Source organism: Paraburkholderia youngii (assembly GCF_013366925.1).
Taxonomy (GTDB): domain Bacteria; phylum Pseudomonadota; class Gammaproteobacteria; order Burkholderiales; family Burkholderiaceae; genus Paraburkholderia; species Paraburkholderia youngii.
In genome coordinates this window covers 4,809,431-5,270,803 of record NZ_JAALDK010000001.1, presented here as the reverse complement: position 1 = coordinate 5,270,803, position 461,373 = coordinate 4,809,431, and the positions used below count along the sequence as shown (strand labels likewise).

The following is a 461,373-nucleotide window of genomic DNA, read 5'->3' as shown; positions in this document are numbered from 1 at the left end:
TCGATCTCGACAGCGATCCGACCAAGCTGATCGAAGTGATCGAGATCGGCAAACAGTTGCTGATGACGCGCGGCGCGCTGACCACGTTTTCGATTGCCAACGACGTGGCGAAATACTTCGCGATCGTGCCAGCGCTCTTTGCCGGTACGCTGCCGTGGCTTGCTGCGATGGATGTGATGCATCTGCATTCGCCGACCTCGGCGATCCTGTCGGCTGTGATTTTCAATGCACTGATCATCCCGTTGCTGATTCCTGTCGCGCTGAAGGGCGTGAAGTACAGGGCGCTCGGTGCAGACGCGCTGTTGCGCCGCAATTTGCTGATCTGGGGGCTGGGTGGCGTGATCGTGCCGTTTGTCGGGATCAAGCTGATCGATGTCGTGATGGTCGGATTGCGACTCGTTGCGTAATTGTCGCGTTGCGATTGGGCAGTAGGGAGAAAGCCATGCTGCGCTATGTTTCGAAGAGTATCTGGCTGCTGGGATTCGCGGTCGTGCTGGTGTGCGGTATCTATCCCGGTATCCTCTGGGTCATCGGCCAAACGGCGTTCCGGTTTCAGGCGAACGGCAGCATCGTGGACGGTCCGGACGGCAAGCCGGTTGGCTCGCTATTGATTGCCCAGCCATTCACGAAGGATGAATATTTCCAGTCGAGGCCATCGGCGGTCTCATACGATGCCTCCGCCTCGGGTTCATCGACGTTGGGTGCTGCGAACTACGCGCTGCGCGACCGCGTTGCGCGCATGCTGGGGCCGATTGCGCACTATGCGCAAGGGCCCAAGGCCGGGCAACTTGTCGCGCCCGACGTCGAAGCCTGGTTCCAGGGCGATCACGCGGGTGGCAAACCGCATATCGTCGCGCAATGGGCCGACGCGCACAACAGCCTCGCGCAGGCGTGGGTCAAGGGGGATCCGTCGCACGCGAAGTACGTAGACGACTGGGCGAAGCAACATGCGCAGGTGGTGCAACAGTGGATCGCGGCGAATCCCGGCACGCCGCAACCGAAGGCGCCGGATCTCGCCGTGCCGTTCTTCGAGTCGTTCTCGGGCGAGCATCCCGGGTTGTTCCCTTCGGCCGTGACCCGCACGGGCAGCGATGGAAAGAGTGTGACCGCAATCGAACCGGTGAAGGAGGGCACGGACATTCAGGCGATGTTCTTTGATATGTGGCGGCAGGATAATCCGGACATTGCTCTGCAGGACGTTCCGGGTGATTTCGTCACCACCTCCGGCTCAGGGCTCGATCCGGACATCACGCTCGCCAATGCGATGTATCAGCTCGACCGCGTGGCGGCAGCGTGGGCGAAGGATACGAAGCACGATCCTGCCGGGATACGCGCGGAAATCGGCGCAATGTTGCGCGACACTGCTCACGCGCCGTTTGCAGGGCTGGTCGGCGAGCCTCTTGTCAACGTGCTTGAGATCAATCTCGAGCTGCGCCACCGGTATGGGCCGCCTGCGTAATCGCTGCCCAAAGATGCCGAATCGAAATGAGACGGGAACGGCAAATCGAGGAACAACATGAAGCATTCTCTGGCAGATCTGAAAGCCCTCTTTGATCTGAGGCACATTGGATCTCATCGCACTTCCCAGCCGCCTGCGAGCCGCGATGTCGTCATGCGCATCACGCTCGACGCACAGCATGCGATGCCGTTGCGTCTGGCGTTGATCCGCGACTGTGCCGGCCAGTCGTGGACGATCCGCATGACGCCGCTGCACGGAACGGATCGGGTGCGCCTCATACTCTACCTGCCGAGGTCGGCGTTGAAGGAGGCGATGCAGCGGGTGACGCATCTGGCGCCGACCGCGGAGATTGCGCAATTGCTTGAAGTACCGGAGACACCCACCGACAGGTGGAGCAAGCTGATGCAACGCCCCGAGTCGCCGCATGCCGATATTCATGGAAGACGCAAGGGCGAGGTCTCGGACGAGGATACGATCGCTTACCTGCTGACCGAGAGTCATGTTTTGCTCAATCTCGCGGTTGCTGATCGCGAATCTCTGTTCGCACGTCTTGCACAACTACTCGAGCAACGCTATGGCCTGGAGGCAGCCGCCGTGATGGCCGGTCTTGCCGCCCGCGAAGCTTTGGGCTCGACGGCGCTCGGCCAGGGCGTGGCCGTGCCTCATGGCCAGATCAAAGGACTGCGGGGGGCTCTGGTGCTGTATGTACGTCCCGTTATGCCGATTCCGTTCGATGCGCCGGACGGCGAGCCTGTAACCGACCTGGTTGTGCTGTTCGTGCCGGAATGGGCGAACATGACGCATCTGCACTTACTCGCTGAAGTGGCGGAACGCTTTTGCGATCAACGGTTCCGGGAGCGACTCCGCGCCTGCGCGGACCCGCACGCTGTATGTCAACTCTTTGCGGATTTCGAGGCGCAAGATGCTGCGGAACGTGACGGACCGGAAGCAGGGCAGTTCGATGCACCGTCAACTGTGATCAAGATTCGTCCACACACCTAACGGTCCCGTTTCCAGAAGTAGTCTTCCGCCTCGAGGAAACGAAGAGGGGCTTTGTACTGCTCCGCCGACCGTGGGTGGTCGAGTTGGAGCAGTTTTGATCAGATCGGTCGTTACCCATTTTGCGTGCCAAGCAATAGCGTAAAACGGTGCATATGCACGAGAACGCGGTGCGTATAGCCCTTTTCGCCGCCGCTGTACCGCCACAGCGCGGCGGTAACGTCGCCTCCGGAAGCGTCGAGGTAATCGCGCAATATCGACGAGCCGATGCGGACATTGACGGCGGGATCGTCGAGTTCCTTGACGCTAGCGAACGCCTGTGGATGGGCGGCGGGCAGTATTTGCATCAGCCCACGTGCACCGACCGCGCTCACCGCATGCGGGTCGAAGCCGGATTCGACAGCCATCACCGACAACAGCAGAATAGGGGACATCGAATAGCGGTTCGCTTCGGTCAGGACAGCTTGTGCAATCTTCAAAGAATCAGCAGCCGACACGCGAAACTGCGCGCGCAGCGCTGCGACGATGTCGTCGGGCCTCGAAAAGGGACGGCCCTCGCTCGCAGCAGAGACGCCTGAAGTTTGCGCATGTGCGTAGTGCAAGAGGCTGCATAGTGCGAGGGCCGTCGTCATCAAGGCAAGGCGCAATAGTGCGTTTTTCCGGCGTGCTTTGGCAAGACCAGGTTTTTGTTCGTGCATATGATCAGGGAGGAGCCCGGATGCAAGCACTGTAAAGACGATATCGTTGAAGTTTTCAAAAAAAATCAGTAGTGCACGTAAAAATCGGATAAATATCTTAAGAACTGGAGGGTGTTAGAAGGTCATCTTCGTCCGGCATCGGACGGCCGTCGGCACCGCCCTGGCGGAATTCGTGCGCCACCTTGACTCGCTTCCATTCGAGCCCCTTGGCACAGGGCACGGTTGAGATCACATAGTTTCTTGCGCCGCCGAGCGCTGCACCAGCGCCCGCGGATAGCCCGTACCGAGCTCGTCGATGATGCGCACAACCGGCAGCAGATCCTGCCCAAATGCGAGCTCAAGCCCGTTTCGGCACACCATTGCCTCAGCGCGCTTTCGACAGCATCGGCTTCAATTGAATACCAGCGCTTGAGAACGCCTTCACGCTCGGGCAAATCCTTGAACTACAGCTTCGGCTGCTCTACGTGGCCGTGACTCGTGCGTAGCCCGGTATCTCCGCATTGCACGACGGGCTGCTGCGGCCTTTCAGTCTCCGGCGCTGCCTCCTGCCGGTGAAAGCGGAGTGGGCGTTGCCCGACGATGTTTGCGCAGTACGGTCCGGCAGATGAGGACGCAGTTCGGCCTCGATCCGATCGATGGTCGGTGACGCTTCGAGGAGTGCGCTTGGGCTCACGTAAAGAGCTGCGTTTAGCGACCTGGACTAGAGGCGCGCGCTTGCCCAGGCATGGCAGAATCCGGAATTTGTGCAGCAGCCCGCTGCACAATTGCCGTGGTTCCACCTTTGCACCTTGCTCGACAAGGTCAAAGATATCGCGCGTCGGGACAGGTAGGCCGCCAAAGCGCTCGGGCACGGCTGGCCGCGCAGCGTGTTGGTCATACAGGTCGAGACTTCCGGTTCGCGGCTCCGACGGCCCGCGGACCAGTACCAACGGTGAACTTCCTTTCAAATCGTCGGCTTCCACACACAGGGCCACCGCCGGCTGGCATACGCATCGGAACTGCACTACATTGACCGTGAGGGGATTCGACGGCCCTCGAACACGTGCTTCGCCGATACGGCAGCGCGTCGGCGCCGCCACTCGCGACGACATCGCTGCGGATTGATCTGCCGGGAGACGCCATGGCCACTTTCAACAGGATGTGGCAGTTGATCTTCGGTAAGCCACTCGACCCGCTGGATCCGCGCACCCGCCATGCGATCGCTGTTACACCCCTGTTGGCCTGGGTAGGCCTCGGTGCGGATGGCCTTTCGTCATCCTGCTACGGTCCTGAAGAAGCCTTTCTCGCGCTTGGCCCGCACACGCAGCTCGCTTTTTTTCTCGCTGTCGCCACCGCTGCCACGGTATTCATCATCGCAATCGGCTACAACCAGGTCATCGAACTGTTTCCGACTGGCGGTGGCGGATACCGGGTCGCTACCGCGCTGCTGGGTCCACGCCCTGGGCTCGTGTCGGGCGCGGCACTACTAGTCGACTATGTACTGACGATCGCCACCTCGCTGGCGAGCGGCGTCGATGCGTTTTTCAGCTTGCTGCCCGTTGGCGCGCAGAGCGTCAAACTTGCCACCGAGCTGATACTGATCGTGCTGATGACAGGTCTGAATTTTCGCGGCATGAGGGAATCGATCCTCGTGCTACTGCCGATCTTTCTCGGCTTCGTGGTGCTGCACCTTGTCCTGATCGTTTATGGCGTGGCCGTACACGGCGATCATCTGGCCTCGGTCGTTCCCGGCGCAGTGGGGGAGGCGCGCGGCATTTCGCATGCGCTGGGACCGCTCGTGATGATAGCGCTGCTGATGCGCGCGTTCTCGCTGGGCGGTGGGACCTATACCGGGCTCGAAGCGGTGTCGAACAACGTCAACATGCTGGCCGAGCCGCGCGTGCCCAACGGCAAGATCACGATGTTCTACATGTCGACGTCGCTCGCCTTCACGGCCGGGGGCATCATCCTGCTCTACATGCTGTGGCACGCGCAGCCGGTGGAAGGCCAGACACTCAACGCGGTAGTGTTCGGCAGCGTGATCGACCGCCTCGGCCTTGGTTCGGCACTCGCGCGGCATGCGTTGCTTGCAGCCGTGCTTGCCTTCGAGGCCGGACTGCTGCTGGTCGGCGCGCAAACCGGCTTTCTCGATGGCCCTGCCGTGCTGTCGAACATGGCCTCCGATTCATGGGTGCCACGTCATTTCCGTGATCTGTCGACGCGGCTGGTCAGGCAGAACGGCATCATGGTGATGGGTATCGCGAGCCTTGCGATCCTGATGTGGACGCGTGGAGACGTGTCGGTTCTCGTGGTTCTGTACAGCATCAACGTGTTCCTGACGTTCAGCCTGTCGCTGCTTGGCATGTGCACGTACTGGTGGCGTCACCGCCGTGACGGCGAGCCCTGGGTACGGCAATTCGCATTGTCAGCGCTCGGCTTATCGGTTACCAGTACCGTGCTGGTCATCACGCTGGTCGAGAAGTTCACCGAGGGCGGCTGGCTGACGGTGCTGGTGACGAGCGCCGTGATCGCGCTGTGCTTTCTCATCAAACATCACTACGACGATACGCGTACCCAGCTTGCGAAGGAGGATGCGCTCTTTGCCGGCGCGCCTCCCGACGTCAGCGAGGCCACAGCCCCCGGCAAGCCTGACCCGTCGCAGCCGACGGCGATTCTGCTGGTCGGCAGGCATCGCGGGGCGAGCATGCATGCGCTGCTGTGGGTGAACCGGCTCTTCCCCGGGCATTTCAAAAACGTGATCTTTCTCGCCGTCGGCGAAGTCGACGCACAAAGCTATGAAGGCGCCGAACACCTGGAGCGTCTGCAGCAAACCATGTCGGCCGCACTCGAATACTACGTCGCGTATTGCCGCAAGCATGGGATGGCAGCCGAGTATCGGATCGCGTTCGGAACGCATCCAGTCGTCGAGTTCATGAAACTCGCCGAATCCACGGTAGACGAGTTTCCTAACAGCGTATGTTTCGCCAGCAAACTGATCTTCAAGCGCGTCAATTTCCTGACTGCATGGTTGCACAACCAGACGCCCGTTGAGATACAGACGCGCCTGCATTTGCAAGGTAGGCAGATGGTGCTGTTGCCCATGAATGTCGGGTGAGGGACGGACCGGGGTTGCAGTCGGTATCACTGTGCCCGGAGGGCTTTGTGCTGGTCACATGGCGATGGGTGGACGCCTGCGGCAAGCTGCCAGGGCGCGCCAGCGGCGAAATGGCGGATGGCAAATCGTGCTTAACATGAAGCGATTCTCGCGGTGGCTGACGGGTGGGCCGCGTGATGCCGCCGATCCCGCCGCGCGCCGCGGGCTCCTGCTGACCACTGTGCTAGCCTCGGCAGGGCTCGGAGCGAACGGCCTGTCGTCGGCATGCTACGGACCCGAGAAGGCCTTCCTGGCGCTCGGCGACCACCCCGAACTCGGGCCGATTCTCGCACTGGCGGCCGTCGCGACCCTCGCTGTTCTCGCGCTGGCCTACACGCAGATCATCGAGCTATTTCCCTCTGGTGGAGGAAACTACAAAATCGTCTCACAGCTGCTTGGACCGAGAATGGGAATGATCGCAGGCGCCGCGCTGCTGGTCGACTACATGCTGACCATTGCCGTATCGCTGGCAAGCGGCACCGACGCCTTGTTCAGCCTTTTTCCATCTGGCGCGCAGGCGCACAAGCTCGCGGTAGAGGCCGGTCTGATTCTGCTGCTGATCACACTGAATATTCGCGGCGTGAGCGCGGCTATCCGGTTTCTCCTGCCGATCATCATTGGGTTTCTGCTGAGTCACGCAATCCTGATCGTTTACGGCATCGCCTCCTCGACGCACAGCGTGTCGGCCGCGGCGGCACACACGGCGACCGGCGCCTATCGACTGTCGCAGGCGATCGGCTGGCCCCTGGTCGCAGCATTCCTGCTGCGCGCCTATTCGCTTGGCGGGAGCTCCTTTACCGGCATCGAGGCGATCGCGAACAACGTCAACCTGCTGGCCTGGCCGCGCTACAGAAGAGGGAAGACAACCCTGATGACTGTCGCGCTGACCCTGGGATTCATCGCCGGCGGCATCCTTCTTCTTTACACGCTGACCGGCGTGCGGCCGGTCCACGGGCAGACACTCAATGCCGTCGCCTTCGGAGCGATCATCGGCAGGCTTCCAGTCGGCCCGTTCGCGAGAGGGTCGATCCTTCTGATCGTACTAGCGTTGGAAGGCGCGATCCTCTTTGTGGCCGCGAATTCGATCCTGATCTTTGCGCCCTCCCTTTTGAGCACCATGGCGACGGACTCGTGGCTGCCCCACGGATTCAGCCATCTGTCGAGCGGACTTGTGAGGAAGAACGCCGTGCTGTTTGTCGGCGGCTGCGCACTCACGATACTCGTCGCGACCCGCGGCGAGCTTGGACTATTGGTGGTTCTCTATAGCATCAACGTGTTCCTCAGTCTCGCGCTAGCGAAGGCCAGCCTATGCCGCTATTGGTGGACCCGCCGCGCGCAGGTTCGCGCGTGGCCCCTGCGGGTGGCTGTGGCCGGCGCCGGGTTTGCGATCGCGGCAACGATACTTCTCGTGACCCTTACACAAAAGTTTTCCGCGGGCGGCTGGGCGACCCTGTGCGTGACGTTGCTGGTGATCGCGGGCTGCATGGTAGTACGGCGGCAATACGATTGGGTCGAGGACAGGCGGCGCGAAATGGATGCGAGCTTTGCCTTACCCGCGCACGAGTTCGTTTCCGCCTGCACGCGAGAGTCGATATCGGGTCACCAGGTCGCGGTGCTGCTTGTTACCGAACACTGGGGACCAGCGGTTCACACGTTCTTGTGGATTCAGCGGCTGTTTCCGGAGCAGTTTCGGGCCGTCGTGCTCGTCGGTGTGGTGAAGGTGCAGGCGGACGCACTCGGCACGCCGGAGGCCATCTGGCGCAGGCAGGAGTGCCTTGACGCGTCACTGCATCAGCTGGAGGCCTATTGCTCGAAGGCCGGCCTTGGTGTCACTCGCACGGTTGGCAATGGTACAGATACTATCGTGGAGCTGGAGCGGCTGATTCTGGCCACGGTGGCGAGTTTTCCGGGATGTGTCTGCTTTGCCAATCGACTGATCCTGCCGGCAAGCCGGCGTTTCGGCGAATGGTTGCACAACCAGACCGCACTCGGCCTTCAGCGCCGCCTGCATCTGGAGGGTATCCCGCTGATCATATTGCCAATCTCGTTGAGGTAACCGGCCACTCAGGAGAGATGGGTCCGCCTACACGATTATCTTTCGTTGTCGGCACCGAGATGCCTGCTTACGGCAACTCACCAGTAGTTCTCGCCGGGAAGCGGCGACGAACCGCCGCTATCGCGTTCAGCGCATGCGCACTGACCGCCGCTTTGGGCAATCCACCGCGGAACGGTGAATGTCCACTCCAGCCATGTGCAGTCGCGGCTAGCCAGGGCTTACTCGCCTGGGGACGATACGCCGGGTTGATGGACTGCAACCCCAAGACAAGGATGGTGTTCGTACCGAAGGAAGAAGACGCGGTTGCGGACACGCCGTAGTAGGGGGCACGGCCTATGATGCGACGTAGCTCGCGTACAACTGGCACACGGCCTGTGCATCGGTGCACGCATGAAGCCGCTCGCGAAAGTGATGGTCGCAGAAGCGTTGCGCGACGTCGGCCAGCAGATGCAGATGCGTCGCGTAGGCACATTGCGGGACCAGAAGCATGACCGCATCGGAGACAGGGTATCCATCGGGTGCATCGAAGGGAATCGGTACTGCTGGACGCACATACAAAGCCACGGCGCGACGCAGCACCTTGATCTGACCGTGCGGAACGGCGAGTCCTTGACCGAGCGCGGTCGAGCCCAACGCTTCGCGCGCTTCGAGGGCCGCGCTCACGGTCTCTGCAGGCACGCCGAAGCGTTGTTCGCAAACGCGGCCCAGCTCTACGAAGAGCGAGCGACGCTCAGCAACATCGAGGTCCAGCAGCACGTGATCCGGAGACAGGAGTTGCGCAATGCCGTCCTCTGCCATCGCCGTTTCATCCGGTTGAACGGTCGCGCCAGGATACGGGACGGATGCCGGGTTCATCAAGTCCCGCCAGGCGTCGGTTGGGGTGTCAGGAACCTCGAAAAGTTGCACCAGTTCGGCGGTCGGAGCGAGATGGGCTACTCGGTCAATCGCTCCGCTTAGAGCGTGCCTGGGAAGATAGAGCGACAGCCGCACGCGTTGCGCTCCGGGCAACGCCGCAAGGCGGATCGTCCATGGCTGGCCGGCGCAATCGCGGATCAGCGCCTGACGCAGCGGGGTGGCGTGTTGCGCGTCGAGCGCGACGTGCATCATCACATTGCGGCTCGCCGCCGGACGCGGAGGTAGGGGAAGGGGAGTCCTGCCAGATGCGAACAGATCGCGCAGGCTCGCCAGTGGGTGTGTCATATCGGCCGCCGATTTCAGTAGCGAGCCCTGATGTTAACGGGAGCGACATCAAGTTTGCGTAAAAATCGTTGGGTCCATGGCCCGCTTGGTAGCCGTTGAAGGTGTGACCGTGCGACTAGCGCCTAAGGGCAGGCCGCCTGCCAATCGGCGACGCGCCAAACAATCGCAATCAGGTGTACAGCCGTGTCGCGAGGAGGCTGTGCTCAGATATCGAAGCGCGCTATAACCGGTGCGCATGCAGAGAGCAACACGCTTCTCATGTATGTCTTGGGGCAGTGTTGGATCTATTTTTGGCTCCAACACTTATTAGAGAGTCAAAAGTCCGGGTTCGGTTGACGCAGCGAAAGGTCGTTCCATCGCCGGACTCAATGCGATCCACGCACGCATGGCTGAACTCGAGGACACCCTGCCGGCAATCATGATCTCCGGCCTGCAGGACAAGTTGAGGGACATCGACGGGATTCAGCAGGACATTGATCAGCTTCAGAAGCAGATATCCGCACCGTGCTACGCAAGACCTCGGTGTGGGCCGCGCATTATGGGTCGACGCGGTGAACCAGGTGGAACGGCGTTCGGCAGAAACAGAATGTTTATGAAGCGCCGAATCCCTTTTACGCGATTTTTAGATTGAGTGTCGTAAGCTCTAATGCAGGGAAGTCGCAATGCTCCAACAGGACTACCGTATGTCTACTTTGGTGCGCTTTACACGTCGAACCAGTCGTCGAAATCTGGACGATTCTGGAACGGGACTTGATCGCCGGTGCGCGCGTCTGCAATTCATGCGCGCGATCGGTATCGCCGGTGCGCTGGTTGCCTGTGTCGCGGTCGCGTCGGGCTGGGCCGTTGTTGGCCTTGTCGCCTACATCGCATCGCTCGCGCCGCTAATTATCCTTTCCTGGTGAGGCAGAAGCGCCATGCGGTGTACGCCTGTTACGATACCAATTGACGCCATCTTCACGCAGGATTCACTGGATACTGGCCGGGTAATCATCAGGCCGTTTGATCCCGAAGTCGACCTGAATTCGCAGATCACGAAACTGCTGCGCCGGGCAGCCGCGTCGATTGATGTGGCGAGCAACCTCCCGGTCCATTGCCAGCGAAGGGAGCGTACGGTGCATCGGGACACCGTGGACGAAGCGTGCTTTGTCGCCGTATGCAAGGGTCGCCTCGCGGGAACGCTAACCCTGCGCGGTGCGGACCCGGTTTCGACCTGTCGGCACTTTCGGCGGCCAGATGTCGCCACGGTACATCGGTATGGTGTCGAACCGTCGAGGCAGCGGCGGGGCATCGGTCGCGCGCTGCTTTCGTTTGCGAACCGCTGGGCCGCCGCGCACGGATATATGCAATTGGCCCTGGAAGCGCCGATGAACGCACAGGGCCTGCTGGATTTCTACCGCAGCCAGGGCTTCAGTCTGGTTGATTCCGTCCGATTTCCTGGCTGTGAATACGAAAGTGCCGTCCTTACCCGGCCGAGCCTGCCCGGCTGGCCGTGTTTCCGAATGTCGCGCGTCCGCTATCGCTCGCGATGAGCAGGAATCTCCACGTACCATTGCCCCCAGTAGTTGCTTTCAAAGAGATATGCTGGAATGAGAGCAAGACATGAGAAGCTCGACCCACCGAGCACGCGTGCCGGAATGGTGCCCCGAGGTCGAGACTTGCCGCACAGGCGTGCACTTGTCAAGATCGCGGTCCTGGTTGTGCTCGCCAACCAGATCCTCACTACGGCGTTTGCATTTCTTGCGCATCGCAATTACCCCGACGTCGCGTTCGGCCTCACGACGCTGTTCAGCGTCGCGTTATGCTCCATCCTCATTGTCTGGATTCGGACGGAAGCGAAGTATGCGTGGGAGGACGCGGTCGAATCTGGCGTCGTCAGCCCCGTCGCGATAGCTCGCGGCAGCGCGGTCGTGATCCGGCCGGAATGCCCGCGCCGCTGGCTCGTCGTGCTGCATGTGGAATGGAAGGGCGGATTTGCCGCAACAGAATAGTTTCGAGCCTTTACGATCTTTTTACTTGCCAGTCCGCCACGGCGTAATAGAATATTCGAGTATCAAAAAGATAAAGCCGTTCATATGAGCGCCATCCGAAGTTCCCGTCCCCCGAGTCGTTTCGCTGCCTGACAGGCAGGACGTCTGCGTCTCTTTCTTTGAGCCACCGTCTTGCAATCAGGCAAGCGGTGTGCATTCTCATTACTTTCCATGCACCACATCGCGCCACGTGGGTAGTGGTATTGCGACTGTCCGTGGGCGAAGTGCGGCCACTTCGAACTCTGCGCGAGTTTCGGGCACAAGGCCGCGCAAGCTGGCCGCGTGTCCGACTTACATCCTGCTTCAGGCGTAGTCATCGCAGCGCATGGGATTGCCGCAAACGGGCTGGCGTAGCTTCATTTAAAAAGGAATACTTATGAAAAATTCAGATGCAGAGAATCTGGAGTCAGGTTCGCCGCGTCTGAGCGCGCACGAGATGGCGGCATTGATGCTGCTCGGCCATGCGCCGGTCAAGGTCGACGTCGAAGTGGAGGATCTTGACATGACTGCGCTTCACGATGCGGGACTCGCGCAACGAATTGAGCGCGAACCGGGCTGGCAGGAGTATTCGATTACGAGCGAGGGCAGGGATGTATTGCGCGTGCTTGGTGCATTGACCGCTCCTGAAGACGTCAGCGAATGGCTCGCCGCGTCCGGCACGTTATGAACGTAGTGCCCTCGTCCGGAATGGGGCACTCCGGGCAGCAAGCAGATATCAGCTACTGCGTTTAATTCCTGGTTAGTAAGTAATGTGTTTTGTACTGGAAAATGAAAAAAGGAGTCTGCCATGTTTGAACTCAACAAGGAATATACCCGCGAAGCGATTCACTCGGTTTGTGGGGGCAGCAAGCAGGCTTTCCTTCCTGCGAAGAATGGAGGGATCGTGGCCGCCTGCCTGCGGACGGATCTGAATCCACAGGCGCCGCACGTCATCATCTGCGACGGCAGCGCTTCGGCGCGTGCTGCTGGCCGGACACTCGCGGCCCAGCGGAATGCGATTCCGGTATTCATCAAGATCGAAGTGGACTCGTTCCGCTTCGTCGGTCTGTTCACAGTAAGTGAATCCCTGACCGCACCCCTCGTCTGCGCGCCATATGTGCGCAGCAGCGGATTCACACCGGGCCAGGTGTCTCGCGTACTGAAGATGGCACGTTGCCAGTAGGTGTCGTCAGTGCCCGACCGACCCGGGAGGCGGCATGCAGGCACTGATGAAAGCACGCGCGGCTGCCCATTGCCGCCGCGCGTTGTTCAATCGAGGTCGAGCCTCGCCGCTATCTCGACCACACGGTTGAGCGGCAGCCTCAGGTGGCTGGTAGTACCCCGGTAATCCGCATCCGATCTAGTGCGGGCGAATCGTTCAAGCGGATGCCCATCGTCCTTCCGGCTCTTCGACCATTTACTCTCAGCACCAACATACGCCTGAATCAAAAACGTGACTGTCACGCTGGGTGACGCCAAAATCGCCATCACTCCACCACCAGCCAAAGTAAAAGTACAAACGTAGCCAGGTATCGGGAACCGAACGCGCTTGCCGCGCCACGTAGCCGATCGCGTCAGCGTGATGAGGGCGGCAATCAGCGTCCAATTGGACAGTCCCGCGTCGGAAGCGTCGGCGACGTTCAGATATCGACGCCCGTCGATCTCGAATCCATCGCACTTTTTTCCACGCGATGGCCTGATTTTTTCACGATCTTTACTCGTTATCCCTTACGCTGAAACCGTGTCGAATCCACCCGGATCTTTCCAAACGCATATCATGGCCCCCGCCCTGTCGCTCAATATCCCCGATGAAGGCACCCGTCGCGCTGTAGCGGCTGTTAAACCCAATAACGTGATCCCGTTTCCTTCGCGCGTGCTGCTGCCCGTGTCCTTCGTGTACGCGTCGGATGAAAGGTCGCCCACGCAACTGCAGGCACTTCTGCACTCGCCGCTCGGCGTCTACGTGACCTCGATCGAGCGGGCTCGCAACGAAGTGAGCGTGCAGCTCGACATCGCGCCCAACGACCTCGACTTCACGTTGCACACATTGATTGCGACGCTGCCGGAAGCGAGGATCGGGCGCGCTTCGCGCCACGTCGGCAACGAGGGGGCACGCTGATCATGTACTCGGGAGTCTGGTTGCCGATCGTCACGCCGTTCCGCCGCGGCAGAGTTGACATCGATGCATTGCAATACCTCGCCGATATGTATCTGCGCACGGAAATCAGCGGCTTCGTCGCGCTTGGCACGACGGGCGAGGCCGCCTTGCTGTCGCAGACCGAGCGTGCCTCGGTGCTGGATGCGCTCTTCGGGGTTGTCGGCAAAAAGCTGCCGGTGCTTGTGGGCGCCGGCGCCCCGGACACGCGCGAAGTGCTGCGCGAAATCGATACCTACGACCGCTGGGACTGCGCGGGCTACCTCGTGTCGGCACCGTCTTACGTCTGCCCCGATCAGACTGGCGTGCGATGGCATTTCGATCAGATTGCGCGGGCAACCAGTCGCCCGATCGTGCTGTACAACGTGCCCCATCGGACGGGCGTGACGATTGCGCCCGACACAGTCGCGGCCCTGCTCGAGCACGACAACGTCGTCGCCATCAAGGAGTGCGTGGCAAGCCACTTTAGCGAACTCAGCAGCTTGTCTGTGAGCCTGTTGTGCGGCAACGATGAAGCATTCGTCGATTGCCTGAGCATGGGGGGCGCCGGTGGCGTCCTCGCGAGCGCTCACGTCTTCGCGGACGTGCTCACCGAAGTTCTCGCACTGATGAACGCCGACCGCGAGACAGATGCCCGCGCGCTGTTCGCACATGTGAGCCCGATTACACGGCTCCTGTTTTCCGCTCCAAACCCGGCCGCGATCAAGGCGATGATCGCTCTCGACCATCCGATTTGCGCCGAGACGCGCATGCCGATCGCTCCCGCATCGGCGGAACTGGTCGCGCGGCTCCGCGATGCGCGCGAGAAGGTGCAAGCGCTGCGTGCCGACTGCCAGGGAGCGAATATCTAGCTGGTGGCTGCCGTTCCTCGAGGACGGTCCGTGCAGCCCTCGGCGAGGCCGCTCCGTGGCTCGTAAGCCGCACGATCGGGATTTGCGGATCCAGCGCGCTTGAACTACTTGCGCAGGGTGAGCGGCAGCGCGTCATGCACGTCCTGAATCCCCTGCGTTACGGACTGTGTACATGACGATGCGGGAGGCATGCAGAGATACCCTAGGAAGGACCGGTATAGCGCATCCTGCGAAGTTCGTAATCCTTGTCGTGCACACGCTGTCCCGTAAGCCCTGTGTTACGCCATGCTGGAAACCTAAGCCGCCGCTGGACTGGCTGCATTACTCCAAGATCTGACTGACAAGCTGCGCACACAACTCTTAAGGTTTGTTCGACGCCTGCGCAGGTCCGCGGGCTCGCAAGCACGCGTCAGCGCATGCGGGCAGGCGTTGGACAAACCTGAAGAACTACTGTCCTTGAGACGCCGGCTCGGAGGGCCGCAGAGCGCAGTTTACAGCCTTTGAGGGTCACGACCGTGCGACTGGCGGACAGGGGAGCGCTCGCCAGTCGGTCGGCAATGGGCAAACTATCGCAATCGGGCGTGCCTCTGTGTCGCCAGGAGGTCATGCTCACATATCGGCGCGCGCTGGGTCTCTGTGAGACGTCGTAAACATTGCTCATCGGATCGTCTGTACGTCAGCAGAATTACGATTACGCTGACTCAGCACGGTTGCCCAGCATGGTTTGACGACATGCCGAAGCAACCGCAATGACAGGTGTACCTGGCACGGATGTCGTCGGTGACCGCGCCGTCGACTGACAGACCATAGTCGATGAAGAGCTCGTGGCCGGGTGCGATAGCGGCGAGCGCATGAATGAACACCTGCTCGCCCGTTTCGATGGCTTCGCAGTTGGGGGAGCAGGCATTCAGAAAGCGGGCGCTGTTGCCACCACGGCTGCCGTCGATCACACGCCCGTCAGACAGGCCGAACACGAACGTGTGGCCCGCCTCGGAGTGCTGACGGGCGGCGGCGCGCCGCCAGCTGGTCACTTCTCCCTTGTAGTCGATGACCCGTTCACCCGCGGCGATCGGCTGTAGCGCGAACAGTCCCATGCCATGTGCCGGAGAGCGTCGTGCAGTGATGCGTCGCAATCGCATGGTGTCGTTTGCTTCTGGTGCGTCGGTTGGCAAGGGTGGCTGATGGGCGATCCGAAGCATATCGCCACGGTCAGCGCCGTTCAATGTCTTTATCTTAAACTGCAACTAACGATCATGACCCGATCGCACTCGCACTCCGGCTTCGCGGCAAACCGGCTAGCAAAGGGCGCCCTGGCTGATAGTCGAGAAAGATCAGGTCATAAGCGTCGCGCTGCAAGCGTTCGACGGCCTCGTCATAGCTGCCGGCTTCATCGATATCGAGCGTCGGCTCCGAACTGAGGATCAGTCTTTTCATCGCCGAGCGCGTTAGCCCCTCGTCTTCGACCAGCAAAACGCGGCGAAAAAACAGATTGTCCATGACACCTCCCAGGTCGCAACCATCGTAGCCGGATTGAGGGGATCTGGAATCCCTCCCTTTTCGGGGGACTCTTCGGGTAAGCCTTCAGGGCGAAGCCCAGCACCGATTCGCTGGTCATGCCTTTTCCGCTCGCGTTCCGTTCCATCGATTTGATAGGCAAGTTACGCAGGATTCCGATAGACCTAGGACATTCCCTATACGGCGTCCCAAGCTTTGTAAGCTTCGAATGTTCGGATTGTTCCTGCTGCCGCCAATGGTCAGCCGCAAACCCAAGCCCGCTTTAACTTCAAACGAATTCCACGTGCAGTCACGCTTTTCTGCGAAAACTACACAAAAGCGCCCCATTACCAAAGGTATGGAAAAGTACCCAGAAAATGTAGCTGGGTAGTGCAATTTGACGCGCTACTCTGCAATACATGCATTAGGCACCATTGAACGCGATGCCGGCGCATGATTATTCTGCGTCCTACCCGAAAAATAGCGTTTCGTTCAATTGCATGGCGCTGCGATGTTTGCTTTCGGCTCTTGCATTCGCACTTCTGCGATGAAACTGGCTCGGAGGCGGCTAAAAGAAGCGAGACACGCAAGTGGCGGCCCTGCAAAGGTCAATACGTCACGCGCTTCAATTTTTTGAACCTGCCAGTTGAGATGACAGAATGGCCCAAAACCTGACGTTCGCACCAGGAGACGTAGTCCATCCCGGTGCAATCAACGCGGAAGACGCTTCCGCCGCAGCGAAACCAATCGCAGTCTCCGGGACCGATATTCTTTCGGTCAAGAATCTGTCGAAAATCTTCGGGCCGAAGCCAGAGCGTGCCGCTGACCTCGTGAAGCAAGGTCTCGGTCGGAACGAAATTTTCGAAAAGACCGGCAACATGGTTGCAGTCAATAACGTCAGTCTCACCGTCAAGGCGGGCGAGATCTTCGTGGTGATGGGCCTGTCGGGTTCCGGTAAATCGACGCTGGTTCGACTGCTCAACCGCCTCATTGAACCCACGTCCGGCCAGGTGGTTCTCGAAGGCCGTGACATCGCACCGATGTCCACCTCGGAACTGCGCGAAGTTCGCCGCAAGAAGATGGCGATGGTGTTCCAGTCGTTTGCGCTTCTGCCGAACCGCACGGTGCTCGACAACATCGCGTACGGACTCGAGGTCGCTGGTCTGAAGAGGGCCGAACGGTACGAAATCGCGCGTGCCGCGCTGACGAGAGTCGGTCTGGGCTCGTACGAAAAGCTGCTTCCCAGCGAATTGTCCGGCGGCATGCAGCAGCGCGTCGGCCTTGCACGCGCACTGGCAGTGAACCCTTCGGTGCTTCTGATGGATGAGGCGTTCTCGGCACTCGATCCGCTGATTCGGTTCGAAATGCAGAACGAGCTTCTGCGGCTACAGAAGGAAGAGCAGCGGACCATCGTCTTCATTTCGCACGACATCGAGGAAGCCATCAAGATTGGCGGCCGGATTGGCATCATGAAGGACGGCTGTCTGATTCAGGTCGGCACACCTGCCGAGCTTATCCAGTCGCCTGTAGACGCGTACGTGCGGGACTTCTTCCGCAATGTCGACGTCTCCCGCTTTCTCAGGGCTTCCACGCTGATGACCGGGGTAGACCGAAGGCTGCTGTCTTGCCACATCGGCACGTCCGCTGAGCGTTACCTCAATCATCTCATCGATAGCGGCATGGAATGCGGCTATGTATGCGACGGGGCAGGTCGATACCAGGGCTGTGTCACGCCAGCATCACTTCACAAGGCGGGTACGCGTCCGGTACGGGACGCGCTGCTCCGCGATGTGAATGCGGTTTCACTCGATGCGGACTTGCACGAGCTCGCGTCCATCGCATTGAGTCAGGAACACGACGTACCCGTCACTGATACGGCCGGAAAGCTCGCAGGCGTGGTGTCCTGCCGGACGATACTGAAGCAGGTTATGGAACGGAGGGCAGCATGAATTCGTCAATCATCGGCAAGTTTGCGGAAGACGCCGTCAATTTTCTCTTTCAGCATTTCCGGGGCGGCTTCGACGCATTCTCTACGGCGCTAGGAGCAGTGGTCAAGCTGTTGGAGGACGGACTAGGCGCCATCCCATTCGTCGCCATGCTCGTCATCTTCGTGGCTTTCGCGCTATGGCGGCGCGGCATCGTGTTTGCGGTGTTCGTGGGCATTGCGCTGTCGGCGATCCATTACATGGGACTGTGGACTCAAACCGTCTCCACGCTCGCGCTCGTGATTGCCGCAACATTCTTCAGTCTGGTCGTTGGTGTGCCACTGGGCATTTGGGGGGCAAGGAACAAGAGGGTAGAAGTGGTCTTGCGCTCACTGCTCGATTTCATGCAGACGATGCCAGCCTTTGTCTATCTGATTCCGGCCGTCATCCTGTTCGGATTGGGACGTGTTCCAGCCGTGATTGCCACTGTCGTTTTTGCCATGCCGCCCGTCGTGCGTCTCACCACGCTGGGTATCCGGCAGGTGCGGGAAGAGTTGCTGGAGGCAGGGCGCTCTTTTGGCAGCACGGACATGCAACTTCTCTGGAAAATCCAGTTGCCGAACGCGCTGCCGTCCATCATGGCCGGCGTGAACCAGACCATCATGATGGCGCTTTCGATGGTCGTCATCGCATCGATGATTGGCGCCGGTGGCTTGGGCGAGTATGTGTTGAGCGGCATTCAACGGCTCGACATCGGGATCGGCTTCGAAGGTGGCCTCGGAGTCGTATTGCTTGCCATCGTGCTCGACCGCCTGACCGAAAGCTTCGGCATGAAGGCGAAGAAAGCAAAACGCAGCGGGCGAGCAGCAAAAGCCGGCACAGGCGCCGCGGCTCGCACCTGACGGAAACCACCCCGTTGCCGCTGATTGCACGGCGGGTGCGGTGCGATCAGCAAAGGCAGTATCGAGATTAAGTACCGGGCCCGTCGTTTAGCCGAGTCCATTGAATCTTCAATGATTTTCTATTCAAGTAGGAGTGCGATATGAAAAGCCATCTGCTCAAGTCGCTTATTGCGAAAGTAGCGATATCGGCAGTCGTTGCCATGAGCGTCGGCGCTGGGTCAGCCGTCGGGGCCGAACCAATCAAGGTGGCAGTAACAAACTGGGCAGACGTGTTGGCCGTTGCGAACGTGGCCAAATACGTGCTCGAGACCAGGCTTCAGCAGCCGGTCAAGTTTGTGCAGGCGGATATCGGCATTCAGTATCAGGGCGTCGCGCGTGGCGACCTCGACATCATGGTGGGAGGATGGCTGCCGGTCACCCACGCGGCCTATTACGCGAGGTACAAGAACGATATGGATGATGTCGGCGTCATCTACACGGGAGGCAAGAACGGCTGGGCCGTGCCGGCGTACGTTCCCGAGTCGGAACTGTCGTCCATTTCCGACCTCAACAAGCCGGACGTCAAGGCCAGGCTGAATGGGACGATCGACGGCATTGAGCCGGGCGGTGGTCTGATGCAGGCGTCCGAAAAGACCATCAAGGGCTACGACCTCAACGGCTACAACCTGCAGTCGTCGAGTGAGGCCGGCATGCTCGCTGGCGTTTCGCGAGCCTATCAGTCGAAGCAATGGGTGGTTGCCACGGTGTGGAGTCCCCACTGGCTTTTCCAGAAGTGGCAGATGCGTTATCTGAAGGACCCGAAAGGCACCTTGGGTGGCGAGGAGCAGGTTCACGCCTTCGCGTCCAAACAGTTCGCAACCAGGTATCCCCGTGCAGATGTCTTCTTCAAGCATTTCAAGCTGACGCTCGCTGACGTCGAATCGATCGAGTACGAAGGCAATGCCACGAACGACTATGCAAGCGCAGCGAAGAAATTCGTCGACGCACATCCTGACAAGCTGAAGGACTGGTTGCAGCAGTAGGTAAAGGGCGATTTCGCCGGGAACGAGTGGAGTCCGTCTCGTTCGCGGCGATTCGGCCATTGCCCGCATCAACTGTCGTACTTGCAAGTCTTGCTTCAAACGATTTGATCCGGAGTGAACACGTGAACGAGAACTCACGCTTTTTTGCTGAAACCCTCCAGAGCCGCGACCCGGTTATCGCATCAGAAATTGCGTTGGAGCTGCGCCGACAGCAAACGCAGATCGAGCTGATTGCGTCCGAAAACATCGTCTCGGCTGCGGTGATGGAAGCGCAGGGTACCGTGCTGACCAACAAGTATGCCGAGGGATACCCGTCGAAGCGCTATTACGGCGGCTGCGAGCACGTGGATAGGGTGGAAGCGCTCGCCATTGACCGCGTCAAAGCCCTGTTCGAAGCCGAATACGCGAACGTGCAGCCTCATTCGGGAGCGCAGGCGAACGGCGCTGTGATGTTGGCGCTCGTGAAGCCGGGCGACACCGTGATGGGCATGTCGCTCGATGCGGGCGGCCACCTGACGCACGGAGCCCGCCCGGCGCTTTCCGGAAAATGGTTCAACGCTGTCCAGTACGGCGTAAGCCCGGATACGTACCGCATCGACTACGAGCAGGTCCGGCGGCTCGCGCAAGAGCACCGTCCTAAGCTCATTATCGCGGGCTATTCGGCCTATCCACGCGCTTTGGATTTCGCTGCATTTCGCGAGATTGCCGATAGCGTTGGCGCGCTACTGATGGTCGATATGGCGCACATCGCGGGCATCGTTGCAGCCGGCCGGCACGAGAATCCTATTCGCTTCGCAGATGTGGTGACGTCGACTACCCACAAGACGCTTCGCGGTCCGCGAGGCGGGTTCATCCTGACGAACAACGGCGACATTGCGAAGAAAATCAATTCGGCCGTATTCCCGGGCCTGCAAGGTGGTCCGCTAATGCACGTCATCGCGGGTAAAGCGGTGGCATTCGGCGAAGCGCTTCGTCCGGAATTCTCGGCGTATATCGACCGGGTGTTGCGTAACGCACATGCGCTTGGCAACGTTCTCAAGTCGGGTGGCCTGAACCTCGTGACGGGTGGAACGGACAACCACCTGCTGCTCGTGGATTTGCGCTCGAAGCGCCTGACCGGTACGCAGGCTGAAAAGGCACTCGAGCGTGCGGGCGTCACCTGCAACAAGAACGGTATTCCATTCGACACGGAGAACCCGACCGTCACTTCGGGAATCCGGCTTGGCACACCTGCAGGTACCACTCGCGGTTTTGGAACCGAGCAGTTCGAGCAGGTTGGACACATGATTCTGGAGGTTTTGGCCGCACTCGAACAAGCGCCCGACGGCGACGAACGGGTCGAGCGCGCTGTGCGCGGCCGCGTGCGAGACCTCTGCAACCAGTTCCCGATTTACTCACACGCAGACGCGCTCGTTTAACCCACAAGAGAGCGAAATGACTTCGACAAGTCGTCGGAAAACGTTGCCATTCCTTATTTGAAGAGAGAACCAAGATGAGCTTCGAGGGAGTACATACACCGCTGGTTACGCCGTTCAAGGCGGACGGCGAAATCAATTACGAATTGCTCGGCAAGCATGCGGCCAAGCTGGCGGGGCGTGTCGCGGGTCTGGGAGTCGGCGGGACCACGGGCGAATACTACGCGCTCAGTTTCGACGAGCGTGTCCGGACGTTCAACACCGTAGCCGAAGCAGCAGGCGGCAAAACGTATCTGACGGCCGGCATCAACGCGACTACGACGAATGAAGTCATTCGCCTCGGGCAGGAAGCGAAGCGCGCAGGTCTGCCTGCATTGCTGCTTGCCGCGCCGTACTACGCCCAGCCGACGCAGGAAGAACTGCTGACCCACATGCTGAAGGTGGACGATAGTCTCGACATGCCGATCATGCTTTATAACTTCCCGGCCCGCACGGGAACGGATATTGGCGATGCCGTGCTGGAAAAGCTGCTCGAACGCCCGAACTTCGTCGCGATGAAGGAGAGCACCGGCGATATTTCGCATTTGCATCACCTTGCCACGCACTTCCGCGACCGGCTGGTGCTGAGCTGCGGCATGGACGACCAGGCGCTCGAGTTCTTCGTTTGGGGCGTAAAGAGCTGGGTCGGAGGCGCGTCCAACTTCCTGCCGGAAGCTCACACCGCGCTGTTCGACGCGTGCGTAAAGCGCAATGACTTCGAATCCGGCCGCAAGCTGATGGCCCAACTGCTGCCTGTGCTCGAACTGCTGGAACGCAGCGGGAAGTTTATTCAATACGTTCGATACGGATGTGAGCTGGCAGGTACGCCTGTTGGTGTCGCCCGGGCGCCGCTCGGCACGTTATCGGAAGACGAGCGCAGCGCGTTCTCCAGGCTGGTTCAACCCCTGTTGCGCGACGCGCAGTAACGTTCATGGCCTCGAACCTGGAATTCGCGCGCTTCCCGGCTCCGGATGGGGTGAACGGGTGGTGGGAAAGTCTGCCGCCGCCTCGCCCCGCCGATACCGTCTCGTCTGAACGGCGATTCGACTGGGTGATTATCGGCGGTGGAATCACGGGGCTATGCGCTGCCCGGCGGCTGGCTGAATTGGCGCCCGCCGCCTCGATAGCACTCGTCGAGGCCGACCGTATTGGGCGCACCACAGCCGGACGCAATTCCGGGTTCTTCGTCGATTTGCCGCATGACATCAGCAGCGAAAGCTATTCGCGAAGCGTTGAGGCGGACAAGGCGGATATTCGACTGCAACGCCACGGTATCGACTACGTACGGTCGGTGGTGAAGCAACACGGCATCGACTGCGACTGGCGAGATGACGGCAAATTCCATGCTTCGGTGAACAGGAAGGGTCACGCGGCACTGACTCACTTCGCCGACGGACTCGCTCGCATCGAGGAAGACTTTGAATGGCTGGATGAAGCCGCCATCGCGAAGGTGACTGGCACCGGGTTTTACCACGGAGCGCTCTTCACGCCAGGATGCAGCACGGTCCAGCCGGCAGCCCTGATGCGTGGCCTTGCCGCGACTCTGCCGGCAAATGTGAAGGTTTTCGAGCTCAGCGCGGTGAAGGGAATCGAGGACCAGGGGGCGAACAAAGTCTTGAGCTTTGCCGCAGGGAAAATCGTGGCGAAGCGCGTGATTCGTTGCACCAATGCCTACGCGGCGACATTCGGCGGGCATCCGAACGGTCTGTTGCCCGTATACACGTTTGCGTCGATGACCCGTGTGATGACGCCGGACGAAGTGCGGCAACTGGGCGGCACGCGCTCATGGGCACTGATTCCGGCCGACCCGATGGGTTCGACTGTACGGCGTCTGATTACCGACCGCATCTGCGTTCGCAATCATTTCGCGTTCCGGCCCGGCCTCGAGTTGTCGGAAGCTGATCTCGCGAAGGCGAAGAACCTGCATCAACGCTCGTTCGAGCGGCGCTTTCCGATGCTGAAGGACGTTGAGCTCGAGTACACCTGGGGCGGCCCGCTGTGTCTGTCGGTCAACAACGGGGCACTTTTTGGGTGCCGTGGCGATGGTGTTTTCGAAGCCGTCGGGTGCAATGGTCTGGGTCTGAGCAGGGGCTCCGCGTCAGGGAAGCTGATCGCCGAATACGCACTCGGTCACGACAACGACCTCGTTCACCAGCTATTGAATCAACCGCATCCGCGCTCGCTGCCGGTTCGTCCCATTGCCGACGTCGCTGTCACCGCGGCTATCTGGATGAAGGAATTTTCGGCGGGAGCCGAGCTTTAAATCTGTGAGGACAGGACATGACGACCTATCAGGAATGGAAGCAAAGGGCAGAGAACTTGTCGCTGGACGGACGAGCGTTTATCGGCGGGCAACGATGTCCGGCGGCATCGAACGAGACATTCCAGACCCTGAATCCATCGACGGGAAAAGTACTGGCCGGGATTGCGAAGTGCGAATCGAAAGATATCGACCGGGCAGTCGTCGCGGCGAGGGATGCGTTCGAGTCCGGAGTGTGGTCAAAGGCAGCACCCGCAGAGCGAAAAGCAGTGCTTCTGCGTCTCGCGCAACTGATTGAGGAAAACGCCGAAGAGCTGGCGCTTCTGGAGGCGCTCGAGGCCGGCAAGCCAATCGGCGAGTGCATGGGACTGGACATTCCGGAGTCGGCGGCATGCATCCGCTGGCACGCGGAAGTCACCGACAAGCGATACGACGCGCTGTCGCCGTCGGGCGCGAGCGTCGTGAGCATGATTACCCGTGAACCGATTGGTGTCGTGGGCGCAGTGTTGCCGTGGAATTTCCCGGCGCTGATGCTCGCGTGGAAAATTGGTCCGGCGCTTTCGGTCGGCAACAGCGTCATCGTGAAACCCGCGGAGCAGACGTCTCTATCCACGTTGCGCATCGCGGACCTGGCGTTGCAAGCCGGCGTGCCCGCGGGTGTGTTTAGCGTCGTTACCGGCTTCGGCGAAAGCGCAGGCGAGGCATTGGGCCGACATGCCGACGTCGACCTCGTTGCGTTTACCGGCTCGACGGAAACGGGAAAGCGATTCCTTCACTATTCCGCCGACACCAACCTTAAGCGGGTCGTGCTGGAATGCGGTGGCAAGAACCCGCAAGTGGTGCTTCCCGACGTCGCGAATCTCGATGCTGTTGCTGAGCAGGCGGTGGCCGCCGCGTTCTGGAACATGGGCGAGAACTGCAGCGCGGGCTCGCGGATTCTCGTTCCGTCTGCCACCAAGGCGCAGTTGCTCGAAAAGGTACAGGCCGTTCTCGAAGGATGGAAGACGGGCGACCCGCTCGACCCCGAGGTGAAGCTCGGCTCTCTGATTGAAGAAAAGCACTATGAAAAAGTGCTCGCGCACATCGAGAAGGCGAAGTCGGAAGGGGCGCGCCTGGTTTGTGGCGGCAAGGCCACTCGCACTGGCACGGGCGGATGGTTTGTCGAGCCGACCATCTTCGATAACGTCACGCCGGAGATGAGCATCGCACGTGAAGAGGTCTTTGGTCCTGTCGTCTGCTTTATCGAGTACGCTGATGTCGACGAAGCGGTGCGGATTGCCAACGATACGTGCTACGGACTGGCCGCATCGCTGTGGACCGACAACGTCAATCACGCGCACAAGATTGCCGCTCGTATCCGCGCGGGCACGGTGACGGTGAACTGCTTCGGCGAAGGCGACCTGTCGACGCCATTCGGCGGCTTCAAGCAATCCGGCTTCGGCGGTCGTGACAAGTCCGTTTATGCGCACGACCAGTATTGCGAGCTGAAGACCACCTGGCTGAAGCTGGATTGAATCCGTCCAGACGAAACAACCGTTCTCAGCGATGGTCGCGCAAAGCATGACACCGGGCGGCATCAATGAGCAGATGCACAGCGAACTCAGCCGTCGAGGGGCATGCGACCTGTACAAGGACGCACTTGATGGGGCGCTGAGGCGAATCCAGGGGCACGCATAGCAGGCAGCCGCGAAGCGTAATATAGACAGATGGGGCGGCTGACATTGGCTGCCTGTCCTGGTCAGCTAACCCGAAGACTCACAAACCATTTCTGCGCGAGAGCGCTTTGGCTCGGACGTGGGTTCGACGCACTGTCAGGGGCAGTGCGCGGCGTTTGCGGCGCTATCTTCCGGCCGCACGGGCGCTTCCGTTTCACAGGGTGATAGCCATGCAAAAGAAACAGGTGTTTGCCGACCGATTGCTCACTCAGATGCCGTCTTTACGGGCGCTCAAATGCTTCGTCACGGCCGCTCGATACGAAAGCTTCACACAGGCAGCCGAGGTGCTGTGTGTTACGCAGGCGGCAATCAGCAGACAAATCAAGGAACTCGAAGACTCGCTCGAAGTTGCGCTGTTCGAGCGCACGGGAAGGCACATCGCGCTCACCGACGCGGGGCGCATTCTGTACAACGCGTCCTATCTGTCCATCATGAACATCGCCGAGGCGGCACAGGCGGTACGCCGGACCGACAAACATGCGCTGACGCTGTGCGTTTCGCACACTTTCTCGGCGCTATGGCTGTCGTTCAGGCTGCCCTCGTTCCGCAAGCGCTTTCCGGACATCCGGTTGCACGTGATGGTGACGGAGCACTTCATGGAACTCGATGATCTGATGGAACCGGACATCATCATCACCAAGAATCCGCCACGCGAACCGGAATACGAAACCGAGCCGCTCTTTCATGATGTCGTGTATCCGGTCTGCAGCCAGTCGTTTTACGAGCGTCATTTTCAAGGCAGGTACGTTAAACCGCTGGACCTTCTGTCGCACGCCACGCTCAATCTTTCGTTGTTGGGGCGAGCCCAGATTTGCGAACACGTCGACTGGTCCGTGTGGCGAAACTGGTTTCAGGAAGGTGATGGTCCGGACAAACTGGTCGAGAACGAACGCCTGGAAAGCAACGATTATCGACTTTTGGTATCGCAAGCTGAAGCTGGCGAGGGCACCCTGCTTGGCTGGCATCACCTCGTTCACCGCCAGGTCGAGCAAGGGATACTGGTTCGTCCGGTACAAAACGCGCTCGAATTTCACGACCGGCATCATTACTTGATCACGCACAAGAACGCAAAACTTCGTCCGGAATACCTTCAGTTCCGCGCATGGCTCGGGGAGGAAGTGGGCGCAATGATGCGCGAATGGCGAGGTGTCGAGGCCGAAACGACGAAATAAGGCGTGCGGATCTCGGTCGCGGAACGTGCGAACGTCATTGCATGATGATCGCGGCCAACTCAGCAAGCATTAATGCAGGCAGTTCATGTTTAACGATCCAATCAGCCCCAAAGCCAGTGCCACGCGGCCACTTCGCTTTGGAATCGTGCTGCTGCCCAACTTCACGTTAACCGCATTTTCCGGGTTCGTGGATGTGCTCAGGTTGGCAAGCGATGAAAGCGACATGAGCAGACACGTTCGCTGTTCGTGGACCATCGTCGGGGAGTCGCTGGTTCCAGTCAGAGCAAGCTGCGGAATTCAGGTAACGCCGTGGACGACTTTCGATGAGGCGGGGTCCTTCGATTACGTCGTGGTCGTCGGTGGATTGTTGCACTCGGGACCGCCCGCAAGCAAAGCCACGATTCAGTTCATTCATGATGCAGCGGCAACATCAGCGACGCTGGTCGGAATCTGCACCGGGGTGTTTGCGTTGATGCGCGCCGAGGTCATGGACGGATATCGGATGTGTGTGAGCTGGTTTCACTATTGGGACTTCGTCGAGCGTTTTCCTGGCGTGGACGAGCGCAATCTCGTTGCCGACCGGCTCTTCGTCATCGACCGACGTCGCATTACGTGCTCGGGCGGGCGCGCTTCCATCGACGTTGCCGCAGCTATTTTGCTGCGACATTTTGAGGCGACGATCGTACAAAAGGCGCTGCGTATCATGCTCGTCGACGATGCACAAAAGGGAAACGCCCCCCAGCCATACCCACCGGGGCTCGAACCGGCGACGCATCCCAAAGTAAGGCGCGCAATCCTGCTGATGGAGCAGCACATCGGGCAGCCGCTTTGCATGGCTGAACTGGCGCGACGTCTCGAGATGTCGGTCCGTCAGATCGAACGTCTGTTTACAGTGCAGACTGGCAAGTCGCCCCAGGCGTATGCACGACAGATTCGGATACGAATGGCATCGTGGCTGCTTACCAGTTCGGACCGCACGGTCGCTGACATTGCTTCCTCGTGCGGCTTTTCGGACGCTTCTCACCTTGGCCGCGAGTTCAGAAAGGAGTTTGGCGAATCGCCTAACGCTTATCGCGTGGCGCGACCGCCGAGTCAAACACATGCGTTTGCCGATGCTTAGCGATTGACGAGCGTGATGGCCCGGTCGCGAGCGGCGCTGCGCATAGTGACGACAAGGGAAGGGTGGTGCGGCAAAACCAACGTGCTAGACTGCGTCGGTGGTCATTCGCAACATAAACATTGCCGATACCCAACATGAATACTTCGTTCGTGAATCCGTTGCCAGGCGTCCCCGATGTCGAATCACCGTTCTTCGACGAGCTATTCGCCCAGAAGGAGGCATCTGAAAACGTTTTACGTGTGGCCAGACAGCTGCGGGACAATGGCTTCGCGATTATCGATTTTCCAGATGCCGAGTTCGACGCTCGCGCGGAGCGAATCAAATCGAAATTTCATGGAAGGTTTGATTTCGACCACTGGCGCGACGAGCTCTGGTATAAAAATGACGGTATGAGAGTGCAGGACGCGTGGGAGAGCGACGCGGACGTGAGATCGCTGGCCTCCAATCCCCAGATTCTTCATCTTCTTTTCCAGCTCTACGGGCGCCGCGCCATCCCATTTCAGACCTTGAACTTTCCTGTCGGAACCCAGCAGGCTATCCACAACGACGCCATACACTTTTCGTGCGTTCCCGAGCGCTTCATGTGCGGCGTATGGGTCGCCCTCGAGGACGTGGACGGCACCAATGGCGCGCTCGAATACTATCCGGGCAGTCACAAGTTTCCGACCTATGTGAACGAGCATATGGGCGTCTGCTCGGCGACGCAGCACAAGCCGACGGCCCACTACGCTCAATACCTGAACCTCTGGAAGCAGTTGATCAGCAAAGCGGGAATCGCGCCGGTAACGTTCCACGCCAGGAAGGGGCAAGCACTGATTTGGGCTTCGAACCTGCTGCATGGCGGCTCGAAGCAATCCGATCCAACCCGCACCCGTTGGAGTCAGGTCACGCACTATTACTTCGAAAACTGCGTGTACTACACCCCTGTGGTATCTGACCCGGCGTTCGGTCAGACCCACTACCGACAGATCAAGGATGCCAGCACGGGTTTCGTACAGCCCAATATTTATTCTGGAGTCGAGGTCGAGCATGCCGTGATCGAACGCAGCATGCCTGATGCGTTCGAGCCTTACGCGAGGCCGAAACTTCCAGCGGACTTCGATCCCGCGGTGTACCTGCAACTCAATCCCGACGTCGCGGCAGCCAATGCAGATCCCGCGGCGCACTTCCTCGAATACGGATGTCGGGAAGGGCGTCGGTGGCGGTAGCCTGCCCGTGGCATGCTGGCAACTGATGTCGCGCGGATCGTCACGAGAAGCGCGACGCCCGGCAAGCCTCACCTCTCGTCGTTCTCACGCAGGTCCCCCGTATCCCCCCGGTTCGCACTCGCCCCCGTGGCAGGTGGACGCCCCCGCGTCGCCCGCCACAGCGGCACCCCTGCTGGGTCCCAGCCTTGGCCAGCATATGTGCACTGATCGGCGCGGTAAGAAACAGGAACGCCGGAATCAGCAACTCGTGCAGGCTCGCGAAGTTGTTATGCGCGCTGAAATACACCACCGACGCGAGCACGATGCCGCCCACACCGAGCGTGGTCGACTTGGTCGGACCGTGCAGCCGCATGAAGAAGTCAGGCAGTCGCGCGAGCCCGACCGCCCCGATCAGCGTAAACAGACTGCCGACGAGCAACAGCAAACAAACGATCGCTTCGACAAAGGTTTCCATCGGCATACCTCACGCTAGTTGAGTTCGATGATGTCGCCGCGCTGCAGGTACTTGGTGAGCGCGACGGTGCCCACGAAACCCATCACCGCGATCAGCAACGCCACCTCGAAGAGAACCGTCGAGCGCAGGCTGATGCCGTACACGACGATCAACGCGATCGCATTGATGTTCAGCGTGTCGAGCGCGACGATGCGATCGGGCAGCGACGGACCGCGCACGAGGCGCCACAGCGTGAGCAGGAACGCGATGCCGAGGATCGCGAGCGAGATCGGAATCACGATGGCTAGCATGCGAAGATCTCCATCAAAGGGGCTTCATAACGGGACTTGATCAGCGCGATGAGCGCCGCTTCGTCGTCGAGGTCGAGCACGTGCACGGTGAGGCGCGTGCGGTCGTCGCTGAGTTCGGCGCACAGCGTGCCGGGGCTCAGCGAGACCACGCTGATGAGCACCGTGAGCGCGATTTCGTGGGTGCTGTCGAGCGGCACTTCGATGAACGCCGGGCGCAGCCGGCTGGTCGGGCCGAGCACGAGCAGTGCGACCTCGACGTTGGCCACGATGATGTCGACCAACACATGCCAGGCGAGACGCACGAGCAGCCGCGGCCGGCCGAAGTGCATCGGCCGCAGCCACAAGCCTTCGGCGACGCGAAAGGAGATCACGCAGCCGAGCACGGCGCCGAGCAGCAGATTGCCCGGCGAGACGTCGTTCATCAGCAGCACCCAGCAGATGATCAGCAACACGGTGAGCCACGGGTGGGGGAAGAGCCTTTTCAGCATCGTCAGTTCCCCTGAGCGTCGGCCGCGGTCGCGGCGGCCGCCGGTGGCGAAGGTCGCGGCGCGGGCAGGATCGCGTGCACATAGGCTGCGCGATCGAATAGCTGCGCGGCGGTATCGGTGAGATAGTGCCGCACCGCGCCCGCGCCGAGCGTGATGGCCGCGACGCAGCCGAGCAGGACCGCGCAAGCGGCGAGCTTCGCATTGCTGCCGCGCGGCGCGCGCTCCTCTTCGCCCGCGGCGGCGCGCGCGGCCGGCGCGGCCCACAACAGGCGTGTGCCCGTGCGGCTCAGCGCGACGATCGACAGCAGGCTCGACAACAGTACGGCCGGCCACAGCACGCCTGCCGCGCCGGTCGGCGTCGCGGCCAGCACCATCGCCTTGCCGAGGAAACCCGACAGCGGCGGCAAGCCAGCGGCACCCACCGCGGCGATCAGATAGAGCAGCGCGGCAAGGTTCGACGGCCACGGTGCACGCGTGCGCGAGGCCGCGTCGGGCGGAGCTTCGGCTTCGGCGCGAGCCGGTTCTGCGGCTAGCGCGGCGAGCGCGCCGGCCGTTTCGACCAGCAGCGGCTGCACGCGCGCCCGCGTCGCCACCGCCTCGCCGTCGGGGTCGGGCGAGAAGACCGCCGCGGCCGCGTCGTCGAGCGCTTCGAGGGAGCCGGGCTCGATCGCATTGGTATCGGCATCGGCATCTGCGGAAACGGCTGGCTGGATGGCGTGCGCTGTCGAAGCCTGCTCGGGTTCGAGCGTGTCGGCGAGCAGGAACAGCGCGCCTGTGCAGAGCGTCGTGCTGATCAGGTAGTAGAGCAGCGCGCTCCATGCAAGCGGCGTCTGTTGCGCGATCGCCGCGATCAGCAGCCCCACCGAAACCAGCACGAGATAGCCCGTCGTGGTCTTGAGACTCGACACCGCCAGCGCACCCAGCGCGCCGAACCCGATCGTCGCGATCGCGAGCCACCATACCCACTGATGCATGAACGCATCGAGCACGCCGCCCGCTGCGCCGAATACGAGCGCGTCGCAGCGCAGCATCGCGTAGATGCCGACCTTGGTCATGATCGCGAACAGCGCGGCCACCGGGCCGATGGCGCTGCGGTAGGCCTGCGGCAACCAGAACGACATCGGAAACACGGCGGCCTTCAGGCCGAACACCAGCATCAGCGTCGCGCCCGCGAACTGCGCGAGTGGCAGCGTGTCGGGGTCGAGCCGCGCCAGACGTTCACCCATGTCGACCATGTTCAGCGTGCCCGTGACGCCGTAGAGCACGCCGATCGCGACAAGAAAGAACGACGAGCCGACCAGGTTCAGCAACAGATAGTGCAGTCCGTTGCGCAGCCGTCGCGCGCCGCCACCATGCAGCAGCAGCGCGTACGACGCGATCAGCAGCAGCTCGAAGAACACGAACAGGTTGAAGAGATCGCCCGCGAGGAAGGCACCGTTCAGACCCATCAGCTCGAACTGGAACAGCGCGCGGAAATAGCGGCCGCGCCTCGCGTCCTCGCTCGATGTGCCGAGCAGGCAGCAGACCGCGAGCACGGCGGTTAGCACCAGCATCAGCGCGCCGAGCCGGTCGAGTTCCAGCACGATGCCGAACGGTGCGGGCCATGCGCCGAGCGCGTAGCTGGCGATCTCGCCTTGCGCGGCGCGCGCCATCAGCAGGCACGCGACGGGCAGCAGCGAGATGATGGCGAGCGCGTTCAGCGCACGCTGCAGGCGCTGAACGCGCAGCGGCAGCGCGACGATCACGCCAGCGGAAAACAGCGGAATCAGGATCGGGAGCAGGAGGACGTGGTTCATTCGCCGCGCGTCTCCTCGCCATCGACGTGATCGTTGCCCGTGCTCGCGAACGAGCGCAACGCGAGCACCACGGTGAAGGCCGTCATCGCGAAGCCGATCACGATGGCCGTCAGCACGAGCGCCTGCGGCACCGGATCGACGTATTGCGCCCCCGCCGTGATGACCGCTGGTTTGCCGATCGCGAGCCGGCCCATGCCGAGCAGGAACAGGTTGATCGCATAGGAGAACAGCGTGATGCCGAGAATCACCGGCAACACGCGCGCACACAGCAGCAGGTAGATGCCGCACGCGGAAAGCACGCCGATCGCGACGGCAAAAGCGGCTTCCATCAGCTTTTCTCCACGGACTGCATGTCCTTGTCGCGCACGCCGAGGTGCGAAACGATCGTGAGCGTCGTGCCGACCACCGCGCCCATCACGCCGAGATCGAACAGCATCGCCGTGGACAGTTCGATTTCGCCGATCAGCGGCACGTGCAGATGCCCGAACGCGCTGGTCAAAAACGGCTGCCCGAACGCGAGGCTGCCGAGCCCGGTGGCCGCGGCGATCAGAATGCCGAGGCCCGCGAGCGCGCGGTAGTTCAGGTGGATGCGCGACTCCGTCCACAGCACCCCGCTCGCGACGTACTGCAGCAATAGCGCGATCGAGACGATCAGCGACGCGATGAAGCCGCCGCCTGGCAGGTTGTGGCCGCGCAGGAACACGAACACGGCGACGAGCACGGTAAGCGGCAGCATCAGTCGAGCGAGGATCGCCAGCATCAGCGGATGCGATTGCGACGACCACGGCCGGCCGTCCGGCCCCGCCTCGGGCGACTTCAGGCGCAGCCCGCGCAGCAGCGCCTTGACGGCGAGCCCTGCGACCACGAGCACACTGATTTCGACCATCGTATCGAAGCCGCGGAAATCCACGAGGATCACGTTGACGACGTTGTGGCCGCCGCTGCCGGGCAGCGCGTTGGCGAGGAAGTACGGTGCGATGCCAGCCAGCGGCGCGCTCGTCATGATCCTGTACGACACGGCGCCGAGCAATGCGCCGCCCGCGAGCGCCAGCACGCCGTTGCGCAGCCGGACCGGGATCGGCTCGACGGCGCGTTGCAGCGCGGGCAGGAAATAGACGGCCAGCACGAGCAGCAGGATCGTGACCACTTCGACGGAGATCTGCGTGAGCGCGAGATCGGGCGCGGAGAAGCGCACGAAGGCAAGCGACACGAGCAGACCGCAGGTGCTCAGCATCACGAGTGCGTAAAGCGTGCGCGCACGCACCAGCACTACGCCGACGGCGAGCAACGCCATCAGCACGAGGCCGGCAAGCGTGAACGGATCGGCTGGCAGGCGCGTGTAGTTGCCGCTCCACGTGTCGAGGGCGACGAGCGGCACGCCCGGCACGATCAGCATCGCCGCGATCAGCCATGCGAGGTAGGCCGGCAGCGAACGCGTCTCGAACACGCGCACGATCACGCCGGCGCTCTGTTCGAGACGCTGCACGAAGCGGTCGAAGATCTCGCTCGCGTTCAACTCGGTGAGCGCCGTGCGACGGTGGCGGAACGTATAGCGGCGCAGGAAAAAGAGCGTCGCGCCCGCCGCGAACGACACCACGCTCATCACGAGTGGTGTGTTGACGCCGTGCCACAGGCTCAGGCTGTAGTCGGGCAGCTTTCCGCCGAGCGTGATCCACGCGGCCGACTCGAGCAGCCTGCCGATGCTTTGCTGCGGGAACAGGCCGATCAGCAGGCACAGCGCCACCAGAATCTCGACCGGCAGCCTCATGAAGCGCGGCGCCTCGTGCGGCGGATAGTGCGGCAGGTCGCGCGGCGTCTCGCCGTCGAAGAACACGCCCCAGACGAAACGCAGCGAGTACGCCACGGACAGCGCCGCCGCCGCGATCGCGATGACCGGCACGGCGAGGTTCAGCGGCCCGAACATGCTTTGCGCGAGCGTTTCGCCGAAGAACATTTCCTTCGACAGAAAGCCGTTGAGCAGCGGCACGCCGGCCATCGACAGCGACGCCACGCTCGCGAGCAAGGCCGTATGCGGCATGTACCTGCGCAGGCCGCGCAGACGGCCCAGATCGCGCGTGCCCGTTTCGTGATCGACGATGCCCGCCGCCATGAAGAGCGACGCCTTGAACACCGCGTGGTTGACCGTGTGAAAAAGCGCGGCGACCGTCGACAGTTGAGTGTCGAGACCGAACAGCAGCACGATCAGGCCGAGATGGCTGATGGTCGAATAGGCGAGCAGGCCCTTCAGATCGCGCTGGATCAACGCCATCCCCGCGCCGCCGACGAGCGTGACGAGTCCGGCCACCGTCGCCGTGTACGCCCACAGGTGGGTGCCTTCGAAGACCGGATAGAGACGCGCGAGCAGGAACACGCCGGCCTTCACCATCGTCGCCGAATGCAGATAGGCCGACACGGGCGTGGGCGCCGACATCGCGTGCGGCAGCCAGAAGTGGAAAGGAAACTGCGCGGACTTCGTGAACGCCGCGAATAGCGTGAGCAGCAGAATCGCCGGATAGCGCGGATCGTGCTGGACCTTGGCAAGCTGGGGGAGCACGTCGTTCAGCTCATAGCTGCCGCATACGTGGCCGAGCAGCAGCACCGCCGCAAGCAGCGCGAGTCCGCCCGCGCCGGTGATGGTGAGCGCCATGCGCGCGCCGCGCCTCGCGTCGGGCCGCGATGGCCAGAAGCCGATCAGCAGGAACGACACGAGGCTCGTCAGTTCCCAGAAGATGACGAGCAGCAGCAGGTTGTTCGACAGCACGATGCCGAGCATCGCGCCCATGAAGAGTAGAAGCTGCAGGTACAGACGCGGCAACGTATCGCTGCCGGCGAGGTAGTAGCTGGCGTAAATGAAGATCAGCAGGCCGATCGCAAGTACGAGCAACGCGAACATGAACGACAGGCCGTCGAGACGCAGCGACAGCGCGAGGCCGATGTCGGGCACCCACTGATGGCGCCATTGCAGCACGTCGCGGTCGGCCATGCCCACGCGTTCGGTGAGCAGCAGAGCGCAGCCGAACAGCGCCGTCGCGAACGCGATCCAGGTGCTGAGCGCGGCGGCGCGCCGCCTCGTGAGCGCGATGAGCGCCGCGGCCATGAATGGAAGTAGGACGAGCCACGCCAATACCATTCGATGCCCTCCGGGAGTTCGAGTGTCAGGCGGTGTCGCTGGCCGGTGGGAGTGGGCCGGAGTGCCGCCTGCCGGACGGCTGCCCACGGGGCACAATCATAGCCGCAAACAGACCGGCAGTTCACATCGATCCATGAAGCATAAATATACGCAGTGCGAAGCGCGCGCGGCGATCCCGACCGATGTCAAATCATGTCCATTAATGCGGACGCGCGTTCGATTTGACACCCGCTTGCGTGACGTGCGGCGCGCGAATGCAAGGTTTGCGTGATTTATCGCCTGAGCGTGCCATAATCGGCAAACTTGACGACCGATCGAGGCGCCAAATTGAAAGGAACTGAACTGGATCTATATGCAACGGAAGAGCCGGGCCACACTTTGGCTTTCAATCTTTTCGATGGCACGTGGGTGTCCGATGTGCCGGGCTATGGTTTAGGTATGGCGCCCCATTTCGACGATGGGCGTCTTCACTGGTTCGAGACGATGTGCGGCGGCTTTTCCGGAAAAAGCGTGCTCGAACTCGGCCCGATGGAAGGCGGCCATACGTTCATGATGGCCAAAGCCGGCGCTTCACGTGTCCTTGCAATCGAGGCGAATTCGAAGTCCTTTCTGAAATGCCTGCTCGTGCAGAATGCATTGAAGTTCAATGCCGAATTCATGTATGGCGATTTCAGAGAATTGCTGAAAAAGCGCGATCAGCGATTCGATCTGATTCTTGCGAGCGGCGTGCTCTATCACATGACCGATCCGGTATCACTACTGGAAGATATGGCGTATGCGTCGGACTCGATCTGCATCTGGACGCACTATTACGACGCCGAAGTCGTGCGCACGAATACGAACTTGCGGACGCACTTCGATCCGACGCCGACCATCTCGGAGTTTCGCGGACGCGAAGTCCATCTGCACCGACACAGTTATCTCGACAGCATCAACAACGCAAAATTCATCGGCGGGAGTGCTCCGCAAGTCAACTGGATGACCCGCGAAAGCCTGATGGCGGTCCTCGACGCGCTGGGTATGACCGTGGTCGTCGGCATGGACGATCGCGATCGACATCCGGCCGGCCCGTCGATTCTGCTTTATGCCGCTCACATTCCGCATTTCGACGAGGCGCAATATCTTCAGCGCAACCCCGACGTAGCAGAAGCCGTTGCGCAAAAGCACATCAGCTCTGGCGCGGAACACTACATCCGTTATGGCCGTACGGAAGGGCGCTCGTTCGGGTGACCGACACCGCACCGCCAGCGTCCTGTTCAAGCCAGGTACCCTGAAACGCTAACCCGGAAAGTTTCCCGATACAACATGAATACTCTCGAGACTCAGCGTTTTTTCGATAAGCCCGTCGTCGCGGACGTTCCGATCGACACTCAGACCCAGGTCTTCAAATTCGAAAAATTTCCCGCAGCAGGCCCGGTTCCCTGGCTCGATCGACCGGATGCGCTGGAGCGGGTCGCCGAGTTGTTGTCCCAAGGTGTAATCAGCGAGCAGGAAGCCGAATGGTGCCGGAAATGGGTCAGCGACGGCTATCTGATCATTGAAGGCTTCTTCGGGCACGAACAGCTCGATGCGACGTGGCAAGCCTACGAAGACGCGATCGCCGACGGCACGCTGCGGCCGCCGCACGAGCCGCTTTTCGAAGGCGATACGCTGCCGGGGCGCACGCTGAATCCGCATTTCAGCGTGCCCGCGATTCGCGACATGCTGTTCGATGCGCGCATGAACGAGATCGTGGGCTTGCTGCTGGGCGCGAAATCGGCGCCGTTCCAGACGATCGGCGGTCACAAGAGCAGCGAGCAACTCGAGCATTCCGATTCGATTCACATGTCGACCTATCCGAACGGGTATCTGGTCGCGAACTGGATCGCCTTCGAGGATATTCATCCGGATTCGGGACCGCTCGTTTATCACCCCGGCACGCACAAGCTGCCGTATCTGATGTCGACCGAATTGGGCATGCCGTTCGGTTGCGGTTATTCCGCTTATCACGACATCTACGAACCCGCGATTCAGAAGCTCATCGCTGACCATTCGGCGGGCCCGAAGTACTTCTATCCGAAGAAGGGCGATGTGCTGTTGTGGCATGCGAACCTGCTGCACGGAGGCAGCAAGATGCGCGATCCGGAGCACGTGAGCCGCAAGGCGCTGGTTTGCCATTTCTTCGCGGACGGCTGTCTGTGCTATCACGACCTGACCGGCATGCCGTCGAGCCTGACGCCAATCGTCGACTTCGACGGCGAGGCGTATCTCGACGCCAATCCGGACGTCGCGGCGAGCGGCGGCAATGCGTTGCAGCATTACATCTACTACGGTCGATTCGAAGGGCGTCCGTTGAGCAGCGCCGAATCGTTTCAGCGCAAGGCGCGGCTTGCCCAACTGCCCGAGGGTTTCGATCCGAAGCTTTACCTCGAAGCGAATCCCGACGTCGCCGCGGCAGGCGTCGACCCCGTCGATCACTTCGTCGAGTTCGGCCGCGCGGAAGGCCGGCCCCTGCACCCCTGAGTCATGCGTGGCGCCGAAGCAGGCGAGGGCGGCCTGCTTCGTTCGAGCGTGCCGGCCCCGGCGCGGGCCGCCCCATCGCCTCCCACCACGCCGCCGCCAGTGCCCGCCGCCTTTCTGCACGCCCCCCGATCTTGCTCTAAACTAGCGGCCGCCCAATCCACGCTCCGATGCTCCCCGTCACGAGCAACAATCGATGCCCCCAGCCTCCACCGATCCCGCCGATTCCCCGCATTTCAGCCTGCCGAAACACCCGCCGTTCCAGCGTTTCTGGTGCACCCGCATCCTGTCGTCGCTGTCGTTCCAGATGCTCGCCGTCGCGATGGGCTGGCATGTCTACGCGCTCACGCATAGCGCGTTCGCACTTGGCCTCGTCGGTCTCGCGCAGTTCCTGCCGATGTTCCTGCTGACGCTCGTCGTCGGTCATGTCGCCGATCGTTACGATCGCCGCCGCATCGCCGCCGTCTGTCAGAGCCTCGAAAGCGTCGCTGCATTGCTGTTCGCGATCGGCACCTTCAGCGGCTGGATCAGCGCGCCGGTGATCTACGTGCTGGCTGCCTGCGTGGGCGCGTCGCGCGCGTTCGAATCGCCGGCCGTGTCGTCGCTGCTGCCGGCCGTCGTGCCGCGCGGCTATCTGCCGAAAGCGACCGCATGGTCCACGTCTGCCAATCAGACCGCGCAGATCGCCGGGCCGGCGCTCGGTGGTCTGCTGTACGGCATCGGCCCCGGTGCCGCTTATCTCGCGTGCACGCTGTCGTTCGCGGCCGCGGCGGCGTCGGTGTGGAGCATTCCGCTGCAAGTGAAGCCGGCGAGTCGCGCGCCCGTCACGCTCGAATCGATCTTTTCGGGCATCGCGTTCATTCGCCGCGAGCCGGTGATCCTCGGCGCGCTGTCGCTCGATCTGTTCGCGGTGCTGTTCGGCGGCGCGACCGCGTTGCTGCCGATCTTCGCGCGCGACGTGCTGCACGCGGGCCCGATCGGTCTTGGCCTGCTGCGCTCGGGCACGGCGATCGGCGCGCTCGCGGGCACGATCTGGCTCGCGCATTTTCCATTGCGGAACCGGCCCGGCGCAGCGATGTTCGGCGGCGTGATCGCGTTCGGCATCGCGACGATCGTGTTCGGGCTGTCGCATCAGTTCCTCGTGTCGCTGCTCGCGCTGATGGTGCTCGGTGCGTCCGACACGATCAGCGTGGTGGTGCGGCTGTCGCTCGTGCAACTGCGCACGCCCGATGAAATGCTCGGCCGCGTCAGCGCGGTCAATTCGCTGTTCATCGGGACGTCGAATCAATTGGGCGAGTTCGAATCGGGCCTGACTGCCGGATGGTGGGGCGCGCAGCCGGCCGTGCTGGTCGGCGGTGTCGCGACGATCGCGATCGCGCTGTTGTGGATGCGGTTCTTTCCCGAACTACGGCACACCCGCACGCTCGAGCGAGAAGAAGAAGCGCTCGCGGCGAGCGCCTGATCGATTGCCGGGCCTTGGGCGCCATCGCCCGATCAATAAACGACGCGGAGACGATACCGATGAGCCGATCCGAACTGCACCCTGCCGCGCCGGTCGCGGCGACGATCTATCGCGGCGAGTCCGTCGAGAACACGCATCTGGCGCATGTCGCGGTCGTCGATGCGGACGGCCGTCTGCTGTATTCGTTCGGCGACGCTGCGCGCATCACGCTCGCGCGTTCCGCGGCGAAGCCGGCCCAGGCGCTCGCGGTGCTCGAAACCGGCGCGCTCGAGCGTTGCGGTTTCGACGAAGCCGATCTCGCGCTGATGTGCGCATCGCACAGCAGCGAGCCGCGTCATATCGAACGCACGCACGCGATGCTCGCGAAAGCGCAGGCGAGCGAGGCCGATCTGCGTTGCGGCGGTCATCCGCCGTTGTCGGATGCGGTGTATGTCGACTGGATCCGGCGCGGCTTTACGCCCACCGGCGTGTGCAGCAACTGTTCGGGCAAGCATGCGGGCATGCTGGCCGGCGCGCGGTCGATCGGGGCGGCGCTCGCCGGCTATGAACTGCCCGCGCATCCGTTGCAGGTGCGCGTGAAGCAGACGGTCGCGAGCGTGTGCGACCTGCCGGACGACGGCGTGCAATGGGCGATCGACGGCTGCAATCTGCCGACCCCGGCGTTTCCGCTCGACCGGCTCGCACGTCTGTTCGCGAAGCTCGCGGCGGCGCAGGATCAACACGAAGACGGAGCAGCCGCGACGCCGCCGCGCACGGCCGCGCTCGCGCGCATCTATCGCGCGATGACGTCGTACCCGGAACTGGTCGGCGGGGAAGGGCGCTTCTGCACGCTGCTGATGCGGGCGTTCGGTGGCGCGCTGGTCGGCAAGGTCGGCGCGGACGGCAGCTATGCGATCGGCGTGCGCGCGTCGCGGCAAACCGCGCGGCTGGGTGCGAAGGGCGCGCTAGGCATCGCGCTGAAGATCGAGGACGGCAATGCCGCCGCGCTCTACGCGGTCACTGCCGAGTTGCTCGCGGTGCTCGATATCGGCACGCCTGAACAGCGCGCGACGCTCGACGGCTTTCATGCGCCGAAGCGGCTCAACACGATGGGCGTCGAGATCGGCCGGATGGATTTCTCGATCGAGCTGGCCGCGCATCGTTGAGCGCGGCGATCCGCTTCACTGCTGGGCACGCGAGACCTCAAGCCGCCGTCGCTTTCGCCGGCGCGCAGCCCAGCGCTTGACGGATCGCATCGGCGAGCTCGCTCGCGGCGAACTTCGGGACATAGCCGTTCGCGCCCGCGTTCTTCACATGCGCCTCGTTCGCCGCGCCCGTCAGGGACGAGTGGATGAGCACCGGAATATCGCGCGTGCGTGCGTCCGCCTTGATCTGGCGCGTCAGCATGAAGCCGTCCATCTCCGGCATCTCCAGATCGGTCAATACGAGAGCGATGGTGTCTTTCGCGCGCACGCCTTTTTGCTGCGCTTCGCGTGCGACCTGCTGCAGCGTTTGCCACGCTTCCTCGCCGGTCTTCGTCATGATGTAGTCGGCGCCGATCGCGGTGAGCGCCTGCTCGATCAGCTTGCGCGCGAAGCCGGAGTCGTCGGCGGCAAGGATCTTCGCGCCGCGGCGGATGCCGAGCGCTTCACCTACCGAGGCCGGATCGACGCTCGGATGCTGCGACGGGAACACGTCGCGCAACACCTGCTCGACGTCGATCACCTGAGCGAGCCGCGAATCGCCGGTATTGCCGTCGATGCGCGCGATGCTCGTGACGAGCTTGCCGCCCGCCGAGCCATCGGCCGACAGCACCTGGTTCCATTCGAGCCGCACGATCTCGTCGACTTCCTCGACCGCGAAGGCCTGCGTCGAACGCGCGAATTCGGTGACCAGCAGGATGTTCAGGCCGCGCGTCGGCTCGCAGCCCATCAGCCGCGGCAGGTCGATCACGGGGATGATCTGCCCGCGAATGTCGACCGCGCCCATCACGTACGGCGACGATCCGGCGATCGGCGTGATGGTCGGCATCGTCGAGATTTCGCGCACCTTGAACACGTTGATCCCATACAGCTCGTGCGCGTCGCTGTCCGGCACGTGGCCGAGGCGGTATAGCAGCAGCTCGAATTTGTTGGAGCTAGTCAGGTTGCTGCGCTCGGTGTGGCGCTCGTGATTGGCACGGTGGTCGTCTGCCATCGGAATCGTTCTCCAGAGTTGCGGTGCTGAGCGGCGCTAAGCGGTGCCTGTCTCTGGTTATCGGCGTCGATGGCGAAAAATTCAGCACTGCGTCGCAGTGGCGAGCGGCGCGCGTGATTCACGCCAATAAGGCAAACGTGTGCGCATTCATATGAGGGTTACCTAAGGTTACAGAAGCGACAGCAGCGTTTCACCTGCCAGACGGCATGGCTTCTAGAATCGGCAGCGATGAAAGCGTGGCGCCCCGCTGGGCTCGCAAGCAGTCCACAGCGTTTTGCATCGCACGCTTTGTTCGCGGCGCACACGTGTCCTTCGTTTTGCTTTCAGATGCTTTCACCTCAAGGAGAACGTATGATCCGCCTGCCTTCCGTCCCTTCGGTCGCTTTGGCCCGCATCGCCGCCGCTGCCTGCTTCGGCGGTCTTCTGACGGCCGCCTCGGTGGCCAGCGCGCAGAGCGCCGCGCCCGCGGACGCAGTCCGCCTGCATGCGGCCGATCAGACATTCGTCGCGGACGGCACCAAAGCCGTCGCGACGCAGCGCGACGCCGCGCGTATCGCCACCGCGCGTTCGGCCGATCGCGACGTGAAGGCGTTCGCCGAGCGCGTGTCGGATGACGACGCGAAGATCACCGACGCATTGCGGGCGGCGAGTCCGCGCGGTGTCGACGTGCCGAAGAACGATCCCGACGAGGCCGTGCTCGCGAGCATCAACAATCTGCGCGGCGCCGACTTCGACAAGAGGTATATCGAGCAGGTCGCGCTCGCCGGTGAGCAGAAAGCGCTGTCCGCGTTCCAGGCGGAAATCGCCTCGGGTCGCGACGAGAAGTTGAAGACCGCGGCGAAAGAGGCGCTGCCGACGATCCAGCAGCACTACGCGATGGCGCAGGAACTCGCGAAGCGCAAGCATCTGTCCGTGGCCGCGCAATAAGCGGCGTCACGACGCGACGCGGCGGCGGTACTTCGAATACAGGCTTTTCAGCGATAATCGTGCGCTTTATCCGACGATTCTTCGCGCCTTCGATTCCAGGTACCGCATGAGCAAGCAAGCCAGTCTGCCGCAACAGTTGGACCATCTGCTTCGACAAGCCGTCGCGCTTCAACAGAACGGCGCGCTCGTCGAAGCAGAAGAGATGTATCGGGAGATTCTCGAACTGAAGCCGAAACACGGCGACGCGTTGCGCTGGCTCGGCGAACTCGCGCTGCAAACGGGCCGCTTGCAGGAAGGCGTCGATCTGCTGAAGAAGGCGCTCGCTGTGAACGCGAGACAGCCGGCCGTGCATTCGAATCTCGCCTATGCGCTGAACGCGTTGCAGCGTCATGACGAAGCGCTTGCGTGCGCCGAGCGGGCGCTCGTGATGCAGCCGAAATTCGCCGATGCATTGAACAATCGCGGCAACGCATTGGCGGCGCTGTACCGTCCGCTCGAGGCGCTCGCGAGCTACGAGCGCGCGCTTTCTATCGCGCCGGAGTTCGCGCCGGCCTGGAACAATCGTGCATGCGTGCTGCGCGATCTCGGCCGATATACCGATGCACTCGATAGCTGCGACCAGGCGCTCGCATTGCAGCCTAACTATCCGGATGCGTGGAGCAATCGCGGCAACGTGCTCGGCGATCTGAACCAGCCGCACGAAGCAGAGCCCTGCTACCAGCGCGCGCTGGAACTCTCGCCTGGTTTCGTCGATGCGTGGAATAACCTCGGTCTCGCGCAGATCGATCTGAATCAGCGCGAACAGGCGTTGTCGAGCTATCAGCGCGCGCTTGCGTTGAATCCGGCGTCGGTCGAAACGCATTGGAACCAGGCGCTGTGCCTGCTGCAAATGGGCCGCTTCGAGAGCGGCTGGCGCGAATACGAATGGCGTTGGGAGCGTAGCCGCATCAAGGCCGACCGGCGCGCGTTCGCGCAGCCGCTGTGGCTCGGCGATTTCGCGCTCGACGGCAAAACGATCCTGCTGCATGCGGAACAGGGCCTCGGCGACACGCTGCAATTCTGTCGCTATGCGACGCTGGTTGCGAAGCTTGGCGCGAAGGTCGTGCTCGAAGTGCCGGGTCCGTTGTTGCGGCTGCTGTCGACGCTCGATGGTGTCGATCAGTTGATCGAAGCTGGGCAGCCGTTGCCGCCGTTCGATTGTCATTGCCCGTTGCTGAGCTTGCCGCTTGCGTTCAGCACCAACGAAGCGAGCATTCCGGCAGCCACACCGTATCTTTTTGCGCAGCCAGCGGCCGTCGGCAAATGGCGCGAGCGTATCGAACCGCACGGCAACACCAATGCGGATGGCAACGCAATCAAACCGCTGAATGTCGGCCTCGTGTGGGCCGGCGAGAACCGCGCGCATGTCGCGGAACTGCGCAAGATCGATGCGCGTCGCTCGCTCGGGTTCGAGCAATTCGCGCCGCTCCTCGACGTGCCGAACGTGCGCTTCTTCAGCGTGCAGAAGGGCGCAGCCGCAGCGCAACTCGCCGAAAGCGCCTACCGTGAACGCGTCGCCGATTACACAGAGCTGCTGCACGATTTCGCCGATACCGCCGCGCTCGTCGCCAGTCTGGATCTGGTGATTTCGGTCGACACGTCCACCGCGCATCTGGCCGGCGCGCTCGACAAACCGGTCTGGATTCTGAACCGCTTCGACACATGCTGGCGCTGGCTGCTCGAACGCAGCGACACGCCGTGGTATCCGTCCGCGCGTCTATTCCGTCAACCGCAACTCGGCGCCTGGGACAGCGTGATTGACGCCGTGCGTGATGCATTGGCCGATCTGAGCGCGTCGCTTTCATGACGCCTTCTCGCCGACGCGCGTAGACTGAATCTCCGTTCATCGACGGCAATGTCACGGAGATTCTGCCAATGGAATACAGACATCTGGGTGCATCGGGGTTCAAGGTGCCGGTGTTGAGTTTCGGCACCGGTACCTTCGGCGGCAAGGGTGAATTCTTCCAGGCGTGGGGAGCGACCGACGTCGCCGAAGCGCGGCGTCTGATCGACATCTGCTTCGACGCGGGCGTCACGATGTTCGACACCGCCGACATCTATTCGAAGGGCGCGTCCGAGTCGGTGCTTGGCGAGGCGCTGAAAGGCAAGCGCGACAAGGCGATCCTGTCGACCAAGGCGACCTTCCGTTTCGACGGCGATCCGAACGGCGTCGGCTCGTCACGCTTCCATCTGATCAACGCGGTCGATGCGGCGCTCAAGCGTCTGCAAACCGATTACATCGACCTGTTCCAGTTGCACGGCTTCGACGCGAAAACGCCGATTCCCGAAGTGCTGTCCACGCTCGACGACCTCGTGCGCGCGGGCAAGATCCGCTACGTCGGCGTGTCGAATTTCTCCGGCTGGCATCTGATGAAGTCGCTCGATATCGCCGACCGCTACGGCTATCCGCGCTACGTCGCGAATCAGACCTACTACTCGCTGGTCGGCCGCGACTACGAGTGGGAGCTGATGCCACTCGGCGTCGACCAGGGCGTGGGTGCGGTGATATGGAGTCCGCTCGGCTGGGGGCGTTTGACCGGCAAGCTCAAGCGCGGCCAGCCGCTGCCCGAGACGAGCCGTCTGCACAAGACCGCCGAATCGGGCCCGCCGGTGCCGGAAGAGTATCTGTTCCGCGTGCTCGATGCGCTCGACGAAGTCGTCGCCGAAACCGACAAGACCGTGCCGCAGATCGCGCTGAACTGGCTGCTGCAGCGGCCGACCGTCGCGACGCTGCTGATCGGCGCGCGCAACGAGGAGCAACTGCGGCAGAACCTCAGCGCGGTCGGCTGGAATCTGACGGCCGACCAGGTCGCGAAGCTCGACGCGGCAAGCGCGGTGCGCCCCGCGTATCCGTACTGGCATCAGGAAGGTTTCGCGGAACGCAATCCGAAGGCGGTTTGAGCGGCGAATCGATCACGTTCCCGGCGCCGCAGCCGGCGCAATGCAGCGGTCCAGCGCGGCAGCACGCTGGACCAGCGCATCCCATCAAGCCAAACCGCCATTGGCCCGCAACGTCTGCCCATTGACCCAGCCCGCATCCGGGCCGACCAGAAACGCGACCACGCCCGCCACGTCTCCCGGCTCGCCGAGGCGTTGCAGCGGCGGCATCTTCGCGAAGGTTTCGATCTGCTCGTCGGTCTTGCCTTCGAGGAACAGCGCGGTCGCAATCGGTCCCGGCGCGACCGCATTCACGGTGATGTTGCGCCCGCGCAGCTCCTTCGCGAACACGCGCGTGAATGCTTCGACGGCCGCCTTGGTCGCCGTGTAGATGCCGTAGCCGGGCAGGTTCAGCGCGAGCACGCTGGTCGAGAAATTGACGATGCGTCCGCCGTCGTTCAGGCGCGCGGCCGCTTCGCGCAGCGTGTTGAAGGTGCCGCGCACGTTGATGTCGAAGGTCTGGTCGTACAGCGCGTCGGACGTGTCGGCGAGCGGCGTGGGCTTCATCACGCCCGCGTTGTTGACGAGCACGTCGACCTTGCCGAGTTCGCGTTCGGTGATCTCGAACATGCGACGCACGTCGCCGGGCTTCGATACGTCGGCTTGCACCGCGACCGCCTTGCCGCCGGCCTCGCGGATCGCGCCGACGAGCGCGTCGGCTTCGCCCGCGCTCGATGCGTAGTTGACGGCGACCGCGTAGCCGTCCTTCGCGAGCCGCTGTGCGATCGCCATGCCGATGCCGCGCGACGCGCCGGTGACGATGGCGACTTTGGGTTGTTGGTTCGTGCTCATGATTCGTTTCCTCACAGAAGGGGTGGTGGATCGGTGAGGTGAATGATGAAGACTTTCCGCGTCGAGATAATCCGGTTAGACTCGCGATCATCATTCCATTCGCTTTAATAATCCGCCGATATGGACCGTTTCGAGGAAATGCGGGTATTCGTGCGGATCGCCGAGCGCCAGAGCTTTACGCGCGCCGCCGACGATCTGCAAATCCCGCGCGCGACCGTCACCAACCTGATGAAGCGTCTCGAGCAGCGGCTCGGCGCGCGGCTGCTCGAACGCACCACGCGCACGGTGCGGCTCACGCCCGACGGCGACGCGCACTACCAGCGCTGCGTGCGCCTGATCGCCGACATGGAGGAGGCGGAGGGGGCGTTCTCCAATGTCGCGCCGAAGGGACTGTTACGGGTGAACGTGCAGGGCACGCTCGCACGGCACTTCGTGGTGCCGGCGCTGCCCGCGTTTCTCGCGCGGTTTCCAGACATCGAGCTGATGATCGGCGAGGACGACCGGCTCGTCGACCTCGTGCGCGAGGGCATCGATTGCGTGCTGCGCGCAGGCGTCCTGCAGGATTCGTCGATGGTCGGGCGGCGCGTCGCGCAACTGCAGCAGGTGACGGTCGCGAGTCCTGCGTATCTGGCCGCGTATGGCGAGCCGGCCAATCCCGGCGCGCTGTCGACGCATCGCGCGGTTAACTACGTGTCGAGCGCGACCGGCAAGCCGCTGCCGCTCGAATTCCGCGTCGACGGGCGAGATACCGCGCTCGTGCTGCCGTCGGCGGTGTCGGTCAGCGGCGCCGAACTGTATGCGGGCGCGGCGATCGCCGGACTCGGCATCGTGCAGGTGCCGCGCTACCGTGTCGCTGACGAACTGGCGGCCGGACGGTTGCGCGTCATTCTGGCGGACTATCCGCCGCCGCCGATACCGGTGTCGGTGCTGTATCCGCAGAACCGGCAGTTGTCGTCGCGGGTGCGGGTGTTCGCGCAGTGGCTGCGGGAGATTTTCGAGCCGGTGAGTTGAAGGAGCGCAAACGCAAGGTAATGCTTTGACGTGGTTAACACCTGTACATCTGCGTCTCGCATAGTGTCATTCTCAAGCGCGCAGAAAGCCACCCGTGAGCGAGGGTGGACGCACAGAACGACCGGGGGATCTGATGATGGAGCGTTTTCGTTCGCTGGGTGTGGCGACTGGCGCGGCGCAGTTCGCCAGCGCCGACATCCTCGGCCGGATCAGCACGGCGTCGCGCCGGCCAGGTGCCGCGCAGACCTTCGATCTGATTCTCGAACCGCGCCCGTGGCCCGGGCCCGCCGCGCCCGATACGACGGACGCGCGGTTCAAGATCCATATGCTCGACACGATGCGCGCGTTCGAAAAGCGCGGTGTGGACGCGATCGTGCTGCCGTGCTTCCTCAGCCACACTTTCATCGACGAACTCACGGCCAACGTCACCGTGCCGGTCGCCAACATCATGACCGCGCTGTCTGAGCACGTGCGGCGCATCTATCCGTCGGCGCGGCGCGACGGCGCCCGGCGCATTGGTGTGCTGACATCGGCGGCGATCCGCGCGAACGGCCTGTTCGAGCGCTACTTCGGAGCCGGCCAGTTCGACGTGTGCTATCCGCGCAACGACTCTGGTTTCGACTGCGTGACGAGCGCCGTCTTCGGCGACGAGGGCATCCGCGCTGGCCGCCTGCAAGGGCGGCCGGTCGAGTTGCTGCGCGCGGCGTGCGCCGACCTGGTCGCACAGGGCGTCGACGTGATCGTGCCGGGGCTCGCGGAAATCGGCCTCGTGCTGCGCGCGCTCGGGCCCATCGAGGTGCCGCTCGTCGATTCGAACCAGGTGTACGCGCGCTATGTCGCGGCGGCGCGGTACACACAGCCGCAGCGGGCGTTCCGCCTCGGCGTGGTCGGCGGCATCGGGCCGGCCGCGACCGTCGATTTCATGGCCAAGGTCGTGCGCAACACGCCGGCCGCGCGCGATCAGGACCATATCCGGATCATGGTCGAGCAGAATCCGCAGATCCCGGATCGCACCGCGGCGCTGTTCGGTCGCGGCGACGACCCGACGCTCGCGCTATACGCGGCCTGCAAGACACTCGAGGAGGGCGGCGCGGATCTGATCGCGATTCCGTGCAATACCGCGCATGCTTTCGTCGAGCGGCTTCAGCCGGCGCTGCGCGTGCCGATCGTCAATATGCTGACCTGTACCGCCGATTATCTGCGCGAGACCTTCCAGGGGCTGCGCGAAGTGGGCGTGCTGGCCACTTCGGGCACGCTCGCGAGCCGCGTCTACGAACAGGCGCTCGAAGCGCGCGGCCTCGTGCAGATCGCGCCGTCCGCGTCCGCGCAAGCGCGTCTGATGAACGCGATTTATGGGCCGCGCGGCGCGAAGGCTGGGCATACATCGGGCGAATGCTGCGACGACCTCGCGGCGGCCGTCGACGATCTGGTCGCGCGGGGCGTGCAGGTCATCGTGCTCGCGTGCACCGAGCTGCCGTTGCTGTTGCGTGAGCAAGCGCTCGCGTGTGCGGGCGGGCGGGTGGTGCGGCTCGTCGATCCGACCGACGTGCTGGCGAGGCGTTGCGTCGAGTATGCGCTTGGCGATAGTGCCGCGCGCGAGACCCTGGCGGGTCGCGCGGTGCTGGCGGTGACAGGGTGCGCGTCGCCGAAGGAAAGCGCGGTCGGCTAACGAGGTATTGTCGTCGCCGCGCAGTGATTCGCCGCATTCCCGCAGATCGAGGCGCAAGGATACGGAATTCGTGAGGGTGGGGAATCGTAAAATTCGTCAGTTCGTCTGGCCATTGGCGCTTCATCCTCGAAAAGCTGTCGCATGAAGAGGCGCGCCGTGGTGCTCCGTCTCTCAGGGCTGCGAGGGTTCGCCGTCACTGCTGGTGTGTGCCGATGCCGTGTTGAAAGCATCGCGTACCACCTCTTCGATCCGGGCAATGACTGCATCAGGCAGATGCGAGTACGTCTTGCGTTTGTTCGACCGCCACGTTTTCTCACGCTCGCGCGGGTAATTCCTGAAGCGCATCCAGGAATGCTCTGACCTTGACGCTCAACAGCCGACGAGAATGGTAAAGCGCCCATATCTCCACCGGAGAACCCTCTTCTTTACCCCAGCAGACGAGTCGTCCGGCCATCACATCTTCTTCGACTAGCAGCCTCGGCAACATCGCCGGTCCCACGCCGGCGAGAACGGCCTCGCGCACCATCAGTAGCGACGATAGCCGGAGGACCGGCATCGGCTCAAATGTCTTTGTACCTTTGGATTTCGTCCGCACGCTCCAGATCGCTCCCGATGGCGCAGCCGCCGACAAGACCGCCGGGACCGGAAACGGGCTCACATCCTGTTTGCGCGTCGCAGGAACCGATACGGCCGGCGTTGCCACAAGCCATCGCTCATCATCAAGAATGCGCCTTCCCACGAGCAGATCGTCTCGCGGCGGATCGACACGAATCACCAGGTCATAGCCGTCTTCCACCGGGTCCACGACACGATCTTCCGCGACAATCTCGAGCTCGACCTGCGGGTAGGCCAACGCGAAGCGCGCAGCGATCGTGCACAGCACGACGTGCGCGAAAACGATGGGAGCACTGATGCGTAGCCGTCCACGCGCGACGGGCGCACGCGAGGCCACCGCGTCGCCCGCCTCTTCAAGCTCTGCCAGAAGGCCTCGAGTGCGCTCATGGAGTGCGATGCCATCTTCCGTCAGGCGCATTCGTCTCGAGCCGCGCTCGATCAACCTCACTCCGAGTTCGTCTTCCAACTCTGCTACATGCCGCGATAGCGTGGCTTTGGGCCGGTCCAGCGCGCGGCCAGCTGGGCCGAAGCCGCCGTGAGTGGCGACCGCATTGAAATCAGAAAGCGCCATTAAATTCATGAAAGTTCTATTTTTGAGACGAGGTGTTTCGATTCTATATCTATCGACTCAAATTCGGAACGAATAACCTGTCTTCACCGGGCCGCTTTGGGCCTTTTCATCAGAGAGACAGTCATGACAATTCTTGTTACTGGAAGTACGGGCACGGTGAGTACGCAAGTTCTTGAACACCTGCAAGGCCGTGGAGTTCAGGTGCACGCACTGACGCGTTCGCCCCAGAAAGCCCAATTTGCTGACGGCATCCGGGCAATCGAAGGCGACTTGTCCGATGCGGATTCGGTACGGCAAGCCATGAAGGGCATCAGCACGTTGTTCCTGCTGGCGCCAAACGCCGCAGACGAATTGACTCAGGCGCTGCAGGCCTTGAGCATCGCGCGAGAGTCGCATGTGAATGGCGTGGTGTATCTGTCCGTATTCAGGGGCGCAGAGTATGTCGACGTGCCACACTTCGCGGGCAAGCACGCAGTCGAGCGCATGATCGAGCAGTGCGACATGCCGGCGACTGTGCTTCGTCCCGCGTACTTCATTCAGAACGATGTGCGGCAGAAAGATGCGTTGCTGAAGCACGGCATCTATGGGATGCCGATTGGCGAGAAGGGCATTTCCATGGTGGACGTTCGCGATATCGGAGAGGCAGCAGCCAAAGAGTTGCTGCGGCGCGAGTTCGCTGCCAGCCCGCTACCGCGAGAAACCTACGAACTGGTCGGCCCGGACGTGCTGACGGCGGAATCCATTGTCCGTATCTGGGCGGATGCACTCGGACGCCCTGTTCGCCATGGCGGTGACGATCTCGATATTCTCGAGCAGCGTTTGAAGTCAGTCGCGCCGGCGTGGCTGGCGTATGACATGCGCTTGATGATGCAGCGATACCAGCAAGACGGTGCCGTGGCTTCGACCGAACAGATCGGGCGCTTGTCGACCCTACTGGGACGCCCGCCCAGGTCTTACCGCGATTTTGCGGTTGCCATGGCCGCTGCGTGGGCGAAGGATTGACCCACGCGCTGCAGGGCGGTTCATCAATCTGTGTTCATATTCTGAACGTCCGGTTGGGCGCTAAAGCCGGACGTCAGCGGTGCGAGCTCGAACGACTCTTCAGGGTCGGGTAGCGCCCATTGCAGACGTACAGACTGAATCTCCCTTCATTTGAAAGGAGATTGTCATGAGCACATTAATCGACACCGGCCCGTCGCGTGTACCGTGGAACAAGGGGAGACTGACTGGGCAGAAGCCACCGCTGAAGCCCAAGGAGATCTGGGCAATCCGCGTGCGCCTGCAGCTTTCGTCCCAGGTGCGGGATCTGGCCATGTTCAATCTCGCCATCGACAGCAAGCCGCAAGGTCTGGATCTGCAGCCGCAAGCAGACACACGACATCGCAGGCCTGCACCAGTTTCCTCGGGCTCGTGTACGAGGCGCTTGAGGAGCGCAAGCGCGCTGGACTGGATATACGGCTCATTCTCCTCCGGGACGAGCTTGACGCGAGGTTCTGCTCGATGCTGGCGGAGAGCCAGTAAAGCGCGCGAGGCCTTCCGCTTCTGATCAGCTGCGTTACCGGCGGTGTTAGCGCCGAGCGCTTATTTTGGCGGCCAGTCTGGGACGACATATTCTTTACCCCACGCCTTGCCCCACTGCAGCATGCACAGCTCGCTCTGTGGGGCCAGCGGCATGATCACGCCGGTGGGGACATAATCCTTGCGCTCGATTCCACCTTCCCTGTGCGTGAACTTCGGCGGGTTGTACTTCGTATAGCAGGCCGCGCCAATGGCGAATTCGTCCAGCTTTACGTCCTCGAATTCAAGCCCGGAAATGTCAGCCCGCGTAAAGTCGGCGTCGGACAGATCGCCCCCGCGGATTCGCGCGTTGCTGAGCTGGGCCGCCTCAAAGTGGACGTGGCCGCAATCCTTGCAATGATCGATAAATGCGTCGCGAAGCACGGCGCCGGTGAAATGGGCGCCGCTCAAACTGGGGGTATCGAATTGCGCTCCCCGCAACTGGGCGCCGGTGAAGTCGGCGCCGTCCAGGTCGGCCGAGATGATGCGCACGCCATCGGCCTCGATGTAGGCCAACGTGACTCCGTTGCTCGCCAGCGTCTGCATCGCAAAACCTTGCCCCTGGTTAAATTGCGAGCGCTTGCCGCTTTGAAAGTAGCCTTGAAGCTGCGTCCACGCCGCGATGTTCTGCAAATTGGCGCGGTCTCGCACTAGAAGGGCCAAGGTGCCCACGGTTGCGAGCGAAGCGAGCAATGTCGTGACATCGACCCAGAAATGAAAATCGCGCGGGAACGCGAGCCACTTCTGCTTGCGCCGCGTGGGCTTGCGTGCTGACGGTTTCCTTAGCGTTTTACGGATCACAGTTAGCCCGCTCTTTGGCTGCCCACAGCCAGGGTACTCGTCAAAGCGTAGGTGATCCCGAGCCAATTGTGCAACCCATCCGGTGCGGTGCGCCCGCCCCCTTACGCTAGGCGGAGTAAATAGGCCCGCGCGCAATGCTGATGGCTCTACCAGCATCTGGCTGGCACCGAAGCAGTCCCTCAGGCCGGCCGCTTCCTCCTCGAGAACTGACGTTCCGCCGTTCCCCTTTGAGTGTCGCATTCGGGTCGGTTTGCGTCGATCCCGCATCCGAGCCGTGCGTTAGGCCAACGCCTCACCGCGTTGGCTGTCGCAGACCAGTATCTTCCCAGTGTGCCTTGATGAGACACTTGCCGCCCGCCGCAGATCCGCCGGGACGCCAATCCCCTGCAGTCTCACCAATGCGGTTCTTCCAGCCTCGAAAACCCGCTCGCGTCCCAGAATTCCCTCCCCAGGCACCACGCGCGAAGCGCACCTCTGCCTGTCATGGAAAACTGTATAAACATACAGTATAGTATCCCCCTACAGCTAGGCTTTCGGGCGCTTCTCGCGCCGTCCCGGCTGCACCGAACTTGCGCGGTCGCGAGAGCCGGCCGTGAGAGGTGAACCACTCCTTCAGACGGTCGGAAAAATTGTCCTCCAACGACGCAACCCCTGACACCCTCGCCGACACCCCCCAAAGCGGCAAGCCGAGCAGCAACAAGACCCACGGCACGATCCGCATTCGCGGCGCCCGCCAGCACAACCTGAAAAACGTCGACCTCGACGTGCGCACCGGCGAAATGACGGTCGTCACCGGGCCATCGGGCTCGGGCAAGTCGAGCCTCGTGTTCGACACGCTGTATGCGGAAGGCCAGCGCCGCTACGTCGAAACTTTCAGTGCCTACGCGCGCCAGTTCCTCGACCGGATGGATCGGCCGCAGGTCGACCGCGTAGACGGCGTACCGCCCGCCATCGCGATCGACCAGACCAACCCGGTGCGCAGCTCGCGCTCCACGGTCGGCACGATGACCGAGCTCAACGACCATCTGAAGCTGCTGTACGCGCGCGCGGCCGAGCTGTTCGACCGCCAGACCGCGCACCCGGTGCGGCACGACACGCCGGAGACGATCTACGCGGAACTGCTCGAGCGCACCGCGCAGCAGGAGCCGCGGCTCGTCGTCACGTTCCCGGTCGAATTGCCGGAGTCGGCGTCCGAGCAGGAGGTCGAGCAGTGGCTGTCGGCGAGCGGCTATACGCGCGTGCAGGCGCAGCGCGAAGTCGATTCGCCCACCGGCAAGCGCACGCTGCTCGACGTCGTCGCCGACCGCTTCCGGCTGCGCTCGGTCGACAAAGCGCGCGCGATCGAGGCGATCGAGGCATCGCTGAAGCGCGGTGGCGGGCGCGTCAATATCTACGTGCTGCCGGCCACCTCGGACGAACCGAAAGCCGAAGCCGCCGAGCCGCGCATCTGGCGTTTCTCCACTGGCCTGCACAGTCCCGAAAGCGATCTGCGCTATGCCGATCCGCAGCCCGCGCTGTTCTCGTTCAACTCGGCCTATGGCGCGTGCGATGCCTGCCGCGGCTTCGGCCGCGTGATCGGCGTCGACCTCGGTCTGGTGATTCCAGACGCACGCAAGACGCTGCGCGAAGGTGCGGTCAAGCCGATGCAGACACCCGCGTGGAAGGAATGCCAGGACGATCTGATGCGCTACGCGGCGAAAGCCGACATCCGCCGCGACACGCCGTGGGGCGAGCTCAGCGAGCGCGAGCGCAACTGGGTCATCAGCGGCTCGCCGGACTGGAACGGCAAGTGGCAGACGCATTGGTACGGCGTCAAACGCTTCTTCGATTATCTGGAATCGAAGGCTTACAAGATGCATATCCGCGTGCTGCTGTCGAAGTACCGCAGCTATACGCCATGCGAAACTTGCGGCGGCGCGCGTCTGAAAACCGAATCGCTGCTGTGGCGCCTCGGCAGCAAAGCGAACGCGAACGACGTGCTCGCGCCCGAGCACCGCTTCATGCCGCGTGGCGTGCAGTGGTCGCGCGCACAGCTCGAAGCGTTGCCGGGTTTGACCGTGCACGATCTGATGCTGATGCCGATCGAGCGCATCCGCCGCTTCTTCGACGACATCACGCTGCCGAGCGCGTTGCTCGACGACGCGCTGAAGCTGCTGCTCGCCGAAGTGCGCACGCGCCTCAAGTATCTCTGCGACGTCGGCCTCGGCTATCTGACGCTCGATCGGCAAAGCCGCACGCTGTCGGGCGGCGAGGTGCAGCGTATCAACCTGACCACCGCGCTCGGCACGTCGCTGACCAAGACGCTGTTCGTGCTCGACGAACCGAGCATCGGCCTGCATCGGCGCGACCTGAACCGCATCGTCGAGGCAATGCACCGGCTGCGCGACGCGGGCAATACGCTGGTCGTGGTCGAGCACGATCCTTCGGTGATGCTCGCGGCGGACCGGCTCATCGACATGGGGCCGGGGCCTGGCGAGCGCGGCGGTTCGATCATTTTCGACGGCGCGCCCGACGCGATCCGCTCGACCAGCACGCTGACCGGTGAATACCTCGGCGGCCGGCGCCATGTCGCGGATGCCGCGCACTGGTCGCGTCGCACGGTCGATTCAAGCACGCCGCGCATCGTGCTCGAAGGCGCGAGCGAGCACAATCTGCGTGACGTCACGGTCGAAATTCCATTGCAGCGGCTCGTCTGCGTGACCGGCGTGTCCGGTTCCGGCAAATCTACGCTGCTGCAGGACGTGCTGTATCCGGCGATGGCGCGCCACTTCGGCCTTGCCACCGAAGCGCCGGGCGCGTTCAAGTCGCTTGAGGGCGCCGACCAGGTCACCGACGTCGTGTTCGTCGATCAGTCGCCGATCGGCAAGACCGCGCGCTCGAATCCGGCCAGCTACGTCGGCGCGTTCGACGAAATCCGCAAGCTGTTCGCGAAGGCGCCGCTCGCGCAGCAGCGCAGCTACGGCCCCGGCATGTTCAGCTTCAATTCGGGCGACGGCCGCTGTCCGACCTGCGGCGGCTCGGGCTTCGAGCACATCGAAATGCAGTTCCTGTCCGACGTGTACCTGCGCTGCCCCGATTGCGACGGGCGTCGTTATCGCGCGGAAATCCTCGAGGTGAAGATCGAGCGAGGCGAGCCCGCGCGCTCGATGAGTATTGCCGACGTGCTCGAGCTGACCGTCAGCGAGGCTGCCGCGTACTTCGCAAAGGATGCCGAAGTATTGCGCGTGCTGCAGCCGATCGTCGACGTCGGGCTCGAATACGTGAAGCTCGGCCAGCCGGTGCCGACGCTGTCTGGCGGCGAGGCGCAGCGGCTCAAGCTCGCGGGCTTTCTCGCGGAATCGGCGCAGACGCGCAGCACGCGTGGCGCGAAGCAGGCGGTCGCGAAGCGTCTGTTCATGTTCGACGAGCCGACCACGGGCCTGCATTTCGACGACATCGCGAAGCTGATGCAGGCGTTCGGCAAGCTGCTCGCGAGCGGTCATTCGCTGATCGTGATCGAGCACAACCTCGACGTGATCCGCGCGGCCGACTGGATCATCGACCTCGGTCCCGAAGGCGGCGACGGCGGCGGCCGCGTGCTGTGCGCGGGCACGCCGGACGAAGTGAAAGCGTGTGCCGAGTCGCATACCGGCGAGGCGTTGCTGCAATACGACCGCGCGATGGGCGTCGCAGCCGAAGCGGAGCCGCAAGGCATCCCGCTGCAGAAGGCACTGAGCGCGGCCCGCGCGCGTCGCGCGATCGAAGGCGAGGACGTGGTGCGCATCGTCAACGCGCGCGAGCACAACCTGAAGGCGCTCGACGTCGATATTCCGCACGGCAAGTTCAATGTGATTACCGGCGTGTCGGGCTCGGGCAAATCGACGCTCGCGTTCGACATCCTGTTCCACGAAGGTCAGCGGCGCTACCTCGAATCGTTGAATGCGTACGCGCGCTCGATCGTGCAGCCGGCCGGGCGCCCCGAAGTCGACGCGGTATACGGCATTCCGCCGACCGTCGCGATCGAGCAGCGGCTCTCGCGCGGCGGCCGCAAGAGTACCGTCGCGACCACCTCGGAGGTGTGGCACTTCCTGCGTCTGTTGTACGTTAAGCTCGGCTTGCAGCACTGCATTCACGACGGCACGCCGGTCACGTCGCAAAGCGCCGAATCGATTGCCGCGCAGTTGCTGCGCGATCACAAGGGCCAGCATGTCGGCTTCCTCGCGCCGCTCGTCGTGAACCGCAAGGGCGTCTATACCGACCTCGCGAAATGGGCGAAAGCGCGCGGCAATACGCATCTGCGGGTGGACGGCGAGTTCGTGCCGGTCGATCCGTGGCCGAAGCTCGACCGGTTCCGTGAGCACACGATCGAGCTGCCGGTCGCTGATCTCGTCATCTCGGCCGATCATGAAGCCGAGCTGCGCGAAGCGCTCGATCAGACGCTCGACATCGGCAAAGGCATCATGCATCTGCTCGCGCCGCTCGACGGCCTGCACGACGCGATCAACGGCGGCGAGTCCACCGCGAAGCTCGGCGACGTGAAGGTGTTATCGACGAAGCGCGCGTGTCCGGTGTGCGGCACGAGCTATCCCGAGCTCGACCCGCGCATGTTCTCGTACAACAGCAAGCATGGCTGGTGTACGAGCTGCGTCGGCACGGGGCTGTCGCTCACGCGCGAGCAGCGCGCCGCGTATGACGACACGATCGTCGTGGACGACAATCGCGGTCGTGAACAGAGCTTGCCGTCGGAGGAGCAGGAACCGGAAGGGCTCGTCGACGAGCCTTGTCCGGATTGCGCTGGCACCCGGCTGAATCCGGTCGCGCGCGCGGTCACGTTCGACTCGCAGGCGATCGTCGATGTCGCGCAATGGACCGTGTCCGACACGCGCGCGTGGATCGATACGCTGCAGATGACGGGCCGCGATGCCGAAATCGCGCGCGACGTGGTCAGCGAAATCGGCAGCCGGTTGCAGTTCCTCGAAGAGGTCGGGCTCGGCTATCTGAGCCTCGATCGCGCGGCGCCGAGTTTGTCGGGCGGCGAAGCGCAGCGCATCCGGCTTGCCGCGCAGCTCGGCAGCAACCTGCAAGGCGTGTGCTACGTGCTCGACGAGCCGACCATCGGCTTGCATCCGCGCGACAACCAGATCCTGCTGAACGCGCTGCGCAAGCTCGGTGACAAGGGCAATACGCTCGTCGTCGTCGAGCATGATGAGGACACGATCCGGCGTGCCGATCACATCATCGATATCGGGCCGGGCGCGGGCAAACGCGGCGGCACGCTGATCGCGCAGGGCAGCGTAGCGGACCTGTCCGCGCAGGTAGATTCGCTGACCGGGCGCTTTCTCGCGCAGCCGATCGTGCATCCGCTGCAGCCGCGTCGCGAGGTCGTCGCGCCGGGCAAGCGTGCAGCCGCGGTGCCGGAGAACTGGCTCACCGTGCATGGCGGCAAGTTGCACAACCTGCGTGACGTGACGGTCGGCATTCCGCTCGCGCGGCTCGTCGCGGTGACGGGCGTCAGCGGCTCGGGTAAATCGACGCTCGCGCGCGACGTGCTGATGACCAATCTGCTCGACGCGGTCGGGCGCTCGGTGCTGTCGTCGCCGGCCACCCGCCGCGCGCGTGCGGCGGCCGAACAGAAACCGGCCGCGAACCGGCGTTCGAGCGTGCTCGCGCGCTCGGCGCCGCGCGCGCCGCTGAACGTCACGCACACGTGGCAGGGCTGCGATTCGGTCACCGGCTGGGAAAGCATCGACCGTGTGCTCGAAGTCGATCAGACGCCGATCGGCAAGACGCCGCGTTCGTGCCCCGCCACCTACATCGGCGTGTGGGATGCGATCCGCAAGCTGTTCGCGGGCACGCTTGAGGCACGCGCGCGCGGCTATACCGCGTCGCGTTTCTCGTTCAATACCGGTGAGGGCCGCTGCCCCGCGTGCGAGGGCCAAGGCGTGCGCACGATCGGCATGAGCTTCCTGCCCGACGTGAAGGTGCCGTGCGATGTCTGTCACGGTCAGCGCTTCAATCCGGAGACGCTCGCGGTCACGTGGCGCGGCAAGAACATTGGCGACGTGCTGACGATGGAAATCGACGAAGCGGTCGAGTTCTTCGCGTCGATCACGAACATCGGGCATCCGCTGCAACTGATGAAGGACGTCGGGCTCGGCTATCTGACGCTCGGCCAGCCATCGCCTACGTTGTCGGGCGGCGAGGCGCAGCGCATCAAGCTCGTCACCGAGCTGAGCAAGGTGCGCGACGACCTCACCCGGCGCGGCCAGAAGCCGCCGCACACGCTATACGTGCTCGACGAGCCGACGGTCGGCCTGCATATGGCGGACGTCGCGAAGCTGATTCGCGTGCTGCATCGGCTCGTGGATGGCGGGCATAGCGTCGTCGTCATCGAGCACGATCTCGACGTGATCGCCGAGGCGGACTGGATCATCGACCTCGGTCCGGAGGGCGGCGTGGGCGGCGGTACGATCGTCGCGGCAACCGATCCGGAAAGCCTGTCGCGTGTAGCCGCGAGTCACACCGGCGCGGCTTTGCGGCCGGTGCTCGCGCGCACGGCCGCTAATGCGGCGCTGGCCGGCGAAGGGACGAATGGCTGAGGCAACCTGACGAGGAGCGGCGCGGCCGTTGCGGGCCGCGATTTGGTCCCCAACCCACTGTTTGCTCGCATTCCACGCGCTTGTCAGATGTGCCGTGGCAACCTTGCAGGTTGCCACGGCCGGCGCTTCGTCGCGTCTGCGCCACACATCATTGCTGCACTGCAATCAATCGGCAGAGATTCGCCAAACGCGGTGCATCCGCGCGATTAATTCATACGAAAGCGATCGACGATGTTTCAAAATAGAAACGTTTTTGGAACCCCCGATAAATCAGCATTTGGATATTAATTTTCGGCCCAGAACCAATGCCGCCGATATGCCTAATGGCGCGGGGAATAACTTTACGCTTTGCGAATAAACTACCGAATTGCGCGGACATAATCGGGATGATAAGCAGTTCACAATTGAAACATTTTGGATGCGGCAAGAAACGTACTCGGTAAGATGGGTCCCCTACGCTTCGCATTATCGGCAACTTTGCCCGAACGGGCGAGAGTGCCGTCCACCAAGGCTTTGCGGTAAGATATCCCCACCCACTGCGCGCAACCTCGCATAGTTGCCGGTCCTGCCGGGCGCTCATATCAATCGCTCAATAACCGCTTTTCCTCAGACATGGATATTCGTGATGAAATATTCTTTTCAAATTTACTATAGCGATCCATTCCGCTAACATCACGCTTAATCCTTTATGCGGCGTTAGTCCGTTTTCCCGCCGTAATAACGCATTCTCTCGTTCCGTCTGCTGACGGGGCAAATCGGGGTCCACAACGTATGCCCGTTTGGGGAAGATCATGCCGCACATGCACCTTGATACAACGAGAATTACGTGGCTTCACACGCCTGCGTTGAACGTCCGTACTGCAGCGCGGCGAATCGGCATCCTGCTGTTCGACGGCTTCTGGCTGCTCGGCCCCGGTACCGTCGTCGAAATGTTCCAGACCGCCAATGAGTTCGCGGGCACGCGCTCGGGCGAAGATCCGCCCTACGAAGTGCAGTTCCTGTCGATGGAAGGCGGCAATGTTGCCAGCTCGTCGTCGGCGCGCATCTGGACTGATCGCATCGACACGCGCTTTGGCGGCGGTTTCGACGTGCTGTTCATCGCAGGTGGCTACGGCGCCCACGTGGCCGCACGCGACGAACGCCTGCTGAACTGGCTGCGCGCCGTGCAATCGCGCACCCGCGCGATCGAAACGATCGGCGAGGGACGCCTCGTGCTCGAAGCGGCCGGCCCGACCGAGCATGATGGCCTGATGAGCCGCTATCCGGGCGCGAGCGCGAGCGAAGGCGCGTTCAGCGCGGCCAATGACCGTCACGACTGCGCGCGCAGCGCGCTGATGTTCATCAAGCGCGACCTGGGCGCGGAACTCGCGCGCAGCGTCGCCGATCGCGTGATGCCCGGCATGGCCTCCACGTGGGTGCCGCTGCCGGCCGAGGGCGGCACGCTGAGCGTCGCCGAAAAGATTCGCGCGGCCGCACGCTGGATGGAGGCGAACTGCGACCGTCCGGTCTCGGTCGCCGATGCCGCGCAGGTCGCCGCAATGAGCGAGCGCAATTTCCTGCGCCGGTTCAAGCACGAGATGCAGGTCACGCCGTCGGACTACCTGCTGCAGGTGCGGCTGCGCATCGCGTGCAACTTCCTGACCGAGACCGAATTGCCGGTCGACAAGATCGCGCGTCGCAGCGGCACTGGCAACGGGGACCGCCTCGCGAAAATCTTCCGCAAGCGCATGGCTTTGTCGCCAACCGAGTATCGCGCCCGAAGCCGGGCGGCCAGTGAGGCGTAGCATGTATCAATAGCATGCGATAGCGCGCCCGCGCCGCGGGCGCGCCTCGTCTGTTGGACGCGGTCGCGAGAGCGGCCGTAGGTTCGCTGGCCAGCCTTCTTACGAGCACAGTGGCGATGGGCAACAGGGTCATGGCGACGGCATTGCCGGAGGTGAAACTCATCGAGCCGGAAGTGTTCATCGACGAATACGGCTTCTGCTTCGAGAGTTTCAGCGCGGACGAGTTTTCGGACGACGTCGCGCAAGGTTTCAACTTCGTGCAGGACCGCCATCTGCGCGCCGTGCATGGCGTGCTGCGCGGCTTGCACTACCAGGTGCAGCGTCCGCAGGGACGGCTGCTGCGCGTCGTGCGCGGCGAAGTCTTCGACGTCGCGGTCGACGTACGCCTGAACTCACCGAACTTCGGCAAATGGAGCGGCGAGTATCTGAGCGAAGGGAACCAGCGGCAAATGTGGGTGCCGCCCGGTTTCGCGCACGGCTTCGTCGTGCTGTCCGATGTCGCCGAGTGCGTGTGGAAGACCACCGAGTACTGGTTCCCCGAACTCGAACGCTGCCTGCTGTGGTCCGATCCCGACATCGGCATCGAGTGGCCGATCGACTTTCAACCTATTCTCGGCAGCAAGGATGCGGCGGGTCGTCGTCTATACGAAGCCGAAAACATGTCGTGAACGACAGGTGATCGGCCAGAGTTTTTACGACATTTTTTCTTGAGACGCTCACCGGCCGACCATACACTTCGGGCATCCAGTCAGTACGAGGTGCTCAACGTGAAGCGTCGCGCAAGCCGTCCGCAATCCGTTCCGGTCCACTATGCATGTCGTGCCGGCCACGTTGAACTCAGGCGCTTCGACGCGTCGCGCGATTCGTTCGTTGCGTTGACGGCGCTGCTGCATCGCGCGTTCGCGCCGCTCGGCGCGCAGGGGCTCAATTGCACGTGCGTGGATCAGACCATCGAAGCGACCCGCGAGCGCGTGCTGCGCGGCGATTGCCATGTCGCGGTATGCGACGGACGGATCGTCGGCACGATGACGCTTTATGCTTCGGATGGCGAAGCATCATGCGAGCTATACAGGCACGACGATGTTGCGAGCTTGCGCCAGTTCGCAGTCGATCCCGCGTGGCAGGGGCGAGGCATCGGCACGTTGCTGATCGCGTTCGCCGAACACTGGGCCGCAACACGCGGCTATGCGCAACTCGCACTCGATACCCCGCAACCGGCCACGCAGCGGATCGCGTTCTATCGCGGGCAGGGGTTTCGCATCGTCGAATTCATGCGCTTCGCGCACAGGTGCTACGACAGCGCGATTCTGAGCAAGCCGCCGGTAGCGATGCGCACGCTCGCGAACTGGTCGCGGCGTCTGCATGCGACGCCGCAGATCGCGCGTGCGGCCTGAAGCAATGCCGCATACGTCCGCGGCATGCGGAGAAAAGCAGTGGAAAAGCAGCGCAAGAGAAGCGGAAGAAAAGCGGAGTTGAAGCGCCCGATGCTTCGGCAACTATTGCAATATGCTGCGGCAAGTATTGCAACGGCGGCAACGGCGGCCACGGCGACCGCAGCGGTGCAATCCTGAACGCGGCACCAACGCAGCGTCGCCGGTTCGCATCGGGCGAGGGGTGAATTCACCGAACGCTGTGTGCAGCCGTCAGCGTCGGATCACGCCCATCAGCAGGGTGACGAGGAAGATCACCAGGAAGATGAAGAACAATACCTTGGCGATTTCGGTTGCGCCCGCGGCAATGCCTCCAAAGCCGAACACTGCGGCGATGATGGCGATGATGAAGAAAATCACAGCGTATCGAAGCATGGTGCCTCCACCGGTGGATTGTTGAAATGACGTTTGAACGGCGCCCCGTTGCGTGCGTCACGCGGCTTCACGGGTGAGATGCCGGCGAGCGGAATTCAGCAATACATGTGCCATCGTTTCATTGACGCCAACCTTTGCGTGACGAATATTTCGCGGCACGCGAAATTACCGTCGAGCCGACGCTAACGTTTGCATTCCCTCTCCGCCAGGCGCGCAACGTGCCAGCCATGCTGCGGACTACGTAGAACCCGTCACGCGTCATCCACGCAGCCAGTGATACGCCAGCGGCCCGCACAGCACGCCCCACGTCAGCACACACATCAGCAGCGCAATGGTCACGGCCGCACTGCCGCAGTCCTTCGCGCGCTTCGACAATTCATGCCGCTCGAACGAAATCCTGTCGATGGCGGCCTCGATCGCCGAATTCAATAACTCCACCAGCAGCACGAGCAGCACCGATCCGATCAGCAGCACGCGCGCGATGGCGTCGACCGGCATCAGGAACGCGGCCGGCACGAGGATCGCCGCGAGTGCGGCTTCCTGACGGAACGCGCTTTCCGCGCGCAATGTCGCGACGATGCCGGCGTACGAATGCCGCAACGCGAACAACCCGCGCAGCGGACCGCTGCGCTTCGCGGGCGGCGCGATGCTCGAGTGAGTGGGGGAGTCGGCCGGATCAGGCATGTTTTGGGATGATGTTTGATGTGCAGCAAATGACCGTGGATGTTACAAGATGTCAACAAGGTTGCAAATTGTGATATCTTTGCGCCGCCCAACAGCGGCAGGCTCCTGGCACCTTCTCGCCTGACCGACCGGCTTCGGAAAAATGAAAGGAATGTATAACCGGTTAGGGCTGCTGCCGATTGCGTTCAAATCTCAAATGTTGGTCATCCCCGTTGCTCGTTCCGCTCAAGGTTTCGCCGGATTTTCCGTATACGAGGAATGGTGCGCCGCGTGTTTCTCCTGTGCGTGCCGGCAGTCCGTTTTCCCACTTCGCGCGTTCGCGCGGCAGACCGGATTCGCACCGTAAGTGGCGCCCTCGCGTGCGCACGGTCCAGGTCCAACAAGCTGAGCTGTTCATGAAACCAGTTGTGTCGTTGTGCGTTTCGCTGAGCGCCGTTGTCGGCGCGTTGTATGCCGTCGCGTCGGGCGCCGCGCCATCGGTGCCTGTCGTCGCCGCCGCGGCGATTGCGCCGGCCGCGCCCACTGTCGCGAGCGCGAGTGCCGCCAAGGCCAATCCCAGCGCCAACTACCTCGACAACGATGCCAGCGTCCCGACGCCCGCATCCGGCTCCAGCACATCGCGCGTTTCATTCCCGACCCTGGGCGCGTATCAGCCGCTGACGCTGCGCGGTGTCGAAGACGCGCGCACCGTCAATCTCGGCGTGCGGCTCGATCGCGTGGTCACGGCCGCGCGCCTGCGCTTGCGCTACACGTATTCGCCGTCGCTGGTGTTCGCGATGTCGCATCTGAAGGTGTCGATCAACAACGAAGTGATCGCGACCGTGCCGTTCGATCGCGAGCACGCCGGCAAGCTCGTCACCCAGGACATCCCGCTCGATCCGCGTTTTCTGACCGACTACAACCAGATCGGTCTGCGCCTGATCGCGCATTACACGCTCGAGCATTGCGAGGACCCCGAGAACTCGGCGCTGTGGGCCGACGTGAGTCCGTCGAGCGAGTTCATCGTCGATACCGCGCCGATCCGGTTGCCCGACGATCTCGCGCTGCTGCCTGCGCCGTTCTTCGATCACCGCGACGCGAACCGGCTGCGTCTGCCGTTCGTGCTGCCGGCCGCCGCCGACAACGCGACGCTGCACAGCGCGGGGGTACTCGCTTCGTGGTTCGGTGCGCAGGCCGATTATCGGCAGGCGCGCTTTCCGGCGCTGTCGACGTTGCCTACCGACTCACACGCGGTCGTCGTCGCGCGCAGCGAGCAGCTGCCCGCCGGCCTCACGCTGCCGCCGGTCAACGGTCCGATGCTGATCGTCGCCGACAATCCCGTCGCGCCCAACCGCAAGCTGCTGATCGTGACCGGCCGCAGCGCCGCCGAAGTCGATGAAGCGAGCACCGCGCTGGTGCTCGGCACGACCGCGCTAGCGGGTCCCGCGGTGCGCATCACGCAGCTCGCCGCCGGCGCGCCGAGGAAGCCCTACGACGCGCCACGCTGGCTGCCGGTCGACCGGCCGGTCTCGTTCAAGGAACTGATCGACGATCCGTCGCAACTACAGGTGCGCGGCAGCACGCCCGACGCGATCCGTCTGAACCTGCGCGTGCCCGCCGATTTGTACTCGTGGAACGGCGCGGGCGTGCCGCTGAATCTGAAGTATCGCTACACGGCGCCGACCGTGCAGAACAACTCGGCGCTCGCGGTGCAGATCAACGATCAGCTGGTCAAGTCGTACCGGCTCGCGCTCGCGACCGCCGACGACGCGCAAGGCCGCCTGCAATTGCCGGTGCTGTCGAACAACGCCAACCGTGCGACGAGCGCGCTCGATATTCCGGCGTTCCGGGTCGGCAGCTCGAACCAGTTGCAACTGCGCTTCAATCTCGATTCGCAGAAGACCGGGCTCTGCCAGGGCGTCGCGACGAACCCGGTGCAGGCCGCGGTCGATCCCGACTCGACGATCGACTTCTCGGACTTCGTCCACTACGCACGGATGCCGAACCTCGCGTTCTTCGCGAACAGCGGCTTTCCGTTCACGCGTTACGCGGACCTGTCGCAAACGGCCGTCGTGATTCCCGAGCATCCCGCGCCGCAGGAGCTCGAAAGCCTGCTGACGATGCTTGGCCACATGGGGCAATGGACCGGCTATCCGGCGCTGCGCGTGCAGGTCGCGCGGCCGCGCGAGCTCGCGCAGCTGAGCGGCAAGGATCTGCTCGTGATCGGCGGCAACGGCTCGGCGCCGTGGCTCGCGCGCTGGCCGCATGCGTTGCCACTGACGATCGGCGCCCAGGCGGGCGACGCCGCCGCGTCGGGCGCCGCTGCGTCGAGCCCGCTCGCGCGCGCCTCGTTCGCGGTCGACGAGCAGTGGCACAGCGCCGCCCGGCGCGACGGCGCCCCGCACAGCGACGCGCGTCGGCCGGACGGCGGCGCGCGGATCGAACGCGACGGACCGCTGGCCGCGCTGATGGGCTTCGAATTGCCGGACAGCCACGGACGCAGCGTCGTCGCGCTGAGCGCCACCGATCAGCAACAGTTGTCGCAACTGCTCGACATGCTCGAAAAGCCGGACCGTGTCGCGCAATTGCAGGGCGACGTCGCTTTGCTGCGCGATGGCAAGGTGGACAGCATGCGCGTCGGCGACACCTATCTGGTCGGCTACGTGCCCTGGTATGCGCGGCTGTGGAGCAAGGCGATCCAGCATCCGGTGCTGCTCGGCGTGCTCGGCGCGCTCGCCGGCTTGCTGCTCGCGATCGGCGCGTTCACCGCGTTGCAGGAACTGGCCGCGCGGCGCCGGGGAGTCTGATCGATGAGTCAGTCGAAGGGCGGGGCGCTGTGGCGGGCAGTGCGCGACGGGGTGGGCGTTGAAAGTGTCGCCGACCTGCACGCGAGGTTCGCGAGCAGGCTCGTGCGAACAACGGCGAGCGTTTCAGCAACGGTGCTGACCACGATGCTGACGCTCGCGAGCAGCCACCACGCGTTCGCCACGCAAGCGCCGCTGCCGAGCCACGCCGACATCACAGCTTGCAGCGCCGCGCCCTGGCCGCGCTGGCAGCAGTTCAAGCGCGACTTCCTTTCCGCCGATGGCCGCGTGATCGACGTCGGTTCGTCCGACGAGCGGACGGTGTCGGAGGGCCAATCGTACGCGCTGTTTTTTGCGCTGGTCGCGAACGACCGCGCGGCCTTCGACACGATCTTGCGCTGGACCGAGCAGCATCTCGCGCAAGGCGACCTGACCGCGCGTTTGCCGGCGTGGCTGTGGGGCCGCTCGGAGGACGGCAACTGGGCCGTGCTCGACGCGAATGCATCGTCGGATGCCGACCTGTGGATCGCCTATGCGCTGCTCGAAGCGGGCGACGCTTGGCGCGAGCGCAGCTACACGGCGCGCGGCGCGGTGCTCGCCCGCCGTGTGCTCGACGAGGAAACGGCCAACGCGCCGGGGCTCGGCTTGACCTTGCTGCCGGGCCCGGTCGGCTTTCATCCGGACGCGGACGTGTGGCGCGTCAATCCGAGCTACATGCCGCCGCAGGTGCTGCGCGGCCTCGCCACGCGGCTGCCCGACGATCCGCGCTGGCCGCGTTTGCTCGCGAGCACGAGCCGCATCCTGGTCGATACCGCGCCGCATGGCTTCTCGCCGGATTGGGCTTTGTACCGCGCGAACCGCGGCTTCGCACCTGACGCCGAGACCCACGCCGAGAGCGCCTATAACGCGATTCGCGTGTACCTGTGGACCGGCATGCTCGACCGGCGCGATCCGCTCGCGCCGACGCTGCTCGCGCGCTTCGCGCCGTTCGCGAACTTCATCGCCGCGCACGGCGCGCCGCCCGAGAAAGTCGACGCGAGCGATGGCCGTGCCGGCATCAACATGGGCAACGCCGGTTTTTCGGCGGCGGCCGTGCCGTTTCTCGATGCGCGCGGCCAGCGCACGCTCGCCGATGCGCAGATCGCACGCGTCGCCGCGCTCGATAGCGAGACGGCCGCCGGTTACTACACGAGCGTGCTGAGCCTGTTCGCGCTCGGCTGGCGCGAAGGCCGCTATCGTTTCGCCGCCGACGGCACCCTCGATCCGCACTGGAGCACGTCGTGCCGCGCCGCGCCGCAGTAACGCGCGCGGCGCGTTTCAGCGTGGTCGCGTGCGCATGCGCCGCGGCGATCACGGGTCACGCGTACGGCAACACCGGGCAAGCCGAAGCGATGCGCACGACGGCCGCGCGCACCGCTGCCATCGGTACGCTGGCGGCACCCGCTGCTGAGCCGACCATAGCGCCGCCACAAAACCCCGCCGCGCAACGCCTGCTCGCGACCGCGCGCATGTGGTCGACCAAACATCGCGACGACCTTGCGTTGCAGGCAATCAACAAGGCGCTGCTAGCCGCGCCGGGCGATCCGGTGTTGCTTGTCGAACAGGTGCGCATCGAATTGCGTCTCGGGAAAGCGCAAGCCGCGCAGGCGACGCTCGCACGCTTGCGCGCGAAAGCGCCAGACAGCGCGGCGATCCAGCAGCTCGACGACGAATTCCGCGTCGCCACCAACGGCCGCGAGGAATTCGCGACCGTGCGTCTGCTCGCGCGTAGCGGCCAGTCCGCCGAGGCGGCGCGTCGCTTGCAGCTGCTGTTTCCGCACGGCGCGCCGTCGGGCTCGCTCGGCGCCGAGTACTACCAGATTCTCGCGGGCACGCCCGAGGGCCGCGAGCAGGCGCTGGTCGCACTGCATCGGCGGATCGCCGCCGATCCGTCCGACGTCGATGCCGCGCTGGTGCTCGCCAATCTGTTGAACACGCGCGGCGATACGCGCGCGGAGGCCAACCGCATCGCGTGGAATCTGGCGACGCGGCCCGACTCCGATCGCACGGCCTCGCTCGACACGTGGCGTCACGTGCTGCAATCGGCAGGCGTGGACCTCGCGTATCTGCCGGCGTTGCGCGCGTACCTGCAACTCGTGCCGGACGACACCGAATTCCGCGAGCGTGTCGCGACGCTCGAAGCGCGCCTCGACGCGCAACGGCAACTCGAACACAACCCTGACTACATCGCCCAGCAGCGCGGTCTGCGGGCGCTCGAGCGCAACGATGTCGCGGCCGCCGAGCCGCTGCTCGCGCGCGCCGCGAGCGCGCGTCCCGACGATGCCGACGCAGTCGGCGGTCTCGGCATCGCGCGTATGCGGGCCGGGCGGCATGACGAAGCGCGCACGCTGTTTCTGCGCGCGGCCGCGCTCGCGCCCGACAATCGCGCGAAATGGCAGAGCCTCGCGCGCACCGCGCAATTCTGGGGCATGCTCGCGCAAGGCCGCGCGGCTGCCGCGGCGGGCCACGCGCAGGAGGCGGAGCGGGCGGCACGCGCGGCGCTCGCGATGGAGCCGGACAACGCGGACGCGAAGCTGATGCTCGCCGACGCGCTGCTCGCGCAGCACGACTGGAGCGCGGCCGAGCCGCTCTTGCGCGACATGCTGAGCGGGCATGCGCCGAGCGTGGCAGCGCTGCGCAGCACCCAGACGCTCTTCGAAAACACCGGCCGCGCGGCGCAGGTCGAGCCGTTGATCGACGCGTTGCAAAGCCGCTTCACCGCTGCCGACGATCGCCAGAGCCTCGCTCGTCTGCGTGCCGATCTGCTTGCCAAACAGGCGGACCAGTTGCTCGCCGACGGCGAGCGCGGTCCCGCCGCGCAACGCTATGAAGCCGCCTTGCGCAGCGAGCCCGACGCAGCGTGGACCCGTTTCGCGCTCGCGCGTCTGTACCGCGATCTCGGCCTGCCGCAACTCGGCCGCAATGTGATGGACGAGGGGCTCGCGCTCGCGCCATCGGCCGAGATGCGCTATGCGAGCGCGCTTTACCGCGATTCGCTCGATGACCTGATCGGCGCGCAAGCGGCGCTCGCGCTGATCCCGGAGCAGGAGCGCACCGAGGGTATGCGGGCGCTCGATCGCAATCTGCAAACGCAACGAAAGCTTGCCGACGCGCGCACCGCATTCGCCCGCGACGATCGCGCAAGCGCGCTCCGCCTGCTCGACGACGCACGCGCTTTGGCCGGCGACGATCCGAATCTGCTCGCGTCGGTCGGCGCGCAGTGGATCGACGCGGGCGACGCCGCACGCGGCCTCGCATTGCTGCGCGACTGGATCGGCGCGCATGCGGGCGAGGCCGACGCGGACGTGCGGCTGCGTTACGGCGATCTGCTCGGCAGCGCGCGACGCGACGCGGAGCTGTCCGCATGGCTTCAGCAGTTGCGTGACGATCCGCGGCTGAAGCTGGACGCTGCGCAACACGCGCGCCTCGAGGATCAGGCGCTGCGTGCGGCCCTACGTCAAACCGACGAAGCGATCGATCATGGGGATTACGAAGCGGCCGGGCAGCGACTCGCGGCGGTCAGCCCCGCCGGTCGGCGCGACAAACGCTATACGCTCGAACTCGCCGACCTCCAGCGCGTGCAGGCCCACTACGCGGCCGCGCGGGCGACGTTGGCGCCATTGCTCGCCGCGCAGCCAAACGATCCGGAAGTGCAGCTCGCGCTGGCCCGTGTGCTGGAGCAGAGCGGCCAGCGCGGCGCCGCGCTGCGCGTCGTGCACGATGTGCTCGACGGCGCCGCGCCCGACGACGTCGACACGCGGCTCTCGGCCGCGCGCCGGCTCGCCGCGTTGAACCAAGCGCGCGACGCGCAGCAGATCACCACGGCACTGCGCGCCGCGTATCCGACGCGGCCGGACGTGACGGTGCAAAGCGGCCGCATCGCCGAAGACCTCGGGCAGTACGAGGATGCCGCTTCGCTGTACCGTTTGTCGCTCGCGCAGGAACGCTCGGCGGGCGTGCGCGCGGGACCCGATGGCACGCCCGCGCGAGCCGCGCTCGACGATCTCGAACAGCGCCGCAATCCGTCGATCGAGACCGGCTGGCTGCCCGCATATAAGTCCGGCGACGCGGGCATCTCGCAGCTGCGCGCGTGGCAGGTGCCGCTGTACGTGCAGATCCCGTATCGCTATGACGGCCATTTCTTCGCGCACATCGATACCGTGCATCTCGACGCGGGCACGCTGGATGTCAGCGACGCCAACGCGTTCACGCGCGATACCTTCGGCAGCTTCGGCGCGGCCGACAAGCTCGGCACGTCGCTCGGCCTGTCTCCGCAGCAACTCGCCACGCTGGCCGCGGGCTTGCCGTATCTGCATCAGTCGGCCACCGGGGTCGCGCTCGGCGCGGGCTACACGTCCGACGCGTGGCGCTTCGACTTCGGCACGACGCCGCTCGGATTCCCCGTGTCTTACCTCGTCGGCGGGGTGCGCTATCGCTTCGATGCGGGACCGGCGAGCTTTTCCGTCAGCGGCTCGCGCCGTCCGGAAACCGGTAGCCAGCTGTCGTATGCCGGCATGCACGATCCGGTGACCGGCACCGTGTGGGGCGGCGTGCGCCGCGATGGCGTCGACCTGCATTCATCGTTCGATCTCGGTGCGGCGAACCTGTTCGCCGATCTCGGCGCGGGTGAGCTGACCGGGCGCAACGTCGCGAGCAATCAGGAAGTCACGCTGCGCACCGGCTTCACGATGCCGGTCTACCGGCGCGCGAATTCACTGGTGAGCACCGGCCTCGTCGGCAACGCGTGGCACTACACGAACAACCTGCGCTTCTATTCGTTCGGGCAGGGCGGCTACTACAGTCCGCAGCGCTATCTGTCGCTCGGCGTGCCGCTCGAATGGCTGGGGCGGCATGGCGCGCTGAAGTGGGATCTGAGCGCGACCGTCGGCGTGTCGAATTCGTACGAGCGGGATTCGCCGTACTACCCGAACGGTCTGCCCGCCGGTCTCGGCGCGGCGCCGGGGCTCGAGAGTCTCGTCAATGCGGGCAGCTCGACACGGGGCGTCGCGTTTTCGTATGGGCTCGCGGGCGTGGTCGAGTATCGCGCCGATCCGCATCTGGTGTTGGGCGCGCAGTTGAGCATCGATCGCTCGCACGACTACGCACCGAGCGCCGCGCTCGTCTATCTGCGCTACACGTTCGATGCGCGCAGGCAGGACAACCGTCTGTCGCCGCAGCCGGTACGGCTTTATTCGAGCTATTGAACGGCGATGCAACGAGACCTGGGACAGCAGACGTGAACACCGTTTCGAATCCAACCCAAACTTCTGGGCGCACTTTCATGCGACGCTGGCTGCGCATGTTCGGCGGCACCGGCGCGCAGCGTCGCGCACGGCAGGTCGGCCGTCTCGCGATCGAGGCCTTGCCGGGCGAATGGGCCGCGCTCGAAGCGGGCAAGCTGTATGCGATCTACGCGGCGCCGCGCACGCCGGGGGGCGACACGCCGGGCGTCGACACACTGATCTGGGAAAGCGCGCGCACCGCGCTCACCCGCGACGTGACGGTTGTGCTCGCGCGTGAACGCGCGGCCGTTGCCCAGCGTTTGCGCGAGCTGGGCTTTAGCGCCAACGCGCCGGCCGCGGGCTGGCCGCGCAATCTGAACGTGCTGGCGATGCCGGCCGTCGATGGTGCGCAAGAGTCGGAGCAGCAAGCCGACAGCGCCGCGACGCACGGCAAACTGTTCGGCGGTCTGCGCGCGCTGAAGCGCTTCGGTTTTCGTGCAGGCTCGCTGTATTTCATCGAAGGCGCCGAACGCTGGTTCAACTGGCACGACGCCGCCGCGTTCGCGCACGAAGGCCGCATGCTCGCGAACTGGTGCGAAGCACGGCGTATCACACTGGTGCTGCTGCTCGGCGTCGATGGAAATGGCGAAGACGATTCACTCGATACACGCGGCGCGCCGGACGGCGTCATCGATGCATCACGCCGCAACGCGTTCCATGCGGCATGCGCGGGCGTCGCACGGATGGAGCGCACGCATGGCGAGCTGCTGTGGCATGCCGACTTCTGGCGCGCGGATCGCACGCTGGTGACGGGCGAAGTCCGCTCGCTGCGCTTTACCGACAGCGGCCACCTCAGCGTCGCGCCCGATGCGCTGGCCAGCAGCGTCGCGCGCGGCGAACGCCTGCTCGCGCGCGACGAGCAGCGGGTCGTCGTGAGCCGCGCGGTGGTGCGCGGTCACGAGGCGTGGCTGCCGCCGCATTGGGAAGTGTGCGCCGATCAGGCCGCGGTGCTGAGCGCGTGCGCCCATGCTCAGGCCGCGACCGTGGTGCTCGATTACGCGGGCGGCGCGCAGCTCGACGCGTTGTGCGCGACGGTTCATGCGCTGCGCCGCCAGGCCGGGCGCGCGCTGAAGATCGTCGTCGTCGAGCGGGGCGAAGTGTTGCGCCATCAATATGAGCTGCTCGTGCTGACGCTCGGCGCGAACCTCGTGCTCGGCCGCGACCTGCCGTTCTCGCGCATGCAGTCGCTGCTGCAGTCGCTGCAGGGGCAACTCCATACGCGGCCGGTCGCCGCCGACTACCGCAGCGCATTGAGCGCCGCGTTGAGCGACGACGTGCGCGGCTATCTGCCGGCCGGCGCGTTCTGCGAGCGCGTGCGCCTCGTGCTCGCACGCAGCGGCGTGTTGCAACTGCCGCATGTGCTCGTGAAGCTGACGCTGCTGCCGCAATGCGCGCACGTCGATGCGCTGAAGCACTGTGTGCCGCGCCGCGCGGGCGACGTGCTGACCGTCGACGCGTCGCATCTGTATGTGTTCCTGTTCGCCTGCCGGCTCGCCGATGCGGACGCCGCGCTGGCGCGGATCATCGATGTGCCGGTCGAACAGCTTGCCGATTCGCTCGTGCACCTGGCAGAGCAGAGCATCGGCGCCGAACTCGACGCGCTGGACGCGGCCAACCGGCGCAACCGGATCGCCGATTACAGCGATATGTTCGCGGCGTCGATGCGTGATGGCGCGCCTTTGAGCTCACCGCTCGCCGCAGCGCCGCACGAAGCCGCGGGCGAAGCGGCGCACGTGGCCGCCGTGCAACTCGCGCAAGTGGAAGTGGCGTTGGTTCATGCGCGTGCCGAGCTCGAAGTCGATGCCGCGCCAACGTCTGCGCCAACCCGGCCAGCCGGATCAGCCGAAGCGAAACCGCTCGCTACTGAGCGCCGCCGACCCCACCCCATGCCACCGCGTCGTCGCGCCGAACCCAGCGCGATGCCGGTGCGCGCGAGGAGCATCGAATGATCGAACTGGTTCTGATGTGTTTCGTGGCCGGCATGGTCGTCGCGCTGCCGATGTGGATCGTCTGGCAGCGCGTCGGCGCGCGGCGCGCTCTTGCGGCCATGCGCGGCTTCGATCCGCGCGACGCGGTGCCGTGCGAGATCGAGCCGGTCGCGCTGCGCGCGCGGCTGTTGCCCGCGCTCGATACGACCCAGGACGAGGTGGCGCGATGAAAACGATCGCCGTCGTCTCGACCGCGGGCGGCACCGGCCGCACCACCTTGACCGCCGTGCTCGCGGTATTGCTCGCGCGCCGCGGCCGCCAGGTCGTCGCGCTCGACTTCGATCCGCAGAACATGCTCGGCGCGCAGCTCGGCATCGACGGTCTCGCGGCGGCCGGTCTTTCGCAGGCGCTGCTCGATGCGGACACCGCATGGCATGCATCCACGTGGCGCAACGCGGACGGCGTGCTGTTCGTGCCGTACGGCGCGGTGTCCACCGCGCAAAGCACGCAGTGCGACGCACGCCTCGCCGCCGATCCGCGCTGGCTGGCCGACGCGCTCGCCGAGCTCGATCTGCCGCGCGATGGCGTCGTGCTAATCGACACCGCGCGCTATCCGTCGCAGCAGGCCGAGCACGCGCTGCGTTGCGCCGACCTCGCGCTGTGCGTGACCCCGCCCGAACCGGCCGCCTGCGCGACGCTGGTCGCGCGGCTCGCGGCGCTGCGCGATACATGCGCGCAGCTGCGCATCATCGTGAACCGGCTGAACCCCGCGCGCGACATGCAGCGCGACGTGCTGGCGATGCTCGGCGCGGCGCTCGGCGACAAGCTGCCGCTCGCGCAGCGCGTGCATCTCGATGTCGCGTTGCCCGAGTCGTTCGCGCGCGGCACGTGGCTGTTCGACGACGCCCCGCATTCGCAGGCGTCGCACGATCTGCAGGGGCTCGCGAATTGGCTCGATGCGTGGCTCACCGAGGCCACGGCGCCGCTCGATCGGCGGGACGGCGGGTCATGAGCGAACGGGAAACGCGTTCGTTGCGTACGCGAGCGCTCGACTGGGTCGCGCGCGGCCTTGGCGTGCCCGCGACTCGCACGCCGCTCGACTGGTTCGTGCGGCTGTTCTTCCGGCCGCCCGCGGCGGGCAAGCCCGATTACGCGCGCCGCTGGATGCGCGCGGCCGTGCTGCATTTCGCGCTGCAATGGGGCGTGCTCGAACCGCATCGACTGCGCGCATGGCTGTGGCGCGCGTTCGCGCGCGCGCCGCGTTCGTCGTCACGAAGCGCGGCGGCGACAGTGCGGGCGCTGGCCGCCTGGATCGACCGTTGGCTCGTGCCGCTCTGGCTGCTCGGGCGGCGCGGGCGCGAGCGCGTCGACGCGCTGCTGGCGGGCTTGCCGTGGCAGCGCTGGGGCACGCGGCTCGAAGACGCGACGCAGCGCATCGGCCATGTTCGCTGGCTGCTGCCGTTGATGGTTGTCGCGGGTATCGGTTTGTGGGCGGTGATCGGCACGTCGCCACTGCAGTCCGACGGTCAGTTCGAGTTCTTCGCCGTGCTCGTATTCATTGCGCTGATCGTGCGACGCTTTCCGGGCCGCATGCCGGTGCTGATCCTGACCACGCTCGCGATGCTCGCGATGGTGCGCTACGTGTGGTGGCGCGTCACCCAGACGCTGTCGTTCCAGACGCCGGGGGAGGCGATTCTCGGTTATCTGCTGTTCGGCGCGGAAGCGTATACATGGGTGATTCTGCTGCTCGGTTTCGTGCAGACCGCGTGGCCGCTGAAGCGCGCGGTCGCGAAGCTGCCCACCGACACATCGAGCTGGCCGAGCGTCGACATCTACATCCCGACTTATAACGAGCCCCTCTCCGTCGTGCGGCCCACCGTGTTCGCCGCGCAAGGCATCGACTGGCCCGCCGACAAGCTGCGCGTCTATCTGCTCGACGATGGCCGCCGCGAGGAATTCAGAGCCTTCGCGCAGGCCTGCGGCGTCGGCTATCTGACCCGCGACGACAACCGTCACGCGAAAGCCGGCAACATCAATAGCGCGCTCGCCCGCACGCAGGGCGAGTACGTCGCGATCTTCGATTGCGATCACGTGCCGACGCGCTCGTTCCTGCAGACGGCGATGGGCACGTTCCTGCGCGACGCGCGCTGCGCGATGGTGCAGACGCCGCATCACTTCTTTTCGCCGGACCCGTTCGAGCGCAACCTCGGCACGTTCCGCCGCGTGCCGAACGAGGGCAATCTGTTTTACGGGCTCGTGCAGTCGGGCAACGATCTGTGGAACGCGTCGTTTTTTTGCGGCTCGTGCGCGATCCTCAAACGCGATGCGCTCGAAGAAGTGGGCGGCATCGCGGTGGAGACCGTCACCGAAGACGCGCATACCGCGCTGAAGCTGCATCGGCGCGGCTACACGACCGCCTATCTGCCGACCGTGCAGGCCGCAGGTCTCGCGACCGAGAGCCTCGCGGGCCATATCCAGCAGCGCACGCGCTGGGCGCGCGGCATGGCGCAGATCTTTCGCATCGACAATCCGTTCATCGGCCGCGGGCTGGGCTTTTTCCAGCGGCTTTGCTACGGCAACGCGATGCTGCATTTCTTCTACGGCGTGCCGCGGCTCGTGTTCCTGACGATGCCGATGGCGTACCTGTTCTTCCAGATGTACTTCATCAACGCATCGGCGACGACGATCGCCGGATTCGTGCTGCCGTACATCGTGCTCGCGAACCTCGCGAACTCGCGCATGCAGGGCAAGTACCGTCACTCGTTCTGGGCCGAAGTCTACGAGTCGGTGCTCGCGTGGTACATCGTGCTGCCGACCACCATCGCGTTCTTCAGCCCGAAGCACGGCAAGTTCAACGTGACCGACAAGGGCGGGCGCATCGCCGAGGGCTACTTCGACTGGTCGACGTCCAAGCCGTATCTGGTGCTGCTCGCACTGAACAGCGGCGCACTCGCGGCCGGCGTGTACCGGCTGATGTTCGGGCAGAGCGGCGAAACGGCGACGATTCTGATGAACGTGTTCTGGACCCTGTACAACCTCGTGATGCTCGGCGCGGCCTCGAGCGTTGCGCGCGAGGCGAAGCAGGTGCGCGTCACGCATCGCATCGCGATGCGCGCGGCGGCGACGCTGCTGCTCGCGGACGGCTCGACGCTCGCCTGCACGACCAGCGACTATTCGACCGGCGGCCTCGGTCTCGATGTCGAGCCGGGTTTGAATCTGGCGCCGGGCGACAGTCTCGGCGTGTGCCTGAGCCGCGGCGATCGCCAGTTCCATTTTCCGGTGTACGTGAGCCGCTGCGTTGGCCGGCACCTCGGCGTGCGCTTCGACGGCCTCACGCTGCAACAGCAACGGCAGCTCGTGCAATGCACGTTCGGCCGCGCCGACGCGTGGCTCGACTGGCATGAGCAAACGAGCGAGGACGCGCCGCTGCTTGGTTTGAAGGAAGTGCTCGCGATGGGCGTCGAAGGCTATTCGCGACTGTGGGGCGGGCTCGCGCGTGCCTGCGAGACACTGCTCGCGCTCGACCGCACCCGCTATTGATACAGCCTGCGCGCATCGTGTCGCGCGCAGGCCAAAGAGAGAACCTGTCGATGACTTTGTGGAACCTGTACTTCATCCTCAAGCTGTACCTGTTCGCGGGCGGCCATCTGCAGCCGCTGTGGCTCGCGAATCTCGGCTTCGCGCTCGCGCTCGTCGTGACTTCGACGCTGCGCCGGCGCGCGCTGCGCATCGTGCGCAACCTGTTCGGTCTCGCGCTCGGCGTGCCCCTGATGTACCACGAGGCGAACGTGCCGCCGTTCTCGCGTCTGACCGAGGAGTTCGGCAATCTGACCACGTTCAGCTACGGCTACTGGCTGGAACTGGCGCAGCGCTTCCTGCCGCCGATGCTGCTGCTCGGCGTGCTCGGCGCGCTCGTCGGCTATCTGATCGTGAATCGCTGGGTGCGCGTCGCGACCTTCGTGCTGATCGCGCTGGTCGCGATTCCGCTGTGGCACGAGGGCGGGGTGGTGCTCGCGCAACTGCGTGGAGCGTCGGCGAACGCAGCCGCGAATTCCGGCCCGAATGGAGCGAACAACCCGCTCGCCGCGCAGCCGCTCGACCATAACGCTGCGCTCGCCGCGTTCCGCACGCAGGAGTCGCAACGGCAGGTCAGCTTCGGCCATCTGGCCGCCGATCCGAACGCGCAGTTCGACGTAATCGTGCTGCACATCTGCTCGCTGTCGTGGGACGACCTCGATGTCGCGAAGGCGCGCAATCATCCGCTGCTGTCCCGCTTCGACTATCTGTTCACGAACTTCAGCACCGCGGCGAGCTATAGCGGGCCGGCCGCGATTCGCGTGCTGCGCGCAAGCTGCGGCCAGCAGGCGCACGCGGACCTGTACAAGAACGCGCCACAGCAGTGTTATCTGCTCGCCGATCTCGCGCAGGCGGGCTACACGCCGCAGACGATGCTGAACCACGACGGCCACTTCGACAATTTCCTGGAACTGATCCACGACAACGCCGGCATTCCGAACGTGCCGCTGATTCCGAACACGAGCGTGCCGGTCGCGATGCATGCGTTCGACGGCTCGCCGATTCGCGACGACTACGAGACGCTCGCCGCGTGGTACGCGCAGCGCGCGAGCATCGCCGGGCCGGTCGCGCTGTACTACAACACGATCAGCCTGCACGATGGCAACCGGCTGCCGAATAGCAACCTGACGAGTATCGATTCATATCCACTGCGCGTGAACAAGCTGATGAGCGACTTCGACCGCTTCGCCGATCTGATCGCATCGTCCGGGCGGCGCGCGGTGATCGTGTTCGTGCCCGAGCACGGCGCGGCGCTGCGCGGCGACACGAACCAGGTCGCGGGCCTGCGCGAGATTCCGACGCCGCGCATCGTGCACGGGCCGGTCGGCGTGCGCGTGGTCGGCTTCCAGGGCAATCATGGGCCGACCACGGTGATCGACGATCCGTCGAGCTTCCTCGCGCTCGCCCAGCTGCTGTCGAATCTCGTGTCGAACAGCCCGTTCAAGCCGGGTGTGAGCCTGTCGCAGTACGCGACGAATCTGCCGCAAACGCAGATGGTCGGCGAAAACGAGGGGACGGTGACGATGAAGACCGCGTCCGGCTATGTGGTGAAGACGCCGGACGGCGTGTGGGTGGACGGCAAATGATGAACGCGCGCAATACGTCGAATAACGCCGCGCGCGGCGGCTGGCCCGTCGACGATATCAGCGGCCTCGCACTGCGTCTGCCGGAGGTCGAGGCGGGCCGCTATTTCGATGCCCAGGCGAAGGAGGCTTACGAGCAGTCGCTGCTGAAGTGGCCGGTGCTCGCGCGGCTGATGAACCTCGTGCCGCGCGACGAAGCCGAAGCGCAGGCCGCGCAAGATGCGCGGCAAGAATCGGGCGTGGAATAAGGCCCGCGTCGAACGCTCAACGCAACTGCGTAACCGCCAGCAGCAACACCATGCTGCCGATCCCGCCATCCAGCACACGCCACGCAGTCGCGCGGCGAAACAGCGGCGCCAGCATGCGCGCGCCATAGCCGAGCGCGACGAACCACACCGCGCTGACCGTCATCGCGCCGAGCGCGAAGGCGACCCGCGCGCCTTGCGGTTCGCGCGCGCCGGCCGTGCCGATCAACAGAAACGTGTCCAGATAGACGTGCGGATTGAGCCACGTGAACGCGAGCGTCATCAGGATGATCGGCAGCGCGCGTTGCGTGGGCGGGACTTGATCGGCGGATGCGCCGCTCGAACCGTCGAGCACCGCGTGTCCCGGCCGTACCGCGCGGCGCAGCGCGCTGATGCCGAACCAGGCCAGATACGCGAGCCCGACGTAGAGCATCGCGTGTACGAAGCGCGGGTAGCGCTCCATCAGCACCGCGGCGCCGCCGACGCCTGCGCCGATCAGAATGAAATCCGACAACGTGCACAACAGCACGATCTTGCCGACGTGCGAGCGCATGATGCCCTGCCGCAGGACGAACGCATTCTGCGCGCCGATCGTCACGATCAGTGATGCGCACAGCGCCGCGCCGTGGGAGAAAGACAGCCAGTTCATAAATGGTCCGAAAAATGGAAGCAGTAGGGATAGACGGGATATTCCAGCCGCGCTAGTCTGCGTGATTGCGTCACATAAGAGAACCTAATTTACTTAATGCCGATTAAGGAACGCTAATGCTCGACTACGCCTTGCTCGATGCGCTGGCCGCCGTGGTCCGCCACGGCTCGTTCGACCGTGCTGCAAGCGAGCTGAATATCACTGCGTCCGCGGTGTCGCAGCGGGTCAAGCTGCTCGAGGAGCGCGTCGGCAGCGTGCTGGTGAAGCGCGGTCAGCCGTGCGTCGCCACCACCTCGGGCGCGCTGCTGTGCCGCCACACCGAGCGCGTGCAATTGCTCGAAGCGGAGCTGAACGGCCGCCTGCCGACACTGCCCGGCGCGCTCGTCGAGCAGTGGCCGGCGCTGCGCGTCGCCGTCAATGACGACAGCGTCGGCACCTGGTTCATCGACGCGGTCGCGCCGTTCTGCGTCGAACGCGAGATGCTGCTCGACCTCGTGATCGACGACCAGGACTACACCGCGCAGCGCATCCGCGACGGCAGCGTGCAGGGCGCGATCACGACGCAGGCCGAACCGGTGCAGGGCTGCCGCTCGACGCGCCTCGGCCGCATGCGATACCTCGCGGTGTGCTCACCGGCGTTTTTCGCGCGCTATTTCGCCGACGGCGTCACGCGCGACAGCCTGCGGCGCACGCCGTGCGTCGACTTCAACCCCAAGGATCAGCTGCAAAAGCGCTTCATGCGGCGCATCACACGCGCGGAGATCGATCCGCCGCTGCACTGGATTCCGCACGTCGCCGGCTTTATGCGCGCGTGCGTGATGAGCCTCGGCTGGGGCATGTGCCCGGAGCGGATGGTCGCTGGGCATCTGCAGCGCGGCGAACTGGTCGAGGTCGCGCCGGGCAAGCATATCGACGTCGATCTGTACTGGCAGAGCTGGCGGCTGTCGATCGGCTGGCTCGACGATTTCAGCGCGATGCTCAGGAAGCGGGCCGGCGAGTTTCTCGATTGACGACACAGCGAAGGCGCATGCAGGAACGCTCCGAGCGCTACAGCATCAGTTCGATCGAATGAAACAGCCGGCGCTGTTCGGGGTTCTGCGAGCGCGCGCCTTCGTCGATCGTCTCGCGCAGGCAGTCGAGAAAGCAGGCGGCCGCCGGGCTCGTCGGCGCACCGCGCCGCGACGTGATGCTGATGATGGTTTCGTCGAGCGTTTCGCGCAGCGGCAGCGCCCACAGGTTTTCCTTCGCGCGTATCGCCTCGACGAGCGGCCACGGAAAGATGCTGACCATGTCCGTGTGCGCGAGCAGGCCTAGCACGATCGCGAGCGAATGCGCGAGCACGATCGTGTGCGGCACCCGCATGCCGCGCTTGACGAACAGATTGTTCGACATCGACTCGCGGCTCGCCGGGTCCCAGTTGAGGATCCATTCCTCGTTCTGAAGGTCGAGCAGCATGCGGCATCCGGCCTTCGGATGGTCGCGCCGCGTGACCACCGCCGCGTGCGTCGAAAAGAGCGGCGCGTTCTGAAACTCCGACTGCGGCGACGCGGGCGGCGGCCGACCGATCGAAAAATCGAGGCTGCCGTCGCGCAGACGCGGCTGCACGACCGCGAGCAGGCCTTCGAAAAATTCCAGTTGCACGTCCGGCATCCGTTCGCGAAAACGCCGCACGGCGGGCGGCAGAAAGGTCAGCGCGACCCACGGCGTGACGCCGATCGACAGCTTGCCGGCCGCGGCTCCGCGCAATGCCTCGATCTCGGCTTGCGCGCGCTGCAACTGGCCGAGCACGAGCCGCGCATGCACGACGAGCGCGCGGCCGAACTCGGTGAACGCGACGCCGCTCGCGCTGCGCACGATCAGCGGCGCGTGCAGGTCGGCTTCGAGTTCGCGCATCGCCTTGGTCACGGCGGCCGGCGACCGCCCCAGCGAGCGGGCGGCAGCCCGAATACTTCCGGTATCCGCGATCGCGGCCAAGGTATTGAGCTGATGCAGTTTCATGCGAATCAGGAGGATGAAAGGGGGCAACCAGTGGTTGGCACCCGCAACGATTCTACGCCTGCCTCTCGAAATTCGGCACGGCTATGCTCGGTTCACGCTGACATGGAGACAGACGGCATGAACACGATGGTCATTCCGGCGGGCATCGCCGAAATCGAACAGGAAATGGTCGCGCTGCGACACAGCATCCACGCGCATCCGGAGCTCGCCTACGAGGAGTTCGCGACCGGCGATCTGGTCGCCGAACGCCTGCGGGAGTGGGGCTACACCGTGCATCGCGGCTTCGGGCAAACGGGCGTGGTCGGTCAACTGAAGCTCGGCAACGGCACGCGCCGGCTCGGCCTGCGCGCCGACATGGACGCGCTGCCGATCCAGGAAACCACCGGCCTGCCATACGCGAGCAAGCGGCCCGGCAAGATGCACGCATGCGGTCACGACGGCCACACGGCGATGCTGCTCGCCGCCGCCAGGTATCTGGCGCATGAAAAGAGTTTCGACGGCACGCTGAATCTGATCTTCCAGCCGGCCGAGGAAGGGCTTGCCGGCGCGAAGAAAATGCTCGACGACGGCCTGTTCGAGCAGTTCCCCTGCGACGCCGTGTTCGCGATGCACAACATGCCGGGCTTTCCCACTGGCAAGCTGGGCTTCATGCCGGGGTCGTTCATGGCGTCGTCGGATACGGTGATCATCAAGGTGATCGGCCGCGGCGGTCATGGCGCGGTGCCGCACAAGGCGGTCGATCCGGTCGTCGTGTGCGCGCAGATCGTGCTCGCGCTGCAGTCCATCGTGTCGCGCAATATCGCGCCGCTCGATATGTCGATCATCACGGTCGGCGCGATTCACGCCGGCGAAGCGCCGAACGTGATTCCCGAAACCGCCGAGATGCGCCTGTCGGTGCGCGCGCTGCGGCCCGAGGTCCGCGACCAACTGCAGCAGCGCATCACCGAGGTCGCGACCGGCCAGGCAGCCGTATTCGGCGCGCGCGCCGAGGTCGACTATCAGCGCCGCTATCCGGTGCTCGTCAACGATGCGGCCATGACCGCGCTCGCGCGCCAGGTTGCGCTCGATTGGCTCGGCGAAGACGGGCTGATTCGCGACATGCAGCCGCTGACCGGCAGCGAGGACTTCGCGTTCCTGCTCGAACGCTGCCCGGGCAGCTATCTGATCATCGGCAACGGTGACGGCGAGGGCGGCTGCATGGTCCACAACCCCGGCTACGACTTCAACGACGCCTGCCTCGCGACCGGCGCGGCCTACTGGGTCAAGCTCGCGCAGACGTTCCTCGTTTGACGCGGCGGCGCGCGAGCGCGTTGCCCTCGCAGCACAAGGATAACGATGGAGACACAAATGGACTATTCCGCCACACCGCGGCCCGCGGCCGCCAACGGACTCGATGCGCTCGATGCGTCGCGCCTCGCCGATCAAGCTCAAAAGCGCGTCGGCCACGCAAAGGCGATCGCCGCGATCACGCTCGGCAACGGCCTCGAGTTTTTCGACTTCACGATCTACAGCTTCTTCGCGACGATCATCGGCAAGCTGTATTTCCCGGTCGAGGGACAACTCGTGCAACTGATGCTCGCGGTCGGCACGTTCGGCGTCGGATTCATCATGCGGCCGGTGGGCGGCATCGTGCTGGGCGGCTACGCGGACCGCGCCGGACGCAAGGCCGCAATGAGCCTGACGCTGTGGCTGATGACGCTCGGTTCGGCGATCATCGCGTTCGCGCCGACCTATGCGGCGATCGGCGTCGCGGCGCCGCTGCTCGTGATTCTCGCGCGGCTGATCCAGGGCTTTGCGCTGGGCGGCGAGGTGGGCGCATCGACGGCGCTGCTGCTCGAATACGGCAGCGATCGCACGCGCGGCTTTTACGGCAGCTGGCAGTTCGTGAGCCAGGGGATGAACACGGTGGTGGGGTCGCTGCTCGGCGTCGCGGTGGCCGCGACGCTGTCGCCGGCCGCGCTCGAAAGCTGGGGCTGGCGCGTGCCGTTCGTGATCGGCATGGCGATGGGGCCGATCGGCATCTACATCCGGCGGCATCTCGACGAGACGCTGCCGGGTGTCGAAGATGGCGCGGCAGCGGCTGGTGAAATGGGTGCGCAGCCCGTGGCGCAAACTCCGTCGCTGCCGGTCCGCGACCTGTTCCGCGACCACGCACGCTCGATCACGACCGGCGTGCTGACGACGATCGGCGGCACCGCGGCGAACTACATCGTGCTGTTCTATCTGTCGACATACGCGATCCGCATCCTGCATCTGCCGATGGCGATCGCGCTGTGGGCCGCGTGGACCGGCGCGGTGGTCACGGTGATCTGCTCGCCGTTCGCGGGCGCGCTGTCCGATCGGGTCGGCCGCAAGCGCGTGCTGTGGGTATCGCGCGTGTTGCTGATTTTCGCCGTCTATCCGGCGTTCATGACGATCAATGCTTCGCCGACGGTGCCGGTGCTGCTCGCGGTGGTCGCGGGCCTCGCGCTGCTCGTCACGTTCACTGCGGTGCCGAACATCGTGATGCTGCCTGAGCTGTTCCCGCGCGCGATTCGCGCGACCGGCATGTCGATCGTGTACTGCCTCGGCGTGTCGATTTTCGGCGGCTTCGCGCAGTTCTTCGCGACCTGGCTGATTCAGGTTTCGGGCAGCAATCTCGCGCCGGCGTGGTATCTGATCGGCTGCGGCGTCGTGTCGTTGCTGCCGCTGCCGTTCATGCGCGAGACCGCGGGCAGGGCGATCGATTGACGTGACGGGGACTGCGGTCGGCTGTAAAAAAGAGGCGTGATTATTTCGATCGCGCCTCTTTTGTCATTTGCACCGCGGTGTCAATACGAACACCGCGCATCACCGGTGAATTCGTGACCTGCTCGTTTGATTACGACCGGGCTACGACGGGCCGCCCGCGTCCGCCCTGACTCTGTTGCGCTCCAGTCTCATGTACAGGTTCGCGACGCAGATACCGAAGACGATGTGAACGAACAGGCTGGCGCCGTTGCGCGCTTCTGCAAACCACGGAAAAAACTGGGTCATGCCGTAGAAATTGATCAGGTAAACGAGTACAGCGAAAGCGCCACCCGCCAGTGAAGCCATTCCCATGCTCGAGTCAAGCTTGAATGACGTCATGATCAGACCGAGGATAAGCGCCAATACGATGGCAAGGCCAAAATGCACCACAAAGGCCGCGAGCACGATGCCAATTGAGAATGATTGCGGCGATTGCAATGCGCCTCGTCCCAGCATGATCGCTGCGACCATGCGTGGGGGCTCCAGCAGACTTCCGCCCGTCATCACTGCCATCAGGACAACTCCTAACGCCAGGAACACAGCCCCCGCGATGACGCCTGCCAGCACGGCTGCCCGCCAGTCGGGCTGGCCGTGTGTGAATTGATGGGAACCCATGTGAAGTTGCACGATTTTTCTCCCGATTGATTCGGATAATTCATTCTAGTTCTCTATGTCGCGAGATTGATAGCGCCGCGTGACTATCGTCAGCCCGAGGATGATCTTCGTTCTGGCGACCACGTGGCGTGCAGTCGTGTCAGCGGATCGATAATTAATCTTTTAACTCGCAGTGGGGGATCAAATGCCTTGATGTCTGCTTTCGGCAACGGCCGCAAGCGTATCCGTTCGGTGTGCGCGAAAGTGATCAACCAGAACGGCGGCAAAGGCGTAGTGTTACATAGCGGACTGTTCAGAGTGGACGGAATGGAACCCGATCGCGGCACCATGGCGTAGTCCCGGAGCGTGCCACCGCGTGCACCTTTGCCTCGGCACGGGTGAGGTGGGGCGGCATAGTCTGCTACCGCTAGTCAATGATGGAAGGAGGCCACATGTCACTCATCGTCGCAGCACGCTTTACGACATTCCCCGCCGCTGAAGAGGCGGTGCAACGGCTCTTCAATGCCGGTTTCGTCGAGGAGGACGTCACCCTGTTTTTCGTCAATCCGCCCGGCCAGCACGCACGTTTTCAGCCCGGCGGTGGTACCAGCACCGACGCAAACGCGAGAGAGGCGCCGAAGGGTGCCGAGATTGGCGTCACGATTGGCGCAGCGGTTGGCGCCGTGCTAGGCGTCGGGATCTTCGCGGTGTTTTCGGCGCCGCTCATCGTGTCGCTGATCGCAGCCGGGGTGAGTGCGTATGTCGGTGCTTTGGTCGGCGCGATGATGCGCACGCAGGAAGCCAGCGACGAAGAAATCCGTGGTTCCGGCGTGCTGGTGGCCGTACACGTGTCGCCGGACAACCAGTTGGACGCCGCACGGGTGCTGCGCGATGCGGGAGGCGCGGCGATCGAACGCGCGACCGGCAACTGGCAACAAGGGCGGTGGGCCGACTTCGATCCGCTCAAGCAGCCTGTGCCGCTCAGCGAATTCAGTGAGAAGCACGCCTGATTCGAAGGTGTTTTTCGCCGAAGTTTTCAGCGAGCGGGGAAACATGAACGGCCCGGCATTTGTCGGGCCGTTTTGTATTTGGAGCGGTGCGTTCCAGGCACGCCCCCGCGCTGAATGAACCCCGCTGATGCGTGCAAGTATCCGGCGGCGGATTCCATGCTTGACGGAACCGAGGGAAGTATTGAATGGTTTCGAACATTGTTTCCGTGCTGAACGACTTGATCGAAACATCTGATGTCGGACTGACTCAGCAGAGATCAATGGAAGAAGAGTTCGCGCATGCCGAAGGTGTGATGCGCTTCGGCAGCCATCAGCACCAGCAGCACCAGCAGGCACAGGGGCGGTATCAGGATCGCGTACACCAGCGCCAGCCGCTCCCACATCATGTGCATGAAAATCGACACGATCAGCCCAGCCTTGGCGATCATCAGCACGATGATCAGCGTCCAGCGCAGCAGGCCCTGCACGTGGAAGTAATCCACCATGTACGACAATGTGCTCAGTACGAACAGCAGGCCCCAGATCTTCAGGTAAATGCCGATCGGATGCTGCTGGCCGTGCGCGGCGTCGGGTCGCTGGGCGAGATCGGTGTGGTCCATGGTCTGCCTCACCACAAATAGAACAGCGCAAAGATGAACACCCACACCAGGTCGACGAAGTGCCAGTACAAGCCGGCAATCTCCACGATCTGGAAGTTGCCGTGCTCGGTGAACCCCGGCTGCAGGATCTTGCGTCTTATCAGCAGCAGGTAGATCACGCCGCAACTCACGTGAAAGCCGTGGAACCCGGTGATCATGAAAAAGCACGCGCCAAACTGCGCCGCGCCCAGCGGGTTACCCCAGGGGCGGATACCTTCATGGACGATCAGCTTGGTCCATTCGAAGGCCTGCATCGACACGAAGGTCGCGCCCAGCAGCGCGGTCGCCAGCAACAGTTGGGCGGCGCGCCTGGCGTTGCGCCGGTAGCCAAAGTTGACAGCCATCGCCATGGTGCCGCTGCTGCTGATCAGGACGAACGTCATGATGGCGATGAGCAGCAAGGGCACATCCACGCCGAAGACAGTGAGCCCGAACACCTTGGAAGGGTCGGGCCACGGCACGGTGGTCGACATGCGCACCGTCATGTAGCCGATCAGGAAACTGCTGAAGATGAAGGTGTCCGACAGCAGGAAGATCCACATCATCGCCTTGCCCCACGGCACCTTGAAGGCCTCGCGGTCGGCCGACCAGTCGGTGACGATGCCGCGCCAGCCGTCAGGCCCGGCGTCGGTGGACGGGGCGACAGCGGATTCGGTCGGGAGCGTGGGCGTGGTCATGGCGCAGCTCCATACAGCGGCCCGCAGATGGCGGCGACGAACCCAGGGGTGATCCACCACATCGCCGCCAGCAGCACGAGCCAGACAGCCAGCAGGAAATGCCAGTAGATGGCGCACAGCGCGATGGCACGCTGGGTCCGGAACGGGTTCCCGCGCTCGAGCCGCGCGATCGTCACGGCCCAGGCCACCAGCCCGCCCAGCACATGCAACCCGTGCAGGCCGGTGAGCAGGTAGAGGAAGCTATTGGAAGGATTGACGGTGACAGTCTGCCCCGCCTCCGACAGCATGCGCCAGGCGGTCAGTTGTCCGATCACGAACACGGCCGCGAGCACACCGCCGGACAGCAGCCATGCCGCGCGGTGCACGGTAATCCGCCGGGCGCGCTGCATGGCGATGCTTGCCAGCACCAGCGCGCCGGTGTTCCACCACAGCAGAGCCGGATGCGGGATCGGCTGCCAGTCGGGCTCGCGCATGCGCATCGTATAGGCGAGCAGCAGCAGTGAAAACAATGTCGTTGCCACCGCCATGAAGATGATCAGGCCGATGCGGCTCGCATTCGGCAAGACAGGCGGCGCGTCAGGAACGAAGGAGCGGCGCAGTGTAGTCATTCGCTTGCCTCGCCGGGTTGCAGCGTCGGGTGGGCCGGTGCCGGTTCGGGCGCCGTCTCGGGCGGCTGGTTTTGCGGGACGAAGTCTTCCGCGCGCCCCGGCGGGCTGTATTCGTACGCCCAGCGGTAGACGACGGGCTGCACGGCGCCCCAGTTGCCGTGCACGGGCGGTGTTTGCGGCGTCTGCCATTCCAGCGTGGTGGCGCGCCACGGGTTGCCGTCGGCACGCTTGCCGCGCACGAGGCTCCACACCAGGTTGTACAGGAACAGCAACTGCGCCGCCGCAACGATCAGCGCAACGATGGTGATGAACGTGTTGAGCGTCTGCGCCGAATGCGGAATGAAGCTGTAGCCCTCATACTGGTAATAACGCCGCGGCATGCCCAGGATGCCGAGATAGTGCATCGGGAAGTAGATCGCATAGGTGCCGACGAAGGTAACCCAGAAGTGCACGCGCCCGAGCGTGTCGTTGAGCATGCGGCCCGTCACCTTCGGATACCAGTGGTAGATGCCGCCAAACACCACCAGGATCGGCGACACGCCCATCACCATATGGAAGTGCGCCACCACGAAGTACGTGTTCGACAGCGGAATGTCCACGCTCACGTTGCCGAGGTAGAGCCCGGTCAGCCCACCCAGGACGAAGGTGCTGATGAAGCCGATGGCAAACAGCATCGGCACGGTCAGGTGGATATCGCCGCGCCACAGCGTCAGCACCCAGTTGTAGACTTTGAGAGCGGTCGGAACGGCGATGATGAGCGTGGTCGTGGCAAAGAAGAAGCCGAAGTACGGATTCATGCCGGCGATGAACATGTGGTGCGCCCAGACCACGAAGCTCAGCGCACCGATGATGATGATGGCCCACACCATCATCCTGTAGCCGAAGATGTTCTTGCGCGCGTGGGTGCTGATCAGGTCCGACACGATTCCAAAGGCCGGCAGCGCGACGATGTAGACCTCCGGATGCCCGAAAAACCAGAACAGGTGCTGGAACAGCAGCGGGCTGCCGCCGGCATGCTTGAGCGTCTGCCCCATCGACACCACGGCCGGCACGAAGAAGCTGGTGCCGAGTGTCCTGTCGAGCAGCATCATCACCGCCGACACGAACAGCGCCGGAAACGCCAGCAGCGCCAGAATGGTCGCCGCGAAGATGCCCCACACCGTGAGCGGCATGCGCATGAGCGTCATGCCGCGCGTGCGCGCCTGCAGTGTGGTGGTGACGTAATTCAAGCCGCCCATCGTTGCCGCGACGATGAAGATCGCCAGCGACACCAGCATCAACACGATGCCCCATTCCACGCCCGGCGTGCCCGGCAGGATCGCCTGGGGTGGATACAGCGTCCAGCCCGCGCCGGTCGGCCCGCCTGGCACGAAGAAGCTCGACACCAGCACCAGCACGGCCAGCAGGTAGACCCAGTAGCTCAGCATGTTGAGAAACGGGAACACCATGTCGCGCGCGCCCAGCATCAGCGGGATCAGGTAGTTGCCGAAGCCGCCCAGAAACAGCGCCGTCAGCAGGTAGATCACCATGATCATCCCGTGCATCGTGACGAACTGGTAGTAGTGGTTGGCGTCGATGAAGCTGAACTTGCCCGGAAAGCCGAGCTGCAAGCGCATCAGGTTCGACAGGACAAGGCCGACGAGGCCGATGGCGATGGCCGTCAGCGAGTACTGCACGGCGATGACCTTGTGGTCCTGGCTCCAGACATACCGGGTCCAGAAGCTTTGCGGGCCGTGTTCGGGGTGCGCGTAGGTCATTGCGTCTGCTCCGCTAGGGTTGGGCTGCGCTGGTGGCGGCCGGGCCGCCTAGCGATTGGATGTAGGTCACCAGCGTGGTCAGCTCCTGCTCGCTCAGGTCGAACTTCGGCATGATGGGTGCGAAGCCCTTCACGACGCGGGCCGTCGGGTTGCGGATGAAGGCGCGCAGATAGGCTTCGTCCACCTTCGCGGTGCTGCCGTCGGCCATCGTTTCGGTCTTGCCGTACAGGCCCTTCCAGGTGGGGCCCACGCGCGGACTGCCGTCCACGGTATGGCAGGCGAAGCAGCCCTTGGCCTCTGCGAGCGTCTTGCCCTGGTTAGCGAGCGCCTGGGCGCCGCCGCCTGCAGCGGCGGTTGCGGCCTGCACCCTGGCCTGCTGCTGCGCGAACGTGCTCTGCTGCGCCAGCCAGCGCGCGAACGATGCTTCGTCTTCCACTACCACCACGCCGCGCATGTTGGCGTGCCCGAGACCGCAAAGCTGCGCGCACAGAATGTCGTAACGCCCGGCCTTGGTCGGCGTGAACCAGAAGGTGGTCACCATGCCGGGCACTATGTTCATGCGCGCGCGGAACGGCGGTACGTAGAAGTCATGCAGCACGTCGCGCGACCGTGTCAGGACCTGGATCGGCCGGTTCAACGGCAGGTGCACCTCGGGTGTCTCGATCAGGTAGTTGTCACGGCCGTTGGGGTCGCCGGGGTTCATGCCGAAGGGGTTGTCGTTGCTGATGTAGCGAACGTCCGTCGTACCCAGCTTGCCACCGGGGCCGGCAAAGCGGAAGCGCCATTGCCATTGCTGGGCGAACACTTCCATCTGCAGCACGTTGCGCGGCGGCCGTATGTAGTCCGCGTAGACGAAGAGTCCCGGTGCCAGCAACGCTGCCACGCCTACCGAGGTCAGGCCGATCAGCCACCATTCCAGCCGCCTGTTGTGCGGCTCGTAAACAGCGCGATGACCCCTGCGGTGGCGGTAGCGCAGCAATGCGATCACGATGAACAGGTTGATCGCGATGAAGAACACGCCGGTAATGACGAGCGTGATCGTCAGCATGTCGTCCATGCGCACCCAGTTCGAGGCGATCGGCGTGGTCCACCACGGGCTGGCAAAGTGAAACCCCACCGCCAATACGATGATCAGGAACAGGGCAATCGCAAGCGACATAGGTCACCTCGCTGCGCGTCACTCGCTGGCAGCCGCTAACAAAAGGCTCCAGGCGTCGGCGCCGCCTTGCCGTACTTCGGTACTGTCCGCGCCGGCACGTCTTTAGACCAAAGGTAGTCCTCTCCTCTGCATCGTGCAAGGCTGCGCAAGGGGGGAAGTGCGCCCCATGTATAGGGCGGATGAATGGCGGAGTCGCTTGCTGCGATGCAATGCAAAACGGCCGCCTCCTGCATCGATTTCCCGGGCCACCTACGCCTCCCGAGCACGCGGCAGGGGTACGATAAACAGCATCGACCCGTTGGGGGACTCCTTGATTGATGGAGAGCCGACATGAGACGTCTTTATTTCCTCGTACCTGACACGACGACGGCGAAGGCGATCGTAGACGACTTGCTGCGGGCGCGGATCACATGGCGACATATCCATGTTCTCGCGAATCACAGCGTCGCACTCGAACAGTTACCCGAGGCATCCTTACTGCAAAGCAGCGACGTCGTGCACTCGCTCGAACGCGGCGTGGCGCTCGGCGGTGCGACCGGCGCGCTTCTCGGCCTCGTGGCACTGGTGTTTCCTCCCGCGGGGCTCACGATTGCGGGCGGAGCCGTCGTCGCATTGACGTTGACAGGTGCCGGCTTCGGGGCCTGGACGGCCACGATGATCGGCGTCGACGAACCGAACGCACGACTCGAGCGCTTTCGTGGCGCCATACATGACGGCCAGATCCTGATCATGGCCGACGTGCCTGGATCGCGCGAACAGGAGATCGAGCAGATGGTCGCGCATCATTTTCCGAAGGCCGATCTCGAAGGTGCGGAGCCCACGACCCCGATCTTCCCCTGAGAAGCAGTCGAGACGAGGCCATCGGTGCCCCTTTGCAGTGAAGCCTTCAGAGGGGAACCGTGAGGTTTGCAAGAAGGGGAGCCGCAGCCTTGTTTCGTCACGTTATGGACAGCCATGAACCTTGCCGCCCAAGTCAGCTCACGCCCCGACTGATACACCTGACGCGCCTCACCGCGCCGCCGACTTCCCACGCCCGGGCACCGCCGCGCCATTGCCATCGCCGTTGCTAGCCGCCGCCACGCGCGTCTCGGGCATCGCCGCCCACACCAGCAGCACCGCGAGCGCACCGGCCGCCGCGAGGCAGAAGAAGCTCACCATGTTGCCGAAACGATCGGCGACGAAGCCCGCCGCCGTCGTGCTCAGCGTCGCGCCGATGCCGGCCGCGAGTCCGAACAGGCCGATGCACAGGTTGTAGCGGCCCTTGTCGCCGGCGACGTCGGCGGCGATCAGCGGCAGCATCACGCCGAATACCGCGGCGCTCAAGCCGTCGAGCATTTGCACCGGTACCAGCAGATAAGGGCTGCTGATGCCCGCGAACAGCAGCGCGCGGATCGGCAGTGCGGAGAAGCCGAGCAGCAGGATCGGCCGGCGGCCCCAGCGTTCGGCCGAGCGTCCGACCCACGGCGACAAAATCGCGACGATCGCCTGCGGCACGATGATGCACGCCGCGATTACGAGCTGCACGTTGTCGCCCATGCCGGCCGTCACTTCGCCGGCTGCGAGGTTCAGCATCGCCGCGTTCGACAGATGGAACAGCACGATGCACGCGGCGAACAGCAGCATGCGCCGGTCGCGCAGCAGCTCGCGCAGGCTTTCGCGGCGCTCGAGCTGCTCAGGGGTGGGCACCGCTTGCGGCAGCTCGATGGTGTCGGTGCGCTGGATCATAGAGAGCGCGATCAGCGCTGGAACGGCGAGACCGGCGGTCAGAAAGAACACCGCGCGCGGCGAGTAGTACTCGCCGAACAGACCCATCAGGCCCGCCGCGACCGCGCTGCCGATCGACGCCCAGCGCGCATTGCGGCCGAGCCGGTCGCCGAGATTCGCGCGACCCACCAGCGCGAACGAGATCGCCGCGAGCGCCGGCGTCAGCATGCAGCTCGCGAAGCCGTGGAACACCTCGGCGGCGATCACCGGCAGCAGGGTCGGGCTCATCGCGAGCAGCATCGCGCTCAGGATGATCGCGGTGATCGCCCATGCGGCCGCCGCTTTCTTGTTGCGCAGCGCGTCGACCGCGGCGCCGCCGGGCACCTGGCTGACCATCGCGCTGATCGTGCCGACCGACAGCACCATGCCGATCTCGCCCTGGGTCCACTTGTGCGACGCGAGGTACGACGCGATGAACGGCCCGAAGCCCGTCTGCACGTTGGCGACGAAGAAGTTGAGCCAATCGAGCGCGCGCAGACTTCGCGCCGTGACCTGAGTGCGGACCGTCATCGGACCGCCCGTGCGTTGGAAACCGCGACGGCCGATGCGGCCGGCGGCGCGGAGGCCGCCGGCGCGGCGTTCGCGGCAGGCTGCGCAGGCGGTGCGGGTGGCGGCGCGGGCGACACCGCGCGGATCGGCTTGTCGGCCACATAGGGCGGCGTCGCGTTGATCTGCGCATCGCTCAGCTCGATCTGCGGATGCAGCTCCTTGTCGCGCGTGACGAAGCGCAGCGCCGACCAGTTCGCGGCGATCGTGCGCCGGTCGGTGCTGACGATGCCGCCGACGTCGAGCACGACCGCCTGCGGCTGTGCGTAGCCGTCGATCAGCACGTCGACCACGCGGCCCACCTTGGCGCCGTTCGCGCGCTCGACGGTCGCATCGAGCAGCGCCAGCTCCAGCGCGTTCGTCTTGTTCGCGGCGGCCGGCACTGCCGTCGCGGTGAGTGTGATCGGCGCGCCCTTCGCGGTCGGGGTGAAGTGGAACGTGCCCCACGGAAAGTTCACCTTGCGATCTCCGACGCCGAGGAAGCCCTGCAGATTGACGACCATCTCGCGCGGCTTGCCGGCCGCGTCGGTGGTCATGTCGATCGCGCGGCCGACCACCTTGCCGTCGGGCTTCTGCACCGGGCTGTCGAGCAGCGCGCGCGCGTCGCTGCGCTCGATCGTGCGCAGTACGATCAGCGGCGGCGGTGGCGGGGGGCGGCGGCGGCGGAGCCGGCGCGACGACGGGCGGCGGCGGTTCGACCTTGTGCGGCTTGACGACCGGTTTCTTCGGCTTCTTCGGCTCCTCGGGCCCCTCGTTCGCCTCGGTCTCGACCGGCTCGGGCGCGGACGCGGCGACCGGCGCGCTCGCCGGCTCGACCGGCATCACCCGCGCGTCGACGATCGGCGCCTGCTGCGTACCCCACAGCAGGCTGCTGCAACCGGACAGCGCGGCGAGCGCGAACAGCGCGGCCACGGTGCATAGCCAGCGAAACAGTCGAAGCATCTCCAGCGAATCAGGCGAATCGAGCGGGCCAAGCGATCCAAGCGGTCCAAACGGGACAATCGGCAGGCGCCCGGCGGGGCGCGGAAAACCGCCAGTCATCAGGAAAAACTCCACGGGCAGGTGCGGACGGGCGCGATGAGCCGCCGCGGTTGGAATGGGGTACGGCCCAGAGTTTAACCTGCGCTGCCGCGCGGGCAGGCTTTCACGGACTGGCTTGCAGGCGTTTCGCCGATGCTCTGGCGGTATTGCGTTGCACGTCGCGTGCCTGCAACGCGATCGCCGAAGTGGGTTCGGCGCGTTTCGCGGCCGCTCGAATGCCGTAGGTGTAAACGCGCGCAGTGCTGGGGCGAGCGACCGTCGCGCAAAAGTTATAAGTCGCGCGACATGTCCGGCATGCCATACATGCGATTGGACGCATAGTTCGCTTCACCTACATTTCGACTCAGAAAAGCGTTACCCACACCAACAAATCCACGAGACGAACCTGATGACGGCCGCGCTGGCGGCCGTTTCAGCGCGCTGATAAAGGAGGCACTCATCATGATGGAACCCCAGGCCCTCGCGAATTCCGACGTCGCGAGCGAATCCTTCGACACCGAATCATTCCGCGGTAAGGGCTTGATCGACCGCTACTTCGACATTTCCGCGCGCGGCAGCACGCAGCGCCAGGAGATCGTCGCGGGCATCACGACCTTCCTCGCGATGGTTTATTCGGTATTCGTCGTGCCGGGCATGTTCGGCAAGGCGGGCTTCGATACCAGCGCGGTGTTCGTCGCCGTGTGTCTGACCACGGCGTTCGGCTCGCTGCTGATGGGCGTGTGGGCGCGTCTGCCGATCGCGATCGGCTGCGCGATCTCGCTGACCGCGTTCACCGCGTTCGGCCTCGTGCTCGGCAAGGGCCTGCATCCGAACGTCGCGCTCGGCGCGGTGTTCCTGATGGGCGTCGTGTTCACGACGATTTCGGTGACCGGCGTGCGCTCGTGGATCCTGCGCAATCTGCCGACCGGCATCGCGCACGGCACCGGCATCGGCATCGGCCTGTTCCTGCTGCTGATCGCCGCGAACGACGTCGGCCTCGTCGTCAAGAATCCGGGCGCGGGGCTGCCTGTGTCGCTCGGCAATATCACGGCGTTGCCGGCGCTGATGTCGGTGGCCGGACTCGCCGCGATCTTCGGGCTGGTGCGGCGGCGCGTGCCGGGCTCGATCCTGATCGTGATCGTCGCGATCTCGGCGATCGGGCTCGCGATCGATCCGGCCGTGGCGTTTCACGGCGTGTTCGCGGTGCCGTCGTTGAGCGCGCCGGGGCATGCGTCGCTGATCGGCGCGATGGACGTGAAGGGCGCGCTGTCGATGGCGGTGCTGCCGAGCGTGCTCGCGCTCGTGATGACCGCCGTGTTCGACGCGACCGGCACGATCCGCGCGGTCGCCGGCCAGGCGGGGCAACTCGACGTGAACGGCCGCATCATCAACGGCGGCCGCGCGCTGACCGCCGATTCGCTGAGTTCGATCTTCTCGGGCCTGCTCGGCGGCGCGCCGGCGGCCGCGTATATCGAATCGACGGTCGGGGTCGCGGCGGGCGCGAAGACCGGGATGGCGGCGGCGGTCGTCGGTCTGCTGTTTCTGGTCGTGATGTTCTTCTCGCCGCTCGCCGCGCTGGTGCCTTCGTACGCGACCGCGCCCGCGCTGATGTACGTGGGGCTGCTGATGCTGTCGAACGTCAGCAAGCTGCATATGGACGACATGGTCGATGCGATGGCGGGGCTCGTGTGCGCGGTGTTCATCGTGCTGACCGCGAACATCGTGACCGGCATCATGCTCGGCTTCGCGACGCTCGTGATCGGACGCGTCGTCAGCGGCGAGTATCGCAAGCTCAATGTCGGCACCGTGGCGATCGCGGTGGTGCTGGTCGGGTTTTATCTCGGCGGCTGGGCGATCTGAGTTTCGTTGCAGGCAGTCGTGGTTCTCCACCTTGACGCGGTGCGTCGCGGTTCGATCCGCGGCGTGCCGCGTATCTTTTTGGCCGGTCCCTGGTGCCCACCTGTCCTTGACTTCCGCGCCGGTGCTTCTAAACCATAACCTTATGGTCAGGACCTGCGTGCGCAGGAAAGGAGACGCAGATGGAACCGCAACATCGCATCGGCAACCGGGAAGAGTGGCTGGCCGCGAGCCGCGCGCTGCTCGCCGAGGAAAAAGCGCATATGCGCGCCGGCGACGAACTCGCGCGCAAGCGTCGCGAATTGCCGTGGGTCAAGGTCGAGAAGCTTTATACGTTCGATACGCCTGATGGCCGCAAGACGCTCGCGGAACTGTTCGACGGCCGCAGCCAGCTGATCGTTTATCACTTCATGCTGGGCCCGGACTGGGAGGAGGGGTGCGTCGGCTGCTCGTTCCTGTCGGACCATATGACCGGCATTCTCACGCATCTGGTCCATCACGACGTCAGCTATGTGACGGTATCGCACGCGCCGCTCGAGAAGGTCGACGCGTTCAAGCGGCGCATGGGATGGACCTTTCCGTGGGTGTCGTCGAGCGGCAGCGATTTCAATTTCGACTACCACGTGTCGTTCACGCCCGAGCAGCTGGCGAGCAAAAAGGCGTTCTACAACTTCACCGAGCAGGACGTCGGCATCGACGAGCAGCACGGCCACAGCGTGTTCTACAAGGACGAAAACGGCGACGTGTACCACACGTACTCATGCTACGCGCGCGGCGACGAGCGCTTCGTGAACACCTACGCGCTGCTGGACATCGCGCCGAAAGGCCGCAACGAGCAGAACAATCTGACCGACTGGGTCAGGCATCACGACCGCTACGACGATCACGCGCGCGCGGCGTGCCCGGCCTGCGGATCGTACACGGTGTGAAGTGGTGAAGCGGGTGGACGCAGAGGGCGAGGGGCGCGCGCCGCGCTGGCAGGCGCGTCGCCTTCGCGCCGTATGAGCGCTGCAAAGCGCGTTACAGCGCCATCTCGAAGGCGGGTTTGAGGAACAATTCCATCGCCATCACGATGAGGCTCATCGCGGCGGCGGCCAGCGTCAGAACGCCGTATTCGTCGTAGCGCGTGTCGTACAGACACGCGACGACGAACAGAATCGCCATCAGGTTGGTCAGCCAGTCGAAGTTCAGCGCGAAGCTCATCGGTCGAATCGGAGCGGGGATGCGACGGTGAAATCGCACCGTCAGGTGCTCGCGATTCTAGCGAAATGAGCTTACGGATTCGCAACGGCCGCGCTTACACAGTTTACGGCCAGTGACGAGCGCAAAGCCCCGTCAGACGGCGCTTTACGGCACCATCATGTCGCGTTCGATCCATTCGATCACCGACGTGCGCCGCGGCTGCCAGCCAAGCAGCCTGCGCGCGCGCTCGCCGCGCACGCGGCTATTCGAGCCGAGACCGTACGAGGCCATTTCGTAGCCCCATTCCTGTTTCGCGTCTTCGAGCGGCCAGTTTTGCGGCGCGCCGAGCTTCATCGCGCGCGCGATCACGGCGCTCATGTCGCTAAACGACGCTTCGCCGCTTTCGACGAAATAGAACGTGCCGGCAGGGGTTTTATCGAGCGCGAGACGATACAGCTCGGCGACGTCGTCGATATGCACGTTCGACCAGATGTTGCCGCCGCTGCCCACATGACGCACGACGCCGCTCTTTTGCGCCTGGCGCACGAGCCGCGGCAACTGCACGCTCGCGCTGCCGGCCACCGCGCCGTGACCGTAGATCAGCGTGTTGCACAGCACGGCCGAGCGCACGTTGCGTTGCGCGGCGTCGAGTACCAGCTGATCGATCGCGACGCGCGCGGCCTTGTCGGCGCTCGGGGTGGGCAGCGCGTCTTCGTGATAGATGCGTGCTTCACGGGCTTCGCCGCCCGACGCATCGCCGACGATGCTCGACCCGCTCGTGTGCAGGAACACCTTGCCCGAACCCGCGAGCCCGTCGATCAGCGCGCGCACCGCGCCTTCGTGGTCGCTGCTCGCGGCGTTGATCACCGCGTCGGCCGCTTGCGCTTCGGCGATCAGCAACGCGCGGTCGTCGAGCGTGCCGATGACCGGCTCGATCCCGAGCCGTTGCAGCTCGGCGCTGTGTTCGGGCTTGCGGATCAGCCCGCGCACCACATGACCGGCGCGCGCCAGATGCGCCGCGATCGAGCCGCCGATAAAACCGCTTGCGCCAGTAACGAAAATCTTCAAGACGTTCTCCTGAGGGAAATGCTGGTACAGGTACGCAGTATCGCTCACGCGGATTCTCGCAAAAAGCGTGTTAGTCTCAAATCAATCTTGATTTCAAATCAACAATGAAAACCTCCACCGACGAATTGCTGGTGTTCGTCACCGTGATCGACAGCGGTTCGATCACGGCGGCGGCCGAGAAGCTGGGGCAGACCGTCTCCGGCGTGAGCCGCGCGCTCACGCGCCTCGAACAGAAGCTCGACACCGCGCTGGTGCGGCGTACGACGCGGCGTCTGCATCTGACCGAGGAGGGCGACGCGTTCCTGCGGCGCGCCCGCGCGATTCTCGACGCGCTCGAAGAGGCCGAGGAGTCGGTCGCGCGCGGTCGCCAACGGCCGTCGGGGCGCTTGCGCGTCGATGCGGCGTCGCCGTTCATGCTGCATTGCGTGGCGCCGCATATGACCGCGTTTTCGGCGCTGTATCCGGAGATCCGGCTCGAACTGACCAGCAACGAGCGGATCGTCGATCTGCTCGCACAGAAGGTCGACGTCGCGATTCGGATCGGCGCGCTGCAGGATTTGACGCTGCATGCGCGCGCGCTCGGCGAGAGCAGGCTGCGCGTGCTTGCGAGCCCGGCGTATCTGGCCGAGCACGGCGAGCCGAGCACGCTCGATGCGTTGCGCACGCATCGGCTGATCGGCTTTACGGCGCCTGAGCATCTGAATCGCTGGCCGTTGAGGGAAAGGGGCCGGGGAACGAAGCGCGTCAAAGGACAACGGGACGAAGCCGCGCTGCTGAAGATCGAACCGTCGATCACCGCATCGAGCGGCGAAACCTTGCGGCAACTGGCGCTGTCCGGCTGGGGCATCGCCTGTCTGGCCGACTTCATGACCGCCGCCGACGTGCGCGACAACCGCCTCGTGCCGATTCTCGACAACCTGCTCGTCGACGAACGGCAACCCGTGCATGCGGTGTACTACCAGAGCGCATCGCTCGCGGGGCGCGTGCAGTGCTTCCTCGATTTCATCGCGGCGCGGGTCAAGCTCTGATCCGCGTCGCGGCGCCTTCTCTCCTATAACTCAGATATCGGCCGAGCCGCGCCGCAAAGGTGTATATACAACTGTAGGTTAAGCCGCAGAGCCCACGCCGGCCCATGTGTCCTGCATCCGCCGCATGCCGAGGCGCGGCCAAACCTGTCGATCTTGCGCGGAATCCTGAGGCAAATAATGGAAATCCCCAGGCACGGAATCTCGAAAAAGAAGTTGTATATACAAGGCCCGCCGGCTAGACTTATTTGAACTTGTATAGACAGGACAACAACCATGATTCTGAAGCCCGGCTACCTGACCCTCCCGCAACTGCGCCAGATCGCACGCGAGCAGGTCACCCTGCAACTCGATCCCGCGAGCCACGCCGCCATCGACGCGTGTGCGCAGGCCGTCGCCGACATCACCGCCAAGGGCGAGCCGGCTTATGGCATCAACACGGGCTTTGGCCGCCTCGCCAGCACCCACATCCCGCGCGATCAGCTCGAATTGCTGCAACGCAATCTGGTGCTGTCGCACGCCGTCGGCGTCGGCGAGCCGATGTCGCGCCCGGTCGTGCGTCTGCTGATGGCGCTGAAGCTCTCGAGCCTCGGCCGCGGCCACTCGGGCATCCGCCGTGAAGTGATGGAAGCGCTGATCGCGCTGTTCAACGCCGACGTGCTGCCGGTGATCCCGGTCAAGGGTTCGGTCGGCGCATCGGGCGACCTCGCGCCGCTCGCGCATATGTCGGCGATCCTGCTCGGCGTCGGCGAAGTGTTCGCGAAGGGCGAGCGCATGCCGGCCACCGAAGGCCTCGCGCTCGTCGGCCTGAAGCCGCTCACGCTGCAGGCGAAGGAAGGTCTCGCGCTGCTGAACGGCACCCAGGCGTCGGCCGCGCTCGCGCTCTACAACATGTTCGCGATCGAAGACCTGTTCCGCACGGCGCTCGTCGCCGGCGCGCTGTCGGTCGATGCGGCGATGGGCTCGGTCAAGCCGTTCGATGCGCGCATCCACGAACTGCGCGGCCATCAAGGCCAGATCGACGCGGCGGCCGCATATCGCTCGCTGCTGCAAGGCTCGGCGATCAACGTGTCGCACGCCGATTGCGACAAGGTGCAGGACCCGTACAGCCTGCGCTGCCAGCCGCAGGTGATGGGCGCGTGTCTCGACCAGATGCGTCAGGCCGCCGAAACGCTGCTGAGGGAAGCGAACGCGGTTTCCGACAATCCGCTGATTTTCCCGGACACCGGCGAAGTGCTGTCGGGCGGCAACTTCCACGCCGAGCCGGTCGCGTTCGCGGCGGACAACCTCGCGCTCGCCGCGGCGGAAATCGGCGCGCTCGCCGAGCGCCGCATCGCGCTCCTTATCGACGCGACGCTGTCGGGCCTGCCGCCGTTCCTCGTCAAGGATGGCGGCGTGAACTCCGGCTTCATGATCGCGCACGTGACGGCCGCTGCGCTCGCGTCGGAGAACAAGACGCTCGCGCATCCGGCCTCCGTCGATTCGCTGCCGACGTCGGCGAACCAGGAAGACCATGTGTCGATGGCGACGTTCGCCGCACGCAAGCTCGGCGATATCGCCGATAACACCGCGAACATCCTGTCGATCGAATTGCTCGCCGCCGCCCAGGGCGTCGATCTGCGCGCGCCGCACAAGACGAGCCCGAGCTTGCAGAAGGTGATGGACCTCGTGCGCAAGGACGTCGCGCACTACGAGCTCGATCACTACTTCGCACCGGATATCGCGGCGGTCACGAAGCTCGTGCAGGCCGGCGCGGTCGCGAAGCTGAGCCCGTTCTCGTTCGTGTCGGAACAATGAGTCGTCGAGAGCGCGGATCACGACAATGAACGCACCCGCTTATCAGGGCATCAAGGACTTCATCCTCGCGCGCATTCATGCGGGCGAGTGGGCCGAAGGCGACCAGGTGCCCTCCGAAAACGAGCTTGCGCGCGAGTTCAGCGTCGCGCGCATGACGGTCAACCGTGCCTTGCGCGAGCTGACCTCGGAGCAGGTGCTCACACGCGTGCAAGGCTCGGGTACTTTCGTCGCGCGCCCCAAGTACGAGTCGACGCTGGTGGCGATCCGCAGCATCTCCGATGAAATCGTTGCGCGCGGTCATCGCTATCAGGCGAAGGTGCTGAACATCGGCGCCAGCATCGCCGATGCGGCGCTCGCCGAAGAGATGCAGGTGAGCGCGGGCAGCCCCGTGTTTCATTCGCGTCTGCTGCATTTCGAAAACGACGAGCCGGTGCAGTTGGAGGAACGCTGGGTCAATCCGGCCGTCGCGCCCGAATACGGGCTGCAGGACTTCACGAACACCACGCCAAACCAGTACCTCGTGCGAGTCGCGCCGCTGCAGCGCGTCGAGTACCGCATCGAGGCGCTTGCCGCCGACGACATCACGCGCGAGCTGTTGAACATGAGTGAACGCGAGCCGTGTCTGGTGCTGCACCGGCGTACGTGGTCGCAAGGCGAGGTCGCCTCGATCGCGAATCTGTGGCATCCGGGCACCCGTTACCGCTTCACTGGGCATTTCTGAATTCGCTTTTTCGCGCTTTTTCGCGCCTTCTCGTTTCCGCCGAATCTTTATCGAACATCGTCACGCATTCCGAGGGACACCATGAACAATCCGAAACACATCGATCCGCGTCTTGATCCGACTCGCACGATCCGCGCACCGCGCGGCGCGGAAAAGACCTGCAAGACCTGGATCGCGGAAGCCGCGTACCGGATGATCCAGAACAATCTGGACCCAGAGGTCGCCGAGCACCCGCACGCGCTCGTCGTGTACGGCGGCATCGGCCGCGCCGCGCGCAACTGGGATTGCTTCGACCAGATCCTCGCGTCGCTGAAGAACCTGAACGAAGACGAAACGCTGCTGATTCAATCGGGCAAGCCGGTCGGCGTGTTTCGCACGCATGCGGACGCGCCGCGCGTGCTGCTCGCGAATTCGAATCTGGTGCCGCATTGGGCGACCTGGGAACACTTCCACGAACTCGACCGCAAGGGCCTGATGATGTACGGCCAGATGACCGCGGGCAGCTGGATCTATATCGGCAGCCAGGGCATCGTGCAGGGCACCTACGAAACTTTCTTCGCGGTCGCGAACCAGCACTTCGACGGGAAGCCTGCGGGCCGCTGGATTCTGACCGGCGGTCTCGGCGGCATGGGCGGCGCGCAGCCGCTCGCGGCGACGATGGCGGGCTTCTCGATGATCGCGGTCGAATGCGACGAGACGCGCATCGACTTCCGTCTGAAGACGCGCTACGTCGACAGGAAAGCGAAGACGCTCGATGAAGCGCTCGCGATGCTCGACGAAGCGAAGAAGGCCAGCAAGCCGATTTCGGTCGGCCTGCTCGGCAACGCGGCCGACGTGTTCGCCGAGTGCGTCGCGCGCGGCATCACGCCGGATTGCGTGACCGACCAGACCAGCGCGCACGATCCGATCCACGGCTACCTGCCGCAGGGCTGGACGGTGGAAGACTGGCGCGAGCGTCAGAAGACCGCGCCGGACAGCATCGTCACGCCGGCCAAACAGTCGATGGCGAGGCAAGTGCAGGCGATGCTGACGCTGCAGGAACGCGGCGCGGCCACGCTCGACTACGGCAACAACATCCGTCAGATGGCGCTCGAAATGGGCGTGGAAAACGCGTTCGATTTCCCCGGCTTCGTGCCGGCGTATATCCGCCCGCTGTTCTGCGAAGGCAAGGGCCCGTTCCGCTGGGTCGCGCTGTCGGGAGACCCGGAGGACATCTACAAGACCGATGCGAAGGTCAAGGAGCTGATCCCCGACGATCCGCATCTGCACAACTGGCTCGACATGGCGCGCGAGCGCATCGCGTTCCAGGGTCTGCCGGCGCGGATCTGCTGGGTCGGCGTGAAGGATCGTTATCGTCTCGGCCAGGCGTTCAACGAAATGGTCAAGAACGGCGAGCTGAAGGCGCCGATCGTGATCGGCCGCGATCATCTCGACACGGGCTCGGTCGCGAGCCCGAACCGCGAAACCGAATCGATGAAGGACGGCTCGGACGCGGTCAGCGACTGGCCGTTGCTGAACGCGCTGCTCAATACCGCGGGCGGTGCGTCGTGGGTGTCGCTGCATCACGGCGGCGGCGTCGGCATGGGCTTCTCGCAGCACTCGGGCGTCGTGATCGTCGCGGACGGCACCGAAGCCGCGCACCAGCGCCTCGGCCGTGTGCTGCTGAACGATCCGGCCACCGGCGTGATGCGTCACGCGGATGCCGGCTATGAACTCGCGCAGCAGACCGCACGCGAGGCGGGTCTCAATCTGCCGATGCTGGGACGCTGATCGTGACCCAGGCCCACCACGCGGGCGACAGGGCAAGCGTCACGCTGATTCGCGGCGCCGAGCTCGTGGCGGCGCCGTGGAAAAACGGCGGCGGCGTTACGCGCGAGGTCGCGGCGTTTCCGTCGCCGGTCGGCGGGCAGGCTGCGGGCGCCGACTTCGTGTGGCGTGTGAGCGTCGCCGATGTCGCGCAGGCCGGGCCGTTCTCGCGCTTCGACGGCGTCGACCGGACGCTCGTGCTGCTGTCTGGCGCGGGCATGCTGCTCGATGAGCTGGGCGACGCGGGCGTCATGTCGACGCATGTGCTGCGGCAGCCGCTCGACGTCGCGCGCTTTAGCGGCGAAACGCGCATCGACGCGCGTCTCGTCGCTGGCGCGACGCGCGACTTCAACCTGATGGTGCGGCGCGACGTGGCGCAGGGCGAACTGGACGTGTGGCGTGTCGGCGCGAAGCAGGACGCGCCGCGCGTGCTCGACGGCGACGTGGCGCTGCTGTTTTGCGCGGGCGGCGCGGTCACGGTCGCGCTGGCGGCGGACCACGCGCAAGCGGTGCGGCTCGACACCGGCGATACGCTGCGCGTCGACGGGCCGAACGCGCTCGCTTGCGCGCTAACGGGGGACGGCGCGGTGCTCGCGATCACGATTCGCTACACGCGATGACGATTCAATCATGATCGGGCATTGCATGCGCTCCATCACGGCCAACCCATCCACAGACACGCAACGAGCGGCAAAGAGCACGCGATGAAGCAAACCGTCTGGCATCACCTTAATTTGTGCCCGCAGGGCGATCCTCGCCACACGCTCGCCGATGCCGCGATCGCCGTCGAAGACGGCCGCATCGCGTGGCTCGGCGGGTTCGCCGAGTTACCCGCGCAATACGCCGGATGGTCGCGCGAAGACCTGCGCGGCGCGTGGGTGACGCCGGGCCTGATCGATTGTCATACGCACCTCGTGTATGGCGGCCAGCGCGCCGACGAATTCGCGCAACGCCTCGCGGGCGTCAGCTACGAAGAAATCGCGCGACAGGGCGGCGGGATCGTGTCGACGGTGCGCGCGACGCGCGCGGCGGATGAAGCGTCGCTGTTCACGCAGGCGGCGGCGCGGCTCGAACCGCTGCTCGCCCAAGGCGTGACGGCGATCGAAATCAAATCGGGCTACGGTCTCGATCTCGCGGGCGAGCGCAAGATGCTGCGCGTCGCGAGACAACTCGGCGAGCGCTATCCGGTCACGGTCTATACGACGTTTCTCGGCGCGCACGCGCTGCCGCCCGAATTCGCGGGCCGCGCCGACGCGTATATCGACGAAGTCTGCGGCACGATGCTGCCCGCGCTAGCGGACGAAGGCCTCGTCGATGCGGTCGACGTGTTCTGCGAGCGCATCGGCTTTTCGCTGGAGCAAAGCGAGCGCGTGTTCAACGCGGCCGCGCGCTACAAGCTGCCGGTCAAGATGCACGCCGAGCAGTTGTCGAACGGCGGCGGCGCCGCGCTCGCGGCGCGGCACGGCGCGCTGTCGGCGGACCACCTGGAGTTTCTCGACGAAGCCGGCGTGGCCGCGATGAAGGAAGCGGGCACCGTCGCGGTGCTGCTGCCGGGCGCGTACTACTTCATCCGCGAGACGCAGTTGCCGCCGCTCGAACTGCTGCGGCGCTACGAGGTGCCGATCGCGATCTCGACCGACAGCAACCCGGGCACGTCGCCGGCAACTTCGTTGCTGCTGATGATGAACATGGCGAGCACGCTGTTTCGCATGACCGTGCCCGAGGTGCTGCAAGGCGTGACCACGCATGCGGCGCGCGCGCTCGGCAACAGCGATCGGCACGGCGCGCTGCAGGTGGGTCGCGCGGCCGACTTCGCGGTGTGGTCGGTCGATTCGCTGGCCGAACTCGCTTACTGGATTGGCCGGCCGTTGTGCGCGCGCGTCGTGCGCGCGGGCGAAACCGTTTATACGCGGCGCGGGTCGAGTGTGACCTGAACCGAACCAGAACCTGAGAGATGACGCAATCCAATCAATCGCTGTTCGCCGCCGACGCGTATCTGCCCGAGGGCTGGCGCCGCAACGTGCTGCTCGAATGGGACGCGCGCGGCACGCTGAGCGCCGTCACGCCGGATCGACCCGAACCGCCGGCCGGTGTGCCGAAAGCGGCTGGCCCGCTGATGCCTGGCATGCCCAACCTTCACTCGCACGCGTTTCAGCGCGCGATGGCGGGGCTCACCGAATATCGCGCCAACGCGACCGATAACTTCTGGTCGTGGCGCGACCTGATGTATCGCTTCGCCGCGCGCATCACGCCGGAAGGCCTCGCGAGCGTCGCGCAGTGGCTCTACATCGAAATGCTGAAGGCGGGCTATACGTCGGTGTGCGAGTTCCACTACGTGCATCACGCGCAGGACGGCCAGCGCTACGCGAATCAGGCCGAGCTTGCTCAGCGCGTGGTCGATGCGGCGGCGGCGAGCGGCATCGGCATCACGATGCTGCCGGTGCTGTATCAGTACAGCGGCTTCGGCGCGCGCGCGCCGCGCGAGGATCAACGGCGCTTCATCAATACGCCGGAGAGCCTGCTCGATCTGCTCGGCACGCTGCGCGCCGCGCGCCCCGAACATGCGGCACTGCGTTACGGTGTGGCGCCGCATTCGCTGCGCGCGGTATCGGAAGCATCGTTGCGCGCGCTGCTTGGCGGCATCGATGCGAGCGCGCCCGTGCATATCCATGTCGCCGAGCAAACCGCCGAGGTGGACGCGTGCATCGAAACCGAAGGCGCGCGGCCGGTGCAATGGCTGCTCGATCGTTTCGAGGTGGATAGCCGCTGGTGTCTGGTGCACGCGACCCATGTCGATCCGCATGAAACGCTCGCGCTCGCGAGAAGCGGCGCGGTCGCGGGTCTGTGTCTGACCACCGAGGCCAATCTCGGCGACGGCATTTTCCCCGCGCACGACTATCTGGACGCGCACGGCCGCATCGGCGTCGGCTCGGATAGCCATATCGGCGTCGACTGGCGCGCCGAATTGCGTCTGCTCGAATACGGCCAGCGTCTGACGCGCCGGCAGCGCAACGTGCTGGCGTCGGCGCAGGCTCCGCATGTCGCGGACCGCCTGTATGCGGCCGCGCTCGACGGCGGCGCGCGCGCGACCGGCCGCGCGGTCGGCGCGTTGCAGCCCGGCCATCGCGCGGACTGGCTCGTGCTCGACGCCGCTCATTCGAGCATCGCCGAGCACGAGCGAGAAGCGTGGCTGTCGGGCGTTGTATTCTGCGAGCACGGCGATACGCCGATCCGCGACGTCTATGCGGGTGGCATCAAGGTCGTCGACGATCGCCGGCATCGCGACGAAGAGCGCGCATATGCGCGCTATCGCGCGGCGCTCGCGGAACTGCTCAAATAACGGCGATGAGCGCCGAACCGATTCTCCGATCCCACTGATTCCGGACTGACATGACTGCTTCGAACCTCACGCCGGTTTTCTCGCTGCATCAGGGAACCCTGCCGCTGCTGATCTCGATCCCGCATCTGGGCACGCAAATCCCCGCCGACATCGCCGCGACGATGACCCCGGTCGCGCAACGCACCGACGATTGCGACTGGCATCTCGATCGCCTGTACGCATTCGCGAAGGTTCTCGGCGCGTCGTTCCTGACGCCGACCTACGCGCGCTACGTGATCGACCTGAACCGTCCGCCCGACGGCGCGAACCTGTACCCGGGGCAGGACACCACGGGTCTCTTGCCGGTCGATACGTTCGACAAGGAGCCGCTCTATCGCGACGGCCATCTGCCCGACGACGCCGAAGTCGCGCGCCGGCGCGATGCGTACTGGAAGCCGTATCACGACGCGCTCACCGGCGAGATCGCGGCGCTGAAGGCGAAGCACGGCAAGGTGCTGCTGTGGGAAGCGCATTCGATCCGCTCGCGCGTGCCGCGATTTTTCGACGGACGTCTGCCGGACTTCAACTTCGGCACGTCGAACGGTGCGAGCGCGGCGCCGGGACTAGGCGACGAACTGGCCGCGCTGGTCGAGCGCCATGGCGGCTATACGGCGGTCGCGAATGGCCGCTTCAAGGGCGGCTATATCACGCGCCAATATGGTCAGCCCGAGCAGGGCGTGCATGCGGTGCAACTCGAACTGTCGCAGATCACGTACATGGAAGAGCGCTTGCCTTATGCATACGATGAAGACCTCGCCACGAAGGTCGCGCCGTTGCTCGAAGCGCTGGTGACGACGGCTCTCGCTCGCGTGAAAGCAGCCTGACGCAAAGGTGACCTGACGGGTGCCGTGAGGACGGCGTCGGCGTGCATCGGTTAGCGGATCGCGAAGGTGTAACAGCATGTGTCCGTGATTGCATATCGGCGCGATCATATGGAATGGTTTGGGCGTCGAGCGCGCAAAGCGTATCGTGCGCCGGCTGTTTCACGACGCGGCGCGCCATGAAAAAAAGCCCCGCGAAAGCGGGGCTTTTTAATGTGCACCGCGTCCTTTGGACACGGTTTCACCGCCATTAGTGGCAGCGCTTTTCCCAATGATGATGAACCTTCACCTTATGGCACTCGTGGTGATGTTCATAAGCTTGAGCGGGAGCGATCGCGCTCAGGGTGGCGACGGCTGCGGCGATGGCGAGAACGATTTTCTTCATTACAAAACCCTTAAGTCAATGTTGTGGAGCGACCCATGCAGCACGACCCGTGCCGCATCGGCGTGTAAGCATGCCACATCGAGCGCCCGCGAATAGGAACGGTGCGCAAACACGTGTGTCAATGCAACAGGCGATGTGTTGTAAGCCCTGTTTTAGCGCGCTTTGCGCTGAATTGGCCGGTGCGTACCATGTGATGCGTGTACCTTCGGCATCTGGGCCCCCCGCACGCAAGGCGGCATAGCGGCATTGCACCCGACACCGCGAGACGACTACCCTTTCAAAACGATGACATGCGCGATGCGGTCATCGATTCATCAGGCGAAAAGATGGAAGACCCAGCGATGGAAGATTCCGACGAATTGCTGCTGCCAGTCTGGCGCGCGAACCTGGTGTTGCTGACCAGCGAGGTTGGCGCCGCGACCCGGCTCGCGCGCATGATGACGTTTTCCGCGAGCTATCTGAAGCTGATGCTGTCCGGCCAACGCGAATTCAGCGAGGAATTCGTGCGCGGCGTCGAGGCGGTCACTGGTTTGCCGGGCGGCTGGATGAACGTGCCGCACAGCGGTCACGAGATTCCGCCGAATGCGCGCGAGGCGATCGACAACGAGCAGCCGCTCGCGCGCTTTCGCGGCACCGCGCATCCGGTGCGCAAGAAGACGGTGCTGCGGCCCGAGCCGATTTTCGGGCAACCGGGGCCCGCGCGTCGCGTCGAGGAAGAAACGCTCGATGTCGAAGCGCACCGCCGCCATGTGCATTTTCGCAAGGTACGCGATGTCGCGACGCAGGAAGTGCGGCGCTTCGAGCGGCATCTGCTGCATGCGCCGGTCGAACTCGCGTCGATGCGTGCGAAGGTCGAGGACGTGATGGCCGCGGCCGAGCTCGACGATCGCATTCAGGCCGATCTCGAGGGCCGGCTCGAACAGATCGACAAGCACCGGCACATGCTGCTGCGGCACGTGGAAAAACTGCAGGCGCTGCTGAGCCAGCTCGACGACGGCGAGTGATCGCGACTGACGGCGGCCCCGGTCCGAAACGCGCGGGCCGGCGATGTGCTACAACGACGACACGAATCTTGCCGAGGTGGATCTTGGGGAACATCGTCGTCAGGTTGGCGCACGCGTCGCTCGCGCGAAGCGTGCGCGCCGCGGCGCTGCTTGCGGCGCTAACTGCCGCGAGCGGCATCGCCTTCCCCCTTCGCGCGACCGCCGCCGAAATCGCTACCTCCTCCAACGAACGCACCCCTGCGACGATCGAGCGTGACGTCCATTTGTTCGTGATCCAGAAAGACGGCTCCATCGAGGAACACGACGACACGGTGATGCGCGCGGACACGGCCAGCGGTGTCGACGCGATCGCGCAACGCTACGTGTGGTTCAACAAGGACATCGAGCAGGTGCAACTGCTGGCCGCCGAAACGATCGATCCCGACGGCACCGCGCATGCCGTCGGTCCCGAGGCGATCCGCGACGTGCAGGAGCCGCGTTCGTCCGGTGCGCCGAGCTTCGAAGACGGAGTGTTGCGCACCGTGATCTTCCCCGGCGTCACGAGCGGCTCGCGCGTGCATCTGGCGTTTCGCAAGACCCGCGCGAAGCCGCTGCAGGCGGGCACTTTCGGTTATCTGGTCGAGCCGTCGCTCGAACCCGTCGACGAGCAGCGTCTGATCTTCGATCTGCCCGCCGACGTGCCGCTCTACGCGGACGCGCGCGGCTACGTCGCGGTGCCGCCCGTCACCGCGAACGGCCGCACCCGCTACGAGTTCGACTATCGGCACGGCCCCTATCCGCGCATGGAAGCGGGCGCGGTCGGCTACGCGAACTGGGGCGACCGGCTGATGGTGTCGACGGTAGCCGACTTCGCGAGCTTCGCCGCGCGCTATCGCGGTCCCGCCGATAACGACGCGACCCGCGACGATCCGGCGATCGTCAGTCTTGCGCAGCAACTGACGGCCGGCCTCAGCGATCCGCGCGACAAAGCCCGCGTGTTATACGACTGGATGCGTCTGAATATCCGCTACGTCGCGCTTTTCCTCGGCGAGACGGCGGCGATTCCGCACAAGGCGGCCGATATCCTGCGCAACCGCTATGGCGACTGCAAGGACCACGTTGCGCTATACGGTGCGTTGCTCGCGGCGGTCGGCATCCGCAGCGAGCCGGTGCTGCTGAATCTCGGCCCGTACTACACGTTGCCCGAGGTGCCGGGCTACGGCGCGAGCGCGATCAATCACGCGATCATCTGGATTCCCGAGTTGGCGCAATTCGCGGACACGACGGCGGGCGGCACCGCGTTCGGCTATCTGCCTGGCGGCGTGATGGACCGGCCGGTGCTGCTCGTCGACGCCGGCGTGCTCGCGCGCACGCCCGCCACTCAACGGCATGAACGCAACGCGCGCGTGCAGATCGACATCGATGAAAACGGCACCGCGCATTACGCGTACCGCGTCGAAGACCGGGGCTATCCCGCGGAGATCGAACGCAACACGTTCCGACGCGCGACGCGCGAGGGCGCGCAGCAGATTGCCGCGAGCCGTCTGCTGAAAACGGGCTTGCATGGCACCGCGCAGTTGCAGACCGACGACGTCGCCGTGACCGGCGGACCGTTCGCGACGTCGATGCAGGGCAGCGTGCCGCATCTGATCTGGCCAGACGGCACAACCGCCGTGCCGGCGCTGACGAGTCTCGCCGGCGGCATGAACTCACAGGTCGAGGCGTGGCTCGCGGAACCCGTCAGAACGCAGCCGTGGGCATGCATCGGCGGGGAGTTCGATGAAACGCTGGAAATGAGTTTGCCGCGCTTCGTGCGCGTGACGGACCTGCCGACCGACAGCACGGTCGAGGACCCGCTGCTCTCATTTGCGTCGCGCTACGTGTTCGATCCGGCGACGCGCACGTTGCAGGTCAACCGGCATCTGCGCGCCGCGTTCGGCCACCAGATGTGTACGGCTAACGAGTTCGCGGCGATTCGCGACGACCTCGTGCGCATCGAGCGCGATCTGGATGCCGAGGTGGTCGTCAGGGCGGCGGCCGCGAGGCAGTAGCGAGCGCCGCGCCGGCCGTAAGCCGGGCAGCGCCGCTACGATTCACTGGACGGCGAGCTCAGGTGCCGCTCTTCGTCACCACCGGCACCCATGCGCCGTTCTTCACCTGATACAGCGTCGAGGCGCCGCTCTTCAACGCGCCGGTGTTGTCGAACGAGATCTTGCCGGTCACGCCGTCGTAGTCGATCGACTTGAGCACCGGGCGGTACACGTTCGGCGAGTCGGATTTGGCCTGCTGCATCGCCTTGATCGCGACCCATGCGCCGTCATAGCCGAACGGCGCATACGACAGCACATCCGCGCCGAAGCGCTTCTTGAACTTCGCGTTGAAGTCCTTGCCACCCGGCAGTTGCGCGAGCGGGCGGCCGTATTCCCAGGCCATCGCGCCGTCGGACGCATCGCCCGCGAGCTTGATGAAGTCTTCGTCCATCACGCCGCCGCCGCCGACCAGTTGCGCGTTCAGGCCGAGCTGCTTCATGCGCCGCGCGAAGCCCGCGGCCTGGCTGTCGAGGCCGGCGAAGAACACGAGGTCCGCATTGGCGCCCTTGAACTTGGTGATCTGCGTGCTGAAGTCGACCGCGTGGTTGTCGGTGTAGTCGCGCGCGACGATCGTGCCGCCGTGCGCCTTCACGGCCTTCTCGAACTCGTCGGCTTCGCCCTGGCCGAACGCGGTGCGATCGTCGATGATCGCGACGCGCTTGGCCTTCGTTACCTCGACCGCATAAATTCCTGCGTTGCCGGCGTTCTGCGCATCGGTCGAAATCACCATGAAGGTGTTCGCGAAGCCGCGGCCCGTGATGATCGGATTCGTCGCGGCGGGATCGAGCACCGGAATGCCGGCCTGCTCGTAGACCTGCGAGGCCGGGATCGTCGTGCCCGAGTTGAAGTGGCCGACCACCACCGCGACGCCCGAGTCGACCAGCTTCTGCGCGGCCTGCACGCCGACGCGGGGGTCGGCCTGGTCGTCCTGCGAGACGATCTCGAAGTGCGCGACCTTGTCGCCGATCTTGATCTTCTGCGCGTTGGCCTCGTCGATCGCGAGCCGCACACCGTTTTCCAGATCCTTGCCGTAGCCGGCATTGGCGCCCGTCAGCGGCGCGGCAAAACCGATCTTGACCGGCAGGTCGTCGGCGAAACTGGCAGCAGGCGCGACAGCAAACATCGCACCCACGAGCATGGCCAGCGGTTTCAGCGTGTTGCGAAGACTCATGGTCTCTCCTTGCATCGACGGTTGTTATGAAAGCGGTGCGACAAAAGCGGTACGACACGTGAGGCCGAGGGAAGCCCTCGCGCATCGCAAGGCTACGAAGGATCGGTCGCCGCTCACAATGCTGGAATACACGCAGTGGCGTTGCGCTTCGCAGCGTGTTCGCGGGTCAATCTGGGGCGAATATAGAAAGCCAAATTGCCGTCGTCTTGGCAATTCGTGGCGTTTTGGATGAGCATTTCGGCATAGCGGGGCGTGTGCGCATCACGTCCACAAGGAGCGTGCGTGAGGCATCCCGGCTGGCTTGCCGCGAGAAGTTCCGCTGCGGCTGCGGATTACGGCATACGCTTAAGAAACCGGCGCGAGCGCGCCGGCCGGTGTTGCGGTGTTGCGGAGTTAGCGTGGGGGCGGAGAGATTCGAGCCTTTCGCCTAGCGCTCGCCTTGCTGACGCAGCAATTCTTCACGCAGACGCAGAAGCGGCGCCTTCGTGTCTTCGTCGGCCCACGTGTCGAGATCGTCGATTGCGCGCTGGCAGCCGTCGAGCACCACGTCCAGATCGACCGGCACGCCGTTGTTCAGTGCGAATTCGATCGTTTCGGCGAATTGCTGGCACTCGTCCTCGCCGTACGAGATGTCGAGATTGTCGGCGATGATTTCGGCGATGTTGCTGCGTGCCTTGTCGTCGGCCGTCACCATCTCGACGATGCCGCGCGCGACGGCAGGCGAGTAGTAGAGCGCGATATCGAGCCATTGCGCGGGATCGAAGTCGGGCTGGTCGAACTGGTTCTCGAAGTACTCGATCGCTTCCTGTTCGTGCGCTTCGTCCGCGTCGACGCTGATGCACAACTGCTCAAAAAATTCTTCCCGCTCGCTGCGGATATGACCGTCCATCGAATGCCTCGTCTGCTGAATGCCGAATGCTGAAAAATCCCATGGAATGCGGGCGCAAGCGCCGTTCCACGCGGCACGCATTATAGGACGGCTGCTGGCGCGACGCTGGTGGCGGCGCCCAGCAACGGGTGACTCGCGTCAGTGACCTGAGCTCGACCTAAGCCGTCTCCGCAACCCATGCATCGAACCACTCGCGCGGCTGGGCGATTTCATTTTGCATCGCCACGAGTTCGAGTTCATAGCGCCCGGCCTGCCAGGTCGCCTTGACCACCGCGTTGACCGCGGCGAGCGTGTGCTCGAAGGCCGAGCGGATCGAATCGCCGAGCAGCGTGCGCGCGACGAAGACCGCGCTCGTCAGATCGCCGACGCCGACCGGCTGGCGCGCGAACGGATAGAGCGGGCGCTGTCCCATCCACGCTTCGCGTTCGGTGACGACGAGCATGTTGAAGCGGTCGGCGGGACTGTTGCGATCGAGCAGATGCTTGACGAGCACGAGCTTCGGCCCGCGCGCGAGCACCTCGCGGCACGCGGTGACGGCTTCCTCGAGCGTCTCGATCTCGCGGCCGACGAGGCGCTGCAATTCGATGTGATTCGGCGCGATCCCGTCGGCGACCTGCGGCATTTCGTTGACGAGGAATTCCTGGATGCCGGGATCGACCTTGTAGCCGCCCATGGCGCCCATCACCGGATCGCAAAAGTACCAGGCGCGGGGATTGGCCGCCTTCACGGCCTTGACGATGTCGATCACCGCCTGCGCCTGTTCCGTCGTGCCGAGATAGCCGGAGAGCACCGCGTCGCAGCGCGGCAGCATGCCGATCGCGCCGATGCTGTCGACGAGATCTTCCATCTTCGATGCGTCGATCGCGCTGCCGCTCCAGTGCCCGTATTGCGTGTGATTCGATAGCTGCACCGTATTGAGCGGCCACACGTTGACGCCGAGCCGGCACATCGGAAACACGGCCGCGCTGTTGCCGGCGTGACCGAACACGACATGGGACTGGATGCTCAGAACGTTTTTCGTCATGGTAAGGCTCGCGCAACCGGTCATGCGCGATCAACAAAGCGGGAAGGGAGTCTCGCACGGGTGGGCCGATGGCCCCGGCGCCGCGCGGCAGACATGCTTGATACAGATGGTGCAGGAAAAACGCACAAACTGCATAGCCGGCAAGTCAGCAAACGATACAGGAGTTTGACAGCCGCGAGTTGATCCGTCCCCGTGCTGTTGCGCCGAACCATCAAACGCGCCTGAACATTAACGAAATCTGACAGTTTCCCGCGTGGCCGATGCTTCAGACGAGTTCGCGATACAAAGCCAGATAGCGGTCGGCCGAGGCGCCCCAGCCGAAGTCCTGGCGCATTGCGCGCCGCTGCGCGGCTTTCCATTCGGTGCGGCGTCCGTACAGCGCAAATGCACGGCGGATCGCTGCGGCGAGTCCGGCCGGATCGAAGCGGTCGAACACGAAGCCGGTGGCGAGATCGTCGGCGAGGTTTTCGAGCGATGCGTCGGCGACCGTATCGGCGAGACCGCCGACGCTGTGCACGAGCGGCAGCGACCCGTAGGCGAGCGCATAGAGTTGCGTGAGCCCGCACGGCTCGAAGCGTGACGGCACCGCGACCACGTCGCTGCCGGCGATGATCGTATGCGCGAGCGCTTCATCGAAACCGAGTTCGACCGCGACCGATTCCGGATGCGCCTGCGCGACCATCCTCAGGCCATTCTCGAGCGCCGGATCGCCGGTGCCGAATACGACCAGTTGGCCTCCGCGCTTGACGATCTCGGGCACCGCGCCGAGCAGCAGATCGAGGCCTTTCTGTTCGGTCAGCCGGCTCACCACGCCGAACAGCAGCGCGTCGCTTCGTTGCGCGAGGCCGAAGCGCTTTTGCAGCGCTTCCTTGCAGGCGAGCTTGCCGGCCAGCCGCGACGAGCTGAAGCGCGTCGCGAGCAGCGTATCGCTGGCGGGATTCCACACCGTGTAGTCGACGCCGTTCAGAATCCCGCTCAGATCGTGCGCGCGATGGCGCAGCAGCGCATCGAGTCCGCCGCCGTGCGCGAGCGTCTGGATTTCGCGCGCATAGTTAGGGCTGACGGTCGTGATGCGGTCGGCGTAATAGAGCCCCGCCTTCAGGAACGACAGCTGTCCGTAGAATTCGACGCCGTGCATGTTGAAGAAATCGTGCGGCAGGCCGAGCAGGCCGAACTGATGCGCGGGAAAGATCCCCTGGTACGCGAGGTTGTGGATCGTGAACACGCTGTGCGCCGGCGCGCGGCCGCGCTCGCGTTCGGCGGCTTTCAGGTAGGCAGGCGCGAGCCCAGCGTGCCAATCGTGCGCGTGGACGATCTGCGGCGACCACGTCGGGTCCATCTGCTGCGCGAGTTGCGCGGCGACCCAGCCGAGCAGCGCGAAACGCTGCGCGTTGTCGCCGTACGGCACGTGTTCGTCGTTCAGATACGGGTTGCCCGGGCGGTCGTAGAGCGACGCGGCCCGGATCACGTAGACCGCGAGCCCGTTGGTGGGCAGCGTGCCGCGTTCGAGCGTCACGTTCGGCGCGCCGAAGCGGTTGCCCAGTTGCGCGACCGGTTGAAGATCGTGCAAGCCGGCGAGTACCGCCGGAAAGCCGGGCAGCAGCACGCGCACGTCGGCGCCGCGCTCGATCAGCGCGGACGGCAGCGCGCCCGCGACGTCGGCGAGACCGCCCGTTTTGAGAAGGGGATACAGCTCGCTTGCGACGTGCAGGGCGCGAATCGTCATAGGCCGGGTCTCTGTCGGGTTGGCAGGGTTGCTCGGGTTGGTAAAAGGTCAGCGGTGTTGCGGGTGAAGCCGGATGAAGCGAGGAAAGGCATGGCCGGCGGCGCCGTGGCCGCCGGTGCATGCATGCGGCGGGCGCGCTACTTCGGATGCTTGCGCAGCGCTTCCTGCGTGACCAGCACGACGCCATCGTCGGTGCGATAGAAGCGCTCGGCGTCGCGCGCCGGGTCTTCGCCGATCACGGTGCCTTCCGGAATCGTGCAGCCGCGGTCGATCACCACCTTTTGCAGGCGGCAACTCGCGCCGACCGTGACCTGCGGCAGCAAGACTGCCTCATTGATATTACAGAACGAACTCACTTTCACGTTCGACGACAGCACCGAGCGCGAAATCTGCGAGCCCGAGATCACGCAGCCGCCGCAGACGAGCAGGTTGTTGCCCGAACCCTGCAGCCCCTTCATGTCGCGTACGAACTTCGCGGGCGGCAACTGCTCCTGGTAGGTCCAGATCGGCCACGACTCGTCGTACAGGTCGAGGGTCGGGATCGTCGAGGCGAGGTCGAGGTTCGCGGCCCAGTACGCGTCGATCGTGCCGACGTCGCGCCAGTACGGCTCGACGCTCGGGTCCGACGACACGCACGACATGCTGAACGGATGCGCGATCGCCACGCCCTGGGTGACCACGCGCGGCAGGATGTCCTTGCCGAAGTCGTGGTCGGTATCGATCGCGGCGATGTTTTCCTCGAGCTGCGTGTACAGGTAGTCGGCGTTGAACACGTAGATGCCCATGCTAGCGAGCGCCGTGTCGGGACGGCCGGGTATCGCGGGCGGGTCGGCCGGTTTTTCGACGAAGCCGGTCACGCGGCGGTTTTCGTCGACCGCCATCACGCCGAACGCGACCGCATCCATGCGCGGCACCTCGATGCAGCCGACCGTGCAGTCGGCACCGCTGTCCGCGTGATCGGCGATCATGCGCGTGTAGTCCATCTTGTAGATGTGGTCGCCCGCGAGCACAACCACATACTTCGGACGGATCGAGCGGATGATGTCGAGGTTCTGGAACACCGCGTCGGCGGTGCCGCGATACCAGTGCGCGCCTTCGACGCGCTGCTGCGCGGGCCACAGATCGATGAACTCGCCCATCTCGCCGCGCAGGAAGCTCCAGCCGCGCTGCAGATGCCGCAGCAGCGAATGCGCCTTGTACTGCGTGACCACCGCGATGCGGCGGATGCCGGAATTCAGGCAATTGGAAAGCGCAAAGTCGATGATCCGGTATTTGCCGCCGAAGTGCACCGCCGGCTTCACACGCTTGTTCGTCAGCGGCCCGAGCCGGGTGCCGCGTCCGCCGGCTAGGACGATCGCCAGGGTAGTGCGCTGTAAGTCGTTCAGCCGTGCCGGAGTATTCATATTTGTCTCCTGTCGATCGGCGCGAGCCCTTCAGCACTCACGCCGACCTCATGCAAGATGGTTGCCTGATTGGTATACCCCCGGGAATGATCTGGCCGCGTCCTCTCCGCTGATGATTTGGGCTGCCTGGCAGTCGTACCGCATTGCCGTTCTTTGCTGCCTGTTTTTCGCGAGTCCGTCTGTCAGTTCTAGCACCGATTGGACTCGAGGGAATAAATGTTCGTTGCGGGGGCCGCGTGGCCGACCATCCTGTAACGATCGCCTGTTATGGCGCATTTTTCGGTGCGGCGCAGCACATTGGCCACGAGGTCGTGTCCGGACGATGCTCGAGCACGAAGGCGCAATATGCATGCCACAATCGGTTCTGCCGCGTGCCGTGTCCGCGCTGCGCGACTGGCGCCAGAGTTCGGCGGTACATCGTAGAATCGTGCGCTCCACGCCTCGTGCATCCCTGCTGCGTTTTTTCCAGACCATCCCGATGAATCTTCGCCCCCCGTTCCTGCTTGCCCTGTCGAGTATCTGCGCCTGTGTCGTGCTCTGCGCGGCGACTGTCGCCGTGGCCGCCACGCCGGCGAGCGAGGCGAGCCCGGGCGCCGCAAGCGGCGCGTCCTCAGTCGACGATTCCGGCCCGGCCTACGGTCCGGAACTGCAGGGCTTCAGCTATCCGGCGCCGGTCGAGCGCTTCGAATTCACGTCGCAGGGGGTGCCTCTGCAGATGGCCTACATGGACGTGAAGCCCGCGCATGCGAACGGCCGCACCGTGGTGTTGCTGCACGGCAAGAATTTTTGCTCGGCGACATGGGGCGCGACGATTCGCCGGCTGAGCGACGCCGGTTATCGCGTGATCGCACCGGATCAGATCGGTTTTTGCAAATCGAGCAAGCCCGAGCATTACCAGTACAGCTTCCAGCAGCTCGCGCGCAATACGCATGCGCTGCTCGAGTCGTTCGGCATCAGCGACGTGACGGTGGTCGGCCATTCGACGGGCGGCATGCTCGCGGTTCGCTATGCGCTGATGTATCCGCGTGAAACGCAGCAGCTGGTGCTGGTGAACCCGATTGGACTCGAGGACTGGAAGGCGAAGGGCGTGCCGTCGCTATCGGTCGACCAGTGGTATCAGCGTGAGCTGGAGACCAGCGCCGACGGTATTCGCCGCTACGAACAGGCGACTTATTACGCGGGGCAATGGCGCGCGGACTATGAGCCGTGGGCGCAGATGCTCGCGGGCATGTATCGCGGGCCGGGTAAGCAGATCGTCGCGTGGAATTCCGCGCTGCTGGATGACATGATTTACACGCAGCCGGTTTTCTATGAACTGGGGCAACTCAGCATGCCGACGCTGCTGCTGATCGGTCAGAGGGACACCACCGCGATCGGCAAGGATGCCGCGCCGCCCGAAGTGCGCGCGAAGCTCGGCCATTATCCGGAACTAGGCCGCGCGGCCGCGAAGGCGATTCCGCACGCGACGCTCGTGGAGTTCGCAGCGCTTGGTCACGCGCCGCAGATGCAGGACCCGGATGCGTTTCATAAGGCGCTGCTCGAGGGGCTGGCGGCGGTGCAGACGAATCGCTGAAGGTTCGAACTGCTTTCTGGCCTCCTACCGTATTTGCGAGTAGTTCAGCAGCAGGCGAAACTTGCTGACAGCTGACTCTTCGTGGTTCGTCTCGGATTTCCAGGGAGGACGCTTGCGGACAGGCTGTAGTCGGCCCAATTGCGGCCGTTCGACAAAAGGCAAGTGAATCGTCAACAATATGGAACTGACAGAATTCGCCACGAACACGCGACGTACAGCTTCTTGAGCGAGGTCGCGGCCGTTCCGCTCAGAGCGCACGACGAAAAGTGCTTCCAAGGTGCGCCGCTCAGGATGACGCAGGCGTCCTGATAATGGTCGCGTCCCTTTGAGTCACCCCCGTTCTGCGAGTGAGCACCCGAGCAGATCTGCTACTTGAGGGTGTACGTCAACGTGCCATACCCAAGTTGGTCGAAGCCACCGCTGGTCGAACCATAGTCGCCGCCGCCGCCTTCCGGGCGCACCTGCTGCGCATATGCGGCAACGCCCGGCGCCTTGAGTTTCTTCAACACCACGTAGTGGTTGTAGAGCAATTCCCAGATCGGCCGGGTATCACCTCTTGATCCTGGCGAAATCTCTGGCTGCGTCGCCAGGCTGTCGGAATACAACGTGTAGGGCACATCCTGGCCGAGATTGTATTGCGCGACGTATTCGGCACCCTTTAGCAGACGGTTGTTGTCGTATCCGAACAGATCGTCTCCCTGATTCCAGGCCATCTGGCAAAACGCACCCGCCAGTGCGAAGTCGAGCATGGTGTGCCCTTGGTCGCGGCCGCTTTCCTGGACTTGACCGAGCCCGTTCGGATACAGCTTCCAGACGAGGTGTTCGATCGAGCCATTGCCCGCGCCGTGCTTGAAATACTCGACCGCTTCCGCATAAATGTCCCGGCGGTCGGTCAGCACGCCAATCGCCAGCATTGACGCCATATTGGCGAGATCCCAGTTGGCCCAGTAATGATCGACCTTCGTGCCGTTGTGTTGGGTCAGGAAGTTGTGGTTCATCGGGTAGAACACGGTGAGCATCATCGACTGGAAGCGCCGGAAATCCGCCGCTTTCCATTGCGGCGACGTGCGCAGGATTTCCGCCGCATTCGCCAGCTCGTAGCCGTAGATGCCGGAGGCGAGGAACTTGTCCGAGTTCCCGTCGATCATCTTCAGACTGCCCGACCACGCGTTCAGGATATCGATGGCCTTGCCGGCATAGGCGTCGTCACCGGAGACTTTCCAGCGCAGCGCGAGCGTATAGGCCGCCGCCGCGTCGTTGAACAGCAGCGAATAGTTCTCGGCATGCTCGGGGTTCTTGCCGCGATAGATGGCATCCTGCGGGCGCGGGGTCCAGCCCAGCGACGCGTGGCGGTTGGCGATCAAGCGTTGCCACCCTTGTAGCCAAGGCTGTTTGCCCTGCGCCACGTTGACTCGCATACGCTCGAAGTCCCGCTCGCTGTGCAGCAGTCCAGGATGTGCGAACGGCTTCGCTTCGATATCGGATGGGGCTTGCACGGCCACCGGAGCGTGTTGCCGGTCTCCGCCAGCGTAATTGTTCGCCGATTGAGCGACGCAGGCCGAAAGGCTGGCCGCAGCGACGATCGACGCAGTAAGTATCGATTTTCTGGACATGGGTGGAGGTGCATCAGGAATTGAACGAACGAGTGCCTCGCGCTTTGCACCGGAGGCAAGCCTCGTACTGGATCAACGAACGACTGAGAAGAAGGGTTGACGTTGCCGGAGCACGAAGCGTCACGGTGTACCCCCTGCGACACCACCGCGATCGGCAAGGATGCCGCGCCGCCCGAAGTGCGCGCGAAGCTCGGCCATTGTCCGGAACCAGGCCGCGCGGCCGCGAAGGCGATTCCGCATGCGACGCTCATGGAGTTTGCGGCGCTTGGTCACGCGCCTCAGATGCAGTACCCGGATGCGTTTCATAAGGCGTTGTTGGACGGGTTGGCGGCGGTGCCGACGAACCGCTGAGGGTTCGAACGAATTTCTGTCCCGTGTCCATGACGATCTGCCAAAAAGGAAACAGCCCGATCAGCGTAAGCCGATCGGGCTGTTCCGGTCAGGCTGACCGCCCTGACCGAGGGCACGTCAGCGCACACGCATAGCGGCGCGGCTACGAGAGCCGCGATATCACTTCCGTATCGAAGTTCACGCGACGCTGACGGCCGCGTGAGCGCGCATCAATAGCCGCCGCTGCTGCCGCTGCTGCTGTTGCTACCCGACGAGCTCATGTCGCCCGTGGACTGGCACGCGGCCAACGACAACGATGCGACTCCTAGCGCGATGATCACGGATACGGCCGATAACAGTCTTGATACTTTCATGTAGAACTCTCCTGCACGGCCAACGGGACTGACTTGCCGCGCGGCCACGCGTTGAGCCGGGGAGTCGCGGATCGCTAACGACAAGTCCCGCGACGCGGCGGCGGTTACAAAAAGAACAGGCAAACGTTCTGCAAAACGGGCCAGCAACCGCTGTGCGCGGCCGACGATTCCGTTTCGCGGTTCCACGGCTACGCGCTCTTTCACGCGACGCCTAATCTACGAACGCCAACGGCTCGCCTTTTATTCCACCGCAATGGTTATTTGTGACACGTATCGCGTCCGGATGCTGGACTTCGGTGCGGTACGGCCTTTGCGCAAGCCCCGTGACCGTTTGCCGGCGCTAACATTGACAGGTGCAAGGAATACGGACGTAGACGCGATCAATGCAAACCTCACCGATCCTGGAGTCGGCGTTGACCTGTCCGCACTGCGGGTGCGTGACCGTCGTGACGATGCAGACCGACGCCTGCGTCTACTTCTATGAATGCCCGCGGTGCAAAGCCTTGCTTTCTCCGAAGTCCGGCGATTGCTGCGTCTTCTGTTCGTATGGCTCGGTCAAGTGCCCGTCCGTGCAAGAGGCCGGTGCGTGCTGTGCGAAATCTGTCACTCGAGCCGGGCCATGAGCCGAGGCGAGCGCAGGCATCGAAACAAGGCTTGGCCTGAATAATCGGCTAACTCTCGACCGAAGTGGCTGGATGCATGTCGAGCCTCGCGTTGGCGTCCCTTTTGAGCGGCACCGCCGCCAGCACCGATGCAAGTACCATCAGACCTCCGCCAAACCATGCCGAGGCCGAAAGATGCTCGCCGAGCCATACGTAGGCGAATAGCGCACCGAACGCGGGCTCGCTGCCCATCAGCAAAGCGACGCGCGTTGGGTTGCTGCGCTTGACGGCAAAATTCTGTGCGAAAAATGCGAACAACGTACAGGCGAGCACGAGGTAAGCAATGCTCGCCCAGAAGTCACCGTGCCCACTGAGCGACGGCAGCGCCTGCCAATGCTGTGACGGCAACACGAACGCCAGCAGCACACTGCCCAGTGCAACGACGCCTGCCTGGACCGCCGTTACCGACAGCGGGGCAAGTTTCGAGTCGCGCATCACGCGCTTGGTCACGCACACCATCAGCGCGCGCAGCAACGCCGCAAGAAGGATCAGCGCATCGCCTGCGGTCGGAATGATCGCACCTCCGCTGACGAACGCGGCGCCCATCAGTGACAAGCCCACAGCGATCCATTCCCCACTCGACGGCTTTCGTCGCAGCAACACCCATTCGACCAGCGGCGTCAGCGCGACACACAGACTGATAAGGAACGCCGCATTCGACGCGCGTGTGTGCGCGATCCCGAATGTCTCCGCCAAAAAGATGCTGAGCAGGATTGCGCTGGAGCCGAGCGCACCCAGCAAGGCGGACGCTCTAACGTGTCGAAGCGAGCGCAACGCCGGAGACAACACGACGAACGTCAGACCGAAGCGCAACGCCAGCAGACCGAGCACCGGATAGATCGCGAGCGCGCCTTTCACGACCCCATAACTCGTGCCCCACACCATCGCGACCGCAAGCAGCATCAGGTCGGATATCCATAACGCACTCTGTTGTTTCGACATGACGAACCTTCTGTTTTCATTCGTACGGTCCGAATTGTCGGGTATTGCGCCGAAAACTATAATCCACGGCGGCAGAACATCTTTTATGTTTGAAATGCACGAATGCCCTGGCAGGTGCGAGGATCGCGATGAATCCGAATGAGCTTTTTGCGTTGCTACCCGACATGGCGATGTTTGCGAGGGTCGTCGACGCCGGCAACTTCTCCATCGCCGCGCGGCAACTGGGCAGTACACCGTCGACTGTCAGTCGGCAGATCAAACGCCTCGAGGATGCGTTGGGCACGCGCCTACTCGAGCGCTCGACCCGTAGCATCCGGTTGACGGATTCGGGCGCGCAGATTTACCGGTACTGCCGGGATATGGTCGGCGCGGCCTCGGGCGCCGTCGACGTCGCTGGACAAGGGGCGGGTGATCCGCGAGGCAAGGTCAGCATCAGTGCGCCGATTTCATATGCGAGATCTGTCATCCATCCGCTTGTTCCGGAGTTTCTGCGCATGTGGCCCGACGTGGATGTCCATCTGGTCTTCGCCGACCACGACGTCGATCCGCTACGTGACGATGTCGATCTGGTGATCCGGCTCACGCGTTCGCCTCCGCCGGGTCTTGCTGCCCGGCGACTCGGAGCGGTCAAATGGGTTCTGTGCGCGTCGCCTGCTTATCTGGCGGAGCGGGGGACGCCGGCCGAGCCGCGCGACCTTGCGCGGCATGCATGCATGTACCTAGGAGAGACGGTCGACGACAATCGATGGCATTTCCGCCGCGACTCTGAGACACGGTCGGTCGAAGTGAAGGGGCGCTACATCGCCAATGATACGAGCGCGCGGTTGGATGCCGCGCTGCATGGCCTGGGCATTGCGAGCTTGCCCGATTTTGTCGCTGCGCAGGCGATTTCCGCGGGCGACATCGTCCAGGTGCTGAGCGACTGGGAGTTCGAGGCGCGTCCCTATATGGGCCCGGTTTGGCTGCTTTATCCGCCGAATCGATTTTTGCCGTCTCGAGCTCGTGCGTTGATCGATTACCTGGTGAGTCATCTCCACGACAGGTGACGAGCGCTTTTTCACGCACGCACTGGCCACATCCGCGGCATCGGGGCGCGCAGGGCTGCGCGCCGCCTTGCTGTCAGCCGTGGTAGAAGCCGTCGGTAACGGAGTTCTGCAGCACGCCGTCTACATAGACGCCGACAGGGTCGCCATCAGCGCTCGTGAGAATGGAGCCGACGTGCTGGCCGGGTAGTTTCATCCGGCCACCTTGAATGGTGGTCATCTCCTGGCGATCCAGTTCCGCACAGTTCTGGATGTCGTCGATGGTCAGTGTGTTCATTGGGTGTCTCCTCGAACAAGAACAAGAGGGTTGTAGAACATTCAAGCGGCCGGCTGCTCGCTGACGGTACGCACATGTCATGCCATCCGCGCGTAGTCTGTGCAGAGCGCGTCCCAAGGTGAATCACGATGATGCGAGTTTGGGCGCGACCATCACCTGGTCAAACGAAGTCGGAAAATCGCTGACATGGCCTCGTTTTCCTGCTCGTACACGGTACTTCAGGCCTGCCTGCGTCACTGTCCGCCTGTCACTCATGTGCGTTGCCATTTCCGTCAGATCATCTAGTCTTTTTGCTGTTCGAAAGCGAGCTGGTACCCGGCGTCCCGATTTTTAATTCATCCATTGAAAGGAAATCACCCATGGACTTGAACCTGACAGGCAAACTCGCACTGGTGAGCGGCAGCACAGCCGGCATCGGTCTCGCTATCGCCAGCACGTTGGCGCAGGAGGGAGCTCGTGTAATCGTGAACGGCCGCTTGCAGTCGTCCGTGGATGACGTGGTCGCGCAGTTGAAAGCGCAGACGGGCGGCGACGTGCAAGGATTTGCCGGCGATCTCAGTACCGCTGCTTCAGCAGAAGAACTCGCGCGACGCTACCCCGGCGTGGAAATTCTGGTCAACAACCTCGGCATCTTCGAGCCCAAGCCGTTTGAGGAGATCTCCGACGCGGACTGGCAGCGGTTCTTCGATGTCAACGTGTTGAGCGGGGTACGCCTCGCTCGCCTGTATCTGCCTGCGATGAGGCAGGCCAACTGGGGGCGCATCATTTTCATTTCGAGCGAAAGCGCGGTGCAGATCCCAGCTGAAATGATTCACTACGGGATGACGAAAACCGCGCAGCTGGCGGTCGCGCGCGGACTCGCCGAAGCCGTTGCCGGCACCGGCATTACAGTCAATAGCGTGTTGCCGGGGCCGACGAAATCGCGGGGAGTCGGTGAATTCGTGGAGACCCTTGCCAAGGCCGACGGCAAATCGTTCGAAGAGTTCGAAAAAGAGTTCTTCGAGAAGGTCCGTCCCACCTCGCTGATCAAGAGATTTGGTTCGCCGCAGGAAGTCGCGTCGCTGGTGGCCTATATCGCGAGTCCGCTTTCGTCGGCCATCACGGGAGCTGCGTTGCGGGCCGACGGGGGCGTTGTAAAGAGCGCCTTCTAGAGCCACGCCGGGGCCGGCTTCTCATGCGACTGGTCCAATTCAGTGCAAAAGACAAGGGCGGCTCGCCATGAGCCGCCCTTTTTTCGTGCGTGGCCGTGTCGGCCGATCGGTTCGCGAAGCGTTTATTCGACCGCCATCAATTCATCGCGCACCTCGGCGCCGATCTCGAACGAGCGCAGCCGCGCTTCGTGATCGTAAATCTGCGCGGTCAGCATCAACTCGTTCGCGCCGGTCTGCTCGATGATCGATTGCAGACCTTCGCGGATCGCGTCGCGATCGCCGAGCACCGTGCACGCGAGCGCTCGCGCGACGTTGTTGAGCTCCATCTCCGATGCGTCGAGCCGCTCGACCGGTGGCTGCAATTGCCCCGGCGTGCCGCGCCGCAGATTGATGAACTGCTGCTGCAGCGACGTAAAGAGGCGCGCGGCTTCGTCGTTCGTGTCGGCGGCGAACAGATTGACGCCGACCATCGCATACGGTTTCGCCAGCGTCGCGGACGGCCGGAACTGCGAGCGATACACCTGTAGCGCGCTCATCATGTAATCGGGCGCGAAGTGCGACGCGAACGCGAACGGCAGCCCGAGCGCCGCGGCCAGTTGCGCGCTGTACAGCGACGAGCCGAGCAGCCACAGCGGCACATTCAGGCCCGCGCCCGGCACCGCGCGAATGCGCTGGCCCGCGACCGGTTCGGCGAAGTAGCGTTGCAATTCGACGACATCGTCGGGGAAGGTTTCGGCGCTCGCCTGCAGGTCGCGGCGCAGCGCGCGGGCGGTGGTCTGATCGGTGCCGGGCGCGCGGCCGAGGCCGAGATCGATCCGGCCCGGATACAGCGACGCGAGCGTGCCGAACTGTTCAGCGATCACGAGCGGCGCATGGTTCGGCAGCATGATGCCGCCCGAGCCGACACGAATCGTCTTCGTGCCGCCGGCCACGTAGCCGATCACGACCGAGGTCGCCGCGCTCGCGATGCCGGTCATGTTGTGATGCTCGGCGAGCCAGTAACGCTTGTAATTCAGTTTTTCCGCGTGCTGCGCGAGTGACAGTGTGTTCCTGAACGCATCAGCGGGCGTGGCACCCGCGGTGACCGGCGAAAGATCGAGAACCGAGAAGGGGATCATTGTCTATTGATAGCGATGGGCGGCGCTTTCGCGCGATGGAGCATTGTGGCAAAGCGGCGGCTTTTCTGCTGGCGGCCCGGCGATGCCCCTGACGGCGGAAGGGTCGCCAGCGCTGGTGAGGCGCGACGAGCCGCGACGAGAGGCGATGCGTGGCGCGGAAATTGCGCTTGCGTAGCGTGTTCGCGCGGCGGTGCTTCGCATTCGCAGTGCGGTCGAATAAGCAATCCAACGAGTGACCGTGCGCCGATCGAAATTCGAGTGTACGGTTTAAGTATTCGGTACGGTGACGCGACGCGTCGCCCGAAATCTGGAATGTAGCGAAGGAGTTCCCGATCCCATGAATGTCGTCAAAGAGTTTCGTACCCGGTCGTTCCAGGACGTGTGCCACGCATTGCTCGACCGCGAGGAGATCGCGCTCGTCGACGTGCGTGAGGAAGATCCGCACGCGCGCAGTCATCCGTTGTTCGCCGCCAATCTGCCACTGTCGCGGCTCGAACTCGATGCGCCGCTGCGGCTGCCGCGCCTCGCCGTGCCGATCGTCGTGTTCGATGCCGGCGAAGGGCTCGCGAGGCGCGCGGCCGAGCGCCTCGACGAGCTCGGCTATAGCAACGTCGCATTGCTCGAAGGCGGTCTGCAGGGCTGGCGCGAAGCGGGCGGCGAGTTGTTCAAGGATGTCAACGTGCCGAGCAAGGCCTTCGGCGAACTGGTCGAAAGCGTGCGTCATACGCCGTCGCTGTCCGCGCAGCAGGTGCAGGCGCTGCTCGATCGCGAGGCGGATGTCGTGGTGCTCGACGCGCGTCGCTTCGACGAGTTTCAGACCATGAACATCCCCGGCAGCATCAGCGTGCCGGGCGCGGAGCTGGTGTTGCGCGCGCGGCAGCTCGCGCCGGATCCGGCCACGCGCATCATCGTCAATTGCGCGGGACGCACGCGAAGCATCATCGGCGCGCAGTCGCTGATCAACGCGGGCGTACCCAATCCGGTGGCCGCGCTGCGCAACGGCACGATGGGCTGGACGCTCGCCGGCCAGCCGCTCGCGCATGGCAGCACGCGGCGCGTCGAAGGCGCGGTCGACGACGTATCCCGTCTCGCGGCGGCCGACGGCGCGCGCGCGCTTGCCGACCGGGCGCGCGTGCGCCGCACCTCGCGCGACGAAGCGCGCCGCTGGGCCGACGAGGCGGTGCGCACCGTGTATCGCTTCGATGTGCGCACGCCCGAGGAATACGAGGCGGGCCACGTGCCAGGCTTTCGCAGCGCGCCTGGCGGCCAGCTCGTGCAGGAAACCGACCTGTTCGTGACGGTGCGCGGCGCGCGTGTGATCCTCGCGGACAGCGACGGCGTGCGCGCGAACATGACCGCATCGTGGCTCGCGCAAATGAACGTCGAGGTGTTCGTGGTCGATGGCCTGACGGCGGGCGATTTCGCCGAGAAGGGCGTGGCGCCGCTCGCGCGCAACGCGGTCACGCCACCCGACGTCGACGACATCGAGCCGGCCGAGCTTGTGGCGCTGCTGCAGTCGCCGGGAACCGTCGTGCTCGACTTCACGAGCAGCACGAATTATCTGAAGCGGCACATTCCGGGCGCATGGTTCGTGATCCGCAGCCAGCTCGCCGACGCGCTGCGCACGCTGCCCGATGCGAAGCGCTATGTGGTGACGTGCGGCAGCGACGTGCTCGCGCGCTTCGTCGCACCGGAACTCGCCGCGGCGACCGAGCGGCCGGTGCAGGTGCTGCGCGGCGGCACGCGCGCGTGGATCGACGCGGGCTTGCCGGTAGAGTCGGGCGGCACGCGGATGGCGTCGCCGCGGATCGATCGTTATCAGCGGCCATATGAGGGCACGGAGAACGCGCGCGAAGCGATGAGCGCGTATCTGGAGTGGGAGCATGGGCTCGTCGCGCAACTGGCGCGCGACGGCACGCACGGCTTCCGGGTGATTTGAAGAGGCCGGCTATCCGGGGGCCGGCCTTCCGGGGGCCGGCCAGCCTGCGCCCCTTTCGCACCGCGCGAATCTTCTGCCAATTCGGTGTAAACGCGCTCTCGTCGAAAGCCTCCGATGCGTTTAGATTATCGGCATCTGGAAGGCTTATCGAGGGACCAGGGCGGCCGTAAAAGGCAGCGGTTTGTCATTCGGCGATGGCGCAAGGTGAGTAGCCAAGGTTGCTCATCGCTTCGTCTGGAGCAGGCCGCTGCGCGTCGTCCGCGGTGCTTCGCGCAAGGCGGCTGATGAGCCGCCGTCACTTCCGGTTGATCGTATCGACCGACATGGCGACGCTGCACACAGCGTCGCCTTTTTGCTTCTGGCTTGCCCATTTCGACCGATCCCAGCCGATCTTTTAGCGCTGCGCGCAACACGTTGCGTGCGTAGCCGCACTCGTCGCGCCTGCGTTGCTCGCGGTTTTCTCCGCGCGCGGTTATCCTTGTAGTACACACTACAGACCGGCCATGCGCAGCAACTTTAGATGCCGCGCATCCGGACAGGAAACGAAGTGAGCCTCAAACCGCTGGGCGTCACGCTGCTAATAGCGTGCGTTGCGCTGACCGGCTGCGACCAACAGCAGAGCGATCAAGCCGTGCAAAAACTCAAGGACTTTTTCAACGCGGTCAAACCGGACGCGTTGTTGCTCAAGAATATGACGCCGGGCGTCACGACCGAAGCGCAAGTCCTCGCGCAGATGGGCAAGCCCGAAACCACCCGCACCTTTACCGACGGCTCGAAGCGCTTCGAGTATCCGCGCGGTCCGCAAGGCCTGAACACCTACATGGTCGACATCGATCGCGACGGCAAGCTGCAGGCGATCACGCAGGTGCTGACCGCGGACAACTTCGCGAAAATCCGCTCCGGCATGACCGAGGACGAGGTGCGTCGATTGCTTGGTAAGCCTGGACAGGTCGCGGTGTTTCCGCTGAAGCCGGAAACCGTGTGGAGCTGGAAATGGCGCGAAGGCGGCGTGACCGAGGAAGGCATCTTCAACGTTCACTTCGACCGGAACCAGAGGGTGTACACCACGTCACGCTCGGACGTGATTCGTGGGCGATAGGTGGGAAGAATGTCGATTAGAAGACGCCCGGATAAGCGGGCCGAAAGAGCGGGGTACGCATGATACGTCGACGTCGATACAGCCGGATCGGGCTGGTGTTGGGAGGCGGCGCCGCGCGCGGCTGGGCGCATATCGGCGCGATTCGCGCGCTGCAAGACGCGGGCATCAAGCCCGACGTCGTGTGCGGCACGTCGATCGGCGCGCTGGTCGGCGCGGTCTATGCGAACGGCGATCTCGACTGGCTCGAGGAGTGGGTGTCGCGTCTCACGTGGCAGACCGTGGTGCGGCTGCTCGATTTGCGCATCTCGGGCGGCCTGCTCGGCGGGCGCAAGGTGATCCAGCTATTCGCCGACAAATTCGCAGGCCGCTCGATCGCGCAACTGAACATGCCGTTCGCGGCAGTCGCGACCGAACTCGACACGGGCCGCGAAATCTGGCTGCAGGACGGCAGCACGGTCGACTCGGTGCGCGCGTCGATTGCGATTCCGGGCATCTTCACGCCGGTGTGGCACAACGGCGTGTGGCTCGTCGACGGTGGGCTGTGCAACCCGGTGCCGGTGTCGGTCGCGCGCGGCATGCGTGCGGACTGCGTGATCGCGATCGATCTGAACAACGACATCCTGAACGGCCGCGACTTCGGCGGCCCGGTCATCGAAACGCCCGCGCTCGATCCCACCGCGCCGCCGCCCGTCGCGCTGCGCCGCAACGGCAAGCCGTGGCCGCGCTGGTTGGCGCCAGCCGAAGCGAGCGCCAGCGACGACGTGCGCGTGCCGCCGAAGCCGAGCGCGCACGTGCCGTCGATGTTGAGCTCGATCGCGCAAAGCATCGACATCATGCAGGTGCGCATCACGCGCAGCCGGCTCGCGGGCGAACCGGCCGATATCCTGATCCAGCCGCGTCTGGGCGGCATGGGCATCTTCGATTTTCATCGCGCGGCGCCGGCCATCGAGGAGGGGCGCGCGGCGGTCGAACACATGCTGCCGGCGATTCGCGCTCGGCTCGCGCTCGAATGAGCGCGGCTTGTTCGTCGCCGCGGCCTATCGAAAAAGCGACCCGAACTTTGCGAAATCGCGGCGCGGCCAGGCGCGCGCCGCACACCTGACAAAACGATAACCCTCGTGATACCAAGCGCTACGAGCGTTCCGCGCGCGCCGGCAGCGCCATGCTGCGTCGCAGCAAGCCACCCGCCCGGGATTTGAGAAATTGATTTCCGCTTGCGAGACTCCGCGCCATGCCGGAGCAGCGAGCCGCCCACGAAGCTGCCGCCATCCGCGCCAATTCAACGAACCTGGATGGAGACACGCGTGTTCCTATACGGCTTTGGTCCCGTGCTGCTCGCCGGCACGCTGCAGACGATCGAGCTGTCCGTCCTGTCGCTCGCGGCCGCTGTGTTGCTCGGCCTCGCGGGCGCGGCGGCGAAACTCTCGTTCAACCGGCCCCTGCGGGCCATCGCGACCGGCTACACGACGCTGATCCGCTCGGTGCCCGACCTCGTGCTGATGCTGCTGCTGTTCTACAGCATCCAGATGGCGGTCAACGATCTGACCGACGCGCTCGATCTGCCGCAGTTCGACATCGATCCATTCGTGGCCGGCGTGCTGACGCTCGGCTTCATCTACGGCGCGTACTTCACCGAAACCTTCCGCGGCGCCTTTCTCGCGGTGCCGCGCGGCCAACTCGAAGCGGGCAGCGCGTACGGGATGAGCGGCGTGCGCGTGTTCACCCGCATCCTGTTTCCGCAGATGATGCGCTTCGCGCTGCCCGGCATCGGCAACAACTGGCAGGTGCTCGTGAAGGCCACCGCGCTCGTGTCGATCATCGGTCTCGCCGACGTCGTCAAAGCCGCGCAGGACGCCGGCAAGAGCACCTTCAACATGTTCTTCTTCATCCTCGTCGCCGCGCTGATCTATCTGGCGATCACCACCGTCTCGAACGTCGCGCTGATCTGGCTGAACCGCCGCTATTCGATCGGCGTGCGACACGCGGAGCTCTGAACGTCATGATCGATATCCTCAATCAATTCTGGAAGGCGTATCTGTTCTGGGACGGGCAACGCCTGTCGGGTCTCGCGGTCACGCTGTGGCTGCTGGTCGCGTCGATCGCGATCGGCTTCGTGTGCGCGGTGCCGCTCGCGGTCGCGCGCGTGTCGAAGAAGCGCTGGCTGTCGACGCCGGTACGTCTGTACACCTACGTATTTCGCGGCACGCCGCTCTACGTGCAGCTGCTGTTGATCTACACCGGCGTGTACAGCCTCGCGTTCGTGCGCGCGCACAGTCTGCTCGACGCGTTCTTTCGCAGCGGCTTTCACTGCGCGATCCTCGCGTTCGCGTTGAACACCTGCGCGTACACGACCGAGATTTTCGCGGGCGCGATCCGCTCGACCTCGCATGGCGAAGTCGAGGCGGCGCGCGCCTATGGCATGAGCTGGTTCACGATGTACCGGCGCATTGTGATACCGTCCGCGCTGCGTCGCGCGCTGCCGTTGTACAGTAACGAAGTGATCCTGATGCTGCACGCGACGACGGTCGCGTTCACGGCCACGGTGCCCGACATCCTGAAGGTCGCGCGCGATGTGAACTCGGCGACCTACCAGTCGTTCAACGCGTTCGGGCTCGCGGCGTTAATTTACCTCGTGGTGTCGTTTGCGCTGGTTGCGTTGTTCCGGCGCGCCGAGCGCCGCTGGCTCGCGCATCTCGCGGTGCGCACGCATTGAGCGCGCTTCGACATTGCAGCGGGGCGCCGCGCGCTTGCGCACGGCGGCGTGCGCACCAGACCGATCCGTATCTTCACTGGGAGAGCATCTTGCTCCATACCACTCAAACTGAAGCTTGCAAGCTCGCCGTACAGGACATCCACAAGCGCTATGGCGACAACGAGGTGCTCAAGGGCGTGTCGCTGAACGCAAACAAGGGCGACGTGATCAGCATCATCGGCGCGAGCGGCTCGGGCAAGAGCACCTTTCTGCGTTGCATCAATTTTCTCGAGCGGCCGAACGCCGGGCAGATCGTCGTCGATGGCGAGGCGGTGAAGACGAAGACCGATCGCGCCGGCAATCTCGAAGTCGCCGACCACAAACAGTTGCAGCGCATCCGCACGAAGCTCGCGATGGTGTTCCAGCACTTCAATCTGTGGTCGCACATGAACGTGCTCGAGAACATCATCGAGGCACCGATTCATGTGCTCGGTCTGAAGCGCAAGGAAGCGGAAGATCGCGCGCGCGAATATCTGGAGAAGGTCGGTCTCGCGCCGCGTCTAGAGAAGCAGTATCCGTCGCATCTGTCGGGCGGCCAGCAGCAGCGGGTGGCGATTGCGCGGGCTCTCGCGATGCATCCCGACGTGATGCTGTTCGACGAACCGACCTCGGCGCTCGACCCGGAGCTCGTCGGCGAAGTGCTGAAGGTGATGCAGAAGCTCGCCGAGGAAGGCCGCACGATGATCGTCGTCACGCACGAAATGGGCTTCGCGCGCAACGTGTCGAATCACGTGATGTTCCTGCACCAGGGCCGTACCGAGGAAGAGGGCAATCCGGCCGAGGTGCTGAGCGCGCCGCGCAGCGAGCGCCTGAAGCAGTTCCTGTCCGGCAGCCTGAAGTAACGCGCGGCCCGCTTTCACGGACACCCGATGGCCCGCACGTCCAGCCCGGCTCGCACGACCCAGGTCGCGATCGTCGCATTGCCGCCCGTGTCGATGTCGGGCGTCGGGCCGATCGTCGACGCGCTCAATCTCGCCAATGAAATCGACGGCCGCGCGTTGTATCGCGTGCAGGTCTGTTCGTGGGACGGCCGCGCGGTGCCGCTGTCGGGCGGCGCGCAATGGCCGGCCGATGCCGCGTTCGGCGACGCGATCGCGTGCGACTGGCTGATCATCGTCAGCGAACGGTTTCAGCAGTTCGCCGACTACCGTCTGTTTCTCGCGAGCCTCGCGCGCGTCGGCCAGCGCACGCCGCTCGTCACCGGCATTCATCACGGCGTGTGGTGGCTCGCGATGGCGGGGCAGCTGTCCGGCTATCGCGTCAGCGTGAACTGGGAAACCTATCAGCAGTTCTCCGAACAGTTCGAACGCTCGATCGTCACGCAGCAGATCTTCGAAATCGACCGCGATCGCGCGACCTGCGCGGGCGGTCAGGCGACCGTCGACTTCATGCTCGCGATGATCGGCCGCGAGCACGGGCCCGAATTGGCGGAGCGGATCGCCGATACGCTCGGCGTCGGGACGTTGCGCGCCGGCGAGGAGCGTCAGCGCATTCCGTTCGTGACCGCGCCGGGCGAGCGTCATCCGCGCCTGAACGACGCGCTGCTGCTGATGGAAGCCAATATCGAGGACCCGCTGACCACCGATGAAATCGCCGGCCTCGTCGGCGTCTCGCGGCGGCAGCTCGAACGCCTGTTTCGCCAGTATCTCGGCTCGATGCCGTCCAAATACTATCTGGGGCTGCGGCTGTCGAAGGCGCGCATGCAATTGCAGCGCACCAGCAAATCGGTCGTGCAGATCAGCCTCGCCTGCGGGTTTTCGTCGGCGGCGCATTTTTCGAATGCTTATCGGGAGCGCTTCGGCGTCACGCCGCGCGAGGATCGCCGCAACTGGATCGAGCGGCAGACCGGCGCGCACGGCGGCGCGAGCGAGCCCCGGCCGGCCGCGCTGATCGAGCGGCCCGAGCTCGATTGATGCAAAGCGATGCGAGCAATCAGGCATGGCTCGTGCGTAAGCTGGAAGCCGTCTGAAAGCGAAGCCGGGGCACGTCCGGCGCGGGCTGCGCGGCCGCACCGCCCAAGCCCGACACGAGCGCGACACAAACCCGACACGAACCGCTCACAGAGTACGAACGAGACGCCTGCTCGAAAAGTACCCGCGGTACCCGCCGTGGCGCGACGACGCGCGGAACCTCATAGAAAGCGTCGCGTATGCGCAAGACGCGCCGCGCACGGTTTCCTACACTAGCTGTATTACCTGTCACCCGCAAAAGGATTAGCCATGAACGACCTGACTGTGACACGCCAGACCTTCGACGAAGTCATGGTGCCGGTGTTTGCCCCCGCCGCCTTCGTACCGGATCGCGGTCTCGGCTCGCGCGTGTGGGACACGCAAGGCCGCGACTATATCGACTTCGCCGGCGGCATCGCCGTCACCGCGCTCGGTCATGCGCATCCTGAGCTAATGAAGGTACTGCATGAGCAGGGCAGCAAGCTGTGGCACATTGGCAATGGCTACACGAACGAACCGGTGCTGCGTCTCGCGAAGCGCCTCGAAAGCCTCACTTTCGCCGACCGCGCGTTCTTCGCGAACTCGGGCGCCGAAGCGAACGAGGCCGCGCTGAAGCTCGCGCGCCGCGTCGCGTTCGACCGCTACGGCGCGCAGAAAGCCGAAATCATTTCGTTCACGCAGTCGTTCCACGGCCGCACGCTGTTCACCGTCAGCGTCGGCGGCCAGCCGAAGTATTCGGAAGGCTTCGGCCCGGTGCCGGCCGGCATCACGCATCTGCCGTACAACGACATCGAAGCGGCGAAAAAGGCGATCGGCGCGCAGACCTGCGCGGTGATCGTCGAGCCGATCCAGGGCGAGGGCGGCGTGATCCCGGCGGATCCGGCGTTCCTCAAGGCACTGCGCGAAGCGTGCGATCAGCACAACGCGGTGCTGATTTTCGACGAAGTGCAAACCGGCGTGGGCCGCAGCGGCTTCTTCTACGCGTACCAGGACACCGGCGTGACGCCCGACATCCTGACCACCGCTAAGGCGCTCGGCAACGGCTTCCCGATCGGCGCGATGCTGACCACCAAAGAGCTCGCCGCGCACTTCAAGGTCGGCGTGCACGGCACGACCTACGGCGGCAATCCGCTCGGCTCGGCGATCGCGGAAAAAGTGGTCGAACTCGTCAGCGACCCGAAGCTGCTAGAAGGCGTGCGCTCGCGCAGCGAAGTGCTGAAAGGCCATCTCGCGAAGTTGAACCAGCGGTTAGGGCTTTTCAGCGAAGTGCGCGGCAAGGGTCTGCTGATCGGCGCCGAACTGAACGACGCGTATCGGGGACGCGCGAAGGACTTCGTCACCGCGGCCGGCCAGCACGGCGTGATCATGCTGATGGCAGGCCCGGACGTGCTGCGCTTCGTGCCGTCGCTGATCATGCCGCTCGACGATATGGCCGAAGGCTTCGCGCGTCTCGAGAAGGCGTTCGGCGAACTCGTCGGCGCGAATGCGCAGGCGGCGTCGCACTGATGTTCAGGCAGTCCAGTCCTGCTCGGCTGCCCACGCCGATGCGGCGATTCACGCGTCACATTCAACAGGAACGATGATGTACTTCGTACGTCCCGCCCGCCTTGCCGATCTCGATGCGCTCGAGCATATGGCGCGCACCGCGCAACCGGTGCTGCATTCCCTGCCGCACGACCGGCGCGCGCTCGAAGCGCGCGTCGCGTTGTCGGAAGACTCGTTTCGCGCGGAGGTCGACTTTCCGGGCGAGGAGTTCTATCTGTTCGTGCTCGAAGACTCGCAGACCGGCAAGCTGATGGGCACCGCGAGCATCGTCGCGGCGGCCGGTTACGCGGACCCGTTCTACGTGTTTCGCAACGACGCGCTGATTCATGCGTCGCGTGAGCTGCATGTGAATCGCAAGATTCACGCGCTGACGATGTCGCACGAGCTGACCGGCAAAAGCCGGCTCGCGGGCTACTACATCGACCCGTCGCTGCGCGGCGACGCGGCCGCGCAGCTGATGTCGCGCGCGCGGATGATGTACATCGCCGCGAATCGCAAGCGCTTCACGCCCGAGGTGTTCTCGCTGCTGCTCGGCGTCACCGACGAAAACGGCATGTCGCCGTTCTGGGAAGCGGTGGGCCGCAAGTTCTTCGGCCGCGATTTCGCCGACATCGAAGTCGAATCGGGCGGCCGCAGCCGCACGTTCATCGCCGAAGTGATGCCGACCTATCCCGTGTATGTGCCGCTGTTGCCCGAAGCGGCGCAGCGCGTGCTGGGCGAGCCGGATGCGAACGCGCTGCTCGCGTACGAGATTCATCTCGAGGAAGGCTTCGAGACCGATCGCTACGTCGACATCTTCGACGCGGGTCCGGTGCTGACCGCGCAGATGGATCGCAGCGTCAGCGTGAAGCACAATGAGACGCGCGTCGTGCGCGAGGCACCCGCGCCGCACGGTGCAACGTACCTGATCGCGCACAACGGCGCCTCCGGCGAGTTCCGTTGCGTGCTCGGCGAGCTCGCGCCGGGCAAGGAGTCGGGCGCCGTGTTGTCGCAGGCGGTGCTCGCCGCGCTCGGGGTACGGGAAGGCGATACGGTGCGCTGCGTGCCGCTGCATCAGCCGCAGGACGAACAATCGGGAGACGCGCAATGATCGTCGTTCGCGTAGTGCAACGAGGCGATGTGGATGCGCTGATGAGGCTCGCGCAGGAAACCGGGCCGGGCCTCACCACGTTCAAGCCGGATCGCGATGCGCTCGCGGCGCGGGTGGAACGCGCGCGCCGCACGATGGAAGATCGGGCCGAACCGCACGAGGCCGGCTATTTCTTCGTGATGGAAGACACGGCCACCGGCGACGTGGCGGGTGTCTGCGGGATCGAAGCGGAGGTGGGGCTGCAGCAGCCGTTCTACAACTATCGCGTGAGCACGGTCGTGCACGCGAGCCAGGATCTCGGCATCTGGACCCGCATGCACGCGCTGAATATCTCGCACGACCTCACCGGTTATGCGGAAGTGTGCTCGCTGTTCCTGAGCCCGCGTTATCGCACGAGCGGCGTCGGCGGCTTGCTGTCGCGCTCGCGCTTCATGTTTCTCGCGCAGTTTCGCGAGCGCTTTCCGCAGCGTCTGTGCGCGGAGCTGCGCGGCCATTTCGACGAGCAGGGCACGTCGCCGTTCTGGCGTGCGGTCGGCTCGCACTTTTACCAGATCGATTTCAACGCCGCCGACTATCTGAGCTCGCACGGCCGCAAGGCGTTTCTCGCCGAGCTGATGCCGCGCTATCCGGTGTACGTCGAGCTGTTGCCGGAAGAAGCGCAGCGCTGCGTAGGCCTCACGCATAGCGACACGATCCCCGCGCGCCGGATGCTCGAAGCCGAAGGGCTGCGCTACGAGAACCACGTCGATATTTTCGATGCGGGTCCGGTGCTCGAATGCCATATCGCCGACTTGCGCACCGTGCGCGAGAGCGTGCTGGTAGCGGCTGAGATCGGCGACGCGGCAGAGCCGGCCGCGCAGGACGGACTGAAGTCGATGGTATCGAATACGTCGCTCGGGGATTTTCGTGTCGGCGTCGTGGCGGGCGTGGCGCGCAACGGTGTGTTCCGCCTCAGCGCGGCCGAAGCCGACGCGCTTCGGGTAAAGGCAGGCGATCCGCTGCGGGTGCTGCCGGTGAAACACAAACAAGGATGATCATGAGCGAGCTTTTCATCGCCGGCGAATGGGTCGCCGGCACAGGACCCGTATTCGCATCGCACAATCCCGGCACGGGCGCGGTGGTGTGGCAAGGCAATAGCGCATCGGCGGACGACGTCGATCGCGCGGTACGCAGCGCGCGCCGCGCATTCGCCGCATGGTCGGCGCTGACGCTCGACGCGCGTTGCGCGGTGGTGCGCCGCTTCGCCGCGCTCGTGACCGAGCGCAAGGAAGCGCTCGCCGAAGCGATCGGCCGCGAGACCGGCAAGCCGCTGTGGGAAGCGCGCACCGAAGCGGCGTCGATGGCCGCGAAGGTCGAGATCTCGATCCAGTCGTACAACGAGCGCACCGGCGAAAAGCGCACGGCGATGGCGGACGGCACCGCCGTGCTGCGGCATCGTCCGCATGGCGTGGTGGCGGTGTTCGGGCCGTACAACTTCCCGGGCCATCTGCCGAACGGGCATATCGTGCCCGCGCTGATCGCCGGTAACGCGGTCGTGTTCAAGCCGTCCGAACTGGCGCCCGGCGTCGCGGCGCTCACGGTGCAAATCTGGCGCGATGCGGGGCTGCCCGCCGGCGTGCTGAATCTGGTGCAGGGTGAGAAGGACACCGGCGTCGCGCTCGCGAATCATCGGCAGATCGATGGACTGTTCTTTACCGGTAGTTCGGATACGGGAACATTGCTGCACAAACAGTTCGGCGGCCGTCCAGAGATCGTGCTCGCGCTCGAGATGGGCGGCAACAACCCGCTCGTGATCGGCCCGGTCGCTGACCTCGACGCCGCCGTGCACCACACGATTCAATCGGCGTTTCTGTCGGCGGGGCAGCGCTGCACCTGCGCGCGCCGCATCTTCGTGCCCGACGATGCGTTCGGCGAGCGTTTCCTCGCGCGCCTGACGGAAGTCACCGCGCGCATCGGCGTCGGCGAATACAACGCCGAGCCGCAGCCGTTCATGGGCGCGGTGGTGTCGGCGCGCGCGGCCTCGCGTTTGATCAGCGCGCAGCAACGTCTGCTCGCGAGCGGCGCGAAGGCACTGTTGAAGATGGAGCAGCGCGATCCGCAACTCGGCTTCGTGACGCCCGCGATTCTCGACGTGACCGAAGTGAAGGACTTGCCCGACGAGGAGCACTTCGGCCCGCTCGCGCAGATCATCCGCTACCGCAACTTCGACGACGCGCTCGAACAGGCGAACGATACGCAGTTCGGTCTGTCCGCGGGCCTGCTCGCCGACGACGAAGCGCTGTGGACGCATTTCCAGCGCACGATTCGCGCGGGCATCGTCAACTGGAACCGGCCGACCAATGGCGCTTCGTCGGGCGCTCCGTTCGGCGGCCCGGGCCGCTCGGGCAACCATCGGCCGAGCGCGTACTATGCGGCCGATTACTGCGCGTACCCGATGGCCTCTGTCGAAAGCGCGCAACTGAACATGCCCGCGAGCGTCTCGCCGGGCCTTCAATTCTAAGGATCGACGATGCTGCAAGCCACTGAAGCCAATTTCGACGGCCTGGTCGGCCCGACTCACAACTACGCGGGCTTGTCGTTCGGCAACGTCGCGTCGCAGAGCAACGAGAAGTCGGTCGCGAATCCGAAGGCCGCCGCGCGCCAGGGTCTGCGCAAGATGAAGCAGTTGGCGGACCTCGGCTTTCATCAGGGCGTGCTGCCGCCGCAAGAGCGTCCGTCGATGCGTCTGTTGCGCGAGCTCGGTTTTTCCGGCGACGACGCTTCGGTGATCGAGCGCGTCGCGAAGAACGCGCCCGAACTGCTCGCGGCGGCGAGTTCAGCATCCGCGATGTGGACCGCGAACGCGGCGACGGTGAGCCCGTCCGCGGATACGCACGACGGCCGCGTGCATTTCACGCCGGCCAATCTGTGCAGCAAGCTGCATCGCGCGATCGAGCATGAATCGACGCGCCGCACGCTGCGGGCGATGTTCAGCGACACCGACCGCTTCGTGGTGCACGAGGCGCTGCCCGGCACGCCCGCGCTCGGCGACGAGGGCGCGGCGAATCACACGCGCTTTTGCGAGCAATACCGGGCGCGCGGCGTCGAATTCTTCGTGTATGGCCGCAGCGAGTATCGTCGCGGGCCGGAGCCGAAGCGCTATCCGGCGCGTCAGACGTTCGAGGCGAGCCGCGCGGTCGCGCATCGTCATGGCTTGCAGGACGCGGCGACCGTCTATGCACAGCAGAACCCGGAAGTGATCGACGCCGGCGTGTTCCATAACGACGTGATCGCGGTCGGCAATCGCAACACGCTGTTCTGCCATCAGCTCGCGTTCGTCGATCAGCAAGCGGTGTACGACGAGTTGCGCTCGAAGCTAGCGAGCCTTCACGCGAGCTTCAACGTAATCGAAGTGCCCGACGCGCAGGTCAGCGTCGCCGATGCGGTGACCTCGTATCTGTTCAACAGCCAGCTGCTGACTCGGCCCGATGGCAAGCAGGTGCTGGTCGTGCCGCAGGAGTGCCGCGAAAATCCGCGCGTCGCCGCGTACCTGGATGAGCTGACTTCGCACAGCGGTCCGATCGACGAAGTGCTCGTGTTCGATCTGCGCGAGAGCATGAAGAACGGTGGCGGCCCCGCCTGTCTGCGCCTGCGCGTCGTACTCGACGACAACGAGCGCGCGGCGGTCGCGCCGGGCGTGTGGATAGACGACACGCTGTTCGGCCGACTCGATGCGTGGATCGAAAAGCACTATCGCGATCGGCTCGCGCCGGCCGATCTCAGCGATCCGCAACTGCTGGTCGAATCGCGCACCGCGCTCGATGAGCTGACGCAAATCCTCGCTCTGGGCTCGCTGTATGACTTCCAGCGCTGACTACGCGATGTCCGCCCCGAGCGCGATGCTCGACGATTTTCTCGCGTGGACGCTCGCGGGTTCGCGGCCTGCCGCGCATCAAGCGCAAGGCACGTGTGCGAACGGTGTGCGCTGGACGTGGCAGGGCGACGGCGTGCTCGTCATCGAGCCCGCGCAGCAGCATGCGGGCGTGCGCAGCGTGCTCGTCTCGGCCGGCGTGCATGGCGACGAGACCGCGCCGATCGAACTGCTGTCGCGCATCGTCGCCGATATCGCACACGGCCGCGCGGCGCTCGCGTGCCGGCTGCTCGTGATTCTCGGCAACATCGATGCGATGCGCGACGGCGGCCGCTATCGCGACGACGATCTGAACCGGCTGTTCAGCGGCCGTCATCTGCAACTGCCGCACAGTCACGAAGCGCCGCGCGCGGCCGCGCTCGAACAGGCCGCGACGCGCTTTTTCGCGGACGCGTCCGACGCGCCCGGCGCGCGCTGGCATATCGACATGCATACGGCGATCCGCGCGTCGGTATTCGAGCGCTTCGCGCTGTTGCCGCATACCGGCAAGCCCTTTTCGCGCGCGATGTTCGAATGGCTCGGCGACGCGCGCATCAGTGCGGTGCTGCTGCACACGACGAAGGGCAACACCTATTCGCACTTCACAGCGCAAGCGTGCGGCGCTGATGCGTGCACGCTCGAACTCGGCAAGGTGCGGCCGTTCGGCCAGAACGACCTGACGCGCTTCGAGGGCGCGGATCTCGCGGTGCGCGCGCTGCTCGCCGGCACGCGAATGAACGCACGAGGCGACGCGCAAGCTGCGCTGCCGCGCGTGTTCACCGTCGTCGATCAGCTGACCAAGCAAAGCGACGCATTCGAGCTGCTGCTCGCGCCCGACGTGCCGAACTTCACACCGCTCGCCAAGGGCACCCTGCTCGCGCGCGACGGCGACTATCAATACACGGTGCAGCGCGACGAAGAGCGCATCGTGTTTCCGAACCCGGCGGTCAAGCCCGGCCTGCGTGCCGGTCTGCTCGTCGTCGATACCACCGCCGAGACGCTGCCCAAGCTTGTCTAGACAGGTCCCGTGTACAATCGCGGGCTTCGCGGCTGACGCATCTACCGGTTACGCCGGCCGCGCGAGTCCGAAGCGCGGCCGGCGTAATCCGCCTGTGCGCGCCGAATCGGCTCCGTTTCAGTCAACACCGTAAAGGAACACCCGTAATGAAGAAGAATTGGCCCAACTTGGCCGCGCTCGCGCTGTTCGCGACGGCGGCCTTGACGGCAGGCACCGCGTCGGCGGCTGAGATCAAGGAAGTGCGCTTCGGCGTCGAGGCTTCGTATGCGCCGTTCGAATCCAAGTCGCCCGCGGGCGAGCTGCAGGGCTTCGATATCGACGTCGGCAATGCCGTGTGTGCGAAGCTAAAGGCCAGATGCGTGTGGGTCGAGAATTCGTTCGACGGCCTGATCCCGGCGCTCGAAGCGCGCAAGTTCAGCGCGATCAACTCGGACATGACGATCACCGACCAGCGTCGCCAGGCGATCGACTTCACCGATCCGATCTACACGATCCCGAATCAGATGATCGCGAAGAAGGGCAGCGCTCTGCAGCCGACGCCCGCATCGCTGAAGGGCAAGCACGTCGGCGTGCTGCAGGGCACGATCCAGGAAACCTATGCGAAGGCGCGCTGGGCGCCGGCCGGTGTCGATGTCGTGCCGTATCAGACCCAGGACCAGATTTACGCCGACCTCGCGTCGGGTCGTCTCGACGCGTCGTTCCAGGACGCCGAAGCGGCATCGAAGGGTTTTCTGAAGAAACCGCAGGGCGCGGGCTTCGAGTTCGCCGGTCCGGCCGTGAGCGACAACAAGCTGCTCGGCGCGGGTGTCGGCTACGGTGTGCGCAAGAACGACAAGGCGCTCAAGGATGCGCTGAACGGCGCGTTGAAGGAGCTGAAGGCCGATGGCACGATCGACCGCCTCGCCGCCAAATACTTCGACGTGAAAGTCGTGCTGAAGTAACGCTGCATCGAATTGTGCAAAACGGCCGCTGATGCGGCCGTTTTGCTTTTTGCACGCGGGTCGCAAACGTTCAACAAATATTTCGAGATATTGCCCTGTAAGCCTGTTCGTGCCCAATGACGCTGCGATAAAATTGCGACGCACGTCGCCGCGCGTCGACGAGCTTCCAGCGTCACGGAAACGCGCTTACGTGCAGCGAAAAACAGAACATAGCGGCCAGGCGCCAGCGGCGCCGAGCGGGGGACTGGAATGACCACCATCGCAATCGAGACTCTGAGCCACAGCGGCACGACCGACGACGCGTCGCTCGTCGCCAGCTACGCGCGGCAGCCCATTCTGAATCGGGACGGCATGCTGTGCGGTTACGAGATCAAGGTGCGTGCGCCCGAGCTGCCGCTCGCCGACGCGGACCTCAGCGCCCCACGAACCCATACCGATCTTCATCCCAACGCCGACGCGTTGCCGGGTCGCGCGCCTATGCCGGTGCAACGCGTCGCGCGCGCGATCGTGCGCGGGCTCGTGCAAAGCGACGTACGCGGCGCGCTGACTGGCCATCCGGCCTACGTCGACGTGAGCCGCGAGCTGCTGCTCGACGACGCGATCCTGCGACTGCCCGCGGAACGCTTCATGCTCGAGCTGCCTTCATCGCTCGAAGTCGATGACGAGTTGATCGCGCGTCTCGTGTATCTGCATGGCCGCCGCTATCGCTTCGCGCTCGACGACGTCACGCAGCCCAACGAGACTTTCGCGAAGCTGCTGCCGTACGCCGAAGTCGTCAAGATCGACGTCCCGCGCACGCCGCGCGCGCTGTTGCCGAAGCTCGCGAGCGTGCTGAAGTCGGCGGGCAAACTGCTGCTCGCATCGGGTGTCGATGCGCAGGCCGACTTCGAAACGGTGCATGAGCTCGGCTTCGACCGCTTCCAGGGCTATTACTTCGCGCGGGCGCAAAGCGCATCGAGTCGCAGCGTCAGCGCGCCGCGCCACGCGCTGCTCAATCTGCTGCAACTGCTCGCGGGCGACCCGACGGTCGCGCAGCTCGAAGCCGAGCTGAAGCTGAATCCGGTGCTCGTCATGCATCTGATGAAGCTCGCGAATTCGAGCGGCCTCGCGGTCGGTCACAAGGTGACGACGCTGCGCGACGCGATCAACGCGACGGGCACCGATCGCATCGCGCGCTGGACGCAGCTGCTGCTCTACGCCGACGGCCGCAAGGTCGCGCTCGAAGACGACCCTCTGCTGCAACTCGCGGCCACGCGCGCGCGCTTCATGGAGCTCGCGATCGAACGCATGCCCGAGGCGGGCCGCGACGAAGCCGACGCGGCCTTCCTGACCGGCGTGTTTTCGTTCGTCGATGCGGTGTTCGGTGGCTCGCTCGAAAAAACGCTGAACATCCTCACGCTGTCGCGGCCGATCCAGGCCGCGATCCTGCATCGCGAGGGCAGGCTGGGTCTGCTGCTGAGCGCGGTCGAGGCGCTCGAAGGCGGCGCATGGGAGCGCGTCGCCACGCTGTCCGAACGTCTTGCGCCGTTGACGCTGGAAGAGGTCGCGCAGATGGGGCTCGCGGCCGGCGCATGGGCCGGTGTCGCGGATCGCAGCGCGCAAGGGCTGGAGCGGATCGAGGATTGAGTGGGGTGAATGCCCCACAGATGCCCGGAGAAAATCGTTTTCGGGGCAAACACGGAAAGAATCAAGTGAAGCAGAGTGATCAGCGATCACGCCAGGTCTTCACATCGTCTCCATTTCCCGCATCTGCCTCTGGCCGAAAAAACGTCCTAACTCCTTTGCCAGTTCGTTGAGCACGCCCATCTCCTTCTGTGAGATGCGGCGCGCCTCCTGCGTATGCGACCAGTCGCCGTAGAGCAGCGCGACGGTCTGATCGGTTTCGTCGATGATCGGCAGCAGCACGAACGCGCGCGCGTCGTCGAACGACCGCCGGAACCACTCGGGCAGCCGCGCGACCATCTTCGGATCGCGCGCATTCTCGATGAAGATGCCAACCGAGTTCGCGATCGCGAGATGAAACACATCGGGCTCGAACGCGGTGCTGAACGCGAGCTTCGGCAGCGCCGCGTCGATCTTCGGCCCGAAGCCGATGCGCGCCCTGAACGTGCCGTTGCTATGCTTGACGTAGACCACGGTGCGCGCGAAGCCGAGCGCCGCGAGCACGGTTTCGGCGGCCATCGCGAGCGCTGGCGCGAGCGGGCTGCCTTCGGGCAGGTCGCGCAGATCCTTCACCCCGACCTCGATGCGCGCCTCGGGCGTGAGCGCCTCGCGCGCGATCGCATCGGCATTGGCGCGCAGCTCGACGATTTCGCGCATCACGCTGTCGCCGCCATCCTCGCGCGCGAGCGCGACGCTCATCTGCAGCAGCACTTCGGGGTCGGTGTTCAGCGCGCTGCCGTACTCGTGCGCAAGCTCGCCGATGCGCGCCTCGCGTTCCCCCTCGGGCATGTTCTGCTGCGTGAGCACGTCGGCGACCGCGGTCGAGTAGTTGGTGATCGCGCGCAGCCACTGCACCTGGCGCGGTTGCGTCACGTCTTCCGGATCGAACTCGCCCATGCCGGAGCGGATCGTGTCGGGCAGGCGCCAGCGCACCGCGGCTTCGGCGCCGATTTCATCGAAGGTGACGCCGAGCACGAGCACGCACGCATCGGCTTCGAGTGCGCCGCCGTCGATATGGCGGCGAATCTGATCCCATTCGGCGTCGAGATAGAACACGACCAGCAGCTTGCCGATCTGCCGCATCAGCGTGCAGACCACCGCTTCCTCGCCGGCGCGCAGGTCGCCGCGCTCGGTCAGCTTGCGCGCGACGCAGCCCGACAGCAGCGTGCGATTCAATTCGAGTTTCGCGTCGATGCGGCGCGGCGCGCTTTGATGAAAGTGATCGACGATCTTCAGACCGACTACGAGGTGACCGACCGCATCCATGCCGAGCACCATCAGCGCGCGCGACACGGTCGTGATATTGCCGCCGAACGCCATGTACATCGCCGAGTTCGCGAGCCGCAGCACCTTCTGCGTGAGCGCGAAGTCCGACAGCACCACTTGCACGAGGCCGGTGAAGTCGAGGTCGTCGTTGGTCACTGCCGCCATGGTGGTGCGCAGCGATTGCGACAGCATAGGGAAATCGCCGCGCTCGCTCATTCGCGTCCAGAGCCGGTCGAGCACTGCCGCCTTTACCATGTGTGTCCCGCAAATGCCATACGTGTTCCAGTAAATGCCGTGCCGGTCGCAAGCCGGCTTGTTGCGCTGCCTGGGCGTCGTGTCCGCATCGCCCGTTATGCGCCGTGCAGCTGAAGCTCGCGCGTTTCGAAGCGCTGCGCAAGCTCTTCGGACGGCAGCGCCTTGCAGACGAGCCAGCCCTGAATGTGATCGCAGCCCATCTCGGTGAGCAGGGTGCGCTGCGCTTCCGTTTCGACGCCCTCGGCAACCAGTTCGAGATCGAGCGTCTGCGCAAGGCCGACGACAGCGCTAACGATTGCCTGATCGTTTCGCGAGGTTAGCAGATTCTCGACGAAACTCCGGTCGATCTTCAGCTTCGCGAGCGGAAAGCGTTGCAGGTACGCGAGGCTCGAATAGCCGGTGCCGAAGTCGTCGACTGCGAAGCGGATGCCCATCGCGGTCAGGTCTTCGAGCAAGCCCTTCGCGTGCGCCGGGTCGTGCATCAGCAGACTTTCGGTGATCTCGAACACGAGCCGGCGCGGATCGATGCCGGTCAGCTCGATCGCCTCGCGCACGGAGTCCTTGAAGCGCGGATCGCGAAACTGCTGCGGCGACACGTTGACGGCCACGTACTGCAGCGCAATGCCCTTCGCGTCCCACTGGATCAGCTGCATGCACGCGACCTTCAGCACCCAGTTGCCGAGGAAGTTGATGAGCCCGATCGACTCCGCGAGCGGAATGAACATCGACGGCGGCACGAGGCCATGCACCGGATGCGTCCAGCGGATCAAGGCCTCGACACCGACCACGCCCCGCGTGCGGCTGCTCGTGATCGGCTGGAAGTGTAGCGAAAACTCGCCGTTGCGTACGCCGTCGTAGAGGTCGGCCTCGAGTTTCAGACGCTCGGCGTCGGCCGGGTTGTCGTCCGGCACGTAGAACGCGAGCGTGTTGCCGCCCGCGGCCTTCGCCTGCAACAACGCGTGGTCGGCCCAGCGCAGCAGGTGCGTGTCGTGGCCGCCGGTGTCGTTGGCGTGGCGCACGTCCGGGTACAGCGCGATGCCGATGCTGGCCGACAGGTGGACCTGCTGACCCTTGAACACATACGGCTGCTGGATCGCGGTCAACAGACGCCGCGCCAGCGCTTCGGCGGCGGCCGCCGCGTCGGTGCGGCTCGCGGCCGGCTTCACGAGGATCGCGAACTCGTCGCTGGCGATCCGCGCGATCGTTTCGTTCGGGCTCGTCATGTTCAACAGGCGCCGCGACGTGTCGCGCAGCATCTCGTCGCCGGCGTCGTAGCCGAGCGCGCGGTTCACCCGCTGATAGTCGTCGAGATCGAGCAGCAGCAGCGCGACCGGCGTGCCGTGCGCATCGGCCTTCTGTTGTGCATCGAGCAGCGCGTGCACCAAACCCGACTGGTTCGGCAGACTGGTCAGCCGGTCCAGATGCAGCGCCTGGGTCAGCCGCTCTTCGGTGGCGCGCCACGACGACACGTCGAAGCCGGCGATCGCGTAGCCATCGACGCCGTCGTGATTGCTGCGCACGACCCGCAGCTCGACCGTGATCGGATAGGTCAGCGACTTGAGGAGCCCGAGCGTCGCTTTCTCGACGTTGCCCGAAGCCGCCGCCTGCTTGAGCAGCGCATCGAGGCGCGGCACGTCGGCGGGCGCGACCAGATCGTGCAGCGTCGCGGTTTTCAGGTATTCGCGGTGATAGCCGATGAAGCGCAGGCTTGCATCGGACACGTAGATGAAGCGCAATGCATCGTCGACGTGCGCGAGCAGGTCGACCGCGCCGACCACCTGTTCCAGTGGAGGCGGGCGGTTGGCGCTGCTCGGCCGGTCGTCGTCCTCGCGCCGGCCGAACGCCCGCAGCCGGTCGATGACCGTGCGCAAGGAGCCCCGGCGGGGCGCGGTGATCGTGTTCGCTTCCATGTTCGTCGCTGGCAACCTGGGTTCGTCCGCGGGCGGGACTGCTTGTTCGCTGGTCCGGGCGGCCGGGAGATAGCAGGCCGCCCCATCAGAACGAGATAACGACGCAAGCGGGGAAATCTTTAGCTACGCGCCGAGAAAAACATCCGGTAAGGAGACGCGCGGTTCAGTCGCCGGGACGATTCGGTTAAAGTGACGCCGATTCGCGGCCGTTAATACGGCGAATCTCCCTTAATTTGGCGACGCTGATGGCGTCGCGCTGCGTAGACTTCCAAACCTTGCACCGATGATCCATCTTCGAACGCTCCGTCATCAAGTCCGCCAGCGCCGCACGGCCCGTCCCGCGGGACGTCGAGGTGCGTGATGTCGTCGCCGGCGCGTCGACCGGCTATCCTGAGCGCGGGGACCCGGACGCGGTCCCGCAGTATGTCTACGTCGGCCGCCAGCCGATTCTGGATCGCGATGGGGCGCTTCACGCGTACGAGCTGTTGTTCCGCGCCGGCACCTATAACTACGCCGAAATCAGCGACGATGCGCAGGCCACCGCGCAGGTGGTCGCGCGCGCGATCGGCGGAATCGGCGTGCCGGCCGTGCTCGGCCAGCATCGCGGCTTCGTCAATATCGACCGCGCGCTGCTCTTTAGCGACATCGTCCATCTGATGCCGCCCGAGCGCTTCGTGCTCGAAATCCTCGAAACCGTGCGTTACGACGCTTCGCTCGCGCGTCGGCTCGACGAGCTGCACTGCGCCGGCTTCCAGGTCGCGCTCGACGACGTGCACGACCTGACCGACGAGCTGAGGGCGATGCTGCCGTACGCCGACATCGTCAAGATCGACTTCCTGCAAACGCCGCGCCGCAAGGTCGCCGAGCTTGCGTCGGCCTTGCGCGGCTACGGCAAGACGCTGCTCGCCGAGAAGGTCGAAACTCGCGAGGACTTCGCGCTCGCGCACGAGCTCGGCTTCGACCTGTTCCAGGGCTACTTCTTCGCGCGGCCACAGGTGCTGGCCGCGCCGCGCAACCGCTCGCTGCGCCCGGGCCTGCTGCGGCTGCTCGCGCTGCTGTCGCGCGACGCCGGCATCGTCGAGCTCGAGGCGGAGCTGAAGGTCAATCCGGGCGTGGTCGTGCAACTGCTGCGGCTCGTCAATTCGAGCGCGTTCGGCCTCGGGCGCAATATCGCGTCGCTGCGCGAGGCGATCATCGCGACCGGCACGCGGCAAATCGCACGCTGGGCGCAACTGCTGCTGTACGCGGATACCGGCGACCTGCCGTGGCGCGCCGATCCGCTCGTGCAACTGGCCGCGACGCGCTCGCGCTTCATGGAGCTTGCCGCGAACTGGCTGCGTCCGGCCGACGGCGAATTCGCCGATGCCGCGTTCATGACCGGGATTTTCTCGCTGGTGCATATCGTGCTCGACAGCACCCCGGACGCGGTGCTCGAAAAGCTCGGCCTCGCGCCGCAGATCCGCGAGGCGATCGTCGCGCGCAAGGGTGAGCTGGGCGCGCTGCTGCTGATCGCCGAGGTCGCGGGCGAGGGCGGCGACGCGGCGCCGGTCGCGACGGCGGCGGGCTTCCACGCGCTGACGCCCGAGGTGCTATCGCAGCTGAACCTGTCGGCGGCGGCATGGTTCGGCGCGCACGTGGCGGAGCCGGACGCTTGATGCGCCGGGCCTGCGCGCCGCATCCTTTCGATTGGCTTGTGGTCCTGGCGGCGACCGACGCCGCGTGCGCATCCGTGGTCCAATAGAACGTTCAGCGACGGCCTGTGACGCCGGCCGAAGCTGTCTTCGATGGACGGGATCAACTGCGTGCGCTCACGCATGGAGGAGCAGATGAAGACAAAACACATACCGGCGGTATTGGCCGCTGTCATGGCGTTCGGATTCGCAATGCATTCGCCGCTCGCCTCGGCAACCCTGAAGCCCGGCGATACGGCGCCGGCGTTCACCGCCGAGGCCTCGCTCGGCGGCAAGACCTACACGTATTCGCTGGCCGATCAGCTGAAGAAGGGGCCGGTCGTGCTGTACTTCTATCCGGCCGCGTTCACGAAGGGCTGCACGATCGAGGCGCACGAATTCGCCGATGCGGTCGACGAATACAAGAAGTACGGTGCGACGGTGATCGGCGTATCGCACGACAACATCGATACGCTGACGAAGTTCTCGGTCAGCGAATGCCGCAGCAAATTCCCGGTCGCGGCCGACGCCGACGCGAAGGTGATCGACGCATACGACGCGGCCATGCCGATGAAGGCCGGCATGGCGAATCGCGTGTCATACGTGATCTCGCCCGAAGGCAAGATCATCTACGAGTACACGAGCCTGCAACCCGACAAGCATGTCGAGAACACGCTGAACGCACTCAAGGAATGGGCGGCCGCGCACAAGGGGCAGTGAAGGGGCCACGCGCCGGCATCGCGCATTGCTCGTGTCAGGCCCGTGCCAGGCTAAACCCATTTACCGGATGAGCTTGCGATGCCGATTCTCGTTGCGTTGATTGCGCTGGTCGCGCTGGGGTACGGCGCGGTACGCGCCTTCGATGCGCTGCAGGCCGGTTTCGGGCTGGCGGTGGCGGAAAGCGTGGCGGTCCTGGCTGCGTTGCTGATTGCCGGTGCGCTCGCTTACTGGCGGCAGCGGCGCCGCGAAGTCGCGCCGAACGTGCGCGACGGCGACTGGACGCACGAGCTGAAGGGCAGTTGGGGATTGGTGCGGCTCGCGGCGGGCAAGCGGCTCTGCGAGATTCGCGTCGGCGACGAGCAGGGTGCGTATATCTTCGCGGATCTGCTCGGCGCCGAAGCACAAGGCCGCGACGCGCAGGCGCGGCTCGCCGTGAAGGTCAAGGACGCACGGCGCGGCGAGTGGCTCGTGCCGATGTCGAACGAGCGGGTGGCGCGCCGATGGCAGCGGATTTTCTCGCTGGCCATCGAGCAGAAGCTGTGAGCGCCGCCTTCACGACATCATGACGAGGTCGGCGCCGCGCCACCCGTGCGGCGCGCCTTTCTCGCCTCCCAGCGCACGCGGATGCGATCCATGTACAGATACACGACCGGCGTCGTATAGAGCGTCAGCATCTGGCTGACGATCAGCCCGCCGACGATCGAAATACCGAGCGGCGCGCGCATCTCCGCGCCTTCGCCGCTGCCGAACGCGAGCGGCAATGCGCCGAGCATCGCGGCGAAAGTGGTCATCATGATCGGCCGGAAGCGCAGCAGACAGGCCTGGTAGATCGCGTCGCGCGAGGAGAGCCCTTTGCGCGACGCGTCGATCGCGAAGTCCACCATCATGATCGCGTTCTTCTTCACGATGCCGATCAGCAGGATCACGCCGATCAGCGCGATGATGCTGAACTCGGTCTTGAACAGCAGCAGCGCGAGCAGCGCTCCGACGCCCGCGGACGGCAGCGTCGACAGGATCGTCAGCGGATGGATGTAGCTCTCGTACAGGATGCCGAGCACGATATACACCGCCGCCAGCGCGGCGAGGATCAGGATCGGCTGATCGGACATCGACTGCTGGAACGCCTGGGCGGTGCCCTGGAAGCTGCCGTGAATCGTGGCGGGCATGCCGATCTCGGCCATCGTGTCGTAGATCACCTGCGTGGCGGTGGACAGCGAGACGCCCGGCGGCAGGTTGAACGAAATCGTCGAGGCGACGAACTGGCTCTGGTGATTGACCGACAGCGGTGTGGTGCCCGGCCCGAAGCCGGCGATCGCCGACAGCGGCACCATCGTTTCCTTCGCGATCGACACCGGCGAGCCCGACGATGCGCTCGACTTGCCGCTCGCCGCGATCGAGTTGATCGCCTGGTTGCGCGCGGAGTCGGCCGCGATGCTGGCCGCGCTCGTCGCGGTGGTGGCCGCGGTGCCGCCGGTTGCGGCGCCGCCGGCGGCCCCGCTCGTCGTGGCCGCCGTGCTGGTGGCCTTCGTTACAGTGCCGGCCGGCGCATTGGTGGTCTGCGCGCCGCTCGCGCTGCCGCCCGAGGTGCTGACGTAAATCTGGCTCAGCATTTCCGGGCTCTCCCAGTAGCGCGGCGCGACTTCCATCACCACGTGATACTGGTTCAGCGGGTTGTAGATCGTCGATACCTGGCGCTGGCCGAACGCGTCGTACAGCGTGTTGTCGATCTGCGAGGGCTTGATGCCGAGGCGCGCGGCGGTGGCGCGGTCGATCGTCACCATCGCCTCGAGACCGCCTTGCTGCTGGTCGGAGTTCACGTCCGCGAGTTGCTTGCGAGCCTGCAGCGCCTCGGTGAGCTTCGGCCCCCACTTATACAGATCGGGCGTCGAGTCCGCGAGCAGCGTGAACTGATACTGCGCGTTCGATTGCCGGCCGCCGACGCGAATGTCCTGCACCGCCTGCAGGAAGGTGCGCGCGCCGGCCACGTCGCCGAGCGGCGCGCGCAACTGCTGCATCACCTGGTCGGCGGACAGCTTGCGTTCGCTCTTCGGCTTCAGCGACAGGAACATGAAGCCCGAGTTGGTCTGCCGGCCGCCGGTGAAGCCGACCACGCTGTCGACCGCCGGGTTCTTGCTGACGATGTCCATCATCTGCGAGAACTTGCCCTTCATCGCCTGGAACGACGTGCTCTGGTCGGCCTGGATGCCGCCGATCATGCGCCCGGTGTCCTGCTGCGGGAAGAAGCCTTTCGGCACGATGATGTAGAGCGCGACGTTCAGCCCGATGGTCAGCAGCAGCACGAGCAGGATCAGCCGCGGATGCCGCAGCGCCCAGCCGAGCGTGCGCTCGTAGCCGCGCTGCATCGACGTGAAGCCGCGTTCGAGCCAGCGGCCGAGGCGGCTTTCCTGTTGCTTCTCGTGCGGCTCGCGCAGCAGGCGCGAGCACATCATCGGCGTGAGCGTCAGCGAGACGATCAGTGAGACCGCGATCGCGAGCGACAGCGTCAGCGCGAACTCGCGGAACAGCCGCCCGACGATGCCGCCCATCAGCAGGATCGGCAGGAACACGGCGACGAGCGAGATGCTGATCGACATCACCGTGAAGCCGACCTCGCGCGCGCCGAGGAACGCGGCCTTCATGCGCGGCACGCCGTCTTCGATGTGGCGTGAGATGTTTTCGAGCACGACGATCGCGTCGTCGACGACGAAGCCGGTCGCGATGGTCAGCGCCATCAGCGACAGATTGTCGAGCGAGAAGCCCATCAGGTACATCGCGCCGAACGTGCCGATGATCGAGATCGGCACGGCCACGCTCGGAATCAGCGTGGCGCGCCAGTTGCGCAGGAACAGGAACACGACCATCACGACCAGCGCGACCGCGATCACGAGCGTGCGCTGGGTGTCTTTCAGCGACGCGCGGATCGTCGTGGAGCGGTCCGAGGTCGGCGAGATTTCGACGTCTGCGGGCAGCGATGCGTGCAGTTGCGGCAGCATCGCCTTCACGCGGTCGACGGTCTCGATGATGTTGGCGCCCGGCTGCCGGTACAGGATCACGAGCACCGCGTGCTTGCCGTTGAAGAGGCCGAGGTTGCGCAGGTCCTCGACCGAATCGACGACCTCGCCCATGTCGGAGAGTTTGACCGGTGCGCCGTTGCGATAGGCGATGACCAGATCCTTGTACTGCGACGCCTTGGTGGCCTGGTCGTTGGTGTACAGCTGCACGCGGTTCTCGCCGAACTCGATCGCTCCTTTCGGGCTGTTCGCGTTGGCCGAGGCGAGCGCCGCGCGCACGTCCTCGAGGCCGATGCCGTAATGCGACAGCGCATGCGGCATCAGCTCGACGCGTACGGCCGGATTCGCCGAGCCGCTCACGTCCACTTCGCCGACCCCCTGCACCTGCGACAGCGACTGCTGCAGCACCGTGGCGGCCGAATCGTAGAGCTGGCCGGGCGTGCGCGTGCTCGACGTCAGCGCGAGAATCAGGATCGGCGCGTCGGCCGGGTTGACCTTGTGGTAGGTCGGATTGCTGCGCAGGCTCGCGGGCAGGTCGGCGCGCGCCGCGTTGATCGCCGCCTGCACGTCGCGCGCGGCGCCGTCGATGTCGCGGTTCAAGCCGAACTGCATCGTGATGCGCGTCGAGCCGACCGAGCTTTGCGACGTCATCTCGGTGACGTCGGCGATCGAGCCGAGATGCCGCTCGAGCGGACTCGCGACGCTGGTCGCGACGGTCTCCGGGCTCGCGCCCGGCAGCGTCGCCTGCACCGAGATGGTCGGGAAGTCGACCTGCGGCAGCGGCGCCACCGGCAGCTTGGTGAACGCGAACACGCCCGACAGCGCGATGCCGATCGCCAGCAGCGTGGTGGCGACCGGGCGGGAAATAAACGGACGCGACAGGTTCATCGTTCAGTTCCCTGCATCGGTCGCGGGCGGCGTGGCGCTACCGGACGAATCGCCGCGGCTAAAGCGCTCGCGCAGCCGGCGGCCGAGCGAATCGAACGCGAGGTAAATTACCGGCGTCGTGAACAGCGTCAGCAGCTGGCTCACGATCAGGCCGCCGGCGATCGCGATACCGAGCGGCCGGCGCAGTTCCGAGCCCGCGCCGGTGCCGAGCATCAGCGGCAGCGCGCCGAGCAGCGCGGCGAGCGTGGTCATCAGGATCGGCCGGAAACGCAGCAGACACGCCTGGTAGATCGCCTCGCGCGGCGGCTTGCCTTCCTCGCGCTCCGCGTAGAGCGCGAAGTCGATCATCATGATCGCGTTCTTCTTCACGATACCGATCAAAAGCACGATCCCGATGATGCCGATGATGTCGAGATCGTGGCCGGTGATCAGCAGCGCGAGCAGCGCGCCGACGCCGGCGGACGGAAGAGTGGACAGAATCGTGATCGGATGGATGAAGCTCTCGTACAGCACGCCGAGCACGATGTACATCGTGACGATCGCCGCGAGGATCAGGAACAGCTCGTTCGCGAGCGACGCCTGGAACGCGAGCGCCGCGCCCTGGAAGCGCGTCTGAAACGACGCGGGCAGGCCGATGTCCTTCTCGGCCTGTTCGATCGCCTTCACGGCCGCGCCGAGCGACGAACCCGGGGCGAGGTTGAACGACACCGTGGTGGCCGGGAACTGGCTCAGGTGCGTAACCAGCAGCGGCGCCGGTCGCTCGATGAACTTCGCGATCGACGACAGCGGCACCTGGCCGCCCGCCGACGTGGAAGAGGGCAGGTAGATGTTGTTCAGCGACGTGGTGTAGTGCTGCATCGTCGGCTGTGCTTCGAGAATCACACGGTACTGGTTCGACTGCGTGAAGATCGTCGAAATGATGCGCTGGCCGAACGCGTCGTACAGCGCGCTGTCGATCGTGGCCGGCGTGATGCCGAAGCGCGCGGCGGTCGCGCGGTCGATCTCGATGAACACCGAGCGGCCGTTGTCCTGCAGATCGGTCGCGACGTCCGCGAGTTCGGGCGACTGCTTGAGGCGCTCGACCAGCTTCGGCACCCACGTCGCGAATTCGCCGATGTTCGGATCGGTCAGCATGAACTGATACTGCGTCGGGCTGACCGTCGAGTCGATCGTCAGGTCCTGCACCGGCTGCATGTACAGCGACGCGCCCGGAATATGCGCGACGTCCTTCTGCAACTGGCGGATTACTTCGCTCGCGGTGTTGCTGCGGTCGTCGCGCGGCTTCAGGTTGATCAGCATGCGGCCGCTGTTCAGCGTGATGTTGCTGCCGTCCACGCCGATGAACGAGGTCAGGCTTTCGACGTCCGGGTTCTTCAGGATCTGGTCGGCGAGCGCCTGCTGACGCTCGGCCATCGACGCGAACGACACCGACTGCGGCATCTGCGTGATCGCCTGGATCACACCGGTGTCCTGCACCGGGAAGAAGCCCTTCGGTATGAACACGTACAGCAGGCCGGTCAGCACCAGTGTGAGGACAGCTACGACCAGGGTGGAGCGCTGACGGTTCAGCACCCAGGTGAGCGCGACCGCGTAGCGCGCGATCACCCAGTCGATGAAGCGGTGCGCCTTCGCCTCGAAGCGGTGACTGTCGTGCGGCGGCGTGTGGCGCAACAGTTTCGCGCACATCATCGGCACCAGCGTCAGTGACACGACCGCCGAAATGACGATCGTCACCGCGAGCGTGATCGCGAATTCATGGAACAGGCGGCCGACCACGTCGCCCATGAAGAGCAGCGGAATCAGCACCGCGATCAGCGAGACCGTCAGCGAAATGATCGTGAAGCCGATCTGCTTCGAGCCCTTCAGCGCGGCTTCGAGCGCACTGTCGCCTTCCTCGACATAGCGCGCGATGTTCTCGATCATCACGATCGCGTCGTCGACGACGAAGCCGGTCGCGATGGTCAGCGCCATCAGCGACAGGTTGTCTAGCGAGAAGCCGCACAGGTACATCACGGCGAGCGTGCCGATCAGCGACAGCGGCACCGACAGGCTCGGAATGATCGTCGCGTAGATGTTGGCGAGGAACAGGTACATCACCAGCACGACCAGCACGACCGACATCGCCAGCTCGAACTGCACGTCGCGCACCGACGCGCGGATCGTCGTGGTGCGGTCGGTGACGACCTCGACGTCGAGCGCGGCGGGCAGCGACTGCTGCAAGCGCGGCAGCAGCGCCTTGATGCTGTCGACCACCTGGATCACGTTCGCACCCGGCTGGCGCTGCACGTTCAGGATGATCGCGGGCGTGTTGTCGACCCACGCGCCGAGCTTCGTGTTCTCCGGACCGGGCACGATGCTCGCGACGTCGGTCAGCATCACCGGGCGGCCGCTCTTGTATGCGACGACGGCGCTCTTGTACTCGTCGGCGTCGGTCAGCTGATCGTTCGAGTTGATCGTGTAGTTGCGCGTCGGGCCGTCGAAATTGCCCTTCGGCGTGTTGACGTTCAGGTTCGAGATGGTGGTGCGCAGATCGTCGAGATTCAGGCCGTACGCGGCGAGCGCGCGCGGGTTCGCCTGAATGCGGATCGCCGGGCGCTGGCCGCCCGACAGGCTCACGAGACCCACCCCCGCGACCTGCGAGATCTTCTGCGCGAGACGCGTGTCGGCGAGATCCTGCACCTGCGTGAGCGGCAGCGTTTTCGACGTGATCGCGAGCGTGATGATCGGCGCGTCGGCCGGGTTGACCTTCGCGTAGATCGGCGGCGCGGGCAGGTCGGAGGGCAGCAGGTTGCCCGCCGCGTTGATCGCCGCCTGGACTTCCTGTTCGGCGATGTCGAGCGGCAGATCGAGGCTGAATTGCAGCGTGATGATCGACGAGCCGGCCGAGCTTTGCGACGACATCTGGTTCAGCGACGGCATCTGCCCGAACTGCCGCTCGAGCGGCGCCGTTACGGACGACGTCATCACGTCCGGGCTCGCGCCCGGATAGAAGGTCTGCACCTGGATCGTCGGATAGTCGACTTCGGGCAGCGCGGACAGCGGCAGAAAGCGCAGCGCGACGAGGCCGACCAGCATGATCGCCGCCATCAGCAGCGCGGTGCCGACGGGACGCAGAATAAATGCGCGGGATGGATTCATGCGGTAAGTGCCGTGCCTTTACTTTATTGCGATGCTTGCGGCGCGCGCCGGCCGCGACGCGCTGGCGCGCCCGAGGCGGCCGCCGGAGCGCTCGCGCCGTGCGCGCCGGACGCGCCACGCGGCCGCTCGGCCGGGATCGTGATCTTCGAGCCTTCGCGCAGCCGGTCCGAACCGTCGATCACGACGCGCTCGCCGACCGCGAGACCCGACTGGATGCTGGTGCGCTCGCCATCGACCGGGCCGACCTTGACCTGGCGCACGGTGACCGTGTCGTCGGGCTTCACGATGTACACGAAGGTACCGATCGAGCCGTTGAGCACCGCCGAGGTCGGCACGATCACCGCGTCCTTGATCGTATCGACGAGCAGGCGCGTGTTGACGAACTGGTTCGGGAACAGGCCGTTGTCCTTGTTCTCGAAGATCGCGCGCAGCTTGATCGTGCCGGTGGTCGTGTCGATCTGGTTGTCCATCGTCTTCAGCGAGCCGACTTCGAGCGGATGCGTGTTGCTGCGGTCGTACGCGGTGGCCGACAGCGACTCGCCGTTGCGCGTGTGCTGGATGATCTGCTGCAGATTGTCTTCGGAGGTCGAGAACACCACGCTGATCGGATCGAGCTGCGTAATCACGACGATGCCGTTGGCGAGGCCCGAGGTCACGTAGTTGCCCGGGTCGACCTGACGCAGACCGACGCGGCCCGACACCGGCGCGGTGATGCGCGCGTACACGAGGTCGAGTTTGAAGCTGTCGACGTTCGCCTGGTCGGCTTTCACCGTGCCTTCGTATTGCCGCACCAGCGACGCCTGCGTGTCGACCTGCTGACTCGCGATCGAGTCTTGCGCGAGCAGCGTCTGATAGCGCTTCAGATCGAGACGCGCGGTGGCGAGCAGCGCCTCGTCGCGCACCAGCGTGCCCTCGGCGTTGCGCAGCGAGATCTCATACGGGCGCGGGTCGATCTGGGCGAGCACGTCGCCCTTCTTGACCATCTGGCCTTCCTTGAAATACACGTCCTGCAGCACGCCGCTCAGTTGCGGCAGCACCGTGACGGTGGCGAGCGGCGTGACCGTGCCGAGCGCGGTCAGCACGACCGGCATCTCGCCCTGCGTCGCGGCGGCGACGTGCACCGGCTGCGGCATGTTGGCCATCGCGTTCGGACCGCCGCGGCCGCTGCGCGCGCCGCTCGCGGCACCCGGCGCACTCGCCCCGCTGCCAGGGCTGCCCCACGGATGCCAGCGCCACAGTACGACGCCGAGCACGACCAGCGCCGCGACGATCAGCGCGACAGTGCGGCCGCGGTGGCGTTTCACCGCGCCGGGCGCGCTCGATTGCGCGCCGCTCGCGGACGGCTGGGAAGCGGCGGGGCGTTGGGTTTCCGGGTGCTTTTGTTGTTCGTCCATCGGTTCGGTCAGGTGGCTGGCTTTGTGATGTGAGCCGCCGATGCGGTCGCCGCCGTTCGAAAGACGGCGGGCCGGCATATGGGCGGCGTGTCAGGCGGTCGTGGCGGCGCGCGCCGCGCAATATTTAGCGCGATGCTATCCGAGGCGCGGGACAGAGATGTTAACGCAATGCGGAATCATCACGGATCGGCGAGGCCTTTTTGACGGCGCTCGCGGCTCGCGGCGCGGTCCCGCGACGGGGATGCGTGATCGTACGTTGCGGCGTCTGTAACAGTCCAGCCGCGTATTTTTCGGTTAATTACGAAGGTTACAGGCTGTTGGCGAATTGTAGGGCAAGAGTGGGGCGGGATGCCTTCGTCACTGCACAGACCGCAGCCGGCCGGCGCCGTGTTCGGTCTGTGCGGGGCGCCGGGTTGGCGCTCATTGCCGCCGCCCGGCTATTCGTCGAGCCGGCGCGCCGGCGTGCCGCCGATCTCAAGCACGATCTTGTCGATGCATTCGAGCAGCGCGGGTGCGGCGTTCGAGATCAGCCAGTCGCGCGGACACTGGTCGGCCGAGCCGCCGCAATTGACCGCGTAGCGCTCGCCCGACGGCCCGACGAAGCCGAGCGCGATCGCGTTCAGCCCGTTGTACCACTCGCCGGTGGCGATGGCGAAACCGCGTTCGAGCGTGTCCTGGATCGCACTGACGAGACGGCTGCCGATATAGCCCCAATCATCGCCCTCGGCAGTCTGCAGGCCGACGAGCAGGCGGTCGCGGTCCGCTTGCGCGAGCGCGGCGAGGTACGCCCGGCCGACGGCGGTGCGCGTCAAGCTCATGCGTGAGCCGATTTCGAGTCGCGATACGAGCACCGCCGAACGCGGCCGGATCGCGTCGATGACGACCATGTCGTAGCGGTCGCGCACCGCGAGATGCACCGACAACGCGGTGCGTTCCGCGAGTTCGATCAGGAATGGCCGCGCGCGCGAGCGGATGTCGAAGTTGCGCAAAAAGCCGTTGCTCAGTTCGAGCACCGACGAGGTCAGCACGAAGCGCTCGCTTTCGGGCAGTCGCAGCAGAAAACCGGTGCCCACGAGCGTCGCGGTGATGCGCGACACGGTGGGCTTCGGGATGCCGGTCAACTCGGCGAGTTCGCGATTGCTGAGCGGTGCGTGCGCGGCGGCGACGGCGCGCAATACGGTCAGGCCGCGCGCGAGCGCGGTGACTTCATCGCCCGGGCCGTCCCGGTCTTTGCTCTCGGAGGCTTTGGCGACGACGGCCTGATTGGGTGTGGATCGGTTCATGCGTTTTTTTGGAACAGTATTTCAGGTTGTTCGTTCGTTAACCTATTGACGACCGCCCGCGCGGGGCGGGGGCATCTCCAAACCGGGGCATCCATTTTTTATATCTTGGGAAAATCATTGTATCGGAACAAATTGCCGATCGATGAGCGACTATATCTTTTTGCTTGACTTAGTCAGGATAACCATAAAAAATGGAACCTCATTTCGAAAGTCGCATCTTTTCGCTGCATTTTGGTGCACGCAAGCGGAAAAATCCCGGAATCCAGGATCGATTGCCCCATCGAAGGCGCTTGCGCCTTTCGAAATACCTTCTCTCAGGTTCTAGCACGGCCCTCGGAATGGCTAGAACTTTTAAGGCGTCACGGCAACGTGACGCCTTTTTTTTGGGCCATATAACCGCACAACAGCCGGCATCTAATGTCAATGCACCGTAGTATTCCGCACGAGAAAGTTCGCAAAAAAATCGACACCCAAATGCAAGCATTAGATCACGCCTTCTGAAATCTCAAGAGACTTCCATTTCCGCCAAAGGACGAAGCGCAACAATTACCGGGAAATTCCTGGTCTCGTTTTAATATCCAGTCTGTTGTGAATCTATTTGCAAACGCAAATAGTGAGAAAGTGCGCCTGCCGGTTTAGCGCCGCTAAACGAATCATGCTCCGCATATCGAGCGATGTAAATACATCCGATTTAAAAAGTAAATTATATAAAAAAGTCGGCGTAATGAACGAATACTTTTATGTAAGAAAAAAATTGAAATGACGGCGAGGCTCCCGGGTCTGACCGTCCCGCGCGTCCTGCTAACCTAATACCAATGGCCGGGTTATGCAAATTCGGCGGCTGCGCGACGAGTTTCTTTTTTATCATGTCGGGATTTAATCTGTCGTACAGCGGCGCAGAATTTTTAACTGCTTTAGCATATTTATCCGATTCACGCTATTACGCTACACCATGAGCGGTATGGAGGTAGCCGTCAATGCGGCTTTACAGCTCCTGATGTTGCAGGCGTGGAATTCCCTTTATTTGTCATTCAACATTCCGTCGTGGTTGTTGTCGACGCGGGCCGCAGACCCCGCGTGGCACTCACGAACTGAATTGCGCAGTAAGGCTTCGCCGGTCGCGGAGTGCGGATAGCACGAGTGCCTACATGCCGCATACCGCGATCAGCGCGGTCAACGCGCTCTTCCCAGCGTGCACGAGCACCCAGCCGCCGACAGCCGGAAAGCCGAACGCACCGAGCGAGTAAGCGACGATGAACCATGTCAGCGCGGCGTGACGATGGATGGCACTGGAATCGTTGACGGCTTGTTCCTGGATCACGGGATAGGCGAGGCAGTAGCCGATTCCGAACAGCACGGCGCTGGTCGGGTGAAAGAGCGTGTGATACGGAACCGCGAACATTGCTGCAATGCCAAGCAGCATCAACGCGCCTCAGCGCGCCAGCAGCGAAACCGTCGCGATGCCGAGAATCGTCATGATCAGCGACGTGCTCACGTGAATCGCCACTTCGCCAGCCGCCCAGCCGAGCCGGCCGTCCTGCAGGCGCTGCACGACTTCCGCGGAGAACGTCGAGAAGGTCGACAGCCCGCCCATCAGACCGGTGATGACGAACAGCCGCCATTCCGGCGAGAGCTGGGGCACCCGCGCGAAGCCCGCGACCGCCACACCGATGATGTAGCCGGCGATCACGTTGGCGGCGAGCGTGCCAAGCGGCAGGTCGCTAAAGACCGGGTTCAGTCGAAAGCCGAGGAACCAGCGAAACAGCGAGCCGAGTGCGCCGCCAATCGCGACCGCGAGAAAAGACCAATACATGGAAGAGGATCGAACCGGGAACGTCGACAAACCGGTTGATGCGGGCGAATTGATGCCGCGTCCGCATAACCGGGCGTAGCAGGCATCATCAGCCCCATGGGCGGTTAATGGAGAATGCCATCTCCAGCCGCGAAGTCTAACATCGGCGCGCGGATTTTGGGGACAGGCATGTGGCCCGCGACTCTCCCGCGCCTCTCGCCGCGTCTCTCCCGTTCCCCGCGAGCGCCGCCCTGGTTCACTCCGGCGTCGCCGAAATCTTGTGAATCGACAGATCGGCGCCGTTGTATTCCTCTTCCTGATCGAGCCGCAGGCCGACCGTCATGCGGATCGCGCCGTACACGACCGTGCCGCCGAGCCCCGACACGACGATCCCGCCGAGCGTGCCGATGATCTGCGAGGCGAACGACACACCGCCCAGCCCGCCGAGCGCGTGAGCGCCGAAGATGCCGGCCGCGATGCCGCCCCATGCGCCGCACAGGCCGTGCAGCGGCCACACGCCGAGCACGTCGTCGATGCGCCAGCGGTTCTGCACGCAGGTGAACATATAGACGAACAGCACGCCGGCGATGCCGCCCGTGACCAGCGCGCCGAGCGGATGCATGATGTCCGAGCCCGCGCACACCGCGACGAGCCCGGCGAGCGGGCCGTTGTACGTGAAGCCCGGGTCGTTGCGGCCCGCGAACCACGCGCTCAGCGTGCCGCCGACCATCGCCATCAGCGAGTTGACCGCGACGAGGCCGCTGATCTTGTCGAGGGTCTGCGAGCTCATCACGTTGAAGCCGAACCAGCCGACCGTCAGCACCCATGCGCCGAGCGCGAGAAACGGAATGTTCGACGGCGGATGCGCGGCGATGCCGCCGTCGCGGTGATAGCGGCCGTGGCGCGCGCCGAGCAGCAGCACGGCCGGCAGCGCGACCCAGCCGCCGAACGCGTGCACCACCACCGAACCCGCGAAGTCATGGAACGGCGCGCCGAACGCGTGCGTGAGCCAGTCCTGAATGCCGAAACGGTCGTTCCATGCGATGCCTTCGAAGAACGGATAGACGAAGCCGACCAGCACGAACGTCGCGAACAACTGCGGGTTGAACTTGGAGCGCTCGGCGATGCCGCCCGACACGATCGCGGGGATCGCGGCGGCGAACGTCAGCAGGAAGAAAAAGCGCACGAGCGCATAGCCGTTATGCTGGGCGAGCGTCGCGGCGCCGTCGAAAAACTGCACGCCGTATGCGATCGTGTAGCCGATGAAGAAGTACGCGATCGTCGACACCGCGAAGTCCACCAGAATCTTGACCAGTGCATTGACCTGGTTCTTCTTGCGCACGGTGCCGAGCTCCAGGAAGGCGAATCCTGCGTGCATCGCCAGCACCATGGCGGCGCCGATCAAAAGAAACTCGGTATCGGCGCCGTATTTCAGACTTTCCATCGATATGTCCCGCTTGTGCCAAAAAAAGTGCGCTATGTCAGCAAGAAGCGGGCCATAGTTGTGCTGGCCGCGCCGGCCCGGTGCAATCGGGCACCGGGATGGGAATCTGGATGGTTTCGAGCGATGCGCCGTCCGAGCGCGCCATGCACCTGAACAGAGAGGCGAGGCACAACGAAAGTGCATAAATCGTCACGGCTACGGAGGATGACCCAGAAAAGGGCGAAATATTCGATTTAAATTACACCTTTATTCGGAATCCTGACGCAACGAGATGCCGTCGATGCCCAATCCTAGCGGGCAATCGACCAGCGGGGGTACGGTGGTCGACGGGTTCGTGTCCCTCTTTCTTTTCCCGCGCAAACGCCGACATAATGTGCCGACTCCGTGCACGATCCGCCGGCCAACCCCTCCCCTGGGCCCGCATGAGACTGACCACTAAAGGCCTGTTGCTGATCGCGATTCCGGCCGTCTTCGAACTCGCGCTGCTCACTGGCGTCGTTAAGGCGCAGGCCGATGCGACGATGGCCGAGCGTCGGGCGATGCATACCGAGGAGGTGCTGCGCCAGAGCACGGCGATTCTCGATCCGGTGCTGTCCGAATCGGTCGCGCTGCGCGGCGCGGTACTTGCCAACGACATACGCTTCACGACCCCGATCGCAGTATGGATGGACGTCGACCGGCGCATCGACGAACTCGTCGATCTCGTCGGCGACAATCCCGCGCAAGTCGAGCGCGTGGTCGAGGTGCGCCAGGCGGTGCAGGCATACCGCCAGTGGTCCGACCGCATCCAGGACATGCTGCGCGCCGGGCGGCGCGCCGAGATTCTCGCGCGCTTCCACGATCTCGCCCAGGCCGACGTGCTCGATCATTTCCGCTTGCAGGTGAGCGCGTTCCAGGCCGAGGAGCGCCGTCTCGACATGTCGCGCTCGAATGCCGTCGCCGCCGTGCGCGAGCGCGAACAAACGCTGATCGTCGCGGCCGCGTTGGGCTCGCTGCTGTTCGTCGCGCTCGCCATCGGGATGTTCACGCGCGGCGTGCGCGGCCGGCTCGCGCTGCTGTCCGACAACGCGGCCAGGCTTGCCGGCAACGAACCGCTCGCGCCGCTCGGCGCGGGTCGCGATGAAATCGCGCGGCTCGATCTGACCTTGCACGAGACGAGCCGCCGTCTGCTCGAAGCCGAGCGCATCGAGGCGCGTTTTCACGCGGACCTCGAACGCCGCGCCGCCGAGCTTGCCCGCATCAACGAGACGCTGCGCCAACAGACTCAGGAAAACGAAATGTTCATCTACAGCGTGTCGCACGATCTGCGCGCGCCGCTGGTGAACCTGCAGGGATTTTCGAAAGAGCTGATTCGCGCCTGCGACGAGTTGCGCGACGCGGCGCGCGGCTCGTCGCTCGCGACCAGCACGCGCGAGCGGATCGAGCGGATCGTCGACGAGGACATTGGCGAGGCGCTCCACTATCTGCAGACCGCGGTGATGCGCGCGTCGCACATCATCGACGCGCTGCTGCGGCTGTCGCGCGTCGGGCGTGTCGAGTACAGGCGCCAGAAGGTCAATGTGCGCGACATCGTGCAGCGCGTCGTCGATGCGATGCAGGGGTCGATCCGCGTGCGGAGCGCGCGCGTGACGGTCGGCGAACTGCCCGCGGTATGGGGCGATCCGACCGCGCTCGAGCAGATCTTCGCGAACCTGATCGGCAACGCGGTCAACTATCTGGACCCGGCACGCGAAGGCCGCGTCGAAATCGGCACGACGCCCGCGCCGCCGGGCGTGCATTCGCTGCGAATCTTCTACGTGCGCGACAACGGCCTCGGCATCCCGGCGATCGCGCTGCCGCGGCTGTTCACCGCGTTCCAGCGCCTGCACGGCAACGCGGCGGCCGGCGAGGGCATTGGCCTCGCGCTCGTGCGGCGGATGGTCGAGCGACACGGCGGGCGAGTGTGGGCGGAATCGAAGGAAGGGGTGGGCACGACGTTCTATCTGTCGCTGCCAGAGGCGGCGGGCGCCGCGGGCTGGGAACCGGCCGCGGCTGGCGCGCCAGCGCTCGTCGTGGCGGCTCCGGCTCCGGCTCCGGCTCCGGCGGCGCGCGGTGCGCGCGAGAGCGCGCAGGGCGCCGCGGGGGCAGGCTTTAGCGCCGGCAGTGGGTTGCCCGCGCCTTCGATCGATGCGGTGCGAGGAATCACTACGCGGTAGGGGCGCTCGATCGTGCGTGCGGTGCGGGTGGCGCCCGCACGTTCCTCAACCGGCGAAAATCCGTCGCGGCTTCAGCAGTCTCCGGCCGCGCACCGACCAGTAGCAACTGCATGCCAGCAGCACGGCGATGCCGGCGGACGACTCGGCCGGCGTTGGCCGAACGCCGGCGATCCCTTCGACGGCAAACAGGCCGTTCGTGACACCCAGCAGCGCCGCCCAAAGCGCGCACGCGGCCTGCATCAGCAGACGGGTTCCCTTCATATGCCGGGCGCGGGAGTCGTGCGACCAGGTGGGCGGCCGGCGCGCACAGAAGACGATCACCATCAGCATGATGACGAGGGTGACGATCCAGTCGATCAGTTTCATCGAAACAGCACTCCCTAAAAGCAGCCGCGACTATAGGGAGGTGTTTCGTCTACAACCGTCGGAAGATTCTGAAATGTGGGAGAGCGTTGAACGATGTCGAGGCGAGCGCCTCTGCATGCAGACGCCCGCTGCAGGATTGCATCAATCCTCGCAGGGTTCAGAATCGAATCCCGCCTTGGCCAAGCCTTCCGTGAAGACGGCAAGGTTTTCGTCGCGCCGGATCGGCATCCAGTCGGTCAAGTTGCCGAGGCGCAAGTCGGGAATCAGCTCGCGTAAGCGAACCGCAGCTCGTCGAGCTTCCGCTGGTTTGCCGAGCCAGGCCTGACTCGCGGCGAGCGTTGCGTAGGCCAGGCCGAAACTCGGCAAATCCCGGATGGCTTTCTCAGCCCAGAGAGCGGCTTGGACGAAATTGCCCATGAACAAATGCGCACCCGACAAGCCGAACTGCATCCGATAACGCTCTGGATCCAACGGGCTCAATTGCATCGCATGGGTAAATTGCCTGATCGCCTGTTCAGTTTCGCCATGCCACAAGCGGAGAAATGCGCCGAGAAACCACGCGGCGGCAAGATTGGGATTCAATTCGAGCGCCCGATCCAACAAGGCGATACCTTCAGGCAGATCGCCGGCCAGATGCGATAGCGCATGACCGCTGCGCGCGAGAGCGACGGCGTCGTATTTTCCCAACTCCACGGCACGACGCGCCCACTGGGCGCCTTCCGCCATTTCTCTTGGGCGATCGTGCATCCAGCCATTGACCTTGCGCCAGCAATGACACCAGGCCGCCATCGCGTACGCCGATGCAAGCTCAGGGTCGCACGCAAATGCGCGCTGAAATAACGGCAACGCTTCGTCGATCGCTTCGCGGCTGCCTTGATGAAGCTGCGCCATGCCACGCAGGTAGTAGTCGTACGCACGCAGACTTTCGGTCGGTTTGAACCGCGCGCGAGCGATCTCGGCCTGTTCGACCTGCGGCGCAATCGCGCCGACCACACTGTCGGCGATCTGGTCCTGGAACTCGAAAATATTGTCGAGCACGCCTTCGAAGCGGCCAGCCCAATGGGTCGCGCCGGTGCCCGCATCGACGAGCTGGCCGGTGATGCGAACGCGGCCCTGTGCCTGCCGCCAACTGCCTTCGAGCACATAGCGCACGCCGAGCTCTCGCCCGATCTGCTTCACATCCACGTTGCGATGCTTGTAAGTGAAGCTCGAGTTGCGCGCGACGACGAACAACCAGCGGTATCGCGACAGCGCGGTGATGACGTCCTCGATCACACCGTCGGCCAGGTAGTCCTGCTCCGGGTCACCGCTGAGATTGACGAAAGGCAGGACGGCGATGGAAGGCTTGCTGGCCTGCGCCGCATCCGGCGATGACGTCTCGGTTGGCGTCGATGTTTTCTCGCTGGCCTGGTCCGATGCCGGATGTTCGATGACGTCGGCGACAAATCGGAATCCTTTGCGCGCCACGGTTTTGATCACCCGCTGCTGCTGACCGTCATCGCCGACCGCGCTGCGCGCGGCGTTCACGTGGCTGGCCATGGTGGATTCGGAAATCACGCGTCCGTCCCACACCGCATTGATCAGCTCATCCCGGCCCACGACCCGGTTGCGATGGCTCGCCAGATAAACCAGCAGATCGAACACTTTCGGCGTCGTGGCGACCTCCTGCGAAGCGCGGCGCAAGTCGCGACGCTCCAGGTCCAGCGTGCAGTCAGCGAAAACCCATTGCATTGGGGACTCCAGGACGAGAAAGCCGCCAGGTATGCGCTACCCGGCGCGCTGATGAAGCGTATGGAGGAATTCTGGACGGAAATACAAGGCGCAGACAAAGCGGCGCCGGCGGCTGGAAATGATACTGCACCCATCGGATCAAGCAGCAAGCGCTTCGTCAACCGAACCGGAGGGAGTGGAACATGAAAGTGGTCGTCATTGGTGGCAGCGGACTGATCGGCTCGAACGTGGTGCGGCGGCTTCGCCGCGATGGTCACGACGTGGTGGCCGCATCCCCGTCGACCGGGGTGGACTTGATGACGGGCGACGGGTTGGCGAAAGCGGTCGAAGGCGCGCATGTCGTCGTCGATGTCGCCAACGCGCCGTCCTTCGAGGACGAGGCCGTGATGAGCTTCTTCCAGACGGCGGGCCGCAACCTGTTGGCCGCCGAACACGCGGCGGGCGTCGAGCACCATCTTGCTCTGTCCGTCGTGGGCACCGAACGCCTGCAGCAAAGCGGGTATTTTCGCGCCAAGGCTGCGCAGGAGACGCTGGTCAAGGCGTCGCCCGTTCCGTACACGCTGCTGCGTGCCACCCAGTTCTTCGAATTCGTCGGCGGCATCATCGAGGCCAGCGCCCAGCGAGGCGAGGTGCGCCTTTCGCCCGCGCTGATCCAGCCGGTCGCCGCCGACGACGTCTGCGCAGTGCTCGCCGATCTTGCGGCGGGAATGCCGCTGAACGACATGACCGAACTCGCCGGTCCGGACCGCTTCCCACTCGACGAACTCGCCCGCAAGTTCCTCGCCGCGCACAACGATCCACGCACGGTGATCGCCGATGTCCACGCTCGCTATTTCGGCGCAGAGCTGGACGACCGCACCCTGGTCGCCGGCGGCGGTCATCGCATCGGCCCGACGCGCTTCCACACTTGGCTCAGCCGCTCCGTCGCGAAGGACTGAACCGCATTCCCGCAACGTTTCTCCTTTCTCCAACCGCACCAAGGACATGCCATGACCCAGCGCATCGACTACCAGCAGCAATCCCCGGAACTGTTCAAGAAGTTCGTCGAGTTCAGCCTCGTGCTCAAGAAGTCCGCAATCGAGGAAACCATCCGCCATCTCGTCGACATCCGCGCGTCGCAGCTCAACGGCTGCTCGTTCTGCGTCGACATGCACGTGAAGGAGGCCACGATCCATGACGAGCGTCCGTTGCGCCTTCATCACGTGGCCGTGTGGCGCGAGTCCAATCTGTTCACGCCTCGCGAGCGTGCCGCTCTAGCCTGGACCGAGGCGCTGACCCAGATTTCGCCGCTGGGTGTGAGCGATGAAATCTACGATCGCGTGCGGACCCAGTTCTCGGAGAAGGAGTTGTCCGACCTGACCTTCCAGGTGATGTCGATCAACGCGTGGAATCGGGTCAACATTGGCTTTCGCATCCCGCCGGGCATCTACGACAAAGCCTTTGGCGTCGACAAGTCGGGCCTCGCCTGAACGACGCGCAACGGAGCACCGTCATGCATATTTCCAGATGGCTGATCGCATCGCTGCTGCTCGCAGCGGGCGCCGCACACGCGCACGAGCCGCCGCAAGCGCAAGTTGCGCCGCTGATGACCAGGGCGCTGGAAGACTATCCGGGCAAGGAAGTCACGCTGCTCTCGGTCGAGTATCCGCCCGGCAGTGCGGACCCGGTACATCGGCACGATGCACACGGCTTCATCTATGTGCTGAAAGGCTCGATCGTGATGGGCGTGCGCGGCGGCCAGACCGTCACGCTGAAGCCGGGGCAAACCTTCTACGAAGGGCCGAACGACGTGCACACGGTCGGGCGCAATGCCAGCAAGACCAAGCCGGCTAAATTCCTGGTTTTTCTGCTGAAGGATGCCGGCGCACCGATACTGACGCCGGCGAATTAACTGGCTCGGTGATATTCGCGCCACGGCGATTCAGGCGAGCAGCGGCTTGGCGAAACGCCGAACCGCTGCTTTCTTCGCTTACGCAGCGAAGTCGGTCGATGAAGACAGCTGTTTCCACGCTTCCGTTTCCTGGCCCGGCGATGATCGCATTGGTCGACGCGGGGTTGTGGTTCAGTTGCATGGCCTTGCGGCGAACCGCACCCGAGGTTTCGTCGTAATCGTCGATGGCTCGCCGGGGTGACTCGAAGCGGCCGCGCGGCGCAACGGCGGTATCATGGGCACATCTTCGCAAGTGCGAGCCGCTCGGTGCGGCTCCTTTCTGATCATGATTTCATCTGTTTCCTCATCCTTATTGCGCCGCGCGGCGGTCGTGGTCTTCGTGTTCGGCGCGCTGGCCGCGTGCCAGAAAAACGACGCTTCGGCCGGCCAGGTCGCGGGCAAGCTCAACGACGCCGCGCAGCTTGCCGGTCAGAAGCTCGATCAGGCCGCGAGCTACGTCGGCCAACAGGTCACCGCGACCAAGGACGCCGCACAGCAGAACCTCGACTCGGCCTCCGCGCCGTCGATCAGGATCGACCCGGCCGCGCTCGCGTCGAGCGCGCAGGCCAACCTGCAGAACGCGGCGAGCGCGGCCAACGCACAGCTCGGCAGGGCCGCGTCGATCACGGGCCAGGGCCTCGAAACGGCGGGACGCAAGCTGCAGGCGTGGTCGGCGCAGAATGCGAGCTCGTCGGCTTCGTCGAGCGCATCGGCCGAGTCCGCCGACGCGCAGAAGCAGATGGACAAATGACCCGCACGCGGTTCGATCCGGCTTTCGCCGTTTGACTTTAGAGGTATATGTAATTACGATGGTTACACATTGTCGTTGCGGGACGGATCTGCCGTGAACACGAGTAGCCGGTTTGCCTTTGCCGTGCATGTGCTCGCACTGCTGTCGTTACAAGGGGGTGTGCCGTTGTCGTCGGAGATGATCGCGGGCAGCGTGAACACGAATCCCGCGCTGATCCGCCGGCTTCTGGCCATGCTCTCGGAGGCCGGCCTCACCACGTCGCAGATGGGAGCCGGTGGCGGCGCGTTGCTCGCGCGGCGGCCGGAACAGATCACGCTGCTAGACGTCTATCGCGCAGTGGAGGACGCGCAGTTGTTCGCGTTGCATCGCGAGGAGCCGAATCCCGCGTGCATGGTGGGGCGCAATATCCAGAGCGTGTTGAGCGGGATCATCGGCGAAGCGCAGCAGGCGATGGAAGCGGCGCTGGCCGCACGCACGCTCGCCGATGCGACCGCCGACGTGGTCCGCTCGGAGAAGCATCGCGAGCGCAAGCGCCGGGCTTGACGGTGACTAACCAATGAACGGGGTGAGAGCCCCGTTTTTTTCTCGTTATATGTAACTATCAGTGTTACATATAAAACAACCTGAGGAGTACGCTGATATGAGCAAGCAACTGAAGATCGCCTTGTTTGGCGCGACCGGCATGATCGGCTCGCGGATTGCCGCGGAAGCCGCGCGTCGCGGGCATCAGGTGACGGCACTGGTGCGCGATCCGGCGCGCGTGCCGGACGGCGTTGCGAATCTGCATGCGGCGCAGGCCGATCTGCTCGACGCCGCGAGCGTCGGCGCGGCGGTGCGCGGTCAGGACGTGGTCGCGAGCGCGTATGCGCCGCCGCAAGGCGATCTGGCCAAGCTGTCGCAAGCCACGCGCGCGCTGGTCGAAGGGGTGCGCGCGGCGGGGCTGAAGCGCGTCGTCGTGGTAGGCGGCGCGGGCTCGCTCGAAGTCGCGCCGGGCAAGCACCTGGTCGATACCGACAGTTTTCCGCAGGCGTACAAGGGCATCGCGCTCGCGCATCGCGACGCCTTGGACTACTACCGCGGCGTGACCGATCTCGACTGGACGTTCTTCGCGCCGGCCGCGCTGATCGCGCCGGGCGAGCGCACCGGCCAGTTCCGCACGGGCGCGAACACGCTGATCGCGGATGCGGACGGCAACAGCCGCATTTCGGCCGAAGACTACGCGATCGCGTTCGTCGACGAACTGGAGCAGGGCCGCTTCGTCCGCCAGATCGCGACGGTCGCGTACTGACGACCGGCGCATCGAATTCGCCGGCCGCGCAAGCGTACTAACATTCGGTTACGCATGTTCGGGCGCGCCGGGCGTAACTGCGGCTACACTGGCGTCTGCCGTTTTCTCACGGATTGCCATGCAGTCATGCCCGTCGCGGCGTGAGTCCGAGGCTGCGCCGTCTGGCGGCGGGCAGCAGCCGGCGATTCTCACCGCCCCTCATCTCTCCTCCGATCACGCCGCTCGCGGCACTGCCAGCGGCGACGCCCACCCGCGCGAGAGCGCATATGTGCCGGGTTGGTTGACCGCGCTCGTGTGCGCCACGCTGATTCTGTGCCTCGGCGCGCTGCCGCGCATCGCGCAGGCCGCCGGCCCCGCGGTCGGCGGCGGCACGCCGGTGATCCCGGCATTGCAGAGCCTGATCAACAGCGCGACGGTGAACGCGACGCCCGCGTCCGCGGCCTCGGGTGCGTCGGCGCCCGAGGCGGCGTCGGCGCCGTCGCCCGCGAACCAGGCGGAGCTTGCGCGCTCGCTCGACAGCGTGATCGCCACGCTCGACAACGACCGCCAGCGCAGCGCACTCGTCGCCCAGCTGAAGAAGCTGCGCGACGTATCGCAAAGCGCCGCGCAAACCGTCGGGCCGCCTTCGCCAGCGGCCGCGCAACCTAGCCCGGGCCTGCTCGGCGCGATCGCATCGGGCATCGCGTCGTTCGAATCCGACGTGCATCAGGGCCGCACGCCAGTGCGCTACTGGAGCGGGCGCGTGACCGCTGCCGGCAATGAGCTGTACACGATCGTCTCCGGCCAGGGGCGCGAGGGTCTCGGCTCGATCCTGCTGGCGATGCTGGGGATGCTGGCGGGCTGGGGCGCGTGTGCCGGCGCGCTGATCTATCTGCAGCATCGGCTGCACCGGCGCTTCGGCGTCGAGCTGGTGCTGCGGCCCAATCCCACCACGCGCGAGCTGCTGATCTTCGCGTTGCGCCGCGTCGGTCCGTGGATCATCGCGTTCATCGCGGCGCTACTGTTCATGCGCGCGATGCCCGATGCGCTCGGCCGCACGCTCGGCATGGTGGTCGCGTATGCGATCGTCGCGGGCGCGGTGTTTTCCGCGATCTGCCTGATCATGTTCTCGCTGTTCGGCTCGGGCCACCGGCGCGTCGCGGTGCGATTGCTGATCGATCACGCGCGCCGCGTGCTGTTCGTGATCGGCGTGTGCGGTGCGCTCGGCGACGCGGCCGTCAATTACGACGTCGAGCATCAGATCGGCACCAACCTCGCCGCGCTGATTTCGACCGCGGCCAACATGACGGCCGCCGTGCTGACCGGCTATTTCGCGCTCGCTTTCCGCCGGCCGGTCGCGCACCTGATCCGCAACCGGCCGTACGAGCAGCGCAACGACCACAGGGCGGCGACCGATGCGTTCGAGGTGCTTGCCGCGATGTGGCACGTGCCGGTGCTGGTGCTGGCGGCCGCGTCGGTGGTCGCGACGCTGGGCGGCTCCGGCTCCAGCGAAAACGTGCTGCAGATCTCGATCGTGACCGCGCTGCTGCTGGTGCTGGCGTTTTTCCTGTCGGCGATCGTGCTGCGCATGACGCGCCCGCGCAGTGCCCGCGCACGGCGCCGCTCGCCATATCTGACGCGCCTGTTGCGCTTTTGCGGCACCTTGCTGACCTTGTTCATCTGGCTGTTTTTCTTCGAATTCGCGGCGCGGCTGTGGGACGTGTCGCTGGCCGAGGTGATCGAGAGGAACGTGGCGGCGCGCGGTATCGCGCATGCGATGACGGCGATCGTCGCCACCGTTTTTATCGCGTGGCTGCTGTGGATTCTGGTCGACACCGCGATCACCGAAACGCTCAATCCGGGCAGCCCGCGCAACAAGGCGCGCAGTCCGAGCACGCGCGCCCGCACGATGTTGCCGCTGGTGCGCAACGTGTTGCTCGTGTCGATCATGACGATCGGCGGCATCGTCACCGCCGCGAACCTCGGCATCAACGTGACGCCGCTGCTCGCCGGCGCGGGCGTGATCGGTCTGGCGATCGGCTTCGGCGCGCAGTCGCTGGTGACCGACCTGATCACCGGGCTCTTCATCATCATCGAGGACACGATCTCGGTCGGCGACTGGATCGACGTCGATGGCGGCCATGCGGGCACGGTCGAACATCTGTCGATCCGCACCGTGCGGCTGCGCGACGGGCAGGGCGCGATCCACGCGATTCCGTTCTCGCAGATCAAGATCGTGAAGAACCTGTCGCGCGATTTCGCGTATGCGGTGTTCGAAGTGCGCATGTCGTTCTCGACCGATGTCGACGAGATCACGCAGCTGATCCGCGAAGTCGGCGCGGAGCTGATGGCCGACTTCCGCTACCGGCGCGAGATGCTCGGGCCGATCGAGGTGTGGGGTCTCGACCGCTTCGATCCGAACTGGATGGTCGTCAAAGGACAGATCAAGACGCGGCCGCTGCAGCAATGGAGCGTCGCGCGGGCGTTCAATTTGCGGCTCAAGCGCAAGATGGACGAGGCGGGCATCGAGATTCCGGTCGCGCAGATGCGGGTGTACACGTCGTCGAAGGATAGCGACGGCGAGCCGTTGCGCGACGATGAGATGACCGGGTTCGTCGCGCCTGTGGATGCGGGTGCCGACGCGCACCAGCGGGCGCGCGACGGCGCGCACGGCAAAGACCATCAAAGGGCGCATGAACCCGCGCGCGAACGAACCCGCGAAGCGGCGCACGAGCATCTGCGCGAAGCGGAGTATGAAGTGGGCGCCGTCGGCCCGTCGGCGCGCGCATCGACACATGTGCCGCTTGCGCCCGCGCGTGACGTGTCGCACGAACCGCGTCCAGCGCCGCCGCCGACCGGACAGACCGCGCCGATTCCGCCGCAAATTCCGACGGCGGGCGATGTCGGCGGGAAGAGTTGAGGCGGGGGCTTGTTGGCGACCGTGCGAGGACGGTCGCGTGCTTGTGTGCTCGCATGAGTTCGTAGTCGCGCGAACGCGTCACATCACGTCACGTCACGTGTCGTCGTGACGTGCAACCGTTGTTAAACCATCTCCGCGGCGTCGGCCGTGCGCACGATGTCGTTCACGTGCGTGCCGATCCGCGCGCCTTCGACGCCATAGATATGCAGCGACACCGCCGGCGCATCACTGCTGTTGCCGAGCCGATGAATCGCGGCACGGCCGCCGCGCACGTACGACACCGCGCCGCGTTTGCGTGTCTGAATGCGCAGCGCACTCGCGCATTGCTGCGCGTCGTCCCATTCGAAGACCGTTTCGCTCAGCTTGCCCTCGACCACCGCGTAACCGCACCACGTGTGATGCGCATGCACGGGGCTCGCCTGGCCGGGCTGCCAGACCAGCGCGGCGATCGCATAGCGGCCTTGCGGATCGGCGACGAGCAGATGGCGCCGATAGGTGTCGGCGGAGCCTTCGCGTTGTATCGGTGCGAGCAGCGCCGGATCGGCGGCCGCCTCGGCGAGCGCGAGCCGCATGCTGCGCGCGAAGAACGTCGAATGCGACGGTTCTGGAAATTTCGCGCAGGCTTCGAACATCGCGTCGAGCGTGTCGCACAGGCGCTCGAGCGGTGTGCGCTTCATATCGCGCAGCGTGTGCGCAGATAACGCGGCCGCATCGAGTCGGGCCGGGTCCGGCAGCGACTTCAGGTAGTCGGGAAGATGCTCGAAAGCGGTGGCGCGAAGGTCGTCGCTCATGGTGTTGATGCAGCTCGGGCGCTGCTGGTCGGCAATTTTCGGTATCGATATTTATACCGGTTTGCCCGGAGAAACAGTTTCCATATAATTTCCTCGACCGTCAGAAAAGTAGAATAATTTCCTATGAGAGGTGGGGGTATGGGTATGGATATCATCGATCGGAAGCTGCTCGAATTGCTGCAGGCGGACGCGACGATGCCGATCGCCGAACTCGCGCAGCGCGTGAATCTGTCACAGACGCCTTGCTGGAAGCGGCTTCAGCGCCTGAAGGAGGCGGGCGTGATTCGCGCGCAAGTGGCGCTGTGCGACGCGCGCAAGCTCGGCGTCGGAACCACGGTGTTCGTGGCGGTGCGCACGAACCAGCACACGGAGACATGGGCCGCCGCGTTCACGCAGGCGGTGCGCGATATTCCGGAAGTGGTCGAGGTCTACCGGATGAGCGGCGAGACCGACTATCTGCTGCGCGTGGTGGTCTCCGATATCGACGACTACGACCGGATCTACAAGCAGTTGATCACGGCCGTGCCGCTGTACGACGTGAGTTCGAGCTTCGCGATGGAGCAGATCAAGTATTCGACGGCGTTGCCGGTGCGTTCGTCGGCGGTAACGTGATGCTCGTGGAGCATCCGTGAGTGCCAGGAGCGCCGCTTGCTGTTTCGATAGCAAACGCGCCACGGCGCATCCATACCGAACCCGTCGGCTGCAAGCCGCGTGCAAGCTCACTGGGCGTAGAATGCCGCCTTCTCCGACCCATCCGCGACTGCTACGCGAACCGAGCCCGCTTCATGACCAGACCGCCGCGCAAGAAGAACCCGACCTTTGGCATCGCCGTCTTTATCGTGGTGGCGATTCTGCTCGTGATCGCAACGCTGATCTACAACGCGATCCGTCAAAAGCACGAGTTCGAGAGCCAGCCCACGCAGGTGCCGCCGGTGGCCTCGGAGGCGGCCGCGGCAGTCAACGCACTGAAACCGGCGAGCGGCGCAGCGCAATAACGCCCGCGCGCCTCGCAGCTTCACTCCTCCGGCAACCGGATGATGCTCGCGTCCTTGCGAATCTGCGCGGACGCCGCGAGCATCTGCTTGCATTGATGCGCGAGCAGCTTCGTGTCGTGCACCGCATCCGCCGTATAGTCCGGCGATTTCTCCGTGTTGACGACCATCGCATCGAGTTCGCGACTCATCAGTTTGATCTGCTCGCTCTGCTCGGCGGGCAACGCGGTGCCTGCTTCGGCGGCGCTCAGGTTGTCGCGCACGAGGCTCAATGCGCGCTGCAGCGGCTGTAGCGAGATGTCCTCGACCTGTTGCTGCTGTTGCGCGGAGGTGCGCAGCAGCGGCGCGGCGGCCGTGATCTGCGACGCGAGCACGTGGCTGCGCACCAGCAGACCGTTCAACTCCGGCACGAACTTCTGCGCGGACTTCGGTTCGAGCATCATGCGCTGGAACGCCTGGCCGAGATTCGCGAACGCAACGTGAACGTTCTTGCGCGCGAGCCGATAGCGGTAATCGCGATCGAGCGCGGTCGCCGCCGCGGCAGCGGCGGCCGATGTGCCGCTTGCCGGGCGCGCGGTCGGATTGCGGATCGTGGTGGTGCCTTGGGCTGCGTCGGCCGCGTTCGCCTCTGCACTAGCGTCGGCGAGCGGCGGTGCACGGCTCGCGCGCTCCGCGCGGCGCGCACCGGCGCCACTCTCCACTTCGGCATCGGCTTCGGCTCCAGCGACAGCGAGCGCCGGCCCGCCAAAGCCGAGCGCCGGGTCCGCCATCGCGGCCGCCGGCGCGCGCGCGCCCGCTTCGGTCACGGCCGCGACCACCGCGGCGGCCGGCTTGCCGCTCCACCACCAGCTCGCTTCGAGATACTGCCGCGTCGCGCTGATCATGTTGTTGACGAGCTTGCCCATCAAGCGGTACTCCCAGTACGGGAACAGGTGGCTCGCCGCGATCGCGATCGCGCAGCCGACCACGGTGTCGATCGCGCGCTCGCCGATGATGCGCAGACTGCCCGGCGCAAGCAGATGGAACAGCAGCAGCACATACGACGACGTGAACACGACGCTCGCCGTGTAGTTGAACAGCAGCAGGCTGTAGCTCATCACCATCGACGCGAACATCACGACCATCAGGATGTGCGGCTCCTTCACGAAGATGATCAGCGCGATGCTCGCCGCGCAGCCGATCAGCGTGCCGATGATCCGCTGCCCGTTGCGCTGCTTGGTCAGCGAGTAGCCGGGCTTCAGGATGATGACGGTGGTCATCACGATCCAGTATGCGTTGGTCAGCGGCAGCAGGCGGCCGAGCCAGAAGCCCACGGCGACCGCGATCGTCACGCGCAATGCATGGCGAAAGCTCGGCGAGGCCATGGTCAGATTCGAGAAGATCTGCCCGAACGGCACGCGCCGGCTCGTCACGAAGCGGCTCAGCGCCTGATCGATGCGCAGTTCCGTTTCGGTCGGACTCGGCTCGGTGGTGAGGCTGCGGCGCATCTTGTCGATCAGCCGCGTGGCGCTCCAGATGCGGCGGAAATTCGACGACACCGCCGAATATGCCTCCGGGTTCTGGGTCGGCAGTTCCTGCTTGCGCATCAGCTCGATTTCATACTCGATCGCGCGCAACTCGGCCTTCACGTTCACGCGCTTGCGCGGCGCCTGGTTCTGCAGCACCGCGAGGCCGATCTCCTCGAGATCTTCGGCAGCCTTGCGAATCAGATCGCGATAGAACACCAGCAGGTCGGAGCCGCCGAACGTGCTGCGCACGAGCGTGTAATCGGTTTGCGCGCCGACGAACAGCTCGTGCAGATCGACGGTATTGATGAACAGGTTGTACAGCATCGCGCGGCGGGGTTCGAGCTTGCCGCGTTTGAGCCTGGGCAGGTTGCGCAGCACGATGTCGCGCGCGGCGTCCTGGCGCTCTACCGCGGAGATCTGCTTGTCGACGAGGTTGCGGTAGCACTCGTCGAGGTCGTTGTCGAGATCGTAGAACGCGGCGCGCGCAAGCAGATAGTCCGCGCACGCGAACACACTTTCGGCGAGCGCCTGCTGCTCGATCCGATGCACCATCCAGCGGCTCACGAGGGTCGACCAATACGTGTACCAGAGGCCGCCGAGCAGTATCCACGACGCATTGACGAGCGCCTGCAGCGGCGTGAAGTGCTCCTCCAGCGTCATGATCATCATGAACAGCGTCGCGAAGCTGATCTGCGGCCAGCGGTTGCCGTACACGACGATCAGCGACAGCACGAACGTAAGCGGCACGACCGTGCACCACAGCGCGATCGGATTGACGGTGGCGAGGCCGGTGGCGAGCGCGGACAGAAAGCCGATCACCGAGCAGGCCAGCATCTCGTTGTGCTTGTACTTGAGCGGGCCCGGCATGTCGACGACGCAGGCGCCGAGCGCGCCAGTCGCGATCGTGAAGCCGAGTTCACGATTGTGAAACACGATCAGGCACAGGATGGCCGGTAACGACACGCCGACCGCGATGCGCAGGCCGCCATAAAAGTACTGGCTATAAAGGAATTTTCTTATTTCGACCGAATAGCGCATCGACTACCTGAATCCATTCATCGAGAAAACCGCAGTTGGAAAGACAGCGCGAAACTGCCGTCGAGTCTAACTGATTTTGCGCGCGTTCTGACCTCGCCCATTCGGCCAGGTTATGCCCTGGGGGATCGGTTTGTTATGCTGTCGCTTCAATGTCCGCCGCGGCTCCCGAGCATCACTCGCGGGCCATCAGCGTGCCAAATGTGATCTGGAATTCATGCTTCAGCTCTTCTACTCGAACCGCTACGAAACGCTGGTGGGCGCGCTGCTCGACGACCTCGCGCAAGCGCCGTCCGACCCTTGGACTGCGCGTCCCGTGATCGTGCCGAGCGCGGCCGTGCGCCGGCGGCTCGAACTCGATATCGCCGCGCGCCAGGGCATCTGCGCGAACGTGAACTTTGGTTATCTCGCGCAATGGCTGTGGGCGCAGATCGGCGGCGTGATCGAGGTGCCGAAGCATTCGCCGTTCGCGCCGGACCGCCTCGTGTGGCGCTGCTACCGGCTGCTCGACGACACGGACGAGGCGCTGCCGTGGAATGCGTCGCCGCGATTGCGCACCTATCTCGATGCGGCCGACGCGTCGATGCGCTACGAACTCGCGCGGCGCGTCGCGACCGTGCTCGACCACTATCTGACCTATCGCCCCGAATGGCTGCTGCAGTGGCAGAAGGGCGGCTCGATCTTCGCGAGTGGCGCGGCAGACGAAACGGGTCCGCGTCTGACCGGCGCGAGCGATGCCGCCCGCGAAGACGAGCGCTGGCAAGCGGCGCTGTGGCGCGCGGTGCTCGCCGAGCTCGCGCAAGCCGGCGGTCATGCGCAAACATCCGCGGCCGCGCTGCCGCCCGCGTATCGGTTTCTCGATGAATTCGGCTCGCTCGATCTCGAGGCAATCTCGAACGCGCGATGGCCCGAGGCGGTCAGCGTGTTCGCGCTGCCGACCATGCCGCCGCTGCATATCGCATTGCTGCGCGCGCTGTCGCGCTGGATCGACGTGCGTCTGTACGTGATGAACCCATGCCGCGAGTTCTGGTTCGACGTGGTCAGCGAAGGGCGCGTGCAGGCGCTCGACGCGGCGGGGCAGCTCGACTATCAGGAAGTCGGTCATCCGCTGCTCGCCGAATGGGGACGGCAGACTCAGGCGCAGCTGCATATGCTGCACGAGCTGACCGAAAGCGCGGCATCGGCCGAGACCGGCGACTTCACCGGGAATCCCGAGCCGAGCTGGCTCGCCGCCGTGCAGAACGGCATCCTCGATCTGCGCAATGAAGCCGATGCCGACGAGTTGCCTATCGAGCGCGGTATCGAGGTACACGTTTGCCATAGCCTGTCCCGACAGCTCGAAGTGCTGCACGATCGCCTGCTTGGCTGGTTCGACGAGTTCGACGATCTGCAGCCGTCCGACGTGCTGGTCGCGGTGTCCGATCTGGCGGCGGCCGGTCCGCTGATCGATGCGGTGTTCGGCACCACGCCCGCCGGCGACACCCGCCGCATTCCGTACCGGATCACCGGCTTGCCGCCGTCGCAGGCCAATCCGGTCGCGCGTCTGTTGCTCGACTGGCTCGCGCTGCCCGAGCGCAGCGTCGGCGCGCCGGATCTGATCGAATGGCTGCGTGTCGATGCGGTCGCGGTGCGTTACGGCATCGACGCGAATTCGCTCGAAGCCGCGCAGGAATGGCTCGCGGCCGCCGGCGCGCGGCGCGGGCTCGCGCCGCTCGAACCGGTCGGCGAGCATGTCCCGGTCGCGCGTCATACGTTCGCCGATGCGCTGACGCGCCTGTACCTCGGCTATGCGATGCCGGCCGGCGGCGAGCCGGTCGATGCGTGGCTGCCGGTCGAAGGCGCGGACGGTTCGGATGCCGAATTGCTCGGCCGTCTGTCGCGCTTCGTCGACGATATCGACAGCTTCGCGGCGAGCTGCGCGATCGAGCGCACGCCCGCCGGCTGGTCGCAGCTGCTGCTCGAAACGCTCGGGCAGTGCTTCGACGGCGGCGTCGAGTTCGCCGATTCGCTCGCGGCCGTGCGCGACGCGCTCGATGCGATGAGCGCTGCGATGCAGGCCGGCGCGCATGATGTGTTGCTGCCGGCCTCGGTGGTGCGCACCGCGCTCACCGAAGCGCTCGACGACCCCGCGCGCGGCGGCGTGCCGTGGGGCAGCGTGACGTTTTCTTCGCTGACGAGTCTGCGCGGTTTGCCGTTCCGTGTGGTCTGTCTGCTCGGCATGGACGACGGCGTGCTGCCGTCGCTCGCGCGCGCCGACGAATTCGATCTGATGGCCGCGTTCGGCAAGGCCGGCGACCGTCAGCGCCGCGACGACGAGCGCAATCTGTTCCTCGATCTGCTGCTCGCCGCGCGCGAGCGGCTCTTCATCGCGTACACGGGCCGCAGCATTCGCGATAACGCGCCGCTGCCGCCGGCCGCGCTCGTCGACGAACTGCTCGATCATCTCGCGCAGGTGTCGGCGGGCGAGGACGCGAGTCCGGCCGAGGTCGACAGCGCGCGGCGCGAGTTCATCGTCGAGCATCCGTTGCAGTCGTTCGCGTCGGACTATTTTGCGGCGAAGCCCGATCTGTTCACCTACGACGCCGATCGCGCCGAGCTGGCCACATTGCTCGCCGAACCGCAGCATGCCGCCGCCGCGCCGTTCTTCGATCAACCGCTGCCGCCGGAAGATATGCACGAGGTGCAGTTCGACGACTTCGTGCGTTTCTGGCGTCATCCGGCGCGCGCGCTGTTGCGCGACCGGCTCGGCATTGCGTTGTCGGATGCGCAGGGCGAGCTGCTCGATACCGAGCCGTTCGATCTCGACTATGCGGGCCGCGACGCGCTCGCCGAGCGCCTGCTGCCGGTGCTGCTCGACGCCGACACCGCAGAGGAGGTGATGTACAGCCGCGTGCAGCGCGTCGCCGAGGCGAGCCCCGAGTTGCCGGGCGGCGCGACCGGCGCGGTGTGGCGCGCGCGCGAACTGTCCGCGCTGCGGCAGTTGGCGCAAAGCGTGCGGCGCGAAGTGGCCGCCGGTGTCGAGCGCTTGCCGTTCGTGCTCGACATCATGCCGCGCTGGCCGCAAGACGGTGATCGCACCGACAGCGCCAATTCGCTGTTCGGCGACTACGACGCGCTGCTGCGCGAGTCCGCCGAAACGCCGCTGCAAATGCGCGGCACGTTGAACCTGCTGACCGGAACGGGACAAGTGATCTTTCGTTATGCCAAAGCCAGCGCGCGCGACTATCTGTCGGCGTGGCTCGCGCATCTGGTCTATTGCGCGGCGCAGCCGGACGGTCCGCGCCGCACCGTGTGGTACGGCAGCGGCGAGAGCTTCGAGCTCGCGCCCGTCGCGGCGCCGCTCGACGAACTCGCGCCGTTGGCGGCGCTCTTCAATGCCGGCCGCCGGCTGCCGCTGCGCTTCTTTCCGAAGAGCGCATGGGCGAGAGTCAGCGAAAGCGAATCGGCGGCACAGGGCGTATGGATCAACGACCGTGTACGCGGCGAATCCGACGACCCCGCGTTGCGCATCGCGCTGCGCGGCACGCCGCTCACGCTCGCCGAACCGTTCGGCAGCCTCGCCGCGATCGTCTTCAAGCCACTGATCCAGCATGTGCGGAGCGCCTCATGAGCGAAGCGCTGCGCCATCAAAACCTCGTCGCCGACGAGCTCGACGTGTTCGCGTGTCCGCTCGACGGCGTGAATCAGATCGAAGCGTCGGCGGGCACCGGCAAGACGTGGAACATCTGCGCGCTGTACGTGCGGCTGCTGCTCGAAAAGAACCTGAACGCCGATCAGATTCTCGTCGTCACGTTCACGAAGGCCGCGACCGCGGAGTTGCACGAGCGCATTCGCGGCCGTCTCGCGGAACTGCATCGCGCGATCGAGATGGACGACGACGGCGACGATCCGTTCATCCGCCGGCTATTCGAAACGACGCTCGCGCCGCAGAACGGTATCGAGCGCGAGGCCGCGTTGAAGGTCGTGCGCCGTGCGCTGCGCACCTTCGATCAGGCCGCGATCCACACGATCCACGCGTTCTGTCAGCGCGCGTTGCAGGAAGCGCCGTTCGCCGCCGCGATGCCGTTCGCGTTCGAGATGGAAGCCGACGACGCGGCGCTGCGCTTCGAACTCGCCGCCGACTTCTGGCGCGAGCAGGTCGAGCCGGTTGCGCATGCGCATCCGGCGTTCGCCGCGTGGCTGGTGGCGAGGCGCGCCGGTCCCGCCTCGCTCGACGAACAGTTGGCGCGACGCCTGAAAAAGCCGCTCGCGCAATTGCGCTGGGGCAGCGTCGACGCGGACGGCGCCAGCGCCGATCCGCAGGCCGGCTTCGATGTCGCGTGCGCGATCTGGCAGGCCGAGCGCGACGCGATCGTCGCGTTGCTAGCGGAGGCCCAGGAGCGCCTGAGCAAGACCACGCACAAGCCCGATCACGTCAGCGCCGCGATCGCCGCGTGGACCGACTACTTCGCGCGGGGCGACTGCCATGCGCCGCCGCCGCGCGCGGCGTTGAAGCTGACGGCGTCGGCGTTGAAGAAGGCGACCAAGGTCAAGTTCGAGCCGCCCGCGCATCCGTTCTTCGAGCATGCCGAAGCGCTGGCCGCGGCCGTGGTCGCCGCCGAGGCCGCGCAGCGCGCGCGCTGGCTCGGGCTCGTGCAGACATGGCTCGATTTCGCGCCGGCCGAGCTGGTGACGCGCAAGCGCACGCGCCGCGTCGTGTCGTTCGACGATCTGCTCGCGAATCTGTATCGCGCGCTGGCCGCGCATCCGTGGCTCGCCGACGCGTTGCGCAACCGCTATCCGGCCGCGCTGATCGACGAGTTCCAGGACACCGATCCGCTGCAATTCGCGATCTTCAGCCGCATCTTCGCGCCGGCCGGGCCGCTGTTCCTCGTCGGCGATCCGAAGCAGGCGATCTACAGCTTCCGTGCGGCGGATCTGCATACGTACCTTGCGGCGCGCGAGGCGGCGTCCGCGTGCTACACGCTCGCGGTCAACCAGCGCTCGACCGCACCGATCGTCGACGCGTGCAACCGGATCTTCGAAGCGAACCCTCGAGCGTTCGTGCTCGACGGGCTCGACTATCAGCCGGTGCGTGCGGGCGAGCGGCGGCGTGCCCCGTTCGCCGATCCCGACGCGGGCGGCGGCGATTTTCGCATCTGGACGTTGCCGCAAGGCGAGACCGCGCTGAGCAAACGCGACGCGCAGCGCGCGGCGGGCGAAGCGTGCGCGGCCGAGATCGTGCGGCTGTTGCGAGGGGCGCGTGCAGGCGTCGTGACGATTGGCGACAAGCCGCTCGCGCCGGGCGATATCGCAGTGCTCGTGCAGACGCACAAGCAGGGCAGCCTCGTCAAACGCGTGCTCGCGGCATGGGGCGTCGGCAGCGTGGAGCTTGCGCAGGCGTCGGTGTTCGCGACGCTGGATGCCGAGCAGATCGAGCGCGTGCTGGCCGCCATCGACACGCCCGGCGATCTGCGGCGTCTACGCGCCGCGCTCGCCACCGACTGGCTCGGGCTCGACGCCGCCGCGCTGTGGCGTCTTACGCAGGTCGCCGAGGCGCCAGCGCCTGAGGCCTTTGACGAACCCGCGCCAACACTCGATCCCGCCGACGCGATGGGCTGGGTCGAACGTTTTTCGCGCTACCGGATGCTGTGGCACGAACGCGGCTTCGCCGTGATGTGGCGCACGCTGATGCGCGAGCTGCGCGTTGCGCAGCGGCTCGTCGCGGGTGTCGACGGCGAGCGCCGGCTGACCAACGTGAACCATCTCGCCGAGCTCGTACAGGCGCGCGCGGCCACCCAGCCCGGCATCGCGCCGACCTTGCGCTGGCTCGCCGCGCAGCGCGAGCAGGGCGGCGGGGAAGAGGCGCAACTGCGGCTCGAGTCGGATCGCAATCTCGTGCAGATCGTCACGGTCCATAAATCGAAGGGACTCGAATACGCGGTCGTGTTCTGTCCGTTCCTGAACGATGGTGGCTTGCGCGAGCCGCCGTCGTCGGGCTTACCCGATGCGCGCGAGTATCACGACGACAGCGGCGACGCGGTGCTGCACTACGGTTGCGACGAACAGGAAGCCGAGCGCGCGTCGCGCTACGCGGTGCGCGAGCAGGCGGCGGAACGCGCGCGGCTCGTCTATGTGGCGCTCACGCGCGCGGTGTATCGCTGCTACCTGGTCGCGGGCACCTATCTGTCTTCGCGCTCGACCAAGGAGTCGCGCCGCAGCGTGCTGAACTGGCTCGTCGGCGGCAGCGGCCATACGTTCGACGCATGGCTCGCCGAGCCGCCCGATGAAGCCGCGCTCGCGGCGAGCTGGCATGCACTCGCGGGCGGACCGGTCACGGTGCGGGCGCTGCCCGAGGTGACGCGTTGCGTGCCGCTCGAAAGTCTGCAGGACCAGGGCGCACATCTGCACGCGCGCGCGAATCGGCGGCCGTTGCGCGATCAGTGGCGTATGGCGAGTTTCAGCGGCCTGATCGCGTCCGGCGCGAGGAACGGGGAGGCGCACGCGCATGCGCCGCAGGAAGACGTGCGGCCCGATCACGATGAGATCGCCGACGCGCTACAGGCCGCGCCGTTGCTCGCACCGGTCGCCGCGACCAACGCCCCGGCGCATGCCGACGACGACATCCTCGCGTTCCCGCGCGGTGCGGCGGCTGGCGATTGCCTGCATCGGATGTTCGAGCTCGCCGATTTCAGCGACGCGCGCAGCTGGCCCGATGCGATCCGCGGCGCGCTGCGCGAGCGACCGGCGCCGGCCGCGCCCGAGCTCGCCGCGCGCTTGCCCGCGATGATGCATCGGCTGATCGCCGACGTCGTCTCGACCGAACTGGTGCCGGGCATGACGCTCGCGCGGCTTGATCCGCGCCGGCGCCTGAACGAACTCGAATTTCTGTTCGCGGCGCCGTCGCTTGATTTTCCGGCGTTGCGCGAGCTGCTGATCGAATACGGCTATCCCGACGTCGCGCTGGAGCCGGGCGTGCTGCGTGGATACATCAAAGGATTTATCGACATGATCGTCGAGCACGACGGCCGCTTCTGGATCGTCGACTGGAAATCGAACCATCTCGGCGACACCGTGGCCGATTACGCGGCTGCGCCGCTCGAAGCGGCGATGGCGAGCCACGCGTATCACCTGCAGGCGCTGCTATATACGGTCGCGTTGCATCGCTATCTGAAGACGCGCGTGCGCGACTATGCGTACGACACGCATATCGGCGGCTATCTGTATCTGTTCGTTCGCGGCGTGCGGCCGGACTGGCGCGATGTCGACGGCGCCGCCGGCGTGCATAGGCGGCGCGCACCGTTCGAACTGGTGGCGCTGCTCGACGCGGCGATGATCGGAGGTGGCGCATGAGTACGCGCGGCACGCTTGACGAGCGCGCGGCCGCGCCGCTCGGGCTCGAAGACATCGGCGTCAACCTGCCCGCGCCGGCCGATTTCAGCATCGCGCTGGCCGAAGGGTTCGCGCGTCGGATCGGCATGCTGGCGCGGCGCAGTGGTGCATCGACCGAGGTGGTGAAATGGGCCGCGCGCGGCGCCTTCGCGGCGAGCCGTGCGACCGCCGAAGGGCACGTGTGCGTGCCGCTCGCGGCGCTTGCGCGCCGCTTCGACGCATCGAGCGCCGAGGTGCGCGCGGCGCTGCTCGCGAGCGGCATGGCAAGCGATGGCGCAGCGGACGCGGCCGGCGCGGCGGGCGCGGCGGCGTTGCGGCCGCTCGTGATCGACGCGCAGGGGCGTCTTTATCTCGCGCGCTACTACGACTACGAACGGCGCCTGGCGCACGCTCTGGTCGCACAGGCGACGGCCGACGCGAACACTGCGAATGTCAACGCCGACTCCGCGCCCACCGCGTTGCGCGAACGCCTGCTGCGCTACTTCGGCCCGCCGAAAGACGACGAAGTCGACTGGCAGCGCGTCGCGGCCGTGATGGCGCTGTCGGGGCGGCTGACGATCGTCAGCGGAGGTCCGGGCACCGGCAAGACCACGACCGTGGTCGGCGTGCTCGCGTGTCTGCTCGATGCGCGCGCCGATCTGCGCATTGCGCTCGCGGCGCCGACCGGCAAGGCGGCGCAACGGATGCAGGAAGCATTGCTCGCGCGTGCGGGCGAGCTGCCGGCAGAACTCGCCGAGCGTTTGCCGCAGACGTCGTACACGCTGCATCGATTGCTGGGCTCGGGGCCGGGCGGACGCTTTCGGCATCATCGCGATAATCCGTTGCCGTATGACGTGGTCGTGATCGACGAGGCGTCGATGATCGACGTCGCGATGGCCACGCATCTGCTCGACGCGATCGGGCCGCAAACGCGGCTCGTGATGCTCGGTGACAAGGACCAGCTCGCCGCGGTCGAAGCCGGCGCGGTGTTCGCCGAACTCAGCGCGCGGCCGGCGTTGAGCGCGAGCGGATTGCGACGGGTCGCGCAGGCGCTCGACATCGACGAGGCGCGGCTCGCGCGGGCTTTGCCGCGTGCGTCGCGTCAGGACGATGAAGCGCCGGTGGATGATTTTTTTGTGCCACCCGAGGCGCTGCACACGTTCGAGCCGGATGCATCGGGCGATCTGTTCGCCGGTGTCGCGACGGCGGCGGCTGACGAAGAGGCCGGTCGCGATATGCAATTGGCGAACGAACGCAATCCGCTCGCGGACTGCGTCGTCTGGCTCGAGCGCAACTACCGGTTCGGCCTCGAGTCGCCGATCGGGCGTTTGTCGGTTGCGATTCGCAACGGCTCAGCGAGCGCGGCGCTCGACGTATTGCGGACCGACCCGACCGAGGACTGCGCCGCGGCGCTGCATGAGGACGCGCACACGACGCTGGCCGAGCGCACCGTCACGCGACTTGCCGCCGGCTTCGCGCCGTACGCCGATGCACTTGCGGCGGCGCTCGCCACCGAGACGCCCGATCCATTGCCGCTGTTCGACGCGCTCAACCGCTTCCGCATCCTCTGTGCGACGCGGCTCGGACCGCGCGGCGTCGATCAGGTCAATGCGGCGATGGCGGCCCAGGTGCGCCGTGCTGCGGGCGTCACGCTCGCGGTCGGCGCGCAGTGGTTTGCTGGACGTCCGGTGATGGTTACGCGCAACGACTACGCGCTGGGGCTGTTCAATGGCGACATCGGCATTGCGTTGCCGGGTGCGGGCGGCGCGCTGCGCGTGTACTTCCGCGCCGGCGACGGCGGGGTGCGCGCGGTGTCGCCAGCCGCGCTGCCGCCGCACGACACCGCGTTCGCGCTGACGGTCCACAAGTCGCAAGGTTCGGAGTTCGAGCACGCGGTGCTGGTGCTGCCGTCGGCGTTCAGCCGGGTGTTGTCGCGTGAGCTCGTGTACACGGCGATTACTCGCGCGCGCGAACGCGTCGAGGTGATCGGCGCGCGGGCCGTGCTCGCGCAGGCGATCGCGACGCCGACGCAGCGTGATTCGGGGCTGGCCGCGCGAATCGCGGAGGCGTCGCGTTGATCGCGCGAGCGCGGGCGGAACACGCGGAGTGGGGGCCCAAAGTGCGAGCGCCGCTCAACCGGCCATGCCGCTCGCCCGCTCGATGGCCTCGACGCGGCTGCGCATCGTCTTGCGATACCACAGCGTCCATAGCGCGAGTCCCGCGTAGATACCGTAGCCGATAAAGGGCGACACGACGAGGAAGCGTTCGATCGGCCACGTCAGCGCCATCCACGCGCGTAGCGCGGTTTCGGCGGTCAGGCCGACGCCCCACACGAGCGTCATGGTTCGCATCGCGGGGGCGAGACCGGGGCGTTCGCGCCACAGCGCCTCGAAATGCGCGGCGCCGCCTTCCATTTCGCGCGCGACCGTCGCGCGCGCGAGGTAGAAGATCAGCGGACGGCGCATCGGCAGCGACAGCAGAAACACGACGCCGACCGCGCCGGACACCAGCGACTCGCGCAACAGCAGCATGCGCGGAGTGCCGCCGAGCGCCATGGCCGCCACCGACAACACGATGCCCGCAACCACCATCACGCTGAGCGCATCGACGCGTCTGAAGCGCGCGAGCTCGGCAGCGCTCCAGATGAGTGGCGGCACGGCGGACGCGATCAGCGCGCCGGTCTCGCCTACCCGCGGTAACGCGAGCCGGTAGGCCAGCCACGGCAGCAGAAAGTTGACCGCCACTTCGAGCACGAAACCGGGACGGATTTTCATTTGAATTTACGCCGTAAGCGAAAGAGCCAGTATCGATGAAGCGGTCGCGCCGACGCAAATGGTTTTTTTCGTAACGCGAACGGAAGCCGGCGCCGCCGAGCACTGCACCTGGCGCTCTCGCGTGCCCCGGCGACCTCGGGCATCTCGCGCCGAGCGCTTGTACACTGATGCATCTCTCTTCCCGACCGCCCATGACATCCCGCTACCCGATCCCGCCCAACGAAATCGAATTGACCGCCGTGCGCGCGCAAGGGGCGGGTGGGCAGAACGTCAACAAGGTATCGAGCGCTATCCACCTGCGTTTCGACGTGCGCGCCTCGTCGCTGCCGGAAGTGCTGAAGATGCGTCTGCTCGCCCTGTCCGACCATCGGCTCACGCGCGACGGCGTCGTGGTCATCAAGGCGCAGGAGCATCGAACCCAGGAGATGAACCGCGCGGCGGCGCTTGCGCGGCTCGATGAACTGATCGAAAGTGTCAGCGTGACCCGCAAGCATCGGGTCGCGACGCGGCCGACCCGGGCGTCGAACCTGCGACGGCTCGACAGCAAGGCGAAGCGCAGCGAGGTGAAGTCGGGGCGCGGCCGCGTGCACGAGTAGCGGCGCGGGTCGCTAACGCTTTGCGCCGCGTCTGCCAGTGCGCACATCCGGCGGCGATGCCTCCGGCACGAAGTCGACGCACAGCACGTTCGTGCCGTCGCGCTCGAACGCGATCGCCGCGGTGTAGCAGTCCTGACCATCGGCGAGCGAATAGTGCGGCCCCATCATCGCGACGCGGCCCGGCGCCGCGAGCGCGTGCCGGAAATACGCACGACGCGACCAGTTGCTGCGCGTCTCCGTATAGAGCGGTGCGAGCCGCTTCGGGGGCGGCGAGACCGAGGCGGCCGTCACCGAAGGCCGGGTCTGCTCCCCCTGGCCGTCGGTGAGGAACACGCGGCGCGCCTCGGGCAGATGCCAGACCTTTTGCGCAGCCTGTTCGAGGTTGCCGGTCGCCTTGTAGGTGTCGGCGGCGGCCAGCACCGCTTCCGCGAAGCCCTCGAAGCCTAGCCGCTGGTGGCCGGCGTGCGCGCGCTCGTAGTCGGCGAACTTGCTCCAGATCGACTCGACGAGCGCGGGCACCTTCGTGCAGGCGGCCCGCACGCTGCTCTTCGGCTGGCCGAACCAGAAGCCCTGCACGAAATCGACGTCGGCCTGCATCAGGATCATCAGCTCCTCATCGGTTTCGACGCCTTCGGCGAGCACCAGCGTGCCCGACTGATGCAGCATCGCGATCAGATGGCTGATCATCGATTCGTCGCCCTCGCGCTTGCCCGCGCGCGCAACGAGCGAACGGTCGAGCTTGACGATGTCGGGGCGGAAGCGCCACACGCGGTCGAAGTTCGAGAAGCCGGTGCCGAAGTCGTCGATCGCGATCAGGAAATCGCGCGGCTGCGACGCGGCGAGCATGCTGGCGACGGCGGATTCATCGTCGGCGGGTTGCTCGAGCACTTCGATCACGATGCGCTCCTGCGGCAGCCCGAAATGCGCGGACAACTCGTCGATGAACGCGCGCTGCGGCCAGCCGGTCTCGAATACCTGCGGGCGCGTGTTCAAAAACAGCCACCCGGTGCTGATGCCTTGCTCCATGAAGTTCGCCACGTGCAGGCAGCGCGCGATGCGGTCGAGTTCGCGCGCTTCGGCGGCCGAGCGCGTGCCGGAGAACAGTACTTCGGGCGAGACGGGCAGGCCGACCGGATCGAACGCGCGCAACAGCCCCTCGTAGCCGACCACGCACTGATGCGTGACCGACAGCACCGGCTGGAACACGCTGTGCAATGTCAATGCGCGCCAGGTCGCGGTCCAGCCCGACTCGCCGCGGACCAAGTGCGGGAGCACGCCGCTCACGGTCAATTCGCTGACGGATGGCATAGAAGCGGGCATCAGAGCTGACATGGGATTGTTGCGGCAAGGGGTGAAGGGGCTCGCAAACCCATTCGGCGCGCAGCGCCCGCACACCCGAAGCGTCGCCGGGACGTCAGGAATGCGTCCCGCGAACGCGGAGGGCAGTACCAGCTACGCTGGACTCCGGCGAATTGGTCAAAATGAGTCTAGCAGTTTGCAGCGTGCATCAATGTGCGGGTTATCACAGAGGCATAAGCGCGAAAATTGTCCGCAAAACGGCTGCCAACGGCCGTGCGGCAACCCGTTGCGGTCATGCGCCGGAGCGTTTCGCGCGCTTGCCACGCGTGAAACCGATTCTCAATCGCAATCAGTTGCCGCACCACGCCGAGGGTAGCAGGGCGCCCAGTGGTCGCCCGCCAAACTCCAGGCGCCGACGGTGCACCCATGTTAGCGCCGGTGCGGTGGCTGATGTGGCGGTTCGGGCGGCGGGCTTCGCACTGCTTCGCCGCGCGGATTCTGGCTTGACGCGACGGTGGTCCGGCGTGGCGGGCGGAGGCGAGGTTCATGCGTCGCCAGGCTGGTTAGCGCCGTCGTCGGCAGGTTCGGCGACCGGCGGGTATGCTGCTGGTTTTCTTAAGGAGGAGATCAGGCATGGCGGAAATCGCGGTGGTCGCAATTTCGGTGGCGAAACCGGGGCACGAGGAGCTGTTGCGCGAGGCGCTCGAAGGCATCGTCGGGCCGACGCGCAAAGAAGCGGGTGTGCTGCAGTATGACTTGCACCGCGACGTGCAGGAGCCGCGCCGGTTCGTGTTTGTCGAGCGATGGGAAAGCCAGGACGCGCTCGCGGCGCATGCGAAATCCGCGCATATCCAGGCTTATAAGAAAGCGGCCGCGGATTGGATCGAGCACGCGGAGATTCGCGTAGTGTCGAAGATCGCCTGAGTCCGGGTGCGGGCGTCAGCGGCGCGCGGACAACACGCCGGCCAGGTGCGGCGGCACCGCGGCCGCCGGCGCGCCGTCAGCGATTAGTGAGTTGCTTGCGGGACATCGAGAATCAGGATGATGGTCCAGTCGGCGTCGCCGTCATGGTGATACTGACGCTCCGCGACGATGAACGGCTGCTGCTTGCCCGCCGGGCCGAGAAACAGCACGTCGCCTTCCATCGGCAGGCATTCGACGGGCGGCAGCGCGAGGTATGCTTCCTGACCGCCACGCGGCATCAGTTTTTCGATCTTGCGAGATGCTGCTTCGGTCCATTCGATATCAAGCTGGATGTTGCTCATGCTGTCCTCCGCACCAGGGTGCGCACGGGTTAGGGGATGCCGGCGGCTCGCCGGTCGGTGCGCGACTTTAGCATACAGAATGCTGTGCGCCGGAGGCTTCGCCAGACCGGTGTGCGTTCGGAGTGCCTCGTCGGCAGCGAGCCGATCACGCAAATAAAAAAGCCGAAACCGGCGCTGCCGGCTTCGGCTTTTTCACCTTCACGACGAGGCCGCGAGGCGAGATCCGCGAAGTCGCTCAGGTACCCGACGTGTCCGCACCCTTCTTCGGATGATGCGGAGCCATCTTGTGATGCTTGGCCGGGGCGGCGGGTGCGCTTTCCATCGACTGCTCGCGGTTTTGCAAAGCTTGCGCACGCTGCTCGACGTCGGCGGCCTTGGCCGGATCGGTGCTCGTCGTGATGCCCTGGTCCTGCGCGTAAGCTGCGCCGGCCGCGGCACACAGGGAAACCAGGATCGCCAGGGACACTTTCTTCATCGTTACCTCCATAGAGTGGTGGTGGACCCGAGTATTGCCCGTCCAGTGGGAAAGACAACTCATTCTATCGAGCAAACTCCGCTGCAGCCGATGGCTTTGTAACCGCGCTCAACATTTGTTACGTTTTGTAATGACTTCATCGATCTGCGAGAACGGTCGGCCTACATCGTTCGTCAGAACCAGCCGATCGCGCGATACAGGTGAAACTGCGCGAGGCCGATGAGCTCATGCAACGCTATCTCCGCCGCCACGAGATTACCGAAGCGCGGCAGCACGCCGAGCCGCACGCGCCGCGCGCTCGAAATCTGCGGCTGTGGCTCGACGCCGAAACGGCGAAAGTCGAGCAGCGCACGCGGCATGTGATACGCGGAAGTGACGAGTATCAACGTGTCGTAATGTGATTGGCCGACAATGACCGAGACGTTGCGCGCGTTCTCGTAGGTCGTGCGGCTGCTTTTCTCGAGCACGATGTCCGAGCGCGGCACCTGCTGACGCAGCAGATAGGGCAGGTAGGTGTCGGCTTCCGTCGCGCTGTGCCGCTGAGGATTGCCGCCGCTCACGATCACCTGGCAGACGATCGCCGTGCGCTTGCAGGCCGCATAGTTCAGGGCGCTGACTTCGATGCGCGAAAGCACGTCACGCGGTGGCACCAGCACGTGGTCGTGGTCGTAGACCGTGCCGCCGCCGAGCAGGATGATCGCGGTGCGTGGCGCGAAGGTGGCGGCCTCGGCGCTCTGTCGTTGCGGCTGCGCGAGATCGAGCAGTGGCGCGCTCAGCCAGCCGGCCGCGAGCAGCCAGAACAGCGCGATCATGCAGACGATGAGCGGCCTTCGCGCACGTTTCCATAGCACGATTGCTGCAAAAAAAAGCGCTAATAAAGTGAATAGAATCAATTTAAATGGGGTAACGTATGTCTTTCGGGATAAATCCACGGGCCAGCCATCGCGCCGCGGCGGTTGCATCGTCGGTTCGGGGAGAGAACGCTAACATGCCGTTCTGACGGGGGTTCCGAAAACGAGACCAGGCAGCATCTGGCGGAAATCCGCTGTCGAACAGGCGGCGAGCTTCTGACCAGGAGCGGGTGCTACGCGCGTCGCCGGTGGCGCAGCGACGCGTGGGCATGAATGTGTCATAGCTGCACTTTAAGAAAGAAGTGAGATGACCACGTATTCCAACGAAGCGGTACTTGAAGCGCTGCGGCGAGCGCAATATCGCCAGGTTCCCTGGGCCAGAAGGCCGGGTGTCTTCCAATATCTTCGCGCGCTGGGGCTGATGGACACCGTTCGTCAGCGAACCGTCGCACCGGCGCCGGGCTTTCATGCCCCCGTCGACATCGCCGTGCTCACCGAACGCGGCAAAGCGGAGTTTGTGCGGCTCGAGCACGACGAGCGTCTGCTCACATGGACAGCGCAACGCATGAATGATTACGTTCTCGGCGCGGCCGAAACGCAGTCCGCGGCGACAGCCGAAGTCAGGCCTTAGTTCAAGGTTCATCGCTTATCTGAATCACTGTCCGCCCGGGCCTGTCACCCCCACGGCGGGCGGTCTCTACCGTCGGCCGGTCGCTGTGCGCGTCCGCGGGCGACTCTCGGCTTCCCCATCGACGATGCGGCGACGCGTTCCGCACCGGCGGTTTGCCGTTGCGCGCCTGTCATGCCATCAACGCCACGGGCGCGAAAAAAAGCCCGTATCATGAGGATACGGGCATACCGGAATTACTACTGCCACGCTGTGCTAATGGCGTTGAGTCAGACTGGTGCCGCGTCCGGTGGTTCCCCGCTCGTGCATACGCAATGCGAGAGACTTGGTGCCGCGTCGCCCGACGCGCCATCCACGCGGCGACACACGACATCAACGCCGTCGCTGTTCCGCGCGCGGCGCATCGGGCCGTGCCCGCACATTGCTGGCGATATCGCCGCGCAGATCGCCTCGCGGCGTGGGCGGCGTGAAGTCGCGATTGTGGGCCTCGCTTTGCTGCCACGCTTCCAGCGTAGCCTGACGGTCCGGGCGCCAGTTCCACCCTTGCGGGCGTTGTTGGGCAAATGCCGGCGCGGCCATCGATGAAATCACAATGCCGCACAACAGCAGTGACATTGGTTTCATTCCAAAATCCCCCTCAACCTCGAGCCCGTCGCGACTCAAGGCCTGTTTGCATAGGTATTAAGTTATGCCGGGGTAAGAAAGGGTGCTGTAATTAATAGTAAATGGATGTTTCACCAGGAGCTGTCGCGTAGTTTGCTAGTCTGAGGCAGACCGCAATGATCACTCCGTGCGGATCGCGCACCGAAAGCGGGCGCGAAACCAGGGAGCGTCCCGCGGCGACCGTCAAATGCTGGCGGGTCGTGGCGTGCACGCAATCGAGAATAAGGCGGCTGGATAAAAAACCGGGCGCCCGCAGGCGCCCGGTGACAACGTAGTTTCGCGTCAGGCCATCTTGACCGGCGCGCGCCACGATTCCGGATTGGTCCAGAACGCGCCGCGCATACGGTCGCGGCTCGGTGGTGCCGGCGGTTTCGCGGCCGTTGCGCCGATCCTGCCGCGCAACGAGATTTCACGGCCGCTGGTGCCGAGCCGCTTCACAATTTCAGCGAGCGTGCCATCGGCCTGCCACTCGTCGAAACGCCGGCGGCAAGTCGGCGGGGACGGATAGCGGCCCGGCAGCTTGGACCAGCCTTCGCCCGTCGACAACACCCAAAGTACGGCGTTGACCACCGCCCGAGCTTCCACGCGCGGTCGACCGCGCCGTTCGCTGCGCGCCGGCTCGGCACAGAACAAAGCCTCGACCAGCGCCCACTCGTTATCTCTCAAATCGTCGAACAGCATCATGTATCACCTCAGCGAAGCTAACTCCGGTGCGCTGCCCCGCGCCGCGCACTCTTCATACACTCGATAGGCGAGTGCCAAAGGGGACGGGCTTGCCACGGATTGCCATTTCAGTCGGAAATCATGGCGCCGACCCTGCGCGTCTCATAACGCACGAAGTGTGCCAATTTGATATCGATTGCCTGAAAGCCCCGTGGCGGCGGGCCAACGCGGGCGCCAACCAGGGCCGTATATGAATCCAAAAAGCCCATCTCGCAAATCGGGACAATCACCAATCTTGTGCAGATGGGCCCGGCCAGCGGGCGTTCGCGCCTTTTTGCTGCATCGCGGCGACCGTTGTGACTGGCGCTGTGCAGCGCGGATTTAACCTACAATGCGCATTAAATTGCCTTATTGATGAGGTCAGCAAATGAATGTCACGCTGCGACAGCTCAGGGTTTTCATCGAGGTGGCGCGTTTGCAAAGCTTCAGTCGGGCCGGCGATGAAATCGGCCTCACACAGTCGGCGGTCAGTCGCTGCGTGCGCGAGCTCGAAGGCGAAATCGGCCTGAAGCTCATCGATCGCACGACGCGCGAAGTGCAACTCACCGACGTCGGCGGCAATCTGGTGTCGAGCGTGTCGCGGCTGCTGTCGGATCTCGACGACGCGTTGCGCGAGATCCGCGAAATCGGCGAGCAGCGCCGTGGACGCGTGGTGGTCGCGGCGAGCCCGACCGTCGCGTGCCGGCTGATGCCGCGTGTGGTCGCGTCGTGCGGGCAGCAGTTTCCTTATGTGACGCTTAGTCTGCGCGACGACGTGCAAAGCGACGTGGTGCGCAAGGTGAAGTCGGGTGAAGTGGACTTCGGCGTGATCATCGGTCCGTTCTCCGACGACGACCTGCTCAGCGAGACGCTGATGACCGACTCGTTCTGCATCGTGTCGCGTGACGATCACCGGCTCGCCGCGCGCAAACAGGTTTCGTGGAAGGACCTCGACGGCGAGCAACTCGTGATGCTCGACTATGCGTCCGGCAGCCGCCCACTCATCGACGCCGTGATGCAGGCGCAGGGCGTGAACGCCACCGTGGTGCAGGAACTCGGCCATTCGGCGACGGTGTTCGGGCTCGTCGAGGCGGGCGTCGGCATCAGCGTGCTGCCGTGGCTCGCGCTGCCGCTGCCGGCGGGGGCGTCGCTGGTCGCGCGCCCGCTGGTGCCGCGCGCGGAGCGCCGCGTCGAACTGGTGCGGCGGCGCGACCGGTCGCTGTCGCCCGCGGCCGAGGCGGTGTGGAATCTGATCCGGCAGTTGCCCGGGCGGGCCGAAGAGTTGAATTAACGGGCGGGATCGTGTGCGGACTGTCCGACTGGTGGAGGCGGTGAACCTGTGGGCCTGGCCCGCCGCCCAACCGGCGTCTGCTTCGCCGCTGTCCGGTCACCCGGCGCGCTAAACTACCGCCGTCATCGCGCACGCCTTCGCGGTTGCGCCCAGAGCCTCTTATCCTTCACCCTTGCGGAAGCCTCGATGAGCGAATTGGACCTGCCCGTGCCCTCTACTCCGAATGCGCGCGACGCCGTGCGCGCGCTGCGTCCATCGCAAATCCGGGAAGTCGCGAACGCCGGTTTCGGCGTCGGCGACGTGCTGCCGTTCTGGTTCGGCGAGTCCGACCGCGTCACACCCGCATTCATCCGCGACGCCGCGAGCACCGCGCTCGCCGCCGGCGCGACGTTTTACACACACAATCTCGGCATCGCGCCGTTGCGCGCGGCGCTCGCGGGCTACGTCAGCGAACTGCATGGCGCAACGTCACTGGGGCACATCGCGGTTACGAGCGCGGGCGTCAACGCGCTGATGCTCGCCGCGCAACTGGTGGTCGGCGCCGGTGACCGGGTCGTTGCGGTGACACCGCTATGGCCGAATCTGGTCGAGATCCCGAAGATTCTCGGCGCGCAGGTCGAAACCGTCGCGCTCGGCTACGGTGAACGCGGTTGGGCGCTCGACGTCGGGCAATTGCTTGCCGCGCTGACACCCGACACGAAGATGCTGATGATCAACTCGCCGAACAATCCGACCGGCTGGGTGATGAATCGCGACGACCAGCGCACCGTGCTCGAACACTGTCGGCGGCACGGAATCTGGATCGTCGCGGACGAGGTCTACGAGCGGCTCTACTGTCCCGGTGATGACGCGGCGCAGGCGGCCGGCGCACGCACGGCGCCTTCGTTTCTCGATCTCGCGACGCGCGACGAACGCGTGATCTGCGTGAATTCGTTTTCGAAAGCCTGGCTGATGACCGGGTGGCGGCTTGGCTGGATCGTCGCCCCGACCGCGTTGATGGATGACCTGGCGAAGCTGGTCGAGTACAACACGTCATGCGCGCCGTCGTTCGTGCAGCAGGCGGGTATCGCGGCGCTCGAACAGGGCGAGTGCTTTACGCAGGAGCTGGTGCGCGACCTGAGGAGCTCGCGTGATCATCTGGTGCGCGCGCTCTCGACAGTTCCCGGCGTCGACGTGAAGGCTCCGCTGGGTGCGATGTATCTGTTCTTCGCGATGCCGGGCTCGACACGCAGTCTCGATTTGTGCAAGGCGATGGTGCGTGAGGTCGGGCTCGGCGTGGCACCGGGCAGCGCGTTCGGGCCGCAAGGCGAGGGGTTCGTGCGCTGGTGCTATGCGTGCGATACGGCGCGGCTCGATGCGGGCGTCGAGCGCTTGGTGCGGTTTCTGGCGCGCCGCGCCGGCGCGTGAGCGCATGGCGTCGCGCGTCCGTCGCGTATTGACCTGGCGCGCCGCAAGCGGCGAAAGGCCGCGAATCGTGGAAATCTTCTCACTGGCGACCCGGTTCCGGCGAGCGCGGGCACACCGGTCGCCGCCGCGGCAGAAGATGCACGGAGGATCGCGGCTTTACGCCCCGGTCGTTTTTGCGTAATATGGCGCTCAGTTCACGCGAATCCTTTCAGGAATATCGCCGCTCCGTCCGGCTGGGTCTGGCTCGATAAGTCTGTTCGCCACCCCCCGGTGCGTGCTCCCATCAATATGACCGATCAGAATCGGGCGAGCGCGTCTTCAGTTCCACATCGTCTGTTTGATCCGGTTCTTTGACCACAGGGTCTGACCTAGCTGCATGAATACCCAAGAGGCGAAGATCGTCCTCGAGACTGCCTTGATCTGCGCGCAGGAGCCGTTAAAGCTCGGCGAACTGCGCAAGCTCTTTGCCGACGGCGTGTCGGCAGACACTGTTCGGACTTTGCTCGAAGACCTGAAGCGGGACTGGTCCGGGCGCGGTGTGGAGTTGGTCGGGCTGGCGTCGGGCTGGCGGTTTCAAAGCAAGCCCGCGATGCGTTCGTATCTGGATCGACTGCATCCGGAAAAACCGCCGAAATATTCGCGCGCGGTGCTCGAAACGCTCGCGATCATTGCCTACCGGCAACCGGTGACGCGGGGCGATATCGAAGAAATTCGCGGTGTGACGGTGAATACGCAGGTCGTCAAGCAGCTCGAGGATCGCGGCTGGATCGAGGTGATCGGTCATCGCGACGTGCCGGGGCGTCCAGCGCTGTATGCGACCACGCGTCAGTTCCTCGACGACCTTGGCCTAACAGCGCTCGACGAATTGCCGCCGCTGGCCGATCCGTCCGCGCAACTGAACGCGGATCTGCTGGGTCAGCACGCAATCGAATTTGCCGAAGGCGACGCGCATAGCGTGCCGCAGCCAGATCAGGATGCAGGACTCGACACGGCGGGTGACGCGGGCGAGCCGGCTGCGCCGGAAGCGGGGCAGCAGTCGGCGTCGGGATTTGCAGCAGCGCCGCCCGAGACCGTAGCCGCGTCGACGTTCGAGTCGGAGCCCCGTGCAGAAGCGACTGGGCAGTCCGGCACGACGAATGCGTCAAGTGCATCAGACGCGTCGAGCGCGCCGCACGGCACGCAACAACAGCCCGAACCGGCACCCACGGCAACGCAGACCAGCGTCGCCGGTTCGGCACAGCATCAAGATCCGGTCGCCCCGACCGATCCGGCAACACCCGCGCACGACTCGGGCGTGACTCGCAATACGGAGCACGCCGCCGAGCCGAACCCGATCGAGGCGGCGCACGACGGTCCCGAGGATCGCCGCGATGCCGCGCAAGACTCAGGTTTTCTGACCGACGACGAAACCGAGTCGCGCAGCGCCTGACGTAACCGAACTTTTTTGCCGCGCCCGCAACGGGCGCGCGCGACCTGACATTTTGAGGTTGTTTTGACACATACCCACGACACCGATTCGTCCGAATCCGAGCGCCCCGTGCCGTCGGCGCGGACCGACGAACGCACTACGCAAGCGTCGGCAGGCGAGGGCGAGCGCCCGGCTCACGGCGCGGAAGCAGAGGGCGAAGAGCGCCCCCGCCGCGGTCTGCGTCGCGGGCCGCGCAGCCTGATCGCGCGACGCCGCGCCGGCGCGAAGACGAAGGCAGCCGAGGGCGCGCCGGTCGTCGCCGAAACACCGCCGGACGGCGAGGTTGGCGCCCAGGCGCGTGCGCCGCGCAAGGACGCGGGCGCGAAACAGGGCGGACGTCGCAATGCCGGCGGCGCGGCGAAGCGCGAGGGCGCGCCGCGCGAAGGCCAGCGCGAGCGTCAGCCGCGCGAAGGTCAACGTGAGGGCCAGCGCCAGAATCGACGCGGCGCCGATGCGGCCCCGGCTACCGAATCGGCTCAGGACGATCTGTTCTCGTACGTGACGTCGCCTGCATTCGATGCCGACAACACCACGACTGGCGGCGTACGCGCGCCGATGCTGCGCCGTGGCAAGGCAGCGGGCCCGAAGCGGGTGTTGTCGCCCGATGACGACGCGCCGAAGCTGCATAAGGTGCTCGCCGAGGCGGGCATGGGCTCGCGCCGCGACATGGAAGAGCTGATCATCGCCGGCCGCGTGTCGGTGAACGGCGAGCCGGCGCACATCGGCCAGCGCATCATGCCGACCGATCAGGTCCGCATCAACGGCAAGCCGGTCAAGCGCAAGCTCGCCAGCAAGCCGCCGCGCGTGCTGCTGTACCACAAACCGACCGGCGAAATCGTCAGCCACGCGGACCCGGAAGGCCGTCCATCGGTGTTCGACAAGCTGCCGCCGATGAAAACCGCCAAGTGGGTTGCGGTCGGGCGTCTCGACTTCAACACCGAAGGTCTGCTGATGCTGACCACATCGGGCGATCTCGCGAACCGCTTCATGCATCCGCGCTATAGCGTCGAGCGCGAATATGCGGTGCGTGTCGTCGGCGAACTGGCCGAGGGTATGCGCCAGAAACTGCTGCACGGCGTCGAACTCGAGGACGGCCCGGCGAACTTCCTGCGCATCCGCGATGGCGGCGGCGAAGGCACTAATCACTGGTACCACGTCGCGCTCGCCGAAGGGCGGAATCGCGAAGTGCGCCGCATGTTCGAGGCGGCCGGCCTGATGGTCAGCCGGCTGATCCGCACGCGTCATGGCCCGATCTCGCTGCCGCGTGGTCTGAAGCGCGGCCGCTGGGAAGAGCTCGAGGACAATCAGGTGCGCGCGCTGATGGCCTCGGTCGGCCTGAAGGCGCCGACCGAGGAACGCGGTGGCCGCAATGCGGCGCCGGAGCGTCGTCAGCCGGATCCGATGCAGACGTCGATGGGCTTCATCAGCCGCGAGCCAGTGCTGATGTCGCATAGCCGCTTCGAGCAGCAGCCGCGCGGCCAGGGCCGCCGCGGCGCGGCGGGCGGCGGCTTCGGCGCGGGCATGGGGAGCGGCGCTGGTTTCGGTGCCGGCGCAGGCAATCGTGGCAGCGGGGGGCAGCGCGGCCGCGACGTCGACGGCAATCGCGCGCCGTCGCCCAACGGCAATCGTGCGCGCACGGGCGGCAAGCGTGCCGGCCCGGCCGGCAACAGCGGCGGCAATCGCGGACCGGGTGGCAATCGTGGCGGCAACACCAACCGCGCCGGTGGTAACGCGGGTCCGGGTGGCGCGAATCGTGGTGGTGGCACGGCGCGCGGTCGCTCGCGGGGCCGTTAAGCGGGACGCTGTACTGTGCGGTCATACCCTTCGGTGCAGTTCGTACGACCTGCAAGGCTACGGCCGCTTCAGACGGCTCGTTCGGCAAACGCGACGCACGTCAATGCGGAGTGCTTGCCGGACGAGCCGTTTTTTGTTCTTGCCGATTTGATGCCGCCTCTCGTTTGCTGCGTTCAAGCGAGCGGCTTTCCGATCCGTCAAACTTCGTGCGAGACGGCGCCGAATACCATAAGCACGATTCACCGCAACGCGCTGGCGTAACCTGCCCGGCTCCCTTTCCGCACGGCTCGCGCGACCTTGCAAAACCCCGGATTTGCCGCCACATTGTCGAAAGATTCCTATCAAATCAAGTGGAAATGCGCATCGCCCGTCGTTCTGCGGATTGCCTTTGGGCCGAAAAATGGCTACAATCGCGAAGTCGCTGGGCGTACGGTTTCATGTGCGGCTCAGGTGCGACCACCGGCAATAAGATGATGGGCGTTCAGCCCATTTTTTTTTGCCGCTCAGTTCATCGTGGTTCGGCATCTCGGGTTCGCACCAACGTGCGCCGGCTTGGCGCGCGGCCCGCATTGGTTGTTTGCAGAAGAGGCGAGGCTCGCTGCGCGAACATCTAAGAGGGCACTGTGCAACTGACGGAACTGATTGAAACCACGGTCGTGGGACTCGGCTACGAGCTCGTCGATCTCGAGCGCACCGGGCGCGGCATGTTGTGTATCTATATCGACCAGCCAGCCGGCATCGCAATCGAAGACTGCGAGAAAGTCACGCGTCAGCTCCAGCACGTTCTGACGGTCGAAAATATCGATTACGAGCGGCTCGAAGTTTCGTCGCCCGGTCTCGACCGCCCGCTGAAAAAACTGGCGGATTTTGAACGTTTCGCGGGCAGCGAAGCGGTTATCACACTGAAAAAGCCATTGGACGGTCGGAAATCGTACCGGGGTATTTTGCATGCTCCGCAGGGCGAGACGATCGGTCTGGAATTTGAAGGAAAAGAAGGCGCCGCGATGCTCGATTTCACGCTCGCGGACATGGACAAGGCGCGCCTTGTTCCGAAAGTTGACTTTAGGAGCCGCAAACAATGAGTCGCGAAGTGTTGATGTTGGTGGATGCGCTGGCACGCGAGAAGAATGTCGACAAGGACGTGGTATTTGCCGCGCTCGAAGCGGCTCTCGCTTCGGCCTCCAAGAAACTCTTCGAAGAAGATGCGGATATCCGCGTCCACATCGACCGTGAAAGCGGCGAGCACGAAACGTTTCGCCGCTGGAAAGTGGTGCCGGACGAAGCCGGTCTGCAGGAGCCGGATCAGGAAATCCTGCTGTTCGAGGCGCGCGAGCAGCAGCCCGACATCCAGCTCGACGAGTTCATCGAGGAGCCGGTACCGTCGATCGAATTCGGCCGTATCGGCGCGCAGGCCGCCAAGCAGGTGATCCTGCAGAAGGTGCGCGATGCCGAGCGCGAGCAGATCCTGAACGACTTCCTCGAGCGCGGCGAACACATCATGACCGGCTCGGTGAAGCGCCTCGACAAGGGCAACTTCATCGTCGAGTCGGGCCGCGTCGAAGCGCTGCTGCGCCGCGACCAGCTGATCCCGAAGGAAAACCTTCGCGTGGGCGACCGCGTGCGCGCGTATATCGCGAAGGTCGACCGCACCGCGCGTGGTCCGCAGATCGAGCTGTCGCGTACGGCGCCGGAATTCCTGATGAAGCTGTTCGAGATGGAAGTGCCGGAAATCGAGCAGGGCCTGCTCGAGATAAAGGCGGCGGCTCGCGATCCGGGCGTGCGCGCGAAGATCGGCGTGGTCGCTTATGACAAGCGCATCGATCCGATCGGCACCTGCGTCGGTATTCGCGGCTCGCGTGTGCAGGCAGTGCGCAACGAGCTCGGTGGCGAAAACGTCGACATCGTGCTATGGTCGGAAGACCCCGCCCAGTTCGTGATCGGCGCGCTCGCGCCGGCAGCCGTGCAGTCGATCGTCGTCGATGAAGAAAGGCATTCGATGGACGTCGTCGTCGACGAGAACGAACTCGCGGTCGCGATCGGCCGCAGCGGCCAGAACGTGCGACTTGCCAGCGAGCTCACCGGCTGGCAGATCAACATCATGACGCCGGACGAATCTGCGCAGAAGCAGAATCAGGAGCGCGGCGTCCTGCGTGACCTGTTCATGGCGCGTCTCGATGTCGACGAGGAAGTCGCCGACATCCTGATCGACGAAGGCTTCACGAGCCTGGAAGAGATCGCCTACGTGCCGCTCAACGAAATGCTCGAAATCGAGGCATTCGACGAAGACACCGTCCACGAACTGCGCAACCGCTCGCGCGACGCGCTGTTGACAATGGCGATCGCGAACGAAGAAAAGGTCGAGAATGTAGCGCTCGACCTGAAGAGCCTGGACGGCATGGACGCCGACCTGCTCGCGAAACTGGCCGAACATCAGATCCAGACGCGCGACGAACTCGCCGAGCTGGCCGTGGATGAACTGGTCGAGATGACTGGGATGGGAGAGGATGCCGCTAAGGCGTTGATCATGAAAGCACGTGAACACTGGTTCCAGTGAGAAATGACCATGGCGCACTGAATTGAACGCGGCCGCGAGGCCGCATGACCCGATGCTAACCGCAAGGAATCGGTCCTTGCATTAAGAGGAATGAATGGCGAGTAACAACGTAGCCCAATTTGCCGCGGAACTGAAAATGCCTGCTGGCGTGCTGCTCGAGCAGCTGCAGGCAGCGGGCGTCCAGAAAGCGAGCGAAGACGACAACCTGTCCGAGGCGGACAAGGCGCGTCTGCTCGATCACTTGCGCAAGTCGCATGGCTCGAACGATGCCGACAAGCGCAAGATCACGCTGACGCGCCGGCATACGTCGGAGATCAAGCAGTCCGATGCGACGGGCAAAGCTCGCACCATTCAGGTCGAGGTGCGCAAGAAGCGCACGTTCGTCCGCCGCGACGAGACCGTCGCGGAAGGCGGGGATGCATCGAATCATGTGGCCGAAAGCGCGGACGTCGAAGATCTCGAACTGCAGCGTCGTGAGGAAGAAGCACGTCACGAAGCCGAGCTGCTGGAAAAGCAGGCGCAGGAGCTAAAGGCGCGTCAGGAGCAACTCGAGCGCGAAGAGGCCGAGCGTCAGGCGCGCGAGCAGGCTGCGGAAGCCGAGCGTCAGCGCGCGGAAGAAGAAGCGAAGAAGCGCGCAACGGCTGCGGCCGAGGCGGCGGCTCGAGAGAAGGCTCAGCAGGCGGCGGCGCAAGCCGCTGCGCCGGTTGCCGCGAAGGCAAGCGTTCAGGACGACGAACGCGCGGCAGCGGAACGCGCCGCGCAACGTGAAGCTGCGAAGAAAGCGGAAGACGCTGCGCGCGTGGCTGCCGAAAAGGCGCGCGCCGAACAGGAGGAAATCGCCAAGCGCCGTGCCGCGGCCGAAGCCGAAGCGCGCGCGATTCGCGAAATGATGAACACGCCGCGCAAGGCGCAGGTGAAGGCGCCGGAACCGGCACCGAAGCCCGTTGAGCCGGCCAAGGCGGCCGAAGCCAAGGGTACGCTGCACAAGCCGGCGCGTCCGGCTGGCGAAGCACCGGCTCGCCCGGCAGCCAGGAAGCCGGCAGCCGCGGCTCCGGCACCCGCAAGCGCTCCGTCTGCGGGCGACAAGAAGAAGCCCGGCGCCGGCGGCAAGGGCGGCGGCAACTGGCAGGACGACGCAGCGAAGCGCCGCGGCATCAAGACGCGCGGCGATTCGAGCGGCGGCGTCGATCGCGGCTGGCGCGGCGGTCCGAAGGGTCGTGGCAAGCATCAGGAGCAGACCACCACGTTCCAGGCGCCGACCGAACCGATCGTGCGTGAAGTGCACGTGCCGGAAACCATCACGGTGGCGGATCTCGCGCACAAGATGGCGGTGAAGGCTTCGGAAGTCATCAAGGTGATGATGAAGCTCGGCCAGATGGTCACGATCAACCAGATGCTGGACCAGGAAACGGCGATGATCATCGTCGAGGAACTGGGCCACCGTGCGCTCGCGGCGAAGCTGGACGATCCGGAAGCCATGCTGGTCGAAGGCGAAGCGAGCGATGCCGAAGCGCTGCCGCGTCCGCCGGTCGTTACCGTGATGGGTCACGTCGACCACGGCAAGACCTCGCTGCTCGACTACATCCGCCGCGCTAAGGTTGCGGCAGGCGAAGCGGGCGGTATTACGCAGCACATCGGCGCTTACCACGTGGACACGCCGCGCGGCGTGATCACGTTCCTCGACACGCCGGGTCACGAAGCCTTTACGGCAATGCGTGCCCGCGGTGCGAAGGCGACCGACATCGTGATTCTGGTGGTGGCCGCCGACGACGGCGTGATGCCGCAGACAAAGGAAGCTATCTCCCACGCGAAGGCTGGCGGCGTGCCACTCGTCGTCGCGATCAACAAGATCGACAAGCCGGAAGCGAATCCGGAGCGCGTGAAGCAGGAACTCGTCACGGAAGGCGTCGTGCCGGAAGAGTACGGCGGCGACTCGCCGTTCGTGCCGGTGTCGGCAAAGACCGGCACGGGCATCGACGATCTGCTCGAAAACGTGCTGCTGCAGGCCGAAGTGCTGGAATTGAAGGCACCGGTCGAATCGCCGGCCAAGGGGCTCGTGATCGAAGCGAAGCTCGACAAGGGTAAGGGCCCGGTTGCAACGATCCTCGTCCAGTCGGGTACGCTGAACCGTGGCGACGTCGTGCTGGCAGGCAGCGCCTACGGTCGCGTGCGGGCCATGCTCGACGAAACCGGCAAGCCGACCAAGTCCGCGGGTCCGTCGATCCCGGTCGAAATCCAGGGTCTGTCGGAAGTGCCGCAGGCAGGCGAAGAAGTGATCGTGATGCCGGACGAGCGCAAGGCGCGTGAAGTAGCGCTGTTCCGTCAGGGTAAGTTCCGCGACGTCAAGCTCGCCAAGCAGCAGGCCGCGAAGCTCGAGACCATGCTCGAGCAGATGGGCGAAGGCGAAGTGCAGTACATGCCGCTCATCGTCAAGGCCGACGTGCAGGGTTCGCAGGAAGCGCTGGTGCAGTCGCTGCAGAAACTCTCCACCGACGAAGTGCGCGTGCAGATCGTGCATGGCGCGGTCGGCGGCATCAGCGAGTCGGACGTCAACCTCGCGACGGCGTCGAAGGCGGTCATCATCGGCTTCAACACCCGCGCGGATGCGCAGGCTCGCAAGCTCGCGGAAGCCAATGGCGTCGATATCCGCTACTACAACATCATCTACGACGCCGTGGATGACGTGAAGGCGGCGATGTCGGGCATGCTGGCGCCGGAGAAGCGCGAAGTCGTGACGGGCACGGTCGAAGTGCGCCAGGTCTTCAAGGTACCGAAGGTCGGCACGGTGGCGGGCTGTATGGTCACGGACGGTTTCGTCAAGCGCTCGTCGTCGGTGCGCGTGCTGCGCAACCACGTCGTCATCTTCACGGGCGAGCTCGATTCGCTCAAGCGCTTCAAGGACGATGTGAAGGAAGTCCGTCAGGGCTTCGAGTGCGGTATGTCGATCAAGAACTTCAACGATATCGTCGAAGGCGATCAGTTCGAAGTCTTCGAGGTCACCGAAGTCGCGCGTACGCTGTAATCCACGCGACACGGCACAACGGGCGGAACGGGCTTGACGCCCGCTCCGCCCGTTGTTTTTGAGTCCGCTGCGTCGAGTTTGTCGCTGGCTTCGTTGCCGCGTTCGTCGCAAATGGACTCTCACTGGCCGCGGCGAGCGCGACGCCGTCGTATCGAACGGATAACGAACACGGCTCGTGCGAACCAATTTTTGCATCCGTTATAGCGGAGCACTTAACACCATGCCTAAGAAACGTACTACTCCCAATCGCAACGTGCAGATCGCCGATCAGATCCAGCGCGACCTGGCCGAGCTGCTGCGCGAGGTCAAGGATCCGCGCATCGGCATCGTCACGTTTCAGAGCGTCGAGCTGACACCCGACTACGCGCACGCGAAGGTCTACTTCACGACGCTGACGGGCGACCCGCAGCAGACGCTCGAAGCGCTGACGCACGCGGCCGGCCATCTGCGCAATCTGCTGTTCAAGCGCCTCCATATCCATACGGTGCCGACGCTGCATTTCCACTACGACAAGACGATCGAGCGCGCCGTGGAGATGTCGCGGTTGATCGACGAGGCAAATTCCACGCGCGCGAAAGACGACTGAGCGTCTGCCATGCCGTCGCGTTCCATGTAGCGCGCGGCGCCGTTTTTCGTGTTTCCCGAACGTTCTGCCTCCCTAGACATGACCGCACCTCAACGCCCCCGCGTGCCGCGTCGCGCGCTCGACGGCGTGCTGCTCCTCGACAAGCCGCTCGGCCTGTCGAGCAACGACGCGCTGGTTCGCGCGAAACGTCTCTATCTGGCGAAAAAGGCGGGCCACACCGGCACGCTCGATCCGCTCGCTACCGGCTTGCTGCCGCTGTGTTTCGGCGAGGCGACCAAGTTTTCGCAAGATCTGCTCGAAGCCGACAAGACCTACGAGGCCACGATGCGCCTCGGCATCCGCACAACCACCGGCGATGCCGAGGGCGAGGCGCTCGACATCCGCGCCGTCGACTGCGACGAAGCGGCGGTGCGGGCGGCCTTGCCGAGATTCATCGGCGAGATCGTTCAGGTTCCGCCGATGTACTCGGCGCTCAAGCGCGACGGCAAGCCGCTGTATGAGTACGCGCGCGCCGGCCAAACGGTCGAGCGCGAAGGGCGGCACGTGACGATTCACGCGCTCGAGCCGATTGCGTGCGCGCTGCCGGATGTCACGTTTCGCGTGACGTGCAGCAAGGGCACGTACGTGCGCACGCTTGCCGAGGATATCGGCGAGGCGCTCGGCTGCGGCGCGCATCTGGTCGCGCTGCGCCGTACGGGCGTCGGCGCGCTGACGCTCGATCATTCGGTCACGCTCGACGCGTTGAGCGACGCGACCCTACCCGAACGCGACGCATGGCTGCAACCGGTCGACGCGTTGCTGTCGACGTTCCCGCAGGTCACGCTGAACGACGACGACACGCGTCGCTTCTTGCACGGCCAGCGCCTGAAGCTGTCGTCGTTGACGATCGCCGCCGATGCCGTGAATGCCCCGCGCGTGAGGGTGTACTCGGCGCAAGGGCGGCTTCTGGGGGTCGCGAAACCGGGCGAAGGCGTGCTCGCACCCGAACGTCTGGTCGTGACGACGGAGAGCTAGAGGCCGCCGTTTTGCCAGCACGGCGCGGACAATAAAAAAGCGGGAACGCCATCGTGCGATCCCGCTTTTTTATGCCCTACAGTGGAGCGGGTCGAACTCAAGCAACACCGCGAACAACCCACTCAATGCGCCGCAGCCGCCGCCGCCGCCGAGTCACCGCCCGCCCGTTCCGGCCGCGTGATCCAGATCAGCGCGATCAGCGCGACAAAAATACCGGCCGAAATGAAGAACAGATCGTTCACGCCGAGCTGCGCGGCCTGCTGCGTGACCATGGTATTGAAGAGACCATAGGTCTGCTGTTGATCCAGGCCCGCTGCGCCCATCTGATGAATCGACTGACCAAACACCGGGTTGTAAGCGTTCGCCTGCTCGGTCAGTTGTGCGTGATGCATGATCGTGCGGTGATCCCACGCGGTCTGGAAAATCGACGTGCCGATACCGCCGCACATGATCCGCACGAAGTTCGACAGCCCCGAGGCCGCCGGAATCCGATGGCCCGGCAAGCCCGACAGCGTGATCGACACGAGCGGAATGAAGAAGCCGGCCATGCCGATTCCCTGAATCAGCGTCGGCAGCATCAGTGAGTACGTATCGACGCCCGTCGTATAGCGCGAGCGCATCCAGAAACACAGCGCGAAAATCAGGAACGACAGCGTCGCGATATAGCGCGGATCGGTGCGCGGCAACACCTTGCCGGTGATCGGGGACAACAGGGTCGCGAACACGCCGACGGGCGCCATCACGAGTCCCGCTTCGGTCGCGGTGTAGCCGAGATCGGTCTGCAGCCACAGCGGCAACAGCACGAGATTGCCGAAGTAAAGCCCATAGCCGATCGACAACGCGATCGTGCCGCCGGTGAAGTTACGCCGGCTGAACAGCGACAGGTCAACCACCGGATGCTCGGCCGTCAGCTCCCACACGATGAAAAACGCGAGCGCGATCACCGCGACGAGCGCGAGCACGACGATCGTCGTCGACGAGAACCAGTCGAGGTCCTTGCCCTTGTCGAGCATGACCTGAAGCGAGCCGACCCAGACGATCAGAAGACCGAGGCCGACGCCGTCGATTGGCGCCTTCTTGATCACCGAGTCGCGGTTACGGAAGATCATCCACGTCGCGGCGGCCGCGACCGCGCCGACCGGAATGTTGACGTAGAAGATCCACGGCCACGAGATGTTGTCGGAAATCCAGCCGCCGAGAATCGGACCGGCAACCGGCGCGATCAGCGTTGTCATCGCCCACATCGATAGCGCCATTGGCGCCTTCGCGCGCGGATAGCTCGCGAGCAGCAGCGTTTGCGACAGCGGGATCATCGGGCCGGCCACCGCGCCTTGCAGCACGCGCGACGCGAGCAGGAACGGCAGGTTCGGCGACAGCCCGCACATCCATGACGACAGCACGAACAGCACGATGGACGCCATGAACAGCCGCACCTGGCCGATGCGGTCGGTGAGCCAGCCGGTCAGCGGTACCGAGATCGCGTTGGCCACCGCGAACGACGTGATCACCCAAGTGCCCTGGTCGGACGACACGCCGAGGTCGCCGGAAATCGACGGGATCGACACGTTGGCGATCGACGTGTCCAGCACGTTCATGAACACGGCGAGCGACACCGCGATGGTGCCGATCACCAGTTGCGCGCCCTCGAGCGGCGGGTGAGGGACTTGCGCCTGAGCCTGAGCCATTAAAAGAGCCTTCTAGGAATCGTCGGGCGGAGCGTTAGCTCTTATGGGCTGCCGGTTTCGTGGCGGCCGCGGCGCTCGCCGCGGTCGACTTCTGCGCGCCGCCGTTCGCGTTCTGGCCAGCGTTTTCCGCGATGATGCGCGCGATTTCCGCGTCGGCTTCCGCGCCGTACTTGTCGAAGACGTTGGTCTGGTAAGCCGTGGACGGCGCCTGACCGAGCTGGCCGCCGGTGTCGTCCTTGATGTTCACGTCAGCCTGCATCGACAGGCCGATGCGCAGCGGATGCTTCTCCAGTTCCTGCGGATCGAGCGAAATACGCACCGGCAGACGCTGCACGACCTTGATCCAGTTGCCGGTCGCGTTCTGCGCTGGCAGCAGCGAGAACGCCGAGCCCGTGCCGGCCGAGAAGCCGATCACCTTGCCGTGATAGGGCACCGACGAGCCGTAGACGTCGGCCGTCAGCTCGACCGGCTGGCCGATGCGCATGTGCTTCAGTTGCACTTCCTTGAAGTTCGCGTCGACCCACACGTCGTGCAGCGGCACGATCGCCATCAGCGGCGTGCCCGGCGATACGCGCTGGCCGACCTGCACCGAGCGTTTCGCGACATAGCCGGTGACCGGCGCGGGCAGCGTATTGCGAGCGTGGTTCAGGTACGCGTCGCGCAGCTTCGCGGCGGCGGCCTGCACGTTCGGGTGATTGGCGATCGTGGTGTTCGCGGTCAGCGCGCGGTTGGCCGCGAGTTGCTGTTTGGCGGCGTCGAGCGCGGCTTGTGCGCTCTTCACGGCGTCGCGTGCGTGCGAGATTTCTTCCTGCGATACAGCGCCGGTCTGCGCCACCGTCATCCGGCGCTTCAGGTCGTCCTGGGCTCGCGACAGGTCGGCCTGGCTCGCTGCGACCCGCGCTTCGTACTGGCTGTCGTCGGCGAACAGGCCACGCACCTGGCGCACCACCTGCGCAAGATTGGCCTCGGCCTGTTCGAGCGCGACGCGCGCGTCGGCCGGGTCGAGCACGACGAGCGGGTCGCCGGCCTTGACGACCTGGGTGTCGTCCGCATTGACCGCAATCACGGTGCCCGTGACCTGCGGCGTGATCTGCACGACGTTGCCGCTCACGTAGGCGTCGTCGGTGTCTTCATGGAAGCGTGCGTCGAGGAAGTAGTACAGGCCGTACGCGACCGCGGCAATCAGGATCACGATGACGAGCAGCGTCATCATGCGCTTGCGTTTGCCGTTGTTGGCCGCTTGCGGTGGAGTGGCGGGCTGCTGGGGGGTGCTCATTGATGTGCTCCGGGTTCTTTTGAACGTCGTCGTTTATTCGGGTGTTCGTGTGTATGCGTGTGGGTTGCCGCGGGCGGTCTCGCTCAGTTCGCGGCGGTGCGCGTGGCGTGGTTCGCGGCGTTGGCCGATGCGGGAGCATCGGTCGGCACGACGAGACCGGTCTGGGTCGCGTCGAAGCCGCCGCCCAGTGCCTTGATCAGGCCGATCTGCAGACTGCGGCGGCGCATCTGCAGACCGGTGACCGTCTGCTCGGCGGCGAGGCGGTTGTCGTCCGCGGTCAGCACCTGCAGTTGCGGCGACAGCCCGGCCTTATAGCGGATCACGGCCAGCTGGTACGCCTTGCTCGACGCCTCGAGCGCGCGCTGGGCGTCGCCTTCCTGGCGGTCGATCGAGCGGATCGACGACACCTGCGTGGACACGTCCTGCAGCGCGTTGATCAGCGTCTGGTTGTAGTTCGCGACGTCGCCCTCGAAGTCGGCGTAGCGGCCCTTCAACTGCGCACGCAACGCGCCGGCGTCGAAGAGTGGCAGATGGATCGCTGGGCCGAACTGGATCTGACGGCTCGACGAGGTCAGGAAACGGCCCCAGCCGAAGGCGTCGAAGCCGAAGCCGGCCGCGAGATTCACGTCCGGAAAGAACTCGGCTTTCGCTTCCTTGACGTCGTGCATCGCGGCCTCGACCTGCCAGCGCGCGGCGACGATGTCCGCGCGACGCGCCACGAGGTCGGCCGGGATGTTGTCCGGCAGCGCGACCACGTTGCCGCCGGTGAGCACCGGCTTGTCGATCTGCAGGCCACGGTCCGGGCCTTTGCCGAGCAGCGCGCCCAACTGGTAGCGCACGACGGTGATCTGGCCGTCGAGGTCGGTCAGGTTCGACTGGCTCGTCGCGATGTTGCCGGCGGCGGTCTGCTTCTCGACGTTGGTGTCGAGACCGGCCGTCACGCGGTTATCCGTGATACGGCCGACGTCCTGGCGGTTCGCGATTTCACGCGCGGCGATGTCGCGGAACGCGTACAGCTGCGCGAGCTGATTGTAGGTGCTCGCGACCGACGCGGCGAGCGTCACGCGCGCCTGCTGCATGTCGGCTTCGGCGGCTTTCTGCTGCGACACGGCCTGGCCGAGGCGCTGACGATTCTTGCCCCACAGGTCGAGATCCCACGACGCGCTCGCGAGCACGTTGTTCTCGCTAAACCAGGTGCCGCCGAACGGAGGCGGGAAGAGGGCGTTCGCCGAGTACAGTTCGCGGGTCCACGAATAGCTTAGTTCGGCCTTCGGGAACAGCGCCGAGCGCGAGCTTTCGATATACGACGAAGCCTTCGCGAGCCGCGCCTGCGCCTGGGCGATCGACGGGCTGCCCTCGAGCGCCTCCGCGATCAGCTTCGGCAGTTGCGGGTCCCCGAACTGGTTGGCCCAGTCGAGCGATGGCCACTGGCCGCCCTCGTTGGGCAGACTCTGCGTCGACTCATACTGCGTCGGCGAGGCGATCTGCTTGTCGCTCTTGACGCCGAAGTAGTTCGCGCAGCCTGTGAGGGCGAGCGCCGTCACCGCCGCGGCGACAGCAGCCCGGCTCGACAGCGCGGGCGCGGACAGGGAAAGGGATTTCATCGCTCGACTCTTCTTTGAGTGGAATGTATTGATGGACGCAGCAAGCAAGCTATTACGATTTGTTATCGGGATGGCTTGAGGCATCGCGGGAAAGTCCCGTGTGTTCGCCGGAATTGGCGAGCACGCGGCGCAGCATGCTCTTCAGGAAGCCCACTTCCTCCGGGGTGAACCCGTTCAGCAGGGTATCGAGCACGCCGTTGAAAATTGCCGGCATGCGGGCCGCGATCGCATTGCCTTCCGGCGTCAAGGCGAGGCGCACGACGCGCCGGTCTTCGTTGCTGCGCACCCGCGTGAGCAGGCCGCGCTTTTCGAGCCGGTCGATCAGGCGCGTGACGGCGCTTGCGTCGATACCATATTCACGCGCCAACTCGGCCGCGAGCAGGCATTTGCCGCTCGCCACCATGAACAGGATGCTGCCTTGCTGGCTAGTGATGCCGAGCTCGGCCATGCTGCGCTGCGTAACCAGATTGTGCAGAGTCGATTTCACCCGCGAGATCAGATAACCGACGCTTTCGCCGAGTTGATACTCGCTGAGATCCGGCGTGGGTTCGTTGGACGGCTCCGTCATGATTCTCGTGCGATTGCAATGGTTGACTAGGCATTAGTATAGCTGGCTGTTGATTGACACGACAAGCGTAAATACAGCTTAGGCAAGGATTATTTCCTGCTCAAGTCAGATGCCGTACGGATCGACGTAGGGCGCGGGCGACGCGGTATTCGCGAAGTCAGCGGGGACGCGGAGGGCGTACGGTCTATCGGGGAATACCAGAAAGGATCATCCGCGCGTGCTATAATTTTGGGTTCCCAAAAGTGCGCTTTGGGCTTGTTGTCGTGGTTTGGCTCGTCAACCAGCAGCATAAGCAAGCGGCGCACTCAACCGTCTTCAGGTTTCCTATGACCCGCGCCCTACGCAACATCGCCATCATCGCTCACGTCGACCACGGCAAGACCACGCTCGTCGATCAGCTCCTCCGTCAGACCGCCACGTTCCGCGAGAACCAGCAGATCGCCGAGCGCGTGATGGACTCGAACGACATCGAAAAAGAGCGCGGCATCACGATCCTGTCGAAAAACTGCGCGGTGGAGTACGAAGGCACGCACATCAATATTGTCGACACGCCGGGGCACGCCGACTTCGGCGGCGAAGTGGAGCGCGTGCTGTCGATGGTCGACTCGGTGCTGCTGCTCGTCGACGCGGTGGAAGGCCCGATGCCGCAAACCCGCTTTGTCACGAAGAAGGCGCTCGCGCTCGGCCTGAAGCCGATCGTCGTGATCAACAAGGTCGACCGTCCGGGCGCGCGGGTCGACTGGGTGATCAACCAGACCTTCGACCTGTTCGACAAGCTCGGCGCGAGCGAAGAGCAGCTCGACTTCCCGATCGTCTACGCATCGGGGCTGAACGGCTATGCGGGTCTTACGCCTGACGTGCGCGACGGCGACATGCGTCCGCTGTTCGAGGCAATCCTTCAGCACGTGCCGGTGCGCCCGGCCGACCCGGAAGGTCCGCTGCAACTGCAGATCACGTCGCTCGACTACTCGTCGTACGTCGGCCGTATCGGCATTGGCCGTATCACGCGCGGCCGCATCAAGCCGGGCATGGCCGTCGCGGTGCGCTCGGGCCCTGAAGGCGAAATCCTCAATCGCAAGATCAACCAGGTGCTGTCGTTCAAGGGTCTCGATCGCGTGCAGGTCGATTCGGCTGAAGCGGGTGACATCGTGCTGATCAACGGTATCGAGGAAGTGGGCATCGGCGTGACGATCTGTTCGCCGGAGCAGCCGGAAGCGCTGCCGATGATCACCGTCGACGAACCCACGCTGACGATGAACTTCCTCGTCAACTCGTCGCCGCTCGCGGGCCGCGAAGGCAAGTTCGTCACGAGCCGTCAGATTCGCGATCGCCTGATGAAAGAGCTGAACCACAACGTCGCGCTGCGCGTGCGCGATACCGGCGACGAAACCACATTCGAAGTGGCAGGCCGCGGTGAGCTGCACCTGACCATTCTGGTCGAAAACATGCGCCGCGAAGGCTACGAGCTGGCGGTGTCGCGTCCGCGTGTCGTGATGCAGGAAATCAACGGCGAGAAGCACGAGCCGTACGAAAACCTGACCGTCGACATGGAGGACACCCACCAGGGCGGCGTGATGGAAGAACTCGGCCGCCGCAAGGGCGAAATGCTCGACATGGCGTCGGACGGCCGTGGCCGCACGCGTCTCGAGTACCGTATTTCGGCACGTGGTCTGATCGGCTTCCAGTCGGAATTCCTCACGCTGACGCGCGGCACGGGTCTGATGAGCCACACGTTCGATTCATACCAGCCGGTCAAGGAAGGCGCGGTCGGCGAGCGTCGCAACGGCGTGCTGATCTCGCAGGACGACGGCGCGGCAGTCGCGTACGCACTGTGGAAGCTGCAGGATCGCGGCCGCATGTTCGTGTCGCCGGGCGAGGCGCTGTATGAAGGCATGATCATCGGCATTCACAGCCGCGACAACGACCTCGTCGTGAACCCGATCAAGGGCAAGCAGCTCACCAACGTGCGCGCGTCGGGCACCGATGAAGCCGTGCGTCTCGTGCCGCCGGTTCAGCTGTCGCTCGAATACGCGGTCGAGTTCATCGACGACGACGAACTGGTCGAAGTCACGCCGAAGTCGATCCGTCTGCGCAAGCGCTACCTGAAGGAACATGAGCGCCGCAGCGCGAGCCGCAACAAGGTTGCCGGCGAATAAGCGGGTTTCGAATCCGTTTGGATAGCAGGGAACGGAAGCCACCTTCGGGTGGCTTTTTCGTTTTCGGCGCACCGACACTTGTGGCGCTGCATCATGCCCGGCACTTTCCGGGCGGCACAGGTGTAGACACCTATTGCGCAATTCGCCTTCTCATTTTCTACAGAACACTATTGCGCGCTGTGAAGAAGCAACCCGTCATCCGCGAAACGCCCGCCATCACTGGCTTTGCCGCGTGTGCTGTCCGCTATCTGGGCTATTCGTTCTGTGCTATGCTCCCGGGTGCAAAGTTTTAGGTCCTTCCAAGCAAGACTTGATTCGCGCAATCCGCTAAACGGTCAGGCCGTGTCGCGGAAGGTTCTGTAACCCGCTATTTCTCGAGAAACTCGAAGAAAGGTGAGCGTAAAAATGATGAAGCAATTCCAGTCGAACTCTTATCTGTTCGGCGGCAATGCTCCGTACGTTGAAGAAATGTACGAAGCGTATCTCGATAATCCGGCGTCAGTGCCCGAGACCTGGCGCAGCTATTTCGATGCGTTGCAGAACGTGCCTGCATCGGATGGCAGCAACGCCAACGACGTGGCCCACGGCCCGATCGTCGAATCGTTTGCACAGCGCGCCAAGGCCAATGCCTTCCTGCCGCGCGCAACTACCGGCGGCGAAGATCTCGCAACCGCCCGCAAACAGGTTTACGTCCAGTCCCTCATCGGCGCATATCGCTTCCTCGGCTCGCAATGGGCCAATCTCGATCCTCTGAAGCGCCGCGAACGTCCCGCGATCCCCGAACTTGAACCCGCGTTCTACGACTTCACCGAAGCCGACATGGACCAGGAGTTCAGCGCAACGAATCTGTACTTCGGCTTCGAGCGCGCGACGCTGCGCGAGATCGTCAAAGCCCTGCGCGACACGTACTGCGGCACGATCGGCGCCGAGTACATGTACATCAGCGATCCGGAACAGAAGCGCTGGTGGAAGGAACGCCTCGAATCGATCCGTTCGACGCCGAACTTCAGCAACGACAAAAAGAAGCACATCCTGAACCGCCTGACGGCCGCCGAAGGCCTCGAGCGTTTCCTGCACACCAAGTACGTCGGCCAGAAGCGCTTCTCGCTCGAAGGCGGCGAGAGCTTCATCGCGGCGATGGACGAAGTCGTGCGTCACGGCGGTCTGCGCGGCGTTCAGGAAATCGTCATCGCGATGGCTCACCGTGGCCGTCTGAACGTGCTGGTCAACACGCTCGGCAAGATGCCGGCCGACCTGTTCGCTGAATTCGAAGGCAAGCACGTCGACGATCTGCCGGCCGGCGACGTGAAGTACCACAAGGGCTTCTCGTCGGACGTCGCGACCGAAGGCGGTCCGGTTCACCTGTCGCTCGCGTTCAACCCGTCGCACCTCGAAATCGTCAACCCGGTGGTCGAGGGCTCGGCGAAGGCGCGTATGGACCGCCGCGGCGACGAAAACGGCGTCCAGGTGCTGCCGGTGCAGATCCACGGCGACGCGGCGTTCGCAGGCCAGGGCGTCGTGATGGAAACGCTGAACCTTGCGCAAACGCGCGGTTATGGCACGCACGGCACGCTGCACATCGTCATCAACAACCAGATCGGCTTCACGACGTCGGACCCGCGCGATTCGCGCTCCACGTTGTACTGCTCGGACGTCGTCAAGATGATCGAAGCGCCGGTGCTGCACGTGAACGGTGACGATCCCGAAGCGGTCGTGCTGGCCATCCAGATGGCGATCGACTTCCGCATGCAGTTCCACAAGGACGTCGTCGTCGACATCGTCTGCTTCCGCAAGCTCGGCCACAACGAGCAGGACACCCCGGCGGTCACGCAGCCGCTGATGTACAAGACGATCTCGAAGCACCCGGGCACGCGCGCGCTGTACGCTGAAAAGCTCGTGCAGCAGGGCGTCATCAAGGCCGACGAAGGCGATGAATTCGTCAAGGCCTACCGCAAGGCGATGGACGAAGGCCATCACACGATCGACCCGGTGCTCTCGAACTACAAGAGCAAGTACGCGGTGGACTGGGTTCCGTTCCTGAACCGCAAGTGGACCGACGCGGCCGACACGGCCGTGCCGCTCGCGGAACTGAAGCGCCTCGCCGAGCGCATCACCACGATTCCGGAAAACTTCAAGGTTCACCCGCTCGTCGAGCGCGTGATCAACGACCGTCGCGCCATGGGCCGCGGCGAAGCGAAGCTCGACTGGGGCATGGGCGAGCACCTCGCGTTCGCATCGCTGGTCGCATCCGGTTACGCGGTTCGTCTGACCGGTCAGGATTCGGGCCGCGGCACGTTCACGCACCGTCATGCGGTGCTGCACGACCAGAACCGCGAGCGCTGGAACGACGGCACCTACGTACCGCTGCAGAACATCGCCGAAGGTCAGGCGAAGTTCACGGTGATCGACTCGGTGCTGTCGGAAGAAGCGGTGCTCGGCTTCGAATACGGTTACTCAACCGCTGAACCGAACACGTTCGTCGCGTGGGAAGCGCAGTTCGGCGACTTCGTGAACGGCGCGCAGGTCGTAATCGACCAGTTCATCTCGTCGGGCGAAGTGAAGTGGGGCCGCGTGTCGGGCCTGACGATGCTGCTGCCGCATGGCTACGAAGGCCAGGGTCCGGAGCACTCGTCGGCGCGTATCGAGCGTTTCCTGCAACTGTGCGCAGACCACAACATGCAGGTCGTACAGCCGACCACGCCGGCGCAGATCTTCCACCTGCTGCGTCGCCAGATGATCCGTCTGTTCCGCAAGCCGCTGATCGTCGCAACGCCGAAGTCGCTGCTGCGTCACAAGGAAGCCGTGTCGGATCTGTCGGAACTCGCGAAGGGTTCGTTCCAGCCGGTGATCGGCGAAGTGGACGAAACCATCGACGCGAAGAAGGTCAAGCGCGTGCTGGTCTGCTCGGGCCGCGTGTACTACGACCTGGTCGCGCATCGCCGCGAAGCGAAGGTGAACGACGTCGCGATCGTCCGTATCGAACAGCTGTATCCGTTCGCTCACAAGCAGTTCGAAGCGGAAATGAAGAAGTACGACAACGCAACGGAAGTGGTGTGGGTGCAGGACGAGCCGCAGAATCAGGGCCCGTGGTTCTACATCGAGCACCATCTGAAGGAAGGCATGAAGGAAGGGCAGAAGCTGGCGTACAGCGGCCGTCCGGCTTCGGCTTCGCCTGCGGTGGGCTACTACGCGAAGCACTACGAGCAGCAGAAGGCGCTGGTCGAAGGCGCTTTCGGCCGCCTCAAGAGCGCGTCGATCGCCAAGTAAAGAAACAGACGAGCCCGGGAGAACGCAGTGCGTTTTCCCGCGCCGCGCCGAACGATCCCATGAGATTCAGGCGCGGCGCTCGTGGTTCGCAGGCGGTCGCGATGAAGCGCCGTCACCCGATACGTATTCAGGATACTCATAATGGCTATTGTTGAAGTCAAGGTTCCCCAGCTCTCCGAGTCGGTCTCGGAAGCGACCATGCTGCAGTGGAAGAAGAAGCCCGGCGAGGCTGTCGCTCAGGACGAAATCCTCATCGAAATCGAGACCGACAAGGTCGTGCTCGAAGTGCCGGCTCCGGCAGCAGGCGTGCTCGCGCAAGTCATCTCGAACGACGGCGACACGGTCACGGCGGACCAGGTGATCGCGAAGATCGACACCGAAGGCACCGCAGGCGCCGCCGCTGTCGAAGCCGAAGTGAAGCCGGCTCCGGTCGCCGCAGCGGCTCCCGCGCCGGCGGCTCAGTCGACAACTGCGGCTGCCGCCGCAACGGGCTCGAACACCGCAGCTTCGCCGGCTGCCGGCAAGCTGATGGCCGAAAAGGGTCTGGCCGCTGGCGACGTCGCCGGCACCGGCCGCGACGGCCGCATCACCAAGGGCGACGTGCTGACCGCAGGCGCTCCGGCTGCCAAGGCTGCACCGGCTCCGGCTGCCGCACCGAAGGCTGCGAAGCCGTCGCTGCCGGACGTCAAGGCTCCAGCATCGGCCGACCAGTGGTTGAAGGACCGTCCGGAACAGCGCGTGCCGATGTCGCGTCTGCGTGCGCGTATCGCCGAGCGTCTGCTCGAGTCGCAGCAAACCAACGCCATCCTCACGACGTTCAACGAAGTGAACATGGCGCCGGTCATGGATCTGCGCAACAAGTACAAGGACAAGTTCGAGAAGGAACACGGCGTGAAGCTCGGCTTCATGTCGTTCTTCGTGAAGGCGGCTGTTCATGCGCTGAAGAAGTTCCCGCTCGTGAACGCGTCGATCGACGGTAACGACATCGTCTATCACGGCTACTTCGACATCGGTATCGCGGTCGGTTCGCCGCGCGGTCTGGTGGTGCCGATCCTGCGCAATGCAGATCAGCTGAGCCTCGCCGACATCGAGAAGAAGATCGCCGAATTCGGCCAGAAGGCGAAGGACGGCAAGCTGTCGATCGAAGAAATGACCGGCGGTACGTTCTCGATCTCGAACGGCGGCGTGTTCGGCTCGATGCTGTCGACCCCGATCATCAACCCGCCGCAGTCCGCGATTCTCGGCGTGCACGCCACCAAGGAACGCGCTGTGGTCGAAAACGGCCAGATCGTGATCCGCCCGATGAACTACCTCGCGCTGTCGTACGACCACCGGATCATCGACGGCCGCGAAGCCGTGCTGTCGCTGGTCGCGATGAAGGACGCGCTGGAAGATCCGGCACGTCTGCTGCTCGACCTGTAAGCGCCCGCTCGGACCGCGCCGGCTTGTGAATCCGCAAACCGGCGCCATCTAGTCAGTACGTATCTCGCATTCCGCAGTACAGGAACGGCGCGCGCCACCTTGGGTGGTCCGGCGCCGTTCCGCTATCAAAGGGATTGTCATGTCCAAAGAATTTGACGTCGTCGTGATCGGCGCAGGCCCTGGCGGTTACATCGCCGCCATCCGCGCAGCGCAGCTCGGCAAGACCGTCGCATGTATCGAAAAGTGGAAGAACCCGGCCGGCGCGCTGAAGCTTGGCGGCACCTGCCTGAACGTCGGCTGCATTCCGTCGAAGGCGCTGCTCGCGTCGTCGGAAGAGTTTGAAAACGCGTCGCATCACCTCGCCGACCACGGCATCTCGGTGGATAACGTCTCGGTCGATATCTCGAAGATGATGGCCCGCAAGGACGGCATCGTCGAGAAGATGACCAAGGGCATCGAATTCCTGTTCCGCAAGAACAAGATCACGTGGCTCAAGGGCCACGGCAAGTTCACCGGCAAGACCGACGCCGGCGTGCAGATCGAAGTGAGCGGCGAGGGTGAAACCGAAGTCGTCACCGCGAAGAACGTGATCATCGCGACGGGTTCGAAGGCGCGTCATCTGCCGGGCATCCCGGTCGACAACAAGCTGATCGCCGACAACGAAGGCGCCCTGTCGTTCGACACGGCACCGAAGAAGCTCGCCGTGATCGGCGCAGGCGTGATCGGTCTGGAGCTCGGCTCGGTGTGGCGCCGTCTCGGCGCTGACGTGACGGTGCTCGAAGCGCTGCCGGAGTTCCTCGGTTCGGCTGACCAGGCGCTGTCGAAGGAAGCGGCCAAGCAGTTCAAGAAGCAGGGTCTCGACATCCACGTCGGCGTGAAGGTCGGCGAAGTGAAGACGGGCGCGAACGGCGTGACGATCGCCTACACGGACAAGGACGGCAACGCGCAGACGCTCGAAGCCGACCGCCTGATCGTGTCGGTCGGCCGCGTGCCGAACACCGACAACCTCGGCCTCGAATCGATCGGCCTGAAGGCCAACGAGCGCGGCTTCATCGACGTCGACGACCACTGCGCGACGGCCGTACCGAACGTGTACGCGATCGGCGACGTGGTGCGTGGCCCGATGCTCGCGCACAAGGCTGAAGACGAAGGCGTGATGGTCGCGGAAGTGATCGACGGCCAGAAGCCGCACATCGATTACAACTGCGTTCCGTGGGTGATCTACACCGAGCCGGAAATCGCGTGGGTCGGCAAGACCGAGCAGCAGCTGAAGGCCGAGGGCCGCGAGATCAAGACGGGCCAGTTCCCGTTCATGGCGAACGGCCGCGCGCTCGGCATCAACAAGGCGGACGGTTTCGTCAAGATGATCGCCGACGCGAAGACCGACGAACTGCTCGGCGTGCACATCATTTCGGCAAACGCATCGGACCTGATCGCGGAAGCCGTGGTGGCGATGGAGTTCAAGGCGGCGTCGGAAGACATCGGCCGGATTTGCCATCCGCACCCGTCGCTGTCGGAAGTCATGCGTGAAGCGGCACTCGCCGTCGACAAGCGCGCGCTGAACATGTAAGCGCGCACGCCTGGCCGAAACGCAACCTTGGCATCACCAAAGGCGGGCGGGGTTCACTCCCTCCCGCCTTTCTTTTTGCAGCAACACGATGAACGTCACCGAATACTACGAAAAAGAACTGCAGACGCGCGGTTATCAATCCGATCCGGCGCAGCGCGCGGCGGTCGACCGCCTGCAGCGGTGCTATGAAGAGTGGACCGAATACAAGGCGCGCCGCTCGAACGCGTTCAGGAAGCTGATCATTCATCCGGATCTGCCGCGCGGCGTGTACATGTGGGGCGGCGTGGGCCGCGGCAAGAGCTTCCTGATGGACAGCTTCTACATGATCGTGCCGTTGCATCGCAAAACCCGTCTGCACTTCCATGAGTTTATGCGTGAAGTGCATCGCGAGCTCGAAGAACTCAAGGGCCGCGCCGATCCGCTCGACGAACTCGCGCGCCGCATCGCGAAGCGCTATCGGCTGATCTGCTTCGACGAATTCCACGTGTCGGACATCGCCGACGCGATGATCCTGTATCGCCTGCTCGACAAGCTGTTCGAGAACGGCGTGCAGTTCGTGATGACGTCCAACTACGCGCCCGACACGCTGTACCCGGACGGCCTGCATCGCGACCGCATGCTGCCCGCGATCGAGCTGATCAAGCAGAAGCTCGACGTGGTCAACGTCGATGCGGGGATCGACTATCGCCAGCGCACGCTGGCCCAGGTCGAGGTCTATCACACGCCACTGGACGCCGCTGCCGGCAAGGCGCTGCGCGACGCTTTCGCGCGCCTCGCCGCGGTGCCCGACGAAAGTCCGCTGCTGCATATCGAGAAGCGCGAGCTGAAGGCGCTGCGCCGCGCGGATGGCGTCGTCTGGTTCGACTTCGCGACGCTGTGCGGCGGGCCGCGCTCGCAGAACGACTACCTCGAACTCGCGACCCGGTTTCACGCGGTGATCCTGTCGGACGTGCCGCAGATGTCGGTGCGCATGGCGTCGGAAGCGCGCCGCTTTACGTGGCTCATCGACGTGTTCTACGACCACAAGGTCAAGCTGCTGATGTCGGCCGCGGTGCCGCCGGAGGAGTTGTACGTCGATGGCCCGATGGCCAACGAATTCACGCGGACGGTGTCGCGAATCGTCGAGATGCAGTCGAAGGAGTATCTCGATACACCTCGCCGGATCGTCGACACGTCTCTAACCTGAGCATCGGCGTACGACAGTTTTTAGGAATCGGAGTGGTCTTATATTCCGCGCGCGGGTGACTGGCTATCTTTTGTCGTTGTTCTGACAAAGGAGGAAGCATGAACTCGTACCGCGAAATCACCGATGAAGAATGGCAGCGCGTTGCGCCACTGCTGCCCGAACTCCGGCCGCGTACCGAAATGCGTGGCCGTCCGCTTGCCAATACCCGCTCAGTGCTCAACGGCGTGCTTTGGGTCATGTATAGCGGCGCCACCTGGTCCACCATGCCGCGCCGCTACCCGTCGTATCAGACCTGTCATCGCCGCTTCAAGTCCTGGTACCAATCGGGCGTGCTCAAACACGTCACGGAACAACTGCTCGGTACCGCGAGCGAAGATCTCTGCAGATTGATGGAAGCGCGTATGCGCACGCACGCGAGCGCGCAGCACAAGCGCGCCGCGGCCCGCCGCGCAGCCGCGGCGTTCCGTGTTCCGCCCGCCGTGTATGACCAGGTATCCGCCAAGTCGGTGCCGGCGACGCCGTCAGGTTACGCTGCATCGTTCAAGCAGGCAGCATGACCCTCGCAAACAACTTGCCCCAATGAAGAACGGCCGCGCGATTGTTGATCGCCGGCCGCTTTTTTATGCTGTGCCTGCTGGGGCTGAGCGCGCCATCGTTGCGGCATGAGGCGCTCATTCAGGCAATGTGCGAGGCGCCGTACATGGGCCCCACGTCGAAGCTCACTGCTGCCGGATCCACGTCTGCGAGCGGCCGAGCAGCGCGACGCCAATATAGCCTCGCACCACGAGCTTGTTGCCGCCGTCTTCGAGATGCATCTTGCACTTGTAGACCTTGCCGTTTTCAGGATCGAGAATCTGGCCATGATCCCACGCGTCGCCATCCTTCTTCATGCTGTTGATGATGGTCATGCCGAGGATCGGTTGGTCCTTGCGCGCGTCGGTGCATGCACTACAGCGGCGATCCGGCTGGTCGTTCGCGCCGAGACCCTTGATGACCTTGCCGTTCAATTCGCCATTGGCGTCTTGTGTGATCTGCACGAGCGCTTTCGGCTGGCCCGTATGATCGTCGATGGTTTGCCACGTGCCGATCGGTGTCTCAGTCTGTGCCATCGCGGTCACGGCGCTGGCGAGCAGGGCGCCGGCGAGCGCGGCGTGACGGGCGGTGCGCAGCGCATGCGCGCGCACACGTTGAGTGAATCGAGTCATTACCTTCCTCCTTGATATGAGACGGCGCGATCGTGGTCGCGCGGCATTATGGGCCGTTTGCATCGCCAGCGCAGAATACGCGAAAGTGCATGCGCCGTTTGATAGAGGAGCTTCTAATCGGCACGCGGTACTTCGGAGGTGTGTCATTCAGCTATCGCAAAAGCCTCCCGTTGATGCGCATCAACGACCGCTTTCGCGACGAAAAGATCGAGGCTGTAGTACCGCGCCGCCAAGGGAGCAAACGCGCAACTGCCATATTTTCGACGAAGAGCCCGGAACTCGCAAAATTGAGTAATAATTCCCCGTTTTCTACTAAAACAAGATCTGTTCAACAGGTGTCACATGGACCGAAAGTCAAAGCTACGAAAGATTGCTCTGGCCGCATGCATCGTAATGGGGGCCCTCCAGGGCGCGAATGCACAGGCTCTGCAGAACAGTGATGCGAGCGGTACGATCGTGTCCCAGCCGGGTCCCACGAGCGCGCCGACCGACACGTCGCAGGGCGGCCAGACAGAGACCACTGCGCTGACGCCGGATGAAAGCCGGCAATCCGCCACCGGGAACGTGGCTGAATTGCAGCAGATGATCCACGGCTCGGATCTGAGCGAATTGCGCACCACGTATAACGGCAGCTATGGCGCGAGCCTGCTGTTCTACGGCAAGGAGATGACCTACTACGTCGCGCTGTTCCAACAGAAAAACTTCTGGCGCGTGATCAAGACGCAGGACGCCGGGCGCGCCGAGCTGATCTACAAGGATTTCGCGCGGCAGACGATGCAGTTGTCGGACGTTGAGATCCGCCGTACGCAACTCGAAGCGCAGAAGGCGTTCACGCAGCGCCTGGTCGCGTTGTCGCAGGAACGCGCGAGCCGGCTACAGGCCGACCTCGACGTCGCGCGTCAGCAGCAGAGCATCGTCGCGAGCCAGCAGGAGCAGAAGCGCGCCGAGGCGACCGAACTGGCGCAGCAGAAGGCGGCCGCGCAGGATCAGTTGCGCGTCGCGCAGCGTCAGGTCCGCAACCTGCAGCGTCAGCTCGAGAGCGGCTTGCCGCTGCATTGAGCACGACGATGTGAGCTTCGGTGGAGGGGCGGGACGACGCGCAATTCGATGCGCCGTCCGGCCCGTCCCCAGACGTTACCGTCGTTAAGTCTGATGGGTGCTTTCCGCACCTGCCGACCCGCGCCTCGCACCCTGGCCGCCGGGCTTTTCGGCATTTCCACTCGACATTGTTCGCAAGCCACGATGACTCGCTGCCGCGCCGTCGTGCGACCCAAGACGGCGCGACTTCAATGCCGCTTGCGCGTCTCCGCCTGAGTCTTGCGCATCCGCTCGCGAAACGGCTCCGTCACATCGACGGCGATCGGATCGCTGGCGGGAAAGCTTTCCATCAGCGCTTCATCGAGCCGCGTGTCGGCGGACGTCGGCGGTGTCCGGCGCGTGCGCGCAGGCCGGGAGGCATGCTGGCTTTTGCTGGTCATGGCGCGCTCCATCGGTAGAGGATCAATGATTCAGCATAGCGCATTGCGGCTATCGACGAACGTCGGCCGAATCGCGCAGGCGCGTCGTTCGAAACCGGCCCGCATCGATTCGTTCTCCGAGTGTCCCGGCCGCGCTTGAGCCGCGCTTGAGCCGCGCTTCAGCCGCGCTTGAGCCGCGCTTGAGCCGCGCGTTAGCCGCAAGCGACACCTCCATCGATCCATCAGACAGCGAACCACATGAACGGGAAAAAACCGGCGGCTACGCGACGAGTGCTCGCAGCCCACGTCGTGGACGCCGAACTGGAACACCTGGATTGGGCGACGCGGCAACCGGCGCTGCACCTGTTCGACGCCGGCTACTGGCGGCGCCGCGTGCTGGCGGTCAAGGGAAGTTTCGAGCTGACCGAGCGGCAGCTGATCCAACTGGAGAAAATTCTGCAGCGCCTCGGTCTGTCAGCGGACTAGCGAGGCGCGGGCGTTACCGCTTCTTCGTATTTATTCCTGATTGCCGCCGGGGCTGCCGCTGCCGTGGTTGCCGCCATGATTGCCGCCTTCGCCGCCGGTGCCGAATAGACGCCGCCGCCGCGTGACAACGACCGGGCCCTCGGAGTTGCCGCTGCGCTCGCCCGGCGCGCGTTCCGCCGCCGGCGCGCCATACGGTTCACGCCCCTCGCGCGGCTCGCGATGTTCGCGCGAACCATGCGGACCGCGCGCGCCATGTTCGCCATGCGACGTTCGGCCCGTGCGCGGCGCCGGCCGCGTGCCGGTATCGAGCTGGATCGTGGAGATCGCGCGCTTGTAGATGCCTTGCAGGCCAACCGGCGTGCGCAGCATCACCAGGTACTGATCGAACGACTCGATGCATCCGGTCAGGCGGATGCCGTTGACCAGATAGATCTCGACGCGCTTTCGTTCCTTGCGCGCGGCGTTCATGAAGTCGTTTTGCGGATGCGATTCTGCGGAAGCCATGGACAATTCAGGTTAGATAGACGGTGGTTCGCCGCGATTCTACCCTTTCTGTTCCGGGCGGGGCAGTACGCGTCGACAGGGCGAACTTCGTCCACTATAACGGCTTGTGAGCCCATAAGCATCCGATACCGCGAGACTGTAACGTTGAGTTACGAATCTGCTGGTCAATGGCGTCTTCTTCCGGTCTCTCCAGGCATTGCCGGCAAGGTTGGCGGAAAAGGAAGAACATAGTGGTGTGCTGCGCGAGCACCCGCGGCGGCGTCGAAGCGCCCGAAAAAAGCCAAAAATTCCGGAGAAAGCAGCGCAACCGCAGCGCAGCGACACGGCCCCAAGACCGCGGTGGGAATAAACCGCGCGGTCGCAGCGTTAAACCAGTATGGCAGCACCGCACTGCGCGGCCTGCCGCCCACCGCCCGCCGCGCCCGTCGGTCGATCGTGCGCTGGGCATCCGTGAGGAGATTCAACATGATGAAAGCATCCCGTATTCTGTCAGCGCTCTTCGTCCTGCTCGCGCTCGCGTGCGGCTCCCTTGCTCACGCGGCCGACACCGACAACGCCGCGTCGAGCTCGAGCGGCAACAGCAACAGCAGCGGCGGCTACTAAAGCCGCGACCGGGCCTGGCACACCGGGTGACATTCGAATCGGAAGTGATCGCGTGGCTGCCCCAGCTGCGCCGCTATGCGCGCGCACTGACGGGCGACCGCGCCTGGGCCGACGATCTCGTTCAGGATACGGCGGAGCGCGCGCTTGCGCGCTGGTCGGCATTCCGGCCGAACAGCAACCTGCGCGCGTGGTTGCTGACGATCCTGCGGCATCTGTACATAGACCAACTGCGCGGGCGGCGCGAGATCGCCGTCGACGAGGAAAGCGCGCCGTGGCGCAATCTCGAGGCGCCGCACGGCGAGGTCGACGGTCTGGTACTGCGAGACGTGCAGCGCGCGCTGTACTGCCTGCCACTCGAGCAGCGTGAAGTGCTGCTGCTGGTGTGCGTGGAGGAGTTGTCGTACCAGGAGGCATCGAGTGCATTGGGGGTGCCGATCGGTACAGTGATGTCGCGGCTGTCGCGGGCGCGTGAGCATATGCGCGCGTTGCTGTGCGAGGAGCCACCGGGGCCAATGCACGGACCGCAGCCCCGTGCGCCGCGGACGGCGCACAAAGTAGCGCCGCTGAAAGTGGTGAGAAACCGATAATGAACAACGATAACCCCGAATCCGGATTGCCCGACGAGCCCGATCTGCGCTCGCTGTCGGCCTATGTCGACGGCGAATTGACGGATGAACAGCGCGCCGCGGTCGAAACTCAGCTTCGCCAGCATCCGCAGGCCGCCGCGCGCGTCGCGGCGTGGCGCGCGCAGAAGGCGGCGCTGCGGGCGCTGTGCGGCGTGCCGGGCAGCGATGCATGGCAAGCGCAAGCGGGGCACGGGGCCGACTTTGAGCAGCAAGCCGCTGAATCGGGCGAGCGACGCTACACAGGCAGCCAGCGCGCGGAGGCGGAGGAGCCGGCTTTTATCGTGGTGCGGCGTGCGCGGCCGTGGTGGCAGCGCGCGGGTCTCGCCGCCTGCTGGCTCGCGGCCGGCGCCGGGCTCGCGCTGGTGCTCGGCCCGCTCGCGCCGCGGCTGAGCGGCGGCGCGTGGAGCGGCTTCGGCGGCCAGCCGGCCGGTTTTGCGCAGCGCGCGGATGTCGCGTACGCGGTGTACTCGCCGGAGCGGCGTCATCCGGTCGAAGTCGCGGCGAGCGAAGAGGAGCATCTGATCGCGTGGCTGTCGAAGCGGCTGAATCGTCCGCTGTCGGTGCCGTCGCTGCAGGAGTATGGTTATTCGCTGGTGGGCGGCCGGCTGCTGCCCGGCGAGGCCGGGCCGGCCGCGCAGTTCATGTACGAGAACCAGGACGGCGCGCGCCTGACGCTGTACGTGACCGGCGTCACGCGCGACGAAACCGAGTTCCGCCTGTTTCGCGACGGCAACCGCCGAACCTTCTACTGGATCAGCGACCGCATGGGCTACGCGCTGTCCGGCGCGATCGCGGAAGGCAAGCTACGCGAGATCGCGATCGACGTGTGCAGCGAGCTAGGTGGCAAGCCTGAGACGTGGCAGCAGTAGCGGGCGGTAGCGTGTCGTAAAGGCCGTCGGCGGTCACGCACGCATTGCTGCCCCACGCGAGACCGCACCCTCGGCTTACCCGACCGACAAGGAGACGCCTTGCCCCAGACGCTGCCGCCCAACCTGAGCGCCGCGCAGTTCGACCGTGCGCTTGCCGGCTGGCGCGCGATCGTCGGGGACGCGCACGTGCTGAGTTCCGACGCCGGCCTCGCCGTCTATATCGATCCGTTCGCGCCCGGCGAGCCGGGTGCGTTCGCCGCGAGCGCCGCGGTGCTGCCCGCGTCGGTCGATGAAATCCGCGCGGTGCTGCGCATCGCCAATCAGTACCGGATTCCACTGTGGACGGTGTCGACCGGGCGCAACTTCGCGTACGGCGGCGCCGCGCCGCGTCTGACCGGCTCGGTGGTGCTCGACTTGCAGCGCATGAACCGCATTCTCGAAGTCAACGAAACGCTCGCCTATGCGCTCGTCGAGCCCGGCGTCAGCTATTTTGATCTATACGCGCATCTGCGCGACAAGGGCTACAAGCTGTGGGTCGATCCACCGGCCGCCGGCTGGGGCAGCGTGGTCGGCAATACGCTCGAGCGCGGCTTCGGCTATACCGACTACGGCGACCACGCGGCCGCGCAATGCGGGATGGAGGTGATGCTCGCCAACGGCGACCTGCTGCGCACCGGCATGGGCGGCGTCGAGATCGGCACTGCGTGGCAGCTGTATCAGCCGGGCTACGGGCCGTCGTTCGATGCGCTGTTCATGCAGTCGAACTACGGCATCGTGACCAAGCTCGGCGTGTGGCTGATGCCCGCACCGCCCGCGTATCTGCTCGGCGAAATCCAGTTTCGCCGCGAGGCCGATCTGGAGGCGATCGTCGAGACTCTGCGGCCGTTGCGGCTCGACGGCACGATCCGCAATCACGCGGTGATCGAGGGCGGCTTGCGGCGCGCGGCGGGCCTGTCGCCACGCCGGCAGTGGTACGTCGGCGCGGGCGCGATGCCCGAGAGCGCGGTGCAGGCGATGCTCGACAAACTCGGCGTCGGCCGCTGGAACCTTCATTTCGCGCTATACGGCACGCCCGAGCTGATCGACGCGCGCTACGCGCTGATCGAACGCGCGTTCGCGCGGGTGCCGGATGCGCGGCTCGCGGCGGCGCGTTATGCGGGCGACGCGCAGCCGAGCGGCGGCGGCGACCGCAACATGGCCGGCATCCCCGCGATGACCGCGTTTCGCATGCTCGACTGGCGTGGCGGCGCGGGTGCGCACGTCGACTTCGCGCCGATCTGTCCGGCGACCGGACGCGACGCGATGCGTCAGTACACGATGGTGAAAGCACGCGCCGCCGAATACGGCTTCGACTACTACGGCGGCTTCACGGCAGGTACGCGGCATCTGCATCACATTTTCGCGGCGATTTTCGACCGCAACGACGCGAACCAGGTGGAGCAGGCCGGCGAACTGCTGCGCTCGCTGATGAGCGACGCGCGCGCGGCCGGCTACGGCGAATACCGCGCGCATCTCGCGTATATGGATTTCGCGGCCGCGCAATACAGCTTCAACGACGGTGCGTCGCTGCGCTTCGCGGAAACGCTGAAGGACGCGCTCGACCCGAACGGCATTCTCGCGCCGGGCAAGCAGGGCATCTGGCCGGCGGCGTGGCGCGACCGGCGAGGCTATACGTGAACAAGCGCGTGAACAACGAGTAAATGGAACGTACACGCCAATGGATCGACGCACTTTCATGCTCACCGGTGCATGGCTCGCGACGGCAGCGGGCGGCGCATGGCCGTGGCTCGCGCGAGCCGCCGCGTGCGCCGACGATGCGCGCGCGTTCGCGATCGTCGACTCGACGCTCGAATGCGGCGCGTCGTTCGCGCGCTATGCCGCGCACCTGCGGTTGCCGACCTTCGAAACCGGCGACGATGCCGGCGCGCTGTGGTTCACCACACTCGCACCCCTGCTAGACGACGGCCGGCCTCCGCACGCGATGCCCGCGCTGATCGGCTTCACTCGCGCGTCCGACTACTTCGTGCTGCAACACCTCGCGCTGCGCACCGGACGCTTCGTCGAGCATCGTCACGAAGCGCGCGAGGGGCTGCTTGCGCAACCCGCCCACGTGGCCTTCGCGCTGACGCCGCGCAGCGGGCGCGGCTAGAACCCGGCTAGAACTTATAGTCCTTGTTGCTCGGATCGAAGGTCGAATCGTCGAACGTCTTCGGCGTGATGCTCTCGAACACGATCTGCTCGAAAATCTTGCCGTCGTTGTCGTAAGACTCGATGGTGCGAAAGAACGGATGCCGCAAATCGAGCCCGAGCGTTTCCTTTTTCGCGTAGAACTGCGGCTGGCCGACCGGTGTTTCGAATGTGAACGCGACGACGCGCACATCGTCGATGGTCTTCACTTCGATCTGCACCGAACGCGGCAAGCCGGTCTGACTGTATTTTTTCCCTTCATTCAGGTATTGGTCGGCCACGTACTCGGTGCCGAGATCGCGCAGGCTGTGATTCGATTGCGAGCGTGCGAGCGCGCCGGTCAGCGACGTCCACAACGGCATCACGTTCATGATGCCGCCGAGGTGGCCAAACGTTTCGTCGCTGCGTTTCGACTCGTCGTAGATGATTTCCTGGCCCGCGTGCGCGCCGTCGGGCAACCACTTCGCGTAGATGCGCAGCGGGTCGTGCGCGACGCGCACGAGCATGTGATCGGGCTTGTCGGGCCAGATGCCGCGAATGCGTTCGGAGCGCGACATCGTGAACTCGTACGACGGGTAGCCGTTCGGCCCTTCCTTGATATAGCGCGGCAGCGTCAGCGGATCGAGCGATTTGAACAGCGCGACCAGTTGCGCGTCGTCGAGTTTTTCGAGAGTGCCGCTTTGCTGCGCGGCACGCAGCCATTTGACCTGCTGGTCGAGCGTCAGCTTGCCGACCTGCGCGGGCGGCGTGGTGGGCGGCTTGACCGCGCTCGCGGTGTCGAGCGGGGGCGGACGGTCGTCGTTCTGCGCGAACGCCATCGGTCCCGAAAGCAGGGCGAGCATGACGAGCAGCGCACCCGGCAGCATGCGGGGTCCCAAGCGGGGTCGCAAGCGGGGTCGCAGACGATGCGAACGGGCGGACATGCGGTGCTTCATGCATTTCTCCAGAAAGTGACGCGGCCGCTCATGCAACATGCAAGGCAATAACGCAAAGCAACAAAGCTATAACGCATTGAAGCAATGCTTATTCCCGTCAGGCAGACCCCTGTTTCGCGAGTTCCTCGTCGCGCAACGCACGGCGCAGAATTTTCCCGACATTGGTTTGCGGCAGCTCGTCGCGAAACTCCACGAGCTTCGGCACCTTGTAGCCAGTCAGATTCTTGCGGCAGTACGCGATCACCTGCTCGGCGGTCAGTGTCGGCGTGCGCCGCACGATGAACACCTTCACGCGCTCGCCCTGCGCGGGATCGGGCACGCCGATCGCCGCCACTTCGCGCACGTCCGGATGCGCGGCGATCACATCCTCGATTTCGTTCGGATACACGTTGAAGCCCGACACGAGGATCATGTCCTTCTTGCGATCGATCAGACGGATAAAGCCGCGCGAGTCCATTACGCCGATGTCGCCGGTTGCGAGCCAGCCGTCGTCGTCGATCACCTTCGCGGTTTCGTCGGGGCGGTTCCAGTAGCCCTTCATCACCTGCGGGCCCTTCACGCACAGCTCGCCCGCCTCGCCGATATTGGCCCAGCTGCCGTCGTCTTTCCTGAAGCGCACCTGCGTGGACGGCGCGGGCAAGCCGATCGAGCCTTCGAAGTCGCGCAGATCGACCGGATTCATCGACACGATCGGCGAGCACTCGGTCAGCCCGTAGCCTTCGACGATCGGCTTGCCCGTCACCGCCTTGAAGCGCTCCGCGACGCTCTTCTGCGTCGCCATGCCGCCCGCCATCGCGAGCTTCAGGTCCGAGAAGTCGCGTCGGCAGAATTCCTCGTTGTCGAGGAACGCGTTATAGAGCGTGTTGACCGCGGTCATGCCGGTGAATTTTTCGTGACGCAGGATCATCATCACGCGCTTCATGTCGCGCGGATTCGCGATCAGGATGTTGCGCCCGCCGAGCCCCATGAAGATCAGCGCGTTCACGGTCAGCGAGTAGATGTGATAGAGCGGCAGCGGCGTGAGCACCGTTTCTCCTTCGCCGGACAGTTGCCCCGCGGCCCACGCCTTCGCCTGCAGCAGATTGGCGATGATGTTCCGGTGCGTGAGCATCGCGCCTTTCGCGACGCCGGTCGTGCCGCCCGTGTATTGCAGGAACGCGATGTCTTCGTGGCTCGCGCGCACCGGCGTGTGCGGCCGCTCGTAACCGACCGAAAGCGCTTTCAGCAGCGGCACAGCCTGCGGCAGCGTGTAGGCGGGCACCATCTTTTTCACGTGACGCAGCATGAAATTGAGCAGGTGGCCCTTCAGATTCACGCCGTCGGCGAGCAGATCGCCGAGGCCGGTCACGATCACGTTGCGCACCCTGGTGCCGGGCAAGGCGTCTTCGAGCGTCTTCGCGAAGTTTTCGAACACGACGATCGTCTGCGCGCCGCTGTCCTTTAGCTGGTGCGCGAGTTCGCGCACCGTGTAGAGCGGATTCACGTTGACGACTACGGCCCCCGCCTTGATCGCGCCGAACAGTGCGACCGGATACTGGAACGTGTTAGGCAGCATGATCGCGACGCGCTCGCCAGGCTCCACGCCGATGCTTTGCAGGTAGGCCGCGAACGCGCTCGCCTTGCGGGCCAGCTCGCCGTACGTCAGGCTCGCGCCGACGCTGACGTACGCGACGCGCTCGCGGAACTGCGCGGTGCATTCGTCGAAGAACTGATCGAGCGATTCGTATTGCGTGACGTCGATGTCGCGCGGCACGTCGTCCGGGTAGGACGCATACCAGATGCCGTCGGTGTTCGGCGCGGGGTTTGGCGCCGGATTTGGCACCGGGCTTGGCACCTGTGTGCCGCCTGGATCCGGCACGTGCTGCGGCGCCTGGGTGGGCTCGATCATCGGTTGCTCCTGAGATGTTGGTATCCGCTGCCGCGCTAGCGTTCCAGAATCGCGACGACCCCCTGGCCGCCCGCCGCGCAGATCGAGATCAGCCCGCGTGCGCCGCCAGCCGGTTTGTCGAGTTGCGCCAGCATCTTCGCGAGCGCGGCGACGATACGTCCGCCCGTCGCCGCAAACGGATGGCCGGTCGCGAGCGAACCGCCGTTCACGTTGAGCTTGGTGCGATCGATCGACCCGAGCGGGCCGGCGAGGCCAAGCTGCGTGCGGCAATATTCGTCATCCTGCCATGCCGCGAGCGTGCACAACACCTGGGCCGCGAACGCTTCATGGATTTCATAGAAATCGAAGTCCTGCAACGCGAGGCCGGCGCGCGCGAGCATGCGCGGCACCGCGTAGGCGGGCGCCATCAACAGGCCTTCCTGCTTGTCGAAAAAGTCGACCGCCGCGGTTTCCGACCAGCTCAGATACGCGAGCACCGGCAAGCCGCGCTCGGCCGCCCATGCTTCGCTCGCGAGCAGTACCGCGGATGCGCCGTCGGTCAGCGGCGTCGAGTTGCCGGCGGTCAGCGTGCCGGCGTCGCGGTCGAACACCGGCTTCAGGTTCGACAGCTTTTCGAGCGACAGGTCGGCGCGCAGGTTGTTGTCGCGCGCGAGGCCTTTGTACGGCGTCATCAGATCGTTGACGAAGCCGCGCGCATACGCCTCGGCGAGCTTGCGATGGCTCTCGTACGCGAGCACGTCCTGCGCCTCGCGCGAGACGTTCCAGCGCTTGGCCATCAGCTCGCAATGCTCGCCCATCGACAGCCCGGTGCGCGGCTCGACGTTGCGCGGCAACAGCGGCTTGAAGAACATGCCGGGCCGCAGCCTGCTGAGCGCGGCAACACGTTGCCCGGTGCTCTTGCCGCGATTCGCTTCTAGCAGGATCTTGCGCATCCGCTCGTTGACGCCGATCGGCGCATCGGACGCGGTATCGACGCCGCCCGCGATGCCCGCGTCGATCTGCCCGAGCGCGATCTTATTGGCGACGAGGAGCGCCGCTTCGAGGCCGGTGCCGCAGGCCTGCTGCACGTCGTAGGCGGGGGTTTCCTTCGCGAGCGTGGTGGACAGCACGGACTCGCGCGTCAGGTTGAAGTCGCGCGAATGCTTGATCACCGCGCCCGCCGCGACTTCGCCGAGACGCACGCCGTGCAGGTCGTAGCGATCGACCAGCCCTTGCAGCGTGAAGGTCAGCATGTCCTGATTCGATGCGCTCGCGTACGCGGTGTTCGAGCGCGCAAACGGAATCCGGTTGCCCCCGATGACGGCGACGCGGCGCACGGCGGGTTGCGGGTGGGACATGCTCGGCTCCTTGGGTCGTACCCAGATTATTGGTGGAAGCAAACGATGCAAACGCTACGAACGGCGCGCTCGCGGCTCACAGCAGCCGCCACTGCATGCGCGCGCGCAAATGCGGCTTGACCCCGGCGATATCGCGCACCTCGAGATCGCGCTCGATCAGCGAAGGCGAGGCGCTCCACAGCGACGCTTCGCCGGGCAGCAGCATCGGCAGCTTGAACTCGGCGGCGAGCGTCGCTTCGGCGAGCGGCTTCGGCGGCTGCAGCGACGACGCGGCGCGCGCAAGCGTCCACATGCCATGCGCGATCGCGCGCGGAAAGCCGAACGCCTTCGCCGACAACGCGCTGAGGTGGATCGGGTTGTAGTCGCCGGACACGCTCGCGTAGTCGCGGCCCAGTTGCGGCGCGAGCTGCCAGCGCGCGATCCGTTGCAGCGCGTCGGGGCCGAGCGTCAGCGCTTCGAGCGGGTGGCCGAGCGCCGGCACCGCGCGCTTCAGATAGATGCTGTCGCCGTCCCACACCGCCTCGCCGCGTCGATAGATGCGCGTATGCACGACGAACGCCTGGCCCTTGTCGTGACGCAACAGCGCGCCGAATTCGACCTCGATGCGCAATAGATCCTTGTAGGCGAGCGGCCGGCGCAGCCGCACGTGATTGGCCAGATGCACGAGACCGAGCGCGGGCCACGGAAACGCGGGGTCGGTCAGCATCAGCAGATGCAGCGGAAACGCGAGCAGATGCGGGTAGGTGAGCGGCACGCCGTGCTCGGGAATGAAGCCGCACACGCGCGCATAGCGCCACACGGGGCCGGGCTCGAGCGCGACCGCGGGGCGCACGAGCCGCAACGGCGGCAGCCGCGCTTCGCGGCCGCGCTTGACGATGCCCGTCAGCGCGCGCCCGTACAGCTTCGCCGGCGCGGGCAACGTTTCGATCACGACGGTTTTCGGCCGCGCGCCGTCGCCGCCCGGCGCGGGTGCGAGCTGACGGCTGCCGAACGGATCACGCGGTTCGTCCATAGCCATGCTCCCGTTCAGGCGCCAATCAGGCTTTGACCGCACACGCGCACGACCTGGCCCGTCACGCCGGCCGAGCCCGGATGCGCGAGCCACGCGATGGTTTGCGCGACGTCGACGGGCTGGCCGCCCTGGCTCATCGAGTTCATGCGGCGGCCGGCCTCGCGGAGCGCGAGCGGAATCTTCGCGGTCATCTGCGTTTCGATGAAGCCGGGCGCGACCGCGTTGATCGTGATGCCGCGCGCGCGCAGTTGCGGCGCCATGCTCTCTACGCGGCCGATCACGCCGGCCTTCGAGGTCGCATAGTTGGTCTGGCCGGCATTGCCCGCGATGCCGCTGATCGACGACACCGCGACGATGCGCCCGCCATCACGCAGGATGCCGCCCGCGAGCAGCGCGTCGTCGATGCGCTCCTGCGCGCTCAGATTGATGTCGATCACGCTTTGCCACGCGGCGTCGGTCATCCTCGCGATGGTCTTGTCCTTCGTGATGCCGGCGTTGTGCACGACGATGTCGACGCCGAGCTCATCGAGCGCCGCTGCGATCTGCGCGGGTGCTTCGGGCGCGGCGATGTCGAACGAGAGCGCGCTGCCGTTCAGCTGACGCGTCGTCGCATCGAGCGCGTCGCGCGCGGACGGAATGTCGACGCCGATCACATGCGCGCCCTCGGCCGCTAGCACGCTCGCGATAGCAGCGCCGATGCCGCGCGCGGCGCCCGTGACGAGCGCACGCTTCCCGGCGAGCGGCTGGCGCCAGTCGAACGCGGGTGCGTGGGGCGGCGGCGCTTCGTTGCGGCTGCCCGCGATCCGCACCACCTGACCCGACACATAGGCCGAGCGCGGCGACAGGAAGAAACGCAGCGTCGCGTCGATGGCGCTTTCCGAGCCGTCCTCGACGTACACGAGATTCGCGGTGATGCCGCGACGCGCTTCCTTGCCGAGCGAACGCACGAGCCCTTCGAGCGCGCGCTGGGCGGTCCACTGACGCGGGCTCGTGCAGGCCTCGGGCGGCCGCCCCAGCACGACGATGCGCCCGCACTTGCCGAGCGAGCGCAGCGTGTCGTGGAAAAAGCCGTGCAGCGGTTGGAACTGGCTGCTGTCGTCGATACCGCTCGCGTCGAACAGCAGCGCGGCGAGCTTGCCCGGCGCACCGGCTTCGGCCGGCTCGAAGCGGCCGGTCATCAGGCCGTGGCGAGTGGCGAGCGGCACCCACAGCCCGGCGCTTTCGTGCGCGACGCTCGTCATGCCGATGCTGGCGATCAGACTCGCGAGCGCGTCGAACAGGCGCGGCTCGCGGCCCGCGCCGATCGCGATCAGACCGTCGAACTCGGGCCGGTCCGCGCGGTAGCGCCGCAGCACCTCGGGCTTCGGCAGGCCGAGCGAGCGCGCGAGACGGCCGCCGAACGGCGAGTTGACGAACTTCAGGTAGGAGTCGTTCATGTTATCGGTTGCTCCACTGGACGCGCTTCGGGCAGCCCCATCGATGTTTCAGGGGCGCCGGACGTGTGTCAGTGTGCCTTGAGTTGCGTGACTCGGGTACGGTTTGCCGCGCCGCATCGGTAGTTTTTTCTGCGTGAGCGCGCGCGTCAGGCCGCGAGATCCAGCGCCTTTTCGAGCGCCTGCTTGCGCTGTTGCAAGCTCGCGAGCAGGTCGAAATCGGCCGGGAAATCGTCGACCTTGACGACCTGCGCGCCGTAGCGCGCGTAGTCGTCGAGCACGCGCCGCTCGTCGGCGTCGATCAGGCCCTGGCGTTGCGCCGCATCGGTCCATGCGGCGAGCTGCGGCAGGCTTTGCGGCAGCGGATCGAGCAGGCCCTGTTTGACCGCGTCGCGCAGCTTGTGCTCGATTAGCGTGAACTGCGGATTCAGCGCGAACACGAGCTCGCCGTAGCCGAGCGCGTCGACGTCGGGATGCGGCACGTAAGAATCGGCGACGAGCCGCTCGCGCGCGGCGCCGGGCGTCTGCATCAGTTCGGCGATCTCGCTGCCGAGGCGGTCCGACGGCTCGCGATGCGGCAGGCCGAACGGGAACGCAAGCACGCGCACGAGCGTCGCGGCGAGCCGGTTCGGATAGTTCGCGAGCACGCCGTCGAGCGCATGCTGCGCCTTGTACAGCGCATCTTCGACGCCCCAGCGCACGAGCGGCAGGTCGTCCCGCTGACGCCCGTCGTCCTCGAAACGCTTCAGCGTGGCCGAGATCAGGAACAGTTGCGACAGCACGTCGCCGAGGCGTCCCGAGATGCGTTCACGGCGCTTCAGATCGCCGCCCAGCATCAGCATCGACACGTCGGCGAGCAGCGCGAATACGGTCGACAGGCGCGTCGCCGCGCGGTAGTACGCCTGCAGCGGCGCATACGCGCGGCGTGGCTTCGCGATCAGCGCGCCGCCGGTCAGCCCATACACGGCGCTGCGTAGCACGGTCGATACCGTGAAGTTCACGTGACCGAAGAAGGCCGCGTCGAATTCGCGCAAGGCCTTCGCGCGATCGGGCTCGCGCGTCGCCGTCATTTCCTTCAGCACGTACGGGTGGCAGCGGATCGCGCCCTGGCCGAAGATGATCAGGCAGCGCGTCAGAATGTTCGCGCCTTCGACGGTGACCGAGATCGGCATCTGCTGATACGCGCGCGCCAGAAAATTCGACGGCCCCATGCAAATACCCTTGCCGGCGACGACGTCCATGCCGTCGTTGATGACGCTGCGCGCGCGCTCGGTGATGTGATATTTGGCGATCGCCGAAATGACCGACGGCTTTTCGCCGAGATCGACCGCCAGCGCGGACAGGCGGCGTGCGGCGTCCATCACGTACAGGTTGCCGCCCATGCGGCCGAGCGCTTCCTGCACGCCCTCGAACTTGCCGACGGCGGCGCGGAACTGGCGGCGAATCGCCGCGTACGCGCCGGTGCTGCGGACCGCGACCTTCGCCATCCCGACATTCGACGACGGCAGCGAGATCGCGCGGCCTGCCGCCAGACACTCCATCAGCATGCGCCAGCCGTTGCCGACCTGCGCGCGTCCGCCGATCACCCAGTCGAGCGGAATGAACACGTCCTTGCCCGAGTTCGGGCCGTTCTGGAACACCGCGTTCAACGGCCAGTGACGGCGGCCGATATTCACGCCAGGGTGGTTGGTCGGAATCAGCGCGCAGGTGATGCCGGGTTCGTCGTTCGCGCCGAGCAGATGGTCGGGATCGAGCGCGCGGAACGCGAGGCCGAGCACGGTCGCGATCGGCCCGAGCGTGATGTAGCGCTTGTCCCACGTGACGCGAAAGCCGAGCGTCTCGCGACCCTCGTGCATGCCGTTGCAGACGATGCCGACATCGGGAATCGCAGCGGCGTCGGAACCGGCATACGGGCTCGTCAGCGCGAAGCAGGGGATTTCCTCGCCGCGCGCGAGACGCGGCAGATAGTGGTTCTTCTGCGCGTCGGTGCCGTAGCGCATCAGCAGCTCGGCGGGGCCGAGCGAGTTCGGCACCATCACCGAGACGGCGGCGGCCGTGCAGCGCGTCGCGAGCTTCATGATCACCTGCGAATGCGCGTACGCGGAGAACTGTTTGCCGCCGTACTGCTTCGGAATGATCATGCCGAGAAAGCCGTGCTGCTTGATGAACTGCCACGTTTGCGGCGACAGGTCCTGCCAGACCATCGTGGTTTCCCAGTCGTTCGCGAGGTCGCACAGCTGCTCGCATTCGACGTCGAGAAACGCCTGTTCTTCGGCGCTGAGCGTGGCAGGGCCGTAGCCGAGCAGCGTGTCCCAGTGCGGGCGGCCCGAGAACAGCTCGGCGTCCCACCACACCGTGCCGGCTTCGATCGCGTCGCGCTCGGTCGGCGACATCTCAGGCAGGATCTTGCGGAACGTGTCGAGCACCGGTTTCGCGAGCCATGCGCGGCGCAGCGGCTTGATCGTCAGCACGAGGGCGGGGAGCACGAACACGATCGCGAGCAGGGTCGTCAGCAGCGGGCCGGCCGCGCCGCTCAGGTACGCGGCCGCGACCCAGACGATCAGCGCCGCGAGCCACCACGAGGCGCGCGCGTGAACGTAGACGAGAGCGAATGCGGCGACGACGAGCGCCAGGATGAACCACGGCATGATGCTTCCTCCTCTGTCGATGCTGCGGGCGAGTGCGTCCCACGGCCGCGGACCGCTCGCGCTCTGCTGATTTCCTCGCTGCCTTTTCTGTGGTGATGCAATCGCCGGGCCACCTGTGAGCCGCGCTACGCGTCACATGCCGCGGCGCACGCAGCCGCCTCGCCGCCGGTGTCTCGGTGCGCGCTAGCTAACGTGCCGAGCGCGCCGTGGTCGTCGGTCGCATCGCCGAGCACCGCCGCGAATGCGGCCAGTTGCGTGCCGTCCGGCAGCGGCGCCTTCAGCGTGGCGACGATCAGCGACGCGAGGCGTGCGATCATCTGCAGATCGTTCATCGGCTTGCCTTGCGAGAACTCGCCAATCAGGCTGTCGGTATCGGTGCCGGCGAGCACGCCCGACAGCGCGCCGATCGCGAAGTGCAGCCGCCAGCCGAGCTCCTCGCGCGGCAGATGCGGCAGCGCGCGCTGGAACGTGTCGAAGAAGCGCATCGCCACCGACTCGTAATGCGCGTTCAGAAAGGCGCGGATGAACGACGACGGATCGGTGTACGCACGCCCGAGCAGGCGCAGGAACGCTTTGCCGCCGACACGCGGATCGCGCGACAGACGCAGAGCCGGAATGAACATCGCGCCGAGCACGTGCTCGCAGCTCAGGCGCGCGCCGAGCATCGCGTCGAAGCGGTCGATGAGCTTTACGCGCTCCTCGTTCAGCGGATCGAGCCGGCGCGACAGCATCGAATGAATCAGCGATTCCTTGTGGCCGAAGTGATAGTTGACCGCCGCGAGATTGACTTCGGCGCGCGAAGTGATCTGGCGCAGCGATAGCGCCTCATAACCGCATTCGATGAACAGCGTCTCCGCGGCGTCGAGAATGCGTGACTTCGTATCGCCGGCATGCCGGCCCGTGGTGCGAACTGCCATGTTGCGTCTCCCAGTTGCCGGCGCCGCCGGCTCGCAAACACGCGATTCAAATTGATATTTGAAACAATCGTTTTTTGCAGGATAAAAAGGGAGGGACGGTGCGAGCAAGCAGCGGGCTCGACTAACTCCTCTAGAAGATCTGACGAAAGCGGTGCTTGCGAAGCGCGGCTCGTGATACCGCGTCGGAAATGGAAAGGCCGTTCCGGGCGAATCGGCACGGCCTCGTATTGCGTTGCGATTTGATGGGCGCCAGGCGTTCATTCGAACGCCCGAAGCGGTTATATGCGCTGTCCTCCGACCGCGCCGCCCGTCGATCCCGCGCCGACGATCTCGCGCGCGGACTGCGTCATGTCGATGCCGCGGCGTTCGCGGCTGAACGGAATCAGCGCGCAGATCACGATCGCGACGATGCCGATTACGACGGCCATCACGAGCGCGTAGTTGTTGTCGTGCATCTCGGCGATCTTCGATTGCATCGGACCGTTGACCGACGCGATCAGATTGCCCAGCTGGTACACGAGACCGGGGAAGGTCGCGCGGATTTCATCGGGCGAGATTTCGTTCAGGTGCACCGGAATCACGCCCCACGCGCCTTGCACCGAGATCTGCATCAGGAATGCGCCGAGCGCGAGCAGAAACGGCGTGGTCGAGAACGCCCATACCGGCAGCACCGGCAGCGCGATCAGCGCGGCGATGAAGATCGCGCGCTTGCGGCCGATCTTCTCCGATGCCCAGCCGAAGAACAGTCCCCCGCAGATCGCGCCGATGTTCAGGACGATCGTGATCCACGACACGGTGTGCGGATCGAACTTGAGCTGGACGCGCAGGAAAGTCGGATACAGATCCTGCGAGCCGTGCGAGAAGAAGTTGAACGCGGTCATCAGGATGATCGCGTAGATCGACAGGCCGATGTTCTGCTTGAGCGTCGCGACGAGGCCCGGACGTACCTTCTTTTCGAGCGTCTGGAACGCGGGCGACTCCGGCACGTGCGCGCGAATGTACAGCACGAGCAGCGCCGGCAGCACGCCGACGAAGAACATGCCGCGCCAGCCGATGTATTGATAGAACACGCCGAACACGATCGACGCGAGCAGATAGCCGCTCGGATAACCGGCCTGCAGCAGACCCGAGACGATGCCGCGCGATTTCGGCGGCACGGTTTCCATGGTCAGCGCGCCGCCGACACCCCATTCGCCGCCCATCGCGATACCGAACAGCGCGCGCAGCACGAGCAGCGTCATCAGGTTGGGCGACAGACCGGACAGCAGTTCGAGCAACGAGAAGCACCCGATGTTGACCATCAGCGTCGGACGGCGGCCGTATTTGTCGGCGAGCCAGCCGAAAATCAATGCGCCGAGCGGGCGCATCATCAGGGTCAGCATGATCGCAACCGCGACCGACGGAATGTCCGTATTGAATTCCTGTGCGATATCTTTCAATACGAACACCATCAGAAAGAAATCGAATGCGTCGAGCGTCCAGCCTAGATAGGCGGCGATCGTGACGTTTCTCTGTTCCCGAGTCCAGCTCATTGATTGTCCTCCTGAGTATTCACAAATCCGCGTTTGATCGCGGCCGGAACCGCAGCCCTTGCGCCTTATGGCAAGCGCTTCCCGGCGAGTGTACGCCGAGCATTAAGCGTTTGCATGGTTGAGGCCGTTTTCTCCGTGTTAATGCGCACAGCAATATTCGTGCTGAATTCGTCATGCATTACTAATGTCGGGCAAATGTAATTGTCGGTTTATTGGCGGCGTTTTTGTAATATTTATCTGGATTTTTCGCGAGCCAATTTTTATAGAGTTTATGGGAATGCCGTTTTGTGCGCGGAACGGTTTCATGCTCGCCGAAGCCCGGGATGAGCGGCGGAGGCCGCATCCCGGCACAGCGACGCGGTGACTTCCGCGCCGAACAGGAACACCGCCGCGCAGAAGTACAGCCACATCATCAGCACCGCGAGCGAGCCGGCCGCGCCGAACACGCCCGCCGTGCCCGCATGCACGAGATAGAAGCTGAACAGATGCCGGCCCGCCGTGAACAGCAGGCTCGCGATGCTGCCGCCCACGAGCGCGGGGCGCAACGGCACCGCCGCGTCGGGCAGCCACTTGATCAGCGCGCCGAGCCCGACGGCCAGAATGACGAAACCGAGTAACGATTGCAGCACGTCGGCAACGATGCCCAGCGCCGAATTGCCGAACAGCGCACCGCCGAGGGTCTGAATCGCCGCATCGACGACGAGCGACACGACCAGCAGAAAGCTGAGCCCGATAAGCAGACCGATCGATACGAGCCGCGCGCGCACCAGCAGCGCCAGCCCGGCAATGCCTTTGCGCGGGTGCGCGGCAAACACGATGTCGAGCGCGGTATTCAACGATGAAAACGTGGCCGACGCGCCGACCAGCAGCAGCGCGATCGAGAACGCCGCGGCGACGCCGCTGCCGCCCGCGTAGTGCGCGTGGGCGACGATGTCCTGCATCGCGTGCGCCGCGTCGTTGCCGACCAGCTGCCGCGCCTGCTCGAAAAGCCGCCCCTGCGCGGCATCGCGGCCGAAGATCCAGCCGATGACCGCGAGCACGAGCAGCAGCGTGGGCGCTAGCGAGAACGCCGAATAGAACGCGATGCTGGCGCCGAGCATCGCGCATCGGTCCGACAGAAAGCGGCTGGCGGCGTCGCTCGCGACGTTGATCGTGTGGCGCCAGCGAGCGGGTCTCGCTGCGGTTTTCGGTTGCGGTGCTGACATGCTGTCCTCGGCTTGCGGCAGCGCGCGAACGCTCGCCTCGCGCTGCCGCGACGATAAAGTGGCTCCGTCGAGCGCTGATGCAGCACGACGCGCGCCAGCCGCGAGCGGCCCGTGCCGGTCCGCGCGCCGCACCGAACCTTCAGGTAAAGTTATTTCGCCAACTTATCGACATATCGCTATGTCCGTGACGCCATCGCCTTCGTTGCTCGACGAGATGCTCGACGCTGTCGTGCGCCGCTATCGCCTGCCGGCGCTCGCGGCCGTCTGCGCGCCGACGCCGCAAGCGAGTCCCGCCACCGTGCTCGCGCTCGCGATCGAGCAGGCTCGCGAGGCGAGCGCGCGTGGCGAGGCGCCGGATGCGGCGAACCGGCGCTTCTTCGTCGAGGCGCTGGCGCGCATGATCCGCGAGGCGCTGCGCGAGGAAGCCGGCGACCCGGTGTTTCAGGCGATGCTGCTACGGCATCGCAGCGCGGTGGTGCGGGAGTACGCGTCGCTGGCCGCGCACGCGAGCGTCGATCGCCGGCTAATCTACGCGGCCGTCAATGCGATCGCGCATCCGGCCAAACAGCAGCGGCTGCTCCCCGGTCCGCAACGCGACGCGCTGGCGCGTCTGCACGCGCTCGCGGTCGCCGAAGCGTGGCCCGAACTGGCCGAAGCCGTGCAAACTTGCATCGATACGCCGCAAATCGCGCACGACGCGGCGCTGCAACGCGGCCTCGCGCAATTGCTGGAGAGTGCCGCGCTGCAGCGCTTACGGCGCCTTGACGCGCTGACCTCCGACGAGCGCGTGCGCCACTACCAGACGCTGTGGGATCGTCAGGGGCCGCGCCCGGGAAGCTCGACCGCGGTCGAGCGAGGCTTGAGTTCGAAGCAGCGCGGCGCCGCGGTCGAAGCGTTGGCCGCCGATGCACTCGACGCGCTCGCGCAGCGCCTCAATGACGCTCAGGGAGCGGTCGCCACCTACCGCGTCGTGAACTCGATGCGCGTGCCGGCCGCGATACCCGCAAGCCATGAGCGCGCCAAAACCGAATGGGATGTGGTGCTGCTGCGCCAGGCACAGCCCCCGGCCGACGCAGCGGCGTGGGACGTATGCCTGCTCGTCGAAGCGAAGGCATCGGTCGACGCGGCCACCACCGATCTGCCGCGGCTCGTGCGCGGACTGACGCTGCTGGCGCACGCGGAGCCGCACACCGTCTACTCGTTTCGCACGCAGCAGGGGACGGTGCATTTGAGCGGCGCGTCGCTTGCCGCGCTGACGAGCGACGCAACCGGTCTTCGCAGCACCGTGCTCTATTGCTGTGACGCTCCCGTCGAAGCGGCGCCGCGCGTGCTGAGTCCCGCGAGCCGGATGCAGCTGCTGTCGGCCCAGGCCAGCCTCGATTTCGCAGGTGCGCTGGCGGACGGACGCGACGCCGACTGCGCGGATCTCGAACCGGTGTGGCATCAGTTGCTCGAATCGCCGAGATGGCGGACGGTGCTCGACCAGTACGCGACGCTGCGCGAAGTTCGGGAATTAATGGTTCATCCTGACGACTTGCGGGCCGCGGTCGGCATCGCGGACGCAAGACGGTTGAGCGCGGCGCGCTAGGCCTCTGATGAAGAGGTGGCGCGCGCATTGCTCGTGGCGATAGATCTACGAGCAAAAAGGAGTGGTGATGGAATCACTGTCGAAGCGACTGTCGGACACGCAGGTGCAGGTTGCCAGCAAGATCTACCAATTTCGCTCGCCGCAGGAGGCGGACCGTTTCGAGCAATGTCTGCGCGGCGGCGATGCGAGCCGCTGCGTCGCGGACGTTCCGCCTGAGACCGCAACCGATGCCTATCCGCCGGGGACTCCCAAAGGTTCGGGCGCGGGCATCACGATCGGGCCGCCGCCAGGCGGGCTCGATAGCGACGATTAACGCGGTTGCGACATGCGCGCGTGCGGCTCACGCGTCAGCGCACCGGCTCCAGCATCACCGTGAGCGTTCCGCGCTCGCTTTGCACCCCTGCCGCGAGATCGATCCGGTGCGGTGTCAGCGCGGCGATCGCTCGCTGCAGCCTTGGGGCGAATGTCGTGGCGAAGCGGGCGAGCGCCGCTTCGCGTGCCGCGCCTTCATCGTTGGCGACGTCGCGCAGCTCGTCGAGCGGCAAGCCGACGAACAGATCGAGCGGGTAGGGCGGCACTCGCGGTTCCATCGCGATGTCCGGACCGGCCGGCACACGAATGCGTAATCCGGGCTGCAAATGCTCGTGCAGTTCGGCGAGAACTTCGTAATCGGCGTCGGCGGGAAGAGCGCTTCTGGCTTCTTCCCGCAGGAACGGCTCGACACCTTCCAGCCGCGCCAGTTCTTCATCGCTCAGTAGCATGTGAGTTTCCTCCGAATCGGGCCGTGCTTATCGCTCGTCGTCGCGGCGCGGCTGCGACGCCGACAGGGTGGCGGCGTGCTCGCCCAGAGTCCGGTCGATCAGATAGCGACCCTGTTCGATGCCGGCGCGCAACGCTTCCTCCTCGGTGAGCCATTCAGGCGTCACGGGCTCCGCGTTGGCCAGATTGGCCGGTATCTCCATCGGTCGACCGTCGCGGGAAATCGACACGTCGGCGATCCAGGCGCCTCGCGAGTTCCGATGCGTGGTCACCGTGATCAGCGCGCCGCGGTGCGCGTCATGCATCGCGTGGTGGGAGCCGCGCTCGTCGCGCGCGGCCGGCATCGCGCGTCCGTCCGCGGTAGCCATATCGGAGCCGGTCTCGCCGATGCCGGAGCCGGCGGTGTGGTCAGTGTGATCGGTTGGGGGGAGCGGGGTCATGCTGTCCTCGGCGAGCGAATTGATCTCCCCTGTTCGAGCAAGCTCTGTGCCGCCAACGCGAACGCGTGAAGGCATCCATCCGGCTACGGGCACGCGGCGTGCGATCGCGTTCAGCGCGGGCCCGGCTCTTGCGCTGCGTTCAACGCTGGTGCTGCTTCGCTCTGTCGGCCGAGGAGCGAAGTGTTTGCTTATCGCAGCCGGCGCAAATGAATCGTGAGGAGGACGGAATGTCAATCCATGCGAAGGTCACGAGGTGGCGCAACGTCGGGCGATTCTGCGTCGAACGCGTCACCGACTATAGCGAACTGTTCGCGCTGGAAATCGAGGAGACGCGAAAGCGCCTGGTACGCGAGTTGAGCGCACTCGTGGCGTTGGCGGTCGCGGGGCTGTTCACGCTGTCCTTCATTTGCATCGCGATCATCGCCACCGCGTGGCAGACGCCTTACTTTCTTGCGGTGGTGTGGGGCGTGGCTGCCGCTTGGCTGCTCGTGTGCATCGTGTCCTTACTGGTCTTGCGGGCGCAAAAACCGGCGCAATCGCTTCACGTGCTCAAGGCCGAGATTCACTCCGATCTCGACGCTCTCAGGGAGTCGCTCAAATGAGTCAGCCAAGTCACGCAAACGAGCTTGCCCGGCTCACCATTCTGGAACGCATGGAGGCATCGCGAACCGCCCTGGTAGTGGCGAACCGGACTGCCGCGTTGCCCGCGGCGCGCGCGGCGTCGCGCTTCCCGGTCAGGACGGTGCTCGCGTCGCTCGCCGAGGCGCCGCATGTCGCGTTGCTGCTCGCCTTGGTCGTCGGCGGCATCGTGCTGGGGCCGCGCCGTACGCTGTCGATCGCGGGCCGCTCCGGTGCCGCGGCGTGGATTGCCCGCAATGTGCGGCGCTCCATCGCGCAGTGATCGTTCACGCGCCGACCGGCTTCGCCTGTTTCGCCGCGAAGTCCCAGTACAGCGCCTGCTTCGTCTCGACCGGCGCGGGCAGCAGTCCCGCGCGATAGAACGCGTCGGCGATCGTCTGCTGCTCGCTGAAGTTCGGCGGCGCGAGCGCTCGCACCAGATAGCTGCGCCGGGCGTTGGCGCGTTCGATCGTCGGCGCGTCGAGTCCCCACACCGGCGCGAGCGTGTTGGCCGCGTCGAGCGGATTAGCGCGCAACCAGTCGCCGGCCGTCTTCAACTGCTCGAACACGGTCTCGATGATTTGCGGATGCGCGTCGGCGTAGGTGCGCGACGCGAGGTAGTAGCGCTGATAGGACGCAAGGCCCGTGCCGTCGCTCAGTATGCGCACGTCGCCGTCGCGCTCGACCGACGCTACATAGGGATCCCAGGTGATCCAGACATCGACGCTGCCGCGCTCGAACGCGGCGCGGCCATCGGCCGGACTCAGGTAGTTCACGCCGACGTCGGCGGGCTTGAGCCCCGCGCGCGCGAGCGCCGCAAGCAGCAGATAGTGGCTGCCCGCCGCCTTCGTCACCGCAATGCGGCGGTCCTTCAGATCGGCCAGCGTGCGCAGTATGCCGTCCTTCTTCACGATGATCGCTTGCGCGCCCGGCGATGGCGCTTCCTGCGCGACATAGACGAAGCGCGCATGCGCGGCCTGGGCGAAGATCGGCACGGTGTCGGCGACATCGGCGCTGAAGTCGACGGCATCGACGTTGAGCGCTTCGGTCAGCGGCAGTCCGCTCGCGAACTCATTCCAGGAGATGCGCACGTTGAGCGGCGCGAGCGCTTTTTCCAGCGATCCGCGTGCCTTCAGCAACGTGATGAGCGTAGAAGACTTCTGATAGCCGATGCGCAGCGCGACAGGCGCGGTCTGCGAGAAGCCGCGCGGAGCACTGGCGGCCAGCAGTGATGCCACTGCGAAGCGGGTGAATGCGCGCCGTGTTATTTGCGTCATGATGGGGGCGTCCTGTCGAGCGGTGAAAACGGGGAAATCGAGCGATCGTAACAACCCGATGTCATCGCGCTAACCGACGGATTCAGCTATCGATCGCAGTGATCGTCATATGCGGCAAGCCACAACGCTTTTCGCGACTTCGCGATCCGTATAATGCCGTCCAGTTGCCTGCAAGCGTGCTCGCGTCAAGGCTGGCTCGGCTGTCCGGTGCCCATGAATTACGGACACCCGCAGCGTGGCACTGAGTTCCTATACTGCGTCGTCCGCTGTTCATGGGACGCCATGTCGACGGTGAGCGGAGCAGGACGTTGCGGACAACTAGAAGTAAAAAGCGCTGTGCAAATGACAGAAGCCGAGACCGCGCGACCCAACTGACCTAAACTCGTCGGCAGCGGTATCGGCGCGGTATCGGCCCTTACGCCCGCCTTGTGCGCGGGTGCCCGTCAACGTCGGTGGAACATCATGGCTCCCAGTGCTGACGAATTAGCGAGCCGTCCAGCCAAAGAGGCTGATTACGCCCGGGAGAACCAGTCGCTGCTGCGGCTCGCGCGCGCGCAAACCGGCTCGCGTGAACACCTGCTGAACGCGATTGCCAGCGAGGCCATGGCGTTATGCTGCGCGGGCAGCGCGGGCATCAGTCTGGTCGAGGGGCCACCCGACGGCCGGCGCTTTCGCTGGCTCGCGGTGGCGGGCCTGTGCGCCGGCTTGCAGGGGCGCACGACCGCGTGGGACGAATGTCCATGCGGCGTCACGCTCGAAGGGGGCGCGGCGCGCCTGTTCGTCGATCCGCAACAGCAGTTTCCCAGTCTGAACTTTCCGGGTGTCGAGGTGCCCGAGGGGATCGTCGTACCCATTCCGTGCGATAACGGCCACCTCGGCGCGATATGGGTGATGTCGCACAACAAAGGGTGCCGCTTCGACAGCGAAGACGCGCGGGTGCTGTCGGATCTCGCGATGGTCGCGGGCGCGGCCGTGACGATGGTCAACGTTCGCGACGACGGCGCGGACAACGACCGCCGCCACAACGAGTTCATCGCGATGCTCGCGCACGAGTTGCGCAACCCGATGGCGCCGATCGATGGCGCGATCGCCGCGGCGAAGCGTCTGGTGGTCGATAACGACAGGGCCGACGCGGTGCTGACCATCGCGCAACGGCAGATGAAGCATCTGCGCACCCTCGTCGATGACCTGCTCGACGCCGCGCGTCTGAAGCACGGAAAGCTGACGATCCGGCGCAGCGATACGTTGCTGGCCGAGATCGTTTCCGACGCGGTAGCCGCGATCGACCACGACGTGCGCTCGCGCGGCCATACGCTGAAACTGACCGGTCTGGACCGCGCGATTCCGGTGCGCGCCGACCATGTGCGGCTCAGTCAGGTGCTCGGCAATCTGTTGTCGAACGCGGCGAAGTACACGCCGGCGGGCGGACTGATCGAGCTGACGGTTCGCTCGGGAAATCCGTCCGACGCGCGGATGCTGGTGATCGAGGTCAGCGACAACGGCATCGGCATCGATTCGTCGATCGCCCCGCATGTGTTTGACCTGTTCGCGCAGTGCTCGAGCGGCAGCGCGCGCTCGGAAGGCGGGCTCGGTATCGGTCTGGCTGTCGCCAAACGGCTGGTGGAACTGCACGATGGCGAAATCGACATCCATAGCGATGGACCGGGCTGCGGCACCCGCGTCACACTTCGTTTGCCGATCCTGCGAACGCAGCCGCTAGCGACGCCTGGCGACGCCACCGACAAGGACAGGAGCTTCCGGGCGCTGCGCATCGTTCTGGTGGACGACAACGTCGACGCGTTGCACGTTCTGTGCGTACTGCTCGACCTGGAGGGTTATCGCGTGTCCGCGGTCGACAACGGTCGCGCGGCCATCGACCTGATCACGCGAACGAGGCCGGAGCTTGCCATCGTCGACGTGGCGATGCCCGTGATGGACGGCTTCGAGGTGGCACGCAGAATTCGCGCGAACCCCGAGCTGAACGGCACGATACTCGTCGCGCTGACCGGCTATTCGTCGGACACGGACCGCAGCCAGACGCTTGCCGCGGGCTTCGATCATCATCTGAGCAAGCCGTTGTCGCTGGAAAAGCTGCGGGACGTGCTGGCGGATTCGGCGGAGCGGCTGGTTGGCGGCGCTCGGTGACCCGGCGGAGCCTGCGCAACTCTTCCGGCCTGCTAGACTGGAAATTGCCCTGCAAGCTACGGAGGGAGATATGACGACCGTCTACGTCGTAAAGACCGGCGAGAAGTTCCTCTGCACCGCGGAGGATGGCGACATCGGCATGGCGCCCGAGATCAAGGAGGCCACGTCGTTTCGCTCGTACGAGGAAGCGAATAAAGTCGCGACCGAGAACGCCGATCCCGGATACGAAATCCTGACCGTCGACGTTAATAAACGTTGATATGTGTTAGCTGGTCGCGCTCAGCGAAAGAGATTAGCAATTCAGCGGGCGCCATGCAATATGGCGCCCGGTGCGGGTGCGTGCGAAATTCGGCAAATGTTCCAAAAGCAAGCGCGTAAAGCACGACGCTCCATGCCGTCCCAGGCAGGGACGGCATTTTCTGCATCGTCGAGCCGGTCAGACGAGCAAGCTCAAGATCCGCCAAAGAACACCGGCTTCATCCCAGTCGCGCCGGCCGGATGGCCCATCTGCTGCGTACCGCTGGTCGCAGGGCCATAGCCGCTGCTCTGACCTGCGGCAGGGGCGGTGGTGGTCGGCATATAGGTAGGAAAGTCGACGGTATTCGCATTGGCCGGATTGAAGCCGGCTTGTTCGAGTTGCGCGATCTCTGCCTGGACTTGTGCGTGCGTCAGCGTGCTTTCGGTCTGTGCCGCCGATGCAATTGGCAAAGCCATGACAGCGACCGCGCAAACTGTGTGGACTAACGTCTTCATGATGGCCCACCTCCTTGTTAATTACTCCAGCTGACTCGCGCTTCGCTTTTCGCGGTCAGCTGATCAAAGATTAGGTGAGGAACCGTACAGTGTTCGTTTATTTTTTATGGTAACGGGCTCGTCGATCAGCCGACGCTGATCGACGTTCGCGCCCGAACGCAGCTCAGGTACGCGTAATCGAAGCCCCACCGTCGACCAACGAAGCCGTACCCGTCACGAAGGACGAATCGTCGGAAGCGAGGTACAGCGCCGAGCGGGCAATCTCTTCTGGCCTCGCGACCCGCTTGAGCGCATGTAGCCCGGTCACGAACGTCTGCGATTCAGCGGTATCGTTCATGCCGCGATACATCTCCGTGTCCACCGCGCCCGGCAGAATCGCGTTGACGCGCACGCCTTGCGCACCGTATTCGGCCGCGAGCGCTTGCGTCAGTCCGATCAGCCCGGCTTTGCTCGCCGCATAGGCGGCCGTTCCCGGGAAGGCGAACGAGTAGCCGACGAAGGTCGACGTGAAGATGATCGATCCGCCGCCTTGCTTGATCATTTCAGGAATCTGATGCTTGGCGCCGATGAACGCGCTGGTCAGGTTGGTGGCCAGCGTCGCTGACCAGCCTGCTTCCGACACGCCGGTCGACGGTCCCATCTCACCGAGCGTCCCCGCATTGTTGTACGCGATGTCGAGACGGCCGAAACGGCTGACGGCGAGTGCGACCAGCGCTTTCGCGAATTCTTCGGATTGCACGTCCCCTGCCAGCGGGACAGCCGTACCGCCGTCGCGAGCGATCTCGCTGACCAGCGTGTCGAGTTCGGCTTCGCGGCGTGCGGCCACCACAACCTTCGCGCCTTCCGCGGCGAACAACTTTGCGGCAGCGCGACCAATGCCCGCGCTGGCGCCGGTGACGATAGCGACTTTTCCTGTCAAGCGTTGCATGTTGAATCTCCGGTTTGATCAGCGGCCGATGCCCACTGCGTCGGCTCGTTGAGAAGCACTATAAGATTCCGTTCTTGAGACAGAAAGACCAAAAACATGGCGGTATCATTCAGGTTTTATGAATGATCGGAGCGCCATATGGACCGGCTGCGTGCGTTTGAGGTTTTCGTAACGGTCGTCACCCGGGGCAGCTTTGCGCGCGCGGCCGATGCGCTCGAAACCTCCCCCGCGAACGTGACCCGCTATGTGAATGACCTGGAGGCGCACCTCGGCGCGCGACTGCTGAATCGCACCTCACGCAGATTGTCTCTGACCGAGGCCGGTGAAACGCTTTATTCGCGCTGCAAGGCCATTCTCGAAGACGTTGCCGAAACGGAAGGACTCGTGTCGACAACGTCGATCGAACCGCGTGGACGGCTGCGTATCAATGCACCGGTCAGCTTCGGCATCCAGCATCTCGCGCCGCTGTGGCCACGGTTCATGCAGCAATATCCCGACGTCGAACTCGACATCACGCTGATAGACCGCGTCGTCGATATCGTCGAAGAGGGCTTCGATCTCGCCATTCGCATCTCGCGCGCCGGCACGGTCGATCACGCGGCCCGCAAACTGGCGACGTCGACAAACATCCTGTGTGCATCGCCCGATTACCTGAAACGTTCGGGATATCCGGAAACGCCGCTGGATCTGCTCGGACATCGATGTATCGGCTATACGTATGCGGCCACGGCGGACGTCTGGCAACTGATCGACAAAGACGGTAAAACGCATGCTGTCGAGGTGAACTGCCAGATGCACACCAATAACGGCGACACCGCGCGCGCGGCGGCGCTCGCGGGGCACGGCGTGATCTGGCAGCCGACGTTTCTGATCGGCGAGGACCTCCGCGCGGGCCGGCTGCTGCGGGTATTGCCTGAATACCGCTTGCCGGATATCGATCTGCTCGCGCTGTATCCGAGCCGTCGCCACGTGAGCGCAAAAGTTCGTGCGGCAATCGATTTTCTGGTCAACGCGTTCTCGGGCGTGCCGCCGTGGGACAAGACGTGAAGGGATGGGGTTGGCAACTCCCGACACCGGGTACCTGCAAAAGCGGCGGCGGGCGCCGGCCGTGGCGCGTTCGATAGCATGATTCAACTGGAATTCGGCCAGGCACCGTTCTTTAATGTGCGATATGGCGCGTAATGCAGGAGAGCCACACCCCGGATGAAAGCTGCACATTGAATCGCCGGCACGGTCGCCCTCCAACGAGCTCACGCACTGCAGGTCTGGATCAGCGATGTCCCGGAACAAGAACCGACGGGAGACATTGGTGAGAACACTGGGCGCCATCAGCGCTGGCCTGATTTGCTGTTCATGCGCGGCCGCTGCCTACGCGGCCGACATTAAAGGAGCCGGCAGCACGTTCGCCGCTCCTCTCTACACCCGCTGGGCCGCCGACTACCAGAAGTCGGGTGGAAGCAGGGTGATCTATCAGGGCACGGGTTCGTCCGATGGGCTCAAGCAGGTGATCGCCCGGGAAGTCGACTTTGCTGGCTCGGACGCGCCACTGAGCGACGATCAACTGACCCGCAACGGCCTGCGGCAGTTTCCAGTCGTGATCGGCGGCGTGGTGCCCGTCGTGAACCTTCCGGGGCTCAAAGCCGGCGAAGTGATGCTGACCGGGCCGGTCATCGCCGATATCTTTCTCGGCAAGGTTCAGTTCTGGGACGACCCGGCAATCGTGCGGTTGAACCCGAAGATCAAGATGCCGAATTACCCGATCGCCGTGGTGCGTCGCCAGGATGGCTCGGGCACGACGCTGATCTGGACTCACTACCTCGCGCAGGTCAGTCCCGAATGGAAGCGCAGGGTCGGCGAAGGCACTAGCGTGCGATGGCCGCTCGGCATCGGCGGCAAAGGCAACGAGGGCATTGCCACGTACGTCGGCTATCTGCCCGGCGCGATAGGCTATGTCGCGTGGGATTTCACGAAACAGAACCGCTTGAAGTACGTGGCCATGACCAATGCGGCGGGCAATGTCGTGCAGCCCGGCGCCGCCACCTTCAACGCAGCGGCGGCGAGCGCCGACTGGTCGGGTTCCCTGTCGCAGGTGCTGACCAACCAGCCGGGCAAGGACGCCTGGCCGGTCATGGGCGCGACCTATGTGTTGCTACCCGCGACGCCGAACCAGCCGGGCCACGACAAAGCCACGTTGAAGTTTTTCGAATGGGCGTTAAGCCACGGCGGACCGACGGTCAACGCACTGGACTACGTAGCGCTGCCGGACCTGGTCGTGACGAAGATCCGCTCACAATGGCCCGCCGATACCGGCGAAAAGCCGGTGCGCAAAGTGCTCGCGGTGCCGTGAGCCGAACTGCGCTTGGTGTCGCCGCGATGGCTAGCCTGAGCTGTGACGCGCGGTCATGTCGCCGGTGGCGAGGGTTTGGCGACGTGTCCGGGGCGTGCATAGAGGGACCTACGATGTACGCGAACTCGACGAGAGGGGGGCGTCAGGACGAGTGGGGTGAGCTTGTCCTGATCGTGATGAAGACCAGCCTGGCGGTGGCGCACGAGCTGGAATTGACGCCCGACGCCGTTCTCGACTGTGCCGCGAGGCATCTGCGCTTCGATGATTTCCGGTGTTTCGCAGCGGCGATGCTGGGTGCGGCGCGCGCGCAAGCGTGGTGTCGCCATCGCGACGCCGGTCCATCAGTGCAGGCGTCACACATCAAGACCCTTGCTGCGCGCGTCGATATCGACAGGAACGTGCTCGCCTTCATGCCGGCGCTGTGCACAGCCGAACCTCCGGACCACACGGAAGCGCCTGCTCACGCCTATGAAAAAGTCGTCGCGGCCCTTCAGCAGTTGAAAGAAGACGTGCAACGCGTCTTTTCGCGCGGCAGCAGTGCTTTCAGCCGTGCGGACATCGAAGGCGCATCCGGCTTCGCAAAGGCGCTCGAGGCGATCATGCCGGCCGACGATGCCAACGCCTTCGAGCGCGCGTTCGCCGCGGTTTTGCAGGTGCGGTTTTCATCGCAACCCCAGCTCGTGCCTGGCGATGCGGAGCCCGTGATGCGGGTTCAGGGTATCGATGTCAATGCTCAAGGCAGCCATACGCCTTTACCCTGATCGAGAAGCGTTCTGTAAATCGGAGCAGGCGTGTCTTGCGCATGTCGATTTCTCTCGCGATGATTCGTCGTAGTCACTGGGGGCGCCGTTGCCTTCAGATATTTTCGTCTTCAAAGGGAAAACCCAAATGCGCGTCATGGTCATCATCAAGGCAACCCCCGAATCGGAAGCGGGGCAAATGCCGAGTACGGAACTCCTCACGGCGATGGGGCAGTACAACGAGCAACTGGTCAAGGCCGGCATCATGCAAGGCGGCGACGGGCTGAAGCCGAGCTCGGCCGGCGCTCGCGTGCGGTTCTCAGGGAAGGACCGCACCGTCATCGACGGCCCGTTTGCGGAAACCAAGGAATTGATTGCCGGGTACTGGTTGTGGCAGGTTGAATCGATGGACGAAGCGATCGAATGGGTCAAGCGCTGCCCGAATCCGATGATGAGTGATTCGGAGATCGAGATTCGCCCGTTATTTGAGCCGGCGGACTTTGGCGAAGCCTTTACGCCCGAGCTTCAGGAAGAGGAAAACCGTCTGCGCAAGCAAATCGACGGACAGATGCGCTGACGATTCTCACCCCATCGGCGTGCGGGCTTCCGGTCCGTTGTCCGGAAGCCCGATTCCATGGGTGATGATTGCCGTCAATGCGAAGGTATCTGCTCGATTTTGGCGGCGCTCAGGTCGCTCGGGAAGCAATGCGGATGCTCGAAGCCCATCGGAGATCCGCTCGTCGAGTAGACGATGTTATCCGTGTTGTTCGGGCCTTGGCCGGCGGGCACACTGCCGAGCCCCGCGAGCTTGCGCATGCGATACGCGATCGCATGATCGGCGCAGGCGCTATCGCCGCTCACGCCTAATCCTCCGATGACTTTCCCTCCCGCATAAAGTGCGACGCCGCCGCCGAAGGTAATGACGCCGCCAAGCGTGTGTCCGATGCCGCTGCCCTGTTCGAGGAAGCGCGCGTCAAAAGGATTCGAATTATTCAGTCCATAAAGCGAGCCGCCCGGTTGCGTGGCCGCGTAGAGGTTTGCCGTGGATAGCGCGAGTGCATCGTTGCTAAAGCCGTTCGCGGTATAAGCCTTCGCGATGGCGATGGCCCGACTGCCAGGCCAGGCATCTCCGGTCACGATCACCGAACAGAGATGTCCCTGGCGATCGACGATGGCCGCCCACATCCGGTTGGGTTTGAAGATCCCGCCGTTGCCATCGGGCAGGTTCACGACCGTATGCAACTGCTTTTCCACCAATGCGACCGTACCTTGAGGCAGCGTGCATCGGGCTTGTGGGACGTCATCGTCGCCAGACGCGCGACTTTCGTGTGAAAAGGACGCAATGCAAAACGCTGCGACAGCGAGGGTAAGCATCTTACGCATGAGGATTCTCCTGACGATCGATTTGACAGCAGGCACGCTGCGGGCGAGAAGGTGCGCAAACAGTAGGACAGCAAATGAAATAAACGATTGATTGTTGTTGAATGCGGGCGCGAGTTCATGAGAGCGAACTCGTGTAAATAGTGAAGACCATCATGCAAAGGTGAATAGCCAAAACAGAGTCCCCCTCAGCCACGCGGCACGTCAGAAACGTCATATCGATTGCGATGGTTTTGATCGATTTGATGGTGCGGCATATAGTTGGCGCGTGCGAATAACTTTCCTCGGAGATCGACGCGATGCCTTATCTGCAACTTGATGTAAACGATCACTACTCTGTCGAGAGTAAAAGACTGCTCGCAGCGAAAATGAGTGAGACGTATGCCCGAATGATGTCGGTCGATGTCAGGCGAATCAGCGTAGCCATACGAGAACTCGGTCCGGGCAGCGTGTGGCGCATTGAGGAGGAGAGCGGGGAGCCAGTGCCTGTCGCGTTGATGATGCTCGATATCAGAAGAGGGCGGCCGCCGGAGTTACGCATGGAGTTGGCCAAAGCACTTTGCTCGCTCTGCATCGAGATTCTGGGCTTGCGCGAAGACCGGCTCAACGTCGAATTCACTCAGCACTCGGGCGATGAGATGTATCACCCGGCGCTCGGAGGTTATAGTCCGGAGTGGGAGCCGGGCCAGCGATGAGTGTTCGCAGGATCGTATCTACGCCCGTTGCGCGACAACCTGATTCGAAGTAGGAGAAGGACCATGAGCAGGCTTGCTACATCGCTGGCAGAGAATCGGCGGATGCGATCGCGGTGGATCGTCCTGATCGCCACGGTGTTCTGCTTCTTGTGCCACAGCGTCGTCGCGCAAGCGGACGACAGCGCGGCTCGCCTGCGCGAGAAATATCAAGGTCTGACGCAGCAACTCGCGCACAACCAGTTTCATCGACTGCTGTACCTCGAATCGCAGGAGTTGCCGTCGGCGCTCAAGGGCGATATCTACGGCGTGCTCAACCATCCTTTCGCGATAGTGAGCGGCGCGCTCAGCGACCCGACTCAAGGCCCGGCCAACTGGTGCGACGTGCTGATCCTGCATCAGAACACCAAATACTGCCACGCGTCCACTAGCGACAGCGGTACGGTCCTCACCGTGAACATCGGCAAGAAGACCGAGGAAGCTCTTTCGTCGTCGTACCGCGTGCAATTCAACTTTCGCCCGGTAGCGAGCACCCCTGATTATTTTCGCGTCGAGCTCTCCGCGGCCACGGGTCCACTGAGCACGAAAGACTACCGTATCGTGCTGGAAGCGATCCCGGTCGGCGATAACCGCACCTTTATTCACCTGACCTACGCATACGGATACGGCACCGCGGGACGGATTGCGATGAAAACCTATCTGGCGACGATCGGCAGCGACAAAATCGGCTTTTCCCTGACGCCCGATTCGTCGGCGAGCGAGCCGCAATACATCGGCGGCGTGCGCGGCCTGGTCGAACGCAATACGATGCGCTATTTCCTCGCCATCGATGCCTATCTTGGCGCGCTTGCCAGCCCGCCCAACGCCCGTCTCGACAAACGTCTGACCGACTGGTTCGATGCGACCGAGCAGTATCCGCGGCAATTGCACGAGGTCAGCCGCGCCGACTATCTGCAGATGAAGCACAACGAGTATCAACGTCAGCAGACCGCCCAGTGACGTGCGCGTGATCTGGTCAATGCAACGGCATATCGCGTTGAAGATTTTTTTCCGCCTGGATGTCGATCCGGTGGTGCGTCGATCGTCGTTACCTGGCAAGACAATCGGTCAGGAACCCCTCGTAGTCCCACTCAGGAGCACACACTGTGAACAAACTCGACAATCCGATCCTGCAAGTCCTGGAAGGCTACAAAGCCGCGGTATGGGCCAAAGACGTGGACTCGTTCGTCGCGCTCTACGACCGCGATGCGGTGGTGTTCGACATGTGGGGTACATGGTCGTACAACGGTATCGCATCGTGGCGCGCGATGGCGGACGGCTGGTTCGGTTCGCTGGGTGCGGAACGGGTGATCGTGGATTTCAGCGACGCGCACACGATGGTTGCCGCGGACCTTGCCGTCGTTCACGCCTTCGCGACATACAAAGCCGTCGACGCCGGCGGCGTGGAACTGCGTGCGATGGACAATCGCCTGACCATGACGCTGAGGCAGCAGGCCGACGGATGGAAGATCGTCCACCAGCACACTTCTTCTCCGATCGAGGCCGGCACGGCGCAGGTCATTTTCCGGCGCTAGCGGTTTGCCGGTTCGACATCGCGCTTCGACTCGCGAATAATCATGGCTGCGCGACTTTCCAATTGGCGATGTACCCTCTGTCTAAAGGCAGCCATGAAACCATTGCTTGCCGGCCGATGCCTTTGCGGCGCCGTCCATTACTCGGTAAGAGACGAATTCGTCTATGCGTTGAACTGCCACTGTTCGAACTGTCGGCGCGCAACCGGCTCGGCGTTCAAACCCTTCGCGGGGATCGAGCGCGACAAGCTGCGCATCACGGAGGGCGAAGACAGCCTGTTGATCTTCGGTGATGAGCAGGCGTCGCACGATGTGCGCTGCAAAAAATGTGGAAGCCTGATGTTCTCAGTAGTTCGTAACGGTGAATACGTTCACGTCACGCTTGGAACCCTCACGGACTCGCCTTGCATCTCTCCCACTGCCCACATTTTCGTGGGTTCCAAGGCGCCGTGGTATTCGATCACTGATCAACTGCCCCAACACGACGAATTCGGCTAACTCTTTTCCTATCGCAGCATCGCCTCGAAAGACCGTACTACCTCGGCATTGAATCGTTGATGGAACGCCGCCCGGTCGAAGCCCGGCGCGCTGTCGCAGAGCTGCGGGCGCAGCCGCGCAAGACGCGTATCGCAGGGCGGCAGGAAGTCATAGTGGCCTGCGTTAGCCACCAGACGGTAATCGGCAGCGCGGGGCAGGTCGTCCCGCACCGGCTCGTCGTACCACGGATGCGGCTGATGACGATCGTCGGCGGCGCTCCACAGTTGGACCGCAGCGCGCACGCGGCCCAAGCCCGCGCGGCCAAACGCGAAGCCGAACGAAGGCGCGGCGATAACAACGGCTTTGATGCGCGCATCGTGGACCCAGACACCGGCCGGAACATGCGCGCCGAAATGAACGTCGACGCTCGCATGCCGCAAAGCGTCGCACAGGTCATGATCCGGGTGGACTTCGCAAAACGGGGCGATTTTCGACAGATCCGGGATGCCGCCCGCGGCCACGAGCACGGTGAAGCCGCCGTTGGAAAAGCCGAATGCGCCGACGCGGTCTGCATCGAGCCGCTCGCGCTCCGGCCAGTCGTCGAGCATGTAGTCCACCAGCCGATCAAGCTGCGCGGGCCGGCGCCAGAGTTCCAGCACGTGGCTCTGATCATCGAAGGTATCGCCGGCGTGACTGACCGCCGCCGCGACGAAGCCCGCGCGAGCCAGCGCGAGAGCCGTGTCGTAATGAGCGCCGTACCAGCCGCCGCCGCCGTGCGACAACACCACCAGCGGCAGGTGATCGCCCGCGATCGGAGCGTCGACGGCGACGGTCTGGGTAGCGCCGCCCAACGCGTGCGGTGTGGCCGGCGCGTCGGTCGGGTACCAGATTCCGGCAGCGAGCGGCGGCTCGGCCCCGTGCGGTATGTCGACCTTCTGAAAGCCGACCCCGGCGGCGCGGGCTGGCGCGCCAACCAAGCCCAGCAGAACGGCGACGATAAGCATCAATCTCACGGTGCTCTCCATGATCGTCGTCGGCGGGCGGAACGCCGGACGGTTCAAAGCTATGAGACCAAAGTCCAATTGAATATTCGAGGTGCGGGTTCAATAGTAGTGAAACGCCGCGTTCTGTCGACGACAAGGCCGGCGCGATTCTCTTCCTGAAGATGCCGGAATTGCAGGCAGGCCTTGGTATTGGCGTCAAAAACGTTCCAGTGGGTTCGAGTTTTCGCGTTGCTGGCATATCACGGTGTCGCCGCGCAACCGCGCCGCGACCTGGCCCGAGAGGAACCTATGCTGCTCACACCGCTTTCACAACGCACGCCTGCGAGAGAGATGCTCGATGTGCTGATCCGCGCCGGACTCATTGCGATCCTGGCCGTGTTCTGCTTTCGGATCTTCGCGCCGTTTCTTAACCTGATGGCCTGGTCGGTGATTCTGGCGATCACGCTGTATCCGCTGCAGGTCCGTCTGCGCCATGCGCTCGGCGGCAAGGATGGTCTGATCGCCACGCTGATCATCCTCGTCGCGTTTGCCGTGATTCTGGTGCCCACGTATGCGTTGGGTCTCGCGGTCGCCGATTCGATCGAGAAATCGATAGCCATTGCGAAGAGCGGTAGCTTCCAGATTCCGCCTCCGGCCGAGTCGGTGGAGAATTGGCCGCTGGTCGGCCAGCGTGTGTACGACTTCTGGCAACAGGCATCGACGGATCTGACCGGCCTTGCACAAAGGTTCGCACCGCAGTTGAAGGAGGCCGGCCTCGCCGTGCTGGCAACGGTGACGGGCCTCGGCGCAGGACTGGTGATATTTTTTGTCGCGCTGATCATCGCGGGAATCCTGATGGCCCACGGTGAGAAGGGCTACCACAGCGCGGTGCAGATCGCCTCGCGCATTTCGGGTCCCGAGAACGGGGTTCAGATCGCCGATCTGTGCACGGCGACGATTCGCGCGGTGGCCCAGGGTGTGGTGGGCATCGCGTTCATCCAGATGCTGCTGATCGGCATCGGTTTCGTCGTGAAGGGGATACCCGGCGCGGGGCTGCTCGCGCTGGCCGTGCTGCTGCTCGGCATCATGCAATTGCCGGCCACGCTGATCACCATTCCGGTGATCGCCTTCGTGATCGTCACGGACGGCGTGAGCACCGCAAACATCATCTTCGCGGTGTATGTGTTCGTCGCGGGCCTCGCCGACAACGTGCTCAAACCCTTGATGCTGGGCCGCGGCGTTGCAGTGCCGATGCCCGTCGTGCTGATCGGAGCGCTCGGCGGCATGGTGACGGGCGGCGTGATCGGGCTATTCGTCGGGCCCGTGATGCTGGCCGTCGGCTATCAGCTGTTCTGGCGCTGGGTCCGTGACCAGCCGCAACCCACGCAAACCACGCAGATCCACGAACAGAAGCAGACCTGAAGCGCGAGGATGGCTCCGTGTCACCGTTCACGCGTCCGTACGGGATCGCAGCGCTCTTTGGGGCGCTCGGCCTGAGCGGATGCATGCGGGTGGGTCCGGACTTCAGGCCGCAGCACGAAGCGTGGAGCGAGCACTGGAGCAGTGCGTCGATCACGCAGGTCACGCAGCAAAGCGCACAGCCGGACGTGCGCCAATGGTGGCTGATTTTCGGCGACCAGAATCTCGAACGTCTGATCGCGGAAGCCGACGCGAACAACGGCGACCTGAAGATCGCCGGACTGCGCGTTCTCGAGGCGCGCGCACAGCTCGGCATCGCGCTCGCGGGACGCTATCCGCAGGTGCAGCAGGCAAGTGCCGAGGTACTCGCGTCGGCGCGCAAGCGCTCCGGGGGCTCCAATCCGCGCTCGGGTGCGTTCGTGCAGTACGGCGCGGGTTTCGCCATCGGCTGGGAGCTGGATTTCTGGGGGCGTTTCAGCCGCGCGATCGAATCGGCCGACGCCGCGTTCTTCGCCGCGCAAGCGAACCGCGACGATGCGCTGGTTCTGTTGCACGCTCAGGTCGCGGATACCTATTTCACGCTGCGGGTCGCACAGGCGCGGCTACGGATCGCGCGCGAGAACGCCCAATTGCAGAAACGCAGCTATGACATCGCGCAAAAGCTCTTCAAGGCCGGCGAATCCGATGAGCTCGACTTCCAGCAGGCGAAGACGCAGTACCTGGGGACACTGAGCAGCATTCCCGACCTCGAAAGCCAGATCGTGCTGGCGCGTCATGCGCTGTCGGTGCTGATCGGGCGAGCGCCTGGGCCGCTGCCGGAACTCGACGTGCAGGCGGGCAAGGAAGGCGTGGTGCCGCTAGTCGATCATGCGGTGCTGCAAGACGTGCCGGCCGATCTGCTGTTGCGCCGCCCCGACGTTCGCGCGGCCGAGTATCAGATGGCTTCGCAGTCGGCGCTGATCGGCGTCGCCAAAGCGGATCTGTACCCGTCCGTATCGTTGCTCGGCACGCTGACGTGGAGCGCCAGTTCGCTCGCGGGCGCACCGAGCACACTGCTCTTTGCCGCGGGCCCGAGCGTCACGTGGAACGTGTTCGATTACGGCAGGATCACGAACAACGTGCGCGTCCAGGACGCGCGGCTGCAAGAGTTGACGGTCGCTTATCAGAACACGGTGCGCGAGGCGGCGCGCGAGGCCGACGATGCCGCGACCGCGCTGATCGCCGCGTTGCAGCGCGACACCATTCTGAATGACGCGCAAGGCGCGGCGCGGCGCTCGCTGACGCTCGCCAATACGATCTATCGGGAAGGGTATTCGGACTTCCAGCGGGTGCTCGATGCGCAGCGCGCGCTGTTTGCGCAGCAGGACGCGTACGTGGTCAATCGCAGCAATGCGCTCGGCAGTGTGATCGCGCTTTACAAGGCGCTCGGAGGCGGTTGGGAGACCGAACAGCCGCTCGTCGATGCGGCGACGCGCGCGCAGATGCGGCAACGCACGGATTGGGGCGACCTGCTCGACGAAACGGCGCCGGCTTCCGGTACGCCGGGGCAGGCCGAAGGGGCGTCACGATGAGCGATACCCAGGATACCCGCGAGCCTCCAACCGCCGCCGCGCCGAAGTCGTCGACGCCCGCCGCCGACCCTTCGGGCAGGGCGGTCAAAGTGGTGGTCTGCCTGATCGTACTGAGCCTGATCTGGTATCTGCTCGCCGACCGTTTCACGCCGTATACGCAGCAGGCGCGCATTCAGGCCTATGTCGTGCCCGTTGCCGCCGAGGTGTCGGGACGCGTGACCCGGGTGTTCGTCCACAACAACCAGGATGTCAACGCCGGGGACGTGCTGTTCGAAGTCGACAGCGAGCCATACCGCATTGCCGCTGACCGCGCGCGCGCCGATCTGGAGTCCACGCGCCGTCAGGTCGGTGCCGGCACGGCCGGCATCGAGTCGGCTCTCGCGGCGTTGCGGGCCGCCGTCGCGAACGAGGTCAAGGCGCGCCAGGACAGCGACCGACTCGAGCGGCTCTATCGCGAAGACGAGGGCACCGTGTCGCTGCGACGTCTCGAGGTCGCGCGGGCGACGCATGCACAGGCGCTAAGCCAGGTCGACGGAGCGCGTGCCGAAGTCGAGCGCGCGCGGGAGCAACAGGGCGGACACGAGGCGGAAAACGCGCAGTTGCGCAGCGCCGCCAGCGCATTGGAGAAGGCCGAACTCGATCTCGCCAACGCGCGGATCAGGGCGCGTTCGAGCGGCGTCGTAACCGATCTGCGCACGGAAGTCGGTCAGTTCGCGGCGGCGGGCAATCCGGTGATGACGCTGATCGCGATCCGCGACGTGTGGGTTAGCGCCGACATGACGGAGAACAATCTGGGCCATCTGAAACCCGGCACGCGCGTCGAGATCGCATTGGACGTGCTGCCCGGTGAAGTATTCGACGGGCGGGTCCGCAGTGTCGGCTATGGCGTGAGCGTGGGACAGCCCACGCCGGCCGGCAGCCTGCCCACCGTGCAGAATAGCCGCGACTGGCTGCGTCCCGCGCAACGTTTTCCGGTGATCGTCGAATTCGACGACAGCGAGCGCGCCCGTCTGCGTGATCTGCGGGTGGGCGGGCAGGCCGAAGTGATGGCGTTTCCGACCCAGGGCAATCCGCTCAATCCGCTGGGACACGCGTTCATCCGGCTGATGAGCTGGCTTTCCTATGTCTATTGAGAAGCCCATGCAGCTCGTGATCCAGCGCCTCGGTTATCGCGCGATACGTGTTGCTCTCGGAACGGCCACCGCTGTTGCGGTCAGCTTCGGACTCGATTTTCCGATCCCGGTCGTCGCGCCGGTATTTACGGTTTTTTTGCTGGCCACGCAGAATCGTCCGCTGTCGTTGAAGGCCGGCGTGATTCTGTCGCTGGTCGTCGCATCGACCACCGGCAGCGGCTTGCTGCTGGTTCCGTTGCTGCGTCATTACGCGCTGGCCGGCGTGATGATCGTCGGCCTGATGTTGTTCTTCGCGTTTCGTTATGGGCTGCGCGGCGGCAACAATCTCGTCGCCACTTTTCTGGTCGCGGGACTGACGATGATTTCCGCCGCGGGCACGGCCGACTTCGAGCTGGCCTTGACAGTAGTCGGCGCACTGGCGAAGGGGCTGCTGCTGGCCGTGCTGGTGTCGACGCTTGCGCACAGCCTGTTTCCCGAGCGGACGGACGCACGAGAACAGCCCGGCGCGGCAGCGATGGCGCAAGACAAGGCGGCCTATATCGCGCTGCGAGCCGCGCTCGTCGTGATGCCGGCTTATCTGCTCGCGATGACCGATCCGGCGAATTACATGCCGATCATCATGAAGTCCGTGAGCCTCGGCAGACAAACCTGCACGACCTCGGCTCGCGGCGCCGCGCGCGATCTGATCGGCTCGACGCTGCTCGGCGGTCTGCTCGCGATCGCCTTCTGGTTTGCGCTGAGGCTGTTCGTGCATCTGTGGATGTTCTTTCTGTGGATGCTGCTGTTCGGCCTGCTGGTGGGACGCAAACTGTACGGCCTGCAACCGACGCGTTGTTCGCCGGGCTTCTGGCTGAACAGTCTCGTGACGATGATCATTCTGCTCGGGCAATCGGTGCAGGACAGCGTGGCGGGCAAGGACGTCTACACCGCGTTTGCCGTGCGAATGGGGCTCTTTCTGGCCGTCACGGTCTACGCATGTTTGATGCTTCTGCTTTTCGAGCAACACCGCCGGGTGGAGTGAGGTGGTGCGTCATGCCGCAAAGCCGACCCGGTGATCGGCGTGGTCTTCATCGGCTTGATCGTGGCCGCCGCTGTACGTGGTGTGCAGGAAGCCGCGCATCGGGCGCAAAGGATCGGATAGCGAGGTAAGGTATCGCGTGCGGGCAAAGTCCGGCCGTGCGATGTCGACGTCGCCGTCGCCGGGAAGGCGGGCTGGCGCGCGGTATGCTTTCCTCGAAGTCTTGACGCAATGGAGACGACACACAATGGCACGCTTGCTTTGCGATATCTGCGGTGTCCGGCCGGCGACGGTGCGGCTTGCGGTACTTCAGAACAACCAGCGTCAGGTGCTCGACGTCTGTGATTTTCACTACGCGCAACTGACCCGCCATCAACGCTCTATCTCGCCGCTCGAAGCGCTGTTTCGCGCGCAGGCATCGGCCCAGGAGCCGTCCGCTGCCGATCCGCATGCCGCGCAGCAGCCCGTCGAAGGCGGCGAATCGTTCAGCATCGAGCGGCATTTCAGCGACGTCGCGATGGAGATGCTGCAGCGCGCCGCTGAAACCGCGGCGCAGTTCGGCCGTCGCGAGGTCGATACCGAACACCTGCTATACGTGCTGGCCGACCATGCGGCCGTCGAAGCGATCCTCGCTTCGCTCGGTGTGAAGGGGAGCGATTTGCGCGCCTATATCGACGCGAACGCAGAGAAGCGCGAACCCGCCGCACCGAGCCCGCACGAGCCGATGGGCGTCTCGCCGCGGCTGAAGAGCGCGCTCGATCGCGCGTTCCTGGCTTCCCGCCAACTGGGTCACAGCTCGGTCGGCGCCGAACATCTGCTGATCGGTCTGGCCGAAGTGCCGGAGAGCTTTGCGGGGCAACTGCTAGGCCGGCTCGGCGTTCAAGCGCCGGCGCTGCGCCAGCAGACGCTGCGCGCGGCCGGCGTGCAGAAGCCAGCGGCGCCGCGCCAGCCGTCGCGCACGCCGCAGCTCGACAAGCACAGCCGCGACCTCACGGTCCTGGCGCGCGAAGGCCGGCTCGACCCCGTGATCGGACGGTCAAGCGAAATCGAAACGATGGTCGAAGTGCTCGCGCGCCGGCGCAAGAACAACCCGGTGCTGATCGGCGAGCCCGGCGTCGGCAAAACGGCGGTCGTCGAAGGGCTGGCACAGCGGATGTTCAACGGTGACGTGCCGGAGTCGCTGCGCAACAAGCGGCTCGTCGAGCTCAACGTGAATTCGATGGTCGCGGGCGCGAAGTACCGGGGCGAATTCGAAGAGCGCGTGAAGCAGGTGATCGACGAAGTGCTGGAAAACCAGGACTCGCTGGTGCTGTTCGTCGATGAAGTGCATACGATCGTCGGCGCGGGGCAGGGCGGTGGCGAAGGCGGTCTCGACATCGCCAACGTGTTCAAGCCGCCGATGGCGCGCGGCGAACTCAATCTGATCGGTGCAACGACGCTCGCCGAATATCAGAAGTACATCGAAAAGGATGCGGCGCTCGAGCGGCGCTTTCAGCCGGTGCTGATCGCCGAGCCGTCGGTCGTGCAGACCATCAACATTCTGCGCGGACTGCGCGACAGGCTGGAGGCGCATCACAAGGTGACGATCCAGGACGATGCGATCGTCGGCGCGGCGGAGTTGTCGGATCGCTATATCTCCGGGCGCTTTCTGCCCGACAAGGCGATCGACCTGATCGATCAGGCCGCGGCGCGTGTCAATCTGTCGTCGACATCGCGGCCTGCCGCCGTGCTCGAACTCGAAGCGGAAATCGGTCAATTGCGCCGCGAGCAGGACTATGCGGCATCGCGCAAGCAATTCGATCGCGCGCATGCGCTCGGCGGCGAGATCACCGCGAAGGAAGAGCAGCTGCGCGAGTCAACCGACGCGTGGAAGAAGAGTGTCGGCACCCACACATCGCATGTGAGTATCGGGCAGGTCGCCGAAATCGTCGCGCGGCTCACGGGCATTCCCGTCGCGCAGTTGACGGCCGAGGAAAAGGAGCGGCTTCTGAATATGGAGCAGCGCTTGCATCAGCGCGTGATCGGCCAGGATGAAGCCGTCGTGGCCGTCAGCGATGCCGTGCGGCGCGCGCGTGCCGGCTTGCAGGCGCGGCACCGGCCCACCGCCGTGTTTCTGTTCCTGGGGCCGACCGGTGTCGGCAAAACCGAGCTGGCGAAAGCGCTCGCCGAAGTCGTGTTCGGCGACGAGGATGCGATGCTGCGCTTCGACATGAGCGAATACATGGAGCGCCATACCGTCGCGCGTTTGATCGGTTCGCCGCCCGGATACGTTGGCTACGAAGAGGGCGGGCAGCTGACCGAACGGGTGCGGCGCAGACCGTACAGCGTGATCCTGCTCGACGAAATCGAAAAGGCGCATCCCGACGTGTACAACGTGCTGCTGCAGGTTTTCGACGATGGACGCCTGACGGACGGCAAAGGGCGCGTCGTCGATTTCAGCAATACGCTGATCATCGCGACGAGCAATCTCGCGTCCGACGTGATCACCGGACAGAACCGCACGGGGCCGGGATTTTTCAGCCAGGCGGGCTCCGTCAGCGTGGAAAGCGGCGTAATGAACGTGCTGCGGCAGCATTTCAGGCCGGAGTTCCTCAACCGGATCGACGACATCATCGTGTTCAAGTCGCTGGGCCGCGACGAGACGCGTCATATCGTGCGGATTCTGCTGGAGCAGGTGCGACGCATTGCCAGCAGTCAGGACATCGAGCTGAGCTTCGACGACTCGCTCATCGACCATCTCGCGACCGAGGGCTATCGGCCCGAGTTCGGCGCGCGCGAACTGCGCCGGCAGATTCAGCAGCGCGTCGAAAATCCGTTGGCGAAAGCGCTGATCAATGGCGAAATCGGTGAAGGGATGCGAGTGGTTTGCCGCTACGACTCGCAGGAGCAGCGGGTGGTGTTCGAGCCCGTCTCCGAAGCAGGGGGAGCATTGCCGTAGAAGGCGATCAAGGCGCTTACAGAGCCTCTTTCATGGGGGCTCTTGACTATTGACTACCGGCGCAAAAAGGGGGAGCTTGTCTGCTTGGGTTGGGTTCGCTGTTGTCTCGATCGTTTCGACTATCCGAGGTGACCATGTGGATCTTCCGTGTAAATGAGCCTCGTCTTGGAGCCATCCGTATTCGCGAATGGCGCCGGCACGCACGCCACACGGTCGGCCTTCTCGTTCTGCTGCTCTGCAGTGCCGCCACCGGGCTGTTCATCCTGGATCAGTCCAATACCTCGTTCCCAAACAAAGTACTTACATCGGTGTGGAATGGGCTCAACCTCGTCACGACACTCGGCGCCTTTGGCGAATTCAATCGGCCTCAAAAGATCTTCATGCTGGTAGCCATGATCGCGACCATGCTGATCGGCGGATTCGCGGTTTCGAGGCTCACTGGCATGCTATCCGGCGACGACGTGATGGCTTATCGGGAGAACAGGATCATGGAGCGCAAGCTCGACCAACTTGCCGATCATGTCGTGGTAGTGGGATTTCATTCGCTCGGTGAACTGGTCGCCGGGCGGCTGCGCGACGCCGGACATACGGTGCTCGTGCTCGTGGGCGATCAGGGGCAGGCCGAACGGGCGGCGGATCACGACTTTCAGGTCATGCTAGGTCCGCCCGGGGAATTCGACGACGTGCTTAAGCACGCGCGGCTGGACCGTGCCAAAGCGCTGGTCGTGACGACCCCCGACAGCAACAACAATCTGGCGATCACGCTGGCGGCGCATACGCTGAATGCGTCGCTCGCGATTGCAGTGCCCGGCGAAAACCCCTTGAGAAAGATGTTGTTCGAGAGCGCGGGGGCATCCAACGTGGTGATCGCGAACGAGATCATCGCGAACGCGCTGGTCGGCAAGCTCACGACCTGAGTGGAGGTGGACACATGAAACCAGCGGCTTCCACGCGCGCTCATCTGCATCACTCGCCGTTTCTGCAAGGGCTTTTGCCCTTCAATTCCTCTCAACTGCCGCGCGACATCATCGCCGGGCTCACGCTGGCGGCCCTCGGCATACCCGAGGTGATGGGGTACACGAAGATATCCGGCACGCCCACCGTCACGGGTCTTTATACGATCCTGTTGCCGCTGGTGGCGTTCGCGGTTCTGGGTGCTTCGCGTCAACTGGTAGTCGCGGCGGACTCCGCGACGGCCGCGATCCTCGCCGGTACCTTGACGACCGTGGCTGCATTGGGCAGCAAGGAATACATCGGGCTGACGAGCACGGTGGCCCTGACGGTCGCCGTGATGCTGGTGATCGCGCGTATCTTTCGGCTCGGCTTTCTGGCCGACTTTCTTTCACGAAGCGCGTTGATCGGCTTTCTGACGGGGGTAGGCGTGCAGGTCGCGGCGGGGGAACTCGCTGGGCTGCTCGGGCTCGCGAAGCAGGGGCATGGCCCCGTCATGCAACTGGTGAGCGTGGTTCAACGTGTGGCCGAAGCGAACTATCCGACCACGCTCCTTTCGCTTGCCGTACTCGCGGTGATCATCGGCTGCAAGCGTCTCGCGCCGCACGCGCCAGGCGCGCTGATCGCCGTGGTCGGCTCCATCGTGGCGAGCGGGGTGTTCAATTTCGCCGCACACGGCATCGCGGTGACGGGCGAAGTGCCCGGCGGACTGCCGTCGCTGTTCGTGCCGCCGCTGCACATGAGCGAGATCAACCAGGTACTGGCGACGGCGGCCTCGTGCTTCATCGTCATCATCGCGCAGAGCGCGGCGACGGCGCGTGCCTACGCGGCCCGCAACAACGAGAAGGGCGACGATAACGCCGACATCATCGGACTCGCGGCGGCGAACGCGGCCGCGGCGTTTACCGGCACCTTCGTCGTGAACGGCAGTCCGACCAAGACCGAGATCATCGACGATGCGGGAGGACGCACCCAGGTCGCCCATTTGAGCACCGCCGTGATCGTGCTGCTGGTGCTGCTGTTCCTCACGAGGCCGCTCAGCCTGATGCCTGCCGCCGTGCTGTCGGCAATCGTCTTCATGATCGGTGTGAAGCTGATCGACGTGAAGGGGATGGCCGAACTGTTTCGCATGCAGAAGGACGAATTCGTCGTTGCGTTGCTCGCGGCGGGCGTGGTCGTGTTCGTCGATGTGATGCACGGCATTCTCGCCGCCGTCGTGCTGTCGCTGATCGCGCATGCGCGGCATAGCTATCGGCTGCGCACGCGCGTGTTGACGCGCGGCCCCACCGGCCACTGGATTCCCCATCACGTCGAGCCGAATCTGCTCGCGGCGCCCGGCATCGTCATCTACCGGTTCGAGGCGGATCTGTTCTATGCGAACACGGGGCGCTTCACAGAGGAAGTGCTGAAAATCGTCAACGAAGCGGACGTTCCGTTGCGCTGGGTCGTGATCGACGCAACCGAGATCAGCAATATCGACTACACGGCCGGCAAGACCTTGCTCCAGCTGGGTGCGGAACTCGACCAGCGCGGCCTGGGTATCGCGGTGGTCGCGGTGCCGGCTGGCGTGCGGCACGAACTCGAGCGGTACAGGGCACTGCGGATGAGCGGCGCGCATCGCGAGATCTTCGAGACGGTCGATGCGGCGATCGACGCACTGCGCGATCTGTCGCCACCCGCGTGGGCGGCAGCCCCGGACGCCGACAAGCCGGGATAAAGCAAGACAAAGTGAAGTGACGGGAAGGGAAGTGACATGACAAGGCCGCTTGATCCCGATTCGAACAAGGAGTGACGCGTGTCTGATTCCGCTGCTGAGAAGTCCATCCAACCCGCCACGGATCGCGCCGATCCGAAGACGCTGGCGGCACAGGAAGATCCGTCCATGCTGTTCGCCGGGCGTGGCTCGCTGGCCGCGCGCATGGAGCAGGGCAAGGCGGCGCGCAAGAAGGCGCCGCGCGCGGAGCTGGGAATCTGCAAGATCGTCGATCGCGATCCCATCGCTCTGCTCGATGCGTCCAACGTGGGCCGCGTGCCGGAGCTGATCCCGATCCGCTACGGTCGGATGGTCGCGAGTCCGTTCGCGTTCTATCGGGGTGCCGCGCCGCTGATGGCGCACGACCTGTCGAAACTGCCTCGTTCCAACGTGAGCGTGCAATTGGGCGGCGATGCGCATCTCGCTAATTTCGGGCTGTTCGCGAGTCCGGAACGGCGCATTCTTTTCGGCCCCAACGACTTCGACGAAACCCTGCCGGGTCCGTTCGACTGGGACGTGCGCAGGCTCGCCGCTTCGTTCGTGATTGCCGCGCGCGAACGAGGCTTTACGATTCGCGACCAGCGCGCCGTGGTACGCCGGCTCTGCGAGACCTTCCGGCAACGGCTCGCCGGATTGAGCAGCATGGACACGCTCGACGTCTGGTATTGCCAGTTCAAGGCAGCGAGCATGCTGGCGATTGCCGATTCGGTGGAGGAAAGACGGAAAGAACTGGCCGTCATCGAAAAGGCGAGGCAGCAATCATCACGTTCCGTGCTGACTCGCGCAACCGAGATGGTCAACGGCAAGCTGCGCATCAAGGACTCGCCCCCGCTCGTGTACCACGTCCCGCTCGAGAGCAAGCACGACCAGAAACAGTACCAAACGCTGGTACGGCGCTTTTTCGCCGACTATCGACTGACGCTTCCCGATGACAGGCGCGCACTGTTCGATCGCTATGAGCTGGTGGATATCGCCATTCGCGTGGTGGGCATCGGCTCGGTGGGAACACGTTGCTACGAGACGCTCTTCATGGCCGACGGAGAGTGCCCGCTGTTCCTGCAACTCAAGGAGGCGCGGGCTTCCGTGCTGGAGGAGTATCTGCCGCCGAGCCGCTATGCCAATCACGGCCAGCGCGTGGTGAACGGGCAGCGTCTGCTGCAGTCGGCCAGCGACATTTTCCTCGGCTGGTCGAAGATGCATCACACCGGCAACGACTTCTATGTGCGGCAATTGCGCGACATGAAGGGGGCGTTCGACTTCACCACGTTCGACGTCGAAGATCTGGGCGAATATGCGGTGTCCTGCGCTCACGCGCTGGCGCATTCGATGGCGAAAGCAGGCGACCCCGCATTGCTCAGCGGATATGTCGGCAAGTCGGAGGCATTCGACGAAGCCGTCGTGCAATTCGCGCTCGCTTATGCGGAGCAGAATGAGGCGGACTGGACGGTTTTGAAAGCGGCAGTCAAGGCGGGACGTATTCAGGCCATTCGTGAATGAGGTTCAAGTCCCAGCCTGATTTCTTCTCAATCGCATCGCCTAATTGCCTTCCGGCATTTTCGACGAATGATGGCTGGTAATCAGCCACTTGTGTCCGTTCCACGCGTAGGTGAACGTATAGCGCGCCTTGACGACCGAGCCGTCCGCGAACTTGAACGTATAGAGCCCCGAGTCGATCGCCGTATTGCATTCGATCATGATGTCGCGGAAGTCGATCGTGCCGACCGGTTTGTTTTCGAGGAAGCGTTTGAAATAGTCGAGCTTTTCGTCGGCGGTCAAACGCGGCTTGTTCGAGACGGTCGGCAGCAGGATCGAGTTCGGTGCGTAGTTCGCCACGACCTTCTGCGGGTCGCCGGTTTTCAGCGAGTCGTTCCAGCGATCGAACAGTGCGGAAATCTGCTTCTCCGAGGCCGGATGGCACGTTTCGGACCTCGCGAATGCGCTGCCATGCACCACGAGCGCAACCATCGCGAGGACGACGGACGGCCCATATACGCTGATTCTCATGATGCCCTCCGCGATCGACATTAGAGGACGACAGACCGGGTGATTTGGGTAACTTCAGCTCGCTTCTTCCAGGACCACGACACTGCGCGCTTCCACGCGGCATTGCTCGCTTTCGATGACGCCCTGCTGCGCAACTTGCACGATGTCATGCGGACTGTTGCGCGCGGTATCGACGATACGCCGCCAGTGCCGCGCGTCTGGCGCGGGCAATTCGACCGTGCGCGCGCAATCGCTCATGTTGAACACCATGTGCAGTGCCGCCTCGCCCGGCTTTTCGCCCCCCAGCGTGACGGCGAGAAGCCGCGCGCCGGCATCGTGCCAGCCGGGCTCGTTCAGGCGCTCGCCATGCCATGCCACATCCGGCCGCGTTTGCCCGGGCGCTGGCCGGCCGGTCAGGAAATTTTGCCGGCGCAAACTTGCGTGGCGCATGTGCAGCGCAATCAATTCACGCACGAAGCGCGACATCGCCGAGCCGGTTTCAGTGGGTGTCCAGTCGAACCAGCTGAGCGCGTTGTCCTGACAATAGGCGTTGTTGTTGCCGCGCTGGCTGCGCAGCACCTCGTCACCGGCGAGCATCATCGGCACGCCCTGGCTCAGGAACAGAATGGCCATCAGGTTGCGCGCCTGGCGCAGCCGCAGCGCGAGAATCGTCGGGTCGGAGGTCTCGCCCTCGGTCCCGCAGTTCCACGACAGGTTATTGGAGCTGCCGTCGCGATTCCCGTCGCCATTGACCTCGTTGAGTTTCGTCTCGTAGCTCACCAGATCGATCAGCGTGAAACCGTCGTGGCACGTGACGAAGTTGATGCTGTTGTCGGGCAGCCTGCCGCCGTCCGCATACAGGTCCGAACTGCCCGCGATGCAGGTGGCGACCTCGCCGATCAGGCCCGGGTCGCCGCGCACGAAACGGCGAATCACGTCCCGATAGCGGCCGTTCCACTCGGCCCACGCCATGCCGGGAAAGGCGCCGACCTGGTACATGCCGGCGGCGTCCCACGCTTCCGCGATCAACGGCACGTGCGCAAGCACACGCGAAGACTCCATCGCCCAGGGCAGCGGTGGATCGGCCATCAGCTCGCCGTGCTGGTCGCGCGCGAACACACTCGCCAGATCGAAGCGGAACCCGTCGACGCCCAGCTCCTCCACCCAGTATTCGAGGCAATGAACGATGAACGCCGTCACCAGCGGATGGTTGCAATTGACCGTGTTGCCGCAGCCGGTGTAGTCCCGATAGCGACGCCGGTCGGTCTCGTCGAGGTGGTAGAAAATATCGTTGACGAGGCCCTTGAAGTTGATGACGGGCCCCGTCTCGCCGGCTTCCGCCGTATGGTTGAACACGACGTCGAGCAGCACCGCGATGCCCGCGGCGTGCATCGCGTCGGTGAGCGCGCGAAACTCCTGCGGCGCGCGCGCGGGGTCCAGGCAGTAGCGAGGATGCGGGCTGTAGAAGCTATGCGTGCTGTAGCCCCAGTAGTTGATCAGGCCGAGAGCTGCCGTCCCGGGCGGAACGTCCTGCTCGTCGAAGGCCATCACCGGCAGCAGCTCGACGTGGGTCACGCCGAGTTGCGTGAGATACGGAATCTTCTCGATCAGGCCGGCGAAGGTGCCGGGATGCTGGACGCCGCTCGACGGATGACGCGTGAAGCCGCCCACGTGCAACTCGTAGATGATCGCGTTGTCGAGGCCGCGCGAGATACGGTTGGGGGGCGCGCGCAGCGGTTCCGTCACGATCGCGCGGTGCGTGGCGTGCGCGGCGGGGTTCGGGTTGCCGGCCCCACGCCGTGTCCACAGAACGTCGCTGACCGCGCGGGCATACGGATCGAGCAGTTCGCGTTCGGGATCGAACGCGAAGCCGCCGGACTGCGTATCGCGCGGACCATCCACTCGCCACGTGTAGTGCGTGCCGAACGGCAGTCCTTCCACCATCACATGCCAGAAGAAGAAGGTTCGATTCTCATCGGTACAGAGAGGGATGATCTGAACCGGCTCGGGGCTGTCCGCGGCCTCGTACAGCAATAGCTCGACGCGCGTCGCGTGGCGGCAGAAGATGCAGAAATTGATGCCCCCGGGCACCGCGCTGACGCCCGTCGGAAACCGCGAGCCGGGGCGAACCGCGTGAGCACGCAGCAATGCCGTTTCAGGGTCATTGGTCAAGGGTGATCCTTATCGGGCAGATCCTCCAGATCTTCTTGCAGTATTCGCCGATGGCCCGGTCGGAGGAGAACTTGCCCGAGCGCGCGGTGTTCAGGATCGACATGCGGGTCCAGCGCCGCGTGTCCTGCCACGCGGCGCTGACGTCGTCCTGACGCGCCACGTAGGCGGCGTAATCGGCGAGCACGAGAAACGGGTCCGCGTGCAGCAGATTGTCGATGAGCGGGCGGAACATCTCACGGTCGCCGCGCGAGAACTGACCGTCGGCGATCAGTTGCAGCACTTCGCCCAGTTCCGCGTTGTCCTTCACGTAGTCCGCGGGGTGATAACCCGCGCGCTTCACTCCTGCCACTTCGTCGGCGGTCAGGCCGAACAGGAAGAAGTTTTCGTCGCCGACTTCTTCGCGGATTTCGACGTTGGCGCCGTCGAGCGTGCCGATCGTCAGCGCGCCGTTCATCATGAACTTCATGTTGCCGGTGCCAGACGCCTCCTTGCCGGCCGTCGAAATCTGCTCGGACAGATCGGCGGCGGGGTACATGAAGTGGCCATTCTTCACGTTGAAGTCCGGATAGAACACGACCTTCAGCCGGCCGTTCACCACCGGGTCGTGATTCACGACTTCGGCAATGCCGTTGATCAAACGAATGATCAGCTTGGCCATCACATAGCCGGGCGCGGCCTTGCCGCCGAAGACGAAACAGCGCGGCGTCAGCGCGAGTTGCGGATCGCGCAGCAGGCGCCGGTACAGTGTGACGATCAGCAACGCGTTCAGATGCTGCCGCTTGTATTCGTGGATGCGCTTGACCTGCACGTCGAACAGCGCGGCAGTATCGACGACGATGCCCGTGACGCGGCGGATATGCTCGGCGAGCACCGCCTTGTTCGACTGCTTCACGCTACGCCAACGCTGCTGGAACGCGGCGTCGTCGGCATAGGCTTCGAGCTCGCGCAATCGCGCCAGATCCGTGACCCAGCCAGCGCCGACGGTCTCGTCGAGCAGCCGCGCGAGCCCCGGATTGCAAAGCAGCATGAAACGGCGCGGCGTGACGCCGTTCGTGACGTTGTGAAAGCGCTCGGGCCACAATTCGGCGAAGTCCCGCAGCACGGTTTGCTTGAGCAGCCCGGAATGCAGTTCGGCCACGCCGTTGATCGCGTGGGCGCCGACGGTCGCGAGATGCGCCATGCGCACGAGCTTGTCTCCGCGCTCGTCGATCAGCGACATGCGTGCGAGGCGCGCTTCATCGCCCGGAAAGCGTTGCCGGACCTCGTCGAGGAAACGCCGGTTGATCTCGTAGATGATTTCGAGCAGGCGCGGCAGCAGGTTGCGCATCAGCGGCAACCCCCAGGTTTCGAGCGCCTCGGGCAGCAGCGTGTGATTGGTGTACGCGAGCGCGCGCCGGGTGATGTCCCAGGCCTCGTCCCACGGCAGCTCCTTGTCGTCCACCAGCAGACGCATCAGCTCGGCGACCGCGATCGACGGGTGCGTGTCGTTCAGCTGCACGTTGAACAGATCCGCGAAGTGTCCGAGCGGTTCGCCCTTGATTTCGAGCAGGCGCAGCATGTCCTGCAGCGAGCACGACACGAAGAAGTATTGCTGCGCGAGCCGCAGGCGCTTGCCGATCTCGGGCTCGTCGTTCGGATACAGCACTTTCGACAGCGTCTCGGAGATGACCTTTTCGTTGACGGCCTCGTAATAGTCGCCGGCGTTGAAGTCCTGCAGGTCGAACGACTCGACCGCTTCGCTTTTCCACAGCCGCAAGGTGTTGCAGGTGTTGACGCGATAGCCCGGCATCGGGATGTCGCACGCTACGCCTTTGATCTGCCGCGTGGGGGTCCAGCGCACACGCAGGTGCCCGCTTGCATCGGTCTCGTTGTGCGTGCTGCCGCCGAAGCCGACGTAGTACGCCACCTCGGCGCGCACGATCTCCCACGGATTGCCTCTTTGCAGCCACTTGTCGGTGGTTTCGATCTGCCAGCCGTCGCGAATCAGCTGGTCGAAGATGCCGAATTCGTAGCGGATGCCATAGCCGATGGCCGGGATTTCCAGCGTCGCGAGCGAATCCAGATAGCAGGCCGCGAGCCGGCCCAGCCCGCCATTGCCGAGCCCCGGCTCCTCCTCGATCTCGAGCAGCGTATCGAGGTCGACGCCGAGCGAGGCCAGCGCTTCACGCGCGTTGGCCTCGATGTCGAGGTTGGCGAGGTTGTTGCCGAGTTGCGGGCCGATCAGGAATTCGGCGGAAAGATAGCAGGCTACGCGCGCATCGCTGACGGCGTAGGTCCGGACGGAGGCTGCCCAGCGCGCCAGCATGCGGTCGCGCACACTGTAGGCGAGCGCCATGTACCAGTCGTGCGGCGAAGCGATGGCCGGATAGCGGCCGAGCAGGCACAGCAGATTGTCGAGCACGCCGCGCCGCAGCGCGGCGGCGCTCAGGCCGGTGCGCGCCGCATCCATGCTTTGCGGCGTGGTCGTGGTGGGAGCGTCGTCCATGGAGCTTTCCCCCGGTGCGTGCTGCGCGTGAGGTTCAGAAGGGCCAGACCCAGTCGGCGACCTCGGCGCGGTCCGTGGCGTGCGTATGCGCATGGTGCAGGTGGTGGGCGCGTTGCGCAGGCGCTTCGATGATTGACGGGGTCCGGATCGCACCTGTTCGCGAACCTCTGCGACCGGGTATTTTTTGCCAGCCGACGAAGATTCATAACGCAGAATATGTTACTGCGCGAAGATTGCAAGGATGATCCGGCACCGTATTGCGCGGCCTGGAAAACCGCAAGTTGTATTCAGGCCGCGATCCGATGTTCGTAGAACGGCCGGTCCCGATCGTCGAGAATCGCGTACAGCGCTGCCAGATCGTGCGGATCGGGATTCAACCACGCGTCGATATGCTCGGGCTTGATCGGAATGATGCAGCGATCGTGGCCGGCGGCGGCAACCTCGGGTGGCGGATCATCGGTGATGGCCGCGAAGGACAATAGATCGGGCTCGCCTTTGCCGCTCCAGCGGGACCATAAGCATGCGACCAGCATGTCATGGGGCGGGTTGGGGCTGAACTCCAGCCGGACATTTTCATCTTTGTCGCCGGGCGCCAGTTCACGGCCTTCCATCCGCGCGCGCGATACGTTCTCATAGAATGAACTGGCCAGCACGAGTCCATGCGAGCAGCCGAATAGCGTTTTCCAGAAACCTTCGAGACTGTCCCGACGGGCGTTGTACGTGCCCGGATAGCGGGTGTCGTATGATGCGGGCTTGCCGGCGAGGCGGCACTGATAGCGCATCGGCTTGACCACGCGCTGGCCGTTTTCCATCACCAGTACCGGCGCGTAGTAGCCTGGAAAGATGCGCGAGTCGGCTGCTTTGGGATCGACCCGGCGGAGGTCGTCGAGCCGTTCGAGCGTGCGGTCGATCTTGTCTTTGGCGATCCGTTGGCTCTCGGTCGCCGCCTTGGTGACTTTGGTCTGCAAAGAGCGCTCGGCATCGGCGAAGCGGGTGCGCTGTTTGAACAGTTCCTGTTCGAGCTTCACGGTCTGCTGCGACCGGAAGCGTTCGATCAGCGCCCAGACTTCCCGTTGCGCGTCGGACTGCGGTTCCGAGAACGCGTCTTCCATCGCTTTGGGAATCTTCGCCTGATTGTCTTGCGCGCGTTCGAAGAAAAGCCGCGCGAATTCCTCGATGCTCATCTGCGCGCCGAACATGCGAACGTAGCGCCGGTAGTCCGCCACGATCTGAGCCGAATAGCACATGGATGCCCTCCGTTTGCTGTCCCGATGATACGCATTCGCGCGCTCGTGTCAGCAGAAGTTTCTGCTCGTCGTTTGCAACTTGCCCAGCAGATGGGACATATCGACGAGCCGCTGCGCGACGAGGTGCCGTACTTCTCCCTGACACTGCCACGTGCCGTACACGGCGAGCAGCGTGGCGCCCAACGCTTCCTTGCGCTGTTTTTCGAGCAGGCCCGGCCAGATGATCACGTTGACGTTGCCCGTCTCGTCTTCGAGCGTGACGAATACGACGCCCTTGGCCGTGCCAGGTCGCTGACGCACCGTCACCAGTCCGCAGGCGCGCGCGAGGCGGCCGTCGCGATAGGTCCGCAGCGTCGCGGCCGGCATCAGCCGGTTCGCGAGCAATTGCGGCCTGAGCAGTTCCAGCGGATGGCGGTTCAGCGTCAGGCCGAGCGAGCGGTAGTCGGCGACGATGTCGTGCGCTTCGCTCGGTGCGCCCAGTTCGGGCGTTTCGTCCTGAGTCGCCGCGGCCGCGAGCATATCCTTGTCCGGCACCGCGGCGACCGACTGCCACAGCGCTTCGCGGCGGTTTCCCGCGAGCGCTGCCAACGCATTCGCATCCGCGAGCGCATGCAGGTCTTTGCGGTCGAGCTGCGCGCGGCGCGCGAGATCGTTGACGCTCGCGAACGGACGAACCGCGCGCGCGTTCTCGATCCGTTCGGCGGCGCCGTCCTTCATGCCGCGCAGCAGCGAAAGACCGAGCCGCACGGCGGGGCGCATCGCCCCCGCACGCGGTTCGAGCGAGGAGTCCCAGCCGCTCACCGTCACATCGACCGGCAACACCGTGACGCCGTGCCGCTGCGCATCCTGAACCAGTTGCGACGGCGAATAGAAGCCCATCGGCTGGCTGTTCAGCATCGCGGCGAGAAATGCCTCTGGTTCGTGACACTTGAGCCAGCTGCTCGCATAGACGAGCAGCGCGAAACTGGCCGCGTGACTTTCGGGGAAGCCATATTCACCGAAGCCCTTGATCTGCTCGAAGATCGCCTCGGCGAAGGCCTGGTTGTAGCCGCGCTCCTGCATGCCGAGCACGATGCGGTCATAGTATTTTTCGAGCCCGCCCTTGCGTTTCCACGCGGCCATCGCGCGCCGCAGCTGGTCGGCTTCGCCGGCCGTGAAGCCGGCCGCGAGAATCGCCACCTGCATCACCTGCTCCTGGAAGATCGGCACGCCGAGCGTGCGGCCCAGCGCGGTCTTTAACGCGTCGCTCGGATAGGTGACGGGCTCGAAGCCCTGGCGGCGCTGCAGGTACGGATGCACGGCGCCGCCCTGAATCGGACCCGGCCGCACGATCGCGACTTCGATCACGAGGTCGTAGAACGTCTGTGGCCGCATGCGCGGCAGCATGCTCATCTGTGCGCGCGATTCGATCTGGAACACGCCGACCGTATCGGCGGCTGAAATCATCGCGTAGGTCGCGGGATCTTCAGACGGAATGTCCTGCATTTCGAAACGTTCGCCGCGCTGTTCCGACACGAGGTCGAGTGTGCGCCGGATCGCCGACAGCATGCCGAGCGCGAGCACGTCCACCTTCAGCAAGCCCAATGATTCGAGATCGTCCTTGTCCCACTCGATCACCGAGCGGTCGGCCATCGCCGCGTTTTCCACCGGCACGAGCCGCGTGAGCTTGCCGCGGCTGATCACGAAGCCGCCCGAATGCTGCGACAGATGGCGCGGAAAATTCAGCAGTTGCGCGGCGAGCTTCGCCCAGGCCTGAATCAGCGGCTTGTCCGGATCGAGGCCGGATTCCGCGAAGCGCGCGAGCAGATCCTGGCGGCTATCGAACCAGTGATGCGACTTCGCGACCGCATCGACGATCTGCGGATCGACGCCGAGCGCCTTGCCGGTTTCCCGCAGCGCGCCACGCGGACGATAGGTGGACACCGCCGCCGCGATCGCGGCCCGGTCGCGGCCGTACTTGCGATAGATGTACTGGATCACTTCTTCGCGCCGCTGGTGCTCGAAGTCGACGTCGATATCGGGCGGCTCGCCGCGCTCCTTGCTGATGAAGCGCTCGAACAGCATGTTGCCGCGCGCGGGGTCCACCTCGGTCACGCCGAGGCAGTAGCAGACCGCCGAGTTCGCGGCCGAGCCGCGACCCTGACACAGAATGTGCTGGCTGCGCGCGAAGCGGACGATGTCATAGACGGTCAGGAAATACGGCTCGTACTGCAGGTCCGCGATCAGTTCGAGTTCGTGCTCGATCTGCTGCTGCACGTGATGCGGGATCCCCGCCGGAAAACGCCGCTGCGCGCCGATATAGGTCTCCTGGCGCAAGTACGAGGCCGGCGTATGGCCGGCCGGCACCAGCTCGTCGGGATACTCGTAGCGCAGCTCATCGAGCGAAAACGTGCAGCGGCTCATGATGTCGACCGTCGCGGCCAGCGCGTCTTCCGGGTACAGGTTGGCCAGGCGCAACCGCGAGCGCAGATGCTGCTCGGCGTTCGGCGCGAGATCATAGCCGCACTCATGGACCGGTTTGCCGACCCGGATCGCGGTCATCGTGTCCTGCAGCGGCTTGCGCGAGCGCACGTGCATCACGACTTCGCCAAGCGCGACGACGGGCACGTCGCGGCTCTTCGCGACGAATTCGACCGCGCCGCGATGCATGTCGTCCATCGCGCGTTGATGCAGCACGAGACCGACCCATGCGCGGCCGGTGAAGGTTTCGTCGAGCCATTCGACCTGCGCGTCGAGCGCGTCTTCGCTGGCCGGGAAATCCGGCACCAGAATCGCGAGGCAGTCGGGCATGCCGAGCAGGTGGCGATATTCCTTCTCCGGCCGCGACAGATCCTGCGGCGTGAGCCGGTATTCGCCCTTGGGCGCGCGCATGCGCGCGAGCGTGATCAGCTCGGACAGATTGCCGTAGCCGTTGCGGTTGCGGGCGAGCAGGATCAGGCCGAAGGCCGGCGAACCATCGGCATTGACGAGCCGGAAATACGAACCGACGATGAACGGCAGCTTCGCTTCCTTCGCCGCGACATGCGCGCGCACGACTCCCGCGAGGGAGCATTCGTCGGTGATCGCGAGCGCGGAGTAGCCGAGTTGCGCGGCACGCTCGGCCAGTTCCTCAGCGTGCGACGCGCCGTGCAGAAACGTGAAGTTGGAAAAGCAGAACAGCTCGGCATACGCCGGCAGCATCGTGAAGGTGGTGTCCATGGCCGTTCATCCGCGCATATCAGCCGCGCCTGTCAGCCGAACAGGCCATGAAGGAACCAGCGTTGCTCTTCTTCCGCGTCGCGGCTGCTCACGCGTTCGCGGTAGATCCAGTAGCAGCTCTGGTCGTCCGCCTGCGCGACGAAGTAATCGCGCGTGACGAGCTCGCCGTCGAACCAGCCGCTCTCGATACGCTCGCCCGGCGACACCATGCGCAACGGCGAGCCATAGAACGGGCGGTGCTGGCGCATCAACAGACGCACCGGCGTATCGAGCATCCACGTCGGGCGCGGCAGATTCTGCGGCAGCGGCTCGGGCTTGACCGGCTGCGACACCGGCAGCCAGCGGTTTGCGATCTCCGGGCGATGATCGGCGGTTGGCGCGGGTTTCAGCACGTTCTCTTCGCCGAGCCGCGCGACCAGCAGTTCGAGCAGGCGCTCATGGTCTTCCTGCGAGCCGCCCGGTTCGGGAAACAGCGTGTCCGACGCGGGCGCGGCCGACTCGACGTTCGACGCATCGAGCCGCAACGCAATCACGGGCGCGGCGAGCTCGATGCGATGCAGCCGCTCTTTCAGCAGCCGCATCAGATGTTCTTCGCGCCAGGTCGGCTCGCCGAGCGCGATGTCGATCGTGGTCGGCTCGATCGCATTGCGGCCGCGCTCGTGTTCGAGCGACAGGCGAATGCCGCTGACCGCGAGCTGCTTCGCGCACAGCCATCCGCACAGTTGCACGACGAGCCGCTGCGCGCCGAACACCGCGCCATCCGCGTGTTCGAGCCGGTCCGGCATCTCGATGCGCGCCGAGAACGTGGGCGGCAGTTCGAGCCAGTCGAACAGTTCGGGCGCGGTCCCGAACGCGCGGTCGAGCGAGTCGAGCAGATGTTCGCCGCAGCGGCGCTGCAAGCCGGCGCGGGGCAGGCGGCGCAGATCGGCGATGCGCTCGCAACCAAGGCCCGTGAACCAGTCGGCGAACGGGCGGACTTCGGGCACGGCGAGCATCGGCAGCGCTGAGAGGCGGTGTTCGAGCGACGCGAGCTTCAGCACGCGGCGGTTGCCGAACTTCGCGAGCAGCCACGCGCCCTGGCCGGTCGGCGCGGCGCTGATGCGCGCGGTGAAGCCGAGCGCATCGAGGATGGCCTTGGCGTCGCGACACAGCGCGAGCAGGCCGCCGAAGAGCCGCAGACTCGCGCCGATCTCGACGACCACCGTCGCCTCATCGAGCAGCGCGACTTCGGGCGAGAAGCGCATCAGTGCGATCCCAACCTCGCGATGAGCCGCCGCTTCGCGGCCGCTGTCGCGCTCAACCATCTCGGTTTCCGGCGACAGCGTCAGCACGCCGCCGCGCTTCATGCCCGGACGCACGCCTGCCGAGCGCGCGGCGGGATCGGCCATGACCACCTTGTCTTTCTCCAGCACCGCGCAGCCATGCGCGGGCTCAGGCGACCACTTCGGTCTGAAGACCTCGAGCGGCAACTTTGGCAGATGAACGGCGAGAAAGACGCGCATGTCGGGAAAGCAGAACGGGTGTGGGTTGAAGGGGAATCGACAGGGGCTCTGCGCGAGCGGGCCCTCGTCGTTTCACGATGTCGATGGTCAGACCTTCGGCCGATGGCCTGAGCGCGAGCCGCAGCAGCGCGGGCGACGCGTCCTGCGCGGTGGCGAGCGGCCGCACCATGATGAAAAGCGTCTCCGACGACTGCGCGGCCAGATGCAGGCGGCGCAGCGACGACGCCTGCGCGTATTGCGCCCAGAAGATCAGCGCGCCGCAACTGCCGGCGCGCAGGATCTGCTCGGCGGACCACAGCGCGTCGGCGGTTTTCGGCGCGTTGATGCGCAGCACCTGCTGCAGCGACAGGCCGATGTAGTTGAGCCCGAGGCCGTCCGGCGTGTGCGGCGGCTGCACGAAGGCGACCGGACGCTCGCCGACGGCGCTGAGCGCCGGCTGCAACAGCCGCAGTTCGCCGACGCCGGCCTGCTGCACCAGCAGATCGACCAGCGCGCCGAGCGGCCAGCCGCCGCCGGGCAATTCCGCCGACAGGGCCGGATAGCCGGTATCGACGCTGCGGCCGCGGCCAGCGCCAAGCTGGGACGCCCGCCACAAGGACGGGTGTATGGCTTCCGGTGCTGGCAGGGCGGTTGTCATTTGCGAAAATACCTGTATGGATATACAGTATCCTACATCGTTTTCAAGATATGGCGAATAGGCACTTTTTTCGGGAGCGGATGAATGGACATGCGAGTGCGCAAGCCGGCCGGGCATCCGATGCCCGAGATCGCGGCGTTCGTGGCCGAACTGAAAGCGGCGTTCGGCGAGCCGGGCATCGATGAAGCGATTCGCCGCGGCAAGGCGGGCGAGCCGAGCTTTCATGCGCGGGAAAACGGCCGCTCGGTGGGAACGGCGCGGCCGGCCGAGGCGAACGTCTGGCGCGTGGATCGCGCGGTGCGTGACCGCCACTACTGCGAGGGTTGCGACGGCTCGTGCGTTGGCAGCGCGAAGTCGTGCCGTCCATAATTGCAGCGGCCCTCAACCTCGGAGAACCCCATGCTGCGCACGTACCTCGGAAGCTGCCATTGCCAATTCGTGAAGTTCGAGGCTCGCATCGATTTCGACAAGGGCACGTCGAAATGCAATTGCAGTTATTGCAGCAGGCTGCGATTCTGGCACGTGCAGGTTCGCCGGGAGGACTTTCGTCTGCTTTCGGACGAAGCCGCGCTCAGCGAATATCAGGGGAAAAATGCGGTCGCGCATCATCCGTTCTGCCGGCGCTGCGGGGTCCATGTATTCGATCGGATCGATATGCCGAACGGCACGGGGTATCCGTATATCAACGTCAACATCATGTGCATCGATGAACTCGATCTCGATGCGGCGTTGAGTGCGCCCGTGATCTATCGGGATGGGTTGCACAACGACTGGGGCAATCCGCCCGAGCAAACGCGGCATCTTTGATCGCTGCGTCTCCTGAATAATGCAAAATAGCCGGATTCCAAGATGCGGAGACCGGTCGTGGGCGTCAACTTCGACTTGAACGACTTGCAGGCGTTTCGCGCGGTGGTGGAGCTGGGCAGCTTCCGCAAGGCCGCCGAGGCGGTGAGCATTTCCCAACCGGCCTTGAGTCGTCGGATCGACAAGCTCGAGGAAGCGCTCGGCGTGCGTCTCTTCGAGCGAACCACGCGTAGCGTCACACTCACAACTGTCGGCCGCGTGTTCGCCCCGAGCGCGGAACAACTGCTGGATGACCTCGACATCGCACTGCTCGGCATTCGCGATGTTTCATCGAGCCGCCTGGGTCATGTGACTATCGCGTGCGTGCCATCGGTGGCGTACTACTTTCTGCCGAGCGTCATCGCGAGCTACCATCACCGCTTTCCACGCATCCGGGTCAAGGTTCTGGATGCGAGCGCCAACGAGGTGCTTGGCGCCGTCATCAGCGGCGAGGCTGATTTCGGCGTGAGCTTCATGGGCAGTCAAGAGTCCGAGATCGAGTTCAAAGTCCTGCTGCAAGAGCGGTTCGTTGCTGCTTGCCGCCGCGATCATCCCCTCGCACGCAAGAAGCGCGTGACCTGGACCGAGCTTTACGAGCACGATTACGTCTCGGTCGACAAGACTTCCGGCAACCGTCTGTTGCTCGACCAGGCGCTCTCGAGCGTCGCGCCACGAGCGCCGAGCGTCTGCGAGACGCGACACGTGACGACCATGCTCGGGTTGATCGAAGCGGGGCTCGGCGTCGCCGCCGTGCCGTCGATGGCCATGCCCGGACATGACCACCCGATCCTCACGAGCGTGCCGCTCGTCGAACCGGTGGTGAGACGACGCGTGGGAATCGTAAGACGGCGCGGACGGCCGCTCACACCGGCCGCCCAGGAGTTTCATCGGACGATCATCGAGATGAAGCGCGCCGGAGCCGCAAGCGGTGATGCCGTGGGCAATAACGTAACGGCGACAGTCAAGACAGGAAGGAAGACCGCATCGTGACGTTGGCAAGACCGCTTCGTCCGCTCTATGTGCAAGTCCTGCTGGCCATGGTGATCGGCATGATCCTCGGCCATTTCTGGCCGGCAACGGGCGCGCTGCTCAAGCCGCTCAGCGACGCGTTTCTCGGGCTCGTGCGGATGATGGTCGCGCCGATCGTCTTCTGCACGATCGTCTCGGGCATTACGTCGCTCGCCAGCGGGAAGGCCATCGGACGCACGATCATCCGGGCGCTGGCGCTTTTTTATTGCCTGACGGCCGTCGCGCTCGTGTTCGGACTCGGCATCGCGTTCGTGCTGCGACCTGGCGCGGGCATGCACATCGACGTACATCATCTCGATTCGAGCATCCTCGCGCAATATACGAAGCACGCGCAGGCGGGCGGACTCGTGGCGTTCGGGTTGAGCGTGATCCCGGAGACGATGCTCGGGGCCTTCGAGAAGGGCGAGGTGCTGCCGGTGCTGCTGCTCTCGCTGCTGTTCGGCTTCTCTCTGAATTCATATCCGCAGGCCGGCCGGCCCGTGCTCGCGCTCATCGACGGCGTCGCCCAGATCCTGTTTCGCGTCCTCGCGATGATCATGCGGCTCGCTCCGCTCGGAGCGTTCAGCGCGATGGCGTTCACGGTGGGCCGCTTCGGCATCCGCTCGGTCGGCTCGCTCGGCATGCTGATGGTGTCGTTCTACGTCGCATGCGTGATGTTCGTTGCGCTGGTGCTCGCGCCGCTCGCGCGGCTGCACGGTTTCGCGCTTTGGCGACTCCTGCGCTACATGCGCGAGGAATTGCTCATCGTTCTCGCGACATCGTCGACGGAGCCGGTGCTGCCGCGTTTGATCGGGAAGCTGGAGGCGCTCGGTTGCGACAAGGGCGTCGTCGGGCTCGTGCTGCCCGCGGGCTATTCGTTCAATCTGGACGGCACCGCGATCTATCTGACGCTCGCCTCGATGTTCATCGCTCAGGCGTGCGATGTGCCGCTATCCGCGTCTCAGACCGCGACGATGCTCGCCGTCATGCTGCTCACTTCCAAGGGCGCGGCCGGCGTGTCCGGCAGCGGGCTGGTCGCGCTCGTCGCTACGCTCACGGTGATTCCGGACTTGCCGGTTGCCGGGGCGGCGCTGCTGGTGGGCATCGACCGCTTCATGTCCGAGGCGCGGGCGCTGACGAGCGTCATCAGCAACGCGTGCGCAGTGATCTTCGTTTCGATGTGGGAAGGCACGTGCGATCGAGCGCGTCTCGCACAGATGCTCAGGGCGCCCAAGCCAGCCCGCCCGGACGTCGCGAATGATCCCGCGACAGACGCCTTGCGGTGACGGGAATGCTGGCTGAGGCAAGCCTTCCCGTGGTTCTGCCTCAATGCGCCAGGACGGAATCGAGCCCGGTCGATTTCACTTCCGCTTGTACATCGGGTGAAGCAAGATAGTCGAGAAGCGCTTTCGCTTCCTTCGGATGCCGCGCACCGACGGGAATGCCGGCGGCGAAACGCGTGACGGACTGCAGAGACTCGGGAATCTTGCCGACGAACGTGGCACCCTGGACGGGCAGCAATTCGCTCACCTGCTGGAAGCCGATTTCGTAGTCCCCGTTTGCCACCACCGACGCCACCGGAATCCGCGGGATCATCTTCGCCTTCGACCTGACCTGATCCTCGATGCCCAGCTTCTTGAACAGCTCTCGCTCGATATAGACGCCGCTCGCGCTGTCCGAGTAGGCGATCGACTTCGCCTGCAACAGGGTCTGCCTGAGGCCCTCGGGGGAGCCGATGTCGGGCTTCACCGCCCCTTCGCGCACGACCATGCCGATGCGCGAATCGGCCAGCTCTACCCGCGATCCGGGGATGACCTTGCCTTGCTTGATCAGCTCGTCGAGTGCGTAGCCGACCATGATGACGGCGTCCGCGGGCTCGCCGCGCTCGAGCCTGTTGGGGATCGCTTCGGGCGATTTGCCCATCGAGGGCCCGAGCGAGGTGTCGAGCGTGTTGCCAGTCTGGGACGCGAACTTCGGGCCGAGCACCTTGTACGCGGCGGTGAAGCCGCCGGAGCTCATCACGTGCAGGTCGGCGGCCTGCACGTTCGCCGCAGCGGCCGAGCTTGCGACGAGCGCCGCGGCGCAAAGTTTCAGAAGCAGATTTTTCATGGTGATGGTCGTGTGCGGTTGCGATGGATGCGGGGCAAGCGCATCAGTGCGCCGGTGTCAGCGTTACTGCGCGGCGGCGATAGAGCGCGAACGTCGCCAAAAGCGCGCACGCTGCGGCGAGGCTCATCCAGTATCCGGGCGCGGCCTTGTCGCCAGTCATATGAATGAGCGCCGTCGAGATCGCGGGCGTGAAGCCTCCGAACACGGCCGTCGCGAGGCTGTAGGCGAGCGAGAACCCGGCAACGCGCACCTGCACCGGCATCACTTCCGTGAGCGCGACGACCATCGCGCCGTTATAGATGCCGTACATGAACGAGAGCCAAAGGAGGACGAGCAGCATGTTGACGAAGCTCGGCGCGTGAGCGAGCAGCGACAGTGCCGGGTAGGCGGTCGCGATGGCGAGCACCGTCATGGCGACGAGGAGCGGCCGGCGGCCGAGCTTGTCGGAGAGCGCCCCGCCGATCGGCAGCCACACGAAGTTCGATACGCCGACACACAGCGTCACGAGCAGGCTGTCGGCGGTGCTCAGGTGCAGGACCGTCTTGCCGAAGGTCGGCGCGTAGACCGTGATGAGGTAAAAGCTCGTGGAAGTCATCGCCACCAGCATCATGCCTGCGACGACGACGGCCCAGTTCTGGACCAGCGTGCCGAATACTTCCTTCATGGTCGGACGATGCTGGCGCGCCTTGAACTCCTGCGTTTCCTCCAGATTGCGACGCAGCATGAAGATGAACGGCACGATCATGCAGCCCACGAAGAACGGCACGCGCCAACCCCACGCTGCTATGGCCGATGCGTTCAGCCACTGATTGAGCCCGAAGCCGAGGCCCGCGGCGACGACGATCGCCACCTGTTGGCTCGCGGACTGCCAGCTCGTGAAAAACCCTTTGCGGCCGGGCGTGGCCATCTCGGCAAGATACACCGACACGCCGCCCAGCTCCGCGCCCGCCGAGAAGCCCTGCAGCAGCCGTCCGAGCAGCACGAGCGCGGGCGCCAGAAGTCCGATCGTCGCGTAGCCCGGTACGAACGCGATCAGGATCGTGCCGCTCGCCATGATGGAAAGCGTGACGATGAGGCCCTTGCGGCGGCCGACGTCGTCGATGTAGGCGCCGAGCACGATCGCGCCCAGCGGGCGCATCAGGAAGCCGGCGCCGAAGACGGCGAACGTCATCATCAACGAGGCGAACTCGCTGTGGGCGGGAAAGAAAACGTTGGCGATCTGCGTGGCGTAGAAGCCGAACAGGAAGAAGTCGAACTGCTCCAGGAAATTCCCGGCCGTTACACGGAAAACCGTGGCGGCCTTCGAACGTCCGGTGGAAAGGTTAGACGAGGGGTGCATCGAGGTGTCTCCTGAGATCTTGAAAGGACGCGGTGGTCCGGCCGATTGTGGTTTTGGAAATATTGGCCTGGAGGCGGCAAAACGATAAGTGCAACTTTCGGAACGATTGATGTTCTGCCGTTATCAATCGGGGCTCTGCCGTCGCCACCGCGCCGCGCAACGCGAGCACGGCGGCGGCCGTCAAAGGTCTTTTTTGTCACGCAACGAAGTGGCATTGGGAAGCGGCCGTGCGCGTATCCATATTGCGTCCGCGGTTCAGGTGATCGTCAATTTCAGCAGCGCAGCCGAGCATACGCGGATAGAGAAAGATCGTGAACGCGGCCGTTTCGAGATCCGCCTCGCTGAACGCTCCGCGCCTGAGCGGCTTCCACAGCATCTTGAGCAGCAGCGCGGCGATCACTGCGTCGACATTGACGCAATAGACGTTACGCGACACGCCGGCATCGAAAAGCGCCTGAACGAGCGCGCGGTAATACGCATGGAACACGTTGTACTCTCCGCGAGCTTCATAGAGGTTCGCTATGAAGACCTCGCGCGGGTCGTGATTCACCGGCTTGTCTTTGAAGACCGGATGATTCACACCCGGAAGTTTCGCGATGTCGAGACTGCCCGCATGCTTCTGGCGTGCCTTGTACTGCGCGTAACGATCGACAGAGCGGCGCGCGAGCGCTTCCAGGTCGACGGCATGGTGCGCATCGGAAGGATCATCGAGGCCGCTGTCGCGGAACGCCTCGTTGAGGAACGCAATGCCTTCATAGCCGTTGCCGCCATGCGTATAGCCGGTGTGTGTGAGGAACCCCGCGAGCGCCTTGTTCAACTGCACGCGCTCGGGGCTCTCGGGGCCATCTGCGGATACCGCGCCCTTTGCGCCCTGTGCCGAAATCGCGCCTGGTCCGTTTGTCAGCAACAAGCCGGCGAGCGTCCTGAAGGCGAACAAATCGTCGGCGGTGGGTTTCAGGTTGAGGAGCGCCGCGAAAGCGATTTCGGTCAGGGTGCGCTCGCCAAGCAGTTCTTCGGTGGCGAAGCCGCAAAAGCCCTCGGAGCTGTGGCGCGAAGCATCCGCCGAAGCGCCGATCATCGTGCCGAAGAGTTTCGTCCACCACGGCAGACTTTCCGCCGTCAGGCGCGAGATGCGCTTGCGCATGAGCGGACCCCAGGCGAGCGTCGTCGTGATGGCCGCGAGCACGGCTTCCGAACGCGGATGTCCCGGGCCGCACGCCAGCCACCGGATGATTGCGGAACTCACGCCGCGCGCGGCGAGCGCCGCGAGCATCGCTTGCGCTTTCGGGTCGGGTTCATCGGAGAAGAGCGCCGCGCTGCCGGTGGTATCGACGGCACCGGTATCGAAAGTCTCATCGAATGCGTCCGTGAGCCTGGCTGCCGCGAAGCGGTCGATCATGAGTGCTGCCGCCTCGCGCGCGGCGCGCTGACGAATCGGCCCGACGATCGCCGCCGCGGCCGCGAGCACGGCGTTGGGCGCGTTGCCCGCCTCGCGCGAAGCCTGCGCGGCCGCCAGTTCCGGCGTGCCGTGCAGGTTCACCGCCGCGCCAACCGCCACGTCGATGAGCTTCGCGTCGTTCGCTCCGCCCAATTCGTGCAGTAGCGCGAGACAGACATTCGCTTCGAGCGAGTGGGTCGCCGCTTCGAGCATCGACACGCCGTGCAGGCTGCTCACCTGCGATCTCGCGTCCATCTGAGAGGCGCCCGAGGCATCCTTCATCGGCTGGCGCGGCGGGACCGCGCCTATATGGCTGTTCACCCGCGCCACCTGCTCGTTGTACGGCGCGATGGCTTCCACCACAGGCAGGGCGAGTTCATCGGGCAGTGCGAGACCCTGATCCGAGCCAAACCACGGTTTGAGCGCAAGGCTGCCTTCGGGCTCGAAGTCGGGCATCGTCGCGTTCTCGCGCATCACCGCCGTGAGTGCCGCCGGAATGTGCGCGATGTTCGTCACCACCGCGCCCTTTGCCGAGCAGCACGGATCGTCCGGCGTGAAGAGCCGCTCGACGCCAAACTTCTCCATGAACCAGCGCTCTTTCGCGCGCGCATCGTCGGCGCCGCCCGCCATTGCGCCCGCGTGGCCCACCGCACGCGTGAGACGGCTCTTCCAGCGTCCCACCACGCACGCGACGACCGGTTTCGTGAATGCGGCGTCGGCCTCGTAGTAGCCGCCCGGCTCGCAGTACAGCACGGCGGCCTTGCTGCGCGCGTCGTTGGCGAGGGCGAAGGCGAATTCCGGCGCGGCATAGTGGATGTAGACGTCCTTGCCGCTGGAGACCACGGTCGACGTGCCCCAGCCGCTCATGCGCAGATATTGCGCGATGGTGGTGCTGAATCCGCCCGAGTTGGAAAAGATCGCGATCGAGCCCTGCCGCAAGGTCGCGCCGGGATCATCGCCGCCGAGCGCGCCGCCGATGCGCACGCGCTGCCACGAATCCGCGACGCCCAGTCCGTTTGCACCAAAGATGTCGATGCCGGCCTGCTGGCCCATCGCTCGAATTTCCCGTGCGTCGTGCACCGAGATCTTCTCCGTGATGATGAAGATCTTGCGCAGATCGGGATTCACGCGGATCAATTCGGCTACGCCGTCGCGCGCGGCCGAAGGCGGCAGGTACACGACGCCGCAATTGAACCGGTGCCCGGCTTCGAGGCCTTCGCGCACGTTGTTGTAGACGGGGATATCGCCCGCGGGAGTCGCGAGCACCTGTCCGCCTTTGCCAGGCGCCGTGCCGAACACGACGTTCGCGCCCGAAAACGCATGGCTCACCGGCGTCACCTCCGACGACTCGCCGCCCAGTATGTTGAGCACGCATACCCGGTCTTCGCGCGTGGCGATGTGTGCGAGCGACTGGATGCCTACGAAATACCTGAAATGATTGTTTCCTCGCTTGACCACGTCTATCTCCTTATGCCACGTGCGTTTCTGCTTGCGGGTGCGCCTCGCGCGCGCCGATACGCGCCGCGACCTGCGCGCGTCCGCCCGATTGCATCCACGCATCGGCCTTGCGTGCGTACTGGATCACTTCGCTGATGTCGGAATCGAACCCGAAGAGGCGATAGGGCAGGCCGAGCGCATCACAGGTGTCGCGCAGTGCGGACATGCCACGCACGAGGTTCGGGCCGCCGCGTCCGAGGACGACATAGAGCGGCGTCGGACCGTGCTCGCTGAAGTGCTCGCGCAGTGCATCGGCCATCGCGCGCAGCGTTTCGTATATGTCGGTGTTGTTGGACTTGCCGCCAATGATGAACAGTACGTTGGACTGCTTCAGCCAATGTCGGAAGCAGATGCGCGCCACTTCCTTCATCTTTTCGTAGGGCGGATTGCCGCCAAAATCCGACGAGATGATGGCCGCGTCGCCCAACATCTCCGTGACGAGCGAATTGGCTCCGCCGCCGAACGTGGGCGCGAGGATCGTTCCCTTGTCGTTGATCACGTAGACATCGCTTTGACCCTGGTGAGTGCGAAGCTGATTGATCTCCTGCTCAAAGTCCGAGTAGTCCGCGGCGAACAGGTGAGCGGGCAGGCCGAGACGGGAGAAGCGCGGGTCGTCGCGATCGAATCCACATTTGAAGTCGCAGGCCACCGGAATGAGGCGCCCCTTCCTGTCCTCGCGCATGCGGATCGGATTCAGTTCGAGCGTGGTCATGCCGAAGTCGTGAAAGAGCTCCCAGAGCTTGGGCAACTGCTGCACGAGCGGAGAAATGATCTCGCGCGGCGCACCGATCTCGCTCAGCGCATTGGCGACGACGAACGCTTTCAGGCCGGTCAACGCATCGAAGGGCACCATTGCGACGTGCCTGGGATCGACCTCCTCGATATCCATGCCGCCCCTATGCGAGAGCGTCATGGTCGGAGCGCGAAAGCGGGTGGAATCGGTAATCGAAAAGTAGACTTCGTGTTTGGCTGGTACTCCGGCTTCGAACGTCACGCCGTTCGCCTTGGCCCTTACGTGCCCCACGATATGCTCGGCGAAGTAGAGGCGCTCTTTCTCCGCAAGCGCGGTCTTGAGATCGGTCGCGCGGCCGAGCAATCCGGCCTTGCCCTTTTTGCCCACGCCGCCCTTGAATACCGGCTTGATGAAGATCTGCTTGTGACGGTCGATCAGCGACTTGATCTCTTCCTCGCTCGCCCCGGGCCCCAGCACTTCGCTGGCCGGAAATCCGACAAATTGCAGCAGGCGCGCGCCGTGCAGCATTCCAGTGATTTGCATATAGAAGTCTCCTGAATTTTCTTGCGATATGAACGGAAAGCGGCTTTGCATGCGACCAGTGCTGCTTCGCTCGCAGCAGGTGCGAGCGAAACCCGCGTCGTCGAGCGCGTGCTTGTGGCAGCGGGAATCAACGGCGACGTGTGTCGTGCAAAAGATGCGTCGGTGCGCAGCGCCGCGAACGTGACTCGAGCTCGCAGTCGGATGCGCTGATAGGAACGGCGTCACGCGCTTGTAGGTTCTTCTTCTAATGCGCTGTTCTTTTGAACCGTTTTCTCGGGCTTCTGTGACACATAGTTGCGCAAGAAGACCAGGAGTAGAAGTGCGATTTTTGGAAGCATTGATGCATGGGCGTTATCAATGCCAATGCTGCGACCGGGTGACAGCGCTCGTAGTTTTACGAAGATCTTTCGAGTCCAACTAGTCGAATCAAGCCAATCCGGTTTCCCTGCAATTGCGCCGGTCAGGGGGCTCTTCGCGGATGGTGGGGCATGTCCGGCAGGTGGGCGTCCAGTCGATGGCGTTCCGATGTGAACTGAGCGAACTGGGGGTTGAATCTGGAAGGATCATCGAGCGTGCCGGCGTAGAGCGTCACGATGTCCGGCGCGTGATGCGGGCTTAGCAGAGCTCCAACGTCGTTCAGCAATCGCATCGAATCAGCGAGCGAAGCGTCGGCAGACCCGTCGCGCGTGCGCCGTTTCGCGGCGCACCCACGGACCAGCGCTCAAGCTCGTGGCGCATAGACGTTGCACCAGCCTTCAGCGGCAACGGATTTGCCGGGGAACATCGGGCACGGTCCGGCGGCCTCACCCGCTGCGCCGGTATAGAAACGACAGTTCGCGCAGGTCTGGCCCGCGTGGTACTTGGGGAACTTCGCGGCGTCGACGCTGCTCGCTTTCGCACGATAGCCGAGCGAGCCGGCCGTGGCGTCGTTTTCATCGACGGGCGGCGGCGCGGCGAGCGCGAGGTCGGCGCTGGCGAGTGCGGCGCACAGGCCCGCGGCCTGGAGAATGAAGTGTCTGCGATTGTGAGAGACCATGATGGTGTCCGGAGAAAAGAAATGGGTCGGCCATGCCGCATTCCATTCGATCGAAGCGGCGTGGCATTGCAATGCAGTGCGATGCAACGTGTCAGTGGCGCGGTCCGGCGTTCAGCGGCGTGGTAGAGGATTGCGCGGCCTGCGCGGTCAGCTTCACGTTGCCGGTGTCGTAGCCATTCGTATAGAGCAGGAAGGCCATCAGATCGGCGTACTCCTCGTCGCTCATCTTGCCGGGATGGTCCGCGGGCATGTTGGTCGACATGTACTGATAGATGCCGCCGATCGTCAGATGCGAGTTCGCCGCTGGCGCGAAAGCCGGTCCGATCAACGAGGGCGCCGTGTTGCCTTCGAGCTTTTCGCCGTGGCATTTCGCGCACGAATCGGCATACAGATGTTCGCCGTGGGCGACCTGATCGTGATCGAACGATGGTGCCTCGGTCGTCGCCGCAACCTTGATGAAGCCGCCGGCGGCCGGCATGCCGCTCACGCGCCATACATTCGCGCGCGGCGACGGCTGCGTCGGGCCGTCGAGATAGCGTGCGGGACTGCGCACGAGGCTCGCGCGAGTGGTCGCCGAACCGGTCGCGATCGTGGCTGGTAACGCCCAGTTGCGCGTCAGCGCCGCGAGCCGGCCATCGCTGCGCAAGCGCGCGAGCGCGCCGTCGATGCGCTTTTGCAACTGCTGCGTGCCGGGTCCCGACGCGAACACGAGATTCCAGTCGGCATAGGGCGATTCGGTGACGGCGACGTCGAAGTGCTGCTGCGGGTGCGCACGCCGATATGCCACCACGGCCGGGTACCAGACGATCGCGCGCTGCGCGCGTCCTTTCGCGACGGCGTCGACGGTCAGTTTGGAGGTGGTTTCCAGATCGAAGCGCGCGTTCTTCTGCTCGACCGCGATCAGTTGCGACGGGCTCGACCAGGTGGCAGCAATCGTGATCTTGCCGTCCGGTGCCGCGACGCTGGTGCTAGCCGCATGGTCGCCGCGCAGCGCAATGCTGACATAGCCGGAGTGAAGATAGCCCTGGGAAAAGAGTAGCTGGGAGTCGGAGCCGTCGGCCACGCTCGAACGCGGAAAGCCCGCGATCACATCGCAGTCGCGCTGCAGCGATTTCGACAGCTCGCGAGCGGAGATGCCGTCGTCGTCGCCGTTGTCGTCGATGCCGCGCGACGCGAAGGTCGCGGCGATGCCCGCGGTGCTCAACACCGCGCGTGCAACGGACTTGTCCAGCTCGGCCGAAGGGCTGCCGGGCATCGTGCATACGCGGACGCTGGATGGCGTCTGCGCCGCCGGCTGGGCGGCAACATGCGCGGCGCTGGCGACGAGCGCGCTGGCCAGAGCAATCTGAGTGAGTCGAATGTTCATGATGGTGCGTTCCTGTGATGGCGGGAACACCGCGCCCGCATGAACTGCGTGCGGGCGCGGAGAGATGCAACTGCGAGAGTCAGAGGCGCAGAACGATCCGGGTGCAATGGTTGCTGTGCCTAGCTGCGATCGAGCGCGAACACATACAGCGTGCCGCCGCGCGGGACGTCCTTCGCGACGTCGGCCATCGGGCCGCCCCAGATCGGATTCGCACCGCCGTAGCCCGCGAGCACGGCCACGTATTCCTTGCCGTCGACTTCGAACACGGAAGGTTGCGCGACGATGCCGCTCGCGAGTTGCGGGCTCTCCCACAACACCTTGCCCGTCGTCACGTCGAACGCGTACAGATGGCCGTCGAGCGAGCCGCTGAAGGCGAGCCCGCTCGCGGTCGTGGCGACGCCGCCGTTCCACGGCATTTTGGTCCAGTGACCCCACAGCTTCTTGCCGGTATTGACGTCGATGGCCTGAAGCTCGCCATAACCCTGGCTGCCCGGTTCGGGCTGAATCTCGAAGCCTTCGCCGAGGTAGGGCAGGCCCTCCATGTAGCTGACCGACTTGCCGGACAGGCTCATGCACGCATGCAGCGACGGCACCACCGCGATGTGCCGCTCCGGATCGTAGGAGGTCGACCACCAGTTCTTGCCGCCGAGAAAGCTCGGGCAGGTGTTGATCGTCGTGCCGGCCTTCGGAAACCGGCTGGCGTCCTGAACCGGTTTGCCGTCGGCGGTGTAGCCGGTCACCGATAGCGCCTTGACGAACGGCTCCGCGTAGATCAGCTTGCCGGTCTTGCGATCGATCGCGTGGAAGAAGCCGTTGCGGTCGGCATGGATGATCGCGTCATACTGCTTGCCCTTGTAGCTGATGTTGGCAAGCACCGGCGTGTTGACGCCGTCATAGTCCCACGTGTCGTTGTTCGTGTACTGGTAGTGCCACTTCAGCTCGCCGTTTTTCGGGTTGAGCGCGAGCAGTGAATCGGAGTACAGGTTGTCGCCCGGACGCAGCGCGCGAGCCACGGCCCCGGATTGCCGACGCCCCAGTACAGCGTCTGCGTGGCCGCGTCGTAAGTGCCGGTCAGCCACGCCGCGCCGCCGCCATGTTCCTGCATGCCGTCGGGCCATGTGTCGCTGCCTTTCTCACCGGCACTCGGGATCGTATAGCGCTTCCAGATGATCGAGCCGTCGTCGGGATTGAGCGCGGCGATATAGCCGCGAATCCCATACTCGCCGCCCGACGTACCGACGACGATCGCGCCATCGAGCGCGAGCGGTGCAAGCGAGAACGCGTAGCCGAGACCCGGCTCGAACATCTGCTTCTTCCACACGAGGTTGCCGCTCTGCGCGTCGATCGCGGCCACCTCGCCGCTCAGCATCGCCACGTAGACATTCTTGCCATACAGCGCGACGCCGCGATTCACGACATCGCAACAGGCGGTCTTGAACGACTCCGCGCCGAGCTTCGGCTCGTATTTCCACAGCTGCGTGCCGGTTTTGACATCGAACGCATAGACGTTGTCCTTGGGTGTACTGACGAAAAGGTACCCGCCGTTGACGATCGGAGTTGCTTCGAATCCCTGCTTGAGTTCCGCGGGGAAACGATAGCTCCAGGCCTGCTTGAGACCGGCGACGTTCGATGCATCGATCTGCTTCAGAGGGGAATGCGACTGGCCGCTATAGCTGCGGTAATAGGTGAGCCAGCCCGGGTCGCTTTGCGCTTGAGCGAGGCGCTCGTAGGTCACGGCGGGATAGTCCGGGGCGGCGGCCACCGGAGCCACGTTCAGTGCCATCGCGATCGCGATGCTCGCTCCAAGGACAGCCAGCCGGCCAGCGGCGGGCGAACGGTTCTTCATGGTCGTCTCCTGAGTGTTTGTCGATGCAGTGCCGGGAGAGGCGTCGCCCCTCGTTCCGTATCGTCGATCCGGATGCGATGCCGTTACTGCAAGTCGCATGCCATTTTTGTGAGCGAGTCCGAAAGGGCGGCGCGCCTGAAACGTGCCGCGGCATATATCGCTTGCGTGGCGTTCCATCTGTTGCGTCCCGGTACAACGCCGGGCGATGGAGTGTTGAGAAATAGCACAATTGCGGCGCTCGCGCACATCGCTCGGGGCGAGGGCGACGTCAGCAGCGCGGGTCGAGCGCCACTCGGGGTGACTCCGCATATCGCAACGCGCATCGATTTGCGGTAATACAGCCTCTTCGCTTCGCCACCGTCGATGAATGGCCCGGAGCTTGCTTAAGAGAACGCAGAAAAGTCTGGCAAGGTACCAGGCTCTGCTGGAGGGAGACAATGCGCGATGACGTTCATCCGGCCGTGGCTCAGACGGCCGTCCGGTCCAATGACTTTCCCGCGCCGGCGATTCAGAAAGCGCACGAACGGTCCGAAACGTTTGGTCTGTGCGCGTCGGCGCGACCGGATTACGAGGTTCTTTCGAACGCCGGACTGGTGCTCAAACGCGAGCAGAACCGGGTGCTGTGCGCGCACGCGATGCCGGTGATGGAGACGCTGCGCGAGCAGATCGCCAACACGCAAAGCATGATCGTGCTGACCAATGCCGAAGGGCTGATCCTGCATTCGATCGGCGACGACGATTTTCTCGCGCGCGCGGAGAAAGTCGCGCTGCGGCCCGGCGCGAACTGGGCCGAAGACCGCCAGGGCACCAATGCGATCGGTACGGCGTTGGCCGAGCGCTGCGCGATGGTCGTGCACGGCGACCAGCATTACCTCGCGGCCAATCGCTTCCTGACCTGCTCGAGCGTGCCGATTCTCGATCCGTATGGTGACGCGATCGGCGTGCTCGACGTGACGGGCGATTACCGCAGCTATCATCAGCACACGATGGCGCTCGCCAAAATGTCGGTGCAGATGATCGAGAACCATCTGTTCACGACCACCTTTCACGAGACTCTGCAAGTGTCCTTCCATAGTCGTCCGGAGTTTCTTGGCACGCTGATGGAAGGCATCGTCGCGTTCACGAGCGACGGACGTTTTCTGTCGGCCAACCGCAGTGCGCAGTTTCAGCTCGGCATGCCGCTCGCCGGGCTGCGCGCGCATACGCTGTCGTCGCTGTTCCAGACCACCAGCGCGCAACTGATCGATCGTGCGCGCGCGAGCCTCGACCCGCACCTGATGCTCAATCTGAGCAGCGGCGCGGTGGTTTGCGCGCGCGTGCAGTTCAGGCGGGCGTCGCTGGCCGAAGGCAGCCGCCCGGTCGCCGTGCACGAGGGCGCGCGGGCGGCGGCGCGCGAGGAGCCGCCGCAGACCGTTGCCAGGCTTTCACGTCTGAGCTATCTCGACACGGGCGACCCGCAGATCGCCGCGGTCATTGCGAAGGTCAAAAGAGTGATCGGCAAGGACATTCCGATCCTGATCAATGGCGAGACCGGCACGGGCAAGGAACTGCTCGCGCAGGCGATCCACAATGATTCGCCGCGCCATGCCGGGCCGTTCGTCGCGGTCAACTGTGCTTCGATTCCCGAGACGCTGATCGAATCCGAGCTGTTCGGCTACGAGGAGGGCGCATTCACCGGAGCGCGGCGCAAAGGTGCAATCGGCAAGCTGCTGCAGGCGAACGGCGGCACGCTGTTTCTCGACGAGATCGGCGACATGCCGTATTCGCTGCAAGTGCGGCTGCTGCGCGTGCTGCAGGAACGCGTCGTCAACCCGCTCGGCTCGACGCGCAGCATTGCGGTGGACGTCGCGATCATCTGCGCGACGCACCGTGACCTGCGCGTGATGATCGCGCAAAACCGCTTCCGCGAGGATCTCTACTACCGGCTCAATGGCCTCGTGGTGCGTCTGCCGCGTCTGCGCGAGCGGACCGATCTCGCGGTCGTGATCCAGAAGATGTTGCTGCGCGAATCGCTCGCGAGCGCAAGCGGGCAGCCGCTTCACGTCGCGCCCGACGTGATGGCGATGTTCGAGCGCTGTCCGTGGCCGGGCAACTTCAGGCAGCTCGGCAATCTGCTGCGCACCGCGGCGGCCATGGTCGACGCGGACGGCGAGATCCGGCGCGAGCATTTGCCCGATGACTTCTTCGATGACCTGCGCTGTGGCGTAGCGTCGAGCGGCGCGGCGGATACGCGAGGCGCGGGCAATGCGTGCGTGCCGGAGTGCGCTCGTCTGCAGGACGTGACCGTGTCGGTGATCGCCGCGGCGCTCGCGCGGCATGGCGGCAACGTTTCGGCGGCCGCGCGCGAACTCGGCGTGTCGCGCAACATGATCTACCGGAAGATGCCCGCGGTCGAGCCAGGACGTACCGTGGACGATTTTTGAGCCCATCACCGCTTTCATCGGCACTTCGGTTTCGCCAATGTGTTGTCACGCCGCTGTTGCATCGCGCAGCAGCGGTGCTCCAAAAATCAACACCGTCCATCTCCCGAATGCCCGCGCCTCGCATTACGACATCGGCATATCCTTTGCTTTGAAGGGAGCGGCCGCGCATCGAGTGCGGTTTTTCATCCAATCGCAAACAAGGAGACATGCCATGCAATGGATTACCCCGTCGTATGCCGAAGTGCGTTTCGGCTTTGAAATCACGATGTATATCGCCAATCGCTGAGCGGGCTGCGGCGTGCCGCCCGCGCTGCACGTAGGGCGCCGCGGGCGGCGCAACGAACGACCATGAACACACTGGGATCGCAATGAACACGCGTGACTCGGATAGCGGCGTGCCGCTGCGCCCCCGCCTGCGAAGCGTCTTCCGCCTGCAGTGGGAAGCGGCGCAGGACGCCTACGTGCTGCTCTATGCCGAAGGGATGGTGAAGCTCAACGCTAGCGCCGGCGCGATCCTCGCGCGTTGCGACGGAGAACACGAGCTAGACGACATCATCGGCGAACTCGAACGGCTTTTCGGCACGTCCGAACTTGCGCCCGACGTCTACCGTATTCTCGATCACGCGCGACTGCGCGGCTGGCTGGATTGACCAGCCCCAGGACTTTGTGCTCGTTGCCCGCTGATCCGATGCCGTTGACATCGTGGCAGGAGCTGACTCGCAGGGCCGACAAGTGTGTAATATCGACTGCAACGTCTCTTTGGGAGCAATCCCATGCTACGGGTACTTGAGCCGGGCGACTACTTCGGCGCTACCACCCTGCAATACAGGGGTGATGGCATCTCGGTCGTGGAGACCCAATTCGCAACGGATCTCATCATTCCGCAGCACGAACATGTGAATCCGTTTTTCTGTTTCGTGCTGGACGGCCGCGGTACACGAACCTGGCCGTCACGCGGTGGCGAAGATGGGCCGATGTCACTGACGCTTTTCCCCGCAGCCGTACCGCACGCAAATTGCTGGTACGGGGCCGGCGGCAAGGCGCTCCATGTCGAATTTTCGTCTTCGTGGCTAGAGCGGCTGGGCGGTCGGACCCAAGTCCTCGATCGCCCGGATGACTTCGCCAGTGGAGCTCCGTTGTCGTTCATGCGCCGTCTCGTCCGCGAGTGCCGTGAGCAGGATTCGGCTACATCGCTAGCAGTCGAAGGGCTGGTACTCGAGCTTCTTGCGGCGTGCGAGCGGGCCGTCCCGCGCGCGGCAACGGTTGACGGTTCACGTCGATGGCTCGCTCGCGTGGAAGCATTACTGCACGATCGTTTTCGTGAGACGTTGACGTTGGACGAAATCGCTTCGGACAGCCATGTTTGCGCCGACCACCTCGCGCGGGAATTCCGCAAGCACTATGGCTGTACTGTCGGAGATTACGTGCGCCAGCTTCGGCTCGATTTTGCATGCGCTCAATTGACCGGTGGACGCCATTCGCTCAAAGCGATTGCTCAGGCCGCCGGTTTCGCCGACCAAAGCCACTTTACACGCGTGTTTCGGCGCAGGATGGGGCTGACACCGGGCGCGTACCGCGCGCAGTTGCTCGAAGATCGCTCCCGTACCAAAGATTGACGGTCCGGTACAAGACCAACAGAACTGCCTAGGCCTACAGTGGCTCGCATATTCGACACGAACTGACGTTCATGGAGACTGATGTGAGCACCGATTCCTTTCCGTACTCGACCCACCTTAACGTCCTCTACTCCTTCGGCGAAGTCATCGATGTGCCCGCCCTCGTGGCGGCAAACGGCCATCCCTGGTACAACCAGACGCTGTGTCAGGTGGACCAGTCGGTAGTTCGGCTGGGTGTCGTGCAGGGCGAATATCATTGGCACAAACATGACGCGCAGGACGAATTCTTTTATGTGGTTAGCGGACGCTTCCTGATCGACCTCGAGGACCAGGTCGTCGATCTGGGCCCGGGACAAGCGTTTGTCGTGCATAAAGGCCTGCTGCATCGCCCTCGAGCGCCTGTGAAAACGGTGATCCTGATGGTCGAGGCGGCGGGAATCGTTCCCACCGGTGACACCTGATGCAGATCGTCAGCGAGGCTCGGTCAGCGGGACGGTCTGGCCAGCCGAATCCAGACCAATTCCACCGTCGCATATGATGGTTTGCCCAGACATGAAGGAGTTCGAAATCAGAAATTCAATCGCCATGGCGATGTCGTCAGGCTGGCCAATTCGTCCTACCGGCGTTCTCGCCGCATAACCGGCAAAAGCGGACTCCTTATCTTGCTCAGAGAGAAAGTCCCACCACGGCGTATCAATGACGCCAGGGGAAACTGCGTTAATCCGCAACGGGCGTAGCTCTGCCGCCAGGATCGGCACGATCGCCGCAATCGCCGCGTTCGCTGCGCCGAGGCCCGCTGTTCCGGGCATGGCCGAGTGTGCCGATACGGCAGAGAGAAAAGTGATGCTTCCGGTTTTCGCAATCGACGCAAGGGCCGCCTGGGCACACGCGAAATGAGGAAACACTTTCTCATCGAATCCCCTACGCACCGCATCGAGACTGACGGCTGAAAACGGGCCTCCCCCCTTGCCACTGCCGAGCGCGAGAACCAGGTGATCGATTGCGCCAATCTCGGCAAACGTGCCGGCGATGGTCGATGCATCGGATGCATCGAATCTCACCGTATTTGCAGCGCCGCGCAACGCGGCCTTCGCTTTGGCCAGTTTCGCCGAATCTCGCCCGGCAATCGTAACCGCGTATCTCCGCTCCAGTAGCCGGCTCGCTGTAGCGAAGCCAATCCCGGAAGAACCGCCGACAATGAAGACATGATCTGACATGGTTGAAGTTTCCGCTCTTTGAAAAATGCCGGGTTTCCGGAACCCGGGCCGGACCGACATCGAAGTTCGATGTGTCAATGTGCCAGCGACGGGTCCGTCAACTGAAAGCTGAGCTGACGCAGTCGCTTGCGAAGCGCAGGGTTGTAGGCGTCGGGATGAGCTCTGGCGAGCCCTGTGCCGTCGAAATAGAGGCCGGTACGGCCTTCCATTGCGGTGCTGGCCGCAAGATGAAGAACTGCGTCAGCACCTTCCTCGACCGTGCTCAGAGGCGTGATTCCCCCATTCCTCACCATGGTTGTGTCCATGTATGTGGCCGGATGCAGACAGTTCGCCGTCACGCCGGTCTGCGCCAGTTCGTCGGCCAGATCGAACGTGAACATGATTTGCGCGAGCTTGCTCTGGCAATAGGCCGCGGTACCGCTATAGCCGTGGCTCAACATCACGTCGTCGAAATCGATCGGGCGTTGTCCCACGGAAGCAACATTGACAATCCGCGATCTCGAGCCCGTCAGCAAAAGAGGCAGCAGAAGCCTCGTCAGGGCGAAGCCCGCGAGGTAGTTCACCGCGAACCGCAATTCGATTCCATCCGCCGTGACTTGCCTGGTCGAGCCACGCGGACCGGTCCCGATGCCGGCGTTGTTGATAAGCAGGTCGAGTCGATCGTGCGCGCGCCCGATCGCGCTTGCCAGCGATTGAACTTCCGCGAACGTAGACAGATCAGCCGGATAAAAAGTCGCTTTGCCTCCCGCACCCGCTATCTCGCGAACGACGGATTCGCCCCGTTCCATGTTTCGCCCGTGAACGAGCACGTGCGCGCCCTGGGCTGCCAGCCGATTCGCGACGCAGCGTCCGAGTCCGTCGGTGGAGCCGGTAACCAGCACAAGCTTGTTCGTCATGTTCATGATTGAATAGACTGGAAGTTGGTTTCGTCTTCATGCTGTGCGCTTTGCCGCGCGACAAACAGTGCTGGATCGATACTGGTATAGGGAGCTACCACGATGACGATGAACGTCAGAACCCTCGCCGCCGAACGACGCCGTGGTGAGCTAGGCGCATTCCTGAGGTCGCGGCGCGAGCACCTGAGTCCGGCCGCGGTCGGATTGCCGGACGGTTTTCGACGACGCACGCCGGGGCTGCGCCGCGAGGAAGTCGCGATGCTCGCGGACGTCGGTATCACGTGGTACACCTGGCTCGAACAGGGGCGCGACGTCCGCGCGTCCGAAGAGGTGCTGATCGCAATCGCGGATGCGTTGCGACTGGACGCCGTTGAGCGGCGGCATCTGTTCGTATTGAGCGATCGTCCGTCGCCGGAACTCCAGTCGACGAATCCGGAAAAGCTCGAGGAGCCGGTGCAACGGATGCTTGCCAGCCTGTCGGGCCAGCCCGCTTACGTCACTGGCCGTCGCTGGGATATCCTGGGCTGGAATCGGGCCGCCACTTTGGTATTCGGTGACTACGGGCAGCTTTCGGTGGATGAGCGCAATCTGATGTTCATGGTTTTCGCGAATGCGCGGCACCGCCGTTTGCTCGTTGACTGGGAGGAAGTGGCGCGTGCGTCCCTTGCGATGTTCCGTAACGACAGTGCGCGCTATGTGGGCGATCCTGATTTTGAACGGCTGATATCGACGCTGCGACACAGGAGCGACGAATTCAATGCGTGGTGGCGCAGGCACGAGGTGCTCAATCCGTTATCGAATATCAAGCGCATCAGGCATCCGCGAAAAGGCCTGATGGTCTTCGAATACACCAGTTTCGCGCTGCTGGACGGCTCCGATCGCAAGCTCACCGTCTACACACCGCTTGACGAATGCAGGACCGCGGACAAGCTGGACGCTCTCATCGTGTCCGCCAGGCGCGAGCTATAAAGCATTGAGGCAATCAATTCAGCGCGCGGGATGCCAGACTCAAACACATGAGGTGGATGGTGTCCTTTGCGAGTGCAGTCAACTGCGGGACTGAAGTTCGCAGCGCGGTGCCCACGATTTTCATCAGCCACGCCAGCGCGAATAACGCTCTCGCGCTCGCGATCGGACACTGGCTTGCCGATAACGGCTGGGATGATTACTTCCTGGACCTCGAGCCGGTCGAGGGGTTGGCTGCTGGGGAACGCTGGCAGGAAGCGCTCAAGTCTGCGGCCGACCGCTGCGAGGCCGTGCTGTTTCTGATTTCGCCCGCATGGTGCGACTCTCGCTCGTGCCTGGCTCAGTTAACCTTTGCCAGATTCCTGGGCAAGACAATCTTCGGTGTGCTCGTCGAGGCGACGCCGATCGACGCCTTGCCGAAAGAATTGACGGCGCAATGGCAGGTCTGTGACCTCACCGCCGGGACCCAACGCCAGAGCTTCCGGGTCTCGCATGACCCGCTCGTTTCGGCAACTGAAGTCTCTTTCGCCAAAGCGGGGCTTGCCCGGCTCGAGCTTGGGCTGCGGCGAGCCGGCTCCGCTCCGTCGGGCTTTCCGTGGCCGCCGGCTAACGATGCCGAGCGCCCCCCTTATCCGGGACTGAGAGCGCTGGAGGCCGAGGATGCGGCCGTGTTCTTTGGCCGGGACACGGCGGTATTGCGCGGGCTCGATACGCTACGCAGCGTCCGCAAGCAGGGGATCGAGCGGATGTTGGTCATCCTCGGCGCATCCGGAGCGGGCAAGTCGTCCTTTGTGCGGGCCGGCCTGTGGCCGCGCCTGAAGCGCGATGACCGAAACTTTTTGCCGCTTCCAGTGATCCGTCCGGAGCGGGCTGTTGTTACTGGCGCCACCGGACTCGTCGTCAGTATCGAGCTGGCCTTTCTGGAACTCGCGGTACTCAGGACGCGCGCCGAGATCCGCCAGGCAGTTCAGACTCCTGATGGATTTGAGCAATTGCTTGGCCAGCTTCAAACGCTGCACTGCTCGCGGCTCGCGTCAGATGCCGTTGTGCCGACCGTTCTTGTCTGCGTCGACCAGGGCGAGGAATTATTCAGCGCGGAAGGCGAAGAGGAGTCTTCGCACTTCCTGTCCCTGCTTGCGAGGACGCTCGCCACGGCGGAACACGCGGGAATGCAGACGATCGGCAAACGGCAGCGTGCGCTTGCGGTCGTGGCGATCCGCACAGACGCTTACGAGCAATTGCAGAGCGCGCCAACGCTGCGCGGCGTACCACCGCGTGTCTTCAGTCTCCCTCCATTGGAGCGCGCGGAATTCAAGGCGGTGATCGAGGGTCCTGCCGCGCGGGCTACCGCCGCCGGGCGGAAGCTGACGATCGAGCCAGCGCTGACCGAGCGGCTTCTTCGGGATACTGAAGGGGCAGACGCATTGCCCTTGCTGGCCTTTACGCTCGAGCGGCTATTTACCGACTATGGCGCCACCGGAAACTTCAGCGTAGCCGACTATCAGGCGATCGGGGGTATGCGCGGTTCCATCGAGGCCGCGGTCGAATCGGCATTTGCCGATCCCGGACGGGAGCCCGCCGTTCCAGCAGATAAGGCCGCGCGCGAGCGCCTGCTGCGCGAGGGCTTGATCCCATGGCTCGCGCACGTCGAACCGCTGACGCAACAGCGCAAGCGCCGCGGGGCACGCTGGGATGAGCTTCCCGAATCCGCCCATGCCGTCCTGAAGCGTCTCATCCGGTATCGACTGCTATTGCAAGACCGGCGCAAGGCCGAAGCTAGCAATGAGGAAACCACCATCATTGAAATCGCGCACGAGGCGTTGTTACGGCAGTGGCCTGTCCTTGCCGCCTGGCTCGACGCGGACGCGGATGCGCTCAAGACAGTCGCAACCGTGCAGCGAGCGGCGCAGGAGTGGCAAAAGCACGGGCAGGGGACGGCCTGGCTGGCCCACGCCGGCGAGCGGCTGACCAGCGCGGAAGCGATCCTGCAGCGTTCGGACTTCGAACGAATGCTGGGCACGGATGACCTCTCCTATTTGCGGGCTTGCCGCGGGCGCGAGGAGCGCGAGTCGCAGTTGCAGCGAATCGCTCACACACGGACAGCGTCCACGCAGCGACTCATCCAGGTACTGATGGGCGTAATCGCGTTCATTCTGATTGCGACAGGGGGGTGGATCATTCATCAGACCCGGACGGTCGCACGCCAGACTTCCGTTGTGTTGGCGTCGGCCGCGACGCTGGCGAACGACGCGGGAATCTACGATCGCGCAATGCGCTTCGCGATACTGGCGGTGCGCAAGAGTTGGCTCTCGCCGGGATCGGTTGACGCAGAGCTGGAGCTCATGCGCGGCGCGCAGGCATCAATGCAAATTGCGTTGCTCGGCGGGCATCAGGATGCGGTCGATTCCGCCGTATTCAGCCCCGACGGTAAGCGGGTGGTGACCGCGTCCTGGGATGGGACCGCGCGGGTATGGGACGCGGCTACCGGCAAACAGATCGTGCAGCTCAGCGGACATCAGGGGCTGATTTATTCCGCCGCCTTCGGCCCGGACGGCCGGCGCGTGGTGACCGCCTCGGCGGACAGAACCGCGCGAGTGTGGGACGCGGCTACGGGCAAACAGATCGTGCAGTTCAGCGGGCATCGGGATCTGGTTTATTCCGCCGCCTTCGGCCCGGACGGCCGGCGCGTGGTGACCGCCTCGGCGGACAGGACCGCGCGGGTGTGGGACGCTGCTGCGGGCAAACAGATCGTGCAGCTCAACGGGCATCAGGGGCCGGTTTTCTCCGCGGCCTTCAGCCCGGACGGCCGGCGCGTGGTGACCGCGTCCGCGGACAGGACTGCGCGGGTTTGGGATGCGGCGACCGGCCAGGTGATCGCGCAGCTCAGCGGGCATCGGGAACTGGTGAGCTCCGCGGCCTTCAGCGCGGATGGCCGGCGCGTGGTGACCGCGTCCGATGACAAAACCGCGCGGGTTTGGGATGCGGCGACCGGCCACGTGATCGCGCAGCTCGCCGGGCATCAGGGACCGGTTTTCTCCGCGGCCTTCAGCCCGGACGGCCGGCGCGTGGTGACCGCGTCCGATGACAAAACCGCGCGGGTGTGGGATGCGGCGACCGGCCACGTGATCACGCAGCTCACCGGACATCAGGGACCGGTCAGCTCCGCCGCCTTTAGCCCGGACGGCCTGCGTGTGGTGACCGCCTCCGATGACAAGACTGCGCGGGTGTGGGATGCGGCGACCGGACAGACGATCGTGCAGCTCATCGGACATCAGGGGCCGGTGAACGTCGCCGTCTTCAGCCTGGACGGTCAGCGGGTGTTGACTGCATCCCGTGACAGGACAGCGCGCGCGTGGGACGCGGGGAAGGGGATCTTGCTGCTCAGCGGACATCAGGAGCCAGTCGTTTTCGCCGCCTTCAGCCCGGACGGTCAGCGGGTGGTGACGGCGTCCCGTGACAGGACTGCGCGGGTGTGGGACGTCGCCACGGGCAAGCAGATTGCGCTGCTCAGCGGGCATCAGGGGTGGGTTGACTCCGCTGCGTTCAGCCCTGACGGCCGGCGGATAGTGACCGCGTCCGCGGATCAGACCGCGTGGCTGTGGGATGCGGCCGCGGGCAAACAGATCGCCCAGCTTAGCGGGCATCACGGGGCAGTTTTTTCCGCCGCCTTCAGCCCGGACGGCCAGCGGGTGGCGACGGCGTCCGCGGATGGGACCGCGCGAGTGTGGGACGCGGCCACGGGCAAACAGATCTTGCTGCTCAGCGGGCATCAGGAGCCGGTTGATTCCGTCGCCTATAGTCCGGACGGCCAGCGGGTGGTGACTGCGTCCTGGGATGGGACCGCGCGGGTGTGGGACGCGGCCACCGGCAAACAGATCGTGGTGCTCAGCGGCCATCGCGGCACCGTTTTTTCCGCCGCCTTCAGCCCGGACGGACGGCGCGTGGTGACCGCGTCCGCGGATGGGACCGCGCGGGTGTGGGACGCGGCGACGGGCAAACAGATCGGCCAGTTCAGCGGGCATCAGGGGGCAGTGGGTTCCGCCGCCTTCAGCCCGGACGGCCAGCGGGTAGTGACCGCGTCCGCGGATCAGAACGCGCGAGTATGGGACGCGGCGACTGGCCTGGTGATCGCGCAACTCACCGGGCACCTGGGAGCCGTGAGCTCCGCTGCCTTCAGCCCGGACGGCCAGCGGGTGGTGACCGCGTCCGCGGATCAGACCGCGCGGGTGTGGCCTATCCGATGGCTTATGCAGAATCGAGGGCGGAGCCTGGCGATGGCGGTGTGCAAGGAAAGGCTTGTGGGAGCAAACTTGCTCACAACCGGTGATGGAGCCGCCCTTTCTCTCGTACGCGGGCGCCGGGACGAAAACGTATGTGGATCCTGATTTGCCGACCGGACGACAGGAGCATCGAATGAAGCCGACACGCAACGCCGATTCCGTCCCAGGCGAGTGGTACATCGACACAGCGTGCATCAATTGCGGTGCATCGCGTCACGTCGCGCCGGGGCTGATTGTCGAACGAAACGACAAGAGTGTCTTCTTGCGGCAGCCCGTTACGCCCGAAGAGCACGTCGACGCATGGCGTGCGGTGCTCGTGTGTCCTACGGCGTCGGTACGGAGTGAAACGACGCAGCCTCGTCCGGGTGCCGCGATCTTTCCACAGCCGATCACGTCGGCTGTATGGCGCTGCGGATTTAACGCGCGGTCGTCGTTTGGCGCGCACTCTTACTTTGCGAGGCGTCCGGACGGCAATCTGATGATCGACTCACCGCGCTACGCGGCGGAACTCGTGAAATGGTTTGATGAGAACGGTGGCATCGCGCACATCCTTCTATCGCATCGTGACGACGTCGCGGACGCAGATAAATACGCTCGTCATTTCGGCGCGCGCGTCTGGATTCACCGGGAAGACATGTCGGCCGCGCCTTATGCAACGGACCTGCTCGACGATGGATCGGCAACGGACATTGCGGTCGGCGTAAGCGCGATCCCTGTCCCCGGGCACACGCGCGGCAGCGTCGTGTACCTGCTCGACGACAGCGTGTTGTTCTCGGGTGATTCGCTCGCGTGGAGCCCGCGCGTGGGGGACCTCGTCGCGTTCAGGGACGCGTGCTGGTATTCATGGTCTGAGCTCACCGAATCGCTTGGCAAGCTAGCCGCGTATCGCTTCGACTGGTTGCTTCCTGGTCACGGCTGGCCCACGCACTTGCCGGCCGATGAAATGCGCGCCCGCTTGCTCGCGTTGGTTGTTCGCATGCGGAGGGATTGATGTTGACGGGCTTTCGTGGCGAGATCGGCGCATGTGCCGCAATGCAGGTGGGGCTGAGAGCGTGGCCTGGCGCTCCGGAAGCCCAGCTGTGAATAACAAAAAACCCCGTAAGACTTTGATCTTACGGGGTTTCTCGAACTACTTCGGCTTACGCCGGAACAACTTGTGGTGCCAGGAGAGGACTCGAATTAAACACATAACCGATTGAAAAATAACAAGAAACATGGTTAAAAGAACGGCGGTATACGTACCTGTATACGCAAAAAACTTGGACGTTAGCGGCGCGTTGGGGCTCTCGTGGGACCAATATTCGCTCGGGACGACGCTACCCTAGATTCTCCGAAGAGCGAAACCAGTGACCTAAGACGGCCTTTTGGCGGCTCGCTCTGGGACATTGCGCCTCGTACAAACTGCAGTCGTCCCCAATTGATGACAATCAGGTTTTGCTGAGTCGTCCGCACCCGCTCAAGCAACCATTAAGCCAGACCACGCCATCGTTCAAGAAATTCGCATTATGAGGAGTCGATACACTATTGGCTCCCGCTATTGGGCAGATGAAACCGAGCAAACTAAGCTGAAGTATTGTTTGATGCGGCTTGTCCTTTCGGGTGGCTTTCAGTCATGGCGAGCGCTACATGCGAACTGGGTTTTCTCTGTCCCAAATGCAGTGTTCCGATGGAAGACTGCTGGGAAATCCTCGCCGCAGGTGAGGTTCACCGCCTCACTTGTCAGTGCTGCGGCGCCGTGTTTAACGGTTTGATCATGGAGTGTGATGCGTGTGGGTCCGAGGACTTTATCTCTAGTACGTCAGAAATCGATGCTGAAGGGATTGCCTGCTCCTCCTGTGGTCATCGCAATCTCCGTGACGGAGTCGATGATGAAGAGCCTTATTTTTGAGCGCGGGCTCCTTATCGGCGGAGAGCGGGTTGTGCTCAGTCTTTTTAGGGCTCCCCGGGGGTTCGTTCTGGAGCGACGACTGATTGAAAGAGATCAATCGACATTCGTCCAGGTGCTTCCCATAACGGTTCCGTACGATGTCCAACGATTCGCCGTTGCAGATAACTATTCGAAAGAACTCGCCCCGTTGTATTACGAGGTTCGGCGTCAACTTCTAGAAAGTCGCACGCTCGGATAGCTGGAGAGATCGGGAAGGGATAGAGGCGGAAGAGATGGCCACCCAACTGACGCCCCCAGACCTAAGCGTCCTTTTTGAAAGGCTCATCACCGCCAGCGGCGATTGCGAATTGGCCGATTACGTGAAGGCCATAGTCAGCGCACTGGGCGGAGAGTCGTACGTCTTCGTTGCCATTTACCCCGGAGTGTCGACGGCGGCCCGTCCTACGCATCGTTTTTTGATCGGCTGCAGCCCCGAATGGTGCCAGATGTACAACACCAATAAGTGGTATATGACCGATCCATTTTTGGAGTACGCGCGAAGCAACACTGCACCAATCACAGGTTCGGAGATTGCGCTCGAGACGCAAGGCCAGTGTGAAATGCTTGCAGCCGCGAGTGAACATGGCTTCAGAAGTGGAATCGTCGTTCCCGTCCACACGAGCGTTTCAGACCGTCTGGGCGTTCTGTACATCGGTTCCGACGATAGCCAGGAAATCGGGGAAAAAAAGCTCGCTGCACATCGGTTGTACTTCAGGGCGCTCGCCTCGGAGCTACTGGATTGGTTCAATCGAGTCTCAAAGCGCGAGCTGGTTGAGGCGCATGGAATTACCGAAATGGATCTTCGTGTAATGGGCTACTTGAAGATGGGATTTACTGCTGAAGATATTGCTCGCGAATTAGATGTTTCTATTCAGACGGTCTACGGAAATTTTAAAAAGATAAAAGACAAGATTGGGGTTTCTCATATTTCGGAAGCGGTTAAGTTCGCTCAGGTAAATGACCTTCTGGCGTAACTCGTATAGCGCATTTTGGTTATCACTAACTTTGCCGATAGCCGCGGCTGGTCTGTTCCTTATCGGACAACCGTGGGTGTTCGCGATGATCGTCCTTCTTCTTGTTCCTATGCTGGACGCGGCGATAGGTCGTGGTGCTCCGGGAGCGGGGAAAGTCTTCGATAAAACAACTGAGGATCAGGTGCCGTGTTGGTTCGCGGTCGCGTGGATGGTCGCGATGGGAGTCGGCGCATGGCGCGCAAGCATGTCGTCTTGGATAGAGTTGATCGGACTTGCGACAGCTTGCGGATTACTCAGCGCGACCGCGATGGCGCACCTTCATGAACTTGCGCATCGACCGAATAGATTCTGGAGGGAGACAAGTGACATCGCATTCGCCGTCGCCGGCTATCCTCACTATCGATTCGCACATCAACTACATCATCAACACGTGGGAAATCCGAAGTTCGGTTCGGCGGCGCCGTTGGGAACGTCGGCGTGGCGCCATGCCGGTAGATCCTACACGGCTGCCTTTACCTCTTCACTCTCTCCGCAGTCATATCGTGACGGGAAGGTACCGTTGAGTTTGTTTAGAAATCTAGTTTTCTCCTCCTCTCTACTGGTCATAGCAGCGGTTCTGCAAGGTCGAGTTGCAATCTTCTATATTGGCTATTCCATTGTTAGCATCTTTGTTGTCGAAACAGTGGGGTATAATCCAGCATTACGGTATCGCCACGGATTCCTCCCATCCCACGATAACAGCTTGGGACGTCGACTTCTGGCTGTCGAACTGTCTGCTTGTCAATAACGGATTTCACAACGCTCACCATCGCGAAAGTGAGGTGAGATATTTGAATCTCAGTTCGCAAGGCGTCGCTATGCCCGCAGGCTACTTTCAGATGCTTTGGTTAGCGCTGTTTCCGCCGGCTTGGTACTACCTAATGGATCGACGCGCAAAGATCTTACTCACGCATCAATGACGTCGGCGTCTCGCTCTCAGAAATCAAACGCTTTGCGACCGTAGCAAGATATGATGAATCTAATGTCTCAAGTTCGACTTCTATAGGACAGCCGCTACGCGAGTAGTTTTTTTTCGTGGAGCGCGCGTATGCAGGATCATAATAATCGAGCATGATGCTCTCGAACAAGGCGACGATTTCATGTCGCTCAGCTAGCGACACCCATTTTTGTAGGGTTGCGCCGCTTATGAGGGCTTTTAGATAGCTTAGGCGGGCGACTAGACCCTCAGGGTCTTTTTCGAAGTGGGGATACTCGCGACGCCACATTTCGATTCGCTCGTGCATTGGCGTTTTGACCGAAAACAAACGTCCCTCATGCATTCGATCGAACAGCGCAGTAGGCAATTGGACTTGCCCAATACGTTTGCTCTCGCCTTCAATCCAGACGCGTTTCGAAGAGTCCAGCCGATAAAGCTCGGCAAGCAACATGCTGTCGAATAGCTTCTGAGTGGGTTGTTGTCGTCCGGGAATTGCCCCAATGATCGATCCTCGGTGCGAGGCGAGGGCTTCGAGGTCGATGATCTGTGCACCAGACTCTCTCAAAGCAATCAACAAACGCGTCTTCCCGCATCCTGTGGGACCGGAAAGCACATTGAACTGCAAGCGGGAAGGGATCTCTCCAAGAGTTTCACGAACCCAGCTCCGATATCCTTTCCAACCCTTCGGGAGCCGTTCGACCTTGTAGCCAATTGTTTCTAAGGTGTCTGCCCAAAGCTTGCTTCGTTTCCCACCCCGGAAGCAATAAACCAGAATTGACATTTTTCGACTTGGCCGAAAATACGGAAGCTCGAGGTGCCGCGCAATGTTTTTTAAAGAATAGGCGACGCCGATCTGATACGCGCGCATAGGATCGGTTCGATGCGTAGTACCGACTTCGGCGTACTCATCATCGAATACAACGGGCAGATTTATCGCGCCTGGCAAATGGTCTTCGGCGAACTCACGCGGGCTCCTCGCATCAATCACCAGGTCAAACTTCTTCAAAGCATCCACGTCGTACATGTTTTGCCTCAGGTATCACATTGACGGTTAAAAGTCAATGTAGTTTGGTATGGTGCCGATCCCTCAGCCAGCGAACTAGACTTTTTCTTGCCGCGCTGCGTCCGACAACAGGTGCTGCCAGGCCAGCTCGTACGATCGTTCTACTACTGACCGGCCGTCAGAGTGTCATGTCTGACTTCAGGATACGCCGCCCCAACGGGGCGCTGTAGTATCGAATGAGGGAATTGCGGGAGTTGCAGGTCAACGCTAAGGGACCGTGCTGCACATTTGGATCGGCTGGACGATCGATTTCGCCGTCCGGTTTGATTTGTGGCAAGTAACGGGGAACTGATGCGGCAGAACGCTGCAGGCGATGAGGACGATCATGGATCACTCAGAGAACCCATGTCAGCCAGCAGGAGCGCGCGACGATAGCACCGTAGCGCTTGCTCCAAATTCACTGCAGAGGCGCGTCGAGCAGGCCGAGGCTGACGTTCGCCGGCTAACGGAGCAATTGAGAGGGAAGGAGCGACAACTGAGCGATATGGGAAAGGCGTTGCTTCGTACGGTGGCCGTGCATCATGCGATAGAAGAGCGACAGGAGCAGGAGCTCGAGTCGTTGCGTGCGATGGCCCCATCATGGAGGACGTTGCAATGCGCCTGCGAGGAGCAGGCGGAGCATTCTTGCGGGATCACCGTTCGGCTGCCGTTTATTACCGAGATTCTTTCCGGAATGTTTGATGTCATGCAAATTTTCTGGTCCGACTATGACGAGAACAACCCGCCCAAGTCGTCCGTCGTAGCGCGGGCGATCGACGAACGGTTGAATCTGAAAGCTCAACCCGACGGCGAGGCGTCTCGAAGCGCGCAGACGTATGCGTCCGCAATCCGACCTGATTGGCTGAAGGAGACTGCTGGCAGCCGATACTCGCGGTCGCGGTCCTGACGGGGTGTCCTGACGGTAAGACGGACTTCCCCGTCTGTGCTCCCTGTTGCTTGAATCGGATCTGTGCCGGACAGATCCGCACAAAGCCAGGAGGACGGAAGTCATGTCGGATTCGATACGTGTGGCAGGCGCGGTCCTGCGTCGCAAACAGGTTGAGCAGGTCGTCGGCCTGTCGCGTTCCACCATCTATCAGCGCATCAAGGATGGAACGTTCCCGAGGCCAGTATCGCTGGGCGGGCGAATGGTCGGCTGGCGAGCGTCGGACATCGAGACGTTTTTGGTCAATCCAGCCGGATACCGCGTGGCGGCCAGTCCGTTCGACAGGGCGCATGATGATGATTGATCCATCCCGTGCGTCGCTGCAATCCCGTCTCGACAACTGGGCCAATGCGTCACGTGGCGCCTACAATCCGATCGACGCAGCTAGGATCGAGGCGGCTTGGCGATGTCTTGGGCCTCGTCACAAGGAATTGCTTCGTATGGTGTTCTTGTGGCACGCGGGTCGCGAAGTGGTCTGTCGCCGCCTCAAAATTCCTCGTTATCCGCGCAGTCTTTACGAACTGGAGCTCGCCGCAGCCGAGCACGCGCTTGCCCGTCTGCTGGAGAAGAAACGGCCGTAAAATTTTTCCGGAATTCGCCGGATACCCCCGGAACCTGACGGACGACAGTGCGGAAATGCCGGCGATTTCGACGCTTGCCTCTCTGCAAAATCGCACCTAGAGTGCAGTCAACAACCTGTTCCGGTCGACGCGCAAACGCACGACCGAGTACGCGCCAGCGGCTCCGATGTCCCGATGTATGTGTGTGGGCGTAGTGGTCGCGATGCGAGTCAAGCCTGTGAACCCTGCGGTCTCAGGCCTTTCTGTTTTCTGCTGATCCCCCTTGAACCCGCGGCGTGCCTCCCCGGCCCCGCGGGTTTCTTTTCCCGCGCACATCCGTGTCGGTACGTCGGTGCGCGACGGATTGAATCGATGGAAGGTGGATCATGAAGATGGATCGTTTCGTTCTCTGGTGTCGTGAACCGCGCGCGATGCGCGGTATTGCGCGGCGCTGGTCGCTCGCGCTGGCACTGCTCGCCGGCACCTCGGTTTTCACGCCGGGCGTGGCGCATGCGGACGACTGGGGTTGCCAGGTAGTGCTCTGCCTATCGAATCCCGGCGGTCCCGAGCAGTATGGCGAATGCGTGCCGCCGATCGAGAAGCTATGGCGCGCGCTGCGGCACGGCGACCCATTTCCGACGTGCGAGTTCGGTGCAGGCGGGGCGCACGGTACGTCCGCCACCAATACGTTCGCGAGCGGCGGTTATTGTCGCGAAGACCTGCTGCTTTGGGGTGGTCCGGAACAGAGCGAACTGCTGTGTCGGGCAACGGGCGCCATCAACGTCACTTTCGACAACCAGCTCTATACACGTGTCTGGTGGGACGTTGGTGGACAGGGGCCCACGATCACTGAATTCTATGGGGCAGGCAGTACGCAAGCGCCTTATGACCCGACGCAGTCCGCAGCGCTCTTCCAGCAGCGCATCGACCAGCAGTGGGATCGCTTCGGCGGGGGAAACTGATCATGTCCCTTGACTTCATGGCACTCGCGCAGCAGTGCGCGCCGCAGATCGCGCCGGTCACGATGGCCGCGATCGTGCGCACTGAATCCGGATTCAATCCCTATGCGATCGGCGTGGTGCATGGCCGGTTGCTGCGGCAACCATCGAATGCCGCCGAAGCGGTGGCAGCGGCACGCGCGCTGGAGACGACGGGTTGGAACTTCAGCGTCGGACTCGCCCAGGTGAATCGCGCGAACTGGCCAGACTACGGGCTGACTGCCGAGAACGCTTTCGAGCCGTGCCGCAACCTGGCGGCGGCCGCCGCGATCCTTCAAGACTGCTTCGCGACGGCGCGGAGCCGGCGGGTCCATGCAGATTCCGATTCTCAGTCCGATGTACAGGGGGCGTTGCGCGCGAGCCTGTCCTGCTACGCGAGCGGCAATTTTTCGACCGGCTACCGGACGGGGTATGTACAGCGCGTCATGGACAACGCGGCGGGTCAGTTGCCATTGCCGCCTGGCGTGCCGGCGATCATCCCTATCCCGGTCGTGCCGGTCGATTCTGCGACGCCGGTTCGCCCCCCCCTTTCCCCAGCTGTCATTCGACAGCTATCGCGGCAGGACCGCAATGGAGAGACTGCCACATCACCGGTTAAGGATCAGCGGCGAGAACCGGATGGCAGTGCGGTGGTGTTCTAGCCCGTCATTTTTAAGAATCAGATATTGATCGATCGAACTGGAGCCGGCCATGTGCTTAGGAATACTTTGTAAATCACAAAAGTTCGGTATGTGGACGAGGCGGTGGCTGTCCGGCCGAACGGCGGAGCGCGGAATCGCGATCGCCACTTCGTCCCTGACGTTCGCGGTGCCGGCATGGGCGCAGCTCTCCCAGGTCAATACGCTGCTGAGCACGATCCAGACGACGTTGCTGGGCGTGGGGGGCGTGATCTGCTCGATCTCCATCATCTGGGCGGGCTTCCGGATGATGTTCCAGCACGCCCGGTTCGGCGATATCGCGAACGTGTTCATCGGCGGACTCTTCGTCGGCTGCGCGACCGTCATCGCTAGCATGTTGATTCCGGCAGGCTGATCCAGGAGCGCCGAACCATGAACCCGCTCAAGGATCCCGTATTCAAGGGCTGCACGCGTCCCGCAATGCTCTGGGGCGTGCCACTTGTGCCGTTCCTGATGGTCGGCGGCGGCATGCTGATTCCGGCCATCTGGGCACTGCTCGCGAGCCCGCCACTGGGTGTCGCAATCCTCCTCCTGATAATCCCGGTGTTCGTCGTGATGCGGGTGATCACACGCCACGACGATCAGCGTCTCGCGCAGTACATGCTGCGCCTGCGTATGGTGCTGCGTCAGGGCAACCGCCGCTTTTGGGGCGTGCATGCCTACGTGCCGGTCCGCCTGAAGAGGAGGGCGTGACATGCCGGCCGAACCGCAACTCGTGTCCGTTGCGAACCGGGAAGTGCCGCTCGCCGGTTATATCCCGTACTCGACGCACGTGAGCGACCACATCATCAAGACGCGCGAAGGTGACTACCTGCAGGTCTGGAAGATCGCAGGCATCGCGTTCGAGGCAGCCGATCCCGCCGATATCCTTGCGCGGCACGACGGCCTCAACCAGTTCGTGCGTGGGCTCGCGGGAGGGCATGTGGCGGTGTGGTCGCATCGCCTGCGCCGGCGCGTGTCGGACCGCTTCCCGACGGAATACCGCAACCGCTTCTGCGAGGAGCTGGCCACGCGCTACTACGCGAGTTTCGCAGGCTACCGGATGATGGCCAACGAGCTGTACCTGACGGTGGTCTACCGGCCGAACCGCACCCGGCTCGGACGCGTATTCAGTCGCGCCGCGCGTCGTACGCGCGACGATATCCGGCGCGACCAGTTGGACGCGCTGAAGGTCATGGCCGAACTGGCCGCCCTGGTCGAGTCGAGCCTCAAGCCCTACGATCCGGTCGCGCTTGGTGTCTATACGAGGCAAAGTCCCTTTATGCCGCGCCCGCGCCGCTATTCGTCGGCGCTGGAACTGCTCGGCTATCTGGTGAACGGCGTCTGGGAGCGGGAGCCCGTACCGTGCGGCCCGATCCGCGAGGCGCTGCCGACGTCGCGCCTCTTCGTCGGGGCCGAAAAGGTCGAGGTTCGCATGCCGGTCGAGACCCGCTTCGCCGCGATGCTCGACCTGAAGGATTACACGGAAGACACCGAGCCGGGCATGCTCAATGGTCTGCTGTATGGCGACTTCGAGTACGTCGAGACGCAGTCTTTTACGATCCTCGACCGGCCCAGTGCGAAGGAGGCGCTGGAGCGGCAACGCAACCAGCTCATCGCGGGAGAGGACGTCGCCGTGTCCCAGGTCACGGCGATCGATCAGGCGCTCGACGATCTGATCAACGGCGATTTCGTTCTCGGCGAATACCACTATTCGCTGGCCGTGCTCGGCGACACGCTGGATGAGGTATCTCGAAGCGTCGCGAAGGCCCGCACGCAACTCGCCGACGCCGGCTTTCAGACGGCACTGATTGACCTCGTCGCCGATGCGGCCTGGTTTGCCCAGCTACCGGCGAACTGGCGTTACCGGCCGCGCGAGACGAAGCTCACCTCGCGCAATTTCTGCGGCCTGTCGAGCCTGCACAACTTCGCGACGGGAAAGCGCGACGGCAATCCGTGGGGCGAGGCGATCACGATCGTCAAGACGCCCAGCGGGCAGCCGCTCTATCTGAACTTCCACGCGACATCCGACAAGCAGGACTCGCTCGACGAGAAGGCACTCGCCAACACCCAGATCATCGGCCGGGCCGGCGCGGGCAAGACCGTGCTCGAACTGTTCCTGCTCGCGATGGCGACGAAGTATGGCATCACGGCGGTGCTGTTCGACAAGGATCGCGGCACGGAGATCGCGATCCGCGCGATGGGCGGCACCTATACGGTGTTTCGCCGCGGCGAACCGACCGGCCTGAACCCGTTCCAGATGGCGCCCGGCGAACCGGTGATCGACTTCTGGGAGCGCCTCGTGCGCAAGCTCGTCGACATCGGCGAGCCGCTGTCCGCGCGCGACGAGCTCGACATCTCCCGCGCGGTGCGCGAAGTCGCGCGCATGGACAAGCCCCTGCGTCGTCTGTCGATGGTCCGGCAGCTCCTGCCGAACGTGGGCGAAAACAGCCTGCATGCGCGGCTCGCGAAATGGTGCGCGGGCGGGCGCCTGGGCTGGGTGCTCGACAACCCGACCGATCGCATCGATCTCGCCCACGCGACGCTGTTCGGCTTCGACGACACCGAACTGCTGGACGATGGCGAGGTGTCCACGCCCATCACGATGTACCTGCTGCACCGGACGGAGAACCTGATCGACGGGCGCCGCTTCATCTACGTGATGACCGAATTCTGGAAGCGCCTGGACGATCCGGTTTTCACGGACTTCGCGAAGAACAAGCAGAAGACGATCCGCAAGCAGAACGGGCTTGGGATTTTCGATACCCAGTCGCCGGCCGACGTGCTGCGCAGTGACATTGCGAGTGCGTTGATCGAGCAGAGCGCGACGTTCTTCTTCCTGCCGAACCCGCGCGCCGATTACGACGATTACGTGCGCGGTTACAAGCTGACCGAGGCCGAATTCAACATCGTGCGCAACCTCGGCGAGAACAGCCGCCTGTTTCTCGTCAAGCAGGGCCATCGCTCGGCCATCGGGCGGCTCGATCTCTCGGGCCTTGGGGATGTGCTCGACGTGCTGTCGGGCACGACCGACAACGTGGAACTGCTCGACACGATCCGTGCGCAGGTCGGCGACGCGCCACGAGACTGGTTGCCCATTTTCCATGAACAGCTTGCGAAACGCCGCGCGGCGCAGGCAAGTGCGCGCCCATCTCTGCTGTCGGGGCCGGGAGGTGTGCGATGAGTGGCCTCTTTACCGCTGTGGGCGGCACCCTCGAAAACGGCATGTCGACCTACGTGACGAACGTGTCGTCGGCGCTGTCCGGCGCGCTCGTGCCAGTTGTCACCACGGCTGGCACGATCTGGGTGTTGGCCTACGGTCTCGCGGTGGTGCGCGGCGAAGCGCACGAAGCCGTGCCGGCGTTCGCGTGGCGCGGGCTAAAGGTTGCGATCATGCTCGCGTTCGCACTGAGCGCCGGCATCTACCAGCAGCAGGTCGTCACCGCTGTCGACGGTGCGACGTCCGGAATCGCCCAGACGATCCAGAACGCGGCGAACACGACGGGCGGTGGCAATCCCGGCTGCGGCTCGGCCAACGGCAGCAGCGTGACGGGGCAGGGTGCAGCGACCGGCTTCTACCAGACGCTCGACTGCTACGACCAGCAGATCGATCTCGTGATGGACGCCTACTTCGACAAGGCGACGCACGAAGGAATCAGCCCGAGTGGCCTCGCCGCCGCGATAGGCGATTTTCTGTGTGGCCTGGTGGCCGCGCTCGGGGGCTCGATCTTCCTGATCGTTCTGGCTTTCGAGGTCGTGATGGCGAGGATGCTGCTCGATCTCGTGCTCGGGCTTGGGCCCATTTTCATCGCCTGCGCGGCGTTCGCGCCGACCGCGCGGTTTTTCGAGGCGTGGACCGCGAAGGTCGCCAATTACGCGTTGCTGCAGGTCCTCGTGGCCGCCTTCCTCGGTATGGCGCTCACCGCGTTCTCGGCTGATCTCACGTCGCTTCATGCGACGGGTAGCGCACCCGGCGCCGATGCATCGGTCCTCGTGCAAGCCATTTCCGCCTCCCTGGACGACAGCGCGGCGGCCGCCGCCGCGATTGGCCTCTTCGCGACCGGCGTGTTCCTCGCGATGGTCGGCTGGCAGTTGCCGTCCGTGGCGGCGGGCTTGTCGGGCGGCGCAACGCTATCGGGCTTTGGCGCATTCGTGGCGGGCTTGGCCTCGCGGAGTTTGGCGGTTGCGATCGGCCGGGCGATCAGCGGTAACGGGCGAGGGCCGCGCCCAGGCGGCGAAATTCGCGATCGGACGGGCTCAGGTGGTGGGCCAGGAGGCGGCGGTGCGACCCCGGTCTATCAGAGAGTCGCGCGCGCGAACCTCGGTCAGCAGGGACGTTGAAGCGGAGGAGACGATCATGAACGGACGATGCAGATGGATGAGCGCCGCATGCGTGTGGGCGGCAGGGTGCGTGGGTGCTTATGCGCAGGGTATCCCGGTCTATGACGCGCAGAACGTCTTACAGGCCATTGCATCGGTGGGCCAGCTCAAGCAGGAAGTGCAGCAGGAGATCCAGATCTACCAGTCGACGGTCGGCACGCGCGGTTTCGGCGCACTCCTGAGCAATCCGGTCGTGGCGAACTCGTTGCCCTCGAACTGGCAGAGCGTCTATACGGCGATCCAGAACGGCGGCTATGCGGGCCTGACAGGCAGCGCGCAGGCGCTGCGCTCGGCCAGCCAGATTTACAACTGTGAAGACCAGACCGGGATCGACCAGCAGGTATGCCAGCGCGCGCTCAACAAGCCCTATCAGGACAAGGCTTTCGGCCTGCAAGCCTACCAGACCGAGATGCAGGAGCTGGACCAGATCCAGGGCCTCGCGCGGCAGATCGACGTGACGCAGGACCAAAAAGGCATTGCGGAGTTGGAGGCGCGTATCCAGACCGAGTCCACGGCGGTCGGCAACGAGATGACGAAGCTGCAGCTCTTCCGGATGCTGGCCGAAACCGAGGACAAGCTCACGGCCGAGCAGCAGAGTGAACTGGTGCTGAGCCGGGCAGCCAAGACCAACCGGCTGCAGGACCAGATGGTGCCGGCGTCGTTCGGAAACTGAGATCACCATGTCCCTGCTGACCTCTTTTGCACTGGCTTGCTGCGTCGCCTGGAGCCTGGCTGCCTGCAGTAGCGGGCCGACGAAACCCGTGTTGCCGGACGGGCTGCATCGTGTGCCGGTCAACCGCGTGCCGCCGGTGCCCGATGTGCCAACTGCAGCACCAGCCACGGTACCGGCGGCTCCGGATCAGCACGCGTGCTCGGATGCCGGAGACCGGTCATGAGTGCGTCGCACGATTACGGGCGCGTGCTCGACATCGAGGTGTCGCTGACCCACCTGCAGGAGCGTTCCGAACGGCGCGCGTGGCATGTCGCCTATGCGGCGATCGGCGTCGCCGTGCTCAGCGCCACTGCGCTGGCGGTGATGGTGCCGTTCTATCGCGTGGTGCCGCTGCCCATCGAGGTCGATCGCCTGACGGGCGAATCCCAGGTGATCGACGTGCTCGATGCTCGCCACGTGCATACGAAGGAGATCCAGGACAAGCACTGGGTCGAAACCTATGTGCGCGCACGCGAGCGCTACGACTGGGGGCTGCTGCAGATGGACTACGACAGCGTCCTTGCGATGAGCGACGACGTGGTCGCTCGCGATTACCGCGGCATTTATAGCGGCCCCGATGCGCTGGACCGGCAGTTGGGGCCGGGCATCGAGCGGCGCATCCGGCTCCTCTCTATCACGCTGCCGCCCGACGAACCCGGTCATGCAGTCGTGCATGTCGAGCGCACATCGTTCAAAAACGGCGAGGCGCATGCCGAACCAACGCAGCGTTTCGTGATCACGCTGGCCTACACCTACCGGCCGCCCGTATTCACGCGCGAAAGCGTGGCGATTGCCAATCCGTTCGGTTTCAAGGTCACGGCCTACAGTCGCGACCCCGAATATACGCCGCCGGCTGCGGCCTCCGCCTCGAATGTCGGGGGCACGCCATGAGAACGCCTGCTTTAGTCGTGGTGCTCGTTGCGGTGTTGCGCTCAAGTACGACCTACGCGTTCGACCTGCCTGGATGGAACGACGACTCGCGCGTTCGCCAGGTGATCTATCGCGCGGACGACGTTGTGCGCATCGAGGCGCAGCGCGGTTTTGCCACGCACATCGCACTCGATTCCCATGAGCACATCCTGGTCGTCGCGCCAGGAGACCGGGACGGCTGGCAGGTGGTCGCCGACAAGGGCGATCACGACGTGTACCTGAAGCCGAAGCTCGCCGCGCACGACTCGAATCTCGAGATCCGTACCGACCGGCACAGCTACAGCTTCGATCTGGTGGTGCTCCCGCTCAAGGCCAGGTTCGGCAACGACCGTGAGATGTACCGCGTGACATTCGTCTATCCGGATGAGCTGGCGACGCAGGCACAGGGGGATTCGGATGCGGCGCGGGTCGCGAAGCGCCTGGCGCAGCTGCCCACCGTGCGCAACGCGCGGTACTCGATGCAGGTCATGCCGGACTCCGACGACATCGCACCGACTGCGGCATGGGACGACGGGCGCTTTACGTATCTGCGCATCCCGAACAACCGACGCATGCCGGCGATTTTCCGGGTGGCCGACGACGGCACGGAAAGCGTGGTCGACAGGCACGTCGAAGGCGGCACGATCGTCGTGCACGAGGTCGCGAAACGATTTGTGCTGCGGCTCGGCAATGAGGTCGTGGGCATCTGGAACGACGCCTACGACATGGACGGCGTGCCACCTCATGACGGCACGACGGTCAACGGGGTAAAACGCGTTCCGCGGAGTCACAATGATGAATGACGAACCCCCGCGCAATGTGATCGAACCCGACGATGCGCCCGGTTCGCTGCCTCGAAGTGGTCAGAACGAGGGGACATCGGGTGCTACTCGGGATCGCGGTATGCCCGCATTGGGTCAATACCGTGGTGCCCGCCCACGCGCCTGGTGGCTGACGCCGGTCGTGATCGTGGTGATGGTCGGCGCCGGCGCCGTCTGGACGGTGCATGGCTTTCTCGCGCGCCACGATGCCGAAGCGAAGGCCAGGCGCGACACGCTAACCGATACGTCTTCCCAAGGACGCGTGTTCAAGGATCTGCCTGCATCGTCGGTTGATCATGCGGCCTCGGCCCCGGTACCGCCGAGCGCGGTTGCGGCTCCCTCCGCGCCGGCGTCGGGTGCTGCCGCGCCTGCTCGCACCACACACGCGGTGCCAACCCGCAGCTACTTCGATGCGCCGCTGCTCGCAACGGGCGGTGGACAGGAGTCCGCGGGTGGGCTGCCAGACGGGATGGCGGGCGCGGCTTCCCCGGTTCCAGCCGCGGCGAGCGGTGGCGCCGGAGCGCTAACGCAAGGGCCGGCCGGCGGCGCGCTCGCCCAGGCGTTGACGCCAACCGTCACGCAGCGCGTTCGGGCCGGGACGCTGGGCAACCGGAGTCTAATGCTCGCGCAGGGCGCCAAGATCGACTGCGCGGGCGATACGGCGTTCGATTCGACCGAGGCCGGCATCTCGACGTGCACGGTGACGAAGAACGTATATTCGGACGATGGCCGTGTCGTGCTGATCGAGCGGGGTTCGCAGATCAACAGCCAATATCGCTCGAACCTGTCGCCAGGCCAGAAGCGGGTGTTCGTGCTGTCGGCCCGTATCGAGACGCCCCACGGCGTCACGGTCGAGATCGACTCGCCCGCGGCCGACGCGCTCGGTCGTATGGGCATCGACGGCTACGTGGACAACCACTGGCGCCAGCGCATCGGCGCAGCGATGCTGCTCGGCCTCACCCAGGACGCGATTGGCTATCTGTCGACACGCGGCGGCAACTCCAGTGGGTCGGTGGTGTATGAGAACACGCAGCAGCAGGGCAACGACATGGCCACGCGTGTGCTCGACAGCACGATCAACATTCCGCCGACGCTGACGCAGAACCAGGGCGCGGAGTTCACGATCGTCATCGCTCGCGATCTGGACTTCGGATCGGTGTATGCCCTGGAGCCGGAGGGCACGCGATGATGTCGCATACCCACCTGCCGGATGCATCTTGCGACCCGGTACTGGCCCGGCTGCCCGACGACGCATCGGTGTGCGAGCTGATGCGTCCATTCGCGCCGCTGCTCGACGATCCCGACGTGACGGAACTGGTGATCAACCGGCCGCAACGTGTGCTGACCGAGAACGCGCTTGGCTGGTATGGCCACGATTGCTACGAACTCGATTTCGACCGGTTGATGTCGTTCGCCGTGGCGGTGGCCACGCTGACCAGTCAGGAAATCTCGTCCCAGCATCCGATACTGTCGGCGCTGCTGCCGGGGGACGCGCGCATCCAGATCGTGGTACCGCCGGTCGTGCCGCCGCGCACGGTGTCGGTGACGATCCGTCGCCCGTCCGCACGCGAGAAGACGCTCGATGCGTACCGTGACGAGGGGCTGTTCGACGACACGGTCTGGCATCGTCCGGATGGGCTTGATTCAGCCTTGCCCGTATTGCGAGCCGAAGACCGCAGGCTGGTCCGATGCCTGGAAGAGCACGACTGGGGCACCTTCTTCGATGGGGCGGTCACGGGCCGGCTCAACATCGCGGTCGTCGGCAATACGGGATCCGGCAAGACCAGTTTCATGAAGACCCTGTGCCGCTCGATCCCGGCGACTGAGCGGATCGTGACAATCGAGGATGTCCGCGAGCTGTTCATCCGGCACATCGAGAACTGCGTCCACCTGCTGTACAGCAAGGGCGGCCACGGCCAGGCGCGCGTGACGCCCGCCGATCTGATAGCGAGCACGATGCGCATGCGCCCGGATCGCGTGTTGCTCGCCGAGTTGCGCGGCGCCGAAGCCTATGACTTCCTGAAGCTTCTGACGACCGGGCACGCGGGTTCGATCACCAGCTACCACGCGCCCAACGCGACGGTCGCGATCGAACGCTTCGCACTGATGGCGAAGGAACACCCGGAAACCACTGCCTGGGACGATGCCGCGCTCAAGCGCCTGCTGTTCCTGACCATCGATGTCGTCGCGCACTTGGATGCGCGCCCGGTCTTCAATGCAGCGGGCGAGCAGACCGGCAGGCAGTGGGGCATGACGGAAGTCTGGTTCGATCCGCTGCGCAAGACGCGCACCGCGTTCGTCTAGGGAGCGGCGATGAACCACCCGTCTTCCTCTCTGCTTCAGCACACCAGGACAGCCGCCATGACATTGGCCGTGCTGGCTTGCCTGATGGGTGGAGTAGCCGCATCGCTCTGGCTCGCGTCGTTTTGCCTGTACGCAAGCCTGCGGATCAATCCACTGCACGCGGGACTGTGGGGCTGGCTCGATGCGGCGCTGACCTGGCGGCACGGGATGATGCCGAACATCGGCCGCAAGCTCGCGGGGGCGGCGCTGTTTGGCATGCTCCTGTCCTTCGGTGGCCCGGTTCTCGGACTGCTTGCGCTGTGGGCGAGCACGAACCGGCGTCGTCTCTATGGCAGCGCGCGCTTTGCGAGCGAGTCGGACATCCGTCGGGCGGGGCTGCTATGACGATGCGCACGCACCTCGATACCGTACCCGCGATTGTCGTTGGCATATGGCGCGGGCGTTACCTGCGCTTCGGCGGCCAACAGTTCGTGCTGCTGGCGGCGCCCGTCCGCTCGGGTAAAGGTGTAGGCATCGTGATCCCGAATCTGCTCAATTTCCCCGATTCGGTGGTGGTGCTCGACATCAAGCAGGAAAACTATGCGGCCACGGCCGGCTTCAGGCGTGCGCATGGACAGGATGTATACCTGTTCAATCCGTTCGCCGAAGACGGCCGTACGCATCGCTACAATCCCCTGTCGGCGATCTCGGACGGCCTGTTCCGGGTGGGCGACATTCTTGCGATCGGCTATGCCCTCTATCCGCCGGGTGGCCACGATGACTTCTGGAAGGACCAGGCGCGAAACCTGTTCCTCGGCATCGTGCTCCTGTTGTGCGAATGGCGTGACGCGCGCCGGGCCGGTCGGGGGACGTCGATTCCCGACTATCCGGTCACGATGGGCGAAGTGTTACGGCAGTCATCAGGCAATGGCATGCCGGTGAAAACCTGGCTGCAGCGCGCGTTGGTGCAGCATCGCGACTTGCTCTCGGGGCAATGCGTCGATGCGTTGAATCGCTTCCTGTCGAACGACGACAAGGTGCTCGCGAGTGTGCTGGCAACCTTCAACGCGCCGCTCACGATCTGGGCCAATCCGATCGTCGACGCGGCAACCAGTGCAAACGACTTCGACCTGCGGGATGTCCGTCGCCGCCGGATGTCGGTCTATATCGGCATCACGCCCGACCATCTGTCGGAGGCGGCGCTGCTCGTCAATCTACTGTTCTCGCAGTTGGTCAACCTGAACACGAAGCAATTGCCCGAAGCCGATCCCGCGCTGAAATTCCAGTGCCTCGTGCTGCTCGACGAAATGACGTCGATCGGGAAGATCCACATCATCGCGCGCGCGGTCGCCTATATGGCGGGCTACAACCTGCGTCTGCTGTCGATCGTCCAGTCGATCGCGCAACTCGAGTCGGTCTACGGACGAGCCGACGCGCGCACCTTCATCACGAACCACGCGATGCAGATCCTCTATGCGCCGCGTGAGCAGAAGGATGCGAACGACTACTCGGAAATGCTCGGCACGTTCACGGACCAATCGCGCAGCGTCAGCCGCCCGAACGGATTTTTCGGGAGCCGGGGCGGGTCGAGCGAAAGCGTGTCAGAGCAGCGCCGGCCGTTGCTGTTGCCGCAGGAGCTGAAGGAACTCGGTCGAGACAAGGAAATCATCGTCCTCGAAAACACCAGGCCGATCTTGGCCGACAAGATCTGCTACTGGCGCGATCCCGAGTTTGCGTCGCGCGTCACGGCCGCGCCCTCCGTGCCCGCACTGAATCTGGCCCATTTCAGCGCTGTGGTCGAGCGCCGGCTGCGCGATCTGCATCCCAACGAGCTCGAACAGGACGGCGCGGGGCTGATCCATCTGCCACCCGAATACCTGGAAGTGCTGCAAGCATGGGATCCGCGTGACCTGCCGCCGAACCTCGCCGACATCAGAGAGGAGGAGGCCGTGGCCTACGTGGAACGGCATTTCATGCTGCTGGGTGTCCCGGCCCGCCAGGTGGTGCAGGCGAGACGTCATCTGAGCGTCGACGATCTTGATGTGGCGGAACTCGATTTTGTTGAGCCGGCGCGGCGCGTAGCCGCGGACGGCTCACGAGCCATGGGAGCGCTGCAATGACGACCCCCTACGTGGATGAGACGGACCGTGCGCGTGCCGCGCTTGCCGTGATACCCGCTGACGACTATGAGACTTGGGTCGACATGGCGTTCGCGCTCAAGCAGGGCTTCGGCGACGAGGGTTTTGAAATCTGGGATGCGTGGAGTCGAACGGCCGCCAACTATAACGAGCACGCGGCGCGAACTACGTGGCGCTCGGCCCGCGCATCGGGCGGCAAGACGCTCGCCACGCTGTTCTGGCAGGCGCGCCAGCATGGTTTCGACCTGAAGCGAACGGCTTACCCGGACCGCATGGCCGCCGTGCTTGCACCGTCGCCGGAGGTGCTGGCGCAACGCGCACGCGAGGAGGCGCAACGACAGGCGCGCCATGCGGCAGTGGCGCGAGAGGCCGTGTCGATCTGGCAGTGGGCAAGGCCAGTCGGGCCGGAGCATCCGTATCTCGTGCGCAAGCGCCTCGAGCCGATGGACACGCTGCACGAGCTGGATGCACTGGAGCTGCACGCACTGCTCGGCTATGCGCCGGCCAGCGAGGAAGAACCTCTGACGGGGCGCGTGCTCATCGTGCCGGTCTGGAACGGGCCGATCTCGACACTGGAGCTGATCGACGAACACGGGCGGAAATCGTCATTGGCCGGCGGCGTGAAGAGGGGCGGCTACTGGATGACGGAGCCGACACTGATTCCGACGAATGAATCGTCGTGGATCCTGATCGCTGAAGGCATGGCGACGGCCTTGTCCGCTTCGCGCGCGACAGGCTGGTCCGCGGTGGCGGCGCTCTCGAGCGGGAATCTGTCGATGGTGGCAACGAACCTTCGTGAGCGATATCCCGATGCAGACCTGATCGTACTCGGCGAACTGGGCAGTGGCGAGGCGCAGGCCCGACAGGCTGCGGAAGCGGCTCACGCCAGTGTGGCCTGGCCGGCGTTTGCCGCTGATGCGCGCATCGACGACAAGGTGCCGACCGATTTCAGCGACATGGCGGTGTTGTCGGGCTTTGATGCCGTCGGCGCACATCTGCGCGCCGTGGTCCGCTCTGTCGTGAAGGCGGAGGGTCAACCGGGTGTCTCCACCGCATCCGGCATGACAGTGGTTGAGGTGGATGAGCGCGAGGAGGGCAGGATGATGAGCAACGTCAAGGAAAGGCTGCTGGCCGACGAGGAAGGGAAGCCCCGTCGCCGGTCCTCGAAGCTTAGTGCGCCGAAACAGGCGGCGCCGGAGGTGCCGGCAACGGACGGGGCATCCGGCTCGGCGCCCTCCTCGGTGGATGCGCCTGCGTCGTCGTCGCCGGCTGCTGCTGTGCCGGTTGCGGATCCGCCGCGGTTTGCGTCGACGCGCCCGCCGGTCGGCGAGCCGCTGTTTGGCGTGGGTGACGTGTCAAACGAGGTCAGGGCATTGGCCGAGCACCGGTTCGGCTCGCCGCTCAGGATGGGGACGCCGCGCGAGAACGGTGGCCCTTATCGCGGCGAGGTGTTCAACACGGAACACTATCTGATCCAGGAAGTCGCGACGCGCAGCGTCGTGTTCCATCGCAAGGATCAGATGACCTTCGTGTCCGAGCGTCTGAAGTGGATGGACGAAAACGCGCGGCTGAACGGTTCCGAGTTGCAGGTCGGTTATGACGGCGGCGAGGCCCGGGTCTATCCGTGGGACCGTGCGCGCGAACTGCTGGAACGCGCCGTCGGCTCGCTGAAGAAGTCCGCCCGCGAGTTGAATTACAGCCCGAATCTGGAGGGGATGCTCGACCAGTTGCAGGCGAGATCCTGGGCACGTATCCGGGAGGCGCGGGCGGCCGCGCTGGAGAAATCCCGGGAACAGAACGCGTCGCGCGAAGCAGACTCGACGCCCGACCGATAAAAGACGGCAGTTGTGCTCACGTGCAACGCCGATCTTGAGGATGCGAGGTAGTGACATGGCTCAGACAACTTCCACTCACGAGGCCGATCCGGTCATCAACGTGATCGAACCGGACGTGGCGGGCAACAGCGGCGGCGGCCCGGCGGCTGCGGACGAACGACGGGACAGGCTGAACTCGGCCGCGACGGATGCGGTATCTGCCCGACGCCGGCGCGAGTTCGATGCTGCCCGCGCGCGGTTGCGCGATCAGGCGATCCGTGACGATGCCGTCACGCCACAGCAGGCCGATACCCGATCGCCAACTGGGGCGACGGTCGAGGCGGATCGGGTCCGTGCGCCGCTCGACCAGCCGCCCGAACGCGTGCGCAAGCGTTATCTGCGCGCGGGCAATCAGTATTTTCTGAAGGACGAGCCGTATCAGCTTGCGTTCGAGGATCTGGGGCCGTACCTCGTCACCGACCACAACCGGCCGGACGTGGTCGAGTCGATGATCGACATGGTGCAGGCGAAATCGTGGCGACGCATTCGTGTGTCGGGTCATGAGGCATTTCGTAGCGAGGCGTGGTTGCAGGGCACGCTACTCGGTATCGAGGTGAGCGGCTACGAGCCGAAAGCCGCAGACCTGGCGCGTCTGGCGAATGCCCGGCAGGCGCGGCTGGACAATCGCGTCGAGGTGGCGCCGAAGGTCGACGCAACGGCTGCTGCAACCGGGCAGGATCGCGTTCCGGCCGTCGCTTCGGCCGTACCTCGAATCAACATCGGCGCGACCGTCAACGGAACCGCGTCTTCCGCGCCAGTCCATGCGCCTGCATCGAAACCGGCTATCCCTGAAGCAAACCGGAACGCTGCCAACGACGAGGCCGACGTCCCTCGACGGTACGTCGGCGAACTGCGTGAGCATGGGGGCGCCCCGTACCAGCACAACCCCGCACGCAGTGACTCGTACTACGTTGTGTTTCGCGATGAGGCCGGAATCGATCAGGTCGTGTGGGGCGTCGATCTGGAGCGTGCGATACGCGAAGCTAATGGTCAGATCGGGCAGCAGGTCACTCTCGAAAATCTCGGCAAGCGCTTCGTCACTGTGCGGCTGCCCATCCTGGATCAGGAAGGCAGGGCGATCGGCGAAGAGGAGAAGGACGTCTATCGCAATACGTGGCAGGTGCAGGTCGCGCAGAGGGATCGGACAGCCGCTCGCTTGCCGTCACGATCCGACGAGTCGGCCGGCCGCGAGAGCCGATCTGCCGATTTGCGTGCCGAGCCTGTTGCCGCGGAGGAATCGCATCGCCGACTTGACGCGGAATATTCGGAGCGCGAACGAGCCTTGCATGTCGCGGTGCTGGCGGCTGCCATGAGCGAGCAAGGGTTCAGCGAGCGTTCCGTTGCTCGCGTGCAGCAGCGTGCGGAGCGCATGCTGGCTGCATTCCAGCACGAGGGCATTCCGGTCCCGACACCGAGGGTATTCGATCCGACCGCGCCATCGGGCCGGGATCGTCGTAAGCGTGCCGTTTCGGAGCGCACGCCTGCCCGCGAGATCGACCGGACACCCGTTGAGCCGTCATCCCCGTCGCCGTCCCGCTGAGGTGAATCGTGGTCACGCGCGAGCGTTTGTGTGTCGAACTCGGGGCTGTCAGGGTGCGCTGGGACGACTGGTGCGCACGGCGGGGTTTGACGGCGGCTGAGGGTGTGCGCCAGTTGATCGCAATTGCGGTCAACGACGATCCGGATGGAGAATCCGGCGCGCTCCTGCCGGGCCTGCCCCGGCCGGTCGTCGGGGAGCCGCGCAGTCGCATCGAAATCCGGCTGACCGCGTCGGAACTGGGCGCGGTCGAACAGCGTGCCGCTGCGTTGGGTCTCGGTGGGAATCGATGGATCGTGTCGCTGGTTCGCGCGCAATTGACGCGGCAGCCTCAACTGGGCGAGCACGAGATGCGCGCGCTGTCGGTGTCCAGCCAGCAGCTCGCCGGGATCAGCCGCTTGTTGAGCCAGCTCGCGCGCGCTGGTGGGATAGAACTCTCGCGTCAGGATCTGACGGTCGACTGGGCGGAGACGCGAAACCGTATCGACGACCACCTGCGTGCAACGGTCGCTGTCATGCGCGCGAACCTCGATCGATGGAGTCGCTGACATGCCATATCCGAAAATCTACATCGATGCGATGCTCGTGAACTGGGGCGATCGGTTGTTTCAGGAGCCGTTGCGGCATGCACGTGCGTCGCAGCTCTCGAGTGTGGGCATTCGGGACGAGGGCGCCCGCATGCGCGCGCAGATTGCCCGCACCCTCAGGCGCACTCCGGAGGTCATGGTCAAGATCACCAACAAGGCGGCCAGCGCCCAGGGCATGGGTGCCGTGCGTCGGCACCTACGGTACATCTCCCGTAATGGCAGGATCGAGATGGAAGACCAGAACGGCGAGCGTATTTCCGGAAAGGATGCCCTCCGCGATCTCACGAAGACCTGGGAGCTTGGTGGGTGGGGTATCCCGGAGACCAGCACGCGGCGCGAGGTTTTCAACATCCTTTTGTCGATGCCACCCGGAACGGACCGGCAGGCGGTGCGCGATGCGGCGCGGGACTTCGCGGCGCTCGAGTTCGGAGATGGCCGGGCGTACGTTTTCGCGGCGCACGACGACGAGGCGCATCCGCATGTCCATATGAGCGTGCAGGTGCGCGGCCCGGACGGTCGCCGCCTCAATCCGCGCCACAAGGATCTCCAGCGCTGGCGCGAGCGTTTTGCGGAAGCGTTGCGTGTGCATGGTGTTGACGCGAATGCGACGCCGCGGCGCGCGCGCGGCGTGACGCAGCGGTATCCGAAGCCTGACGTCGTTCATCTGATCGCGCGCGGTGAAACGCCGCGATACTGGAAGCCGTGGCCGACTGATGCGCAACGCGACGCGCGCTGGATCGCCCATGGTGCTGTATTTGCCGGCTGGCGAGAAATAGCCTACGCGATGGCGAGGTCGCGTACGCGTGAGGATCGTGCAATGGCCGTTGAAATGGCTTATTTCGTTGGCGGCATGCCAGTGCAGCGAGACCGGCCGATGCTGGGGCGCGGGCTGGATACCCGACGCGAGCAATCGGATCGTCAGGTGGCGGACACCACAGATCGTCCGGATGTCGCCGGGCCGGACGTGGAGCGTTGATGTCGGGAAGGCGTAACGGCTGCACATATCATGTCGTGGATCGGCGGCATACGTCGTCTGGCCGATATCCTGATTCCCCGGTTTCCCCGCATACCTGCTATGTCGAGGTCTTTGCCGCCGCCGCGGCGCTATTCTTCGTGCGGCCGCTGGCAGGGGGCGAGGTATTGAACGACGTCAACGATGATTTTTGCGTGTGTGGAAATTCAGTACATGGTCGGCGGTGCGTAGGCCGTTGGACCGCGTGGGGAACTGATCTTCTACAGTTGGAGCAGGGCGGATGAGCCAACGGGGCTGTTTTGACAAGGTGAGCAGACAGTGTAGAGGCTGCTGGTCGCAAGGAAGGTCGGGCATGCAGTCTCGCTCGACCGGGATCGTTCATCGATCGATGAGCCACGCCGGCGTTCCTTTGAATGTCGCGAAGAGCAAAAACAGCAGGGCGATCACGAGAAGGGGAGCACCGTAGAGCGCCACCGGGAAAAACAGCGCGAGTTGGAGGACCGATCCAGCCGCGCCATACGGTAGGTTCGTGTCCCGGATGTTTTCGTAGATCAACCAGGCGACTGCTGCCAGACCCAGTGCCATGAGGACGACGCCGCCCGACGTCGGTTCATGATGGAGGAAGGCTGTGCCCCACGCGACGTGTCCCCACCAGAGCAGATTGATGCCAATGGCCGCAAGCCAGAATCCGCGTGCGGTGAAAAAGCGGTAGCCAAATCGTTGCCGACAATGGCGGCTGAAGAACTGGATACCCTTGGCGATTCCAAAAATGAAGCCAAGAATAATCACAAGTTTTAGAATCTCCATGGAATATTCTCCCGGATATTTAATTTGATCGTATTGCTTGCGCCGTTCAGTAGAAAAGGACTGGTGGCAAAGGGCGAGATTTAGACCCCGATCTTTCCAAGAATAGATGGCCATGCCACGAATGCAACAGTTCCTATCCAGATGCTACATGGGAGGGCAGTAGCAGTAAGCCCGACCGGCGTTAAACCGGAATTGCACACTCGTTTTCTCCGACGGAGCACGCAAATGGATACGCCTGGCCTGGCACAGCCCTCCCACATCTAGGCTTTTGATTAAACCGCGAATCGAGGGACAGTAGCGCTTCCTTGAACATAGACGGTCATTGAAAGATCGCAACGATAAGCTGTTCATCAAGCCTGCCCGAGCGAACGTCCAGCGCTTTTTGCACAAGATGAGCCAAACTGTGAAGGTCGGTGCGCCGATGCGACAGGATAAACTGATACGTAAGCTCAATCTGTTGATCTGCACGGAATCTTGACCCGGCGATGCGTTTTCACACACCGTTATATGGACGCCGCCCGGTTTGCCAGTTTGATCTTGATGTGATGTGCTAACGAGGTGTCGGCTGCGGTCTCATATGCGGCCTTTTGCAAGCCGAAGCTGCGGGCCCTGATGGAATGCTCCAGGAACGTCCTCATCTCGGCCACGTACTTGTCAGTACAAGGGTGTGTTCAGGTTTGCGTTCCTGCGGTCCGACCTGTTTCGCCATCACATGTCAATCAACCTCAGCAACCTATCGAGACTACGGTCTTGGACTTACTGCTTCCGTGCTAAACAGATTTCACACTGACGTGATGCTTCTCGTACGTGCCGCCGCGAGCGAGAATTGCCCACGCGATGCGTGCGATTTTGTTGGCCAGGGCCACCGCTACTACATTGGCTGGTCGTCGCTCCCGAATTCCTTTCTGCCATGCTGTTGGAACCTGGGTGTGACACATCACCGAGCGCCCACCGTGGATTAGCAGGGTGCGCAGGTAGGGGTCTCCTCGCTTCGAGATTGAGCCCAGCCGGACCTTGCCTCCGGTGCCGCTTTGCCGTGGAACGAGTCCGAGAAACGACGCAAAATCGCGGCCAGATTTGAACGTCTTTGCATCCCCGATCGTAGCACCAGCGCTGTTGCAGTCAGTCTGCCGATGCCAGGCACTTCGGCGATTGCACGGCACGCCGTTTCCTGCTTGTGCCAGACGCGGATCCGTTTCTCGGTGGCTTTTGAGAGCAAAGCCCTTTCAATCCAGCATCCCCGAAGCGACGTAGCCACTTGCGCAGGGTTGGTAGCGAGATGCCACACCGCGCGCAGACGAGACCGGCGTTACCGGTTCGTGACACATCCGTACCCATCGGAATCGCGCGGCAATTTCGCGGTCCATCGCCTCATGCTGGTTGAAACGATGTCTATGAGTCACACACCTCATGAAACCAAGCGACAGCTTTCGCTCCGTGGCCGATGGCATGGACGAAAAGCAACTTTGGCATCCGGCGCCTGCGGCTTACGGTCGCATTCACGCCATGTTTATTGCGCGCGATCATCTGGTTTCCAGTAATGAATCGTATTCTCAATAAATCAATGAATTCACCCATACTCGCCTCGCGATCGCGCTGGTGGCTCCGAGTTCTCGCCATCGCCGGGCCGGGGTTGGTCGTGATGCTGGCCGACACGGACGCGGGTAGCGTCATCACCGCGGCGCAAAGTGGCGCCCAATGGGGATACCGGTTATTGCTGCTGCAACTGCTGTTGATTCCGGTTTTGTTCATCGTTCAGGAGTTGACCGTTCGCCTCGGCATGGTCACGGGCAAGGGGCACGGCGATCTGATCAAGCAGCATTTTGGCGCCCGTTGGGCATGGCTGTCGGTAGGCACCTTGATTCTGGCTTGCCTAGGTGCCTTGTTATCAGAGATGAGCGGGTTGGCCGGAGTTGGCCTGATGTATGGCATCCCATCCTGGCTTACGTTGACGCTAACGGTCGTCGGGCTATCTTGGATGGCGTATACACGGTCATACCTGTCGGTGGAACGGATCGCGATTCTGCTTGGCGCTTTCGAATTGGTGTTCGTGCTGGTGGCTTGGCGCGCCCATCCGGATGCTGCGAGCATACACGCCGAGCTCGCCAGCATGCCGCTCGGCAACCACGACTACCTGTTCCTTCTGTCAGCCAACATTGGCGCTGTGATCATGCCGTGGATGGTGTTCTATCAGCAATCGGCCGTGGTGGAGAAAAAACTCCATCTTGAAGACCTGCGCGCCGCTCGCTGGGATACAGCGGTCGGCGCGGTATTGACCCAGCTGATTATGGCGGCCGTGCTGGTGGTCACAGCAGCGACCTTGGCGCGTTCCGGCCTGCACAAACCGCTCGACACAGTGCAGCAAATCGGTGATGCCATTACTCCGTTCCTTGGCGCGCAGACCGGCAAACTGCTGTTCGGCATGGGAATGGTTGGCGCGGCGCTCGTGGCCGCCATCGTAGTGACGCTGACTGCGGCTCGCGCGCTTGGCGAGATAATGGGCTACCGGCATGCGCTTGAACATACGCCGCGCGAAGCGCCGTGGTTTTACGCTACCTATACCGCGGTGTTGATCATCGCCGCATTCATCGCAGGCTCCGGCGCGAACCTGGTCTCGATGGGCGTCGGCGTGCAGGTGATGAACGCGCTGCTGTTGCCGATCGTGCTCGGCTTCCTGTACCTGCTCGCCCGGCGCCTGCCCGAGCCGTATCGACTAAGGGGAAGTTACGGGGTGTTGGCCGGAGCGGTGATCGCCATTACCGTCGGATTGGGCCTGTACTCGGGAATTGCCGGAACTTTTTCTTGATCCGCTCGATGACGATCGGCGGCAAGCGTTTGGGTTTATTCGATTCCTGCCCTCAAGCATAGCTCGTGAGCGAACGACAGCGCGTGCGGGCAGGCATTAAATAAACCTCAACGGAAGCGGTCAGTCGAGGCCCTGACGTGGGTGACCAAAAGTGCCTCCGCTGGCACGATGTGGATCATATACCGGTGGCCGTCCCGCAAATTCCATCGATTGGCCCCACGGCTTAAAACATAGGTGGAAGACTACCTCAAAGTTTAAGCGTTACCCAGGGTCCGGTTTTCGCAGTGGCCGGCTCAGCGCACCAATGCGGCGGACGGCTGTCGTATCTAGGAAGCCGCCGTGAAAGTCACGGCTGGTAGAAGGGCTGTAGTGGCTCAATCGGAGATGGACACGTCGGATCGGGCTCGGCCACGACGCGCCGTTCGCCACCATCACCGCTCTGAAGGCCGAGCGTCGAATTTGCACCGGACGGCAGACTTTCCGCGGCCATGGCCACAGCCGCATTTCGAGCCGTTGAGACATATGCCTGCCGAGTCACCCGCGCAGGTGACTCTAGCCGAGTCGCGGCACCCCCGGACACCGGGGGTTTACAACGGGAGGACCGGGCAACAATATAGCCCCGTACCTGGTACCTTACTGCCGGCCGGGATGACTTTCCCGATAGTATTTCAAGGCCGCATCACGCTCGTGCTCCGCTTGTTCGGCCAATTGTTCAGCACGAGCCATGTGGCCGCCAAACTCATCGCCGTGTTCCTGTTGAATGACATGCATTTCACTAATGGATTGTTGCAGATCGTGCGTTGCAGCCATTGCCTTGTCATGCAGTTCGTCGGCAAAAGCGACATTGGCGACGAAAAGAGCACACACGAGTACCGGAAGTTTTTTAATTTCCATCACGTTCAAGTCTTTTCAAATAAGGGGATGTTCCCTGCTTAGAAACGCCTCATTCACACATTTGGTGGACGGCACGTCGCGCGAGATGTGTAAGTCTATGTGAAAGCACTTCTCGGGACTGCGATTTGGGCCAGCGACTTGGCGTATCACACGGTCGCCGGCATGCCCCGTGTCGCACCGTAACTCGACGCAATTGGAATCGCCCAGCCGCGATCTTCAGCACTCGGTCTGCTCTTTAAGTGACGCCGCGGCGGCCGCGGCCTGCTCGACCAGCGCTGCGTTCTGCTGGGACATTTCGTCGAATTGCGACACCGCGCGATTCACTTCTTCGATACCGTCGCGTTCGGCGGAAGCCGTCGCGATATCGTTCATGATGGCCGTCACCCGGCGTACTGCGGTACCAACCTGGCTGATCGTCTCACCCGCCTTGCCGACGAGCCGCCAGCCATCCGCCACGCGCTGTCGAGTTGCCGATGAGTTCCTTGATTTCGTTCGCCGCCACCGCCACGCTGCGCAAGCGCGCGTACCTCGCCAGCGACGACCGCTAAACCGTGTCCGTGCTCGCCTGCACGCGTTCGGGCTTTGTCCTCAGGTTCGCGGCGCATGAAGCAGTTTGACCGTTCGCTAAAACCTGTGCCGGTAATCTGTACCCCTCTTTCGTCACGAAAACTGTACGTGCCGACGCAGCCGCGTTGTCGATATAGTCGGACGTGCAAGATGATCCCGGCGTTGCTTTCGGTCCTGTATTCAGCGAAGGACAAGTGAATTACCGGGGAAGAAGGGGCGGCAATGTCATCGTCGGAGAAGTGATTCTCGTGCGAGCCTGAACTCGCATCAAGTTCCAATTCCATTGGAAACTCGCGAGCTGCGGCAAACAGTCACCTGATGGTGTCGCAATAGCTTTCGACTTCAGCTCCAGCCTACATTCATGACACAGCCTCGCAATGATCAAGCTATCAGGATGCAACCGGATTGATGCAAACGCTTCGGCCGCAGCCTTTCGTTTTTTACGCGGCTGCGCTGAAGAACGCGCCGGATGGATTGGAGGCAATGAAGTTCGTGGACTTTGTCTCAAGTCCGGAAGGACAGGGGCTATTCAGACAGTACGGATATGGGCGACCAAAAGGCGATCCGCTCTACTGACATCGTGGATGGGCATATCCTGAGTCGGCGTGAAAAACGCTTTCGTGCATCGGAGTGGGTACTTCCGCTTCCTTCGCTCGTGCTGTTAGCCTGGCCCTTGCTGTCGCTGATCGGACAGACCCGATGGGCGGAGTCCGAGCCCGCTAACGGCGATTGGCACGCAGTCAAGGTATCGGTGACGTTGAGTGCCTTCGCCATGGTCGTTATTTTCGCGCTCGGCACGCCGTTGTCGGTGCGGCTGGCGCGAACGGGACTCGGGGCTCGGGAAGGCAGTCGAATCGCTCGTTCTGTTTTCTCTTTTGACGCCTTCTCTTCCGACGGGAATATTACTTGTTTCCGCTTACGGGCCCTACGGATCCGTCGGTCGACTTCTCGCGGGTCTCGGCGTTTCGCTTATATCCTTGAGGAGGCCGCCCAAAATCTGGGCTGTGCAGAGTGGCAGACCTTCCGCCATGTGAGCCTTCCTCTTGCACCCAGGGAAATCGCCGCGGCCGCAATCATTTCTTGCTGCGCATCGTCGGGGAGTTCGGCATCGTATCCGTCTTTTCGTATTTCCCACAAGGCGTTCCAATCAAGCTATATGTCAATCTTCAGAGTGACGGGGTACAGTCAGTCTACGTTCTCATGTGGATAGTGATGCTGCTCAGCCTGCCGTTCCCGATGATTCTATTGTTGTTGTTCAGGAGGGGACAAAGATAGCGTGAAAAGCTTCGTGGTCACATCTCGGCAAAGATAGAAACGTCGCATTGTTTGCAGCATTGGGTGTCGCAATGCCGTACGAGGTTGAACATCGTGTCTTATCGCGGACTTCTGCACGACGAATTGTTTGTCGCACTGCCTGACGGCGCCTCGTGCTTTGGTCCGCAAGTCGATAAGGCAATGCGGAGCGTGAATGAGTGGCGTCGTCTATTTCATCTAATGCGTGCATTAGCGCGAATACAATCATAGTCATCCTTATCTGGCCCAGTGCAATGAACACCTCTCCAATTTCAGACCGTCCGTTAACCCGTTACGCGCGGCTTGTCGCCGTTGCCGCACTGACTGGCGTCGGTGCCGGATTGAGCGGCATGTTTCTGGCGCTGTTGCTCCACGCGGTCCAGCATTTGGCTTATGGCTACAGCCTCGGTCGGGTGATCAGCACAGAAAGCTTTTTGAGCGGCGTGAGCGCCGCATCATACAGCCGTCGACTCATGGCATTTGCGCTTTGCGGCGCGGTTGCCGGCTTCGGATGGTGGGCGCTTTATCGTTGGGGACGTCCGCTCGTCAGCATCCGGGAGGCGGTGCGCTCTGAAGATCCGCGCATGCCGGCGTCAAGCACGCTGGCGCATGCCCTATTGCAGATCATCACGGTCGCCCTGGGCTCGCCGCTCGGACGCGAAGTGGCGCCACGCGAGGTCGGCGCGCTGTGGAGCGGCTGGATCGCGCAACGTGCGGGACTGTCGGTGACGGACCAGCGCGTCATGGTCGCATGCGGGGCCGGTGCTGGCCTGGCTGCCGTGTATAACGTGCCGTTGGGGGGTGCGCTGTTCGTGCTCGAAGTCCTCCTCGGAACATTCGAGTGGCGCGTGTCGGTCCTCGCACTGTTCACTTCCGCACTCGCGGCCGTGACGGCATGGATTGGACTTGGCAATGAGCATCAATATGCGGTACCGCAACTGGTGCTGAGTGCGCCTCTATTCGTGTGGTCCCTGGTCTGCGGACCGTTCTTCGGGCTTGCTGCATGGTGCTTCGTCAGGCTGACGGGACAGGCCCGCGCGCGCGCGCCGAAGGATGCACGCCTGCCGATCTGCGCATCGCTGAACTTCATGCTGATCGGCGTCCTGGTGCTCCTGTATCCGCAACTGGCAGGCAACGGCAAAGGGGCTGCCGGACTTTCTTTTGATAGCGATCTCACTATCGGGCTTGCAGCGACACTGCTGGTACTAAAAGTGGCAATTGAGGTGAGCAGTCTGCGCGCGGGCGCTGAAGGCGGCCTGCTGACGCCTGGCCTGACGAACGGGGCACTGCTGGCCGTCGTGCTGGGTGGTCTTTGGAACATAATCTGGCCGGGCACGTCATCGGGTGAGTTTGCGGTTGTGGGCGCAGGCGCATTTCTCGCCGCTTCGATGCAAATGCCACTCACAGCGATCGTCCTGATGGTCGAATTCACGCGGGCAGGCCACGACATGCTCGTGCCGATGCTGCTCTCCACGACAGGATCCGTTGCGGCATTCAAGCTACTCGCGAAAGCGGTAGATGTACGATTGCAAGCCACGCAGCAACGCACTCGATCACAGGGCCAGTCAAGGATTGGCGCCGTGCGCGGCGAAGGGCAGAGCTAGTTCCAGTGCCGGCCACGCAGCGCCTGCTCAAGTCGGTCGAGATCGTGTGCGCATGCGACGACTCAGAACTACGAGTTGGTTGACGACAATCGTAGCTTCTGGAGTGTCAACTCGAACCGTCGCCTTGTGCTGACTGCGGCTCGCAGCTTCAAGGACTTTGTGCTTTCGCACTATCGGGTGCAATCATCGGAATCGGATGCGGAAATCAGCGTAAATTGGTCCATGCGAACTGCACAGACTTGTGTTTCGATCTCGCGGTGGGCTTTAATTGCAGGTGACCTCTAACCACCCGAGGGAACATACCGCTCATCCATCGCGAGCGCGGAGTCATGGCAGCCGCAGCGAAGGAGCGCATACAATTGAGGCGGACACACTGAAAACCAAACTGCGATGCACATTCTCGTGATAGAAGACGAGCCAAAGACGGCCGCATACCTGAAGAAGGGTTTCGAGGAATCCGGCTACGCTGTGGACGTTGCGGCGGACGGCGCGGAAGGCCTGATCCTCGCGAAGGAAGCGGCGTACGACGTGATCGTGCTCGATGTGATGCTGCCTTCCATGGACGGCTGGGCGGTGCTCAAGGTGCTACGCGCGACGCACACCACGCCTGTGCTGTTCCTCACCGCGCGCGACGATGTCAACGACCGCGTGAAAGGCCTGGAGCTGGGCGGCGACGACTACCTCGTCAAGCCTTTCGCGTTCGTCGAACTGCTCGCGCGCGTGCGCACGCTCGCGCGACGCGGGCCGCCGCGCGAGAGCGACGTGCTGGCGCTCGGCGATCTCGAAGTCGACGTCACGCGCCGGCGAGTAAAGCGCGGCGCCGTGCGCATCGATCTCACGCCGAAGGAGTTCTCACTGCTGCAACTGCTCGTGCGCCGCCAGGGCGAAGTGCTCACGCGCACGCAGATTGCCTCGTTCGTGTGGGACATGAACTTCGATAGCGACACGAACGTCGTCGAAGTCGCCATTCGTCGCCTGCGCTCCAAAGTAGACGACGAATATCCGGTCAAGCTGATCCACACGGTGCGCGGCGTGGGCTACGTGGCCGAAATCAGAGAGCCTGCCTGATGGCCGTGCGTTCGCTGACCGTCACCCTTGCGCTGAGTTTTGCCGGCACGACGCTCGCGGTGTTCGCACTGGTCGGCAGCACGCTTTATTTCACGCTCGACCGCGAAGTCAAGCGGCAGGACGATCTCGATATCGTGCTGATCTCGCGGCATACGCGTCGCCTCGCGGAGGAGCTGCACAGCGCGCAGGACGTGCGCGAGCACGCCGAGCGGCTGACGAGTCAGGTGCTCGGCCATGCCGCACTATCCATGAAAATACTCGACGCGGGCGGCGGGCAACTGATCGAGCACAACACGCAAAGCATCGCCGATGCGGGGTTTGCGCAAGCCGCGCTCGCGCGGCGTCTCGGCTCGGCGCAACGCATTACCGAAGGGGACGTGGTCGAATGGCACAACGCGCGCGGCGTGCCGGTGCGCGGACTCGCCACGCAAGCGGCGCTCACCGACGGGACGCCAGTGACGATCCTCATCGCGCGCGACATGACCGACCGCTGGCTGCTGCTCGACCGTTATCGCGAGCGGCTTTACGCGTTCGGCTTCGCGGGCATGCTGCTCGCGTTCCTGATGAGCTGGCTGCTCGTGCGCGAGTCGCTGCGCCCGCTGCGGGAGATGGCGGCTCGGGCCGCCACGGTCACGGTCGACCGGCTCGACACGCCGATCGAGATCGAGCGCGCGCCGAGCGAGCTGCAAGCGCTCACGAAATCGCTCAATGCGATGCTCGACCGTCTGCGTGGTGGCTTCGAGCGCATGTCGCAATACACGGCGGATCTCGCGCACGACATGCGCACTCCGCTCGGCAACCTGCGCGGCGCGACCGAAGTTGCGCTGTCTCGCGCGCGCAGCACGGCCGAATATGAGGCGCTGCTCGAATCAAATCTCGAAGAGTGCGAACGGCTGTCTCGCATGATCGAGAGCGTGATCTTTCTGGCCCGCGCGGAGCATCCGCAGTTCATGACGACGCTCGCCGAGTTCGACGCCGGGGAGGCGCTCGCGAAGATCGCCGACTATTTCGAAGGTCTTGCGGACGACGCGGGCGTCCATATTCGCGTCGAGGGCCGGGGGCGCCTGCGCGCGGACAAGGAGCTGTTCAAGCGCGCCGTCGGCAACCTGCTCGCCAATGCGTTGCGCTATACGCCGCGCGGCCGGGAGATCACGCTGAGCGTCAGCGAGACGCACGCGGCGGTCGAAGTCACCGTGTCGAATCCAGGTCAGCCGATCGACGCCGCGCTATTGGAACGCATCTTCGACCGCTTCTATCGCGCCGACGCTTCGCGCCACAACGAACCGCACGCGGGTGCTTCTGCTGGGCTCGGGCTCGCCATCGTGCGCACGATCATGACCCTGCACGGCGGCTCGGCGCGCGCCGAAAGCGATGCGACAGGCACGCGCTTCATTCTGACGTTCGCGCGGCTATAGGCGTTGTACTCAGGTCGGCCAAAGACGCGCGGTCCCATCCGCCGCCCAGTGCTTCGAGCAGACGCACGCTCGCATCGAGCCGTCGCCCGGCGATCTGCTCTTCGTTTCGCTCGTTCGCGAGCGCGATGGTCTGGGCCGTCACCACGTCGAGATAATCCACCGCGCCTGCCTGGTAGCGATTGGTCGTGAGCTTGAGCGACAGTTGCGCGGCGGCCGTTGCGCGCCGCTGGCTTTCGGCTTCACTGGCTAGCGTGTGCAGCGTGCTCAGATTGTCTTCGACCTGCTGGAACGCCGTGAGTACTGTCTGCCGGTAGCCGGCCACGGTCGCGTCGTACTGAGCGTTCGCGCCCTTGAGCATGGCGTCGCGGCGGCCGCCGTCGAACAGCGTGCCCGCGAGCTGCGAGCCAAGCGACCAGAACAGGCTCGGCGCGGTGAGCCAAGGCGCGAAGAACGTGCTTTCGAGCCCGGCCGAAGCGGACAGCGTGAGGTCAGGGTAGAAGGCGGCACGCGCCTCACCGATTCTCGCATTCGCGGCCGCCACGCGCCGCTCGGCTGCGGCAATGTCGGGGCGCCGTTCGAGCAGCGCGGAGGGCACGCCGGCCGGGATCGGCGGCGCGGCGACCGGCTCGACTTGCGCAGGCAGCGCGAACGACGAGGCGGGTACGCCGACGAGCGTCGCGATCGCGTGCTGAAGCTGCGCGCGTTGCACGTCGACGTCGCTGTCCGCCGTGCGCGCGCTTTCGAGCTGCGTTTGCGCCTGGGCGACGGCAGAGGCGTCGATCGCACCGTCGGCGAGCTGCTGTTGCACGATGCGCAGGGCGGCGGCGTAGGCGGTCACGGTGTCGTCGAGCAGCTTTTTCTGGCGATCCAGCGTGCGCAATGCGAAGTAGTCTGAAGCAAGCTGGGTCGCGACCGAGAGCCGGACCGACTCGAGATCGGCCTCAGTGGCTTGCGCGTTGGCGTGCGCCTCGACGGTGGCGTCCTTCACGCGCCCGAACAGATCCGGCTCCCAGCTTGCCGTAACGCCCGTCGAATAGTCGGGAACCGTCTTGCCCGCGAGCGAATGGTCGATCAGATTCTGCGAGGTGCGGTAACGCTGCGCTGCCACGCCGGCCGTGACGGTGGGCGCGAAGCCCGCGCGCTGGTAATCGAGCATCGCGCGCGCGGCTTCGAGGTTGGCGACGGCCTGGCGCACGGTCTGGTTCGACACGTCGACGCGCGCTTCGAGCTTGTCCAGTTCGCTATCGCCGAAGAGCGTCCACCAGGGGCCGCGCGAGTTGGCATCGGCGGGCGCGGCGACCGCCCAGCCAGGGACGGCGGCTTGCGTCGCATAGTGCGCGGGCACCTCGACCGAGGGCACGCTGTAATGCGGCAGCGTGGTGCACGCTGCGAGCGAGGCCAGCGTGCATACGGCGACGATTTTGCGCAGTGACGTGCGAGGGCTGTTGAACATGATGGACCTCACCGTCTAGGCTTTGCCGCCGGCTGCGGGCGTTGCCGCCACGCGCACGCTTTCGCCGTTGGCGATGGCGTCGCCGGGATTGTCGATCACCCGATCGGTTGCCGCGAGTCCCGTTGCGACCTCAACGTAGGTGCCGAAATCCCGGCCTATCGTGACCTTGCGGAGCTGCACCTTGTGCTGCGCGTTCACCACCGCGATCGTCACGCCGTCCGGGCGGAACAGCAGCGCGCTCACGGGCAGCTCGAGCGCGGGTGTGGCAGTGGTGAGCGCGAGATGCACCTGCGCGTAGGCGCCGGGCATCAATGCGCGATCGGGGTTGTCGACGTCGACTTCCACGCGCAACGTGCGGCTCACGGGGTCGATCACGTTCGAGCTGCGGGCGACGCTAGCGTCGAAGCGGCGCCCCGGATACTGCTGGGTCGTCACCCACACCGCGGTGCCGGGTGCGACGAGGCTCGCCTCGTCCTGCGGAACGTCGACGTAGACGCGCAGCCGGTCGGTTTGGGCGATGTGGAACAGCTCGCCCGGCATCGTGGCGAGGCCGGGTGTGCCGCCCGCCGTGACGAGCGCGCCCACCTGAACGTTGCGCGCCGTGATGACGCCGTCAAAGGGCGCCGTCACCTTCTGGTACGAGACCAGTTCCTGCAGGCGCGCCACATTGGCCTGAGCCGCCTGGAGCGTGGCGAGCTTGGCGGCGGCGTCACTCGTCTTCGCCTGCGCGTCCTGCTGCGACACCGATTGCGTTTGCAGCATCGTTTGCCAGCGCTCAGCCGTGCTGCTCGCGAAGCGATAGTTCGCCTCGGCAGTCGCTACGTCGGCGCGCGCCTGTTGAAGCTGCGCGTCGAGCTCGGGCGTGTCGATCTGGGCGAGCGTCTGGCCGGCCTTGACGTGCGCGCCGATATCCGCGTACCAGTGCTGCACATAGCCGCTCGTGCGCGCATAGATCGACGCATCGGCCCAGGACATGATCGAGCCGGGCAGCAGCAGGTCCTGCGTCGCCGGCGCATGCGCAGGAGTGAGAGTCGAGACGATCAGCTCACGTTGCGCCGCGAGCTGTTGTGTCTGGGCCGTGCGGGCTTCGAGGCGCGGCACGATGCCGACGGTCAGAAACGCTACAGCGAGGCAGGCGAGGCCGAGGGCGATGCCTGTACGACGTGCTGCGGACGCGGCGCGCGGGACCGGCTGTGCTTCCGCGGCGCGATCCTCGGGCGGGATTTGCGGTTTCATTGGGGATCCTTATTCAACGTAAGTGATTGCGGCGGCGCGCGCATCGTCGCTGGCGTCGCGCGTGGCGCGGCGCTTCTCGAGCCAGCCGTGCACCATGCCGAAGATCACCGGCACGAACACGAGCGTCGAAAGCGTACCGATGGCAAGACCGCCGATCACGGCGCGCCCGAGCGGCGCGTTCTGTTCGCCGCCGTCGCCGAGACCGAGCGCCATCGGCAGCATGCCTATCAACATCGCGAGCGCCGTCATCAGCACGGGCCGAAAGCGATTGAAGCCCGCGTCGAGCGCCGCGGCGAGCGGCGCCATGCCGGCGGCGAGCGACTCACGCGCTGTGTTGATGACGAGAATGCTGTTGGCCGTCGCGATGCCCATGCAGAGGATCGTGCCGGTGAGCGCCGGCACGCTAAGCGTCGTTTGCGTGACGAACAGCATCCATGCGATGCCGGCCAGCGACGCTGGCAGGCCACTCACGATGATGAGCGGATCGAGCCACGACTGGAAGTTCACGACCATCAGCAGGTAGACGAGCGCAATCGCGAACACGAGGCCCGCGGCGAGGCCGCTGAACGAGGCGTTCATCGACTGCACCTGGCCGCGCATGACGATCGACGAGCCCGGCGGCAACTGCGCCCGCGCGGCGGCGACGAGGCGGTTCACGTCCGAGGCGACGCCGCCAAGGTCGCGCCCCTGCGTCGACGCAAAAATGTCGAGCACGGGCTGTACGTTGTAGTGCGAGACGACGGCCTGCTGCGAACTGCGTGAGACGGTTCCGAGCGTGCCCAGCTGGTTTTGCGGATTGACCGACACCGCTTGAGTGGTCAGCGGAATATTGGCGAGCGTCTGCAGCGAGTGAATGTCGTATTGCGGCACCTCGGCCATCAGCGGATAGCTGACGCCGTTGTTCGGATCGAGCCAGAAATTCGGGGTGGTCTGCGAGCTGCCGGAAAGCGCGATGAGCAGGTTCTGTGCAACGTCGCGCTGCGTGAGGCCGGCTTGCATGGCCTTGGTGCGATCGACGTTCACGTTGATCGTGGGCTCGTCGCCGGGCTGCTGGATGCGCGCGTCGACGAGCCCGCGCACGCCGCGCATCTGATCGAGCAGTCGGTTCGCGACTTGCCGGTTCTGCGTGAGCTTGTTGCCGACAATCTGCACGTCGATGGGCGCGGGCAGGCCGAAGTTCAGAATCTGACTCACAATGTCGGCGGGCAGGAACGCGAAGGTCACGCCCGGAAACGATGCGTCGAGCGCATTGCGAAGCATGGCGACGTATTGCGCGGTGGGCTTGTGTTTCGGCGCGAGAGTGATGAGGATGTCCGAGTCTTCGGGGCCGATGGGGTCCGAGGAATCGTAAGTGAGATTGATGCCGCTTATCGGCACGCCGATGTTATCGAGCACCGCGGCCTGTTCGGCGGGCGGAATGACGCTGCGGATTTTCGCTTCCACTTCATCGGTGATGCGTGCCGTCTCCTCGATGCGCGTGCCGGTGGGCGCACGCAAATGCAGGCGGATTTCGCCGGTATCGACTGCCGGGAAGAAGTCACGGCCCGTGAATGGCAACAACACGAGCGAGCCAACACAGAGCGCGAGCCACAGCACGACGAAGCGGCGGCGCTGCGCGATGGCGGCTTGCAGAAGCTTGCGATAGCGGTTGCGCAGTGCCTCGAAGCGTTTTTCAAAGCCCGCCTGGAAGCGCGTCAATGCACCGCTTATACCTCGTGCGGGTGCGGTGTGCCGTGAGGGCGCCCGCAGCAGATACATCGCAAGCGTGGGAATCAGCGTGCGCGAGAAGAAGTACGAGGCGCACATGGCGAATACCACGGCCTCGGCCATCGGCACGAACAGATACCGCGCGACGCCGGAGAGCAGGAACATCGGCACGAACACGATGCAGATGGACAGGGTCGAGACGAACGTCGGCACGGCGATCTCGCCGGAGCCGTTGAGGATGGCATCGTGCAGCGGGGCCCCGCGTTCGAGATGATGCGTGATGTTCTCGATTGCGACCGTCGCGTCGTCGACGAGGATGCCGACGGCGAGCGCGAGGCCGCCGAGCGTCATGATGTTGATGGTTTCGCCGAGCGCCGAAAGCGCGATCAGCGAAGTGAGCACGGCAAGCGGAATCGTCACGGCAATGATGAGCGTGGCGCGCCAGCTGCCGAGAAAGAGCAGGATCATCGCGGCAGTGAGGCAAGCGGCAATGAGCGCCTCGCGCACCACGCCCGTAATCGCCGACTTCACGAACACCGACTGGTCGCCGAGCGGCGTGATCTTGAGCGCGTGGGGCAGGCCCGCTGCGATCTTCGGCAGCATCGCCTTGACCTGATCAATGATCGTGAGGGTCGAGGCGCTGCCTGTTTTTTCGACCGTGAGGAGTGCGGCGCGCTTGCCGTCGGCGCGCACGATATTGGTTTGCGGCGCGTAGCCGTCGATCACGTGCGCTACATCGCGAACGTACACCACACTGCCGTTGACGGTCTTGATGGGCAAATCGTTGAGCGCGGCCACCGATTGCGTGCTGCCGTTCATCTCGACGTTGTACTCGCGCGAGCCGATTTTCGCGGTGCCACCGGGCAGGATGAGGTTCTGCGCGTTGACGGCGTTCACCACGTCGATGGGCGCGAGTCCCTTCGCCTGGAGCGCCTTCGGGTCGAGCTGCACCATGATTTGCCGGATCTTGCCGCCATAGGGCAACGGCACGGCCGCGCCTTGCACCGTGGCGAGCTGCGTGCGGATGAAGCTGTTGCCGAGATCGTAAAGCGACTGCTCGGGCAAGGTCGTGCTCGAAAGACCCAGTTGCAGCACGGGCACCGTCGAGGCGTTGTACGTGATGATGTTCGGCGGCAGCGTGCCCGGCGGCAGGACACGCAGAATCGACGCAGAATTCGAGGCCGCCTCGGCAATCGCGCGATTGATGTCCGCACCCGGATGAAAGAACACCTTCACGACCGAAACGCCGTTGAGCGACTGCGATTCGATGTGCTCGATGTCGTCTACATCAGAGGTGAGAGCGCGCTCGTAGTTCGAGGTGATGCGATGCGCCATGTCCTCGGCCGAGAAGCCGTTGTAGCTCCAGACGATGCTGACCACGGGAATGTTGATGTTCGGAAAAATGTCGGTCGGCGTGCGCATGATGGCGAGCGGGCCGAGGATGAAGAGCAGCACGGCGAGCACGACGAACGTGTAAGGCCGTCTGAGAGCCAGTTTGACGATCCACATGACTTGTCCGGGTTGAGGCAGGGAGAGCCGCGTTCGAGGCGGCAAGGTTGGCGCAAGTATCTGGATTTCGCGATTACCCGCTGCTGACCTCGACATTACGGATTTGTCATGTACGGGACGTGCTGCCCAGATAACGAACTCGTAATCAGCAAGTCAGCTTGGGGTCAGCGCCGCCCGGCCAGAATGCAGCCCAACCCTCGCGACATCGCCGAGGGCGGCTGAAGCGGCATCGCTTCCGATGCAGCGGCCATCCATTGTGAGGTGAACATCATGAAAGCACTCGCTTCCGCATTGCTCGTTGCCTGCGCGCTCGCCGCTCCGGCGGCCGCATTCGCACAGACCGCTAATGCGCCCGTGACGCGCGCCCAGGTAGTGGCCGATTACGTTCGTCTGGAGCAGGCGGGTTATCGGCCCGTGGCTTCGGATCCCTACTATCCTGACGACATTCAACGTGCCGAGGCCATCGTCGCGCAACAGCAGGTTCAGAATGCGGCGCCGGCAAGTGCCGCAGTTGGCGGCGTGTCGATGAAGGGCAGCTCGGACTCGGGCGCGCCGGTTGCGACCTATGTCAGCGAGCGTTCAATCTATGCAGGACATTGAGGGCGAAGGCGCGGCAAGGAAGGGTTGGCGACGACGCTGCTTGCCGCGCTTTCTGGCAGCGGCGGCGCGTTCGCATTGTTACCGCTGCTGTCGCGGTCACGTTGACCGCGCCAAAATCTGAACCGGCGCGGTCTGCGAGCCGCACGATCGATATCGGCCAGGGACCGGTGTGTGTCAACGTATTTGTCATGTCACTTCACACGCACAGCTTCAATTCGGCCGGGGGCGTGCGCTCCGGACGTGGCCAGCGATTTTGCGGCTGAACACGTCCAACACCATGTACCCGTAGTAATACTTCGTCTTGACCGCCGCCGGCATCCAGGCGGTGCCCCACGACCAGACCTGATTTGGTGCCTTCGCGCGATGACCGGTGACGGCCCGCGAACAAGGCTGGCGTGCACGACCTAGGTGGTGCTGCTGCGGCGCGGAAAGCCGCGAGGCAATGGTCGCTGCTCGCGGCGTGGCTGCCAGCATCTGCGCCTCGCTTTGATGCTGACGCGCAAGCGCCGCCGCCAGCATGCGCTCGGCTAGTTGCTTCATTGGTTGCCCGGCCAGGCTCGATCCGCCGAAAACCGAACTGGAAATCCGTGTTCTGGATCTGCGCCAGCAGATAATCGATCAGTCCATCGGCGAACGGCTCCCGCGCTTTCCGATTCTTGCTTTTCGGTGAGAGTTGGTTCGGTCATGGGACGTAGTTTCGGTAATCGTCTTATGAACTCCGGCACGCTAAAAAGGCTGACAGGCTCCTCGGACGACACGTTCAGCCTCGCGGTACATCTCATTGCTTCATTCTTTCAAAAACCATCGAACGGCAGAGAGTACGGTTCTGTTAGCATCTCGACCAGCAGCGCACTGTGCTCGGTTCGCCAAGGAGTCGCTATCGCGAGTTGAACGGGGTTACGATGCACAACTTGTCCCATGGCTGACCGGTGGAGAGGCACGGTGAAACTGTACGAACGGTTCGCAGACGATATCGAAAACCTCGTCCGTCAAGGCGTATTTCGCCGCGGGGACAAGGTGCCGTCGGTACGGCAGGCGAGCCAGCAACACCGCATCAGTGTCACGACGGTCATTCGCGCATACTTGCTTCTCGAAAGCCGAGGCGTTCTGGAGAGCCGTCCGCAATCGGGCTATTTCGTGCGATCGCATCCCGGCGGCAGCGATCGAAATGCGCTCGAACTGAAGGCAACCAAGCCCATCGCGATTTCGACGTCAGTCGATGTCAGCCGGCTCGTGCTTTCGACTTTGCGTTCGATCGGGCGCGACGATGCCGTGCCGCTTGGCTCTCCCTATCCAGACCCCGGTCTCTTTCCCTCAGACAAGATAAATCGCTACGCCTACGCGGCCGGTAGGGACAAAGGCCTCTGGGGCGTGACCGATGCATTGCCTCCGGGGAACCCGAACCTGATCAGGCAGATCGCTCGCCGCTATATCGAGAATGGCATTTCAGTCGATCCGAACGAGATTGTCATCACCATCGGTGCGACGGAGGCGATCAATCTGTGTCTGCAGGCCGTCGCCAAAGCTGGCGACGTAATCGCCGTCGAGTCCCCCACGTTCTATGCCATGCTTCATGCGATCGAGCGCCTGGGCATGCGGGCTATCGAGGTGCCGACGCATCCCGAGTACGGCATCGACGTCGGCGCGCTCGCCACGATCGTGAATACGCAAACCATCGCCGCCTGCATGGTCATGCCAAATTTCCAGAACCCACTAGGGTTCCGGATGCCTGACGAGCGCAAGCGGGAACTGGTGGATTTGCTGACGAAGGTCAACATCCCGGTGATCGAGAACGCGGTCTGTAACGAGCTGTATTTCGGCAGCAGCTATCCGACGACGTTGAAAGAGTACGACAAGAAAGGACTCGTCCTGCATTGCTCATCGTTCTCGAAAAGCGTGACGGCGGCGTACCGCATCGGATGGGCGATGCCTGGGCGCTATCGCGACCAGGTTGAGAAGCTCAAATTTCTGAATACCCTGACCACGCCTTCCATTCCTCAGCGGGCCATCGCCCGGTTTCTCGAGAAGGACGGTTACGAGCACCACCTCAGGCGCGTAAGAAAGAGCTACGAACAGCAGGCGAAGCTGATGAAGGTCATGGTCACGCGCTTCTTCCCCGACGGTACGCGAATTTCCAATCCGGCCGGCGGCTACGTGCTCTGGGTCGAGTTGCCGACCGAGGTCGACTCGATGAAGCTCTATCGGTTCGCCCTCGATGAAGGCATTACAATCGGCCCGGGCTATATGTTTTCGGTATCGGACAGCTATAGAAACTTCATCAGGCTCAACTATAGCTATCCGTGGTCCAGCCAAATAGAACAAGCGGTGATGACTGTGGGAAGACTGGTGGCGGCATGCGCGCGATGAGGCCGCCGTGCCGGCGCCCGCATGGTGATCTGTTGGCGCGAACGGCCTTGTGCGGCTTCGCATGCGGCGCCGTGGCTCAGACCTCTGAGTCGCGGCCAGGACAACAGAAGCCGTAGTGCGCTATCCGCCAACGAGCGACATCCGGACCTTAGGATAGGCCCTGCCGGAGCCGCTCTTGCGTTTCTCGTTGCGAAGCTCCGAGTATCGATCCAACGGCGATCCATCTAACGTGAATGGCGTTGGAGATTTCCTCTACGCAGACCGCGTCCGACAGCCATGCCTTGAGGTCCATGCCGTGCGTCGCGAACAGGCAGGTGTACATTTGACCGTCGGGTGACACCGCCGTGGAAAAAGGGGGAAGGCCCAACTCGACGATTTCTGTGGCCTCGTCGCTGGTTAACACACTTTGGACTTCGCCCACGAGAATGCAGACGATGCAAAACGAGCGCCGTTCAAACAGGACCGCCCCCGGACTCGCGCTGGCGCAGGCTGATGGCGATATCGAGCTTCGCGATCCACGCGGCGTCGTCGAGCGACGCGCCGAGCATCTTTTCGATGCGTTCGAGCCGGTAGTTAAGCGTGTTCGGGTGGATACCCAGCGCATCGGCAGTCGTACGACGGCGCCGGCCTTGCGCGAAAAAGGTGGTCAGTGTGGCAAGCAGTTCCGGCTCATTGTCCAACTGCTCGACCAGCGAGACGAGGTAGCGCAACACGTTTGCCGTGGCTCGCACGCTTTCTTCGAGCGCAATCGACGAATAGCGATAAACCTTCCCCACGGTCGCACCGCGTGGCGCAAGCTCGATCGCCCTGAGTCCCTCGGTCGCTGACGCCGCCCAGCCGGCCGCACCCTGGTTCATCAGGCCCACTCCGATCGCACGGATGCCTTGCTCAGCCGCCCCAATTTTTTGCGCGCTTTCGTAGGCGGTGCGGTCGCATCGGCTGATCGTTTCGCCGCGCCCGCACGGAATCCAGAAAACGGCGCGACCGTGATGCAGCACCTCTACGAGCGTCTCCGGCAGCACCTGGAAGTGCCGCGCGACGCTCAACGTGAGCCGATCGATTTCCCTATTGCGCAGTTCGGGCGGGAGCTTGTCGAGCGCCGCATCGATCGTCAGCGCCAGGCGCGGGACGGTGGCGTCCAGCCCCAGCGCATGAATGGCGTCCGTGAAGCCCGCATGGTCGGTCGGCGCATGAAACACCACGGCATAGAGCTGCTGGACGATAGCATCGCGCCAGCGTTCTTGCTTGAATTGCTCGCCGACGTAGGCATTCGTGAAGATTTGCGCCATATCGTCGAAATGGTCGAACAGGAACGGGGAAATTACGAACAGCATCTCGCCGGCTAGTGCCTTGTCCACTTTCGCGAGTTCCGTGCACGCATGCCAGATTTCCCGCGCGCCGAGCTGGAATGCGCGCAGGATCGACTGCAACGGAACCTGCTGGTGCACGCGCCGTCGGGCGGAATTCTCGGCTTCCGCCATCGCGTCGTCGGCTGGCGTCGCACCCGCGAGCAGCAGCGCAAACCACAGGTCTGCCGATCTGGCGACTGATCTCAGAATGTCATCCCTCACCGCGGGCGCTAGCGCCTGATATCCGTCCAGCTTCATCAGTGACGCGTAAACGCGTTCGACGATGACCGACGGGTCCGTTGCGAGGGCTGCGATCCTGCGGTGCAGTCGCTTGCTGATATTCGGTGCAGTAGACGGCACGGTGAATTAACCAGGAGATGAACGGGCATATCGAGGCGGCCGAAGGTGCAATGCCGCCGGCATTGGACCCGTGTCGCGGGCAGAACGCATGCGAAACGGGTGGTTGCGTTTGTTAGTTGATCCAAATCGATTTGTGCTTTTTGACAATTTATCACGCGTCGGCGGACGGTTACGATCTCATTCGAGTGACCGTCCGGCCAGCACGGCTTGATCGATTGCTCGCCCGATCCGGGCGCTGCGGCCGTGCGTCGTGCGGCTCCAGCGAACTCGTAACGGGCGGCGCCGGACCGGCGCTGCTTGATTGCCGCCCAATGGCGGAGGCTCACTCAGTCTTTGCATACCCGCGATGCGGGTATTTGATCAATGGCCCTATCGAACCCACTCAGGCTCGTCACGCTGACGGCCGTCGGCTTGCTGCTCGGCGGTTGCACGTTCGCGCCGTCAATTCCCGTTTTCGGCGCCGCGTTCCCCGACTGGCTGTTTTGCATCGTCGGCGGCGTCGCGGGCACGGTGATCGTCCATGTCGCGCTCGGCCGCCGCGGTGCGCGCGGCGTGCTTGAGCCGGTCGCGGTCAGCTATCCGGCGCTTTGCGCGCTGTTCGCGATGGCTGCGTGGCTGATTTTCTTCTCTCACTGATCGCGCGTACCGCTCATGAATGACAATGCTCGCGCTTCGCGCAAGAGCCGGCTCCCGGCATTGGCGATCGTCCTGATCGCCGTGGTATTGGTCGGTGTCGTGCTGTGGCGGACCGATCGCTCGCCCAGCACGGACGACGCCTACGTGTACGCCGACACCATCAACGTGGTGCCCGAGGTGAGTGGCAGGATCGTCGAGTTGCCGGTCCGGGACAATCAGCTTGTCAAGCAGGGCGATCTGTTGCTGCGGATCGATCCGCGTCCGTACCAGGCCGCGCTCGATCAGGCTCGCGCCCGTCTCGACGCGCTGAACAGGCAGATCGCGCTGACCCAGCGCACGGTCAACGCGCAGCAGTACAACGCGGAGTCGGTGCAGGCGGCGGTCGAGCGTGCCCGGGCAGTGGCGAATCAGGCGGCCGACACGCTGCGGCGCACGGAGCCGTTGCTAGCGCAAGGCTATACCTCGGCGGAGGAAGTCGATCGCGCGCGCACCGCGCAGCGCTCGGCGCAGGCGGATCTGAACGCGGCGATGCTGCAATCACAGCAGGCGCAAGCGGCCGTAAGCGGCGTCGACGCGCTCGTCGCACAGCGTGCCGAGGTGCAGGCGCAGATCGCCATCGCGCAGTTGAATCTGGAATTCACCGAGGTGCGCGCGCCGTTCGACGGGCGAGTCGCCTCGCTACGCACGACGGTCGGGCAGTTCGCGTCCGCGCTCAAACCGGTTTTCACGCTGATCGATACACGGCACTGGTATGTCGTCGCGAACTTTCGCGAGACCGAGCTGAAGAACATCCAGCCGGGCACGCCGGCTTCGCTGTATCTGATGAGCGATACGGGCCAGCGCTTCTCGGGGGTAGTGGATTCGATTGGCTATGGCGTGCTGCCCGATGACGCCGGGTTGGTCCTTGAAGGGCTGCCGCGCGTGCAACGCAGTATCAACTGGGTGCATGTGTCGCAGCGCTTCCCCGTCAAGATCGAAGTGCGTGACCCGAACCCCGCGCTGTTTCGCATCGGCACGTCAGCGGTCGCGACGCTCGAGCGCGGCCCGTCGCGGTGAGCCTGGGCATGAGCGTCGCGGAGTATCTTCCAGACGGCCTGCGGCGGTTCGTGCGCTTCCTGCGCGACGAGATCCAGGCTTATCCGGGACGCGCAAACGTGATGCTTCGCTGTGTGCTCGCGAGCGCGCTCGTCATCACCGCGTCGATGGCGCTTCAGGTGCCGTTTCTCGCGGTGTCGCTGATCGTCGTGTTCTACGTCACGCAGTCGAACGTCGTGATGACGCGTCTGATCGGCGTGCTGTTCATGCTCGGTTCGACATTGGCGGTCGGCAGCGCGATCCTCGTCATCAAGTTCACATACGATTTTCCGTTGCTCAGAATCCTGCTGGCGGCTGCGCTGTTTTTCGCCAGCGTCTACATGATGCGCGTGGCTAAGATCGGCGTCGTGTTCTTCCTCGTCGCCCTCGTCGTCATCTATGTACAGACCTTCGTGGATCTGACCGATCAGCCCGAGGTCCTCGTGCGCATCGCGCTGTGGGTGTGGGTCGCCACGAACTATCCGATCGTGGTCACGCTGTTGATCAACACGCTGCTGTTACCCGCTGAGCCGGTCAGGCAGCTCGAGAGCACGATGCTCGGACAACTGAAGGCGCTCGACGCGTGTCTCGCGGACGTCGAGCGCGGCGCGCCTGCCGCGGACGCACCGCGCGCCCGCGACATTCAGAGCGGCATGCTCGCGTTGCAAAAGCTGTTGCGGTTCTCGACGATGCGCGACGCCGGATATCGGCGGCGCCGCGCATTCCATCTGGCCCGCGTCACTACCGTGTCGCGGCTCTATGCGGCGGCCGGGCAACTACGCAATATGGCAACCGGCCTCCCGGACGGCAGCGCGTCGGCGCTGCGCGAGGCGTGCGATGAACTCGGGCGAAGCATTCGGTCGGGCGAACGCTTCGTCGTGCCCGATGCGCTGAACGGGACGGCCGACCTGGCGTTGCCGGGCCCGCTCGAAGAGATGCGCAATGGGCTCAACGCGTTTGCGCACCGGTCGGCGGCGCCCGAATCGATGGAGTCGAAAGAGGAGAAGGAACGCCTTCTCGTGCCCGACGCGTCGACCAATCCGGTTTACGCGCAATTTGCGCTGAAGACACTGCTGGCGGTAATGATCGGTTACGTGCTGTACATCGGCTGCGATTGGCAAGGCATTCACACCGTGATGCTGACCTGCCTGATCGTCGCGCAGCCTAGCCTCGGGGCGACGGCGCAGCGCTCGCTGCTGCGGATCGGCGGCGCCGCCGTGGGCAGCGGCATCGCGCTGGCCATGGTGGTGTGGGTCGTCCCGCACATCGACGACATCGTCGGTCTGTTGATGATCTCGCTGCCAGTGATGGCGCTCGGCGCGTGGGTCGCGGCCGGTTCGGAGCGGATCAGCTATGCAGGCGTGCAGATCATGTTCACGTTCGCGTTATCGCTGCTCGAGCATTTCGGCCCGACGACCGACCTGACCGAGATCCGCGACCGGATGATCGGCATTGTGCTCGGCGTCGGCATATCGACGATCGTGCATGCCACGCTGTGGCCCGAGGCGGAAGGCGAGGCGCTGCGGCAGCGCCTCGCGCGGCTGCTGCACGGTCTTGCCGGACGCCTGCGGGGGCTCGGCGCGGATGAGCCCGCGCCGGTGGCGCTGTGGGTCGAGCTGGGGGACTGCGAGGCCGTGGCTGCCCGGGTTGCCGTCGAGCCGGGCTGGCGAATGGCCGAAGGGCAATCCGAGGGCTTCACGATGCATGTGCAGACGATGCTTGCGCAAACGCGCGAAATCCTGCTGGCGGTGGATGCGCTCGAAGCCGAGCGGCGCGCGCAAGCTCGGGAGGGTGTGGCCCCCGAGGCGAGCGCGTGGCGCGAGGCGGTGGGCGCATCGCTCGACGCCTACGCGGTCGACCTTACCGAGCATGCACACGCGGTGCGGTCGCCGGCAGCCGTTTCGCTCGATGCCCTCGTCACGCAGCTCGCGCCCAACGCGGCGCAATCGCCCAGCGACACCGCGCGGCTCGCGCATCAACGATTGCTGGATCGCGCGAGGAACCTCGCCTACCAGGTATCGCGGCTGCCCGCGTGGGGCACCGCCCGCGCCGATATGCCGCTCACCATTGAGGTCTCGCAAGCATGACCGTGTTTTCAGTTCGATCTTCTATTCACCGCGCGGCCCGATGCGTGGCCGCGGCATTGGCTTGTGCGCTGTCGGGATGCGCGATGATCCACCATGACGAGAAGCCGTTTTCGATGATCGCGCCGCAGCAGATCCGCACCGCCGACGACATCCATCTGGCCCGCGACGGCTGGCCACAGGCGCGGTGGTGGAGCGTGTATAACGATCCGCAACTCGATTCGCTGATCGACCGCGCACTGGCGGCCTCACCGACGATCCTGGCCGCCCGCACGCGCGTCGCGCAGGCGAAGTCGGATATCGACCTGGTCCGTGCCGGCACGAATCTGCAGACCACGGCGCTCGCCGCGGTGGATCGACAGCGTGTGTCGTCCAACGGGTTCCTTGGCGCGTACTCGACTGATCAACCGCTGATCGGTGCGACGGGACCGTGGTACACGGAAGGTATCGTCGGAGTCGGCGCAAGCCTCGACGTGGATATCTGGGGCAAGCAACGCGCGCAGGTGGAAGCCGCAATCGGCGTGCACAATGCGCGGCTCGCCGAAGTCGCCGCAGTTGAACTCGAAATTTCCACGGATGTCGCGCAGCTTTATTACGGTATTCAGACGACCTATCAGTTGATCGCGCTGCTGCAACAGCTGCACGACGTCGCCGCGTTCGTCGAGGACGCGCATGCCGCTCGAGCCGCGAGCGGGCTGGAGCCGGACACGCAGACCGAGATCGCGCGCGCGCAACGGCTCGCCGTCGAGCGGGAGATGGTTGCAGCGCGAGGCCGGGTCACGCAGCTGCGCGAATCGTTGCGCGCGCTCGTCGGTTCGGGCCCCGACGATCTCGTCGATATCAAGCCGGTGGGGCTGCCGCAGTCGCAGGAGCAACTGCCCTCGACGCTGTCGTACGAGCTGCTCGCGCGGCGTCCCGATCTGCAGGCGATGCGATGGTACGTGCAGGCGTCATTCGACAAGATCGACGCCGCGAAAGCCGCGTTCTATCCGAGTTTTGATATCAAGGCGTTCTTCGGCGTCAACGCGCTGCATCTTGCCGATCTGTTCACGCACGCGAGTCAGCAGATCAATCTGGTTCCTGGCCTGTATCTGCCGATCTTCGACGGCGGCCGGCTGAACGGGAACCTCGGTGCGGCGCGCACCGCGAGCAATGCGTTGATCGCCCAATACAACCAGGCGGTGCTCAATGCCGTGCGCGACGTTGCGGTGACGGGAAGCCGGCTCAGCGAGCTCGACGACGAGGCGGGGCTGCAGTCGCAGAAGATCGATGCCGAATCTTTCGCCGAGGCGAGTGCGCGGGCCCACTATGAGCACGGCCTCGCGAGCAGGCTAAGCGCGATCGAAGCGCGTCAGCCGGTGCTGCTGGACCGGATTTCGCTGCTGGAGATCGATGGCCAGCGCTTGAGCCAGGACATCGCGATGTCGAAGGCGCTCGGCGGAGGCTATCGCGACGAGTCGCTTACAGCGGTGCGGGAGCCCCGATGATGAATACCGCAGACAACGACACGCTTGCGGCCCCGCCGGCCGAGCCGGCCTCGATCAGGCAGTTCTCGTTCATCTTTCGGGTGCACGCGTCGGTGAAGCGGCAGGTCAACCAGCATCTGCTCTCGACGCTCGCCATCACCTACTCGCAGGCTAGCGCGCTCGTGCTATTGACGCGAGGCAGCGAGGTCTCCTGTCATGACCTCGCCGCGCTGCTGGGATGCGGGACGAGCCGGATATCGCGCTTGATGCAGGAACTCGAAAACCGGCAGCTCGTCGCACGCAGCCGCTGCCGCGTCGATCGACGCGAGCTGCGGTTGGCCCTGACCGCGGAGGGCGCCGCGCTTGCGGCGCGCGTGCCGGCCGTGATGCTCGATGCGGAGCGCGCGCTACTGCGCGTGCTGCCCCACGAAGAGTGCCGCATGTTGAGCAGGTTGCTATTGCGTGTCGTGAGCAACTGCGAGCGGTCAGCCCAATGAACGCCGGCGGACCTGGCGGGGAGATGGCTCAACCGTCGCGCCGGTCGGCGTTGGCCCTGAGTTCGAGACCCATGCGGCGCGAAAACGGAACGCGCGGGCGGCGGGCCACACGACGCAAAGGCACTGCGCAGGTGCGGATCAATTGATGGGTGATCCAAAGGCGTCCCTGTCGATCTTGCCGGATCGCATCATCTACACCGCGCCAGGTATCACGGCGAAGGCGACGTCCCGCCCGGCGATGGTGGTGGTCGTCGGTACGCGGGGCGCGGTGCGGCTCCAAACGGCAGACGAAACCCATACAGCGCGGGTCATACTCGTCGCCCCGAACGTTGTGCGCTCGATCGAAGCTCGTGACGTGGGGCTGTACAGCATCCAGCTGGACGCGGCGAGCGCGCTCGGCCAAAGTTTGTTCAAGAACGTGTTGCGAGGAAAGCGGGTCGTCGACGTTTCGGACCGGGCGGACGGGTCTGTCATGCGAATCGCTGAAGCGGCTCAGAATCAAACACAGGAATGCGAAGCGATGCGCGCGGGTTCACAGCGAATGCTGGACGCGCTGTTCGTACAAGCGGCGAGATCGCAATCGACCGATGCGCGTGTCGACGCGGTGGCCTGCTGGCTTCGCACGCACCTTCCGCCGCGCACGGAGCCGGCGCGATTGGCCGGTCTCTGTGGCCTTTCGGAGAGCCGCCTTGCCCATCTTTTTGCGCAAGCGACCGGAAGTGCGATGCGCGAGTATCTGCTCTGGACCAAGATGCGCAAGGCGGCAGAGATGTTTGCGGCAGGCTCGACGCTGACGGATATCGCCCATTCGACGGGTTTCGCCGATCTCGCGCATCTGACCAGGACGTTCAAGCGGTACTTCGACCTTACTCCTTCATTTCTCTCCAATCCTGGCCTCGTGCGCGTGCAGGTCAGCAGGGAACTCGTCGGCGGCGGGAAGCCACTGCGCTCGCGCATTGCCAGCAAGCCCCCCGCGCATGACGACGATGGCTCTGTCGCGGACGCCATCGATCGCCCAGCGAAGCCGTTCGTCGGCCGGTAGCGCTGCGAAACAGACGGCGCGCACTGCGTCGGTCGCCCGCGCAAGCCACGCTTCCATCACCTTTCGACCGCTCCCCGCCGCGACATTCAACGTCGCGCCGCATTGCCTTGCTTCTGCGGCGCTCTCTCGACACAGAAGGGTTTTCCCGAACGAGAAACGGCAGTTTCGTTCAAGACGCTGCATGCGTGCTCCTACACAATCAGGACTAAGGAAGGCGGCTAGTTACACACGCATTGCAACACCAAGCGATTTCGTAGCTGTTTCACTGAAAATCGCGGGACAAATAACTCGAAACTAAATTAGAGGGTGACAAATCGTGAGACGAGGCCATTTCATCGCCGTTGCAAGTGTAGTCGTGGCAAGCGCGAGCGCTCATGCGCAATCCGCCGGAAGCAATGTCGTGGGGGCAGGCTGGCTGCGCCTGGCACCACAAACCTCGAGCGATCCACTCGAGGTCGGAGGACAGGCCGTACCGAACACGGGTGCGAGTGTGGACAACGCAGATACCGTCGGCATTACGTTTACCCATTTCTTTACCGATAACATCGCATTGGAAACGGTGCTCGGTATCCCGCCGAAATTCAAGTTTTATGGGACCGGCGCGCTGGCGGCCCCATCTATCAATCCTCTTGGGGACGTCAGACAGTGGAGCCCGACGCTATTGCTGAAATACTATTTCCTGTCTGCGCAGTCGAGATGGCGTCCTTATGCCGGTTTCGGCGTCAGCTATATCTGGTTCACCAATGCCCATGTGAGTCCCGCTTTTCAGCAATCGCTAAGCCAGCAATTCACCAATGGCCAGAGCGCGTCGTTACCGACCAGTGCCCATGTCGATAGCGAGTGGTCGCCGGTCTTCAATGCCGGGGTCACCTTGAATTTCAGCGAGCATTGGTCGGGCGTTCTTTCGTTTTCCTATCTGCCGTTCGGAACCAAGGCAAACTTGACCACCACGCTTCCTCGCGGCGGGACCGTTCACAGTGTGGCAAAGGTCACTCTTGATCCGCTGGTGACGCTTGTGTCAGTCAATTATCGGTTTTGAGCGCCGGTGACGGTTGCCGCGGCCTTGTGGGATAGAACGTCAGACAGGCCGTTGCGACGTCATTGCGTCGCGCGGCCCTGATCGGGGGCTGGAAAATTCGTTGTAGCTGTAGGTGGTCGTCCAGACAGTACTCGAGTCTGTTCTGCTCCACCAACGAACCGGTGCTGATTTCAACCGGGCGCACAGTGTGCGACCTGGCTTTACGGGCCTGTGCTTGGCCGCCCCTTACCACGACTTCAGGAGACACCCATGCAAGACGCCGTGCGCGATTCGACGCCATTTCCCTACGCCTATCCGCTGCTGATCAAGCAGTTGCTGCACACGTCGTTCGTTCAGGCGCCGAACCAGGAAATCGTCTACCGCGGCGAGTTGCGGCTAACCTACACGGCGCTGCGCGAGCGCATTGCGCGGCTCGCAAGCGGCCTGCACGCTCTGGGCGTTCGCCTCGGCACTACCGTTGCCGTGATGGATTGGGATAGCCATCGTTATCTGGAATCGTACTTTGCGGTGCCGATGATGGGCGCCGTGCTCCAAACGGTCAACGTGCGGCTCTCGCAAGCGGAGATCGCCTACACGATCAATCACGCGGGCGCCGAAGTGCTGATCGTTCACTCTGACTTCCTGCCCGTCGTGGAAGCCATCAAGGACCAGCTTGAAACTGTTCGCACGTTCATTCGTATCGATGAACCGGGCAGCGAAACGTTGGCGGAAACGATCGCGTTCGCAACCGACTACGAGGCAATGCTCGCCGCAAGCGCAACCACGTACGACTTCCCCGACTTCGATGAGAACACTCGCGCCACCACTTTCTATACGACGGGCACGACGGGTTTGCCGAAGGGCGTGTGCTTTTCGCACCGTCAACTGGTTCTGCACACCGTCACCCTGATGGCGGCTCTGGCGAGCCCCGTGTCTGGCCAGCGCTTCCATCGCGGGGACGTGTACATGCCGGTCACGCCGATGTTCCATGTGCACGCGTGGGGCATGCCTTACATCGCGACGGCGCTCGGCGTAAAGCAGGTTTATCCGGGACGGTATGCGCCCGAGCGTCTCATACAACTGGTTCGCGACGAGGGCGTCACGTTCTCGCACTGCGTCAGCACGCTGCTGCACATGATGCTCTCGTGCGACGAAGCAAAACATGTGGATCTAAGCCGATGGAAGATCGTAATCGGCGGAGGCGCGCTGCCGCATGGTCTTGCGCGCGCCGCGCTCGACCGCGGCATCGACGTGTTCGCCGGCTATGGCATGTCGGAGACCTGCCCCGTGCTGAGCCTCGCGCAATTGCCGCCGCGCACGGAGCCACTCGATCTCGACGAAGAAGTGCGCCTGCGCTGCAAGACGGGCTTTCCGGTTCCGCTCGTCGACCTGCGCATCGTGAACGAAGACATGCAGGAGGTCGCGCACGACGGCAAGGCGTATGGCGAGATCGTTGTGCGTACGCCGTGGCTCACTCAGGGCTATCTGAACAACGCGGAGGCCTCCGAGCAGTTGTGGGCTGGCGGCTTTCTGCACACACAGGACATCGCGAATATCGACGAGACGGGCAACGTCCAGATTACCGATCGCATCAAAGATGTCATCAAGTCGGGCGGCGAATGGATATCTTCGCTTGAAATCGAAAGCCTGATTTCCCTGCATCCTGGTGTTGCCGAAGTGGCTGTGATTGGCATCAAGGACGACAAGTGGGGCGAGCGTCCCGTCGCGTTGGTCGTGCCGAAAAAGGACGCGCCGCTGAGTGAAGTCGATGTCAAGGAGCACGTGATGGGATTCAGCAAAACAGGGCAGATCTCGAAGTACGCGGTGCCGCAAATCGTCAGGTTCGTCGACGAGTTGCAGAAAACGAGTGTCGGCAAGTTGAACAAGAAGTGGTTGCGCGAACAGTTTTCCTGACTTGTTGCATCTGAAGGAGCACGCACGATGAACCTCAACGAATACAGCATTGCCACGCTCGAAAGCTTTGTCGGCCGCGAGCTGGGCGTGTCGGATTGGCTCGCCGTCGATCAGGGGCGTATCGACGCGTTTGCTGCCTGCACCGGCGACCGGCAATGGATACACGTCGATGTCGAGCGGGCGAAACGCGAGAGCCCGTTCGGCGGCACGATTGCGCACGGCTATCTGACGCTGTCGCTGCTCGCGTCCCTGGCGATCGAGATCGGACTGATTCCAGACGACGCATCCGCGGGCCTGAACTACGGACTGAACAGGGTGCGCTTCATGACGCCCGTCAAGGCGGGGTCGCGCGTTCGAAGCCGCGTGACGCTGATGTCGGCGGAAAAAAAGCCAGGCGATCGGATCATCATTAAAACGATGAACGAGTTGCAGATCGAGGGCGAGGCCAAACCGGCGCTGATCGCCGAGTCACTCGTCATGCTCGCGGCGTAACGCGATGTGATACCCAAGGAGGGGGCGGAGGATGGCCGCAATAGGGAAAATCAAGATGAGGAGTACAGAGGAAGCCACGGTCCGCAACACGCGGGCGAACGATGCCGCAGCGTTGGCGGCGAACGGCACGCCGGGCCCGAATCCGTTCGTCGGGCTGCGTCCGTGCGACATTCTGGCAACCGTGCAGCAGGTCTGCGCTCAGGCGCTGCGTCAGCCTTCACTCGTGCTTGAGCAGGAAGCGGCGCTCGTGCGCGATCTGATGGAGGTATTCGGCGGCAGCGCGGATTGCAAACCGCCAAAAAGCGATAGGCGCTTCAGCGATCCGGCGTGGCGCGACATGCCGATATACCGGATGACGATGCAAGGTTACGTCACATGGTGCAACGCATTGACAGGATTCGTAGAGCGTTCCGCCCTCGACGCGAAATCGAAGGATCGAGCGCAATTCGTGCTATCGCTCTTCACCGATGCCGTATCGCCGACCAACACCCTTCTCGGCAACCCGGCGGCGCTGAAGAAAGTGATGGACTCCGGCGGCGCGAGCCTACTTGGAGGTCTGCGCAATCTCGTGATGGATATACTGCAAAACCAGGGTATGCCCGCGCAGGTGAACAAGACGGCGTTCAAGGTGGGCGAGAACCTCGGCACCTCGCCGGGCGCGGTGGTGTTTCGCAACGAAGTACTCGAACTGATCCAGTACGCGCCCGCGACGGAGCGGGTATTCGCCCGTGCGCAACTGATCGTGCCGCCCCAGATCAATAAGTTTTATGTGTTCGACCTGTCCGACGGCAAGAGCATCGTCGACTATCTCGTGAAAAGCGAATTCCAGGTGTTCGTCGTGAGCTGGCGCAATCCGACTGCGGAGCAAAGCCACTGGGATCTCGATACCTACGTGGCCGCGTTGCTCGAAGCGATCGCGGCGGTGCGCGAAATCACCGGCCATGACGATGTCAATCTGCACGGCGCGTGCTCGGGCGCGATGACGATTTCTGCGCTGCTTGGTCATCTCGCGAGCCGCGGCGACACGAGCGTGCATGCCGCGACGCTGATGGTCGCAGTGCTCGACAACACGGCGGACTCGCAGATCGGTCTGTTCGCGACGCCGGAAATGATTGCGGCCGCGAAGCAGAACAGTACCTCGAAAGGCGTGCTGGCCGGCGAGGAAATGGGCCGCGTGTTCGCGTGGATGCGGTCCAACGATCTCGTCTGGCACTACTGGGTCAACAACTATCTGCTCGGCAAGGCGCCGCCCGCGTTCGACATCCTGTATTGGAACAACGACGCGACCCGTCTGCCCGCGCGTCTTCATGGGCAACTGCTCGACATCTTCACGGGTAACCTGTTCAGCAAGCCCGGTGCGCTGAGCGTGCTAGGTACGCCGATCGACCTGTCTGAAGTCACGTGCGAGAAATATGTCGTGGCAGGCATGACCGATCACATCACGCCGTGGAAGGGCGTCTACAACACCGCGCGCGCATTCGGCGGCACGACCCGCTTCGTGCTGAGTTCGGCCGGGCATATCCAGAGCCTGATCAATCCGCCCGGCAACCCTAAGGCGCAGTTTTTCCTCAATCCTGATTTGGACACGGATGCTGACGCATGGCTGGCGAACGCCGTGGCCGAGAAGGATTCCTGGTGGGACGACTGGCGCAAGTGGCTCGCAGGTCAATCGGGCGAGCGCCGCGTCGCACCGGCTGCCGTCGGCAGCGCGCGGCATCCATCTGGCGCGAAGGCACCGGGAACCTACGTAGTGGAAGCATGACGTTCACCATTTTCTTCAACGCAGTCACTATGGAGTCACGATGATGGCATCGACCAGCACGACCAACACGGCCAACCCGATCAGCACGGACAGCACGACCAACCTCACGGGCACGACGAGCATCTTCGGCGAGTACGCAAAGCTCATCGGACAGTTCAAGCTGCCCATCCTCGATGTCAACGCGATTCTCGAATCCCGCAGCAAGGACATCGACGCAATCGCCGAAGCCCACACGACCGCGCTTGCAGGCGTGCGGTCGCTCGCGCAGAAGCAGTTGGACATCGTTCGCACGACGCTCGGCGCGGTGCAGGCGTTGTTCGCTCCCGTGACGCAGTCCGGCGAGCAGCCCATCACCAGCAGGGGAGAGAACGCCAGGCAGACGCTGCATAAAGCGCTCGTCGAGGTTAAGGATCTCGCGGACACGGCTTATCGCGCGCAGTCGGACGCCCTCGCCGTAGTGACCAAACGCGCGGCCGAGGATGTCGAAGAGCTGAAGGCGCGGCTTCTCCCGAAGAAGAAGTAACGCAACGCAGCGCGTGCGGCACGCCGGGGAATGCAAACCCATCCAGAAGAACTTTTGGAAGCCGGAAATGTACATGAGCCCTGAGTCTGACTGCCGCATGCAAATCCGGCTGTTCGATCTGGATGGTCAGACCTTGCGTGTCGCAACGTGGCAGGGCAGCGACGCATCGCCGCCGCTGCTCATTTTCAACGGTATCGGCGCGAATCTCGAACTGGTTGAACCGTTCGTCGCTGCGCTCGACGATGTGAGCGTGATCATCTTCGACGTGCCGGGCGTCGGCGGTTCGCCGACGCCCGTCGTGCCGTACCGCTTTTCGACGTTGTCGGCGGTGACCGACAAGCTGCTGTCGCGTCTCGGCTACGACGGCGAAGTCGATGTGCTCGGCGTATCGTGGGGCGGCGCGCTGGCGCAGCATTTCGCGCATCTGTATCCGCGCCGCTGCCGGCGCCTTGTTCTGGCGGCCACTTCGCCCGGAGTACTGATGGTACCGGGCAAGCTGTCCGTGCTGGCGAAGATGATCAGGCCGCGCCGCTACACCGATCCCACGTACATGCAGGAAGTCGGGGCGGACCTCTACGGCGGCGCGTACCGGCGCGACGCGTCACTGCTCGAGGCGCACAGCCGGCACATGCAGCCGCCGCGTGGACGTGGCTACCTGTATCAGTTGTTTGCCGTTTCGGGCTGGACGAGCCTGCCGTGGCTCGGCACGTTACGCCAGACGACGCTGGTGATGCATGGCAACGACGACCCGATCGTGCCGCTGATCAACGCGAAGATTCTCGCGGCACGTATCCGTCAAGCGACGCTCTATGTGATCGACGACGGTCACCTGTTCCTGATCTCGCGAGCGAACGAAGTTGCGCCAGTCGTGCACCGGTTCCTGCGGCAGGAGACGCGTTGAGTCTCTCCGGCGGCGGCGACGGCACGCGGCCGGCAACGGTCGATGCACGCGAAGACGACAAGGTTCATGGCCTCGCTCGCATGCGGCGGAGTGCGTCGGCGCTGCTCCTACTGATGAGCGTATTGCTGCTCGCATGTGTCGCGTGGCAGGGCGATCACGCGTGGGTTGCGTGGCCGCGCGCGTTCGCTGAGGCGGGGATGGCGGGCGCGATCGCGGACTGGTATGCCGTGGTCGCGCTGTTTCGCCACCCGTTGGGCTTGCGGCTGCCCCATACGGCGATCATTCCGAAGAGCCAGCCGCGCATTGCGGAGAGCCTCGGCGGTTTCGTAGAAGAGCATTTTCTGCAGCCGGAGCTGATCATCGCCAGATTGCGCGGTCATAATGCGGCGCAGGCGCTCGCGCGCTGGCTGGCGCAGTCGGAAAACAGCCGCGGCCTCGCTGACGTGGTGGCGGATTCGCTGGGGAGGCTTATCGACGGCATGGAGGAAGCGCAGATCGCGTGGCTGTTCGAGCGCATCGTCGCGCCGCAGTTGCGCACGCTCGATGTCGCGCGCGTGGCGGGCGACGCGCTCGATGTGCTGACGCAAGGCGACCGGCATCGGCCTCTGCTCGACCACGGACTCGCGGCGTTTGAAAAGTGGCTGACGTCGAACACCGATATGATCAAGGCCAAGTTCAGCGAGGCGTCGAGGTATACGCCCGCGCCGTTGGACGCTTACATCGTGCGCAAGTTCATCGAAGGCATCCTCGCGCTGCTGCACGAGGTGGCGGCGAACCACGAGCACGCGCTGCGCCGCCAATTCGACGAGGCCTTGCAAACGCTGATCGTGCAGTTGCGAACATCGGCGGCACATCGCCGGTTCGGCAAGTCGCTGCTGCGCGACTGCATTCGACTTTTTGGCCGGGCCGGCGGCTATCGCGGGCTGCTCGACTGGCTGCGCACGCGCATGGTCGCCGACCTCGGCGGCGAGCAGTCGGCTGTGCGCGACGTGCTCGCGCGCACGCTGATGTCGCTCGGCAGGCGCATCGCCCGCGAGCCTGCGATGCAGCGCCAGCTCAACGTGTGGTGGCTCGAGCTAGCGCGTGAACTCGTCACGCGCTATCGGCATTTGTTATCCGCACTCATCACCGAAGTCGTCAAAAGCTGGAACGCGGGCGAAGTCAGCCGCAAAATCGAAATCGAAATCGGTCGGGAACTGCAATGCGTGCGCATCAACGGAACGTTTGTTGGCGGTGTGGTCGGTGTGCTGATTCATGCGGTAACGCTTGTCGCCTGAGGCGACGCCGTATCAATCGGCCGCCACCGCCTGGTCGTTCCCGCGCAGCCAGACGATAGCCAGCACAGTACGGCGGCGCACTGCGAGATAGTCGTTGTGACGGTTTTCGACGCATCGCAACGCGAACGTCAGCGACGCGACGGCTTCCTCTGTACGGTTCCGCGGCATCGCCAGCGACGCCACTGCGATGGCGCGGAACGTTTCGATCTCCGGCGAGGGCTGTTTCGATGCGGCGGTGCGCGAGCCAGTCAATCGATTCAGTTGCGTGACGCTTGACGCAGCTTCCGTCTCCTGCCTTCCCTCAGGTAAAAGGCGGGGGCGCCCGACCTGGACGCCCTAAATCAGTCCGTCCCAGCGGCGCGTGGGCGAGGCTCTCCGCATGATCGAGCAACGTGTAAGCTTGCTCGATGCCCCGCTGGCGATGCGCACGGGCACCCGATAGGCGAAGAACGTGCTGTCGAGAAGAACTGCGAGGTCAATCACTGGTATTAGGTCGACCGGGAGATTCGGCCTCGTCGAGCCGTCCCTGTTCGTAGCGGATTTGTGCAATCACTGCATGCACAGCGCGGCCGCGATGGACTATGGACACGAATGCCGCTCGGCGAGCGGAATAGACTCGGTGAACTAGCGTCCCGCAAGCAAAAAATGCATCTGCTGCATCTCAGCTTGACTCAGCAAACAGAGCCGGTAGACAGACGCGAACACATTGCGCTGATCTTCCTCGATCCAATCAGGAATCCGCGGCGTCGAGTACAGCGCTTCGACGTTGCCTGCTTTCAACGCTTTCAATCTCGTCAAGCATCTACCCGCCAACGAGCGACATCCGGACCGTAGGATAGGCCTTGCCGGAGCCGCTCTTGCGTTTATCGTCACGAAGCTCCGAGTATCGATCCATGCGGCGATGCCATGCAACGCGAATGGCGTTGGAGATTTCCTCTACGCAGACCGCGTCCGACAGCCATGGCTTGAGGTCCATGCCGTGCGTCGCGAACAGGCAGTTGTACATTTGACCGTCGGCTGACACGCGAACCCGGCAACACGAGCCGCAGAATGGACTGGACATGCTCGAGACGAAACCCACCTCGCCTTTGCCGTCGGCGTACTTGTAGCTGACAGCTGTGTCATTAGCGCGGCGAGGCGGCGTGGAAACCAGGGGGATGGCCGACTCGACGATTTCTCTCGCCTCGTCGCTGGTTAGCACTTTAGATTTCGCCCACGCGCTTGCACCGCCGACGTCCATGTACTCAATGAACCTCACAATGACTCCCGTCCCCCGGAAGCGATGAGCGATTGGCAATATCTGACTTTCGTTCACACCGCGCTCGATCACTGCATTGACCTTGACCGGCGCCAGACCGGCCGCCAAGGCGGCGTCGATGCCGTCCAGGACCCGGGTCACCGGAAAGCGGACACCGCTCATGCGCCTGAAAATGGCGTCATCGACACTGTCCAGACTGACCGTTACGCGCGAGAGCCCCGCATTCCGCAGTGCGCGCGCCCTGACGCCCAGGAGCGAACCGTTCGTCGTCAGGGCCACTTCGACCGGTTTCCCGCTTGTCGTCTTGAGTGTTGCCAGCTTTTCAATCAACGTTTCCAGGTTGCGTCGCAAAAGCGGCTCACCGCCAGTGATCCGAATCTTCTCGACGCCGAGCGAGGTGAACGCTTTCGCCATTTTCACCATCTGTTCAAAAGACAAGAGTGCAGACGATGAAAGAAACGGATAGTCGTTGCCGAACACTTCCTTTGGCATGCAGTAAGCGCAGCGGAAATTGCATTGGTCGATAACCGACAAGCGCAAATCCCGAAGCGGACGGCCGAGGCCATCGCGAGTGTCGGCACGAGGTTCGATCGGCCCTTGGCTTTGGGCCGCGGTGCCGGCTGATGGTGCGTATTCGCTGACGCTCACGACGTGTTCCTTTAACTTGTACGGAATAACCACTGCACGAGTGCTGCGCGAGCAACGATCCATCGCTGGGTCGGAGCGGGCGCGACAAGTGCGTCGACCAAAGGATAGGGCATCCGCGCTGGCGACATGCGCACAGACAGCCTCCGCTCGCGGGAGCACAGTTCGGCGAGGAGGGCGTTATTTCAGGTGCGCGGTGAGCGAACAGGCGACGAGTCGCGCGCCGACGCGATCCCGCAGCACCTTCGAGCCATCCCGAAAAAACAAAGGTGTGTTGCCTACGTGGGCGTTCTTGAGAACTGGGGTTTGCCCTAATCTACGTTGATCGAAATCACGCTGCCGAGCGGCTTGGCGACGCGAATACGGTCCCCTGCCGTGTTTGCATGTGAAGCAAGCGGCGGCTCGCATCAAGGAGATGATCTTGTCTAAAGCACTGAGCGAAAACACCGGGACCTCCGGGCGCATCGCAGACCACCCGGCCTGCTCCGCAGAGACATTGTGCGTTGGCGTTGTCGGGCTTGGTCGCATGGGAGCCGCGTTTGCTTCCAATCTGATCCAGGACAGCTTCAAGACGGTCGTGTTCGACCGGGATACGCAAAAGGCACGAACGTTTGCGCAAGGCCGCGCCGTCGCGGCGGGAAGCTATGAGGCGCTGTCCGATTGCGACGTCGTGATAAGCATGGTTCCGGATGACGCCGCGATCCGGTCGGTTGCTGAACAACTGTCAGGCGTTCTCGCGACGAACGCGGTGCATGTCTCGATGAGCACGATCAGTCCCGACGCCGCTCGCGAGGCCGCGCATGTCCACTACACGGTCGGTCAAGGCTATCTTTCAGCGCCGGTCCTGGGAAACCCGGACCTCGCCGCTGCTCGCAAACTGTATATCCTCGCTGCCGGTGCATCCGAGACTATCGCGAGGTGCATGCCGGTTCTCGAGCGCCTGGGGCAGCGCGTGTTCGTGCTCGGCGAGGTGCCGGAGTTGGCCAACACGTTCAAGCTGGCCGGTAATGTGCTGACGGCGTCGACGATGCAAAGCATGGGCGAGGTCCTCGCGTTCCTCCGGAAGGCCGGCGTCGATCCGCATGTCGCCTTCTCGGTGCTGACTGAATCGCTGTTCGACGGCAAGGTGCACAAGGCCTATGGCGGCAAGATCGTGAATCAGCGCTACGCACCACCCGGAATGACGGTGCCGCTCGCGGTGAAGGACCTGCGTCTTGCGCTCACGGAAGCGGAAACGCTTCGCACTCCGATGCCGATCGCCAGTGTCGTGCGTGACCGTTTGGTCGCTGCCTCCGCGCGGGGGTGGGACGATCTCGACTGGTCCGTGCTTGGCAAGCTCGCTGCCTTCAGCGCAGGCCTGTAGAGTTGGCATAAGGCGGCCGCATAGTTGCACGACGGATTCAGGTACGCTTTGAGCATCGAGTACTTATCCGATCCGCCTCGATCTCCCAAGACTTGAGCCAATGAACGACACGATGACATCGACGGCCAGCTATGAATCGCGCGCGGGGACGCTCTGGGTCTGCGTGATTTGTGGATGGATTTACGACGAATCCGCAGGCGTGCCGGAAGACGGTATCCCTGCGGGAACCGCGTGGTCTGACGTGCCCCAGGACTGGGTCTGCCCGCTCTGCCGCGCGGGTAAAGACCAGTTCGCGATGGTGCAACTCTGATGTAGCGACGCCCGATGCACGGCGCGCCGGACGATTTGCACAGCTACGCTTGTTCCATATTTCGCTCTCGCCCCCCGCAACCCTGTTGTGGTTCTTGAGCCGACGCATGGCTCCGGGGAGAACCCTTGAAATTTGATCGTCGGATGCGCGGTGACGTCGCATTCCATTTGAAGCCATTGTTGAAGCATAACGTTTCGGCGCGCAGCGCGAGCTTGGTCATGGTCCTCATATCGATCGCGTTTGCCGCATTGGTGGCGCGCCCGGTCTGGATACAGCTGATTTCGAACGCCTCGCACGAGGAGGGCGACGCCAGGGGGCAGCACGTGCTCGCGGTGCCGGCCGCATCGGGGCAGAGCACCCATCGCAATCGATCGGTACTGGCCGCGAGTCTTCCTGGCAAGGCGATCTTTTCGATCCGACACAGATCGTTTCAGACGTCGATTTCCGCATGAAGCAGGTAAAGTACACTGAGGAGGTGACATCCGCTCATCGCGGCTGGCTTCGTCGATTGTTGAGCGCCCACGAGATTGCCGCACTGTTAATGCTCGCTTGTGGGCCAGTCGATTCGACCGCCGCCACGGCTGACTTTCTCGCTCTGCAAGAGGTCGGCCTCGTCAGCATGGTCAATGAACGATTTTCGCTTACCGATGCGGGCAGTACCTATCTGCACCTTCTTCGAGAACGTCGCTGATCACGCAACACGCGATTCAAAGCGTGCCGACGCGAATGTCGGCCGGGCCGCACAAGCGCGGAACACGCCGTCCGATGGCGGAGGCCGACCTCGATTCCACCGCCCACTGCGCGATCGGTTCGATCGCACTCGCCGCGAAGAACGCCGGGACAGATCTGCGATAGCGTTTTCCGCGTTATTGTGGACCTTGACCATCCTGGCGGCGAGAGCGCGCAACACCTTTGGCCGTATGGTCGCCGGCGCGCATCAACGAACACTCGGACCATGTGCCAATCCGGTTTGAGGGCAGAGGCGGACGCTCCCGTGGCGCAGGCTGTCGCGGCGTGTCGCGGCGCTGCAAAGTCAGGCAGGACCTGTGGGCGTTGCGCGCCGCTACCGGGGCGCAGTCGAATGCGCTGTCGCCCCGAATGTCGGGTTCGTGGAGTCGCGCTCGTCAATTTCGAATACCGCCACCGAGTCACGCAATACGCGCGCCTGCTCGGCCATCGATTGCGCTGCGGCCGCGGCTTCTTCAACCAGCGCGGCGTTCTGCTGAGTGACTTGATCCATCAGACTAACCGCCTGATTCACCTGTTCGATACCGGTGCTTTGCTCGTGGGACGCCGCTGAGATTTCACTGATGATGTCATTCACGCGCTTTACCGACTGAACGGCCTCGTGGATCGTGCCGCCGGCTTGCTCGACGAGTTGCGACCCGGCAGTTACGCGCCCCTCGGATTCGTTAATCATGTCCTTGATCTCCCGAGCGGCCGTCGCGCTGCGTTGCGCGAGTGTACGTACTTCGCCCGCCACCACGGCGAAGCCTCGACCCTGCTCTCCGGCACGGGCTGCCTCGACCGCCGCGTTGAGCGCGAGGATATTGGTTTGAAACGCGATGCCTTCGATGACGCTGACGATCTCAGCGATCTTGGCAGAGCTGTCGGATATCTGTCGCATGGTCTCAACCACGCGGCTGACCTGCTCTCCGCCGCGCTGCGCGATCCCCGATGCATTGCTGGCGAGAGCGCTGGCCTGCTGGGCGTTGTCCGCGTTCTGACGGACCGCCGCGGTTAGCTCTTCCATGCTCGAAGCCGTTTCCTCCAAAGAGGCGGCTTGTTCTTCGGTGCGCTGCGACAGATCGGCATTTCCCGCCGCGACCTGCTGGGTAGCGGAGGAAATCGACGCGCTTGCGTGCTTGACGCCCGCGACGATGATTGCCAACTGGCCGATCGCATGATTCACCGACCGGGCCAGATCGCCGAGCTCGCCGTGACTACGCGCGTCTATCTGTACTCGCAGGTCGCCACGCGCCAAGGCATTGGCACCATCGACCACACCCTGCAACGGACGGACGATCGAACGGGTTACCAGCGCGCAAAGTATCAGCGTCACGGCCAGCGCCAGCGCTGCGGCTCCCCACATCAGCGCACGCGCCTCGTCATACGCGGCGCCGCTGTCCCTCGCGGAGGCATCCATGACGCTCTGAGCTTGACGCTGTAATTCGTCTTGATGTTCGATCAACGCATTGCGCAGCGGCATGGCTGTCAGAAGCGCCGCCCGCGCCGCATTAGTGTCATGCGCCGCCAATTGCGCGTAGGCGGGCCTCATCGCTTGCTGGTAGAGCGCATTCGCCTGCAGCACGCCGTCGAACAAAGCTCTGCCCTTCGCAGTGGTGAGTAGGCGAGCGATAGCTTCATAGATCGAATCGCTCTCAGCGGCGAGAGCCTGGGCCTGTTCGAGCGCGGCTTGTTGGGCTTCGGGCGTTGGTTCCTCGAGCGCGAAGTAGGCCAACGCTGCTGCTCGCAGCGTCGCAACCTGAAGCTGGTTCACAAGTTTCAGTTGCTCAGCACGAACGTCGACTATGTCTTGCGTGGTCGCATTCAAACGTGCCATCTGCAGGTTAGCGGTCAAGCAGATGGCCAACAGGAAAGCCAGCACAACAACGAACGTTGCCATCAGTCGTGCACCAATCTTCATCTTCATGCTTCTAACCTTTTTGCGTGGGGAGACAGTCTGGCGAGCCTGCGTCGATCCCCTTGTGAGATCGACAGGCCCGAGGGGAGTCCCTTTAACCGCGCAGGATGCTGGCCACGCCCCTGTTCGTTAGGGAAACAAATCACCTTGGACTATCGAAGCCTTGGTTATCTCGAATGTCGGCTTAGGCCGCGCAAAGAGCATGGCAAAAAATGCAAAACAGTTTTGTAAAAAAGAGGCCACGCGTCGGTGGCATCCGTTGTGCCTGGGACAGCGTGTGACTGGCCGTGTTTTCCTTCGAAGGTAAGCGAAGGGGCGGCATGCTGGAGGTTGGCGATGCAACGTTGTGCGCTGAGTTCCTGGTGCCCACAGGAAAGCGAAGGATTCTACGTGGGCAATCCCGGCGAAGAGGGGTGACCGCAATTGTTGAGTTGCGTTGTTGCTGCGCAATCGCAATCGCGGGCAGTGGCGTTGCAGCCGTAGCCAGGAACGCTGCGTGAAATACCGTTGCGGCGCATGCGAAGCGCTCTCACGAACGAAGCCAGCGGTGCAATGCTCGGGTACACAGGATGCCGCGCGGACACGAGTGCGCGGATGTCTGGTGGCGCAGTGCAGCTAGCGTGTGCGCCGCTTTTTGATCCGCCGCCGTTCCTCCAGGAAGAAACGCAGACCTCCCAGTTGCTGCTCGAAGTAGCCGCCGGTCGCCATCGATTCCGGCGCGCGCCTGTCGCCGGTAGGTGGATATTCGTTGGAAAAGTCCGCGGTGCCGAACATCATGTCCCAGACCGGGAACACGGCGCCGTAGTTGCACGAGTTCCGTCCGGCGGCGCGCAGACCGTGGTGCAGGCGGTGAAAGCGCGGCGATACGAGCAGACGGTCGCCAAGCCAGCCGAACGAGAGCTTGATATTGGCGTGACTGAGGCTTTCGATGAAGCGCATGAACAGGAACAACAGCGGGAACTGCAGCGGCGGGATGCCGATTGCGAGTCCGACAACGCCAAACCAGATACCGGCGACCACATCGTCCAGAACATGGTTGCGGTCGTCGGACCAGAAACTCATCTGACGCTGCGCGTGGTGCAATGCATGTAGCGCATAGGCGCTGCGGAACATGTGCGAAATGCGGTGACGCCAGTAGTCGGCGCAGTCGAGAATGAGTGCATATGCGACGAAGGTGGCTACAGGATGCCCAAGCAGCAGCGGAACGAGCATCTCCAGCGTCGGTGGAATATAGCCGTGCGCTACCACGAAGCCATTGACCCACACCTGCAGCTGGTAAAACAGCAGGAAGCTGAACACGGGAAGAATACCGACCCGGTTGAATACGGTATAGAGCGCGTCGATCAGCACTGTCTTGCGGTCGTCCCACCGCTCGATCGGAAACAGCGCTTCGAGCGGCCAGCATACCGCGTAGGTAACGACCACCGCGAAAAAGCCGTACACGCCGATGAGCGCCCAATCGAACGACAGCTCTTCCCACTCCATCCAGCCGAAGTGGTAGAGGACCGGAAGAATGACATAGGTGTCGATGCCGCCGGCAAGCATGCTGAACCACCGGTCGAGAAATATCAGCACGAGGCGCCCTACAGAAGTTCGGCCGAAACGTAGCCCGGATGGCTCAGTTGCGTGGAGAGAAAAATGCCGTGCGGCGAGCGGCCTACGTCGATGGTGTCGTAGTGACCGGTGTCCGGGTCGAGAACGCCAACCTGCTCGCGGAATCGCAGGGTGACCCAGACCTTGCCGTCCGGGGCAATGCTGAGGTCGTCGGGGCCTCCGGCGTGGAGCGGATAAGTGCGGCGTAGCTCCAGCGTGGCCGCGTCGAGCGCCGCGAGGGAACCGCCCACGCGGTTGGTGACATATAGCGTCTTGCGATCGGGCGTCAGAAAGAGGTTGTGCGGACCGATTCCGGTCTTGATGCGCCGCAGGACCGCGCCCGTGACCGGATCGACTTCGGCCACGTGATCCGCGCCCATCACGCAGACCAGCACCTTGCCGTTGTGCCACAGCACGCCCGCAGGAGTCGAGCCGAGTTTCGACTTCCACCGGATCGTCATGGTCTGCAGGTCGAACGATACGAGCGTGCTCGACTCCTGCATCGAATTGAAGCTCCAGCGCGAGTCGGGCGAGAAGTCGAGATGGCTCGGCATTTCCCCCGGAGAAAAGCGCTTGGCCAGCGTCAGGTCGTCCGCGCGATAGATGTCCACGTAGTTGATTCGCAGTGCGTTGATGACGAGGTAACGGCGGTCAGGTGTAAAGCCGAGCTGATACGGGTCGGCGATCGTCCTGTGTCCCAGTGACGTGCCAGTGCGCGGATCTACAATGAACAGCGCGTTGCCGCTGGCGTCCGCAATGTAGAGCTTGCTCCTGTCCGGGGACAGCGCCCAATGACTCGGTTCGCGCATCGTGGGCAGCGTGCGGATTACCGCGCGCGAGGCCATGTCGATCACCGACACGCTCGCCTCCCCCGAATTCATCACGATCGCGAGCGATTGCGGCTCGGCGTTGGCTTTCGCGCTGCGCAGAGACAACCACGGCGCAAGGCCTAGACTGAGAGGAAGGGCGAGACTTTGGCCCAGCAAGGTGCGACGTGAAGTTCTCATGGAAGCTGTAAAGAATTGATCAGCGATAGCGGCGAGATCGCGTTCGGCGGCGGTTCTCGAACGCTGTGTGTTTCCGCACCGCGAGCTGCCGCACATCGGCCTTGCCTGGAAGCGGTGCAGCGTGGCGGCGCGGGCCGTTGATGTGCAAGGCCTGCGCCTTCAGTCCACGCGCACGCCTGAAGGCGTTGCTCCATGTGATGCCATGGTTCATCGCGACGCCCGTGGGAGACTGCTGATTCGACTATACGATCAACGGTCGCACGCCAGAATTGCGCCGCGCGCAAATGAGCTTTGCGCCAAAGGGATAGCTCGTGGCGGCGCGCGTCGTACAATGCGCTGGCATGCAAGCAGGCAGCATTGCGTGCGTCCTTTTCTTCCTGGAGCGCCGACCAATGGATTATTTCTCCGCGATGCGTGCCTTCTGCTGTGCCGCGGAGGAAGGCAGCATGAGCAAGGCCGCAGCCAAAATCTCCGTCAAGACGTCGACGGTTTCCCGGTACGTGACAGATCTCGAGAGGGATCTGACCATCGCGCTTTTCAACCGCTCCACACGGGGACTGGTCCTGACCGAGGCGGGGCGTGTGTTCTACGAACAGGCCGTGCAGGTGTTGAAAAATCTCGAAGACGCACGAGCCGTCACGGCGGCGCTCAACGCTTCGCCACGTGGCTTGTTGCGCGTGACGATGCCCGCCTCGTTCGGCAGGCGTCATGTGATGCGCCATCTTCCGGAGTTTATGGAGCGATTTCCGCAGATCGATGTCGATGCAAGCTTGACCGACGATGTTGTCAACGTCATCGACTCCGGCGTCGATCTGGCAATTCGGATCGGCGCGTTGCCGGACTCGCAACTGATGGCCCGGCGGCTTGCGCCCCACCGGCGCGTGATTTGCGCGAGCCCTGACTACATCGCCCGGCACGGCGCGCCGGCTACCCCTGACGAACTCGCCGCTCATGCCGCGGTGCGCTTTTCGCTCGCCGCAGACGACCGATGGGTGTTCGTCCACCGGTCCGCAGCGGCGGATCCGGCAACCGTGACGGTGCGTCTGCAGGGACGCGTCCGCGCGGACGATACCGATGCGCTGCTCGACCTGGCGATTGCGGGCTGCGGCATCGCGTTTCTGCCTTCGTGGGCGATCGGCGAGGCCGTGCGCTCCGGCGCGCTCAGCCAACTGCTGCCCGAGTGGGAGGCACAACCCAAAGCCGCCATGCCGGCAATCTGGGCGGTCTATCCGCCGAAAAAGACCGTATCTACCAAGGTGCGCGCCTTTATCGACTTCTACGCCGAATTGTTCGGCCGGGAAGGATACTGGGACTTCTGAGTGCCATGCTCCCGCTTGTCGCGGTCGGTGACGCGGCAGACAGGCGAAGCCGTCTCTGCGTGCAACGGCCCGCGCGTGGCAAGCCGCACACTGGGTATTCCGGTGATCAATGCTCCCGCCTTTCGGCCTCGGGTTGGCTATTGCCTCCTGCTGCCGTGGCCCGCTGCTGTTCAACGTGGAGAATTAACACACTTGCTGCGACGAGCGCTATGCCTGCGGTAGTCGTCAGCAACTGCTGCCAGCCATCGGCCATTCCACGTAATATCAGATCGCGCGCGAGGGACGCCATGGCGATGTACAGCGGGAACCGGACTGGCAACTGACCGAGCCGAAGATACCGCACATCCATCGCGAGCACTTCCAGATAGAGGAACATCAACAGCAGATCTGTCAGTGACACGTCACCGGCGCGAATGATTTTCCAGGCCTCTTGTCCGATAGCGTAGGCAGTGGCGAGACCGATGATGACGAGACCGAGCAGTTCAATGACACACAGGAAGCCTCCGAAACGCCGGCGCACGCTTTCGGCTGCGCTCTCGATCAAGTAGTGGCGGTTCTTTGTCACAGTCATATGTCAGGTATCAATAACGCAGCAGGCGGATGCCACCGCGTCTTTATCAGCTTTCCTCGACGACAACGGATGCCGAATGGACCCAATCCGTTCAGCTTACCCGCGTGCCTTTGAACCTAAGGTGCACAGTTCGGTGTATGTGTGGAAAGCACAGCCCCTCGCAATTGCGCTCGGGCGGCGCCACCCGTGGTTCCGAAAGCTGCTCGAATCGAATCTAAAAGAATGCGAACGGCTTTCCCGCATCATCGAGAACGCTAAATTTCTTGCACGCTCGAAGCACCCGCACGACGCAGGGCTATTGAGCGCCTCTTCCACTGCTTCTTTCGTGCCGACGTTTGCCGGCAGAACGAATCGCGCACTGGCGCTTCGGCCGGGGTGAGGCTCCTGAGGTTCGCGCGGCCAAAGGCGTCGCACCTTGGGTGTCCAAAGACGCGCGGGCGATGCTAGCGTGCATCTCCTCGAGGCGCTGGGCGGCGAGCCGTCGCCCAGCGATCTGCTCTCCGTTGCGCTCGTTCGCCAGTGCGATACGCTGGGCTGTCACCGCGTCAAGACAGTTCACCGCGCCTGCCACCTAGCAATTGGTCATGATCTTCAGCAAGAGTTGTGCGGCGGCCGTTGCGCGTTGCTGGCTTTTGGCTTCGTCGGCTAACGTGTTCAGCGCGCTCACCGGTCGGGGCGTCTCGGGTGCGAGGATCCCCCCGATGTGCAAAACACATTTGCGCAACCGGGATTGCCAATTGCCGAACGACGGACCGCACATTTCGGCGAAGTGTCCGCCCCTCGCACCCGTGCGGCTTGGCAGGCCGCGTGCAAATGACGCTGCGAGATCCGTCGCCGGTTCGCCGACTGACAAGGATCAACGCGCTCGGGTTTCCACTCGTATCTCCCCCAAATCTGACTGCCTAATATTCGGTCGGGTGGTCGACCAGTCGACCAAAATACAAGAATCCAATCAGCCGAACCGCGACGGAAGACGCCGTTGCCGGGAATGGAGGAGACGTTATGTCATTGCAGACGTGGTATGGCTCGAGAGGGCGGCTTCGCCGGTTGGTGAGGGCTGCGCTATGAGCTACCGGTACGACGAAAAGATTGACGGCCCGCTGCCGTTGATCGATAAGGCGGCCCTCGTGGTTGGACTGCGCACTGCGGTTCCTCACATGGAGTTGCTGCATGCGCGCGAGGATCTCAGGCCCTTTGAATGCGACGGACTTGCAGCCTATCGTTGCACCCCGCAGGTTGTTGCGCTGCCTGACAGCGTGGAGCAGGTCGAGGCGCTCCTGAAGTACGCACACCGGCACGGGGTTCCCGTCGTTGCGCGCGGAGCTGGCACAGGCCTTTCCGGTGGCGCGATGCCACTCGAGCGGGGCATCCTGCTCGTGATGGCGCGATTCAATCGGATTCTCGACATCGACGTCGCGGCGCTCACTGCGCGGGTGCAGCCCGGAGTGCGCAATCTCGCCATTTCGCAGGCAGCTGCTCCGCACGGGCTCTACTACGCGCCCGATCCATCGTCACAGATCGCGTGTTCGATCGGCGGAAACGTCGCGGAAAACGCCGGCGGCGTCCACTGCCTGAAATACGGCCTGACCGTCCATAACATCGTGAAGGTCGAAGTGCTGACCATCGAAGGAGAGCGCCTCACACTCGGTGCCGACTCACTCGACGCGCCGGGCTTCGACCTGCTCGCTCTATTCACCGGCTCGGAGGGCATGCTCGGCATTGTCACCGAAGTGACCGTCAGACTCTTGCCAAAGGTTCAGGCCGCGAAGGTCCTGCTCGCGAGCTTCGACGACGTCGCCCGCGCCGGCGCGGCAGTCGCGAAGATCATTGGCGAAGGGATCATCCCTGGTGGCCTCGAGATGATGGACAACCTCTCGATCCGAGCCGCCGAAGACTTTGTGAAGGCGGGATACCCGGTCGACGCCGAGGCGATCCTGCTCTGTGAACTGGACGGGGTACAAAGCGACGTCGATGAGGACGTTGCCCACGTCGATGCGATCCTGCGCGAAGCCGGAGCCACCGATGTGCGGCATGCGCGCGACGAGAGCGAGCGTCTGAAGTTCTGGGCTGGGCGTAAAAACGCATTTCCGGCGGTGGGACGTATTTCGCCAGACTACTACTGCATGGATGGCACGATTCCTCGCCGCGAATTGCCGCGCGTGCTGCAGGGTATCGCCGATCTTTCTGCTGAATTTGGCTTGCGCGTTGCCAACGTTTTTCATGCAGGCGACGGCAACATGCATCCGCTCATTCTCTTCGATGCAAACGTACCCGGGGAAATGGACCGCGCGGAAGCGCTTGGTGGCCGAATTCTCGAATTGTGCGTGGCTGTCGGTGGCAGCATCACGGGAGAGCACGGCGTCGGGCGCGAGAAGATCAACCAGATGTGCTCGCAGTTCAACCACGACGAGCTGCGGTTCTTCCACGCGGTAAAGACCGCATTCGATTCCAATGGTCTGCTTAACCCGGGTAAGAACATCCCGACGTTGCATCGCTGTGCCGAGTTCGGCGCCATGCACGTGCATTTCGGCAGGTTACCGTTTCCCGAACTGGAGCGATTCTGATGCGACAAGACTCTCAAGCTCACGACCACAGCGCAGTGCTGATCGAGCAGGTTTGCGAGGCCATCGCAGCGAGAGCGCCGCTTTTCATTCGCGGTGGAGGAAGCAAACCGTTTCCGGGCCGGCAAGTCGATGCGGCGCCGATCGACACGCGGGCGCATCGTGGCATCGTGAACTATGATCCGACCGAACTCGTCATCACGGTGCGTGCGGGTACGCCAGTCAGCGAACTCGATGACGTGCTCGACGACTCTGGCCAGATGCTGCCGTGCGAGGTCGCGAGCTTCGGCGGGGCCGCGACCGTTGGTGGCATGGTCGCGAGCGGGCTTGCCGGACCGCGCAGACCGTGGGTAGGCTCAGTGCGCGACTTCGTGCTCGGCTGCCGCCTGATTACGGGGCAGGGACGGCATTTGCGATTCGGCGGCGAGGTAATGAAAAACGTAGCGGGCTACGATGTTTCCCGACTCGTGACGGGTAGCTTCGGGTGCCTCGGACTGTTGACCGAAGTATCGTTGAAGGTACTGCCGAAGCCGCGCGCGACGCGACATATTGAAGTCGACATGCCCGCGGCAGCGGCCTTGACCCAACTGGCCGCGTGGCGGTGGGCTGGGCTGCCGATCGCCGGCGCATGCCACGATGGCGCGACCCTCCATCTTCGTCTCGAGGGAGGCGTGGAATCCGTGCGTGGCGCGCACGCGCGCATCGGAGGCGCTGGCACCGACTCAACGTTCTGGCGCGCGCTTCGGGAGCAGCGCTTGTCTTTTTTCGACGATGCGCGCCCGCTATGGCGTCTTTCCGTGCCCCCGACGGCACCGCTCATCGAACTGCCGGGCCCCTGCCTGATCGACTGGGGCGGCGCACAGCGCTGGCTGAAGAGTGACGCGTCCGCGAAGGTGGTGCGCGAGTTGGCGCAGCGTCTTGGCGGCCATGCAACTGGATTTTCCGCCGTCGCCAGCGGCGAAGCGTTTCATCCGCTGCCCGCTGCGCTGATGCGCTATCACCGTGCGCTCAAGCAGCAGCTCGATCCATACGCGATCTTCAATCCCGGCCGCCTCTACGCGGATTTCTGAACGTCAACGCGCCTACGCTATGCAAACGAACCTCAGTACCGAAGCAAAGACGCTCGCGCGCGCCGATGAAGCAGAGTCGATTCTGCGCTCCTGCGTGCACTGCGGCTTTTGCAATGCAACCTGTCCGACGTACCAGTTGCTTGGCAACGAGCTCGACGGTCCACGCGGAAGGATCTATTTGATCAAGCAGGTGCTCGAAGGCGAGCCCGTCAGCGAGACCACACAACTGCATCTGGATCGCTGCCTCAGTTGCCGCAACTGCGAGACGACGTGTCCGTCGGGCGTGAAGTATCACACGCTGCTCGATATCGGGCGGGCGGAAGTCGAGCGGCGCGTCGCTCGGCCCGCGAAGGAACGCCTGTTACGTGACGGGCTGCGGCAGCTGATACCCCGGGCCTCGCTGTTTGCGACCGCGCTCAAAGCGGGGCGTGCGCTCAAACCGCTGATGCCGGAAGCGCTGCGGCAGAAGATTCCGGGACCTCAGGTGAAGGCGAAAGCGCGTCCGGCAGTTCGCCATGCGAGGCGCATGCTTTTGGTTGAAGGTTGCGTGCAGCCGTCGCTTTCGCCGAACACGAACGCTGCGGCCGCCCGTGTACTCGACAGGCTGGGCATTAGTGTGACTGCGGTTGCGCAGGCCGGCTGCTGTGGTGCGACCGACTATCACCTTGGCGCGCACGAAACGGGGCTGAACCGGGCGCGCCGCAATATCGACGCCTGGTGGCCCGCGATCACGGCCGGCGCCGAAGCGATCGTAGTGCCGGCAAGCGGCTGCGGTGCATACGTCAAGGAATACGGGGACATGCTCAAGCACGATCAGGTCTACGCGCAGAGGGCTCGGCACGTGAGTTCTCTCGCACGCGACCTGTCCGAAGTGCTGAGTGCCGAGCCGCTCGAGACTCTCACTCGGCAGGTAGGACACGGACCGAGTCGTATCGCGTTTCATTGCCCCTGCACGCTCCAGCATGCGCAGAAGCTTGGAGGGGCGGTCGAAGCAGTGCTGCGTCGGCTGGGCTTCGATCTCTCCGCTGTCGCGGATGCGCATCTTTGTTGCGGATCGGCCGGCACGTACTCGATCACCCAGCCGGAACTGGCACGCAGACTGCGCGACAACAAGCTCGCCGCTCTCGAAGCGGGCGGCCCGGACGCGATCGTGACCGCGAATATCGGATGCCAGACCCACCTTAATAGCGCGGGCCGCAAGCAAGTGCAACACTGGATAGAACTGGTGGAAGAGGGCTTGGATCAGTCCGCCTGAGCCCTGCAGGCTTAAAACGGCGGCCGCCACAGACTTTTCGGCGCGCGGCGCCTGCTGATGCGCAGCAAGCGAATCGCACGCGTGACAGGACCGGCAGCCTGATACGCCCTACGCGATCGTCAACGGCGCCCCGTCAATTCACACGGCCCGGTAGAACAGGCCAAGGAGACAAAATGAATCCGGCAACGGCATTACCCTCGGGTGCGGTCTTCGCACAACCTCTCACGCCAGTGGCGCACTCGCTACTCTTGTCGTTTCTGGTTGCGGCCGTCCCGATCGGGGTTGCGCTCGTCATGCTGGGTGTACTCCGGCGCCCAGCGTGGCAGGCCTCGATCGCGGGCCTGATCTGCGGGTTCGCGATTGCCGTCGGTATCTGGGGCATGCCCGTCGGGCTCGCGCTTAACGCGGTCGCGGCCGGCATGGCGCTCGCCCTGATGCCTGTGATGTGGATCGTCTTCACCGCGCTCCTGCTTTACAACATTGCCGTGAAGTCGGGCCGCTTCGACGAGTTCCGTCAGTGGATGCTCGATCATCTGCCCGACGACAGGCGCCTTGTGCTGCTCGTCGTCGCGTTCTCGTTCGGTTGCTTGCTCGAAGGGATCTCTGGATTCGGCACTCCCGTGGCGATTACCAGTGCACTGCTTGTGGGCCTTGGCTTCCCCGCACTTGAGGCACTCAGCTTCACCCTCATCTTCAACACTGCACCGGTGGCTTTCGGCGCACTCGGAGTGCCGATAACGGTGCTCGGTGCGGTGACATCGCTTCACGCCGGAACGCTCGGTGCGATGGTGGGGCGGCAATTGCCGTTCTTCGCGTTCCTGCTGCCGTTCTACGTGATCTCGATCTATGGCGGCGTACGCTCGATCCCGAAACTGTGGCCCGCGCTCGTCGTCTCGGGCGGCAGCTTCGCGCTTACACAGTTTGTAACGTCCAACTACCTGGGATACCAGTTGACTGACGTGCTGTCGTCGCTCACGTCGCTAATTTTGACCATTGGGTTCCTCAAGGTCTGGCGGCCGCAGCGCGACCCTGCTTTTGCGATGTCGCGTCCAGGGACGTATGCACACGGCACCGAGCGCCCCGGCTACGGCGGCTGGATGCCGTGGATCGTCGTATCGGTCGTGGTGATCGTCTGGGTGCACGCGCAGATTGCGTCGATCGGCGAGGCAAAGGTGCAATGGCCGGGCTTGCACAATGGCGTGTTCGTAACGCTGTATCACAAGCCCTACGCTGCGGTGTGGGACGTGCAGCCGCTCGGTACCGGCACGGCGATTCTGGTCGCCGCCATTATTACGGGCCTGTGGACCCGCGTCGGTATCGCCGGCTTTTTTGGCTGCGTGGCGAAGACCTGGAGGCAGACCCGCATCGCTATCGCAACCGTGATGATGATCGTCGGCCTTGCCTATCTGCTCAACTATTCGGGCATGAGCTATACGTTAGGGATGGGCGTCGCATCTACCGGTGTGCTGTTTCCGCTGGTATCGGCGTCGCTAGGGTGGGTGGCGGTGTTCCTCTCCGGCAGCGACACATCGGGTAACGCGCTATTTGGCAATCTGCAGGTTGTGGCGGCGAAACAGCTTGACCTTAGCCCGGTTCTGATGGCGGCAACCAACTCATCGGGCGGCGTCATGGGCAAGATGATCTCGCCGCAGAACATCGCGACGGGCGTGTCGACGACCGAGCTAAAAGGTCAGGAAGGAGTTGTGTTCGCGCGGACCTTCGGGCACAGCATACTGTTGACGCTGTTGCTCGGCGTCCTCGTCCTTCTGCAACAGCACGTCCTTACATGGATGATTCCCGCGCTGCCACACTGATGGCCGACTGGGCGCGAAAAACCGCGCCCCCACTAGCGGGTGGCGTTCTCACGGATGAACGACAGGTGCGTGACCAAGGCGTTGCGCGCGGCGACGGGATCGTGCTGCTGGATTGCGTCGTAGATGCGCCGATGCTGGTTGATCAGATGGGAGAGATCCGCATCGTGCTTTTCGAAAGCTGAATAGGTTTCCTCGATGGATCGCTGCACGAGGTTGTGCAGTCCGTGCATCACATGAATGAGCACGATGTTGTGTGTCGCCTCTGCAATCTGAAGGTGAAACGTCGCATCGAGTAAAGGCAGGGAAGGCTGGCCCGGCACGACGGCGTAGGGATTGTCCTGCTGAAAAGCGGCGTCCAGTGCGTCTAGCGCCGACTTGATTTTCTTGATGTCGGACTTCGTGGCCCGCACCGCAGCCAGTTCGGCGGCAATGGCTTCCAGGCCGCCCCGCATCTCGAGAATGTCACCGGCCGCCTTGCGGTGGCGCGCCATCAGATGGGCGAGAGGCTCCGCGATCAGCGGGGCGCTCGGGTCGGCGATCACGTAGCCGCCCCCCGTTTTCGCCCGGAGCAGCTTGCTGCCTTCGAGTCGCAGCAGCGCTTCGCGCAACGACGGTCGTGAGACATTGAGCTGCTGCGCGAGATCGCGCTCCGAAGGCAGTGATTCTCCCCCGCGCAGTTTGCCGTCGACGATCAGCTGTTCGAGCTGCTGGCAGATGGCATCGGACAGCCGGAACCGCGTCGGGGGAACAATAGGGGTGTAAGACATGAGCCTCTTTTCCTCTTCTGGCCTTTGGTTGTGAGTCTGCAGCGTTGACTGACCGGTACTACGGCCGTGTAGTCCAAGATTCTCACACAAAATCCGCAATGGGACGGAAGGGCGCTTTGCTGTCGAATGAGAAGAGGCCCAGTCAGTTGTTCGCGCGCGTGAATATGGTGCGCAAGGCGCCACTAAACGTTGAAAGGGCCAGCGAAATTAGCATGGTGCCGTGAGAAGAGTAGCCACTGCGCGAACGATCGCGGAGCCGGAGCGGATCGGTGATTCCGAGGCGTCGAACTTTAAATACAGGGCAGCCGTTGATTTTGGGGTTTGACGAAACTCACGCTGAGACTAGTGTCATGTGCATATTTAACGGACTGAGTCAGGTGAGACGATCGCTTCCCCATCTTTTCGTTCGTCGTCTTTGCGACGCAATATCCCGAGCTGCGCTAACTGCTGCAGAACCTCGTATTCGATGGGCCTGAGCGGCGAATGGCGTATAACTGGCTGCTGAGCGGGACTCCCGCGGCCTTTAGCACGGACCTGTTCGATCGCGCGCGACAGTGCATGTTGGAAAGTCGTATTTTTCTTTGCGAATACAGGCGAGTTCTGGATTACGGCCCCTGCACCCAATAGCCGTCGCAACAGCGACAGCGTCAAGGTGAGGTCGAGTCTCTGATGGCTTCGCATTGACAAGTTGAACCGGCACATCGCTTCCGCGTCTGAGCTGGCAAGGCCGGCTTTGCGCCGCAAAACTTCACTGTCGGCGGCACTAGCGGATGATAGGCAGGCAGCGGCGAGGTACGCAAGGTTCGCTTCGATGGCACGATCGACCGCGTCCAACAACTTTTCGCGGTCTCCGATCGATCGAATCAGCCAGGTTGCCAACAGTGCTGCCAGACAGCCGAGCAGGTTGTTCCCGAGTCGATCGACCGCGTACATGAATTCATTTGCAGGCTTTGCAAAATCGGCGACGAGAACGAACGACGGTGTCAGGAATACGACGTACAGGCTGTAGCTGACTCTGCGGAGTCCCATCGTTAAGCAGATCAGGGGGAACACGACAAGGGAAATGGCGACGGGACTGTGGATCGCCAGGCCAATCGCCGCGGCTAGCAATGCACCCGCGGCGCTGCCGGCTGCCCGCTCCATACTCCTCGTCATGGTCATTCCGCCCGCGGGCTGAAGGACGAATAGCGTCGCCATCGTCGCCCAGTAGCCGAAAGGTATATGGAGACTTCGCACGACGACGAAGGCGGATGTAGTGGCAAAGCAAAGGCGCGCTGCATGCCGCAGACCAACCGAGTTCGGGTGAAGATTGGCGCGCAGCGTTTGCAGCGCGTCGTGCGTCGTTTTTCGCAACGTACGCCACCAGTTCTTCTCTTCCAACGCCGACGGCATCGGCGGCACAAGACTCGATACACCCGTTGAAATGAAGCGGATCGTCAACGTCTGATTCAGCACGCCTTCGATGCGACGTGCAATGATAGGCAATCGCGCGCGCAGCTCATGAGGAAACGGCGTGACAGGCTTCTCGACCCGTTGGGCGATTCGCGCAAGCAGGCCGCCCAACGCGGCAATGCACCGTGCAACCCGGGCGGTGCGCTCAGACAGGGTCCGATGGTCGGATTCATCCGGTACGCGGCCGTTTTCGAGGGCAGTGGAGATCACGATGAGACTCACCAGGATCCATTCAGCGTCGTCGAGTGCGAGCAGAAGATCGCCCAGCAGTTGACGCCCTTCGGACCGCAACGGTGGCGGCCCGATCAGCGCGCCGCGAGCCGTTTCGAGCGACTGTCTGACTTGTGTCCGGAACTCTGTCGTGCAGAGGGTCCAGTCCTCCTGTGCCGCGCCCGGTCTCGTAGCAAGCGCTGCGATGTCGCGAGCCGCGGCGGAAAGACGCTGATAGACGAGCCGTACAGCATAACGGCTCGCTCTGGACGGGTGAATGCGCCAGACGCTAAAGCTGAGCAAGGTCGCCAGCAGGCAGCCGGCGAGATAGATGCCCAGCAGCGATACTCCTTGATGAAGACTGCGGATCGGAGTATCCACCATGACGATACACGTGGTCGCGCTAACCAGCGCAACCTGATAGGCAGCGGGTGCCCATATCGAGGCGAGGCCAGCGCACAACGACACCACCAGCACGGCGGCACACGCGGCGCTAAAACCAGCCGCAGACGCGAGTGCGGTAAGGCCACCCATCACGGTGGAAATCACGGCAAAGCCAAACATCGAGACAAGACGCCGACGTGACGATCCGCCGGCATCTGCGAGGCACGTCCAGAACGCGCCAATTGCTGCCCAGGAAAATAGGCGGTTCTGAAGCAACTCTCCGACGACGAGCATCGCTGTTGCCGCGCAAGCCGCCCTCATGCCTTCGGATAAGCTCGCTTCCTCCATGGCGAAGGAAACCATCCAGGAGGGTCGCCGCCGCGCTAAGTCCCGAAGGAAAGACCGGCACTGACCCGTTAGTCGGTGAAGCTTGGAAAAGATCATCGTGCCCTCTACTTCGCTCCCGTCAGAACAGTTCGTCGTTCCACCTGCCCGGAGAGTCAATCCGAATCAATTCTATCCACCGACGTGCCCATTTGGGCGTACAGACTAGCGATACACAGAGCGGTACAGCGATTGACGAGCATTGCACTGCAACAGCCGGAGTATTGCCGTCCGATTCATGCACGCATATGCGCGACGTGCCAAAGCGCAGCCGCGGGCTATCAACCCGCGGGCCGCAGCATACCCATCGCGGCAATAGAGAGTTGCAGGTTCGGTACTTCCGCTCGATGCGCGAGACGCCTGTCCTGCGCGAATTCGACTCTACATTTTCAATCCAGCGTTGGCACTGCGCAGGTCGAATGCGAGCGTCGGCAGGGAGGACGGTTATGCCCTTTACGCAAAGGTGATTTCGAGCGAGCGTAGTTCCGCATAGCAAGGTGCAACGCCTATAGTTTGCGTCAACGCTGCCGGCAAAGGTTGGTTGCGGCCGACGTCAGCGGTAGCGCCCTTCAAGCAACGCACCTAATTTTTTGGAGAATCCTATGCTTGACAAGACCTCTATTGCGACGCTCAGTCTCCAGGACGACGAAGTCACGCGTGACGCGGAGTATTTCGAATACACGTCGTCTGCGAATCCGATCGGAGCGAAGCTGATTTCGCGCGTGCCGTATCGCACGTTCCTGAACTCGCTCTACGATGACGGCCCTACCCGTATCGTGCCGCTGGACCTTTCGTCCGAACTCGGCGTCGATTATCCGGCTACGGGTCCGGGCTTGATGGCCAGCTTCGTGCGCATTGTCGCAGGCGAAAAGGTGTCCGTGAACCCAAACGCGACCTCACAGGTGTTTTACGTGCTAGAAGGACACGGCACGGTCGCACAGAACGGCACGGCGTTCAGCTTCGGCGCCGGCGATTTCTTTTCACTTCCGGGTGGCGGCGAGGTTGTGATTTCGGCCGAGGGCACCGCTCGTCTCTATTACGTTAACGACGGCCCTCTGCTTTCGTATCTGGGCGCCGACTTCTCGCGTGCGCGTTTCACCCCGACGCTGTATCCGGTGGCGCGTGCGAAGGAAGAGCTCGACAAGGTTTCGAATGCTCCGGGTGCAGCTCAACGCAACCGCGTAAGCATCCTTCTCGGTAACGCCCACTTTCCGCAGACTCGCACGGTGACGCATTCGATGTGGGCCATGTTCGGTGTCGTTGCACCGAAGACGATGCAAAAACCGCATCGCCATCAGTCGATCGCGCTCGACTTCATCCCCAACTGCAAGCCGGGTGTCTATACGCTCGTTGGCACGGAACTGGATGCCAATGGCGACATCGTCGACCCAGTGCGCGTGGACTGGACGCCGGGCATGGCCTTCGTCACTCCCCCTGGCTACTGGCACGCCCACTTCAACGAATCCGACGAAGCCGCGCACGTTATCCCGCTTCAAGATGCTGGCCTGCAGACTTATCTGCGGTCTCTCGACATCCAGTTCGCGAGATAAACGCGAGGCGGACGGTCCGCCGGTGGCAGCAGAACGTCGCAGTGCTCGACGGACCGACAGAATAGAGATATTCAACGGTAGCGACGCCGCGCTCAGCCTTTCCATGCGAGAGCGCGGTGCATTTAATCCGCAGCGTGCCGACGCGGCGGATTCGCGCTTGTTTGTCGCAAAAGCAGCCGCAAGGCGCGCGCCGTCATCTTTCGCATGACGAGACAAAATTGCGTGAAGAGGCGGTTATCAAACGGTTCTGTTCCGGGGAGCCGGGGTCGCTCCATGTGCGCTTACAACGAAAACTCTCACTGCTTTCCTGCCAGCAGAACATGTCACTGGCGTTGACAGCTCCTGCCGCAAGTGAGAGTCCCTGTGTGCTTCGTAAATGACCCGTCGCGTAACTTTCAATGAAAGCCCGGTCCTGAAGGCCTCCAGCCACCGAGGCAGATCCACGGTCGTTATGGCCTTGATAACGATCGGTTTCGCTGCGTGCATTGCACGTGCCCTTTGGATTCAGGTGCTCGATAGTCGCTTCTACCAATCGAAAGGAGACGAGCGTGTCGACCATGTCATCGACCTGCAGACCGATCGAGGCCGAATCGTCGACCGCAACGGTCGCGTGCTGGCTACGAGCGTCCCAACGATGGCAGTGTGGGCGGACGCAAGCGGGATTCCGGACAATGTGCAGCCAGGCAAGCTCGCCATGCTCGCGCAATTGCTAGGAATATCAGATCAGCAACTGAACACTCAAATTGAAAGCGACAAGACGTTCGTCTATCTGAAGCATCAGATATCGCGAGACGTCGCCCGTCAGGTCGAAGAACTCGCCATCCCAGGTATTTACGAGCTGCCCGAATATAAGCGCGTGTACCCGGAAGGTGCAGTTACCGCTCAGGTGGTCGGTTTCACGGATACGGAGGGCCGGGGCGAGGAGGGTGTTGAACTCGGAGCACAAAGTGAGCTCAACTCGGTGGACGGGAGAGAACTCGTCGTGCGCGATCGGGTCGGCCATATCGTGAGTGACCTCGGGAGCGTAAAGAGTCCTCAACATGGGGCGGATATCGAGCTCGCGCTTGACCGCAGCATCCAGTACATCGCTTACGGGGCCCTCCGGGACGCAGTCACTTCGAGCCATGCAGAAAGCGGATCCGCGATCGTGGTTGACGGACACACCGGAGAAGTTCTCGCGCTTGCAAATTACCCGAGCTACGATCCCAACGACAGGTCGGCCCTGCGCGGCCCCGCGTTGCGCAACCGCGCCGTGACCGACGTATTCGAACCGGGCTCAATCATGAAGCCTCTAACCGTATCGCTCGCGCTCGACCTGGGTCGGCTTACGCCCAGTTCGATTGTTGAAACCGACGGGCGATTTTCGCTTGACGGCGCGGTTATCACTGACGATGCGAACTTCGGTACGCTGACTGTCGCCCAGGTCATCCAGAAGTCCAGCAACATTGGCGCATCGAAGATTGCCCTGACGATGAAGCCCGAGGAAATGTGGGGGCTTTACTCGGCATTGGGTTTTGGCCGGCCGCCCAAGCTTGGCTTTCCAGGAGCGGCTGCCGGCATCGTGCGACCATGGAGTAGATGGCGGCGAATCGAACAGGCGACGATGTCTTACGGCTACGGCGTCTCGATGTCACTCGTCCAGCTTGCGGAGGCGTACACGGTGTTCGCCAACAATGGTCGGCTCGTCCCGCTTACGCTATACAAACGGGATGGTTCGACTGTGGCGGGCACACAGGTGTTCACGCAACGGACCACCGACCAAATGCGGGCGATGCTGGAGAGCGTCGTTTCCAAGGGTGGTACTGCGCCGGACGCACAGGTGCCTGGCTATAGCGTCGGCGGTAAAACGGGCACGGCCTACACTGCGACGCGCCACGGATACGAGCGGAACGCCTACCGTGCATCGTTCGTGGGGATCATTCCGATTCGGAGTCCGAGGCTCGTGATAGCTGTATCTGTAGACAAGCCCCAAGGAGCCAAGCATTTCGGCGGTGACGTGTCCGGGCCGGTGTTCGCCCGGATCGCATATGCAGCGATGCATGAACTTGGCGTGCCACCCGACATGCCCATGCCAGATGCCAAGGACGGCCCAGTTGCGAACGGAGACTTCCGTTAGACCTCGAGGACGCGTTGCCGTCGGTCGATTCGATCGCGAACGCAGATGAGAGTCGTCGCATAGGCGCCAGTGTGCCCGAAGTGAACCGGGATAATGTGGCCATAGCAGGGCGCGTCCGGCAGAACGTACGCAAAGAGGTGGAGAACTGCATTGTTTCGTATCGAGTCGCGGCGAGATGTCTTCCATGAGCAGCGGTTCGTCAAGTGTTATCAAGCTAACCTCTCGACTGATGTGTAAGTCCCTTCTCTGCGCCCCAGAGAAATGAACGGTGTCTTTTACCGCGAGCCGCGATGGACTGAAGCCGGTCTTGCGTTCGTGACACTTGGACGTCTCACCACATTCGATCCGTTGGGATGATATCAGGCTCATCCTGCATGCGACTTACGCGGTATTGAAGATTGAGAACGCTCCCCATCGAAAGAACCGGTTGCGTGGATCAACCCGGCACTTTGACGGGCATGTTCCATTCGAAATCCATGCGCATCTTCATCCTGCGTCGCTTAACCATTGTTCGCGCTACTGAATTGCAGTCCACTTCGCCGTTGCAGCCCGACCGACACGGGGCTAGTACAACTTCCTCAGCGCATGGCTTGGAGACCTATTGTGTGAGCATGATGCTCTGCTTTGAAAAAGCCTGGGCAGGCTGGTTGTACGGATCAGATGCCGATCTAACCGCCAGTGACAGGGGGAAAGAACGCAATTTCGCTGTCTTCGCATACGAAGAAACTTCCTGCCACAGTTTGGTGGTTGACCGCGGCGCGGACGGGCCGGCCCTCGTGCAATGCATCTGCTGTTCGTGCGTCGCGCGAGGCTAGCATCGATCGAAGGGCATCGACGGTCAGATGCGGCACATCGACCACGACGATTTCCTCGCCGATGCCGAGTTGCTCGCGAATGCTCGCGAAGTATTTGATGTTGAGCTTCATCTGTGTTTTCCAGTTGCCGTGCGTGCAATGGGACTCTGGGCTTAGCCCCACCGCAGCATCGCTTGTTCGTCGCTTCGTCTCGCTTCTACCCAATCGGACCCGCCGTCTCGCCGATGCTCTTTTTTCCAAAGCGGGGCGTGCATCTTCAGAAAGTCCATGACAAACTCACACGCTTCGAACGCGGCGGCCCGGTGCGGCGCTGCCACGACGACCAGTACAACTGCGTCGCCCAGCATAATGCGTCCGGTCCGGTGGACTACCTTTACTGCATCGACTTTCCAGCGAGCAATAGCCTCTTCGACGATGCCCCAGAGCGACTGCTCGGTCATGCCGGGGTAGTGCTCCAGTTCCAGTGAGACGACGTCGTCCAAATCGCCGCTATTGCGCACAACACCGATGAAATTGACGACGGCACCGACGTCCGGATTGCGCATGATGGGCGCGATTTCCGTCTGGACGACGATAGGCTGCTGCTGCACTCGTACTTCAAAGCCCGCGGCTATGCCGGCGCCTGGCGTTGCGTGTTCGTCATCGCTGTCGGGACACCGAGTGGACGGTTGGACGGATGACGCGGGGGCGAGGGCAGACATGACCATTTCTCCGATATTCGTTTGAAAAGCGTATGCACCAGCTCAACTCTTCAGGAGCGACATGCGTACCGTCTGATGTGCCTTTCCCAAGCCGGCTTGTGTCGCGTGGCACTCTGGGCAGATACATTTAGTAGGGTGCAGCAGGAGCGGAGCGCCCTTTCATCACTCGTCCGCGTATCGCTTCGCGAGTGCTAGTGCTTGACAGGCACGACCTTGCCGCGGAAGAGGTGATACTGGTAAAGGTTGTAGCCGATCATAATCGGGAACACCATGCCGATCCCAAGCAGCATGAATGCAAGCGTCGGGCTGTCCGAGGCTGCGGCGTCAACTGTCAATTTGCCCGGCACGATGTACGGGAACAGGCTGATCGCGAGCCCGGCGAACGAAATCACGAAAAGTAGCGTCGAACCGATGAACGGGCCGCTCTCGCCGCGCATATGAATCGAATAAAGGACGTAGACGAATGCCAAGGCCGCGAAAACCGCAAGTGCGATCAGCAGACTGAAAACTGCGTGTTCATGCCAGCGCGTCACGCCGACCGGACTGACCTTGAATGTTGCCAACGATACGATGAGCGCTGCGACGACTGTCGCGAATGCGGCGGCAGTAGCTTCGCGACGGGCGGAGCTTTGAATAGCACCGGTCGTCTTTTTCACGACCCACGTGGCACCGAGCAGGCAATAGCCGGACACGACGCCGATCGCGGTCACGGCGACGAAGCCGAGGCTTGAGAGGCCGGGCACGAACCCGGTGAGGACCTTGCCGAGCACGATGCCCTGAGAGATTGCAGCGAGGAGGCTACCGATCCCGAATACCCGGTCCCATACCGTCTTGCTCGAGTGAGCTGCGTGCCGGAATTCGATGGCGGCGCCACGCATGATAAAGCTTGCGATCAGGACCATCACGGGGACGTAGAGGTCCGTGAGGATCATCGCGTAGGCCGACGGGAATGCGCCGAAGAGGGCGCCGCCGAGCGCGACTAGCCAGGTCTCGTTTGCGTCCCAGACGTGACCTATGGACTGGATCATGAGATCACGGTCGTGTTCCTTGCGGCGCAGCAGCGTGAGGATGCCCAGGCCAAGATCGAAACCGTCGGTTACCACGTACAGCATGAGCATGAGGCCGATCAGCCCAAACCACGCCTGATTTAGCAATTCCTGTGTCGATGCGGATGGCATGCTGAAATCCTGTGTTCAAATGTGAATCGGTGGATGCGTTGAAAATCAATATTCGACTGTGTGCGCGACTACATGGCGCTGTGACTCGACCGGTGGCATCAGTGTCAAGTCCGGCCCTTGACGCAGCCAGCGGCGCGCGAAGATGAAAAACGACGTAATCAGCACGACGTAGAAGACCCCGAACATGCTCATGCTGGCCGAGATTTGGCCGGCAGGAATGGCGGAGGCGGCGTGGTCGGTGCGCAGCAGGCCGTAGACGATCCACGGTTGGCGCCCCACTTCACGGACGATCCAGCCGCACTCGACCGCAATGTATGGCAGCGGAATCGCGAGCACCCATGCCAGCAGGAGCTTGCGTCGGGCGAGCAGAGCATTGATGTTGCCGCGCGACTTGCGCAACGCGTAGACCGTCCAGAATGCCAGCACCATGAAAAGGAACCCGATGCCGGCCATCACGCGGAATGTGTAGTACAGCAGCGGAATCATTGGTGGCCGGTTCTCGACGGGAATGTCCTTCAGACCGGTCACCTGGCCGTGGAGGCTGTGCTTGGCGAGCAGACTCAGTGCGCCCGGCACTTCGAGCGACCAGTCGTTGCGCTGCTGGGCGGCGTCCGGCCACGCGAGCAACGACCAGTTGGCGCCCGTGCCAGGCGCATTCGTTTCCCAGTGGCCTTCGATTGCTGCGCCCTTGGCCGGCTGCGTGGCGAAGACGTCTACGCCGCTGGAGTCGCCGAGCCAGATCTGGACTGGCGCGACAACGGCCAGAATCAGCAGAGCGAGCTTGAACGAACGGACGAAGAACGCGGGATTACGGCGCTTCAGCAGGAAGTAAGCAGAAATTCCGGCGACAACGACAAGGCCTGTTTCGAGCGCGGCAAACCACATATGCGACACACCCCACGCCATATCGGGATTGAAAATCGCTTTCACGTAGTCGGTGACGACGAGCTTGCCGTCGACCACAGCCACGCCGTCCGGAGTTTGCAGCCATGAGTTCGCCACCATGATCCAGAACGCCGAAAGGGACGAGCCGAGCGCGACCATTGCCGTGGCGAAAAGGTGCACGCCCTTCGGCACACGGTTCCACCCGAGCATCATGACGCCGACGAAGCCGGCCTCCAGCATGAAGGCCATGGCGCCTTCAAAGCCCAGGATGTTGCCGAAGAACTGGCCGGTGTACTCGGAGAAAGGACCCCAGTTCGTGCCGAACTGGAATTCCATCGGGATGCCACTCACAACGCCGACCGCAAAGTTGAGGAGCAGCAGCTTGCTCCAGAATCGCGCGTGGCGATACCAGTCGACATTGCTGGTCCTGACCCACAGGATTTCGACGACTAGCAGGAACGCGGAAAGACTTATCGTGAGAATAGGCCACAGTATATGAAATATTGCGGTCTGCGCGAACTGGCCGCGCGCCAGGTCTAAGGCTTCGACAGACATGAATGATCACCAGGCAGGTTACAAGGGAGGATGCGCCTGGCAGGAGGCGCAACCCGGTTCCTCAGTTGAGAATCAGAATGCGAGCAGGACCGGCGGCTCCGAGGAGCGGTGAAGTAGCACGGGAATCGACTTGGACGTCGGCGTGTTGCAGACGTCGCCCACGCTCGACAGCGGCACGAGCGGGTTGGTTTCCGGGTAGTACGCGCCGATGCAGCCTCGCGGAATGTCGTATTCGACCAGGCGGAAGTGCTCGGCGCGCCGCTCCTGGTTGTCGTCCCAGACGGTGGTCAGGTCGACCCAATCGCCGTTGCTGAACCCGAGCATTTCGATGTCGGCGGGATTGATGAAGACGACCCGCCGTTGGCCGAATACACCGCGGTATCGGTCGTCGAGGGCGTAGATGGTCGTGTTGTACTGATCGTGCGAGCGCGTCGTCATGAGCGTCATCAGCCGGTCGCCATGAAGCGCCTTGGCGCGGGCGATAGGCGTGTCTCGCTGCACCTCGTGCACGATGAAGTTTGCTTTTCCGGTAGAGGTCTTCCAGTCGCGCTCGCGCGAGGCCACCCGCAGGTGGAAACCGCCAGGCTGCCCGACGCGCTCGTTGTATCGATCAAAGCCGTCGATCACCTGCTCGATGGCGTCGCGAATCTTCGCGTAGTCGGCGGCGTAGGCGAGCCAGTCGACTTTCGCGTTTCCGAGCGTCGCGTGAGCGATATTGGCCACGATGGCCGTCTCGGACATCAGATTCGGCGAGGCCGGCTTGTTCATGCCGTACGAGATGTGGACCATGCTCATAGAGTCCTCGACCGTGATGCCTTGGGCAACGCCGTTTTGTACGTCGATTTCGGTGCGCCCGAGAGTCGGCAGGATCAGCGCATCCGAGCCGTGCACAAGATGACTGCGGTTGAGTTTTGTCGTGATATGCACGGTCAGATTGCACGAACGCAGCGCGTCGAACGTGCGCGGCGTGTCGGGAGTCGCCATGGCGAAATTGCCGCCGAGGCCCAGAAACACCTTCACATGGCCATCGATCATGTGCTCCACGGTTTCGACTACGTCAAGACCATGTTCGCGAGGCGGATCGAAGTCGAAAACCATTCCGAGCCTGTCAAGAAAGGCTTTCGTGGGCTTTTCCTCGATGCCCACGGTACGGTTGCCCTGCACATTCGAATGGCCACGAACCGGGCAAAGGCCGGCACCTTCACGACCGATATTGCCGCGCATCATTAGCAAATTCGACAGCATATGCACGGTCTGCACTGAATGCTTGTGCTGCGTGATACCCATCCCCCACGTCGCAATGACGCGCTTTCCGTTGGCGTAGATGCGCGCAAGTCCCTCGATCTCTTCACGCGCAACGCCGGATTCGGTCTCCAGCAGCGACCAGGATTCGCTGCGCAGGTCGTCCGCGAACGCGCTGAAGCCTTGCGTATGCTGGCTGATGAACTCGAAGTCGAGGAGCCGTTCCGTACCGTTCTCGAGTGCCTTGTCATCGAGTTCGACGAGGTGCTTGGCCACTCCCTTGATCAACGCGAAATCCCCACCCAGCTTGGGCTGAATGAACGTCGAAGCAATCTTCGTGCTGCTGAACGTGAGCATTTCGGCGGCGTGCTGAGGACTCGTGAAACGTTCGAGACCGCGCTCGCGCAGCGGGTTCACCGAGACGATGGTGGCACCGCGCCGCGACGCTTCGCGCAGTTCACCGAGCATACGTGGGTGATTGGTCGCGGGATTCTGGCCGAAAATGATGATTGTGTCGGCGAGTTCGAAATCGTCAAGCGTGACGGTACCTTTACCAATGCCAACGGTAGACGGAAGGCCGCGGCTCGTCGCCTCGTGGCACATGTTCGAGCAGTCGGGGAAGTTGTTCGTCCCGTACATGCGCACAAACAACTGGTAGAGAAACGCCGCTTCATTGCTCGCGCGTCCAGACGTGTAGAACGCCGCCTGGTCGGGAGAGTCGAGCTGCGTCAGGTGCCTGGCGATCAGTGCGAAAGCGTCGTGCCACGCGATGGGCTTGTAGCGGTCGGTGAAGGCGTCGTACACCATTGGATCGGTTAGCCGGCCGTGCTGTTCGAGCTCGTAGTCTGTCTGCTTCATCAGCGATTCGACGGTATGCTCCTCGAAGAACGCCGGTGTAACGCGCTTCGTGGTCGACTCGGCCGCGACTGCTTTAACGCCGTTCTCGCAGAACTCAAAAGTCGACGCGTGCTGACGGTCGGGCCACGCACAACCGGGGCAGTCGAAGCCATCCGGCTGGTTTTGTTTAAACAGCGTGCGGTAGTTGCCACCTGAAACACGTTCTTTAATCAGGTTGATTGCGACATACTTGAGTGCCCCCCAACCCGCGGCGGGGTGATGGTATGCCTCGATTTTTCCCTTTGCCTTTGACTTGCTCATAACCGTGGTTCCGTTGACTTAGCGCGGCGACCTGTGTCGATATCAGACGGCCGCGCACTGCGTGTAGTTGCGTAAAGAGTAAAAGTAAACGCCGGGTTCAAAGGCACACAGAATCCGCCTAGTTGCTGAAGTACAGTTCTAGCCGCGGCAACGCGTTTGAGCATCTGTGCTGCATATGCGCTTCTAAAAATCACGAAAATAGACCCGTACTAACGCTCGCGGAAGGTAGGGATGTTGTGATCGCCACGATGTGTACCGCTCGGGTGAGCGGGTGCCGTCGGTCAGGCGGCCGAGCCAATGGCGCCGCATCATCATCGCCACAGTAGCGCGCCTGTGCCGTGCCAAAGCCGTGCCCGAAGGCCGGCCGCGTTTGCTTAGTGACCAGTCTGTGCAGGGGCGATGGCAAGCGCCGGATGGACGAATCATGCCCAACGCGCGGATCGCCGTATCAGCTTCTGTCGACGTGAACCGTGCCGCTCCGCACACGCTGGGAAGCTGGCCGGACGCCTAGTCAAGATGGTGGGCTATCCGTACATGTTAGGTTTTACTGATTTGCGTCTCGGCTTGTGCGGCCCAATAACTCCAACCCTTGCTCGTTCAGCGTGATCCCGACGATACGCGAAGGAAGCCGACATTCGTCGATTGCCCCCGAGTCAATCAGTGCGCGCAGATAGCGTCGAACGGTGGCGGTCGGCAACCGCGTGTGCTCGGCGAGCCAAGCCGCGGTGACGGCTGTTTCGGGCCGCAACGGACGCACCTGTCTTTCAGCGAGCGCGGTGAGAATGATGTCGACGATCATGTCGCTCACCCGCGGTGAGGGCGGGGTTCCATCAGGTTGCAATTAGGCAGACCTCTGTGTGACGTGTGGCGGGTGCGGTGCGCGACCGACATGCAGGTAGCGAGCTATTGTCAGCGACGCAGAATACTTCGCCACCGATCTGCGCCGCATGCACAGTTCGCTGATTCGGTGCGAAGTACAGTGCAACCCGACATCGCATGCACGAGTGGTGGGCGATGCACGCGATCACGAACCCGACAGAGTCGCGTTCGGCGTCACGTATTCGACGAAGCCGTCGCCGCGACAAAAGCTGAGCAGTCGAATGCCCGCGCGCTGCGCTACCGAGATCGCAAGCGAGGTCGGCGCGGAAATGGTCGCAAGCGTTGAAATCTGGAAACGCGCCGCCTTGCGAACGAGCTCGTAGCTTGCCCGACTTGAGAGAAACACGAAACCGGCGACAGTATCAGCGCGCTCGCGTGCAAGGTATCCGATCAACTTGTCGAGTGCATTGTGGCGCCCGACATCTTCGAAGACCCGAAGAAGTGCACCGTCCGTGCTGCACCATGCCGCTGCGTGGGCACCTCCCGTTTCGCGCATCAGTCTCTGGTGCGCAGGCAGGTGATGCGCAGCGCGACTTACGGCTCTGGCGGCAATATAGTGTGCAGCGCTGGCGTCGTGCAAACGATCGGGATAAAGGTCGAGCAGTTGGATGCTTTCGATACCGCATACGCCGCAACCGGAACGACCCGCAAGCGCGCGCCGCTTGCCTTTCAGCGCCATGAAGGCCTGTTGTGAGATGGTCAGACGCACCTCGGCACTGTCGGGATGTATCACCGCCTCCGAATCGAAAACGTCTGACGCGCGCTCAACGATCCCCTCGCTCAATGCGAATCCCAGAGCGAACAGTTCGAGATCGGTTGGGGTCGCCATCATGACCGCATGAGATATTCCGTTAAAAACGAGCGCCACCGGCAGTTCTTCGACAACGACGTCAGTGCTTCCGCGCGCATCCTCGCGGGTGTGCCTGACAATGGAGCGAGCGACGCTGCCCGTGGTTACGATGCCTGAAGGTTGACACATATCGCTGTTCCTGACGCGTGACGTTAGCTGAGTTCGTAAAACCGGCCCGGCTGCAGGGCGGGCGGCACATCTTCGCCACACAGTTCGCAGACTGAGCGCTCGATATTGCGAGTCATCGCGTCGAGCGCCAGGCCATTAGGCGACAGGGCGAATGGATCGGAGATTTCTCTGGCGATGGCCTCCAGCGCGATCAGCGTGTAAGAAACGAATACACAGATGAGTGGTGTGGCAAAACCGATCGAGTCGATGAGCCCGAACGGCAGCAGAGCGCAGTAAGCATAGACTGTCCGATGGAGGAGTACCCCGTACGCAAACGGAATCGGTGTCGCGTGAATGCGCTCGCAGCCGCCCACGGCCGCGCCCAGATCGTTCAGTTGTTTGTCCATCACCCACAACAGCGTGTCTGGCAGCGTTCCTGCGCGATTGAGTGCGGCGATGCGATGACGGGCTTCATCGAGCAGTACGATCGGCGTGAATGTCAGGCCATGATAGTTCCGCGCCAGCCCGGGTCCCAACAATCTTTCGATATCGGCTGATGGGTCAGTATGACGAAGCTGATGCTTCAGTGCATACGCGAACGCAATCAGCAAGCGCGAAATATCTTGGCGGTCGAGCGGCCGTGCGTCGTCGGATGCATATCGATTGACCTGTGAAGTGAGGTTACGTGCTGCGATAAGTACCCGTCCCCAAAGGTGCCTCGCCTCCCAATAGCGCTCATAGCTGGCATTGTTTCTAAACGCGAGGAAGATCGCGAGCGCGATGCCGCAAAGTGTGAAAGGCGCCGTGTTGAGCGGAATCTTCTCGCCGAGAATACGTCCATGGGTATACATGGCGAGCGCACTCACCAGGGCAAGAAATGTCAGTTGCGGGATGATTTCCTTGAGGACGGATCCGTGCCACACGAAAAGCATGCGAAACCAGTTAGGTGGGGGGCGGACGATCATAACGAAGAAATCACTATGGGCCCGGGAGGGTGTTGCACCATCATCGTAGTGGCGGATAGAAGCGTTGGCTCGTGTCCGACTGCGCGCGTCTGCGTCCTTCTGCCGGTTGGGAGCGGCAAGATTAGCTCAACCGGCTAATGCGCCGAATGCACACTTCGGCGCCTGAACGTGGAGCACAGTTTTTCAGTGCGCCGCGTCTTTGTCGGGCTCCGGCCGTTGACCGAGGGCTGTACAGCCGGGCTGGTAAAGACGATGAAAGCAAGGCCTTTGTACGATTTCAATGACCGCGCCGCGGTGTCAAGCGATTGTCACCGTGGCGCGCTGACGCTGGGCTCAGCAACAGCGTGCTGAGTTCGTGGATGCGGATCTCGGGCTGGGGAAGCCAGTGTCCGGCCTCCCTTTCGACATTTGGGTTGCTTGACGTGTCTTCTCGTTCGATGCTCCCGGGCACGGACGACGAATGGTTGTGTCGCGATGGTGGAATCGGGACGAGTACGCCCACGTTACGATGACGATTACTTACATCACCAGTGAACAGAACTGTGCGGCAACTGTCCGATTGGTGTCGTCGCCTTTCATTTGCCCTTTGCGGAACATGTGCATGATTTCGATACCGGCGAGGATGATGCGCACTCACCGGAAATCCTTGAATCCCCTCATCGGTTTGATGATGCGCTTGATGGCACGATGGTCCTGCTCCATGAGGTTGTTCAGGTACTTGTTCTGTCGCACCCTGCTCGATGTGGGTCGCTCCGCATTGAGCGCCTCGAGCGCAGCCAGATCGGCTGCCCGCTCTTGTCGACGGTAATCGTCTCGGGCTCACCGTTGTGCGCAATAGCCTTCTCGAAGTAACGCTGCGCGGCGGCCTTGTCGCGATGCGCACGCAGCGGGAAGTCGACCGTGTTACCTGCCTTCTCGACGGTGCGGTAGAGGTACTTCCATTGGCCCTTGACCTTCACATAGGTCTCATCCATGCGCCCGTTCCTGCCAACCGGGCGTATGCATTTGCGAAATGCCTTGTCGAACAACGGGACGAGGTAGATAACAAGGTTGTAATGAACCGGACCGCGTGCGGTAACGGGGTGCCTGCTACCCTCGCACGGCTTTCTGGACTACCGGTTTTGAACAATGCGAACACCACATAAAGGACTACGTGCAGCGAACAAGCATAGTGGCAGCCGATCGGTTCCTCGCGGTGGAACTGGCCCACAGCATAGTGGGGTTGTAGAGGTGCCGCTGCACAATAACCGCCCGCGCATTCTTGGAGCGGAGTCGTGAGTCAGCTCGCTTCGATACGCATCTTTGCCAAAGTAGCGGAGCGTCTGAACTTTGCCGAAGCCGCAAAGTACATGGGCGTGTCGGCATCCGTCGTCACGCGCAGCGTTGCAAAACTCGAACAGCGCCTTGGTGTACGCCTGATCAACCGGACGACCCGCCGTGTGTCCCTTACCGACACCGGCCAGCTGTATTACAAGCGATGCGTGGAATTGATCGGGCTGCTCGACGTCATGGATGAATTTGTCACCTCGGCAAGCAACGAACCTGCAAAATTGTTGAAGATTGCAGCGTCATCGGCTTACGCCAACTCGGATCTCCCCGAAGTGCTCGCCGCCTATCGTCAACGGGAACCGCACACGAGTTTTGAGCTGACGGTGTTCGAAGACATGACTGACATCACAGTCGCGGACTTCGATGTCTGCTTTAGCGCGGAACGCCGGTTGCGCGACTCTTCGCTAATCTGCCGCGCGCTCGCGCAGGCTCGCGATGTGATTGTTGCAAGTCCTGACTATCTCTGCCGGCGAGGAACTCCTCATACCCCGGCTGAACTGGCCGCTCATGACATTCTCCTCGCTTCGGATGCGCCAAGTCGCTACTGGGAATTTCGCAGCACATCAGGTACGCACCGCGTAGTTGTTCGCCCTGCCTTAAACACGCAAAGCCCAGCTTTGATAAAGCGCGCAGTACTGGTCGGCTTAGGAATCGCCCGATTGTCGACCTCGCTGATACAAGAGGAGCTCGATAGCGGCATGCTCAAAATTCTGCTGCACGACGCGGAGCTCTGTGGGGACGAGCGTACGTTTTGGATCCTGTACCCGGGACAGCTCTATATGGCTACTGCAGTACGTGGCTTCATTGATTTTGTTGTAGATCGCTACCGCAAAAACAACTAGGGACGCAAGTCCATGACGTCAATGCCGTTGCGATTCATGCAACATGGAACCGGTCAATACTGAATTGCTGTACCGGTGATTTTTGTTGGTCCTAAAGTGCGGTGGACCGATGCGGCCTATCCCATGTCGAAGACTTTCACTTAACAAACCTGGGAAGTCGGTTCGGAAATTACATACATTTAGGAACGTTTATCTATGAAAAGAATCGTTACCGCCGGAACGGTGTTTGGTCTCGTCATTGCCCCTGTTGCAGCCCTCGCGCAAAACAGCGTGACCTTGTACGGTGTGATTGATGAAGGTCTGAACTACACTAACAATTCCGGAGGTCATTCGGCAGTACAATTGGAGAGCGGCTTCGCGCAAGGCAGCCGCTGGGGCATTAAGGGTTCTGAAGATCTGGGCGGCGGGACCAAGGCAATTTTCCAACTGGAGAATGGGTTCGATGTGAACTCCGGCGCGCTGGGCCAAAGCGGCCGCATGTTTGGCAGGCAAGCGTACGTTGGTATCGCTTCGGAAACGCTCGGTTCGTTGACGATGGGCAGACAGTACGACTCTGTCGTTGACTATCTCGCGCCGCTTACGGCCAACGGTAACTGGGCCGGCTATCTAATGTCGCACCCCTACGACAATGACAACACCGACAACTCGTTTCGCCTGAATAACAGCATCAAGTATTCCAGCAAAACCTATGGCGGGCTCTCGTTTGGTGGTCTCTATGGCTTTAGCAATCAGGCCGGCGGCTTTGCGAACAACCGCGCGTACAGCCTCGGCGCCCAATATGTAGGCGGTCCTGTAACGATTGCTGCGGCATTCATGCAGATCAATCAACCGGGTAGCACGGCGGGTGGCTCGCTCGCGACCGACGATACTGCCTTCTTTGCGAACCGCGAGCAAGTTTGGGGCGCCGGTATCAACTATACGGTCGGCTCGGCGCTTCTTGGTTTTGTTTATAGCCACACGAGCTTGAACGATGCGACGGGTTCAGCCTATGTCGGCAATTTCGCTAACACGGCCAGCAGCCTAAAGTTTGACAACTTCGAGGTGAATGCGAAGTATCAGATAGTAAAAAACGCCTTCGTTGGCGCGATGTATAACTACACCCTCGGTCACTTCCAAAGTGCCGCCGGCGATTCGACACCGAAATGGCATCAGATCGGCCTGATGGCTGACTACAATCTGTCGGTGCGCACCGACGTGTACATCCAAGGCATGTACCAGCATACGGCGGGTGGTAATGCAGTGGCCGCGCCGCTCAACACAGCTTTCATTACTGGCGCAGACTCGCCGTCTACGACGGCCAACCAGTTTATCGCTCGAATCGGAATGCGTCATCAGTTCTAAGCTGTCATGGAACGTGCCGCACGTTCAGTCGTGCGGCATGACGCATAACAAGTTACTGTTTCCTTTGGCGCGTGCAAGTCGAAGGCGCGTCGATTGGTTTCGCAGTCCGGACAGCGATCCCTTTTCGATGTGGTCGCGGACAACACATTCACGGAACGGCAAATAATTGCGGCTATGTGTCCCATGCGGTGACTTTTCGACATAGCCTGCATTACCGCCAACCTTGTTAATGCCGTTCGGTTTGAAGACTCACGCACTGTCACACACAACTGAACGAGTCACTAAATCAAGTGACAAGTCTGCATCAACCTCACCTACGACGAGCGCGCCCACGTTGACGTTGCGCACGGTGATGACGCCGTCGAACGGGGCCGTCAGATGGCGACGCCCGAGAGCAGGAACATCTGCACGAACACGATACAGATGGAGAGGGTCGAGACGAAAGTCGGCACGGCGATCTCGCTCGAGCGTTGAGAAAATTCGCGTGCTTATGTGGAAGTCCCGTATAAATGGCCTATTGAGTGAAGGCAAGGAACCAAGCGGGGCAAACGCCGGAAATCCGGCGCTAGATCTGGTTTGGAAACCAGGCGGATCAGTCACTTGAGGGTGTACGTCAACGTGCCATACCCGAGTTGGTCGAAGCCACCGTTGGCCGAAGCATAATCGCCGCCGCCTTCCGGGCGCACACGCTGCGCATATGCGGCAACGCTCCGTGCCTTGAGCTTCTTAAGCGGTACATAGTGGTTGTAGAGTTCCCAGATTGGCCGCGTATCGCCTCTCGATGCGGACGAAATCAAACGCTGTGTCGCGAGGCTGTCGGAATACAAGGTATATGGCACTCTTGACCAAGTTTATATTGCGTGGCGTATTCAGCTCCCTTCAGCAGGCCGTCGCGAACTCGATCGGATTGCGCCGAATCCAACGCAGGATCGTCGTGTGAGCGAGCGACAACCCTCGCTCAACCGTCATCTTCAACCATCATCTCGACGAGATCGGGCCCCCGAATTGGTCAGCCCCCGCCACTCTCACCGATTCGTAGGTCGCTATATGAACCACATCCGCCGGGGCGTGTACGTTACTTCGATTGGATGCGTGGGCGCCGCAACGTTCCCGGACAGATTTTCTGTCGGTTTCGATCATAGGCAAAGCGCGACAGGCGCGTGATAGTTCCCACGGAGAGACGGTTGGCGCATGTAGTACGCGAGATATCGTCGTGCCTTGGGCGTGAAGACGATGCGGGAGCGGTTCCCGGGATTCGGGTGATCCGTTTGTGCCAACCCCGAAGGATAATTGCGTGATCCAGAGACACTGGATCGATGCAGAGAGCAGCGTGGCTTCGCTGTGCATCGGCGGCGGCAAGAGTGTGGCGCTCGCGCCAACCTAACGTGATCGAAGCGCGGCTTGCCCGGAGCTGCATACGTTTGCGATGATTCGCGAGCCGCGAGTCAGGCATACGTTTTCAGGCGCCAGCAGGAAGGTGCCATTTTTGGCCGACGTGTGCAAGGTTTCCGGATCAACCAGAGGCATTGAAGCGCGGCGGTGACGGATGCGACTGCTCTCGTTGGCTGGTCGCGTCGAATTTTTTATATGCGGTTCACTCTCGCAGGTATAAACGATGACTAAGCGAATTGCATTGGTGACGGGCGGAATGGGCGGTCTCGGTGAGGCCATCAGCGTACGGCTGTACGACGCAGGCTATACGGTAGTCGTCACGCACTCGCCGGATAACGCAGGCGCAGAGGACTGGCTGGCCAGAATGAGGGAGACGGGACGCGCTTTCCACGCCTATTCCATCGACGTGGCCGACTACGATTCGTGCCAGCGCGGTGCGCAGAAGATCAAGAACGAAGTTGGTCCCGTCGACATTCTGGTCAACAATGCCGGCATTACGCGGGACATGACCTTCAAGAAGATGGAGAAGGTCAATTGGGATGCGGTCCTGCGCACCAATTTGGATTCGGTCTTCAACATGTCGAAGCCGCTGTGCGACGCGATGGTCGAGCATGGCTGGGGCCGCATCATCAATATTTCGTCGGTGAACGGCTCCAAGGGCGCCGTGGGCCAGACCAACTATGCGGCGGCGAAGGCCGGCCTGCACGGTTTCACGAAGTCGCTCGCACTGGAAGTCGCTCGCAAGGGCGTGACGGTGAACACAATTTCGCCGGGCTATCTCGCGACGAAGATGGTCACCGCCATTCCGCAGGAGATTCTTGACACGAAGATCCTGCCGCAGATCCCGATGGGCCGTCTTGGCAATCCGGACGAAGTTGCCGCGCTGATCCTGTTCATGTGCTCGGACGACGCGGGCTTCGTGACTGGCGCGAACATCCCCATCAATGGCGGCCAGCATATGCAATAAGCACGGATGTCGGGCCTGGGTGTCGGAGACGACTTCCAGGCCACCTTTCCAGGGTCTTGCATATCCGTACGAGTTCGCGAGGTTTCCGTGCGCGTTGCGTGGTCACACAGCCACGGTTGTGGATTTGAGGAATGGAATAGGTCAAGTATGGATCAAGTATGGATTGGTCTGGCGATCGGCATATCGACACTCGCCGTTGCGCTTCCGATGGTGCTGGCTCACTACCGGCGCGAAAGACATCGAGCGAGGGTACTTGGCATTCGCAGGCTGGGAAATGTGGCTTGCCCTGAGAACGGTGCGAGCGTCGCCACTGGCACCGGCCGGCGCGGAACGGCCCAACCTGACGGGCAGTGCAGCGCGCCAGGGCCTCGTGCCCGGGAGATGATAGCGACTGCGCCGGAGGACGCGTGTCCTCCCGCGGAGTGAACGGGGCCGTACGACTGGAAGTGCAGGCAGGCCAGCGCGTATACCGGGCGGTGCGGTTCGCCCAATGTGCCGCGATGATGAATTGCACCACCAGCCCTGAACACAGGGCACGCATTCCTGTTTGACAATCTTCCATAAAATCAATGACAGCTCATGATCAGGAGGCGCTGGTCGTCGGCCAGCGGCAACTCAATGTCCGCGCGGAGATCCACAACATGAGGGTTGCCGCGCTGTGGCAGGTGCTCATGCCGATCGCGGGCGAGATCCGGCACGTGAAGATCTCGACCGGACAGGCTCGCGACCATGCCGATTTCACCGTCTCGTTTGGAGCGATCCCCTTGGCGACGCTGCACACGATCGCGGCCCGGCTGAACGAGATGACGTGGGTGACGGGCACGACGGTTACGCCAGGCCGATTACCCGTGCAAACGACGTTTCCTGCGTACCACTCCGCACCTCGACCGGTGTGCAGGGATGCCAATTGATCAACGAGGCAAGAGTTTTCATGAGCAAACAGTTTAAGCAAAGCGCGCTCGCGTAACCCCAGAATCCGAAGCCCGGCAAGACTTCGACACGCCCACCAAACCGCTCTACAACCAGGTCGATCTTTCGCTCGCGTGTTCGCCAGGTGTCGCCGCGGCCTGTGAGGCGATCCATGCCGATCCGCTCGACGCGCAGAAGTACACCTCACGCAGCAATCTCGTGGGCGTCGTGACCAAAGGCACGCCCGGGCTCGGTCTCAGCAACATCGGCCCGCTCGCGGCCACGCCGGTGATGGAAGGCAAGGGCTACCTCTTCAAAAAGTTCGCCGGCATCGACGAGTTGGACATCGGGCTTTGGAGACCGATCCAGACAAGCTCGTCGAAGCCAACGCCATGCTCGAGCCGACCCTCGGCGGCATCACCTCGGAGACATTAATGCATCTTCCGGCACTTGCGCAGCTTCTGCACGATGTAGAAGCACTCGGGCTTACGCCATCGGATTATCTGCTGTATTGCGCATCGACATGTGCTTCCGTCTGCTGATCGAAGTCGATCTGCCGGTGGACAAGGTCGCGCGGTGTTGTGGGCTCGCCAAGCTATTCCGCAGGCTTCTCGACCACGTCCACCGAATATCGTGCAAACGAGCGCCGCAGGTTTGCGGGAGAGCTGCCATCTTAACTTCGATCAGTTTTTCTCCAACTGGGCACGGCTGCTGAAGGTCTTGGCGTGATGTTGGCGTCTCTGCCGCTCATTGAACGCGAGATCGCAACAGGGCGCCTCGTGTGTCCGATATCAGGGCCGGTGTTGTGCGGACCCGATTACGTGCTTGTCGTGAACCGTGATCGCGCGGAGGATGACGCGGTTATTGCGTTCAAAAAGTGGATCATGGCGACGGCGGCGCAAATTCCGGTACAGCCGGCCCGAAGCCACCGACTTGAAAAGGTCATCGAACTGTGCCGTTCACGAAGCGATCGCGGCACCAGCTATGACGGCGATAGCCCTGAGGGTTTGCGAGCGGGCCTCATGGCCGCTTTGGTAGTCTTTGCGGTGATCTGTGCTGCGATCGCGGTGCAGTCACGCAACAGCATGATGACCCACAATTATCGCCCAATGCCGCGGCGCTCTTGCGCTTCGCATGAAAATGCCAATCTTCCCCGATGACCCTGTTCATTGACCACACATGAGTAGTCTGGGCACACCAGGCGGCGAGCGCTGCGGCGAGTCCTTACAAGCCCCGTGGCACTGAGGCGGTCGATCCCAGCGCCGTGCTTGCGAAGCTGCCAGCACCATAGCGGTTCCTTGCTTCACCGGGCTCGAATGCCGTATCGAGGAACGTTTGGGCGCCCGGCAAATACACGGTTCGAGGCGCTTCTGTCGCTGGAGGACTGACGGGTTCGCGCGCGCCATCGCTTAGGGTGCGTGACGGCATCATGTAGCGACGCCCCAGCCTGACGACCTCAGCGCCCTGGTCATCGGCGCTTGACCTCAACGATTCATCGAGACCGACATTGGGAGCCCCTGCAGCGGTGCCGGCGCCGATGGTGGCGACGACCAGGATCGCTTTCAACAGAAGTTTGCCGCGCGATTGCGTTTCGGTTTTGCTGTTCATTTTTGGCTTCATCGTCGGGTCAAACGGGAAACAGGGTATTACGCGGGTAACTGCGTTGTGTGCAAGCGCGTGCCAGTACATTCTCCTCGACACGACACCGGGACATAGTCATTTTTTTATCGCCTGAATCTGATTCCATCTTGAGTCGCTGAGCCATCAGAAACCCATATGCAGCGATACTCAGCATGGCGAGGTGGTGAAAGCCATCTCAGCCACGCCCTTCGTAGTGACCGAGCCCGAACTCCTGTTTGAGGTCCTGATAAGGCGCGACGTATCGACGAAGCCGTCGCCGGGGCAGAAGCTGAGCTGGCGGATGCCAGCCCGTTGGGCGACCTGGATGGCGAGAGAGGTGGGCGCGGAAATCGTTGCCAACGCGGGCACGTGCATGCGGGCCGCCTTGCGAACCGGTTCGAAGCTTGCGCGGCTCGAAAGGAACAGGAAACCGGAAGCCGTATCGGTCCGAGTTCGGGCAAGCCAGCCAATCAATTTTGTCGAGCGCATTGTGACGCCCGACGTCCTCGAAAACATGCAACGGTTCGCCAGCACGGCTACACCATGCGGCCGCGTGGATGCCTCCGGTCTCGCGCATCAGGGTCTGGTGCGCGGGCAACTCGGGCACGGCGCGGGCGACGGCTCGGGCTGCAATGGGTGTCCCGGTCAGGGGCATGCATATGGGTTCTGGATGGAGGTCGAGCAGCGCGATGCTTTCGGTGCCGCAGACGCCACGTCCTGAACGGCCGGCGAGTGCGCGGCGCCTGTTCTTGAGGACCATGAATGCCTCTTGCGACACGGACAGATTAACTTCAACGCTATCACGATGGGTGACCGCTTCCAGATCGAACACGTCGGATGCGCGTTCGACGATCCCCTCGCTCAGGGCGAAGCCAAGCGCGAATAGTTCGAGATCGATTGGCGTCGCCATCATGACCGCGTGGGAAATTCCGTTGAAGACGAGGGCGACCGGGATCTCCTCGACAACGCGATCGACACTCGTCGTAGTCGTGCCTTGCCTATGGCGCACTCTCCTGCACGGCAGGCTACCGGTACTTTCCGCGATCGAATTCTCGGACACTAGACGCCCTCCATTAGCTAAGCCCGTAGACGGGGCGGGTTGAATTGGCGGCGGCACGTTGTTGCTGAACTTTTCGAGCACGGCGCCGGGGCGCTCTTCGCCCTGCAAGCGGACTGGGCAGAACGTTACGTGCGATCGCCGGGCCGTGTGAGGCACAGCTGGGCGAGTTCGAGCAGAGCACAGTTCCAGGCGTAGTTGGCGTTACACCGCCGCGCCTTCGGTCACGGCACTGTTGGGCACGGTACTGATGTCGGCGCGGCCACGTTGATCACGACACTACGTGCTCAATGGAATGGAGCACGTCCAGTACGACAACCCCTGACCGAAATGAACCGTCAATCGAGAGAGGCACGTCATTTCCGGAGCTCCACACCCACCCGTTACCGGCTGCACATGTCCAGATCGAAAGCGAGCTTTACCGCCTACTCTATGCCGCATAATGTGCGCTTGACGGTGACTCGTCTCGCACCATCGCTTTTGACGTTTGCTATGCTTGAGTTCAAGCATTCTTCGTTGTTCCAGTACCTGCCTGGTGGCATCAAGATGGCGCATATGATCGCCGAAAGACAACGGCGCCGGACAGATTCCCATAGAGCTGTTCTACTTGTTGTCACGATAAGTAGTCCTATTCATATTAAACCTTGTTCAAGCTTCGACCGTTGTCGCGACAAAGCCCCGCTTCACCATGGCAGGGGGTCCCCCCACGCTGTCATCGTTTCATAGGCCGGGGCGGTGGCAAGGGCCTGGTAGCGCCCGGGGCCGCTGCACCGCGGCATTCACGGCGAGATGGCGGGTCCGGCCGGCGGGAGGAGCGGGGACGTCGGGCAGGCGCCGCCCCTTACGGCGGCGCTTCCTTTCCTCGATTGTGGCGCACTTCGCTCGGGCTCTTGCCGGTCCAACGCTTGAAGGCGTGCCGGAAACTCACCGCATCGCTGAAGCTCAGGGCCTGAGCGATATCTTCGATGCTTAGCGTGGTCGTGTCGAGGTAATCGATTGCAAGCGCCTTGCGCACATGCATGAGAAGTTCACTGTACGACGTGCCCGCAGCATGGAGTTTCCGGTGCAGCGTGCGCGCGCTCATGCACAGGCCCTCGGCGATTGCCTCAATTTCGGGAAACCGCCCTGGGGTCCGCGTCAATTCCTCGTAAACGCGCCGTGTGATCGCAGACTGAGTGCGGCGTTCTTCGAGCAGTTGCGCGCACTGCGACGATACCTGCGCGGCCGTGATCGGGTGGGCGAGCTGCGGCGCGCGCGACAGCCACGCCGCCGGGTAGCTCAGCACGTTAGCCGGTTGGTCGAACGCGACCGGGCACTCGAGCGCCTGGGACAGCAGCGCCGCATGCGCCGGTTGATCTCTAGAGAATTGTGCACGCGCTGGCACGCACCATCCCCCCATGACGTCCTTGATGACGGTCACGTGTACCGCAAACTGCAGGTCGATCAGGAATTGATGCAGCGACGTGTCGAGTTCCGGCAACATGACCTCTTCGCGGGAGGGAAAGAACCAAGAAGCCGTGTCACCCTGTTTGGCCCAGCGAATGTCGAGCATGCCGTTGGCGAGCTGATGAAACTTGACCGCTGAATCAAAGGCCTGAGCCATGGTTTCGGAGCATAGCATCGCGTAGCCAAGCATCCCGTAGCTTGAGGCGTGCAGCAGGCACCCCACCCGCATACCAAGGTCGGAATGGGCATGGAGACGGACTGCGTTTCGCGCCGCCGTCAGGAACTGCAGGGAGGACGTGAGTGCGAAGGGATCGACGATCGCCTCGGGATCGAGGCCCGTACCCGCGAGTATCGCATTCGCGTCCAGCCCCAATTTCGTAGCAGCATCAATCAAGGCGACGAGCTTCGACGGCGAGAAGCGTTTTGCGGACAGCGTCGGAGGCTGCGAGGCGGCAGATAGTCGGGCGGCGGTGAAATGCGTTGCCGTGGTTTTCAGAGTTGCTTTGCGCTGCATGACGAGTCCGATTCGATGCCGGTTCCAGGAATGTGATTGTGCACCCCGAGTGTGGCGTTGCAGGATCGCAGCCATGCCCGGGGGCGTGTACGTCACTTCGACCAGGCACTTGTGCGGCGCAACATTCCCGGGCAGAGTTTATGTCTGTTTCGATCATAGGCAAAGCGTGACAGGCGCGTGATAGTTCCCGTGGAGAGACGGGGTTGGCGCATGTAGTGCGCGAGACACCGTCGCGCCTGCGGCGTGGAGACGATCCGGGAGCGGTTCCCGTGATTCGGATGAACCGTTTACGCCAACCCGGGAAGGATAATTACATGATCAAGAGACACTGGATCGCGTCGTTCGGCTTGCTTCCCGCCGAGATCGACGCCGATCGATACCCCTGCGTGATGTCAACCCCGCGTTCCAGCGGGGATCGAGCCTACAGTTGACCCAAGGCGAAATGGCGGGGTTGCCAACCAATGTGAATGTCAATAGTAAGTGGTCGCCCGTTCTCAATGGGGGCATGGATATAGCCTTGGACCGCCTGGGGTAAGCGCTTGAGGTCGAGTGCATTCTTCATGCACTCCAGGATAGCGAACTGCGGCGCGCCGCGGGTTTACGTACTTTCGCAAACGGCGCGCCTGCCGTTGTTTACGTGCAACGTACCGGGCTAGCTGGCGCGCTCGTAATGCCGTGTAGGATGACGGCGAAGCGCGTCGATGTCGATGCCATCGAGCGGCCAGTGGAGCTGCTGTGTGGTCAGCTCGATCACTTCGTGATCGCGTCGCGGCCACACGAAACGGTCCTGCTTGAGCCGGCGCAACAACAGCCAGAAGCCCGTGCGCTCGTACAACAGGAGCTTGATCCGGTTGCATTTACGGTTGCGAAACGCGTACACGGCGCGCGCGAGCGGATCCAGTCGCATTGAATTCTCAACCAGGGCGGCAAGGGTATTGATACCGCACCGGAAGTCGATCGGCTCGCGATGCAGATAGACCCGCAGGTCTTCAGCGAAGCGCAGCATCACCGGCTCCTCAATGCGTCGATCATCGCTGTGAGCAGCGCCGTATCCTGTTGCGTACATGGAAGTTCAAGACTCACCCCGTTGGGCAACTGCGCGACCAGGCGTGATGGCAACGGCGGACGCTGCGAGGCACGCGTCACTTCACGCGCTCGGGGCATTGGCGTCACAGCCCCAGACGCAGGCGGTCTCGAATCCGCGCGCACCGTGTATGGATCTGTGCCGAGTTCACGTCGTCCCGCGCCGACAGTTGCGCCGGGGCGGGGGTGGCAATGGGTAGAGTGCAGATCAGGGCTGTCGTGACGGCAGCGCGAATAAGCGTGGTATGCATGAGAACCTCCGTTGCAGTTAGGTGAGAGGCTGAGCCTCTCCTTGCCCTGTACGCAGGCGCGCGTACATTGGATGCATTTTCCTGATGCGTCGAAACGTTGGGTGACTCGACAAGTTCAGGCTCGTTCCAAAGGTCATGCATCGACCTCGGCGACAGGGGAAGAGCGGGCAGACAACGTCAAGCGGCACGGGCGACGTAATTGCGGCCGCTCAAGTTGTCTCGGGTAGGCCCCCGCTGCGAAGCGCTGTCTAAGGTTGTCATGTGGCTCACTCCTCGAGTGCTTCACTCGTACGCTCGCAGCCGTTGGTCGGTGCTCTCACGCTTACAGTAAGTCGAGGGCAGGGACGTTGTCGTCGGAAATGAAGGTATTGTTCGCTGCCGTGCCGTGTAAGCTTTTCAACTTCAAGAGGTCGGCTATATAGCAGAGGTCGCACTGTAGTTGTGTACCGCGTGCGGCGCCCGAAACCGGCGCAAGCCTATCCTGCCGTCACCGATTTTCAAGTTGTTGTTGGTGTCGAGCGTGACTTCGGTGTGCTCGAGATGCAAGCCGTGTACAACCGGAATGCGCGTCCGTGTAACTGCCGTGCGTTGCGACTTCGCAGTCGTGATGCAACGAAGCGCGCGGCGTGCGTCTGATCTGCGAGTGGTGCGCGCTCGAGATGTAATGCACGGAAAAAGAATGTCGACAACGGGGTGACGTCGAATGTGTGCGACGTGTCACGTGATGCAAGGCAGGTGGTGTTAAACGTTCGCGCCCTCTCGCACGACTGTAACTATCCGTACAAGTCGAGTGTGCAGGCGTGGCGACTGCGAAGTGAGGCAGAGGCGTGCCGAGTGTGTCTACCAGTGGCTTCAAATGCGCCGCGGTTGTCTTGCAGCGTGAATCCACGTGTGTACAGTGCTCGCCGCCGTTGAAGTCCGCGTGCATGCCTGATGCATGCGCGTAACTCCGTGTGTGTGGACGGGACGTCGAATAACAGCAGAAAAATATTTTTTGTTCCGTCCTGTTCCTCCGGATTCCGCTGTATTCCAGCCACGCCGGAAAGCACCAGCGGTGGGTGTTGACGACGTATTAACGCCTGTTCAAGATGCGATCAAGGTCGTGCGTCGGAGCCAGTCATGCCGGTTGTCAGGAGTTTCACGCGAGGGCAGTGGGAGGCGTTCGGACGCAGGCTCGATGCGCTGCCTGAAAAAGCGACAAGCGATCAGCCGCTCAAGGTAAGCGACGGCGTCAAATCCATCCAGAAACAGATCGGCACAGCGCGGGAGAAGGGATACACGCTCAGTGAACTGATCGAGGAGGCTGCACAGGAAGGCATCGCGGTATCGGTCAATTCCCTGAGATACGCGATGCGCCGTGCGGACGGAAAAGGACGAATCCGGCGGGGCGGGAATGAGCCGGCGCGCGCGAATGCATCGGTCGCCGTGCGAGGCAGGAAACCCTCACAGGCAGATGCAACACACGATAAACCGCCACGCAGCGGGACACAGCAAAAAGGGGATGGGGGCGTAACCAGGCCGGGGCAACCGGTGAGGGGCTTCCTCGGATTTTCGATCAGCCCGGACACCGAAAATCTGTAGAGGTGTGGCATGGCAACAGCAAATCCCCCCATCTATATGGTCGGCGGCAGCAAGGGTGGTGTCGGAAAGAGCGTCGTGACGCTGGCACTGATCGATTACCTGCGACGCACGGACGTCGACGTCGTGCTAGTCGAGACGGATACGTCCAACCCGGATGTCATGAAAGCGGTTCACGGTGAGATCGAATGCGGGGCATGCGATCTGGATGACGCGAGCGGCTGGATCGATTTCGTCAATTTCTGCGACCGGCACCGGAACGCGACCGTTGTCGTCAACACGGCAGCGCGGAGCCAGACCGGCGTCGCGCAATATGGAGGAACGCTAGCCAGTACTCTCGATGAACTGGCGCGACGACTTGTTGTGCTGTGGGTGATCAACCGGCAGCGGGACAGCCTCGAATTGCTGTTCAAGTTCGGGGCGACGTTTCCGGATGCGGTGACGCATGTGGTGCGTAACGGCTATTTCGGTTCACCGGAGAAATTCACGCTGTACCGGGATTCACAACTGAGGACGGCTGTCGAGAAGCAGGGCCAGTCGCTGGATTTTCCGGACCTTGCGGATCGCGTCGCTGACGAGTTGCGTAGCCAGCGCCTGTCGATCCGCAGGGCAGCGGAGACAATGCATATCGGTGAACGGGCAGAACTGCTGCGCTGGTGCGCGCTATGCGGAACCATGTTTGCCAGGGTGACGGCCGGTGGGTAACAGACGCGGTGGATCGCCGGACGCGCTCGCCCGCCTGTTTCTCGACGTCACGGGTGAATTGCCCGACGATGCCAGTGTCCTGAGAATGCGGCGGGTGTCCGGCGCACTCAACCTGCGCGACAACGATGCGTTGTGGTCTGTGTTGGTCATGCTCGAACATTACGGGCGACTCTACGAAGCCATGCCGGAGCGTATCCGGCAGGCGGGCGCGGACAGTATGGACCTCGTGCGGACGGAGGCGCGGGCAGCGACGGATGCGTTGATGACGCAGCATCGTGACGCGCTCGCGCGCTGCAAGGCCACGATCGAACTGGCGGAGCAAATGACCGCCGAGCAGGAATCGCGCTACCGGACCGCGGTTGCGGCGCTGAACGACGAGGCGCTGGCTACACTCACGCAGCGGGCAGCGAACCACATTGCCCGCGTTGCTGGTAACCGGCTCGTGGGGGCGACGACTGTCGCCGTTCGTGAGCAGCAGAAACGGATCGATGTCGCGCTCACGTCATTCGGGCACGTCGCCATGCGGCGACTCGTGCGGGCATGCTATGGGCTGGTCGTCTGTGGGCTGATTGTGATGCTTGCGGCGGCGGGTGCGGGCGCGCTGGCCGGATGGTGGGCAGGCGTGCATTGGGGGCGGGCAGAGAGCTCGCCGTCTGCCCGCACGGATTACACGCCGTTTGTGTCACCTTCCATGAAGTCAGCGGCGTGACGAAGCACGTTTGCAGCCATGTCGTGCTGGTCGAAGGCAATCATCGGTGCCCGATAGCCTTCATCTTCGGCGCGGGCAAGGGCCATGTCGTAGTGCTGGCCTTCGTTGTATTGCAGATCGGTGGTTTCAACGAAAGTCAGGTAGAGGTCGGGCGAGCCTTCGGCATTGGTGGCGAGCACGGCTATGCGGATGCGGTTGGTCATGATGGGTTTCTCCAGTTCAGTCCGGCAGGCGGCGGATACGGGCTTGCCGCCTGCTTTGCCTCGTTGCCGGGGCGAGGGGTTGCATTACGTCGCGAGCGGGCGGGATTGCGTGCCATTCTTGCTGTCGGAAGTCGGGACGGGCCACGGCGTCAGCGGGCTACCGACGGCAGGCGCAACTCCTGCGTCGGTGGGTGTGTCGTTGACGTGTTCTGTGCCGTTACTTGCATCCGGTTCCGCACCGGGGGCGTCGCCTTCCGGCGTTTCGTCCGCACCGTCTCCAGTGTCCGCGTCGTCGCTGTCGGCCTCATCCTCGTCGTCACGGTTTTCCCATGAGGGTATGGCCGGGAATTCACGATCGGTGAGGATTTCCGGGAGCCATGCTGCCTTTGCGAGCCGAAGCTCCGCTGCTGCTGCCGCGTCTGCTTTCTTCATTTTTTCGAGGTCGATTGCGGCCTTGGGTGACACGGCAGCGGACACGACTTCCGCGATACGCGCCTTGCTGACATGATCGAAGTACGTCGCACGCGTCGCCGTCCAGTACCGGGTCATGTCGAGGTTCAGCGCACTTGCGAGCGTGTTGATCGCAAGCGGCTTTTCTTCGGCCACGATTCCGTCGAGCAGCGTGCCGGTGCAGAACGCGAGCAGGTCGAGCAGCGTCGTGCCGGGATCCTGTTCGATCAGCCACGGCAGGAGGTCACCCCGCTTTGCGGGCAGTTCCGCAATCCAGCGCGCCCGCTGCGTTTCGATGGCATTCCATGCGGGGCTGGCGGACAGGTCGTCGGCAGCGCACAGCAGGCTGTCGTGGTTGTTCTCGCCGGACAGTGCGAAATAGCTGCGTGAGGACGCGTGCCCGTAGTGCTCGGGCAGCGCCTTCGGGGCCAGGTAGTGCAGCAGGGCGGCGAGCGCTACGGTGGGCTGCGCGACCAGTTCCGCGTGGACGGCAGCGGTGCGGTGTGCCGTGAGCCGCTGGCAGAGTTTCGCACTGTGGACGGGTTTAACTTTCACAGCCTTCGCGCATACGGTATCTGGGCCTTCGGCTGTGGCGATGCCAGTTACGGTCGCGCCTGCCGCGTCGAGCGCGGCGCTATTCTCGCGTCGCACGAGGCCGCGTTCGATGACGAGTTCGCCCTGCGGCCCGACGATCACGAATGCACCCGCGTCGGCCATCTGCTGCGCGTCCCATACGAGCGTGCGGCTTTCGAGTGCGATGATCGACGCATTGACGCGCTCGCTTTCGTCGTCAAGCCGGTCGGCTTCCTCGTAGGCATCTTCGTCGCCCTCCGACAGTGCTTCGATCTTTTCAGCCAGTTCGTCCTGCTGCGCGGTGAAGGCGTCCATTTCGCGCTGTTCGTCGTCGGTGTATTGGCGCTGCACCGGGCGCAGCCTGCCGTGGCGGTTCAGTTCGGCAAAATCGCGTTCGACTCGCGTTTCCGTCCAGCCCCATCCCTCGGCCTGGACTTCGGCTGCAGCAGCGTCGAGCTTTTGCGCGACGAGCTTCTGCAGCAGTTCGGCGTCGGCGATGTACCCGGCGTTCTCGTCGTCGCTGAACAGGTCGCGGCGCACGTAGCCGCCCGCTGCTTCATAGGCGGCGAGGCCGACAAAGCGTACGAGACGGCTACGGCTCGCGTCGATCTCGGCGCGCGTGATCGACTGCCGCAGGTAGTTCGGCTGACGTTGCCACTCGTTTGCGTCGAACCACACATTTTCCTGCGTTTCGTGATCGTCTGCGAGGGCGAGCGCAGCAAGCTGATCGAGCGTGATTGCGTCGTCGCGCAGCAGCGTGAGCAGTTTGGGCGACACGTTAGCGAGCCTCATGCGACGCTTGACCGTGAGTGGCGAGGCAGAGAACAGCGCCGCGATGTAATCGACACTGCGGCCTTCCTCAGCGAGCATCCGGTACGCGCGCAGAACGTCGAACGGGTCGAGTCCTTCGCGTTCGCTGTTCTCGATCAGCGAAATGGCGAGGGCTTCGCCTTCGCTGACGATCCGCACCGGCACCGGATAGTCCGCCGCGATATGGTTCTGCTCGTAAAGCAGGTCGAGCGCGGCTTTGCGACGCTGGCCCGCGCAGACACCATACCGGTGCTGTTTGCCACGCGATCCCTTCATCTCATGGACGACGAGGTTTTGCAGCAGACCCTTTGCCCGGATGCTCGCGGCAAGCGCCGGAATGTTCGAGAGCGGTTTCGTGCGGGCGTTGATCGGCGAGGGCCGCAGGCTGGAATACGCCACGGTGGCGACCAGCTGTTCGTTGCCGAGGTTGGTTTCGAGCGGCGAAACGGTTTCGTCAGTGGTTGCCGCAGGGGTTTCGACTTGAGATTGCATGACTGACTCCAGAAAATTAAAAAGAAGGTTCCGGGGCGGGTCCTGCCGGATTCCATCAGGACGTAACCTGGCTAGGAGTCCTGATGGAGCGAGGCGGGGGGACGTTGCCGTCCCTGAGGCGCTTATGCTTTCATCTGGCGCATGGCGTCAGCGAGCATCCACAGCGCGCGGTTGAGCTTCACGTTCTGGTCGATGCCGGTGATGGGGCGAGTCGACATGGCGCGTCCGCTGCGCGAGCGTCCATGCAGCCCGCCCTTCGTGAGGTTTTCCTGCACGCGGTTGAATACGGTCCACAGGTCGTCGCGGCGATCCTCGAAACGGCGCGGTACCAGTAGCTGGCTTTCGGTGACGGGGGCCAGTGCCTCGGCGTCGGTCGGGTCGTAGCGCAGCGCAAGGGCGGAACGGGCGAATGCATGCTGCTCGTCGCGGCTCAGATCGACGGCGCGCATGCTGTCCTTCTGCCCGCGGATCAGGTCGAAGCCGTCGAGCACGTCGAAAGCGCCATTGACTACGTTCTGGATGACGTTGCCTTTGTGTGGCACGCGGATATCGGCGATGTTCTCGCCCGCGACCATGCCGTTCTGGCAGACAAACCGGAATGCGCCTGCCAGCATCTGGTAACTGCTGGTGCCGTCGTGCGAGTTCAGCAGCACGATTTCGTCGGCTTCCTCGCCGGTGATCTGGTCGGCGTGGCGAAGCCGCAGCATGTGTTTTGTGAACTCGCGCTTGCCCTGATCGCGAACACGGGTCTGGCAGATCATGAACGGCTGAAACCCTTCGTTGCGCAGACCGCGCAGGACGTCGATGGTGGGAATGTAGGTGTAGCGTTCGGAACGGCTTTCGTGTTTGTCGTCCGCGAAGATGGAAGGGGCAACGTGGCGAATCTGGTCGTCCGAAAGCGGCGAGTCAGCGCGCAGCATTGGGGACCGGCAATGGAAAGAGGAAGCGAGTTGCATGGCAATCTCCACAGTCAAGGTTGAGGACCTGAACCGGGCGAGGGGAGGTGCCTTGCCATTGCGGCTGGACACTTCCCGGTGGAACTCGGGGTTGGCGTTGCTACCGCCTGGCTCCCGGGTTCCCGCCCGTGCGACTGGAGGAGCCGATAGCGGGCGGGTGTCAAGGAAAAAGGCGAGGGAGGGGTGCGGGCAACACGGTCCCTCGCCCCTTGATGCGCGCCCGCTATCGGCTACGGTCGCGGGTCAAGGGCGGGAAGCTGGAGCCAGGTGCATGCCATGCCGTGAGTTGACCGGGCATTAAGGTGTGGTTCTAAGGGCATAGCCGTGAAGGTCGCCCCTCGATAGAAGGCGACGCGGTTGACTGTTGTGCCTTCAATTGCTGACCGACCATCGGCGCAATCGGGTGATTAACGATCGTGCGCGAGTGCAGGCCAAAATACCCCTGTCCTCCTCGGACTGACGGCAGTCCTGCAGCCTTCCGCTTCCACGGCCGCGCGGCCGCCGGCCTCTCTTAGCGAAGGGATCGGGAACTTGCCGACATCGTGACGCGGGGCGGGTTTTCTTTAGGTTTGTTCGACGCCTGCCCATGTCCGTAGGCTCGCAAGCACGCGTCGGTGCATGCGGGCAGGCGTTGGACAAACCAGAAGGGAGGAAACCGCGGAATGCTCCGATGCGGTCGAAGTCGTGAAGGCTATACCTACTGCCACCGACACGCCAACTGCCTCTGCTGCCTTTTCGCTTGTGATGCCTGTCGCGATCTGCTTCCAGAATCGCCGCTCGATCTCACGCCGATGTGCCGGCGCGCCTGGCGAGCGCATCACTCCTCGTCCCGTCAATTTACCCATCCAACCCGCTGGTCGTCCCACAAACACCTCGTCGATTAAAGGTGTTGCGACGACCGGTTGAATCCGCCCATTTTTCTAGCGCCGACTTCGATTCAATTAGTTGGAACACGTCTTCCTTATCGAGCATCGAAAGTCCCCATGCCAAGGCAAGATTGATCTCGGCCTCACAAAGTGCCGCTGCGAGTATGGCCACCTCGGTGTAGAGAGGCATGATCCGCCACAAATAGCGATGGGAAACTCGCTCTTCAGGTGTTTTGTCAATACCGGATCGCCGTTTAGCTTCCTCATCAATCTCCACGTCGGACGCTCCCGGATTCAAGGGGATCAGATGCGCGCGCCACTTTTCATAGTTAGCGTTTACTTCGACGGTGATTCGGGTAGCATCGCTTGTGATCTCGTCACGCAATGCGACGAACTGCGGCCAAAGACCTTTCAATACATGTTCTAGCCAGTTGTCGCTTCCGACATGCCAGTTGGGTACTGCAACTGTGGCCTCAGCAACCTTCTTGCGAAATTCGTTCAAACCATCACCAATAATCAACGCCATGGAACTCCTCTGACCCGATGCCGGACGTCCCCTTTCTTTAAAAATATCGACGTCCACTTCGTGAAAGTCTTAGCCCCCGATCTTTCCAGAGACTGCGATTATTTTCGCCAGCGCCTTACTCGAATCTCATTGAGCTTCGACTCTTTCGAAATCTGATCAAGCGCGGCGGTCACCGTGCCTGCTATCGGTTGTGTTTCCGCGCCGCGCATGTGCGCCGCGCGGTACAGGTGATCGATCAGCACTCGCAGAGTGTCGCCCTGATGTTCCCTGAACAATGCGGCGAGGTCATCGGGTGAAGCTTTCAACAGTGACTCTTCCATTCTGTCGTTCCACCCCTTTTCCTCGATCAATAGCATTGCCGCGGACGCCAAATCAAGCGCGCCTTCTTCCACTGTCAACTCTTCCGCGAACCTCCTCTTGAGCGTTTCGTCGTCTACGTCCCGGGACCAGGGCGAGTCGTCGATCCTGAACAGTACCGGACGGCCTGCGTTGAGTTCCACGTACTTCTCAATCACGGCATCTGCCTCGTTGTTAAAGCCGAGTTCGCGAAGCAGCTTGACTGTACTGTTCAAGTTAAGGGGCGATATAACCGTCGCAGCAACCTCGACAGCGTTCACAAACGCGTGCATTAGATCCTCGGCGGTGCCGTCAATTCGGTCGTGAAATATCTTCCACGCCTCAGTAAAGACATCGTCTAACCTTGCTCTGTCAGCAACTGCGTCTAAAGCCTGCGCGTGTTTTGCAAGCTCCGATCCATGCGCGTAACCGTTCTTCAAAATGCACAGCACTTCCATGTCGAACTCGTCGCAAGCTAAAAATCCGCATCCGTGCAGCTTCTCGCGCCACGTCTCCTCGATTGTGTCATTGCCTACGCCCATGGCGATTGAGTACCAGTTGTAGCTGATGACCTGTTCAGCCGTCGGAAAGCCAATGCCCTGCTCGTATAGTGCTCCGGCGAACACTGCTACGGCGATAGCGGCCTGCTGCTTTACCGCGTCCGTGCAGTTGGGTATCACGTTTTGCACAGTCCGCAGTCCATTCGCGATCTTCTGGACGGTTCGGATATTGTTGATCCCGAGCGTTTCGACGCAGGGGATCGCGAAGTCTCGCAACGGAGTACCAACGGGCAAACCGAGTTCAACGGCTTCGCTCGCGGTGGTCACGAACGCAAGCTTTTTGTCCACGACCTTTTCGCTGGCCTGCTCATACTGCTTTGCACGGTCGCCTAGCTGCGCTTCGTTGAAAAGTAGAATGACCTTGCACTGAGACTCGACCTTAAGTTCGGAAACGAGACCCATCAATTCATCCATCGCGATGCCCGAACCAAGCCGCTCTATGTCATCAATACAAATGACAGTCTTGCTGATTAGTGAGACAGCAATTGTTTCGAGCAGAACCGTGACCTGCTTTCCGCCATAAGGGATTTTCTCGGACAGCGTCGTAATCGTTTTCCAGATAGCATGTCCGCGACCTTTGGCGAGAACATGCTCGGTGCCATCAACGACCTTTCCAAGCTTGTCACGATGCACGGGGAAGCGCCTTGTTTTTATAAGTATCATGGAGCGCAGGTCGCCTATAGACTTTGCGCCGAACGCCGAAACGTACGGATATCGCTTTAACGATTCGCTGCCGGCGTACGACTGGACCAAAGACTGAAGCGCAAACGTTTTGCCTACTCCCCACTTACCACTTATCGCAAGGACTTCTGGTTTTGTACTGTCAAGAAATTCGTTGATTACGCCTTCGATCACGGCCCTGGTCATTTGTTGTTTTCCTAGTTTCTGATTGGTCTGGTGATCAGATATTAGCGCAAGCTACGCATTCAAGAGTCGCTCGTCTTTGTCCGATTCTTTTCTCACGCAGTGAGCCTGTCAATTGTGAAAACCAGCTTCAGCGAGCCTCTTTAAGAATTAGTTGGCGAACGCAAATGATAGTCGAGTATCTTGGCTAAGACGTTGGCCGCCCGCAATAGGCATCCGAAGCCGGGCGGAGCGTCGTTACCTCAGGGGGTAACGCAACCGAGATAATTCACCACGGTTTCTCGCGATCTTTATTTTTCATTAACCGCGTAAGCACGTGCTTCATGCAGAACGTGGCTAGCTGTTGACTTAATTTGAATGCCTGCCACAGGTCATTAAGCATGAAGTCTGTGGCCTGATATCTTACCTCGATACTAGGAAAAATATGGAGATCAGACACCGAAATGGGCATCTTCTCCGGTGCGAGGCAATCGGCGACGGCTTCGAATGTTGAGGGTAATCCGTGGTTGTATGGCTTGCGCTTCAACTGACTTTCGTCGATCCCTCGGACGACATTCAATACAGCCTTCAACGAGAGCTCCACCACGTGGCGGCAGTCCTCGATTGCCTTCATATTTTCCGCCAACAGCAGAGAGGTCGCAGAAAGTAGATGACGGTCGGCGGCGGCTAGGAATTCGCAGTACAGGGGGGACTCTCCGTCGCCTTTGATCCTCTCCAATTTCTCGATGCTTACGAAGAAGTTGTAGGCCGCAGTGAAGTGCTGGAAGTATTCCTCAAAGCCCACCGCATCCCTCGCTAGACGCTCGCGCAGCGCCGACGGCATCCCACGAATCTGCTTCAGTGGCTCGATCCGGACAGATCCATAGACAAGAGGCAGGGAGATTTCCCAGAAACTCAGATCGAAGAAGCAAACCGATTGCCTGAATGGTTGCTGCACATGCTTCCCGTACTGAGTGTTTTTGGCGAACCACTCACCAATAACCCGGGTCGCCTCACCCCCAAGGCCGATGCTCTGATTGGACTCGATACACCATAGCCGGTAAGCCTCCATCGGCCGGCGGGCTGGAAGCATGCCATCCCGAGACAGCCTCTCGTTGGTTTCATCTAGCCAATGCTCGGATGGCAGCCGAAACGAAGCGCTCTCAAACTCGAACATCTCTGGATTTGCCCCTGCATCTCCGGGCACCGCCTCACACTTGAGTTGATGAATCGGTCCTGCGCCTGAACTCCCGTGGCGAGCGGTACTTCAGCGCGCTATGAGGGTGCTGCTCGTTGTAATGTTCGAACGCGACAGCGAGATTGCGCGCGGCGGTCGCTGCATCTGGTTTTGGCATGAAGGCAACATAGTCGCGCTTCATCGTCTTCACGAAGCTCTCCGCCATGCCGTTACTTTGCGGGCTGCACACGGGTGTGGTCAATGGCTTCAGGCCAATGTCCGCAGCAAAGGTCCTTGTTTTTTCTGCTGTGTAACCCGAGCCATTGTCCGTCAGCCATTCAATTTCCGACGGCGCCTTCAGCGTGTCACCGAACCGGTTCTCAACGGCAGCCAGCATGACGTCACGCACCACGTCGCCACTGTGACCACCGGTCGTCGCCGCCCAGCTCATCGCTTCGCGGTCGCAGCAATCCAGAGCGAACGTGACACGCAGCGGTTCGCCGTTGTCGCAACGAAACTCGAAACCGTCAGAACACCAACGCTGATTGCTCTTCGCCACCGCGACCTTGCCATCGTGTCGGCGCTGAGGGCGTGGGGGTGCCGTGCGGTGCTCCAGCAGCAGACCGTGCACGCGCATCACCCGGTACACCCGTTTGGCATTGACGGGTGCCGCGCTGTGGTTCTCCCGCTGCCGTCGCAACATGCCCCACACACGACGGTAGCCATAGCTGGGCAAATCAGTAACGGCCAATCGAATTTCTTCCACCAGACCGGCGTCGTCAGTCTTTCGAGCCGTACGCCCGTCCCGCCAGTCAGCCGGCCGCGCCAGCTTGTCCGCCACATTCGAGCGCGCTACACCGAGAACGTCACAGACCCGCTTCACTGGTCGTCCCCTGGCAATGAGGGTGAGCGCGCAATCCATTTTCGCGACTTCGCCACCTCCACTGCCTCACGAAGAATCTCATTCTCCATTGTCTTTTTTCCGAGCAGTCGCTGCAGCTCCCTGATTTGCTTGAGTGCATCGCTCAGTTCCGACGCCGGCACGACTTCCTCGCCGGCACTGACAGCCGACAGGCTGCCGTCCTGATACAGCTTGCGCCAGTGAAACAGCTGATTCGGATTGACGCCGTGCTGGCGTGCAACCATCGAGACCGACTTGCCCGGCTCGAAACTCTCCCGCACCATCGTCAGCTTCTCTTCCGCTGACCACCGCCGCCGGCGCTCCGGCCCCGTCAACACTTCCATCACTTCTTGCTTGTTGTTAGTCAAAAACACAGTCGTATGTCTACCCGCTATTTTAAGTGGGAGACTGTGTCCGGCGAATCAGGGGGCCGCTCCAATCTCCTTTTTCCTCTCGCATAAGTAGGTAAGCTTTCCGATCGGAAAATTTATCTGAAAACGGGGAGCCGCTAATCAGGTTCAACGGATAACGGATGAGGCATCGTTTTTTGTGCGTTGTGCAGCTAGTGAGGAAAGTGTTCAACACACCTTGTAGCTGGCCTTCAACTCGCGTATCAACACGCCAAATGCCGCACCGACGTTTCCACTTGGGAATGGAACATAGACCACACCAGATAGGTTCGTGGGGATTGTGACGCCCTCTTCATGCAGAACACAAACGCGAGACCTACCGTACTTAGCTTGGAAAAAGCCTATCTCGTGCATGACGTTCTCGCGCACACGCGCCTTGCCAGCGTCATCCATGTCGTCACCAGTCATCACGATCACAGCGCTATCGCATGAAGACGCGTTGCGCTCCAGTTTCTCGATGATTGTCTGCCCGGCGCTCGGCTCTTGCGCTAGCTCAAGCGTAGCGAGGCCGATGTCCTTCTCGATGTATGCCTGCACCTCGCGCCAGTCGTTTGCGCGACCGTGCGATATGAAAACGCGCTTTGGTTCAGCGGCGGGCTGCGCCGCCGCAGGCTGCGATAGCTCACTGTTCGACCTAATCTCAAACACTTGGTCGATGTCGCGCCCAAGCTGTTCGATCTGTTCACGGCCGTATACGTACTGCGTCTGCCCGCTCACATACACCTGAAGCGTTGGCTCTACGGCTATCTGCTGGAAGTCACCGTAGAGGTCCGCCAGCAGTTCTCTCAGGCGCTCGATGATGTTGGCAGTCTGGTTGAAGTAGTGGCCAACTCCCGTAGGGGCGAACTGCGTGCGCGGCATGCCGGGCTGTCTTGGATGGCTTACAACTCGCTCGGTCAGCAGTCCAGTAACCACCTTGCGCACCCCAGCAAGCTTCGCCATTGCAGCTTTAACGTCATCCATTTCCGGCCTCGTGTTGGTTTAGTCATCGCATGTTACCGACTATTCAACCGCCTTGGCACGACTATAACGTTTCGACTTCTTCTAGTAATACCCGTATCTGGCTAGCGTGACCGTGGAAAATTCTTGCAATCCATGCTTTTTGCATATGGCATTGACCGGCCAGGTTCGGCCACCGACTGCTTATCCCAGTCTGACATCCCAATGGCAATTGATGCTCAGGTAACCGACGTTCGCATATGGGATTCCCGTGCGCATGGACCCACATCGGCCTGCCAGTTTCCCTCAACATCGATACGAAAGGGGACTCTGGCCGCCGTATACCTGCGCTACAATCCTCCACTCACAAATTGATGCTAATAAGAGCACGCGACGGGGATATTGCTATGGCGGTGAAAGTCACTATAACGAAGTTGAAGTCGATTAAAAACCTTGTCTTCGATGTGCCTTCGAAAGGTGCATTCGTCATTACAGGGGCGAATGGGTGCGGCAAGACCTCGCTACTGACTGTGTTACACCGCATGGGGGCCTCGAACGCGTACCAACTTGGGCTGCCGGGGGGGAAGGCCTCGACTGGAATTGATGGCATCGCTGATACAACAATCGCATATGACATCAACAATAAGTCTGTTTCTTACCGCTATAACCGAATGCGATGGTCGGCAACACCACGTTCGAACTCGAAGCTAGTGCAAAACGCATTCTCAGAGGTTCTTTTTCTTAAAGCAGACGCATCCCGCGTAGAACCAACGCAAGAAGAACTGAAAGGAGTCAGAAAGCTGCCTGCTGATGAGCAACTTCGCAGGTTTATGAACGCAGTTTTTGACACTGACAAGTTTGACAATCTGCACAAAATTAACCTGCGAGGCCGTGGCTTAGTTGCTCACCTTGTCGATAAGTCTTTGCCTGCAGACAAAAAGAAATCGTGGTATTCCGAGAAGACTTTCAGTTTGGGCGAACTGTGTGTCATGCGTCTCGGACAAAAATTGCTGGCCATGAAAAACGGTGGCCTGTACATTGTCGACGAATTTGAGATGGCGCTCCACCCGGCGGCCCAAATCAGATTATTTCAGCAGATCGAGACCTTGGCTAAGGAGGCGCCGTGTACGGTCCTTGTGTCGACACACTCTTCAAGCCTGATCAAAAGTGTAGGCCGAAAGAATATCATCTATCTCGAGAACGATGCGGGTGAAGTTACGATTCACCGCAACGTCTACCCGACCTACGCGTTGCAACATCTTGCGCTCGACGAGGAAAATGCTCCGGACAGGTTGATTTTTGTAGAGGACATATCTGCGAAGCAGTGTGTAGATGAACTGTGGAAGCGCCATCTTGCTTCCATTGAGGAAAACGGAAACAAAAGCCTGCCAACTGTGCAGACGGCGGTTATTGGTGGTTACAAGGAAGTGCTAAGGTTTTTGGATCGAAGCAAGTCTTTCGTCCCAGCGCTTACGAGAAGAATGGCTGCGATTGACGAGGACTCAAAAGAGGCTTGCCTACCGCCGGTAGTTGAGACCGGCGCTGCCATACCTGAGCTGACTGTGCCGCAGAAACTCTACAAAGATCAAAATCAGCACGTTGTGTTCTTGCCATGGACTCCAGAAAATGGATTGTGTGACCTCATCGCAAGCGACGTCGGAAAACATCGTCAGGGTATTCAAAATTTCACTGGTGCAGCCAATCTGATTCTCCCATTGGAAGTTGTGCGAGCCCATGTCGCGGAAGAAGGTAAGAAACGCCGAGACAAATGCAAGGAAACAGTTCACAACATCGCGGAGCAAATCGCTCAGAAGATGGCTTGGTCCCATGAGCGCGCACATGATGCATTGATGGGATATCTCGTACATGAGTGGTTCAAAGGTAATCACGATGAGGCACGAGCATTGTGCGGCAGACTATTCAGCTGAACGGGATGAGGTAGTGGCCGACCGCCGTGCTTCCATATCGGCCGCACGCGACAGGCTGCGTCGGACGGCCGAAATGGTTCGAGAGTACGCATTCGCTCACATTGAACGAGACATTCCCGGTCGCGCAGATTCGAACGACAGGAAAGGGGACTGAAGCGGCCTCACAAACAGCGATGCCTGAACGTCAGCTCAGGCCGAACTCCGCTCCTTCAGACCTGGGGCCCCGGGCAGCCGCCCCTCACGTTGAACCATACACGTGACGGCGGAGGGAGGGCCCCTGCTGATCGGCAATGGGCCAAAAGGTCGCAATCAGGCGCCCATCTGTGCCGCCAGGAGGCCGTGCTCAGACATCGGCGTGCGCTAGACGACATCCCGATGCACGGAAATGACATGTGTACTGGGCACGGATGTCGTCGGTGATCACGCCATCGACTGACAGATCGTAGTCGATGAAGAGTTCCTCCCCGAGTGCGATAGCGGCGAGTGCGTGAATGAACACCCGCTCGCCCGTCTCGATGGCTTCGCAGTTAGGGGAGCAGGCATGATTCAGGAAGCGGGCGCTGTTGCCACCCCGGCTGCCGTCGATCACACGCCCATCAGACAGACAGAACACGAACGTGTGGCCAGCCGCGGAGCGTTGGCGGGCGGCGGCGCGCCGCCAGCTGGTCAATTCCCCCTCGTACTCGATGACCGGCACGCCTGCGGCGATTGGCTGTAGCGCGAACAGTCCCATGCCATGGACGGGAGAACGTCGTGCGGTGATGCGTCGCAATCGCATGGTGTCGCTTCCTTCAAGTGCATCGCTCTTGTGTGTGAAGTGTTAGGGCGTTGCGAGCATATCGCCACGGTCGCTACCGTTCAATGTCTTGTTCAAAAGTGCAACTAACAGTCAAAGTCACCCGGCGTCGAACTCGGGCTTCCCCCTAGAACCAGCTCACAAAAGACGCATAGCAGCCGCCAAAACCTTACGAGACCAGCGACCGATTTGGCCTAGTCAAACGCATACGCCTGTCGGCAGGTTTTTGCAGGAAGCGACGGCCGGGGAGTAAGACAAATGTGCGCGAGTTATCAAAAATCCTAATGAACTCCGCTCGAGTGTTCGGAACCGATCATCGTCGTAAAGGGACATTCCGATAAGCTCGGCTCTTACTACGGGAGTTCGACGGCCTCTCGCGTCGGGCGATCTAAAAAAAGACAACAAACACCAATGATCCGTCTATGGAAACGCCTGTGGCGGCGGCTGCTGGGTGCCGGTCGCGGCGGAAAACCGCCTGTCGCGATCGAACAATTCGTCGTCGAAGGCATCGCGCAGGAACTGAACCTGCGCGGTGAAGCGCGGCGTCTGGCAGAAGCCGGCTCGTCCGTGATGCTTGGTTCCGGCGTCGAAGCGTCCATTATTGCTCGCGTCGATAAGGGCCGTCACGTGCGCATCGAAGACGCTGCACGCCGGGCAATCTACCTCGGCGAGCAGTTCGCCTCATATGACGTGACACCACTCGTGGAAGACGCACTGCAATCCGAGACGACGTTCGCCGTTAAAGCCGACGTCCTTCTCGACCAGGCACGTCCGGCGCTGAACCTGCTGAGCGACCGCGCGAGCCGCGCCGAGGCCGACCTGCAGAGCTTCCGGGACACGCATGGCATTACGTGGGCCGCCAAGTATCCAAATGGCGGCCAGAAAGCGCTGCACTGTGTTCTCGTTCTCGTTCTGGTCACGGTCGAGGCCGTCCTCAATTCATCATTTTTCGCGACCGGGCTCGACACGGGCTTGATCGGCGGGTTTCTTCAGGCCGCGGCGCTGGCATTGCTCAATGTGGGTGTGGCGTTTGTGTTCGGTCGTACGCTCATTCGCAACGTGTTTCATCGTAAGGCCGGTCGCAAGCTCGTCGGCATTGCTTCCTTGGTGGCCGCATTGCTTTCGATGTTGTGCGTAAGCTTCGCGATCGCGCACCTTCGCGGCGCGCTGATTGCCGATCTGCCCTCTCCCGAGAAGGCGGCATTGGTTGCATTGTTGCAGACTCCGTTCGGTCTCGACGATATTCAGTCATGGGGGCTCGTCTGCGTCAGCCTGTTCTTCGCAAGCTTCGCACTGTTCGAAGGACTGCGGATGGACGATCGTTATCCCGGCTATGGCAAGCTCGATCGCGACTTTCTTACGGCGAAGATCGCATATGAAACCCGCCTCTCGGCGGTGCGTCGCAAGATCGAAGAGATCAAACGCGGCGTGACAGACGCACTGGACAAGGCCGCGAGCGAGGCAAAGGCCAACGTTCTTTCCCAGGATGTAAACGTCGAGGAACGGAAGTTGGCACAGCATCAACTCGACGTCGCCATGGCCGAGGCGACGCAATGCAAGGAAGCACTCTTGCGCCTATTTCAGGCGGAACTACACATGCACTGGAAGGGCATCGCAGCGTTGCCTGATTTTCCGCCGTTGCCGGAGTTCAAGGACATTCCTCTGCCCGACTTCCGCATTGCCGAATGTCAGGCGACGTGCGCGGTGCAGCATGCTCGCGTCGAGGAACTGCTTGCTGCCCAGCCCGCGATCAAGGCGGGGATCCAGAAAGCTTTCGTCAAGAAGTCGGACGGCCTCCGGCCAATCGACGAACAGTTCCGTGCATCGGTCACTGCCGCACGCGCGACTGCTGTGGAGGCTGCCGCATGAAGAACGATCTGTTCGCGCTAGAAGAATCCAGCGGGCGAAGCTATCTTTGGGCCGCGCTCGGCGGGCTCTTTGTCATTGGCGTAATAGCCGCCGCAGCGGCCTGGGTGCTTTTGCGTCCCGCTGGACTGGACAGGCGGTTCTGCCCCGCGAGCGGGCCGGCGGGGCAGATTGTGTTGCTCGTCGACAGAACAGATCCGCTCAGCTTCACGCAGAAGCAAGCCTTCGAAGGACTGCTGGACCGGCTCGTCGCGCGCCGTGTTCCCGCGGGCTACCTGCTTTCGGTATTCGTGCTCGGCGAAGACTATAAGTCGACGCCGAAGCCGGTTTTCAGCCAGTGCAATCCCGGCGACGGAGACGACGCCAGCGAATTTACGGCGAACAAGGCACATCTGAAGAAGCGATTCGAAACGAGCTTCCGCAAACCGATGCTTATGCTCGCCGATCAGTTGCAGACTACGAAGTCGGCGAAGTATTCGCCAATCTTCGAGATGCTCGATATGACCTCGATCAACGGATTTAGAAAGGAAGATGTCAAGGGTCCGCGCAAGTTGATTATCGTATCTGACATGCTGCACAACACACCCGAGTTTTCGATGTATCGCGGGACGCCTGAATTCACGTCGTTTCATAAATCCGATTACGGCCGGAAGATGAGCACGAATCTCAATGGCGTCGACGTCGAACTTAACTATTTGATCAACACACCGCGCCTGCAAACGCGCCGCAACCTGAAGTTCTGGGAAGACTATTTCGCTTCGACCGGTGCGCGCATCGTCGCCGTCACACCTCTGGAGGGCTGATACGATGGACCGTCTCACCGCCGTGCGCGCGCGAAATTTGTTCGCTGTTGCGCTTGTGGTCAAGCTCGCGTCTTCTGCGCTGGGTTGGTATTTGCATTCGCCGTGGATCCTCGGGCTCGCAGTTCCGATCGCCATCATGCTGATCTACGTTCTGATCGGCGTGATCAACCCCGATCCGGCGCTGACACCCGAGAAATTCGCCGACAGTTGCTATTACCTCGGCTTCATCTTCACGATCACGTCGATCATCTTCAGTCTGTTCGACCTGCCCAACATTGGCACGCAGATGTCCGCCATCGCTGTCCGCCTCGGCGCCGCCATGACGAGCACGGTGCTCGGACTTGCCGTGCGTGTTGTGCTCGTCAGCTTTCGGCTGGACATGGACGATGCGATGAAGCTCGCCGAAAACAAGGTCGTCGATGCCACGCATCAGCTTCGAGACCAACTGACGATCGTGCTGGAGAAGCTTCGTGTATTCGAGCGGCAAGTGGACGATACGACGACACAATCCGTCGCCCGCGTCGCGTCTGGCATCGAAGACTTATCGAAATCGTATGGCACGAAGCTGGCGGAATTTTTTGAGCGGCTTATCGACGCGCATACGAAGGCCTTCGCACGATCGCAAGAAGACCTACATGAGTCGAGTGGCAGGCTTACGCGTCTCTTCGATAACTATTCGCTCGGTATGCTGCAGAACATTCAGGGCATAGAGGACCGAGTGATGCAGTTCGCAGATGCTGTAGAGGCGCGTCTCGAACGCACGACATTTCCGGACGACTACTTTGCCCAGGGACTCGCTGAACCGGTGAAGAAGCTCGGAGATGCGGCAGAGAATGTCGCGCGACAAATCGCCGCGGTATCGGGCGAGCTTGATATCGCCCTCGTATCGACACGTGGCTTTAACGCTTCCGTGACGTCGCTCAGCGGCGATGCGCAGTCCGCCGCCGACGTGTTCAGGCAATTGACGCGCGTGCAGCGAAGCATGCTGGACGAGTCGAAGACTCACATCGCCGCGCTCGACGCCACGCAAAAAGCCCTTTCCGCATTGCATGCGAGCGTCGGCGAGCACAAGGGCGCGACGTGGGCCGCCGTACAGATGCTCGCCGAACATGCAACGCGCATGGAACGAGTCGCCGCCGTGCTTCAAGGTGTCGACCAGTCCATCGGATTGGCAGCGCGCGACTGGAAGGTGGAGCGAGAAGCGCTCAAGGCAGCATGCACGGGCGCCGCGGAGGACGCCATACTCACGGTGACAGAGCGGATGGATGATCTCGTGCACGACGTGCAGAATCTCGTCGCGCAAATATCGAAGCTGGCGCTCCCGGCGGCGGAAGATGCGGACGCGCCGGCGCGACACATTGCGATGGGGGGCGTGGCGCGCGCGAACGGACATGCGCCGGAGATCACGCTGCGCAACGGCGCGGCTTCCACCTGAGAAACCCGGGGACATTGCCGTGCGGGCCAAATCCGATCAGATCTTCCAGTTATCGCTGACCGAGATCGCATTCACACTTGCCTTCATTCTGATGCTGTTGCTGGGCTACATGCTCGTCCAGGCGGACGAGCACGCAGCAAAACTGCAGCTTTCTCTCGATCGATTCGGGCAACTCGACTTGCATCGCAAAGCCTTCGACGAAGCACGCAAGAAACTGAGCGAGGCGCTCTCGAAATCGGGCGTGAAGCCCGACGACGTAATTACGTCTCTCGTTGCTGAATCGAAGCTGATCGATGAACGCGAGGCGCTGAAGAGGCAAGTCGACGAGTTGGACAAGGAGCTGAGCGCGCTTACCGAAGTGAAGAAGACGCTCGACGCTGCACAGGACAAGGCTGCGGTCAGAGACGACGCGCGCCAGGCTGTGACCGACGCGCTCGCGTTGAAGGCGAGTCTCGAAAAGCAGATTGGCGATAAGGATGTCGCCAGCGAAGCCACGGCCGCCGTCACGCTCAAGAAGGAAATTGAAAAGCAGCTTCAGGAGCAGTTGGGGGAGTCTTATGCCTCAGTCGAGCAGCAGACGCTTGCCCGTGATCTCGTAGCGGCGCGAAAAGAAATGATCGGCGCACAAGATAGCAGTGGCGGCGTGATCCGCGTGACAAAGGAGAACGCTGATCTTCGCGGTCAGGTTGCATTTCTCAAAGCGCGGCTCGACGCGCGCGGCGGACGCGACTATCCGCCTTGCTGGGCCGATGAGCAGACTGGAAAGGTCGAGTTCCTGTTCACCATCGAGATCGGTACGGACGGCCTGCGCGTCACACCTGCGTGGCCGGAAAAGCGCCAGTCCGATGCGATGGCATTGCCGGGGGCGTCACGCTTCAAGGAGCCTATGACGGCGTCGCTCACACAGTTTTCATCGGAGATGCAAGGAATCGATCGTATCAGCAAAGAAAAGAACTGCCGGCACTACGTGTACATCAAGAACCGCGTAACCGACCTCGGCTTGTTCAATCGCTCGCGATACGCCATTGAAAACTTCTTCTACAAGCTGGAATTGCGTAGCTAATCCCGGGCTTTCTTCGGAATCGCGTGGCTTGTATGTGATTTGTCTCTACGTTGGACCTGGGCGTGGGTCCGGTTGGACGCAACAGATCGGGAAGAAAGCGGAGCTGACTCTGCAAGACCATTGAAGTTTCTCGATGGCGGATCAGGGAAGTCACTCGGACGGCAGATGCAAGACACTAACTCGAAGAAATCCTAGCGATTTTCATCGCGACGTTTACCTAGCGGAAAGACACCTATGTCTTCGACGGCACGTTTCTGGCGGATGGGGAGAGCGGATGTGATTTCGACGGTTGATCGATTTCGTACCGTGCCATAAAAACAGACCAGGCTTCGAGCAACGTGAACGAAACCAATCCGCATGTGTCGATCGCTTTGATCAATGGCGGCCGTCTCGGACTGTGTATCCGACGCTTCGACGAGCTGCAACGGCGTCAGCGGCTGCATTTGCCCAATGCGGCGACCTGTTGGGATTATGCTTCACTGATCGATGTCGTTCTCATGGACAGCGACTCAGACGCATTTCGCTTCACTGGAAAAACGGTTGCGCAGTGGATGGCGGGGCTGCGCAAGCACAGCACGTCGGAATATGAGCGTTTTCGCAGACGCTACGAATCCACCGTCAATCGACATTTGGCTGCCCTGTCGCGGCGGCCGCGTGACCCCGACAACCACTACTGTGTCGAGCTGAGGGTGCCGCCGCTACGCTCGTCATTGCCAGGACTGATCCGGCTGACGGGCCTGATGCGAGCGAGCGTCAACCAGTGGTTGTCGACGCTGCGTTCTCTCACCTCGAGAGGCCTCAAGCCAGAAGAACTCGAGATGTCCGGCGTGCTCGCGGCTCTGCGCAGCAGACCCGGCGCGGATATGGTGACGCAGGCTCAAATACTTCAGATGATAGACCTGTCGCAGGTCGTCCCGAAGTTCGCTTGCGAGTCTCGCTTCGGCTTCATTGCTCGGTCAGGGTGGAAAGAGGAGTGTCGCAGAATCCCCGAGAGGGAATACAGACGTCGGCGTCTTCTCGGTGAAGGAGTCGACGCACGACATCTCATTCGTTTCCGCCATCGCTCGCTCGGCTGGTCTGTTGTGCATACGCGATACAGCGACTTGGTAACCGAACGCACCTTCTGGTGGAGCGTCCTCGACGAGAACGGGCAGTTCATTGAACAACCGGTGCCCGGGTTCCAAAGCGCCGAGGATGCGATGGCATTCGCCGAAGGTCAGATGAACAAGACGTTCGCTCTATGGGGCAAGGATCAGGCGTTAACGAAGTGGGAGCGGTATTCCCTTCCGGGTGGCGATGACTACCTGGAGATACTGCTACAGCTCGACGACTGGCCTTACACCTATCGACCACGTCACTATCGCACGCGGAATGTCCTCGTTCACGTCAGGACCAGTGTGCGTCACACTCAGGAAGGTCGGCGAGTACTCTTTCTCGACGAGATTCAAAGTGACTGGCATGCTGACCTGCACGCGGAGGCGAGAGGTGAGGTGTCCGAGCCTCGGCGACCGTCTACGCCCGGGGCTCCGTTCCGGAAGGAATGGCCACTGTTGTCAATGAAACTCATGATTTGGTGGGCGCAGCGTTTGGGGGTCGACGGGTTGGCTTGGGCTTCTGCTGATCTGCAGCTAAGCCGTTGGGGAAAATACGGTCCGCCGGAGATTCTCTATAGAAAGGTGCTTCCCAACGCTGCGCGTTTGCTTGCAACAACACTGTCTCTTACGTTTGACCAGGCAACCTTGTCTGTGAGGGATAGCAAACGTCGGGTCGAGTCGGGTCGCCGCGGATGGGAGGTGCGCAATTGCGACGACGTTCCGGTAACCAAGCCCTTTCGAACCCGCGCTCAAGCCGAGCACTTTGCGGACCTTATCGGCGAATTTTTCGTCATTGACGTGCCCGTATTGTGGATAAATCAGTTGCCGCAGATTTGCTCCATTCCACTTTACGGACTTGGGACAGCCGAAGCTTGGTTGGCTTCAGGCAGCGATCGCTAGTTCCCTTGGCCGGTTGGGCAGTGCATTAAGTTCGGTGGCTTACTGTCCTCCAACTGGAGCAACGCCACCGTTCAAACTCCTCGCGGGTCTTGCGTCAACAAAGTTGACCATAGCCGCCGTAGGCCGAAGGTCCCGCCAGTGGCAGCTCTGGCCGACCAGCCGCCGGCCGGCTCAGTAAGGCAGTTGTGACCTGACGGTATCGCTGACGGTATCGGCGGGCGCTATGGGAGCCGAATCAGGCCCAGCCTTGGGTTTGCGGCGGGTGGTTGTTAATTGAGTGGGGATCCGCGGCCGGCCATCGGTGTGCGCATTCGTGAGCGACATATCGTGCGAACCGCGGTGTCAATCGACTGCGCCACCTGCCGGCGTTGTTCTGCATAGTCCGTCGATATAGTCCGCCCACTCTTGCATCACGCGGCGACGATCGTCGTCGAAAGTTGTTCTGTCATAGGCCTTCTGTACGTCGCCTCGTTTTGCATGTGCGAGTTGCGCTTCGAGGACGTCCATGTCAATGCCGAGTCGCTCCCGGCCAACGGTCCGTAGCATGCCCCGGAATCCGTGCGTAGCGTGCTTTCCTTTGAATCCCATCTCGCGCAGAGCCTTGCTTAACGCGTCTCGATGCAAATGCGGTGTTTTCTGGCGAGCCGGAGATGGAAACACATAGTGTCCGCGGCCTGTGAGCGACTGCAACTCGCCGAGCAACGTAACCGCTTGCTTAGGTAAGGGCACAATATGGTCGTGGCGCATCTTCATCCGCACGGCCAGAACATGCCACTCGCCCGCTTTCAGGTCAATTTCGTCCCACGGTGCGGCTGCGATCACTCCGGGGCGTAAGCCCGTGAGCATGGTCAGTTTCAGTGCGGCCCTAGTGATCGGTGACTTATAGGTATTGATCGCTTGCACCAGCGGGACGATATCCGTGGGTTTCGTAATCGCCGGGATGTGGCCTTTCTCGTGTCGCGGGATGACGCCGCGCAGCGACAACGGAACACCGTCCTCCCGCAGACTATGGTGGATTGCGTACGTCACGATGCCGCCCACGTATTGGCGTGCCTTGGTTGCGAGGTTGGGGGCATGCTCCGCTATTGCTTCCAACACCGGTTTGACTTCCGATGTCGCGAGCGTCGAAATGGGCTTGTTGCGTAGTGGCGGGATCAGGTATTGCCGAACTACGAACTCCGCTTTGCGGTAAGTCTCGTCGGCCCACTCCTTGCGCTTGAACGCGAGCCAGTTCTCTGCGACGAGATGGAACGCTCCTTCAGCGGCGCGTTTGCGTGCAGCGGCTTCGGCTCTGCGGTGCTCGACCGGATCAGTACCATCACGCACGAGACTACGCGTGACCGCAGCCGCCTTGCGCGCGTCGACGAGTGCAACTTCGGGATAGCGACCAAGACTGAGAAAGTTCTCCTTCCCGGTACTTGGGCGGCGATAACGGAGCAGCCACGTTTTGCTTCCGTCCGGCCAGATGCGTAAGGCAAGCCCGTTCCCGTCTGAGAGCAGGTAAGGGCGCTCGCGCGGTTTGGCAACGCGAAATACGACTTCGGACTTCGGTTCGGCGCGTTTGGGCATCGCTCGGCACCTCAATTCCGTGTATACGCAAGTGTATACGCAAAAATCGCCGATGCCACCGGAATTTGACTGCTTCCCGCGGAAACAAAAAACCCCGTAAGACCTTAATCTTACGGGGTTTCTCGCACTTCCACGGCTTTCGCCGGAACAACCGTTGGTGCCCAGGAGAGGACTCGAACCTCCACGGTGTTGCCACCGCTAGGACCTGAACCTAGTGCGTCTACCAATTCCGCCACCTGGGCACGTCTTCAGGCTAGACCGCTATTTTAGCAAGATGATTAAGTTTGTCAATCTCTGCTTCAAACAAACTTGCTTTTCTCATCCGCCCGGTTGAACGCGCAGCGAAGTGATGCAACCGCTGCCGAACCACCGTCCTGCTGATCCGGCAATCGAAATAGGAACAGCGATTTCGATTGCCAGGCCTTACACAAAAAAGCGAGCCGCCAGAAGGCGGCTCTACTTTCGAATCTGGTGCCCAAGAGAGGACTCGAACCTCCACAGTGTTGCCACCGCTAGGACCTGAACCTAGTGCGTCTACCAATTTCGCCACCTGGGCAGGTGATGAACTGCAAAGACCGCCATTATAGCGACCGATTCCGACCTGTCAAGCGATTCGCCGAACGCGTTTGAACCTCGCGGCGAGCCGGCGCACGACGCGTCCGAACCACCGGCGCAGGCCCGCGTGGCGCCCGACACGGGTGTTAGAATGCCTCGCAGTAGTTCGTTGGCACGATGCACATCCGGTGTCGCGACGCGAGTGTCGACATGCGATCAGCCAGACGCGCGCCGGCCTCGCGTTGAACGAGCCGAACCCAGGCAGTTTCCTGTGCTAATCGCAGTAGAGCAGTCGAGCAGAAGAGCAGCAAGCAGCAGGTGTAATGACCGAGGCAGCGCAGCTGCCTTACAGATGCAGCCGAGCGCAACTGCGCGCATTAAGCAAACGCCTTCCAGGCCGGACCACATCGCCGACCGACGTCCATGCAACGAGAAAAAATCATCGACAAGCCCTTGAGCAAATTTCCGTATCCGATTCCAAGCCGCGAAGAAATCCTCGGCGTGCTGCGCACGAGTGAAACGCCGCTTGCCGCGAACGACATCGCCGAAGCCCTGTCGATCAAGCGCCAGGAGCGCGAAGGATTTTTCAAGCGTCTCGGCGCGATGGAGCGCGACGGCCAGATCCGGCTCGATCAGCGCAATCTCTATCAACTGACTCATCCGTCGAACTTCGTCGCGGGCCGCGTGCAGGGCCATCGCGACGGCTACGGTTTCCTGATTCGCGACGACGGCCAGGACGACCTGTTCCTGCCCAACGGCGAGATGCAGAAGGTCATGCACAACGACCGCGTGCTCGCGCGCATCGTCGGCTATGACCGGCGTGGGCGGCCCGAAGGGCACATCGTCGAAGTCACGGACCGCGCGAACAAGCGCGTGATCGGGCGTCTGCTCAACGAGAACGGCGCGCTGATCGTCGCGCCCGAAGACAAGCGCATCGGCCACGACATCCTGATCACGCAGAACACCCGCAAGGCGAAGGTCGGCCAGGTCGTGGTGGTCGAGCTGACCGATTTCCCGAGCCGTCATTCGCAGCCGCTCGGCCGCGTGGTCGAAGTGCTTGGCGATATCGACGACCCCGGCATGGAAATCGAAATCGCGGTGCGCAAGTACGGCGTGCCGCACGAATTCAGCGAGGCCGCGCTCGGCGAAGCGGCCAAGCTGCCCGACGAAGTGCGCCCGGCCGACATCCGCCATCGCGTCGATCTGCGCGACGTGCCGCTCGTCACGATCGACGGCGAGGACGCGCGCGACTTCGACGACGCCGTCTATTGCGAGCCGGTCAAGGTGGGCCGCGGCGACGGCTTCCGCCTGATCGTCGCGATCGCGGACGTGTCGCATTACGTGCTGCCGCAAAGCGGGCTCGACACCGACGCGATCGAGCGCAGCACGTCGGTGTATTTCCCGCGCCGCGTGATCCCAATGCTGCCGGAGAAGCTGTCGAACGGACTGTGCTCGCTGAATCCGCAAGTCAACCGCTGCGTGCTCGTGTGCGACATGATCGTCACCGCGCGTGGCGACGTGAAGGCGTATCAGTTCTATCCGGGCGTCATGCATTCGGCCGCGCGGCTCACGTACACCGAAGTCGCCGCGGTGCTGACAAACACCAAGGGCCCCGAGGCGACCCGCCGCGCCGCATTGCTGCCGCAACTGCAGAATCTGTATGGCGTCTACAAGGCGCTGTTCGCGGCGCGCCAGAAGCGCGGCGCGATCGACTTCGATACGACGGAGACGTACATCGTCTGCAACGCGCAGGGCAAGATCGAGCAGATCGTGCCGCGCACGCGCAACGACGCGCACAAACTGATCGAGGAGTGCATGCTGGCCGCGAACGTGTGCGCGGCGGATTTCCTGAAACGCAACAAACACCCGGGCCTGTTCCGCGTGCATGCGGGTCCGAGCGCGGAAAAGCTCGAGAACCTGCGCACGTTCCTGCGCGGCATGGGCCTGACGCTCGGCGGCGGCGACACGCCGCACGCGAGCGACTACGCCGCACTGATGGCGCAGATCCGCGACCGGCCCGACGCCTCGATGCTGCAGACGATGCTGCTGCGCTCGATGCAGCAGGCGGTCTACAGCCCCGACAACATCGGGCACTTCGGTCTCGCCTACGAGGCCTACGCTCACTTCACGAGCCCGATTCGTCGCTATCCGGACCTGCTCACGCATCGCGCGATCTACGCGATCCTGCAAGGCCGCAAGTATCAGCCGCAGCCGCCGCACGGCGTCGAACTCAATACCGCGCTGTCGCCGCGCGCCCGCGCAATGCAGCAGGCCGACGAGGAAAAGCGCGGTGCCCGCGCTCGCACGAACAACGTGGCGATCTGGGAAGAGCTCGGGCTGCACTGCTCGGCCAACGAGCGCCGCGCGGACGAAGCATCGCGCGACGTCGAAGCGTGGCTCAAGTGCTATTTCATGCGCGACAAGCTCGGCGAAGAGTATGGCGGCATGGTCAACGGCGTCACGTCGTTTGGCATCTTCGTGCAGCTCGATTCGCTGTTCATCGAAGGTCTCGTGCATGTGACCGAACTCGGCTCGGACTACTTCCAGTACGACGAGATCAGGAACGAGCTGCGCGGCGAGCGCACCGGCATTCGTTACCGGCTGTCGGATCGTGTGCGCGTGCAGGTGAGCCGCGTCGATCTCGACGCACGCAAGATCGACTTCCGTCTCGTGCGCGATACGCCGATCAAGCCGCCTGCGGCGCGCGGTATGGCGGCGGACAAGGGTGACGGCGCTGGGCCGCGAGTGCGCGTGTTGCCGTCGGCGGAAAGCGGCGCGTCGTTGCCGGGGCCGCGGCGCAAGAAAGCCGCGCCCGCGCAGAGCGTGGCGGTCAAGGAAGCGCGCGCCGCGCGCGGCGCGGCGAGGAAGCATGGCGTCGCGAGCAAGGCGGCGTCGAAGCAGGCACGCAAGAAGCGCTGAGGCTTTCACAGCGCCGGGACCGCGCGCAGCGGGCACGTGAACGCGTGCCGGTTGCGCGCGGTCTGCCTTTTGGTTTCATCTTCATCACAGTGGCGCGCGTTGAATGCGCGTCCAATCAAAGGTTGTTCAGTCATGGCACGTCATAAGGTTTTATACGGTTTCCACGCAGTGACCGCGCGTATCCGGCACGATGCGTCGACGGTCGAGGATGTCTATTACGACGCGACGCGCAAGGACCGTCGTATGACCGAATTCCTGCAGGCCGCGAAGGACGCGGGCGTGCGTCTGATCGCCGCCGACGAAACCCGTCTGTGGGGTCTCGCGCGCACCGAGCGCCATCAAGGCGTGGTCGCGCGCGCGGGCGATCTGCCGCTCGCGCAGAACCTCGCCGAACTGCTCGACGGGATCAGCGGTTCGCCACTGATTCTCGTGCTCGACGGCGTGACCGATCCGCACAATCTCGGCGCCTGCCTGCGCGTCGCCGACGCGGCCGGCGCGCATGCGGTGATCGCGCCGCGCGATCGCGCGGTGGGACTGAACGCGACTGCCGCGAAGGTCGCGAGCGGCGCGGCCGACACGGTGCCGTACATCACGGTCACGAATCTGGCGCGCGCGCTGCGCGAACTGAAGGACGCGGGCGTTTGGGTGGTCGGCACGGCCGGCGACGCGCAGAAGAGCGTCTACGAAACGGAACTCGACGGGCCGGTGGCGCTCGTGATGGGCGCGGAAGGCGAGGGCATGCGGCGTCTGACGCGTGAAACCTGCGACGTCGTCATGAACATTCCGATGGCGGGGACGGTGGAGAGTTTGAATGTGTCCGTGGCCAGCGGGGTGTGTCTGTTTGAAGCGGTGCGGCAGCGGGCGGTGAAGAAGTAGTTCTTCTGTCGTCGTTCTTGTTGTTGGTCGATTGATGGCGCCCGGAACGCGGTGGTGGTTTCGGGCGCTTTGTTTTGCGTGCAAGGGATTGGCTATTCACGCAACAGGTTATGTAGTGAGAATTCTCGCTAATTCATCAAAGAAGGTGCTGGTTGTATATCCCCATAAAACGGGATCGAAATCATATCCACACGCCTCATCGAATTTTTCATCCAGTTTTTCACCTGCCTCCTGCCTGAATTTCTCTATTTCGGCCAACGTATCCTGGATCTCTTCGGGCGAACTGTCTCTTTTGAAGCAGGAGACGATCTCCTCCAGAGTGTCTCCCCATAGGTCCGAGTCCTGATTGAGATAGCCGCCAAACAATGCATAGAATTGTGGGTACGATGTTTCGTCGATCATTTCAGTAAGTACGATGTGAGAATGTAATAGGGCATTCCGTTGTATTCTTCAAATTTAATGGAAACTCGAACAGTACTCATGTCTTTAAGTTCCCCCGTTGCCCGGACGACTCCATAGCCCACCTTGCTCCCTACGTCCTGATAGAGAATCAAAAGACGCCTTGGGTTTGACTGAGCCCAATTCGTGATTTTTGACGTGTTGGACTCCATCACCTTGGAGATGGCCCATTCCGCGGCCGCCAAGTCCCGAAACGACGATACCACTCTTCTCTCCGATTCCAATCGCAGCCGCTCCCGCAACTGCGCCTCAGTCCTCCCCACATGCTTCAGTATCGTATGCCCACCGATCCGGCTACCGGCTTTGGCCTCATGCGCATCCAGACTAATCCGCCCCATCGTAATCCGCGCGACGCGCGCGGCTCTGATCGAGCCGATGAGTCCGAACGGCACCGCGATATCGAGCGACACGCCAATCTGATTAGCCAGGTCCGGGCGGGCTTTCAGCGACTCGGCGAGCTTCGTCGCGCTTTGCTGTGTCAGCGTAACCGTGTCCTGGCCCGTCAGTATCTGACGCAGACCGCTCGCCGCCGTGTCCGAGCCGTGCACGCCGAACATTACGCAACCGGCCTTGCTTGCCATCGTCGGTTCAGGCAGCGCGCATAGCGCTGCCGCTCCGACCATCTCCGCTACGCCTGCGGCGACCTGCAGGCCGCCCCAGAGCCGGTTGCTCAGCATCTCCGTCTGGCTGATCGATCCGCGCGTCAATATGGCGGCTAGCTGCGGCGCGCTGAGCACCACGCGCACGCCATCTCCATCGTATTCCTGCGACATTCCAGAATCCTCTGTGGTCTTGCGGGCCTAAAAACTAGCAAGCACCACAGCGGTTTGATATGGGCGATGGTTGATTCTTATGACTCAATATGTGAAAAGCTGTCCGGCAAATCAGCGGGCTGCACGGCACAAAGCGCGCCCAAACCGAACCCTCCCCCCGCCGCTCCGGTAAACTATCGGTTTTTCACGCTTTTCCCGCCTCTCCCATGACTCAAGACGAACTCAAACAACTGGTCGGCCAGGCCGCCGCCGATCACGTGAACGCCAACGTGCCGCAAGGCTCGGTGATCGGCGTCGGCACGGGCTCCACCGCGAACTGCTTCATCGACGCGCTGGCCGCCACCAAATCCCGCTATCGCGGCGCGGTGTCGAGTTCGCTCGCCACCACCGCGCGGCTGCAATCGCACGGCTTCAAGGTGCTGGACCTGAACGAGATCGACTCGCTGCCGGTGTACGTCGACGGTGCCGACGAAATCGATCGCAGCGGTGCAATGATCAAGGGCGGCGGCGGCGCGCTGACGCGCGAGAAGATCGTCGCGTCGGTGTCGGAAGTATTCGTCTGCATCGCGGATGCGAGCAAGGTCGTCGAGACGCTCGGCAAGTTCCCGCTGCCGATCGAAGTCGTGCCGATGGCGCGTACCGCGATCGGCCGTCGCGTGACAGCGCTCGGCGGCGTGCCCGTCGTGCGCGTGACGAAAGAGGGCGCGCCGTTCATCACCGACAACGGCAACGAGATCATCGACGTGAAGGGCTTGAGCATCAGCGACCCGCGCACGCTCGAGGCGCATATCAACGCATGGCCCGGCGTCGTCACGGTCGGCCTGTTCGCGGGCCGCGGCGCGAATCTGTGCCTGCTCGGCACCGACACCGGCGTGCAAACGATCACGTACGGCCAGAATTAAGCGACTGCATTTCTGTTCGCTCTGACGCGTGTGAACCGTTCCAGCGGTTCACACGCGTTTTTTATTGCGCTCGCCCGCCGCGGGGGCAATCGCGCGCACCTGGCGGAAAGTGCCTGGACGCGCGCGCAGACCATTCGCCGTCGATGCTAGCCGCGCGCGATGCCCGCCACGTCAGGTGCCATTCGCCCGCGCAGCGCTCCGATCGCAACGCGTGACCAGGACTAGCGAGAAGAGGTGACGACGAAAACGTCAGCCGTGGTGCACGGACGAAACCTCAGCAATCAAGCCGTGATTTTGCAGACGCAAACGGACTCTGCGAATTACTCGCGAACTGTCGCACGTCGAATGTGTGCACGCGCACGCACAGTCAGAAACGTGGCACATACACTCTTCTCTAAGGCCAGGTGGCGTTTCGTGACAGATAGGGCGGAATATGAAAGTGGCGATCGTGCACGATTGGCTGGTCGCTCCCGGCGGCGCCGAGAAAGTGCTCGGGCAGATCATCGAGTGCTTTCCCGACGCCGATGTTTTCAGCGTCGTCGATTTTCTCGAAGATCGCACGCCGCTAGCCGGTAAGCCGGTCACCACGTCATTCATACAACGCCTGCCGTTTGCGCGCACCCGGTATCGCGCCTATTTGCCGTTGATGCCGCTTGCCGTCGAACGGTTCGATCTGTCGAACTATGACCTGATCATAAGCAGTTCTTGCGCGGTCGCGAAGGGTGTACTGGTCGGCCCACATCAGACGCACATCAGCTACGTGCATTCGCTGATGCGCTATGCGTGGGATCTGCAGCATCAGTATCTGCGCGACGCGAATCTGCTGCGCGGACCGAAGTCGTGGGCCGCGCGGGTGTTGCTGCATTATCTGCGCGGCTGGGACGCGCAGTCGACGAATGGTGTCGATCGTCTGATCGCGAATTCACAATCGGTCGCGCGGCGCATGCTGAAAACCTATCGGCGCGATGCCGCAGTGATTCCGCCGCCCGTCGACGTGAACGAATTCGAACTGCGCGCCGAGAAAGACGATTTCTATCTGAGCGTGTCGCGGATGGTGCCGCATCAACGCATCGATCTGATCGTCGAGACGTTCAACGCGACGCCGCAGCGCAAGCTGATCGTGATCGGCGATGGGCCGCAGATGGCGTCGATTCGCACGAAAGCCGGACCGAACGTGACGGTCCTCGGTTATCAGCCATTTGGCGTACTGAAGGATTACCTGGCGCGCGCGCGAGCCTTCGTGTTCGCCGCCGAGGAAGATTTCGGCATCGTGCCGCTCGAAGCGCAGGCCTGCGGCACGCCGGTCATTGCGTTCGCCAAGGGCGGGGCGCTCGAAACGGTCGTGCCGGTCGGCGACCCGCATCCCACCGGTGTTTTCTTCGCGCGTCAGACGGCGGTGTCGCTGCTCGACGCGGTCAACCGCTTCGAGCGGCTGAGCGCGTACATCACGCCGGCGGCCTGCCGCGCGAATGCCGAACGGTTTTCGTCTCAGGTGTTCCGGCGGGCGTTCATGGCCGAGGTTACGCGCACGATTGCGGCGGTCGCTCAGGGTCTGCCGGCGGCGGAACTGGGGGAACAGGTGACGTGGGCGGAGTCCGATCTCGCGACCCGGGAACTCGGCATCGCTAGCGACACCGCGCCGAAAAGCAGGTGGAGGCAATGAGGTGAGGGTCTTTCGCTGTTCTCGCCTCGTGGAGTTTTCGATAGGAGAAGGAAGGGTCTTCGTCGTCATGCAGTGATTTCGCAACAGGCAGTAACGAGCCGTTCTGACCAACGCGTCCGGGCGGCTATTGGTGTGGGCGCGTCCGCTTCGCGCTTTGTGTCGGCAGTGCGTATCGCTTATCGCGCGAAACGCACCGCGCGTGCAAGGCGAGCCGCGGCCGGCCATTGTCAAGCAAGCAGGACTGGACTTCAAAAAATGACATCGGGGTGCGCGCCACGCGCTACGGGCGAGATATTCGCTGGCGCGGCATGCCTCGCGTGGCCATAACGACCTGAAGCAGACGTTCGCTATCGTGACCGCTGAATCACCTCACTGCGAAGTTCGCAGTGCTGGCAATTCGGCGTGCCACGGCGATTCACTACAACAGGCAGTCGTCATTCGCGCGTCACCGATTAACGCGCCGACGGCTTTTGGACGAGGACGAATTTAAACTCATGAATGCCGATCGCCTTCCGGGACCTTTTCCCGACATTGCCGCAACCTGGGCTGCGCTTAAGAGCCAGTTGCCGATCACGCCGATTCGCACCGAAGAGGATTATCACCAGATGGTGCGCATCGCAAACTCGCTGTCCGATCATCTAAGTGGCGAAGACAACGATCCGCTCGCGGATCTGCACGCGATCGTGAAGGAGCTGGTCGGTCACTGGCAAGCGCGCAACCTGGCGATTCCAAAAGCGGAGCCGCGCGAGGTCCTGCGCCATTTGCTGACCACGCATGGTCTCAAGCAGAAGGATCTGGCCGGCATCGCGTCGCCGACCGTGGTCAGCGATATTCTCGCGGGGCGCCGCGCGATCAGCAAGAAAGTCGCCAAGGCGCTCGCGGTACGGTTTCAGACCGACGTCAGCCAGTTCCTGTAGCGGCGGTGTCGCGCGGCGGGTCCGTCCATGACGGAGTCCGTCGCGGCTCTTTGTCTTGCGTCAACGATGGCGGCTGTCGATCGGGCCGCCGGAGTTGGCGTTTCCATTTGCAGCGCGCCGCGGCGCGGGCACGATGGCCGCCACCGTCGGAAGCGATCCGCTCGATCGCATGATCAGAACGCGTTGCGGCCGACGAAGCCCTTGAAAACCGTGATGAAGACGATCTTCATGTCGAACCAGAACGACCAGTTCTGGATATAGAAGAGATCGAATTTGATGCGCGCTTCCATCTTCTCGACCTTGGCGGTCGCGCCGCGATAGCCGTTGACCTGGGCCCAGCCGGTGATGCCGGGCTTGATGCGGTAGCGGTGCATGTAGCCGTACACCTGGTCTTTGTACAGATCATCGTGTTCGATCGCATGCGGGCGCGGACCCACCACCGACATCTGACCGAGCAGCACGTTCAGAAACTGCGGCAGCTCGTCGAGACTCGTGCGGCGCATGAAGCTGCCGAGCTTCGTCACGCGCGAGTCGTTGCGGGTCGCCTGCGTGATCTGGCCGTGCTCTTCCCGGTGCACGGTCATCGAGCGGAACTTGTAGATGCAGAATGGCTGACCATCGACGCCCTTGCGGATCTGCCGGAAAAACACGGGTCCCGGCGACGTGAGCTTGATGCCGATCGCGAGCACGACGAACACCGGCGCGAGTGCGAACAGCGCTAGCGCGGCGAACAGGCGGTCGAACATCAGCTTGGGCCACATCTGCGGCGGCGAGAACGGCGTCGCGCTCAGATTCAGCGTCGGCAAACCGACGACATCGACGATCGCATGATTGAACAGCGACAGACCGCGCACGTCGGGAATGAAGCGCAGATTGACGAAGTCGTGTCTGAAGGTGCGCGTGAAGCGGTAGATCGTGTGTTCTTCGCAAAGTGGCAACGCGAGCCACACTTCGTTGACGCGTTCGTCGCGCACCTTCGTCGCGAACGCTTCCAGATCGGTCAGCACGGGCAGGCGGGCCAGACGCGCGCCATACGCGTCGCGGCCTGCCACGCTAGTGTCGAACACGCACACCGGTTTGAAGCCCGCTTGCGGCGCATGCTCGAGATGCGCGAGCAGCGTGCGCGCAAAGCCCGGTGCGCCGACGATCGCGACGGTGCGCGCGTTCATCCCGCGGCGGCGCACGAAGCGCAGCACCACGTGCATGATGCAGCGGGTCGCAATGATCAGCGCGCCGGAGATCAGCGTCGAATATCCGAACCATAGGCGCGACACCGCATCCATCCGATGCAGCGTGAACGCGAGCACGAGCGAGGTCGCGACCACCACGACCCACGCGGCGGCGATTCTTGCGAGCACTGGCGCGAGCGCGTTGCCGCGCCACGTCTCATAGGCGCCGAAGCCCGGAAACAGCAGCAGAACCAGCACACAGTTGAATGCAATCAGAAGGCGCTCGGTATCGCCTAACGCGATTGGCGCGGGAAAGCGGATCCAGTGGGCTAGCAGACCGCCTGCAATCACGAAGAGCACGTCGAGACATCGAGAAGTAGCCCTAAACATAGGCAAATCGACCCCGGTCATCGAACGGCGTCCCGCTTATTCGACGGTCTCCGCCTGGCGCAGGCGCGGCAGCAGACGATCGAATTCGCGTTTCACGAGGCCGTAGCATTCGCACGCGCGGGCTTCGAGGCCCTTGCGGTCGAGCACCTTGATATGACCGCGGCTATGATGGATCAGGCCTTCGTCGTGCAGCTTGCCAGCCGCTTCGGTGATCCCTTCGCGGCGCACGCCGAGCATGTCGGCGATCAGCTGCTGCGTGACGGTCAGATCGTTCGACGCGACGCGATCCACTTCGATCAGCAGCCAGCGGCACAGTTGCTTGTTGAGCGCGTGATGGCGGTTGCACGCGGCGGTCTGCGCGACCTGGGTCAGAAGCGCGTGCATATACAGCAGCATCAGGCGACGCAGAAAGTCGGACCGCGCGAACTGCTGCTTAAGCGCCTGCGCGCTCATCCGGTAGGCGAAGCCCGCGCATTGCACCTGCACGCGGTTGGGCATGGTTTCGCCGCCCGTCAGGACCGGCACGCCGGTCATGCCTTCGCGGCCGACCGCGGCGATCTCGACGGAGCTGCCGTCTTCCATCGTCGAGAGCATGGAGATGATCGCGGTGGTGGGGAAGTAAACATGATGGATCCGTTGACCCGAGTCGCACAGCAGCTGCTCGGTGCGCAGATGAACCAGTTCCAGGTGGGGGGCCAGCGCTTGCCATTCGTGCGAAGGCAATGCGCCCAGCAGATGGTTACCGTGCAAATCGGATTGAAGTGTCAACATGATCGGTCCTCGCATGAAAGCCGCGCCGCGCGCGACTCTCTCCGTTTATTTGATCCGATGCCCGCATCCTCGGGACAGGGCTGCCCGGCGGGCAGCTAGGATGACCAGCATCGGCCCCGTTATAGGCCTGTCTGCCACCGCCTCTGTTGTTGCGCTCGTGTGCGGTGGCACTCTGTTGCGTGAAGGTAATAGCGAGGACCGTGCCAACATAAGGGAAAACGTGTGCTGATGCGGCGCAGCGAACGAACCCGGAGTGCGTCGGGAGGGGAAAAGCGGCTTTTTGTTTCAGTTCTGCACACCCCCTCCGGATGGGGAATGCATCGTATGAAAGCTTTGGGTTTCGGGGAATCCCTTGATATCAAAGGCTTCACGGCCAAAAACAGGCGGGCTGTCGAAGCTGTCTCAGATTTGAACCTGGCGCCGCATGCACGTTTTGAAGCGCTCGACCTGAAGTGTCGGAAATGATTCAGAAGTGTTAAATGGAGTGCGTACGCTGTCGCACGCAAAGCCTTTTAGAGCCGCTAACAGTCGCGTTCGAGCCAACAGTGACTGCGCGGAGCAGACAGTTCGAGAGGTGCGAAGCGGGCTGTGGCGCGCCTCGCGGGCCTGCGACTAGTTCGGAATCACCACTAGCCGTAAAAGATGGCGGAAAGCGCATTGATCGCGCGGACTTCCCCTTGGGGCGCCGCGCTTGTTTCATCCACTTTAAAGGCCGCGTTTGATGCAGGAGCAACGACTTCTTGCGGCGACGCGGCGAACACGGTCGGCAACAGCGGTTCCAGCGGAAGCAGCGGCACGACACAGCGCCGGTTCGGCGCGAGATGGAACCAGTCGCGCGTCGCGCGATAGTGCGGGTCAATGATATGAACGAAGCGCGCAAAGCGCTTCGTTTCGATCGCGAGCTGCCAGCCGTTGCCGTCGCCACGACGTTCGACCTGAACGGTCATACCGAGGTCATCTCTCGCGTGCACGCTACGCTCGGGCAGATGAAACGCCTCGGACACGATCTCGCCGCTCGCGGCATCGTATAACGTTGCAATCGTGACATCGTGCGCGCGCGGGCCGAAGCGGTACGCATGCGTCAGATCGAAGAACTGGCCGAGCAGCGCGGCCGCGCTGATGCGTTGCAGGCTGCGCGGCGCAAGCGTCAGCGCGCTGCGCGCGGACGTGACCTTCACGCTGCCGTCGCGCAGACAGACCAGTTCGAGTTCGCCGCTAAACGTTTGCGCGCGCTCGTTGATCAGATGGATATCGAGGCCGTTCAGGCCTTCGTCGGTCAGCGTGACCTGCAACGGCTGCAGTGTCTGCGCGAAGCCGTGCAGCGCGCTTTTCGGCCGTCCCGTCGCGTCGATCACGCCCCAGCCCGCGCCCGCGCGCAGGTCCTGCAACTGCCACACGAGGCCGCCGCCGCACGGTGAGCCCGCGCGCCGCCACTCGGCGAACACGTCGCCGATCAGATCGGCAACCACCGCGCGCGACAGATCCAGATAGCGCGCCGTGTCTTCATAGCGCAAGCGCGCCGGCTCGACGCCGTAAAGCGCCTGCAGATAGTGATCGCGCACGTCGTCGAAATCCCAGCCTGCGCCGGCATCGCGCGGCACGGCGGCTTTCCAGCGCGGGTCGTGCGTGTGGATCGTGCCGAGCGCGTCGTGCAGCGTCGCGTCGTCGGGGACGTTGGCGAATGCCAGGCATTCGGCGGCGAAGCGCACCTGCGCGCGCCGCACGTCAGCGAGCGGCCGCTGATACGCGCCGACGCCGTAGTAGTGCGTGACGCCGTCGTTAGTCGAAAACGGCCACGCGCCACCCGATGGCGAATTGCTGACATAGGGCACGTCCGCGCGTTCGCGCGCGACGAGCGCGGGCAGCAGCTCGGTAAACAACGGTTGCGCGCGCCGCGCCGCGGGCAGTCCGAACATCGCCGCCTGCTGATCGACCTCGCTACCCCCGCATAGCACCGCGAGCGACGCGAAGCGACGCGTGCGGGTCAGGAACTGGCTCGCTTCGCGCTCGATCAGTGCGCTGAATGCGGCATCGTTCGGGTAGTCGAAATTCGCCAGCGCGAAGTCCTGCCAGATCAGCAGGCCGTACTCATCGGCGAGCGCATAAAACAGATCTGATTCATAGAGCATCGTGCCGCCGACGCGCAGCATGTTCATGCCGGCGGCGCGCGCGAGCTCGAACGTATGGCGCAATTGCGCTTCGGTGCCTGCTAGCGTGACGAGATCGGCGCTGGTCCAGCACGCGCCGCGACAGAACACGGGCACCTCATTCACGCGCAAGGTAAAGCCCGCAGCATCGGCGCCGCGATCCACTTCGATACGACGAAAGCCGATCGAGCCCAGAGACTGGCTGATCACGTTGCCGTCGGCGAGTTGCAACGTCAGAGGATATAAAGCGGGCTCTCCGTGCGTGTGCGGCCACCAGCGTTTCGCATCGGGCACGCGCACGTCGCCGGTGAGTGTATATGCATCGTGCCATTGCAAACACGAAACATGGTTGCCGCACGCGAGTGTCGCGCGGCAGGCGGCGTCGTGGGGGTGTACGAAACGTAACGTCAACGAAACAACCCCATCGTCATGCTCGAGCCGGCTGGTCAGATCAATCGTGTCGAATGCGTGCGGTGCGTCGCCGAGCATCTCGACTGGACGCCACGGCCCGACCGCATGGATCGACGGACACCAGCCGGGCATATGGCCGAGCAGGGTGGTGCGCACATTGCGAAGCGTCGGCGGCGACACGAGGCGTGGCCGCCAGCGCGCACGCGAGCGTTTGGCCGCCAGCGCCGGCGTCAGCGAGCGAAAGCACAGCACGAGCGTCGCACGGCCATTCAGTTCGATATCCACATCATGGGCGATGAACATCGATGCGCAATCGAGCCGCTTCACATCGTCGAGCCACACTTGCGCGAGCGTCGCGAGTCCATGAAAGCGCAGGCGGCGCCGACCGGTGCCGATCAGCGTGACGCGATACCAGTGATCGTCGAACGCGAGCGGTGGCGGGTGATCGACATCGAGCAGACCGGCGGCGCGCCGTGCGCTCGCGACGGTGCCGGGTACGGGCGCGGCGAGCCAGCCTTGCGCGGGCAGATCGGCCGGTGACACATAGGCGTTGGGCGGGGTGCTCAGACAAGCCCAGCCGGTGTCGAGCCGTTGTGGCCATAGGGAGAGCGCGCCGTCCGCGCGCGGACGGCCGGCGCCGCTCTCGTCAGCCGCCGGATCGAGTGTCGATACATCCACGGTCAATTCCCGGAAAAACCGCGCGGCGCGAGGCACGCGCATCAACGCATTAGCGCACCAGAGCGGCTAGCGGCGGCAGCGTTTGTTCATAGGCGCTTTCAAGCACGTCGAAGCAGTCTTCGCAGCTATCGCGGCGACCACGCGCGAGCGCGCGAATCAGCCGGAACTGCATCACCATCGATTCCGACGCGATGCACTGCGCGGCGGCCGGTATCGTCGGCGGCATCTCGAAGCCTTGCGCGGACAGCCACTGCAGATACTTCGACAGAAACTCGAAGTTCGCACCGAGCTGCCGCATCAGATTGAACGAGTACAAATGGAAGTACGCCTCGTCGCGCTCGAACAGCGTATCGAGATGCGCTGGAAACGCGGCACGCCATTGCGAAATCGGATTGCTCAATGGACGCCGCTCCAGATGCGCGCACAGCAGTTGCGCCGACGCCTCCGCGAGCGCGGTGCCTTCGAGCGCGGGCCGCGCCTGCTTGGCGAACTCGACGTACGGAAACAGCAGATCGGGCTGGCCGGTGAAATGCGGCAGCTTGCGAAACACGCCGTCGTAGTCGTCGCCTTCGAGCTGGTGGTAGCCGGTGTTGTGGAAATAGCCGAGGCGGCGCGCGGCGGTATCGACGAAGTCGATGCCGATCGTGGTCTTCGGATGCTCGCTGCGATACGAGGTCGCGCGCGTATCGGGCAGGTAGTAGCCGTCGACTTCGACCAGCACGGTGTGGCCGCGCAATGTCTGCGCGAGCACGCGTTCTTCGAGCGAATCGTAGATCGCGAGCTCCTGCACCTGGGTGCCATACAGCCGTTCGAGATCATCGAGCGGAAACTTGAAGAACGTGAACTGATCGCCTTCGAAGTCCTGCGTGACCGTGAACGCGAGCGCCGCGCGCGGGTCGAGCCCGAAGCCGTGCAGCAGCTCGATCCACAGATCGACGTAGCAGTTGGTCTCCTGCCACACGCGTTCGCCCTGATGCAGCGCGTGCGCTACGTGCTCGCGCAACTGCGTGCCGGCACGCGGCGCCGCGTGGGTCTCGTGATGCGTCGGCGGATCGCCTGCGCGTCGCGGCAGCGACGAGTTGGCGCGCGAGCCGGCAAGCGCCGAAGTCGGCGATGAGTTCATGCGCGCTCTCCAGCGACGGCTGCGGTTTGCATAGATTGCGCCGCCTGCAGCGCATCCGCGACGCGGCTCCCGGTATCGCCCCACAGCAGCGCGCGCACGTCGTCGGGCCACGCGTCGACGTCGAGCCCATGATGACGGAACAGCGCGAGCGTGATGCGTTCCATGCCGAAGCCGACACAACCCGTATGCGCGGTCGTGCCGTCGTCGCAGGCGATCTTCCAGATCGCACCGAAGTGGTCCATGTGATAGTTGAACGACAGGCAGGCCGTCTTGCCGCGCGGATCGGCGACCGCGATCAGCAACTCGAACTTGAGCGCCTGCGCGCGCTGGCTATCGGCGACGATCTTGCCGCCGCGGCCGAAGAACGGATCGTTCGCAAGATCGACTTCGACGGGCAAGCCCAGCAGCTTCACGAGCAACGAGCCGCGCTCGATCCACATCTGCCGGAACGCCATCACCTGCTCGGGGCTGCCGAGACGCACGTATTCGCGTTGACGGAACATTTGCATCCGGCCCGGATCGAGCGACGGCTCATGGCGGAAGCAGTACGACAGCACGTCGATCGTGCGGCCGCCGGCGGGCAGGGGGCCGCGCCGCGAAATCACCGGATAGATCGGATAGCAGGCGGCCGGCGTCAGCACGACGCGCGTCGGTTTCTGTTGCGCTAACCACGCGTCGCCGCGGTCGTCGTCGCTATCGGCCATCGCCTCGTCGAGCGCGCGCAGCAGGCGGTGATGGCCCATGTCGTCGCCGCAGAACGCATGGATGGTGCCCGCGAGATTCGGAAAGCTCTTCAGGTACTCGCTGTCCTCGAAGTCGGTGCGGCGCATCGCGGGCGGAAAACGCAGTACTTCGGCTTGCTGATCTTTGCCGAGATGCGTAATCGCCACGTTCAATCGATCGATCACGTCCTCGAAAATCTGGCTGCGGCCATACAGTCCGTTTTCGCCGGTGTCGATCAGCAGGCCGGCTGCCAGCATCTCGTCGCGCAGCGTGAGCGAAGGCCCCACGTCGGCGGAGGCCGCCGCGGCAGTGGCAGCAGCGGCGGTATCGGTCATCAGCTTCATTCAGGGTCTCCCCGGCGCGGCAGGACGTTGCGCGAGCAGCAGACTCGCGGTGTTCTGCGCGATACGGTCGTTATTGATCATCAAGGGCGCAGAGTGCAGGTCGCGCAGATGGCGCCCGACGCTATAAGGTGTGCCGTTCTTGTAGCCCGCCATGCCGCAGATCATCAGCACTTCCTGTACGACCTGCAGCGCGGTGCTCGAGATGCTGGTCTTCAGCGTGTTCATGTCCGACGCGAAACCGAGCATCGCCGCGAGCGGGGCGTCCGCCTGGATCGCGCCCTCGCGTGCCTGATGCGCGGCGCGCGCGGCCTCCAGTGCAACCGACAGACGCGCCTGCATCATCTGCAGCAGCCCGACGGCTTCGGCAAGCCGCAGGCCCGCCGGCGGCATGGAGCCGGGCTTCGCGCGCGCCTGCGCGCGGAAGAACGCTTTCGCGCGATTGACCGCGTCGATCGCGATGCCGGTCCACACCGACGCCCACAGCGTGTGCGACACGGGCAGCATGGTCTGATCGGCGATGTCGGCGAACGGCGTCGCAAGAATCTGTTCGGCGAGTCCTGTCGCGACGAGCCGGAAGCCCTCGCTGCAGGTGCCGCGCATGCCCATCGCGTCCCAGCCGCCGCGTCGCTCGAGCTGCGTTTCGGCGCGCAGCGCGACGATCAGCACCTGGTCGGACGCGGCCGCTTCGGCGGTGCGCCGAGCGGTCACGAGGATGCCGTCGGCGTGCGCGCCGTACGAGATCGTCGGTGCGAGCTTCTCGATCCGGAAACGCGCGCCATCGAGCTCGACCGAGCACGCGCTCGTACGCATGTTGCCACCGATCGTCTCTTCCGATGTCGCCGACGCGAGCAGCCATTGCTGCTCGGCCAGTTGCGCGAGCAGGCTCGCTTGCCAGGCCGAATTGCCGCGATGAGAGTCGATGCACGCGACCTGAATCTGATGCATCGCATAGATCATCGCCGTCGATGCACAGCCCTGGGCGAGCGTTTCGCAGATCGCGCCGATATCGGCAAGCGACAGGCCCGCGCCACCGTAGGCGGTCGGCACCATCGCCGACAACAAACGCTCGGCCTTCAGTGCGTCGAACGCCTCGACCGGAAAGCGCGCGTCACGGTCGACAGCGTCCGCGTATTGCGCGGCGATCGCCGCGCACCGATGCGCTGCAGCACGCCATTCGGGACCGCTGTCGAGCGCGGTCAGCGCCCCGGTGGCGGGGCTCTCGCCAGCGCCGGTCCGTGCGTCGGTAGTCGAGTTCGCGGCCGCCCCGCAGGCCGCCGCGGCGGCCTGATCCAGCAGCGGCGCGCTCATGCTGCCGCCTTGGCCTGCAGCAACTCCGTCATCGCGGCGGCCATCGAGTCGATGCTCGAGAACAGGCGGCGCGTCAGCATACGGTCAGGAATTTCGACGTTGAATTCGTCTTCCATGGCAAGCATCAGATGCACGGTCGCGAGCGATGAGAGTCCGGCAGCATAGAGGTCGGCGTCGTCGGCGAGGCTTTCCACCGGGACATCCAGGCGTGCGGATTCTGAAAGGATGCGTCTCAAAGCAGTTTTCATGCAGTGCTCCCCCTTATGCTCAAAGGTCTGCCGATGGGTGCCGGGATCGAATGATCGTGGGCGCCTGATTTTCGTAGGTAGGTTCGTGCGGTGCGAAGACCGCAGTGTGTGTGCGCGATGGTGCGGTGCGGTGATGCAGGCGGGCTGTGTGAAGCCATCTGCGATACCGGGGCACGTGGTGAGACTGCGCTTCGTTGGCTCGTATTTAAGAATCGGCAACCCCGAGCGTCAGTGCGATGGCGCACGGAAGCACGTCTTTCGCGCAGGCTACCGTGTAGTCGATGATGAGGGACCGTCATGGATCGGCCGGCCGTCGCGCACGGCAGGCATCGCCGGTTTCGCCAGGTATTTTGACCGCCGGGGGCGTGATGAACTGGAAAACGCTGGAGTTCGATCAGCTATCTGCACGTGAGTTGTATGTCGTGCTGCGTGCGCGCAGTGCGGTATTCGTCGTCGAGCAGTCGCATGTGTGCCTCGACGCGGACGGGCGCGACGAGCACGCTTTGCATGTGTTCGCGGTCGACGACATGGCACGTCCAATGCCGGTGCTCGCCTATGCGCGGGTGCAGCCCGGCGATTCGGAAGATCCGGAAGTGACGATCGACAAGGTGCTGACGAGTCCGCTGCGGCGCGGCGACGGCACCGCCGAGATGCTGATCGAGCGCGTGCTCGAAGCGGTCGCCGAACGCTGGCCGGGCCGCGCCACGCGCGTGAGTGCGCCGCTTGGCTTGCGCGGGTTCTACGAGCAGTTCGGCTTTCGCAAAACGGAGGGGCCGTACCTCGAACATGGAATGCCGTACATCGGTCTTACGCGTCAGGTGCGTGGCGCTCAGGCGCGCTTCGGGCAGCGGCGGCGCGAGCGCGCCGGCGCATCGTTCGCCAACACGTTCGAACTGTTGTGATGCCGGGACTCAGCCTCGTGCCCGTCCGGACGACGGCACGAGACGCAGCCAGAGCCGGTAAAGCGCGGCGCGCAATTCGCTGGACCCGCGCAGCGATATGCCGAAGTTCGCTGCGCTCAACGCGAGCGCAGCGATGATCGCCAGCAGCAGCGCGTTGATCGAATCCGCGAGCGCGAGCGCGACGAGCAGAAACGCCAGATGCGCGAGCATGTTGCGCACGATCGTCCACGCATGCAGCCGTGAGAAGGCGAGCAACACCGAGTAATCGAACAGCGCCTTCAGCACGACGACGACCGCCGCGCCCATGATGCCGAACCAGTGGATGCCGCACCACAACGCGCCGGTGAAGAACGGCAACTGAAGCCAGCTGACGCTTGCTACCGCCGCGGGATGGGTCTGCGCCTGCAACAGGCTGCCGAGGATGCTCGACTGGCCGCTCAGCCACACGCCGACGATCAGCACGCTCGCGACCGGCGCCGAGGCGGCAAGCTGCGGACCGAGCCACAGCAGCAGGAACGGCTTCAAGGCGAACAGCGCGACGATCACGCACGGCGTAAAAGCGCCATTGAGAAACGCGAGCGCGTGGTGCGCGAGCGCGTCCGCATCCTCGCGCGACGCGGCCGACAGACGCGGAAAGAGCGTGCGCACCATCGCGAGCGGCAGCAGGTTCAATCGATTGATCAGGTTTTGCGGCGTCGCGTAGTAGGTGACGAAGCGCGCGCCGAGCAGTCCGCCGACGAACACGCGGTCGAGGGTCGAGGCAATCATGTTGGCGCCGGAAAACATCAGCAGCCAACGGCCGTAGCGGAACAGCCCGATCATCAGGCGCCATTGCGGCAGCCGCATCCGGCGAATGCCGAGCGCGCGAATGGCGGCCACGCCGAGCATCAGGCCGGCGATGAAGCGCGCGATCACCGCGGCCGGAATCACGAACGCCAGCGACGGCGAAAAGCAGAAGACCGCCGCGATCGGCAGCAGCTGGAACAGCGCGGTGCCGAGCATCTGGTTGATGTTGTAGCTCGCGAAGCATTCGACGCCGGTAATCGCGCCCGCGAATACCCAAGTGACGTTCGCGATCGGCACCGCCACCGCGATCCACGGCAGGCTCGCCATCACTTCACGCTGGAACGCCGGCTCGATTTTCACGCCGTAGGTGATGTAGACGATGGTGCCGGCATAAATCAGCGCACCGCCGATGATGCCGGTGCCGAGATTCATGAACCACGCGCTCCAGAAAATCGGTTCGATCGAATCGTCGTTGGTTGCGCGCGCCTTGGCGATCTGGTTTTCCGTCGCGAGGCTGGTGCCCAGATCGAGGACGCTGAAGTAGCCGATCAGCGCCCACACCAGATTGATCACCCCATAGCGCTCGGCGCCCAGCAGATGAATGTAGGCCGGCACGGTCACGAGGGACACGAAGGTCGGCGCGACGGCTCCGGCAAAGTTGATGAAGATGTTCCTGACGATGCTTCGTTCCATGGTCCTCTTGTCCGGCCGGTGACGGGCGAGCCTATCGTATGACTTTCCCGTCGGCGCCGTCGCAGGTCTTGCATCTTGCCCCCAGGCGCCGCGTGACTGTGTGGGTGGCCGTACAGATGGCCGCGATCGGAGGGAGTTAAATGGCAATGGTCATAGGGTCGCGTGGTGGTTGGCCACGAGCCTTGGCGTCGCGCGCGGGCGCGCCCGCACCTTCTCCATCATCTGATGCTCGCGGCACGCACACCGCAGCCGCCGGCATTCAATACAGCGCATGAACGACGCGATCAGCCGCGTTTCGGTCCATGAGCGGGGCATGCTGCACTGCACAGCATGCTCATCGACACACGCGAGCCCAGCTCGATTCGGAGCCCAAACCAATGTGGCGGGACGCACATATGGGCGACAGCGCCTTTGTTGTAATCACATGAAAAGGAAGAAAACGTAAGGAGCGGACAGTGAGACCCATCGTCTTCGACGGCAACTTCGGCTGGTTGCATTCAGCCCACG

The 461,373-nt window shown here is 63.5% G+C and carries 374 protein-coding genes, 2 tRNA genes, 16 pseudogenes and 1 riboswitch (2 of these 393 only partly in view); of the genes and pseudogenes, 237 read left to right on the top strand and 155 right to left on the bottom strand.

The window, feature by feature from the left end; translation table 11 throughout:
• The 3 genes in view from kdpB to G5S42_RS24035 are tightly spaced (at most 57 nt apart) and all read left to right on the top strand, a layout consistent with a single transcriptional unit that may run on beyond the window.
• Nucleotides 1–407 carry the 3' end of a potassium-transporting ATPase subunit KdpB gene (gene kdpB / locus G5S42_RS24045; protein WP_176109056.1) on the top strand. 1,759 nt of this gene lie to the left of the window's left edge, so only the last 407 of its 2,166 coding nucleotides appear in the window; its start codon lies beyond the left edge, outside the window; its stop codon occupies nt 405–407.
• 35 nt (nt 408–442) lie between these two features.
• The gene (locus tag G5S42_RS24040) at nt 443–1,459 is read left to right on the top strand and encodes a potassium-transporting ATPase subunit C (RefSeq protein WP_176109055.1); all 1,017 of its coding nucleotides are present in this window, start codon (nt 443–445) and stop codon (nt 1,457–1,459) included.
• A 57-nt stretch (nt 1,460–1,516) separates the two neighbouring features.
• Nucleotides 1,517–2,461, top strand: a complete 945-nt coding sequence (locus G5S42_RS24035; protein WP_176109054.1) for a PTS sugar transporter subunit IIA — start codon at nt 1,517–1,519, stop codon at nt 2,459–2,461.
• A gap of 110 nt (nt 2,462–2,571) precedes the next feature.
• On the opposite strand, the gene G5S42_RS24030 is transcribed toward G5S42_RS24035, so the two are convergent.
• Nucleotides 2,572–3,186, bottom strand: a complete 615-nt coding sequence (locus G5S42_RS24030) for a lytic transglycosylase domain-containing protein (protein ID WP_312883604.1) — start codon at nt 3,184–3,186, stop codon at nt 2,572–2,574.
• 1,090 nt (nt 3,187–4,276) lie between these two features.
• Here G5S42_RS24030 and G5S42_RS24020 point away from each other — a divergent pair.
• Nucleotides 4,277–6,250: an APC family permease gene (locus tag G5S42_RS24020; protein ID WP_176109053.1), complete on the top strand. Its 1,974-nt coding sequence runs from the start codon at nt 4,277–4,279 to the stop codon at nt 6,248–6,250.
• Nucleotides 6,251–6,386: 136 nt separating this feature from the next.
• On the top strand, nt 6,387–8,345 hold the full coding sequence (locus G5S42_RS24015) for an APC family permease (RefSeq protein ID WP_176109052.1): 1,959 nt from the start codon (nt 6,387–6,389) through the stop codon (nt 8,343–8,345).
• Between the two features lie 333 nt (nt 8,346–8,678).
• Here G5S42_RS24015 and G5S42_RS24010 read toward each other — a convergent pair whose 3' ends face one another.
• Nucleotides 8,679–9,449, bottom strand: a complete 771-nt coding sequence (locus G5S42_RS24010; RefSeq protein ID WP_176110616.1) for a PTS sugar transporter subunit IIA — start codon at nt 9,447–9,449, stop codon at nt 8,679–8,681.
• A 758-nt stretch (nt 9,450–10,207) separates the two neighbouring features.
• On the opposite strand from G5S42_RS24010, the gene G5S42_RS24005 reads away from it, so the two are divergent.
• The 7 genes from G5S42_RS24005 to G5S42_RS23975 all read left to right on the top strand — a co-directional run bounded on the left by G5S42_RS24005 (nt 10,208) and on the right by G5S42_RS23975 (nt 14,557).
• Nucleotides 10,208–10,447 carry a hypothetical protein gene (locus G5S42_RS24005; RefSeq protein ID WP_176109051.1) on the top strand — a complete coding sequence of 80 codons (240 nt, stop codon included), beginning with the start codon at nt 10,208–10,210 and terminating at the stop codon, nt 10,445–10,447.
• A gap of 12 nt (nt 10,448–10,459) precedes the next feature.
• A complete protein-coding gene (locus G5S42_RS45800; protein ID WP_176109050.1) occupies nt 10,460–11,074 on the top strand; it encodes a GNAT family N-acetyltransferase in 615 nt (204 codons plus the stop codon).
• Nucleotides 11,075–11,200: 126 nt separating this feature from the next.
• The gene (locus tag G5S42_RS23995) at nt 11,201–11,533 is read left to right on the top strand and encodes a hypothetical protein (RefSeq protein ID WP_246392064.1); all 333 of its coding nucleotides are present in this window, start codon (nt 11,201–11,203) and stop codon (nt 11,531–11,533) included.
• 415 nt (nt 11,534–11,948) lie between these two features.
• Nucleotides 11,949–12,239: a hypothetical protein gene (locus tag G5S42_RS23990; protein ID WP_176109048.1), complete on the top strand. Its 291-nt coding sequence runs from the start codon at nt 11,949–11,951 to the stop codon at nt 12,237–12,239.
• A 120-nt stretch (nt 12,240–12,359) separates the two neighbouring features.
• The gene (locus G5S42_RS23985) at nt 12,360–12,734 is read left to right on the top strand and encodes a hypothetical protein (RefSeq protein ID WP_176109047.1); all 375 of its coding nucleotides are present in this window, start codon (nt 12,360–12,362) and stop codon (nt 12,732–12,734) included.
• 594 nt (nt 12,735–13,328) lie between these two features.
• Nucleotides 13,329–13,670 carry a hypothetical protein gene (locus G5S42_RS23980; RefSeq protein ID WP_176109046.1) on the top strand — a complete coding sequence of 114 codons (342 nt, stop codon included), beginning with the start codon at nt 13,329–13,331 and terminating at the stop codon, nt 13,668–13,670.
• A 2-nt stretch (nt 13,671–13,672) separates the two neighbouring features.
• Nucleotides 13,673–14,557 (top strand): 4-hydroxy-tetrahydrodipicolinate synthase family protein, encoded by an 885-nt coding sequence (locus G5S42_RS23975; RefSeq protein WP_176109045.1) that lies wholly within the window; start codon nt 13,673–13,675, stop codon nt 14,555–14,557.
• A gap of 691 nt (nt 14,558–15,248) precedes the next feature.
• Here the strand turns inward: G5S42_RS23975 and G5S42_RS23970 are convergent.
• Together G5S42_RS23970 and G5S42_RS23965 are read right to left on the bottom strand one after the other, a co-directional pair.
• Nucleotides 15,249–15,696: pseudogene (locus tag G5S42_RS23970) on the bottom strand (SET domain-containing protein).
• Nucleotides 15,697–15,808: 112 nt separating this feature from the next.
• Complete coding sequence (locus G5S42_RS23965) at nt 15,809–16,054, bottom strand: response regulator transcription factor (RefSeq protein ID WP_246392063.1); 246 nt, start codon at nt 16,052–16,054, stop codon at nt 15,809–15,811.
• Nucleotides 16,055–16,710: 656 nt separating this feature from the next.
• Here G5S42_RS23965 and G5S42_RS23960 point away from each other — a divergent pair.
• The 10 genes from G5S42_RS23960 to G5S42_RS23915 all read left to right on the top strand — a co-directional run bounded on the left by G5S42_RS23960 (nt 16,711) and on the right by G5S42_RS23915 (nt 28,829).
• A complete protein-coding gene (locus tag G5S42_RS23960) occupies nt 16,711–18,000 on the top strand; it encodes a quaternary amine ABC transporter ATP-binding protein (protein ID WP_176109044.1) in 1,290 nt (429 codons plus the stop codon).
• The gene (locus G5S42_RS23955) at nt 17,997–18,878 is read left to right on the top strand and encodes an ABC transporter permease (RefSeq protein WP_176109043.1); all 882 of its coding nucleotides are present in this window, start codon (nt 17,997–17,999) and stop codon (nt 18,876–18,878) included. The genes G5S42_RS23960 and G5S42_RS23955 overlap by 4 nt, the downstream gene beginning before the upstream one ends.
• 140 nt (nt 18,879–19,018) lie before the next feature.
• On the top strand, nt 19,019–19,900 hold the full coding sequence (locus tag G5S42_RS23950) for a glycine betaine ABC transporter substrate-binding protein (RefSeq protein WP_176109042.1): 882 nt from the start codon (nt 19,019–19,021) through the stop codon (nt 19,898–19,900).
• Nucleotides 19,901–20,022: 122 nt separating this feature from the next.
• Complete coding sequence (glyA, locus tag G5S42_RS23945) at nt 20,023–21,318, top strand: serine hydroxymethyltransferase (protein WP_176109041.1); 1,296 nt, start codon at nt 20,023–20,025, stop codon at nt 21,316–21,318.
• Between the two features lie 74 nt (nt 21,319–21,392).
• The gene (locus tag G5S42_RS23940; RefSeq protein ID WP_176109040.1) at nt 21,393–22,280 is read left to right on the top strand and encodes a dihydrodipicolinate synthase family protein; all 888 of its coding nucleotides are present in this window, start codon (nt 21,393–21,395) and stop codon (nt 22,278–22,280) included.
• A gap of 5 nt (nt 22,281–22,285) precedes the next feature.
• Complete coding sequence (locus tag G5S42_RS23935; RefSeq protein WP_176109039.1) at nt 22,286–23,617, top strand: NAD(P)/FAD-dependent oxidoreductase; 1,332 nt, start codon at nt 22,286–22,288, stop codon at nt 23,615–23,617.
• A 17-nt stretch (nt 23,618–23,634) separates the two neighbouring features.
• Nucleotides 23,635–25,128 (top strand): aldehyde dehydrogenase, encoded by a 1,494-nt coding sequence (locus tag G5S42_RS23930; protein ID WP_176109038.1) that lies wholly within the window; start codon nt 23,635–23,637, stop codon nt 25,126–25,128.
• Nucleotides 25,129–25,499: 371 nt separating this feature from the next.
• Nucleotides 25,500–26,501 carry a LysR substrate-binding domain-containing protein gene (locus G5S42_RS23925; protein ID WP_176110615.1) on the top strand — a complete coding sequence of 334 codons (1,002 nt, stop codon included), beginning with the start codon at nt 25,500–25,502 and terminating at the stop codon, nt 26,499–26,501.
• Between the two features lie 85 nt (nt 26,502–26,586).
• On the top strand, nt 26,587–27,621 hold the full coding sequence (locus tag G5S42_RS23920) for a GlxA family transcriptional regulator (RefSeq protein ID WP_176109037.1): 1,035 nt from the start codon (nt 26,587–26,589) through the stop codon (nt 27,619–27,621).
• Between the two features lie 134 nt (nt 27,622–27,755).
• A complete protein-coding gene (locus G5S42_RS23915) occupies nt 27,756–28,829 on the top strand; it encodes a phytanoyl-CoA dioxygenase family protein (RefSeq protein WP_176109036.1) in 1,074 nt (357 codons plus the stop codon).
• A 40-nt stretch (nt 28,830–28,869) separates the two neighbouring features.
• On the opposite strand, the gene G5S42_RS23910 is transcribed toward G5S42_RS23915, so the two are convergent.
• The 6 genes from G5S42_RS23910 to G5S42_RS23885 are packed head-to-tail and all read right to left on the bottom strand — an operon-like array spanning nt 28,870 to nt 34,987.
• The gene (locus tag G5S42_RS23910; RefSeq protein WP_376776886.1) at nt 28,870–29,283 is read right to left on the bottom strand and encodes a Na+/H+ antiporter subunit G; all 414 of its coding nucleotides are present in this window, start codon (nt 29,281–29,283) and stop codon (nt 28,870–28,872) included.
• A 14-nt stretch (nt 29,284–29,297) separates the two neighbouring features.
• The gene (locus tag G5S42_RS23905) at nt 29,298–29,573 is read right to left on the bottom strand and encodes a K+/H+ antiporter subunit F (RefSeq protein WP_008922284.1); all 276 of its coding nucleotides are present in this window, start codon (nt 29,571–29,573) and stop codon (nt 29,298–29,300) included.
• The gene (locus G5S42_RS23900) at nt 29,567–30,061 is read right to left on the bottom strand and encodes a Na+/H+ antiporter subunit E (protein ID WP_176109035.1); all 495 of its coding nucleotides are present in this window, start codon (nt 30,059–30,061) and stop codon (nt 29,567–29,569) included. The genes G5S42_RS23905 and G5S42_RS23900 overlap by 7 nt, the downstream gene beginning before the upstream one ends.
• A 2-nt stretch (nt 30,062–30,063) precedes the next feature.
• Entirely contained in the window at nt 30,064–31,857 is a 1,794-nt protein-coding gene (locus G5S42_RS23895; RefSeq protein WP_176109034.1) for a monovalent cation/H+ antiporter subunit D, read from the bottom strand.
• A complete protein-coding gene (locus tag G5S42_RS23890) occupies nt 31,854–32,186 on the bottom strand; it encodes a Na+/H+ antiporter subunit C (RefSeq protein WP_176109033.1) in 333 nt (110 codons plus the stop codon). The genes G5S42_RS23895 and G5S42_RS23890 overlap by 4 nt, the downstream gene beginning before the upstream one ends.
• Nucleotides 32,186–34,987, bottom strand: a complete 2,802-nt coding sequence (locus tag G5S42_RS23885) for a monovalent cation/H+ antiporter subunit A (RefSeq protein WP_176109032.1) — start codon at nt 34,985–34,987, stop codon at nt 32,186–32,188. Before G5S42_RS23885 ends, G5S42_RS23890 begins: the two co-directional genes overlap by 1 nt.
• Before the next feature lie 327 nt (nt 34,988–35,314).
• Between G5S42_RS23885 and G5S42_RS23880 the strand changes: the two genes are divergently transcribed.
• The 4 genes from G5S42_RS23880 to G5S42_RS23865 all read left to right on the top strand — a co-directional run bounded on the left by G5S42_RS23880 (nt 35,315) and on the right by G5S42_RS23865 (nt 40,093).
• Nucleotides 35,315–36,217: a class I SAM-dependent methyltransferase gene (locus tag G5S42_RS23880; protein ID WP_176109031.1), complete on the top strand. Its 903-nt coding sequence runs from the start codon at nt 35,315–35,317 to the stop codon at nt 36,215–36,217.
• A gap of 75 nt (nt 36,218–36,292) precedes the next feature.
• Entirely contained in the window at nt 36,293–37,489 is a 1,197-nt protein-coding gene (locus tag G5S42_RS23875; RefSeq protein ID WP_176109030.1) for a phytanoyl-CoA dioxygenase family protein, read from the top strand.
• A 193-nt stretch (nt 37,490–37,682) separates the two neighbouring features.
• Entirely contained in the window at nt 37,683–38,948 is a 1,266-nt protein-coding gene (locus G5S42_RS23870) for an MFS transporter (protein ID WP_176109029.1), read from the top strand.
• A gap of 59 nt (nt 38,949–39,007) precedes the next feature.
• The gene (locus G5S42_RS23865) at nt 39,008–40,093 is read left to right on the top strand and encodes an asparaginase (RefSeq protein ID WP_176109028.1); all 1,086 of its coding nucleotides are present in this window, start codon (nt 39,008–39,010) and stop codon (nt 40,091–40,093) included.
• A gap of 37 nt (nt 40,094–40,130) precedes the next feature.
• On the opposite strand, the gene G5S42_RS23860 is transcribed toward G5S42_RS23865, so the two are convergent.
• Nucleotides 40,131–41,123 (bottom strand): chemotaxis protein CheV, encoded by a 993-nt coding sequence (locus G5S42_RS23860; protein ID WP_176109027.1) that lies wholly within the window; start codon nt 41,121–41,123, stop codon nt 40,131–40,133.
• A 351-nt stretch (nt 41,124–41,474) separates the two neighbouring features.
• Here G5S42_RS23860 and G5S42_RS23855 point away from each other — a divergent pair, with 351 nt between their 5' ends.
• From G5S42_RS23855 to G5S42_RS23845, 3 genes are all read left to right on the top strand, one after another.
• A complete protein-coding gene (locus G5S42_RS23855; RefSeq protein ID WP_176109026.1) occupies nt 41,475–42,050 on the top strand; it encodes a DUF4142 domain-containing protein in 576 nt (191 codons plus the stop codon).
• A 106-nt stretch (nt 42,051–42,156) separates the two neighbouring features.
• Complete coding sequence (locus G5S42_RS23850) at nt 42,157–43,896, top strand: tetratricopeptide repeat protein (RefSeq protein WP_176109025.1); 1,740 nt, start codon at nt 42,157–42,159, stop codon at nt 43,894–43,896.
• 68 nt (nt 43,897–43,964) lie between these two features.
• Nucleotides 43,965–44,990 (top strand): aldo/keto reductase, encoded by a 1,026-nt coding sequence (locus G5S42_RS23845; protein ID WP_176109024.1) that lies wholly within the window; start codon nt 43,965–43,967, stop codon nt 44,988–44,990.
• A gap of 84 nt (nt 44,991–45,074) precedes the next feature.
• On the opposite strand, the gene G5S42_RS23840 is transcribed toward G5S42_RS23845, so the two are convergent.
• Nucleotides 45,075–45,818 (bottom strand): SDR family oxidoreductase, encoded by a 744-nt coding sequence (locus G5S42_RS23840; RefSeq protein ID WP_176109023.1) that lies wholly within the window; start codon nt 45,816–45,818, stop codon nt 45,075–45,077.
• 120 nt (nt 45,819–45,938) lie between these two features.
• Between G5S42_RS23840 and G5S42_RS23835 the strand changes: the two genes are divergently transcribed.
• Nucleotides 45,939–46,829, top strand: a complete 891-nt coding sequence (locus G5S42_RS23835; protein WP_176109022.1) for a LysR family transcriptional regulator — start codon at nt 45,939–45,941, stop codon at nt 46,827–46,829.
• Between the two features lie 136 nt (nt 46,830–46,965).
• Entirely contained in the window at nt 46,966–48,498 is a 1,533-nt protein-coding gene (cuyB, locus tag G5S42_RS23830) for a cysteate racemase (protein WP_176110614.1), read from the top strand.
• 313 nt (nt 48,499–48,811) lie between these two features.
• On the opposite strand, the gene G5S42_RS23825 is transcribed toward cuyB, so the two are convergent.
• Nucleotides 48,812–49,693: a LysR family transcriptional regulator gene (locus G5S42_RS23825; protein WP_176109021.1), complete on the bottom strand. Its 882-nt coding sequence runs from the start codon at nt 49,691–49,693 to the stop codon at nt 48,812–48,814.
• A 114-nt stretch (nt 49,694–49,807) separates the two neighbouring features.
• On the opposite strand from G5S42_RS23825, the gene G5S42_RS23820 reads away from it, so the two are divergent.
• Nucleotides 49,808–50,686 carry an SDR family oxidoreductase gene (locus tag G5S42_RS23820; protein ID WP_176109020.1) on the top strand — a complete coding sequence of 293 codons (879 nt, stop codon included), beginning with the start codon at nt 49,808–49,810 and terminating at the stop codon, nt 50,684–50,686.
• Between the two features lie 166 nt (nt 50,687–50,852).
• A pseudogene (locus tag G5S42_RS23815) lies at nt 50,853–51,041 on the top strand (integrase); the annotation flags it as partial.
• 224 nt (nt 51,042–51,265) lie between these two features.
• Here the strand turns inward: G5S42_RS23815 and G5S42_RS23810 are convergent.
• Entirely contained in the window at nt 51,266–52,042 is a 777-nt protein-coding gene (locus tag G5S42_RS23810; protein ID WP_176109019.1) for a pentapeptide repeat-containing protein, read from the bottom strand.
• A gap of 629 nt (nt 52,043–52,671) precedes the next feature.
• On the opposite strand from G5S42_RS23810, the gene uvrA reads away from it, so the two are divergent.
• From uvrA to G5S42_RS23785, 5 genes are all read left to right on the top strand, one after another.
• The gene (gene uvrA / locus G5S42_RS23805; RefSeq protein ID WP_176109018.1) at nt 52,672–58,620 is read left to right on the top strand and encodes an excinuclease ABC subunit UvrA; all 5,949 of its coding nucleotides are present in this window, start codon (nt 52,672–52,674) and stop codon (nt 58,618–58,620) included.
• Between the two features lie 791 nt (nt 58,621–59,411).
• Nucleotides 59,412–60,404: a GlxA family transcriptional regulator gene (locus tag G5S42_RS23800; protein ID WP_176109017.1), complete on the top strand. Its 993-nt coding sequence runs from the start codon at nt 59,412–59,414 to the stop codon at nt 60,402–60,404.
• A gap of 116 nt (nt 60,405–60,520) precedes the next feature.
• Nucleotides 60,521–61,072, top strand: coding sequence for a dTDP-4-dehydrorhamnose 3,5-epimerase (rfbC, locus tag G5S42_RS23795; protein ID WP_176109016.1), 552 nt, complete (start codon nt 60,521–60,523; stop codon nt 61,070–61,072).
• A 99-nt stretch (nt 61,073–61,171) separates the two neighbouring features.
• Nucleotides 61,172–61,798 (top strand): GNAT family N-acetyltransferase, encoded by a 627-nt coding sequence (locus G5S42_RS23790; protein WP_176109015.1) that lies wholly within the window; start codon nt 61,172–61,174, stop codon nt 61,796–61,798.
• 39 nt (nt 61,799–61,837) lie between these two features.
• The gene (locus G5S42_RS23785) at nt 61,838–61,975 is read left to right on the top strand and encodes a hypothetical protein (protein ID WP_176109014.1); all 138 of its coding nucleotides are present in this window, start codon (nt 61,838–61,840) and stop codon (nt 61,973–61,975) included.
• 72 nt (nt 61,976–62,047) lie between these two features.
• Here the strand turns inward: G5S42_RS23785 and G5S42_RS23780 are convergent, their stop codons facing one another.
• Nucleotides 62,048–62,209, bottom strand: a complete 162-nt coding sequence (locus tag G5S42_RS23780) for a DUF1328 domain-containing protein (protein ID WP_013089029.1) — start codon at nt 62,207–62,209, stop codon at nt 62,048–62,050.
• Between the two features lie 258 nt (nt 62,210–62,467).
• A complete protein-coding gene (locus G5S42_RS23775) occupies nt 62,468–62,893 on the bottom strand; it encodes a diacylglycerol kinase (RefSeq protein WP_246392062.1) in 426 nt (141 codons plus the stop codon).
• A gap of 395 nt (nt 62,894–63,288) precedes the next feature.
• Here G5S42_RS23775 and bcsB point away from each other — a divergent pair, with 395 nt between their 5' ends.
• From bcsB to G5S42_RS23730, 9 genes are all read left to right on the top strand, one after another.
• Nucleotides 63,289–65,679, top strand: a complete 2,391-nt coding sequence (gene bcsB, locus G5S42_RS23770; RefSeq protein WP_176109013.1) for a cellulose biosynthesis cyclic di-GMP-binding regulatory protein BcsB — start codon at nt 63,289–63,291, stop codon at nt 65,677–65,679.
• A gap of 3 nt (nt 65,680–65,682) precedes the next feature.
• Nucleotides 65,683–66,978 (top strand): cellulose synthase complex periplasmic endoglucanase BcsZ, encoded by a 1,296-nt coding sequence (gene bcsZ / locus G5S42_RS23765; RefSeq protein WP_176109012.1) that lies wholly within the window; start codon nt 65,683–65,685, stop codon nt 66,976–66,978.
• Nucleotides 66,957–70,919, top strand: coding sequence for a cellulose synthase subunit BcsC-related outer membrane protein (locus tag G5S42_RS23760; protein WP_176109011.1), 3,963 nt, complete (start codon nt 66,957–66,959; stop codon nt 70,917–70,919). The genes bcsZ and G5S42_RS23760 overlap by 22 nt, the downstream gene beginning before the upstream one ends.
• A gap of 77 nt (nt 70,920–70,996) precedes the next feature.
• Entirely contained in the window at nt 70,997–72,946 is a 1,950-nt protein-coding gene (gene bcsE, locus G5S42_RS23755) for a cellulose biosynthesis protein BcsE (protein WP_176109010.1), read from the top strand.
• The gene (locus tag G5S42_RS23750) at nt 72,943–73,155 is read left to right on the top strand and encodes a hypothetical protein (protein ID WP_176109009.1); all 213 of its coding nucleotides are present in this window, start codon (nt 72,943–72,945) and stop codon (nt 73,153–73,155) included. The genes bcsE and G5S42_RS23750 overlap by 4 nt, the downstream gene beginning before the upstream one ends.
• Nucleotides 73,152–73,937 (top strand): cellulose biosynthesis protein BcsQ, encoded by a 786-nt coding sequence (gene bcsQ, locus G5S42_RS23745; RefSeq protein ID WP_176109008.1) that lies wholly within the window; start codon nt 73,152–73,154, stop codon nt 73,935–73,937. The genes G5S42_RS23750 and bcsQ overlap by 4 nt, the downstream gene beginning before the upstream one ends.
• Nucleotides 73,934–76,465 (top strand): UDP-forming cellulose synthase catalytic subunit, encoded by a 2,532-nt coding sequence (bcsA, locus tag G5S42_RS23740; RefSeq protein WP_176109007.1) that lies wholly within the window; start codon nt 73,934–73,936, stop codon nt 76,463–76,465. The genes bcsQ and bcsA overlap by 4 nt, the downstream gene beginning before the upstream one ends.
• A 50-nt stretch (nt 76,466–76,515) precedes the next feature.
• Nucleotides 76,516–78,087: a cellulose biosynthesis protein BcsG gene (gene bcsG / locus G5S42_RS23735; RefSeq protein ID WP_176109006.1), complete on the top strand. Its 1,572-nt coding sequence runs from the start codon at nt 76,516–76,518 to the stop codon at nt 78,085–78,087.
• On the top strand, nt 78,084–78,332 hold the full coding sequence (locus G5S42_RS23730; protein WP_176109005.1) for a hypothetical protein: 249 nt from the start codon (nt 78,084–78,086) through the stop codon (nt 78,330–78,332). The genes bcsG and G5S42_RS23730 overlap by 4 nt, the downstream gene beginning before the upstream one ends.
• Before the next feature lie 16 nt (nt 78,333–78,348).
• Here the strand turns inward: G5S42_RS23730 and G5S42_RS23725 are convergent, their stop codons facing one another.
• Nucleotides 78,349–78,978: a LysE/ArgO family amino acid transporter gene (locus tag G5S42_RS23725; RefSeq protein WP_176109004.1), complete on the bottom strand. Its 630-nt coding sequence runs from the start codon at nt 78,976–78,978 to the stop codon at nt 78,349–78,351.
• A 116-nt stretch (nt 78,979–79,094) separates the two neighbouring features.
• Here G5S42_RS23725 and G5S42_RS23720 point away from each other — a divergent pair, with 116 nt between their 5' ends.
• Nucleotides 79,095–79,988: a LysR family transcriptional regulator ArgP gene (locus G5S42_RS23720; protein ID WP_176109003.1), complete on the top strand. Its 894-nt coding sequence runs from the start codon at nt 79,095–79,097 to the stop codon at nt 79,986–79,988.
• 37 nt (nt 79,989–80,025) lie between these two features.
• On the opposite strand, the gene G5S42_RS23715 is transcribed toward G5S42_RS23720, so the two are convergent.
• A complete protein-coding gene (locus G5S42_RS23715) occupies nt 80,026–80,976 on the bottom strand; it encodes a LysR family transcriptional regulator (protein ID WP_176109002.1) in 951 nt (316 codons plus the stop codon).
• A gap of 117 nt (nt 80,977–81,093) precedes the next feature.
• Between G5S42_RS23715 and G5S42_RS23710 the strand changes: the two genes are divergently transcribed.
• Nucleotides 81,094–82,266 (top strand): M20 aminoacylase family protein, encoded by a 1,173-nt coding sequence (locus tag G5S42_RS23710; protein WP_176109001.1) that lies wholly within the window; start codon nt 81,094–81,096, stop codon nt 82,264–82,266.
• Between the two features lie 57 nt (nt 82,267–82,323).
• Nucleotides 82,324–83,706 carry an MFS transporter gene (locus G5S42_RS23705; protein ID WP_176109000.1) on the top strand — a complete coding sequence of 461 codons (1,383 nt, stop codon included), beginning with the start codon at nt 82,324–82,326 and terminating at the stop codon, nt 83,704–83,706.
• 141 nt (nt 83,707–83,847) lie between these two features.
• On the opposite strand, the gene G5S42_RS23700 is transcribed toward G5S42_RS23705, so the two are convergent.
• Nucleotides 83,848–84,360 (bottom strand): hypothetical protein, encoded by a 513-nt coding sequence (locus G5S42_RS23700; RefSeq protein ID WP_217710160.1) that lies wholly within the window; start codon nt 84,358–84,360, stop codon nt 83,848–83,850.
• A gap of 431 nt (nt 84,361–84,791) precedes the next feature.
• On the opposite strand from G5S42_RS23700, the gene G5S42_RS23695 reads away from it, so the two are divergent.
• Entirely contained in the window at nt 84,792–85,349 is a 558-nt protein-coding gene (locus tag G5S42_RS23695; protein WP_176108998.1) for a glycine zipper domain-containing protein, read from the top strand.
• 257 nt (nt 85,350–85,606) lie between these two features.
• Here the strand turns inward: G5S42_RS23695 and G5S42_RS23690 are convergent, their stop codons facing one another.
• The 5 genes from G5S42_RS23690 to G5S42_RS23670 are packed head-to-tail and all read right to left on the bottom strand — an operon-like array spanning nt 85,607 to nt 90,188.
• Nucleotides 85,607–85,948 (bottom strand): cytochrome C oxidase subunit IV family protein, encoded by a 342-nt coding sequence (locus G5S42_RS23690; RefSeq protein WP_176108997.1) that lies wholly within the window; start codon nt 85,946–85,948, stop codon nt 85,607–85,609.
• Between the two features lie 8 nt (nt 85,949–85,956).
• On the bottom strand, nt 85,957–86,664 hold the full coding sequence (locus tag G5S42_RS23685) for a heme-copper oxidase subunit III family protein (RefSeq protein ID WP_176108996.1): 708 nt from the start codon (nt 86,662–86,664) through the stop codon (nt 85,957–85,959).
• Complete coding sequence (locus tag G5S42_RS23680) at nt 86,661–87,272, bottom strand: cytochrome c oxidase subunit 3 (protein WP_176108995.1); 612 nt, start codon at nt 87,270–87,272, stop codon at nt 86,661–86,663. The genes G5S42_RS23685 and G5S42_RS23680 overlap by 4 nt, the downstream gene beginning before the upstream one ends.
• Nucleotides 87,269–89,029: a cytochrome c oxidase subunit I gene (gene ctaD, locus G5S42_RS23675; protein WP_176108994.1), complete on the bottom strand. Its 1,761-nt coding sequence runs from the start codon at nt 89,027–89,029 to the stop codon at nt 87,269–87,271. Before ctaD ends, G5S42_RS23680 begins: the two co-directional genes overlap by 4 nt.
• A 13-nt stretch (nt 89,030–89,042) precedes the next feature.
• Complete coding sequence (locus G5S42_RS23670) at nt 89,043–90,188, bottom strand: c-type cytochrome (RefSeq protein WP_176108993.1); 1,146 nt, start codon at nt 90,186–90,188, stop codon at nt 89,043–89,045.
• Between the two features lie 330 nt (nt 90,189–90,518).
• On the opposite strand from G5S42_RS23670, the gene G5S42_RS23665 reads away from it, so the two are divergent.
• Entirely contained in the window at nt 90,519–91,028 is a 510-nt protein-coding gene (locus G5S42_RS23665; protein WP_176108992.1) for a DUF1269 domain-containing protein, read from the top strand.
• 168 nt (nt 91,029–91,196) lie between these two features.
• Here G5S42_RS23665 and G5S42_RS23660 read toward each other — a convergent pair whose 3' ends face one another.
• Entirely contained in the window at nt 91,197–92,462 is a 1,266-nt protein-coding gene (locus G5S42_RS23660; RefSeq protein WP_176108991.1) for an MFS transporter, read from the bottom strand.
• A pseudogene (locus G5S42_RS23655) lies at nt 92,459–93,440 on the bottom strand (PRC-barrel domain containing protein). The gene G5S42_RS23660 and the pseudogene G5S42_RS23655 overlap by 4 nt, the downstream one beginning before the upstream one ends.
• Nucleotides 93,441–93,983: 543 nt before the next feature.
• On the opposite strand from G5S42_RS23655, the gene G5S42_RS23650 reads away from it, so the two are divergent.
• A complete protein-coding gene (locus G5S42_RS23650) occupies nt 93,984–95,378 on the top strand; it encodes an NCS2 family permease (RefSeq protein ID WP_376776954.1) in 1,395 nt (464 codons plus the stop codon).
• Between the two features lie 179 nt (nt 95,379–95,557).
• The gene (locus tag G5S42_RS23645) at nt 95,558–96,304 is read left to right on the top strand and encodes a DUF899 domain-containing protein (protein WP_176108989.1); all 747 of its coding nucleotides are present in this window, start codon (nt 95,558–95,560) and stop codon (nt 96,302–96,304) included.
• A 91-nt stretch (nt 96,305–96,395) separates the two neighbouring features.
• Here G5S42_RS23645 and G5S42_RS23640 read toward each other — a convergent pair whose 3' ends face one another.
• Complete coding sequence (locus tag G5S42_RS23640; protein ID WP_176108988.1) at nt 96,396–96,578, bottom strand: hypothetical protein; 183 nt, start codon at nt 96,576–96,578, stop codon at nt 96,396–96,398.
• 144 nt (nt 96,579–96,722) lie between these two features.
• A complete protein-coding gene (locus G5S42_RS23635; RefSeq protein ID WP_176110612.1) occupies nt 96,723–97,625 on the bottom strand; it encodes an NAD-dependent epimerase/dehydratase family protein in 903 nt (300 codons plus the stop codon).
• Between the two features lie 104 nt (nt 97,626–97,729).
• Here G5S42_RS23635 and G5S42_RS23630 point away from each other — a divergent pair, with 104 nt between their 5' ends.
• The 8 genes from G5S42_RS23630 (at nt 97,730) to hutG (ending at nt 107,177) form a co-directional block, all read left to right on the top strand.
• Complete coding sequence (locus G5S42_RS23630) at nt 97,730–98,653, top strand: LysR family transcriptional regulator (RefSeq protein ID WP_176108987.1); 924 nt, start codon at nt 97,730–97,732, stop codon at nt 98,651–98,653.
• Nucleotides 98,654–98,926: 273 nt separating this feature from the next.
• Nucleotides 98,927–100,447, top strand: coding sequence for a histidine ammonia-lyase (hutH, locus tag G5S42_RS23625; protein ID WP_176108986.1), 1,521 nt, complete (start codon nt 98,927–98,929; stop codon nt 100,445–100,447).
• 25 nt (nt 100,448–100,472) lie between these two features.
• Nucleotides 100,473–101,168, top strand: a complete 696-nt coding sequence (gene hutC / locus G5S42_RS23620) for a histidine utilization transcriptional repressor HutC (protein ID WP_176108985.1) — start codon at nt 100,473–100,475, stop codon at nt 101,166–101,168.
• A gap of 81 nt (nt 101,169–101,249) precedes the next feature.
• Nucleotides 101,250–102,938 carry a urocanate hydratase gene (gene hutU, locus G5S42_RS23615; RefSeq protein WP_176108984.1) on the top strand — a complete coding sequence of 563 codons (1,689 nt, stop codon included), beginning with the start codon at nt 101,250–101,252 and terminating at the stop codon, nt 102,936–102,938.
• A gap of 2 nt (nt 102,939–102,940) precedes the next feature.
• The gene (locus G5S42_RS23610) at nt 102,941–103,594 is read left to right on the top strand and encodes a HutD/Ves family protein (protein WP_176108983.1); all 654 of its coding nucleotides are present in this window, start codon (nt 102,941–102,943) and stop codon (nt 103,592–103,594) included.
• 84 nt (nt 103,595–103,678) lie between these two features.
• Nucleotides 103,679–104,908 carry an imidazolonepropionase gene (gene hutI, locus G5S42_RS23605; protein ID WP_176108982.1) on the top strand — a complete coding sequence of 410 codons (1,230 nt, stop codon included), beginning with the start codon at nt 103,679–103,681 and terminating at the stop codon, nt 104,906–104,908.
• Between the two features lie 20 nt (nt 104,909–104,928).
• Nucleotides 104,929–106,314: a formimidoylglutamate deiminase gene (locus G5S42_RS23600; protein WP_176108981.1), complete on the top strand. Its 1,386-nt coding sequence runs from the start codon at nt 104,929–104,931 to the stop codon at nt 106,312–106,314.
• Between the two features lie 50 nt (nt 106,315–106,364).
• Entirely contained in the window at nt 106,365–107,177 is an 813-nt protein-coding gene (gene hutG, locus G5S42_RS23595; RefSeq protein ID WP_176108980.1) for an N-formylglutamate deformylase, read from the top strand.
• A gap of 247 nt (nt 107,178–107,424) precedes the next feature.
• On the opposite strand, the gene G5S42_RS45245 is transcribed toward hutG, so the two are convergent.
• Nucleotides 107,425–107,559, bottom strand: coding sequence for a hypothetical protein (locus G5S42_RS45245; protein ID WP_013089067.1), 135 nt, complete (start codon nt 107,557–107,559; stop codon nt 107,425–107,427).
• Between the two features lie 341 nt (nt 107,560–107,900).
• On the opposite strand from G5S42_RS45245, the gene G5S42_RS23590 reads away from it, so the two are divergent.
• Together G5S42_RS23590 and G5S42_RS23585 are read left to right on the top strand one after the other, a co-directional pair.
• Nucleotides 107,901–108,563 carry a hypothetical protein gene (locus G5S42_RS23590; RefSeq protein ID WP_176108979.1) on the top strand — a complete coding sequence of 221 codons (663 nt, stop codon included), beginning with the start codon at nt 107,901–107,903 and terminating at the stop codon, nt 108,561–108,563.
• Between the two features lie 83 nt (nt 108,564–108,646).
• A complete protein-coding gene (locus tag G5S42_RS23585) occupies nt 108,647–110,593 on the top strand; it encodes a DUF3857 domain-containing transglutaminase family protein (protein ID WP_176108978.1) in 1,947 nt (648 codons plus the stop codon).
• 58 nt (nt 110,594–110,651) lie between these two features.
• Here the strand turns inward: G5S42_RS23585 and G5S42_RS23580 are convergent, their stop codons facing one another.
• The 5 genes from G5S42_RS23580 to glgC all read right to left on the bottom strand — a co-directional run bounded on the left by G5S42_RS23580 (nt 110,652) and on the right by glgC (nt 116,845).
• On the bottom strand, nt 110,652–111,803 hold the full coding sequence (locus G5S42_RS23580; RefSeq protein WP_176108977.1) for a branched-chain amino acid ABC transporter substrate-binding protein: 1,152 nt from the start codon (nt 111,801–111,803) through the stop codon (nt 110,652–110,654).
• Between the two features lie 427 nt (nt 111,804–112,230).
• A complete protein-coding gene (locus G5S42_RS23575) occupies nt 112,231–112,692 on the bottom strand; it encodes a hypothetical protein (protein WP_176108976.1) in 462 nt (153 codons plus the stop codon).
• A gap of 157 nt (nt 112,693–112,849) precedes the next feature.
• Complete coding sequence (gene pdxY / locus G5S42_RS23570) at nt 112,850–113,716, bottom strand: pyridoxal kinase PdxY (RefSeq protein ID WP_176108975.1); 867 nt, start codon at nt 113,714–113,716, stop codon at nt 112,850–112,852.
• A 265-nt stretch (nt 113,717–113,981) separates the two neighbouring features.
• Entirely contained in the window at nt 113,982–115,442 is a 1,461-nt protein-coding gene (gene glgA / locus G5S42_RS23565; RefSeq protein WP_176108974.1) for a glycogen synthase GlgA, read from the bottom strand.
• A gap of 137 nt (nt 115,443–115,579) precedes the next feature.
• Nucleotides 115,580–116,845: a glucose-1-phosphate adenylyltransferase gene (gene glgC / locus G5S42_RS23560; RefSeq protein WP_176108973.1), complete on the bottom strand. Its 1,266-nt coding sequence runs from the start codon at nt 116,843–116,845 to the stop codon at nt 115,580–115,582.
• A gap of 478 nt (nt 116,846–117,323) precedes the next feature.
• Here glgC and G5S42_RS23555 point away from each other — a divergent pair, with 478 nt between their 5' ends.
• Nucleotides 117,324–118,418: an alpha/beta fold hydrolase gene (locus tag G5S42_RS23555; protein WP_176108972.1), complete on the top strand. Its 1,095-nt coding sequence runs from the start codon at nt 117,324–117,326 to the stop codon at nt 118,416–118,418.
• A gap of 368 nt (nt 118,419–118,786) precedes the next feature.
• On the opposite strand, the gene G5S42_RS23550 is transcribed toward G5S42_RS23555, so the two are convergent.
• Nucleotides 118,787–119,824, bottom strand: coding sequence for an alginate lyase family protein (locus G5S42_RS23550; RefSeq protein WP_312883602.1), 1,038 nt, complete (start codon nt 119,822–119,824; stop codon nt 118,787–118,789).
• 345 nt (nt 119,825–120,169) lie between these two features.
• Here G5S42_RS23550 and G5S42_RS23545 point away from each other — a divergent pair.
• Nucleotides 120,170–120,382, top strand: a pseudogene (locus G5S42_RS23545) (alpha/beta fold hydrolase); the annotation flags it as partial.
• Between the two features lie 209 nt (nt 120,383–120,591).
• Here the strand turns inward: G5S42_RS23545 and G5S42_RS23540 are convergent.
• Nucleotides 120,592–120,735, bottom strand: coding sequence for a hypothetical protein (locus G5S42_RS23540; RefSeq protein ID WP_176108970.1), 144 nt, complete (start codon nt 120,733–120,735; stop codon nt 120,592–120,594).
• A 383-nt stretch (nt 120,736–121,118) separates the two neighbouring features.
• Between G5S42_RS23540 and G5S42_RS44425 the strand changes: the two genes are divergently transcribed.
• Nucleotides 121,119–121,358: a GDCCVxC domain-containing (seleno)protein gene (locus tag G5S42_RS44425; protein WP_246392061.1), complete on the top strand. Its 240-nt coding sequence runs from the start codon at nt 121,119–121,121 to the stop codon at nt 121,356–121,358.
• 48 nt (nt 121,359–121,406) lie between these two features.
• Here the strand turns inward: G5S42_RS44425 and G5S42_RS23535 are convergent, their stop codons facing one another.
• Nucleotides 121,407–122,339: a DMT family transporter gene (locus G5S42_RS23535; RefSeq protein WP_176108969.1), complete on the bottom strand. Its 933-nt coding sequence runs from the start codon at nt 122,337–122,339 to the stop codon at nt 121,407–121,409.
• Between the two features lie 128 nt (nt 122,340–122,467).
• On the opposite strand from G5S42_RS23535, the gene G5S42_RS23530 reads away from it, so the two are divergent.
• Nucleotides 122,468–123,385 carry a LysR family transcriptional regulator gene (locus tag G5S42_RS23530; RefSeq protein WP_176108968.1) on the top strand — a complete coding sequence of 306 codons (918 nt, stop codon included), beginning with the start codon at nt 122,468–122,470 and terminating at the stop codon, nt 123,383–123,385.
• Nucleotides 123,386–123,458: 73 nt separating this feature from the next.
• On the opposite strand, the gene G5S42_RS23525 is transcribed toward G5S42_RS23530, so the two are convergent.
• A complete protein-coding gene (locus G5S42_RS23525) occupies nt 123,459–123,659 on the bottom strand; it encodes a hypothetical protein (protein WP_176108967.1) in 201 nt (66 codons plus the stop codon).
• Between the two features lie 359 nt (nt 123,660–124,018).
• Here G5S42_RS23525 and G5S42_RS23520 point away from each other — a divergent pair, with 359 nt between their 5' ends.
• Complete coding sequence (locus tag G5S42_RS23520; RefSeq protein WP_176110611.1) at nt 124,019–124,810, top strand: SDR family NAD(P)-dependent oxidoreductase; 792 nt, start codon at nt 124,019–124,021, stop codon at nt 124,808–124,810.
• A 122-nt stretch (nt 124,811–124,932) separates the two neighbouring features.
• Here the strand turns inward: G5S42_RS23520 and G5S42_RS23515 are convergent, their stop codons facing one another.
• A complete protein-coding gene (locus G5S42_RS23515; protein ID WP_176108966.1) occupies nt 124,933–125,928 on the bottom strand; it encodes an LLM class flavin-dependent oxidoreductase in 996 nt (331 codons plus the stop codon).
• 337 nt (nt 125,929–126,265) lie between these two features.
• Between G5S42_RS23515 and G5S42_RS23510 the strand changes: the two genes are divergently transcribed.
• From G5S42_RS23510 to G5S42_RS23440, 15 genes are all read left to right on the top strand, one after another.
• On the top strand, nt 126,266–127,867 hold the full coding sequence (locus G5S42_RS23510; protein WP_176108965.1) for a rhodanese-related sulfurtransferase: 1,602 nt from the start codon (nt 126,266–126,268) through the stop codon (nt 127,865–127,867).
• A 547-nt stretch (nt 127,868–128,414) separates the two neighbouring features.
• Nucleotides 128,415–128,966, top strand: a complete 552-nt coding sequence (gene bamE, locus G5S42_RS23505) for an outer membrane protein assembly factor BamE domain-containing protein (RefSeq protein ID WP_176108964.1) — start codon at nt 128,415–128,417, stop codon at nt 128,964–128,966.
• 59 nt (nt 128,967–129,025) lie between these two features.
• Nucleotides 129,026–129,979: a patatin-like phospholipase family protein gene (locus tag G5S42_RS23500; protein ID WP_176108963.1), complete on the top strand. Its 954-nt coding sequence runs from the start codon at nt 129,026–129,028 to the stop codon at nt 129,977–129,979.
• Nucleotides 129,980–130,270: 291 nt separating this feature from the next.
• Nucleotides 130,271–130,960, top strand: coding sequence for an ABC transporter permease (locus tag G5S42_RS23495; RefSeq protein WP_176110610.1), 690 nt, complete (start codon nt 130,271–130,273; stop codon nt 130,958–130,960).
• 5 nt (nt 130,961–130,965) lie between these two features.
• Nucleotides 130,966–131,679 carry an ABC transporter permease gene (locus tag G5S42_RS23490; RefSeq protein WP_176108962.1) on the top strand — a complete coding sequence of 238 codons (714 nt, stop codon included), beginning with the start codon at nt 130,966–130,968 and terminating at the stop codon, nt 131,677–131,679.
• An 89-nt stretch (nt 131,680–131,768) separates the two neighbouring features.
• Nucleotides 131,769–132,560: an ABC transporter ATP-binding protein gene (locus G5S42_RS23485; protein ID WP_176108961.1), complete on the top strand. Its 792-nt coding sequence runs from the start codon at nt 131,769–131,771 to the stop codon at nt 132,558–132,560.
• A gap of 27 nt (nt 132,561–132,587) precedes the next feature.
• Entirely contained in the window at nt 132,588–133,631 is a 1,044-nt protein-coding gene (locus G5S42_RS23480; protein ID WP_176108960.1) for a GlxA family transcriptional regulator, read from the top strand.
• 306 nt (nt 133,632–133,937) lie between these two features.
• On the top strand, nt 133,938–135,173 hold the full coding sequence (locus G5S42_RS23475) for an aspartate aminotransferase family protein (protein ID WP_176108959.1): 1,236 nt from the start codon (nt 133,938–133,940) through the stop codon (nt 135,171–135,173).
• Between the two features lie 76 nt (nt 135,174–135,249).
• Nucleotides 135,250–136,302 carry an arginine/ornithine succinyltransferase subunit alpha gene (gene aruF, locus G5S42_RS23470; protein WP_176108958.1) on the top strand — a complete coding sequence of 351 codons (1,053 nt, stop codon included), beginning with the start codon at nt 135,250–135,252 and terminating at the stop codon, nt 136,300–136,302.
• Nucleotides 136,299–137,336, top strand: coding sequence for an arginine N-succinyltransferase (gene astA / locus G5S42_RS23465; protein ID WP_176108957.1), 1,038 nt, complete (start codon nt 136,299–136,301; stop codon nt 137,334–137,336). The genes aruF and astA overlap by 4 nt, the downstream gene beginning before the upstream one ends.
• Before the next feature lie 2 nt (nt 137,337–137,338).
• Complete coding sequence (astD, locus tag G5S42_RS23460; protein ID WP_176108956.1) at nt 137,339–138,802, top strand: succinylglutamate-semialdehyde dehydrogenase; 1,464 nt, start codon at nt 137,339–137,341, stop codon at nt 138,800–138,802.
• Between the two features lie 12 nt (nt 138,803–138,814).
• Nucleotides 138,815–140,155: an N-succinylarginine dihydrolase gene (gene astB / locus G5S42_RS23455; protein ID WP_176110609.1), complete on the top strand. Its 1,341-nt coding sequence runs from the start codon at nt 138,815–138,817 to the stop codon at nt 140,153–140,155.
• Complete coding sequence (gene astE / locus G5S42_RS23450; protein ID WP_176108955.1) at nt 140,139–141,209, top strand: succinylglutamate desuccinylase; 1,071 nt, start codon at nt 140,139–140,141, stop codon at nt 141,207–141,209. Before astB ends, astE begins: the two co-directional genes overlap by 17 nt.
• A 146-nt stretch (nt 141,210–141,355) precedes the next feature.
• Entirely contained in the window at nt 141,356–142,150 is a 795-nt protein-coding gene (locus G5S42_RS23445) for an ABC transporter substrate-binding protein (protein WP_176108954.1), read from the top strand.
• 249 nt (nt 142,151–142,399) lie between these two features.
• On the top strand, nt 142,400–143,776 hold the full coding sequence (locus G5S42_RS23440; protein ID WP_176108953.1) for an EAL and HDOD domain-containing protein: 1,377 nt from the start codon (nt 142,400–142,402) through the stop codon (nt 143,774–143,776).
• A gap of 99 nt (nt 143,777–143,875) precedes the next feature.
• On the opposite strand, the gene G5S42_RS23435 is transcribed toward G5S42_RS23440, so the two are convergent.
• Together G5S42_RS23435 and G5S42_RS23430 are read right to left on the bottom strand one after the other, a co-directional pair.
• Nucleotides 143,876–145,333 carry an HDOD domain-containing protein gene (locus tag G5S42_RS23435; RefSeq protein WP_176108952.1) on the bottom strand — a complete coding sequence of 486 codons (1,458 nt, stop codon included), beginning with the start codon at nt 145,331–145,333 and terminating at the stop codon, nt 143,876–143,878.
• A 95-nt stretch (nt 145,334–145,428) separates the two neighbouring features.
• Nucleotides 145,429–147,243 carry a putative bifunctional diguanylate cyclase/phosphodiesterase gene (locus G5S42_RS23430; RefSeq protein ID WP_176108951.1) on the bottom strand — a complete coding sequence of 605 codons (1,815 nt, stop codon included), beginning with the start codon at nt 147,241–147,243 and terminating at the stop codon, nt 145,429–145,431.
• Between the two features lie 353 nt (nt 147,244–147,596).
• Between G5S42_RS23430 and G5S42_RS23425 the strand changes: the two genes are divergently transcribed.
• From G5S42_RS23425 to G5S42_RS23415, 3 genes are all read left to right on the top strand, one after another.
• Nucleotides 147,597–148,898 (top strand): EAL and HDOD domain-containing protein, encoded by a 1,302-nt coding sequence (locus tag G5S42_RS23425; protein WP_176108950.1) that lies wholly within the window; start codon nt 147,597–147,599, stop codon nt 148,896–148,898.
• A 171-nt stretch (nt 148,899–149,069) separates the two neighbouring features.
• The gene (locus G5S42_RS23420; protein WP_176108949.1) at nt 149,070–149,633 is read left to right on the top strand and encodes a peroxiredoxin; all 564 of its coding nucleotides are present in this window, start codon (nt 149,070–149,072) and stop codon (nt 149,631–149,633) included.
• 78 nt (nt 149,634–149,711) lie between these two features.
• Nucleotides 149,712–150,176, top strand: coding sequence for a hypothetical protein (locus tag G5S42_RS23415; protein ID WP_176108948.1), 465 nt, complete (start codon nt 149,712–149,714; stop codon nt 150,174–150,176).
• Between the two features lie 17 nt (nt 150,177–150,193).
• Here the strand turns inward: G5S42_RS23415 and G5S42_RS23410 are convergent, their stop codons facing one another.
• From G5S42_RS23410 to G5S42_RS23380, 7 genes and pseudogenes are all read right to left on the bottom strand, one after another.
• Nucleotides 150,194–153,532 (bottom strand): efflux RND transporter permease subunit, encoded by a 3,339-nt coding sequence (locus tag G5S42_RS23410; RefSeq protein ID WP_176108947.1) that lies wholly within the window; start codon nt 153,530–153,532, stop codon nt 150,194–150,196.
• A 3-nt stretch (nt 153,533–153,535) separates the two neighbouring features.
• Nucleotides 153,536–156,670, bottom strand: a complete 3,135-nt coding sequence (locus G5S42_RS23405; RefSeq protein WP_176108946.1) for an MdtB/MuxB family multidrug efflux RND transporter permease subunit — start codon at nt 156,668–156,670, stop codon at nt 153,536–153,538.
• Between the two features lie 23 nt (nt 156,671–156,693).
• The gene (locus G5S42_RS23400) at nt 156,694–158,064 is read right to left on the bottom strand and encodes an MdtA/MuxA family multidrug efflux RND transporter periplasmic adaptor subunit (RefSeq protein WP_176108945.1); all 1,371 of its coding nucleotides are present in this window, start codon (nt 158,062–158,064) and stop codon (nt 156,694–156,696) included.
• A gap of 437 nt (nt 158,065–158,501) precedes the next feature.
• Nucleotides 158,502–159,347, bottom strand: a complete 846-nt coding sequence (locus tag G5S42_RS23395; protein WP_176108944.1) for an IclR family transcriptional regulator — start codon at nt 159,345–159,347, stop codon at nt 158,502–158,504.
• 1,144 nt (nt 159,348–160,491) lie between these two features.
• Nucleotides 160,492–160,773: pseudogene (locus G5S42_RS23390) on the bottom strand (MFS transporter); the annotation flags it as partial.
• A gap of 6 nt (nt 160,774–160,779) precedes the next feature.
• Complete coding sequence (gene crcB, locus G5S42_RS23385; protein ID WP_176108943.1) at nt 160,780–161,160, bottom strand: fluoride efflux transporter CrcB; 381 nt, start codon at nt 161,158–161,160, stop codon at nt 160,780–160,782.
• Nucleotides 161,161–161,232: 72 nt separating this feature from the next.
• Nucleotides 161,233–161,294: riboswitch (Fluoride riboswitch) on the bottom strand.
• 101 nt (nt 161,295–161,395) lie between these two features.
• Complete coding sequence (locus G5S42_RS23380) at nt 161,396–162,583, bottom strand: ammonium transporter (protein WP_176108942.1); 1,188 nt, start codon at nt 162,581–162,583, stop codon at nt 161,396–161,398.
• Nucleotides 162,584–163,005: 422 nt separating this feature from the next.
• Between G5S42_RS23380 and G5S42_RS23375 the strand changes: the two genes are divergently transcribed.
• Entirely contained in the window at nt 163,006–164,778 is a 1,773-nt protein-coding gene (locus G5S42_RS23375; protein WP_176108941.1) for a sensor histidine kinase, read from the top strand.
• Between the two features lie 45 nt (nt 164,779–164,823).
• On the opposite strand, the gene G5S42_RS23370 is transcribed toward G5S42_RS23375, so the two are convergent.
• Both G5S42_RS23370 and G5S42_RS23365 read right to left on the bottom strand, forming a co-directional pair.
• Nucleotides 164,824–165,144: a hypothetical protein gene (locus G5S42_RS23370; protein ID WP_176108940.1), complete on the bottom strand. Its 321-nt coding sequence runs from the start codon at nt 165,142–165,144 to the stop codon at nt 164,824–164,826.
• A gap of 141 nt (nt 165,145–165,285) precedes the next feature.
• Nucleotides 165,286–166,875 (bottom strand): winged helix-turn-helix domain-containing tetratricopeptide repeat protein, encoded by a 1,590-nt coding sequence (locus tag G5S42_RS23365; protein WP_176108939.1) that lies wholly within the window; start codon nt 166,873–166,875, stop codon nt 165,286–165,288.
• Nucleotides 166,876–167,057: 182 nt separating this feature from the next.
• On the opposite strand from G5S42_RS23365, the gene G5S42_RS23360 reads away from it, so the two are divergent.
• From G5S42_RS23360 to G5S42_RS23330, 7 genes are all read left to right on the top strand, one after another.
• Nucleotides 167,058–167,813 (top strand): SDR family oxidoreductase, encoded by a 756-nt coding sequence (locus G5S42_RS23360; protein WP_176108938.1) that lies wholly within the window; start codon nt 167,058–167,060, stop codon nt 167,811–167,813.
• 51 nt (nt 167,814–167,864) lie between these two features.
• Nucleotides 167,865–168,344 carry a carboxymuconolactone decarboxylase family protein gene (locus G5S42_RS23355; RefSeq protein WP_018432277.1) on the top strand — a complete coding sequence of 160 codons (480 nt, stop codon included), beginning with the start codon at nt 167,865–167,867 and terminating at the stop codon, nt 168,342–168,344.
• A gap of 23 nt (nt 168,345–168,367) precedes the next feature.
• Nucleotides 168,368–168,766 (top strand): cupin domain-containing protein, encoded by a 399-nt coding sequence (locus tag G5S42_RS23350; protein ID WP_176108937.1) that lies wholly within the window; start codon nt 168,368–168,370, stop codon nt 168,764–168,766.
• 325 nt (nt 168,767–169,091) lie between these two features.
• A complete protein-coding gene (locus tag G5S42_RS23345) occupies nt 169,092–169,556 on the top strand; it encodes a BCAL1086 family glycoprotein (protein WP_176108936.1) in 465 nt (154 codons plus the stop codon).
• A gap of 93 nt (nt 169,557–169,649) precedes the next feature.
• The gene (locus tag G5S42_RS23340; RefSeq protein WP_176108935.1) at nt 169,650–170,099 is read left to right on the top strand and encodes an Rrf2 family transcriptional regulator; all 450 of its coding nucleotides are present in this window, start codon (nt 169,650–169,652) and stop codon (nt 170,097–170,099) included.
• 97 nt (nt 170,100–170,196) lie between these two features.
• Nucleotides 170,197–170,844 carry an NAD(P)-dependent oxidoreductase gene (locus G5S42_RS23335; protein WP_176108934.1) on the top strand — a complete coding sequence of 216 codons (648 nt, stop codon included), beginning with the start codon at nt 170,197–170,199 and terminating at the stop codon, nt 170,842–170,844.
• A gap of 118 nt (nt 170,845–170,962) precedes the next feature.
• Nucleotides 170,963–173,743: a mechanosensitive ion channel family protein gene (locus G5S42_RS23330; RefSeq protein WP_176108933.1), complete on the top strand. Its 2,781-nt coding sequence runs from the start codon at nt 170,963–170,965 to the stop codon at nt 173,741–173,743.
• A gap of 122 nt (nt 173,744–173,865) precedes the next feature.
• On the opposite strand, the gene G5S42_RS23325 is transcribed toward G5S42_RS23330, so the two are convergent.
• Nucleotides 173,866–174,534 (bottom strand): cysteine dioxygenase family protein, encoded by a 669-nt coding sequence (locus G5S42_RS23325; RefSeq protein ID WP_176108932.1) that lies wholly within the window; start codon nt 174,532–174,534, stop codon nt 173,866–173,868.
• Nucleotides 174,535–174,672: 138 nt separating this feature from the next.
• Here G5S42_RS23325 and G5S42_RS23320 point away from each other — a divergent pair, with 138 nt between their 5' ends.
• Together G5S42_RS23320 and G5S42_RS23315 are read left to right on the top strand one after the other, a co-directional pair.
• The gene (locus G5S42_RS23320; RefSeq protein ID WP_013089133.1) at nt 174,673–175,146 is read left to right on the top strand and encodes an Lrp/AsnC family transcriptional regulator; all 474 of its coding nucleotides are present in this window, start codon (nt 174,673–174,675) and stop codon (nt 175,144–175,146) included.
• Between the two features lie 173 nt (nt 175,147–175,319).
• Nucleotides 175,320–175,529 (top strand): hypothetical protein, encoded by a 210-nt coding sequence (locus tag G5S42_RS23315; RefSeq protein WP_176108931.1) that lies wholly within the window; start codon nt 175,320–175,322, stop codon nt 175,527–175,529.
• Nucleotides 175,530–175,549: 20 nt separating this feature from the next.
• On the opposite strand, the gene G5S42_RS23310 is transcribed toward G5S42_RS23315, so the two are convergent.
• The gene (locus G5S42_RS23310; RefSeq protein WP_176108930.1) at nt 175,550–178,072 is read right to left on the bottom strand and encodes an FUSC family protein; all 2,523 of its coding nucleotides are present in this window, start codon (nt 178,070–178,072) and stop codon (nt 175,550–175,552) included.
• A 214-nt stretch (nt 178,073–178,286) separates the two neighbouring features.
• On the opposite strand from G5S42_RS23310, the gene recC reads away from it, so the two are divergent.
• The 3 genes from recC to G5S42_RS23295 are packed head-to-tail and all read left to right on the top strand — an operon-like array spanning nt 178,287 to nt 187,497.
• On the top strand, nt 178,287–181,679 hold the full coding sequence (gene recC / locus G5S42_RS23305) for an exodeoxyribonuclease V subunit gamma (protein ID WP_176108929.1): 3,393 nt from the start codon (nt 178,287–178,289) through the stop codon (nt 181,677–181,679).
• Nucleotides 181,676–185,401, top strand: a complete 3,726-nt coding sequence (gene recB, locus G5S42_RS23300) for an exodeoxyribonuclease V subunit beta (RefSeq protein WP_176108928.1) — start codon at nt 181,676–181,678, stop codon at nt 185,399–185,401. Before recC ends, recB begins: the two co-directional genes overlap by 4 nt.
• The gene (locus G5S42_RS23295) at nt 185,398–187,497 is read left to right on the top strand and encodes an AAA family ATPase (RefSeq protein WP_176108927.1); all 2,100 of its coding nucleotides are present in this window, start codon (nt 185,398–185,400) and stop codon (nt 187,495–187,497) included. Before recB ends, G5S42_RS23295 begins: the two co-directional genes overlap by 4 nt.
• Before the next feature lie 54 nt (nt 187,498–187,551).
• On the opposite strand, the gene G5S42_RS23290 is transcribed toward G5S42_RS23295, so the two are convergent.
• Complete coding sequence (locus tag G5S42_RS23290; protein ID WP_176108926.1) at nt 187,552–188,193, bottom strand: VC0807 family protein; 642 nt, start codon at nt 188,191–188,193, stop codon at nt 187,552–187,554.
• A 191-nt stretch (nt 188,194–188,384) separates the two neighbouring features.
• On the opposite strand from G5S42_RS23290, the gene arfB reads away from it, so the two are divergent.
• The gene (gene arfB / locus G5S42_RS23285) at nt 188,385–188,789 is read left to right on the top strand and encodes an alternative ribosome rescue aminoacyl-tRNA hydrolase ArfB (protein ID WP_013089140.1); all 405 of its coding nucleotides are present in this window, start codon (nt 188,385–188,387) and stop codon (nt 188,787–188,789) included.
• Nucleotides 188,790–188,801: 12 nt separating this feature from the next.
• Here the strand turns inward: arfB and G5S42_RS23280 are convergent, their stop codons facing one another.
• Complete coding sequence (locus G5S42_RS23280; protein ID WP_176110608.1) at nt 188,802–190,097, bottom strand: sensor domain-containing phosphodiesterase; 1,296 nt, start codon at nt 190,095–190,097, stop codon at nt 188,802–188,804.
• 624 nt (nt 190,098–190,721) lie between these two features.
• On the opposite strand from G5S42_RS23280, the gene G5S42_RS23275 reads away from it, so the two are divergent.
• Nucleotides 190,722–191,012: a putative quinol monooxygenase gene (locus G5S42_RS23275; protein ID WP_176108925.1), complete on the top strand. Its 291-nt coding sequence runs from the start codon at nt 190,722–190,724 to the stop codon at nt 191,010–191,012.
• Between the two features lie 83 nt (nt 191,013–191,095).
• On the opposite strand, the gene G5S42_RS23270 is transcribed toward G5S42_RS23275, so the two are convergent.
• The 3 genes from G5S42_RS23270 to G5S42_RS23260 all read right to left on the bottom strand — a co-directional run bounded on the left by G5S42_RS23270 (nt 191,096) and on the right by G5S42_RS23260 (nt 192,721).
• On the bottom strand, nt 191,096–191,353 hold the full coding sequence (locus G5S42_RS23270) for a hypothetical protein (protein WP_008923870.1): 258 nt from the start codon (nt 191,351–191,353) through the stop codon (nt 191,096–191,098).
• A gap of 235 nt (nt 191,354–191,588) precedes the next feature.
• A complete protein-coding gene (locus G5S42_RS23265; RefSeq protein ID WP_176108924.1) occupies nt 191,589–191,828 on the bottom strand; it encodes a hypothetical protein in 240 nt (79 codons plus the stop codon).
• Nucleotides 191,829–192,001: 173 nt separating this feature from the next.
• Entirely contained in the window at nt 192,002–192,721 is a 720-nt protein-coding gene (locus tag G5S42_RS23260; RefSeq protein WP_376776885.1) for a YdcF family protein, read from the bottom strand.
• A gap of 265 nt (nt 192,722–192,986) precedes the next feature.
• On the opposite strand from G5S42_RS23260, the gene G5S42_RS23255 reads away from it, so the two are divergent.
• Nucleotides 192,987–193,310, top strand: coding sequence for a hypothetical protein (locus G5S42_RS23255; RefSeq protein ID WP_176108923.1), 324 nt, complete (start codon nt 192,987–192,989; stop codon nt 193,308–193,310).
• Between the two features lie 369 nt (nt 193,311–193,679).
• On the opposite strand, the gene G5S42_RS23250 is transcribed toward G5S42_RS23255, so the two are convergent.
• Both G5S42_RS23250 and G5S42_RS23245 read right to left on the bottom strand, forming a co-directional pair.
• Entirely contained in the window at nt 193,680–193,931 is a 252-nt protein-coding gene (locus G5S42_RS23250; protein WP_176108922.1) for a hypothetical protein, read from the bottom strand.
• Nucleotides 193,932–194,252: 321 nt separating this feature from the next.
• Entirely contained in the window at nt 194,253–194,654 is a 402-nt protein-coding gene (locus G5S42_RS23245; RefSeq protein ID WP_013089147.1) for a transposase, read from the bottom strand.
• A gap of 406 nt (nt 194,655–195,060) precedes the next feature.
• Here G5S42_RS23245 and G5S42_RS23240 point away from each other — a divergent pair, with 406 nt between their 5' ends.
• The 9 genes from G5S42_RS23240 (at nt 195,061) to truB (ending at nt 207,808) form a co-directional block, all read left to right on the top strand.
• Nucleotides 195,061–195,963, top strand: coding sequence for a LysR family transcriptional regulator (locus G5S42_RS23240; RefSeq protein WP_176108921.1), 903 nt, complete (start codon nt 195,061–195,063; stop codon nt 195,961–195,963).
• A 186-nt stretch (nt 195,964–196,149) separates the two neighbouring features.
• Nucleotides 196,150–197,370: a pyridoxal phosphate-dependent aminotransferase gene (locus G5S42_RS23235; protein WP_176108920.1), complete on the top strand. Its 1,221-nt coding sequence runs from the start codon at nt 196,150–196,152 to the stop codon at nt 197,368–197,370.
• Between the two features lie 376 nt (nt 197,371–197,746).
• Nucleotides 197,747–198,799: an SMC-Scp complex subunit ScpB gene (gene scpB / locus G5S42_RS23230; protein ID WP_176108919.1), complete on the top strand. Its 1,053-nt coding sequence runs from the start codon at nt 197,747–197,749 to the stop codon at nt 198,797–198,799.
• 63 nt (nt 198,800–198,862) lie between these two features.
• On the top strand, nt 198,863–200,632 hold the full coding sequence (rluB, locus tag G5S42_RS23225; protein ID WP_176108918.1) for a 23S rRNA pseudouridine(2605) synthase RluB: 1,770 nt from the start codon (nt 198,863–198,865) through the stop codon (nt 200,630–200,632).
• Nucleotides 200,633–201,255: 623 nt separating this feature from the next.
• On the top strand, nt 201,256–201,714 hold the full coding sequence (gene rimP / locus G5S42_RS23220; protein WP_006052964.1) for a ribosome maturation factor RimP: 459 nt from the start codon (nt 201,256–201,258) through the stop codon (nt 201,712–201,714).
• Entirely contained in the window at nt 201,711–203,186 is a 1,476-nt protein-coding gene (nusA, locus tag G5S42_RS23215) for a transcription termination factor NusA (RefSeq protein ID WP_176108917.1), read from the top strand. Before rimP ends, nusA begins: the two co-directional genes overlap by 4 nt.
• 94 nt (nt 203,187–203,280) lie before the next feature.
• Nucleotides 203,281–206,208, top strand: a complete 2,928-nt coding sequence (gene infB / locus G5S42_RS23210; protein WP_176108916.1) for a translation initiation factor IF-2 — start codon at nt 203,281–203,283, stop codon at nt 206,206–206,208.
• Between the two features lie 220 nt (nt 206,209–206,428).
• A complete protein-coding gene (gene rbfA, locus G5S42_RS23205) occupies nt 206,429–206,794 on the top strand; it encodes a 30S ribosome-binding factor RbfA (RefSeq protein WP_008922231.1) in 366 nt (121 codons plus the stop codon).
• A 78-nt stretch (nt 206,795–206,872) separates the two neighbouring features.
• Nucleotides 206,873–207,808 (top strand): tRNA pseudouridine(55) synthase TruB, encoded by a 936-nt coding sequence (truB, locus tag G5S42_RS23200; protein ID WP_176108915.1) that lies wholly within the window; start codon nt 206,873–206,875, stop codon nt 207,806–207,808.
• A 122-nt stretch (nt 207,809–207,930) separates the two neighbouring features.
• On the opposite strand, the gene G5S42_RS23195 is transcribed toward truB, so the two are convergent.
• The 4 genes from G5S42_RS23195 to G5S42_RS23180 all read right to left on the bottom strand — a co-directional run bounded on the left by G5S42_RS23195 (nt 207,931) and on the right by G5S42_RS23180 (nt 212,941).
• Complete coding sequence (locus tag G5S42_RS23195) at nt 207,931–209,493, bottom strand: DHA2 family efflux MFS transporter permease subunit (RefSeq protein ID WP_176108914.1); 1,563 nt, start codon at nt 209,491–209,493, stop codon at nt 207,931–207,933.
• Nucleotides 209,494–209,527: 34 nt separating this feature from the next.
• On the bottom strand, nt 209,528–210,769 hold the full coding sequence (locus G5S42_RS23190; RefSeq protein ID WP_176108913.1) for an EmrA/EmrK family multidrug efflux transporter periplasmic adaptor subunit: 1,242 nt from the start codon (nt 210,767–210,769) through the stop codon (nt 209,528–209,530).
• A gap of 83 nt (nt 210,770–210,852) precedes the next feature.
• The gene (locus tag G5S42_RS23185) at nt 210,853–212,373 is read right to left on the bottom strand and encodes an efflux transporter outer membrane subunit (RefSeq protein ID WP_176108912.1); all 1,521 of its coding nucleotides are present in this window, start codon (nt 212,371–212,373) and stop codon (nt 210,853–210,855) included.
• 52 nt (nt 212,374–212,425) lie between these two features.
• Nucleotides 212,426–212,941: a MarR family winged helix-turn-helix transcriptional regulator gene (locus G5S42_RS23180; RefSeq protein ID WP_176108911.1), complete on the bottom strand. Its 516-nt coding sequence runs from the start codon at nt 212,939–212,941 to the stop codon at nt 212,426–212,428.
• Nucleotides 212,942–213,267: 326 nt separating this feature from the next.
• Here G5S42_RS23180 and typA point away from each other — a divergent pair, with 326 nt between their 5' ends.
• The 6 genes from typA (at nt 213,268) to G5S42_RS23150 (ending at nt 223,099) form a co-directional block, all read left to right on the top strand.
• Nucleotides 213,268–215,097 carry a translational GTPase TypA gene (typA, locus tag G5S42_RS23175; RefSeq protein ID WP_176108910.1) on the top strand — a complete coding sequence of 610 codons (1,830 nt, stop codon included), beginning with the start codon at nt 213,268–213,270 and terminating at the stop codon, nt 215,095–215,097.
• Nucleotides 215,098–215,502: 405 nt separating this feature from the next.
• Nucleotides 215,503–218,364 carry a 2-oxoglutarate dehydrogenase E1 component gene (locus tag G5S42_RS23170; protein ID WP_176108909.1) on the top strand — a complete coding sequence of 954 codons (2,862 nt, stop codon included), beginning with the start codon at nt 215,503–215,505 and terminating at the stop codon, nt 218,362–218,364.
• Nucleotides 218,365–218,505: 141 nt separating this feature from the next.
• On the top strand, nt 218,506–219,786 hold the full coding sequence (odhB, locus tag G5S42_RS23165) for a 2-oxoglutarate dehydrogenase complex dihydrolipoyllysine-residue succinyltransferase (protein WP_176108908.1): 1,281 nt from the start codon (nt 218,506–218,508) through the stop codon (nt 219,784–219,786).
• Between the two features lie 139 nt (nt 219,787–219,925).
• Nucleotides 219,926–221,356 carry a dihydrolipoyl dehydrogenase gene (gene lpdA / locus G5S42_RS23160; protein WP_176108907.1) on the top strand — a complete coding sequence of 477 codons (1,431 nt, stop codon included), beginning with the start codon at nt 219,926–219,928 and terminating at the stop codon, nt 221,354–221,356.
• An 88-nt stretch (nt 221,357–221,444) separates the two neighbouring features.
• Nucleotides 221,445–222,542, top strand: coding sequence for a cell division protein ZapE (gene zapE / locus G5S42_RS23155; RefSeq protein WP_176108906.1), 1,098 nt, complete (start codon nt 221,445–221,447; stop codon nt 222,540–222,542).
• Between the two features lie 98 nt (nt 222,543–222,640).
• Nucleotides 222,641–223,099, top strand: coding sequence for a transposase (locus G5S42_RS23150; RefSeq protein ID WP_176108905.1), 459 nt, complete (start codon nt 222,641–222,643; stop codon nt 223,097–223,099).
• A gap of 162 nt (nt 223,100–223,261) precedes the next feature.
• Here the strand turns inward: G5S42_RS23150 and G5S42_RS23145 are convergent, their stop codons facing one another.
• A complete protein-coding gene (locus tag G5S42_RS23145; protein WP_176108904.1) occupies nt 223,262–223,747 on the bottom strand; it encodes a DUF2147 domain-containing protein in 486 nt (161 codons plus the stop codon).
• 342 nt (nt 223,748–224,089) lie between these two features.
• Here G5S42_RS23145 and G5S42_RS23140 point away from each other — a divergent pair, with 342 nt between their 5' ends.
• On the top strand, nt 224,090–224,806 hold the full coding sequence (locus tag G5S42_RS23140; RefSeq protein WP_176108903.1) for a DUF2968 domain-containing protein: 717 nt from the start codon (nt 224,090–224,092) through the stop codon (nt 224,804–224,806).
• 227 nt (nt 224,807–225,033) lie between these two features.
• Here G5S42_RS23140 and G5S42_RS23135 read toward each other — a convergent pair whose 3' ends face one another.
• Nucleotides 225,034–225,225, bottom strand: coding sequence for a hypothetical protein (locus G5S42_RS23135; protein ID WP_176108902.1), 192 nt, complete (start codon nt 225,223–225,225; stop codon nt 225,034–225,036).
• A gap of 237 nt (nt 225,226–225,462) precedes the next feature.
• Here G5S42_RS23135 and G5S42_RS23130 point away from each other — a divergent pair, with 237 nt between their 5' ends.
• Nucleotides 225,463–225,690, top strand: a complete 228-nt coding sequence (locus G5S42_RS23130) for a hypothetical protein (protein WP_176108901.1) — start codon at nt 225,463–225,465, stop codon at nt 225,688–225,690.
• A 30-nt stretch (nt 225,691–225,720) separates the two neighbouring features.
• On the opposite strand, the gene hfq is transcribed toward G5S42_RS23130, so the two are convergent.
• Nucleotides 225,721–226,194 (bottom strand): RNA chaperone Hfq, encoded by a 474-nt coding sequence (hfq, locus tag G5S42_RS23125; RefSeq protein WP_176108900.1) that lies wholly within the window; start codon nt 226,192–226,194, stop codon nt 225,721–225,723.
• Nucleotides 226,195–226,659: 465 nt separating this feature from the next.
• Here hfq and G5S42_RS23120 point away from each other — a divergent pair, with 465 nt between their 5' ends.
• The 5 genes from G5S42_RS23120 to G5S42_RS23100 all read left to right on the top strand — a co-directional run bounded on the left by G5S42_RS23120 (nt 226,660) and on the right by G5S42_RS23100 (nt 230,441).
• On the top strand, nt 226,660–226,797 hold the full coding sequence (locus G5S42_RS23120) for a hypothetical protein (protein WP_176108899.1): 138 nt from the start codon (nt 226,660–226,662) through the stop codon (nt 226,795–226,797).
• Between the two features lie 26 nt (nt 226,798–226,823).
• Complete coding sequence (locus G5S42_RS23115) at nt 226,824–227,384, top strand: sigma-70 family RNA polymerase sigma factor (protein WP_176108898.1); 561 nt, start codon at nt 226,824–226,826, stop codon at nt 227,382–227,384.
• Nucleotides 227,384–228,292, top strand: coding sequence for an anti-sigma factor family protein (locus tag G5S42_RS23110; protein WP_176108897.1), 909 nt, complete (start codon nt 227,384–227,386; stop codon nt 228,290–228,292). Before G5S42_RS23115 ends, G5S42_RS23110 begins: the two co-directional genes overlap by 1 nt.
• Nucleotides 228,293–228,391: 99 nt before the next feature.
• Nucleotides 228,392–229,969: an FAD-binding oxidoreductase gene (locus G5S42_RS23105; RefSeq protein WP_176108896.1), complete on the top strand. Its 1,578-nt coding sequence runs from the start codon at nt 228,392–228,394 to the stop codon at nt 229,967–229,969.
• Between the two features lie 40 nt (nt 229,970–230,009).
• A complete protein-coding gene (locus G5S42_RS23100) occupies nt 230,010–230,441 on the top strand; it encodes a hypothetical protein (protein ID WP_176108895.1) in 432 nt (143 codons plus the stop codon).
• Nucleotides 230,442–230,448: 7 nt separating this feature from the next.
• On the opposite strand, the gene G5S42_RS23095 is transcribed toward G5S42_RS23100, so the two are convergent.
• The 9 genes from G5S42_RS23095 to G5S42_RS23055 all read right to left on the bottom strand — a co-directional run bounded on the left by G5S42_RS23095 (nt 230,449) and on the right by G5S42_RS23055 (nt 243,386).
• Complete coding sequence (locus tag G5S42_RS23095) at nt 230,449–231,414, bottom strand: DUF1571 domain-containing protein (RefSeq protein WP_176108894.1); 966 nt, start codon at nt 231,412–231,414, stop codon at nt 230,449–230,451.
• Nucleotides 231,415–231,511: 97 nt separating this feature from the next.
• The gene (locus G5S42_RS23090; RefSeq protein ID WP_176108893.1) at nt 231,512–233,302 is read right to left on the bottom strand and encodes an AMP-binding protein; all 1,791 of its coding nucleotides are present in this window, start codon (nt 233,300–233,302) and stop codon (nt 231,512–231,514) included.
• Nucleotides 233,303–233,337: 35 nt separating this feature from the next.
• Nucleotides 233,338–234,639, bottom strand: a complete 1,302-nt coding sequence (locus tag G5S42_RS23085; RefSeq protein ID WP_176108892.1) for an acetyl-CoA C-acetyltransferase — start codon at nt 234,637–234,639, stop codon at nt 233,338–233,340.
• A 76-nt stretch (nt 234,640–234,715) separates the two neighbouring features.
• Nucleotides 234,716–235,651, bottom strand: coding sequence for a MaoC family dehydratase (locus tag G5S42_RS23080; protein ID WP_176108891.1), 936 nt, complete (start codon nt 235,649–235,651; stop codon nt 234,716–234,718).
• Nucleotides 235,652–235,665: 14 nt separating this feature from the next.
• A complete protein-coding gene (locus tag G5S42_RS23075; protein ID WP_176108890.1) occupies nt 235,666–237,087 on the bottom strand; it encodes a 3-oxoacyl-ACP reductase in 1,422 nt (473 codons plus the stop codon).
• Nucleotides 237,088–237,233: 146 nt separating this feature from the next.
• Nucleotides 237,234–239,732 (bottom strand): acyl-CoA dehydrogenase, encoded by a 2,499-nt coding sequence (locus G5S42_RS23070; RefSeq protein ID WP_176108889.1) that lies wholly within the window; start codon nt 239,730–239,732, stop codon nt 237,234–237,236.
• Between the two features lie 125 nt (nt 239,733–239,857).
• Nucleotides 239,858–240,649 carry a TetR/AcrR family transcriptional regulator gene (locus G5S42_RS23065; RefSeq protein WP_176108888.1) on the bottom strand — a complete coding sequence of 264 codons (792 nt, stop codon included), beginning with the start codon at nt 240,647–240,649 and terminating at the stop codon, nt 239,858–239,860.
• A 278-nt stretch (nt 240,650–240,927) separates the two neighbouring features.
• Entirely contained in the window at nt 240,928–242,181 is a 1,254-nt protein-coding gene (locus G5S42_RS23060) for an MFS transporter (protein ID WP_176108887.1), read from the bottom strand.
• A 302-nt stretch (nt 242,182–242,483) separates the two neighbouring features.
• Complete coding sequence (locus tag G5S42_RS23055) at nt 242,484–243,386, bottom strand: YihY/virulence factor BrkB family protein (protein WP_176108886.1); 903 nt, start codon at nt 243,384–243,386, stop codon at nt 242,484–242,486.
• Between the two features lie 178 nt (nt 243,387–243,564).
• On the opposite strand from G5S42_RS23055, the gene G5S42_RS23050 reads away from it, so the two are divergent.
• On the top strand, nt 243,565–244,974 hold the full coding sequence (locus G5S42_RS23050) for a 3-deoxy-D-arabino-heptulosonate 7-phosphate synthase (RefSeq protein ID WP_176108885.1): 1,410 nt from the start codon (nt 243,565–243,567) through the stop codon (nt 244,972–244,974).
• Nucleotides 244,975–245,041: 67 nt separating this feature from the next.
• Nucleotides 245,042–245,287, top strand: coding sequence for a hypothetical protein (locus tag G5S42_RS23045; protein WP_176108884.1), 246 nt, complete (start codon nt 245,042–245,044; stop codon nt 245,285–245,287).
• A gap of 34 nt (nt 245,288–245,321) precedes the next feature.
• On the opposite strand, the gene G5S42_RS23040 is transcribed toward G5S42_RS23045, so the two are convergent.
• On the bottom strand, nt 245,322–245,735 hold the full coding sequence (locus tag G5S42_RS23040) for a hypothetical protein (protein ID WP_176108883.1): 414 nt from the start codon (nt 245,733–245,735) through the stop codon (nt 245,322–245,324).
• A 27-nt stretch (nt 245,736–245,762) separates the two neighbouring features.
• A complete protein-coding gene (locus G5S42_RS23035; protein WP_176108882.1) occupies nt 245,763–246,173 on the bottom strand; it encodes a DUF6566 family protein in 411 nt (136 codons plus the stop codon).
• A gap of 227 nt (nt 246,174–246,400) precedes the next feature.
• Between G5S42_RS23035 and G5S42_RS23030 the strand changes: the two genes are divergently transcribed.
• Complete coding sequence (locus G5S42_RS23030) at nt 246,401–246,775, top strand: phage holin family protein (protein ID WP_176108881.1); 375 nt, start codon at nt 246,401–246,403, stop codon at nt 246,773–246,775.
• Nucleotides 246,772–247,074 carry a hypothetical protein gene (locus G5S42_RS23025; RefSeq protein WP_246392059.1) on the top strand — a complete coding sequence of 101 codons (303 nt, stop codon included), beginning with the start codon at nt 246,772–246,774 and terminating at the stop codon, nt 247,072–247,074. The genes G5S42_RS23030 and G5S42_RS23025 overlap by 4 nt, the downstream gene beginning before the upstream one ends.
• Before the next feature lie 4 nt (nt 247,075–247,078).
• Here the strand turns inward: G5S42_RS23025 and G5S42_RS23020 are convergent, their stop codons facing one another.
• Nucleotides 247,079–248,068 carry an aliphatic sulfonate ABC transporter substrate-binding protein gene (locus G5S42_RS23020; protein ID WP_176108880.1) on the bottom strand — a complete coding sequence of 330 codons (990 nt, stop codon included), beginning with the start codon at nt 248,066–248,068 and terminating at the stop codon, nt 247,079–247,081.
• Between the two features lie 462 nt (nt 248,069–248,530).
• Here G5S42_RS23020 and G5S42_RS23015 point away from each other — a divergent pair, with 462 nt between their 5' ends.
• A complete protein-coding gene (locus tag G5S42_RS23015) occupies nt 248,531–250,213 on the top strand; it encodes a hybrid sensor histidine kinase/response regulator (protein ID WP_176108879.1) in 1,683 nt (560 codons plus the stop codon).
• Between the two features lie 70 nt (nt 250,214–250,283).
• A complete protein-coding gene (locus tag G5S42_RS23010) occupies nt 250,284–250,472 on the top strand; it encodes a hypothetical protein (RefSeq protein ID WP_176108878.1) in 189 nt (62 codons plus the stop codon).
• 191 nt (nt 250,473–250,663) lie between these two features.
• Here the strand turns inward: G5S42_RS23010 and G5S42_RS23005 are convergent, their stop codons facing one another.
• Together G5S42_RS23005 and G5S42_RS23000 are read right to left on the bottom strand one after the other, a co-directional pair.
• Complete coding sequence (locus G5S42_RS23005) at nt 250,664–250,966, bottom strand: DUF4148 domain-containing protein (protein ID WP_176108877.1); 303 nt, start codon at nt 250,964–250,966, stop codon at nt 250,664–250,666.
• Between the two features lie 163 nt (nt 250,967–251,129).
• Nucleotides 251,130–251,894 carry an SDR family oxidoreductase gene (locus tag G5S42_RS23000; protein ID WP_176108876.1) on the bottom strand — a complete coding sequence of 255 codons (765 nt, stop codon included), beginning with the start codon at nt 251,892–251,894 and terminating at the stop codon, nt 251,130–251,132.
• Nucleotides 251,895–252,032: 138 nt separating this feature from the next.
• Here G5S42_RS23000 and G5S42_RS22995 point away from each other — a divergent pair, with 138 nt between their 5' ends.
• From G5S42_RS22995 to G5S42_RS22980, 4 genes are all read left to right on the top strand, one after another.
• Nucleotides 252,033–252,941: a LysR family transcriptional regulator gene (locus G5S42_RS22995; protein WP_176108875.1), complete on the top strand. Its 909-nt coding sequence runs from the start codon at nt 252,033–252,035 to the stop codon at nt 252,939–252,941.
• Between the two features lie 262 nt (nt 252,942–253,203).
• Nucleotides 253,204–254,241, top strand: a complete 1,038-nt coding sequence (pstS, locus tag G5S42_RS22990; protein WP_176108874.1) for a phosphate ABC transporter substrate-binding protein PstS — start codon at nt 253,204–253,206, stop codon at nt 254,239–254,241.
• A 113-nt stretch (nt 254,242–254,354) separates the two neighbouring features.
• Nucleotides 254,355–255,002, top strand: a complete 648-nt coding sequence (locus tag G5S42_RS22985; RefSeq protein WP_176108873.1) for a hypothetical protein — start codon at nt 254,355–254,357, stop codon at nt 255,000–255,002.
• Between the two features lie 127 nt (nt 255,003–255,129).
• Nucleotides 255,130–255,558, top strand: coding sequence for a YciI family protein (locus G5S42_RS22980; RefSeq protein ID WP_176108872.1), 429 nt, complete (start codon nt 255,130–255,132; stop codon nt 255,556–255,558).
• Nucleotides 255,559–255,632: 74 nt separating this feature from the next.
• On the opposite strand, the gene G5S42_RS22975 is transcribed toward G5S42_RS22980, so the two are convergent.
• Nucleotides 255,633–256,235 (bottom strand): GlcG/HbpS family heme-binding protein, encoded by a 603-nt coding sequence (locus tag G5S42_RS22975; protein ID WP_312883600.1) that lies wholly within the window; start codon nt 256,233–256,235, stop codon nt 255,633–255,635.
• 425 nt (nt 256,236–256,660) lie between these two features.
• Between G5S42_RS22975 and G5S42_RS22970 the strand changes: the two genes are divergently transcribed.
• The 4 genes from G5S42_RS22970 (at nt 256,661) to G5S42_RS22955 (ending at nt 259,122) form a co-directional block, all read left to right on the top strand.
• Nucleotides 256,661–257,056, top strand: a complete 396-nt coding sequence (locus G5S42_RS22970; RefSeq protein WP_176108870.1) for a tautomerase family protein — start codon at nt 256,661–256,663, stop codon at nt 257,054–257,056.
• 63 nt (nt 257,057–257,119) lie between these two features.
• Entirely contained in the window at nt 257,120–258,052 is a 933-nt protein-coding gene (locus G5S42_RS22965) for a hypothetical protein (RefSeq protein WP_176108869.1), read from the top strand.
• Between the two features lie 146 nt (nt 258,053–258,198).
• The gene (locus G5S42_RS22960) at nt 258,199–258,627 is read left to right on the top strand and encodes a YybH family protein (protein ID WP_176108868.1); all 429 of its coding nucleotides are present in this window, start codon (nt 258,199–258,201) and stop codon (nt 258,625–258,627) included.
• 93 nt (nt 258,628–258,720) lie between these two features.
• Entirely contained in the window at nt 258,721–259,122 is a 402-nt protein-coding gene (locus G5S42_RS22955) for a GFA family protein (RefSeq protein ID WP_176108867.1), read from the top strand.
• Between the two features lie 8 nt (nt 259,123–259,130).
• On the opposite strand, the gene G5S42_RS22950 is transcribed toward G5S42_RS22955, so the two are convergent.
• Entirely contained in the window at nt 259,131–260,105 is a 975-nt protein-coding gene (locus G5S42_RS22950; protein ID WP_246392058.1) for an alpha/beta hydrolase family protein, read from the bottom strand.
• Between the two features lie 288 nt (nt 260,106–260,393).
• On the opposite strand from G5S42_RS22950, the gene G5S42_RS22945 reads away from it, so the two are divergent.
• From G5S42_RS22945 to G5S42_RS22910, 8 genes are all read left to right on the top strand, one after another.
• Entirely contained in the window at nt 260,394–261,506 is a 1,113-nt protein-coding gene (locus G5S42_RS22945; RefSeq protein WP_176108866.1) for an AI-2E family transporter, read from the top strand.
• Between the two features lie 17 nt (nt 261,507–261,523).
• Nucleotides 261,524–263,074 carry an efflux transporter outer membrane subunit gene (locus G5S42_RS22940; RefSeq protein WP_176108865.1) on the top strand — a complete coding sequence of 517 codons (1,551 nt, stop codon included), beginning with the start codon at nt 261,524–261,526 and terminating at the stop codon, nt 263,072–263,074.
• Nucleotides 263,071–264,207 (top strand): HlyD family secretion protein, encoded by a 1,137-nt coding sequence (locus G5S42_RS22935; RefSeq protein ID WP_176108864.1) that lies wholly within the window; start codon nt 263,071–263,073, stop codon nt 264,205–264,207. Before G5S42_RS22940 ends, G5S42_RS22935 begins: the two co-directional genes overlap by 4 nt.
• Before the next feature lie 7 nt (nt 264,208–264,214).
• The gene (locus G5S42_RS22930; protein WP_176108863.1) at nt 264,215–265,228 is read left to right on the top strand and encodes a DUF2955 domain-containing protein; all 1,014 of its coding nucleotides are present in this window, start codon (nt 264,215–264,217) and stop codon (nt 265,226–265,228) included.
• A gap of 244 nt (nt 265,229–265,472) precedes the next feature.
• Nucleotides 265,473–268,163 carry an ATP-dependent Clp protease ATP-binding subunit gene (locus G5S42_RS22925; protein ID WP_176108862.1) on the top strand — a complete coding sequence of 897 codons (2,691 nt, stop codon included), beginning with the start codon at nt 265,473–265,475 and terminating at the stop codon, nt 268,161–268,163.
• A 134-nt stretch (nt 268,164–268,297) separates the two neighbouring features.
• Nucleotides 268,298–269,080: a potassium channel family protein gene (locus tag G5S42_RS22920; RefSeq protein ID WP_176110604.1), complete on the top strand. Its 783-nt coding sequence runs from the start codon at nt 268,298–268,300 to the stop codon at nt 269,078–269,080.
• A 14-nt stretch (nt 269,081–269,094) separates the two neighbouring features.
• Nucleotides 269,095–270,831, top strand: a complete 1,737-nt coding sequence (locus tag G5S42_RS22915) for a SulP family inorganic anion transporter (RefSeq protein ID WP_176108861.1) — start codon at nt 269,095–269,097, stop codon at nt 270,829–270,831.
• A 78-nt stretch (nt 270,832–270,909) separates the two neighbouring features.
• Nucleotides 270,910–272,364 (top strand): DUF2252 domain-containing protein, encoded by a 1,455-nt coding sequence (locus G5S42_RS22910; protein WP_176108860.1) that lies wholly within the window; start codon nt 270,910–270,912, stop codon nt 272,362–272,364.
• A gap of 39 nt (nt 272,365–272,403) precedes the next feature.
• Here G5S42_RS22910 and G5S42_RS22905 read toward each other — a convergent pair whose 3' ends face one another.
• The 7 genes from G5S42_RS22905 to imuA all read right to left on the bottom strand — a co-directional run bounded on the left by G5S42_RS22905 (nt 272,404) and on the right by imuA (nt 284,091).
• On the bottom strand, nt 272,404–272,871 hold the full coding sequence (locus G5S42_RS22905) for a DUF4440 domain-containing protein (protein ID WP_176108859.1): 468 nt from the start codon (nt 272,869–272,871) through the stop codon (nt 272,404–272,406).
• A 54-nt stretch (nt 272,872–272,925) separates the two neighbouring features.
• Nucleotides 272,926–275,022 carry a glycogen debranching protein GlgX gene (gene glgX / locus G5S42_RS22900; RefSeq protein WP_246392057.1) on the bottom strand — a complete coding sequence of 699 codons (2,097 nt, stop codon included), beginning with the start codon at nt 275,020–275,022 and terminating at the stop codon, nt 272,926–272,928.
• Nucleotides 275,012–277,507 (bottom strand): glycogen/starch/alpha-glucan phosphorylase, encoded by a 2,496-nt coding sequence (locus tag G5S42_RS22895; protein ID WP_176108858.1) that lies wholly within the window; start codon nt 277,505–277,507, stop codon nt 275,012–275,014. Before G5S42_RS22895 ends, glgX begins: the two co-directional genes overlap by 11 nt.
• 287 nt (nt 277,508–277,794) lie before the next feature.
• Nucleotides 277,795–278,754 carry an SOS response-associated peptidase family protein gene (locus G5S42_RS22890; protein WP_176108857.1) on the bottom strand — a complete coding sequence of 320 codons (960 nt, stop codon included), beginning with the start codon at nt 278,752–278,754 and terminating at the stop codon, nt 277,795–277,797.
• A gap of 48 nt (nt 278,755–278,802) precedes the next feature.
• The gene (locus tag G5S42_RS22885) at nt 278,803–281,952 is read right to left on the bottom strand and encodes an error-prone DNA polymerase (RefSeq protein WP_176108856.1); all 3,150 of its coding nucleotides are present in this window, start codon (nt 281,950–281,952) and stop codon (nt 278,803–278,805) included.
• A gap of 32 nt (nt 281,953–281,984) precedes the next feature.
• Entirely contained in the window at nt 281,985–283,454 is a 1,470-nt protein-coding gene (locus G5S42_RS22880) for a Y-family DNA polymerase (RefSeq protein ID WP_176108855.1), read from the bottom strand.
• The gene (imuA, locus tag G5S42_RS22875) at nt 283,384–284,091 is read right to left on the bottom strand and encodes a translesion DNA synthesis-associated protein ImuA (RefSeq protein WP_026228047.1); all 708 of its coding nucleotides are present in this window, start codon (nt 284,089–284,091) and stop codon (nt 283,384–283,386) included. Before imuA ends, G5S42_RS22880 begins: the two co-directional genes overlap by 71 nt.
• 84 nt (nt 284,092–284,175) lie before the next feature.
• On the opposite strand from imuA, the gene G5S42_RS22870 reads away from it, so the two are divergent.
• From G5S42_RS22870 to dctA, 4 genes are read left to right on the top strand one after another with little or no spacing between them, the layout of a single operon-like run.
• Entirely contained in the window at nt 284,176–284,460 is a 285-nt protein-coding gene (locus G5S42_RS22870) for a hypothetical protein (RefSeq protein WP_176108854.1), read from the top strand.
• A 30-nt stretch (nt 284,461–284,490) separates the two neighbouring features.
• Nucleotides 284,491–284,898, top strand: coding sequence for a GFA family protein (locus G5S42_RS22865; RefSeq protein WP_176108853.1), 408 nt, complete (start codon nt 284,491–284,493; stop codon nt 284,896–284,898).
• Between the two features lie 57 nt (nt 284,899–284,955).
• Nucleotides 284,956–285,924, top strand: a complete 969-nt coding sequence (locus G5S42_RS22860) for a LysR family transcriptional regulator (RefSeq protein ID WP_176108852.1) — start codon at nt 284,956–284,958, stop codon at nt 285,922–285,924.
• On the top strand, nt 285,921–287,228 hold the full coding sequence (gene dctA, locus G5S42_RS22855) for a C4-dicarboxylate transporter DctA (RefSeq protein ID WP_176108851.1): 1,308 nt from the start codon (nt 285,921–285,923) through the stop codon (nt 287,226–287,228). Before G5S42_RS22860 ends, dctA begins: the two co-directional genes overlap by 4 nt.
• Before the next feature lie 40 nt (nt 287,229–287,268).
• On the opposite strand, the gene G5S42_RS22850 is transcribed toward dctA, so the two are convergent.
• The 7 genes and pseudogenes from G5S42_RS22850 to G5S42_RS22820 all read right to left on the bottom strand — a co-directional run bounded on the left by G5S42_RS22850 (nt 287,269) and on the right by G5S42_RS22820 (nt 297,849).
• The gene (locus G5S42_RS22850) at nt 287,269–288,051 is read right to left on the bottom strand and encodes a substrate-binding domain-containing protein (RefSeq protein WP_176108850.1); all 783 of its coding nucleotides are present in this window, start codon (nt 288,049–288,051) and stop codon (nt 287,269–287,271) included.
• Between the two features lie 43 nt (nt 288,052–288,094).
• Nucleotides 288,095–289,390 (bottom strand): MFS transporter, encoded by a 1,296-nt coding sequence (locus tag G5S42_RS22845; protein ID WP_176108849.1) that lies wholly within the window; start codon nt 289,388–289,390, stop codon nt 288,095–288,097.
• Between the two features lie 196 nt (nt 289,391–289,586).
• Complete coding sequence (locus G5S42_RS22840) at nt 289,587–292,286, bottom strand: CoA-binding protein (protein WP_176108848.1); 2,700 nt, start codon at nt 292,284–292,286, stop codon at nt 289,587–289,589.
• Between the two features lie 10 nt (nt 292,287–292,296).
• Nucleotides 292,297–293,601 (bottom strand): ATP-grasp domain-containing protein, encoded by a 1,305-nt coding sequence (locus tag G5S42_RS22835; RefSeq protein WP_176108847.1) that lies wholly within the window; start codon nt 293,599–293,601, stop codon nt 292,297–292,299.
• Nucleotides 293,602–294,322: 721 nt separating this feature from the next.
• Entirely contained in the window at nt 294,323–294,637 is a 315-nt protein-coding gene (locus G5S42_RS22830) for a high-potential iron-sulfur protein (protein ID WP_176108846.1), read from the bottom strand.
• 91 nt (nt 294,638–294,728) lie between these two features.
• Nucleotides 294,729–296,003 carry a c-type cytochrome gene (locus tag G5S42_RS22825; RefSeq protein ID WP_176108845.1) on the bottom strand — a complete coding sequence of 425 codons (1,275 nt, stop codon included), beginning with the start codon at nt 296,001–296,003 and terminating at the stop codon, nt 294,729–294,731.
• 119 nt (nt 296,004–296,122) lie between these two features.
• A pseudogene (locus tag G5S42_RS22820) lies at nt 296,123–297,849 on the bottom strand (methanol/ethanol family PQQ-dependent dehydrogenase).
• Between the two features lie 437 nt (nt 297,850–298,286).
• Between G5S42_RS22820 and G5S42_RS22815 the strand changes: the two are divergent.
• The 5 genes from G5S42_RS22815 to G5S42_RS22795 all read left to right on the top strand — a co-directional run bounded on the left by G5S42_RS22815 (nt 298,287) and on the right by G5S42_RS22795 (nt 302,349).
• The gene (locus G5S42_RS22815; RefSeq protein ID WP_176108844.1) at nt 298,287–300,272 is read left to right on the top strand and encodes a sigma-54-dependent Fis family transcriptional regulator; all 1,986 of its coding nucleotides are present in this window, start codon (nt 298,287–298,289) and stop codon (nt 300,270–300,272) included.
• Nucleotides 300,273–300,483: 211 nt separating this feature from the next.
• Entirely contained in the window at nt 300,484–300,558 is a 75-nt protein-coding gene (gene pqqA / locus G5S42_RS46180; RefSeq protein WP_083788695.1) for a pyrroloquinoline quinone precursor peptide PqqA, read from the top strand.
• An 82-nt stretch (nt 300,559–300,640) separates the two neighbouring features.
• On the top strand, nt 300,641–300,922 hold the full coding sequence (gene pqqD / locus G5S42_RS22805) for a pyrroloquinoline quinone biosynthesis peptide chaperone PqqD (protein WP_176108843.1): 282 nt from the start codon (nt 300,641–300,643) through the stop codon (nt 300,920–300,922).
• Between the two features lie 123 nt (nt 300,923–301,045).
• Nucleotides 301,046–301,888, top strand: coding sequence for a helix-turn-helix transcriptional regulator (locus G5S42_RS45240; protein WP_176108842.1), 843 nt, complete (start codon nt 301,046–301,048; stop codon nt 301,886–301,888).
• Between the two features lie 83 nt (nt 301,889–301,971).
• Nucleotides 301,972–302,349 carry a cupin domain-containing protein gene (locus G5S42_RS22795; protein ID WP_312883599.1) on the top strand — a complete coding sequence of 126 codons (378 nt, stop codon included), beginning with the start codon at nt 301,972–301,974 and terminating at the stop codon, nt 302,347–302,349.
• Nucleotides 302,350–302,358: 9 nt separating this feature from the next.
• Here the strand turns inward: G5S42_RS22795 and G5S42_RS22790 are convergent, their stop codons facing one another.
• Together G5S42_RS22790 and G5S42_RS22785 are read right to left on the bottom strand one after the other, a co-directional pair.
• The gene (locus tag G5S42_RS22790) at nt 302,359–303,105 is read right to left on the bottom strand and encodes an SDR family oxidoreductase (RefSeq protein WP_176108840.1); all 747 of its coding nucleotides are present in this window, start codon (nt 303,103–303,105) and stop codon (nt 302,359–302,361) included.
• Between the two features lie 74 nt (nt 303,106–303,179).
• Complete coding sequence (locus G5S42_RS22785) at nt 303,180–304,001, bottom strand: SDR family NAD(P)-dependent oxidoreductase (protein ID WP_246392056.1); 822 nt, start codon at nt 303,999–304,001, stop codon at nt 303,180–303,182.
• A 108-nt stretch (nt 304,002–304,109) separates the two neighbouring features.
• Here G5S42_RS22785 and G5S42_RS22780 point away from each other — a divergent pair, with 108 nt between their 5' ends.
• The 5 genes from G5S42_RS22780 to G5S42_RS45795 all read left to right on the top strand — a co-directional run bounded on the left by G5S42_RS22780 (nt 304,110) and on the right by G5S42_RS45795 (nt 313,107).
• Nucleotides 304,110–304,970 carry a helix-turn-helix transcriptional regulator gene (locus G5S42_RS22780; protein WP_246392055.1) on the top strand — a complete coding sequence of 287 codons (861 nt, stop codon included), beginning with the start codon at nt 304,110–304,112 and terminating at the stop codon, nt 304,968–304,970.
• A gap of 107 nt (nt 304,971–305,077) precedes the next feature.
• On the top strand, nt 305,078–309,352 hold the full coding sequence (locus G5S42_RS22775; protein ID WP_312883598.1) for an nSTAND1 domain-containing NTPase: 4,275 nt from the start codon (nt 305,078–305,080) through the stop codon (nt 309,350–309,352).
• Nucleotides 309,353–309,380: 28 nt separating this feature from the next.
• A complete protein-coding gene (locus G5S42_RS22770) occupies nt 309,381–310,238 on the top strand; it encodes an MBL fold metallo-hydrolase (protein ID WP_176108836.1) in 858 nt (285 codons plus the stop codon).
• 1,169 nt (nt 310,239–311,407) lie between these two features.
• Nucleotides 311,408–312,148, top strand: a complete 741-nt coding sequence (locus G5S42_RS22765) for a helix-turn-helix transcriptional regulator (RefSeq protein ID WP_176108835.1) — start codon at nt 311,408–311,410, stop codon at nt 312,146–312,148.
• A gap of 629 nt (nt 312,149–312,777) precedes the next feature.
• Complete coding sequence (locus G5S42_RS45795) at nt 312,778–313,107, top strand: fatty acid desaturase (RefSeq protein WP_176108834.1); 330 nt, start codon at nt 312,778–312,780, stop codon at nt 313,105–313,107.
• Here G5S42_RS45795 and mnmH read toward each other — a convergent pair.
• Complete coding sequence (mnmH, locus tag G5S42_RS22755; RefSeq protein WP_176108833.1) at nt 313,090–314,148, bottom strand: tRNA 2-selenouridine(34) synthase MnmH; 1,059 nt, start codon at nt 314,146–314,148, stop codon at nt 313,090–313,092. The two genes, G5S42_RS45795 and mnmH, sit on opposite strands and share 18 nt — an antisense overlap.
• 364 nt (nt 314,149–314,512) lie before the next feature.
• Here mnmH and G5S42_RS22750 point away from each other — a divergent pair, with 364 nt between their 5' ends.
• From G5S42_RS22750 to G5S42_RS44415, 21 genes and pseudogenes are all read left to right on the top strand, one after another.
• On the top strand, nt 314,513–315,073 hold the full coding sequence (locus G5S42_RS22750) for a hypothetical protein (protein WP_176108832.1): 561 nt from the start codon (nt 314,513–314,515) through the stop codon (nt 315,071–315,073).
• 103 nt (nt 315,074–315,176) lie between these two features.
• The gene (locus G5S42_RS22745; RefSeq protein ID WP_129956349.1) at nt 315,177–315,416 is read left to right on the top strand and encodes a helix-turn-helix transcriptional regulator; all 240 of its coding nucleotides are present in this window, start codon (nt 315,177–315,179) and stop codon (nt 315,414–315,416) included.
• Nucleotides 315,403–315,693: a hypothetical protein gene (locus G5S42_RS22740; protein WP_312883597.1), complete on the top strand. Its 291-nt coding sequence runs from the start codon at nt 315,403–315,405 to the stop codon at nt 315,691–315,693. Before G5S42_RS22745 ends, G5S42_RS22740 begins: the two co-directional genes overlap by 14 nt.
• A gap of 365 nt (nt 315,694–316,058) precedes the next feature.
• Nucleotides 316,059–316,634 carry a hypothetical protein gene (locus G5S42_RS22735; protein WP_129956348.1) on the top strand — a complete coding sequence of 192 codons (576 nt, stop codon included), beginning with the start codon at nt 316,059–316,061 and terminating at the stop codon, nt 316,632–316,634.
• A gap of 17 nt (nt 316,635–316,651) precedes the next feature.
• The gene (locus G5S42_RS22730; protein ID WP_376776884.1) at nt 316,652–317,311 is read left to right on the top strand and encodes a lytic transglycosylase domain-containing protein; all 660 of its coding nucleotides are present in this window, start codon (nt 316,652–316,654) and stop codon (nt 317,309–317,311) included.
• Nucleotides 317,312–317,399: 88 nt separating this feature from the next.
• The gene (locus tag G5S42_RS22725) at nt 317,400–317,702 is read left to right on the top strand and encodes a TrbC/VirB2 family protein (protein ID WP_246392054.1); all 303 of its coding nucleotides are present in this window, start codon (nt 317,400–317,402) and stop codon (nt 317,700–317,702) included.
• 17 nt (nt 317,703–317,719) lie between these two features.
• Entirely contained in the window at nt 317,720–318,040 is a 321-nt protein-coding gene (locus tag G5S42_RS22720; protein WP_176108830.1) for a VirB3 family type IV secretion system protein, read from the top strand.
• Nucleotide 318,041: 1 nt separating this feature from the next.
• Nucleotides 318,042–320,510: a VirB4 family type IV secretion/conjugal transfer ATPase gene (locus tag G5S42_RS22715; RefSeq protein WP_176108829.1), complete on the top strand. Its 2,469-nt coding sequence runs from the start codon at nt 318,042–318,044 to the stop codon at nt 320,508–320,510.
• Nucleotides 320,507–321,667 (top strand): TrbL/VirB6 family protein, encoded by a 1,161-nt coding sequence (locus G5S42_RS22710; protein ID WP_176108828.1) that lies wholly within the window; start codon nt 320,507–320,509, stop codon nt 321,665–321,667. Before G5S42_RS22715 ends, G5S42_RS22710 begins: the two co-directional genes overlap by 4 nt.
• 16 nt (nt 321,668–321,683) lie before the next feature.
• On the top strand, nt 321,684–322,379 hold the full coding sequence (locus tag G5S42_RS22705; RefSeq protein ID WP_176108827.1) for a TrbJ/VirB5 family protein: 696 nt from the start codon (nt 321,684–321,686) through the stop codon (nt 322,377–322,379).
• A gap of 219 nt (nt 322,380–322,598) precedes the next feature.
• Nucleotides 322,599–323,309, top strand: a complete 711-nt coding sequence (locus G5S42_RS22700) for a VirB8 family type IV secretion system protein (RefSeq protein WP_176108826.1) — start codon at nt 322,599–322,601, stop codon at nt 323,307–323,309.
• Nucleotides 323,306–324,130, top strand: coding sequence for a TrbG/VirB9 family P-type conjugative transfer protein (locus G5S42_RS22695; RefSeq protein WP_176108825.1), 825 nt, complete (start codon nt 323,306–323,308; stop codon nt 324,128–324,130). Before G5S42_RS22700 ends, G5S42_RS22695 begins: the two co-directional genes overlap by 4 nt.
• Nucleotides 324,123–325,337, top strand: coding sequence for a type IV secretion system protein VirB10 (gene virB10, locus G5S42_RS22690; RefSeq protein WP_176108824.1), 1,215 nt, complete (start codon nt 324,123–324,125; stop codon nt 325,335–325,337). The genes G5S42_RS22695 and virB10 overlap by 8 nt, the downstream gene beginning before the upstream one ends.
• The gene (gene virB11, locus G5S42_RS22685; protein WP_176108823.1) at nt 325,334–326,452 is read left to right on the top strand and encodes a P-type DNA transfer ATPase VirB11; all 1,119 of its coding nucleotides are present in this window, start codon (nt 325,334–325,336) and stop codon (nt 326,450–326,452) included. Before virB10 ends, virB11 begins: the two co-directional genes overlap by 4 nt.
• A gap of 9 nt (nt 326,453–326,461) precedes the next feature.
• Complete coding sequence (locus G5S42_RS22680; RefSeq protein WP_176108822.1) at nt 326,462–326,836, top strand: hypothetical protein; 375 nt, start codon at nt 326,462–326,464, stop codon at nt 326,834–326,836.
• A complete protein-coding gene (locus tag G5S42_RS22675) occupies nt 326,833–328,551 on the top strand; it encodes a type IV secretory system conjugative DNA transfer family protein (protein WP_176108821.1) in 1,719 nt (572 codons plus the stop codon). Before G5S42_RS22680 ends, G5S42_RS22675 begins: the two co-directional genes overlap by 4 nt.
• The gene (locus tag G5S42_RS22670; RefSeq protein WP_176108820.1) at nt 328,548–330,404 is read left to right on the top strand and encodes a PriCT-2 domain-containing protein; all 1,857 of its coding nucleotides are present in this window, start codon (nt 328,548–328,550) and stop codon (nt 330,402–330,404) included. The genes G5S42_RS22675 and G5S42_RS22670 overlap by 4 nt, the downstream gene beginning before the upstream one ends.
• A gap of 55 nt (nt 330,405–330,459) precedes the next feature.
• Nucleotides 330,460–331,983, top strand: coding sequence for an LPD7 domain-containing protein (locus tag G5S42_RS22665; protein WP_176108819.1), 1,524 nt, complete (start codon nt 330,460–330,462; stop codon nt 331,981–331,983).
• A gap of 8 nt (nt 331,984–331,991) precedes the next feature.
• The gene (locus G5S42_RS22660; RefSeq protein ID WP_176108818.1) at nt 331,992–332,528 is read left to right on the top strand and encodes a plasmid stabilization protein; all 537 of its coding nucleotides are present in this window, start codon (nt 331,992–331,994) and stop codon (nt 332,526–332,528) included.
• A gap of 1 nt (nt 332,529) precedes the next feature.
• The gene (locus tag G5S42_RS22655; protein WP_176108817.1) at nt 332,530–333,543 is read left to right on the top strand and encodes a relaxase/mobilization nuclease domain-containing protein; all 1,014 of its coding nucleotides are present in this window, start codon (nt 332,530–332,532) and stop codon (nt 333,541–333,543) included.
• A 30-nt stretch (nt 333,544–333,573) separates the two neighbouring features.
• Nucleotides 333,574–333,728: pseudogene (locus G5S42_RS44415) on the top strand (DNA adenine methylase); the annotation flags it as partial.
• A 190-nt stretch (nt 333,729–333,918) separates the two neighbouring features.
• Here the strand turns inward: G5S42_RS44415 and G5S42_RS22650 are convergent.
• The 3 genes and pseudogenes from G5S42_RS22650 to G5S42_RS22640 form a co-directional block, all read right to left on the bottom strand.
• A complete protein-coding gene (locus tag G5S42_RS22650; RefSeq protein WP_312883596.1) occupies nt 333,919–334,461 on the bottom strand; it encodes a hypothetical protein in 543 nt (180 codons plus the stop codon).
• A gap of 656 nt (nt 334,462–335,117) precedes the next feature.
• Nucleotides 335,118–335,548, bottom strand: a pseudogene (locus G5S42_RS22645) (IS110 family RNA-guided transposase); the annotation flags it as partial.
• An 8-nt stretch (nt 335,549–335,556) separates the two neighbouring features.
• A pseudogene (locus G5S42_RS22640) lies at nt 335,557–335,714 on the bottom strand (helix-turn-helix domain-containing protein); the annotation flags it as partial.
• A 43-nt stretch (nt 335,715–335,757) separates the two neighbouring features.
• Between G5S42_RS22640 and G5S42_RS22635 the strand changes: the two are divergent.
• Nucleotides 335,758–335,907: a hypothetical protein gene (locus G5S42_RS22635; protein WP_176108816.1), complete on the top strand. Its 150-nt coding sequence runs from the start codon at nt 335,758–335,760 to the stop codon at nt 335,905–335,907.
• Complete coding sequence (locus G5S42_RS22630; RefSeq protein ID WP_176108815.1) at nt 335,888–337,153, top strand: NRAMP family divalent metal transporter; 1,266 nt, start codon at nt 335,888–335,890, stop codon at nt 337,151–337,153. The genes G5S42_RS22635 and G5S42_RS22630 overlap by 20 nt, the downstream gene beginning before the upstream one ends.
• Before the next feature lie 633 nt (nt 337,154–337,786).
• Here the strand turns inward: G5S42_RS22630 and G5S42_RS22625 are convergent.
• Nucleotides 337,787–338,056: a hypothetical protein gene (locus G5S42_RS22625; RefSeq protein ID WP_217709937.1), complete on the bottom strand. Its 270-nt coding sequence runs from the start codon at nt 338,054–338,056 to the stop codon at nt 337,787–337,789.
• A 40-nt stretch (nt 338,057–338,096) separates the two neighbouring features.
• A pseudogene (locus tag G5S42_RS44410) lies at nt 338,097–338,619 on the bottom strand (methyl-accepting chemotaxis protein); the annotation flags it as partial.
• Between the two features lie 403 nt (nt 338,620–339,022).
• Between G5S42_RS44410 and G5S42_RS45790 the strand changes: the two are divergent.
• The 4 genes from G5S42_RS45790 (at nt 339,023) to G5S42_RS22600 (ending at nt 343,994) form a co-directional block, all read left to right on the top strand.
• Nucleotides 339,023–339,190: a substrate-binding domain-containing protein gene (locus G5S42_RS45790; RefSeq protein WP_176108813.1), complete on the top strand. Its 168-nt coding sequence runs from the start codon at nt 339,023–339,025 to the stop codon at nt 339,188–339,190.
• A 971-nt stretch (nt 339,191–340,161) separates the two neighbouring features.
• Nucleotides 340,162–341,511, top strand: a complete 1,350-nt coding sequence (locus tag G5S42_RS22610) for a chloride channel protein (RefSeq protein WP_176108812.1) — start codon at nt 340,162–340,164, stop codon at nt 341,509–341,511.
• Between the two features lie 390 nt (nt 341,512–341,901).
• Complete coding sequence (locus tag G5S42_RS22605; protein WP_176108811.1) at nt 341,902–342,579, top strand: heavy metal response regulator transcription factor; 678 nt, start codon at nt 341,902–341,904, stop codon at nt 342,577–342,579.
• Nucleotides 342,579–343,994: a heavy metal sensor histidine kinase gene (locus G5S42_RS22600; protein WP_176108810.1), complete on the top strand. Its 1,416-nt coding sequence runs from the start codon at nt 342,579–342,581 to the stop codon at nt 343,992–343,994. The genes G5S42_RS22605 and G5S42_RS22600 overlap by 1 nt, the downstream gene beginning before the upstream one ends.
• Here G5S42_RS22600 and G5S42_RS22595 read toward each other — a convergent pair.
• The 3 genes from G5S42_RS22595 to G5S42_RS22585 are packed head-to-tail and all read right to left on the bottom strand — an operon-like array spanning nt 343,969 to nt 349,899.
• Nucleotides 343,969–345,447, bottom strand: a complete 1,479-nt coding sequence (locus G5S42_RS22595; protein WP_176108809.1) for an efflux transporter outer membrane subunit — start codon at nt 345,445–345,447, stop codon at nt 343,969–343,971. The genes G5S42_RS22600 and G5S42_RS22595 overlap by 26 nt on opposite strands.
• A gap of 15 nt (nt 345,448–345,462) precedes the next feature.
• A complete protein-coding gene (locus G5S42_RS22590) occupies nt 345,463–346,683 on the bottom strand; it encodes an efflux RND transporter periplasmic adaptor subunit (RefSeq protein ID WP_176108808.1) in 1,221 nt (406 codons plus the stop codon).
• 9 nt (nt 346,684–346,692) lie between these two features.
• On the bottom strand, nt 346,693–349,899 hold the full coding sequence (locus G5S42_RS22585) for an efflux RND transporter permease subunit (protein ID WP_176108807.1): 3,207 nt from the start codon (nt 349,897–349,899) through the stop codon (nt 346,693–346,695).
• A 270-nt stretch (nt 349,900–350,169) separates the two neighbouring features.
• On the opposite strand from G5S42_RS22585, the gene G5S42_RS22580 reads away from it, so the two are divergent.
• Nucleotides 350,170–350,499, top strand: coding sequence for a DUF4148 domain-containing protein (locus G5S42_RS22580; RefSeq protein WP_176108806.1), 330 nt, complete (start codon nt 350,170–350,172; stop codon nt 350,497–350,499).
• 210 nt (nt 350,500–350,709) lie between these two features.
• On the opposite strand, the gene G5S42_RS45785 is transcribed toward G5S42_RS22580, so the two are convergent.
• Nucleotides 350,710–351,039 (bottom strand): hypothetical protein, encoded by a 330-nt coding sequence (locus G5S42_RS45785; RefSeq protein ID WP_176108805.1) that lies wholly within the window; start codon nt 351,037–351,039, stop codon nt 350,710–350,712.
• 402 nt (nt 351,040–351,441) lie between these two features.
• Here G5S42_RS45785 and G5S42_RS22570 point away from each other — a divergent pair, with 402 nt between their 5' ends.
• A complete protein-coding gene (locus tag G5S42_RS22570; RefSeq protein ID WP_176108804.1) occupies nt 351,442–352,866 on the top strand; it encodes an aminotransferase-like domain-containing protein in 1,425 nt (474 codons plus the stop codon).
• Nucleotides 352,867–353,318: 452 nt separating this feature from the next.
• Here G5S42_RS22570 and G5S42_RS22565 read toward each other — a convergent pair whose 3' ends face one another.
• On the bottom strand, nt 353,319–354,575 hold the full coding sequence (locus G5S42_RS22565; protein ID WP_488168799.1) for a PucR family transcriptional regulator: 1,257 nt from the start codon (nt 354,573–354,575) through the stop codon (nt 353,319–353,321).
• A gap of 363 nt (nt 354,576–354,938) precedes the next feature.
• Here G5S42_RS22565 and G5S42_RS22560 point away from each other — a divergent pair, with 363 nt between their 5' ends.
• From G5S42_RS22560 to G5S42_RS22500, 13 genes are all read left to right on the top strand, one after another.
• Nucleotides 354,939–355,211 carry a YtcA family lipoprotein gene (locus G5S42_RS22560; RefSeq protein WP_176108802.1) on the top strand — a complete coding sequence of 91 codons (273 nt, stop codon included), beginning with the start codon at nt 354,939–354,941 and terminating at the stop codon, nt 355,209–355,211.
• A 15-nt stretch (nt 355,212–355,226) separates the two neighbouring features.
• Nucleotides 355,227–356,267, top strand: coding sequence for a multidrug transporter subunit MdtN (gene mdtN / locus G5S42_RS22555; RefSeq protein WP_176108801.1), 1,041 nt, complete (start codon nt 355,227–355,229; stop codon nt 356,265–356,267).
• An 8-nt stretch (nt 356,268–356,275) separates the two neighbouring features.
• Nucleotides 356,276–358,372 carry an FUSC family protein gene (locus G5S42_RS22550; RefSeq protein ID WP_176108800.1) on the top strand — a complete coding sequence of 699 codons (2,097 nt, stop codon included), beginning with the start codon at nt 356,276–356,278 and terminating at the stop codon, nt 358,370–358,372.
• Complete coding sequence (locus tag G5S42_RS22545) at nt 358,369–359,856, top strand: MdtP family multidrug efflux transporter outer membrane subunit (RefSeq protein WP_176108799.1); 1,488 nt, start codon at nt 358,369–358,371, stop codon at nt 359,854–359,856. Before G5S42_RS22550 ends, G5S42_RS22545 begins: the two co-directional genes overlap by 4 nt.
• Nucleotides 359,853–360,332 (top strand): MarR family winged helix-turn-helix transcriptional regulator, encoded by a 480-nt coding sequence (locus G5S42_RS22540; protein WP_176108798.1) that lies wholly within the window; start codon nt 359,853–359,855, stop codon nt 360,330–360,332. Before G5S42_RS22545 ends, G5S42_RS22540 begins: the two co-directional genes overlap by 4 nt.
• Nucleotides 360,333–360,507: 175 nt before the next feature.
• Entirely contained in the window at nt 360,508–361,374 is an 867-nt protein-coding gene (locus G5S42_RS22535) for a helix-turn-helix transcriptional regulator (RefSeq protein ID WP_176108797.1), read from the top strand.
• 316 nt (nt 361,375–361,690) lie between these two features.
• Nucleotides 361,691–362,413 carry an OmpW/AlkL family protein gene (locus G5S42_RS22530; RefSeq protein ID WP_312883595.1) on the top strand — a complete coding sequence of 241 codons (723 nt, stop codon included), beginning with the start codon at nt 361,691–361,693 and terminating at the stop codon, nt 362,411–362,413.
• Between the two features lie 249 nt (nt 362,414–362,662).
• Nucleotides 362,663–364,306 carry a fatty acid--CoA ligase gene (locus tag G5S42_RS22525; protein WP_176108796.1) on the top strand — a complete coding sequence of 548 codons (1,644 nt, stop codon included), beginning with the start codon at nt 362,663–362,665 and terminating at the stop codon, nt 364,304–364,306.
• 27 nt (nt 364,307–364,333) lie between these two features.
• Nucleotides 364,334–364,798, top strand: coding sequence for a MaoC family dehydratase (locus G5S42_RS22520; RefSeq protein ID WP_176108795.1), 465 nt, complete (start codon nt 364,334–364,336; stop codon nt 364,796–364,798).
• A gap of 55 nt (nt 364,799–364,853) precedes the next feature.
• Nucleotides 364,854–366,560, top strand: coding sequence for an alpha/beta fold hydrolase (locus G5S42_RS22515; protein WP_176108794.1), 1,707 nt, complete (start codon nt 364,854–364,856; stop codon nt 366,558–366,560).
• A gap of 40 nt (nt 366,561–366,600) precedes the next feature.
• On the top strand, nt 366,601–367,083 hold the full coding sequence (phaP, locus tag G5S42_RS22510) for a TIGR01841 family phasin (protein ID WP_246392051.1): 483 nt from the start codon (nt 366,601–366,603) through the stop codon (nt 367,081–367,083).
• Between the two features lie 67 nt (nt 367,084–367,150).
• Nucleotides 367,151–367,984, top strand: coding sequence for a poly(3-hydroxyalkanoate) depolymerase (phaZ, locus tag G5S42_RS22505; RefSeq protein WP_176108793.1), 834 nt, complete (start codon nt 367,151–367,153; stop codon nt 367,982–367,984).
• Entirely contained in the window at nt 367,981–369,261 is a 1,281-nt protein-coding gene (locus G5S42_RS22500; RefSeq protein ID WP_176108792.1) for a DUF445 domain-containing protein, read from the top strand. The genes phaZ and G5S42_RS22500 overlap by 4 nt, the downstream gene beginning before the upstream one ends.
• 12 nt (nt 369,262–369,273) lie before the next feature.
• On the opposite strand, the gene G5S42_RS44400 is transcribed toward G5S42_RS22500, so the two are convergent.
• Entirely contained in the window at nt 369,274–369,513 is a 240-nt protein-coding gene (locus G5S42_RS44400) for a hypothetical protein (RefSeq protein ID WP_246392050.1), read from the bottom strand.
• A 550-nt stretch (nt 369,514–370,063) separates the two neighbouring features.
• Nucleotides 370,064–371,230, bottom strand: a complete 1,167-nt coding sequence (gene moaA, locus G5S42_RS22490) for a GTP 3',8-cyclase MoaA (protein WP_176108791.1) — start codon at nt 371,228–371,230, stop codon at nt 370,064–370,066.
• Nucleotides 371,231–371,585: 355 nt separating this feature from the next.
• On the opposite strand from moaA, the gene G5S42_RS22485 reads away from it, so the two are divergent.
• The 4 genes and pseudogenes from G5S42_RS22485 (at nt 371,586) to G5S42_RS22470 (ending at nt 373,528) form a co-directional block, all read left to right on the top strand.
• Nucleotides 371,586–372,527, top strand: coding sequence for an NAD(P)-dependent oxidoreductase (locus G5S42_RS22485; RefSeq protein ID WP_217709935.1), 942 nt, complete (start codon nt 371,586–371,588; stop codon nt 372,525–372,527).
• Between the two features lie 154 nt (nt 372,528–372,681).
• Nucleotides 372,682–372,837, top strand: a pseudogene (locus G5S42_RS22480) (rubredoxin); the annotation flags it as partial.
• A 143-nt stretch (nt 372,838–372,980) separates the two neighbouring features.
• A complete protein-coding gene (locus tag G5S42_RS22475) occupies nt 372,981–373,289 on the top strand; it encodes a hypothetical protein (RefSeq protein WP_176108789.1) in 309 nt (102 codons plus the stop codon).
• Nucleotides 373,286–373,528, top strand: a complete 243-nt coding sequence (locus G5S42_RS22470) for a hypothetical protein (protein ID WP_176108788.1) — start codon at nt 373,286–373,288, stop codon at nt 373,526–373,528. The genes G5S42_RS22475 and G5S42_RS22470 overlap by 4 nt, the downstream gene beginning before the upstream one ends.
• A gap of 372 nt (nt 373,529–373,900) precedes the next feature.
• Here G5S42_RS22470 and G5S42_RS22465 read toward each other — a convergent pair whose 3' ends face one another.
• From G5S42_RS22465 to G5S42_RS22455, 3 genes are all read right to left on the bottom strand, one after another.
• On the bottom strand, nt 373,901–375,490 hold the full coding sequence (locus G5S42_RS22465) for a methyl-accepting chemotaxis protein (RefSeq protein ID WP_246392048.1): 1,590 nt from the start codon (nt 375,488–375,490) through the stop codon (nt 373,901–373,903).
• A gap of 606 nt (nt 375,491–376,096) precedes the next feature.
• Nucleotides 376,097–377,056 carry a sterol desaturase family protein gene (locus G5S42_RS22460; RefSeq protein WP_312883592.1) on the bottom strand — a complete coding sequence of 320 codons (960 nt, stop codon included), beginning with the start codon at nt 377,054–377,056 and terminating at the stop codon, nt 376,097–376,099.
• A gap of 8 nt (nt 377,057–377,064) precedes the next feature.
• A complete protein-coding gene (locus G5S42_RS22455; RefSeq protein ID WP_246392047.1) occupies nt 377,065–378,009 on the bottom strand; it encodes a YncE family protein in 945 nt (314 codons plus the stop codon).
• A 464-nt stretch (nt 378,010–378,473) separates the two neighbouring features.
• Between G5S42_RS22455 and G5S42_RS22450 the strand changes: the two genes are divergently transcribed.
• Nucleotides 378,474–379,400, top strand: coding sequence for a LysR family transcriptional regulator (locus tag G5S42_RS22450; RefSeq protein ID WP_176108787.1), 927 nt, complete (start codon nt 378,474–378,476; stop codon nt 379,398–379,400).
• 106 nt (nt 379,401–379,506) lie between these two features.
• Here G5S42_RS22450 and G5S42_RS22445 read toward each other — a convergent pair whose 3' ends face one another.
• Entirely contained in the window at nt 379,507–379,971 is a 465-nt protein-coding gene (locus tag G5S42_RS22445; RefSeq protein ID WP_176108786.1) for a phosphate-starvation-inducible protein PsiE, read from the bottom strand.
• 448 nt (nt 379,972–380,419) lie between these two features.
• Here G5S42_RS22445 and G5S42_RS45780 point away from each other — a divergent pair, with 448 nt between their 5' ends.
• From G5S42_RS45780 to G5S42_RS22415, 5 genes are all read left to right on the top strand, one after another.
• Nucleotides 380,420–380,620: a hypothetical protein gene (locus G5S42_RS45780; protein ID WP_176108784.1), complete on the top strand. Its 201-nt coding sequence runs from the start codon at nt 380,420–380,422 to the stop codon at nt 380,618–380,620.
• A gap of 415 nt (nt 380,621–381,035) precedes the next feature.
• Nucleotides 381,036–382,535, top strand: coding sequence for a glycolate oxidase subunit GlcD (glcD, locus tag G5S42_RS22430; RefSeq protein WP_176110594.1), 1,500 nt, complete (start codon nt 381,036–381,038; stop codon nt 382,533–382,535).
• Nucleotides 382,535–383,602 (top strand): glycolate oxidase subunit GlcE, encoded by a 1,068-nt coding sequence (gene glcE, locus G5S42_RS22425; RefSeq protein WP_176108783.1) that lies wholly within the window; start codon nt 382,535–382,537, stop codon nt 383,600–383,602. The genes glcD and glcE overlap by 1 nt, the downstream gene beginning before the upstream one ends.
• A 19-nt stretch (nt 383,603–383,621) precedes the next feature.
• Entirely contained in the window at nt 383,622–384,857 is a 1,236-nt protein-coding gene (gene glcF, locus G5S42_RS22420; RefSeq protein WP_176108782.1) for a glycolate oxidase subunit GlcF, read from the top strand.
• A gap of 173 nt (nt 384,858–385,030) precedes the next feature.
• Nucleotides 385,031–386,671: an L-lactate permease gene (locus G5S42_RS22415; RefSeq protein WP_176108781.1), complete on the top strand. Its 1,641-nt coding sequence runs from the start codon at nt 385,031–385,033 to the stop codon at nt 386,669–386,671.
• 32 nt (nt 386,672–386,703) lie between these two features.
• Here the strand turns inward: G5S42_RS22415 and G5S42_RS22410 are convergent, their stop codons facing one another.
• Both G5S42_RS22410 and G5S42_RS22405 read right to left on the bottom strand, forming a co-directional pair.
• The gene (locus G5S42_RS22410) at nt 386,704–387,528 is read right to left on the bottom strand and encodes a FadR/GntR family transcriptional regulator (protein WP_176108780.1); all 825 of its coding nucleotides are present in this window, start codon (nt 387,526–387,528) and stop codon (nt 386,704–386,706) included.
• A 270-nt stretch (nt 387,529–387,798) separates the two neighbouring features.
• Nucleotides 387,799–389,847 carry an FUSC family protein gene (locus tag G5S42_RS22405; RefSeq protein ID WP_176108779.1) on the bottom strand — a complete coding sequence of 683 codons (2,049 nt, stop codon included), beginning with the start codon at nt 389,845–389,847 and terminating at the stop codon, nt 387,799–387,801.
• Nucleotides 389,848–390,470: 623 nt separating this feature from the next.
• Between G5S42_RS22405 and G5S42_RS22400 the strand changes: the two genes are divergently transcribed.
• Nucleotides 390,471–391,418, top strand: coding sequence for a cupin domain-containing protein (locus G5S42_RS22400; protein ID WP_176108778.1), 948 nt, complete (start codon nt 390,471–390,473; stop codon nt 391,416–391,418).
• Nucleotides 391,419–391,926: 508 nt separating this feature from the next.
• Complete coding sequence (locus G5S42_RS22395) at nt 391,927–393,534, top strand: peptidoglycan D,D-transpeptidase FtsI family protein (RefSeq protein WP_217709934.1); 1,608 nt, start codon at nt 391,927–391,929, stop codon at nt 393,532–393,534.
• A gap of 668 nt (nt 393,535–394,202) precedes the next feature.
• Here G5S42_RS22395 and G5S42_RS22390 read toward each other — a convergent pair.
• The 9 genes and pseudogenes from G5S42_RS22390 to G5S42_RS22350 all read right to left on the bottom strand — a co-directional run.
• Nucleotides 394,203–394,460, bottom strand: a complete 258-nt coding sequence (locus G5S42_RS22390) for a MoaD/ThiS family protein (protein ID WP_176108776.1) — start codon at nt 394,458–394,460, stop codon at nt 394,203–394,205.
• Nucleotides 394,461–394,501: 41 nt separating this feature from the next.
• Nucleotides 394,502–395,050, bottom strand: a complete 549-nt coding sequence (locus G5S42_RS22385; RefSeq protein ID WP_246392046.1) for a molybdenum cofactor biosynthesis protein MoaE — start codon at nt 395,048–395,050, stop codon at nt 394,502–394,504.
• A 191-nt stretch (nt 395,051–395,241) separates the two neighbouring features.
• Nucleotides 395,242–396,228 (bottom strand): cytochrome d ubiquinol oxidase subunit II, encoded by a 987-nt coding sequence (gene cydB, locus G5S42_RS22380; protein WP_176108774.1) that lies wholly within the window; start codon nt 396,226–396,228, stop codon nt 395,242–395,244.
• Nucleotides 396,229–396,273: 45 nt separating this feature from the next.
• Entirely contained in the window at nt 396,274–397,668 is a 1,395-nt protein-coding gene (locus G5S42_RS22375) for a cytochrome ubiquinol oxidase subunit I (RefSeq protein ID WP_176108773.1), read from the bottom strand.
• 72 nt (nt 397,669–397,740) lie between these two features.
• Nucleotides 397,741–400,068, bottom strand: coding sequence for an FdhF/YdeP family oxidoreductase (locus G5S42_RS22370; protein WP_176108772.1), 2,328 nt, complete (start codon nt 400,066–400,068; stop codon nt 397,741–397,743).
• A gap of 544 nt (nt 400,069–400,612) precedes the next feature.
• Nucleotides 400,613–400,867 (bottom strand): hypothetical protein, encoded by a 255-nt coding sequence (locus tag G5S42_RS22365; RefSeq protein ID WP_176108771.1) that lies wholly within the window; start codon nt 400,865–400,867, stop codon nt 400,613–400,615.
• A gap of 225 nt (nt 400,868–401,092) precedes the next feature.
• Nucleotides 401,093–401,926, bottom strand: a complete 834-nt coding sequence (gene fdhD / locus G5S42_RS22360; RefSeq protein ID WP_176110593.1) for a formate dehydrogenase accessory sulfurtransferase FdhD — start codon at nt 401,924–401,926, stop codon at nt 401,093–401,095.
• A 23-nt stretch (nt 401,927–401,949) separates the two neighbouring features.
• Nucleotides 401,950–402,870: a bestrophin family protein gene (locus tag G5S42_RS22355; RefSeq protein WP_176108770.1), complete on the bottom strand. Its 921-nt coding sequence runs from the start codon at nt 402,868–402,870 to the stop codon at nt 401,950–401,952.
• A gap of 519 nt (nt 402,871–403,389) precedes the next feature.
• Nucleotides 403,390–403,916 (bottom strand): annotated as a pseudogene (locus tag G5S42_RS22350) (IS6 family transposase); the annotation flags it as partial.
• Nucleotides 403,917–404,144: 228 nt separating this feature from the next.
• On the opposite strand from G5S42_RS22350, the gene G5S42_RS22345 reads away from it, so the two are divergent.
• Complete coding sequence (locus tag G5S42_RS22345) at nt 404,145–405,041, top strand: LysR family transcriptional regulator (RefSeq protein ID WP_176108769.1); 897 nt, start codon at nt 404,145–404,147, stop codon at nt 405,039–405,041.
• A 195-nt stretch (nt 405,042–405,236) separates the two neighbouring features.
• Complete coding sequence (locus G5S42_RS22340) at nt 405,237–406,382, top strand: porin (RefSeq protein WP_176108768.1); 1,146 nt, start codon at nt 405,237–405,239, stop codon at nt 406,380–406,382.
• 596 nt (nt 406,383–406,978) lie between these two features.
• Here the strand turns inward: G5S42_RS22340 and G5S42_RS22335 are convergent.
• Complete coding sequence (locus G5S42_RS22335) at nt 406,979–407,209, bottom strand: hypothetical protein (protein ID WP_176108767.1); 231 nt, start codon at nt 407,207–407,209, stop codon at nt 406,979–406,981.
• A 788-nt stretch (nt 407,210–407,997) separates the two neighbouring features.
• Here G5S42_RS22335 and phbB point away from each other — a divergent pair.
• The 4 genes and pseudogenes from phbB (at nt 407,998) to G5S42_RS45485 (ending at nt 410,810) form a co-directional block, all read left to right on the top strand.
• The gene (phbB, locus tag G5S42_RS22330; protein WP_176108766.1) at nt 407,998–408,741 is read left to right on the top strand and encodes an acetoacetyl-CoA reductase; all 744 of its coding nucleotides are present in this window, start codon (nt 407,998–408,000) and stop codon (nt 408,739–408,741) included.
• Nucleotides 408,742–409,310: 569 nt separating this feature from the next.
• Nucleotides 409,311–409,652 carry a hypothetical protein gene (locus tag G5S42_RS22325; protein WP_176108765.1) on the top strand — a complete coding sequence of 114 codons (342 nt, stop codon included), beginning with the start codon at nt 409,311–409,313 and terminating at the stop codon, nt 409,650–409,652.
• A gap of 20 nt (nt 409,653–409,672) precedes the next feature.
• A pseudogene (locus tag G5S42_RS22320) lies at nt 409,673–410,084 on the top strand (NADP-dependent malic enzyme); the annotation flags it as partial.
• A 294-nt stretch (nt 410,085–410,378) separates the two neighbouring features.
• A complete protein-coding gene (locus G5S42_RS45485; protein ID WP_176108764.1) occupies nt 410,379–410,810 on the top strand; it encodes a type 2 periplasmic-binding domain-containing protein in 432 nt (143 codons plus the stop codon).
• A 64-nt stretch (nt 410,811–410,874) separates the two neighbouring features.
• Here G5S42_RS45485 and G5S42_RS22305 read toward each other — a convergent pair whose 3' ends face one another.
• The 5 genes and pseudogenes from G5S42_RS22305 to tnpB all read right to left on the bottom strand — a co-directional run bounded on the left by G5S42_RS22305 (nt 410,875) and on the right by tnpB (nt 415,293).
• Nucleotides 410,875–411,258 (bottom strand): hypothetical protein, encoded by a 384-nt coding sequence (locus G5S42_RS22305; RefSeq protein ID WP_176108763.1) that lies wholly within the window; start codon nt 411,256–411,258, stop codon nt 410,875–410,877.
• Between the two features lie 19 nt (nt 411,259–411,277).
• Nucleotides 411,278–411,520, bottom strand: a pseudogene (locus tag G5S42_RS44385) (IS701 family transposase); the annotation flags it as partial.
• 11 nt (nt 411,521–411,531) lie between these two features.
• Nucleotides 411,532–412,330: pseudogene (gene fdhD, locus G5S42_RS22295) on the bottom strand (formate dehydrogenase accessory sulfurtransferase FdhD); the annotation flags it as partial.
• A gap of 838 nt (nt 412,331–413,168) precedes the next feature.
• Nucleotides 413,169–414,287, bottom strand: a complete 1,119-nt coding sequence (locus tag G5S42_RS22290; protein ID WP_176108762.1) for an AraC family transcriptional regulator — start codon at nt 414,285–414,287, stop codon at nt 413,169–413,171.
• A 652-nt stretch (nt 414,288–414,939) separates the two neighbouring features.
• Entirely contained in the window at nt 414,940–415,293 is a 354-nt protein-coding gene (gene tnpB, locus G5S42_RS22285) for an IS66 family insertion sequence element accessory protein TnpB (protein ID WP_176108761.1), read from the bottom strand.
• A 1,447-nt stretch (nt 415,294–416,740) separates the two neighbouring features.
• Between tnpB and G5S42_RS22280 the strand changes: the two genes are divergently transcribed.
• Genes G5S42_RS22280 through G5S42_RS22270 form a run of 3 tightly spaced genes read left to right on the top strand, consistent with a single transcriptional unit; the run spans nt 416,741 to nt 418,613 of the window.
• Nucleotides 416,741–417,202: a hypothetical protein gene (locus tag G5S42_RS22280; protein WP_176108760.1), complete on the top strand. Its 462-nt coding sequence runs from the start codon at nt 416,741–416,743 to the stop codon at nt 417,200–417,202.
• A 9-nt stretch (nt 417,203–417,211) separates the two neighbouring features.
• Nucleotides 417,212–417,904, top strand: a complete 693-nt coding sequence (locus G5S42_RS22275; RefSeq protein WP_176108759.1) for a nucleotide-binding protein — start codon at nt 417,212–417,214, stop codon at nt 417,902–417,904.
• Nucleotides 417,897–418,613, top strand: coding sequence for a hypothetical protein (locus G5S42_RS22270; RefSeq protein WP_176108758.1), 717 nt, complete (start codon nt 417,897–417,899; stop codon nt 418,611–418,613). Before G5S42_RS22275 ends, G5S42_RS22270 begins: the two co-directional genes overlap by 8 nt.
• Here G5S42_RS22270 and G5S42_RS22265 read toward each other — a convergent pair.
• The 9 genes and pseudogenes from G5S42_RS22265 to G5S42_RS22225 all read right to left on the bottom strand — a co-directional run bounded on the left by G5S42_RS22265 (nt 418,571) and on the right by G5S42_RS22225 (nt 428,679).
• Nucleotides 418,571–418,816, bottom strand: a complete 246-nt coding sequence (locus G5S42_RS22265) for a hypothetical protein (RefSeq protein ID WP_176108757.1) — start codon at nt 418,814–418,816, stop codon at nt 418,571–418,573. The genes G5S42_RS22270 and G5S42_RS22265 overlap by 43 nt on opposite strands.
• Nucleotides 418,817–418,900: 84 nt before the next feature.
• Nucleotides 418,901–421,141: a ParB/RepB/Spo0J family partition protein gene (locus G5S42_RS22260; protein WP_176108756.1), complete on the bottom strand. Its 2,241-nt coding sequence runs from the start codon at nt 421,139–421,141 to the stop codon at nt 418,901–418,903.
• A gap of 122 nt (nt 421,142–421,263) precedes the next feature.
• Nucleotides 421,264–422,097, bottom strand: coding sequence for a DUF932 domain-containing protein (locus tag G5S42_RS22255; RefSeq protein WP_176108755.1), 834 nt, complete (start codon nt 422,095–422,097; stop codon nt 421,264–421,266).
• A gap of 691 nt (nt 422,098–422,788) precedes the next feature.
• A pseudogene (locus G5S42_RS22250) lies at nt 422,789–422,942 on the bottom strand (IS30 family transposase); the annotation flags it as partial.
• The gene (locus G5S42_RS22245; protein WP_176108754.1) at nt 422,935–423,489 is read right to left on the bottom strand and encodes a hypothetical protein; all 555 of its coding nucleotides are present in this window, start codon (nt 423,487–423,489) and stop codon (nt 422,935–422,937) included. The pseudogene G5S42_RS22250 and the gene G5S42_RS22245, both read right to left, overlap by 8 nt.
• Before the next feature lie 98 nt (nt 423,490–423,587).
• The gene (locus tag G5S42_RS22240; protein WP_176108753.1) at nt 423,588–425,252 is read right to left on the bottom strand and encodes a P-loop NTPase fold protein; all 1,665 of its coding nucleotides are present in this window, start codon (nt 425,250–425,252) and stop codon (nt 423,588–423,590) included.
• A 265-nt stretch (nt 425,253–425,517) separates the two neighbouring features.
• On the bottom strand, nt 425,518–426,405 hold the full coding sequence (locus G5S42_RS22235; protein WP_176108752.1) for a hypothetical protein: 888 nt from the start codon (nt 426,403–426,405) through the stop codon (nt 425,518–425,520).
• Between the two features lie 34 nt (nt 426,406–426,439).
• Nucleotides 426,440–427,650, bottom strand: a protein-coding gene (locus tag G5S42_RS22230) for an IS3 family transposase (RefSeq protein WP_176110592.1) whose coding sequence is annotated in 2 segments (ribosomal slippage) — nt 426,440–427,344 and nt 427,344–427,650 — 1,212 coding nt in all. Because the reading frame shifts where the segments join, the coding sequence is not laid out codon by codon here.
• Nucleotides 427,651–427,884: 234 nt separating this feature from the next.
• Nucleotides 427,885–428,679: a TIR domain-containing protein gene (locus G5S42_RS22225; protein WP_217709933.1), complete on the bottom strand. Its 795-nt coding sequence runs from the start codon at nt 428,677–428,679 to the stop codon at nt 427,885–427,887.
• Between the two features lie 383 nt (nt 428,680–429,062).
• Here G5S42_RS22225 and G5S42_RS22220 point away from each other — a divergent pair, with 383 nt between their 5' ends.
• A complete protein-coding gene (locus G5S42_RS22220; RefSeq protein ID WP_176108751.1) occupies nt 429,063–430,583 on the top strand; it encodes an ATP-dependent nuclease in 1,521 nt (506 codons plus the stop codon).
• Between the two features lie 343 nt (nt 430,584–430,926).
• On the opposite strand, the gene G5S42_RS22215 is transcribed toward G5S42_RS22220, so the two are convergent.
• Nucleotides 430,927–431,361, bottom strand: coding sequence for an SET domain-containing protein (locus G5S42_RS22215; protein ID WP_176108750.1), 435 nt, complete (start codon nt 431,359–431,361; stop codon nt 430,927–430,929).
• A gap of 429 nt (nt 431,362–431,790) precedes the next feature.
• Between G5S42_RS22215 and G5S42_RS22210 the strand changes: the two genes are divergently transcribed.
• The 5 genes from G5S42_RS22210 to G5S42_RS22190 all read left to right on the top strand — a co-directional run bounded on the left by G5S42_RS22210 (nt 431,791) and on the right by G5S42_RS22190 (nt 438,540).
• Nucleotides 431,791–433,248, top strand: coding sequence for a hypothetical protein (locus tag G5S42_RS22210; protein WP_176108749.1), 1,458 nt, complete (start codon nt 431,791–431,793; stop codon nt 433,246–433,248).
• Nucleotides 433,245–434,048: a hypothetical protein gene (locus G5S42_RS22205; RefSeq protein ID WP_176108748.1), complete on the top strand. Its 804-nt coding sequence runs from the start codon at nt 433,245–433,247 to the stop codon at nt 434,046–434,048. Before G5S42_RS22210 ends, G5S42_RS22205 begins: the two co-directional genes overlap by 4 nt.
• Nucleotides 434,049–434,052: 4 nt before the next feature.
• Complete coding sequence (locus G5S42_RS22200; RefSeq protein ID WP_176108747.1) at nt 434,053–435,483, top strand: FUSC family protein; 1,431 nt, start codon at nt 434,053–434,055, stop codon at nt 435,481–435,483.
• 19 nt (nt 435,484–435,502) lie between these two features.
• On the top strand, nt 435,503–436,546 hold the full coding sequence (locus tag G5S42_RS22195) for a hypothetical protein (RefSeq protein WP_176108746.1): 1,044 nt from the start codon (nt 435,503–435,505) through the stop codon (nt 436,544–436,546).
• 338 nt (nt 436,547–436,884) lie between these two features.
• The gene (locus G5S42_RS22190) at nt 436,885–438,540 is read left to right on the top strand and encodes a hypothetical protein (protein WP_176108745.1); all 1,656 of its coding nucleotides are present in this window, start codon (nt 436,885–436,887) and stop codon (nt 438,538–438,540) included.
• Between the two features lie 342 nt (nt 438,541–438,882).
• Here G5S42_RS22190 and G5S42_RS22185 read toward each other — a convergent pair whose 3' ends face one another.
• From G5S42_RS22185 to G5S42_RS22175, 3 genes are all read right to left on the bottom strand, one after another.
• Nucleotides 438,883–440,109 (bottom strand): tyrosine-type recombinase/integrase, encoded by a 1,227-nt coding sequence (locus G5S42_RS22185; RefSeq protein WP_176108744.1) that lies wholly within the window; start codon nt 440,107–440,109, stop codon nt 438,883–438,885.
• A 155-nt stretch (nt 440,110–440,264) separates the two neighbouring features.
• Nucleotides 440,265–440,351: transfer RNA gene (locus G5S42_RS22180), tRNA-Leu, on the bottom strand.
• A 227-nt stretch (nt 440,352–440,578) separates the two neighbouring features.
• Nucleotides 440,579–440,665 (bottom strand) — tRNA-Leu (locus tag G5S42_RS22175).
• A gap of 422 nt (nt 440,666–441,087) precedes the next feature.
• Between G5S42_RS22175 and rnr the strand changes: the two genes are divergently transcribed.
• Complete coding sequence (gene rnr, locus G5S42_RS22170; RefSeq protein WP_176108743.1) at nt 441,088–443,583, top strand: ribonuclease R; 2,496 nt, start codon at nt 441,088–441,090, stop codon at nt 443,581–443,583.
• Nucleotides 443,584–443,715: 132 nt separating this feature from the next.
• Nucleotides 443,716–444,459 (top strand): 23S rRNA (guanosine(2251)-2'-O)-methyltransferase RlmB, encoded by a 744-nt coding sequence (gene rlmB / locus G5S42_RS22165; RefSeq protein ID WP_013089240.1) that lies wholly within the window; start codon nt 443,716–443,718, stop codon nt 444,457–444,459.
• Nucleotides 444,460–444,567: 108 nt separating this feature from the next.
• Here rlmB and G5S42_RS22160 read toward each other — a convergent pair whose 3' ends face one another.
• Both G5S42_RS22160 and G5S42_RS22155 read right to left on the bottom strand, forming a co-directional pair.
• On the bottom strand, nt 444,568–444,861 hold the full coding sequence (locus G5S42_RS22160) for a contact-dependent growth inhibition system immunity protein (RefSeq protein WP_176108742.1): 294 nt from the start codon (nt 444,859–444,861) through the stop codon (nt 444,568–444,570).
• Nucleotides 444,858–445,691, bottom strand: a complete 834-nt coding sequence (locus G5S42_RS22155) for an RNase A-like domain-containing protein (RefSeq protein ID WP_176108741.1) — start codon at nt 445,689–445,691, stop codon at nt 444,858–444,860. Before G5S42_RS22155 ends, G5S42_RS22160 begins: the two co-directional genes overlap by 4 nt.
• A 206-nt stretch (nt 445,692–445,897) precedes the next feature.
• Between G5S42_RS22155 and rpiA the strand changes: the two genes are divergently transcribed.
• The 3 genes from rpiA to G5S42_RS22140 all read left to right on the top strand — a co-directional run bounded on the left by rpiA (nt 445,898) and on the right by G5S42_RS22140 (nt 449,173).
• Complete coding sequence (rpiA, locus tag G5S42_RS22150; protein ID WP_176108740.1) at nt 445,898–446,593, top strand: ribose-5-phosphate isomerase RpiA; 696 nt, start codon at nt 445,898–445,900, stop codon at nt 446,591–446,593.
• 433 nt (nt 446,594–447,026) lie between these two features.
• Nucleotides 447,027–448,256, top strand: coding sequence for a glycosyltransferase (locus tag G5S42_RS22145; protein ID WP_176108739.1), 1,230 nt, complete (start codon nt 447,027–447,029; stop codon nt 448,254–448,256).
• Between the two features lie 494 nt (nt 448,257–448,750).
• The gene (locus G5S42_RS22140; protein WP_176108738.1) at nt 448,751–449,173 is read left to right on the top strand and encodes a helix-turn-helix domain-containing protein; all 423 of its coding nucleotides are present in this window, start codon (nt 448,751–448,753) and stop codon (nt 449,171–449,173) included.
• A gap of 173 nt (nt 449,174–449,346) precedes the next feature.
• Here the strand turns inward: G5S42_RS22140 and G5S42_RS22135 are convergent, their stop codons facing one another.
• The 7 genes from G5S42_RS22135 to G5S42_RS22105 all read right to left on the bottom strand — a co-directional run bounded on the left by G5S42_RS22135 (nt 449,347) and on the right by G5S42_RS22105 (nt 458,485).
• Nucleotides 449,347–450,732, bottom strand: coding sequence for an undecaprenyl-phosphate glucose phosphotransferase (locus G5S42_RS22135; RefSeq protein WP_176108737.1), 1,386 nt, complete (start codon nt 450,730–450,732; stop codon nt 449,347–449,349).
• Between the two features lie 36 nt (nt 450,733–450,768).
• The gene (locus G5S42_RS22130; protein WP_006048767.1) at nt 450,769–451,503 is read right to left on the bottom strand and encodes a Crp/Fnr family transcriptional regulator; all 735 of its coding nucleotides are present in this window, start codon (nt 451,501–451,503) and stop codon (nt 450,769–450,771) included.
• A gap of 629 nt (nt 451,504–452,132) precedes the next feature.
• Nucleotides 452,133–454,781 carry a glycosyl hydrolase 2 galactose-binding domain-containing protein gene (locus G5S42_RS22125; protein WP_176108736.1) on the bottom strand — a complete coding sequence of 883 codons (2,649 nt, stop codon included), beginning with the start codon at nt 454,779–454,781 and terminating at the stop codon, nt 452,133–452,135.
• 7 nt (nt 454,782–454,788) lie between these two features.
• Entirely contained in the window at nt 454,789–455,862 is a 1,074-nt protein-coding gene (locus G5S42_RS22120; RefSeq protein ID WP_176108735.1) for a DUF1839 family protein, read from the bottom strand.
• On the bottom strand, nt 455,859–456,929 hold the full coding sequence (locus tag G5S42_RS22115) for an amino acid--[acyl-carrier-protein] ligase (RefSeq protein WP_176108734.1): 1,071 nt from the start codon (nt 456,927–456,929) through the stop codon (nt 455,859–455,861). Before G5S42_RS22115 ends, G5S42_RS22120 begins: the two co-directional genes overlap by 4 nt.
• Nucleotides 456,930–458,237: an acyl-CoA dehydrogenase family protein gene (locus G5S42_RS22110; RefSeq protein WP_176108733.1), complete on the bottom strand. Its 1,308-nt coding sequence runs from the start codon at nt 458,235–458,237 to the stop codon at nt 456,930–456,932.
• Nucleotides 458,234–458,485: an acyl carrier protein gene (locus G5S42_RS22105; RefSeq protein WP_176108732.1), complete on the bottom strand. Its 252-nt coding sequence runs from the start codon at nt 458,483–458,485 to the stop codon at nt 458,234–458,236. The genes G5S42_RS22110 and G5S42_RS22105 overlap by 4 nt, the downstream gene beginning before the upstream one ends.
• Before the next feature lie 368 nt (nt 458,486–458,853).
• On the opposite strand from G5S42_RS22105, the gene G5S42_RS22100 reads away from it, so the two are divergent.
• A complete protein-coding gene (locus G5S42_RS22100) occupies nt 458,854–459,387 on the top strand; it encodes a GNAT family N-acetyltransferase (RefSeq protein ID WP_176108731.1) in 534 nt (177 codons plus the stop codon).
• Between the two features lie 9 nt (nt 459,388–459,396).
• Here the strand turns inward: G5S42_RS22100 and G5S42_RS22095 are convergent, their stop codons facing one another.
• Nucleotides 459,397–460,866 carry an oligosaccharide flippase family protein gene (locus tag G5S42_RS22095; RefSeq protein ID WP_176108730.1) on the bottom strand — a complete coding sequence of 490 codons (1,470 nt, stop codon included), beginning with the start codon at nt 460,864–460,866 and terminating at the stop codon, nt 459,397–459,399.
• Between the two features lie 455 nt (nt 460,867–461,321).
• Here G5S42_RS22095 and G5S42_RS22090 point away from each other — a divergent pair, with 455 nt between their 5' ends.
• Nucleotides 461,322–461,373 carry the beginning of an alpha/beta fold hydrolase gene (locus G5S42_RS22090; RefSeq protein ID WP_176108729.1) on the top strand. Its footprint extends 1,811 nt past the window's final position, so only the first 52 of its 1,863 coding nucleotides appear in the window; its start codon is at nt 461,322–461,324; its stop codon lies beyond the right edge, outside the window.

Bases quoted from the DNA above. Each gene is read 5' to 3' on its own strand.
- G5S42_RS24040 (WP_176109055.1), top strand. From the start codon at position 443: ATGCTGCGCTATGTTTCGAAGAGTATCTGGCTGCTGGGATTCGCGGTC.
- G5S42_RS24035 (WP_176109054.1), top strand. From the start codon at position 1,517: ATGAAGCATTCTCTGGCAGATCTGAAAGCCCTCTTTGATCTGAGGCAC.
- G5S42_RS24020 (WP_176109053.1), top strand. From the start codon at position 4,277: ATGGCCACTTTCAACAGGATGTGGCAGTTGATCTTCGGTAAGCCACTC.
- G5S42_RS24015 (WP_176109052.1), top strand. From the start codon at position 6,387: ATGAAGCGATTCTCGCGGTGGCTGACGGGTGGGCCGCGTGATGCCGCC.
- G5S42_RS24010 (WP_176110616.1), bottom strand. From the start codon at position 9,449: ATGCACGTCGCGCTCGACGCGCAACACGCCACCCCGCTGCGTCAGGCG.
- G5S42_RS24005 (WP_176109051.1), top strand. From the start codon at position 10,208: ATGCTCCAACAGGACTACCGTATGTCTACTTTGGTGCGCTTTACACGT.
- G5S42_RS45800 (WP_176109050.1), top strand. From the start codon at position 10,460: ATGCGGTGTACGCCTGTTACGATACCAATTGACGCCATCTTCACGCAG.
- G5S42_RS23990 (WP_176109048.1), top strand. From the start codon at position 11,949: ATGAAAAATTCAGATGCAGAGAATCTGGAGTCAGGTTCGCCGCGTCTG.
- G5S42_RS23985 (WP_176109047.1), top strand. From the start codon at position 12,360: ATGTTTGAACTCAACAAGGAATATACCCGCGAAGCGATTCACTCGGTT.
- G5S42_RS23980 (WP_176109046.1), top strand. From the start codon at position 13,329: ATGGCCCCCGCCCTGTCGCTCAATATCCCCGATGAAGGCACCCGTCGC.
- G5S42_RS23975 (WP_176109045.1), top strand. From the start codon at position 13,673: ATGTACTCGGGAGTCTGGTTGCCGATCGTCACGCCGTTCCGCCGCGGC.
- G5S42_RS23965 (WP_246392063.1), bottom strand. From the start codon at position 16,054: ATGGACAATCTGTTTTTTCGCCGCGTTTTGCTGGTCGAAGACGAGGGG.
- G5S42_RS23960 (WP_176109044.1), top strand. From the start codon at position 16,711: ATGGCCCAAAACCTGACGTTCGCACCAGGAGACGTAGTCCATCCCGGT.
- G5S42_RS23955 (WP_176109043.1), top strand. From the start codon at position 17,997: ATGAATTCGTCAATCATCGGCAAGTTTGCGGAAGACGCCGTCAATTTT.
- G5S42_RS23950 (WP_176109042.1), top strand. From the start codon at position 19,019: ATGAAAAGCCATCTGCTCAAGTCGCTTATTGCGAAAGTAGCGATATCG.
- G5S42_RS23940 (WP_176109040.1), top strand. From the start codon at position 21,393: ATGAGCTTCGAGGGAGTACATACACCGCTGGTTACGCCGTTCAAGGCG.
- G5S42_RS23935 (WP_176109039.1), top strand. From the start codon at position 22,286: ATGGCCTCGAACCTGGAATTCGCGCGCTTCCCGGCTCCGGATGGGGTG.
- G5S42_RS23930 (WP_176109038.1), top strand. From the start codon at position 23,635: ATGACGACCTATCAGGAATGGAAGCAAAGGGCAGAGAACTTGTCGCTG.
- G5S42_RS23925 (WP_176110615.1), top strand. From the start codon at position 25,500: ATGCAAAAGAAACAGGTGTTTGCCGACCGATTGCTCACTCAGATGCCG.
- G5S42_RS23920 (WP_176109037.1), top strand. From the start codon at position 26,587: ATGTTTAACGATCCAATCAGCCCCAAAGCCAGTGCCACGCGGCCACTT.
- G5S42_RS23915 (WP_176109036.1), top strand. From the start codon at position 27,756: ATGAATACTTCGTTCGTGAATCCGTTGCCAGGCGTCCCCGATGTCGAA.
- G5S42_RS23910 (WP_376776886.1), bottom strand. From the start codon at position 29,283: ATGGAAACCTTTGTCGAAGCGATCGTTTGTTTGCTGTTGCTCGTCGGC.
- G5S42_RS23905 (WP_008922284.1), bottom strand. From the start codon at position 29,573: ATGCTAGCCATCGTGATTCCGATCTCGCTCGCGATCCTCGGCATCGCG.
- G5S42_RS23900 (WP_176109035.1), bottom strand. From the start codon at position 30,061: ATGCTGAAAAGGCTCTTCCCCCACCCGTGGCTCACCGTGTTGCTGATC.
- G5S42_RS23895 (WP_176109034.1), bottom strand. From the start codon at position 31,857: ATGAACCACGTCCTCCTGCTCCCGATCCTGATTCCGCTGTTTTCCGCT.
- G5S42_RS23890 (WP_176109033.1), bottom strand. From the start codon at position 32,186: ATGGAAGCCGCTTTTGCCGTCGCGATCGGCGTGCTTTCCGCGTGCGGC.
- G5S42_RS23885 (WP_176109032.1), bottom strand. From the start codon at position 34,987: ATGGTATTGGCGTGGCTCGTCCTACTTCCATTCATGGCCGCGGCGCTC.
- G5S42_RS23875 (WP_176109030.1), top strand. From the start codon at position 36,293: ATGAATACTCTCGAGACTCAGCGTTTTTTCGATAAGCCCGTCGTCGCG.
- G5S42_RS23870 (WP_176109029.1), top strand. From the start codon at position 37,683: ATGCCCCCAGCCTCCACCGATCCCGCCGATTCCCCGCATTTCAGCCTG.
- G5S42_RS23865 (WP_176109028.1), top strand. From the start codon at position 39,008: ATGAGCCGATCCGAACTGCACCCTGCCGCGCCGGTCGCGGCGACGATC.
- G5S42_RS23860 (WP_176109027.1), bottom strand. From the start codon at position 41,123: ATGGCAGACGACCACCGTGCCAATCACGAGCGCCACACCGAGCGCAGC.
- G5S42_RS23855 (WP_176109026.1), top strand. From the start codon at position 41,475: ATGATCCGCCTGCCTTCCGTCCCTTCGGTCGCTTTGGCCCGCATCGCC.
- G5S42_RS23850 (WP_176109025.1), top strand. From the start codon at position 42,157: ATGAGCAAGCAAGCCAGTCTGCCGCAACAGTTGGACCATCTGCTTCGA.
- G5S42_RS23845 (WP_176109024.1), top strand. From the start codon at position 43,965: ATGGAATACAGACATCTGGGTGCATCGGGGTTCAAGGTGCCGGTGTTG.
- G5S42_RS23840 (WP_176109023.1), bottom strand. From the start codon at position 45,818: ATGAGCACGAACCAACAACCCAAAGTCGCCATCGTCACCGGCGCGTCG.
- G5S42_RS23835 (WP_176109022.1), top strand. From the start codon at position 45,939: ATGGACCGTTTCGAGGAAATGCGGGTATTCGTGCGGATCGCCGAGCGC.
- cuyB (WP_176110614.1), top strand. From the start codon at position 46,966: ATGGAGCGTTTTCGTTCGCTGGGTGTGGCGACTGGCGCGGCGCAGTTC.
- G5S42_RS23825 (WP_176109021.1), bottom strand. From the start codon at position 49,693: ATGAATTTAATGGCGCTTTCTGATTTCAATGCGGTCGCCACTCACGGC.
- G5S42_RS23820 (WP_176109020.1), top strand. From the start codon at position 49,808: ATGACAATTCTTGTTACTGGAAGTACGGGCACGGTGAGTACGCAAGTT.
- G5S42_RS23800 (WP_176109017.1), top strand. From the start codon at position 59,412: ATGCCGCACATGCACCTTGATACAACGAGAATTACGTGGCTTCACACG.
- rfbC (WP_176109016.1), top strand. From the start codon at position 60,521: ATGGGCAACAGGGTCATGGCGACGGCATTGCCGGAGGTGAAACTCATC.
- G5S42_RS23780 (WP_013089029.1), bottom strand. From the start codon at position 62,209: ATGCTTCGATACGCTGTGATTTTCTTCATCATCGCCATCATCGCCGCA.
- G5S42_RS23775 (WP_246392062.1), bottom strand. From the start codon at position 62,893: ATGCCTGATCCGGCCGACTCCCCCACTCACTCGAGCATCGCGCCGCCC.
- bcsB (WP_176109013.1), top strand. From the start codon at position 63,289: ATGAAACCAGTTGTGTCGTTGTGCGTTTCGCTGAGCGCCGTTGTCGGC.
- bcsZ (WP_176109012.1), top strand. From the start codon at position 65,683: ATGAGTCAGTCGAAGGGCGGGGCGCTGTGGCGGGCAGTGCGCGACGGG.
- bcsE (WP_176109010.1), top strand. From the start codon at position 70,997: ATGCGACGCTGGCTGCGCATGTTCGGCGGCACCGGCGCGCAGCGTCGC.
- G5S42_RS23750 (WP_176109009.1), top strand. From the start codon at position 72,943: ATGATCGAACTGGTTCTGATGTGTTTCGTGGCCGGCATGGTCGTCGCG.
- bcsQ (WP_176109008.1), top strand. From the start codon at position 73,152: ATGAAAACGATCGCCGTCGTCTCGACCGCGGGCGGCACCGGCCGCACC.
- bcsA (WP_176109007.1), top strand. From the start codon at position 73,934: ATGAGCGAACGGGAAACGCGTTCGTTGCGTACGCGAGCGCTCGACTGG.
- bcsG (WP_176109006.1), top strand. From the start codon at position 76,516: ATGACTTTGTGGAACCTGTACTTCATCCTCAAGCTGTACCTGTTCGCG.
- G5S42_RS23730 (WP_176109005.1), top strand. From the start codon at position 78,084: ATGATGAACGCGCGCAATACGTCGAATAACGCCGCGCGCGGCGGCTGG.
- G5S42_RS23725 (WP_176109004.1), bottom strand. From the start codon at position 78,978: ATGAACTGGCTGTCTTTCTCCCACGGCGCGGCGCTGTGCGCATCACTG.
- G5S42_RS23720 (WP_176109003.1), top strand. From the start codon at position 79,095: ATGCTCGACTACGCCTTGCTCGATGCGCTGGCCGCCGTGGTCCGCCAC.
- G5S42_RS23715 (WP_176109002.1), bottom strand. From the start codon at position 80,976: ATGAAACTGCATCAGCTCAATACCTTGGCCGCGATCGCGGATACCGGA.
- G5S42_RS23710 (WP_176109001.1), top strand. From the start codon at position 81,094: ATGAACACGATGGTCATTCCGGCGGGCATCGCCGAAATCGAACAGGAA.
- G5S42_RS23705 (WP_176109000.1), top strand. From the start codon at position 82,324: ATGGACTATTCCGCCACACCGCGGCCCGCGGCCGCCAACGGACTCGAT.
- G5S42_RS23700 (WP_217710160.1), bottom strand. From the start codon at position 84,360: ATGGGTTCCCATCAATTCACACACGGCCAGCCCGACTGGCGGGCAGCC.
- G5S42_RS23695 (WP_176108998.1), top strand. From the start codon at position 84,792: ATGTCACTCATCGTCGCAGCACGCTTTACGACATTCCCCGCCGCTGAA.
- G5S42_RS23690 (WP_176108997.1), bottom strand. From the start codon at position 85,948: ATGGACCACACCGATCTCGCCCAGCGACCCGACGCCGCGCACGGCCAG.
- G5S42_RS23685 (WP_176108996.1), bottom strand. From the start codon at position 86,664: ATGACCACGCCCACGCTCCCGACCGAATCCGCTGTCGCCCCGTCCACC.
- G5S42_RS23680 (WP_176108995.1), bottom strand. From the start codon at position 87,272: ATGACTACACTGCGCCGCTCCTTCGTTCCTGACGCGCCGCCTGTCTTG.
- ctaD (WP_176108994.1), bottom strand. From the start codon at position 89,029: ATGACCTACGCGCACCCCGAACACGGCCCGCAAAGCTTCTGGACCCGG.
- G5S42_RS23670 (WP_176108993.1), bottom strand. From the start codon at position 90,188: ATGTCGCTTGCGATTGCCCTGTTCCTGATCATCGTATTGGCGGTGGGG.
- G5S42_RS23665 (WP_176108992.1), top strand. From the start codon at position 90,519: ATGAGACGTCTTTATTTCCTCGTACCTGACACGACGACGGCGAAGGCG.
- G5S42_RS23660 (WP_176108991.1), bottom strand. From the start codon at position 92,462: ATGACGGTCCGCACTCAGGTCACGGCGCGAAGTCTGCGCGCGCTCGAT.
- G5S42_RS23650 (WP_376776954.1), top strand. From the start codon at position 93,984: ATGGAACCCCAGGCCCTCGCGAATTCCGACGTCGCGAGCGAATCCTTC.
- G5S42_RS23645 (WP_176108989.1), top strand. From the start codon at position 95,558: ATGGAACCGCAACATCGCATCGGCAACCGGGAAGAGTGGCTGGCCGCG.
- G5S42_RS23640 (WP_176108988.1), bottom strand. From the start codon at position 96,578: ATGAGCTTCGCGCTGAACTTCGACTGGCTGACCAACCTGATGGCGATT.
- G5S42_RS23630 (WP_176108987.1), top strand. From the start codon at position 97,730: ATGAAAACCTCCACCGACGAATTGCTGGTGTTCGTCACCGTGATCGAC.
- hutH (WP_176108986.1), top strand. From the start codon at position 98,927: ATGATTCTGAAGCCCGGCTACCTGACCCTCCCGCAACTGCGCCAGATC.
- hutC (WP_176108985.1), top strand. From the start codon at position 100,473: ATGAACGCACCCGCTTATCAGGGCATCAAGGACTTCATCCTCGCGCGC.
- hutU (WP_176108984.1), top strand. From the start codon at position 101,250: ATGAACAATCCGAAACACATCGATCCGCGTCTTGATCCGACTCGCACG.
- hutI (WP_176108982.1), top strand. From the start codon at position 103,679: ATGAAGCAAACCGTCTGGCATCACCTTAATTTGTGCCCGCAGGGCGAT.
- G5S42_RS23600 (WP_176108981.1), top strand. From the start codon at position 104,929: ATGACGCAATCCAATCAATCGCTGTTCGCCGCCGACGCGTATCTGCCC.
- hutG (WP_176108980.1), top strand. From the start codon at position 106,365: ATGACTGCTTCGAACCTCACGCCGGTTTTCTCGCTGCATCAGGGAACC.
- G5S42_RS45245 (WP_013089067.1), bottom strand. From the start codon at position 107,559: ATGAAGAAAATCGTTCTCGCCATCGCCGCAGCCGTCGCCACCCTGAGC.
- G5S42_RS23590 (WP_176108979.1), top strand. From the start codon at position 107,901: ATGGAAGATTCCGACGAATTGCTGCTGCCAGTCTGGCGCGCGAACCTG.
- G5S42_RS23580 (WP_176108977.1), bottom strand. From the start codon at position 111,803: ATGAGTCTTCGCAACACGCTGAAACCGCTGGCCATGCTCGTGGGTGCG.
- G5S42_RS23575 (WP_176108976.1), bottom strand. From the start codon at position 112,692: ATGGACGGTCATATCCGCAGCGAGCGGGAAGAATTTTTTGAGCAGTTG.
- pdxY (WP_176108975.1), bottom strand. From the start codon at position 113,716: ATGACGAAAAACGTTCTGAGCATCCAGTCCCATGTCGTGTTCGGTCAC.
- glgA (WP_176108974.1), bottom strand. From the start codon at position 115,442: ATGACGATTCGCGCCCTGCACGTCGCAAGCGAGCTGTATCCCCTTCTC.
- glgC (WP_176108973.1), bottom strand. From the start codon at position 116,845: ATGAATACTCCGGCACGGCTGAACGACTTACAGCGCACTACCCTGGCG.
- G5S42_RS23555 (WP_176108972.1), top strand. From the start codon at position 117,324: ATGAATCTTCGCCCCCCGTTCCTGCTTGCCCTGTCGAGTATCTGCGCC.
- G5S42_RS23540 (WP_176108970.1), bottom strand. From the start codon at position 120,735: ATGAAAGTATCAAGACTGTTATCGGCCGTATCCGTGATCATCGCGCTA.
- G5S42_RS44425 (WP_246392061.1), top strand. From the start codon at position 121,119: ATGCAAACCTCACCGATCCTGGAGTCGGCGTTGACCTGTCCGCACTGC.
- G5S42_RS23535 (WP_176108969.1), bottom strand. From the start codon at position 122,339: ATGTCGAAACAACAGAGTGCGTTATGGATATCCGACCTGATGCTGCTT.
- G5S42_RS23530 (WP_176108968.1), top strand. From the start codon at position 122,468: ATGAATCCGAATGAGCTTTTTGCGTTGCTACCCGACATGGCGATGTTT.
- G5S42_RS23525 (WP_176108967.1), bottom strand. From the start codon at position 123,659: ATGAACACACTGACCATCGACGACATCCAGAACTGTGCGGAACTGGAT.
- G5S42_RS23520 (WP_176110611.1), top strand. From the start codon at position 124,019: ATGGACTTGAACCTGACAGGCAAACTCGCACTGGTGAGCGGCAGCACA.
- G5S42_RS23515 (WP_176108966.1), bottom strand. From the start codon at position 125,928: ATGATCCCCTTCTCGGTTCTCGATCTTTCGCCGGTCACCGCGGGTGCC.
- G5S42_RS23510 (WP_176108965.1), top strand. From the start codon at position 126,266: ATGAATGTCGTCAAAGAGTTTCGTACCCGGTCGTTCCAGGACGTGTGC.
- G5S42_RS23500 (WP_176108963.1), top strand. From the start codon at position 129,026: ATGATACGTCGACGTCGATACAGCCGGATCGGGCTGGTGTTGGGAGGC.
- G5S42_RS23490 (WP_176108962.1), top strand. From the start codon at position 130,966: ATGATCGATATCCTCAATCAATTCTGGAAGGCGTATCTGTTCTGGGAC.
- G5S42_RS23480 (WP_176108960.1), top strand. From the start codon at position 132,588: ATGGCCCGCACGTCCAGCCCGGCTCGCACGACCCAGGTCGCGATCGTC.
- G5S42_RS23475 (WP_176108959.1), top strand. From the start codon at position 133,938: ATGAACGACCTGACTGTGACACGCCAGACCTTCGACGAAGTCATGGTG.
- aruF (WP_176108958.1), top strand. From the start codon at position 135,250: ATGTACTTCGTACGTCCCGCCCGCCTTGCCGATCTCGATGCGCTCGAG.
- astA (WP_176108957.1), top strand. From the start codon at position 136,299: ATGATCGTCGTTCGCGTAGTGCAACGAGGCGATGTGGATGCGCTGATG.
- astD (WP_176108956.1), top strand. From the start codon at position 137,339: ATGAGCGAGCTTTTCATCGCCGGCGAATGGGTCGCCGGCACAGGACCC.
- astE (WP_176108955.1), top strand. From the start codon at position 140,139: ATGACTTCCAGCGCTGACTACGCGATGTCCGCCCCGAGCGCGATGCTC.
- G5S42_RS23445 (WP_176108954.1), top strand. From the start codon at position 141,356: ATGAAGAAGAATTGGCCCAACTTGGCCGCGCTCGCGCTGTTCGCGACG.
- G5S42_RS23440 (WP_176108953.1), top strand. From the start codon at position 142,400: ATGACCACCATCGCAATCGAGACTCTGAGCCACAGCGGCACGACCGAC.
- G5S42_RS23435 (WP_176108952.1), bottom strand. From the start codon at position 145,333: ATGGTAAAGGCGGCAGTGCTCGACCGGCTCTGGACGCGAATGAGCGAG.
- G5S42_RS23430 (WP_176108951.1), bottom strand. From the start codon at position 147,243: ATGGAAGCGAACACGATCACCGCGCCCCGCCGGGGCTCCTTGCGCACG.
- G5S42_RS23420 (WP_176108949.1), top strand. From the start codon at position 149,070: ATGAAGACAAAACACATACCGGCGGTATTGGCCGCTGTCATGGCGTTC.
- G5S42_RS23415 (WP_176108948.1), top strand. From the start codon at position 149,712: ATGCCGATTCTCGTTGCGTTGATTGCGCTGGTCGCGCTGGGGTACGGC.
- G5S42_RS23410 (WP_176108947.1), bottom strand. From the start codon at position 153,532: ATGAACCTGTCGCGTCCGTTTATTTCCCGCCCGGTCGCCACCACGCTG.
- G5S42_RS23405 (WP_176108946.1), bottom strand. From the start codon at position 156,670: ATGAATCCATCCCGCGCATTTATTCTGCGTCCCGTCGGCACCGCGCTG.
- G5S42_RS23400 (WP_176108945.1), bottom strand. From the start codon at position 158,064: ATGGACGAACAACAAAAGCACCCGGAAACCCAACGCCCCGCCGCTTCC.
- G5S42_RS23395 (WP_176108944.1), bottom strand. From the start codon at position 159,347: ATGAACCGATCCACACCCAATCAGGCCGTCGTCGCCAAAGCCTCCGAG.
- crcB (WP_176108943.1), bottom strand. From the start codon at position 161,160: ATGTATTGGTCTTTTCTCGCGGTCGCGATTGGCGGCGCACTCGGCTCG.
- G5S42_RS23380 (WP_176108942.1), bottom strand. From the start codon at position 162,583: ATGGAAAGTCTGAAATACGGCGCCGATACCGAGTTTCTTTTGATCGGC.
- G5S42_RS23375 (WP_176108941.1), top strand. From the start codon at position 163,006: ATGAGACTGACCACTAAAGGCCTGTTGCTGATCGCGATTCCGGCCGTC.
- G5S42_RS23370 (WP_176108940.1), bottom strand. From the start codon at position 165,144: ATGAAACTGATCGACTGGATCGTCACCCTCGTCATCATGCTGATGGTG.
- G5S42_RS23365 (WP_176108939.1), bottom strand. From the start codon at position 166,875: ATGCAATGGGTTTTCGCTGACTGCACGCTGGACCTGGAGCGTCGCGAC.
- G5S42_RS23360 (WP_176108938.1), top strand. From the start codon at position 167,058: ATGAAAGTGGTCGTCATTGGTGGCAGCGGACTGATCGGCTCGAACGTG.
- G5S42_RS23355 (WP_018432277.1), top strand. From the start codon at position 167,865: ATGACCCAGCGCATCGACTACCAGCAGCAATCCCCGGAACTGTTCAAG.
- G5S42_RS23350 (WP_176108937.1), top strand. From the start codon at position 168,368: ATGCATATTTCCAGATGGCTGATCGCATCGCTGCTGCTCGCAGCGGGC.
- G5S42_RS23345 (WP_176108936.1), top strand. From the start codon at position 169,092: ATGATTTCATCTGTTTCCTCATCCTTATTGCGCCGCGCGGCGGTCGTG.
- G5S42_RS23335 (WP_176108934.1), top strand. From the start codon at position 170,197: ATGAGCAAGCAACTGAAGATCGCCTTGTTTGGCGCGACCGGCATGATC.
- G5S42_RS23330 (WP_176108933.1), top strand. From the start codon at position 170,963: ATGCAGTCATGCCCGTCGCGGCGTGAGTCCGAGGCTGCGCCGTCTGGC.
- G5S42_RS23325 (WP_176108932.1), bottom strand. From the start codon at position 174,534: ATGAGCGACGACCTTCGCGCCACCGCTTTCGAGCATCTTCCCGACTAC.
- G5S42_RS23320 (WP_013089133.1), top strand. From the start codon at position 174,673: ATGGGTATGGATATCATCGATCGGAAGCTGCTCGAATTGCTGCAGGCG.
- G5S42_RS23315 (WP_176108931.1), top strand. From the start codon at position 175,320: ATGACCAGACCGCCGCGCAAGAAGAACCCGACCTTTGGCATCGCCGTC.
- G5S42_RS23310 (WP_176108930.1), bottom strand. From the start codon at position 178,072: ATGCGCTATTCGGTCGAAATAAGAAAATTCCTTTATAGCCAGTACTTT.
- recC (WP_176108929.1), top strand. From the start codon at position 178,287: ATGCTTCAGCTCTTCTACTCGAACCGCTACGAAACGCTGGTGGGCGCG.
- recB (WP_176108928.1), top strand. From the start codon at position 181,676: ATGAGCGAAGCGCTGCGCCATCAAAACCTCGTCGCCGACGAGCTCGAC.
- G5S42_RS23295 (WP_176108927.1), top strand. From the start codon at position 185,398: ATGAGTACGCGCGGCACGCTTGACGAGCGCGCGGCCGCGCCGCTCGGG.
- G5S42_RS23290 (WP_176108926.1), bottom strand. From the start codon at position 188,193: ATGAAAATCCGTCCCGGTTTCGTGCTCGAAGTGGCGGTCAACTTTCTG.
- arfB (WP_013089140.1), top strand. From the start codon at position 188,385: ATGACATCCCGCTACCCGATCCCGCCCAACGAAATCGAATTGACCGCC.
- G5S42_RS23280 (WP_176110608.1), bottom strand. From the start codon at position 190,097: ATGCCATCCGTCAGCGAATTGACCGTGAGCGGCGTGCTCCCGCACTTG.
- G5S42_RS23275 (WP_176108925.1), top strand. From the start codon at position 190,722: ATGGCGGAAATCGCGGTGGTCGCAATTTCGGTGGCGAAACCGGGGCAC.
- G5S42_RS23270 (WP_008923870.1), bottom strand. From the start codon at position 191,353: ATGAGCAACATCCAGCTTGATATCGAATGGACCGAAGCAGCATCTCGC.
- G5S42_RS23265 (WP_176108924.1), bottom strand. From the start codon at position 191,828: ATGAAGAAAGTGTCCCTGGCGATCCTGGTTTCCCTGTGTGCCGCGGCC.
- G5S42_RS23255 (WP_176108923.1), top strand. From the start codon at position 192,987: ATGACCACGTATTCCAACGAAGCGGTACTTGAAGCGCTGCGGCGAGCG.
- G5S42_RS23250 (WP_176108922.1), bottom strand. From the start codon at position 193,931: ATGAAACCAATGTCACTGCTGTTGTGCGGCATTGTGATTTCATCGATG.
- G5S42_RS23245 (WP_013089147.1), bottom strand. From the start codon at position 194,654: ATGATGCTGTTCGACGATTTGAGAGATAACGAGTGGGCGCTGGTCGAG.
- G5S42_RS23240 (WP_176108921.1), top strand. From the start codon at position 195,061: ATGAATGTCACGCTGCGACAGCTCAGGGTTTTCATCGAGGTGGCGCGT.
- G5S42_RS23235 (WP_176108920.1), top strand. From the start codon at position 196,150: ATGAGCGAATTGGACCTGCCCGTGCCCTCTACTCCGAATGCGCGCGAC.
- scpB (WP_176108919.1), top strand. From the start codon at position 197,747: ATGAATACCCAAGAGGCGAAGATCGTCCTCGAGACTGCCTTGATCTGC.
- nusA (WP_176108917.1), top strand. From the start codon at position 201,711: ATGAGTCGCGAAGTGTTGATGTTGGTGGATGCGCTGGCACGCGAGAAG.
- infB (WP_176108916.1), top strand. From the start codon at position 203,281: ATGGCGAGTAACAACGTAGCCCAATTTGCCGCGGAACTGAAAATGCCT.
- rbfA (WP_008922231.1), top strand. From the start codon at position 206,429: ATGCCTAAGAAACGTACTACTCCCAATCGCAACGTGCAGATCGCCGAT.
- truB (WP_176108915.1), top strand. From the start codon at position 206,873: ATGACCGCACCTCAACGCCCCCGCGTGCCGCGTCGCGCGCTCGACGGC.
- G5S42_RS23195 (WP_176108914.1), bottom strand. From the start codon at position 209,493: ATGGCTCAGGCTCAGGCGCAAGTCCCTCACCCGCCGCTCGAGGGCGCG.
- G5S42_RS23190 (WP_176108913.1), bottom strand. From the start codon at position 210,769: ATGAGCACCCCCCAGCAGCCCGCCACTCCACCGCAAGCGGCCAACAAC.
- G5S42_RS23185 (WP_176108912.1), bottom strand. From the start codon at position 212,373: ATGAAATCCCTTTCCCTGTCCGCGCCCGCGCTGTCGAGCCGGGCTGCT.
- G5S42_RS23180 (WP_176108911.1), bottom strand. From the start codon at position 212,941: ATGACGGAGCCGTCCAACGAACCCACGCCGGATCTCAGCGAGTATCAA.
- typA (WP_176108910.1), top strand. From the start codon at position 213,268: ATGACCCGCGCCCTACGCAACATCGCCATCATCGCTCACGTCGACCAC.
- G5S42_RS23170 (WP_176108909.1), top strand. From the start codon at position 215,503: ATGATGAAGCAATTCCAGTCGAACTCTTATCTGTTCGGCGGCAATGCT.
- odhB (WP_176108908.1), top strand. From the start codon at position 218,506: ATGGCTATTGTTGAAGTCAAGGTTCCCCAGCTCTCCGAGTCGGTCTCG.
- lpdA (WP_176108907.1), top strand. From the start codon at position 219,926: ATGTCCAAAGAATTTGACGTCGTCGTGATCGGCGCAGGCCCTGGCGGT.
- zapE (WP_176108906.1), top strand. From the start codon at position 221,445: ATGAACGTCACCGAATACTACGAAAAAGAACTGCAGACGCGCGGTTAT.
- G5S42_RS23150 (WP_176108905.1), top strand. From the start codon at position 222,641: ATGAACTCGTACCGCGAAATCACCGATGAAGAATGGCAGCGCGTTGCG.
- G5S42_RS23145 (WP_176108904.1), bottom strand. From the start codon at position 223,747: ATGACTCGATTCACTCAACGTGTGCGCGCGCATGCGCTGCGCACCGCC.
- G5S42_RS23140 (WP_176108903.1), top strand. From the start codon at position 224,090: ATGGACCGAAAGTCAAAGCTACGAAAGATTGCTCTGGCCGCATGCATC.
- G5S42_RS23135 (WP_176108902.1), bottom strand. From the start codon at position 225,225: ATGACCAGCAAAAGCCAGCATGCCTCCCGGCCTGCGCGCACGCGCCGG.
- G5S42_RS23130 (WP_176108901.1), top strand. From the start codon at position 225,463: ATGAACGGGAAAAAACCGGCGGCTACGCGACGAGTGCTCGCAGCCCAC.
- hfq (WP_176108900.1), bottom strand. From the start codon at position 226,194: ATGGCTTCCGCAGAATCGCATCCGCAAAACGACTTCATGAACGCCGCG.
- G5S42_RS23120 (WP_176108899.1), top strand. From the start codon at position 226,660: ATGATGAAAGCATCCCGTATTCTGTCAGCGCTCTTCGTCCTGCTCGCG.
- G5S42_RS23110 (WP_176108897.1), top strand. From the start codon at position 227,384: ATGAACAACGATAACCCCGAATCCGGATTGCCCGACGAGCCCGATCTG.
- G5S42_RS23100 (WP_176108895.1), top strand. From the start codon at position 230,010: ATGGATCGACGCACTTTCATGCTCACCGGTGCATGGCTCGCGACGGCA.
- G5S42_RS23095 (WP_176108894.1), bottom strand. From the start codon at position 231,414: ATGAAGCACCGCATGTCCGCCCGTTCGCATCGTCTGCGACCCCGCTTG.
- G5S42_RS23090 (WP_176108893.1), bottom strand. From the start codon at position 233,302: ATGATCGAGCCCACCCAGGCGCCGCAGCACGTGCCGGATCCAGGCGGC.
- G5S42_RS23085 (WP_176108892.1), bottom strand. From the start codon at position 234,639: ATGTCCCACCCGCAACCCGCCGTGCGCCGCGTCGCCGTCATCGGGGGC.
- G5S42_RS23080 (WP_176108891.1), bottom strand. From the start codon at position 235,651: ATGGACGAACCGCGTGATCCGTTCGGCAGCCGTCAGCTCGCACCCGCG.
- G5S42_RS23075 (WP_176108890.1), bottom strand. From the start codon at position 237,087: ATGAACGACTCCTACCTGAAGTTCGTCAACTCGCCGTTCGGCGGCCGT.
- G5S42_RS23070 (WP_176108889.1), bottom strand. From the start codon at position 239,732: ATGCCGTGGTTCATCCTGGCGCTCGTCGTCGCCGCATTCGCTCTCGTC.
- G5S42_RS23065 (WP_176108888.1), bottom strand. From the start codon at position 240,649: ATGGCAGTTCGCACCACGGGCCGGCATGCCGGCGATACGAAGTCACGC.
- G5S42_RS23060 (WP_176108887.1), bottom strand. From the start codon at position 242,181: ATGAGCTGGACTCGGGAACAGAGAAACGTCACGATCGCCGCCTATCTA.
- G5S42_RS23055 (WP_176108886.1), bottom strand. From the start codon at position 243,386: ATGTCAGCACCGCAACCGAAAACCGCAGCGAGACCCGCTCGCTGGCGC.
- G5S42_RS23050 (WP_176108885.1), top strand. From the start codon at position 243,565: ATGTCCGTGACGCCATCGCCTTCGTTGCTCGACGAGATGCTCGACGCT.
- G5S42_RS23045 (WP_176108884.1), top strand. From the start codon at position 245,042: ATGGAATCACTGTCGAAGCGACTGTCGGACACGCAGGTGCAGGTTGCC.
- G5S42_RS23040 (WP_176108883.1), bottom strand. From the start codon at position 245,735: ATGCTACTGAGCGATGAAGAACTGGCGCGGCTGGAAGGTGTCGAGCCG.
- G5S42_RS23035 (WP_176108882.1), bottom strand. From the start codon at position 246,173: ATGACCCCGCTCCCCCCAACCGATCACACTGACCACACCGCCGGCTCC.
- G5S42_RS23030 (WP_176108881.1), top strand. From the start codon at position 246,401: ATGTCAATCCATGCGAAGGTCACGAGGTGGCGCAACGTCGGGCGATTC.
- G5S42_RS23025 (WP_246392059.1), top strand. From the start codon at position 246,772: ATGAGTCAGCCAAGTCACGCAAACGAGCTTGCCCGGCTCACCATTCTG.
- G5S42_RS23020 (WP_176108880.1), bottom strand. From the start codon at position 248,068: ATGACGCAAATAACACGGCGCGCATTCACCCGCTTCGCAGTGGCATCA.
- G5S42_RS23015 (WP_176108879.1), top strand. From the start codon at position 248,531: ATGGCTCCCAGTGCTGACGAATTAGCGAGCCGTCCAGCCAAAGAGGCT.
- G5S42_RS23010 (WP_176108878.1), top strand. From the start codon at position 250,284: ATGACGACCGTCTACGTCGTAAAGACCGGCGAGAAGTTCCTCTGCACC.
- G5S42_RS23005 (WP_176108877.1), bottom strand. From the start codon at position 250,966: ATGAAGACGTTAGTCCACACAGTTTGCGCGGTCGCTGTCATGGCTTTG.
- G5S42_RS23000 (WP_176108876.1), bottom strand. From the start codon at position 251,894: ATGCAACGCTTGACAGGAAAAGTCGCTATCGTCACCGGCGCCAGCGCG.
- G5S42_RS22995 (WP_176108875.1), top strand. From the start codon at position 252,033: ATGGACCGGCTGCGTGCGTTTGAGGTTTTCGTAACGGTCGTCACCCGG.
- G5S42_RS22985 (WP_176108873.1), top strand. From the start codon at position 254,355: ATGTACGCGAACTCGACGAGAGGGGGGCGTCAGGACGAGTGGGGTGAG.
- G5S42_RS22980 (WP_176108872.1), top strand. From the start codon at position 255,130: ATGCGCGTCATGGTCATCATCAAGGCAACCCCCGAATCGGAAGCGGGG.
- G5S42_RS22970 (WP_176108870.1), top strand. From the start codon at position 256,661: ATGCCTTATCTGCAACTTGATGTAAACGATCACTACTCTGTCGAGAGT.
- G5S42_RS22965 (WP_176108869.1), top strand. From the start codon at position 257,120: ATGAGCAGGCTTGCTACATCGCTGGCAGAGAATCGGCGGATGCGATCG.
- G5S42_RS22955 (WP_176108867.1), top strand. From the start codon at position 258,721: ATGAAACCATTGCTTGCCGGCCGATGCCTTTGCGGCGCCGTCCATTAC.
- G5S42_RS22950 (WP_246392058.1), bottom strand. From the start codon at position 260,105: ATGCTTATCGTCGCCGTTCTGCTGGGCTTGGTTGGCGCGCCAGCCCGC.
- G5S42_RS22945 (WP_176108866.1), top strand. From the start codon at position 260,394: ATGCTGCTCACACCGCTTTCACAACGCACGCCTGCGAGAGAGATGCTC.
- G5S42_RS22935 (WP_176108864.1), top strand. From the start codon at position 263,071: ATGAGCGATACCCAGGATACCCGCGAGCCTCCAACCGCCGCCGCGCCG.
- G5S42_RS22930 (WP_176108863.1), top strand. From the start codon at position 264,215: ATGCAGCTCGTGATCCAGCGCCTCGGTTATCGCGCGATACGTGTTGCT.
- G5S42_RS22925 (WP_176108862.1), top strand. From the start codon at position 265,473: ATGGCACGCTTGCTTTGCGATATCTGCGGTGTCCGGCCGGCGACGGTG.
- G5S42_RS22920 (WP_176110604.1), top strand. From the start codon at position 268,298: ATGTGGATCTTCCGTGTAAATGAGCCTCGTCTTGGAGCCATCCGTATT.
- G5S42_RS22915 (WP_176108861.1), top strand. From the start codon at position 269,095: ATGAAACCAGCGGCTTCCACGCGCGCTCATCTGCATCACTCGCCGTTT.
- G5S42_RS22905 (WP_176108859.1), bottom strand. From the start codon at position 272,871: ATGAGAATCAGCGTATATGGGCCGTCCGTCGTCCTCGCGATGGTTGCG.
- G5S42_RS22895 (WP_176108858.1), bottom strand. From the start codon at position 277,507: ATGGACGACGCTCCCACCACGACCACGCCGCAAAGCATGGATGCGGCG.
- G5S42_RS22890 (WP_176108857.1), bottom strand. From the start codon at position 278,754: ATGTGCTATTCGGCTCAGATCGTGGCGGACTACCGGCGCTACGTTCGC.
- G5S42_RS22885 (WP_176108856.1), bottom strand. From the start codon at position 281,952: ATGGACACCACCTTCACGATGCTGCCGGCGTATGCCGAGCTGTTCTGC.
- G5S42_RS22880 (WP_176108855.1), bottom strand. From the start codon at position 283,454: ATGCGCGTCTTTCTCGCCGTTCATCTGCCAAAGTTGCCGCTCGAGGTC.
- imuA (WP_026228047.1), bottom strand. From the start codon at position 284,091: ATGACAACCGCCCTGCCAGCACCGGAAGCCATACACCCGTCCTTGTGG.
- G5S42_RS22870 (WP_176108854.1), top strand. From the start codon at position 284,176: ATGGACATGCGAGTGCGCAAGCCGGCCGGGCATCCGATGCCCGAGATC.
- G5S42_RS22865 (WP_176108853.1), top strand. From the start codon at position 284,491: ATGCTGCGCACGTACCTCGGAAGCTGCCATTGCCAATTCGTGAAGTTC.
- G5S42_RS22850 (WP_176108850.1), bottom strand. From the start codon at position 288,051: ATGAAAAATCTGCTTCTGAAACTTTGCGCCGCGGCGCTCGTCGCAAGC.
- G5S42_RS22845 (WP_176108849.1), bottom strand. From the start codon at position 289,390: ATGCACCCCTCGTCTAACCTTTCCACCGGACGTTCGAAGGCCGCCACG.
- G5S42_RS22835 (WP_176108847.1), bottom strand. From the start codon at position 293,601: ATGCAAATCACTGGAATGCTGCACGGCGCGCGCCTGCTGCAATTTGTC.
- G5S42_RS22830 (WP_176108846.1), bottom strand. From the start codon at position 294,637: ATGGTCTCTCACAATCGCAGACACTTCATTCTCCAGGCCGCGGGCCTG.
- G5S42_RS22825 (WP_176108845.1), bottom strand. From the start codon at position 296,003: ATGAACATTCGACTCACTCAGATTGCTCTGGCCAGCGCGCTCGTCGCC.
- G5S42_RS22815 (WP_176108844.1), top strand. From the start codon at position 298,287: ATGCGCGATGACGTTCATCCGGCCGTGGCTCAGACGGCCGTCCGGTCC.
- pqqD (WP_176108843.1), top strand. From the start codon at position 300,641: ATGAACACGCGTGACTCGGATAGCGGCGTGCCGCTGCGCCCCCGCCTG.
- G5S42_RS45240 (WP_176108842.1), top strand. From the start codon at position 301,046: ATGCTACGGGTACTTGAGCCGGGCGACTACTTCGGCGCTACCACCCTG.
- G5S42_RS22790 (WP_176108840.1), bottom strand. From the start codon at position 303,105: ATGTCAGATCATGTCTTCATTGTCGGCGGTTCTTCCGGGATTGGCTTC.
- G5S42_RS22785 (WP_246392056.1), bottom strand. From the start codon at position 304,001: ATGACGAACAAGCTTGTGCTGGTTACCGGCTCCACCGACGGACTCGGA.
- G5S42_RS22780 (WP_246392055.1), top strand. From the start codon at position 304,110: ATGAACGTCAGAACCCTCGCCGCCGAACGACGCCGTGGTGAGCTAGGC.
- G5S42_RS22770 (WP_176108836.1), top strand. From the start codon at position 309,381: ATGAAGCCGACACGCAACGCCGATTCCGTCCCAGGCGAGTGGTACATC.
- G5S42_RS22765 (WP_176108835.1), top strand. From the start codon at position 311,408: ATGGCCACCCAACTGACGCCCCCAGACCTAAGCGTCCTTTTTGAAAGG.
- mnmH (WP_176108833.1), bottom strand. From the start codon at position 314,148: ATGTACGACGTGGATGCTTTGAAGAAGTTTGACCTGGTGATTGATGCG.
- G5S42_RS22750 (WP_176108832.1), top strand. From the start codon at position 314,513: ATGGATCACTCAGAGAACCCATGTCAGCCAGCAGGAGCGCGCGACGAT.
- G5S42_RS22745 (WP_129956349.1), top strand. From the start codon at position 315,177: ATGTCGGATTCGATACGTGTGGCAGGCGCGGTCCTGCGTCGCAAACAG.
- G5S42_RS22740 (WP_312883597.1), top strand. From the start codon at position 315,403: ATGATGATGATTGATCCATCCCGTGCGTCGCTGCAATCCCGTCTCGAC.
- G5S42_RS22735 (WP_129956348.1), top strand. From the start codon at position 316,059: ATGAAGATGGATCGTTTCGTTCTCTGGTGTCGTGAACCGCGCGCGATG.
- G5S42_RS22730 (WP_376776884.1), top strand. From the start codon at position 316,652: ATGGCACTCGCGCAGCAGTGCGCGCCGCAGATCGCGCCGGTCACGATG.
- G5S42_RS22725 (WP_246392054.1), top strand. From the start codon at position 317,400: ATGTGGACGAGGCGGTGGCTGTCCGGCCGAACGGCGGAGCGCGGAATC.
- G5S42_RS22720 (WP_176108830.1), top strand. From the start codon at position 317,720: ATGAACCCGCTCAAGGATCCCGTATTCAAGGGCTGCACGCGTCCCGCA.
- G5S42_RS22715 (WP_176108829.1), top strand. From the start codon at position 318,042: ATGCCGGCCGAACCGCAACTCGTGTCCGTTGCGAACCGGGAAGTGCCG.
- G5S42_RS22710 (WP_176108828.1), top strand. From the start codon at position 320,507: ATGAGTGGCCTCTTTACCGCTGTGGGCGGCACCCTCGAAAACGGCATG.
- G5S42_RS22705 (WP_176108827.1), top strand. From the start codon at position 321,684: ATGAACGGACGATGCAGATGGATGAGCGCCGCATGCGTGTGGGCGGCA.
- G5S42_RS22700 (WP_176108826.1), top strand. From the start codon at position 322,599: ATGAGTGCGTCGCACGATTACGGGCGCGTGCTCGACATCGAGGTGTCG.
- G5S42_RS22695 (WP_176108825.1), top strand. From the start codon at position 323,306: ATGAGAACGCCTGCTTTAGTCGTGGTGCTCGTTGCGGTGTTGCGCTCA.
- virB10 (WP_176108824.1), top strand. From the start codon at position 324,123: ATGAATGACGAACCCCCGCGCAATGTGATCGAACCCGACGATGCGCCC.
- virB11 (WP_176108823.1), top strand. From the start codon at position 325,334: ATGATGTCGCATACCCACCTGCCGGATGCATCTTGCGACCCGGTACTG.
- G5S42_RS22680 (WP_176108822.1), top strand. From the start codon at position 326,462: ATGAACCACCCGTCTTCCTCTCTGCTTCAGCACACCAGGACAGCCGCC.
- G5S42_RS22675 (WP_176108821.1), top strand. From the start codon at position 326,833: ATGACGATGCGCACGCACCTCGATACCGTACCCGCGATTGTCGTTGGC.
- G5S42_RS22670 (WP_176108820.1), top strand. From the start codon at position 328,548: ATGACGACCCCCTACGTGGATGAGACGGACCGTGCGCGTGCCGCGCTT.
- G5S42_RS22665 (WP_176108819.1), top strand. From the start codon at position 330,460: ATGGCTCAGACAACTTCCACTCACGAGGCCGATCCGGTCATCAACGTG.
- G5S42_RS22655 (WP_176108817.1), top strand. From the start codon at position 332,530: ATGCCATATCCGAAAATCTACATCGATGCGATGCTCGTGAACTGGGGC.
- G5S42_RS22650 (WP_312883596.1), bottom strand. From the start codon at position 334,461: ATGGCCATCTATTCTTGGAAAGATCGGGGTCTAAATCTCGCCCTTTGC.
- G5S42_RS22635 (WP_176108816.1), top strand. From the start codon at position 335,758: ATGAAACCAAGCGACAGCTTTCGCTCCGTGGCCGATGGCATGGACGAA.
- G5S42_RS22630 (WP_176108815.1), top strand. From the start codon at position 335,888: ATGAATCGTATTCTCAATAAATCAATGAATTCACCCATACTCGCCTCG.
- G5S42_RS45790 (WP_176108813.1), top strand. From the start codon at position 339,023: ATGCAAACGCTTCGGCCGCAGCCTTTCGTTTTTTACGCGGCTGCGCTG.
- G5S42_RS22610 (WP_176108812.1), top strand. From the start codon at position 340,162: ATGAACACCTCTCCAATTTCAGACCGTCCGTTAACCCGTTACGCGCGG.
- G5S42_RS22605 (WP_176108811.1), top strand. From the start codon at position 341,902: ATGCACATTCTCGTGATAGAAGACGAGCCAAAGACGGCCGCATACCTG.
- G5S42_RS22600 (WP_176108810.1), top strand. From the start codon at position 342,579: ATGGCCGTGCGTTCGCTGACCGTCACCCTTGCGCTGAGTTTTGCCGGC.
- G5S42_RS22595 (WP_176108809.1), bottom strand. From the start codon at position 345,447: ATGTTCAACAGCCCTCGCACGTCACTGCGCAAAATCGTCGCCGTATGC.
- G5S42_RS22590 (WP_176108808.1), bottom strand. From the start codon at position 346,683: ATGAAACCGCAAATCCCGCCCGAGGATCGCGCCGCGGAAGCACAGCCG.
- G5S42_RS22585 (WP_176108807.1), bottom strand. From the start codon at position 349,899: ATGTGGATCGTCAAACTGGCTCTCAGACGGCCTTACACGTTCGTCGTG.
- G5S42_RS22580 (WP_176108806.1), top strand. From the start codon at position 350,170: ATGAAAGCACTCGCTTCCGCATTGCTCGTTGCCTGCGCGCTCGCCGCT.
- G5S42_RS45785 (WP_176108805.1), bottom strand. From the start codon at position 351,039: ATGAAGCAACTAGCCGAGCGCATGCTGGCGGCGGCGCTTGCGCGTCAG.
- G5S42_RS22560 (WP_176108802.1), top strand. From the start codon at position 354,939: ATGGCCCTATCGAACCCACTCAGGCTCGTCACGCTGACGGCCGTCGGC.
- mdtN (WP_176108801.1), top strand. From the start codon at position 355,227: ATGAATGACAATGCTCGCGCTTCGCGCAAGAGCCGGCTCCCGGCATTG.
- G5S42_RS22550 (WP_176108800.1), top strand. From the start codon at position 356,276: ATGAGCGTCGCGGAGTATCTTCCAGACGGCCTGCGGCGGTTCGTGCGC.
- G5S42_RS22545 (WP_176108799.1), top strand. From the start codon at position 358,369: ATGACCGTGTTTTCAGTTCGATCTTCTATTCACCGCGCGGCCCGATGC.
- G5S42_RS22540 (WP_176108798.1), top strand. From the start codon at position 359,853: ATGATGAATACCGCAGACAACGACACGCTTGCGGCCCCGCCGGCCGAG.
- G5S42_RS22525 (WP_176108796.1), top strand. From the start codon at position 362,663: ATGCAAGACGCCGTGCGCGATTCGACGCCATTTCCCTACGCCTATCCG.
- G5S42_RS22520 (WP_176108795.1), top strand. From the start codon at position 364,334: ATGAACCTCAACGAATACAGCATTGCCACGCTCGAAAGCTTTGTCGGC.
- G5S42_RS22515 (WP_176108794.1), top strand. From the start codon at position 364,854: ATGAGGAGTACAGAGGAAGCCACGGTCCGCAACACGCGGGCGAACGAT.
- phaP (WP_246392051.1), top strand. From the start codon at position 366,601: ATGATGGCATCGACCAGCACGACCAACACGGCCAACCCGATCAGCACG.
- phaZ (WP_176108793.1), top strand. From the start codon at position 367,151: ATGTACATGAGCCCTGAGTCTGACTGCCGCATGCAAATCCGGCTGTTC.
- moaA (WP_176108791.1), bottom strand. From the start codon at position 371,230: ATGGATCGTTGCTCGCGCAGCACTCGTGCAGTGGTTATTCCGTACAAG.
- G5S42_RS22475 (WP_176108789.1), top strand. From the start codon at position 372,981: ATGCGCGGTGACGTCGCATTCCATTTGAAGCCATTGTTGAAGCATAAC.
- G5S42_RS22470 (WP_176108788.1), top strand. From the start codon at position 373,286: ATGAAGCAGGTAAAGTACACTGAGGAGGTGACATCCGCTCATCGCGGC.
- G5S42_RS22465 (WP_246392048.1), bottom strand. From the start codon at position 375,490: ATGAAGATGAAGATTGGTGCACGACTGATGGCAACGTTCGTTGTTGTG.
- G5S42_RS22450 (WP_176108787.1), top strand. From the start codon at position 378,474: ATGGATTATTTCTCCGCGATGCGTGCCTTCTGCTGTGCCGCGGAGGAA.
- G5S42_RS22445 (WP_176108786.1), bottom strand. From the start codon at position 379,971: ATGACTGTGACAAAGAACCGCCACTACTTGATCGAGAGCGCAGCCGAA.
- glcD (WP_176110594.1), top strand. From the start codon at position 381,036: ATGAGCTACCGGTACGACGAAAAGATTGACGGCCCGCTGCCGTTGATC.
- glcE (WP_176108783.1), top strand. From the start codon at position 382,535: ATGCGACAAGACTCTCAAGCTCACGACCACAGCGCAGTGCTGATCGAG.
- glcF (WP_176108782.1), top strand. From the start codon at position 383,622: ATGCAAACGAACCTCAGTACCGAAGCAAAGACGCTCGCGCGCGCCGAT.
- G5S42_RS22415 (WP_176108781.1), top strand. From the start codon at position 385,031: ATGAATCCGGCAACGGCATTACCCTCGGGTGCGGTCTTCGCACAACCT.
- G5S42_RS22405 (WP_176108779.1), bottom strand. From the start codon at position 389,847: ATGGTTTCCTTCGCCATGGAGGAAGCGAGCTTATCCGAAGGCATGAGG.
- G5S42_RS22400 (WP_176108778.1), top strand. From the start codon at position 390,471: ATGCTTGACAAGACCTCTATTGCGACGCTCAGTCTCCAGGACGACGAA.
- G5S42_RS22390 (WP_176108776.1), bottom strand. From the start codon at position 394,460: ATGAAGCTCAACATCAAATACTTCGCGAGCATTCGCGAGCAACTCGGC.
- G5S42_RS22385 (WP_246392046.1), bottom strand. From the start codon at position 395,050: ATGTCTGCCCTCGCCCCCGCGTCATCCGTCCAACCGTCCACTCGGTGT.
- cydB (WP_176108774.1), bottom strand. From the start codon at position 396,228: ATGCCATCCGCATCGACACAGGAATTGCTAAATCAGGCGTGGTTTGGG.
- G5S42_RS22375 (WP_176108773.1), bottom strand. From the start codon at position 397,668: ATGTCTGTCGAAGCCTTAGACCTGGCGCGCGGCCAGTTCGCGCAGACC.
- G5S42_RS22370 (WP_176108772.1), bottom strand. From the start codon at position 400,068: ATGAGCAAGTCAAAGGCAAAGGGAAAAATCGAGGCATACCATCACCCC.
- G5S42_RS22365 (WP_176108771.1), bottom strand. From the start codon at position 400,867: ATGATCGTCGACATCATTCTCACCGCGCTCGCTGAAAGACAGGTGCGT.
- fdhD (WP_176110593.1), bottom strand. From the start codon at position 401,926: ATGTGTCAACCTTCAGGCATCGTAACCACGGGCAGCGTCGCTCGCTCC.
- G5S42_RS22355 (WP_176108770.1), bottom strand. From the start codon at position 402,870: ATGATCGTCCGCCCCCCACCTAACTGGTTTCGCATGCTTTTCGTGTGG.
- G5S42_RS22340 (WP_176108768.1), top strand. From the start codon at position 405,237: ATGAAAAGAATCGTTACCGCCGGAACGGTGTTTGGTCTCGTCATTGCC.
- phbB (WP_176108766.1), top strand. From the start codon at position 407,998: ATGACTAAGCGAATTGCATTGGTGACGGGCGGAATGGGCGGTCTCGGT.
- G5S42_RS22325 (WP_176108765.1), top strand. From the start codon at position 409,311: ATGACAGCTCATGATCAGGAGGCGCTGGTCGTCGGCCAGCGGCAACTC.
- G5S42_RS45485 (WP_176108764.1), top strand. From the start codon at position 410,379: ATGTTGGCGTCTCTGCCGCTCATTGAACGCGAGATCGCAACAGGGCGC.
- G5S42_RS22305 (WP_176108763.1), bottom strand. From the start codon at position 411,258: ATGAACAGCAAAACCGAAACGCAATCGCGCGGCAAACTTCTGTTGAAA.
- G5S42_RS22290 (WP_176108762.1), bottom strand. From the start codon at position 414,287: ATGCAGCGCAAAGCAACTCTGAAAACCACGGCAACGCATTTCACCGCC.
- tnpB (WP_176108761.1), bottom strand. From the start codon at position 415,293: ATGCTGCGCTTCGCTGAAGACCTGCGGGTCTATCTGCATCGCGAGCCG.
- G5S42_RS22280 (WP_176108760.1), top strand. From the start codon at position 416,741: ATGCCGGTTGTCAGGAGTTTCACGCGAGGGCAGTGGGAGGCGTTCGGA.
- G5S42_RS22275 (WP_176108759.1), top strand. From the start codon at position 417,212: ATGGCAACAGCAAATCCCCCCATCTATATGGTCGGCGGCAGCAAGGGT.
- G5S42_RS22265 (WP_176108757.1), bottom strand. From the start codon at position 418,816: ATGACCAACCGCATCCGCATAGCCGTGCTCGCCACCAATGCCGAAGGC.
- G5S42_RS22260 (WP_176108756.1), bottom strand. From the start codon at position 421,141: ATGCAATCTCAAGTCGAAACCCCTGCGGCAACCACTGACGAAACCGTT.
- G5S42_RS22255 (WP_176108755.1), bottom strand. From the start codon at position 422,097: ATGCAACTCGCTTCCTCTTTCCATTGCCGGTCCCCAATGCTGCGCGCT.
- G5S42_RS22245 (WP_176108754.1), bottom strand. From the start codon at position 423,489: ATGGCGTTGATTATTGGTGATGGTTTGAACGAATTTCGCAAGAAGGTT.
- G5S42_RS22240 (WP_176108753.1), bottom strand. From the start codon at position 425,252: ATGACCAGGGCCGTGATCGAAGGCGTAATCAACGAATTTCTTGACAGT.
- G5S42_RS22235 (WP_176108752.1), bottom strand. From the start codon at position 426,405: ATGTTCGAGTTTGAGAGCGCTTCGTTTCGGCTGCCATCCGAGCATTGG.
- G5S42_RS22225 (WP_217709933.1), bottom strand. From the start codon at position 428,679: ATGGATGACGTTAAAGCTGCAATGGCGAAGCTTGCTGGGGTGCGCAAG.
- G5S42_RS22220 (WP_176108751.1), top strand. From the start codon at position 429,063: ATGGCGGTGAAAGTCACTATAACGAAGTTGAAGTCGATTAAAAACCTT.
- G5S42_RS22215 (WP_176108750.1), bottom strand. From the start codon at position 431,361: ATGCGATTGCGACGCATCACCGCACGACGTTCTCCCGTCCATGGCATG.
- G5S42_RS22210 (WP_176108749.1), top strand. From the start codon at position 431,791: ATGATCCGTCTATGGAAACGCCTGTGGCGGCGGCTGCTGGGTGCCGGT.
- G5S42_RS22205 (WP_176108748.1), top strand. From the start codon at position 433,245: ATGAAGAACGATCTGTTCGCGCTAGAAGAATCCAGCGGGCGAAGCTAT.
- G5S42_RS22200 (WP_176108747.1), top strand. From the start codon at position 434,053: ATGGACCGTCTCACCGCCGTGCGCGCGCGAAATTTGTTCGCTGTTGCG.
- G5S42_RS22185 (WP_176108744.1), bottom strand. From the start codon at position 440,109: ATGCCCAAACGCGCCGAACCGAAGTCCGAAGTCGTATTTCGCGTTGCC.
- rnr (WP_176108743.1), top strand. From the start codon at position 441,088: ATGCAACGAGAAAAAATCATCGACAAGCCCTTGAGCAAATTTCCGTAT.
- rlmB (WP_013089240.1), top strand. From the start codon at position 443,716: ATGGCACGTCATAAGGTTTTATACGGTTTCCACGCAGTGACCGCGCGT.
- G5S42_RS22160 (WP_176108742.1), bottom strand. From the start codon at position 444,861: ATGATCGACGAAACATCGTACCCACAATTCTATGCATTGTTTGGCGGC.
- G5S42_RS22155 (WP_176108741.1), bottom strand. From the start codon at position 445,691: ATGTCGCAGGAATACGATGGAGATGGCGTGCGCGTGGTGCTCAGCGCG.
- rpiA (WP_176108740.1), top strand. From the start codon at position 445,898: ATGACTCAAGACGAACTCAAACAACTGGTCGGCCAGGCCGCCGCCGAT.
- G5S42_RS22145 (WP_176108739.1), top strand. From the start codon at position 447,027: ATGAAAGTGGCGATCGTGCACGATTGGCTGGTCGCTCCCGGCGGCGCC.
- G5S42_RS22140 (WP_176108738.1), top strand. From the start codon at position 448,751: ATGAATGCCGATCGCCTTCCGGGACCTTTTCCCGACATTGCCGCAACC.
- G5S42_RS22135 (WP_176108737.1), bottom strand. From the start codon at position 450,732: ATGTTTAGGGCTACTTCTCGATGTCTCGACGTGCTCTTCGTGATTGCA.
- G5S42_RS22130 (WP_006048767.1), bottom strand. From the start codon at position 451,503: ATGTTGACACTTCAATCCGATTTGCACGGTAACCATCTGCTGGGCGCA.
- G5S42_RS22125 (WP_176108736.1), bottom strand. From the start codon at position 454,781: ATGCGCGTGCCTCGCGCCGCGCGGTTTTTCCGGGAATTGACCGTGGAT.
- G5S42_RS22120 (WP_176108735.1), bottom strand. From the start codon at position 455,862: ATGAACTCATCGCCGACTTCGGCGCTTGCCGGCTCGCGCGCCAACTCG.
- G5S42_RS22115 (WP_176108734.1), bottom strand. From the start codon at position 456,929: ATGAAGCTGATGACCGATACCGCCGCTGCTGCCACTGCCGCGGCGGCC.
- G5S42_RS22110 (WP_176108733.1), bottom strand. From the start codon at position 458,237: ATGAGCGCGCCGCTGCTGGATCAGGCCGCCGCGGCGGCCTGCGGGGCG.
- G5S42_RS22105 (WP_176108732.1), bottom strand. From the start codon at position 458,485: ATGAAAACTGCTTTGAGACGCATCCTTTCAGAATCCGCACGCCTGGAT.
- G5S42_RS22100 (WP_176108731.1), top strand. From the start codon at position 458,854: ATGAACTGGAAAACGCTGGAGTTCGATCAGCTATCTGCACGTGAGTTG.
- G5S42_RS22095 (WP_176108730.1), bottom strand. From the start codon at position 460,866: ATGGAACGAAGCATCGTCAGGAACATCTTCATCAACTTTGCCGGAGCC.